This window comes from Micromonospora citrea (genome assembly GCF_900090315.1).
GTDB lineage: Bacteria > Actinomycetota > Actinomycetes > Mycobacteriales > Micromonosporaceae > Micromonospora > Micromonospora citrea.
On sequence record NZ_FMHZ01000002.1, the window covers coordinates 571,680 to 1,030,000 of the forward strand.

A 458,321-nucleotide genomic window follows, 5' to 3' on the forward strand; every position below is an offset into this window, starting at 1 on the left:
CTTGGTGGTCAGACCGCCGCGAGATCGTCCGAGGGCGTGATCGGCGGGTTCGTCGTGCACGCCGCCGGGTGGCTCTTTCTGCAGGTGGCCGTTCCTGCGGGCGCCGGCGGCGTGTTGGTGGGCGCGGCTGGTCATCGAGTCCACGCTGATCGTCCAGCCGATCCGGCCTTGCGCATCTGCGGTGGCCTGTGACGCGGCCAGGATCTTGTCCCAGGTGCCGTCGCGCTGCCAGCGACGGAACAGGCCGTAGACCGTCTGCCAGGGTCCGTACTCGGCCGGGACGTCACGCCAGGGCGACCCGATCCGGATCCGCCACCTGATCCCGTCGAGGAGCTGCCGTTTCTCCCATTTCGGCGGCCGACCCTTCGCCGACGCGGCAGGCAGCAGTACGGCGAGGCGCTGCCACTGGGCGTCGGTGAGGTCATGCCGCCTCGTCACCGCTACGCTGGCCACGAGGTCTCCGGTATGAAGTTCTTGCTTGGTCGCAGAACCAGATACCGGAGACCTCTTCAGTTGTCGATCACCGCCACGCCGTGACCCTCACCGGCCACCACGACTTCTGAAACACGCCTTAATACTCCAACGTCACTTGGATGCCGGGCGTGGTTATGAGCCCGGTTACTGGCCAACGTCTCGACAGCAAGGGCGGCACGTCGCGGGGGACGAGTGGTGACTAACCTTCCAGGCCATGGGCGAGGTGCGCAGGGCGACGGTGGCAGATGCAGGGGAGCTGGTGCGCCTACGTGGGGTGTTCTTGGGGGATATCGCCTCGGGCGAGCCCGCCGCTGACGGGTGGCGGCGAGTAGCGTTCGAGGTTCTTCAGACCCGGCTCGCTGCGCCGGACCCGACAATGGTTGCCTTCGTTGTTGACCGCGCTGATCGGCCCGGCGCGTTGGCTGCGTGTGCGGTTGGCGCTGTCGACTGCCGGCTCGGCGGGCCAGACGATCCGACGAGCGAGCACGGATACGTCTTCAACGTGGTCACTGATCCGGACCAGCGGCGACGCGGGTACTCCCGGCTGTGTATGACGGCACTGCTCGATTGGTACTGCGACCGTGGAATCCGGACCGTGGACTTGCGCGCCTCCCCTAATGCCGAACCGCTCTATCACTCGCTTGGCTTCGTCCGTACGACTTATCCAGCTATGCGCCTCCGGCTGCTTGCCCCAGACGCCTAAAGAACGGCCCAGATCAGCATGCCGCGACCTTTCGCCGTGTTCGGTATCCGAGTCTGCGCTGGTAGTGGGATCGGCGGGCTCGGGCTTGGGATGCTCGTCGCCAGGTAGACCAGTGCAGGGTGTGCTCTGGCGGTAGCGGTATGGCCAGGACGAAGGCGTTGAGGAGTCGGCGAATCTCGGCGACGGTCAGCGCGATGATGTCGGGGCCAGGGTCAGGCTGCTGGGCGGCGAGGATGGTCAGGACGGCCAGGGCGAGCATGGCCAGGGTGATGAACCGGTGCCAGCCGGTCCAGCCGCGGACCTGGTAGTGGTCCAAGCCGACCTGGCCCTTGCCGGTCTGGAACAACTCCTCGATGTTCCAGCGGGAGCCGGCAACGGTCACGAGGGTGTGCAGCGGCACCGGGCGAGGTGACCAGCACAGGTAGAAGGCCAGCTCACCGGTGCTGCGGTTGCGCCGGATCAGCAGCCACCGATGCTCACCGGGCCGGGTGGCGGTGGTGATCCACGCCCACAGGTAGTCGCGGGGTCCTTTCGCCCCTGGCCCGCAGCTGTGTTGCTGCCACTGACGGGTGGGGATCCGCTCGGCGAGGTCGTCAACGCGGATCAGGGTGCGGCCATCGTTGACGGCCACACGCCGGTCGCAACCGACCGCCAGGACGTAGCCGACGCCACGGTCTTCGAGGTCGGCGCGTAGGCCGGGGTCGGCACCGTAGACCTCGTCGCCGGTGACCCACCCCGCCGGGACACCGGCGTCCAACGCGTCGGCGATCATCTGCCGGGCCAGCGCCGGCTTCGTCGCGAACTCGACCTCATCCGGAACGCCGGCCGCGGCGAGACGCTCAGGCTGGGCGCACCACGTCGCCTCGGGTAGGTAGAGCCGGCGGTCAATCAGCGCCCGCCCGTGCGGGGTGACGTAGGCCAGGAACACCCCGACCTGACTGTTCTCGATCCGGCCGGCGGTGCCGGTGTACTGCCGCTGCACCCCGACTGAGCACACGCCCTTCTTCAGGAAGCCTGTCTCATCGGCGATCAGGACAGCATCGGGGTGGCCGAACTGCTCTACCAGCCAGGAACGCACGTCATCGCGGACGGCGTCGGCGTCCCACACCGCCGTACGCAGCAGCCGCTGCATCGCTTGCGGATCACGGTGCCCCGCCTGCTCTGCCAACGACCAGCAGGTCTTGCGTTCCACGCCCGACAGCAGTCCTTCCACAAACTGCCCGGCCGTCCGGCGCGGCTCCGCCCGCACGAACCGATCAGCGACGCGCGTCTCCGCCTCGTCGAGGAGGACCCGCCACCTGGCGGGGTTTAAGCTGTGGCCCACGGCCATCGCGCGATCTTCGGTTGTCCTCACAAACCATCGATGATCAACGCGGTGGCCGTCCTCATGCCCACGCCACGCCCAACGCCGAAGCCAAGTGACGTTGGAGTATTAATAGCTACTAACAAGAACTGTCCAAGATTCACTTGGCTGGCAAGTCCCGCCATCTTCGCGGAGGCAGCCGCGTCCCGTTTACGGGACGACAGCTGCCGTACTTGACTATCAGCTCTTTCGCATTTCGCGCAAATCGGCAGCCGACCTGATCACCCCGGTCGGACGGCACGGTCAAGGGTCAGGATGTCGCCACCTGAATGAAGCCCCGGTAGAACGCGTGATCCGAGACGGTGACGTCAACGGGTAGCCCGCTCACCGAAGAGGGGTCGGTGGTCTCGGAGAAGAAGAGGTAGTCGTACTTGGTCTTGGTGCCGACTGTCCGGCCCCCACTGCGGCAGGCCGCCGCGGTCGAGGCGCACCCGGCGTTGACGAAGTAGTTCTTGTCGTCCTGGTCAGCCTCGTAGAACACACCCCATCCCCCACCCGGCTTGGTCTCCGGACGGTAGAAAGCATCCATGGCGACGTGCGTGGGTAGCGAGTTGAAGTCCCCGCCCACCACGACGATTTTGCCCGACGCGATGTCGCCGTCGAGGTCTGAAGCAAGCCGGGTGGCCTGGGCGGTACGGGCCCGCTGGTTGATGTTGCGCGGGTCGTGGAAGGCGCGCAGGTGCACGCTGCATCCCTTGACCACCCGGGTACCCAACTCGGCGACGTGTGCGTCGTAGCACAGGCCGGTGAACGTCCGCGGCGGGTTGACGAACTCACTTCCGTTGATCTGGTAACGCTCCCCACCAAGGGCGATCTCGTCCCGGTTGCTCAACGTTCCCCGGGCACCGACGACCTGGCCGATCCAGCAGCGCCGGTCGTCGTTGGTCGGGTCGTCGTCCTCGTTCACCGCACAGTTCGTCACCCCACAACCGGTGTAGTTGGTGAGGAGAGTGGTGAAGCCGAGCTGGTATGTGCCCGAGCTGAAGGCGTGGTTGCTGAACCACTCGTACTGCGGAAAGCAGACCTCTTGCAACATCAACAGGTGCGGCCGATACGCGTCGATGAGGTCGGTGATGGCCGGGAGGCTGCTGGTCTGGCCTTTCATGCACATGCCGCCGCAGATGTTGTGGCTGACCGCCTTGAGTCCGACGGTGGCCGCGACGGTCGCGGTCGTACCGGCGATGCCGCCGGCCGGTGGCGTCGTGGTGACGATCTCCCTCGGATCCGCCGCGTTGGCGGCTTCCCGGGTGGTGCCACGAGTTCCCGCACTGACGTTCGCCAGTTCCGCCGTCGACCCGCTGCTCGCCGACAGCCACGAGCCAGCCCCGCCAACCCACGGAGCCCCGGCGCCGTCCTGGCCCAGGCTGGGCAACAGTACGGCGGTGAGGGCAACCACCAAGGTTGCCGCGATCCTGCGCATCTGACCACTCCCACTTCCGTTTCCAACCGATCGAAGATGATGATCTTATCGAGATGCCGCCCCGATTTCGATCACCTGTCGTCCGGCCGTGCGGGTCATGGTCTGTCGATCGAAACATCCGACCGGGTAACCGCCGGGTCGGTGCCGGTCAGGTGATGTGGCGCGACCCAGCTAGTGCGGTGACCACATACGTTTGCCGGCTCTCTAGCCTCTTGGCATGGTCATGCAAGACCGGCTCGCGGTCGTTGACGGCCTGCTCGCGCTTCCTTTTCCCGGTAAGAACACGTGGAAGGGCTGCCAGTCCAGCGGGCCTGGCTTCCACGTGTATGTCCTGCAGGCCAGCCGGAGTTTCTGGGATGACCGCAGCGAGGAGATCGTCGAGGCAGCCCAGGCGGAGATCGATACCGCTTTCCAAGCGTTAGCGACCGCGCTGACGGCCCGCTGGGGCGAGCCTCAGACGGTCGATCTCGAGCCTTATCTATGGGGGAGGATCAAGCGCCGGAACCGATGAACCAGCTTTGCCAGCTCAGTGGTGAGATGTGCGTCTGGCGGCCGCTGGACGCTGGTCGGTGGGTTGCGCTCGCCGTCGGCCAGGGCGATCCGGAGTTGCCGATTGAGTTGCTCTTGACGGTCGGTGAGGCCGATCCGCTGCGCTGATCGCCACGGTTTGAGCAGGTCAAGCGGCTTTGGAGCGTGGGCGGCCCCAGGGTTGTTGGCGTTCGCTGCGGATGCGGGCGCGTTCCCGGCGTTGGGCGGCCAGGACGTCTGGGTGGCGGGCGTTGGCGTTGCGCCAACGCAGGTACCGCTGCATCTCCCGGGCCAGGACGGTGTGGTTGGGATAGTTGGAGTTGGCCAACGTGAATGCGCGTAGGGGCCGTAAGCAGCGGCGACGGCGACGAACGAGAGGTGGCGCGCCGCGATCGGCCGGTATGTCGCCCGTGAGGCCGCCGGCCCGGAAGCCGCTATTTCACCTTGCGCGTCGATCGGGCCACGATCGCGTCATACTCGGGGTGCTTGCCGAGCCATTCGCTGAGGAACGGGCAGATCGGCACCACCGTCCGCTTCCTGGCCCGGGCGTCGTCCATCACTGCGCGGGCCAGGATCGATCCGACGCCTCGCCCCTCGAACTCGCCCATCACCTCGGTGTGGGTGTAGACGATGATGGCGCCGGTCAGCTGGTAGGTGACCACGCCGGCCAGCGTTCCGGACTCGTCCCGCGCCTCGAAGCGCTCCCGCTCCGGCGCGTCCGCCACGGTGAACTGCACCCCGCCATCCAACCACGCGCCGCCCCCACCGACGGGCCGGGGCCGCCAGGGGAACAACCCCCGACGGCCCCGGCCGACAGATCAGTGGACCAGGACGGGAACCTTCTCCGGCCCGCTCCCGCCCTGCTCGTCGTCGAGCAGGTGCGACGGCTCGCGCCGGCGCGGCAGGAACACGGCCGGGATGAACGTCGCCAGCACCAGCGCGAAGGCGACCCAGAACGTGTTCGCGAACGCCCCGGCGGCGAAGTCGAGACCACGGTCGATCAGCGACGGGTCGGCGGGGAACTTCGCGGCCAGCTCCGGCTGCTGCTGCAGAGTGACCGCCAGGCCGGCCTCGGTCACCGGCTCACCGTCCGGGCCGGTGACCCCGGGGATCGGCTGCGAGCCCTTCAGCTCGTTGGTGAGGATCACCGACATCACCGCGGCGCCGACGGACCCGCCGATCTGCTGGAGGATGTTGACCAGCGTGGAGCCACGGGCGACCTCGTGGGCGCTGAGCGTCTTCAGCGCCGAGGTCATCAGCGGCATCATCGTGCCGCCCATGCCCAGGCCCATGACGAACAGCGAACCGCAGAGCAGAACGTAGGACGTGTCCGGGTCGAGCTGGGTGAAGGTGAAGAACCCGGCGGCGATGAGCACCAGCGCGAACGGCACGGTGCGGCCGACGGGCATCTTGTCGGCCAGCATCCCGGCCACCGGCATCGTCACCATCGCGCCGAGGCCCTGCGGCGCCATCAGCAGGCCGGCGGTCAGCGTCGACTCGCCGCGGACCTGCACGAAGTAGCTCGGGAACAGCAGGCCGGCGCCCATGAACGCGATGATGAACACGAACAGGGTGATCGTCGCGATGGTCAGGTTGCGGTTGGCGAACAGCCGAAGGTCGAGCAGGGGGTGCCGGGGCTTGAACGAGTAGAGGACGAACGCGACGACGAGCGCGCCGCCGACCAGCATCGGCGCCCACACCTCGGGGTCGGTGAAGGTGCCGGTCTCGGGCAGGGTGGAGATGCCGTAGAGGAACAGGGCGAGACCAGGCGAGAGCATCAGCATGCCGACGAAGTCGAACGACTCGGACGGCTCGGGGGCGTCCTTCGGCAGCGCCAGCGCGGCGTAGACGAGCGCGACGGCGCCGATCGGCAGGTTGATCAGGAAGATCCAGTGCCAGCTCGCCGTGTCGATAAGCCAACCGCCGAGGATCGGGCCCCCGATGGGACCGAGCAGCATCGGGATGCCGAGCACGGCCATCAGCCGGCCGATGCGGTGCGGCCCGGCCGCCCGCGTCATGATCGTCATGCCGATCGGCATGAGCATGCCGCCGCCGAGGCCCTGCAGCACCCGGTAGCCGATCAGCTGCTCGATGGAGTCGGCGGTGGCGCACAGCCCGGACGCGATGGTGAACAGCGCGAGCGCCACCATGTAGAGCCGCTTGGTGCCGAACCGGTCTGCCGCCCAGCCGCTGAGCGGGATCACCGTGGCCAGGGCGAGCGTGTAGGCGGTCATCGTCCAGGCGACCTGGGCGTAGGTCGCGTCGAATTCGCGTTGGAACGTCGGCACGGCGACGCTGACGACCGTCACGTCGAGGATCGACATGATGGCGCCGAGGACGACCACCCCCGCCACCTTGAGAACCGCGCCGTCGAGCTTGTCGGAGGTCGCGATGGATTTCTGTGTCACAAAGTCTCCTGAATCCCCGTTGGGGCCAGCGGAAGCCGGCCGGCGCCGGGTGCGGTCGGCACCAGGCGCGCGCTGTCGTGTGCGCAGCGATGTCCGCCGGCAGACTAACGACCGGCGGTGACAATTAGCTTCCGGATTTCCGGTTGTAGAGGTGGACGTCACCGCGTACAAGTTCCGCCGAAAGGCCCAACTCGGGAGATTGCGAGCGGGCTTCGGGAATGTTCTGGCCACGACGCCCGTCCGACCGACCGGCGTCACCGCGCGGCGTCGGGACACCGCTGCCCCGACGCCGAGACGTCACCGCGCCCTTCGCCACAGCAGCACGACCGCCGCCAGACCGGGCACGCACGGAAGGACCTGGAGCAGGCCCGGTTGCGGCGCGAGGCCGACCTCACCGGAGGTGTCCCTGGTGGTCGCCGCCGCCGCGCGCCCGGCCGCGATCACGAGCCCGGCGTACGCCCGACGTCGCCCCCTACGCCGGCGGTCTGGCCCTCGGCCGGCGGGAGCCCCAACGCGGCGAGCTGGATCTGCAACGCCAGCCGCGCGCGCGGCGAGTCGAGGTCGACGGCGACGACCTCGGTGAGGCGACGCATCCGGTAGCGCAGCGTGTTCGGGTGCACGTGCAACCGCCGGGCGGCCTTCGTCGGGTCGCCCTGCTGCTCCAGCCAGGCCGCGACCGTGGCGACGTAGTCGGTGCCGTGCCGCCGATCGTGGGCGACCAGGTCGGGCAGCGGCCCGCCGACCAGCAGGTCGCCGCTGGGCACCGCGCTGACCACGCGATGCACCACCACCTCCGCCCAGTGCTCCTCGAACCGCAGCACCGGGTCCCTCCGCCGGGCCGGGCCGGGCAGCGCCAGCAGCTCCGCCGCCTCGGCCCGCGACCGCGGCAGGTCCGTCAGGCTCCTGGCCACACCGCCGGACGCCGCCCACAGCCCCGGGTCGTGCACCGCGATGTCGCGGACCAGCCGCTCCATCCACGGCCGCGAGCCGGGCGCGTCGCCCTCGTCGACCAGGACGGCGAACAGCACGCCCCCGACGTCCGCGATCAGCGGCTGACGCCAACCGTGCCGGCGGGTGATCGACTCCCACAGCGCCAGGTTGTCCACCGTCTCGCCCGTCCCGCCGTGCGCGCCGAGGGCGACCACCCGCCACGGGCCCTCGGGCAGCGCCAACTCCTCCCGGCCCATCGCGCCGGGGGCGCGCAGCGCGGCGCGCAGACGCTCGGCCGACACCCGGCGCGCCACGTCGGCCTGCACCCGCAGACGCAGCAGGTGCAACGCCAGCACCGACGCCGCGCCCTGAAGATCGCGCAGCCGCCCGTCGGGCACGGGCCCCTCGACGACGGCCCAGATCGAGCCGAGCAGCTCACCGCCGGCCCGGATCGGGATGATGAGCCGCGGCAGCGTACCGTCGGGTCCCTGCGGCACGAAGATCAACTCGCTGCCCGTCGCGAGCTTGCGGAAGACGCCCCGGGACCGGAAGTGGGCGATCACGTTGCCGGGAGCGCGTCGCCCGACGATCGTCGAGACCCGCGCCGGGTCCGCGCGGTCCTGCCGTGACGAGTACGCCAGCACCCGCGACTGGGCGTCCTCGATCGTCACCGGCGCGTCGACCACGGCGGCGGCCGCGTCGGCGAGGGCGAACAACTCGTCGTACACCCCGGCCTCGCCGCTGTCGGCGGGGCCGGGCGCGACGGCACGGTCGATCACCCCGCGCAGCAGCCAGACGAGCTGCGCCCACGACCCGTGACGCTGCAGCTCGACCAGGGTCAGGCGGCGCTCGGCCGCGGCGGCCGTCACCGCGGGGTGCGCGGCCAGCGGGGGCTTCAGGACGAGACCGGCGGCCCCGGCCTCGGCGTAGCGCGCGACGACCGCGAGCGCCTGGTCCGGGGTGCCGATGCCGGCACCGAGGACGAGGTCGCCGCCCTGGCCGCTCGCGGCGTCGTCGGGCTCGGCGAGGGTCACGTCGCGGACCTCCGCCTCGCCGGCGGGCACGACGACCTTGAGCAACGCGGCGCCGACCGCGTCCACCACGCCAGCCACGGTGATCACGACCAGATTGTGCCCCGCCGTTGTTCGCATCGACCAATCGGCGAGACAAGCCTTGGCCTGGCAAAACAATGACGTACCGACGCGGCCGGGCCAGGATTGGCGCAATCCCGTCGCCCGAAGGAGAGACACGACGATGCCCCCGATCGAGTCCGCCCCCGCACCCCGACACGTCGCCGTCATCGGCGCGGGGATGGTCGGGCTGGCCACCGCCTGGTTCCTGCAGGAACGGGGCGTCCAGGTCACCGTGCTCGACCGCAAGGGCGTGGCGGCGGGCGCGTCGTGGGGCAACGCCGGCTGGCTCACCCCCGGCATCACCACTCCCCTGCCGGAGCCGGCGGTGCTGCGCTACGGGCTGCGCGCCGTGCTGAGCCCGTCGTCGCCGGTCTACGTGCCGCCGCGCGCCGACCCCCGCCTGCTACGGTTCCTGACCGGCTTCGCCCGGCACAGCACCGCGTCGAAGTGGCGTACCGCGATGCGGGCGTTCATCCCGATGAACCGGCGCGCGCTGGCGTCGTTCGACGCGCTGACCGAGGGCGGGGTCGGGGCGATGACGCACGAGGCGAAGTCGTTCATCGCCGCGTACCGCACCGAGGCCGAACGGTCGGTCCTGCTCGACGAGCTGGCGCACATCCACTCCGCCGGCCAGGAGATCGAGTTCGACGTGCTGACCGGGGCCGAGGCGCGTGAGGTGGAGCCCTCGCTGTCGGACAACGTCGGCGCCGCCATCCGCCTGCACGACCAGCGCTACGTCAACCCCGGGCAGTACGTGCACGCGCTGGCCGATGCCCTCCGCGCCCGGGGCGCGTCGATCGTCGACGGCGCCGACGTCGTCGACGTCCGCGACGAGGGCGCCGGGGTGCGGGTGGTCACCTCCGCCGGCACCGACGAGCGCTACGACGCGGTGGTGCTGGCGACCGGCACCTGGCTGGGCGAGCTGGGCCGACGCTTCGGCGTCCGGACGGTGGTGCAGGCCGGCCGCGGGTACAGCTTCAGCGTCGCGATCGAGCACCTGCCGTCGGGTCCGGTCTACTTCCCGGCGCAGCGCGTCGCCTGCACGCCGCTGGGTGACCGGCTGCGCGTCGCCGGGATGATGGAGTTCCGCAGCGCCGAGGCGCCGCTGGACCGTCGCCGCATCTCGGCCATCGCCGAGGCCGCGCGGCCGCTGCTGCGGGGCGCCGACCTGGACGCCCGCGCCGACGAGTGGGTCGGCTCGCGGCCCTGCACCCCCGACGGGCTGCCCCTGATCGGCCGGACCCGGTCGCCGCGCGTCTTCGCCGCCGGCGGGCACGGCATGTGGGGCATCACCCTGGGCCCGCTCACCGGTGAGCTGCTCGCCGAGCAGATCACCGGCGGCGGTCAGCCGGTGGAGCTGCGGCCCTTCGACCCGCTGCGCTGAGCGGCGTGGCACATCCCCGAGGCTTCGTCCCGCCTCGGGGATGTGCCACGCTCCGGGCGGTCGGCCAGCGCCGTCAGCCGCGGGCGACAGACACCGTCCTGCGCACGTCACCCAGTCGCCACCAGCGTGGTCGGGCTTTCCGTGCCGGCCGAGCGGCCACTACTTGCTCACCACGACCACCAGGACGAGGTGCGATTGTCCCAGCCGTAATACGCAAGGTCCAACGCCGCGTATCCGCCTGGAATGAAGAGCTGCGAACCCTCGAACTTGATGTGCTCGTAGAGGGTCACGCCATTGGCGTTGTCGGCAGCCGCGGATGACGCCTGGTCATTCCAACTGGTGCACCACCACAGCGTGCACGACATGTCCCTCTTTGTCAGATCAGAGTATCCCGAACCCGCCGGCAGAGCGCCCGCATGACCGGCGAATTGGGAGCCCTCGTATATGTAGGAATATCCTGATGCGGCTGCGCCCGCCTCGAGCTGACTCTGCGGCGCTCGCCGAGCGTCGACAGCGGACCTGTCCAGCGCCCGCCGCGGCCCGCCCCGCGCACGCACGAGCCGTTCGAAGTCGGCAGGCTCGGTGAAGGCGGCGAGGCGTCCGGGCGACCCGGCCTCCGGCAGCGCGACCAGGTAGAGCGCTCGACCGTTGTATCTGACGATCTCGTCCGCGCTCACCGACTCACCGTCGATGGTCAGTGGAACGCGCGGCACCCCGTGGGCGATCGGGTTGTCGGCCTCGCCGTGGCTCCCCGCACCGCGAGGCGGGGCCGCACTCGCCGGCACGGCGGAGAACGCCACGACAGGGACGAGCGAAAGTGCCACGACCGAGCGGGCGAACAGCCGCCCCAGACGCAGCCAGGACGGCTTTTCAGACAATCTCACAAACCCCAACCCCTCAGTGTCGCCGCGACGAGACGAACGGAGAGTACGCGAACACTTACACCAAGGCAATTGACCTTCAGCAATTGCCGCCCGGCTTGATCAAATACCCGAATGCGGCAATTGAAGTCAGCCGCCACCAAAACCCGAAGATCAGGTGACGGTGGGGTATTAACCTCGCCAACATGAGTTTCAGCGCCTACGCCCGCCAGGTACGCGATCCGGCCCTGCCGCAGCGGCGCCGGGTGTCGGCGCTGCGCTCCTGCGTGCAGCTCTACCGGCCGATCGGCTTCCACGCCACGTTGAGCCTCCTGGAGGAACTTGCCGGGCCGTTCCAGCGCGACGAGGCGGCGCTGCTCCGCGCGCTCGACGCCCTCGTCGCGAGCAGACACGCCAGGCGGGCCGAGTTCCGTCGCTACGCCGCCGCCCGCAGCGCGGCCAAGCGCCGCGGGCAGCGCAGCCCACGACCCGACGACCCGAATCCGCACCGCCTGCGCGGATACTGGCACGGCGCGCCCCGGCAGGGCGCGCTGCACGCGTTGGCGTTCTGGCGACGCGAACGCCGACGCGCGCTGCTGCCGTCGCTCGACCCGGTCGAGGCAAGGGTGGATTCCTGCGTCAACGCCTGCCTGGCGGCGGGAGGAGCGTTGACGGCGGCGCAGCGGCAGCTCCTGGCCACCGCCGTCGACGCGCTCGACGAGCGCCTCCGCCCCGAGGTGTGGCGCGACGACCCGGTCGCCTGGTTCCGCACGCGAGACCTCCTCCAGGTCGCCCGGTTCGTCGAGGTCGCGGCCGGCGCCGCGTAGGTCCCGCGCCGCTCGGTCGGTGGCCTACCGGCCGTGGATCCGGCGCCAGGAGGGCGGCCCGGCCTTCGGCCACGAGCCTTCGGGCGGTGCGCCGCCGGCGCGAGCGGCCGTGTGCGCGGTGCGAACGACGGCGTGCGCGGGATGGGCGACGGCAGGCGCGGTAAGGGCGACGGCGGACGCGGTGGGAGCGACAAAGGTCGCGGCAGGCGCGGTGGGAGCGACAGAGGTCGCGGCGGTCGCGGTGGGGGTCGTGGGAGTCGTGGGAGTCGGGGTCGTGGGGGTCGGGGTCGTGGGGGTCGGGGTCGTGGGGGTCGCGGGGGTCGCGGTGGGCGCGGTGGGGGTTACGACGGGCGTGCCGCGGGCGGCCTGCCGGTGCGGTTCGGGCTGGCAGGTGGTGCAGAACCGCGCCGACGGCCGGTGCGCCAGTTCCTCGACGGGGATGTCGCCGGTGCACCTCTCGCAGCTGCCGTAGCCGCCCTGTTCCAGGTAGTGCAGCGCCCGGGCGATGTCGCCCAGGGCCCGCCGGGTGGCGGCGGTCAGCGCGGAGGCGGCCTCGACGTCGGCGCCGTCGGCGCACGTACGGCGGGCCTGCCGGTCCAGCAGCGCCAACTGCGTGCTGTGCCGCTCGTACTGCTCCTCCAGGACCATCCGCAGCACGCCCAACTCGTCCTGCCTGCTCACGACGTACACGAAGGGTTCCTCCCGCTCGGGGGTAAAGAAAGGGCGGAGCGCTGATGCGCTCCGCCCGCCGGTGCCGGACATGTCAGTGTCGGCTGGGTGGCGGCGGGCGGCGCTGGCCGGGCGCCCGCCGGGTCGGCGGCGCGACGATCGGCATGACGGCGCCCCGCACGCGGGCGGCCGCCGGCACGACGAGGCGACGCGTGGTCGCGTCCGCGACGAGGTGGGTCCGCACGCCCGACGACGGCGTCGCCGAACGGGCAGCGGCGTCCCGCAGCGCCGACGAGCGGGGCTGCCGGAACGGGCGGCGGACGATCACGGCGTCACCATAGACCGACCGTCCGCGGATCGGCCACCACCTGCGACAGCGGGCACATCGTGGAACCTTCCGCGTCGCGCCGCGACGTCCCGGCGCCCTGCCGGCACGATGCCGGGCGCGCCGCGTCCTGCGGCGTACTGAGCAGCGGCCGGGCCGGCGGCATCCGGGCCCCGTGGAACCCTTCGGCCGGCGGGGCGACGCAGCCCGGCCGCCACGACGCGCGGCTACCACGCCACGACGCCGGCACGGCAGGGTTTCACCGTTCGCGCGACCGGACGCCCGGGCGCGCCGCATCATCGAACTCTCAGCGACGTGAACTGACGGTGGGTGGGTGAGCGTGCGGGAGATGGCGGTCGCGCCGGTGGTCACCGACGTCGAACTCGGCCTGGCCGAGGTGGTCTGGCACAACGCCGAACGCGATCCGGACCACGCGCAGTTCGTACGGCCGGACCCCGACCCCCGGTCCTGGCCGGTCCGCCGCTCCGGGCAGGGCGCGACCACGGTGACCTGCCGGCAGTTCCGCGACGACGTGCAGGCGGTGGCCCGCGGTCTGGTGGCCGCCGGCCTCCAGCCGGGCGACCGGGTGGGCCTGATGAGCCGCACCCGGTACGAGTGGACCCTGGTGGACTACGCGCTGTGGTCCGTCGGCGCGGTGACGGTCCCGGTGTACGACACGTCGAGCGCGGACCAGTTGTCGTGGATCCTCGCCGACTCCGGCGCGGTCGCGTGCGTGGTGGAGACGGCCGAGCACGCCGCGACGCTGGACGGCCTGCGCGGCGCCCTGCCGGCGCTGGCGCACACGTGGCAGATCGACGCGGGCGACCTGATCAGGCTGGCCGGGGCGGGCCGCGCTGTCGACGTCGGGCAGGTGCAGGCCCGCCGGCGGCACGTGTCGGCCGGCGACATCGCCACGATCGTCTACACCAGCGGCACGACCGGACGGCCGAAGGGCTGCGTCCTGACGCACGGCAACATCGCCCTGGACGTCGGCAACGCCACCGCTGCCCTGCCGCAGCTGTTCCACTCCGGGGCGTCGACGGTGCTGTTCCTGCCCCTGGCCCACGCCTTCGCCCGGCTGGTCCAGGTCGGCATGGTGTGCACGCGCGCCACGATGGTGCACAGCGCCGACATCGGCGGCGTGCTCAACCAGCTGCGCCGGTACCGTCCCACGTTCGTCCTGGCGGTGCCGCGGGTGTTCGAGAAGATCTACGACCGGGCGAGACGAAAGGCCGCCGACGGGCACCGGGGCTGGCTGTTCACGATCGCCGACCGGGTCGCGGTGCGGTACAGCCGCGCGCTGGACACCCGGGCCGGCCCCCGGCCCCCGCTGCGGCTGGCGCATCTGGTGTGCGACGTGCTGCTCTACCGCAAGCTGCGGGCTGCGCTGGGTGGACGCTGCCGGGCGGCCATCGTCGGCGGAGCGCCGCTGGGCGAGCGGCTCGCGCACTTCTTCCGCGGCGCCGGCCTCACCGTCGTCGAGGGGTACGGGCTGACCGAGACCTCGCCCGCCCTGACGGCCAACACGCCGACGGCGATGCGGATCGGCACGGTGGGTCGTCCGCTGCCCGGCGTCGAGATCGCGATCGCCGACGACGGGGAGATCCTGGCCCGGGGCCCGGTGGTCTTCCCCGGCTACTGGAACAACGCCGAGGCCACCCGCGAGACGTTCACCGACGGCTGGCTGCGCACCGGCGACCTCGGCGACCTCGACGACGACGGCTATCTTCGCGTCACCGGGCGCAAGAAGGACATCATCGTCACGGCGGCGGGCAAGAACGTCGCCCCCGCCCCGATCGAGGACCAGGTGCGCGCGGACCCGCTGGTCAGCCAGTGCGTGCTGATCGGCGACGGCCGGCCCTACCTCGTCGCCCTGGTCACCGTCGACCCGCAGGCGTGGCCCCGGTGGCGGGCCGCGCACGGCCACCCGGACGCCTCGGTGTCGGACCTGCGGGACTCCCCCGCGCTGCGGGCGGCGATCCAGAACGCGATCGACCGCGCCAACCGCGCGGTGTCCCACGCGGAGCAGATCAAGAAGTTCCGCGTCCTTCCCCGCGACCTCACCGAGACCGACGGGGAACTCACCCCCACTCTGAAGGTACGGCGGGCGGTCGTGCAGGAACGCTACGCCGCCGACATCGACGCGCTCTACGGCGGCCACTGACCGGCGATCGTTGACACACCGGCGTCGGACGGATTCCACTGGTTGCGACAGCACTGCCGGCCCCGCCCACCCGGCCGGCGCCGTCGCCGCAGTTGGGAGGCGCCATGTCCTCGCCCGTCAAGCCGCCGCAGGACGCCGTGACCCTCCGCCGTCTCCGCCTCGGCATCGGGACGGTCGGCATCGCGTTGCCGATCGTACTGACCATCGGCAACGGCCTGACCACCGGCGACTTCGCCCCGCTCGACTCGATCAGCGCGTCGTACCACACCGACATGCGGGACGTCTTCGTCGGGGGAATGTGCGCCATCGGCGTCTTCCTCATCTGCTACCGCTACCGCAGGGTCGACGACGTGCTGAGCTCGATCGCCGGGACGCTGGCGATCGCGGTGGCGGTGTTCCCCGCCGCGACGGGCGTCCCGCGGGCCGCGCTCACGTCCACCGACGTCACGATCGGGCGGCTGCACCAGGTCGCGGCCGCCGCCCTGTTCGTGCTGCTGGCCGTCTTCTGCATCTTCCTGTTCCCGCAGACCGACCCCACGACTCCCCCGACACGGCGGACGCGGGCCCGCAACGGCGTCTACCGCGCCTGCGGCGGCATCATCACCGCCGCCATAGTCCTCGCCGTGGCGAGCAACGCGCTGCCCGACTCCGTCCGCGACACGATCAAGCCGCTGTTCTGGTGCGAGGCGGTGGCGGTGTTCGCCTTCGGCACCGCGTGGCTCGTCAAGGGCGAGGCGATGTTCAGCGACTCGTACGACACCGACGACCGCGCCGGCGGCGCGCCCGTACCGGATCATGATCCGGCCGGCGGCTCGACGAGCGCGACCGGCGCGACCGCCGGCGCGTAGGCGTCGCCTCCCCGCGCCGAATTCGAGGTGCGGCGCAAGGCCCCGGTCCTCTACGGTGCCGCCGTGGCCCTGGACATCGTGACCCTGGCGGACCGCCCCGACCTGGCACCGCTGCTCGACGACGACTTCGACGGGGCGTGGCCGCCGTTCATGCTCTGGGATCCGATGGGCGCGGTGTACTACGGCGTCGCCCACGACCTGTACCCCGAGTTCGTCCTCGCCGCCGTCGACTCCGCCGAGCCCGGCCGCGCCGTCGCCCGGGCGTACGCCGTGCCGCTGCGCTGGACCGAGGCGGAGCTGCCCGACGGCGGCTGGGACCGGATGATCCAGCGGGCCACCATCAACCGCCTCACCGGCGCCACCCCGAACATCGTCTCGGCGCTGGAGATCTGCGTCCGCCCGGACCGGCGGGGCACCGGGCTGTCGGCGGTGATGCTCGCCGCCATGCGCGAGGCCGTCGCGAAGCGGGGCTACGACACGCTGGTCGCGCCGGTCCGCCCGACCGGCAAGCAGACGCAGCCGGACCTGCCGATGACGGAGTACGCGGCGCAGGTCCGCGACGACGGCCTGCCGGTCGACCCGTGGCTGCGGGTGCACGTCCGCGCGGGCGGCCGCATCGAACGCGTGGCCGCCCGCTCGATGACGATCGCCGGGACGCTCGCCGACTGGCGGCGCTGGACCGGTCTGCCGTTCGACACCAGCGGACCGGTCCACGTGCCGGGTGCCCTCGTGCCCGTGCACTGCGACGTGGCGCACGACCACGCCGTCTACGTCGAGCCCAACGTCTGGGTCCGGCACCGCCTGTAGGCCGACGACGGGCGCCCCGCCTCAGCGCAGCTCGCGGAAGAAGTCGCGCACGTCGGCGGTGAACAGCTCGGGCTGCTCCAGGGCGAAGAAGTGCCCGCCCCGGTCGTACTCCGTCCAGCGCACCACGTTGTGCTCGCGCTCGGCGAACCGGCGGACGGTGATGTCCTTCGCGGTCGACACCAGGACGCCGGTGGGCACGGTGCCACGGGTGCCGGCCGCCCAGTCGTCGGCGGCGTCGCCTTCGCCGTCGGTGCCGGCCGCCCAGTCGCCGGCGGCGCCGCCTTCGTCGTCGGTGCCGGCCGCCCAGTCGCCGGCGGCGCCGCCTTCGCCGTCGGTGCCGGCGTCGCCCCACTGGCCGGCGTCGCCGGTCCACGCGTTGGCGGTGATGTCCTCGTAGTAGACCTGCGCGGACGATCCGCCCGCGCCGTTCAACCAGTACAGGCTGACGTTGGTCAGCAGCCGGTCCCGGTCGACGACGGTGTCGAGGGCGGCGCCGTCGGGACGGTCGGTCAGCCGGTGGAACATCTCGACGATCCAGGCGAGCTGCGCGACCGGCGAGTCCTGCAGCCCGTACGCCAGCGTGTGCGGCGACTTGGCCTGGATCTGGAGGTAGCCGTCGTTGTAGCTCTCCATGGCCGCGACGCGTCGGCGCTCCACGTCGCTGAGGCCGTCCTGTTCGCCCTCGACGCCGATCGGGTAGGTGATCAGGGCGTTGACGTGGACGCCGAGCACCCGCTCCGGCGCCTGCCGGCCCATGGCGGGGGCGACGTAGGAGCCGGTGTCCCCGCCCTGCACCCCGTACCGTTGGTAGCCGAGCCGCTCCATGAGGCGCACCATCGCGCCGGCCATCCGCTCGCTGTCCCAGCCCGAGGCGGCCAGCGGCGTGGAGAACCCGAAGCCGGGCAGCGACGGGACGACGAGGTGGAAGGCGTCGGCCGGGTCGCCACCGTGTCCGCGCGGGTCGGTCAGCGGGCCGATGGCGTCGAGGAACTCCACGATCGAGCCCGGCCACCCGTGCAGGAGCATCAGCGGCGTCGCGTCCGGCTCGGGCGAGCGGACGTGCAGGAAGTGGATGCGCTGCCCGTCGATCTCGGTGACGAACTGCGGGATCTTGTTCAGCTCCGCCTCGTGGGCGCGCCAGTCGTAGCCGGTGCGCCAGTGCTCGGCCAGCTCCCGCAGGTAGGCTACGGGCGCGCCGCGGGTCCAGCCGGCGTCGGGTAGGACCGGCCAACGGGTGTTCGCCAGCCGTGCGGTCAGGTCGTCCCACTGCTGCTGCGGGACGTCGATCTGGAACGGGCGGATCTCGGAATCAGTCACGGGAGCCACGCTATGGGCCGGTTAGGTCAAGATCGGTCCTAAGCCGACTGACATCCTGGTTTCATGCTGACGAACTCGGCCCGGTTGCTGAAACTGCTGTCGCTGTTGCAGACGCGCCGGCACTGGTCGGGCGCCGACCTCGCCGACCGGCTCGGCGTGACGACCCGGACCGTGCGCCGGGACGTCGACCGGCTGCGCGAACTGGGCTATCCGGTGCACTCGACCCAGGGCAGCGCCGGCTACCGGCTGGGTGCCGGTGCCGCCCTGCCGCCACTGCTACTCGACGACGACGAGGCGGTCGCGATCGCCATCGGCCTGCGTACCGCCACCGCCAGCTCGGTGACCGGCATCGAGGAGACGTCGCTGCGCGCGCTGGGCAAGCTGGAGCAGGTGTTGCCGTCCCGGCTGCGGCACCGGGTCACCACGCTGCAGCAGGCGACCGTACGGGCTCCCGTGGACGGCCCCCGGGTCGAACCGGACGTGCTGCTCACGATCTCCGAGGCCAAGGCCCGGCACGAGCGCCTCCGGTTCGACTACGCCAGCCACGACGGCACGGAGACGGTACGGGACGTGGAGCCGCACGCCCTGGTCAACTGGGGACGGCACTGGTATCTCGTCGCCTGGGACTGCGGCAGGAACGACTGGCGCACCTTCCGCGTCGACCGGCTGCGCACGCGGGTTCCGACAGGGCCACGGTTCACCCCCCGGCAGCCGCCCGACGGCGACGTCACGGCATACCTGTCGCGGCAGCTGTCCACCGGGCCGTGGGCCGTACGGGCAACCGTCACGCTGCACCAGCCGGTCGCCGCCGTGGCCGAACTCGTGTGGCCGGGGATGGGTGCCGTCGAACCCGTCGACGACACCTCGTGCCTGCTGCACCTCGGCGCCGAGTCGGCGGCGGACCTGGCCTGGATGGTCACCTCGGTCGGCGTCGACTTCACCGTGACCGGCCCACCGGAACTCGTCGAGGCGATCCGCGCCCTCGGCGACCGCTGCCGCCGGGCCGTCCCCACCACGCCGGTCGATCCTTGACGCCCTCCTCTCACCTGATTAGGGTCCGGGCCGTAATGATGCAGACGAACGGAGCCCGCCATGCCCCTCACCCGTCGCTCACTTCTGACGAGCAGTTGCCTCACTGGTACCGGACTGGCGATAGGCCATGGGGCGCTCGCCGCTCCGGCGTTCGCGCGGGACAACACGGGACTCACGCCCACGAGTTTCGGTCCAGCCTCTTTGACCGCCGCCGTACGCGGGGCCGCCGTCATCGGTGACAGTGTCTTCATCACCTCCCGGTTCAACACCCCGGACGGGAAGATGCGGCTGGGCGAGTTCGACGTCGACACCGGCGAGAGGCGCAGCATCGACGACCTCGCCATCGCCAGCAACGGTGGGCAGAAGCTCGCCGCCGACGGCAGGTACGTCTACATCGGCCCCGCCGGCAGCGCGTACGTCCACCGGTTCGACCCGCAGACCAAGGAGCTGGTGGCCTGGGCCCGCGCCGGGGGCAGCACCACCTGGTACTACGACATGGTCGTGCACGGCGAGCACCTCTACATCGGCACGTACCCGGACTGCACCGTCAAGCGGATCCGCCTCGCCGACGCGACGGTCGAGACGTACGGCCGCATCTCCACCTCCAACTACGCGGCCGCCGTGGCGGTCGACGACGAGTACGTCTACGGCGGTTCGGCCGCGCCCGGCACGCTGCTGGCCTGGCCGAAGGCAGGCGGCGCGCCCACCGACCTGACCGCGCACCTCAGCGCCTCCCCCGTCGGGATCCTCGACATGGTGGTCTCCGACGGCGTCGTCCACGTCGCCAGCGGCCGGCAGCTGATCTCCTTCCGCCGCGACGGCTCCGACCGGGTCTCCCGGGACATCCCGGCCGAGGACCGCTACGTCGACCAGCTCACCATCGGCAGCGACGGCAGGGTGTACGCGCTGACCCGGCTCACCACCAACCTGTACGAGGTCACCGCAGACGGCCTGGTGAAGGTCGGGCAGCCCCTCGCCGACGTGGAGAACGCGCTCCTCGCCCCGCTGCCCGGCGGCGCGCTGCTCGGCGTCAGCGGGCTGGGGCACGTGTGGAAGGCGACGCCGGGCGGCACCGCCGAGGTGTGGCAGACCGCCACCCGGGGCTTCGGCTACCCGGAGACCATCCAGTCGATGATGCGCCACACCCGGGGCACGATCTGGGTCGGCGGCCACTACGCGATGACGGTGCACCGCACCGAGGCCGGCACCAACGACCGCTTCGACATCAACGGCGAGGTCAAGGCGATGGCCGAGGGAAAGGCCGGCGTGGTCTACGCAGGCCTTTATCCCAGCACGCAGATCGTGGCCGTCGACCCCGACAACCACCAGATCAAGGTACTGGGCCAGCTCGGCAACGAGCAGCTGCGCACCAAGCGGATCGTCGTGGACCGGCCGCGCAACCAGCTCATCGTGGCCTCCAGCCCGCAGACGACCAGGCACACCGGAGCGCTGACCTTCGTCGACCTGGCCACCAACACCTTCGACTCGCACCGCGAGTTCCTGCCCGAGCAGAGCGTCATGGACGTCGTGGTGCGGGGCACCACCGCCTACATCGCCGGCGACACCTACGGCGAGGGCACCACCGGCCCGATCCGCAAGGTCGCGCAGGTGGCAGCCGTCGACATCGTCACCCGTACGCTGCTGTGGCGCGAGGAGATCAAGCCGGACTGGCAGTCGTACGAGAGCCTGCACGTGGTGGGCAACCTGCTCTACGCCATGGGCCGGCGCCCGCGCGGCGCCTGGTTCGCCTACGACCTGCACACCCGCACCATCGTGATGGAGGGCGACCTCGGCGGATACGGGCAGTTCAACGGGGTCGACGGCCGGGTGTTCTCCTGGGTGCACTGGACCAACGACATCAGCGAGCTGCCGACCGTGCCAGGCGGCGCGGTGACCACGCTCTACGACAACGTGCCGCGCGGCTGGTACAACAACCCGTCGTTCCACTTCACCCCCGACGGCAGGGCCACCTGGGGGATGCACGGCACCGACCTGGCCCGCTTCCCGTTGCCCAGGAAGTAGTCCGCCGAACGCCGGTGGGGCGGGCGCCGCCCGTCCCACCGGTCGGGTCACGCCGGCTCGGGCACCGGCCCCGTGTAGCCGCTGCTCCACCGGAACCGGTTGCTCGGCTGGGCGTACTCCTCGACGACGTGCGCGATCCAGCCCGCCGTCCGGGCGACCGCGAAGATCACCTCGGCGGCGCCCGGCCCCATGCCGGTCGCGTGCGCCAGGGCGGCGAGGGCGAAGTCGACGTTGGGCAGGGCGTCCCGCCGTGCCGCCGTCGCGACCAGGTCGTCGAGGGTCCGCCGCAGCTCGCCCTCGACGGGCAGGTGCGCGACGAGACCGAGCAGGGTGGCGGCGCGCGGGTCGCCCGCCGGATAGAGCGGGTGCCCGAAGCCGGGCAGCCCGCCGGTGCGCAGCCATTCGGCGATCGTGGCCGGCGTCCCGTCCCGCAGGGCGGCCTCGACCATCCGGTGTACGCTGCCGCCGACCGCGCCGTGCATCGGCCCGTCCAGCGCGCCGAGGCCCGCCAGCACCGCCGCGTACGGGTTGGCCCGGGTCGACGCCGCCACGCGTACCGCGATGGTCGAGGCGGCCAGGTCGTGGTCGGCGAGCAGGACGAGTGCGGCGTTGAGCGCCCGCAGCCCCGCCTCGGACGCCGGCGAGCCTGTCAGCCGGGGCCACAGCCGGGCCGCCAGGCTGTCGTCGGCGGGCGCGTCGCCGGCGAGGGGCAGCGCGTCGACCATGGTGGACAGCAGCGCGGGCGCGAGCGCCGTCACGGTGGCCGGCGCCAGGTCGAAGCGCAGCGGGTCCATCGCCGCCGCGACGGCGACGATCACCGGCAGCCGGTCGAAGATGCGGGCCTGGCCGGGCAGGTGGCTGGACGCCTGCCGCGCCCGCTCCAGGGTCTCCGCGGACGCCGTGAAGACCTCGTGGTGCCGCTGCCCCGTCCACAGCCAGCGGGCCACCTCCTCGAACGGCGTCACCGGCGCGAGTTTCGCCGCGTCCAGCCCTCGGTAGTGGAGTCGCCCGTAGGCGATCAACGTGGTGGCGGTGCGCATGGCGGGCGCGGCGTCGCGTTCGGGTCGGGTGGCCTGGGTGCGGGCCGCCAGCCGCTCGACGTCGGCCAGCCGGAAGCGGCTGGTCCGCTCGCCGGGGACCTTGACCCTGGTGAGCAGCCCACGGCTGACGTACGCGTAGATCGTCTCCGGTTTGACGCGCAGGCGGTGCGCCACCTCGGCGGTCGTGAGCAGCGGGTCCGCGGACATGTGGCCATGCTCTCATGTTGACTGGATCAACGTTGACTGCGGTCGTGGGCCGGCGTGAGGCTGCCGGCATGGCTGACACCATCACCGTTCCGCGCGGGCTCGCCGGCGTCGTGGTCACCGACACCACGATCGGCCACGTCCGCGGCCACGAGGGCTTCTACCACTACCGGCAGTACTCGGCGATCGACCTCGCCGAGCGCCGCACGCTGGAGGACGTCTGGGCGCTGCTCATCGACGGCGGCCTCCCCGCCGAACCCAAGGCGCTGCACCAGGAGATCGCGGCGCTGCGCCACATCCCGCCCGCGGTGGCCGCCGCGCTGCCCGACATCGCGGCGGCCTCGGCGTCGCAGGATCCGATGGGCGGGCTGCGCGCCGCGCTGGCCGTCGCCGGCCTGGCCGCCGGCGCCCGCCCCCTCTACGACACGCCCCCCGCGCAGCGGCGGGCCCAGGCCATGGCGCTCTGCGCGCTGACGCCCAGCCTGCTGGCGGCCCTCTACCGGCTGCGCGCGGGCCTGGCGCCGATCGAGGCGCGCGACGACCTGTCACACGCCGCGAACTACCTGTACATGATCACCGGCGAGGAGCCGACGGAAACCCACGCGCGGGCCGTCGAGCGCTACCTGATCTCCACCGTCGACCACGGCTTCAACGCGTCGACCTTCACCGCCCGCGTGGTCGCCTCCACCGGCGCCGACCTCTACGCCTGCATCGGGGCCGCCCTCGGTGCGCTCTCCGGCCCCCTGCACGGCGGCGCGCCCAGCCGGGCCCTCGACACCCTCGACGCCATCGGCTCCATCGACCGCGCCGACGCGTGGCTGCGCCGACGCATCCTCGACGGCGAGCGGATCATGGGCTTCGGGCACCCGATCTACCGCACCGAGGACCCGCGCTCGCGCATGCTCAAGGGAATCGCCCAGTCCCTCGGCGGGCCGCTCGTGGACCTCGCCGTGGCCGTCGAGGAGCGGGTGCTGTCGCTGCTGACGGAGCTGAAGCCCGGCCGCGAACTGCACACCAACGTCGAGTACTACGCGGGCGTCGTCATGCACCTGTGCGGGCTGCCCCGGGAGATGTTCACGCCGACCTTCGCCACCAGCCGGGTCATCGGATGGTGCGCGAACGTGCTGGAACAGGCCGAGGACACGAAGATCATCCGGCCGGACTCGCGGTACGTGGGACCGCCCCCGCCGCAGCCGGTGCCGTAGGCCCACCACCGCCCGCGGTGGAAGGGCCGGCGCCTACCGTGCATGCCTGACTCGTGTCGGTCGGGGTGCGCCAGCACGCGGCGGGTAGTGTCCGAGCCGACGATCGATCGGCGAGCAGGCACAGTGAGCAGGAGTGACGATGACGCTCACACCGCCGCTACGCGCTGCTACGCGGTGCGCTGGACGACATCGACGCCTGGGAGGCCGACCTCGGTGACGGCCAGCCGATAGCCCCGCCGGCCTTCGTCTGGCCGGCCGACCGCCGCTGGTGTTTCGCCAGCGACGTCGACCCGCACTGGGCCGGGATCGGCGCCGCACAGGCCGCCATCGACACGCTTGCCGGCGACCCACAGCTCGACGTCGTCCCGGCCCACCCGGCAGAGGAACAACCGCTGTACCGCTGAGTCGTGTGCAGCCCTCACTCGCTCGGCCCCGTCACCGGCGGGCTCATCGGGCGGCGCGAGCGGGCCCGATCTCCACCACCCGCGCCCAGTCGGGCGGCGAGCGCCACACGCCGGGATCGTCCTCGTCGCGCGACCACGCCGGGCGGTGCCGGGCGAACAGTCCCACCACCGTCCGACACGACGGCCGCGCGGCCGGCCACGGCGTCTGCCCGTCGGTCAGGGCCACGACGACGTCCGGTCGGGGCCGCGCCCGCAGCGCGCGGGCGAAACCCGCCCGCAGATCCGTCCCACCGCCGCCCACCAGCGGAATCTCCTCGGCGCGACACAGCGGATGCACGACCCGGGCCGCGGCGTCGCACGAGAGCACGCTGACCAGGTCCCGCCGGCCGCTCACGGCACGCGAGATCGCGGCGACCTCGAGCAGGGCGGTGCCCAGCTCGGCGTCGCTCACCGACCCCGACGTGTCGATGACCACGCACACGCGAGGGGGCCTGCGCCGCAGGCTCGGCAGGACGGCGCCGGGCACGCTCGTGGAGCGCCGCGACGGCCGGCCGTACGTGTAGTCCTCACCCGCGCCGGCGGCGGAGGCCGCCGAGCGGACCGCCGCACCGAGGAGCTCCCGCCACGGCTGCGGCGGGTGCAACGCCTCCTCGGCCCACCTGCGCCACCCCCGCGGGACGTCCCCGGGCCGGCCGGTGATCCCCTGCGCCACCCGGAACCGCACCAGATCCTGTTCCTGGGCGCTGAGGCCGTGCGCGCCCTCGGGTCCCAGGTCCCACTGCCGCTCCAGCCCGTCCGCGCCGCTGCCGCAGTCCAGCCAGGCCAGTTCCTGCGTACGCGGCCCCAGCCGGAACTGGCGCAGGTAGTCCTCCATCAGCCCACCCTCGGGCAGCCCGAGCGTTGCCGGCTCGACCGCGCCCTCGGGCCGGGCCAGCCCGTCGCCGAACACGTCGTCGTTGATCTCGCAGTCCGCGGCGATGTTCATCCGCAACCGTTCCCCGGGCCCGACCAGTCCCCGTTCCCGCGCCACCCGGTCGCCGCGTCCGTGGTGGTCGCGCAGCAGATGCGAGACCTCGTGCACCCACACCCCCGCAAGCTCCTCCACCGGGCACCGCGCGACGAACGCCGGCGAGACGTAGCACCGCCAGTGGCGGTCCACGGCCATCGTCGGCACCTGCCGCGACGGCACCACGTGCAGGGCGAACAGCGCCGTCGCCAGGTACGGCCGGACCCGCACGGCGTGCAGCCGGGCGGAGAAGAGCTTCTCGACGTCGAGCGTCCCGACGTGCCCGGAGGTCATCGGCCGCTGCCCGCCGCGGCCACGACCCGCGCCGCCGCCTGGTCGGCTCGCCGGGACACCGCCACCGCCCCGGCCAGCCTCTCGATCGTGGCCGGCACGTCCCAGTCCTCCTGCCGCAGGGCGGCGAGAGTCGCGCAGGGAACGACCACCAGGTCCGGGGAGCCGGTCTCCAGCGCCCGGGCCAGCAGCGCCCACGCCGCGTCCCAGCGGGCCTTCTCCGGCCGCCTGCGGACCGCCTCCACGACGCCGTCGAGCACGGCCTGCCGCAGATCGCCCCGCTCGGGCAGCACCGCAGCCACCGGGTCGGCCAGCAGCGCCTCGGGGTCCGGCAGGTCCATCCGGTCCATGCCGGCCAGCAGCTCCAGCCCCGGGCCGTCGCCCACGGTGCCCCGGACCAGCAGCGACAGCACGTCGCGGGAGACGCCGGCCGCCGTCGCGAAGGCCACCAGCCGCAGCGTCATCTCCCAGCTGCGCGGCGACGGCCACGGGCCGCCCCGACGGCCCTCGGTGCTGGGCAGCCGATGCACGAGCGCCGGGCGGGCGGTCAGCAGCCCGCACACCGCCCGGCGGGCGAACGTGACGGCGTCCGACAGCAGTTCCGGGTCGAGCCGGGGCAGTGTGGCCCGCGGCCAGGTCCCGCCGAGGCCGCGTACCACAACGTCGTGATCGTGTGTCCACTGGAGGTGGACGAAGCGGTTGGCCAGGGGCGGACTCAGTTCCCAGCCGTCGGCCGCCGAGGAGCGCGGATTGGCGGCGGCCACGATCCGGATCCCCGGCGGCAGCCGCAGCGCCCCGACCCGCCGCTCGAGCACGAGGCGAAGCAGGGCGGCCTGGACGGCGGGCGGCGCGGTGGACAGCTCGTCGAGGAAGAGCAGCCCCCGACCGGCGCGCACCAGGCGTACGGCCCAGTCGGGCGGCGCCATCGGCACACCCTGTGCGGCCGGATCGTCACCGACGATCGGCAGGCCCGCGAAGTCGGACGGTTCGTGGACGCTCGCGACGACCGTCGTCAGGGGCAGGTCCAGCGCGGCGGCGAGCTGGGTCAGCGCGGCGGTCTTGCCGATGCCGGGCTCGCCCCACAGCAGGACGGGCAGGTCGGCGGCCACCGCGAGGGTCAGGGCCTCCAACTGCGCGTCGGCGCGGGGTTCGGTGCTGGTGGCGCCCAGCAGGGCGAGCAGCTCGGCGGCGATGTCGAGCTGAGAATCGTGGGCCGGGTCGGCGGGACCATCGGAGGGCACAAATGGCGTGGATGGGGTCATTTCATCACCTTGAGAGTCGTGAGGTCGAGAAGAGACGTCGGACGGGACGAGCTCGTCGGTCAGCGAACGGTCGCGTGGCGCGGGTGCGAGCGACGATCACGGGTACGGCGGCGATCGGACCGGGCCGGTCCCGGCCCGGACCCGACCAGTCCCGCCCTGAACAGCCCGTACGTGACGCGCCGCTGCGCGGCCGTCTCCAGCTCGTCGCGCAGGTCGCCGCTGCGCAGCAGCGCGTCGGGCCCGAGCAGGGCCTCCACCACGGCGAGCGCCCCGGCGGTGTCGCCGTGGTCCAGGCGCGCACGGACGTCGGTGAGGCACTCCGGGTGGCGGTGTGCCTCGTTGATCGCCCGCAGGCAGGGCAGCGGGGTGCCGGACAACGCCGCCAGCAGCTCCTCCCGGCGGCTCTCGGCCGGGTCGTGGTCCAGCGGGACGAGCGCCCCGTCGACCAGGCCGATGCGGTGCCGGGCACCCCGGCACTCCACGTAGCGTGGCTGCCCCGGCCCGACGGCGCCCGGCGCCACCGTGGACGCCGGGCGTCCGGGTGCCAGTGCCGACGCCACCAGCGGGTGCAGCCGGTCGATCCCGATCAGTCCGTTGTGGAGCAGCTCCAGGTCGGGTGGCACCCACGTCGCCGCGTCGGGCAGCACCGGCAGGGCTCCGGCCGGCCCGTTCGCCGACGGTGGGGCGACCCGCACCTCGGCCCGGTGGCCCGCCCCGTCCGGGACCACGTCCAGCACCAGCCGGCGTCGGGTCCCGAGCCGCACCGCGACGGCTCGCCGGGCCTGGCCCTCGGCGCGGAGCAGGATCGCCGCCTCGGCCGCCCACCGGTCCACCGCGCAGCCCTGCCCGCGCAGCGCCGACCGCAGCAGATCAGGCTCCCCCGCAGGATCACGGCGGGACGGGTCGGCGGCCGACCGGATGCGCAACTCGTCGGCCCGCCGCGCGTCCCACAGGTGGCGGTGCAGGTCGAGGCGGAACCGACGGTCGGGACGGGGGTGCGGATGGGGTCTGGTTCCGGCGCCGGAACGCGAGCCGTCCCACAGCGCCAGGCTCAACCGCTGCCCGGCGTCCGCCCAGGCCGGCGGGGTCCGCACCACCAGATGCACGGTGCGTCCACCGTCGTGGTCCGCCGGATACCGGGCCAGCGCAACGGTCAGGCCCGGACGCAGCAGCCCGTCGGGCGCAACCCTCGGCATGTGCCAGCGCAACAGGTCGGGCGCCAGGTGACGGAGGTCGGCTCGGACCCGGGCCGCCAACGCTCGCCCATGAGTGCGGGTCACCCAGCGCAGGTCGACATCGACGTCGACGCGAGCGGCGGCGCACGCCCCGGCCCAGTCACCAACCTGCCGGCGGGCGGTCGCAATTTCGATCATGGACGGCGGCACGGCGAACTCGCGCACGCGCAGCCAGAAGGAGAGGCGAGAATCCGCATTCGCGGCCCGGGAGTGCATCAGCACTCACCTTGCGCGAACCGGGCCCCCAATCGTTTGTCAGGCGAGATCATCATCGCGGGGAGCGTACCGCCTCCACACCATGTCCCGCCAGACGTTCACCAGGCGGCGACGCAGCCGGCCGGAGCGACCGCTACCGCAACCTGTCCCGCGACGAGCTGGAGAACGGCACCATCATCAGCTCCACCCCCCTACGCCGGCAACGACGGCTCTGACCGGCAGGCGACTTGCGAGACTGAAGCCGACCGCCTCACCAGGTTGAACCGGCAGAAAGGCACCGGCACGACCCTCTTTCGTCTTGTCGACGCCGAGACTGATGCCCTCGTAGAGCCGCCGGGCTGTGGCTTCAGCCGCCTCGGTGCCACCGCGGCACTCCAAGGCCCGCGTTGGAGCTGAGTTCGGCCATGCGGAAAGTCACCGACGCGCTCGCCGCTCGGGCCACCGCCGTTCGGTTCGGTACGCGCCATCGACCGCAGCGACATCGGGCAGCTCGGCCGGCCCGAGCCCCACGGACCAGATCATCCGTAATGACGGGCATCAGAGGAGACAGCCACCGACTGGCAGACCACCAGGTGACCCAAGTCACATGATGGAGTGCACCTGCCTGCGGACATGGTGTCGTCTAGCTGATCGTGAGACAGAGCCCCGACGAGGAACACCTCGTCCGCCGCATCGCCGCAGGCGACCGGCGCGCGTTCGACGAGCTGTACCGGCGTACCTCGCCGTGGCTGCTCGCCCGGCTGCGCCGCCGGTGCACCGACGACGACGTGGTCGCCGACGTGATGCAGGAGACCTACCTGGCGGTGTGGCGGGCGGCCGGCAGCTTCGCCGGGTCGGCGACCTCCGGTAGCGCGGTCGGCTGGCTGTGGACCATCGCGGCGCACCGCCTCGTCGACGCGTTCCGCCGTCGCGCCCGGGCCGGACAGGTGCCCGCCGTGCCGCTGGCCGAGACGGTCGCACCGGCCGCCGAGGACGAGGTGCTGGCCGGCCTGGTCGGCCACGAGATGGAGCAGGCGCTGCTCGAACTGCCGGCCGACGCCCGCGAAGTGCTGCGCGCGATGGTGCTCGACGGGTTCTCCGTACGGGAGACGTCGGTGCTGCTCGGCGTGCCGGAGAACACGGTCAAGTCCCGGGCCCGGCGGGCCCGGATCGCCCTCCGGGAGGCGCTGTCATGACCACCCACCCCAGCCCCGCCGTGCTCGCCCGCTACGCCGACCGGGAAGCCGACCTCGACGAGGTCACCACCTGGTCGGTCGAGGTGCATCTGGAAGCCTGTGCCGACTGCCGTGCCGGGCTGGCGACCGGCAGCAACGATCTGCTCGCCCGGATCGCCGCCAACCTGGACGCCGCGATCGCGACCGGCCCGGCCCCGGCTCCGCGCCGTCGCTGGTCGGCGGCGCGGCACCACTGGTTCGTCTGGGCCCTGCTGCCGTGGCTGACCATGACACTGGCGGTTCTGGGCTGCGCGGTACTGATCCAGTCGATGCTGCCGGGCTTCCCGGCGCTGGTGCTGCTGCTCGCCCCGGTGGCCCCGCTGCCCGCGGTGGCTGTCGCGTGGAGCCGGCGTTTCGACCCGGCCTGGGAGCTGATCGCCGGTACACCGACCGCCGGCCTGGCGATGTTGCTGCGGCGTACGGCCACAGTGCTTGCCGTGATCGTGCCGGCGCTCGCCCTGGCCGGCGCCCACGTCGGGGTCTCCCTGGCCCTGGCGCTGCTGCCGTGCCTGGCCTTCACCGCCGCCACCATCGCCCTGGGCGCCTTCGTCGGCGTCCGCCGCGCCGCCGCCGGACTGGGGGCCGCCTGGACGCTCACCGTCATCACGCCGACCGTCGTGACCAGCGACCTGCCCGCCGTGCTGCGACCGGGCACCGCGCCCGTGTGGGCCCTGATCACTCTCGCCCTGGCCGGCCTGGCCGCCACCCGGGCCGACCACTTCCACCGGCTGACCAGCCACAGCTGACCAGCCACGACCAAGGAGCAACAGATGCGTACGGTGAGAGCGGCCGAGACGGCCCCCACCCTTCACCCCTGGGCGGTCCACGCCGAGGGACTGCGCGTGCGAGCCGGCCGGCACATGGCCGTGGACGGGCTCGACCTGGCTCTGGGCACCGGTGTGCACGGTCTGCTCGGGCCCAACGGCGCGGGCAAGACCACCCTCATGCGGGCGCTGGCCACGGTGCTCAGGCCGGCCGGCGGCCGGCTGGAGCTGCTGGGCCAGCAGGTGGACGCCCGCACCGACCTGCGACGCGTACGCCGCGGGCTGGGCTACCTGCCGCAGCAGTTCGGGTTCTACCCGCGCTTCACGGTGCGCGAGTTCGTCGAGTACATGGCCTGGCTCAAGGAGATGCCGAAGCAGGCCGTACCCGGTGCGACCCAGCGGGCGATCGAGCGGGTCGGCCTGGCCGCCAAGGCGGAGGCGCGGATGAAGACGCTGTCCGGTGGCATGTTGCGCCGGGCCGGCATCGCCCAGGCGATCGTCAACGATCCGGCGGTGCTGCTGCTCGACGAGCCCACCGTCGGTCTGGACCCGGAGCAGCGCCTCGACTTCCGGGAGCTGTTGCGCGACGTGGGCACGGACAGCTGCGTGCTGGTCTCCACCCACCTGGTCGAAGACGTGGTGGCCGCCTGCACCGATGTCGTCATGGTCAACGAAGGTCGCCTGGTCTTCCAGGGCACCCCGGCCGATCTGACCTCGCAGGGCGCCGACGGTGACGCCGGCGACAGCCCTGCCGAGCGCGGCTACTCGGCCCTGCTGCGGCGCCACCGGGCGGCAGCCCGATGAGCCGCGTCCTGGGCATCGAGCTACGCCGCTCCGCGGCGATCGGCGCCGCCGTCAGCCTGGCCGTCGTCGGTTCGCTCGCGATGTACTTCGCCGAGGGGATCGCGTTCTCCACCGGCTGGATGCAGCTGGCCATGACTCAGCGCTGGTACCTGGCTCTGCTCTGGCCGCTCATGCTGGCCGCGGGCGCGTGGCAGGCCCGCCGGGAGCACCGCTCGAACGTGGGCGAACTGTTCGCCAGCACGCCCCGTCCCGTACCGCAGCGGGTGGTGCCGACGCTCGGCGCGATGGCCATTGCCGTGGTCGCCGGATATCTGGTGATGGGGCTCGCCGGCGCCGCCTGGATCTTCGGCACCGCGGGCTACCTGCCGGTCGAGGTCTTCGTCGTCACCGCCGTCGGCACGCTGGCGCTGATCGCCGCGTCCTGGCTCGGCCTGGCGGTCGGCCGGCTGCTGCCGTCCCCGGTGACCGCTCCCGCAGTCGGCGTCGCGGGACTGGGCCTGCTGTTGACGGTGCCGTTCGCCACCAGGCCCCTCGGGTGGCTGGCCCTGATCCTCTCGCCGATGGTCGAGATGAACGTGCCGGACGACTACGCCACCGTCCCCGGCAGGGTCAGCGCCGCGCAGAGCCTGTGGCTGGCCGGACTGGCGGTCGCCGCCGCGCTGCTGTTCGCCTCCAACGGCTGGCGCTCCCGGGTCGCGGCGGTGCTGCCCGTGGTCGTGGGCGTCGCGCTCGCCGTCACCGTCATGCCGCACGAGAACCGTCTCGTCACCGACGCGGTCGACCCGGTGGCCCGCGAGCTGGTGTGCGCCGAAGGAGAACCGCAGGTGTGCGTCAGCCGGGTCCACGAGAAGCGGCTGCCCGAGGTGACCGCACCGGCCCGCGAGGCCCTGGCCCTCCTGAAGAAGCTGCCTGACGCCCCGACCCGGGTGCACGAGGACACCTCCGCCTTCCCGGACACCTACCCCGAGTTCCACGCCGACACCGTCCTGCTGCGCGTCGACGCCGACCGGAAAGGTCACCTGGCGAACAAGCCGAACGTGCTCACCGACGTGGTGACCGGGGCCTTCGCCGGCCCGCCAGCCTGCGAAGATGCCCCCGCCCGCGCCGACCAGTTGGCCGCCGCCCACTGGTTGACGGGCACCAGACCGACGCCGCCGGACCCGGACCTGACCGGCGAGCCCGGCTACGTCTCCGAGGACGCGAGCGTCGAGGAGGCCACCGAGGTGTGGCAGCGGCTGCGCGCCCTGCCCGAGGACGAAGCGACGTCCCGCGTGGCCGCCCTGCGGCAGGCCGCCGTCAACTGCCGGCCCGGTGACGGAGTGCTCCGATGAAAGGGCTGCGCCTCTACCTGAGATCCCGCCGGGCCCCCGTGGCCATCGGCACGGCGGCCGGCATCCTCGTCCTGATGTGGGTGCTGTGGGAGACGAACTCCGACAGTCCCGAGGCGGGCCCGCAGATGGTCGTACTGAGCATCCTGCTGCTGGTCGCCGCCCTGACGATGACCCTGAGCGGCCCCGACGACGAGTTGGACAGGACCGCCGCGTTGGCCTGGCCGGCCCGTCGGGCCCTCCATCTGCTGACCGCCCTGGTGCTCATCGGCGGCCTGCTGCTGATCACCCAGCTCACCGGCGCCCGTTTCGGTCCGATGTCGCTGGTGCTCCGGGACACCGCCGGCCTGCTGGGCCTGACCGCGCTGAGCGCTGCCGTCATCGGCACGGCCAGGGCCTGGTTCCCACCGCTGGGATGGACCCTGGCCGCCGTCCTGTTTCCCCAGGGCGACAACCTCCTGGGCCGCGTCCTGACCTGGCAGGCGCAGGAACCCTCTAGCAGGGCCGCGGCCGTCACGGCAACCCTGCTGGCCCTGACCGGCCTGACGGCGTACGCGGTGACCGGACCGGCCCCGAGAGCACCCGCCGATGCCGCCTCGCAGTGAGGCACCTGACCGATCGTCTGGGCCCGCCCCACCGCGGATGTCGGTCAACCGTCACGCCGAGGTCGCGGCGACGCAGAACTCGTTGCCCTCCGGGTCGGCCATGACGATGTGGTTTCCGGCGTGTTCCGTCAGGACGGTTCCGCCGGCCCGCACCAACCGCTCGGACTCGGCCCTGATCCGCGCCCACCGCTCGTCGGGGTCGCCGTGCCCGGGCACCCGGATGTCGATGTGGAGTCTGTTCTTCGCCGTCTTGGGCTCGGGAACCTTGAGGATGGACAGGTGTGGCCCGACGCCGTGCGGGTCGCACAGCCACACCGCGTCGTCCACCGAGTCGCCCTCCGGCAGGTCGAAACTCGCGTGCCACTCCTCGCGGGTCGCGAAGGGCGCGGGTGGCGGCTCGTCCACATAGCCCAGCGCCGTCTTCCAGAACTCGCCGAGGAGCTTCACGTCCGCGCCGTCGAGGGTCAGGTCGATTCTGGCTGCCATGGCGGGACGGTACCGCCCACCACCGACAGTCGAGGCGGCGCCGAAGGCCCCGACGGTGCCCGGCGGCACCGCCTACCCGGCCAGGTGGACCAGTCCCAGCGCCGTCGTGCCGCCGATCTCGACACATGCGGTACGAAGCCGGTAGGTGCCCGGCTCCACCTCGACGCGGAGGCGGCCGGTCGGCGCGGCCTCGTCACCGCCGAGGGCTGCGTCGAACAACTCGGCCGGCCCGTCCGTCGTCCAACTGCCGGCGTCCTCCCAGTCGGCCCGTTCGACCGCCTCGGGTACGAGCCGGACGACCTCGGCCTCGGAGTCGGCGTCGGCGTCGGCGTCGGCGTCGGCCCGCTGACCGGCGGCCCCCCGCTCGGCGCGGATCCGTCGCACGAAGAGGCGGCGTTCGGGAAGGTAGGTGGTGGCGGCCGGCTCGTCGGCCAGGACGAGCGCCTCCGCGTCGCCCGCCCGCAGGACGCCCGCGTTTCCCTCGACCGCGCACGCCCGGCCGTAGTCGCCCCAGGTGTCGAGGTCGTCGGGGTCGAAGTCGTCGGGCACGCCGCGCCAGGCGGGCAGGGCCGTCGCCGGTACGACCACCAGCGGCCCGCCGGAGCTGTCGATCCAGCGGCGGCCGCCGGCCGGCCGGCGGGTCGGCGCAAGGTCTTCCGGGAGGTCGGACATGTCGCCGATGATCTCATCCGGACGTCTCCGGCGCCCCTGCGCCTCCCGCTCGCGTTGCCTGATCGGCTATCCCTCGGCGGGTGCCGCGACCAGGGCGCGGGCGCATTCGCGGCAGGCGCGGGCGGCGGCGGCGATCCTGGCGTGCAGGGCGACGGTCAGCGCGCCGACGAGCGCGCCGAGCGCCCAGTTTCCGGCCAGCGCCGCCGCGACGGCGAGGGTGAGGGCGCTGGTCACCAACGCGGTGGTGGCGGTGGTGCCGGCCCAGGCGACCATCATCGGGAGCCGGTGCGGGGTGGGCAGCCGGCGGGCCAGGGCGCCGGTGGCTGCCAGCGACGCCGCGGCCAGCAGGGCGGCGGCGGTCGCCACGCCACCCAGATGGGCGGCCAGGCTCTGCGCGTGTTCGGACAGGTGCCGGCCCCGGCCCTGGCCGACGACCGTCACCAGGTGCCAACAGGCCATCAGGAACGGCACGGCGAGCAGGACGACGCGGGCCGTGTGGCGGGCCTGGGCGACGGTGAGCTCCTGCTGGAACGCGGGGGCGACCTCCTCGATGCTGCCGAAGTCGCGTACCGCCTGACGGGCGGCGGCCGGGTCGTCCGGGGCGGCGTCGCAGGCCAGTGCCGCGACGGCGTCGGTGAGGCCGTCGCGTGCCTCGGCCAGCATCCGGGCCTTGGCCCGGGCCGGGCCGTGCAGGACGGCCGCCAGGCCGGCGAGGTGCTCCTCGATCGGATCGGGCCCGGTGCGGCGGTCGAGGGCCGTCATGTGGCCGGCCTCGGCGTCGGGTCCAGGACGGCGCCGATCGCGCAGGTGAGCTCGCGCCAGGCCGTGCGCTTGTCGACCAGGGCCCGCCGGCCGGAGTCGGTCAGCTCGTAGCAACGGCGACGACGCTCGCCGACGGACTGCCAGTCGCTGCGCAGCAGCCCGAGCCGTTCGAGCCGGTGAAGCGCCGGATACATCGTGCCCGTGCGCAGCTCCAGCGCCCCACCGCTGCGCTCCCGCACGGCCGCGATGATCGCGTAGCCGTGCAGCGGCCCCTGCTCCAGCGCGGCGAGCAGCAGCGCGTCCAGGTGCCCACGGACGGCGTCTTCCTTCATCAGTAGGCAGGCTACCGGATCTCATGTAGGTGTGCTATCCATTGCTAGCCAACATGTAGGTAGCCAACTGTAAGGGGCACGGGTGACCAAACTGCTGCTGTCGGTGCACGTCCTGGCGGCGATCCTCGCGATCGGACCCATCGCCGTGGCCGCCTCGCTCTTCCCCCGCTACGCCGGCGGGCGAGGCGACGGCGCCGGCGCCGATCCCGGCGGGCGAGCGCCCCAGATCGCGGCGTTCCTGCACCGCACCTGCCGCGCCTACACCGTCGTCGGGGTGATCGTCCCCGCCTTCGGGCTCGCCACCGGCGCGCAACTCGGCGTCCTGACCGACGCCTGGCTCATCACGTCGATCGCGCTGACCGCGATCGCCGCCGCCCTGCTGGCGTTCGTCATCCTCCCCGGGCAACAGCGCCTACTGGCGTCGGCCCAGGCCACGGCCGTCGAGAGTGGAACGCGGGCGGCGGCGAGCCGGCTGGCCATGACCACCGGGATCTTCAACGTGCTCTGGGCGGTCGTGGTCGTCCTGATGATCGTCCGACCCGGCTCCACGACGGGAGTGTGACCGTGCGTACCCTGCGAATCGTGGCCGCGGTCGAGGCCGCGTCCCTGGCCGTCCTGCTCGCCAACCTGGCCACCGTGCACATCCCGGCGGTCGCCACCCTGGGCGGTCCCGTCCACGGCGCGTCCTACCTCGCCGTCATCGTCTGCACCTGGCTGACGACGGCCGCCACCCCCGCCGCCCGCTGGCTCGCCGTCGTCCCCGGCGTCGGCGGCCTGCTCGCCCTGCGCCGGATCGCGCGCGCCCCCGCGCCGGCCGGCAGCGTGACCGGAGCCGAATGACGAGGGCCCGGTCGCCCGGCCCGGGCCGCCCGCCGAAGGGAGGCCACGGGCCGGGCCGATGGCGACGCCGCGTCGGCCACAGGCAGGATGGGCGGGTGCCTGCCCCCACTCCCCCGCCGTCGGCCGTACTCGACGCGGTGCTCGAGCGGTTGACCTACGTCAACGAGGAGACCGGCTACACCGTCGCCCGGGTCTCCACCGACCGCGGCGGCGACCTGCTCACCGTCGTCGGGGCGCTGCTCGGTGCCCAGCCCGGGGAGAGCCTGCGGCTGTCCGGCCGGTGGTCCTCGCACCCGCAGTACGGCCGGCAGTTCGAGGTCCACTCCTACACCACCGTGCTGCCGGCCACCATCCAGGGCATCCGGCGCTACCTCGGCTCAGGGCTGGTCAAGGGCATCGGCCCGGTGTTCGCCGAGCGGATCGTCGCCCACTTCGGCCTCGACACCCTGGACGTCATCGAGACCGAGCCCGCCCGCCTGGTCGAGGTGCCCGGCCTCGGACCGAAACGCACCGCGAAGATCACCGCGGCGTGGGCGGAGCAGAAGGCCATCAAGGAGGTGATGGTCTTCCTCCAGGGCGTCGGCGTGTCCACCTCGCTGGCCGTGCGCATCTACAAGCAGTACGGCGACGCCTCCATCACCGTGGTGCGCAACGAGCCGTACCGGCTGGCGGCCGACGTGTGGGGCATCGGCTTCAAGACCGCCGACACCATCGCCCAGTCGGTCGGCATCCCGCACGACAGCCCGCAGCGGGTCAAGGCCGGCCTGCAGTACACCCTCTCCGAGGCCACCGACGACGGCCACTGCTACCTGCCCGACGCCCGACTGGTCGCCGACGCCACCAAGATCCTCGACGTGCCCGGCGACCTCGTCACCACCTGCCTCGACGAGCTCGTGGCCGAGGAGGGCCTGGTCCGCGAGACACTGCCCGGGCCGGACGGCGAACCGACGACGGCGGTGTACCTGGTGCCGTTCCACCGCGCCGAGCGCAGCCTGGCCGGCTCGCTGCTGCGGCTGCTGAACGACCGCGCCGACCGGCTGCCGCACTTCGCCACCGTCGACTGGGACCGGGCACTGACCTGGCTGAAGGCCCGCACCGGCACCGACCTCGCCCCCGAGCAGGCCCAGGCCGTCCGGCTCGCCCTCACCGCCAAGGTCGCCGTGCTCACCGGCGGGCCCGGCTGCGGCAAGAGCTTCACCGTCCGCTCCGTCGTCGAACTCGCCGCCGCCAAGAAGGCCAAGGTCACCCTCGTCGCGCCGACCGGCCGCGCCGCCAAGCGGCTCTCCGAACTGACCGGGCACCCCGCCGCCACCGTGCACCGGCTGCTGCAGCTACGCCCCGGCGGAGAGGCCAGCCACGACCGGGACAACCCCCTCGACGTCGACCTGCTCGTCGTCGACGAGGCCTCCATGCTGGACCTCGTCCTGGCCAACAAGCTCGTCAAGGCCGTACCGCCCGGCGCGCACCTGCTGCTCGTCGGCGACGTCGACCAGCTTCCCTCCGTCGGCGCCGGGGAGGTCCTGCGTGACCTGCTCGCCGCCCCCGCCATCCCCCGCGTCCGGCTGACGCAGATCTTCCGCCAGGCCGCCGAGTCGGGGGTCGTCACCAACGCCCACCGCATCAACGCCGGCAAGCCGCCCCTGCTCCAAGGGCTCGCCGACTTCTTCCTGTTCGCCTGCGACGACACCGACGCCACCGCCGCCCTGACCGTCGACGTCGCCTGCGCCCGCATCCCCGCCCGCTTCGGCCTCGACCCGCGCCGCGACGTGCAGGTGCTCACCCCCATGCACCGCGGGCCGGCCGGTGCCGCCGCCCTGAACACGCTGCTGCAACAGCGCCTCACCCCCGCCCGCGACGGGCAACCCGAGCGCCGCCTCGGCGGCCGGGTGTTCCGCGTCGGCGACAAGGTCACCCAGATCCGCAACAACTACGACAAGGGCCAGGCCGGCGTCTTCAACGGCACCGTCGGCATCGTCACCGCCCTGACCCCCGAGGAGCAGACCCTGACCGTACGCACCGACGAGGACGAGAACATCGACTACGACTTCGACGAACTCGACGAGCTGGCCCACGCGTACGCCATGACGATCCACCGCTCGCAGGGCTCCGAATACCCGGCCGTGGTCATCCCCCTCACCACCAGCGCCTGGATGATGCTGCAACGCAACCTGCTCTACACCGCCGTCACCCGCGCCAAGAAGCTCGTCGTCCTCGTCGGCTCCCGCCGCGCCCTCGCCGCCGCCGTGCGCACCGTCGGCGCCGGACGCCGACACACCGCCCTCGACCACCGCCTCGCCTGAGCGCGGGTCGACCGGCGGTCGAGGGGAGCGCGGGCCGCCGGCGCCCAGCGTGGTGCGCCGAACGGAACTCAGCTCACAGTCGCCTCGCCTCAGTCACGCCCGCCCGAGGTCCCACACGCGCATCCGGCGATCCCATCCGGCCGTGAGCGCGATCGCGCGGCCGTCGATCTCGGTGAGGTGGACGGCGCGGACCTCACCCTCGTGCTCGGTGATCGGATTTCCGAGCAGTCGGCGCCCCCGAAGGTCCCACAGACACACCAGGCCGTCGCTCGCGCCGGTCACCGCGACCGGCCGGTCGCCTGCGCTGCCGACGCCCATGCAGAGGATGCGGGCGTCACCCCGGCCGTCGGCAGCTCCGGGAAGCTCGATGCGATCGACCCAGGAGCCGGTGTCGGGCTCACCGAGCAGCACCGATGTCCCGTCCGCGGCCACCACGAACGGGTGGCCGTCGACGGATGTCAGGCCTACGCCTCCTGCCGGGCCTTCAAGCGGGACGGGGATCGGCTCGAACGTGACGACCGACGTCATGCTGTCGACGTCCGACACCATCACCTCGCCCGCACCGCTCGAGATCACCACCGGGCGGCCCCTGAGTGTCGCGGAGGCGAGCCCGCCGATGCTGTCGCGGTGCCGGCACACCGTGGCGGGCTCGGCCAGGTAGTTGATGCCGAACCAGTCGTCCTCGTAGGCGGTGAGGGAGTCACGCTGGGACGGATCCCACAGCCGCACCGGTGAACCCGCGCTGCTGTCCCCGGTGACGAACACGGCCCGCCCGTCCCGTCGCATCGTGGAGGTCACCGCCACCCCGCCATGCTCCTCGCGGGCGTAGGTCACCACCGCACCCGTCTGCAGATCCCACTGCGCGAACGGCTGCTCGTATCCCCCGCCGCCGACCACGATCCGTCCGTCGTGAACCACGGCGCCGATGGTGAGCAGACAGTTCGTCTCGATGTCGCCGTTCGGCCCCCACGGGTTCGCCAACTGGTGCTCGGTCCAACGGTCATCGGCCGGATCCCACGTCAGGGCGTGCTGGCCGTAGGAATCGACACAGACCACGAGGGGACGTCCGTCGACGACGACGGCGTCGAAATCCTCGATCTTGCTGTCCGACGGGATCCGGCTGGACATGAGCAGGGCGGGGAATTCCATGATCTAAATATATCGTCCGCCCTCGTACGGACGAGGCGGTGCTCACCGGCGACGCCACGGACGGTGACCGGATCGGCCGGAGCGCTTGCGACAATGAACCTATGCCGATGACGCAGGCTTTCGCTGCCACGGCCGCCCAGGTCGTCTCGGCGCATGTGAGAAGAAGGACGTGCAGGATCCGACAAGGGCAGGCGGTCACCGTCGCGGAGACGGCCAAGCCGACTCAGGCAGGGCCCGCATTACCGTGATGGCCAAGCGGCTAGGGCGGGGGGACGTCGGCGCTGGTGCGGCACAGGAACCCGGGTCGCGGGTACCCGTAACACCCGCTGGCGCCACACCAGCACAACTGCGCGACACGGGTGGCCGTCCAGGTCCTGGCCGGGAGGGTTTCGGCGCGCCGGCGGGGCAGGTGGTCTTCGTGCGGAGGTGTCGAAACCCTCGCCGGACACGGGCGGGTGGGTGACAGGCGCTGGGGTGGTGCTGGTTTCTCCCAGGGACGGCGCAGGTCGGCGGCCGCGGCGCGGGCCAGGCGGAGCTGGGTGTGGGCGGCAAGGATCAGCCAGGTCCAGAGGTCAGCGGCCTGTGGGTGCGGATTTTCGGGCAGGCGCGTCGTAGCCGGCGTCGGCCACGACCAGGATGTCCGGATCACCTGCCTGCCACTGTGAGGCCGCGACCAGCCGGCCCACGATGTCACGTACCGGCCCAGCGGTGACCGTCGCCGCGGCGTCAGCACCGGGTGCCAGCCGCACCGCGTCCAACGGCGCGGTCCACGAACCGCGGCCCGATTCCAGGGCCCGACCATCGAGTACGGCCAGCCCGGGCCCATGATCGTCTGGTCCTTGCCACGCCCGTAGGTGTGACACAGGATCCGCTGCGGTGAGGTGTGCGCGTCCGGCCGCAGCCAGCAGGTGATGTCGACCGCCAGCACGAGACGTCCGTCGGCCGCCCGAGGCAGCGGCACCCCGGCGACAGCGGTACGCAGCCGGTCGACGTCCAACCGCCCGCAGGCGAGGGCGTCGAACAACGCCGTGACCACGGCGGTGCTCACCCACCAGCGACAACTCCACCAACGACCGGACCGGCCCATCGGCGCACAACACCGCGTCCGTCAGGTCGAACAACGCATCAGCCCGAGCAGTCAAGCAGTCGTAGAACTCCCGCCGGAACGCGTCCAGCTCCCCGACAGCATCAGCCGGACCACGGTCATGCACACTGGTCACCAGAACAGCCCATGGTTATCGATGTTCATCCTTCGACAAGAAGATCATCAACCAAGGGCTGTTTCCGTGGCCAGCCAGGGTCCTCAAGGGATCCACAGAGGTTAAAAATCAAGTTAGCAGTCGTCGAGTCCGCCAACGGCTCACCCGACAACTCCCATCAGGCGTCGGCGGGTATCAGCTGCATATCGGCCACGAAGCAGGCGATGCGGCCGTCCTCGGTTCGGCCGAGCCATTTCGGATACCCGCCGTCACCGAGACCGGTTCGGAAGACGACCATGTTGGCGCCAGTGGCCGCAACGGTGACCTCCGCGGCGAAGTCAGACCCCAGGGCGTCGAGGTACCGGTCCTCGTCCATCTCGTCGAGTTGGGCTACGGCGTCGACGAAACAGCCCATGCCGGCATCGACGCCGAAGCCGATGGACTCGTCAGAAGCGAGCAGAGTGGGATCGTCGTCCGGGCACAGAGCCGGCTCCCACGCCTTGACTGGTTCGTCGGTGATCGTGAGTCGGGCAGCCGCCACATACCCCATCTCGGGGTACCTGAGCGAGCGCAGGATCGAAACGCTGACCGGGTAGTCACCGGGCGGTACGGCGGCGACGAGCGGCTCTGTAGTCGAGGCTGACGTCGGATCGGCCACGATCAGCCTCCCGGACGGCATGTACAGCGTCCCGGCTGGTCGTACGTCGATGACGCTGGCACCGACGCCTTCGGCTGCGACCTGGGCGCCTGGCGTGAACAGCGTCTGCACTCCGTTCGGGTGTGACGGCCTTGGCGGAGGCGCGGGCGCGTCGTGAAGGGTCAGCGTCGCGGCGCACTCGTGTCCCTGCTCGGTGAGCAGGCGGGTGAACGGCAGCCAGTCACCGAAATCCGGTGCCGGGATCGGGGAATCCTCGACGAGAACGTTGTCGCGCCGGATGCTGGACCAGCCTCGAGAGCCGGCCGGCCTCGACTTGACCGTCACTTCGCCTTCCGCCGACACGGTGGTCATCTCCTGCGCCGCCGAGTCGTCGAACTCCCGATGCTCCGCCGTGTACCAGAAACGGTGGCGTCTGGTGACCAGCAGGGTGCCGTCCGGCCGTGGTCTGAGATCGATGCAGTGGTCGCGACGCCCGGAGTCGTCGAACAGGTAGACCCGCCACAAGCCAGACTTCCAGCGCTCGATCGTCTGCACGGGCCGGCCCCCGGCCGTCAGCAGAACCATGTACCACTGGTCGATCGCGTGGCGGCGCGCCGCCACCTCGCGCGCCATGAGCCCGCCTGCCTTCTGGCCGTCACCGTCCCAACACGTGCAATACGACACCTCAAGGCAATCGATGATCACCGCATGGTCCTCCGCGCTTCGTCCTGACCGGTTCCCGACACTATCGAGCAGACGAAGATTGGGCGTTGGCGGCTGTTCGTTCGGGGGTCGCGTGCCGAGCCCTCGAACGCGGTCGCGACACCGGTCCGGCAACCGCCGTGACCCCAGCGACGAGACCTTGCAGGCGCCTTGCTCAGCCCTTCGCACCCGCACCGATCGTTTCGCACCCGCACCGATCGTGATGCCGCTGCTACCCGTTTCATGTCCAGCACGTCGAGCGCCTGGCCCGCTCCCACCATCAACAACAGAAGGGCGGCAACGAAAAGCCGAGCGGAGCGCAGACCAGCGTGGCCAGCGTGGTGGCGGCATCGGACCACCACATCGGATGCGCGGGTCGTTACGGGGCGTCCCCAGCACCGCGCCGCTGCTCAAGAAACTGCCTCGGTGTCATGCCGGTGACATGCACGAAGTCTCGGATCATGTGCGACTGGTCGGCGTAGCCGACGGCAGCGGCGAGGTCGGCGTGCGTGGTGACCTCCGTCCGCAGCCGCTCGGCGGCCTCCTGCAACCTCCGCCGCTGGATGAGGCACTTGGGGGTGAGCCCGAGCCGGCGGCGCAGCAGGCGCTGCAGGGCCCGCTCGCCAAGGTCGAACCGCTCGCAGAGCTGCGCGACCTGCACGAGCGCCGAATCTCCCTCGACCGCCGCGACCAGGGCGTTGGTCAGCTCGCCCTCCGCGTCGACGGGCAGGAAGCGCCGCAGGGCGTCCTCGCAGGCCCGCATCGCGGCCCGGTGGGCCGCGGGATCGTGCGGGTCGGGCGCCATGACCTCCCGCACCCGGCCGGTGAGCGCCCGCCCGCCGCCGAGCACATTCTCGAGGTCGACGTAGCGGTCGTTGAGTGCCGCGGCTGGGCCGGCGATCAGGTAGCCCGTGGCTGGCGCCAGCGTCAGCCCGACCGCCCAACCGTCGCCCGTGAGCGTCGTCGTCGACAGCTCCGGCGCGACGCCGTGGAAGCGCGCGTGGTCGCCGCTGATCACCACCTGGCAGACGGGGTCCTGCAACAACCTCTGCGGCGCCTCCTCCCCCGGCGGCACGGACCAGACCGGGATCCAGAACCGGCGCAGCAGACCGGCGAGGTCGGCGCTCGGGGCGTGCCGGTACACCCGGTGACGGGCCCCGCGCGGGCCCGTCAGGCGCGCCAACTCCAGCGGATCCCGGCGCACCGTGCCCACGACGCCGGCCCGGTCGGCGAAGTCGGTGTCGGGTTTCATCAAGTCTGCTCCCACAGCCACGCCCTACCGTCCCACACATGACTGACACAGCGACGCGCTACGAATCCCTCTACGCCCGGTGACCGCCATCGTCGACGCGGTGCCGCCACACACGTGGGACGCCCTCTCCCCCTGCGAAGGCTGGAGCGCCCGGGACGTCGTCGGGCACCTCATCGAGACGCAGCGCGAGACGCTCACGGGGCACGGCGTCGACCTCGGCGACGCGCCGCACCTCGCCGTCGACCCCGCCGCCGCGTGGGCCGAGCACAGCCGGCGGGTCCTCGACGCTCTGGCCGACGACGAACTGGTCGGCCGCACCTACGACGGCTTCCTCGGCCCGACGACGGTCGGCGGCACCGTCGAGCAGTTCCACGTGTGGGACATGTACGTCCACCGGTGGGACCTCGCCCGTGCCGCAGGGCTCGACGCCGCATTCACCGACGCCGAACTCGACCGCATCGAACGCGGCGCCGACAGTTTCGGCGACGCCCTGCAGATGGACGGCATGTGCCGACCGCCCCTCACCCCGACCGACGGCGACCGCACCACCCGCGTGCTCGCGCGCCTCGGCCGGGCCGGTTGAGCCGGTCCGGCTGGCGCCGTCCGGTGCCGCGGCGGCTTGTCCCGTGAGCTGGATGTTCGGCGGGGTCGGGCGCTCCTGGCCGGCCGCCGGGAAGTCGGTCCGTGATCGGCGTACGTCAGGACACGTCGAGGCGGAACAGCTCGGCGGCGTTGCGCCAGGCGACCCGCTCGGCCAGCTCCGCGTCGAGGTCGGCGGCGAGCACCGCCCCGAAGGCCGCGGCCGGATCGATGAGCGTGGCGTCGGTGCCGAACAGCAGCCGTCGCGGGTCGACCGCCGCCGCCACGGCGGCGAACCGGCCCGCCTCGGTGTGCGAGAAGCACGGCTCCAGCCAGAGGCGGTCGACCGAGTTGGCCGCCTCGATCGCGTGCCGCCAGCCGTTCGCGCCCATGTGTCCGGCGATGGCCCGCAGGCCGGGAATGTCGGCGACGGCCTGGGCGAGGTCGAGGGGCGTCGCGTCCCAGGTGTGCACGAGGGCGGGCAGGTCGTGCGCGGCGACGAGTTCCAGCGCCGCCCGGGCCTGCGGGGAGTCCGCCGGGGAGCCGGTGTAGTCGGTGTGGATCTTCACGCCGACGAACCGGCCGCTGGGGAGCAGTTCGCGCAGGTCCCGTTCGGCGTCGTCGAGCCGGCGCGGGTTGACCGTCAGGTAGCCGAGCAGCCGGTCGGTGGTCTCCAGGATCCGGGCCATCGCCCGGTTGCCGGCGGCGACGTCGTAGATGACCGCCTCGGTGGCGGAGACGACGGCGAGGTCGATGCCGTAGCGGTCCATCACCGCCAGGTTGGTGGCGACCGAACCGACGTCCATGCTGAAGAACCACGGCCCCCAGTGCGCGTGCACGTCGATGATCATGCCTGGGCCTCCAGGATCCGGCGGGCGTTGCCGCCCGCCACGGCCGCCACCTCGGCCGGCCCGAGGCCGCCGCGGGCGAGCCGCAGGCGGGGCACGACCGGCTCGTAGAACGGGGTACGGGAGCCGTAGAGCAGGCGCTCGACGCCGACGTGCGCGGCGACGGTCTCCAGCGCGTCGGGCGAGTTGAGCAGCCGGGTGGAGGTGTGGAAGCCGGGTTCGTCGCGGGCCGCCACCACGAAGTCGCCCAGGTGGTAGAAGTGCGTGTCGAGGAAGACCACGGTCGCGCCGCGCAGCGGCCGCCAGAACCGGCGGACGTCACCGCCGGTCAGGACGACCAGGCCGGCCTCGGTGGCACGGCGGGCGACGTGCCGCACGGACGGGAAGTCCGGCTCGACGCGCTGCTCGTCGGGGAAGAGCCGCACCGCCCGGAAGCCGCGCTCGGCGAGGCGGACGACCTCCCGTTCGGCGCCGAGCGGATCGCGCAGGTCGAGCGCGCCGACCGGCAGCACGGTCGGGCCGGCCAGGGCGGCGGCCTCGTCGTTGCCGCTCGGCACGTCGAACAGCGCCGCGCGCAGGCTGGCCACGGCCGCCCGCGCGATGCCGTTGGCGGCGAGGGTGGCCGCGACGTCACGGGGGTCGCCGGTGGGGCCCGGGCGGTCGGCGTACCGGCCGACGAGGACGTCGACGTCGAAGGTGACCGGCGGCAGATCGGCCGCGACGAACGGGTTGCCGCTCACCGCTGCCTCGCCACCGTCAGCACGCGCTCCCGGTCGCCGTCGGGCAGCGCCGGGCCGTACGGGTCGACGGCGTGCGTGGCGGGGATCCGGCCCTCGTCGGCGGCGATCTGGAGCATCCTGCGCACGTACCCCTCCATCGGGTCGGTGAAGGTGACTTCGGCGAGCCGGTCGAGCCGGGCGGACGCGGCGACGAAGTCGTCGTGCTTGCCGTCGGCGTACGCCCGCAGCACGGCGGCGGTGACCGGCACGGCGGCGGCGGCGAGGCCGACCAGGGCGGCCTGCGCGCCCCACATCAGCGACGGCCCGAACATGCGGTCCTCGCCGGTGACGGCGAGCCGGTCGGCGCGGTGCGCCGCCGCCAGCGCGGCCTGGCAGGCGAGCGCGTCGTGCAGCCGGGCCACCTTGACCCCGGCGACGCCGGGGTGCGTCAGCAGCTCGGCCAGTTTCGACGGGGAGTACGGCCGGGTGTAGAGATCGAAGGCGAGCATCGGCAGGCCGGCGGCGCGCCAGACGGCGTCGTGGTGGGCGAGCGCGTCGCCGTCCACAGGAAAGACCATGACGCCGGCCGCGCCGAGGCCGGCGGCCCGGGCGGCCTGCTCGGCCACGTCGTCGGTGTGCTCCCCGGGCCGCCCGCCGACGCCGACGATCACGGGCACGCCGGTGTCGACGGCGTGCCGGACGACCAGGTCGCGGGTCGCCGCGTCGAGGTAGGGACCGCGACCGGTGTGCGCGCACACGGCGAGGGCGTCCGCCCCGTCGACGACGAGGCCGCGCAGGTAGCGGCCGAGCACCTCGGCGTCGACGGTCCGGTCGGCGTCCATCGGGGTGGCGGTGGCGGCGACGAGCCGCCATCGCAGCCGGTCGCGCAGCGCGGCGGCGGCCGGAGCGATCACGGGGTCACCGCCGCGCGGACGGCCTCAGCGATCTCGTCGACGTGCGCGTCGGTGTACCGCTCGTTCCAGTCGATCACCAGCAGGGTCTGCGCGACGAGTCGCTCGGCGACCGGGAACGCCCCGGGCCCGTACGCCGGCAGCCGGTCCGCCGGCGGCACGGTGAGCGGGAAACGGGAGTTGCCGTAGACCGGGGCCTCGGTCAGCGCCGGCGCGCAGTGCAGCGGCTGGTCGAGGTAGCCGGCGCGGGCGGGGATGCCGGCGGCGGCGAGCTTCCCGGCCACCTCCTGGTTGGTCAGGGGCGGATCGAGCACGAGCGGGAACAGCCACCAGGCGTGCGCGTCGACGTCCGCCGGCAGGTGCACGCCGGGCAGGTCGGCCAGCGCGGCGGCCAGCCGCCCGGCCGTGCGCCGCCGGTCCGCCAGCACCCCGGGCAGCTTCGCCAGCTGGGCGCGGGCCACGGCGCCGGCCAGCTCGGTCATCCGGTAGTTCAGGCCCAGCCCGACGTGCCGGCGTGCCTCGTCGCGCGGCCAGCCCTTGTCGGCGAAGAGCCGCATCCGGCGGGCCAGCACGGCGTCGTCGGTGATGGTGAGACCGCCGTCGCCGCAGGTGATGTGCTTCCACTGCTGGAGGCTGAAGCAGCCGATCGCGCCGGCCGTGCCGGCGAGGGTGCCGTCGGGATAGCGGGTGAGCCACGCCTGGGCGCAGTCCTCGATCAGCGGCACGCCGGCGGCGTCGGCGACCGCACGCAGGTCGGCGGCGGCGCCGAACAGGTGCACGGCGAGGATCGCCCGGGTGCGGGGCCCGATCGCGGCGGCGACCGCCGCCGGGTCGAGGTTCCCGGTGTACGGATCGACGTCGGCGAACACGGGCACGGCGTTCTGCGCGAGAATGGGCGCGACCGTGCCGAAGTCGCTGATCGGAGAGGTGATGATCTCGTCGCCCGGGTCCGGTGCGACGGCCGCGACGGCCAGGTGCAGGGCCGCCGTCCCCGAGCTGGCGGCCACGGCGTGCGACACTCCGTGGCGGTCGGCCATCTCGCGTTCCAGTGCGCGGACCTCCGTGCCCCAGACCGAGCTGAGCATGCCCGACTGGAGCACCCGGCCGACCGCGGCCAACTCCTCCGCGCCGATCGTGCGGCCGCTGGCGTCGGCCATGCTGGGGAACGACACGCACCCTCCCAGGGCTTCAGTAATACCGGGCCTGACCGTAATCTTGTGCTGCGAACAATGCAACCCCGACAGGAGGCAGCGGTGACCATTGAGATCGGGGTCGTCGGTCCGCACGACCTGGTCGACGACGTGGCCGCCACCTGCGAGGAGCAGCCCGGCGTCACCGCCCGGCGGCTGCACTACGACCACGAGTCGCAGGCGCCGGCGATCGTGGAGGCGCACGCCGGCCAGGTGCAGGCGTGGCTGTTCACCGGCGTCGTGCCCTACACCCTCGCCCGGGAGGCCAACCTGCCGCACCGGCCGGCGGTCTTCGTCGACTACACCGGCGCGACCCTGCTCCAGGCCGCCGTGCGGCTGCTGCGCGACGGGCACGACGTCACCCGCATGTCGATCGACACGGTCACCGGCGCCGACGTCGCCGGCACCTTCGGCGAGGCCGGCCTGCCGGTGGACCGGGTCCGGTCGCTGCCCTACCGCAGCGGCCTGGGCTCCGACGACGTGGTCGCCTTCCACCGCCGGCAGCGCAAGGCCGGCGCGGACGTCGCCGTCACGTGCATCAGCTCCGTGTACGAGGTGCTGCGCCACGAGATGCCGGCGTTCCGCCTCGCCCCGTCGAACCATTCGGTGCGTACCGCGCTGCGGCAGCTGATGCTGCACGTGGGCAGCCAGGCCCAGGAGGACGCCCAGATCGCGCTCGGGCTGGCCAACCTCTCCGACGGCGACGACGGGCTGCTCAAGGAGGTGGCCGCGCTCGGCGGCACCGTGGCGCGGTTCGCCCCCGACACCTGGCTGATCGTCACCACCCGCGGCCCGCTGCACGACGCCACCGGGGGCTTCACCGCGCTGCCGATGCTGCGTCGCCTCGCCGACCGGCACGAGACCGTGCAGATCGGGTTCGGGCTGGGACGCAGCGCCGCGGAGGCGGAGAACCTGGCCCGCCGCGCGCTGAGCCGGGCCCGCCGCATCGGTCCCACCACCGCCGTGCTGTCCCTGCGCGGCGAGACCGACATCGTGCTGGAGTCGACCACGCCCACCCCGGCGCCGGCGGAGGTGAACCTGGCGGTCATCGCCCAGCGGGTGGGCCTGTCCGTGCCCACCCTGCTGCGGCTGCGCGAGGTGCGTACGGCGGTCGGCGACGAGCCGCTGACCAGCCGGGAGGTCGCCGACCAGCTCCGGGTGCAGCAACGCACCGCGCGGCGCATGCTGCACCGCCTGGAGCTGGCCGGCCTGGCCGAGCGGACCGGCAACCTCGCCTCCGGCACCAGTGGCCGCCCGCTGACCCTCTACCGCCTGACCCTCTGACAGTGATGGTGTGGGAGCGGGTCACCCGGCCCGGCTCCCCCGCCCCGTTCGTCGCGACGATCAGAAGTTGTTGCCGACGACCTCGGCGTGTCGCGACAACAACCTCATGATCAACGAGCGTCGGCCGGGTGGTTGGTCAGGACAGCCAGGTGTCGAGGTGGGCGGCGACGAAGTCGTCGTCGCGCAGGTGCGGGTACGCCCGGTGCACCCGGTCGAGCTCGGCCAACTGTCCCGGGGAGAGCTCCTCGGCCGGGTCCAGGCACCAGCGGCCGGCCAGCAGGCCCTGCCGGCGCAGCACCTCGTGGATGCCGGGGATGCAGCCGTGGTAGCCGTTGGCGGCGTCGAAGATGGCGGCGTTGGCGTCGGTCAGGTGCCCGTCGAGGGTGAGCAGCCGCCGCAGCGCCGCGTCGTCGCCGGCCCGGGCCCGGTGGGCCTCGTCGAGCAGCGTCACGGCGGTGTTCGCCCAGACCGCCCACTGGCCGAGCAGCCCGCCGACGAACTCGACCTCGACGTCGCGGCCGTCGACGACGACCCGGTGCGGCGCCACCAGGTCGGCGAGGATGTGGTCGTCGTTGCCGGTGTAGAGGGCCAGGTCGCCGTTGCGGCCGGCCGCGCAGACGCCGTGCAGCACGTCGAGCGTGCGGTAGCGGTCGAAGGGCGCCACCTTGATCCCGACCACCGATTCGAGGGCGGCCAGCCGGGCCCAGAAACCCCGGGACAGCTCCCGGCCGCCGACGGCCGGCTGGAGGTAGAAGCCGATCACCGGCAGCACCTCGCCGACCGCGCGGGCGCGCTCGACGAGGGCGTCCTCGTCCAGCGGCGCGTACGGCGACAGCAGCACCATGTGGTAGCCGAGCGACGCGGCCAGTTCCGCCTCGGCGACGGCCTGGGCGGTGTCCCCGCAGGCGCCGGCGACAAGCACGGCGTCCGAGCCGGCGGCCGTCTCGGCGGCCAACTCCAGCACCGGGGCGAGCAGGCCGACCTTCGGGTCGTGGATGGCGAACTGGGTGGTGTGCACCCCGACGGCGATGCCGCCCGCGCCCGAGGCCAGGTAGTAGCGGGTCAGCGCGCGCTGCCGGCGCTCGTCGAGGCGGCGGTCGGCGGTCAGCGCGAGCGGATGCGCGGGGATGACGCAGCCGCGCCGGAACCGGGCCAGGGCCGAGGTCTGTCGGGTGCTCGATGCGGTCAACACGGTCTCTCCTAGAAGTTGCCGTCGCGGCGCTGGAAACCGGTCGGCTTGCCGAGCAGGGGTTGGCCGGCGGCGACCCAGTCCGCCGTCAGGTCGATCAGTTCGGCGACCGGCACGTCGGGGTAGCCGAAGAGCCGGTGGCAGAGCTGGGCGTTGGACAGCAGCGCGGTCGGCGCCTCGGTACCGGTGAAGGCCGGCTCACGGCCCAGGCGGGCGGCGAGCGCGGTGGCGGCCTGCCGGACCGACACCAGCTCCGGCCCGGTCAGGTTCAACACGAACGGCGGTGTCCGCGTGTGGTGCAGGGCCCGCAGGGTGACCTCGTTGGCGTAGCCCTGCCAGACGATGTTGGCGTGGCCCATCATGAGGTCCACGGCCTCGCCGGCGTGCACGGCGCGGGCGATGTCGACGAGGACGCCGTAGCGCATCTCGACGGCGTAGTTGAGTCGGATCAGGGCCAGCGGGGTCTCGTCGCGCAGCGCGAAGTGGGTGAGGATGCGCTCGCGGCCCAGGCAGGACATGGCGTACTCGCCGACCGGCTGGACCGGGGTCTGCTCGACGCAGCCGCCGGAGGCCACCGGGACCAGCGGGTAGACGTTGCCGGTGCTCAGCGCCACCAGGCGGGAGCCGGCGAAGCGCTGCGCGACCCGGCCGGGCAGGTAGGTGTTGGTGGCCCAGGTGGCGTGCTCGCGGCCGGAGGTGCCGAACTTGGCCCCGACCAGGAAGACCACGTTCGCCGCGTCGGGCAGCGCGGCCAGGGCGGCGTCGTCGGTGACGTCGGCCTCGACCACCACAGCGCCCTCGCCGCGCAGCGCGTCGGCCAGCCCCGCCTCGGAGAAGCGGGACACCGCGACGACCCGGGCGCCGGTGCCCGCCGCCGCGACGCCCCGCAGCGCCAGCCGGACCAGGCTGGGCCCCAGCTTGCCGCCCGCCCCGAGGATCAGGATGTCGCCGTCGAGCTTGCGCAGGTCGTCCACCAGGACGTCCCGCGGGCGCGAGAGCCGCTCCTCCAGTTCCGCCACCGTACGCATGCCAGCCACACCCCTTCCGAAGTAACGGTCATGACCGTAACTTCCGGCTGAAGGGGCGTCAAGGCACCCGGCGCGCCGATCGGGCCGGCGGGAGGTCAGGCCACGGCGCGCGCCGAGGCGAGGACGTCCAGAACGGCGCGGGTCTGCGCCCACGGCACCGGACTCGGCCCACCCCGGACCATGCCGACGAACGCGTCGATGGTCGCCCGGTAGCCCAGCTCGTCGGCCCCGCCGCGCAGCACCACCCGGCGCTCCCCGGCGGCGGTGTGCACAGTGACCTCGTAGGCCTCGCCGTCGCTGACCCCGAGCACCTCCACCGTGCCGGGCACCCCGTCGGCCCACTGCACGGCCAGCAGCCCGGTGTCCTCCGAGCGCAGCCCCCGGTGCCGGCGCACGGCACCGGCGGCCCCGACCAGGCGCACCGCCGGCCCGAGCAGCGCGACCAGCAGCTCCACCCCGTGCAGGCCCATCATCACCAGGGTGCCGCCGCCGATTGCCGGGTCGTCCTGCCACGGGTTGTAGCCGGTGGCCCAGAGCCCGACGTCGTGCCGCACCGTGGCGCGTACCGACAGCACCTCCTCGCGCGGCACGTCGAACGCGACGAACTCCGGGGCGAAGCGCAGCACCGACGAGGTGAGCACCAGCTCGGGCGCCCGCGCCACGACGGGCTCCAGCCGGTCGAGCTGCGCCGCGGTGGCGGCGGCCGGCTTGTTGACGAAACAGGGCAGCCCGCGCTCCAGCACCCGGGCCAGCGCGTCCGGCACGTCCGACGTGGGGACGGTGAGCACCACGCCGTCCGGGCCGGTCGCCAGCAGCGCGGCCAGGTCCGGCGCCACGACCGCGTCCGGCTGCTCGGCCCGGAACCGCGCCAGCCGCTGCGGATCGGGCTCCCACACCACCAGCTCCGCGTCGTCGCGCAGGGTGCGGGCGTCGGTGTAGGGGTGACTGGTGGCCAGTCCGGCGAGGGCGATGCGCATGAGCGCAGAGGCTACTCATCCGCCCTCGGCCCGCGCCAGGGCAGGTCAGGCCCGTTCAGCCGGTGCGGTCGAGGTCCGCCGGGCGCACCTCGTGGCGCAGCGGCAGCCCGCGCAGGAACCGGTCGACCTCGGCGACGACGATGTCGGCGGCGCGCCGCCGCGAGCCGACCGTTCCCGCCGCCTCGTGCGGGGTCAGCAGCACGTTCGGCAGCCGCCGCAACGGATGGTCGACCGGCAGCGGCTCGGCGTCGAACACGTCCAGCGCGGCGTCGATCCGCCCCGTGCGCAGCGCGGCGAGCAGCGCGGCCTCGTCCACCAGCGCCGAGCGGGCGGTGTTGACCAGCAGCGCGCCGTCGGGCAGCAGGGCCAGCTCGCGCGCGCCGATCATCCCGACGGTCTCCGGCAGCACCGGCGCGTGCAGGGACACCACGAGGCTGCGGCCGAGCAGGTCGGCCAGGTCGGCCCGCTCGACGCCGAGCGTCGCCGCCTCCGCGTCGGAGAGGTACGGGTCGGCCACCAGCACCCGCGCGCCGAGCGCCCGGACCAGGCCGAGGTAGCACCGGCCGGTCCGGGACGCGCCGACCACCCCGACCGTCGCGCCGCGCAGCTCCCGCCGGGGCGGTGCGGCCTTCGCGGTCGCCCAGTCGACCCCGGTGCGCAACGCATGGTCGAAGCGGTGCAGCCCGTGCAGCAGGGCGAGGGTGAGCGCGAGCGCCTGTTCCCCCACCGCGTACGCCATCGCCTCGCCGGCCTGGGTGACGCGGACGCCCCGGGCGAAGCTGTCGGCGGTGACGAACGGTTTCACGCTGGCCCCGGTGTGCGCGAGCAGCCGCAGCCGGGGCGCGGCGGCGAGCACCGCCGACGTCAGCGGGGCGCAGCCCCAGCCGGTGACGACGACGTCGGCGTCGGCGAGCAGTCCGGCGAGCACGGTCTCGTCGCCGACGTCGTCGCCGGCGTCGGGCAGCCGCACCTCCCCCAGCCGGCGCAGCGCCGCCCACGCGTCGGCGTCGAAGAACAGCTCGCGGACCTCGGGCGACGCCGCCACCGCGATGACGCTCACCCCTTGATGCCCGTGGTGGAGACGCCCTCCTGGAAGTAGCGCTGCCCGATCAGGTACGCCATGAAGATCGGCACGAACGCCACCACCGACCCGGCGAGCAGCATGTTCAACGCGACGTTCTCCTGCTGCAGCGAGGCGATGCCGGTGGTGAGGGTACGCATGTCGAGGCTCTGCCCCACGATGAGCGGCCAGAGGAAGTCGTTCCAGTGCCACAGGAAGACGAACACGCCGAGCGTGGCGAGGATCGGCTTGATCAGCGGCAGCACGATCGAGACGTACACCCGCCACTCGGAGCAGCCGTCGAGGCGGGCGGCCTCGAACAGCGAGTCGGGCAGCGACGCGATGAACTGCCGCATCAGGAACACCGCCTGGGCGTTGGCCAGGGTCGGCACGATCATGCCCCAGTACGTGTCCACCCCGTTGAGCTCGCTGATGATGATGAAGGTCGGGATCATCGTGACGTGGTACGGCACCATCAGCATCGCCAGGAACGACCAGAACATCGTCTCCTTGCCCGGGAACCGCTTCTTGGCGAAGGCGTAGCCGGCCATCGAGGCGAACAGCAGCACGCCGACCACCGACACGACCGAGTAGACGACGGTGTTCCACATCCAGCGCAGCACGCTCTTGGCGCCGATGACCTGGTCGTACGCCTCGGTGGAGAACGGCCAGGGCAGCAGGCTGTCGGGGAACGTCACGGGCCCGGTCGGCTTGAACGACAGCACGACCATCGCGTAGAAGGGGAAGAGCGTGACCGCCGCGCCGACCAGCAGCAGCGCGGTGCGCCCGACCAGCCAACCCGGGCTGGCCCGGCCGGGCCGGTACGGCCGCCGGGAGCCCCTGGGCGGCACCGGCGGGGCGGGGGCGGCGGTGGCCGGCGGCGTGATCGTGTCCGTCATTCTTCCCTCCCGAGGGTCAGCCGCTGGATCAGCGCCACGACGATCGTCATGACGAACAGCGCGACCCCGATGGCGCTGGCGTAGCCCAGGTCGAAGTACTTGAAGCCCTGGTCGTAGAGGAGATATACGATGCTGTAGCTGGAGCGCACCGGGCCGCCGCCGGTCATCACGTAGATCATGTCGAAGACCTGGACCGACACGGTCGTCTCGATGATGGCCACGAAGAACAGCGCGGGCCGCAGCTGGGGCAGCGTGACGTAGCGGAAGCGCTGCCAGGCGGAGGCGCCGTCGGTGAGCGCGGCCTCCTCCAGCTCCGCCGGGATGTCCTGGAGCCGGGCGAGCAGGATGAGCATGCCGTAGCCGAAGCGGGACCAGACCGAGACCAGCACCAGCGCCGGGACCACCAGCGCGCTGTCGGCGAGCCAGGAGCCGGCCGGCAGCCCGATCGCGCCCATCGCCCGCGACCACGGCCCGTCCTCGGCGAAGACCCAGGTGAAGACCACGCCGGCCAGGACCAGGCTGGTCACCACCGGCAGGAAGAAGACGGACCGGAAGAGCTTCGCGCCGCGGAAGGCCCGCCGGGTCAGCAGGGCCATGCCGAGCGAGGCCAGCATCGACAGCGGTACGGACAGCACGGTGAACAGGACCGTCACGCGCAGCGCCGACCAGAACGTGGGGTCGTCGACGAGCCGGCGGAAGTTCTCCAGCCCGACGAAGCCGGTCTCGCCGCCGATGGTGTAGTCGGTGAAGCCGAGGACCACCCCGGCGATCGCCGGCCCGAACCGGAACACGACGAAGAGCACCAGGAACGGCAGGACGAACAGCAGCGCCGTGCCGGCCTCGCGGGCGGAGGGGCGGCGCACGCGTACGCGCGGACGGCTCCCCGGTAGTGCAACCATCTGACACCCTTTCCCGGCGGCGGCGGTGGGCGTCGAGGCGCCCACCGCCGACCGCGTCAGCGCTATCCGAGCAGCGGAGCGGCGGCCTTCGCCGCGTCGTCGAGCGCCTGCTCCACGGACTTCTTGCCGAGCAGGGCGGCCTGGATCTCCGGGGAGAGCACGCCCTGGACGTCGCGCGCCTTCTCGTGCAGCGGGCCGACCGTGCTGGTGGACACCTGCTTCTCCTGCTCACCGAGGACCGGGTCGCCGGCGTAGAGGGTGCCGGTGGACTTGCGCGGGGAGAAGAAGCCGGCGGCCAGGTCGTACTTCTTGGTCTGCTCGGCGTTGGTGGCGAAGGCGAGCCACTTGCCGGCGGCCTCCTTGTTCTTGGCGGTCTTCAGCATCGACAGCGAGCCGACGGTGCCGTAACCGATCTGTTTGGTGTCGGTGAAGTGCGGGACGACCTGGATGTTCTCCTTGCCCCAGAACTTCTCGACCTCCGCGACCGGCACGTGCCAGACGCAGCCGACCTTGTTCTGCGCGATCCGGGTCTGCTCGATCGGCGGGCCGGCGGTGATCAGCGACTTGTCGACGTGGCCGCCGTCGACGAGCTGCTTGAGGAAGTTCAGCGCCTTCTTCCCGGCGTCGCTGTTGAACGCGACCGACTTGCCGTCGGGGCTGAACACGTCGCCGCCGGCCTGCCAGAGCAGCGGGTAGAAGGTCTGGTTGAGGGTCTGCTTGGCGTCACCGGCGTACGCGGTGACGTCGTAGCCCTTGGCCTTGAACTTGGGGGCCAGGGCGAGCAGGTCGGTCCAGCTGGTGGGGTAGTTCGTCTCCCCGACCGCCGCGAAGACCTTCTTGTTGCAGATCGGCGTGGCGGCGCTGGTGAGGATCGGGGCGCCCATCATCTTGCCGTCGATGGAGACCGCCTGTACGACGTTCTGGTGGTAGTCGCTCTTGGCCGCGTCGTCGAGGTACTTGTCGACGGGCTCGATGTTGCGGGCGTACTTGGGCAGCTGGTCGGGGATGAGGTAGACGACGTCCGGCCCCTTGTTGCCCGCGATCGCGGTGGCGAGCGCCTGGTCGCGGTTGGCCCAGGGGAAGATCTCCGTCTTGACCTCGATATCGGGGTTCGCGGCCTGGAACGCCTTGATCGTCTCGTCCCAGTGCGCGCGGTGCTTCGCCTCGTCGACGATCACCGGATATGTCCACATCGTCACGGTTGCCTTGCCGGAGTCACCGGAGCCGGAACCGCCGCAGCCCGTGGCCGCGAGAGCGGCGACGAGCGCCACCGCCACGGCCGACAGGCTCTTCCGAACACGCATCTCGCATCCTTCCGGGGGAGTCATGTTCGCAGTACATTAACTTACGGTCCGGGCCGATACTAGAGCCCGCAAGTACCGAGGTCACATCGTTACTGATCGTGCAAATGCCTGGACGGATCGATCCAGATCCGTAATAGCGAAGGATCCCGATGACCGTCACCCTCGCCGTCGTCGGCGCCGGCAACCGCGGCAGCACGTACGCCGGATTCGCGCTGCGCCACCCCGAGCGCGCCCGCGTCGTCGCGGTCGCCGACCCCCGGCCCGCCCACCGGGCCGCGCTCGCCGACGCCCACGGCGTCGCGGCGTCCGCGACGTTCGACTCCTGGCAGGACCTCGTCACGCGGCCCCGGCTGGCCGACGCCGTCGTGCTGGCCACCCCGGACCGGGAGCACGCCGAACCGGCCGCCCGCCTCGCCGACCTCGGCTACCACATCCTGCTGGAGAAGCCGATCGCGCCCAGCGAGGCCGAGTGCGAGGCGGTCGCCGCAGCCGCCGAGCGCACCGGCGTGCTGCTCGCCGTCTGCCACGTGCTGCGCTACACCCGCTACACCGACGCCGTGAAGCGGCACGTCGACGCCGGGGCGCTGGGCCGGATCATCGGCGTGGAACACCTGGAGCCGGTGGGCTGGTGGCACTTCGCGCACTCCTACGTACGCGGCAACTGGCACCGCGCCGAGGACTCCTCCAGCAGCCTGCTCGCCAAGTGCTGCCATGACCTGGACTGGCTGCGCTACATCGTCGACGACACCCCGGCGCGGGTCAGCAGCGTCGGGGCGCTGCACCACTTCCACCCCGGCAACCGGCCGCGCGGCGCGGCCGACCGCTGCCTCGACTGCCGCGTCGAGCCGACCTGCCCGTACTCCGCCGTCCGCTTCTACCGCGACTGCCTGGCCGATCCCGACCGGCACGAGTGGCCGCTGTCGGTGCTCACCCGCGACCTGACCGACGCGGGGGTCGACGCCGCCCTGCGCGAGGGGCCGTACGGGCGGTGCGTCTACGGCGGCGGCAACGACGTCGCAGACCACCAGAGCGTGACCGTCTCCTTCGCCGGCGGCGCGACCGCCACGCTCACCATGAGCGCCTTCACCCCCGGCGGGCACCGGCGCACCCGGATCATGGGCACCCACGGCTTCCTGGAGGGCGACGGCGAACAGGTCACCGTGACCGACTTCGTCACCGGCTCCACCGTCACCACCGACACCCGGGGCGGCGGCGCGGACGCCGGCTCCGGCCACGGCGGCGGCGACATGGCACTGATGGCGGCCTTCGTCGAGGCGGTCGCCACCGGCGACCGGTCGCGGATGCGCTCCGGGCCGCGGGAGTCCCTGGACAGCCACCGGATGGCGTTCGCCGCCGAACGCAGCCGGCTCGCCGGCGGCACCCCCGTGGCGCTTCCCGCACCCTGAACCGGACGCGGCGAACGGCTGGCACTTCCCGGCTCAGACCCGGTCCGTGATCTACCCTGAGTGCGGAGTGCCGGTGCGGCGCCCCTGGGACCGGCGGCGTGAGCGGGGCCTGCTGCCGTCAGGGGCCGGTCGGCACGTGCCGCTGACCGCAGGACGGGGCGGTGACCGGCGCGCCGGGCGAGACGGTGGACAGGCGCGAACCCGGGCGCCGTTCGCAGCGATGAGTTCGCCGGCGCCGGCAGGTCAACCCTCCGACCGAGACGACCAACCCACCGGGAGCCAGGGCATGGGCCAGATCCACATCGAACTCTTCGCGACCCTCGACCTCGTCGGGCAGTCGCCCGGCAGCCCCGACGAGGACCCGGCGGGCTTCCCGTTCGGTGGCTGGCAGGCGCCCCTGCTGGACGAGGTGTCCGGGGCGCAGGTCGGCGCCGCGTACGAGGGCACGGACGCCCTCCTGCTCGGCCGGCGGACGTACGACATCTTCGCCGCCTACTGGCCGCACCAGGAGGGCGGCCAGGACAACGAGATCGCCACGCTGTTCAACAGCGTCCCGAAGTACGTGGCCTCCCGCGGCCGCCCCGACCTCTCCTGGGCCGGATCCACGCAGCTCGGCCCGGACCTGGCCGGCGCGGTGCGCGAGGTCCGCGAGCGGCACGAGCACGTCAAGGTCGTCGGGAGCCTGAACCTGGTGCAGACCCTCCTGCGCGAGAAGCTCTTCGACCGGCTCGACCTCTGGGTGCACCCGATCGTCCTCGGCGTCGGGAAGAAGGTGTTCGACGGCGGCGCGGTGCCCACGAGCCTCACCCTGCTCGAACCGCCGGCAGCCGGCCCGAAGGGCACCGTCTACCTGCGCTACGGGCTCGTCGACGGCACGCCCGGAACGGGCGACATGGGCGCACCCGATCGCGGCGCCGGACGCGACGACTGACGCCGCCCCGCCCCGGCGGCTCGGGGCGGCGGCGGTGGTGGGTCCGGGCGGCGTCGGTGGTGGGTTCGCCGGGACTCGCGCCCGAGGAGCACGGGACGTCGCCGCGACGGGTGGCCCGGGCCTACCCGTTGCCGAGGGTGGGCACGCCGTGGACGAGCAGGACCACCCCGTCCGTGGCGGCCACCCGGTCGCGGGCGATGTCCTGGTATTCGGGGGAGGTGGCCCACCGCTCGAAGCTCTCGCGGCTGTCGAAGGCCACCAGGACGACCTTGTCGTGGCGCCAGTCCCCCTCGACGACCCGCGGAGCCTCGTCGGCGGCGAGCAGCCGGCCCCCGTACGCGGACAGCACCGGCATGAAGGCGGCCGCGTACCGGTCGTAACGCTCCCGGTCGTGAATGGAGATCTGCGCGAGCGCGTAGACGGTCACAGCCTCAGGTTACCCACTGGTAGGCAGTGGCGGAGCCCCTCGACGCGCTTGCGTACGGCCAACGGTAAGTCTACGCTTACCGTTCGTGGACACTGACGGACTGGGGGCGCTCGGCCTGCTCGGCGACCCCACCCGCCGCGCGATCGTCGAACTGCTGGCACGGCACCCCCGCTCCGTGGGCGAGCTGGCCGGGGAACTGCCGATCAGCCGGCCGGCGGTCTCCCAGCACCTGCGGGCACTCAAGGACGGCGGCCTGGTCGTCGACCGGGCCGCCGGCACCCGCCGGGTCTACCGGCTCGACCCGGCCGGGCTGGCCGCCGTGCGGGCATACCTGGACCGGCTCTGGAACGAGTCACTCACCGCCTTCCAGCAGGCCGCCGAGGCGGCCCCCACCGACGACGAAACCGACAGGAGCCTCGAATGAACGCCACACCCGCGATCCCCCCGATCCGCCGGACGATCACCGTCGCGGCGCCCGTCGAACGGGCCTTCCGCGTCTTCACCGATTCCGTCGACAGCTGGTGGCCCGCCGAATACCACATCGGCCGGGCCGACTACGCCGGTGCGGTGCTGGAGCAGGGCGAGGGCGGCCGGTGGTACGAGCGCGGCGCCGACGGGAGCGAGTGCGACTGGGGGCGCGTGCTCGCCTGGGAGCCCCCGCACCGGCTGGTGCTGACCTGGCAGATCAACGGCGACTGGCAGTACGACCCGGACCCGGGGCGCGCCAGCGAGATCGAGGTGCGGTTCACCCCGGCGGGGCCCGACCAGACGGTGGTCGAGCTGGAACACCGCCACCTCGAACGGCTCGCCGGCGGCCAGGCGATGCACGACGCCGTCGGTGGCGACGGCGGCTGGACCGGCGTCCTCGAACGATTCGCCAAGGTCGCGGGCGACGAGACCGGCGGCTGACGCCCCGGCAGGATCGCCCTCACCTCGACGGCTGTCCGGTCACGACGGCCGAGAACTCGCCGCCGGCCTCGGTGGCGCCCCCCGCGCCCCGCACGGTGTGCCTCACCACCCGACGGCTGCCCCCGCGAGTCCCCTCGACGAGGGAGCGTCCTGCCCCGCGTAGGTGATCACCCGAGGTGGGGCGGACGCGAAGACTGCGACCATGACGGTCAACAAACTGCTCCGCACGGCCCTGCACGCCCCTCCGGCGAACAGCGACACCGAGCGGCCCGTTCCGCGCTGGGTGCTGCGACTCGCCTACGCGATGCCGCTGCTCCTGCTGCCCTCCTGCCTGTGGCGGCTGCCCTTCGCCTTCCACTTCGAGATGGGGCAGCTGCACGAGGGGGGCATGCCGGGCCTCTGGTTGAGCATCCCGTACGTGTTCGGCCTGAGCGTGCTGTCGGAGCTGATCGCCTTCCTGTGCATCGGGCTGGTGCGCCGCTGGGGTGAGGTCGCGCCGGCCTGGATCCCGTTCATCGGCGGCAGGCCGATCCGGCCCCTCGCGGCGGTCGTCCCCGCGGTGCTCGGCGGGCTGGCCCTCACCGTCCTGTTCGGTTCCGTACCGGTCGGCGACGGCCAGACCCTCACCGTGTTCGGCGTGGGCGAGGACACCCCCTACGTCAACGGCTGGTGGAAGGCCCTCGCGATGGTCTGCACCGCCCCGATCCGCGTCTGGGGGCCGGTCGTCCTCGTGCTCGCCGTCGCCTACCACCTGCGCCGCCGCGCGGTCAGGACCGACCCGACCCCCGCCCCCGCGCACGGATGACCTCCGCGACGACGCCCGCCGGCGGCGCGGTCACCGCTGCCAGCGGACGACCCCGCCGACCACCGTGAGCGCCACCGTGATGTCGCGCAGGCCCGCCGGCTCGACCTGGTACGGGTCGACGGGCAGCGCGATGAAGTCGGCGAGCATCCCCGGGCGCAGCCGCCCCTTCAGATGCTCCTCGTAGGAGGCGTACGCCCCGGCGACGGTGAAGCCGTGCAGCGCCGCGTCGAGGTCGAGCCGCTCGTGCGGATCCACGCCGCCGGGCGGGGTGCCGTCGGGCTGCTGCCGGGTGACCGCCGCGTGGATGCCGTGGAACGGGTCCGGGTCCTCCACCGGGGCGTCCGAGCCGAACGCCACCGTCGCGCCGGCGTCGAGCAGGCTGCGCCAGGCGTACGAGGCCAGGTCACGGCCGGCGAGCATGCTGGCGGTCAGGGGGATGTCGCTGGTGCAGTGGGTCGGCTGCATCGAGGCGATCACCCCCAACCGGGCGAGCAGCGGCACGTCCGCCGGCCGCAGGTGCTGGGTGTGTTCGATCCGGTGCCGCAGCCGCCGTACCGTCGCCGCGCCGGCCGGGTCCGTACGCGCCCGCTCCTGCCACCGGGCGTACGCCTCCAGCACCATCTGGTTGGCCGCGTCGCCGATGGCGTGCGCCGCGACGGCGATGCCGGCCCCGGCCGCCTTCGCCACCAGTCGCTCGAACTCCTCCGCCGGCGTGACGGCGATGCCGTGGTTGCCCGGCTCGCCGTCGTACGGCTCGGTCATCAGGCAGGTGTGCGAGCCGAGCGCCCCGTCGGTGAAGATCTTCACCGGGCCGGTACGCAGCCAGCGGTCCCCGTCGCCGGTCGCCCAGCCTCCGTCGATGGCCTCGTCCAGCGCGGTCGACGGGATCGACTTGTGCACCCGCAGCGGCAGCTCGCCCCGGGCGTACAGGGTCTCGTAGGCGGCCCGGCAGTCCTGCCCGTCGATGTCGTGGATGCTGGTGAGGCCGACGGCGAGCAGCCGGGGCAGGTGGGTGCGCAACTGCGCGACCAGGTCACCGGCGAGCGAGGTGCGCATGACGTCGGCGGCCGCGTCGCCGGCCGCCTCCCGCAGGATTCCGGTCGGCTCGCCGCGTTCGTCGCGGACGATCTGCCCGCCGATCGGATCGGGGGTGCCGGCGTCGATGCCGAGCCGCCGGAGGGCGGCGGTGTTGACCCACGTGGTGTGCCCGTCGACGCTGGGCAGCACGGCGGGCCGATCCGGGCAGACGCGGTCCAGGTCGGCCCGCGTCGGCTGCACCGGCCGGTCCCACTTGTGGCTGTCCCAGCGCCCGCCGAAGAGCCAGGCGTCGGGCGGCAGGGTGGCGGCGTGCCGGGCGATCCGCGCCAGCGCCTCGTCGAGGCTGGTCGTGCCGCGCAGGTCCACCTGCTCCAGGCCACGCACGTAGGACGCCGAGTGGAGGTGGCTGTCGATCAGCCCGGGCAGCACCGTCATCCCGCCGAGGTCGATCCGGCGTGCCCCGACGCCGGCGCGGTCGCGGCACTCGTCGAGGCTGCCGACGGCGACGAGCCGCTCGCCGCGCACCAGCATGGCCTCGGCCATGGGGCGCGCGGGATCGAGCGTGTGGATGCGGGCGTTCTCGAAAACCGTACCGGTCATGGGGGCTGCCTGTTCGACGGCTGGACGGGGGGCACCCATGGTAGGCGGTTCGGTGCGCGACGCCGGGCCTCGGCCATGCCACCGCCACGCGTCCGGTGCCCGTCGCGCCACCATGGCGTCACCGACCTCCCGACGCCGAGGCGCAGCACGCCGCGGCGGCGTCCGTCCGCCCGCCCGATGTTCGATGTTTCCCCGCGCCGCAGTCGGCCCAGCGGCATCATGTGCTGATATGAGAAGAATGTCGGTTGCGGTCGTGCTTCTGGTCGTCGCGTTGGCGTCCGGTTGCGACGCGCCGGAGACGAAGTCGACCGGCGAGCCGCCCAGCCCGTCCGCCACCACCCCCGGCCCCCGAACCACACTCACCGTGGTGGCGGCCGGTGACCTGCTCGTGCACCCCGCGCTCAGCGAGCAGGCCGCTGCCGACGCCCGCCGGGCAGGACGTGACGGCCACGACTTCACCCAGGTGCTCGCCGCGGTCCGCGCCCGGGTGAGCGCCGCCGATCTGGCCATCTGCCACATGGAGACCCCGCTGGCCGAGCCCACCGGCCCGTTCACCGGCTGGCCGAACTTCAGCGTGCCTCCCGAGCTGGCCGACGCCGCCGCCTGGGCCGGTTTCGACACCTGTTCCACGGCCTCCAACCACTCCCTGGACAGCGGGGTGGAGGGCATCGCCCGCACGCTCGACAACCTCGACCGGGTGGGCCTGCGGCACACGGGCACGGCGCGCACCGAGGCCGAGGCCCGACGCCCCACCATCCTGGACGTGGGCGGCGTCAAGGTCGGTCAACTCTCGTACACCCTGAGCTTCAACGGCATACCACTGCCCGCGCAGAGACCGTGGGCGGCCAACCTGATCGACGAGGACGCCATCCTCGCCGAGGCACGGCGGGCGCGCGACGCCGGCGCGGAGATCGTCATCCTGTCGATGCACTGGGGTACGGAGTACCAGCACGAACCGAACGCCGACCAGGTCGACCTGGCACACCGGTTGCTGGCCTCGCCCGACGTGGACCTGATCGTCGGCCACCACGTGCACGTGGTGCAGCCCTTCGAGAAGATCGGCGCCAAGTGGGTCGCCTACGGCATGGGCAACCTGACCACCCGGTTCGGTGACGGCTCCCCGGAGAAGACGCAGGACGCGGTCCTGCCCGAGTTCACCTTCACCCGCACCTCGACCGGCAGGTGGGAGGTCACCGGCGTGACCGTGCTGCCCACCTGGATGGAATACCGGCCGATGGCCCGCGTGGTCGACCTGACCGCCGCTCTGAGCGACCCGCGGCTGCCCGCCGCCCGCCGCGCGCACTACGCCGCGATCGTCAGGCGGATCAACGGATACATCGACCTGCGGGGCGCCTTCTCCACCGGGCTGCGGATGTCGCAGTGAGCGCTCGTCGGGCCGCCCGGCGAGCCGCCCACCGCGCCGACGGCGAGGTGGGCGACCGGGGCCACCGGTGACGTCGGCACGAAGGGCGGCGCCCGCGGGGCCGCGCTGAGCCGCTGAGGCGGTTCACGTTCCCCTCGTGGCTGCCCCGAGCCTCCGCCCGTCGTCACGGGCGGGGGCCGCCGTAACGACATGGACCACCGGCAGCGCTTACCCGTTGACGAGTCGGCCAGGGCTTGATCGGGTCCGGTCGGGGAGGAACCATTCGAGGCAGCAGTCGGGATCCGGGGACACGCCGCGCACGCCTGCGGGGCACCGGTGGCGCTGCGCGGGCGACCGGAGGAACACATGCAGGGTGAGCTGCAACGCATCGTCGACGCCCTCGCCGTCCACGTCGGCCGTCCCGCGCTCATCGAGGACCGACGTCAGCGCGTGGTGGTCTACAGCGAGCACACCGGGTTGATGGACGACGTCCGCCGGGCCTCGATCCTGCGCCGGCAGACCACGCCCGAGGTGATGGCCTGGTTCCGCGACGTCGGCATCATGCAGGCCCGGGAGCCGGTGCGGACGCCCCCGTCGCCGGAACTCGACCTCCTGCCCCGGCTCTGCGTGCCGATCCGCCACCAGGACCTGCTGCTGGGTTTCGTGTGGTTCATCGACCCGGACGGCACCATGACCGACGCGGACATCGAGGCCACCGGGCTGGTGAGCGAGCTGTCGCTGGCGCTCTACCGGGAGAACCTCCTCGGCGAGCTGGCCTCCCAGCGGGAGACCGAGGCGGCCCGTACGCTGCTGTCCGACAGCGAGACGACCCGTGACCGGTCGGTGCGGGCGCTGCGGGAGGCCGGCCTGATCGTCGGAGACGGGCCGGCGACGGCCCTCGTCGCGCAACTGGTCACGCCGGGCGGCAGCCTGCCCGACGAGGTCGCCCGGTTCGCGATGGAGCAGGCGCTGGTCACCACCCGACGCTGGGTCGGCACCCGGGAGGCGCTGCACGTCGTCCGCGACGACCACGGCGTCCTGCTGCTCTGCGGCGACCGAAGCGCCGGCCGCCCCTCCCCCGAGGTCGTCGCCAAGCTCCTCGACGACAACCTGCGGCAGGCGATCCGCGGCCTCGCCACGGTCGAGCGCACCGTCGTCGGCGTCGGGCAGGCCCGACCCGGCTTGGCCGACGCCGTCGGCTCCTACGGGGAGGCGCTGCAGTCGGCCCGGGTGGGCGTCCGGCTGCCCGCCCTGGGCGGCGTGGTCTCCTGGTCGGGCCTGGGCATCTACCGAGTGCTGTCGCGGCTGGACGGCCGGCACCTGGACATGGCCGACGTGCACCCGGGGCTGGAGCGGATGCTGCGCGAGCAGGCGAACCCGGTGCTGCTGGAGACCCTGGAACGCTATCTGGACCTCGCCGGCAACGCCCATGCCACCGCCGAGCAGCTACGGCTGCACCGCACCACCCTCTACTACCGGCTGCAACGCATCGAGGAACTCGCCGAGACCGACCTGAAGGACGGCAACGAGCGGCTCTGCCTGCACCTGGCGTTGAAGCTGGGCCGGCTGACCGGCCACTACCGGCCGGAGGGCTGAGCCGGGCCGACGAGCCGTGAGCCGGGCGACGGGGCGGGACGCCCGACGTGCCGCGCGTCCCGCCCCGGAAGTGCCTACAGGCCGGCGCGCACCGCCGCCGGACGGCCGCCGACGACCGGCAGCTCGATGCGGCTGCGGTCGAAGTGGACCGTGATCTCGGCCCTGTTCTGCTTGGCGCGGCTGCTGTAGCCGGAGTACGAGCCGAGCAGGACCACCCCGATCTGGTGACCGGCGTCGAAGACGTAGTCCTCGGGGAGCAGCCGCACGTCGACGGCGTTCCTGGCACCGGGCACCAGCGGCGTCGACGCGCCCAGCGAGGCCAGGTTGAGCCCGTCGAGGATGCCCTTGGTCACCAGTTCCTGCCCGTTGGCGGCGACCGTCTTCTCGGTCCGCCGGTAGCAGGCCTCCTCGGCGTGCCCGCCCCAGGTGGCCTCGCCACCCCAACAGTCCTCGGTGGCGAGGGTCCGGATGCCGTCGCCGACGGTGCTGAACCGGGGCCGGGTGCCGTAGTCGACGAGCAGGCCGGCGAAGCTGGTGTCCTCGCCGTCGACGGACGCGTTGATCCGCACCACCGGCGAGCCCGAGACGTGCAGCGGCGCCCGCAGCGGCGGGGACAGGAACACCAGCCGGTTCTCGGTGTCCGCCAGCGGGTCCGACGGGTGACGGACGGCGTTGACCTGGCTCATCGTCGGGGTGTCCCGGAACGACACCGACGCGTTGCCGGGGTGCGGACGCACCGACAGGCCGCCGGCCGTCCCGTCCGGGCCGGGGCGCAGGAACACCTGCGTGGCGTGGGCGGCCGGCAACGGCCAGGTGGGGTGGCTCTCCCAGACGTCCGGCGCCCGCTCGACGTCGACCATCGGCTCGGCCATGATGCCGTTGTCGATGCCGTGCAGCCAGTGGTCGAACCACCGGTGCAGCGTGTCCACCCACCGCTGGCGGCGGAAGTCGAACGGGTCGACGTGGCCGGTGCCGGTCAGCCAGAGCTTGCGGGGGACGTTCCGCTCCGCGAGCGCGTTCCACCAGTTGCTGAAGTGGTCCGGCCGGACGTTGTTGTCGTTGAGGCCGTGCACGACGAAGACGCTGGCGCGCACCTGACCGGCGTGCGGGACGTAGTCGCGCTCGGCCCAGAAGTCGTTGTAGTCGCCGGTGACGTCGTCGACGCCCGCGCCGAGCCGGTCCCGCACCGGCGCGCAGTACGCCCTGCGGTCGGGGTCGGTGACCGTGTTGGCGAGGCTGCCCGAGTAGTTGTTCGCCCGGGTGACCAGGCCGTTGCTGCGCGAGTAGTCGTACCAGCTGGAGATGGCCGAGATCGGCACGATCGTGCTCAGCCCGGCCACCCCGTCGGCCGCGGCGGCGTTGGCGAGCGTGCCGTCGTACGACTTGCCGATCATGCCGGTGCGACCGTTGTGCCAGTCGGCGACGACGGCGCGGCCGGCGGCGTCGCGGCCGGGGCGGCGTCCGTTGAGCCAGTCGATCGCGGTCGGCGCGCTGATGTTGTCCGCGCGGCCGCCGGTGACCGGGCAGCCGGTCGAGTTGTTGGTGCCGATCATGTCGAGCAGCACCACCGCGTAGCCGCGCGGCACGAAGTAGTTGTCGTAGAACAGCGGCCACCGGTCGTTGAGGCCGTCGCCGTCGAGGTCGGCCTTGCACTCGCCCTCGTTGCCCCGGCACACGGTGGAGTAGTAGGGGCTGGCGTCCATCACCACCGGCACGCGCAGGCCGTCGTCGCTGGCGCGGGGCCGGATGACGTCCAGGGCGACGACGTCGCGTGCCCCGTCGGCGTCGGTGTCGACGTCGGCGGTGACGAAGACCCGTTCACGGATCGCGTCGGCGTAGCCGAACACCGGCTGGGTGACCCCGCCCTCGACGACCGGCCCGGTGCTCTCCGTGGCGGGTCGTGCCGCCGCGGTGGTGGCCGGCAGCCCGACGGCCGTGGTCGCCACGACCACCACCGCCGCCCGCCACCAGGTTCTCGTGGTTCGCATCGCGCTCCTCCCGTTCGGCGCACCCGCCGTCGGTCCGCCGCGCTCCGACGTGCTGACCAGGAGGTCGCCGGGCCGACGGATAGATCGAAGCGTACGAATGGATGTGCGGCCGGTCATCGGACACGTGTGGCAGGTGCGCGTCCCCGGCTCCTACGTCTGTCGCAGGCGCTCGTGCCCCGTCACCCGCCGCCGGCGTACGACAGGCGTAGGAGGCGGCGGCACGCGATTCCAACAGGTGCCCGATGACCCGACGGCGCAGCGGCCATAGGTTCGGCGACGTGCGGTTGTCGGGTCGCGCCACGATCCCGCGGATCATCGGGCGTTTCGTGGTTCCGGCCCTGTTCGCGGCGCTGTTCGCCGCCCCGCTGTGGTTCATGGTGGTCGGCTCCCTGCGACCCGCCGGCCTGCCCCCGCCGCGCACCCTCGAACTCCTCCCGCCCGAGCCGACGGTGGCCGCCTACGCCCGACTGCCCGAGCTGATCCCGCTGTTCCGCTACCTGGCGAACTCGGCACTGGTCGTGGCGCTCGCCGTGCCGCTGACCGTCGCCGTGGCCTCGCTGACCGGCTTCGGCCTGCGGCTGCTCGCGCCGACCGCGCGCCGGCGGGTGGTCCTCGGCCTGCTGGCGGTGCTGCTCGTCCCCGCCACCGCCGTGTGGGCGACCCGCTTCGAGCTTTTCCGCCTGGCCGGAGTGGTCGACACGTACGTCCCGCTGCTGGCCCCGGCGGCGCTGGCCGGCAGCCCGTTCCTGGTGCTGCTCTACGCCTGGAGCTTCGGCGGGGTGCCGGATACCCAACTCCAGGCGGCCCGGCTGGAGGGCGCCGGGTGGCTGACCGTCTGGCGCCGCGTGGCGATGCCCCAGGTACGCCCGGCGACCCTCGCGGTGGCCGTGCTGGCCTTCACGTTCCACTGGGCCAACTTCATCGACCCGCTGCTGTACCTGCACAGCGGCGACCGGTACACCTACCCGCTCGGCCTGCAGTTCCTGCGGCTGCTGAACCCCACGGACTGGCCGCTGCTGATGGCCGGTTGCGTGGTCGCCACCGTCCCGTGCGTGCTGGTGTTCCTCCTGGCCCAGCGGATCCTGCTGGACGACGACCCCCTGGCCGCACTCAGATCTGGAGGACGCAGTTGACCGACACCCGGGCACGGCGATGGGTCGGCCTGGTCGTGGCCGCCCTGCTGGTCGGCTACGCCGCCGGCTGCGGCGGCGGTGACCGCGCCGACGACGCGTCGGGCATCACCGTGGTGCTGTTCGGCGACGCCGAGGAGGTCGCCGGCTACCGCACCATGGTGGCCGCGTTCGAGGAGGCCAACCGCGACGTGGACGTCAACCTCTCGCCCGTCGCCGGCCAGGACGAGCTGATGGCCCGGCTGACCACCTCGTTCGCCGGCGGCAGGCCACCGGACGTGTTCCTGCTCAACTACCGCCGCTACGGGCAGTTCGCCGCGCAGGGAGCGATCGAGCCGGCGCAGTCCTACCTGGAGCGCAGCACCGTGCTGAAGGAGAGCGACTTCAGCCCGCAGACGCTGGACGCCTTCCGCTTCGACGGCAGGGCCCTGACCTGCCTGCCGCAGAACCTCTCCTCGCTGGTCGTCTACTACAACGCCGACCTGTTCGCCGCCGCCGGCGTGCCGCTGCCGAAGGCCGGCTGGACCTGGGACGACTTCCTCGCCGCCGCCCGCGCGCTGACCCGCGACGGCCGCTACGGGGCGGGCGTCGAGCCGTCCGTGCCCCGGCTCGCGCCGTTCGTCTGGTCCAACCGGGGCGAGCTCGTCGACGACCCGGCCCGGCCCACCACCCTGACCCTCACCCGGGACCCGGCCACCCGCGCGGCCGTCGACTGGTTCCTCGACCTGCAACTCAGGCACCGTGTCGTGCCGCCGGACGCCGAGGAGCAGAGCGAGTCGAGCGAGGCCCGGTTCCTGCGCGGCAACCTCGGCATGTACCTCAACAGCCGGGTGGCCGTGCCCACGCTGCGCACCATCGACGGTTTCACCTGGGACGTGGCGCCGCTGCCGGTCGCGCCGGGCGGCGTACCCGCGTCGATCCTGCACAGCGACGCCTACTGCATGGGCGCCGGCCTGCCCGACCACGACGACGCCTGGCGGTTCATCGAGTTCGCGATGGGCCCGGCCGGCCAGCGGATCCTCGCCGAGTCCGGCCGCACCGTGCCGTCCCGGCTCGAAGTCGCCAACTCGCCGGCGTTCCTCGACCCGGCCGCGCCGCCGAAGTCGTCGCGGGTATACCTCGACGCCGCGCCGCACCTGCGCACCACCCCGCGCACCGCCACCTGGTCCCGGGTGGAACGCGAGGCGGGCACCCTGCTGGAGGAGGTCTTCTACGGCCGGATCGGGCGCGAGGAGGGCCTACGCCGGCTGGAGGAGCAGAGCCGGCCGTTGTTCGCCCTGCCGACGGGAGCGGGCGGATGACCGGACGCGGAGCGATCCGGCTGGAGTCGCTGACCAAGACGTACGGGCGCACGACGGCCGTCGACGGGATGGACCTCGACGTACGGGCCGGAGAGATGATCACCCTGGTCGGGCCCTCGGGCTCCGGCAAGTCCACCGTCCTGCGGCTCATCGCCGGGCTCGACCGGCCGGACCGCGGCCGGGTCCTCGTGGACGGCCGGGACGTCGCCCTGGTGCCGCCGCACCGCCGGGCCGTGGCGATGGTCTTCCAGGACTACGCCCTCTACCCACACCTCACCGCGCTGGGCAACCTGACGTTCGGCCTGCGGGTGCGCCGGGTCCCCCGCGCCGAGGCCGACCGGCGGGCCCGCACCGCGGCCGAGCGGCTGGGGATCGCCGACCTGCTCGACCGGCACCCCGACGAGATGTCCGGCGGGCAGCGCCAGCGCGTCGCCCTGGCCCGCGCCCTGCTGCGCGAGCCCAGCGTCTACCTGCTCGACGAGCCGCTGGCCAGCCTGGACGCGCCGTTGCGCCTGGCCACCCGGGCCGACCTGCTCGCCCTGCACCGCGAACTCGGCACCACGACCGTCCACGTCACGCACGACCAGGCGGAGGCGATGACCCTCGGCGACCGGGTGGTCGTCCTCGACCGCGGCCGGGTGCGGCAGGTCGGGCCGCCGCAGCAGGTCTACGACGAGCCCGCCGACACCTTCGTGGCCGGCTTCCTGGGCAGCCCGCCGATGAACCTGGTGGCCGGCGGCGGCACGCTGGGCGGACGGCCGGACGTGACCCTCGGCGTACGGCCGGAGGACCTGGCGCTCGACGCCGAGGGCCCGGTCGAGGCGACCGTCGAGGTGGTGGAGGCGCTCGGCAGCGAGGCCGTCCTGCTGACCCGGTGCCCCGACGGCACCCGCCTCACCGTGCGCACCGGGCCACGGCCGGGCGTACGGCCGGGCGACCCGGTGCGGCTGCGCCCCGACCCGGACCGGGTCCACCGCTTCGACACCGCCACCGGGCGGCGCCGGTGAAGACGGTCCGCGCCGGCCGGCAGCTGACCGCCTGGGCGTTCCTCGCCCCGTACGCCGTGGCGGTCGCGCTGCTGGTCGCCCTGCCCGCTCTGCTCAACGTCGGGTACGCGTTCACCGACCACACCGGACTGACCCGGGACCCGCAGTTCGTGGGCCTGGCCAACGTACGCTGGATGCTGGCCGACGGTTTCCTGCTCGACAGCGTGCGGGCGTCCGCGACGCACGTGGCGCTGGCCGTGCCGGTCCGGCTGCTCGCCGCCGTGGGGCTCGGGCTGCTGCTCGCCGCGCCCCGGCCGGGCGGGCGGTGGTTCCGGGTCGCGGTATACCTGCCGACGGTCGTCCCCGACGTCGCGCTGGCCGTGCTGTTCCTGTGGGTGCTCAACCCGCTCTACGGCCCGCTCAACCAGGTGCTCGGGCTGTTCGGGCACCCCGGCTTCACCTGGCTGTCGGATCCGACCACCGCCCGGGTGGCGGTGGTGCTGATGCTGGCGTTCCCGATCGGCGAGGGCTTCGTCGTCGTCCTCGCCGCCCGCCGGATGCTCGACGGCCGGCTGTACGAGGCGGCGACGCTGGAGGGCTGCGGCCCGTTCGGCCAACTACGCCGGCTCACGCTGCCGCTGCTGGCCCCCGTGCTGGTGCTGCTGGCCGTCCGGGACACGATCCTCACCCTCCAGGTGAACTTCGTCCCCGCGTACGTGCTCACCGACGGCCGGCCCGCCAACGCCACGCTCTACCTGCCCGTCTACATCTTCGACCAGGCCTTCGAGTTCTCCGGCTTCGCGTACGGCGCGCTCATCTCGACGGTGCTCATGGCGGTCACGGCCGTCGTCGTCACCGCCCTGCTGCTGATGGTGCGGCGCTGGCGGGTACTGCGATGAGGTGGCACCCTGGCGCGGTGAGACTCCGGATGTTCGCGGTCGTCGCCACGGTCCCGCTGCTCGTCGCCTGCGGCGGGACGGACGCCCCGCCGGCGACCGGGCGGGGCCCGGGGATGCTGGCGAACCTGCCCAGCTGCGACCGGGTGCCGCTGGACACCGAGCCGGAGGTCGACGCCCGGGTCACCGGCCTGGTGCTGCCCGACGGCGCGCGCGTCACCTCGGTCGTGGAGCAGGGGGCCCTGACGACGGTCGAGGCCACCGTCCGGATGACCCCGCTGGACGTGCGCGCCCACTACGAGGGCCGCGCCGACATCGAACTGCTGCGCGTCGAGGACGAGGTCTTCGAGGCCGAGGTGCTGACCCGGGCGCAGCAGCGGCGGATGTACCTGCGGGCCGGCGCGCTCTGCGCCGACGGCACCACGCTGACCGCGGTGGTGGGGCCGGACTCGGAGGACGCGGGGCTGCCGGAGTTCCAGAGCGGTTAGGTCGGCCGCCCGTCAGCGATGGACGCGGCCGGGGCTGCCGGTGGGATCACGGTCGTCCGCCCCTGCGCCCGCACCCTGGGGGACCGTCCCGCGCCGGCGGTAGTCTCGGCCGTTGTGAGCTGGCTGCCTGACGACTTCGTCCACCCCGTCCACGTGCCCGTGCCCGGCACCGCGCTGCACCTGCGGCCGATCCGGGAGGCGGACGCCCCGCTCGACTATCCCGCCGTGATGGGATCGCGGGAGCGCCTGTGGGAGATCTTCGGCCCCGCCTGGGGCTGGCCGACGGACACGATGACCTACGACCAGAACCGCGTCGACCTGCTGCGGCACGAGAAGGAGATAGCCGCGCACCAGTCGTTCAACTACGCGCTGCTGGACGAGGAGGAGACGGCGATCCTCGGCTGCGTCTACATCGACCCGCCCGAGCGCGCCGGCTCGGACGGCGAGGTCTCCTGGTGGGTGGTGGACGACCTGGTCGACGGCGAGGTGGAACGCGCGTTCGACGCGCTGGTGCCGCGGTGGATCGCCGCCGACTGGCCCTTCCGGCAGCCCCGCTTCCTGGGCCGCGACATCGCCTGGCAGGACTGGCTCGCGCTGCCGCCCGCCTCCTGACACCGGCCAGGGGAAGCGTCGCTCACCCAGAGGCGCCGGCCGGGAGCGCCTTCTCCTCGGCGTGGGCCAGCCAGAGAAACAGCGGCGGGAGCAGCAGCTCGACGACCGCCAGCGCCACCTGGAAGCCGTGCGGCCAACCGTGCACGGCGAGCGAGAGCAGCCGCCCGAGCGCACCCAGCAGGAACACTCCGGCCAGCCACCGCACCGCCGTGGCGGGGATCGGTGACTGCCGGGCCGCCCAGAGCCAGGCGAGCCCGTAGCCGGCGAAGATCGCCCCGAAGAACCGCCCGAGGCTGTCGATCGTCGGGCCATGACCGCAGGCGGCCCCGGCTCGACAGGTGTCCTAACCCGACGACCGGAATCCCAACAGTTGCCGGGTGACGTCGGTCACCGTGCTGTCTACCGTGCGACAGACGACTGGTTCCCGGTCGCACCCGCACGTGGACGGGAGATCCGCATGAGTCCCACCCTCGTCCGAGGCCGACGCGCCCTGCCGGTGGCAGCCGCCCTGGCACTGCTGACCGCGGCCGCGTTGACGACCTCGACACCGTCGGCCCGCGGCGAGGAGTCGCTGGCCACCAGCAGCCCCACCGGGCCGATGGAGCTGCCCGCCGAGTGGATGACCGCCCAACGGCTCAGCGACGGCAGCACGAACCTCTCCGCCGCCAAGTACGCGAAGGCCCGCGGCGAGGCGAACCGACTCGCCGCCCGCACCCGCAGCGTCTACCGCCCCCTCGCCGACGGGGACTGGCGCTTCTTCGGCCCCGGCAACATCGGCGGTCGCGTGGTGGACATCGCCGTCGACCCGCAGGTCACCGACCAGATCTTCATCGCCGCCGCCTCCGGCGGCATCTGGCGCTCCGCCGACGCGGGCGCCACCTTCGCGCCCGCCTGGCCCGACGGCGGGACGCAGAGCATGGGCGCGGTCGCGATGACCACCGACGGCGTGCTCTTCGCCGGCACGGGCGAGGCCCAGCCGGGCGGCGGCTCGATCACCTTCGGCGGCGACGGGGTCTACCGCTCCCGGGACCGGGGCCGGACGTGGCAGCGCGTCGGCCTGGAGAACAGCCACGCCATCGCCCGCTTCGCCATCGACCCGGGCGACCAGGACCGGATCTTCGCCGCCGCCGCCGGCAACCTGTTCGTGCCCGGCGGCGAGCGGGGCGTCTACCTCTCCGAGGACGGCGGGGACACCTGGCGGCAGGCCCTCGCCCCGCCGAACGCGACCACCGGCGCCACCGAGGTCGTCATCGACCCCCGGAACCCGAACCGGGTGTACGCGGCGATGTGGGACCACCTGCGCGAGCCGCACCAGCGCACCTACGGCGGGCCCGGCTCCAGCCTGTGGCGCTCCGACGACGGCGGGCGGAACTGGCAGCGGATGACCAACGGGCTGCCCACCGACGCCGACCAGGGACGCTGGGGCCTCGCCCTCGCCCCGAGCGACCCCGACCGGCTGTACGCGTACGTCGGCACCGCCCTCGGCCCGTTCCGCGCCTTCTACCGTTCCGACGACGGCGGCGACACGTGGACGCAGACCCCGGTCAACGCCAACCAGGCGTCCCAGTCCACCTTCAGTTGGTGGTTCGGCAAGCTGTTCGTCGACCCCGCCGACGCCAACCACGTGTTCCTGACCGGGGTGAACCTGCGCCGCTCGACCGACGGCGCACGGAGCTTCGGCAACGTCGGCGGCGTGCACGCCGACCAGCACGTGCTGCGCTGGGACCCGAAGGTGCCGGGCCGGGCCTACCTCGGCAACGACGGCGGCTTCTACCGCTCCGACGACAACGGGGTGGGCGGCTGGGTCAAGTCCACCTACGAGCCGTACACCCAGTTCTACACCGTGGACGTCGCGGAGACCGACCCGGTGCTGAAGGTCGGCGGCGCCCAGGACAACGGCTGCAACCGCGGCTACTCCGGCGTGGGCGGCCCGTGGAACGCCATCGGCTGCGGCGACGGCCTCCAGGTGATCATCCACCCGGAGAACCCGAACATCGTCTTCGGCTGCAGCCAGTACGGCTCGTGCTACCGCTCGGAGAACGCCGGCGCGGCCCCGCGCCAGTCGATCGGCCCCGGCCAGACCACCTCCGACCGGCGCAACTGGTTGACGCCGTTGCAGTTCGACCCGAGCGACCCGAACGTCATGTACTACGCGGGCAACGTCGTGAACCGGTCGACGGACAACGGTCGCACCTGGACGGCGATCAGCCCCGACCTCACCGGCGGCGGGCCGAACGACCCGTCGGGCTACCCGTGGGGCACGATCACCACGATCGCGGCGGCCCCCACCGACGGCGACAAGCTCTACGTCGGCACGGACGACGGCCGGCTGTGGTGGACCGACGACCTCGGGGGCACGTGGAACCGGGTCGACCCCGCCCAACTGCCGGGCACCTGGGTGACCCGCGTCGCGGTGCACCCGTCGGACGCGAACATCGCGTACGCCACGTTCTCGGCCTTCCGGTCGGGCAGCGACCGCGCGCACGTCATGATGACCCGCGACGGTGGACGCACCTGGACCGACATCGGCCGGGGGCTGCCCGACGCGCCGGTCAACTCGGTGGTGCCGACCTCCGACGGCCTGCTGCTGGTCGGCACCGACGTCGGGGTGTTCGTGTCGGCGTGGAACGGCGGCGAGTGGGCCTCGCTCGGCGCGGAGCTGCCGGCGGCGGCCGTGATGTACCTGCGTTACCACGAGCCGACCCGGCAGCTCACCGCGGCGACGTTCGGTCGGGGCGTCCACGACCTCACCGTGCCCCGGTGCCCGGCGGCGTCGACCAGGCTGCCGCTGCGCGATCCCGGCGCCGGTGTGGTCGGCGTGCTCGCCTCGTGCCGCGCGGCATGACGCCGTGACCGTGGGGCGGGGGTGGTGGGACGGCCCGCCCACCCCCGCCCGATCCATCGGGTCTCGGGTACGCCGCCGCCCCGCGTGACCGGCGAGGCCGGAGGAACGAGGAAGGCCCCCGCCTCGGCGGGGGCCTTCGTCGTTGCCGGTGGACGCCGGTCAGCACCAGCCGTTGACGGGGCCGTTCACGCCGGTCCACAGGTAGGCGTCGGAGACCCAACTGCCGTCGCTGAGCCGGTTCCACAGCGCGGTGGTGCCGTACCGCCCGGTGTGACTGGTGCCGTTGGCGGAGCAGGAGACGGTGACCGTGGCGCCGTCGCTGACCGAGCCCAGCGCGGCGTAGCCGGTGCCGGGGCCGGACCGCCTGGTCAGGGTGCCGCCGCCGTTGGCGTCGACGACCGCCTGGTTGAAGCCCAGCACGCCGTAGTTGTAGACCGCGCCGCCGGCGCCCCGCCAGGTCGAGCCGTGCCGCGCGCCGCCCTGGTAGGCGGCGGCGCCGTTCTCGAACACCCACTTGCCGATGCCGTGGCCGGCGATGGGCACGTAGGCGCTGTTCTGCCGCAGCCCGAAGTGGACGTGCCGGCCGTACGCCGCCCCGCCGCAGGTCACGTCGGTGCCCGTGTAGCCGAGGTAGGCGCCCTGGCCGACGGCGGCGCCGTTGACCGAGATGCTGCTCCACAGGTGGTAGTAGTCGGTGGAGTAGCCCCGGTCGTGGATCACCCGGATCCAGCCCGTGCACATCGTGTAGGCCGTGCCGCCCCGGGCCGCGCGGACCACCTGGTCACCGCCGGCGAGGTCGATCGAGCTGTACGGCAGCTCGCTGCCGCCCCAGCCGTGCGGGCCGCTGGTGAGGGTCCACGTCTGCCCGACGGCGAACGGCAGGGCCATGCCGGTGCGGTGGTCGCCGCCCGCGTACATCGTGCCCGGGGCTCGCGTGAGTACCTCCCGTTCCTGCTTGCCGACCAGGGGCGACTCGGCGGCCAGCGCGCCGAACTCCGCCTCGCCGTCGAAGCCCACCCGCCACCCGCCGGCCTCGGCGCGGGCGATGAAGATCGCGCCGGTCGGGTGGACGTCCCTGTCGTGGGAGGTGACGGTGACGGCGGTGCCGAAGGCCCACCGGCCGCTCCTGCGGGTGACGGTGACCCGGGTGTCCGACTCGTCGGCGTGCGCCTCGCCGGTGGTCCGGGGCTGCCCGAGCAGCTTGGCGGTGACCGCCTCCTCGACGCTCGGGCGTGCCGCGTCCGGTGCCGCCGGGGCGGCGTGCGCGGCGGTGCCCGCGACCACGAGTTCCGCCGCCAACAGAGCCGTGGCGATGCCGACCCATCGTCTGATCTGCACCATTGACGACCTCACTTCCATCGAGGGACATCATTTAGTGCTGCCGACGATAGACAGAACCTAGAATATTGTCTACATGTTGACACCGCGGCAATGAAGATATGTTTCGGCCACGGGGCACGCCCGTCGGGCCCGGACCCGCCCGGGCACACCACCCGGGCGTCGGCGGCGACAAGTCCGGCGGGGATCGGCCCGGTCAGCCGTGCAGGTAGGCGAGGACCGCGAGCACCCGGCGGTTGTCGTCCTCGGACGGCGGCATGCCCAGCTTGCTGAAGATGCTGTTGATGTGCTTGCTGACCGCCTTCTCGGTGACGAACAGCCGCCCGGCGATCGCCGCGTTCGACCGGCCCTCGGCCATCAGACCCAGCACCTCGCGCTCCCGGGCCGTCAGCTCCCGCAGCGGCTGCGCCGCCGAGTTGCGGGCGAGGAGCTGGGAGACGACCTCGGGGTCCATCACCATGCCGCCGGCGGCCACCCGGCGCACCGCGTCGACGAACTGGTCCACGTTGGACACCCGGTCCTTCAACAGGTAGCCCACTCCCCCGCCCCGGTCGGCGAGCAGCTCCCGGGCGTACAACTGCTCGACGTGCTGGGACAGCACCAGGATCGGCAGGCCCGGCAGCCGGGTGCGGGCCTGCAACGCCGCCTGGAGCCCCTCGTCGGTGAAGGTCGGCGGCAGCCGCACGTCGACGACCGCGACGTCCGGACGGTGCCGGACCAGCGCCGGCAGCACCGACGGCCCGTCGGCGACGGCCTCGACCACCTGGAAGCCGAACGCGTCGAGGATGCGCGTCAGCCCGTCCCGGAGGAGGGCGAGATCCTCCGCGATGACAACTCGCACGGCAGCTCCATGGTCACGACAGTCGGTCCGCCGGGCGGACTCGTCACGGTGATCGTGCCATCGAAGGCTGCCAGACGGCGGCGCACGCCCGACAGGCCGGTCCCCGAACCGGGCGTCGCGCCGCCCCGGCCGTCGTCGCCGACCACCATCGTCAACGTGCCGTCGCCGTACGCCAGGCGGATCCACGCCCGCGCCGCGCCGCTGTGCTTGGTGACGTTGGCCAGCGCCTCGGCCACCGCGAAGTAGGCCGCCGACTCGACCGCCGCCGGCGGGCTGCCGGGCAGCTCCACGTCGAGGTCCACGGGCAGCGGCACGGCCAGGGCGAGCGCCCGCACGGCGCCGCCCAGGCCGCGCTCGGCGAGCACCGGCGGATAGATGCCGCGGACGAGGTCGCGCAGCTCCACCAGGGCCTGCCCGCTGGCCTCCTGCGCCTCGGTCAGCAGCCGCTGCGCCGCGGCCGGGTCGTCGGCCAACAGCTTCTCGGCCAGCCCGATGCTCATCCGCAGCGCGACGAGGCGGGCCTGCGCCCCGTCGTGCAGGTCACGCTCGATGCGCCGCAGCTCCGCGGCCTGGGTGTCGACCGTGTCGGCACGGGTGGTGGTGAGCTCGCGGACCCGCAGCGCCAGCTCCTGCGCGCGGGTCGGGGCCAGGAAGAAACCGGCGAAGCGGAAGTGCAACCACACCAGCCACGGCGCGACCACCAGGCCGGCGAAGAGGAACAACCACCCCTGGGGTACGGACAGCACCGCCTTCGCGAGGTTGTCCATCGGCCAGAAGACGCCGTAGCCGTACCAGTCCACGGTGAGGAACAGCACCAGCGGCACCAGCAGGACGCCCTCCAGCCCGTACACCGGCAGCACGAACGCCAGCAGGCACGCCGCGCCGGTCACGCCGCCCGGCACCAGCCAGGCGAGGTCCCGCCACGTCGCCGGATCGCCCACCACCCAACGGAACCGCCGCCACGTGCCGAGCCGGGCGTCCTCGGGCACCGGCGGGTACGGCGACGCGATCGGCGTGCCGCCCCACCCGGCCAGCCGGCGTTGCAGCCCCACCGACCACCGCACCAGCACGGTCACCGCGGGAAACAGCGCGAACCCGATGCCGAGGGCGGGGATCAGCGCGAGCGACACCACCGACAGCACGAACAGCGCCGCATTGGTCGTCAGGCAGAGCAGGGACACGGCCAGGCCCTGCGCGGCGGCCACCGCGCCGGGCCGCACCGACCGCCGGACGAACGCGCGTAGGGAGCTGTCCACGCGCCCATTCTCCGACACCGGCCCGGCCGGAATCGGTGGTGCTAACACCACCGCCGTTCGGGACCTGCCACCCCTGCCCTCTGCCCACGCCCGCCGAAGGATCGAGGCGTGACCACAACCAGGCAGGAGAGACCCGACATGTCCCGGCGGCAACGACTGGCCGGCCTACCGTCCGGCCGACGCACCAAGTACGCGATGCTCGTCTTCTGGCTCGTCCTCGTCGCGGTGGCCGGACCCCTGGCGGTCAAGCTGACCGACGCGCAGAACAACGACACCCTCGGCGCGTTGCCCGCCGGCGTCGAGTCCAGCCGGGCCGTACAGCGGGCGGAGGCCGCCTTCCCCGACTCCCAGGCGCCCCTCGCGGTCGCCGTCTACGTGCGCGACAGCGGGCTGACCGACGCCGACCGCGCGAAGGTCGACGCCGACCGGGCCGCGTACGCCGCCTTCGCCGACGGCGGCCAGGTGCCGCCGCCGGTGCCGAGCGAGGACGGCAAGGCGGTGCTGGTGTCCTTCCCGGTCGCCGGCGACGACACGCGACGGGCCGAGGCGGTGGCCGACATCAGGGACCGGCTCGCCGCCGACGTTCCCGGCGGGCTGCGTACCGCCCTCACCGGCGAGGCCGCCGCCACCGAGGACGTCTTCGACGCGTTCGCCGGCATGGACGTCGCCCTGCTGCTGGCCACCGCGGGCACCGTCGCGCTGCTGCTGCTCGTCACCTACCGCAGCCCGATCCTGTGGCTGATCCCGCTCATCACGGTCGCGCTGGCCAGCCAGCTCGCCAGCGCGGTCGTCTACCTGCTGGCCGAGCACGGCGGCCTGCCCGTCGACTTCCAGAGCCAGAGCATCCTCACCGTGCTGGTCTTCGGCGTCGGCGTGGACTACGCCCTGCTGCTCATCGCCCGGTACCGGGAGGAGCTGCGCCGGCACGCCGACCGGCACGTCGCGATGGCCGTGGCGCTGCGGCGGTCGATCGGCGCGATCTGCGCCTCGGCGGCGACCGTGGCGGTCGGCCTGCTGTGCCTGCTCGCCGCCGACCTGCCGGCCACCCGGGGCCTGGGCCCGGTCGGCGCGGTCGGCATCGCCGCGGCGTTCCTCGCCATGACCACGCTGCTACCCGCCGTGCTGGTCGTCTTCGGGCGCTGGCTGTTCTGGCCGTTCGTGCCCCGCCACAGCCCCGGCGCGGTCGCCGACGACGTGGCCGCCGGGCACGGGCTGTGGCGCCGGATCGCCGGCGTCGTCGGCCGCCGCCCGCGCGCGGTCTGGCTGGGGACCGCGGCGGCGCTGGTCGCCCTCACCTTCGGCATCGGCAACCTCAGCATCGGCATGCCCGCCGAGCAGTCGTTCACCACCGAGGTCGGCTCGGTCACGGGCCAGCGGATGATCGCCGCGCACTACCCGAGCGGGACCGTGGCGCCCGCCGAGATCCTGGCCGCCGCCGGCACGGCCGACCAGGTGGTGACCGCCGCCCGCGGGGTGCCCGGAGTCGCCGACGTGAGCGAGCCGCAGCGCTCCCCCGACGGCCGGTGGGTCCGGATGGCGGCCGTCCTCGCCGACACGCCGGACAGCGACGCCGCCCTGGACACCGTCGACCGGCTCCGCGCCGCCGTGCACGCCGTACCCGGCTCGCAGGCGCTCGTCGGCGGCGACAGCGCGTACCTGCTCGACGAGGAACGCACCGTCGGCCGGGACAACCGGGTCGTCGTCCCGCTGATCCTGGCGGTGGTGTTCGCCGTGCTGGTGCTGCTGCTGCGGGCCCTGGTCGCCCCGCTGCTGCTGCTGGCGAGCGTGGTGCTGTCCTACGTGGCCGCGATGGGCGCGGCCGGGCTGATCCTCGACGCGACGGGCTACCCCAAGCTGTTCGTCGGCATCCCGCTGCAGACGTTCCTGTTCCTGGTCGCCCTCGGCGTGGACTACACGATCTTCCTGGCCACCCGGGCCAGGGAGGAGGCGGCGCAACTCGGGCACCGGCGGGGGGTGCTGCACGCGCTGACCGTGACCGGCGGCGTCATCACCAGCGCGGGCGTGGTGCTGGCGGCCACCTTCGGCGCGCTCGCCGTGCTGCCGCTGGTGCCGTCGGTGCAGTCGGCCGTCATCGTCGGCGTCGGCGTGCTGCTGGACACGTTCCTGGTGCGCAGCCTGCTCGTCCCGGCCCTGGCGCTGGAGATCGGCCGCGGCACCTGGTGGCCGGGCGTCCTGTCGCGGCGGGCGACGCCGCCGGTCCGGACGCCGGCGCGGCCGGTCCCGGCGCGGCCGTGACGGCCGGGCGGGCCCGCCCGCCTCGGCGGGGCTGACCCCGGCGGGCGCCGGCCGCACCCGGAGGGGGTGTGCGGCCGGCGCCGCGTCCGGGGGTGCGGCCGGCGCGGCACCGCATCGCCACCTGGGGGTGGGGCGGTCGCCCGGCCTCAGCGACGCAAGGGGTACGGGCGCGTGCCGCCCGCCGGATGCGGTCAGTTGCCCTGGTCGTGCGGCACGGTGACGGTCACGCTGCAGCCGACCGGCCGACCGATCTCGTCGTGGCCCGCGTACGTCAGGGTGTAGACCCGGTCCCCGCCGTCACCGGCCCGTTCCGCCCGCAGCTGCCCGCTGGTGTCCGGCGTACCGCTGGTGAAGCCGCTGACGTCCGTGGCGTCGCCGCCGGTCACGTTCGTGAGGCTGAACGCGTTCGGGCCGAGGACGCCGTCGCGCAGGCTCGCCGTCACGGTGACGTCGACCAGCTCGTGGTTCGGCGGCCAGAGGACCGGTCGGTCCACCACGCAGTCCAGCTCCCGGGCCGGCACCGGCTGGTCGAGGGTGGCGACGGCGTGGCCGATCGTCGCGGTGAGCCGCCCACCGGCCTCGTAGTACATGTGCGCGGTGCGGCCGTCGAAGTAGAAGGTCGGCGCCGCCGACCGGCCCAGGTCCGGCGCCACGTTCATCGAGTCGTGCACGATGCCGAGGTGGACCTCCCGGTCGAAGTCGTCGCCGACGTCCACCGCGTGCATGTTGCCGTCGGCCGCGTGGAAGATCACCAGGTTCCGGCCCTTCCACCGCAGGAAGAACGGCCCCGAGGCGTTCGGCCCCTCGATGCCCTGCGGGGTCACGATCGGGTCGGGCTGGATCGTCCAGGTCCGCGCGTCCGGGGAGACCGCCCAGCGGATCCGCCGCGACACCGGCCCGGTCGGCCCGGGCAGCGCGGCGGTGGGGTTGTCCATGAAGAGCATCAGGTAGCGGGTGCCCAACCGCGGCACCGCCTGTTCGAAGACCCGGGCGTAGGACGTCTCCCCGCCGGTGGTGGCGTCCCGGCTGACCGCCGTGCCGCCGTAGTCGAAGTGGATGCCGTCCTCGGAGGTGGCGTACCGGGTGATCGAGTTCTCGCCGTGGAAGTACAGGAACAGCTTGCGCTCCCCCTCGACCCAGATGGCGTGCGGCGAGGAGATGTGGCTGACCGTGGAGTAGTGGGGCGGCCAGGTGTTGCTGATCAGCGGGTTGGCCCGGTATTCGGTCCACGGCCCGTCGATCGAGTCCGCGTACGCCAGGGCGATCCCGCCGGGCCGCTCGTGGGGCGCGTAGTACAGGTAGTAGGTGCCGAGCGGGTTGGCGAAGTAGTCGGCGGCCCGGATGACGCTCGGGAAGATGAACTCGTCGGTCGGGTTGTAGGTGAGGGCGCCCTTGTCGAACGCGGTGCCCGCGTAGGTGAAGCGCGGAAAGTCGACAGCCGGTTCGGCGGCGGCGGGCGCGGCGCCGGTCATGGTGGCGACCAGCATGCCCGCGCTGACCGCCGCCACGGCGGCGCGGCGCGGCAGTGGGACAGGTGCTTTCGTCATCGGTCTTCCTGCTCTCTGGTGGGTGGCGGACTCCCCCGGCCGGCCCCGGCCCGGTTGCTCGTGTGCGGGCCGTTGACGCGGGGAGCACGGAGCGTGGACGGTCGCGCCCGTGCCGACTGTGGACCCTCAGATGTCCCGCTGCGACGGCACGGCGCAGCGAGAGGTCACGTTGAGTAGGGAACGCGGCTGACCGTGCCCGACGGAAGGGCCATCTCGCCGGCCACTAATACGTATTAGCATCTATCTTTCTCGAATGCTGCTCGACCGGGCCACGCCCTGTCAAGGGGTTCGCGCGGCGAGCGTCGGCAGTGGCGGCCGTCGACCGGCCGGGCGCCGGCGAGCCGGGCGACCGGCCGGCACACCAACCTGGCTAATGCGCATTACTCCTGGGAGTTCATCGCTACGAAATCTCACGGAGACCTCTTGACACCGACCCGGTCGGACCGCCAGGCTCCTCTCCAACGCCGAGCGCTAATACGCATTAGCCGCACCGGAAGGACCCGACGTGCCCACTACGCCCAGACGTGTGACGCAGCGTGACATCGCGCGACTGGCCGGCGTCAGCCAGGCAACCGTGTCGCTGGTGCTCAACAACCGGGCCGACACCGACGTCCGGATCGCGCCCGAAACCCGCGACCGCGTGCTGCGGGCGATCGCGGAGACCGGGTACGCCGCCGACCCCGTGGCCCGCCGGCTCGCCTCGCGGTTCAACCGGATCATCGGCGTCTTCACCTACGAGCCGGCCTTTCCCAGCGGCAGCCGCGACTTCTTCCACCCGTTCCTGCTCGGCATCGAGGAGTACGCCGAACGGGCCGGCTGCGACCTGCTGCTGTTCACCAGCGCCCCGGTGATCGACGGCCGGCGACGCATCTTCCACCAGGACAACCGGCTCCGCCTGGCCGACGGGTGCATCCTGCTCGGGCGGGAGATCGACGCCGCCGAGCTGCACCGGCTCAACCGCGACGGCTTCCCGTACGTCGCCGTCGGCCGCCGCGACGACGCCGGCGGCCCGGTGCCGTACGTCGGCGCCGACTACACCACCGCGGTCAGCGAGCTGGTCGGCCTGGCCCTCGCCCGCGGACACCGGCGCCTGGCCTACCTGAACATGGGCACCACCGCGGAGTCGTCGGAGGACCGGCGGCGCGGGTTCGTCGCCGCCACGACGGCCGCGGACAACGCCCGCCACCTGACGACCGTGGACCGGGACGCCGAGGCGATCCTCGACGACCTGCTGGCCGACCGGACCACCGTCGCCTTCGTGGAGGACTTCGCCACCGCCGTGGAACTCGAACTGGCCACCCGGCGGCGCGGCCTGACCGTGCCCGGCGACCTGTCGATCCTGACCCTCGGCGACCCGACGGTCCCGGTGCCCACCGACCTCACGTTCACCGGGTTCCGCATCCCGCGCGAGGAGATGGGCCGGCAGTCCGTCGAGGTGCTGACCGGGGTCATCGACGGCAGCGCCGACGGCGTGCAACAGCGGCTGCTCCCCTGCGAACTCGTCGAGGGCGACACCCTCGGCGCCCCCTGATCGGCGGTCGGCCGCGCCCACGCGGTGACCGTGCAACCGGAAGGAAGCAAGTGGTACAGATGCGTGCGGACGTCCTCGTCGTCGGGGGCGGGCTGGGCGGGGTGGCGGCGGCGCTCGCCGCGGCCCGCTCCGGCCGGTCGGTCATCCTGACCGAGGAGTTCGACTGGCTCGGCGGGCAGCTCACCAGCCAGGCCGTCCCGCCGGACGAGCACTCCTGGATCGAACAGTTCGGCGCCACCGCGAGCTACCGGGCCCTGCGCACCGGGATCCGCGACTACTACCGCCGGCACTACCCGCTGACCGAACGGTCGCGGGCCTGGACCGATCTCAACCCCGGGGCCGGCTGGGTCAGCCGGATCTGTCACGAGCCCCGGGTGGCCGTCGCCGTCATCGAGCAGATGCTGGCGCCGTACCGCGGATCCGGCCGGCTGACCGTCCTCCAGCCGTACCGGCCGGTCGCCGCCGAGACCGACGGGGACCGCGTGGTCGCGGTGACCCTCGCGCACCGCGACCGCGACGACCGCATCGACGTCACCGCCCCGTACGTCCTCGACGCCACCGAGACCGGCGAGCTGCTGCCGCTGACCGGCACCGAGTACGTCACCGGCTTCGAGTCGCGGGCCGACACCGGCGAGCCCAGCGCGCCGGCCGAGGCGCAGCCGATGAACATGCAGGCCGTCTCCGTCTGCTTCGCCCTCGACCACGTCGACGGCGACCACACCATCGACCGCCCGGCCAACTACGACTTCTGGCGCGACTACAAGCCCGACTTCTGGGGCGACCGGCTGCTGTCCTGGCGATCGCCGCACCCGCGCACCCTGGAGATCGTCGAACGCAGCTTCACCCCCAACCCCGACGACGACCCGCTGACCGTCAACGCCGACCAGCGGCTCAACCCGGGCGACGGCAACCTCTGGACGTTCCGGCGCATCGCCGCCCGGCGCAACTTCACCGACGGCGCGTACGGCAGCGACATCACGCTGGTGAACTGGCCGATGATCGACTATTTCGAGGGCCCCGTCATCGACGTGCCGAACGCGTCGTGGCACCTGGGCAAGGCCCGCGAGCTGTCGTACTCGGTCCTCTACTGGTTGCAGACCGAGGCACCCCGCCCGGACGGCGGCACCGGCTTCCCCGGCCTGCGCCTGCGCGGCGACGTGACCGGCAGCCGCGACGGCCTGGCGCAGGCCCCCTACATCCGGGAGTCGCGCCGCATCCGGGCCGAGTACACGGTGGTCGAGCAGGACCTGTCGCTGGCCGTGCGCGGCGAGCACGGCGCGGTCTCCTACCCGGACTCGGTCGGCGTGGGGATGTACCGCATCGACCTGCACCCCTCCACCGGCGGCGACAACTACATCGACGTCGGCTCCTGCCCGTTCGAGATCCCCCTCGGCGCGCTGGTCCCGCAACGCGTCGAGAACCTGCTGCCGGCCGGCAAGAACATCGGCACCACACACGTCACCAACGGCAGCTACCGGTTGCACCCGGTCGAGTGGAACGTCGGCGAGGTCGCCGGCATGCTCGCCGACTTCTGTCTGGCGCGGGGCGAGTCCCCGCGCGCGGTCCGCGGCACCCCCCGCCTGCTGGCCGACTTCCAGGACCGCCTCTCGGCGGCCGGCGTGGAGACGCGCTGGCCCGAGATCGCGGGCTACTGAACACCCCCGGTGAGGAGAAGATCATGAGATTGGGAAAGGGTGTGCGCGGTGTCGCCGCGGCACTGGCCGGCGTCCTCGCGCTGTCCGCCTGCGGCGGCGGTGACGAGGCCGGGGACAAGGGCCCGGCCAGCCTGCGGATGACCGTCTGGTCGGCCAACGAGGCGCACCTCAAGCTGTTCAACGAGATCGCCGACGAGTACCGCAAGACCCATCCGGAGGTCGCGGCCATCACGTTCGACCCGCTGCCGTTCGAGAACTACACCACGACGCTGACCACCCAGATCGCCGGCGGGAACGCGCCCGACCTGGCCTGGGTGTTCGAGAACTCCGCCCCCGACTTCGTCTCCTCCGGGGCGCTGCTGCCGCTGGACGACACCCTGAGGAAGACCGACGGCTACCAGTACGACGACATCTCCCCGGCCACCCTCAAGCTCTGGCAGAACGACGGCAAGCTGTACGCGTACCCGTTCTCCACCTCGCCGTTCGGGGTCTTCGTCAACACCGACCTGATCAAGAAGGCCGGGCAGAAGACCCCGGCCGAGCTGATCGCGGCCGGGCAGTGGAACTGGGACAGCGCGCTGTCCGTCGCCGGAGCCACGGCGGGCGCGACCGGCAAGGCCGGCCTGGTGATCCGCGACTTCGACTACAAGGGCTGGGACAACCTGTCGACGTTCTGGACCGGCTGGGGCGCGCAGGCGTGGAGCGAGGACGGAAAGTCCTGCGGCTTCGCCGCCCCGGAGATGGTCGAGGCGATGACCACCCTGCACAAGGCGATCTTCACCGGCAAGGCGCTGCCCGGCCCGGGCACGACCGCCGACTTCTTCGCCGGCGACGCGGCGATGACGGTCACCCAGATCTCCCGCGCCTCGCTGCTGAAGCCGGACGGCTTCGGCTGGGACCTGGTCCCGCTGCCGGCCGGCCCCAAGGGAAGCTACTCCGTGATCGGCCAGGCCGGCATCGGGGTGATGAAGAAGAGCAAGAACGCCGACGCCGCGGCCGGCTTCCTCGCCTTCCTGACCAACCCCACCAACTCGGCCAAGCTCGCCCAGTTCTTCCCGCCGCCGCGCCAGTCGCAGCTGACCGCGGAGACGCTGGGCAAGACGAACCCGATGCTCAAGCCCGAGCAGTTGCAGAAGGTCGTCATCGACGGCATCACCAACGGCGTGGTCAAGCCGAGTCACGCCGGGCAGGCCGAGCTCAGCCAGCAGGTGCGCGCCGGGCTCGACCCGCTGTGGAAGGCGGACGCGGACGTCAAGGCCGTCCTGGACGGCGTCTGCACCAAGATCCAGCCGCTGCTGGCGAAGTAGGGCAGCCTGACCATGTCCCAGACGGACACGACGGTGGGCGGGGTCGAGGCCCCGCCCACCCGGGACCGGCCGCCGCCGCGGCCGTACTGGACCAGCCGCCGCCGCGACCAGCTCACCGGTTACCTGTTCATCGCGCCCCAACTCATCGGCAGCGCCGTCTTCGTGATCCTGCCGCTGATCCTGGTGGTCTGGTACAGCCTGCACGAGTGGAACGTGCTGGCCGGCACGTTCGAGTTCGTCGGCACCGAGAACTACGCGGCGCTGGGCGAGGACACCAACCTCGGCCCGGTGCTGCGGGCCACCGGCCTCTTCTCGGTCGGGTTGGTGGTGTTCAACCTCGCCCTGGCCCTGCTGCTGGCCGTACTGCTCAACCAGAGGCTGCGCGGCACGATCGTGTTCCGCACCCTGTTCTTCTCCCCCGTGGTCGTCTCGCTTGTCGCCTGGACGATCGTGTGGGGGTTCCTGCTGCAGGACAACGGCGGCGTGAACGGCCTGCTCGACACGATCGGCGTGGACGGGCCGAACTGGCTGCGCGGCGAGACCACCGCCATGGTCTCGGTCGTCGTGGTGCAGGTGTTCAAGAACGTCGGCCTGAACATGGTGCTCTTCCTGGCCGCCCTCCAGGGCGTGCCGGCCGAGCTGTACGAGGCCGCCGAGGTCGACGGGGCGAGCCGGCTGCGCCAGTTCTGGCGGATCACGGTGCCGATGATCAGCCCGACCATCCTGCTCACCTCGATCATCACGGTGGTCGGCTCGTTGCAGGTCTTCGCGCAGATCGCGGTGCTCACCCAGGGCGGCCCCGGCACCTCGACCACGGTGCTCGTCTACTACCTCTACCAGCAGGCGTTCCAGTTCCACCACTTCGGCTACGGCGCCACCCTGTCGATCGTGCTGTTCGGCATCGTGCTCGCGCTCACCGTGCTGCAGTGGCAGATGCGTAAGAGGTGGGTCCACCATGAGTCGTGAGCTGTCGCGCCGGACCAAGCTGGTGCTCTACGGGGTGCTGATGGTCCTGGCGGTCCCGTTCGTCTTCCCGACCTGGTGGATGGTCACGTCGTCGCTGAAGCCGGTGGCCGACATCTTCGCCTTCCCGCCGCAGCTCCTGCCGGTCGACCCGCAGCTGGACGCGTACCGGCGGGTGTTCGAGTTGCAGCCGTTCGGTCAGCAGTACCTGAACAGCCTCTACATCGCGCTGGTGGTCACCGTCGGCACCCTGGCGGTGGCGGCGCTGGCCGGGTACGCCTTCGCCCGGATCCGCTTCCGTGGCCAGAACGTGCTGTTCCTGGTGATCCTCGCCGGCCTGCTCATCCCGAGCGAGGTGACGATCGTCCCGCTGTTCCAGATGTTCTTCAAGCTGGGCCTGGTCGACACCCACTGGCCGCTGATCCTGGTGCCGATCCTCGGCGCGCCGAGCGTCCTGGCCACGTTCATCATGCGGCAGTTCTTCATCAGCCTCCCCGGCGAGTTGGAGGAGGCGGCCCGCGTGGACGGGCTGGGCCGGTTCGCCACCTTCTGGAAGATCGCCCTGCCGCTGTCCCGGCCCGCACTGGGCGCGGTCGCCATCTTCACGTTCCTGCACAGCTGGAACCTGTACCTGGAGCCGATCGTGTTCCTCTCCTCCCCGGAGAAGTTCACCCTGCCCCAGGCGCTCACCCAGTTCGTCGACGCCTACGGCGGCCCGATGTGGAACGTCCAGCTCGCCGCGGCCTCGATGACCGCGCTGCCGGTCCTGGCGGTCTTCGTCATCGCGCAGAAGCAGTTCGTCGAGGGACTGGCCCACACCGGCCTCAAGGGATGACGGCGCCGGCTCCCCGGGTCGGCGTCGACATCGGCGGCACCAAGACCGTGGCGGCGCTGGTCGGGGCGGACGGGCGGGTGCTCGGGCGACGCCGGGCACCCACCCCGGCCACGTCGGGCCCGGCCGCCGTGCTGGACACCGCCGCGCGGCTCGCCCGGGACCTGCTCGACGCGGCCGACGACGGTCCGGTCGGCGTGGGCGCCGCCGGCGCGATCGACCCGGCCACCGGCACCGTCCGGTACGCCACCGACAGCCTGCCCGGCTGGTCCGGCACACCGGTCGCCGACGAGTTGGCCGAACGGCTGGCCCGACCGGTGCGGGTCACCAACGACGTGAACGCCGCCGCGCTCGGCGAGAGCTGGGTCGGCGCCGGCCACGACCGGCGGGAGCTGCTGCTGGTCGCGGTCGGCACCGGCCTGGGCGGCGCGATGCTCCAGGGCGGTCGGATCTCCACCGGCGCCCGGGGCGGAGCCGGCGAGGTGGGGCACCTTCCGGCGCCCGGCGCCGAGCGGCTGCGCTGCGGCTGCGGCCGGTACGGGCACCTGGAGGGCATCGCCTCGGGCACGGGACTGGCTGGCGCGTACGCCCTGGAGACCGGCCTGCGGATCACCGGCCGGGCCGTGGCGCAGCGGGCGGCGACCGGCGACCCGACCGCCCGGGAGGTGCTGGACCGCGCCGGCGCCGCCCTCGGCGGTGCGCTCGCGGGACTGGTCGCCCTGCTCGATCCGCAGGCGGTGGTCGTGGCCGGCGGCGCGGCCGACGCGCTGCTTCCCGGCGCCGCCGCGGCCTTCGCGGCCGAACTGCCCCCGGCCTGGGCGGACGTGCCCCTGCTCCCCGCGGCGCTGGGCGGCGACGCCGTCGCGGTCGGCGCGGCCCGACTCGCCGGCGACGTTCCGCCGGGCGTCGGTGGGACACGCCCCTCTCCCCGCGACGGAAGGACGAGACGATGAACGTGTTCGACGACCTGGCCGGCGGGCTGGTGGTCTCCTGCCAACCGCTGAACGACGAGCCCGACGACCCGATGCGCGACCCCCACGTCCAGGCCCGGGTGGCGGCGGCGGTCGTACGCGGCGGCGCGGTGGCGATCCGGGCCAACGGACCGGCCGACGTCGCGGCGATCCGCGCCGCCGTCGACGTGCCGGTGATCGGTCTGCACAAGGACGGCGTCGACGGGGTGTTCATCACCCCCACGGCGGAGCACGCCGTCGGCGTGGCGGCGGCCGGGGCGCACGTCGTCGCCGTCGACGCCACCGACCGCCCCCGTCCGGACGGGCGGACCTTCGCCGACACGGTCCGCGCGATCCGGGCCCGGACGGAGGCGTTGGTCCTCGCCGACGTCGCCACGGCGGCGGAGGGCGTGGCCGCCGTCCGCGACGGCGCGGACGCGGTGGCCACGACGCTCTCCGGCTACACCCCGTCCAGCCCTCGCCGGGACGGTCCCGACCTGGCACTCGTGGCGGAACTCGCCGCGCTCGTTCCGGTGCCGGTGATCGCCGAGGGCCGCTACCGCGAGCCGGAGCACGTCGACCGGGCCTTCGCGGCCGGCGCCCACGCGGTGGTGATGGGCAACGCGATCACCTCACCGTTGTGGATCACGCGCCGGCTCGTGGGGGCCGTCCGCCGTCCCGCCGGGACGCACGGGGCGTAGCACCACCGCCGCGCCGGCGGAGTCTCAGCGCTCTCCCGGCACTTCGGACGGCGGGCAGCAGACCGTGAGCGCGCCGGGCATCACCCGCACCTTCAGCGTGGAGACCTCCTTGCGCGCGCCGCCGTCGAGCTCGTACGTGCGCGGCGCAGCCAGCCGCACCTTGATCCTGCGGCCTCGCGTGACGCGTACGAACGGCGACTCCTCCGAGCGGCCGGCGGCCATCCGGCCGAGGGTGCGCGCCCAGTCGACCGCGCCGTTGGCGGTGGACACGCCGACCTCCAGGCAGCCGTCGTCGGGGCGGGCGTCGTCGAAGGCGGGGATGCCGCCGGTGATGGTGCCGACGTTGCCGAACAGCACGCAGCTCGCCTCGCCGTCGAACCACTTCGCGCCGTCGACGGTGATCCGGGTGGCGACCAGTTCGCCCCGCACGTGCCGCAACCCCGTCCACATGTACGCGAGGCGGCCGAACCGGCCCTTGAGCGTGCGGTCGGCGTCACGGATCAGGTCGCCGTCGAAGCCGGCGCCGGCCATGACGGCGAAGTGCTCGCCGTTGAGCCTGCCGAGGTCGAGGGCGCGCCGCCGGCCACACAGACCGATCCGGACCGCCTCGGGCAGGTCCTCGGGGATGCCGAGGTTCGCGGCGAAGAGGTTGGCGGTGCCGGCGGGCAGGATCGCCATGGCGGCGTCCGCGCCGGCGAGGGTGTCGGCGCAGCGCTGCACCATGCCGTCGCCGCCCCACACGAAGATCAGTTCGGCGCCCTTCTTCAGCGCCTTACGGACCTTCTTCGGCGCCTTGCGGCTCTTGGGCACCTCGTACCAGAGCAGGTCCTCGACCCCGGCGCCGGCCAGTTCCGCGCGCAGCGCGTCGAGGCCGCCGCCGAGGCTCTTCCTACGGTGGGCGACGACGGCGACCCTGCCGACAGCCGCCGGCGCGGTGCTCGTGCTCATGGCCGGCGGTGATACCCAGGCGGCCCGGTTTCCACGCCTGGGCCAGGGTGTGGCCGAGCACGGCCGTGGGGTACGGCCGGTCGGCGGAACGCCACGACGAGCGTCCCGCCGACCGGCCCGCCGGCGCCACGGCGCAACGGGCGAGGGGTCCCGCCGCACACCTCACACCGGACGTCGGCCCCGGGTCGACACGAACTGGTACGACATCACGGCGAACCCGGGGTCGCGCAGGAGCCTGCGGAACGCCTCCAGTTGGCCGGGCGACACCCCCGCGTCGAGAAGTTCCGGCTCCAGTTGCCGGGAGTTCGTCTCGTGGAGCGACGCCCCGAGCGAGCCACCGGGCCAACTCCGCGAGTGGGTGACGGTGTCGACGTCGACCAGGCCCGCCGCTGCCAGCTGCGCGTGCACGTCCTGCGCCCAGGCCAGATCCGCGCCGTGGCTCTGGAGGATGCCGAGCATCGCGTCGGTCACCTGGGCGAAGAGCTTCGCCGCGTCGTCGCTCGGCGCGGTCAGCACCCGCAGCGGCGCGGTGCAGTCGAACTCCTCGATCACCAGCCACCCGCCGGGGGCCAGCGCGCCGGCCAGCGAGGCCAGCACGCGCCGCCGCTCCGGCAGGTGCAGCAGCACCAGGCGGGCGTGGATCAGGTCGAAGGCGTCCCCGGGGGGCGGCTCGGTGCGCACGTCGTGACGGCGGACGTCGAGGTTGGCACCCGGGGCGAGGTGCGCGGTGTCGATGTCGGTCGCCAGCACGCGTCCCGCCGGGCCGACCGCCTCGGCCACGCTCCGGGCGACCGAGCCGCCACCGGCGCCGATCTCCCAGCACACGCCGCCCGGGGCGAGCACCGGAGCGGCGAGCCGCGTCGCGGTCACCGGGTCCAGGAACGACTCCAGCGCCCGCAGCTGGGGCACGGCGTCCGGGGAGCCGTTGTCGAAGGTGTACTCGGTGTCACGGATGTCTGTCGGCATCGTTGCTCACCCCTGTCGAGGATGGTCGGGTCAGGTGCGCGGAACCGGCCCAGAGCCCGGGCACCGGTCGGGGAGCCGGCGGCTCCACGACCGCGGCGACGCTGAGCATCGCCGCCAGCCGGCCCGGGTCGGCCCGGGCCTCGTCCGCCGGCCGGTCGTAGACCACCCGGCCGTACTCGAGCACCGCGATCCGGTCGGCGACCTCGATGGCGTACGGGAGCTGCTGCTCGACGAGCAGCACGGTCAGCCCCGTCCTGGCGAGGGCGCCGACGAGGTCACGCACCCGGGCCGCCAGATCGGGGGCGAGCCCTTCGCACGGCTCGTCGAGCAGCAGCACCCGGGGCTGGCCGAGCAGGGCCCGGGCGATCGCCAGCATCTGCTGCTCGCCGCCGGAGAGCTGGTCGCCGCGGTGGCGCAGCCGGGCCGCCAACCGTGGCAGCAGCTCCAGGATCCGCGCGACCGTCCACCCCTCGCCGCCCGGCGTCGCGGCCCGCCACGGCGCGGCCGCGAGGACGAGGTGCTCGGCCACCGTCAACCGGGAGAAGACCCGCCGGCCCTGCGGGACGAGCCCGACCCCGCACCGGGCGATCCGGTGCGGCTGCCGGCCGGCCACCTGCACACCCCCGACTTCGACGCGCCCGCTGTAGGGCCGCACCAGCCCGGCGACGGCGTGCACCAGGGTGCTCTTCCCGGCGCCGTTGCGGCCCACCACCGCCTGCACGGTGCCCGCCGCCACGTCGAGGCTGACCTCGTGCAGCACGATCCCGCCTGCGTAGCCGGCGCAGAGCCGTTCCGTCCGCAGCATCAGGACACCCCCTCCGCCCAGGCCTGCCGGACCGGACCGGAGGCGCGGATCTCGGCGGGGGTCCCGGTGGCCACCGTCCGGCCGTCGCGCAGCACCGTCACCCGGTCGCAGAGCGCGTACACCAGGTCCAGCCGGTGCTCGACCAGCAGCACCGCGACGGCGCGCGGCAGGTTCCGCAGGAACTCCACCAGCCCGCCGACCTCGACGGCGGAGAGCCCGGCGGCCGGTTCGTCGAGCAGCAGCAGCCGCGGCCGGCCGGCCAGGGCCATGGCGATCTCCAGTTGGCGCCGCTGCCCGTGGGCGAGCCGGCCGGCGGGGACGCCGCCCACGTCACGCAGGCCCAGCCGCTCCAGCATCACCCCCGCCGTGCGCTCGGCGGCGGCGCGCTTCGCCCCCGGGCGCCACCGGCCGGGCCGCACCGCGTGCGGCAGCGCGGCCACCACCACGTTCTCGGTAGCGGTGAGGCTCGACCAGGTGGCGGGACGCTGATGGATCCGGCCGATGCCGCGCCGTGCGCGGGCGGCCGGCCCGAGCCGGGTGACGTCCCGGCCGGCGAGGTGCACCCGGCCGCCGTCCGCCCGCGTGGCTCCGCCGAGCACGTCGAGCAGGGTGGTCTTGCCGGCACCGTTGGGCCCGATGAGGGCGTGCCGCTGGCCGTGGTCGACCCGCAGGTCGACCCCGTCGAGCGCGGCCAGCGACCCGTACCGGACGGTGACGCCTCGGGCGGACAGCAGCGGCGTCATGCGCGTGCTCCCGTCGGCGCCGGCCGCTCCGCGGCGGGATCGGGGGGCCGCGCCGGCAGGCCCGGGAGCAGCCTCCCCCGCACGGCCGGCGGTCGGTGCCCGTCGCCGGGAAGCAGGTGGACGGTGACGACGAACGCCACCCCCAGCACCAGTGGCGCGTAGCCGGGGAGCACCCCGAAGAGCCAGTCCCGCCCGGCGATGACGATCGCGGCGCCCACCAGCGCGCCGCCGACCGACGCGGTGCCGCCGATCACCACCCCGAGCAGCAGCAGCGCCGAGGTGTCGAAGCCGAAGTCGGCCGGCGAGATGAACTGCTGGGCCACCACGAGCAGCGAGCCCGCCGCGCCCGCGACCGCCCCCGCCGCCACGTGCACGCCGGCCACCTGCGCCGACACCCGGTGGCCGCTGGCCCGCAGCCGCGCCTCGTCGTCCCGGCCCGCCCGCAGCAGCAGGCCGACCCGGGTGCGCAGGACCAGCAGCACCGCGGCGACCAGCACGGCGACGACGACCAGGGTGTACAGGTAGCGGGCCCGGTCGGTGGCCAGGACCGGCAGCCCCCACAGCGGACGTACCGGCGGCACCCCGGCGAGCCCGTCGGTGCCGCCGGTCACCGACCGCCACCGGCCGACGAGCGTCACCACGAGTTCGCCGACCGCCAGGGTGATCATCAGGACCACCACCCCGCGGGCGGACACCACGAGCGGAACGGTCGCCGCGGCCAGCGCCGCCCCGGCCGCCGCCGCGACGCCCAGGTGCACCACCCCCACGTCGGAGAGCCGGCTGCCGAGGACCGCGCTGGCGTACGCGCCGGCCGCGTAGGGCGCGGTCTGCCCGAGGGTGGGCAGCCCGGCCACGCCGGTGAGCAGGGCGACGCTCACCCCCACCAGGCCGAGAGCGAGGGTGCGGGCGAGCAGCGCGGCGGTGTAGTCGTCGACCGCCCACGGCGCCAGCAGAAGGCCGGCCAGGACGAGCACGGCGACGCCGCGCCGCAGCGCGCGTACCGCCTCCTGCCTCACGTCGCCCTCCGGGCCGTGGCCAGGCCGCGGGCCCGCACGGCCAGGACCGCGGCCATGGCGGCGAAGAGCAGGAACGGGGCGGCCGCCGGCGCCAGCGCCACCCCGAGGGTCTGGATCTGCCCGACGGCGAGCGCGGCCAGCAGGGTACCGGTCATCGACCCGAGGCCGCCGAGGACGACGACCACCAGCGACAGCAGCAGCACCGAGTCGGCGGTGTCCGGCCCGGGACCGATGATCGGCGCGCCGAGCACGCCGGCCGCGCCGGCCAGCGCCCCGGCGGCGGCGAGCACGCCCACCCGGATCCAGGCCGGGCTCACCCCGAGCGCGGCCACCATCTCGGCGTCGTCGACGGCCGCGCGGACCAGCATCCCGGCCCGGGTGCGCCGCACCGTGAGGTGCAGCAAACCGGCGAGCACGGCCGCGACGACGATGAAGACCAGCCGGTACGCGGCGTAGCGGTGCCCGGCGACGGAGACCGACCCGTCCAGCGCGGCGGGCACGCGCACCGGCGGGTCGTCCGGCCCGAACGCGGCCACGAGCAGGCTGCCGCCGGCCAGCGCCACCCCGAAGGTCAGCAGCGCCTGGGTGAGGTGGTTGCGCGCGGCGACGCGGGTGAGCAGCGCGGCGACCAGCGCGCCGGCCGCGGTGGCGGCGACCACCCCGACCGCCAGGGCCAGCAGCAGGCTCGGCCAGCCGCCGTCGAGCAGCGCGGCGGCGGTGTACCCGCCGATCGCGTACAGGGTGCCGTGCGCCAGGTTCAGGATGCCGGCGACGCCGAAGCAGAGCACCAGTCCCGCCGCGGCGACGAAGAGCAGCAGCCCGTAGGCCACCCCGTCCAGCGCGGGAACCAGGTACGGATCGATTCGCGTGTCGGCCGCCACGGCGCTCACCCGCCGACGGTGGCGAGGTCACCCACGACGGTGTTCGACAGCGCCCGGCCGTCCTGGCGCACCTGCCGGAGGTACCACTTCTGCACCGGCGCGTGGGTGGTCGGCGAGAACTGCCAGGTGCCGCGCGGGCTGGCGATCTGGCCGAGCTGGCCGATGGCCGCGTTGACGCTCTCCGGTGTCGGGTCGTCGCCGGCCGCCGCGATGGCGCGGTCGAGCACGGCCGCCGCGTCGTAGGAGGCCATCGCGTACGTCGTCGGGGAGCCGTCGTTCCTGGTCTTCCAGGCGGCCACGAAGGCGCGGTTCTCGGCGTTGTCGAGGTCGGGCGAGTAGTTGAGCACCGAGTAGATGTCGCGGGCGGCCTCGCCCTGGGCGTCGAGCACCCCGCCCTCGGTGAGGAACCCGGCGGCGTAGAGCGGCAGGTCCCGGATCTCCGACTGGGCGTACTGCTTGACGAAGTCGACGGCCGAGCTGCCGGCGTAGAAGGTGTAGACGGCGTTCGCGCCCGAGGCCTTGATCCGGGCGAAGTACGGGGTGAAGTTGGTGGTCGTCGGGAACGGGGTGAAGGTGGTTTTGCCGTCGGGGTTGGCCAGCTTGCCGCCGGCCGCGGCGAACGCGTCGGTGAAGCCCCGCAGCTCGTCCCAGCCGCCCTGGTAGTCCGGGCCGATGGCGTAGACGCTGCCCCTGACGTTGTCGCGCACGTGGCGGGCGATCGCCTCCCCCGGCTCGTCGGAGAGGTAGGAGGTGTGCCAGATGCGGGAGACGTCCTTGAGTTCGGGGCGCCCGTTCGAGCCGACGAACGGCACCTTCGTCTCGTTGAGCAGCGGGTAGACCGCCGCCACCGAGCCGCCGCCGACGATCCCGGTGAGGGCGACCACGCGGTCCTGCTTGAGCAGCTTCGTCGCGGCGGGCACCGCGGTCGCGGCGCCGTTGCCCTCGTCGGCGACGACCAGGTCCACCTTCCGGCCGCCGAGCTTGCCGTCGTGGGTGGCCAGGTAGAGCTCGAAACCGGCGCGGATCTCCTTGCCGACCGCCTGGTAGGTGCCCGACAGCGACGCCAGCAGGCCGATCTTGATCGATCCGGTGGGCCCGGAGCCGGGCCCGTCGTCGGCACAGGCGGTGGTGGCGAGCAGGACGGCGGCGAGCAGCGCCGCGACGCGGGCACGGCGGCGCCCGGGGGTGGTCAGAGACATGTCTTCTCCTGCGAGGGGATGGGGGTTCCGGCGTGGGCCGGGTGTCAGCGGCTGCGGCTGAGCGCCGCCCGGGCCGCGGGGGTGAGCGCGTCGCCGATGCGGTTCGCCAGCTCGGTCATCTCGTAGGAGACCTTGCCGACGTCGCACTGCGGGTCGGCGAGCACCAGCAGGGACGCGCCGTCGTTGAAGGCCATCGAGAACATGAAGCCGCCCTCGAGCTGGGTGACGTTGGAGATCACCGCCCCGGCGTCGAAGAAGGCGGCCGCGCCGCGCAGCAGGCTGACCAGCCCGCTGCCGGTCGCCGCCAACTGGTCCGCCCGGTCCGGCGGGAGGCCCCGGGTGGCGGCCACCATCAGGCCGTCGCTGGAGATCGCGATCGCATGGCTGACCTCGGTGGCGCGCTCGGCGAAGGCGTCCAGCAGCCAGCCGAGATCCTGTTGGTCGGTCACGTGCTCTCCCTGTCGGGTCAGTTGTTGATCGGATTGGGCCGGCGGCCCGCGACGCCCCGCGCGTACGCGGCCATCGCGGTGGCCACCTGGGCCGGATCACGGTGCTCGGAGCGCTGCCTCGGCACCGTGACGCCGCCCGGCACCAGGTGCCGTTGCGGCTGACGCCGGGGCAGGCCGGACGTGGTGGTGGCGACGACCTCGGGCGCGTCGGCCCGGGCGGCGGTGCGCCAGGCGTCGTCGGCGGGGCCCGCCCACTGCGTCCCGTTCGCGCCGTCGTCGTGGCTGGCCCGGAACCAGTGGTTGACCTCTTCGAAGATGACGAGTTCCTCGGTGGGCTCGTCACCGCGCGCGGGCGACGTCGGTGCGGGCCGGAACACCGGCGCCACCGGCAGCGCCCGCTCGACGGGCGGCCTCCCGGCCCACGGCTCCGGCGCCGCGGCCTCGTACGCCGTCGGCCCGCTTTGGTACGCCGTCGGCCCGACCGTGGTCCGGGCCGCGCGCCGCGACGGCCGGGCGGGCGTGAGCAGGAACTCCTCCGGGGGCAGCGGACGGATGATCGTCGCGGGGAGCGCCGCCTCGGCGATGGTGCCGCGGCGGGGCCCGGGACGGAGCTGGACCGCCACGCCGAGCCGGGCCGCGAGCTGTCCCACGACGACCAGCCCCATCGCCCGCACGGCCGCGACGTCGATGGCCGGCGGGCGGGCCAGCAGGTCGTTGAGCTGCTGACGTCGCTGCGCGGACAGCCCCACGCCCTCGTCGCTGACCTGGACGACCACCCGGTCGCCGAGGCTGCGGCCGGTCACCCACGCCTCCGTTCCGGGCGGGGAGTAGCCGGTGGCGTTGTCCATCAGCTCGGCCAGCAGGTGCACGACCTCGTCGACGGCGTCGGCCGAGACGGCGACGTCGCCGTCGACCAGGCCGAGGCGGATCCGGGCGTAGTGCTCGATCTGGCTCTGCGCCGCCTGGAGCACCTGTTGCAGCGGCACGTCGTGCTGGCGTACCCGCCCGACGCCCACCCCGCCGAGCACCAGCAGGCTGGCGTTGATCCGCCCCATCCGGGTGGCCAGGTTGTCCAGCGTGTACAGCTGGTCCAGCCGCTCGGGGTCGGTCTCGTCCCGCTCGACCTTGTCGACCTGTGCCAGCACCGCGTCGACCAGCCGCTGCTCCCGGCGACTGAGGTGGATGAAGATGTCGGCCGTGTTGGCCCGCATGACCGCCTGCTCGGCCGCCGTACGCACGGCCGCCCGGTGCACAGCCGCGAACGCCTCCCCCACCTCGCCGATCTCGTCGCCGCTGGACGCCTCCAGCGTCTCCGCGGACTGCCGCCGGGCCAGCTCGTCCGGGTCCAGCGACGAGCTGCCGGGGTGTTGGAGCCGGGCCACCACCTGCGGCAGCCGTTCGAAGGCGACGGCGTTCGCCGCGTCCCGCAACCGCCGCAGGCGCCGGGTGATCTGCCGGGCCACCGCCCAGGTGACCAGGGCGGTGAGCAGCAGGGCCGCCACCGCGGCGGCGGCCTCCACGGCCGTACGCCGCCGTTGGTCGGCGTGGGCGTCGCGGATGTCGTCGAGCACCGCCGCGTCGACCCGTTGGCGCAGCTCGGCGAGGCGCACGGACCACTGCTGGGTGGCGGTGACCCAGGCGCCCGGGTCCAGCCGCAGCCGGGTTCCCGGCCGGGTCCTCGACACCTCGTCCTGCATCCGTTGCAGCAGCAGGGCGTCCTCGCCGCTGCCCGCCTGCTCCCACCAGCCCTGCCAGGCCGGCCGGGCCAGTGCCAGGAACGAGAGGCTGGACTCGGTGAAGCCGGACCGGGCCGCGGCGATGTCCTGCTGCATGGCGGGGGTCAGTCCGTCGGCGGCGATCGCGCGCAGGACGGCGACCTGCTGCTGTCCGACCGACTCGGCCACCTTGGACAGCGCCGCGGAGGCGCGCATGCCGTCCGCGATCCGGGCGTTGACCACGCCGAGGGTGACGCTCTCGCGGAGGCTGAGCAGGTCGGCGATCGCGATCCGGTAGCTGAAGGTCATCGCGGACACCGAGGCGTGCGCCGCCGTGCGCACCTGCGCGCGCAGCGGCGGCAGCCCTTCCAGCGCCAGGTCGATCCGCTGCAGCGCGGTCCGGCTGGCCGCGGCGCCGGAGGGGGCCTGGTCGCGCTGCCGGCGGTAGCGGGCCACGGCGGCGTCGGTGGCGGCGGTGGCGTCCGCGAACGCCTCCTGCTGCTCCGACGCGCCGCGGCTGAGCAGGTCGGCGGCGACGACGCGCTCGCGTTGCAGCCGGTGGGCCAGGTCGCCGGCCTCGGCGCCGAGCCGCGCCAGGGTGCCGAGGTCGCTCGCCCGGGTCGTCTGGCGGGCGCTCTCTGTCAGCGCGAGGCCGGCGAAGCCCATCACGGCGACCAGCGGGGCGACGACGATGAGGCGCATCCGGGTGGCAATCTTCCAACCGCGGCGGCGGGTCGGGTAGGGTCGGGCCGCGTGGGACCTCGTGCTCGACGCCAAGACTGACTCCCGCGACTCATCCAAGACGGCCTATGTGCACCTTGCCGTATGCACGTCTCATTCCGCCGGAACCCGCGCCCGCAGACCAGACCTGACGGTGGTACAAACAGCCCGTACCAGCATCTGTACCCAGCGTCAGCAACGTCGACCCAGTTCGGGGCGTACCGGCCGCCGCGCACGTCAGGAACGCCCGGACCGCCCGCCCGAGGGGTGCGGCGGGACGTCCGTCTCCGGCTGGACGCTGAGCACCTGGTCGATCAGCTCCCGCAGCTCGTCTATCGCCGCGACGACCGCCTCCGGATCCCGCGCGTCGCGCCGTGGCGTCGGCGGCGCGAGGGCCGGATCGAGCCGGGCCACCTCCCCGAACCGGGGGCCCCGACGGCCGTCCGCCGCCAGCTGCTCCGCCGCGACCTGCGGCCACAGCGCCGCGAGGCGCCCGCCGGTGCCGAGCACCTCGTCGCAGCGGACGGCGAACTCGTGGCTGCCGTACCGGCGTCCGGACTCGACCGCGGCGACCGTCTCCCGGCTGAACCGCACCCGCTCGGCCAGCGCACGCTGGGTCAGCCCCCGCCGCGTACGCCAGGTGCGCAGTTCGGAACGGAACCGGTGGATGGCACCGGCGCCGGCGGCGCTCGACGGGGGCGTGCGATCCATGTGTTCACCTTCGCGACGCCGATCGACTGGCAACCGGATCAGCGTCAAATCGAGTTTGGGCGATGACTGGACATTCGCAGGGGACAATTCTTAACCCACGAGCCGACGGGTGTGAAGACGTGACTTCGCACAGTGGTCGCCAACCGCAGGTGGGGGGTCAGGGACAGCCGCTCCGGTGTCTCGGCGCGCACCGGGACGCCACCGCGTGCCGCCGGCGCGACGGAGGCGTCCAGCCGTCTCCGGGCACGGGATCGGGGCCGGCACGACACCGCCCCGGGGCCGCCGGTCATCCGGCGACGGGCGCCGCCGGCGCACCGGACGACACCGCCACGTCGACGACCACGGGCAGGCTCCGGTGCGCCCGGAACGCGACATTGGCCTTGTACGAACGGCGGTGGCCGGCCGCCAGACGAAGACCGGGAATTGCCTCGGCGAGCCGGGTCAGCGCCACCTGCGCCTCCAGTCGCGCCAATGCCGCCCCGATGCAGAAATGGGGACCGTGCCCGAACGACACGTGGCCGTCGGCGTCGGGCCGGCGCGGATCGAATTGCTCCGGGCGGGCGAATACCGCCGGATCCCGATTCGCGGCGCCGATGAGCAGCAGGCAGCGCGCCCCGGCCGGGACGGTGACGCCGCCCAAAGTCACCGGCCGGCGGGTCACCCGCAGCCAACCGTCGATGGCGGGCGCGAACCGCAGCGTCTCGGTCAGGAACGCCGGAACGCACTGCGGGTCCGCCCCGATCTCCCGCCACCGGTCCGGGCACGACAGCGCCTGGTCGAGCGCGTGGGCGAGGAGCCCGGCGGTCGTCTCGTGCCCGGCGACCAGGAGGTTGAACACGATGCTCGACACCTCGGCCACCGTGAGCACCTCGTCGTCGCCGTCGCGGTGGGCCAGCAACTGCCCGACGTAGTCGTCGCCGTACCGGCCACCGTCGAGTCGGGCGGCCACCAGGTCCTGGCAGTAGCGCCAGAACTCCAGCAGCCCGCGCGCGAGCCGGACCTGCTCGGCCGGCTCCGGTCGCCCCCAGATCAGCGCGATCTGACCGTCGGCCCACGCCCTGACCCGGCCGACGTCCTCCGCCGGCACGCCGAGGATGTCGAGCACCACCAGCAGGGGCAGCTCGGTGGTGAACTCCGCGACGAGGTCGGCCCGCCCGCCGGCACGCGCGACGAGCCGGGACACCAGTTCGTCGACCCGGCGCCTGACGATCGCGCCGTACCGGTGCTCGACGCGTTCGGGGGTGTTGGCGAACGTCGCCCGCAGGGCCCGACGTGTCCTGGGATGCACCGGAGGGTCCGCGGCGGCGGTGGTGGGCGGCGCGTCGATCCGGGCGACGATGCCCATCGCCTCGGGGCAGACGTCGTAGACCGGGGCGAGGGTGAGGGCGTTGCCGAACGTCGCGACGTCACCGAGCGCACGGCGGACGTCGGCGTGCCTGGTGATCAACCACAGCCCGAGCTCGTCGTCGTGGCGCACCCCGCCGGATTCGTCGAGCAGTCGCCTCCACACGTGCGCCGGATCGGACAGATACGCCCCTGCGAACGGATCCAACCGCATGACCGCCTCCTGGAGTGCCATGACCGCGCCACGGGATTGCCGAACGTCCTCCCGGGTCCGGGGTCACCGCCGCGCGCCCTCACGGTGCGTCAATTGAGGGACGAAGTCAACATCAGTATTCGTCAATTCATGTATTCGCGGATTCACGTCGTCGGGAACGCGCGCGCCATTTCGTCCTGCAACTTGCGGGACGCCTCTTGCTCGGCGACCATCGCGCCGACCAGCGTAAACGACGCAAGGGCACGCGGCAGGTCACCACCTCGCCGCGCCGCCCGCGTGTTCATGGCGGCCCGTCGAAAAAGCGGGCGCGGGGCGCGCCGATTGACGACTCCTGCCGGCGGGACAGGCGGGTGCGGCGGCGTTTGAACGGGGTCCAGACGGTGCCGCGGTCGCCTTGGACGGCGGTGAGGTCGTCGGCGCAGGCGGCCAGCAGGTCGACGGCGTCGCGCAGGTCGCGCCACACGGTGACCACCGACACCTCGAAGCCGGCGGCCAGCCGGGTGCGGGTGTCGCCGTTGCGCAGGTGGGCCACGGCCATCAGCGCCCGCCGCTGCGCAGGCAGCCTCCGCCAGCGGGCGCCGAGCGCACGTCGGCGGTCGCGGATCAGCTCGGTCAGGCGGGTGAGACTGGGCGTGGACGGCGGGACAGGTCAGCAACGAAGCTCCCCTGCCGGGCAGCGCGTCTTGGTCGACTGCTGTCCTGCCGGGAGCTTCGTCCGCACTATCTGGAGCAGCGACACACCACTGAGCGCCTGCTCAGGAACCCTTGATCACGAGGAAAATGGCCCATTGACCGACACCGCTGCTGGGAACACCTTCACCGAGTTACGAGGCGTCCTTTAGATTTGTTCACGAGAGCCCACCAAAAAACCCTGGTCAAGCCATGTTTATCGATCCGTTACCAAGGGCGGACTCCGCAGGAACTGCGGCACCCTTACGGTCCATCTATAACTACTGCAGATACGGAGTGATTCATGAAAAAAGCAGCGAAGAAGCGACTCGCAGCGGCGGGGGGAGCACTCGCACTCGCGTTTGCCGGCATCCTTCCCGTCGCGGTACCGGCATCTGCGGCGGTCGAACCCATTCCGAGCGCGACGGTGGATGGGAGAGACGCCGAAACGATGGACTTCGGAACCATGGCGTCATGTGCGAACTGGACGCCGCACATGAGGCGAGTCATCGTCGGCAGCGCGAAGGTGCACAGCAGCTACTACGGGTCATCCCCTGTGGTAGCCACATGGAAGTCCAAGACGCTTTTCCGCATCGACAAGCGCTGCGTGAACAATCACGGAAACGTGTGGTGGCACTCGGACTGCTGCACTGGCGTTAAGGGCTGGATCTGGAACGACTACACGGAGTTCGCCCACTACAACTGACAGGGCTCCCCCCACTGCCGTTGGTCGCTGCGAACAGAGCGCCTTGAGTTTTGCGCAGCTACCAGCGCGGTGATTGAGCAACGGCACAACCAGTCACATAGCGACCATCTTCGCGCCTCTGAGGTGAACTGGCCAGGGCGACAAGGTGTATGCCCGACCAGGCATACGACCTTGTCGCCCTGACCCCTTGGGCGTCGACCCCTTCGATCTTCGCCCCACAGTCAATTCTTGAAGGGCACACAACCCGAGCTCGGCAGTCGCGCTGAGCGCCTCTCGCCGTGGGTCTGGCTGGTCGGATCGTGATGCGGGGCGAGGATGGCCTCGATGATCGCGGTGGCCCGTCGGGGGCTGCAGCGACACTCACCATCCAGGCCGAGCGGCGCGGTCGCCCGGCAAGGCGCGGCCGCATTGCCGCGAGCCGGGGCTAGGCGGGCTTCCGGGTGACCGCCTCCGAGGGCCGTTGAGCAGATCGAGTAAACCGGACATCTGCTCCATGGGGGCGCTAAAGACGGATACCATGTCAAGACGGATGAATGGCCGATAGTATCCGCTGTGAGCGCGATTGACAGGTGGATGCTGCCCCGACGGCGTTCCGCATCCCGACCATCCGATCCACGCAGGGGCGAACCATGGCCAACGACCATCACCGTCGTCGCCCGCAGTCTCGCCTCCGCCCGGTTCGCTGGCGGCCTACACCGGTCACCCTTCGGACTCGTCGGCGTGTCGGCGCGGGCGTGCGACTCGTCGTCGCACTGATGCTGGCGGGCGGAACATACGCCGCCTTCGCACCCAGCGTCCGCGCGGACGAGACCCCACGGTTCAGCGGCGCCGCGGCCGAGGGCGAGGCCCTGTTCGACCTCGGCTGCGTCACCTGTCACGGCAACAACGCCCAGGGGGTGCAGGGTCGCGGCCCGAGTCTCGTCGGCGTCGGCGCGGCGTCGGTGGAGTTCCAGGTCGGCACCGGCCGAATGCCGCTGGCACGCCAGGAGGCGCAGGCCATGCGCAAGCCGCAGCTCTACACCGACGAACAGGTCCGCCAGTTGGCCGCCTACATTCAGGAACTCGGCGGCGGACCGGTCGTGCCGGACTCCGTCGGAGGCGCGATCCCCGACGCCGATCTGGTACGCGGCGGTGAACTGTTCCGAATCAACTGCTCGCAGTGCCATGCGTTCGGCGGCGGTGGGGGCGCGTTGTCCTCCGGAAAGTACGCCCCCAGCCTGTATCCCGCCACCGATCGGATCATCTACGCGGCCATGCTCAGCGGCCCGCAGAACATGCCGGTCTTCGGCGACAGCGCGCTCACCCCTGAGCAGAAGGCCGACGTCATCGCCTACATCCAGCAGGTCGTACAGGACGACCGCGACCCGGGCGGGTTCAATCTCGGCCGCTACGGCCCGTCCACCGAGGGCCTCACGGTCTTCCTGGTCGGCATCGTCGCATTGGTCATCGCCAGCTTGTGGATCGCAGGAAAGTCGTGAGCGAGCACCTGACACGGCAGGGCCGGGGGCCGGTCGAGGTGACCGGTCGGAACCTGTCCCGCTTCGAGGTGGTACGCGAAGGTGCACGCCGCGACGACATCGAGATAGTCCACTACGAGCCGCAGGTCGCACCCGGCTCCCGGGCCGAGCAGCGGCTGAGCAGGACGGTGGCCGCCCTGTTCCTGCTCGCCGGGCTCGCGGGCACGGCGTTCCTGGTCGTCTACATCTGGTGGCCGTGGCGGTACCGCCTCCGCGGCGACATCGAGGAGCTCTACACCCCGCTGCTCGGCGCGACCGCGGGCATCGCCATGCTCGGTATCGGCTTCGGCATCCTGGTGTGGGGCAAGAAGCTGCTGCCCAAGGAGATATCGATCCAGGACCGGCACGAGGGGGCCGTCTCCCCCGACGAGCAGAGGATCACCGGCCAGACGATGCTGCACATGGTCGACGAACTGGGCGTCCGGCGCCGCCCCCTGCTCGGGGTCTCCCTCCTGGCCGGGCTGGCTCCGGTCGGCGCTGCCGTCGCCGCGCCACTGGTCGGTGGGCTGATCAAGGATCCGCACGACGGCCGGGAACTGTTCACCACGGGGTTCGCGCCCGCCGACGACAACGGCGCGGTCACCCGCGTCCGGCTCGTACGCGAGGACGGTCGACCGGTGCGGCCCTCGTTCCTGCTGCCCGGCGGGCAGCTCACCGTGTTTCCCGGGATCCCCCACGGTGTCAGCAACCAGTACGCCGATTCGGTCACCCTGCTCATCCACCTGCGCGCCGCAGACGCCCTGACCGCACGGGAGAACAACCGTGACATCGGTCGGGTGGACTGGATGTGGGGCAACTACATCGCCTACTCCAAGATCTGCACGCACGCCGGCTGTCCCGCCAGCCTCTACGAGCAGCAGACCAACCGGCTGCTCTGCCCGTGCCACCAGTCGCAGTTCCTCGTCACCGACAACGCCAAGCCCATCTTCGGCCCCGCCAGCCGCCGCCTGCCCCAACTGCCCATCGAGGTCGACGACGAAGGGTTCTTCGTCGCCACCTCCGACTACCAGGAGCCGATCGGCCCGGACTTCTGGGAACGCCCCTGACCCGGCCGCTGTCGGTCCGGCAGACCGTCGCCGTCCCTGCGTCTCGCCCGCGCCGCCTGCCGCCCCGACCGGGGTCGGGCGGTGTCTTCCCCACCGCCTTCCGCGGGTTCCGCGATGCCGGGGCCTCCGTCAGGCCGGGGCTTCCGTCCGGGCAGGTGTGAACAAGGCGGTTCGGGGGACTCGTCCCTCGTGGCCCGTCGGCAGACCCGCTCCACCCGTACTGCCGCGATCCGCGACAGCTTCTGGCTGATGCCTGCCTGTTTCGCCGCCTGCTCCCTGCTGCTGGCGATCGCCCTGTCGACCGTGGAGCTGCGTCTCGTCCTGCCGCTGAACAACGTCCTGCCCAGCGGGCCAGCCGGTGCCCGCGCGCTGCTCTCCGCGATCATCACCGCGATGATCTCTCTCACCGCGCTGGTCTTCTCCATCACCGTGGTCGCCCTGCAGTTGGTCGCCAGCCAGTACTCTCCCCGGATCCTGCGCACCTTTCTCGAAGACCGCGTCATCCAGGCCGCCCTCGGACTGTTCATCGCGACCTTCCTCTTCGCCATGGTCGTGCTCGCCGCACTGCCCGACCGGCCCGGACCACGGGTGCCGGAACTGTCCCTGGCCACCAGTCTGCTGCTCGTCCTGGCAAGCAGCGCCGTCTTCGTGTGGTACCTGCACCACGTCACAACGATCATGAGGGTGTCCCACGTCGTCGCCGCCATCGGCGCCCAGACCCGCCGAAGCGTCGACACCCACCACCGCGTCGGCCCCGGCACGAATCCCGCCGTCCCGTCCGGCCCTCCGTTCCAGATCGTCGCCGCCGACAGCAGCGGCATGATCACCGACATCGACGTCGACCGGCTCGCCCGTACGGCCGGCCGTCACCACTGCCTCGTCGTCGTCCTCCCGGCCCCGGGTGACTTCGTCGTAGCGGGTCAGCCGCTCCTGGCGACATATCCCGTCACCGACACCCCGCCGCGCCCGCTGCCGCCCGGCGTCGCCGCCGCGGCGGTCACCATCGGGCCCGAACGCAGCCCCGGCAGGGACGTCGGCTTCGGCTTCCGGCAACTGGCCGACATCGCCGAGCGCGCCCTCTCCCCCGGCGTCAACGACCTCACCACCGCCGTACGCGCCATCCAGGAATCCCACGACCTGCTGCGGCGGCTCGCGACCCGCCCCGACCAGCCCGAGGCCGTCTTCGACGCCCAGGGACGACTGCGGGCCGTGGCGCCGCGACAGTCGTTCGCCAGTTTCCTGGCCGTCGCCATCGATGACGTTGCCCACGCCGGACGTGACCAACCCAGAATCGTGGACCTCCTGCGCCGGGTCCTCGACGACCTCGCCGTGGCCGCGGCCGACTACCACCGCCCCGCGATCAGCCGCCGCCGGAGGCTACTGGACACCAACCCGACCCCAGGTGGAACGAAGCCACCCACCGAGCCGTGAATCCGTGCGCCGACGCGGGTCGGCCGGCCGTCCCGCGCCGACCGACCCGCGGGAGCGCTAGAGGGTACGCGCGAGACGGTCGGCGAGGATGCGGGTGAACCGGGACGGGTCGGCCAGCTCCCCGCCCTCGGCGAGCAGCGCCATGCCGTACAGCAGCTCGGCGGTCTCCTTCAGCGACTCCTCGGCGCCGCCCTGCTCGTGGGCCTTGCGCAGCCCGGTGACGAGCGGGTGCCCCGGGTTGAGCTCCAGGATCCGCTTGACCGACGGCACCTCGTGCCCCATCGCCCGGTACATCTTCTCCAGCGTCGGGGTGATGTCGTGGGCGTCGCCGACGACGCAGGCCGGCGACGTGGTCAGCCGGGAGGAGAGCCGGACCTCCTTGACCGAGTCGGCGAGCGTGGTGCCCATCCAGGTGAGCAGGTCGGCGAAGTCCTTGCGCTGCTGCTCGCGCTCGGCCTCGGCCGCCTTCTTCTCCTCCTCGGTGTCCAGGTCGACCTGGCCCTTGGCGATCGAACGCAGCGTCCTGCCCTCGTACTCGCCGACGCGCTCGACCCACACCTCGTCGACCGGGTCGGTGAGCAGCAGCACCTCGTAGCCCTTGGCGCGGAACGCCTCCATGTGCGGCGAATTCTCGATCATGGAGCGGGACTCGCCGGTGGCGTAGTAGATGTCGCTCTGCCCGTCCTTCATCCGGCCGACGTAGCCGGCGAGGTCGGTCGGCTCGGCCGGGTCGTGGGTCGAGGCCACGGAGAGGATCTCCAGGAGGGTGTCCCGGTTCTCCGTGTCGTCGATCAGGCCCTCCTTGACCGCGGCGCCGAACTCGGTCCAGAACGTCCGGTAGCGCTCGGCGTGGTTGGCCTTCATGTCCTTGACGGTGGCCAGGATCTTCTTGACCAGCCGGCGGCGGACGACCTGGATCTGCCGGTCCTGCTGGAGGATCTCCCGGCTGATGTTCAGCGACAGGTCGTGCGCGTCGACGACGCCCTTGACGAAGCGCAGGTAGTTGGGCATGAGCGCTTCGCAGTCGTCCATGATGAAGACGCGCTTGACGTAGAGCTGCACGCCGCGGCGGCCCTGCGGGGCGAACAGGTCCAGCGGCGCGTGCGACGGGATGAACAGCAGGGCCTCGTACTCGAAGGTGCCCTCGCCCTTCATGTGCACGATGTCCAGCGGGTCGGCCCAGTCGTGGCTGACGTGCTTGTAGAACTCCTTGTACTCGGCCTCGTCGACCTCGTCGCGGGGCCGCGCCCAGAGCGCCTTCATCGAGTTCAGCGTCTGGGTCTCGGTGGTGGTCGCGTCGCCCTCGCCCGGACGCTCGACGGTCATCCGGATCGGCCAGGCGATGAAGTCGGAGTAGCGCTTGACGATCTCCCGGATCGTCCACTCGGCGGTGTAGTCGTGCAGGTTGTCCTCGGCGTCGGCCGGCTTGAGGTGCAGGGTCACCGACGTGCCCTGCGCCGCCTCGTCGACCGGCTCGACCGAGTAGGTGCCCTCGCCGGCCGACTCCCAGCGGGTGCCGCCGGTCTCCCCCGCCCGCCGGGTCACCAGCTCGACCCGGTCGGCGACCATGAACGCCGCGTAGAAGCCGACGCCGAACTGGCCGATCAGCTCCTGCCGCGCCCCGGCGTCGGCGGACTCGCGCAGCTTGCGCAGCAGCTCCGCCGTACCCGACTTGGCGATCGTGCCGATCACCTGGACGACCTCGTCGCGCGACATGCCGATGCCGTTGTCCCGGACGGTCAGCGTGCGTGCCGCCTTGTCGACCTCGATCTCGATGTGCAGGTCGGAGGTGTCGACCTCCAGGTCCTTGTCGACCATCGACGCCAGGCGCAGCTTGTCCAGCGCGTCGGACGCGTTCGAGATCAGTTCGCGCAGGAAGACGTCCTTGTTCGAATAGATCGAGTGGACCATCAGCTGGAGCAGCTGACGCGCCTCGGCCTGGAACTCCAACGTCTCGGCCCGGTTGCTCACACCGTGTCCCTTCATCCTCGAAAGCCCACCAGAGAGGTTCGCGGAAAGGATACGAGTCGTCGCTCGCCGCGAGACGGCGACCGCCCGACCGGGCGTCACAGGCAGACCCGGCCGCTGACCCGGAAGAGTCGGGACACCGGGTCGTCCCCACGTCCGCCAGATGGACGGCGCCAACCGTGGCACCCCGCGACGGCTGCGGCGGTCGCTTCGTCCCCTGGCGAAGATGGCCTATATGTTGGTTCATGGCCCCGAACGAGTCCGCTGGGTTTCTCCGCGAGGGATACCGGGACACCCCCGTCGCCACGATCCTGACGATCGTCGGCGCGCTGGTGGCGATCGCCGGTCCCGTACTGGACATCGCGGTCAATCCAGCAACACTGAGCGAGGAGGATCCGTCGGAGTGGGCCCTGGCGGTCCTCTTCACCGGGATCGCGCTGGCGTTCGTCGGCTCCCTGGTCGCCGCGTCGGGCAACAAGCGCCAGACCGCCCGCATCACGGCGAAGATCGACGAGGCGCTGCACCCACCGTCGACATCCGTCCCGTCGGCCGAGCAACCACACCTGCCCCCACCGGGGATGTCGCCGCCGCACGATCGCGTCGTCTCGCAGCTCAACGACATCGTCAGAAACGAGCTGCGGCGAATGGAACGACGGGGCCTGCGGATGCAGTGGTTCTTCTTCGCCGCGGGGATACCGGTGGGAATCCTGATCAACGTGTTCGTGGGGTAGTTTGCGTCGACCGTGAGTGGTCGCGCGCCTTGCCGGAGGCCCGTACCGTCGACGGTGGCGTCACCGTGGCCGCCGGGGAGAGCCGAGGGCTGGTGCGACCGCCACATCCGGCGGTCAGTACGGTAGGGATGTGTCTCTATGGATGGCCGCGATGTGGGGACTGGTCGGCAGCGCGGTGGCCGAGGCGCTCAACCTGTCCGGGATGATGCGCCCCACCACCGAGTCGCAGGGCCGGTGGCAGTGGCCGTGGCGGGACCGGCGGGACGCCCCGATCGTGGTTTTCGCGGTGCTGCTGCGGACCGTGGCCGGCACCGGGCTCGCCGCCGCGGCCGGGGCGGGTGGCCTCGCCACCACCGCCTTCGCCAGCTTCACCTTCGGGGTGGCGGCGCCGCTCGTGATCGCCAAGATGTTCGACCAGGTCCGGGTGACCGACCAGCCGACCGAGGACACGCCCCGCGGACCGGACGGCGAGCACGATGACGCCGCGTGACAGCCTGCTGGGCAGGTTCGTCAGCGCGCTGGCGGCCCGACCGGCCACCACGGCGAGGGCCGTTCCCGTGCCGACCCGCACCAGGCTCGCCGCCGCGCTCGCCGCGAGGCCGGTGGTCCCGGCGAGCCCTGGTCCCGCCTTGGCGCCCGTCGGGGACGCCGACCACGGCGGCAAGCTGACCCAACGGGTCAAGCAGGTGCTGGCCGGCATCCTGGGCGTCACCGCCGACCAGCTGCGCGTCGACGCCGACGGCGACGTCGCCGTCCGCGTCGGCTCCGCCATGATCTTCGTACGGGCACAGGACGACCCGCCCCTGGTCGACGTCTTCTCGCCGCTGCTCACCGGGGTCGAGCCGACCGAGTCGCTCTACCGGCGGCTCTCCGACCTCACCAACGGTCTCGTCGTCGGCCGGGTCTACTGCACCGGCGACACCGTCTGGGCGTCCGTCCCCGTCTTCGGGAAGGACTTCGCGCCCACCCACCTGCTGCTGGCCGTACGCGCCATGGTCGAACTCGCCGACGACCTCGACGACCGCCTCCGGCGGGAGTTCGGCGGCAGCCGCTTCTTCGGCGAGGAGTCCACCGGCCTGGCCGCGGTCCCCGACCCCGCCGGCTACCTGCGCGACCTGGACCGGGCCGGCGCGAGCGGGGCGGGCAGCGTCCTGGTCGACCTGCTGGCCGACCGGGGGCGGACCGACGAGCTGCGGCTCCGCGCCGAGCACGGCGACTGGCACGCCGCCGCCCGGCTCGCGGCGCTGCTCGCCGAGGAGGGGCGCGCCGAGGAGGCCGAACTGTACTGGCGGATCGCCGCCGACCAGGGCGACCCGAGGGCCCGCGACGAGCTGGCCACCCTGCTGGCCGCCCGGGGCCGGCACGACGAGGCGATCGCGCTGCTGCGGCAGGCGGTCGACGGCGGCGACTGGCGCCCTCTGCCGCTGCTGCTCACGCTGCTCACCGAGCACGGTCTCGTCGACGAGGCGATCACCCTGCTGCGCCGCCGCGCGGCCGGCCGGGACTGATCCGCCGAAACGCCGGACCCGACCGCGCCCGACCCGCCCGCCGCCCGGGCCGGCCGCGCCCCACCGGCCGGGGAGCGCCTCCGTCTCGCTGGCCAGGTCGCCCACCGTCCGGGGAGCGCCTCCGTCGCTGGCCAGGTCCCCACCGGCGCTGGCCGGCCGGCGGTGCCGGCAGGTCGCCCACCGGCACTGGCCGGCCGACGGTGCCGGCAGGTCGCCCACCAACGCTGGCCGCCGACGTCGACGTCGACGGGCCGCGTACCGGCGCGGGCCGCCGACGGGCCGCGTACCGGCGCGGGCCGCCGACGGGTGGCGTACCGGCGCGCGGGCCGGTCGCGGAAGCCGGAAATCCGATCCGGGCCGGGAGGTGTGGCCGAGCCGGCACGTGGGTAGAGAGACGCGCTGGGGTGCCGGCGGAGGTGCGGTTCGAGCCGGGTGCCAGGATGAACGGGTAACACCAGCAAGGGTCGGTCGGGCCCGGAAGTGAGGGCTGCGATGGGGTGCGACCGAGGGTGACGCGGCCCACGGGGGACCTGTTCGCCGACGGCGGCGAGACCGGGCGGCTGATGGCACGGCTGGACTGGGCGGCCACTCCGCTCGGCCCGGTCGACGGCTGGCCGCAGAGCCTGCGTGCCGCCGTCCGCGTGGTGCTCTCGTCCCGCTACCCGATGCTGCTGCTCTGGGGCGACCGGTTCACCCAGCTCTACAACGACGCGTACTCGGCGCTGATCGGCGACAAGCACCCCGACGCGCTCGGCGACGACGTGCGGGTCACCCTGGCCGAGGGCTGGGACGTGCTGGCCCCGTTGATCGACGAGGCGATGGCGACCGGGGTCGCGAGCTGGGTACCGGCCCTGCGACTGCTGCTCGACCGGGCCGGTTACCGCGAGGAGGCGTACTTCAGCGTCTCGCACGCCCCCGCCCGCGACGACGAGGGCCGCACGGTGGGCGTGCTCACCGTGTGCAGCGAGGTCACCGACCAGGTGGTCGGCGAGCGCCGGTTGCGCCTGCTGCGCGACCTGGCCGTCCGCGGCGACGGCCGGACCGTCGACGTGGCGAGCACCTGCGCCCGGCTGGCCGAGGCCGTCGGCGGACACCCGCTGGACGTCCCGTTCGCCGCGATCTACCTGCGCGAGGACGTGCTGCTGCGCCGGGTCGCCTGCGTCGGCGGCGAGAAGGTGACCGCCGCGCTGCCGGTCACCCTGCCGGCGGCCGAGGATCGGCAGTGGGGCCTGGCGGTCGCCGCCGCTGGCGAGGCCACCGAGGTCACCGGGCTGGCCGAGCGGCTGCCCGTGCCCGCCGGCCCCTGGGACGATCCGGTCGACACGGCGCTGGCCCTGCCGCTGCCGTCGGCCGAGGCGGACCAGCCGCTCGGGGTGCTGCTGGTCGGGGTGAGCCCGAGCCGGGAGCTGGACGAGGCGTACCGGTCGTTCTACGCGCTGCTGGCCCAGCAGGTCGCCGTCGCCGTGCGCAACGCGCAGGCGTACGAGGAGGAGCGCCGGCGGGCCGAGGCGCTCGCCGAGCTGGACCGGGTCAAGACCAGCTTCTTCACCAACGTCAGCCACGAGTTCCGCACCCCGCTGACGCTGATGCTGGGCCCGCTCGCCGACGCCCTCAACGACCACGAGCACCCGCTGTCCGCCGCGCAGCGCGAGCGGGTCGACACCGCCTGGCGCAACGCCACCCGACTGCTCACCCTGGTCAACAGCCTGCTCACGTTCTCCAGCCTGGAGGCCGGCCGGGCGCAGAGCCAGGCCCGAGAGGTCGACCTGGCCGCGCTCACCGCCGAACTGGCAAGCGTCTTCCGGTCGGCCGTGGAGCGCGCCGGGCTGCGCCTGGAGGTGGACTGCCCGCCCCTGCCGCGCCCGGTGGCCGTCGATCCGGTCAACTGGGAGCGCATCGTCACCAACCTGCTGTCCAACGCCCTGAAGTACACCTTCGTCGGCGGGATCCGGGTCGGGTTGGCCGCCGACGGCCAGGAGGTGCGGCTGACCGTCGCCGACACGGGCATCGGCATCGCCGAGGAGGAACTGCCCCGGCTCTTCGAGCGCTTCCACCGGGTGCACGGCGCCCGGTCCCGCAGCCACGAGGGCACCGGCATCGGGCTGCCCCTGGTCCGCGAGCTGGCCCGCCTGGAGGGCGGCGACGTACGGGTGGAGAGCCGGGTGGGGGCGGGGACGACGTTCACCGTGGCGTTGCCCTGGTCCGTGGCGGGCCGGCCGGCCAACCCGGCGGACGTGGACGGCGTGGGCGCCCCGGACGGTGTGGGCGGCGCGGCCCGGGCCGCCGCGCAGGAGGCGATCGGCTGGCTGGCCGACCCGGCGCAGGCGTCGGCGACCGCGCCGGCCGGACCGGTGGTGTCGCCGTACGGGGCCGTGGACGCGCTACCGGGCGCGCGGATCCTGGTCGCCGACGACAACGCGGACATGCGCGCCTACCTGGCCCGGCTGCTGGCCGGGCAGGGGTGGCGGGTGGAGACCGTGGGCGACGGCCGGCAGGCGCTGGAGGCGATCCGCCGGGACCGGCCGGACCTCGTCCTCACCGACGTGATGATGCCCGACGTCGACGGCTTCGAACTGGTCCGCCGGCTGCGCCAGCAGGCCGACACCCGGGAACTGCCGGTGGTGGTGCTCTCCGCGCGCGCCGGCGGGGACGCCAGCGTGGAAGGGCTCGACCTGGGCGCCGACGACTACGTCGTCAAGCCCTTCGCGGCGGGCGAGCTGATCGCCCGGATCCGGGCGAACCTGCACGGCGCCCGCGTCCGGGGGCGTGGCCCGCTCGGCGGCGCGGCCCGCTCCGACGACCCGCACGACGCCACGCGTGGCGGGACGCCGTCCGGTCCGGTGGACGCCGTTCCGGGCACTGGCGGCGATCCCGGGTACGGCTCGTCGTCGGGTGGGCGTGGCCGGGACGACTCGCACGGCACGGGGACACTTCCGTCGCCCGGGGACGCAGGCCCCGCCTCCGCCGCCGGGGCGCCGGCCGACCGGTCCCGGGCCACCGGCCCGCTCCCGCCGGGCGACCCCGCCACGGCCGGGGACGGGCCACGCACGCGGGACGGCGGGGACGCGCACCTGACGGCGCTGGACACCGGATGGACGTACCCGTCGAAGCCCACCTCGGCCGCGGCGATGCGCCGGGACGTGCGAACCTCGCTGGAGGCCGTGGACGTCGACCCGGACATCGTGCAGGATCTGCTGCTGGCCGCCTCCGAGGCGGTCAACAACGCCGTGGAGCACGCGCAGCGCCCCAGCCGGCCCGAGGTGCGGGTGCGGCTCCGGGTCGCCGACGGCACGGTCCGGATCTCGGTACGCGACTTCGGCACCTGGCGGGACCGCCGGCCCGCCATGGACCGGGGGCGCGGCGCCACGCTGATGAACGCGCACGCCGACGTGCGGATGGTGTCGACGGCCGAGGGCACCACGGTCACCATCGAACGCCACCTCCCGCCCGCCCCTTGACGCTACGGATGTCCGGTTCGGGGGGCGGCGCAGTGGGGATGATGTGACGCCTGTCTGGTTCGTCATGATTGCGGTGGTGGGGGTCACCGGCCCGGCGGGCATCGCCCGCCGACGCGGGGCGTTGTAACCACCCGTGAGCGCGTGACCCCCCGGCCCTGCGTTGGCCCGGGGCGGCGGCCGGAATGCCGGCCGGACCCACGTCGTTACATCCCCCGGACCCAGGGACACCGCCGGCTGCGGCGGCCGCCGGAAACACCCGGCCCACCCCCACCGGTTACCTCCCCCGGAAGCCCCGCGCCCCACCCCGCACCGCAAGGGGCGCACCCTGCATTTTCTGGCGTGACCTTTCCCGACCCGCGACACGACCCACCCCCGGCGTGTCCGCGTACCCCCGATCGAAAGGTGACCTCACCATGCGTACCGACATCCTGCGTAAGACCGCCCTGACCGCTGCCGGCCTCGCCTTCACCGGCGGCGCCATCGCCGGCCCCGTCACCACCGCCCACGCCGCCCCGACCGGCAGCAATCCCGTCTCGGTCACTCAGGACCGCAAGAACGGCGAGCGGGAACTCGGCGTCCGCTACGAGGCCCAGCCGAACTTCTACTACTGCGGCCCCGCCGCCGCCCGCAACGCCCTCAGCGTCCAGGGCAAGAACATCGACGTCGACGGCATGGCCAAACTGATGGGCACCACCGAAGCCGGCACCAACTCCATCAACGACATCACCCCCGTCCTCAACAAGGAAACCGGTAAGGACGCCTACCAGTCCGTCGAGATCCGCGAAGCCACCGCCGACGACAAGCAGACCCACAAGCTGCGCACCGACATCGTCACCGCCATCGACGAAGGCCACGCCGTCGTCGCCAACATCGCCGGCACCGCCACCGACACCGACGGCACCACCCACTCCTTCGAAGGCGGCCACTACATCAGCGTCGTCGGCTACCGCGACAACGGCAACACCGTCACCATCGCCGACTCCGCCGACCCCAACCAGGCCTCCTACCGGATGAGCATCGACACCCTCGCCGACTGGATCGCCACCCGCGGCTACACCGCCTGACCGACCGCTCGACACCACCACCAACGACAAGGGCCGGCCCCGACAAGGGGCCGGCCCTTTCGTCGTGCCCGCGTCAGGCCGCGTAGCGGGCGGCGAGGTCGACGGTGCGACGGGCGGCGGCGACCATGGCCCGGTCGGCGAACCGACCGTCCGGCAGCACCACCGTGCCGGAGCTGCGGGTCTGCGCCTCCGCCACCGCGGCGAGCAGTTCCTCCGCGCGGGCCACCTCGCCCTCCGCCGGACGGAACGCCTCGGCGATCACCGGAAGCTGGCGCGGGTGGATGGCCGCCCGGCCGAGGAAGCCGAGCCGCCGGCCGAGGGCGCACGAGGCGGCGAGGCCGTCGAGGTCGGCGACGTGCGCGTACACCGACATGGCGGGCGGGGGCAGGGCGGCCGCGCGGGCCGCCACCACGACCCGGCCACGGGCCCAGGCCAGGCCGGCGTCGTCGTCGACGCCGAGGTCGGAGCGCAGGTCGGCCTCGCCGAGACCGATCGAGGCCACCGCGGGGTCGGCGGCGGCAATGGCGTACGCGGACTCCAGGCCGAGGGCCGACTCGATCAACGGGTGCAGCGGGGCGTCCACCCGGGCGGCGACGGCGGCGACGGCGTCCGCCGACTCCACCTTCGGCAGCCGCAGCCCCGCCAGCCCGGGGCGGCCGACCAGCGCGGCCAGGTCGGCGTCGAGGTCCGGGCCGGTCAGCTCGTTGACCCGGACCTGGACCGGCACCGGATGCGGCTGCCCGAGGAACTCGGCGACGGCCTGCCGCGCGTACGCCTTGCGGTCGGCGAGCACCGCGTCCTCCAGGTCGAGGATCACCGCGTCGGCGCCCGAGGCGACCGCCTTGGCGAACCGGTCCGGCCGGTCGCCGGGCACGTAGAGCCAGGTCAGCAGCAATCAGATCACCCCCTTCTCGCGCAGTGCCGCCAGCTCGGCGTCGGTCAGGCCGAGGGACCGCAGCACCGCGTCGGTGTCCTGGCCGTGCCGGCGCCCGGCGTGGCGGATGTCCCCGGGCGTCGCCGAGAGCCGGAACGGCACGTTCTGCATCCGCACCTCGCCCAGTTCCTCGTCGGGAACGGTGCGGACGGTGCCGAGCGCGGCGTACTGCGGATCGGCGAGGATGTCGCGCACGTCGTAGACCGGGGCGACCGCCGCCTGGGCGGCCTCGAACGCCGCCACGACCTCGTCCCGGTCGCGCTGGGCGACCCAGGCGCCCACGGCGGCGTCCAGTTCGTCGGCGTGCGCGGCCCGGCCGCTGCCGGTGGCGAACCACGGTTCGTCCACCAGCTCCGGGCGGCCGACCAGCCGCAGCACCCGCTCGGCGATGCTCTGCGCGCTGGTCGACACCGCCACCCAGCGCCCGTCGGCGCAGCGGTACGTGTTGCGCGGCGCGTTGTTGTTGGACCGGTTGCCCAGCCGGGGCTGGACGTAGCCGAGCTGGTCGTACCAGGTGATCTGCGGGCCCAGCATGGCCATGATCGGCTCGATGATGGCGAGGTCGACCACCTGCCCGGCCCCGGTGAGGTCGCGGGCCCGCAGCGCCAGCATGACCGCGTACGCGGCCGCCAGCGCGGTCACCGAGTCGGCCAGCCCGAACGGCGGCAGGGTCGGCGGCCCGTCCGGCTCCCCGGTGACGGCGGCGAAGCCGCTCATCGCCTCGGCCAGGGTGCCGAACCCGGGCCGCCGCGCGTACGGGCCGACCTGACCGAAGCCGCTGATGCGGGCGATCACCAGCCGGGGGTTGACCGCGTGCAGCTCGGCCGGGCCGAGCCCCCACCGCTCGAGGGTGCCGGGGCGGAAGTTCTCCACCAGCACGTCCGCGTCGGCGAGCAGCCGGCGCAGCAGCTCGGCGCCCCGCGGGTCGGACAGGTTCAGGGTGACGGTGCGCTTGTTGCGCCCGAGCACCTTCCACCACAGCCCGACGCCGTCCTTTGCCGGGCCGTGCCCACGCGACGGGTCCGGCTTGGCCGGATGCTCCACCTTGACCACGTCGGCGCCGAAGTCGCCGAGGAACGCCGCGGCGAGCGGCCCGGCGAAGAGGGTGGCCAGGTCGACCACCTTCACCCCGTCGAGTGGGCCGGGCCGGGCCGGTTCTGCTGCGGTCGTCATGGCGTTCCCTTCGCCGGATCGATGGTGGCCAGGAAGACGTCGCCGTTGCCGAGCGCCCCGCCCGGCACCGTCCCGGCGGTGAGCCCGCTGACCCGCAGCCGCCCGTCGGCGCCGAGGGCGGCGTAGACGTTCTCCTCGCCGAAGGCGTCCGCGGCGTCGTCGCGGCCGGTGCCGTACTGGGCGACGCCGAGCTGGCGGCCACGGGAGTCCAGGCGCAGCGTCAGCACGTCCGCTCCCCCGACCGGCACCCCGAGGCTGCTGCCGGTGAAGCCGACCACGGCCACCGCCCCGCCGGGCAGGGCCACCACGTCGGCGCCGCCGTCCGCGCCCCGACCGCCGGTCACCGTCCGCCAGCGCTGCCGGCCCGCCGCCGTGTACGCCACGGTCAGCACGTCGGTGCCGCCCGCGGCGGCCTCGCCGCCGACCGAGCCGGTGGCCACCACCGTGCCGGTGGAGCTGACCGCGACCCCGCCGAGCAGGTCGTCGCCCGCCCCGCCGACCGAGGTCGCCCAGCCCCGGTTGCCGGCCGGGTCGAAGCGGGCCAGCCAACCGTCGGTGCCGCCGAGCGCGGTGGTGCCGGGCAGGCCGGCCGAGGTGCCGCCGGCGACGTACACGCCTCCGGCGTCGACGGCCACCGCGTACGCCTTGTCCTCGCCGGGGCCGCCGAACTGCCGGCTCCAGGCGACCGACCCGTCCGGGGCGATCCGGGCCAGCACCGCGTCCTTGTCCCCCGCCGGGGTCGTCCCGTCGAACGAACCGCTGGTGTAGCCGGCGACGTAGGCGCCGCCGTCCGGGGCGGCCGCGATCGCGTAGAACCGGTCCGCCCTGGCCGGGTCGCCGGCCTGGGTCAACCAGGCCCGCTGCCCGGTCGCGGTCAGCCGGGTCACGAACCCGTCGTCGGCGGGGCTGCCGGGGTGCCGGCCGTCGAGGTCGCCCCGGGTGTAGCCGGCCGCGACCACGCCGCCGTCGGCGAGCGGCACCACTCCGTGGAGCCGGTCGTTGGCGGGGCTGCCGAACTGGGTCGTCCACCGGGTGCCGGTGGCGTCCAGCCGGCTCACCACGGCGTCCAGTCCGCCCGCGTGCGGCTGGCCGGCCACCGGACCGGAGGCCGCGTACCCGATGGTGGTGGCGCCGTCCGGGTGGGTGGCGACGCCGCCGGCCCAGTCGGTGCCCGCGCTGCCGTACGCCGGCCCGGGCAGCCCCGCCGGCGGGGTGACGCTCAGCGTGGGCGCCAGCCGCCGCAGGCCGTCCACGAAGGCCGGTCGCCAGACGTCCCAGTCGTGTCCCCCGTCGAGCACCCGGAACTCGGCGGCCACCCCGTCGGCGCGGCGCACGGCGTTGTAGAGGGTCGCCGCCTCGTAGTCCAGGTCGTGTGCCGCGTCCGCCGGGTTCGGGTTGGCCCACTCGTCGTCGCCGACGGCGATGTACAGCCGAACCGGCGACTCCGGGTCCAGCCCGGGCAGCAGCGCCGGGTAGTTGAGCCGCTGGTAGACCTCGTCGGAGAAGCGCTGCTCGCCGGAGCCGAAGGCGCCGAACTCGCGTGCCGAGGAGTCGGCCGGCGGCAGCGGCCGGTACACCGCCGGGCTGAGCACCAGCGCGTTGGCGAAGAGGTCGGAGTGGGCCAGGGCGTAGCGCAGGGCGCCGGCGCCGCCCATCGAGTAGCCGCCGACCAGCCGGGCGCCGCGGTGCGCGGCGGTGCGGTAGGTGCCGTCGACGTGCGCCACCAGGTCCCGGGTGAGCGCGGTCTCCACCGGCCGGCCCGGGTCGTCCGCGCCGGTGTACGCGGAGTCGACGTACCAGTTGCCGCGGCTGCTCCACGGGGCGTCGGGCAGCACGGCGATCACCGGGGGCACCTCGCCGTCGGCGATCAGCCGGTCCAGGTCGGCCTTCACCCGCGTCCACGCCGTCATGGTGTCGCCCCGGCCGTGCAGCAGGTAGAGCACCGGGTAGCGGGTGGCGCCGGCGGCGTCGTAGCCGTGCGGCAGGTAGACGGTGTAGTCGATGCCGCCGCCCAGCGCCGGCGAGGGCGCCGAGGCGGTGGTCAGGGTGCCCGCGGGCAGCCGCTCCGCGGCGGCCGGCTCCGCGCCGGCCAGCCCGAGCGCGAGGAGCACGGCGGCCACGCCGCCGCCGATCCGCCAGCGTCTGCTCATCAGCTCACTCCCGTCCGGTCGGCAGGTCGGCGGCGCAGCGGAAGCCGACCTGGTCGGAGCGGCTCGTCCCGGCGCCGGTCAGCAGCAGCTTCACCGACACGTCGGGCGGCTGCGGCCCGCCGTCGAGGTACCAGTCCGAGCCCTCCGCCCGGTACGCGGCGCCGCCCTTGACGATGACGAACCGGGTACGCCCGTCGGAGTGCTCGCTCTCGGTCAGGTTCCACACCAGCGGCTCACGGCGGGTCAGCAGTCCCGCCTCGGCGGCCACCTGCCACTCGTCCTCGGTGGGCAGCCGCAGTCCGGCCCACGCCGCGTACGCGCGGGCGTCGGCCAGTTCGACGCCGGTGACCGGCGCGTCGGCGGGGCCCTGCCCGGCGGTGAACCGCTCGGAACGCACCGGTCGGTAGCCGGTGGCGCGCAGGAACTCGGCGTACTGGCCGTGGGTGACCTCGTGGGTGTCGATGGCGAACCGGCCCAGCGTCACGTTGCGACGCAGGGTGCCGGTGTGGTGCAGCCGGGGCGGCAGCGGCTTCCACTCGTCGACGTACGGGGTCTCCCCGTACAGTCCGGTCTCGCGCACCCGGTGCCGCACCAGCAGCTCGCGCCGGCCGCCGTCGACGGCGACCATGCCGTCGGGCGCATCGGCGCGCGGCGCCCACGGGGTGCGGGCCCGCACCGCGGCGCGGGCCGGGAAGGACGGGTCGCCGGTCGGGGCGGGGTGCGCCGGCACGGCGGCGTCGGTGGCGACCACCGCGGCGATCGCGCCGGCCGGCAGCGGGCCGCCCACCGCGACCCGACCGTCGGGGGTCGGCGTGGCGGTCAGGTCGGCGCCGGTGACCAGATCGACGAAGCGCCGCCCGGGACGCGGCTCGGTGACCAGCCACGGCCCGTCGTGGTCGCCGCCGCGGTTCGCCACGGTCCACAGCGGTACGCCCTGGTGCGTCCAGCGGGACGCGTACACCTGGCCGGTGCCCGGGTGGTCGGCGAGCGGGACCCAGTCCTCGGCGCGCAGCCACGAAGCGTGGCTGGCCTGGATCCGGCGCATCGCCCGCAGCACCGCCCGGTCGCGGTCGTTCCAGCCGACCCAGACGCCGAAGACGCTCTCCCAGACCAGCACCCCGACCCCGTTGAGCCAGGCGGAGTGCAGCTCGTCGAGGTGGTCGCGGTGCCAGCGGCGGGTGTGGTGCAGCACGTGCCGCCGCTCGAACCACTTGGCCCGCAGCACGCCGGGCACCTCGGAGTCGGCGAACCACTGCGCCCAGGACATCGCGTGGTCGGCGATCCGGGCCAGCGGCACCCGGCTCTCGCCCTCCAGCACCATGCCGGGCCGGACGGCGTCCAGCTCGCGGCGCAGCTCGTCGGCGCCCTCCTTGAGGGTGTCCAGGAAGACCCCGTCGACGCCGAGCTTGCCGGCCAGCGCGGCGACCTCCCGCGCGTCGGTGCCGGCCTCCCGTCGGGTGCCGGTGTCCCACGGGTTGTAGTCGACGAACACCCGCACCCCACGGGCCTGGAACGCGCGCACCACCTCGGGCAGCTCGGGCACGTCCCGGTACCAGTCGAACTGGTTGCGCTCGTCCAGCCCGATCACCGGGTACGCGTGCCAGAGCACCACCCCGTCGAAGCCGCCGAAGTCCCGGTCGGCCGCGTCGAGGAACTCCTCGACGGTAAAGACCCCGCGCTCGTGGTCGTAGAGCGTCTCGTCCCAGAGCCAGGCGAGACAGACGCTGAAGCAGTCCAGCGGGATCTCGTCGTAGTGCGCGCCGGTGTAGCCCAGCCTGGCCCGCGCGTCGGCGCGCCAGCGGGTGAGCTGCTCGCGCCAGGCGGGCCAGTGCGCCGGGTCGTCCGGCGCCGCGAAGATCTTCGCCTCGTCGAGCGCGGTCAGGTCGGCGTGCCCGCCGAGCGGCACGTCGGTGGGCCGGTCGATCGGGCGCGGCACGTACGGGTTGAAGCTCATGACATCCCCGGATATGTGGCGGTGTACAGGGCCTCGATGGCGGCCCGCTCGGGCAGCGCGGTCGACGCGCCGGGGCGCTGGGCGCAGGCCGCGCCGGCGGCGCACGCCCAGCGCAGGACGGCGCTGACCGTGTCGGCGTCGACCGGACCGCCGCGTTCGGCCCAGCCGACGGCGAGGGCGCCGGTGAACGCGTCGCCGGCCGCGGTGGTGTCCACGGCCTCGATGCGCGGCGCGGCGATCTCCAGCCGCAGGCCGCTGCGGTCGGCGTACGCGGCGCCCCGCGCGCCGAGCGTCAGCACCGCCCGGGGCACCCGCTCCAGCAGCGCGTCGAGCAGGACGCGCGGCTCGGCGGAGTCCGCCTCGGCGACGACGGCCGCCTCGTGTTCGTTGACCACCAGCACGTCGACCAGCCCCAGCAGCTCCGCCGGCAGCGGCGCGGCCGGCGCGGCGTTGAGCACGACGGTGGTGCCTCCGGCGCGGGCCAGGCCGGCCGCCGCCACCACGGTCGGCAGCGGCACCTCCAGTTGCAGCAGCAGCACGTCCGCCGCGCCGATGGCCGCCGCGTCGGCGGCGTCCAGGTCGGTCAGGGCGGCGTTGGCGCCGGGCGCGACGAGGATGAAGTTCTCCGCCGCCCGGTCGACCGCGATCAGGGCGACCCCCGAGGGGCCGGGGACGGTACGCAGGCCGGCGACGTCCACCCCGGCGCCGACCAGGTTGTCCCGCAGCCGCTGGCCGAACTCGTCGGCGCCGACCGCGCCCACGAACGCGCAGCGCGCGCCCGCGCGGGCTGCGGCGACGGCCTGGTTGGCGCCCTTGCCGCCGGGGACCGTCCGGAAGTCCTCCCCCAGCACCGTCTCGCCGGGGCGGGGCAGCTGCGGCGCGGTGACCACCAGGTCCAGGTTGGCGCTGCCCACCACGACCACCCGCGCGCTCACGCGAGCCCGCCCCGGGTCGCGGCGACGCCGGAGGGCGCCGGGTCGGCGAGGGCGAGGGTGCGGGCGGCCAGCTCGCCGAAGCCGATGCCGTCGAAGCCGGCGATGCTGCTGGCCAGCCGGTCGCGCAGCGGGCCGACCCACCGCTCGGGCAGCCCCGACGCGCCGGTCAGCGCCCCGGTCACCGCGCCGACGGTCGCGCCGGTCGAGTCGGTGTCCCAGCCGCCGCTGACGACCGCGCAGATCGACCGCTCCAGATCGCCGCGGCCGTACGCCAGCGCGGCGGCGACCAGTGCGGCGTTGTTGCGCACGTGCACCCAGTGCAGGTGGCCGTGCCGGGCGTACAGCTCGTCGACCACCGTCTCCCAGTCGTCGACGCCGGAGCCGAGCGCGCGTGCCTCCCGGACGGCGGCGGCGAACCGGCTGCGCGGCGGCAGCACCGCCTCACCGGCGTCGAGCACCTCGTCGACGTCGCCCGCCACGGTCGCGGCGGCGGCCAGCGCGGCGACCCAGATCGCCCCGTACGCCCCGGCACGGACGTGGCTGACCGTGGCGTCGCGCCAGGCCAGCTCGGCGGCCAGGTCGGGGCGGCCGGGGTTGACCCAGCCGTACACGTCGGTGCGGATCTGCGCGCCGATCCACTCCCGGAACGGGTTGTGCCGCCGCGCCGTGTCCGGCGGGGCCAGCCCCAGCAGCAGGTTGCGGTAGGCCACCCGCTCGGCGGTGAAGACCCGGCCGCCGGGCAGCCAGTCCAGCCAGGCCTGCGCCACGTCGGCGCTGGTGAAGTCCCGCCCGTGGGTCTCCAGCACGCGCAGCGCCAGCAGCGCGAAGTTCAGGTCGTCGTCCTCGGGCATCCCGTCGATGTTCTCGGCGAGGCTGGTCGGGGCGCTGCGCCGGTTCCACGGCCAGCGGGCCGCCACGTCGGCGGGCAGCCCTCGGGCCGTGAACCAGTCGCGCAGCGGCCACCGACCGGTGGCGACGAGGATCTCCCGGATCCCGTGACGGGGGATCTTCTCCACCGGCTTGCCGAGCAGGCAGCCCGCCGCCCGGCCCAGCCACGCGCCGTGCAGCCGGTCGTACGCGGCCGGTCCGGTGGGCAGCGACCACGCCGCCGGCCAGGTGGCGCGGACGCCGGCCAGGTCCTCGGGCTCGTCGGGGCCGCCGGCGCCCGGCAGCGCGTCGACCTCGTCGAGCAGTCGGGCGGCCAGCGCCCGCAGCCGCGCCGGCGCGGGCGTCGGCGAGGCCCCGCTGACCGGCGGGGTCAGCTCTCCGCCGGCCACGCTCCACTCCCGCGCGATCGCGTCGACGTCGCGCCCCTCGTCCCGGCTGGCCGCGATCTCGTGCGGCAGCAGGTCCTCGGGCTGCACCCAGGTGATCCTCACCGCGCCGGCTCCCCGGCCACCGCCCCCGACGGTCCGTCGACCGTGCCGCCGGCCACGGCGTCGGCAAGGCCGGCGAAACGCTCGGCGCGGCGGGCGAAGCGCTCCCGGTCGCGGTCGAAGACCTCCGTGGCGACCTCGGCGAGCGCCCGGGCGGGCGCGACCAGGTCGGTGCGGGAGGCGGCGGCGACCGCCTCCGACCACTGCGCCGGCACGGCCGTCGTGCCGCCGAGCGCCCCGGCGATCGCCCCGGCCATGGTGGCGGTCGAGTCGGCGTCGCGGCCGTAGTTGACCGCGCCGAGCACCGCCTCGCGGAAGTCGCCGCCGGCCACCACCAGCATGCCGATCGCCACCGGCAGCTCCTCGATGGCGTGCAGCCGGCTCGGCCGCCGGGCACCCAGCCCGGGGCTGCGGTACTCCTCCCCCACCGTGTCGTAGGGGGCGACCGCGGCGCGCAGCGGACCGATGGCGGCCCGCCAGTCCCGGTGCCCCCGGGCCTCCTTGACCACCGCGTCGATGGCTGACCGGGTGCCGTCGCGGGCCAGGTCGAGCGCGGCGGCGACCACGTCCTCGACGCCCGCGCCGGGGGCCGCCGCGGCGGCGACCGCGGCGGCGAAGACCGCTGCGGCCTCCCGGCCGTAGCTGTGCTGGTGCGCCCCGGCGATCTCCACCGCCTCGGCGTACGCCCCGGCCGGGTCGCCCGCGTTGACGATGCCGACCGGGGCCATGTACATGGCCGCACCGCAGTTGACGATGTTGCCGACCCCCGCCTCGCGCGGGTCGGCGTGCGCGTGGTGCAGGCGGGTGACCAGCCACCGCTCGGCGGCCGCGAGCCGGTGGAAGGTCACCCCCTCGCGCTCCAGGTCCGGGATGTATACCACCCGCTCGATCAGGTCGGGGACGAGCAGTTCCACCACGTCGTACGCGTCGAGGTGGTCGCGCTTGGCCGCGTACGCCCGCACGAGGGCGTGGGTCATCAACGTGTCGTCGGTGATGTGCCCGTCGCCCTTGTGGTACGGCGCGAGTGGCCGCGCGGTCGCCCAGTCGGCGTGGTACGGGGGCACGATGCCCTCGACCCAGCCGCCGAAGCGGGCGCGGATCTGCTCCGGAAGCGCCGTCTCGGTCGCCCCGCCGAGGGCGTCACCCACGGCGGCGCCGACGAGACATCCGACCGACTTGTCGAGAAGGAGAGACATCGTTACCTCAGAACCTGCTTGCCACCGTCGACCAGCTGCGTGCCGAGCTGGTCCAGGGTGATCTTGTTGGCGAAGTACTGCTGGAGGGCCGGGGTGGCGTACTTGGTCTTCCACTCCGGGTAGCCCTGGGCCTGCTGGAACGGCGCGACGGTCAGGTCGGCGGCGCTGTCCGCGGCGACGTCCCAGCCCTGCTTGCCGCCGGTGAGCTTGACCAGTTCCTCGTTGGCCTTCTTGCCGGTCGGCACCAGCCAGTCACCCTTGGCGAGGGCGGCCATGTTGGTCGGGTTCAGGAAGAACTCGATGAACTGCGCCGCCTGCTTCTTGTGCTTGGAGTCCTCGGCGACCGACAGGGTCTGCGGGTTGGCGGCCTGCTTGCTGGACAGCCCCTTGATGGGCGGCAGGGTGACCCACTCGAAGCCGGCCGGCGCCTGCTCGACCATCTGCTGGCGCAGCGACACCGAGCCGGGCAGCATCGCGTACTTGCCGCCGAAGAAGCCGGGCAGGGTGTCCGCGCCGCTCATGCCGAGCGCCTCCGGGGAGGCCGACTTCGCGGTGTAGATCATGTCGTGGATGCGCTTGGGGACCTCCTTCTCGGCGTCGCCGACCCTGACCTCGGTGCGGCCGCCGTCGGTGTAGAAGAACTTCCCGTCGAAGTTGAGCGCCAGGTTCAGCACCCGGTTGGTGGGCGACTTCAGCGCCCAGGCCGCGCCGTACTGGCCGGGCTTGGTCAGCTTCTGCGCGTTGGCCTGGAACTCGTCCCAGGTCCAGCCGCCGTCGGCGGGCGGCACCGCGACACCGGCGGCGTCGAGCAGCTTCTTGTTGGCGATGACGACCTGCGACTCCAGCAGGAACGGCACGCCGGTGACCTTGCCGTCGTAGGTGACGGTGTCCCAGACGCCCTTGTCGATCTGGCCCTTCAGGTCGTCCGAGACGAGCTTGGACAGGTCGGCGAGGTAGCCCTGCTTGCTGAACTCGCCGATGGCGGACGCCTCGTAGTGCACGATGTCGGCCGCGTCGCCGCCCTCGAAGGACGTGAGCAACTGGTCGTGGATCGAGTTCCAGTCACCCTGGACGTACTCGACCTGGATGTCCGGGTGCTCGGCGTTCCACTTGGCGACCAGGTCCTTGTTGGCCTGCAGCGACTCCTTCTGCCAGGCCAGGCTGAGGAAGCGCAGCTTGACCGGGCCGGACGTGGCCTCGTCGTCGCCGCCGTCGCCGCACGCGGTGAGCGCGCCGAGGCCGACGACGGCGACCGCCGCGGCCGCGGCGAGCCGACGGAATCTGGTACGGAGCATGGGGGTACCTCCTTGGTGGTGGGTGGGGGACGGTGTCAGCCCTTGACCGCGCCGGCGAGCGACCCGGACGAGAGCCGGCGTTGCATGAACGCGAAGAAGATCAGGCTGGGCAGGGTGGCCAGCAGGGAACCGGCCGCCAGGGGGCCCAGGCGGGCGGTGCCCTCGATGCCCACGAAGCGGGCCAGCGCGACCGGCAGGGTCGCCAGCTCCGGGGTCTTGATCAGCACGAGGGCGAAGAAGAACTCGTTCCAGGCCGAGATGAACGAGAACAGCGCGGTGGCGACCAGCCCGGGGGCGAGCAGCGGGAAGACCACCCGCCGCAGGATCTGCACCCGGCTGGCGCCGTCGACGGAGGCGGCCTCCTCCAACTCGCGCGGGATGTTGCGCACGAATCCCTGCAGCATCCACAGCGCGAACGGCAGCGCCCACACCACGTAGATCAGCACCAGCCCGGCGTGGGTGTTGGCCAGCCCGACCTGCCGCAGCACCAGGAAGATCGGGATGATCAGCAGCACGAACGGGAAGAGCTGGGACAGCAGCACCCAGCCCAGCGCCGCGGTGCCGAGCTTCGAGCGGAACCGCGCCAGGGCGTACGACGCGGGCAGCGCCACCAGCACGGTGAGCACGGCCGAGGCGAGCGAGACCTGGAGGCTGTTCAGCGCGGCCCGGCCCAGCTCCTGCTCGGTGAACGCCTGGACGAAGTTCTCCACCGTCGGGTTTGCGGGGATCAGCGTCGGGTGCAGCTGGACCAGCTCGCGCGGCGGCTTGAAGGCCGTCGAGACCAGCCAGACCAGCGGGAACCCGAGGAAGATCAGGTAGCCGGCCAGCGCGACGTACTGCAACGCCCGCCCGGTGCGGCTCGGCTTTCCGAACATCACTGCCCTCCGATCAGGACTGCGGGGCTCGCGGGGTCACTTCCGACACCGACCATGGCTAGTTCGCCTCCCTGAGCCGACGACGCAGATAGACGGCCAGCAGCGCCACGATGATCACGACCATCACGTTGCCGAGCGCGGCGGCGTAGCCGTAGTTGCCGTAGCGGAACGCCTCCTCGTAGGCGAACAGCATCGGCAGCATCGTCTTGCCGCCCGGCCCGCCGGCGGTCAGCACGTAGACCAGGCCGAACGAGTTGAAGTTCCAGATGAAGTCCAGCGAGGTGATGGCCACGATCACCGGGGCCAGCGCGGGCAGCGTGACGTGCCGGAAACGGTGCCAGGTGCTGGCGCCGTCCACCGCCGCCGCCTCGTGCAGCTCGCGACCCACCCCCTGCAGGCCGGCGAGGAGCACGACGGTGGTCTGCGGCATGCCAGCCCACACCCCGACGACGATCACGGCGGGCAGGGCGGTGCCGAAGTCGCCGAGCCAGTTGGTCCGCAGACCGTCGGCGCCGACCCGGTGGAAGAACTCGTTCAGCAGGCCGGCGTCCGGGTGGTAGACCAGCTTCCACAGGATGCCGACCACCACCGGCGGCATCGCCCACGGCACCACGGCCAGCACGCGCGCCATGCCACGGAAGCGCAGCCGCTGGTTGAGCAGCAGCGCGAGCCCGAGGGCCAGCAGGAACTGCAGGACGGTCACCCCGAACGCCCAGAGCAGGCCGACCTGGAAGGAGTTCCAGAACAGCTCGTCGCCGAGCAGCTCGCGGTAGTTCTCCAAGCCCGTGAAGCTCACCTCGACGTTGCGTCCGGCCCGGGCGTCGGTGAACCCGAGGTACATGCCGCGTACCAGGGGGAAGACAGACAGCACCAGGATCGGCAGCAGCGACGGGAGCAGCAGCAGGTAGATCATGGTCCGGTCGGAGCGGGACCGGGTGTGCCGCCGGCCCGGACCGTTCCGGTCGACGTCCGGCCGCTCGGCGACGGTCGTCACGACGGCACCTCCTCGGTGGACGGGCGGGGGGCGGGCACGGCCGCCCGGCTGGAGGCGCGGACGGCGAGGCTGGGCGACACCTGCTCGCGGCGGGGCGGCAGGGCCGGGTCGTCGATCCGCTGCAGCAGCAGCTCGGCCGCCCGGCGACCGCGCTCGGCCGAGCCGAGCGAGACGCTGGACAGCTGGGGGAACATCATCTGGGCCAGCTCGGTGTCGTCCATGCCGACCACCGCCACGTCCTCGGGCACCCGGTGCCCGGCGGCCAGCAACGCGTGCAGCGCGCCGACGGCGATCAGGTCGTTGGCGCAGACCAGGGCGTCCGGGCGGGCCCGGGCGAGCAGCCGCTCGGTCGCCGCGCGGCCGGGCGCGTACTGGAAGTCGCCGACCTCGACCAGCCGCTCGTCGAGCGGGATGCCGTGCTCGGCGAGCGCGGCGCGGAAGCCGGCGTCGCGCGTGGCGCCGGGGACGGTGTCCAGCGGGCCGTTGACGAAACCGATGCGGCGCCGCCCGCTGGCCACCAGGTGCTCCACGGCGAGCGCGACGCCGCGGCGGGAGTCGGTCCGCACGTTGTCGACGGGCGCGTCGGCGGCGAGCTGACCGACCACCACCACCGGCACCGGGCTCTGCACCAGCGCGGCGAGGTGGTCGTCGGTGACCCGGATCGGCGAGAGGATCATGCCGTCGACGTAGCGGTTGGCCAGCCGCCTCAGCAGCGCCGTCTCGTTGGCGATCCGCCCGCCGGTGGCGTGCACGAGCAACTGCCGGCCGGACGCGGCCACCACCGCCTCGATGGCCCGCATCATCGACACGTAGACGGGGTTGCCGATGTCCTCGACGGCGAGGGCGATCAGGCCGGTGCGCTGGGACTGCAGCGAGCGGGCGATGGCGTTGGGCACGTACCCGACCTCGGCCGCGGCGGCGCGGACCCGGCGGATGGTCTCCTCGCTGCCGCCGACGCCGTTGAGGACCCGGGACGCGGAGGCGATGGAGACGCCGGCGCGGGCGGCGACGGTGTGGACGGTGGGCCGGCTGTCGGCCGACTCCTGTAAACGTTTACGACCCACGCCTGGCACCTCCACCTGATTTCTGTAAACGTTTCCGGGAGTCTGCGCCGCCCGTGGCGAGCAGGTCAAGGGTCCGTTACGAAAACGTTTCCAACCGACGGAAACGCTGGTCAGAGCGTCAGCAGCGGATCACGTGCCGTGCCCGACGCGGCCCGCGCCCGGTGGGCGGTGGCGGCTGTCCGGGCCGCCGCTCCACCGTCAGGACCGGCGGTCGCGCTCCTGGCTGAGCCGCTCGTCGAGCCGACCCAGTTCGTAGATGGCGTTGAGGTTCGTCGGCAGCCGGGTCACGTTGTCGAAGACGGGCTCCCCGTCCGGGTCGGGTGTGGGGACGGGCGCGCCGGCCGGGGCGGCGGGTGCCGGCGCGGCGGGTCGACGCCGGCGGCCGACGAGCAGCACCGGCACCGCCACGGCCGCCGCCGCCAGACCGTAGAGCAGCCACCGCTGCGCTCCCCCGTCGTCGGTCAGCGGCGCGGCCCCGACGCTCGACGGGGCGTCCGAGGTGGACGTCCGCCCGTTCGGGCCTGGCACCGCCGCCCTGCGGTCGCCCGGCCCCTCGGCGGCCCGGCCCGCACCGGCGGCCGGAGCCGGCGCGGCGGCCGACGGGGTCGCGCCGGGCGCGGCCGGCACCGCCGACGGACCGGCCGGCGTCGACGGGCCGGGCGGGGCGGTCGAGCCGGACGGCGTCGGCGTCGGCAAGGCGCTCGGCGTCGCCCGGCCACCGCCGGTGAGCAGGTCGTCGACGATCTGCCCCACGCCACCGAGGAGGTCGCCGACCGGCCCGCCCGAGGCCGACGGCGTGGGCGCGGGGGCGAGCGCCAGGGTCAGGGCGAGTGCGGCCACGGCCGGCATGGTTCACCTCGGAAGGGGTCGATGTGTCACGCACCGTACCGCACTGCGGGTGCTCGCCGCGTGACGCCCCGGACAGACGAACGGGGGACGCCGCCGACGCGGCGCCCCCCAGGATCGGATCGTCAGGCCGGCAGGCCGCCGACCTGGGTGTTGATCCAGGTCCGGATGGACGGCAGGTCCACGTAGATGGACGGGCCGGTGGCGCAGGTGGAGTTGTTGTTGCCGGCCCGGCTGGTGGCGCCGATCAGGGCCCACGCCCCGTTGATCCGGCGCACCTGCGGGCCGCCCGAGTCGCCGTAGCAGGCGCCCGAGTTGCCGTTGGTGTTGTTGGTGCAGATCTCGTACGGGCCGTTGATGCCGAGGCAGCGGCTGTCCGACACGATCGAGGTGTCCAGCTCGTGGGCGACGGTCGGGGCGCCGCCGCAGCCCCGCGGAGCGCAGGTCTGGCCCCAGCCGATGATGCGGGTGGCGGTGCCGACCGCGCCCGAGGTGCTGGGGATCGGCGCCGGGGCGTAGCCGACCGAGCTGGACAGCTGCAGCAGCTTCACGTCCACGCTCGGGTGGTTGACCGCGCGGACCACGCTGACCACCGTGCCGCCGCTGTTGCGGTAGATGCTGCCGACGCGCACCGAGGACGGCGTCGAGCAGTGCCTCGCGGTGACCGCCCAGTTGGCCTTGATCAGCGTGCCGGTGCAGCCGGAGACGTACACCATCCACGGGTAGTTCTCGGTGGCCGGCCGGCCGCCGACCACGTACGGCGAGATGTCGTCACCGTCGTTCCAGGAGAACGTGCCGGTGGGCGCCTCGGCGGCGGCCAGGCCGCCGGCGAAGAGCTGGTCCACCCGGGACGCCTCGGCGGCGCTCGGGTAGGCGTTGGTGCACGAGACCGGTGCGCTGCTGCCGGACATCAGGTCGGAGCAGAGCCCGGTACGCCGGTCGGGCAGGCCGAGGATGTGGCCGAGCTCGTGGGTGGCGATGCGGGTGCGGTTGTAACCCTGGTTGACGGCGGTCCAGCCCATCCAGACCCGGCCGGCGCCGAGGCTGGTGACCTGCGCCCGGGGCCAGCCGCTGTCGACGTAGATGGTGACGTTGCCCGGCGTACGCGCCACCAGCTGGACGTTGCTGACCCGGCTGTTCCAGATGGCCGCGGCCTGGTCGAAGTTGGTGCGGAACTCGCCGGCGCGGCTGGCGTCGTAGTAGACGGTGCGGGCGGCGGCGGACGCGCCCGTGTCGGTGGCGACCTGCATTCCGGTTGCGGCCAGCACCGCCGCCAGCGCGGCGGTCGCCGCGCGCAGCAGTTGTCGTCGGAACATACACGCACTCCCTGAGTTGGCCGGCGGCGTGCCACCGCCGGTCATCGATGTACGTGAATGCTAGAGCGAACGGCGTCGATATACGGCATAACGGAATCGTCATACCAGCGCCCCCACCCGTTCACCGGCACGCTCACCGACTCACCGGTCGGCCAACTCGCCCGGATCGCCGGCGGCCGGCCGGCGGCGATGCGTCCGGTCAGGGCAGCGGATCGGGCAGCATCGCCAGGGTGGCCGGCAGCTGCGAGTGCAGCGGCGCGGGCAGCGCGTCGCGGGTGAACCAGCCGATCCGGTCGAACTTGTGCGGCTCGCCGATCGCCACCTCGGCCGGGTCGACGCGGACCGCGAAGAGCACCGCCACCCAGTGCGAGGGCGGGTCGTTGCGCAGCACGTTGCGCACCCCGAGCAGGGTGAGCGACCGCGGAGTGGCCGCGTACTCCTCGGTGACCTCGCGGCCGACCGCCGCCTCGAAGCTCTCCCCGAACTCCAGCGCCCCCGCGCCGGTGTCCCAGGTCCCCGGCTCGTCCCGGGCGCCGGCCGCGCGCCGGGCCAGCAGCAACCGCCCGACACCGTCGTGGCAGACGAAGACGCAGGAGACCTTCGGCGTACGTGCGGTCATGTCGCTTCCTTCTCCAGTGGTCACGGGGCGGCGGCGACCAGCGCCTCCGCCGCGGTCGTCCGCGCGTACAGCACGAAGCGCCCGGCGCGGTGGGCGCCCACCAGGCCCGCGTCGCGCAGCGCCCCGAGGTGCGCCGACACCGTAGCGGGACTCAGCCCGCAGCGGTCGGCCAGCTCCGAGGTCGAGGTGGGCACCGCCAGCTCGTGCAGCAGCGCCGCCCGGGTACGCCCCAGCACCCGGGCCAGCCCCCGGCCGCGCGGGGTCGGGTCCCGTTCCCACAGCGTCGCCACGGCGCGGGCCGGGTAGCGAAGCACGGGCTGCCCACCAGGCGAGCCGAAGTTCGACCAGACCCGGGGCCCGGCGAAGACCGACGGGACCAGCAGCAGGCCGCGCCCGTCGAGACGCACCTCGCCGGAGGCGACGAGATGCTCGACGTGCAGCGTGTCACCCTCCAGCCGGACGTACGGGTCGAGGTGGTTGAGCAGGCCCTGCACCCCGTCGGTGGCCATCCGGGCCGCGCCGAGCAGCACCTCCCGCTCCAGCAGGGTGCGCATCCGCGGCCAGTACGGCCCGATCGCCACGTCGGCGTACGCCCGGACGACCGCCGCGAGCCGCGCCAACCCGGCCGGCGGATCGTCGTACAGCTCGGTCAGCCGCGGTGGACGGGGCCCGGGCTGGCCGTCGAGGCTGGCCCGCACGGCCTCGGCCGGGGTGGCGACCAGGGTCGCCAGCTCCACGTCGAGGGTAGGCTGCGACGTGGCCGGCGGCGGGCAGACGAAGGTCGGGATGACCACCGCGGGATCCGGAACCAGGTCGGCGAGGATCCGCCAGTCCAGGCCGGCCAGGCGCGGCCGGACCCGCTCGACCCAGGGCAGGTGCTCCGGGAACCGGCGCGCGCCCCGGAGGATCCGCACGCTGGCGACCACCTCCCACAGCGGCGACACGGCGAACCGCGTCGTCGCGAGGTCCCGCGCTCCCAGCCCGACCAGCATCATCGTCCGCCCCCGTGGATTCGGCGAGGATCGAATCTATCGCCGCCCGGCGACCCCGCCGGCACGGTGGTCGGCATGATCACCGCTGCGACGGCGACGGCCCGCGGCCGGCGCCCCGATCCCCGCTGGCCCCGCTCGTTCCGCCTGCTCTACACCGCCGCCCTCGTCGACGGCATCGGCTTCCACGTCGGCCACCTCGCGGTGCCGGTGCTCGCCGTCTCCCTGCTGGCGGCGAGCCCCGGTCAGGTGGGGCTGCTGGGCGCACTCAGCACCGCCGCGTTCCTGGTGATCGGCCTGCCGGCCGGGGTCTGGATCGACGGGTGGCCCCACCGGGCCGTGCTGGTCACCGCCGACCTGCTGCGGGCGGCGCTCGTCGCGTCCGTGCCGGTGGCCTGGTGGGCCGGCCGGCTCACCATGGAACAGCTCTACGTGGTGGTGCTCCTGACCGGTGTCGGGACCGTCTTCGCCGACGTGGCGGCGCAGAGCTACCTGCCCGAACTCGTCGGCCGGGACCGGCTGGTGGCGGCCAACTCGCTGATGATGAGCACGAACGCCACCCTCCAGATCGCCGGGCGAGGGCTCGGCGGGCTGGTGGTGCAGGTCCTCACCGCACCCGTCGCGATCGTCGCGGACGCGCTGAGCTTCGCCGCCTCCGCGGCGATCCTCCGGCGCATCCCCGCCGGTGCCCCGCGCCGGCCGGCGCGCCGGGAGGCGGACGGATTCGGTCGGCGGTTGAGCGCCGGCGTCCGGCACGTGACCGGCCACCCGCTGCTGCGGCCCCTCGCCCTGTCGACCGCGGGCATCAACCTCACCATGCAGTTGACCACCACGATGCTTCCGGTGGTCTTCCTGCGGGAGCTGGGCCTGGGCGCGGCCGCCCTCGGCGTGTTCCTCGGTGCCGGCGGGGTCGGCGCGCTGCTCGGCGCGGTGACCGCCCGGCCACTGGCCGACCGGATCGGCCACGGTCGGGCGCTCTGGCTGCCCGGCCTGCTCGTCGCGCCGCTGGGCGGGCTCGTCCCGCTGATCGACACCGGGGCGATGCTGTGGGCGGCGGGGCTCGGCTGGCTGGCGCTGGCCTGGCGCACGGGCGTGGGCAACGTCATCGGGGTCAGCCTGCGCCAGGGCGCCACCCCGGACGCACTGCTCGGCCGGATGAACGCCACCTTCCGCTTCCTGCTCACCGGGGCGCTCACCGTCGGCGCGATGGCGGCCGGCCTGCTCGGTCAGTACGCCGACGTCCGGACCTGCCTCGTGGTCGGCGCGCTCACCAACGCCCTGACCTGGCTGCCGGTGTTCTGCTCGCCCCTACGGACGCTGCGCCGCCCGCCCGCGCCGACCAACGCCTGACGGTCGCCCTTCTCCGGTGGGGATCACGGCTCGTGCCGTCGCCGGCGCCGACCCGATCGCCGAGCGGCGCCGGCGCTGTGGGGGGCGGCGCGTCGCACGTCGCCGGCGGCCAGGGCGAACAGCGCCAACGCGCCGGCGAGGGTCCCGTTCACGCCGAGCACGAAGCCGCGCTCCGACCCCGCGGGCGCCACCACGTATGCGACGGTCGCCGCCACCAGCGCGGCCAGCGCCATGCCCAGGCGCGCCGACGTCTCCCAGCGCGCGGGCCAGCGGCGCGGTGCCGCCGGCGTCGGACCGTCGCGCAGTCGCCAGGCGACCACGACGACGAGCAGCGCACCGAGCGCACCGGCTCCCCCGACGATCAGCCACGGCAGGGCGAACGCCACCGCACCCCGGGCCGTCGACGTCGCACCCACGGCGGCGAGCAGGGCGAACGCCGCCGCCAGCAGCCCGTGGAAGAGGATCACCCGCGTCAGGCGACCGCGCAGCTGGCTCGGCTCGGTGGTGGGTGTCGACACGCTGGCCTCCCCTGCTCGGGTCCACCGGCATCGTGTCACGCGGCGACCTGCGGCGTCTCCTCTCATCGGCCAACGATCGCGGCGCGGGTGGAGACGCCGACGCGGAACGACTGACGCGGTTGCTTCGGCCGTGGCGTGGGAGAGCCCGGAAAGGACGTCGCAGGGGCAGCGCCCACGGCCACAAGGTTTCCTTGCCGTCAGTCGCTACGCACGGTGAGGCCCAGGGCGTCGACGGCCAGCTGGCTGAGGTCGGAAAGTTGGTCCTCGCCGAGGGCGACGCCACGCAGGTTCTCAAGTGGCGTCTTGAGCCCCTGCAGGCGGCTGCCCCGCAGGTCTGCGCCGTTGAGGTGACACGAGTCCAGTTCCATGCCAGCGAGGTCGCATGATCGCAGAGCTACGCCAGGAAGCCGGCAGGAGGACCAGGTGGCGTTGGTGAGGGTGCAGTCGGTGAAGGCCACCGAGCCGGCGGCGACGATGCGCTGCAGGGTGGCGTAGTCGAAGCGGCAGCTGTCGAACAGGACGTCCTTGAGGCGGACATCGGTGAGTCTGACGCCGGTGAGCCGTGAGCCGATGACGGCGCTCCGTTCGATCGTCGTGCCGGTGAGGGTCGCGCCGGAGAAATCGGTGCGGACGATTTCGCAGCCGTAGAGCGCTCCCGCTTCCCAGGTGCTCTCGCTGAGGTCTGCGCCGGTGATTCGGCTGCTGTGGACGCTGGATTCCTCGAACTGTGTGCCGCGCCAGGACGCGTCCTCGACGAGGGCCTCGACGAGACTGTCCGTCGGGTCGGTCACGCTGTCGAGGTCGTCTGGGTCGAGGTCCGGCAGCAGGATCGTCATGTCGCCGACTGTGGTGGTGCGCATGTGTCCTCAACCTGGGTAGGCGCGGGGTGGGCACGCCACCCCGCGTATCCGATGTTGCCGCGTGTCGGCGGGCTACTTCCTCTTGTTCCAGTTGTCCCAGCCGGGCCGGCTGTCGAACTTCCCCCGGTTGTCCCAGGTGGGTCGGTTGTCGAACTTCGCCGCGTCGATCGACGCGATCGACCGGTCCGGGTCGACGCCGAGCCGGGCGAGTTGCTCGGGTGCGGCGTCGACGAGGGCCGCCAAGGCGCTGGTCATGATGTTCCTCCTTGAAGGGTGAGGTGGTCCGCGGCGGCACGGACGAGGGCTTGCCTGCTGGTGCGACAGTAGGTGGTCTCGCGAGCGGTGAAGGTGTGGTGCTCGAAGTAGCGGTTGCCGGCCTGGGCGCCACGGCAGAAGGCGTAGAAGTCGCAGTGGTCGGCGCAGTCGTTGAGGGCGGTCACGAATTCGGCGACGTACGCCAGGTCGCCGGCGCGGGCAAGCATGGCACTGATCGGCTCGTCGAGCACGTTCCCGGCGATGAAGTCGCCGTAGCGCGGGTCGCGGATGCCGAGCAACTCCGGCGACAGCAACACCACCTGCCCGTCCCAGGAGACAGTGGGGATCGGCTCGTAGGGGGCGTAGTCGACATGCCCGGCGCGGGCGGCGGCGAGGTGATCGGCCAGCCGGTCCAGGTCACGGATCCGCAGCGGACTGCCGTCGGCGCGGCGTTGGACGAGACGCCGCCAGAACCGGTACGCGGCCTCCTCCGACACCGGTGCGCGTCCAGCGCCCTCCTGCTCCTCTATGTTGAACCCCACCGACTGGCAGCCGGGCAGGCCGGCGAAGAATTCGACGAGCGCGTCCGCGCAGTCGATGGTTTCCGGCGTGACGACGCAGATCACCGAATACGGCAGACCGGCGTCGGCCAAGGTCTGTATTCCGCGCAGTGTCCGGGTGTCCGTCGGGTTGCCGGCCCGGTCGAGGCGGTTGCGGTTGAGGCGGCCTGGCCCGTCGATGCTGACTCCGATGTCGAACCCGTAGGCGGCGAATAACTCGCACCACCGCCGGTTGATGAGCGTGGCGTTCGTCTGGATTTCGTGACGCACCTTCCCTGACCGCCGTAGCTCCTCGAACGGGGTCAGCAGGTCTCGGAACACGTCGAGGGGTGTGGCGGTGGGTTCGCCGCCGTGCCACACGACGCTCACGGGATGGCTGCTGTTCTGCTGCGCGATCGACTCGACGCACGCCTGCGCGACCGCCGTGCTCATCAGGCGGCGGGACCTGCGGTCGGGCAGGTAACAGTACGTGCAGTCGAGGTTGCAGAAGCTGGTCGGCTGCACGACCAGGGTGTGGAAGGCACCGGCGACCGCCGGGCACCCTGTCTTGTTGATGACGCCGATGCCGTTCACGACGTCGCCTCCTCGATCCCAGAGGCCCTGGCCGGGGTGACGCGGTAGGCGCGGGTGTGCCGGGCGGGCCAGCCGAGGAACCGGTCGAAGATGTCAGCGGCGCTACCCGTCTCGCTGGGGTTGAGCCGGTGCAGATCGTCGATGGCGTCATGCAGGCAGCCGGCCAGGTAGATGAACAAGCTCACCGGACAGTCCTGGTACTCCGCCACCAGAGCTAGCCTCGCTGCGCCGCACGGCCACGGCTGCCCGCAGCGGCGGCACAGCCACAGCGGGCGCAACGGCCGGTGCCCCACCGCGACCGGCGCGATCCGCTGCGCCGAGAGGGGGCGCTGCTGCCCGGTCACCGCCGGCCGCCCTCACGGGCCTTCTGCTCGAACAGCCGACGCCAAACGTGGGTGAACAGCGGAGGATCAGCCGTCGGCGCCTGCCCCTGCGACGTCGCATGCCCGGGCTCGGGTCGCCGGGGATGGTCGGCCATCGCGTTCTGCGAGACATAGACCGTCATGCCGTCGCCCCATCCGAGACGGTGGGCGGTGGGCTCGCCGGGGGAAGGGCCAGCCCACCGCTACACCACGGCGGCTGGGAGCAGACCGCCGGTCACCCACCCCCGCAGCCCTCATGGCAGTACGCAGGCGGGGCCTATTCCCCACGTCTGAGAGAGCGTCACAAGTTGGTGTCCGACGCGCCGGCAGACACCCTTGCCTTGTGGGAATTTCGTCGTTCATGCCGAGCTCCCTGGCGTGAGGCTGCGATTGCGTGCTGGCCGCCTACTCGTGAGGAGCGGCGCCCAGCACAATCAGGTTCGCCCGGTGAGCGCGGTGACGGGGATGTCCTGTCGGTGCACTCACGGTGCACCTGCCAGCACGCCAAGTGCCGTTACGATCGTCCGGCCGACAACTGTCCCCAGCGAGAGGACGTGCGATGGCTGCGGTGACGACCTGGACCGGCCGGGAAGCAAACGCCCTGCGCCAGGCGTTGCGGATGAGCGTCACCGGCTTCGCCGAACACCTCGGTGCCGCTCGGCGGACGGTCGCCAAGTGGAGCAGCCAGGGCGACAAGGTCCACCTGCGCGCCGACATGCAAGCCGCCTTGGACACGGTGCTGGCGCGAGCCACCCCGGACGTCCGCGAGCGCTTCGAAGCACTGGTGAGAGCAGGTACCAGCGGTGCACTTGCGGATCCCGCGCCGCTGCCGGTCACCGCCACGCACGTCCATACTGGCGCAGGCGGTACTCACGACATCGACTCGGACGGCGACGTGCGGCGCAGAGATCTCCTGGCAGGCGTGACGATCAGCGGCATCGCCGTGCCGAGCGTCGCGACCCTGCTCAACGCACTGGTCGCACCATCGTCTCGCGGCACCGAGCCGGTCGCTCTACCGCTTCGGCAGTTCGCTCGAGACGTCGCCGCCGCGAAGATCGACTACCAGGCGTGCCGGTACGAGCAGGTTCTCGCCCGACTGGCGACATTGTTGCCCGCCCTGGAACCGACTCGCGCGAACACCGAAGGCGAGCAGCTAGCGCAGCTCGACGCCTTGGCCGGCGACCTCTACCACGTCGTCGGCAGCGTATTACTGAAGGTCGGTGACAAGGGCATGGCCTTGGTCGCCGCCGAACGCAGCACCCGCGCCGCTGCGATCAGTCAGGACCCGGTGGCGATGGCCGCGAGCGCCCGGATCATGACCCACGCCCTGATGAGCAACGGCCACACGGCACAGGCACGGCAGCTCGCCGAAGACACGGCCGAAACCCTCCAGCGCAGCACCCGTCTCGCCTCGACCGACGCGGTCGCCGTCTACGGCGCCCTGCTGCTGCGCGGTGCCATCGCCGCCGCCCGCTACGAGGACCGAGACAGCGCACAAGCCATGCTCGACGAAGCCGCCCATGCCGCCGGACGACTCGGCTACGACGGCAACGACCGGTGGACCGGATTCGGCACCACCAACGTCCTGCTGCACCGCGTCAACATCGCGCTGACCCTGGGCGACGCCGGCACCGCCATCGCTCTCGCTCGCCAGGTAACGCTGGACAAGATCGGCCTCGCCGAACGCAAGGCATCCCTATTCGTTGACGTGGCCCGCGCCTACACGCAGTGGGGACGCTACGAGCACGGCCTGGACGCTCTACGCGGCGCCTATCAGGTGGCACCAGAGGAGATCCGGTACCGGCCAGCGGTTCAACGCATCGCCAGCGACCTGGCAATCCTTACCCGGGGGCACGTTCGCAACACGGTCCTCGACTTCGCCCAGCACGCCGGGATCCGCGTATGACCAACGGCCACCTGCAGATCGTCGTCTGCGCTGCCGGGCCCGCCGCAGACGTGACACAACTGGTCACCACTGCGACGCAGCAGTCGTGGACAACGGCGGTCACCGCCACCCCCAGCGCCCTCGACTTCATCGACGCGGCAGCGATAGAGCGGCTGACCGGGCACCCGGTCCGATCCACCTACCGGTCGTCCCCCGGCATCCGCCGCTCCCTCCCTGCCACGGACGCACTCATCATCGCCCCCGCCACCTACAACTCCATAAACAAGATCGCCCTCGGCATCGCCGACAACTACGCGATGACGACGATCGCAGAGCTGATCGGCCGGCAGGTGCCTACCGTGGTCGTCCCGTTCGTCAACGCCGCCCTGGCCAACCGCGCGCCTTTCCAGCGCGCCGTGGCGAATCTCCGCGACGAGCGTGTACGGGTCATCCTCGGGACCGCGGACGGATGGGAGCCGCACCCCCCCGGCAGCGGCAACAGCCGCCAGCGGGCCTTTCCGTGGACAGCGGCGTTCGAGGCAGCGACCCTGATGGCTAGCGACGCGCCGGTCAGCAGCACCGATCCGGGCTGATCCAGCTTGGGTCCACGCGGAGGCAGGAGGCAGTTTCAGACCGCAAGGCCCGCCAATCGGCGGGGGGTGGGCGGCACCGGGCAGCCTCCAGACCTGATCATGGCCAGTACCGATACATCATCTCTCTGGTGCTCACTGCAATCTGCGGTCGCAGCGGGCCGCGGATCAGGTCATCCATCAGTTGGCCGCGTCCCCCTCCGTCATGCCTTGCGATCATCGCCAACGGGAAGCACCGCCTCGATGATGGTTGCGGTCGCGACCACCGGCATCTGTTCGTGCATCGTGATCACGTCGCCTGCCGCCAGACGCCGCCACCGTTGCGGGCTCAACGGAGCCAAGCGGACCACCGCTCTTCCGCCGGGTTGAAGATCCGGCTGAGACTCGACCCAAAGCCGCGCGACGTACAGGTCAGGGTCGCCCGCCGCCGTCACGTCGCCGATGTCCCACAACGGACGGAGACGCCCGTCGCCGGGAATGGGAGTTCGCCTGCCGCCAGCGACGTCCGGATCGACGAGCTGAAGGTCGGCGCGAACCACTCCGTGAACGACTTCAGCGCGGCGCCAGTGACACCACCGCTCGGTCCAGGGAAGCCACATCATCCGGGCAGCCTCCGCGAGCAGATCCCAGAAGGCGATCTCGGAGCTGTACGCGTCCCCAAGTTCCACGAGGAGGTCGAGGGCGATCTCCCACTCATCATGGCCGAGGTACTCGTTCGCATCGGCCACCGTCGTGCCGGCCTCACCCTTCGCGACCACGGGCACATGGCACGCAGCTCGACAGAGAAGCTCGGGGACATCCATGGCGAGGATCTTCCCGGATGAATCGACGGGATGCCGCGCCTGAGAAGGGGCAGAGCCACTGCCGGCGCCGTTGGGGCCGGTCAGGGGCGATCCGTAGGGCCCGTTCACGCGGGTCGTCGAGCCGCCCGGCCGGCGCGGGGCGCGACGGCCCGCCGCAGCGGCAGCGCGACGAGCAGGGCGACCGCGACCAGGACAACGCTGACCCACACGGGGCCGACACCGCCGGCGTCGGCTCCCAGGGTCGCTGCCGCGACGACGGGGCCCCCGGCAGCGCCGGTGTTCAGCGCCGCGGTCGCGTACGACCCGCCCATGGTGGGAGCACCCGCCGCCTCGTGGAGCACCCTGGCGATCAGGGTGCCGCCCAGCGCGAAGGACAGCGTGCCCTGCGTGAACACCAGGAGCAGGAGCGCCGCCGGTCGGGCAGCCGAGGTCGCCAGCGCGACCCAGCCGAGCAACAGCAACGGGCCCCCGACCGCGATCACGACGCCGGGGCGCTGATCGGAGAGCCGTCCCGCCAGGGTGAGGCCGACGAAGGACCCGACGCCGAAGAGCACCAGCGCCACCGGGACCCACAGCTCGGCCAGGCCGGCCGTGTCCGTGACGATCGGCGCCAGGAAGGTGAAGGTGGCGAAGGTGGCGGCGTTGACCAGTGCACCGAGCAGCATCACCAGGGCCAGCCTGGGCATCGCGAGCTGAGCGATCTCGCCCCGGAGCGACGGGCCGGCCGGAGCGTCCCGAGGGACCGTTCCGCCCCGGGCCGGCACGCCCCTCACGACGCCGAAGGCCGCGGGAAGGCAGAGCAGGGCGATCACCCAGAAGGTTGCCCGCCAGCCGAGCACCGTGCCGAGCACGGCGCCGCCGGGAACTCCCGCGACGGTGGCCACCGTCGTACCGGAAAGCAGCACCGCCAGAGCCCGCCCCTTCCGATCAGGCGCGACGAGCGTGGCCGCCGTACTCAGTGCCACGGCCAGGAAACCCGCGTTGGCCAGGGCGGCGACCACCCGGGTGACGAGCAGAACCGCGAAACTCGCCGTGCGGGCGCCCACGACGTGGGCCACGGCGAACACCAGGACGAAGGTGAGCAGGCCGGCCCGGGCGGGCCACCGGCGCGCCAGCGCGGCCACCAGCGGCGCGCCGACGATCATGCCGACGGCGAAAGCCGAGGTCAGGAGCCCTGCGTCTCCGACCGACACGTCAAGGTCCGCGGCGATGTCCGGCACGAGACCGGCGAGCATGAATTCCGAGGTGCCCATGGCGAAGACCGCCACGGCAAGCAGGTAGAGCGGTAGGGGCATCGAGGGCTCCGAGGTGAAAGAGAACGGGGAGACGTCTCGTCACCGCGGCCAGCGCCCGAGGGTGCGCGCGTAGCGTCCACGCAGCCGAGCTGCGGGGACGCGGACTATGAGCTCAGGAGTTCAGGGGGCTGACGGCGTGACCGAAAGCCCCCACCCTGGATGCCTCAGGGCTCGACATGGCGCAGACGCTAGTCGAGCCCCCCGGTTGTCACGCAACCGGTTTTCGCCCGGGACGCGAATCGCCGGCCCGTGACTGCCGCAACCAGGGCCCGTTTCATGAGGCTCACCCGAGCGAGCCGAGGCACAGGCGGCGTCCGGCAAGGCGGAGGTTCGTCCGGATACCGGTGTCGTATCCGGACGAACCGACAACGCCGACGGTCGTCGCCCGGGTCCGGCGCAGCCGGGCACGGTCTTGTGAAACAGCCCTAGGGTCTGCTCATCGATTCGTCTCGGCGCCCCGCTACCGGGACTGGATCTGCGTCATCGCCCGGTGCGACCCGCTTCATCAGCCGGCCGCGCTCCTGCTGGTACTGGCCAGGTTGCGCGACCAGACACCGCAGACGGGGCGTCGTCACCGACACGCTCGGCCAGCTCCCGGCCGCCGTCGTGGCCGCGCCAGCGCCAGCGACGACGCCCTCGGCATCGCCCTGCTCGACCAAGCCGGAGCCGCGCGCCCCACGCTGACCAGGACCTGGGTCGACGCTGGCCTCAAGACCACCCATCCGATGGGGCTGGGTCGTGCACGGGTGTCGTCCTGCGGGGTCCGGCCTTCGCCTGCAGGCTTGACGTCGCGGCGTCAAGTTCTGCCTCGTCGGCGAGTGTGGTGTTGCCCTCGTAGGTCACGCCGGCCGGCGGGTCCGCGGCGCCCAGGGGGTCGGCGTCCCAGAAGTTGTTGCGGTAGACGACATGTTCCAGCGGCGGCGAGACGGTCAGGACGGCGGTGTTGTCCGCGCGGAGGACGACGTTGTCCTCGACCGTGACCCAGGCCGCGCCGTAGTCGGTGTAGAGCCCGAAGTTGTACGGCGTACGGGTGTCGACGACGACGTTGCCTCGGATCACCGCGCCGTCGTCGGCCGACGTGCCCTGCGGTCCTGCCAGGTAGATGCCGCCGCCGTCGGCCAGCACGCCCATGGTGCGGACGATACGGTTGTGCAGGATTCGGGTGCCCTCACCCGGCCCGGCGACGATGCCGCAGTGCGGCACATCGGTGACCTCGTTGTGTGCGACGGTGCAGCCGCGGGTGCCCGTGACGGCGATGCCGGGTGAGCCGGCGTACTCCAGTCCGACGCGGAGGACCCGGTTGTCTTCGATCAGGGCCCTGCTGGCGTCGGTGACGGTGACGGCCGAGGTCGACAGCGTGTCGAAGCCACAACCCCGGACCGTCAGCTCCGAGCCACCCGCGAATCCGAGGCCGACCGCGCCCAGCCGAGTGAAGCGGCATCCTTCGACCTCTACGTGGGTGCAGTCGTTGAACTGGACGCAGGCCGGAATCGCGGATGACTCAGCCGGAACCATGACCCACGAGCCTTCGCCGAACGGGATCTGGTCGACCTGGCCGCCCTCGTAGAAGCCGTTGCCATGGTAGTGCAGGAACCCCCGCTCGCTGCCGGGCCGGAGCCAGGTCGCGTCGGCGAACGTCAGACCGCGGAAGCTGACCTCGGCGGTGCCGCTGGCTCGCAGCAGCGTGTCCAGGACCGGGACGATCGCCGTGGTGTGTCGCGGATGCTCGCCCTCGCGCGGCAGGTAGCGCAGCAGGTGACGGCCGGGTCGGGAGCGGTCCAGGACGAAGGTGCCGGGCTCGGTGAGGAACGAGGCGTCGTTCTCCAGCCGGGTGGGAAGGCCCGGCCCGCGGGAGGTCTGCCCTTCGTACGAGGAGTTGTACAGGTCGTTGGCCCAGCCGAAGGCGGGTTGAACCATGGTGATGGTGACCGGGCCACTGCCGGTTACCGTGGCGACGGGGCAGCGGGCCTCGGTCCAGGGGTAGACGCCCCGGTAGACGAACTCGACGTCGGCCGGGCTGTGCCAGGCCAGGGCGTCGACGACATACCCGGTCGGTGTTGTCGTGACGACGCCCGGCAGGCCGTCGACGCCGGCGCGTTCGGCTCGGCGGCCGTTGACGTGTAACTGGCGGGTGTTCAGCTCGCCCACCTCGCCCAGCCAGACGCCGTCCTCGACGCGCCAACCGGTGATCTCGCGGCCGCCGCTGACGACGACCTCTTCCTGGTCGTCGGTGCCGTAGCCGTAGGCCTGGAAGGTGGTTCCGGAGTCGACCGCGGTCAGTTCCAGCGGCTCGGTCAGCACATAGGTGCCGGCTCGGAGCAGGACCACGACGGCGCCGTGGACCGCCCTGGCCGCGTCACGTGCCCGGGCTATCGTGGCGAACGGTCGTTCAACGGTGCCGGGCCAGGCGTCGTCGCCCGAGAGGGCAACATGAAACTCAATCATGGCATGCAGATCCGTTCTTGAGGTTTATGCCATAAACAAGACTGCCACCGTAAACTGAGGAGCGTGCGAATGGCAAGCGGGAAAGCCGGCGACCCCAACGTCGCGATCGAGCTGCTGTGGCGGGACGAGGAGCCGCCACCGCCCCGGCCGGGGCTGACCCTGGACCGCATCGTGCGGGCGGCCGTCGCGGTGGCCGACGCCGAGGGACTCGAAGGGCTGTCCATGCGCAAGGTCGGCGAGCGGCTCGGCTTCACCAGCATGTCCCTCTACCGCCACGTGCCCAGCCGAGACCAGCTGATCGACCTGATGCGTGACGCCGTCCTCGGGCAGCTCGCCGATGCGGCTCTCCCGGCCGGCGGGTGGCGGGAACGGCTGGCCGCGCTGGCCCGGGAGGGCTGGCAGGTGCGCCGGCGACACCCCTGGCTGGCCGAGGTGCGCGGCACGCGGCACGTGCCCGGCCCCAACGGCGTGGCCCACTACGAGCACCTGCTCAGCGCGGTCGCCGACACCGGCCTCGCGCCGGCCGAGGTCGTCGCCGTCGTCGGGGTCGTCGGCCGGTTCGTCGATGCCGAGGCCGCACGCCTGGTGGATGCGGCGCGGACGGAACGGCACAGCGGCGTGTCCGACCAGGACTGGTGGGGCGCCCACGACGCGCTGTACGCCCGCCTCGACCGCTACCCGACGCTGTCCTCGCTGTGGGAGGCCGGCGGATTCGACGAGCCGGAGGACGCGTTCGAGTTCGGGCTGCGCACCGTGCTCGACGGCGTCGAAGCCCTTGTTCAGCGACGCCGTGACGAAATCCGTCACGAAACATGTCGGAGCTGTGGCAGCCCGATGGAGCGGGCCCCTGCCGGACGCCCGCGAACATACTGCTCACAGGCTTGCCGCCAACGCGCCTATCGCCAGCGCCGTTAGATCAGGACTCGAGCCGCACCTGATGGAGTCGGAGTCCTGACTGGTAGTGGGGCTGCCCTCGCCCTGGACGCCTCAGGGCTCGATGGCATGCGGGCCAGGCTGACCGGCCGGCGAGCGGCTGCGCGACGTGCTGAAGCCGTGGTCTCCTACGCCACGCCGCCAGCCCTCCCTGCGGTCGGCGTGCCGGCCGACGCAGCGTACGGAAGAAGTGCGACCAGGTGCCCGTCGCGGTGGTGCGGGGCAGTCGCGCTCGTCGCGCAGCCCTGTTGGTCACGCCCGCCCGGCCGGACACCGTGGACACGCGCGGCCGGCTGGTGGGCTTGCGCCGTCACCGGCCGGCGCACGGGTCGCCGTCGGCGCGCGGCCGTGCACAGGTGATCCGCCCGCCCCTACAGGCCGGCGCACGGGGCGTCGCCCACCGTGCAGCTCTCGGGCGCCTTGGTGCGTACGTCGGCGTCGCTGACCTCGAACGTGAAAGTGCGCGATCCCCCTGCGGGCACGGGCGGCCCGGTGAAGGTGACCTTCTGCCCGTCCTGCCGCCAGTCGGCCCCACTCGCGTCGTCGACCGTGCCGCCGTCGGCCAGCGTGACGACCACCGTCCAGCCCTTGACGGCCGTCCCGCCCGCGTTGTCGACCACCACCTCCCCGGTGAAGCCGAAGAGCCGGGTGGAGGCGGTCCCGTAGCGGGCGGTCACGGCGGGGGCGGACGGCGCGAGCGAGCTGGCCGTGGCCGAGGGTTTCGCCGTTGCCGTGGGGGTGCGACTCGGGCGGGTGGCGGCCGGGGTGGCGGTCCGCGTGGGCCGCGCGGAGGAGGTCGGTCGGGCCGAGGCGCTCGACGTGGCCGCCGCCGTCGGCGCCGGGGTGGCGGCCGGGGCCGGGACCGGGGCGGCGGTACGGTCCGGGCCGTCGGGCAGCGCGGCCCACACCGTCGCCCCCGCCGCCAGCACGGCGGCGGCCAGGCCGGCGACCAGCAGCGGCCGGCCGCGGCGGCCGGCGGCCGGCTCTACGGGCGCCTCGGTGACCGGCAGCTCCGCCGTCATGCCGACCTCACCACGGTTGAGGTCCACCTGTCGGAAGGCGAGCCAGTCGAGGATCGCGGGCAGTCGTCCCGCGATGGCCTGCCGGTAGCACTCCTCGCGCTGTTCCCGCTGCTCGTCGGTCCAGCTGCCGTGCTCCAGCACCTCGCGGACCGAAAGCCGGCTGCCCTCGGCGGTGGGCTCCAGGGAACAGGTCAGCCGGCTGCGCCGGCCGCCCTCGAGGCAGCGCAACGCGATCAGCTCCGGCTCCCGCCGTTCGGTCAGCTCCGCGTCCACCGCGGCGTCGAAGCCGGGCAGCCCCGCCGTGTACAGCAGCAGCCGGTTACGCGTCCCGTCCATCAATTCGACCTCGGTGAACCACCGGGCGAGCAACTCGCGGTCCGTCAATGCGCGCCACACCCGGTTCGCCGGGTGGAACAGGTCGACCTGCGTGCCGATCTCGATCACGGCGAGACTCTACGGTCCCGGGGGCGGGACCGCAGGCCGGGGCCGCCGTACGGTCCACAGCCGCCGGAGCCGGCGCGCGGCCGATGCCCGCCCCTGCCGCCGTCGTCCGCGCCGGCGACGGTCGTGGCCTCGCTGCGAGCGGAGGACTCGAACCTCCATCGCCCGCTCCAGAGGCGGGTGTGCTGCCGATTGCACCAGCTCGCAAGGGTTCCGTCCCGCGACGCGGCGACGGACCGTGCCCCGACCAGGATTCGAACCTGCTCCTCGGCACCTCAGGCACCGACGTGATCTTCGATGACCGGGTCATCGAAGATCACGTCAGTTGTCGCAACACTTTCCGGGGCGGGGCTCGCCCGCTCGACAGTCGGGACGTCGGCCGAAACCGTCAGTTCGACGTCGTTGTGGCGAGCCTGGCGATCGTCGCGGAGAGCCAGACCAGGCCCACGGCCGCTCCCGTGAAGAAGAGCAGGACGCTTGCCGACGAACCGACGAAACCGGCGATGACGACCACCGGAACGATGCGGGAGGCCAGCGCCCAGCCACGCCGGCCCTGGGCGGAGAAGGGACGCGCGAGCGCGATGAACGCCGCGCACAACGCCAGGTAGCCGATCATGCCGCCGACCATGTGGACGGCGCCGTTGGTGCTGAGAGCGGTGGTCGGACCGTCGGGGGTGCCGACGGGGAACCCGGCGCCGGGGTCGGCGGCGAACACCGCGCTGACCAGGAACGAGGCGCCGAACACGGTGACCAGCCGGGGCGCCCAGGTGGCGCCCGGCCCGTCCCGCAGCGCTCGCCGCAGGCCGGTCGCGCCGACGATGATCAGCGTTCCGGCGACGACGAAATTGATCACTTGGATCCAGCCCCAGTCTCCGAGGCTGAGCTGGCTGATGGCGTTGCGGGTGAAGTCGAAGCCCTCGCGGGTCAGACCCTGGACCACGCCCACTGCCAGGAACAGCGGGCCCGCAGCGACACCGCAGCCCATCAGTACCCGGTGCGTCGGACGGGTGCGAGTGCTGGTGGTCCGGAGTCGCGCCCCCGTCGGCGCGACCGGCTCGACCGTGTTGGTGATGTTCATGCGTGGGTTCCCATCGTGGAGGGTGAAGCGGTGATGACCTCCAGTTTTCGAGGGCCGACGGCGTCGATCAAGCCAAGATCAAAGCAGGACCGTTGACCTGGATTCAACGAAAAGGCCGACGTGTTCAGGTGCCAGGAACCTCCACCGGGGCGTACGACCGGCGCCCGCCCCTCCACGGGCGCCGGTCGACGGTCAACCCTTCACGCAGACGACCTGCTTGAGGTGCGCCACCACCTCGACCAGGTCCTCCTGCTGCGACATCACCTCGGTGATGTCCTTGTACGCGCCGGGGATCTCGTCGACCACCCCGGCGTCCTTGCGGCACTCCACCCCGGCGGTCTGCGCGGCCAGGTCGTCGGTGGTGTACGTGCGCTTCGCCTGCGCCCGCGACATCCGCCGCCCCGCCCCGTGCGAGGCGGAGCAGTACGCGTCGGTGTTCCCCTTGCCCCGCACGATGTACGACCCGGTGCCCATCGACCCCGGGATGATGCCCAGGTCCCCCCGGCCGGCCCGGATCGCGCCCTTGCGGGTCACCAGCACGTCGACGCCGCCGTAGCTCTCCTCCGCCACGTAGTTGTGGTGGCACGAGATCGGCTCGTCGTAGCGCACCTCGGGGAACTGCCCGCGCACCACCTCGCAGAGCAGGGCGAGCATGACCGCCCGGTTGCGCCGCGCGTACTCCTGCGCCCACCACAGGTCCCGGCGGTAGGCGTCCATCTCCGGCGTCCCGGCGAGGAACACCGCGAGGTCGCGGTCGGGCAGGTCGGCGTTGTGCGGCAGCCGCCGGGCGACGGAGATGTGCCGCTCCGCCAGTTCCTTGCCGATGTTGCGGGAGCCGGAGTGCAGCATCAGCCACACCCGTCCCGCGTCCGCGCCGCCCTGTTCCAGGCAGACCTCGATGAAGTGGTTGCCGCCGCCGAGCGTGCCGAGCTGCCGCTGGGCCCGCGTCTCCAGTTGCGCCACCCGCCGGTCGAGGCCGGCGAACCGGCCCCAGAAGTCGTCCCAGCCGGACTGCTCCAGGCCCCGGATCCGGCGCGGGTCGACCGGCTTCTCCCGCTGGTTGAACCCGACCGGGATGGTCGCCTCGATCGCCGAGCGCAGCCCGGCCAGGTCGTCCGGGAGGTCGGCGGCGGTCAGCGAGGTGCGCACCGCCGACATGCCGCAGCCGATGTCGACGCCGACCGCGGCCGGCGAGACGGCCTGGCGCATCGCGATGACCGAGCCGACCGTGGCGCCCTTGCCGAAGTGCACGTCGGGCATGACCGCGACGCCCTCCACCCACGGAAGCGCGCCGATGTTGCGCAGCTGCCGGGCGGCCTGCGGCTCGATGGCGTACGGATCGGTCCAGACCCGGACCGGCGCGCGGGTGCCCGCGAGCGGGGTGTAACTCATCGTCGTCTCCTCGTGTCGTCGGCTGGTCGCCACCGTCGCGGTGGGACCGGGGAGGTTCGACGGCCGCCCGGGAATCGAACCCGGCGAGAGCGACCTGCACGGCCTCTCCGCGCCCAGCGCGCGGCCGGCCCGTCGGGTGCTGGTCGACGGGTGCGGCGGGGGAAGTCGGTCCGTTCGGACGAAAAAGCCGCCCGGACCCCGACGGGGTGGGCGGCCGCGCGTGCGCGCTGGCGCTAGTCGCGCCGCCACCCTGGCTGCCGGCCCTGCTCGGAGCGGCAGCGGCCGAGGACCCGCTCGCCTGTGAACAGCGAGGCACCGCCGCTTGGCATGAGCCACCTGGCGTCGGTGCGGGCGCGCTGCGACACGGCGTACTCCCTGGGGCGATCGGTTGACCTTGCGCCGACGACGGTAGGCGCGTCGGACCGTGGTCGCAATGGATATTGGCCGAACGTTTCGGTCGGCGCCGCACCGTCCCGCAGCTACCGTTCCGGCCCGAAGGCGAGAGGGAGGGGTCCAAATGCAGCTCAAGCGGTCCGTGGCCGAGCGGTTCCGGCAGGTCAACGGCGATCACCCGATGACGGCGGCGGACGACGCGTACGTCAGCGAGCAGTTCGTGGTGCTCGACGAGCTGTGCGCCGCGCGCGGGTGCGACGCGGACGACGTACGCCGGCTGATGCTCGACCGGCGGCTGCCACTGCCGGGCTACCTGCGCTCCGACGGCGCGGAGATGGTGCCCGCGGATTTCTTCGCGCTCGCCGACGCGGCCGGCGGGACCAACGGGCTGGAGGCGTGGTTCACCGACCACTGGGCGGATCCGGGCGTCGGAGCGGCGGAGTGGGACGCCTACCTGAGTGGCCGGTACGTCTGCCTGCGGTCGGTCAGCCCGGCCACGATCCGCCGCAAGGACGACCTGGTGGCGGCGATCCGGGCGGCGCTGGCGGACCTCGACGCCGACCTGCCCGGCGGCGACGCGGCGGCGCGGCTGCCCGCCCTGGTCGACGAGCTGGACACGCTGGAACCGGCGTTCACCGCGTACGACCGGCTGCGCTTCGGCGGCCCGACCTCCCGGGACACCTTCATCGACGCGGTGCGGGCCCGGCTGCGCCGGCTCGTCTGACGGCGGGCCCGGGCGAACTGGGGTTTCGCCACGATCATGACCCGCGTCACGGGAACTTCTCTATCGCTACCCATCCGACCTAGGTTAGGGAGCGATGAGTGAGGAAATGTACTCCGTCGAGCAGGTGGCCGAACGGCTCGGCCTGCACGTGCGCACCGTCCGGGGCTACATCCGCGCCGGCCGGCTGCGGGCGGTGCGGATCGGCAAGCAGTACCGGATCGCCCGCGCCGACCTGGACGCGCTGACCGGGCGACCGCGGCCGGCCCGTCCCACCACCTCGGCGGTGGAGGTGTCGAGCATCGTGCAGATCGACGGCGTCGACCGCGCCGCGGCCGACCGCCTCGGCACGCTCGCCCTGGCCGGGGCGGGCACCGACCGCGACACCGGGCAGCCACTGCGCATCCAGACCGTCCACGACGAGGAGCGGCACCGCATGAAGATCGTGATACTGGGCGGCGCCGCCGCCACCGCCGAGGTGCTGCGTCTGCTCGACGCGGTGCTCGACGGCGACAACGGCCTGCTCGGCCGGGAGGTGGACGGTGTCTGACGTGATCCAGGAGCGGGCCGGGGTGCCGGTGCTGCTGTGCGACCCGGCCGGGCCCCCGATCGCCACCGAGCAGGACGCGCTGGACCTGGTCGGCGCGGCCTTCCTCGGCGCCCACGCGGTGGCCGTGCCGGCGGCCCGGCTGGACGCGTCGTTCTTCTCCCTCGGCACCCGCTTCGCCGGCGACGTGATGCAGAAGTTCGTCAACTACCGGCTGCGCCTGGTCGTCGTCGGGGACATCTCCGCACACCTGGCGGCCAGCGCCGCCCTGCGCGCCCTCGTCGAGGAGTCGAACAAGGCGGACCACGTGTGGTTCGTCCCGGACCTCGACGCGCTCGACGCCCGGCTGGCGGCGGCCGCGACCCGGTGACCGACCGGCCCGGCGGTCGATCGGGCGTGGTCGCGGATGACCACGCCCGAGGTTGCCGGCCGGCGCAGCGGGTAACCGGCGCGGATGAGGCCGGAGGCCGAGCCGGTGGACGTCGACGAGCCGCTCGCCGTCGACGTACCGCCCGCGCCGCACGACGCCAGCGGCGAGCGCGTGCCGACCCGCGACCTGGCCGGGTTGGCCCCCGCCGCGCGCCCGGCGCGGCGGTGGACGCCGCGCCGGGTGGTGGCCACGCCGGCGGCCCTGGAGCAGCCGCACGGCCGACGGATCGCCGACCGGGTCGAGGCCCTCGGCATCGAGGTCGAGCGGCTGCGCGCCAACCGGCTGACCGGCGTGCGCGGGGAGACCGAACGCGAGACGTACGCCCGGGCCAAGGCGACCATGGCGATCGTGGTCAGCCCGCCGTCGCGCCGGAAGCTGCAACCCATCGCGCCCAGCGCCGACTGGCGGTTCGACCTGGCGGAGGGCTGCCCGGCCCACTGCCAGTACTGCTACCTCGCCGGCTCGCTCTCCGGCCCGCCGGTCACCCGCGTGTACGCCGACCTGGACGACATCCTCGCCGGCCTGGCCGACTACGCCGGACGGGGCACGGTGACCAGCCGGGACGCCGACCGGGCGGCCGAGGGCACCACCTTCGAGGCGTCCTGCTACACCGACCCGCTGGCCCTGGAACACCTCACCGGCAGCTGGCGGCGGGCCGTGGAGCACTTCGCCGGCTGGGACGCCCCGGTGCAGCTGCGGTGGACCACCAAGTACGCCGACGTCGACACGTTCGTGGGGCTGCCGCACGCCGGCCGCACCCGCGTCCGGTTCAGCGTCAACTGCCGCCCGGTCAGCGAACGGATGGAGGGCGGCACGGCCACGGTGGCGCACCGGCTGGCGGCGCTGCGCCGGCTCGCCCTCGACGGCTACCCGGTGGGCCTGACCGTCGCGCCGATCATGCCGCTGCCCGGCTGGCGGGAGCACTACGGCGAGCTGCTCGACGCCGTGGCGGGCGCCGTCGCCGGGGTGCCGGAGCTCGACCTGACCGCCGAGCTGATCACCCACCGGTTCACGCCCGGCAGCAGGGAGGTGCTGCTCGGCTGGTATCCGCGCACCCGGCTGGAGATGGACGAGTCCACCCGCAGCCGCAAGTACGGCAGGTTCGGCGCGGTCAAGTACGTCTACCCGCGCGACACCATGACCGAGCTGCGCTCCTGGTTCGACCGCGAGCTGGCAGATCGGCTGCCCGCCTGCCGCGTCCTCTACTGGACCTGAGCATGGGCTACGGTCGACGACCGTGGCCCTGATGCGCGTCGACTTCCACTCCGAGGTGCTCGGTCTCAGCACCTCGATGACCGTGATCCTGCCCCAGCGGACCTCCTCGCAGATCGGCCTTGCCGGCAGCGCCCGGCGGGGCGACCCGCCCGTGCTCTACCTGCTGCACGGCCTCTCCGACGACGACACGATCTGGCTGCGTCGCACCTCGATCGAGCGGTACGTCGCGCCGCTCGGGCTGGCCGTGGTGATGCCCCAGGTGGCGCGCAGCTTCTACACCGACGAGGAGCACGGCAACCGGTACTGGACCTTCCTCAGCGACGAACTGCCCCGGGTGTGCCACCAGTTCTTCCGGCTGTCGACGCGGCGGGAGGACACCTTCGTCGCCGGGCTCTCGATGGGCGGCTACGGTGCGGTGAAGTGGGCGCTGCGCGACCCCGGCCGGTTCGCCGCCGCGGCCAGCCTCTCCGGCGCGCTCGACGTGGCCGCCCGCCACCACCACCCGACCGCGCCCCTCGACGCCGCCGTCTGGCACACCGTCTTCGGCGCACGCGCGGTCACCGGCAGCGACGACGACACCCTCGCCCTGCTCGACAAGGTGGCGGGCGCCGACCAGCCCGCGCTCTACGTCGCCTGCGGCACCGAGGACTTCCTGTACGAGGACAACCTGACCTTCGTCGAGGCGGCCCGCGAGCGGGGCGTCCCGCTCACCGTGGACTTCTCCCCCGGCACGCACGACTGGGCGTACTGGGACGCGAAGATCCAGGACGTGCTGGCCTGGCTGCCGCTGCGCGCCGACGCCTGAGCCGCGCGACCGGAGACCGACGTGCCCGACGCGCCCGGGGCGTGGGCTGCCCGCTCAGGCGCCGACGGTGCCGTCGATGCCCTCGCGGAGGAAGTCGGCGTGGCCGTTGTGCCGCGCGTACTCGTGGATCAGGTGCAGCATCACCAGCCGCAGCGACACGTCCTCGCCCCACCTGGCGTTGTGGCCGGTCACGTCGAGCGACTCGGCCTCCCGCTCGATGCGGCGGGAGTGCTCGACCTCCCGCTGCCAGGCGTCGAACGCCTCGGACCGGGTGGCGCCGCTGGCGTCGTACGCCACCTGGTAGTCGCCGGCGTCCGACCAGACCAGCGGGATGTCCTCGCCGTTGATGACCCGGCGGAACCAGGTGCGCTCGACCTCCGCCATGTGCCGCACGAGGCCGAGCAGGGTGAGGGTGGACGGCGGCATGGACTGCCGGCGCAGGTCCTCGTCGGACAGCCCCTCGCACTTCATGGCGAGGGTGGCCCGGTGGTAGTCGAGGAAGGCGCGCAGCGTCTCGCGCTCGCTCCCGGTCAACGGCGGTCCGACGCGTTCGATGGTCACTGCCCTCTCCCCTCGTCCGGCGGCGCGGCGGCCGCCGGGATGCCCGGTCCGGCTCCGCGCCACGGCACCCTCCAGAGCTGATCATGCCGGACGGCCGCGCCGCGCGCCTTACCCCCACCGGCCGCCCGGTCAGCCGGCCGTCACCGACGACCGGGCCACCGGCGCGTCGAAGTACGTGTCCGGCCAGGGTTCGTCGCGGTAGCGGTAGTGCCACCACTCGCGGTCGTAGTTGACGAAGCCGGCGTCGGTCATCAACTGCCGCAGCAGCCTGCGGTTGTCCCGCGCCACGCCGGTGATCCGGGGCGAGTCGGTGTGCGCCAGCGGGTCGAAGCAGTCGAAGCCGGTGCCCATGTCGACGCTGTTGTCGCCGAAGCGCTGCCCCCGCGGGGCGGTGCACGACACCAGCGGCTGGCCCGGGGCGTACGGGGCCTGGGCGGGGGTCGGCACGTCGACCAGGGTCACGTCGACGGTGCTGCCCCGGCTGTGCGCGGTGGGGGCGCCGACGTACCCCTCGTCGAACAGCTTCGACTTCGCCACCCGGGGATAGAACTCCGCCTTCATCCGCTGCTCGCCGGGCTGCTTCGACCAGGCGACGAAGTCGTCGGCGGCGCGCCGGGGGCGGTAGCAGTCGTACACCTTCAGACTGCGGCCCCGGGCGAGCGCGGCGTCCTGCACCCGGCGCAGCGCCTCGGCGGCCTGCCGGCTGAGCAGGCAGAGCGGTTCGGGGTAACCGGCGACCGGGCGACCGACGAAGTTGTGCGCGCCGGCGTACCGGATGTCGGTGCGGATCCGGGAGTCGACGTCGGTGAGGACCACGAAGCCCGGCAGGCGCGGCGCCCCGGCCGCCGTCGGGGTCGCCGACACCGACACCGACGGCGCCGCCGGCGGGGAGGGCGAGGGCGGCGGAGAGGGCGCGGGCGGCGGCCCCGGCCGCCCGCAGGCCGACGCCAGCGCCGCGACCGCCACGGCCGCCGCGACGACCCGGGCGGCCGTGCCGCCCCTGCGCCGGCCGCTCACCCCCGCGTTTCCCACGCCCCCCTGTCTATCAGGGCCCGGGCCCGTCGGGCCCCGGCTCCGGCGACAGGTGTACGCGCAGGAACCGCAGCGCCGCCTCGTCGTCGTCGATCCCGCCGGCCTCGTGGCCGTTGTAGCGCCAGACGGACAGCTCCGACGGCCCCGCGCAGGCGTTGACGGCGGCGAAGACCGTCGACGGCGGGACGATCTCGTCCATCAGCGCCACGGAGAAGCGGGCCGGTGGCCGGCACCGCCGGGCGAGGTTCACCCCGTCGACGTACGCCAGGGTGGCGAACACCCGGTCCTCGGCGTCCCGGTGCACGGCCAGGTAGTCGCGGATCTCCCGGTAGGGACGGGTGTCGGTGACGGCCACCGCGCGCGGGATGTCGCACAGGAAGGGCACGCCGGCCACGACGGCCCGCAGGTCGGGCACCAACGCGGCGACGGCGAGCGCGGCCGCGCCGCCCTGGCTGTGCCCGAGCACGGCGATCCGCGTCGGGTCGACCCCCGGCAACTCGCCGGCCGCGTCCACCGCCCGGACGGCGTCGGTGAGGAACCGCCGGTAGTAGTACGTGCGCGGGTCCTCCACGCCCCGGGTCGTCACCCCGGGCGCCTCCGGCCCGGCGGCGGCCGGGTCGGGGGTGTCGCCCCGGCTCCAGCCGGCCCCCTGACCCCGGGTGTCCATCTGCAGGTGCGCGAAGCCGGCCGACGCCCACAGCAGGTTCTCCAGCGGATGGCCCCGGCCGCCGCCGTAGCCGGCGTACTGGACGACCGTGGGCAGGGGCCGCCGCCCGGCGCGGGGCAGCCGCAGCCACGCCCGCACCGGCTGCCCCGCGAACCCGGGAAAGGTGACGTCGAGGACGTCGATCGTGGCCAGCCCGACGTCGACCGGCTCGGCGCGCACCGGCCACCCGCAGGACCGGGACTCGGCGAGGGTCTCCGCCCAGAACCGGTCGAAGTCCGCCGGCTCCCGCACCCCGCCGCGGTACGCCCGCAGCTGGTCCTCGGGCAGGTCGGTGAGCGCCACCGCTCACCCGTGCCGGGACGTGACGGTGAACCGGGGGTGCAGGCTGCGGGTGTGGTCGACGTGTCGGGCGGGGCCGCGCAGCTCGACGGCCGCGACCAGCCGGTGGTCGGTGCTCGACGCGGAGAGGCGCAGCTCCAGCTCGCCCGCCTCGACGACCCGCCGCCCGTCGCGGCCCGTGAACGAGAACAGGTCCGCCGGCACGGCCACGTCGACCCGGCAGGCCGCGCCCGCGTCCAGCGGCACCCGGTGGTAGCCGATCAGCCGCTGCACCGGCTGGACGACCGACGCCACCGGGTCGTGGGCGTACACCTGCACGACCTCGCTGCCCCACCGGGAGCCGGTGTTGCGCAGCGTGAAGCGCAGCCGCAGCTCCCCGTCGGTCGCGGCGTACGGCTCGTCGACCACCAGCTCCGACCAGTCGAAGGTGGTGTAGCCGAGGCCGTGGCCGAAGCCGTACGCCGGCGTCGGGTCGACGTTGGAGACGTCGGTGGCCTGGCCGAGGCGCGGCGCCAGGTAGGTGCTCGGCCCGCCCCCGGGCCGGCGGGGAACGCTGACCGGCAGCCGCCCCTGGGGTTCGACGCGGCCGCTGAGCACGCCCGCGATCGCCGGGGTGCCCTCCTCGCCGGGGAAGAACGACTGCACGACCGCCGCCGCCTCGTCGACGGCCCGGCCCAGCGCGTACGGCCGCCCGGCCAGCAGCGTCACCACCACCGGGGTGCCGGTGTCCAGCAGCGCGTCGAGCAGGTGCTGCTGCGCGCCGGGCAGGGCCAGCGACTCCGCGTCGCAGCCCTCGCCGCTGGTGCCCCGGCCGAAGAGTCCGGCCCGGTCGCCGAGCGCCGCGACCACCACGTCCGCGTCGCGGGCCGCCTCGACGGCCGCCGGCAGGCCCGAGGTGTCGGTGCCGTCGACCGGCACGCCGGTCACCGTGACGACGGTGCTGTCGGGGAACTCGGCCCGCAGCGCGTCCGCCAGCGTCGGCAGCGCGATGCCGACGGGCACCTCCGGGTGGCGCGGTCCGACGTGGGCGGGGAACGAGTAGCAGCCCAGCACCGCCGTGGGGCTCTCCGCCTGCGGTCCGACGAGCGCGATCCGGGCCGGTCGGGCCAGCGGCAGGGTGCCGTCGTTGGCCAGCAGCACGACGGCCTGCTCGGCGACCTCGCGGGCGAGGGCCCGGTTGGCCGGCGGGTCCAGGTCGACGGTGCCGCGCAGCGCGTCCGGGTCGGCCAGGTCCGCCCCGGCCAGGGCCGCCGGCACCGGGCTCCATCCGGGGTCGAGCAGGCCGAGCTGGGCCTTCTGCGTCAGCACCCGGCGCACGGCCCGGTCGACGAGCGACTCCGGCACCAGGCCGGCGGCGAGGGCCTCGCGCAGCGGCGCGCCGAACGTCTTCACGGTGGGCAGCTCGACGTCGACCCCGGCGACGAGTGCGGCGGCGGCGGCCTCCTGCCAACTGCCGGCCACCCCGTGCAGGGTGCGCAGGAAGGCGATGCCGAAGTAGTCGGCCACCACCGTGCCGGTGAATCCCCAGGTCTCGCGGAGCAGCCCGGTCTGCAGTTCCTCGTCGGCGGCGGACGGGACGCCGTCGATGTCGGTGTAGGCGCTCATCACCGACCGTACGCCGCTCTCGCGCACCGCCATCTCGAACGGCGGGAGGATGACGTCGGCCCGCTCCCGGAGGCCCATCGACACGGGCGCGAGGTTGCGGCCGGCGCGGGAGGCCGAGTAGCCGGCGAAGTGCTTGAGGGTGGCGACGACGCCCTCGGACTCCAGGCCCCGCACGTACGCCGTGGCGATCGTGCCGACCAGGTAGGGGTCCTCGCCGATGGCCTCCTCGACGCGTCCCCATCTCGCGTCGCGCACCACGTCGAGCACCGGCGCGAGCCCCTGGTGCACCCCGACGCGGCGCAGGTCGGCGCCGATGGCGGCGGCCATCCTGCGGATCAGGCCCGGGTCGAAGGTGGCGCCCCAGGACAGCGGCACCGGGTACGCGGTGGCGCCCCAGGCGGCGAAGCCGGCCAGGCACTCCTCGTGCGCGATCGCCGGGATGCCGAACCGGTTGGCGGCGGCGATGCGCTGCTGGGTGCGCAGCAGGGACAGCGCGCCCAGCGCGGGGTCGACCGGGGCGGTGCCGAACGGGCGGGTCAACTGGCCGAGGCCGTCGTCGAGCAGCGCGTCCAGGTCGACGGGCTCCTCCATCTCGTGCTGGTACGGCGCCACCTCGCCGCCGTCGGCCGACGCGCCGACCCACACGCCGTAGAGCTGCGCGATCTTCTCGGGCAGGGTCATGGCGGCGACCAGGGCGTCGACGCGGGTCGCGACGTCCAGGGCCGGGTCGTTCCACATGGCGGCGTCGGGTTGGATGTCGAGGGTCACGTTGTCGGTCACTTTCCTCCCACGCCCATCAGCCCCTGCACCAGGGCCCGTCGGGCGAACAGATAGACGAGCAGGACGGGCACCATCGACAGCACGACCGCGGCCAGCAGGCCGGGGATGTCGATCCCGTACTGCGTCTGGAAGTTGTAGAGGCCCAGCGTGATGACCTTGGTGCTGTCGGACTGGGTCAGGATGAGCGGGAACAGGAAGCCGTTCCACGCCTGGAGGGCGGAGAAGACGGCGACGGTGGCGATCCCGCCCCGCGACAGCGGCAGCACCAGTTGCAGGAAGACCCGCCCGGGCGAGGCGCCGTCGATGGCCATCGCCTCGTACAGGTCGCCGGTGATGTCCCGCATGACGCCGCTGAGGATCAGCGCGCAGACCGGCAGGGAGAACGCGGCGGTGGGCAGGATGACGCCGAGCAGGTTGTCGTAGAGGCCCGCCTTGCTGATCAGGTAGAAGATCGGCACGATGACCGCCTGCGCGGGGACGGCCAGGCCGAGCAGGAACAGCCGGAACACCTGCGAGGTGAGCCGGCTGCGGCTGCGCACGATCGCGTACGCCAGCGGCGGCACGAGCAGCAGCACGAGGGCCACCACGCTCGCGGTGACCACCAGGGTGTTGAGGAGGTACCGGCCGAAGCCCTGGTCGAAGGCGCCGGTGTAGTTGTCCAGCGTGAAGGTGTCGGGCAGGGCGAGCGGGCCGTTGCTGCCGTACCCCTCGCGGGTCTGCACGGAGACCGCGACCATGACGTAGATCGGCAGGCCGATCAGGAGCAGCCAGAGCAGCGCCCCGAGCCCGGCGAACCAGTTCGGACGGTGCCGCATCACAGGCCCTCCATGGTGCTGCGCATCTTGTCGTAGCCGGAGACCCGCACCACGATCAGCGAGATGACGGTGGCGACGACGACGAGGAGCAGCGCGATGGCCGCGGCGGCGCCGAAGTCGAAGCCGCGGAACGCCTGCTCGTACATGTAGTAGGCGGTGATGGTGGTGTCGGTGCCCGGCCCGCCCTGGGTGAGGATCAGGACGGTGTCGAAGGTGGTCAGCCCGCCGACGACCATGAGGACGACCGAGGTGATCATGGCGTTGCGCAGCTGCGGCAGGGTGACGTGGCGGAACTGGCCCCAGCGGCCGGCCCCGTCGACCTCGGCGGCCTGGTAGAGCACCTGCGGGACCGCGCGGGCGGCACCCTGGTAGATCAGGGTGTGGAACGGGATGAACTGCCAGCTCGCGACGAAGACCAGCACGGCGATCGCGCCGGTGCGGCTGCCGAACAGGTTGCCGTCGCCGAACAGCCAGCGGGCGTGCCCGGGCACCCCGAAGTTCGGGTCGAGCAGCGCCCGCCACAGCACCGACACGGCGGTGGCCGACAGCAGCAGCGGCAGGAAGAAGATCGCGGACAGCACCGCGCGGTTGCGCTGCCGCCCGGCTGCCCACACCCCGATCAGCAGGCTCAGCGGGGTCTGCACCAGCACGCCGAGGGCGGTGAGCAGGACGCTCAGCCACAGGCTGTTGATCATGATGGGGTCGCGGGCGAGCCGCTGCCAGTTGTCCAGCCCGACGAACTCCGCCGAGCCGAGGCCCGCCCAGCTGGTGAAGCTGAGCACGACCACGAGGACCAGCGGGACGAGCGCGAAGAGCCCGAAGAACAGCGTCGCGGGCAGGGCCCAGGCGAAGCCCGGGCGGCTGACCGTGGGGCCGCCCGGGCGTCGTCGGGCCCGTCGCTGCTCCGGCACGGCGGGGGCGGCGAGGGTGGTGGTGGACATGGCGGCGCTCAGCCCGCCTGCAGGGACTGCATGGCCTTGATGAAGCCGTCGGCACCCATCCGGCCGTTGCAGTACTGCTGCACGGCCTGGTGGATGGTGGTGGTGGCGGCCGGCGGGTACGCCTGGTCCCAGGAGAGCTGGAACGTCGGCGCCTCCTTGACCAGGTTGAACTGGTACTTCAGGTAGGCCGGGTTGGCGGCGCCGTCGAGGAACTTCTCGGTGTTGGTGGTGGTGGGCAGGTTGCCGATGGCCAACTGGGCCTGGACGAACTCGTCGGAGTACTGCAGCTTGAGGAACTCCGCGACCGCCTCCGGGTGCTTGGTCTTCTTCAGCACGGAGTAGAAGTTGTTGGTGTTGCCGACCACGTTGCGCGGGTCGCCCTTGCCGCCCGGGACGCTCGGGAAGGCGCTCCAGCCGAGGCCCTCGGCGGCGAAGGTCGGGTTGGCGTCGTTGTGGGTGGAGTAGTTCCAGGAGCCCATCAGCTCGAAGCCGGCCTTGCCGCTGGCCAGCAGGTTGGGCGAGCCGCCGTCGGTGAACTTGACCGAGTCGAAGTTGGTGCCGAACGCGCCCGCGTCGGTCAATTGCCGCAGCAGCTCCAGGGCGCGGCGGCTCTCCGGGCTCGCCCAGGCGCCCTTGTCGCCGCCGAGCGCCCTGGCGAACAGCTCGGGGCCGGCCACCCGGTCGTAGAGGTACTGGTACCACATCTGGGTCGGCCACTTGTCGCCGCCGCCGAGGGCGATCGGGGTGATCCCCTTGCCCTTGAGGGTCCGCACGGCGGACAGCAGCTCGTCCCACGTCTTCGGCGGGGTGATGCCGGCGTCGGCGAGCACCTTCTTGTTGTGGAACAGCAGCACCGGCTGGGTGCCCCGCATCGGCACCCCGTACGCCTTGCCGTCCACCACGGCGGTGTTGAAGACCGAGGGCAGGAAGTTGGCCTTCAGCCCCGGGTCCTTGGCGATCATGTCGTCCAGCGGCAGCAGCAGGTTCGCCTTGATGAACGGCGTGATGCTGCCGCCGCCCCAGTTGAAGAAGATGTCCGGGGCCTGGTTGGTGTTGATGATGGTCTGCAGCTTGGTCTGGTAGTCGGCGCCGGGGATGGTGTCGAGGACCGCCTTGACCTTCGAGGTCTTGTTGAACGTGTCGACGAGCTGCTTCTCGACCTTGTTGGTGGCGTCGCCGTACACCAGGATGCGGATCTCGTCCCGGCCGCCGGCGGAGTCGTCGCCGCCGCAGGCCGTCAACGGCAGCGCCAGCGCGAGGGCTGCGCCGAGAGCGGCGACCCGGACGAGCCGCGTACGTAAAGTCATGATCGACCTCTCGTGGTGGGGGTGTGGTGGGGGAACGTCGACGCCGGCACGACGACCGGAGCCATCCCGATAAATTTCCGGAAGACTTCCGTAACTTGTGCGAACGCTAGAACCGACCTGCCGTGTCGTCAACCCCCGTCCGTGGGGCAAGATGAGCCGACGGAACGGTTCCGCCGTTCCGGACGTTTTTCGGTGCGGACGGGTACGGTCGGCACTTCCGGCCGGTGAAGGAGACGCGGGTGGACGGCGACGACGACGGGCGCAGGGTGACCATCACCGCCATCGCACGGGAGGCCGGAGTCTCGGTGCCGACCGTGTCGCGGGTGCTCAACGGGCGGTCGGACGTGGCTCCCGACACCCGCGAACGGGTCGAGGAGCTGCTGCGCCACCACGGCTACCGGCGGCGTACCAGTCGCACGGTGACCCGCGCCGGGCTGGTCGACCTGGTCTTCAACGACCTCGACAGCCCGTGGGCCGTGGAGATCATCCGCGGGGTGGAGGACGTCGGGCACGGCGCCGGCGTCGGCACGGTGGTCTCCGCCATCCACCGGCAGTCCACCGCCGTGCGGCAGTGGCTGCAGAACCTGCGCGCCCGGGCCACCGACGGCGTCATCTTCGTGACCTCGCACGTGAGCCCGCCGCTGCAGGCCCAACTGCGCCGCCTCAACGTGCCCGTGGTGGTCGTCGACCCGGCCGGCGTGCCCGCGACCGACGTGCCGACCATCGGGGCCACCAACTGGGCCGGCGGGCTCGCCGCGACCGAGCACCTGCTCGCGCTCGGGCACCGACGGATCGGTTTCGTCGCCGGGCCCACCCACCTGCTGTGCAGCCGGGCCCGCCTCGACGGCTACCGGGCCGGCCTGGAGGCCGCGGGGGTGCCGGTGGACGACACGCTGGTGCGCCCCGGCGACTTCTACCACGCCTCCGGCTTCGCCGCCGGAGCGGCGCTGCTCGACCTCGACGCGCCCCCGACGGCGATCTTCGCCGCCAGCGACCAGATGGCGTTCGGCGTCTACGAGGCCGTACGCCGTCGGGGCCTGCGGATCCCCGACGACGTCAGCGTGGTGGGCTTCGACGACCTGCCCGAGGCACGCTGGGCCTCACCCCCGCTGACCACCGTCCGGCAGCCACTGGTGGAGATGGGCCGGCTGGCCGCCCGTACCGTGCTGCGGCTGGCCCAGGGCGAGGCCATCGACTCCCCCCGGGTCGAACTCGCCACCCACCTCGTCGTACGGGACAGCTCGGCTGCGCCGCGCGAGCCGTGACGGCCACCGGAGCGCCGGCCGTCACGGCCCGGGACCCTTCCGGTGGCGCTCCGAAAGTTTCGGCCGTTCCCGCCGGACGACCCGGGCAGGGTCGGCCCGGCGGGAACGGCGCGGACGGTCAGCGGTGGTGGGGGTGGTGGTGCCGCACCGCCCGGTGGATGTCCACCGGCAGGGCGGGCGCGCCGTCGACCGGCGCCGGGTCCTCGGCGGTGGGGGCGATGCCACCGGCCGCGATCCGGTCGAGCGTCGCCAGGCCGGCGGCGTCGATCGAGCCGAAGACCGTGTAGTTCGGGCGCAGCGCCGAGTCGGACTGGACGAGGAAGAACTGGCTGCCGTTGGTGTCCGGGCCCGCGTTGGCCATGGCGAGGGTGCCCCGCGCGTAGAGCCGGCGCACGCCGGTCGGATCGGTCGGGGCCGGCGGCAGGTCGGTGGGCAACTCGTCGAGGTAGCGGTAGCCCGGGCCGCCCGATCCGGTGCCGGACGGATCACCGCACTGGAGCACCTTCAGCGTCGGGTAGGCGGTCAGCCGGTGGCAGGAGGTCCGGTCGTAGAAGCGGTGCCGCACCAGGTGCAGGAAGCTCTGCACGGTGCACGGGGCCGCCTCCCGGTCGAGGGTCAGCCCGATCGGCCCCTGGTTGGTCCGCAGCGTCACCCGCACCGTGCCCCGGTCCGGGGTACGCCTCGGGTCCGGCGGGAGCGGGACCGGCCGGGCGGCCGGCTCCTCGGGCGTCTCCGTGTAGGCGCACGGCCCGGGCGTGACCCGGGCATCGGCCGCGGCGTCGGCCGGAGCCCCGACGGGGGCGGCCACCGCAGTGGCGCCGCCACCGGTCACCAGCGCGCCCGCCACCAGGGCCACCCCGGCGAGACGGGTCAGCGTACGGGCCGGTCCGCGGCGCGCCGCGATCGAGAGGGCGGGGTGCGGTCGGGGATCGCTCGACACGTGGGTCCTCCTGGACGTGTGGCACCAGAAAGACCGGAGTCTATGGAGCGCTTCGCCGGTTGTCGATCCGCACTGCCCGACGACCCGCCCCCGAGCCACTCGGCCACCGGGCCGGGCCCCCGGGCCCCCTGGCCCCCGGGCCCCCTGGCCCCCGGGCCGCCAGACCACCGGACCACCGGACCCCCGGACCACCGGACCCCCGGACCCCCGGACCGCCGGCCCGCCGGGCCGCCGTCAGGGTGTCCGGCGGCGGGCCGAGCGACGTCGCCGCAGCAGCACGGCCGCCGCCAGCCCGAGCACGGCCGCCGCGAGCAGGGCCACCGGCCATCGACCCATCAGACCCTCGTCGAGCGGGCCGCTGGCCGCGGCCGGGCGCGGGGCGCCGGTGGCCGCGAGCGCCGGCGGCGTGGCAGCCGCCGAGGCGATCAACTCCCCCGGCTCGACCAGCCGCCCGACGGTGGAGTCCCTGGGCAGCGAGAAGCCCCAGTCGAGCAGGGCGGCGCCCTGCTCCCAGCCCCGCGCCGGCTGCGGCTCGGCGCCCAGCAGCGTGACCACCAGCCGGCGGCCGCCCCGCTCGGCCGCGCCGACGTACGTGTGCCGGGCCAGGTCGGTGAAGCCGGTCTTCCCGCCGAGCGCACCGGGATAGCGGTAGATGAGCTGGTTCTCGTTCTGGATCTCGAAGCCCTTGGTCCGCTGCGCCGGCTGGGCGGGGATGCGGTGGGTCTCGGTCAGCGCGTACCGGCGGAACGTCGGGTCGGCGAAGCACGCCCGGGCGATCAGCGCCAGGTCGTACGCGCTGGTGAACTGACCCTTGCCGTCGAGGCCGGACGGGGTGACCGCGTGGGTCTGCAGGGCGCCGAGCCGGTGGGCCTCCTCGTTCATGGCCCGCACGCCGCCCGCCATTCCGTCCGGGCCGCCGCCGAGGCGGGCCAGCACGTTGGCCGCCTCGTTGCCGGACTGCAGCAGCAGCCCGAGCCAGACGGTCTCGATCCGATAGCGGCCGCCGGCGACCAGCCCCACGGCGGAGGAGCCCGGCTCGATGTCCATGTCGCCGTCGGTGACGGTGACGACCTGCGCCGGATCGAGCCGGGGCAGCATGGTGGCCGCCAGCAGCAGCTTCTGCACGCTGGCCGGGGTGGCGTGCTCGTGTGGGCCGCAGCCACCCAGCACCTGGCCGGTGTCCAGGTCGGCGACCAGCCACGAGGTCGCGGTGACCGCCGGTGGCCGGGACACCGCCGCCGGGACGACGAGGCCGGCGGTGGCCAGCGCCGGTCCGCCGACGGCCCGCTCCTCGGGCATGGCCGGCGGCGGCGACGGGCGCGGTGGCCGGGACACCTTCGGCGCGGGCGCTCGCGGGCACGGCGCCGGCGGCACCGCGGCAGCGGTCGTCACGGAGGCGGTACGCCCGGTCGGGCCTGCCGACCCGGCGACGGGCACGCCGGCCGACACGGAGACGGGCACGCCGGCCGACACAGGGACGGGCACGCCGGCCGACACGGGGACGGGCACGCCGGTGGCGAGGAGGACGGCGGTCGCCGTGGCCGCCAGCAGCCGAACCTTCATGTCCGCACCCTAGCCGGCAAGATCGTGGTGCGGGCCGGCTTCCCGATGCTGCGCGGCGAACTCATACGTCACGACACGCCGCACCTGGCACCTGGCACCTGGCACCTGGCACCTGGCACCTGGCACCTGGCACATCCTCCCCGGGACCGCCTCCAACCCGCCCCGACGCGGGCCGCAGGCGCGGCGGCCACGCCTGCGACCTTGTTCGCCCCGCCGCCCACAACTTCCTGGAAAGTGCGGCCTCCCGGTCGCGTCGAGACCACGCTTTCCCGGAAGTTACGCGATCTTGACCACTGTTGCGGATGCGGCGGGCCCGGCGTACACAGGGCGGGGCGGCCCTCGCACGGCCTGCGGCGGGACGGTCGCGTGGCGCGGGTATAGGCCGGCCGCGCGCGGGTGTAGGGCCTGCCGCGGGGTGTGGGGGGCGGGGTGTGCGGCGCGGGGTGCAGAACCCGGACGGCACGCGAGGCGCGGGGTGTGGGTGTGAATGTAGGGCGCGCAGGCCGGGGGTGGATCGGCCCGGCGGGCACCCCCGGTTCGGGACCATCGGCCCTGCCGGCGTGCGTCGCCGGCGCGGAAGCTGGTAAACCGAAAGCGGTAAACGGTTTACCGGTTTGCGGAAGGCGCGCCGTCGGCCCGCCCCGCACGCCGGTGCCACACCGATCCGGAAGGACGCGCCATGGAAGCCCTCTCGCTGACCCGCCTCGCCGAAGAGCAGCTCGCCGCCGCCCGGGAGGCCGACAGCGGACGCAGCGCCCGTAACCTGCACAGCGGCCGGGACCGCCGGCTGCGGCAGACCCTGCTCGCCCTCTGCGGCGGCCGTTCGCTCGACGAGCACGACAGCCCGGGTGAGGCGACGTTGCAGGTGCTCCAGGGACAGGTGCGCCTGGTGGCGGGCGACGAGTCCGGGGAGGGCCACGCCGGCGACCTCATGGTCATCCCGCCGCGGCGGCACGCGCTGCACGCCGTGACCGACGCCGCCGTCCTGCTCACCGTGACGCCGCTGCCGTGACCACCGTGCCGGCCCGCCGCCCGGCCGCCGGTTCGGCCGGGCGGCCCACGACCCCCGTCGTCCGCATCCGCGAGGCGGACTGGAATGCCACCAGGCCTGTCCGCGCCCGCGAGGAGGATCGGAGGAGCATGGCTTCCGTCCGCGTCCACCGCGGGGACCGAGGACCGGCGACCCCCGTCGTCCGTGGCAGGGGGCGGGCATCCGGGTGGCTGCCGCCGCAGCACGGCGCGTGGGCGATGCTGCTGCTGCCCGTCCTGGCGGCGGTGATCGTCACCGGCCCGCACCCGCTGCACCTGCTCCTGCTCGGGGCGCTGCTCGCCGCATACCCGCTGTCGTACTTCCTGCTGCTGGCGGTCAAGACCGGCCGGCTCCGGCGGGTACGCCCGCAGTTGACCGCGTACGGCGTCGTCGCCGTGCTGTGCGCCGCTCCCGTGCTGGTGGCCCGGCCGGCGGTCCTGGCGTACGCGCCGCTCTTCGGCGTCCTGGCCGCCGTCAACGCCGGCTTCGCGCACCGACGCCGGGACCGGGCGCTCGTCAACGACCTCGCCTTCGTGGCGCAGTGCGGGCTCCTCGGGTTCGTCGTCGCGACGGTCGCCGAGGTGCCGCCGGCCGAGGTGGCCGGGGTGACGGTGGTGGTGCTCGGCTATCTCGTCGGCACGATCCTCTACGTCAAGACGATGATCCGCGAGCGGGACAGCGTCCGGTACCGGTGGGCGTCGTGGGCGTACCACGGGGTCGCCGTCGTTGCCGCGGCGCTCTGGGCGCCGGCGCCGGTCGCCGTGGTCTTCGCGGCGCTGCTGGCGCGGGCCGCCCTGCTGCCGGGGCGTCGGGTCACGCCGAAGCGGGTCGGGTTGGTCGAGATGGCGGGCACCCTGCTGGTGCTGGCGGCGCTGGCGTTGTCGGCGTCCGGCTGACCACCGGGTCGCGGCCGGGCCGGCCGCGTCGGTTGGCTCACAAGCCATTGCCCGCGGCCTCCCCCACCCACTAGAACCGGGGAACGATCGCCCGGAGGTCCCGGCGACGGTGGCGAGGTGATGGCCGTGGCTCTGATCTCCTACGACGACGCCGACGCGGCCGCCTTCGCCGCCGGTCGCGAGCTGGCGCGCAGTGGGCTGGACCGCTGGCGGCACGCGATCGGGCAGCACCTGCGGCCCCGGGCGGGCACCACCGTGCTGGACCTCGGTGCCGGCACCGGAGCCTGGGCAAGTGCCTTCACCGACTGGTTCGGCGCCCGGGTGGTGGGGGTGGAACCCGCCGAGGCGATGCGCTCCCGCGCCGCCCACCGGCCGCTGCTCGCCGGCGACGCGGTCGCGCTGCCGCTGCGGGGCTCGACGATGGACGCCGCCTGGCTGTCCACGATGATCCACCATGTACCCGACCTGGACGCGGCGGCCCGGGAGCTGCGGCGGGTGCTCCGGCCGGGCGCGCCGGTGCTGATCCGCTCGCCGTTTCCCGGCCGGCACCAGCGGATCGCCCTGTTCCGCTGGTTCCCCGAGGCGGTCGGGGTGTTGCGGCGCTACCCCGACCTCGTGGGGGTGCGTTCGGCGTTCGCGGCGGCCGGGTTCACCGTGAGCAGCGTCGAGCCGGTCGCCCAGACCACCGCCTCCTCGCTGGCCGAGCTGGCGGAACGCCTCGAACGCCGGGCCCACACCCCGCTCCAGTTGATCACCGACGAGGAGTACGCCGCCGGGTTGGCCCGGCTCCGGGCCGCTGCGCGCGAGGAGACCGGCCCGGTCGTCGACCACCTCGACCTGCTGGTGCTGCGCTGAGCCAGCCCGGCAGGGTCGGGTCGCGGTGCGTCAGGTGGTCGCGCGTCGCCACCGAGGCACGCAGCCGTGCAGCAGGCGGGCCCGCGAGCGGCGCTGTTTCCGAGCCTATTTGAGGAGCAGGACCACAGGGTCTATCAGCGAGCCTCCGACGAAGAGGAACAGCGCGGTGATGCGGACCGGGCGTACGGGTCTGGCGAGGAAACGGAGGAAGCGCGCTGCCGTGCCGAGCAGTGCCCCCTCCACCGCACCGGCGCGGCGAGCGGCATGGCGGCCAGCGTGAAGACCGTCACGAGAGCCAGGAGCGTGCCGACAGTTCCGAGGATCCGCACCGTCAGCCCTTGGGCCGCCAATCCGCTGAGATCGACAGTGTTGACGGCGACGACCATCGCGATCACGGCCAGCGTCATCAGCACCGCGGCGAGGCCGAAGCTTCGTTCCTTCGCGTCGGCGGCCCTGCCGAGCAGCCGCCGTTCGCTCTCGGGCAGCTCGCGCGACAGGAACTCGTCGATACGATCTCTCACCAGCGCGGACGCCGCCAGGACCTTCTCGCGACTTTGACCACCGCGCCAATCGTAGGTCTCCCGGACCTCGTCCGTCACGGCGCAGCCGCGACCTCGCCAACACCCTCGATGCGGGATCGGGTTCGGCGCACGGGCACCGACGATCGGGGCTCGGTCCACGCTCGACACCCTCGCGCGCCTCGCTGCCCCGCTCCGCGAACGCGGTCACGGGCCGCCCGCGTGCCGAGCCGACTTGGACGCGCTTTGAGACTTTGCCACCCGCTCGGGCACCAGTTCCTGCGGGCACGTCGGGCAAAGTTTTTACGTCCAGTTCAGTGACACGATTGAAGGCAGCCGGAGATCGGGCCGCCTTCCCGGGGGCCCTTCCGCCCCTTGTTGGCGTACGCCGTACCGTACGGCGTACGGTAAGGTTGGTCCGGTCCCCGTGGCAGCAGTCCGGGCGGCCACGTCGCCCACGACCTCGCGAAGGGTTCGCATGCAGCAGCAAGCACGCTCCGCCGCCGACAGTCACGACATGATCGAGGTACGCGGAGCGCGGGAGAACAACCTCGCCGGCGTCTCCGTCGACATCCCCAAACGCCGGCTGACCGTCTTCACCGGAGTCTCCGGCTCCGGGAAGTCCTCGCTGGTCTTCGGGACCATCGCCGCCGAGTCGCAGCGCATGATCAACGAGACCTACAGCGCCTTCCTCCAGTCGTTCATGCCGAACCTGAGCCGCCCCGACGTCGACTCGCTGCGCAACCTGAGCGCGGCCATCGTCGTCGACCAGGAGCGGATGGGCGCCAACTCCCGCTCCACCGTCGGCACGGCCACCGACGCGTACGCGATGCTGCGGATCGTGTTCAGCCGGCTCGGCACCCCGCAGGTGGGCGGGGCCGGCGCCTTCAGCTTCAACCTGGCCGAGGGCATGTGCCCGAACTGCGAGGGCCTCGGCCGGGTCTCCGACCTGGACGTCGACGAGATGGTCGACGTCGAGCGCTCGCTCAACGACGGCGCGATCACCGTGCCCAACTTCGCCGTCGACTCGTGGTACTGGCAGACGATCGTCAACTCCGGCCTGTTCGACCCCGACGTCAAGCTCCAGGACTTCACGCCGCAGCAGTGGGAGGACTTCCTCCACAAACCGGCCACCAAGATCAAGGTGGGCAGCAACAACTGGACGTACGAGGGTCTCGCGGTCAAGGTGCGCCGCCTCTACCTGGCCAAGGACCGCGAGTCGATGCAGCCGCACATCCGCGCGTTCGTCGACCGGGCCGTCACCTTCGCCACCTGCACCGCCTGCGAAGGCACCCGACTCAACGCGGCGGCCCTCTCCTCCCGGATCGCCGGACGCAACATCGCCGAGTGCTCGGCCATGCAGATCAGCGACCTCGCCGAGTTCGTCCGCGGCATCGACGACCCGTCGGTCGCCCCGCTGGTCGGCAACCTGCGCGACCTGCTCGACTCGCTGGTGGAGATCGGCCTGGGCTACCTCAGCCTCGATCGCGAGTCCGCCACCCTCTCCGGCGGCGAGGCGCAGCGGGTGAAGATGGTCCGACACCTGGGCTCCAGCCTCTCCGACGTCACGTACGTCTTCGACGAGCCGACCGTGGGGCTGCATCCGCACGACATCGCCCGGATGAACGACCTGCTGCTGCGCCTGCGCGACAAGGGCAACACGGTCCTGGTGGTCGAGCACAAGCCGGAGACCATCGCGATCGCCGACCACGTGGTCGACCTGGGCCCCGGGGCCGGCACCGCCGGCGGTCGGATCTGCTACACCGGGGACGTCGCCGGCCTGCGCCGCTCCGACACCCTCACCGGGCGCCACCTCGACCACCGGGCCCGCCTACGCGAGCACGTACGCCGACCGTCCGGTCACCTGCCGATCCGCCGCGCCGACCTGCACAACCTGCGCGACGTCGACGTCGACATCCCGCTCGGGGTGCTGACCGTGGTCACGGGTGTCGCCGGCTCGGGCAAGAGTTCGCTGATCCACGGCTCGCTGCGCCGCCGCGACGGCGTGGTGGTCGTCGACCAGTCCCCGATCCGGGGCTCCCGGCGCAGCAACCCGGCCACCTACACCGGCCTGCTGGACCCGATCCGCACCGCCTTCGCCAAGGCCAACGGGGTCAAGGCCGCGCTGTTCAGCGCCAACTCCGAGGGCGCCTGCCCGACCTGCAAGGGCATCGGGCTGGTCTACACCGACCTGGCGATGATGGCCGGCGTCGCCTCGGTCTGCGAACGGTGCGAAGGGCGGCGCTTCACCGACGAGGTGCTCACCTACCGGCTGCGCGGGAAGAACATCAGCGAGGTGCTCGCGATGTCGGCCACCGAGGCGCGGGACTTCTTCCCCACCGGCCCGGCCCGGGTGATCCTCGACCGGATGGTCGACGTCGGGCTGAGCTACCTCACCCTCGGCCAGCCGCTCAACACGCTATCCGGCGGCGAACGGCAGCGGCTCAAGCTGGCCATCCGCATGGCCGACAGCGGAAGCACGTACGTGTTGGACGAGCCCACCACCGGCCTGCACCTGGCCGACGTCGATCAGCTGCTCGCGCTGCTGGACCGGCTGGTCGACGCCGGCAACACCGTCGTGGTCATCGAGCACCACCAGGCGGTGATGGCGCACGCCGACTGGCTGATCGACCTCGGGCCCGGGGCCGGGCACGACGGCGGCCGGATCGTGTTCACCGGCACCCCGGCCGACCTGGTCGCCCACGGCGACACCCTGACCGCCCGCCACCTCCGCGAGTACGTCGCCCGCTGAGGAACCCACGCCCCCGGGTTCCGCGTGTCGCCCGCCGGCACCGGGACCCGGGGGCGTCACCGTCCGGGCGCGGGGACGGCCCGGGCGGGCGGGACGGCCAGCCGGGTCAGCCAGCGGCGCAACGGTGACACCGAGGCCGCGACCGGGGTGAGCAGCCCGACGGTGATCAGCAACGCGTCGAGAAAGAGCGTCGCGAGCACGACGAGAAGGGCCAGCGACGCGACCGTGCGGGCGACCGCCGGCACCGGGCGCGGGGCCGCGCGGTGCACGCCGTGGTAGCGGGCGGGAGTGCGGGGTGGAGCCATGGTGCTGATACCTGCCTAGAAGTTCGGAGGCGCCCCTCCTACCCGCCGTGAGCTGCGTAAACACCACCGATGACGCACACCACAACAACCACACCGGCCGCGGCGACCGTTCCCCGGGCGGGTCAGGCGAGACGGCGCGGCCGCCGGCGCTGCCACGGGGTCTCCACCGCCCGTGGCCGGTAGGCGGCGCGTACCCACTCCACAGCCCGTCCGGCGGCAGGCCGCGAACGAGACAGCGCCGCCCCCGGACCGGGACGGTCCAGGGGCGGCGCTGGGTGTCGGTGTGCATGTCGCCTCTCGGCGCGTGGCGCGACGCGGCTCCAGCCGAACGGTATTCCGCGAAGGCAATTCAGGTGAGGCCCGGGGACACTGGACACACCGACACCTCATTCAACCAGCCGACAGCCTCCGGTGTTCCCCGACCGGCCGCTCTCTTTCAGGACCGCTGGGCCGGGGTGCCCGACCGGGACGGCCGGCCGTGCGTGCGGTGGATGTGCCGTCGGCCGGCACCCGTGTTCGGGTGCCGGCCGGCGGTCCCCCTTGTGGTGGAAGGTCTGTGTCAGCTGTTCCAGTGCTCGGTGACGAGGTCGGCGGCCTGCTGCTCCCACTGCGCGTAGTGGTCGGGGTAGGCCGACACCTGCACCGTCTGCGCCGCCTTCGTCAGCGGCATGTCCTGCCACCCGTCGACCTGCTTGAGACCCTTCAGGAACGCCATGGTCGAGTACTCCGGGTCGGTGATCTGCTCCACCGTGCCCCAACCCGAGGACGGGCGCTGCTGGAACAGGCCCTGCGAGTCATGGTCGTTGCGCTCACCCAGATGACCCAGGTTCTCCAGCTTCGACTCCTGCAACGCCGTCGCGATCGCCACCACGGCGGCACGCTCGTCCATCCCGGCCTTCTTCGTCGCCGCGACGATCGCCTTCACGTTGCCGACCTGCTCGTCCGACAGGTCGATGCGCGACTGCGCACCCTGCACACCGTGCGGAATCAGCTTGCCCTTGTCCGCGCCCGGCTTGTCGGCCTGCACCGCCACGGTCACGGGCGTGCCCTCGACCGGCGAGGCGGCGTGAGCGGTGGCCGGACCGGCGAACACGCCACCGGCGAAGGCCAGACCAGCGATACCCAGAACGCTCTTACGCATGATCGTGTTCACGATGGGCTCCATTCGGGGGGAAGGCACCCGCACGACTACCGAGGGGGATCGGAAACGCGGGTGCAAGCACCGTCCGGCGCTCAAAAGGGAACTGGGGGGATCCGGCACGGGTGCCGGGAAGAATCAGACCGGCCTCGCGTGGGCCGGATCGTGGCCCGTGTCGCGGGGGCGGGGGGACGCCCTCGCGTCGGCCGGACCATGTCCAACGACCGCCGGCCCGCCGTCATTCCGGGCCCGGCACCCCCACCCGCAGGCGGAACGTGCCCCTACTCGGCCGTACGCAGGGTGTAACGACCCCGACCCCGCCACGATTCCGCACCCACGATGCCCCCGATCACACCCCGAAACCGGACACCCGACCCGACACCCGACACGCCGGACACCAGACGGCCCAGAACGCCGGGCACACGCCGCAGACCGAACGGCCGGGCGCACACCGGATCGTCAGCGAGCAGCGCCGATACGAACAGGCGGCACGGACGACGCGCAACCACCGACGGGGTGTGGCCCGCCGTGCCCGGCGCAGGGATCAAGCCTGACCGCCCGGAGCCGGGCACGGCGGGCCACACCCCCACCACGACGCACCGCAACCTGACCACCCGAACCCGGCCACGGCGGACCACACCCCCAAACTCGACGCACCGCACGCCCAGGACGCACCGCAACCACAGCCCACCACCCCGCAGAGCGAGCAGGATTCGCCGAACAGATCACCCGAGAGCCACCCCGACAGATTCGTGAACTGGACAATGGTCACAGTCCGTATCCCGGGACGGCCGGCGGGTACACCGACCTGGGGTGATAGCAACGGTGCGACCAGCCAGCAAGTGAAGGGACGTGTCGGTATGCCGGAGAGCGTGGAGACGGTGTTCGCCAGCGTGGTCGCCCGCAATCCGGGAGAGCCGGAGTTCCATCAAGCGGTACGCGAGGTGCTGGAGAGCATCGGACCGGCGCTGGCCCGGCACCCCGAGTACGCCGAGGCGCGGATCGTCGAGCGGATCTGTGAGCCGGAACGGCAGGTCATCTTCCGGGTGCCGTGGGAGGACGACCACGGCCGGATCCACGTGAACCGGGGCTTCCGGGTGGAGTTCAACAGCGCGCTCGGCCCGTTCAAGGGCGGGCTGCGGTTCCACCCGTCGGTGTACCTCGGCATCGTGAAGTTCCTCGGCTTCGAGCAGATCTTCAAGAACGCACTGACCGGGCTGCCGATCGGCGGCGGCAAGGGCGGCGCGGACTTCGACCCGAAGGGGCGCTCGGACCGCGAGGTGATGCGGTTCTGCCAGAGCTTCATGACCGAGCTGTACCGGCACATCGGCGCGGACACCGACGTGCCGGCCGGGGACATCGGCGTGGGCGCCCGGGAGATCGGTTACCTGTTCGGCCAGTACAAGCGGATCACCAACCGGTACGAGTCGGGCGTGCTCACGGGCAAGGGCCTGGCGTACGGGGGCGCGCAGGTGCGGCGGGAGGCGACCGGCTACGGGGCGGTCTTCTTCGCCGACGAGATGCTCCGGCAGGCCGGGGACAGCCTGGACGGCAAGCGGGTGGTGGTGTCCGGCTCCGGCAACGTGGCGATCTACGCGATCGAGAAGGTGCACCAGCTCGGCGGGAAGGTCGTCGCCTGCTCCGACTCGACCGGCTACGTGGTGGACGAGAAGGGCATCGACCTGGACCTGCTGCGCGAGTTGAAGGAGCAGCGTCGGGCCCGGCTGGACGACTACGCGCAGCACGTGCCGCACGCGGTGGCGGTCTCCGGTCGTACCGTCTGGGAGGTGCCCTGCCAGTTGGCGCTGCCGTGCGCGACGCAGAACGAGATCGGCGGCGCGGAGGCCGCGGCGCTCGTGGCCGGCGGGTGCGTCGCGGTGGTGGAGGGCGCGAACATGCCGACCACGCCGGAGGCGGTGCGGATCCTGGGCCGGGCCGGGGTGCGGTTCGCGCCGGGCAAGGCGGCCAATGCCGGCGGGGTGGCGGTGAGCGCCCTGGAGATGCAGCAGAACGCCGCCCGGGACTCGTGGACCTTCGCCGCGTCGGAGCAGCGCCTGCGGGAGATCATGCGGAACATCCACGACCGGTGCTGGGCGACAGCCGAGGAGTACGGGCTGCCCGGCGACTACGTGGCGGGGGCGAACATCGACGGGTTCCGCCGGGTGGCGGAGGCGATGCTGGCGCACGGCCTGATCTGAGCGGGCGCCGAGTCGGCCATTGACACACCTCGACGGCGGGCCTACCTTCGGGGCGCTACCGGCCGGTAGGCACCCGTCCCGCCGCCATCCCTGGGCGGCCCTCCGAGGGAGCAACGATGCCGTCCTCACCCGTGCGCGCCGCCCGCCGCCTGCTGGCCGCCGGCGTCGCCCTGGCCGTCGCGGTCGGGCTCGCTGGCGCCGCGCCGGCCTCGGCCGCCACCGACCGCCATTCCGACGGTACGCAGCCGCTGCCCGGCTACACCATCGACAACCCGCCGCTGGCGCCGCTGGTGGTGGGTGGCGCGCCGAGCACCGTCCGGCAGGGCGTGCACCGGCACGCCGGCTTCGTCATCGAGGTGCCGGCGAAGTGGAACGGCGACCTGGTGATGTGGGCGCACGGCTACCGCGGCCAGGAGAAGGTGCTGTCGCCCGAGCCGCCCGGCTTCGGGCTGCGGCAGCGCCTCCTGGAGCAGGGGTACGCGTGGGCGTCCTCGTCGTACGACCGCAACGGCTTCGACATCCGCTCCGGCGTACGCGGCACCAAGGACCTGGCCGACCATTTCGCCCGGGTGGTGAAGCGTCCCCACCGCACGTACGCGGCCGGGGTGTCGATGGGTGGCTACGTCATCGCCCGTTCCCTGGAGCAGTATCCCGGCTTCTACGACGGGGCGCTGCCGATGTGTGGCGTGCTCGGCGACCACCAGCTGCTGGACTTCTTCCTGGACTACAACCTGGTCGCCCAGGCTCTCGCCGGCGTGTCGGCGTACCCGACCCCGCCGGACTACCTGAGCAACGCCGTCCCCCGCATCCAGGTGGCCCTCGGGCTGGCGGGGCTCACCCCGACCGGCCCGGACACGACCAACGCCCGTGGCAGGCAGTTGCGGGACATCACCATCGAGCGGTCCGGCGGCCCGCGTCCCGGCGCGGCGGCGTCCTTCGCGGTGTGGAAGGACTTCCTCTTCGCGATCAGCACCACCGACGGGGGCGACTCCCCCGCCGAGCGTCCCGGCCAGCTCGCCACCAACCTGTTCACCCGGTACGGCCCGAACAGCCCGGTCGACGTCAACGCCGCCGTGCAGCGGGTCGCCCCGGAGAACCCGCTCCAGCGGATCCTGCCGACCCTGACCGAGGTGCCCCGCATCGCCGGACGGCCCACCGCCCCGGTGGTCAGCCTGCACAACCTCGGCGACCTGTTCGTGCCCTTCTCGATGGAACAGGCGTACGCCCGGGACGTGGCGAAGCACGGCCGCAGCCGGCTCGTCGTCCACCGGGCCATCCGGGCCGCGCAGCACTGCGAGTTCACCCCGGCCGAGGCCGGCGCCGCCTGGGACGACCTGACCGCCTGGGTACGCACCGGCGCCCGTCCCGCCGGCGACCCGGTGACCGATCGGGCAGCGGTGGCCGCGCCGGACTACGGCTGCCGGTTCAGCGACCGGGCCGCGTACGCCGCCGGCGTCGGCACCCGCCGCCTCTACCCCGCCTGCTGAGACTCACCCCCCCGGCCGGGAGTTGACCGGCAGGCTGCCGAAGACGCCGCTGGCCGGTACCCCGTGCGGGGTACCGGCCAGCGGCGGTAGTTCACGTGTGTCAGCTGTTCCAGTGCTCGGCGACGAGGTCGGCGGCCTGCTGCTCCCACTGGGCGTAGTGGTCGGGGTAGGCCGACACCTGCACCGTCTGCGCCGCCTTCGTCAGCGGCATGTCCTGCCACCCGTCGACCTGCTTGAGACCCTTCAGGAACGCCATGGTCGAGTACTCCGGGTCGGTGATCTGCTCCACCGTGCCCCAACCCGAGGACGGGCGCTGCTGGAACAGGCCCTGCGAGTCATGGTCGTTGCGCTCACCCAGATGACCCAGGTTCTCCAGCTTCGACTCCTGCAACGCCGTCGCGATCGCCACCACGGCGGCACGCTCGTCCATCCCGGCCTTCTTCGTCGCCGCGACGATCGCCTTCACGTTACCGACCTGCTCGTCCGACAGATCGATCCGCGACTGCGCACCCTGCACACCGTGCGGAACCAGCTTGCCCTTGTCCACGCCCGGCTTCTCCGCCAGGGCGACGGCGGTGATCGGGGTGGCCGCCTCGACCGGCGCGGCACCCTCACCGTGGTTCAGCGGACCAGCGGCCAGACCACCGGCAACAGCCAGACCAGCGATACCCAGAACGCTCTTACGCATGATCGTGTTCACGATGGGCTCCATTCGGGGGAAGGCACCCGCACGACTACCGAGGGGGATCGGAAACGCGGGTGCAAGCACCGTCCGGCGCTCAAGGAAGCTCAAGGGGAAAAGATCAGACCGACCAGGATCTCGCCGGGGCGGGGGACGCCCTCGCGTCGGCCGGACCATGTCCAACGACCGCCGGCCCGCCGTCATTCCGGGCCCGGCACCCCCACCCGCAGGCGGAACGTGCCCTCACTCGGCCGTACGCAGGGTGTAACGACCCCGACCCCGCCACGATTCCGCACCCACGATGCCCCCGATCACACCCCGGAACCGGACACCCGACCCGACACCCGACACGCCGGACACCAGACGGCCCAGAACGCCGGGCACACGCCGCAGACCGAACGGCCGGGCGCACACCGGATCGTCAGCGAGCAGCGCCGATACGAACAGGCGGCACGGACGACGCGCAACCACCGACGGGGTGTGGCCCGCCGTGCCCGGCGCAGGGATCAAGCCTGACCGCCCGGAGCCGGGCACGGCGGGCCACACCCCCACACCCCCACCACGACGCACCGCTCACCAGAAACCGCACAGAAACCAGAGACCGCACGGCAGACCCACACCTACGAGCAGGGCCCGGAACCGCGGGGACGGCACGGCAACCTGCCCCGTAGCGCCGCACGTGTGGGAGGGAACGCCGACAAGCCGACGCCCGCCGGGAACCCGACGGGCGTCAGCCGTGCCCGGAACATCGTCCGGAAGGTGCTCAGGTCAGCGCGCGGCTCCCATGCCGAAGCGGTGACGCTTACGCCACACCAGCGACATGAGCAGGAGCACCGCGCCGGCGCCGACGAGGCCGCCGCCGACCTTCATCGGGGTGCCCAGGCTGTCACCGGTGACGGGCAGCGGTGCCTGGTGCTTCTTGAGCACGGTGAGCGTCGCCGTCGCCACCTGATCCGACGTCTGGCCCTCGGCCCGGAAGGTGTAGGTGCCGTGGCGGCGAGGCGTGTAGGTGGTGCGGAATTCGCCCCGACCGTCAGCCGTGACCACGATCGTGTTGCGGTCGGGCTGAGGTGCCTGCTGGAACGAGACCGGCGCCATCGCGACCGACTCGCCGGTGCTGCGCCGCGCCTGCTTCTCCAGGACGGCGGCGGCGTGCGGCGAGCTGCTGACGGTGATGACGACCGTTTCGCCGGGCGTCCAGCCCTTGCCGATCAGGGTGGCGGTCTCGCCGACCACAACTGTCGACGGGCTCACCTTGAGCGTCGCGGCGCCGCCCGGTGGGTAGACCGGCGGCTGTGGCACGCCGGTGCCGGGCGCCGCCCCCGCTGCCGTCGGCGCGGCCAACACGGCCAGACCGACCGTGAGCGCCATGATGATGCGGGATAGCCGCATGATTGGTTCCCTCCTACTGATCACAGCTTGGTGCGGAAACAACTTGGGTGGTCCATGGGGTGGCGGTGGGGGTCAGCCACAGCTCGGCCGTCCCGACGCCGGTCTTCGCGGTGAGCACGGTGACCTCCAAGGTGCGGGAGTTTCCCGGGCCGACCTCGACGTTCGTCGTGGTCACCTGCCGGCGCCGTTCGGTGCCGCTGCCCACCGCCGTCTCGACGCCGTCGAGGCGGGTGGTGAGCACGGCCCCGCCGGCTGGGCTGTGCACCGACACCAGCGTGCGGACGGTGTACGGGTCGCCGGCCAGGCCGAGGCCGAGGACCGACTTGCTGAGACCCGACTTCGGCGCCGACGAGCGGAGGGTGACCCGGAGCCGAAGCTCCCGGCGTCCGTCGGCCCGGCAGTCGCCGACCGTGAGGGTCGCCGTCGGCCGGAGGTAGTAGCCGAGCTTCGCGCCGCTGCCGTCGTTGAGGAACACGCCGACGGTCGGCACGGTGTCCGTCTCCGGGAGCGCCCCGGCCATCCGGCTGTCGCCGAGCGTCCGTTGCTCCTCCGGTCGGGCACTCCAGAACAATATCCGGCGTTCAGTGACAGCACGGTCAAATGCGGACAATAAACCCTTCGGGTCTATCTTCTTCGTGACCAGCGCGTCGAACACGGCGGCGGCGGAGGCGGCGAAGAAGGCGTCCTGCTCGTCGTTCTCCATCCGCTGGTAGCTGTCGCTGAGCACGGTCTGGACGACCTTCTCCGCGGCGAGCGGGACGCCACCGGGCACCATCACCGGGCCGGTGGCCTTCAACAGGTAGGACAGCACCACCGGGTCGACGGCGAGCACGCCGTCCACCTCGGTCTTCTCCCGACGCCGGAACATCTCTCGGTAGAGCGCGGCGGCGGTCGGGAAGTGCGGGGTGAGGTTGACGTCCGCCGGATAGATCCCGGGCAGGTCGGCCCAGAGGCGGCGCACCTCCGCGGGCACCTTCAACGGCGGCTCGAACTGGCCGAGCGCACTGCTCGTGCCCTGCCGCCCCATCCGCACCCGGCCGCCGTCGGCGTGGATCAGGGCGTACGCGCCGATCATGCCGCCGGTGGCGCGCAGCTCGGCCGGGTTCTGGGACACGACGAGATAGGTACGGGGACCGTTGGCGCCGAGCAGGGGCGGCAGCAGCCGGCTGGCCTGGTCCGCCGCGGCGGTGAGTCCCGCCAGCCGGTCGATCTCGCCCCGCAGGTCGGCGAGGGCCTGCCGGACCTGGCTCACCAGGCCGTCGGTGGGCACCACCGCGAGGTTGTCCCGGGTGCCCTGAACCGCCGAGTTGACGGTCGACAGTTCCGCCGACAGTGCCTTCAGCCGGGCCACGTCGAGCCGCCCGCCCTCGGGTACCAGGCTGGTCAGGTCGGTGCGCAGCAGCAGCGGGAAGGCCTGCCGGGCCAGGTCGTCGACCGCGACCGAGATCTGCCGTACGGCGGCGAGGTTGTCCCCGGCGTACGGGGTGTGCCGCCCGAGCCACCAGCCGGGGTCGTCGGTCGCCGCCCTGGCCTTGCCCGCCTGCTCCTGGAGCGCGGCGAGGGTGCGCTGCGCCCGGGCCGTGTCGCCGCCGACCACCTGGGCGCTGAGTTCACGGGCCAGCCCGGCGGCGTTGAGCAGATGGGCACGGGCCTGCCAGCCCCGGAAGCCCACCCAACCACCGGTCAACAGGAGCAGGGAGCCCACCACGAGGGAGGCGAGCAGGGCGCGACGGAGCTGCCGCCGCCGACGGGACCGACCACGCCGTCGACGCGGTCTCTGGCTCTCCCTCACTCCACACGTCCTTCCCGAAACGGACAGAGAACACCATTCCTCCGCCTGTTCCTAACAGGTAACGATCGTTTCCACCGGTAGATGACGGTATTGGCCGATGCGCGAATATCGCTCGCGACTCAACGGCCGGTGGCATGGCCGGCCGCCGCGTCGTACAGCAGCCGTTCGATCCGGTCCACGCCCGCCGGCATCGACATCTCCCGCAGGTACGCCTCCCGGCCCCGCCGGCCCATGTCCGCCCGGGCGGGCGGCGGGATGGTGGCGGCCAGCCAGAACCGGTCGGCCAGGCTCGCCCAGTCCTCGGGCGGACAGGAGAGGCCGGCCCGGGCCCGCTCCACCAGTTCGGCGGTGTCCCCGCCGGCCGAGGCCACCACGGGCGCGGCGCAGGAGAACGCCGCCTGGAGCTTCACCGGCAGGGTGCTGCGCAGCTCGGGCAGGTCACGCAGCATGACGAGCTGGTAGTCGGCCGCGGCGTACAGCTCGGGCATGTCCAGCGGAGACCGGCGCTCGACGAAGCGCACGTTGTCGGCGCGCAGTTCGGCGGCGAGCCCCCGCACCCGCCGCTCGTCCGCGCCCGAACCCACCAGGACGAGGTCCATGGTGCGGTCCAGTGCCGCCGCCGCCCGTACCGCCGTCTCCAGGCCCTGCCGGGCGCCGATGGTCCCGGCGTGCATCACCACGCAACGGTCGTCCCGGCGCACCAGCCGGCGCGCCGCCCGGCTGGGCCGCGCGGGTTGGAAGATCCGCTCGTCGGTCCAGTTGAGCACCACCCGCACCCGGGCCGGGTCGGCGCCGGCGGCCACGACCCGGTCCCGCAGCGACGGCGCGCAGACCGCGATCCGGTCGGCGGCCCGGTAGATCCGGGTCATCGCCGCGCCGATGCGCCCCGCCCACCGCCCGTGCTCCGCCTCGGTCGGCTCGGCCGCCGCCCAGACGTCCTGCACGTGTACGACGGTCGGCACCCGGCCCAGCAGGCGCAGCAGGCCCGCCGCGGCGAACGCGGTCGCCGGGGGCAGGTGGACGTAGAGCGCGTCGACGCCGGCGAGGAACGACCGCCCGGTCAGCGCGGCGCTCCCCGCGAAGGAGAGGTAGCCGGCCATCCGGGTGCGCAGCGATCCGTCGCCGCCGCTGTAGCGCGGGACCCGCCGGACGGTGAGCCGCTCGCTGCGGGTCTCGTGCCGCCACCGCTGCCGCCACCCGGGGTAGACGTGCCCGCCGGGGTAGTCGGGGAAGCCGGTCAGCACCCTCACCTCGTGCCCGCGCACGGCGAGTTCCTCGGCCAGACTGCCCGGGATGAAGGCCGGCTCGGGCGGGAAGTGGTACGACAGGATCCCGATCCTCATCGGCGTGCCCCCGTCCGGGCGGGGCCGCTCGGCGCGGCACGGTGCCGTGGACGGCCCGGGCCCGCGTACGATGCCCGCATCCCCTCCACGTCCGGCCGGCGCCGTCGGCCGACGGTCGTCGCGGCGTCGCCCGCGACCGCGCCGACGAGAGGGGTCCAGATGGTCGACCGGGTGCTGTTCGTCTGCCACGCCAACCTGTGCCGGTCACCGATGGCCGAGTACCTCGCCCGCCGCCTGCTGGTCGGGCAGCCGGTGCTGGTCTCCAGCGCGGGCACCGACGCCGTGGACGGCCTGGCGATGCACCCGTACGCGGCGGAGGTGGCGACGGAGGCCGGCGGCGACCCCACCGACTTCCGCAGTCGCCGGCTGCGCGCCGAGCTCCTGGTCGGGGCGACGTTGGTGCTGGCGGCGACCCGGCGGCAGCGATCGGTCTGCACCGCGCTGGCACCGGCGGCGCTGCACCGGACGTTCACCCTGCGCCAGTTCGGTCGGCTGGCCGAGGCGGCCGGCGCGGCGACGGATCCGGCCGACGACGACGCCGTGACGTACCCGGCCGACGGGCCCCTGCGGGCCGCGGTCCGGGCCGCCGCCCGCGCCCGGGGGCGGTTGCAACCCGCCACCCCCGACGCGGACGACCTGGTGGACCCGCTGGGCGGCACCGCCGCCGACTTCCGCCGCTGCGCCGAGGAGATCGAACGGTCGCTGCGACCCCTCGCCGCGCTCATCGGGACAGCCGGGTGAGTTCCTGCGTCCGGTCGCCGGGGCCGTCGATCCGCTCCGCGTGCCGGGCGCTCGGGGCCCGGTCGGCCGGCACGTCCGGGGTCCCGGTCGCGGTCACCACCCGGTAGGCCTCGTACTGGTAGGCCTCGGCCTTGGCCACCTTGGCCATGTTGAGCACGCAGCCGAGCAGCCGGACGGAGACCGAGTTCAGCGAACGCGCGGCGGCCGCCACCTGGGTGCGCGAGGTGCGTCCCTGCTGGGAGACCAGGAGCGCGCCGTCGGCCTGGACGGCCACCACCACGCCGTCGGTCACGGCGAGCAGCGGGGCGGTGTCGATGATGACGATGTCGGCCGACTCCCGCAGGGCGAGCAGCAGGTCCGCCATCGCCTTGGAGCCGAGCAGCTCGCTGGGGTTGGGCGGCGCCGAGCCGCTGGGCAGCACCAGCAGGGACTTGTCGCCCCAGCGCTGCACCACGTCGCCGACCTGGACGTCGCCCACCAGCACGTCGGTGAGGCCGATGCCGGCGTCGAGCCCCAGGTAGTCGGCGACCTTCGGGCGACGCAGGTCGGCGTCGACCAGCAACACCCGCCAGCCGGCCTCCGCCAGGGCGATGGCCAGGTTGCAGGAGAGCGTCGTCTTGCCCTCGCCCTGCAGGGCGCTGGTGACCGCGATGACCCGGGCCGGCTCGTGGACGTCGACGAAGCGCAGGTTCGTCCGCAGCTTGCGCACCGCCTCGGCCCGCGCCGAGTTCGCCGCGTCGCCGACGATGAGCGGCTCGGACTTGGCGGTGCTCTCGAACGGGATCTCGCCGAGCAGCGGGCTGCCGGTGGTGCGCTGGAGACCGGCGGCGTCGCGCAGCCGGACGTCGGCCAGGCCCCGCAGGATCGCCAGGCTCACGCCGGCGAGCAGCCCCAGCAGCGTGCCGACGGCGAAGTTGCGCACGGGCTGCGGCGACACCGGGGTGGGGCTGACCCGCGGCCCGCTGACCACCTCGATCTTGATCGGGCCGGCCTTGCCGTCCTGGGTCGTCTCCACCTTCTGCACCAGCTCCACGAACTTCGCGGAGAGCAGCTCGGTGACCTTCAGCGCGCGGTTCTGGTCGGTGTCGGTCACCGAGGCGCGCAGCAGGACGGTCCCCGTCTCGGTGGAGGTGCTGACCCGGCGCTGGACCTCCTCGGCGGTGAGGCCGATCGGGTTCTCGGCCACCACGCTCTGCGCGAGCCGGTCGCTGGTCAGCAGCTCGGCGTACGACTTGACGCGCTGCTGGAGGAAGAGGCCGCCCTGGTAGGCGTCCGTGACGCCCTGGCTGGGCGTGGTGACGAAGAAGGTCACCGAGGCGACGTACCGGGGCTGGGCCCGCACGGTGACGAGGGCGGTGATTCCGAGGGCGACCATGACGGTGAGGAGCACGATCCACCAGTGCTGACGCACCAGGCGCAATTGGCGGTACAGGTCCATCAGGCGTGCCTCCGTACCAGGCCGGTAACGCCAAAGAACTTCACGAAAACCCCCAAGGTCGACTTGATCTCGTGAAACCATTAAAGCGACTCATACGACTTATGTCCTGAGTTACGTATTTTCACCCCTTGACATCCGCGCCCGACCCGCCAACCGACAAACGGGCGTGCGGCGTCCCGGGTAGCGGGGAGAGACGAACGGGCGTGACGTTGCCGACCGGCGAGCCGTCCCGACTCGCCGGTCACGCCGCCGGTGGATAGGGTCGGCAACGGTGTGCCGGGAAGTCTGGTCGGCGAGTGACCCCCTGCTGCCCCGACACCGAGACGGACCTCGCGCATGACAGATCGCGCCCCGCACACCGACCCTTCCCACACGCCCCGCCGGCTCTTCTCACGTACCTCCTGGCCGGAGGCCCGGTTCCTGGCCGACGTGCTGCGGACCGAGACCGTCGGCGGCGGCCTCCTGCTGCTCGGCGCGGTGATCGCGCTGATCTGGGCCAACTCGCCCTGGGGGTCCTCCTACGAGGCGCTGGGCGACTGGGTGCCCTGGTCCGGCGGGAAGGCCCTGCACCTCGACCTGAACCTGGCCGCCTGGGCCGCCGACGGCCTGTTGGCCATCTTCTTCTTCGTCGTCGGCCTGGAACTGAAGCGGGAATTCGTCGCCGGCGAGCTGCGTGATCCCCGCCGCGCGGCCCTGCCGGTGATCGCCGCCGTCGGGGGAATGGCGCTGCCCGCGCTGATCTACGTCGCGGTCAGCCTGGCCGCCGGCGGGGACGGGCTGCAGGGCTGGGCCATCCCCACCGCGACGGACATCGCGTTCGCCCTGGCCGTGCTGGCCCTCATCGGCTCCCACCTGCCGCAGGGGCTACGGGCCTTCCTGCTCACCCTCGCGGTGGTCGACGACCTGCTCGCGATCACCGTCATCGCGGTGTTCTACACCGACGACTTCAGCCCGCTGCCACTGCTCGCCGCACTGGCCCCGATCGCGATCTTCGGCCTGCTGGTGCAGCGTCGCAGGACCTGGTGGTGGGCGCTGATCCCGCTCGCGGCGACCGCCTGGGCCCTGATGCACGCCTCCGGGGTGCACGCCACCGTGGCGGGCGTCCTGCTCGGCTTCACCGTGCCCGTCCTGCGGGGCCGCGACGGCGACGGGCACGGGCTCGCCGAGCACCTGGAGCACCGCTGGCGCCCCGTCTCGGCCGGCCTCGCCGTGCCGGTCTTCGCGTTCTTCGCGGCCGGGGTCTCGCTGCGGGGCGCCGATCTGGGCGCGATCGTCACGGACCCGATCGTCGTCGGCGTCGTCGCGGGCCTGGTGCTCGGCAAGGCCGTCGGGATCTTCGGCTCGACGTTCCTGCTCGCCCGGTTCACCCGGGCCCGCCTCGACGAGGACATCACCTGGACCGACCTGCTCGGCGTGGCACTGCTCGCCGGGATCGGCTTCACCGTCTCGCTGCTGATCGGCGAGCTCGCGTTCGGCGCCGGCAGCGCCGCCGACGCCAACGTCAAGGCGGCCGTGCTCGCCGGCTCGGTGATCTCGGCGCTGCTCGCCGCGGTCGTGCTCGTCCGCCGCAACGCCGCCTACCGGCGGATCGCCGAGGCGGAGCGGGTGGACGCCGACCGCGACGGCGTGCCGGACGTCTACCAACGCGGCGACGGCTGACGCGCGACGCCACCACGCCCGGGACGCCCGGCGAGGTCCGGACGGCTCGGCCGGCCCGAAAGGGTCCCGACCGTCCGGACCGTTCGGCCACGACCCGCGACCGGCACCTCCGGAGCGCGGCGGGGAGCTGAGGGACCGGCCGTTCCGGAACGCTGCGTCGGGGTGGGCGCCTGGAACGTGCACTCCGGCGGGGCGAAGGACCGGCCGTCCCGGAACTCCGGCGGGCGGCGAAGGCCCCCCGCCGGAGCTCGGACGGGTCAGTGGCGCCGCTCGGCCGCCCGGCGCTCCTCCTGCTCGTCGGCGAGGGCGTCGCTGACCGGCTCCATCAGGTCGTCGCCCGGCACCGCCACCTCCTCCGCCCGGTCCTGCTCGTCGGCACGCCCGCCGGCCGGCGGCTGGGGGGCGGTGGCGCCTCCGGCGAAGCCGTACTCGTTCGGCTCGTCATGCTTGCTCATGTGGCAGTCCTCCCGCTTTCTCCGGTTTCGCCTCCTACCGCAACGGTAGGTGGTGATCCTCATGCCCGCTGGGGGCCGCCGATAGTCGCTCCGGCCGCGCGGCGGCGAGCGCGGCCCACAGCAGCCGGCGCAGCAGGATGATCGCCGCCGCCGCGGCCAGCTCCGCCCACCCCTGGCCGACGGCGAGCCGCAGCAGTCCGGCGGCGGTGAGCAGGTCCAGCAGCACCCGCAGCGCACACCGCCAGGAGCCCGTGCCGACCAGCACCGCCAGCCCGGCGAGCGTGGCCAGCGCGGTGGTGGCGGTCACCAGCGCCCGGGTCACCCGTCGCGCCCCGCCTGCCCCACCTGCCGCTGCTCCTGGCGGATCTCCCGGGCCAGGAAGTAGTTCAGCGCGGTCCGGATGGTGGCGATCGCCGCCAACTGGCCGATCTGGGTGAAGGTCGGCGAAACGGCCGTACGCAGGATGTCCGCCGCCAGCTGGAACTCCAGCCCGAGGGTGAGGAACCGCCCGAGGGAGAGCCGGATCGGCGTGAACACGGCGGCGCTGCGGTGCCGCAGCCCTTCGACCACGAACCGCAGCGCCGCCCAGGCCGCACCGACGAAGATGACCACCGCACCGGCGACCTCCACGGAGGTGACCAGGGCCTGGTAGCCGTGCCGCAGCACCTCCTCGACGCCCACGGGCTGGCCTTACCCGGCCCGACCGCTGCTAGTCGACGTCAGGTGAGCTGCGCGACGGCCTCCAGGATCAGCCAGAGCCCGCAGATGGCGAAGAGCACCGCGGCGCCGTACTTGATGGTCTTCTCCGGCAGCTTCCGGCCGAGCATCCGCCCGACCAGGATCGCCAGCGCGTCGGCCGCCACCATGCCGATGGTCGAGCCGAGCCAGGTGCCGAACCAGCCGTACTGGGTGGCGAGGGTGATGGTGGCGAGCATCGTCTTGTCGCCCAGCTCGGCCAGGAAGAACGCCACCGACACCGCCACGATGGCGGACTTGCTGGTCTTCTCGGCCTTGCGCTTCTCCTCCTCGGTGAGGGTGTCGCCGCGCAGGGTCCACGCGCCGAAGCCGAGGAACGCCAGGCCCGCGACCAGTGAGATCCACTCCGTCGGCAGCGCGGCACCGAGGCCGTAGCCGATCGCCACCGAGGCCAGGTGCACCACGGCGGTGGCGACGGTGATGCCGATCAGGACCGGCACGGGCTTGAAGCGGGTGGCGAAGGTCAGGGCCATCAGCTGGGACTTGTCACCCAGTTCGGCGACGAAGATGACGCCGAAGCTGACGGCCAGCGCGACGAGGAAACCTTCCATGACATCCTTCCGGATCATGCCGGGAGGAGGTATGGGGCGCCCTCGACCCGGCTACGACAGCCTGGGTCGAAGGTCTCGCCCGCCCCGGACACCGAGGCCGCGTGGCCGGATGCGGAACGCACCAGTGTGTCGACCACGACGTTGAGGGCTACTCCCCTTCGCGCCGCCCAGCCTAGCCGACCGCGGGCCGGCCGGGCCGCGCCGGGTGAAGACTGTCACGCGCCGCCACGCGCCTCACCCGGGTCGCGACCCGGCGCCGGTCACTCGGCGCGGGCCAGGGTGACGCCGAACAGTCCGTCGGGATCCGTCCAGAACTCGTGGGCGGCGAAGCGGGCCGCCGCCAGCTCGGCGGCGATGCCCTCCGGCCGGAACTTCGCCGACACCTCCGTGCGCAACTCCTCGCCCTCGGCGAAGGAGACCTCCAGGTCGAGCACCCGCACGCGCATCGGTCGCAGCGCCCGCAGCCGCATCTCGATCCACTCCCGCCGCGCGTCCCACAGGGCGACGTGGGCGAACCCCTCCGGGTCGAAGTCGGCGCCCAGCTCCCGGTTGATCACCCGCAGCACGTTGCGGTTGAACTCGGCGGTGACCCCGGCCGCGTCGTCGTAGGCCGGCACCACCACCGCCGGGTCCTTGACCAGGTCGGTGCCGATCAGCAGCCAGTCCCCCGCCTCGAGGGCGGCCCGCATCGCGGCCAGGAACCGCGCCCGCTCGGCGGGCAGGAGGTTGCCGATGGTGCCGCCGAGGAAGAGCACCAGCCGCCGCCCGCCCGCCGGCAGCCGGTCCAGGTGGCGGGTGAAGTCCCCGACGATGCCGCGTACCCGCAGCCCGGGATAGTCGGCGGCGATCCGGGCGGTGGACTGGCGCAGGGCGCTGACCGAGACGTCCAGCGGCACGAACGTGCCGAGGCCGCCGCGGCGGGTGAACGCGTCAAGCAGCAGCCGGGTCTTCTCCGACGAACCCGAGCCGAGCTCGATGAGGGTCTTCGCCCCGGTCAGCTCGGCGATCGTGCCCGCCCGGTCGGCCAACACCGCGCGTTCGGCCCGGGTCGGGTAGTACTCCGGCAGCCGGGTGATCTCCTCGAACAACTCGCTGCCCCGGGCGTCGTAGAACCACTTGGGAGGCAGCCACTTCGGCTCGGCGGTCAGGCCGGCGCGGACGTCCTCCCGCAGGCCGCGGCCCAGGTCCTGCTCCTCGAGGTGGATCTCCAGCGGCTCCGCGCTCATGTCTTCCCCTTCGTCGTCGGGTGGAACGTCCCTGTCGCCCGGCGGTCAGAACTCGGCGAGAGGGCGTACGCGCACCCCCGTCGCCGTCGCCTCCACCAGTTGCCCGTCCGGCACCGCCTGCCAGCCGGGGTCGTCGTCGTGCGGTTCGGACGCCAACAGCACCGAGGCCGGGGTCGTCCGGATCGACAGCGCGTGCCCGGCCACGCTGGCCACCACGGTGTGCCCGTCGGTGAGCAGCAGGTTGAGCCGGGATCCGGGGGCCGCCGCGGCCACCGCCGTGACGGTCTCGGCCATCGCCCGGGCGGGCTTCACCCCGGCCCGCAGCCGGTGCCGCACCAGCGCCCACAGCAGGGCCGCGTCGGTCGACGCGTCGAGGGTGAGCAGGTCGCGCACCGGCAGGGTGCCGGCCAGCGGGACCACCGAGTCGGGCCAGCCCCGCACCACCCCGTTGTGACTGAACAGCCAGCGCCCCTCGGCGAACGGGGCGGCGCCCCCGTCGAGCACCGCCATGCCGACCGTGGCGGAACGGACGGCGGCCAGCACCGCGCCGGCCGAGGTGACCGCCGCGAGCTGCGCGATGGTCGGGTCGCTCCAGATCGGCTGGGCCCGTCGGTAGCGCACCGGCTCGCCGTCGCCCGGATACCAGCCGACGCCGAAGCCGTCGGCGTTGATCGTCCCGCCGCCGCGCATGTCACGCGGCGCCCAGGACTGCCGCACGAGGGAGTACGGCGGATCGAACAGCAGCTCCCGCAGGGTGACCGGCGGCCCCAGGTAGGCCAGGTGGCGGCACATCAGCCGACGCCCCCCGCCCCGGTCGGCCGGTCGGCGCGCGGGCGTCGACGCGGGTCGCCGGCCCTCCGGGGGCCGGGGCCGGTGTGCCCCGCCCTCACGGCTGCGACTCCTCCGGACGGGCGTCGCGGGCACAGCGGAAGCCGCTGAAGATCTGCCGCCGGATCGGGTAGTCCCAGTTACGGAAGGTGCCCCGGCACGCGGCCAGGTCGGTGCCGAACGACCCGCCCCGCAGCACCTGGTAGTCGTCGCCGAAGAAGACCTCGGAGTATTCGCGGTAGGGGAACGCCCTGAAGCCGGGGTGCCCCCGGAAGGTGGTCGACGTCCACTCCCACACGTCGCCGACGAGCTGGTGCACGCCCAGCGGTGAGGCGCCCGCCGGGTAGGCGCCCACCGGCGCCGGCCACAGATGCCGCTGCCCCAGGTTGGCGTGCTCGGCGGTGGGATCCTCGTCGCCCCACGGGTAGCGGCGGGAGCGGCCGGTGGCCGGATCCCAGCGGGCCGCCTTCTCCCACTCCGCCTCGGTCGGCAGTCGCCTGCCGGCCCAGGCCGCGTACGCCCACGCCTCGTGGTAGCAGACGTGCACCACCGGCTCGTCGTCACGGACCGGGGCCCACCGCCCGAAGCGCCGGTAGGCCCAGCCGTCGCCGTCGCGCCGCCAGTGCATCGGCGCGGACAGCCCCGCCTCCTGACGGTGCCGCCAGCCCGCCGGGCTCCACCAGCGCGGGTCGTCGTAGCCGCCGTCGGCGATGAACTCGCGGTAGCGCCCGTTGGTCACCGGCGCGGCGTCGATGACGTACGCCGGCAGGTGGACCCGGTGGGCGGGGCGCTCGTTGTCCAGCGCCCACGGGTCCGTGTCCGTGCCCATCGTGAACTCGCCCGCCGGGATCAGCACCTCACCGCCGACGGAGGCGCGCGGCTCGGGCGGCGGCGGGGCGTGCAGTACCGCCGGCCCGGCGCGCAACTGGTGGGTGGCGAGCATCGTCTCGTCGTGCTGCTGCTCGTGCTGCACGATCATGCCGAAGGCGAAGCCGTCGGCGACCAGCGGGCGGTCGGTGAACGCTACCCGGTCCAGCAGGTCGAGCACCTTGTCCCGGACGGTGAGCAGGTAGGCGCGGGCCTCCTGCGGCGGCAGCAGCGGCAGCGACGGGCGGTCCCGGCGGGGCTGCTTGAACGCGTCGTAGAGGTCGTCGATGTCGCGCCGGACCGGTTCGCGGCCGCCGACGTCGCGCACCAGCCAGAGCTCCTCCTGGTTGCCGACGTGGGCGAGGTCCCAGACCAGCGGGGACATCAGCGGCGAGTGCTGCCGCACGAGGTCGGCCTCGTCGACCGCCTCGGTCAGCAGCGCCGTGCGGGCGCGGGTGCGTTCCAGCTCGGCCGCGATCCGGCTGCGCAACTGCTCCGCGCCCGGCTGTCGCGTCGTCGCTCCGGTCACCGGTGCCTCCTCCCCGCGGCGGCCCGTCGCCGCCGTACGTCTCGGTCGATGTCGTCGTGCAGGGCCGCCGGCAGGTCGAGCCCGGGCAGGGCCGTCAGCGCCAGGTCGAACAGTTCCGCGGCGGCGGCGGCCAGCCCCCGGTCGCGCAGGCCGTGGCGGGCGGCGGCGTGCCAGCGGTGCGCCACCGGCCCGGCGACGGCGCGGGCCGCCTGCACCGTGCCGGGCTCGGCGAGCAGGGCCGCCAGCACCGCCAGGGGGAGCGCCCAGCCCCGGCCGGGCTGCGCGTCGAGGTAGCGCAGTTCCAGGTAGCCCCGGGGACGCACCGGCGGGAAGAGGGTGCTCACGTGGTAGTCGAGGTCGTCGGTGGTCGGGGGTCGGGGCAGCGCCCCGTCGACCCAGTCGGCGAAGGTGACCGCCGGCGGCGCCGTCCAGTCGGGACCGGCGTGGCGCACGCAGAGCAGCGGCGCGGCGAGGACGTAGTCGACCCAGGCGGCGACCGGGTCGGCGTCGGCCCGCTCGGGCGTCCAGACCGGGCGGGTACGGGCCGGGTCGATGGCGAACCAGGCCGCCATCCGCGCCGACGCCCAGCCGGTGGCGCGGCCGGCGTGCCGGTGGGCCGTGGCGAAGGCGGCCAGCAGGGGCGGCCCGACCGCGTGCACCGCCGCCCAGCGTGCCGACAGGTGCTCCGGCTCGCCGGCGTCCAGGCAGACCTGGAGGCCGGCGGTGCTGTACATCATCGTCCGCCCGGCCGGGCCGCGCCGGTCGAAGACGTGCCGCATGGCGCGGTAGCGGGGTGTCTCCACCACGGGCGACGGCGGCCGGTGAGGGTCGATGCCGCTCTGCCCGAGGACCAGCCCGGCGGCGGCGAGCAGGCCGCTCACCTGGGCAATCTCGCCGTCGGTGGCGGACACGAGGGCGGCGACGGAGGCTTGGGGCGCGGTGGAGATCTCCAGCTGCCCGCCGGGCTCGACGGTCACGGTGCCACCGTGGCGGAGCGGCGCGGCGGGGCTCGCGCGGTCGAGGGTCGGGGGGCTGTGCCGCCCCAGGGCCGCCCGGAGCCGCTGGCCGTCGACGGGGCGGGCGGGGTCGGCGGCGTCGTGCACGGTCCACTCGAGTTCGACGCCGGTGCGGGTCGGTGGGCCGGTCTTGAAGCAGATCCGCGCGAGATGGCCCGCGGCGACGGCGCGTTCCCGCAGGACGGTGGTCCGGTCGAGCTCCGGCGACGTCACCACAGGACGGGCTCCCTTCCCCGCGCGACTACCGGTCCGGGCCACCGTAACGCCGGCCACCGACATCGGCGGGGCGACGGCGGCCCACCCACTCCTGTCTATCAGACGAAATTCGGGTGGCCGGCCGGAACCGACGGGGAGTCAGCCGGCCGCCTACGGCGTCGGCAGCGCCGTCGGCCCGACCCGCCGCGACTTCTGCGGCTCCGCGTCGGGCACCAGCTCCCGGCAGAATCCGTCGACGGCCTCCCGGCCGCCCGCCGCCGTCACCAGGCCGGCGAACGCGGAGGTGTCCAGCGTCTTCTCCCGCTGGGCGGCCGGCTGGGCCAGGTACGACCGGCACAGCCCGCGCAGCTGCTCGGTGCGCTGCTCCGGCGACCGCGGCCCGCCGCCCGGCCGGCCACCCGGCGGGCCGGGCGGGGTGACCGCACCGGAGGTGGGGGCGCCCGACGGGCTGGCCGGGGCGTCGGTGGGCGTGCCGGAGGGGGCGCCGCCGCCGGTCGGGTCCGTCGACCCGCCCTCCTGCGGCTCGGTGGTGGCCGGTGCCGGAGTGCTCGGGCGCGGGCTCGACGGGGTGGGCTCGTCGGGGCGGTCCAGCGTGACGGCCGCGAAGGCGGCGCCCGCCGTCGCGGTGACCACCACCCCGGCCGCCCAGGCGACGGCGCCGGCGGTGAACCGGCGTCCGCGCGGCGGGCGCGGCGCGGCCACGGCGGTGCCGGGCGCGGCGGCGCGGGCGGCGCGGAATGCCGCCAGCGCGGCCTCCTCGCCGGCCAGTTCCCCGGGGCGCGCGGGGGCCGCGGCGGCGGAGAGCAGCCGGGCGAGCGACTCCGGTTCGGCGGCGTCCGGCGTACGGGCCGCGTCGAGCAGCCGGTCGGACTCGGCGCGGTCGGCCGGACGCTCGCTCCGGCGGAAGGTCATCTGGATCCCCTCACGTCAACCGTCCGCCGGCTCGGCGTGCGGCGCCTGCCGCCGACCGGCGCGCGGGTGCGGCGGCGTCGCGCCGTCGGAGGCGGCCGGCGGCTGGGACAGGTCGTAGCGTTCCATCAGGGCGGCCAGCCGGCGCAGTCCCCGGTGGGCGGCGGTGCGCACGGCGCCGGGCCGGCGGCCGAGCACCCGCCCGGCGGTCTCGGCGTCCAGCCCGATGACGGCGCGGAGCAGGACCGCCTCGGCCTCGCGCGGCGGCAGGGTGGCGATCAGCGCCAGGGCGGCCTCGGTGCCGATGGTCTCGCCGGCCCGCTCGGCGGTGTCGGCGTCGCCGGCCAGCTCACTGAGCGCCTGCACCGGAACCGGCAGCGACGGGCGGCGGCGCTGCCGCCGCAGGTGGTCCATGGCCCGGTTGCGGGCGATCGTCACCGTCCAGGCCCGGAACTCGCCGCCGGTGAAGCTGGGCAGGTCGCGGGAGATCTGCAGCCAGGTCTCGGAGGCCACGTCCTCGGCGTCGGCGCCGACCAGGGCGGTCAGGTATCGCAGCAGACCGGGCTGGAGGCTGCGGTAGAGGAACCGGAAGGCGTCCTCGTCGCCGGCCTGCGCCGCGGCGACGGCGCCGTTCAGCTCAGCGGACACGTGCCCGCCACCTCCGCGGCCCCGGCACGCCTGGGCGGCGCACGCCGGTCCGGGCGTACGCGACTCCGGCACGGTCCGGCACCCGGACCTGATCCCGCACCCTCAGCCCCCCGCTGACCTGGTCACGCCGGGCCGCGACGGCCCGGACGGTAGTTCTGGACTCTCGCCACGGCGGCACGGCCGGCGCCGCAGCGCCGGCGACGCCGTGGGGCGGGCCCGAGTCGGGCTAACGGTAGGAGCACCGGGCCGATCGGACAAGCCGACCCCGGTCGACAAAAGAGTGAGAATTATCTAGCCGAACGGAGAGCGGGTCGCCGTAACACGGGACGTCGCCGCGACGCTGCGCCCGCGCGCGCCCCCGGCCGAAGGGTCGTTCGCCCAGCGTACGGCGGCGATGGGCGGATCTTGTCACGCTGCGTCCCGGGGCGGACACAGCGTAGCCGAGGCGCTCGCGGTTCCGCCGCCCTCGCCGGGCCGGCCGCGTCGGCGGGGTCCCCCACTCACGACGCGCCGTTCGACGCCACTCTGGGTACGGTGGTGCTGTGTTGTCACCGGAGGTCGTACTCAGCGGTCGGTACCGCCTGGACGAGCGTGTCGCCACGGGCGGCATGGGCGACGTCTGGCGGGCCAAGGACCTCGTCCTCGGCCGTCAGGTCGCGGTCAAGGTCCTGCTGCCCGCGCTGGTCTCCGACCCCGACTTCATCGCCCGCTTCCGCGCCGAGGCGCGGATCATGGCCGCGCTGCGGCACCCCGGCATCGTCCAGGTCTTCGACTGCGGCGAGGACGACCTGCCCGACGGCAGCCGGGCCGACTACCTGGTCATGGAGTTCGTGACCGGCCAGCCGCTGTCCAAGCGGATCGAGGCCGTCGGCCGGCTCGACGTCGGCGAGACGATGGCGATCGTCGCGCAGGTGGCGCAGGCACTGCACGCCGCGCACCTCGGCGGGATCGTGCACCGCGACGTCAAGCCGAGCAACCTGCTGGTGCAGGAGGACGGCAGCGTGGTGCTCGTCGACTTCGGCGTCGCCCGGTCGACCAACGTAACCAGCATCACCAGCACGAACGCGGTGCCCGGCACCGCGCTCTACATGGCGCCCGAGCAGGCCGCCGGCCGGCCGGTCTCCGCGGCCACCGACATCTACGCCCTCGGCGCCGTGACCTACTGCTGCCTCAGCGGCAGCCCGCCGTTCACCGGCGACAACCCGCTCCAGGTCGCCGTCCGGCACCTCGACGACGAGCCGCCGGAGCTGCCGAACGAGATCCCCGAGGCGGTCCGCGCGCTGGTCTCCCGCGCCCTGGCGAAGGACCCGGCCGACCGGTTCGGCAGCGCGGCGGCGATGGCCGAGGCCGCCCGCGCCGCCGTCTCCGACCCGTCCGCGCCGACCGCGATGGTGGCCGCCCCGGGCGTCGCCGCGCTGCGCGGCGCCGACCCGGGCACCCGCACCGACCTGCCGGCCGTGGCGGCCGCGACGACCGGGCGGCGGAACCGCCGCGGCACGCTGGTCGGCGCGGTCGCGGCGGTGCTGGTGGCGCTCGCGGGCCTGGGCGCCGCGCTCGGCGCGGCGGGCGAGGCCGACGCGCCGGCGGTCAACGTGCCGAAGACGACCGCGCCGGCCGCCGTACCGAGCGGGGACGCCGAGGCGCCGGCGCAGGAGGAGCAGGACACGAACCGGACCCGTCCGTTCCGGCCGGCCGGTTCCACCTCCAGCCCGTCGCCGTCGACCACCGTCTCCCCGGTCTCGCCGCAGCCGAGCCAGTCGGCGGGCCCGCAGTCCCCGGAACCGACGGGAAGCACGGACCCGGCGCCCACCGGCGATCCCACGTCCACCGCGCCGACGGAGCCCACGGACCCGGCCCCGACCGACCAGCAGACGCCTCCGACCACGCCGGCGAACCCGCCGGCCGGCGGGGGCGGCGGCAGCACGCCACGCGACGGAGCGTCCTGACCCGCCGCGCCGGGCGGCCCCGTCCCGTCCGCACTCCCGCCGCGACCGGTCGCGCGCCGGTTCCCGCCGCCGTCCGGCCCCAGCCGGCCGAGCCGGGCGTTACGCGCCGCTGACGTTCCCTCCCGTAACAGCAGCACCGATAATCCCAAAACGGACTTACGGGCACACATATCGCCCTAGGCTGCCGAGCAGGATCGTTTCCGTCTGCCTCGGGAGTCCGCGTGAGCGTTGAGAAGTTGGTCGTGATCGGCCAGGGGTACGTCGGTCTGCCGTTGGCCATGCGGGCCGTGGAGGCCGGCCTCGACGTGGTCGGCCTGGACGTCGACTCCGACCGGATCAAGCGGCTCGCGTCCGGCGAGTCGTTCGTCGAGGACATTCCCGCCGACCGGCTCGGCCGGGCGCTGGGCAGCGGCCGGTACCGCCCGAGCACCGAGTACGCCGACGCCGAGGGCTTCGACATCTGCGTCATCACGGTCCCCACGCCGCTGCGGGACGGCACGCCCGACCTCAGCTTCGTGGAGCAGGCCGGCATCGACATCGGCCCGTACGTCCGGCCGGGCTGCGCGGTGGTCCTGGAGTCGACCACCTACCCCGGCACCACCGAGGAACTGCTGCGCCCGCTGCTGGAGTCGGCCAGCGGGCTGCGCAGCCCCGGCGACTTCCACCTGGGCTACAGCCCCGAACGGATCGACCCCGGCAACCGGACCTGGCGGCTGGAGAACACCCCGAAGGTGGTCTCCGGCGTCGACGCGGACTCCCTCGCCCGGGTGGACGGGTTCTACCGGCGGATCGTGGAGCGGACGGTGCCGGTGGGCTCCACCCGGGTGGCGGAGCTGACCAAGCTGATCGAGAACACCTTCCGGCAGGTCAACATCGCGCTGATCAACGAGCTGACCATGCTCTCCCACCACCTGGACATCGACGTCTGGCAGGCGATCGAGGCGGCCGAGACCAAGCCGTTCGGGTTCATGCCGTTCCGGCCCGGCCCCGGGGTGGGCGGGCACTGCCTGCCGATCGACCCGTGCTACCTGTCCTGGCAGGTCAAGCGGCGCCTCGGGCGGCAGTTCCGGTTCATCGAGCTGGCCAACGACGTCAACCACGAGATGCCCGAGCACGTCGCCCAGCGGATCATGGGCGGGCTGAACCGGACCGGCCGCCCGGTGAGCGGGGCCCGGCTGCTGCTGCTGGGGCTGGCGTACAAGAAGAACACCGGCGACATGCGCGACTCCCCCGCCGTCGAGGTCGCCCGGCGCCTGCACGCCCTCGGCGCGGACGTGCGGGCGGTGGAGCCCTACGCGGAGCCGCACCAGATCCCCGCCGGGGTCCTCGTCGTGGGCCTGACCGAGCGGGAGGTCCGGGCGGCCGACGCTGTCGTCGTGGTCACCGACCACGACGACTTCGACTACGACCTGGTCGTCCGGCACGCCCGGTACGTCTTCGACACCCGCAACCGGTGCTCCGGCCCGGTCGTGGAGCGCCTGTAGACCCGGCACCGCTGGCCGGTCCCGCCGCCCGAGGGTGGGTGGCGGGACCGGCCGGCGGATGTCACTGGTCGCCGAGCGCCTCGACCACCGGCCGGGCCAGCGCCCGGCGGGCCGGCAGCACCGACGCGACCAGGGCGGCCGCCACCGCGACCCCGAGGATCAGCCCGAGCTGCCCCAGCGGCAGCACCACGGCGAAGTCCCCGCTGATGCGGGCCAGCAGCGCCATCGCCGCCGCGCTGACGCCGGTGCCGAGGCCGACCCCCAGCAGCGCGCCGACCAGCGCCATCAGCACCGCCTCGACGGCCAGCATCGCCCGCATCCGGCCCCGGGTCAGCCCGACCGCCCGCAGCACGGCGTTCTCCCGGGTCCGCTCCACCACCGACAGGCTCAGGGTGTTCGCCACACCCACCAGCGCGATCACCACGGCCAGGCCGAGCAGCGCGGTGACGAAGGCGAGCAGCATGTCGATGGTGCCGGTGAGCATCTTCTTGTACGCGCCCTGGTCCATCAGGTTGGCCGTGGGATAGCGGCCGACCACCGTCTCGATGGCGGCGCGGGCCTGGTCGGCGGAGACACCGCCGGCCGGGTCGATCTCGGCCAGGTAGCCCCGCTGGGCCGGGAAGAGGGCGGTGAAGTCGGCGTCCACCACCTCGATGACGTGGCCGGCCGGGACGGGGCTGCCGGCCAGGGCCGGCCCGTCGGCGGTGACGACCGCGGCCACCCGCAACGACCGGCCCCGCAGGGTCAGCGTGGAGCCGGCCGTCCAGCCGCGCGCCTCGGCCAGCTCCCGGTGCACCAGCACCGACCCGGGCGCGAGCCGGCCGACCTCTCCGGCCACCACGCCGGTCAGCGTCCGACCGACCAGGGCGGGATGGGCGGCCCGGACCTGCACGTCGGCGGTCACGGCGCTGCGCTGTTCGTGCACCACCGCCAGTTCGGGCCGGGCCCGCAGCTCGTCGACCAGCGGCGTGGGCAGGTCCCCGCCGATCCCGGTGACCAGCCAGTCGACCCCGATCTCGGCGTCGACGCTGCGCTCGATGCCCTCCTTGGTGCTGCGCGCGCCGACCACGAACGCCGACACCAGGCCGATGCCGATCACCAGGGCGGTGGCGGTGGCCGCGATGCGGCGCGGATTGCGTACGGCGTTGGCCACGGCCAGGCCGGCGGTGGCGCCGAACAGCCTGCGGGCGGGCCAACCCAGCACCCGGACCAGCGCCGGCACCAGCACCGGCCCGAACAGCACGATGCCGAAGAAGGTGAGCACCCCGCCGGCGGCCACCAGCACCACCTGGACGGCGGGCGCGGCGCCGACCAGCGCGGCGATACCGGCGGCGAAGACCAGCGCCCCGACGGCGAGCCGGAGCCGGCCCGCGCCCCGGGCGGGCTGGACCGCCGCGTCGGTGAGCGCGGCGACCGGCGGCACCCGCGTGCCCCGCCAGGCGGGCAGCAGGGCCGCGCCCACCGTGATCGCGGTGCCCAGCAGCAGGCTGGCCAGCACGGTCGGCACGGTGACGGTCAGCCCACCCGAGACCGGCGCGTCCAGCCGCCCCATGAGCTGGTTCATGCCGCCGGCCAGGGCCACACCGAGCAGCACGCCCGCCGCGGAGGCGACCGACCCGACCACGGCCGACTCCAGCAGCGCCGCCCGGAACGTCTGGCCACGGGTCGCGCCGACCAGCCGCAGCAGCGCCGTGCGCCGGGTCCGCTGGGCCAGCACGATGGCGAAGGTGTTGGCGATGACGAACCCGGCGACCACGACGGCCACGCCGGCGAAGGTCAGCAGCACCATGTTGAACTGCTCCAGGTCGCGGACCGCGTCCTCGACCGCCTCGTCGAGGATCCGCTGCCGGGTCTTGACGGTCGCGCCGGCCCCGGCCACGTCGGCGGCCCGGTCGGCGAGCGCCGCCTCGTCCGCCCCGGGACGGGCGGCCACCATGATCCGGTCGTAGCCCCGCTGCCCGGTGACCGCGAGGGCGTCCGCGCCGACCAGGCCGATGAACGGGCCGCCGACGTCGCGGGAGGTGCCGGCCACGTCGACCGTGCCGACCAGGGTGTACGGGCGGGCCGCTCCCCCGCTGCCGCCGACGCGGACCGGCACGCCGACCGTGAACCCCTCCTCGGCGGCGGTGGGCGCGTCCAGCACGACCTCGCCGGGGCGCTCGGGCAGCCGGCCGGCCACCACGTCGTACGAGCGCAGCGCGTCGTCGACGGGGACGGCGGCGAGCACGGCGTAGCCGAGCACGGGGCGGCCGTCGGCGCCGACGATGCCGCCGGAGCCGAGCAGTTCGCCCTCGGCGGCGGCCACCCCGTCGACGGCGCGGATCCGGTCGACCAGCGCGGCCGGCAGCGGATCCCTGGTGGCGGGGTACACGGCGAGGTCGGTGTGCCGGTCGAAGGCGCCCGCCCGGTCGTACGCCCCGGCGCGCATCCCGTCGACGAAGATCAGCGTGCCGGCGATGAAGGCGACGCCGAGCACGATGGCCAGCGAGGAGAGCAGCAGGCGCAGCGCCTCGGCGCGGAGCTGGCGCAGGGTCAGGCGGATCACCGGGCCACCGCCGGATGCCCGGCGGCCGGGACGCGCGCGTGGTCGAGGCCCGCGAGGGTGTCCAGCACCCGCTCGGGCGTCGGCGCCGCGAGGTCCCGCACGGGCCGGCCGTCGGCGAGGAAGACCACCCGGTCGGCGTGCCCGGCGGCCGACGGGTCGTGGGTCACCATGATCACGGTCTGGCTGAGGGTGTCGACGGCCTCGCGGAGCAGGCGCAGCACCTCCGCGCCGGAGCGCGAGTCGAGGTTGCCCGTCGGCTCGTCGGCGAAGATCACCCACGGCTTGGTGATCAGCGCGCGGGCCACCGCCACCCGCTGTTGCTGGCCACCGGAGAGCTCGGCGGGACGGTGGCGCAGCCGGTCGGCGAGCCCCACCGCGGCGACGACCTGGCGCAGCCAGGCCCGCTCCGGCCGGCGGCCGGCGATCGCCAGCGGCAGCACGATGTTCTCCTCGGCGGTCAGCGCCGGCAGCAGGTTGAACTTCTGGAACACGAAACCGACCCGGTCGCGGCGCAGCAGGGTGAGCCGCCTGTCGTCGAGGCGGGCGAGGTCGGCGTCGCCGATGCGTACGCTGCCCGCCGTGGGCCGGTCCAGCCCGGCGAGGCAGTGCATCAGGGTGGACTTGCCGGAGCCGGACGGGCCCATGATGGCGGTGAACCCGCCGGCGGCGAAGTCGACGTCGACGCCGTCGAGGGCGACGACGGCGGCCTGGCCGGCGCCGTACCGCTTGGACAGGCCGCGGGCGGTGACCGCGACGCCGGCGGTGGCGTGCGCGGGGGGTGCGACGGACACGTGGAGCTCCCCGTGGAGATCGTGACTGGGACGTCTCCGACGCTATGGGCGCGGCGGACCCGTGGGCGTCCACCCGCGCGCTCGGCCTCGCTGCGACCGAGGGTGCCCCTGACGGGGCGGACCCGTACGACCTGGGTCGTACGCCGGCTCAGCCGCCGGGGGTGACCAGCCCGCTCTCGTACGCCAGCACCACCGCCTGCACGCGGTCGCGGAGCCGGAGCTTGGCCAGGATCCGGCCGACGTGCGTCTTCACGGTCGCCTCGGCGACGTGCACCCGGGCGGCGATCTCGGCGTTGGACAGGCCCTGCGCCACCAGCAGGAGGACCTCCCGTTCCCGCTCGGTGAGCTGGGCGAGGCGCGGATCCTCGGCGGGGCCCGGGCCGAGCCGGCCGGCGAAGCGGTCGAGCAACCGGCGGGTGATCGACGGGGCGACGACCGAGTCGCCCTGGGCGACCACCCGGATGGCGGCGATCAACTCCTCCGGCGGGACGTTCTTGAGCAGGAAGCCGCTGGCGCCGGCCTGCAACGCGGCGAAGGCGTCCGCCTCGGTGTCGAAGGTGGTGAGCACCAGCACCCGTGGCGACCCGGCGGGCCGGTCCCGGCAGATCCGACGGGTGGCCTCCACCCCGTCCATGGTCGGCATCCGGATGTCCATCACCACGACGTCGGCCTCGACCCGGGCCAGCACCCGCAGCGCGTCCGCGCCGTCGATCGCCTCGCCGACGACCTCCAGGTCGGGCTGGGAGCCCAGCACCATCCGGAAGCCGGCGCGGACCAGCGCCTGGTCGTCCACGATCACCACGCGGACCGTCATGCCGCCGCCACCTCCGTCGTCGTCCCGGGCGTCGACGGTAGCGGCAGCCGCGCCTCGACCTGCCAGCCCCCGGACAGTCGGGGGCCGGCGGCGAGGCTGCCGTCGTACACGCTGACCCTCTCGCGCATGCCCACGAGGCCGTGGCCGCCGGACGGGGCGGGGCTGACCGGCGGGCGGCCGTGCCCGTCGTCGACCAGCCGGACCACGACGGCGTCGCCGCCGTGCTGCAGGGTGACCTCGACCTCGGCGCCGACCCCGGCGTGCTTGAGCGCGTTGGTCAGGCCCTCCTGCACCACCCGGTAGAGGGTCAGTTCCAGGCCGGGTGGCAGTGGCGCCGGCTCGCCGGTGACCGAGTGGCGCACGCGCAGGCCGGCGGCGCGGAACCGGTCGAGCAGGGCCGGCAGCTCGGTCAGCGCCAGCCGCCGGTGTTCCGGGTCGGCGGTCACCCCCGCGCCGCCGGACCCGTCCGCCGCGTCGGGGGCGGCGTCGGAGGGGTCGGTCTCCCGCAGTACGCCGACCAGCCGACGCATCTCCTCCAGCGCCTGCCGGCCGGTGTCGGCGACCACCTTCACCGCGTGCCGGGCGGTCTCCGGGTCGCGGTCGAGCATGAAGCGCGCCCCGTCCGCCTGCACGATCATGACCGCCATGCTGTGCGCCACCACGTCGTGCAGTTCCCGGGCGATGCGGGCGCGTTCCCCGGCGACCGCGGCGCGGGCCTCCGCCTCGCGTTCCCGCTCCAGGGTGGCGGCCCGTTCCTCGAGGGTGAGCACGTAGAGCCGGCGGGTCCGCACGTTCAGGGCGACCAGCCAGACCGCCCCGGTGACCAGCCCGAAATAGATCGCCGTGGCCCACCAGGCGACGGCGCCCCGGGTCTGGAGGGCGGCGAGCACCACCCCGACGGCGGCGACGATCCCGGCGAGGACCCCGTCGCGGAGCCGGTCGGCGTACTTCACGACGCTGTAGAGGGCGATCAGCACCGCGACGTCGAAGGCCAGCGGGCCCCAGCCGGCGATCACCTGGGTCAGTGCGAGCACCGCCACGACGGCGGTGACCGCCGACGGGTGGCTGCGCCGGAACAGCAGCGCCACCGCCATCGCGGCCCCGACCAGGGTGGCCTTCCACCCGCCGGGCTGGTTGACCAGGCCGGCGAGGCCGAAGAGCACCACCATGGCGGAGACGAAGACGTCGAAGGCGACGCTGCGCAGCGGGCGGCCGAAGATCGTGCGGTCCACGGTCACCCAGCGTACGTGTCGCCGTCGCCGGGCAGCTCACGGCGCACGCGGACGCCGGGCCGGTCAGGCCGCCGCGCCGCGCGGACGGGCCGCCGGGCCCGGGTCAGGACGCCAGCACGTCGCGCATCCGGTCGATCTCCACGGTCTGCTCGGTGGCCACGGAGTTGGCGAACTCGGACAGGGTGAGGTCGGAGCCGACCCTGAGCAGGTCGGTGGCCATCTGCACCGCGCCCTGGTGGTGTTCGCTCATCATCGCGACGAAGAGCCGGTCGAACTCGGCGCCCCGGGCGGCGGCGAGCCTGCGCATCGCCTCGGGCGACTGCATCCCCCGCATGCTGCCGTGGTCGTGCCCCGGCACGTCGGTGGTGAGCCCTCGGGCCTGCAGCCAGCCGCGCATCATGCCGATCTCCGGGCCCTGGCTGGCCCTGATCCGCTCGGCGAGGGCGCGCAGGTCGGGGTCGGCGGCGCGGTCGGGGGCCAGCTCGGCCATCTCCAGGGCCTGGGCGTGGTGCGGGATCATCATCCGGACGAACCAGACGTCCATCGAGTTGTGCCGGGACGTGGCGGTGTCGCGCATCTCCTCGGCGGGACGGACCGCGGCGGTCTCGCCCGGACGCCCCGGCACGATGACGGCGGGGCGCCCGGGATCGACCGGGACGGCGGCCGACGCCGAGGCGGGGGCGGCGACGGGTCGCGCGTCGGGGGTGGTCGGTCCCTCGCCCGACCGGGACAGGACGACGGCGCCGACCGACACCACGAGCACGGATGTGACGACGGCCAGGATCCGCGCGCGCCGGTTGGTCATGGGCCACTCCCCCGGTAGAGGTCATGGCGATCGTATCCATTGACGGAGAGCACGACATGTGACCCAGATCACATCGACGGACCTCATCGGACGGTAAGGTGTCGACAATCGTCATCCCCTTGCGAAGGGCCTCGCCGATGATCAGATTCCGCACTCCGCGGGCCCGACGGCTCACCACCGTGAGCATCGCCGCGGCCGGCCTCCTTCTCGCCAGCGTCGCCACCGCCCCGCCGGGGAACGCCGGGGTGGCGACGGGCTCCGCCCCGTCCGGCACAGTGGACACCACCAACACCATCCCGGGCGTCGACGAGATCGTCAGCAGCCCCAACCTGCGGCAGGTCGCCAACCTGCCGAAGCAGGCCCCGCTGGACGCCACCAACAGCGACCTCGCCTTCCAGGGCCGCTACGCCTTCGCCGGCAACTACAACGGGTTCGTCATCTACGACATCTCCCGGCCGACCGCGCCGACGGTCGTGTCGCAGGTGTACTGCCCCGGGTCGCAGAACGACATCTCCGTCCACGGCGACCTGCTGTTCCTCTCCACCGACTCGCCCCGCAGCGACGACTCGTGCAACAGCACCGGCACGTCCGCGACGGTCAAGGAGTCGTGGGAGGGCATCAAGGTATTCGACATCAGCGACAAGGCCAACCCGCGCTACGTCAAGGCGGTCGAGACGGCCTGCGGCTCGCACACGCACACCCTCGTGCCCGCCAGGACGCGCGGGACGGTCTACCTGTACGTCTCCTCGTACAGCCCTCGGGCCGAGTTCCCCGACTGCCAGCCGCCGCACGACTCCATCTCCATCGTCAAGGTGCCGCTGAACAAGCCCACCGACGCGGCGGTCGTGGCCACCCCGAACCTCTTCCCCGACGACGGCGGCTACGAGGGCCGCCCCGGCGCCTCGGCCACCTCCGGCTGCCACGACATCACCGCCTACCCGGAGAAGAACCTGGCCGCCGGCGCCTGCATGGGTGACGGCATCCTGATGGACATCTCCAACCGGGAGGCCCCGCGGGTCATCCACCAGGTCCGGGACACGGTCAACTTCGCGTTCTGGCACTCGGCCACGTTCAACAACACCGGCACCAAGGTCGTCTTCACCGACGAGCTGGGCGGCGGCGGCGCGGCCACCTGCAACGAGGCCATCGGCCCGAACCGGGGCGCCGACGCCGTCTACGACATCACCGGTCGCGGTGGCGCCCGCACGATGGTCTTCCGCAGCTACTACAAGATCCCCCGCAACAACGCCGACACCGAGAACTGCGTGGCGCACAACGGCTCGCTCATCCCGGTGCTCGGGCGCGACATCATGGTCCAGGCGTGGTACCAGGGCGGCATCTCGGTCTGGGACTTCACCGACTCCGCCAACCCCAAGGAGATCGCCTTCTGGGAGCGGGGCCCGCTGTCGGCCGACCGGCTGACCGGCGGTGGATCCTGGTCCGCGTACTACTACAACGGCTACATCTACTCCAACGACATGCAGAAGGGCTTCGACGTCCTGAAGCTGACCGACTGGCGGACCTGGACGGCCAACCTCGTCCGGTACGGCGAGCTGAACGTGCAGACCCAGCCCAGCTACCTGAGCTGGTAGTCGCACACCGCGCCGACGGGCCCGGCCCCCACCCGCGGGGGCCGGGCCCGCCCGCGTTCCGGCGCCGCCGGTCAGCCCGTCCCCCCACCCAGGCGGCACTGTCGTCGCACACGAGCGAACCCGGGCCAGGCCGGGACGCCCGGGCCAGGCCGGGACGTCGGACGCGGGCGGGCAGGCGGGCGGGCGGGCGGGTCAGCTCATCGGTAGCTGGTAGCGCCGCTCGCCGCCGGTCGCGGTCGTCAGCCGCACCTCGCCGCTACGCAGGGCGTACGTCACCGACCAGCGGGTGTGCGACTGGCGTACGTCGTTGAGGATCTCGAACGCCGCCGGGGCGTCCACCGCGCCGCCCGCCCGGTCGAGCGCGGCGGCGATCACGCCGTAGCGGTGGTCGGCGCGGCGGCGCTGCTCGTCGACCCCGACGACCGGCACGTTGGTCAGCGCCCGCCAGCCGCCGCGCCCCTTGTCGACCGACATCTTCCCGTCGACGAACTCGACCACGGCCGAGGCGCCGGTCGCGTCGGCGAGCAGGTAGTGCAGGGGCGGGCCGTCGGTGAAGTCGAGGTTGTGCCGTTCGAAGACGGCCACCGCCTCGTCCACCGTGGCCGCCTGGTCGAGCACCAGGCGCTGGATGCGGACCGAACCGACGGTGGCCCTGCCCGGCACGGGGACGGCCCGCGCGCCGTCGTCGGCGGCCAGCCCGATCGCGAGGCCCCGCTCGTTCATCCCGTCGAACGGCAGCAGCGGCGCGTTGAGCAGCCGCCGGTCGCCGGTCGGGTCGGGCCCGACCCCGAGGTAGGACATGTCCACCACCGAGATCGAGGCGTACCCGTCCGGCGGATCGGTGCGCAGCACCATCGCCGGGTTGGCGTCCCAGTCGAAGTTGCGGGCGAACAGCGGCCGGGCCGGGTCGCCGGTGGCGGCGAAGAGGGAGCACCCGAACGCCTTCGCCGGGCGCGCGTCGGTGCCGACCGTCGCGTCGTACGCACCGACGTAGGTCATCTCGTACAACGGCAGGTCGTTCACCTTGCGCAGGCTGGCCAGGGTCTTCTCGACCTGGCCGGGGTCCTGCCGGGAGGCGCTGGGCGTGCCGGTCGGCGTCGCCACGCCCGGCGGCGCGGTCGGCCCGGACTCCGCGCCGGAGCAGGCGGTCACGGCGAGCAGCAGGGCGACACCGGCGCCCAGGAAAGTCCTCCGCATACCCTCCGGACGCTAGGGCAGGAATCGAGGGTTGTCCACCGGCCGATCGGTCGTTCCACCGCGCGACCGGCGGCGAGGGCGGTCAGCCGGCGGGGATCCGCCCGAGCTGCTCCCGGATCGCCTCGTCGGTCAGCGCGGGGCGCCCGCCCGGGTGGCCGACGGTGGCGCCGGCGGCCGCCACGGCGTACCGGGCCACCCGGTCCCGGGGCTCGCCGCGCAGCAGGCCGAGGGTCAGCGCGGCGACGAACGCGTCGCCGGCGCCGGTGTCGTCCACGGTGGGCGTCTCGCTCAGCGGCACGAACAGCTCGCCCTCCGGCCAGACGAACGCGTTGCCCTGCCCCGCGACCTCGATCGCCAGCAGGGACGGGCCGCGCCGCAGCAGCTTGCGTCCGGCGGCGAGCCCACCCTCGGCGTCGCGCGGCGCGTCACCGGTGACCAGCTCGACCTCCTGCGCGTCGGCCCGCAGCACGTCGGCGACGGCGAGCAGCTCGTCGGCGTCGGCCAGGTCGGTCGGAGCGCCGTCGAGCACCACCAGCCGGCCGGCCTCCCGGGCGGTCCGGGCCGCGACCAGGGCCGCCCCCGACGGCTGCTGCAACTGCACCAGGACGGCCCGCGCGGCGCGCAGCGCGTCGGCGGCCCCGGCCACGTCGTCCGGGCCGAGCAGCGCGGCCTCGGGCAGGTCCTCGAGGTAGCGCCAGCGGGCGTCGGCGTCGACCACGTCGACGATGAGCCCGGTCGGGGTGCCGGGCCGGCGCAGCACCCGCCCGACGTCGATGCCGTCGGCCCGCGCCTGCGCCAGCAGCCGCTGCCCCACCTCGTCGTCGCCGACCACGCCGAGCAACCCGACCGACGCGCCGAGCTGGGCGAGACCGACGGCCTGGTTGGCCCCCTTGCCGCCGAGCAGCTCGCGACGGCGGCGCACCGGCGCGCTGCCGCCGGCACCCGGCACCTCGTCGACCAGCAGCACCAGGTCCCGGGCGATCTGTCCGAGCACCATCACGTCCAGCTCCGCCATGGTCCCGGTGTTACCCCGCGCGGAGCCCGGCACTCCTCGGCGGCGGCACCGGACCTTGTGGACGGAGCCGCCACCGCCTACGCTCTGCGAAACAAAGTGTTCTCTCTTGCAAAGGTAGACCGATGGACCCCGACCCGACCGCAGAGGCCGAACGGACCCTCACCGAGCTCCACCGGCTCCGCGACCGCGCCGCCCGCCGAGCCCACGGCGGCGCCTGGCTGCCCGCCGCCGCGGTGGCGGCGCTCCTGCTGGCCAGCGCCGCCCTCTACGAGGCGCCCTTCGCCCCGCTGAACGCGATCGACGCGGAGCACCCCTTCTGGGCCGGCCTGCCCGACCAGCAGCGGCAGCCCGTGCTGTCCTACGTCTACTGGTTCGTCGGCATCCCGCTGCTGTTCGCCGGCAGCGCCGGGTGGTATCGCTGGCGCGCCCGCCGGCTCGGCGTACGGGTGGCGTGGCCGGCCTTCGTCGGCACCGGTCTCGGCGTACTGGCCCTGCTGGCGGTGATCGCGGCGGTGCCCACCCGGCCCGCGCCGGACGGCCTGACCGTGGCGGCCGGCCCGTACTGGCCGGGCCTGCTGTCCCCGCTGCTGCCCCTCGCGGCGACGGTCCTCGTGCTCGGCTGGGCCGAACGCAGCCGCGGACTGGTCGCCGCCGGGGTGTGGATCGTCCTGCTCACCGGGTGGCTCTGCACGACGTATCCGCTGGGCACCATCCCGGCCTGGGCGCTGGGCACCGACTCCCTCGGTGGTCAGCTCGGCCTGCGTCCGGGCCACTATCTTGTCCTGATGGCCCTGCCCCTGATCGCCGTGTCGGCCGCCCGCCTGGCCTCGGCCCGCCGCGCGTGACCGAGCAGCAGCCCCCGCACCCGGCGACCGCCCTCGACGACGTCGTCCACCAGCGGGTGCGGCTCGGCATCCTCACCGTGTTGAGCGAGACGCCCGAATGCCGCTTCGCCACGCTGCGCGACGAGCTCGGGCTGACCGACGGCAACCTCAACCGACACCTGAGGATCCTGGAGCAGGCCGGGCTGCTCCAGGTGACGAAGGGCTACGAGGGCCGCCGGCCGTGCACCTGGCTGCGCCTGACCCGACAGGGCCGCACGGCGCTGCGCGCGGAGGTCGCCGCGCTCGAGCAACTGGTCGACCGGATCCGGGCCGCCACCGACCAGCCGGACCCGGGCTCGTGACACCACGGGCGTCCGCCGCCGGCCCCGCCGCCCCGACGGGTGCCGGGCGGTCCGGCACCTGCCGGTGACGCTCAGGCCGGGCGGACCGGCACCCGCCCGTGACGCTCAGGCCGGGCGGACCGGCAGTTGGAGCTCGGTGACGCCGTTGTCCGGGTCGTCCTGGCAGTAGTCGAGGTAGACCTCGCGGGCGAAGCCGTCCGCCCGGTAGCCGTGCTCCTCGATCCAGCGGGCCAGCACCGCCATGCTCCGCTCGACCTCGTCCATCGAACCGCGGTGCACGATCGTCGCCGCGGCGTCCACCGCGGGCAGGTCGACCACGGCCACGTCGGCCGCCGCGCCGGGATCGCCCGCCACGGTCACCCCGGCGTGCACGACGACCGCCTCGCCGTCGGCCGCCCCCGCCGGGGCGTACCAGGCGATTCCCGGCCCGCTCGGCTGGATCCCGGCGGCGGCCAGCCGGCGGAACAGCTCGGGATAGAGCGGCTGGATCACCGGGCCGATGTCCGGCGTCTGGTAACTGCGGGCGGTGGCGCTCAGCTCCGCCAGGCGGACCGACGGGAGCTGCTTGAGTACGACGTCCTCGGTGGTCATCCGACCCTCCGTCTCGATCATCCGGAGCCGCGCCCCGATCCCGGCCAGCCGGGCGGTGTCCGCCGCCACCTGCGCCTCCAGTTGCGCACGGCGCAGCCGCAACATGCCGCGCAGCTCGGCGACGTCGAGGACGTCGTCCAGGATCGCCTGGACCTGGGCCAGGGTGAAGCCCAGCTCCTTGAGGGCGATCACCCGGTTGAGCCGGCGCAGCTGGTCGGCGGTGTAGTACCGGTAGCCGGTGTGCGGGTCGACCGAGGCCGGGCGGAGCAGTCCGATGCTGTCGTAGTGGCGCAGCATCCGCACCGACACCCGGCCCAGTCGGGCGAAGTCTCCGATGGTGAACATGGCCCCCTACGGTCGACGGTGACACCGTGTCAGAGTCAACCCCGGGGCGTCACCTCACCCCGGCAGCGGCGCCTCGTCGCCCCGGGTGCGGCGCGGGCCGACCAGCCGGCGCACCATCGGCGCGGCGTTCCACTTCGCCGCGCCCACCAGGTCCCGGGCGTGCTCCAGGACGGTGTAGTCGGGCCGGGCCCGGCCGGCCGCCAGCGCCCGGTCGAGGTCGTTGCCGCAGCGGGTCAGCACGCTGTCGAAGTCGCGGCGCACCGGTTCGAGCAGGTGGTAGCCGAACGAGCGGTGCAGCCGGGCGAAGAGCGGCTTGTACAGCCGGGCCCGCTCGTGCAGCCCCGAGGAGTACGACATCGGGTTCTTCGGGCGGCGCCGAACATACTCGGGCAGCAGGTCGGCGAAGGCCCGCCGGACGATCCACTTCTCCTGCCCCTCGCGCATCTTCAGCCCGACGGGCAGGCGCATCGCCAGCTCCACCAGGCTCAGGTCGAGGAACGGCACCCGGGCCTCCACCCCGTGCCCCATGCTGGCGCGGTCGACGCGCTGCAACTCCGTACGGCAGAGGTTGCGGATCTTGTGCAGGAAGAGCCGGCGGGACGCCTCGGGGCCGACCTCGTGGTACATCGGGTAGCCGCCGAACAGCTCGTCGGAGCCGTCCCCGGTCAGCACCACCTTGACGTCCAGCTCGCGAAGCCGGCGGAACAGCGGCACGGAGACCACGGCGTTGATGATGTCGCCGTACTCGGTCAGCTCCGAGATCCGGATCGCCTCCCGGATGTCGGCCAGCCGGATGTCGCGGGGGCGCAGCTCGACCACCTCGTGTGGCACGCCCAGGTCCCGCGCCAGCCGCCGCGCGTACGCCACGTCGGGGCTGTCGGGCACGCCGACCGTGACGGCGACGCAGTCGGGGTGCATCTCGCGTACGTGCAGCAGGGCGAGTGAGCTGTCGAGCCCGCCGGAGAGGACCACCCCGACGGTCAGGTCGGTGTCGACGCGCATCCGGATGCTGTCGGTGAGGGCGGCACGGACGAGCAGGGCGGCCTCGTCCGGGTCGTCCACCACCGGCAGCCCGTCGCCGAGGGCGAGCAGGTCGACGTACGCGCGCAACCGGACCGACCCGTCCGGCTCGGCCCAGCCGTGGTGCCCGGGCGGCACCTCGGCGATCGGCACGCGATGCCCGACGAGGGCCTTCACCTCGCTGGCGACGTGCAGGCAGCCGGGCGTCCGGGCCCAGTACAGCGGCTTGACGCCGAGCGGGTCCCGGACCAGGTAGGCCCGGCCGGTGGCCCGCTCCACGACGGCGAAGGCGTACTCGCCGCGCAGCCGGGTCACCATGCCCTCGCCCCAGCGCAGGAACGCCGCCAGCACCACCTCGGTGTCGCTGGCGCTGCGGAAGCGGTGACCGAGCCGGACGAGTTCGGCGCGCAGCTCGTGGTGGTTGAAGACCTCGCCGTTGTAGCAGAGCAGCCACCGCTCGTCGGCCGAGGCCCACGGCTGCACGGCACGGTCGCGGTCCACGATCGGCAGCCGGCGGGTGCCGGTGAGCAGGCCGTTCTCGTAGCGGGTCTCGGTGACCTCGCCGCGCGGGGCGAGGGTGGCGAGCATCCGCCGGAAGGTCGTCGGGTCGGCCTCGGGGCCGAGGCTCAACGCGATGCCGCACATCGGCTCAGACCCCCATCTCGGCTTCGTACGCTTGGCGCAGCCGCAGTCCGGCGGTGGGGGCGAGACACAGGTGCCACGCCTGCCCCTCGTCGACCACGTTGACCTCGCCGGCGCGTTGCCGGGACAGCAGCAGCTCGGCGAGGGTCTCCCGGGCGCCGAAGCGGTCGAACCACTCCAGCTCGACGTCGACGGCCCAACCGAGGCAGTGCCCGCTGGGCACCATGGCGGCGTACCCGAGGCGGCGCAGCCGGTGCTGGTGCTCGGCGCTGCGGACGAGGCTGGTGACCCACAGCGGCGGGGTGGCCGGCGGGGTGTTGGCGGCGAACTCGCGGGCGATGTCGTTGAGCAGCGCCACGACCTCCCGCCGGGCCCGGCGGAACCGCAGCCCGGCGGTGCGTGGGGTGGCGGCGGGCCGCAGCCGGCGGGAGACCGCCCGCATCCCCCGCCCGAGCAGCGTCCTCGGCTGCTCGGTGTAGCGGAAGCGCAGCAGGTCGCGGCGGCGCAGCCACTCCAGGTCGACCAGGTCGGGGCTGGCGTCGACCTGGGCGTCGGTGAGGAAGGTGGGGGCGTCGCGCCACCACATCACGTCGACGCGGGAGAGCAGGTAGATCCGGACCAGCGCGGTGAGGTCGGCGGCGGAGCTGCGCGCGTTGGGCTGGTAGCGGGCCATCTCCAGCAGCAGCGTCTCGCGGGCGCCGACGAGCCCCTGCGGGGTGGCCTCGAGCACGGCCGCGATCGCGGGCTCGCGCAGCCGGTCGTCGATCAGCGCCTGCCGGGCGGCGTCGCAGGACTCCCCGGCGAGCGCGCCGACCTCGACCAGCAGGTCGGCCACGGCGGCCCGGTAGGCGTCGAGGTCCGGCCCGGCGGGACGGGGCGACGCGCCGGGCACGCGTCGGCGCGTCCGCGCGGCGGGAGTGACGGACGGACCGGGTCGCTGTCCCGGACTTCGGCTGGGCACTCGCATGGTCGGGTCCTCTCTCCCGTCACGACATCACTGTGTGCATCGCCCTGGGCACACCGTAATCAGGCGTGACGGGATGAGTCCGAACAATCCTCTTATCTCCCCCTAACGACTTTCCGGCGGGCGCGGCCGGGCACGAACCGCTACGGCCGGGACGCCGCGCTCAACCCCTGCACCTCGGCGTACGAGGGCGGTTCCGGCTGCCCCGCGCCGCCGGCCCGGACGGCGTCCAGGGTGTCCAGGGCGGCGCCGAGCGCTGCCCGGAACAGCAGCGATCCCGTGCTCACCCGGGCCACGCCGAGCGCTCCCAGTTCGGCGAGGGTGAGCCCGCCCGGCTGGTGCAGCACGTTCAGGGGCAGGTCGATGCCGGCGACGAGCGCCGCGATCGTGGCGGCGTCCGGCGCCGCGGGCACGAAGATGCCGTCGGCGCCGGCGGCCGCGTAGGCGCGTGCCCGGGCGAGGGTCTGCGGCAGTGGGTCGGGCGTGCCGAGCCACCACGTGTCGGTGCGGGCGTTGACGAACAGGTCCGGCACCGCGGCCTTGACGGCGGCCACCTTCGCCGCCGTCAGCTCCGTCGGGTCGAGGGTGCCGTCCGCGCGGCCGTCCTCGATGTTGATCCCGACCACGCCGAGGGCGGCGAGCTCGGCCGCCAGGTCGGCGACGGCCGCCGGGTCGTCGTCGCAGCCCGCCTCCACGTCGACGCTGAGCAGCACCGGTAGCCGGCGCAGCGCCCGGGCCAGCCGGACGTTCTCGGCCCGGGTGGCCGCCGCCGCGTCGGGCAGGCCGGCGGCGGCCGCGACCCCGAGGCTGGTGGTGCCGACCGCCTGATGCCCGCGCGCGACGAACGCGGCGGCGCTGGCGTGGTCCCAGGCGTTGGGCAGCAGCAGCGGTCGGTCGGCGTGGTGCAGGGCGTGGAAGGCGGCGCAGCGCTCGTTCATCGGATCTCCACCTCGATACTCGTCGGGACGCGCAGCAGCGCGTGCGGTTCGTGAGTCACCGGAGCGGCGACGCTCCGGCAGCGGTCGCGCAACACCTGCACCACCCCGGCGGCCAGGGCCAGGGCGTGCCGCTCGCCGGGGCAGCCGCGCGGTCCCGCGCCGAAGGTCAGGGCCGCGCCGGGCCGGCCGGGCGCGAACCGGTCCGGGTCGGCGTGCGCGGCGGGGTCCCGGTTGGCGGCGTCGAAGCGCAGCAGCACCTCGTCGCCCACCGCCAGGGCGTGGCCGGCCAGCCGTGCCGGCGCGACCGCGACCCGCCGGGTCCCGCGTACCGGCGGGTCGAGCCGGAGCACCTCGGCGAGCAGGTCGTCGGTCGAGACGGTCGCGGGCAGCGCCAGGCCGTGGCGGGTCGCGGCGCCGATCAGCCCGGCGGTGGCGTCGCACGCCTGCACCAGCAGCCCGATCCGGTTCGCCACCGCCTCGGGCGGGCCCGGCGGCGTGATCGCGAGCAGCGCCGAGACCGCCTGGTCGGCCGCGGCGATCCGCGCCGCGTCGGCGCCGGGGTGGTAGGCCGCCGCCACGGCGGTCACCGCCGGCACGGCCGCCGCCGGATCGGTGAGCCCGAGCCGCGCCGCCAGCACCCGCAGGGGTACGTGGCGCGCGAGCGCGGCCATCACGTCCAGCCGGTCGTCGGCACGGTCGAGCGCCTCCCCGGTCAGCCGGGCCGCGGCGGCGCGCAGCTCATCGTGGTCGACCGCGGCCAGCGCGGCGACCCCGGCGGCCCGGCGGGTGGGGTGCCGGTGCGGGGCGCTGAACCGGCTGACGGTGCCGCGCAGCCAGGCCAGCGTGCCGGGCGCGCCATCCGGGGCGACGGGAACCTGACAGGCCGGGTCGGCGAGCACCGCCCGCACGTCGGCGTGCCGCGTCACCGTCCAGCCGGTGTCGGGACGGTGGGTGGGCGGGCCGCACGCCGGGGTGCCGGGCGCGGGCGCGATGACGAGGTCGTCGATGGTCACCCGGCGACGGTAGGGCCGCGATCCTTCGCTGGCCGCCGAAACGTCCGCCGCCCCGGCGCGAGCGATGCCGCGGCCGCGCCGCCCGCACCCCGTCCCGCCGCCCCGGGCCGAGCGGACCGGAACTCGTGCACGCCATCCGGGCCGAACGGATCGGAACTCGTGCGCACCACCCGGGCCGAACGGATCGGAACTCGTGCCCAGCGACGCCGGCCGAGCACCGTGGACACCAGACCGCATCGGCCGCCGCATCAGCACGCCGACTTCAGGCAGACGGAGACGCAGCGTAGCCGGCTCGCCCCGGCGGGATGACTGCTCCACGCCCCTTTGCTCTGCACCCGCGGACGCACCAGCTAGCCGAAGTAGTCATGGACGTCGCGGCATCGGTCAGAGCAGCGCGAGGGAACACCAGCTCAGGCGCATGGCGCGTCAATGGGTGCAGAGCAAAGGGGCCAGCGGGACCAAGACGACGGAAGCGCCGACCACTACGCACCGTGACAACTCACGACCATTACTCGCTGTAATGGGTCCGCTGGTGAACAAGTCCGCCGAAGAACCGAGGACCGAGCCCGGCGCGCCATCCGGGCAGACGCGGCGCCGGAGGACACCGACCGACGGGAACGGCCCTGGAGGCACCACGACAGTCAGGCGCGGCCGCCACCGGTGTCCGGCGTCGCGTCCGGGGCGAGGTCGGCCGGGGCGAGGCCGAGCGCGGCGGCCAGCGCCGGCCCGCCCGTCGGCGTGAGCCGGAGCGACCGGCCGGTTCCCCTGGTCAGCCAGCCCGCTTCGAGGAACCGGTCGCACAGCGCCGCGCCCAGCGCGCCGGCCAGGTGCGGGCGGCGCTCGGTCCAGTCCAGGCAGTCACGCACGAGGGGACGGCGGGCGGACCGCAGCGGCGCGACGGGCACCCCCAGTTGGTCCAGCCAGCCCAGGCCGGCCGGGGTCAGCGCCAGCCCGCCGACGCCGTCGAGCAGCCCCTGCGCGAGCAGCCTATCGCGCAGCAGCACCCCGAGGCGGCCGGCCAGGTGGTCGTAGCAGGTGCGGGCGTACGCCAGGGCGGCGCCGGCGCGGGCGGCGCGCAGCGAGCGGGCGGGCTCCGGCCGGCCGGGCGCGTGGCCGGCCAGGTCCTCGACGAGTTGGGCGACCGAGGGGCCGGCGAGCCGGAGGTAGCGGTGCCTCCCCTGCCGCTCCTCGACCAGCAGACCGCCCCGGACCAGGCGGGTGAGGTGGTCGCTGGCGGTGGAGGGGGCCACGCCTGCGAGCCGGGCCAACTCCCCGGCCGTCCACGCCCGGCCGTCGAGCAGGGCCAGGCAGATGGTCGCGCGGGTGTCGTCGGCGAGCAGGGTGGCGAGCCGGGCCAGGGCCCGGCCGTCCGTGGCGGCGGTGGTCACCGCACCATGCTGACACGGGCACGTTCCGGCGCCCACCGAACGTTCCGCGAATCTTTACAACGTTGTATCCAACGTTGTAGAAACGGAGCCACTGATCCTGGTCGACATCTCCCACCCGAGGCAGGTCTGATGGGACACCTCCGCCGCGCCGGAGCGCTCGCCGCCGTCATCGGTCTGGTCCTGGCCGGCACGGCGTCCGCGCCGGCCGCCGCCGCACCCGACTCCCGCTACCGCAACCCGGTCTCCGCCGGATTCGCCGACACCTTCGCCGACCCGGTGATCGTCCGGGGCGAGGACGGCTTCTGGTACGCGTACGGCACCACCGACCCGCTGCGCGAGGGCGAGGGGACGTTCCACCGGGTGCCCACCGCCCGCTCGGCCGACCTGGTCGACTGGACGTACGTCGGGGACGCCTTCGGGGCCGACCAGCGCCCCGCCTACGCGGCGCCCGGCGCCGGCTTCTGGGCCCCCGACGTGCGCCGGGTCGGCGACCGCTGGGTCATGTACGTGACCGTCACCGACACCACCGTCTCCCCCGACGGCGGCGACTTCGCCGTCGGCGCGGCCACCGCGCCCACCCCGACCGGCCCATGGACCTTCGCCGACGAGCCCGTGGTCGCGCCCCGTCCCGGCGGTGGCGGCGGCTGGCTGTGGACCATCGACCCGAGCCAGTTCACCGACGTCGACGGCAGACACTACCTCTACTACGGCAGCTACTACGGCGGCATCTCGGTCACCGAACTCTCCGCCGACGGGCTGCGCGCCGTCGGCACACCGACCCTGGTCGCCGTCGACAACAAGTTCGAGGGCAGCTACGTGCTGCGCCGCGACGGCTGGTACTACCTGTTCGCCTCCACCGCGAACTGCTGCGCCGGCCCGGCCACCGGCTACTCCGTCCACGTCGGCCGGTCCCGCAGCCCGCGCGGCCCGTTCGTCGACCGCGACGGCATCCCGCTGACCGCGTCCCGGGCCGGCGGCACCCCCGTGCTCGCCCAGAACGGCAACCGCTGGATCGGCACCGGCCACAACGGCTTCCTGACCGACCTGTCCGGCCAGGACTGGATCGTCTACCACGCCATCGACCGGGCCGACCCGTACCTGGACGAGCCGTTCGGCATCAACGAGCGGCCGATGCTGCTCGACCGCCTCGACTGGATCGACGGCTGGCCGACCGTGAACGCCGGCGCCGGCCCGTCGGACGGCGCGCGGCCCGCACCCGTCACCACGGGCCGGATGGACGAACGCTTCGACGCCGGCCTCGCCGGCTGGCGTCACACCGCCGGCGACTGGCGCGTCACCGACGGCCGGCTCACCGGCGCCGGCACGCTGACCAGCCGTACGACCATCGGCGGGGACGTGCGCGCGGAGGCCGACCTGCGGCCCGCCGCCGCCGGGACGGCCGGGCTCACCCTCGGCGACCGGGTGTCGGTGCGGGTCGACGCCGCCGCCGGCCGGCTGGTCGCCCGGGACGGCGCCCGCACCGCGAGCGCGCCGCTGCCCGCCGGCTTCGACGCGGCGGCCGGCCACAACCTCGCCGTCGAGGTACGCGGCCGCCAGCTCACGGCCGAGCTGAGCCCCGCGCGGCTCGGCGACCAGGTCGCGACGCTGTCGCTGCGGCTGGATCGACCGGTCGTCGGGCGGGTCGCGCTGACCGCCACCGGCGGGGACGCCGGCTTCGACAACGTCAGCGTCGCCCGCCTGCACCGGCCCGTGCGGCACGCCGTACCCGAGCCGCGGGCCGGCGGCCTGCTGCCGGCATACTCCGACGAGTTCACCGACGGGCTGGACCCGGCGTGGCGGTGGGTCCGGCCGGACGCCGCGGCCACCGTCTCCGGCGGGGCGCTGCGCTGGCCGGTGCAGGGCGCCGACCTGACCGGCACCGGCAACACCGCCGGCGTGCTGCTGCGCGACGCGCCGACCGGCGACTACGTGGTCGAGACGAAGGTGACCCTCGACCTCGGCGAGGAGACCGTGCGCAACTACCAGCAGGCCGGCCTGGTCGCCTACGTCGACGACGACCGCTTCGCCCGGCTGGCGCAGGTCGCCATCTGGAACACCCGGCAGGTCGAGTACGGCTACGAGCTGCCCTTCGCCGGCCAGCCGGTCTACGGCGGCAACATCGTCGGCACCCCGGCGACGACCACCTGGCTGCGACTGGCGCACCGGGTCGACCCGGCCACCGGCGAGCACGAGTTCCGGGCCGGCTCCAGCCGGGACGGGCGGAACTGGACGTGGGGCGGGGTGTGGACCTTCCCGGCCGACACCACCCCGCGCATTGGGCTGGTCGCGCACGGCGGGGCCGAGCCGGCGCTCACCGCACGGTTCGACTATGTCCGCTTCCACCGCTGACCACACGCCTGCGGCCTGAGCCCTTGATGGCTCGCGCCGCGACGCCAGACACGATCGGCAGAGGGCGACCAATTACAGATATTGAATGGTCAGGTTGAGTCGTCGAGGGTCGGGGGGGTGTTGTCGCCGGGTCGGGTGGCGTCGGTGGACCGCTGATAGGGACACGGCCACCCGTGTTGGGGTAGGTCTCTTCGTAACGTGGCTGCCGGCAATCCGACGCCTGGACCAGCGGCTGAGGCCACGGATCGATGCGTGGAGGCGGGTTTGGTGCGTGACGGTTATGGCGTCTTCCTGGGTTTGGACGTCGGCAAGGGTGATCATCACGCGGTCGGGTTGGCACCGGACGGGACGCGGTTGCACGACGCTCCGCTGCCGAACACTGAGGCCCGTCTTGCGCAGTTGTTCGACAACCTCGCCCGTCACGGCCGATTGCTGGTGGTGGTCGACCAGCCGGCGTCGATCGGCGCCCTGCCGGTAGCGGTGGCCCGTGCTGCTGGTCATCAGGTGGCCTACCTGCCCGGCCTGGCGATGCGCCGCATCGCTGACCTGCACCCCGGTGCGGCGAAGACCGACGCCCGGGACGCCTTCGTCATCGCCGACGCCGCCCGCACCCTGCCGCACACGTTGCGGCGGGTTGACGTCGGTGACGAAGCCCTGGCCGAGCTGGAAGTCCTGGTCGGGTTCGACGACGACCTCGCCGGCGAAGCCACCCGCGTGTCCAACCGGATCCGGGGCCTGCTCACCCAGATCCACCCCGCCCTGGAACGGGTTCTCGGCCCGAAAGTGCACCACAAGGCGGTCCTGGAGCTGCTGTCACGCTGCGGCGGACCTGCCGGGCTTCGCAAGGCCGGCCGCCGCAAACTGCTGTCCATAGCCGCCGTCCACGCGCCCCGCATGGGTGAACGGCTCGTCGAGCAGATCATGACCGCACTCGACGAACAGACCGTCACCGTTCCCGGCACCAGCGCGGCGGAGACGATCCTGCCTCGCCTCGCGGACAGCCTCCGCGATGTCCTGCGGCAACGTGACCAGGTCGCCGGCGAAGTCGAGAGGATGCTCGATGCTCACCCTCTCGCCTCGGTCCTGACCTCGATGCCCGGCATCGGCGTCAGGACCGCCACCCGGATCCTCCTGGAAGTCGGCGACGGCACCGCCTTCCCGACTCCCGGCCACCTCGCCGCCTACGCCGGCCTCGCCCCCGTAACCCGACGATCCGGCAGCAGCATCCGCGGCGAACACCCACCCCGCGGCGGCAACAAACACCTCAAACGCGCGTTCTTCCTCGCCGCCTTTGCAGCCCTCGCCGACCCCGTCAGCCGCGCCTACTACGACCGCAAGAGAGCCGAAGGCAAACGCCACAACGCCGCCCTCATCTGCCTCGCCCGACGCCGCTGCGACGTCCTCTACGCCATGCTCCGCGACAAGATCCCCTACCAACCACGCCCCACCAGCCCCGTCCCCGCTTGACGAAACCCATAGGGACACCCCCCCGTACCGGTCATGCGCAACCGTGTAGTGCACGACAGCTGCATCGCAATCTGCACCCACTTCCGCGAGAGATCCACTCCGGACGGCGACCTTCGGGAGACCCCCGAGCAGGTGAGATAGGTGCTCCGACTTGAGTTCGGATGAAGAGGCAACGACAAACCTCATTGCTGTTCCTCCTAGCACCCGATGCCAGTACTCATGCTGGGCATAATACGTGGGCGACCAAGTTTTGAAAGATCATCGGACCCCAGCGCTACGCCACCGTCAACGACGTCTGCCGTATGCGGCATGATGGCACTGGCCGGAATATCCGCCCTATTAACCACTGTTCGCACGACAGTATACGGTCCTTCGTTTGGATACGCACCGTACGCCCGCCGCGCATATTCGGAAGCACCACGCTCCGTGTAGGAGAAGTACTTTGAACCACCATCGGGACTCCGGAATGAACGCGTCGAGTGAAAGCGAATTACCGCCCGATGGCTTCCATGTCGAACTGACTGAGCATCACGTCAACAAGGCACGCAAGCGGCACCTCCTTAGATATCAGGAGGGAAGGGACGGATTCCTGGTCGGGTAACATTGATGCACCGAATTTCCCCCACCCCTAAAATTACCAAATCCAATGTCTCGCTGAAACTTCGGCCCAAGAGCCAATCCCAGCCAGGCCCGATCGCCATCACCCAACCACTCTCTGCGACGTATGACGGATACTGGACAGACCACATACCTATCGGGGACAAGACTTCACCGTAATCGCTCCTAAGCCGATCGGCATCATCAGGCAGGCCCGAGCTTGCCTCCACTGGGTCCACCTTGAGGGAAGATGGCTTTTCGACAGTCGATCTACGAATGCGAAGCTCTCCAAATTCTTTCCAAATCTCAAGCGCACGTCCATTTATCGGAACGCCAGCCCTTGACAGAAGTTGCTCCCATGGGAGGGTGTCGAACATCCGCCCCGGAAACCAGCCGACCTCAAGGAGCGCGTTGAGCACTTGGCCGTTCACTTGCATTACCAACTACCAAAAATTCGACGGACGAGCGGTTGACAGTAATCTTCACAAGGATCGACAGCAGTTCCACTGGGAACAGGTGAACCTTTTGGTGTCACCTTTAACGTACGGAAAGTTCCGCCCCAGAGAGCACCGTCCCCTTCGACCTTCAGCGCTTCGTTGAGAGCGCAGATTTCGGAACAGCCGGTGTGCCGTCCGCGCAGTACATCCTCCAGAGCCGAACCTGCCACAACGTCGACCCCTCCTTCCGTGGTCCGACCAAGATAGGTCAGCCCAGATGGTGAAGTGTACTCGGTGACGAAACGTGGAGTGGAGGCTTGATTGGCACCGCGATTCGCCTGAGCAAATTCGTCGAGTGTGCGCCCATTAGCCGGACCAGGAAGCGAAGAGCAGTTGTGCACAAGGATCGAAGACTCATCGGCAACTACGTAGTACGTGTGGATGCCGTCCACGGTCAGGTTGTGAACGGTCTGCCACTCGATCGACGCTTGCATACTCACGATCAGGACTGATCCGCGGTCGGCAGACCTGACCACGCTGCCGGGTTTGAGGTCTTTCGCCTGGACCCACCGGCCCTCGTTCGCCACCCAGAACGGATGTCCGTCCGTGGCGGTGACCTTGCCGGTTTGGTCGCCCTTCGCGCCGTCGGTGTCGACGGTGATCTCGACGAGGTTCTTGTTCCCGGTGCCGACGATGAGCGCCGTGACCGCGCGTTCCTCGCTGCGCCCCGTGGTCGGATCGGTGGCGAGCACCTTGTCGCCGACCCTGACGTCACGAATGCGCTTCCGGCCTCCGTCCGCCATCAGGACGTAGGTCTCTCCCGTGAAGCTGTTGGAGCAGGCCTTCCCGGCGAGGCCCCGCCCGATACTGCGGGCCTCGGCCATGCCGGCGCTCAGCGCCTTGCTTCCCGCCGACCGCAGTCCCCCGCTCAACGCCCGGACACCCGCACCGAGGGCTTGACCGCCAATGGAGCCGAAGGCACCACCGAGCGCACCCGTCAGGCCACCCATGGCGGCCGTGCCGACCAGGTCCCACCCGCGCTTTCCGTTCATGGCGCCGGTGACCGCCGAGCCCACCGCGCCGGCGAGCGCGCCGCAGGCCACCGCTCCGACGCCCGTCCAGCCGATCGCAGCACCGCACCCGATGCCCACCACGGCGCCAGCGGCAAAGCCGGCGATCTCCGCGGCGTGGTCCTCGACGAACTGGGTCGCCTTGTCCCACATCTTCTCGACGCCCTCGGTCAGCGGCGCCAGCCTCTGCGCCGCCTCGAGCCAGAGTTTCTGCTGGAACTTCTTCGGATCCTGAATGGCCATCGTGGTGACCGCGACGACACTCGCGGCCATCTTGAAGCCTGTCGACACCACCTTGCCGAGCGCCAGTAGCGGCTTGGTCAGGGCCGCGACAACCGGCAACTTGGTGAACTTCACCGCCTGTTTGATGGCCGCCTTGGCTCTGGCCTGGACGGCGACCTTCATCTGATGGATCTTGGCTGCGATGGCTCTCTGCTGTTGTTTCGCCCATTCCACGCCGCGGGCGACCTTGCTCAGTCCGGTACGTATCGCATTGCCGACGGTCCGGACCGCGCTTGCGGCCTTGTTTGCCAACCACTTCGCGCCGGTGGAGATCGCTCGGCCAACGGCCTTGATGCCCGACCAGGCGTAGTTCCATGCCGTCGAGACGGCGTTCCTGGTCCAGTTGTAGGCCGTCGAGACGCCGCTTCGGACGGTGTTGACAACCTTGGAAACCCCGCTGGTGACCCGGTTCACCGTGCTCTTCACCCAGCGCGGCCAGTGGCCGTCGGGGTCGTCGAAGTCCAGCGGGGCGCCGGCGCCGTAGGTGTAGCGGTTCGCGAGGATCGAATCGCCCGTGGTGTAGTTGACGCTGTCGCGGGAGGTGAAGGTGCCGGTGCCCGGCTGGTACCAGCGGGCACCCATGTCGACCTGGCCGGTGTCCGGGTCCGTCCAGTCCCCCTGGAAGCCCAGACGGCCGGTGTCGCCGGTGCTGGTCAGCTTCTTGCCGAACGGGTCGTATGCGGTGGAGTCGTTCAGCGCAGACAACTCGGTGTCGGCGGGATCAATGGCCGCGACCACGTCACCGTGGGCGTCGGTCAACGACAGGCGTTTGTTGGAGCCGACGCCGGTCGCCAGCAGTTCGTCGCCCGGCCCTCGGGCGTAGTACTCGACGCCGTCGTGGACCACCTCGTCGCCCAGGCCCGCGTAGACGAAGGCGTTGCCGGTGCGGGAGACGACCCGGTCCAGGCCGTCGTACTCGTAGGTCTGGTCCTCGGCCGCCGTGAGGCGGTCGAAGGCGTCGAACGAGTACTGCTCGGACAGCCCGGAGCTGATCCGGCTGCGCAGGGTTCCCCGCGCGGTGTACGTGTAGGTGTAGTCGCCGTCAGAGAGCAGCCGGTTGCGCTCGTCGAACGTGGCGGTCTTGGATCCGGCCCGAACCCGGTTGCCGCTGGCGTCCCAGTCGTACGCGACAGTGCCCCCAGGCCCCGTCCAGGAGACGAGCCGGCCGGCCTTGTCGTACGCGTAGGTGTTGTTGCCGGCACCGGCGGTGCCGGTGGTCTCCTTGCTGGTGACGTGGCCGTTCAGGTCGAAGCCGTAGCTGACCGAGGCGACCGTCTGGCCCGCCGGATTACGCAGCACGTCGCTGTTGACCCGTCCGAAGTCGTCGTAGCCGAAGGTGCGGACGCGGCCCGCCCCGTAGTCGACGGTCTTGACCTCGCCCGAGGCGTCGTAGGTCAGCTTCTGCTGCTGCCCGGTGATGCTGTCGGTCAGCGTGTCCAACCTGCCCTTGACGTAGCCGAAGGTGGCCGTGCCGGTCAGGTCGGTGCGGGTGGTCAGCCGTCCGTCGTCGTCATAGCCGAAGCTCGCGGCGCCCGACGGGCCGGCGGTGGAGAGCAGCGCGCCCCGGTCGTTGTAGCTGTAGGTGTTGGTCCCGCCGGCAGCGTTGACGCTGGTGAGGCGGCCGGCCCGGTCGTAGTCGAGGGTCCGCGTCGCGGTGGCGGTGTCCCCACCCGAGCCGGTCTCCTGGTCGTCGGTCAGCGCACCACGCCACCGAGCGGGGTGACCGTCCGGCTCTGCCCGTCGTAGCTGCGCCCGGCCACGAACGCGCCGGTGGGGCGGTCGACGCCGGCCACCGCCCGGGCGAGCCGGCGATCGGCGTCGCGGAACCGCAGCGCCAGACTCAGGTGCGGCAGCCAACGGCCCGGGGCGTGCCACGGACTCTGGCCCGTCGCGCCGGCGAGCACGTCCCAGACCGCCGCGTGCAGCGCCGTCAGCTCCGGCGACGGGTGGACCAGCCACACCAGCGGCGCGCTGCCGTCGAGGACCGTGATCCGATCCAGCCGTACCGGCAGCGGCACCGCCGCGTCGACCAGGGCGGTCAGCCGCTCCCGCGCGCCGGGCGGAAAGTCGTCCACCGAGGCGAGGGTCAGGTGCGGCCGGTTCGTCGGGTGGACGTTGCGGGCCAGGCTGGGCAGCCCCGCCTCGGCCAGCCGCGCCCACGCCCCGCGCACCGCCGCCTCCAGCCCGGGCGAGCAGAGCAGTTCGACCGTACGCACGCCGCCAGGCTATCGGCCGGCCCCGCCCGCCGGCCGCGCCCACCCCGGCCGTCGGCCGGCCCGCCCTCGACCGGCCGCGCCCGGCACGTCGGCGACGACCGCACCCCGCCTCGGCCGTCCGGCCGGCCCGCCTCGTCGTCGTCCGGCCGGTTCCCGCCCGGCCACCGGGCCTGGCGCCGGGCGGCCCGTCAGAGCCAGCCGTTGTCCCGGGCGGTCCGCGCCGCCTCGGCCCGGCTGGTCGCGCCCAGCTTCTGCACCGCCGCGGCGAGGTAGTTGCGGACCGTGCCGCTGGACAGGTGGGCCCGGCGGGCGATCAGGGCGACCGGGGCGCCGTCCTCGGCCAGCCGCAGCGTGTCCAGTTCCCGAGGCGTGAGCGGGCACGGCGGGATGGTCAGCGCGTCGGCGGCCAGCGCCGGGTCGACGTACCGGTCGCCGGAGTGCACCCGCCGGATCACGTCGGCGAGCGCCCCGCCGGGCGCGCCTTTGGGCAGGAAACCCCGCGCGCCGGCGGCGAGCGCGCGGGCCAGGTGCGCGGGCCGCCCCTGGCCGGTGAGGATCACCACCGCGCAGGTGGGCAGCACCCGGGTCAGCTCGGCGGCGACCTGGAAGCCGTCCGGGCCCGGCATGCTCAGGTCGACCACGGCGACGTCCGGGCGGTGGGCGAGGGCGGCGGTCACCGCGGCCGAGCCGTCGGCCGCCTGCGCCACCACCGTCAGGTCCTCCTCCAGGTCGAGCAGGGCGGCGAGGGCGGCCCGGATCAGCTCCTCGTCGTCGGCGAGCAGGACCCGGATCATGAGGCAGTCGGCACGGTCGCCTCGACGGTGAAGATCCCGTCCTCCCGGTGGGTGCGCAGCTCCCCGCCGACGGCGGCCAGCCGCTCGGCCAGCCCGCGCAGCCCGTGGCTGTGCCGGTCGGGCGCGCTGGCCACGCGCGCGCCGTCGTTGGTCACCGTCATCCGCGCCACGTCCGCCTCCTGGTCGATCTCGATCCGGCACCAGCCGGCCCGGCTGTGCCGCAGCACGTTCGTGCCGGCCTCGCGGAGCACCGCCGCGAGCTGGGCGGCCGCCTCCGCCGGCAGCTCGCCGGCGGGCGACACCACCGTGCACCGCACCCCGGAGGAACGCAGCACCTGCCCCACGGCGGCGGCCTGCTCGGCCAGGTCGACGCGGCGGTAGCCGTGCACCGTGCGGCGCAGCTCGGCCAGGGCGGTGGCGGCCAACCGCTGCGCCTCGGCCGCCTCCCGGCCCGCCCGCTCGGCGTCGGTCGGCGCGAGCCGCGCGGCGAGTTCCGCCTTCAGCGCGATGACGGTGAGGTGGTGCCCGAGCAGGTCGTGCACGTCGCCGGCGAAGCGCAGCCGTTCCTGTGCCGCGGCGAGCCGGGCCTGGGCGAGCTGCCCCCGGCCGGCCTGGACCAGCATGTCCCAGAACCACACCTGGAACCCGTTCACGGCGGCGAGGCCGAGGCCGATGCCCCCGCTGACCACCACGGAACGGACGACCGGCGTTCCGGTCGTCGTCGCCACCGCCGCGGCGACGGCCACGACGGCCGCCGCCACCGGCGGCACCGCCCGGAACCGGGCGACCAGCGGCACCGCGCCGACGAGCGACGCGCCCAGCCAGGCCCAGGTGGGCCATGCGCCGACCGCGACCGGCGCCGCCAGCGGCACGCTCAGCGCCGCCACGACGGCGAACGCCACCCGGCACCGGCGGCGGGCCGTGTCGCGCACGTCCGGCGTGACCGCCACGTAGACGGCGCCGGCCAGCACCACGGCGACCGCCCCGAGCCCCACCGCGCCGAGCGCCACCCGCGGGCCGGCCGGCTCGCGGGTCAGCCCGATCGCCGGCAGGGCGAGGGCGGAGGCCGTCCCGACCGCGAGGGAGACCAGCGCGCCGGCCCGCGCCCGACGCATCCGCCGGTCCGCTCCGGTCACCGTCGGGTCGAACGCCACGGTCCGAATGGTAGGGCCCGGGACCGACGCCGCCGTACCGCCGAACGCACGGGCCGGCCGTGCGTTCCGCCCGGTCGACCGGTGACACGGCGCGGGTGCCTCCAACGGCGGCGTGGCCGCAGGCTCGACGGCATGACCGAGACGATGACGAACACCAGCCCGAGAGCGCCGCACGCCGGTCACGCCCGTCCCGACCGGCCGCGCGCCGCGCTGGTGCGGCACCTGCTGGAGATGGCCCTGGCCATGATCGCCGGAATGGTGCTGCTCGGGCCGCTGCGGACGGCCGTGGGCGCCGCGGTCGGCCTCGCCCCCGCGTTCGAACGACCCGACGTCGGGGCCCTGCTGATGGCGACGGACATGAGCGTCGGCATGGCGGTGTGGATGCGGTACCGGCGGCACTCCTGGCCCGCCGTCGGCGAGATGACCGCGGCGATGTACCTGCCGATCCTGGTGCTGCTCGTACCCTTCGAGGCCGGGCTGCTCGGCGCGGACGCCCTGCTCGTCGGCGGGCACCTGCTGATGCTGCCGGCGATGGTGCTCGCGGCGCTGCGCCGGCGCGACGAGTACGCCCGCCACCCGGCCGACGCCCCCGCGGTCGCGCGCCACCGGCTGGTCGCGGCGCTGGCGCGGCGCTGGCCGACCGGGCTCGCGCTGCTGCTGACGCTGGAGATGCTCCTCTCCCCGGCGGTGCCCCCGGCGCCGATCCTGCTGGTGCTGCCGGCGGCGTACCTGGTCATCGGCGCGGTGCGCGGACGGTTGGGCGGGCCTCGGATGATCGCCCTCCAGCTGGCCGGGCTGGTCGTCTGGTCGGCGCTGGCCCTGGCCGCCCTGACGGTCGACGGTGCGCTGGCCGGCTGGCTGGTGGCCGCCGGCTGGCTCGGCCACGCGGCCTGGGACGTGGCGCACCACCGCGCGAACCGGGTCGTCCCGCGCGGCTACGCCGAGTGGTGCGCGGTCTTCGACACCTGCGTCGGGCTCGCCGTCGTGCTGGCCGTGCTGGCCCGGTGACCCCCGCCCGGACGGGTCGCCGGCTCGGGGCGGCGACCCCTCCGGGCGGGCTGTTGTGCCGGTCGGCGGAATCGCCGGCCGGCGGTGATGAAAAGCTTGCCGTATGAGTTCCGCACCCGTACGGCACGACCCACCGACCGACCCCTCCCCGGACGCCCCCGACGAGGCGACCGCCTTCGCGGATCTCGGGCTGCGCGCCGAGCTGCTGGGCGCGCTGTCCGCCCTCGGCTACGAGGAGCCCACGCCGATCCAGCGGGAGGCGATTCCGCCCCTGCTCGCCGGCCGGGACCTGCTCGGCCAGGCGGCGACCGGTACGGGCAAGACGGCCGCCTTCGCCCTGCCGCTGCTGCAGCGGATGCCCGACGACCGGCCCGGCGACCCGCTGGCGCTGGTGCTGGTGCCGACCCGTGAGCTCGCGGTGCAGGTGTCCGAGGCGTTCCACCGCTACGGCAAGGACCTCGGCGCGCGGGTGCTGCCGATCTACGGCGGGCAGCCGATCGGCCGGCAGTTGCGCGCCCTGGACGCGGGCGTGGACGTCGTGGTGGCCACGCCGGGCCGTGCCCTGGACCACATCGCCCGGGGGACGCTCAACCTGGGCTCGCTGGCCACGGTGGTGTTGGACGAGGCCGACGAGATGCTCGACATGGGTTTCGCCGAGGACATCGAGGCGATCCTGGAGCACGCGCCGGAGCAGCGGCAAACGGTGCTGTTCTCGGCGACGATGCCGGCGCGCATCGACGGGCTGGCCCGCAAGCACCTGACCGACCCGGTGCGCATCCTCATCGCCCGGGAGCAGCCGGTGGCCGGCGAGGCGCCCCGGGTGCGGCAGAGCGCGTACATCGTCGCCCGGGGGCACAAGCCGGCGGCGCTGGGGCGGGTGCTCGACGTCGAGTCCCCCACCGCGGCGATCGTCTTCTGCCGCAGCCGGGAGGAGGTCGACCGGCTCACCGAGACCATGAACGGCCGGGGCTACCGGGCCGAGGCGCTGCACGGCGGGATGAGCCAGGAGCAGCGCGACCGGGTGATGGGCCGGCTGCGCACGGGCACCGCCGACCTGCTGGTGGCCACCGACGTGGCCGCCCGTGGGCTGGACGTCGAGCAGCTCACCCACGTGGTCAACTACGACGTCCCGTCGGCGCCCGAGTCGTACGTGCACCGCATCGGCCGGGTGGGTCGGGCCGGGCGGGAGGGCGTGGCGATCACCCTCGCGGAACCGCGCGAGCACCGGATGCTCAAGACCATCGAGCGGGTCACCGGCCAGCGCATCACCATCGACAAGATCCCGACGGTGGCGGACATGCGTACCCGGCGGCTGGAGCTGACCCAGGGCGCGCTGCGGGAGAGCCTGCTGGAGGACGACCTCGACCCGTACCGGGCGATCGTCGAGTCGCTGACCGACGAGTTCGACCTGGTGGAGGTGGCGCTCGCGGCGGTGAAGCTGGCGCACGAGGCGACCTCGCCGGGCTCGGACGACGAGGAGGAGATCCCGCAGGTCCCGGTCCGGGGCCCGCGCGAGGGCCGGCCGGAGGGCGGCGGCCGGGGCGAGCGGCGCGGCGGCGCGCGCCCGCGTACCGGGGGGACCACCCAGGTCTTCATCGGGCTGGGCCGGCGCGCCGGGGTGCGCCCGCAGGACCTGGTCGGCGCGATCACCGGCGAGACCGGGGTCAGCGGCCGGGACATCGGGTCGATCGAGATCGCCGACCGGTTCTCGCTGGTGGAGGTGCCCCACTCCGTCGCCGACGAGGTGATCGCGGGGCTGCGCGGCAGCACCATCAAGGGCCGCAAGGCGACCGTACGCCGGGATCGTGACGGCGACGGGGGCGGCGAGCGCCGCTTCGACGGGGCCGACCGGCGCGAGCGCCGCTTCGACGGGCCCGACCGGCGCGAGCACCGCGACCGCGACTTCGACCGGCGCGAGCGCCGCTGACGCACCGACGACGCACCGCCGTCACCGGCGTCGGCGCTCCGCACGGGGTTCGCGGCCACCGGCGCCGACGCACCGACGAGGCCCCCGCCATTGCCGGCGTCGGCACTCCGCAAGGGGTTCGCGGCCACCGGCGCCGACGCACCGACGAGGCCCCCGCCGTTGCCGGCGGGGGCCTCGTCCGCGTTGGTTGCGGGGGCGGGCTCGCGGTGAGGGCCGTCGGGGACAGGCGGGGGTGGCTCAGTCTGGTGTCTCCTCGGCCACCCGTTCGGCGTGCTCCTGCTGCACGGCGCGGGCGGTGCCGAGGAAGTCGATGATCGTTTCGAGTTGTCGCTGGTCGTAGCGGGCCAGCGCGCGCAGGCCGGCCTCCCCGACGGGCCGGTAGATGCTCCGCTCGGCCGCCCGGGCCGCGTCGGTCGCCTCGACCAGGACCCGACGCCGGTTAGCGGCGTCGCGGGTGCGTGCCACCAGGTCGGCGCGTACGAGCCGGTCGATGACCGTGGTGGTGGCCGCGGGGCTCAGCCGCAGCGCCGCCGTCAGCTCGCCGGCCGTCACCGGTCCACGGCCGAGGACGACGTCCAGCGCCCGCAGGTCGGTGCGGTTGATGCCCAGCCGGCCGGCGGCCGCCTCGTCGAAGGCGTCGAAGCTCTGCTGCAGCAGCCGGATCTCTCCGGCCACCCGGGACATCAGCTCATCTTTCGACATTCGAAACTTCCTGCTAGCTTAAATTTCGACAGTCGAACTTTAGCAGGGAGCGACCATGACCGAGAACGACCGCAGGGAGATCCGCGAGCTCTTCGACCAGCTGCTGCGGGCGTGGACCGACAACGACGCGACCGCGTACGGCGCCTGCTTCACCGAAGACTCCGACTACGTGTCGTACGACGGCACCCGGGCGGCCGGGCGGGCGCCGATGCAGGACGCGCACGACCGGCTCTTCCGCGGCGTGCTCGCCGGTTCCGCGCTCGTCGGCGAGGTGGAGTCGATCCGGGCGGTGACCCCCGACGTGGCGATCGTGCACGGCACCGGCTCGGTGCTGATGCCCTGGCGTTCGCGCCTGCCGCGCCGCCGGCTGTCCCGGCAGACCCTGGTCGTGGTGCGCACGGCCGACGGGTGGCGGTGCACCGCGCTGCACAACGGCCGGGTCCGCCCGGTGCGCATCCCCCCGCCCGGCTCGGCGCCCGCCCGGCTGTCGCAGGCCATGGGACGCGGCGCGCGCCGGCTCGGGCTCGGCCGCACCGGCGCCACCGCCTGACAGGGGGGGGAGCCCCTGCCGTCCGCCGCGACGACAGGGGCTCCCCCACGCGCCGGCCGCACCGGCGCACGCACCAACCGGCTCAGGCGACCGCGAGCGCCGGGCCGTCCAGCGACTCGGTGTCGGCGTCGGCCGGACGCAGCGCCAGGGCGAGCACGTCGGCGACGTCGGCGAGGGTGTGGACGGTCAGCGCGTCGCGGACCTCGGCGGGCAGGTCGTCGAGGTCCGGCTCGTTGCGGGCCGGGATGATCACCTCGGTCAGGCCGGCCCGGTGCGCGGCGAGCAGCTTCTGCTTGACCCCGCCGATGGGCAGCACCCGGCCGGAGAGGGTCACCTCGCCGGTCATCCCGAACTCGGGTCGTACGGGCCGGCCGCTGGCCAGCGACGCCAGGGCGGTGACCATGGTGATGCCGGCGCTGGGGCCGTCCTTGGGCACCGCGCCCGCCGGCACGTGCAGGTGGATCCGCCGCCCGGCGAGGGCGTTGGGGTCGAGCCCGAGCCGGCGCCCGTTGGAGCGCAGGTACGACAGCGCGATGTGCGCCGACTCCTTCATCACGTCGCCGAGCTGGCCGGTCAGGGTCAGCCCCGGCTCGCCCTCCATGCTGGTCGCCTCGATGAAGAGCACGTCGCCGCCCGCGCCGGTGACGGCCAGGCCGGTGGCCACGCCGGGCACCGCCGTGCGCTCCGCCGACTCCGGGGTGAACTTCGGCCGCCCCAGATAGGTGGCGAGGTTGCCGGTGTCGACGCGGACCGGGGCCGGGTCGGTGGCCAGCGCCACCGCGACCTTGCGGAGGATCTTGGCCAGCGACCGTTCGAGCTGCCGCACGCCGGCCTCCCGGGTGTACTCCCCGGCGATCCGGGCGAGGGCGTCGTCGGCCACGGTCACCTCGTCGACGGTCAGTCCGGCCCGCTCCCGCTGCCGGGGCAGCAGGTGGTCCCGGGCGATGGCGACCTTCTCCTCCTCGGTGTACCCGTCCAGCGTGACCAGTTCCATCCGGTCCAGCAGCGGGCCGGGGATCGCCTCGACCACGTTGGCGGTGGCCAGGAAGAGCACGTCGGACAGGTCGAGGTCGACCTCGAGGTAGTGGTCGCGGAAGGTGTGGTTCTGGGCCGGGTCGAGCACCTCCAGCAGGGCGGCGGCCGGGTCGCCGGAGTAGCCGGCGGCCAGCTTGTCGACCTCGTCGAGGAGCACGACCGGGTTCATCGAGCCGGCCTCGCGCAGGGCCCGCACGATGCGGCCGGGCAGCGCGCCGACGTAGGTGCGCCGGTGGCCGCGGATCTCGGCCTCGTCGCGGACGCCGCCGAGGGAGACCCGGACGAAGTTGCGGCCGAGCGCGCGGGCGATCGACTCGCCGAGGCTGGTCTTGCCGACGCCGGGCGGGCCGGCGAGGGCGAGCACGGCGCCGGAGCCGCGCCCGCCGACCACGCCGAGGTTGCGCTCGGCGCGGCGGTTGCGCACGGCGAGGTACTCAAGGATGCGGTCCTTCACGTCGGCCAGGCCGGCGTGGTCGGCGTCGAGCACGGCGCGGGCCGCGGCCAGGTCGGTGTCGTCCTCGGTACGCGTGCTCCACGGCATCTCCAGCACCGTGTCGAGCCAGGTGCGGATCCAGCCCGCCTCCGGCGAGGCGTCGCTGGCGCGTTCCAGCTTGCCGACCTCGCGCAGCGCCGCCTCCCGTACCTTCTCGGGCAGCTCGGCGGCCGCCACGCGGGCCCGGTAGTCGGCGGAGCCGTCCGGCTCGTCCTCGCCGAGTTCCTTGCGGATGGCGGCGAGCTGCTGGCGCAGGAGGAACTCCCGTTGGGACTTCTCCAGCCCCTCGCGCACGTCGGTGCTGATCTGCTCGGCGACCTCCTGCTCGGCCAGGTGGTCCTTCACCCAGCCGACGAGCAGTTCCAGCCGGGCGGTGACGTCCGGCGCGGCGAGCAGCTCGGTCTTCTGGGCGAGGCTGAGCCAGGACACGTAGCCGGCCGAGTCGGCCAGCTCGGAGAGGTCGGTCATCCGCTCGATCGCGTCGATGACCTGCCAGGCGCCGCGCTGTTGGAGCACGGACGTCATGAGGGCGCGGTACTCGCGGGCGAGTTCGCGGGCGCGGCCGGCGGGGGCGGGCTCGTCGAGTTCGGTCGCCTCGACCCAGAGGGCGGCGCCGGGGCCGGGCACGCCGGAGCCGATCCGGGCGCGGGACAGGCCGCGGACGACGGCGGCCGGTTCGCCGCTGGGCAGCCGGCCGACCTTCTCGATGGTGGCGACCGCGCCGACGGGGCCGTACTCGCCGTCGAGGCGGGGCACGGCGAGCAGCTTGCCCTCGCCGGTGGCGCGGGCCGCGTCGACGGCGGCCTGGGTGGTCGGGTCGAGGGTCACCGGGATGACCATGCCGGGCAGCAGCACGGCGTCGGTCAGGGGAAGTACCGGAAGAGTAGCCATCGAACACCTGCTATCGCGTTGAGTTGAGCGTGTCCAACTCAAGTAACAAAGCGTTCCCCTTGTTCCGGAGTGTGACCCAGACCACCTTCGCGCCCGGCAGCGTGCGGCGGGAACAGCAACACAGCGACAAGGACAGCAAGCCGAGCGAGGGCTCGGCCTTCGCGCCCGGCGGCGCGCGGCGGGAACAGCAACTGCTGCGCCCGCCGCCGGCCGTCCTCGACGACTGGGCGGCGCTGCCGGCGGAGCCGCCGCTGCCGGGCCGGGCGAGCCCGGTCGACCTCGATCCGGAGGAGCAGCGCCTCCTGCGGGCGATCGCCGCAGGGCGCAGCACCGTGGAGATCGCCGAGCAGATGCACGCGTCGGAGCGCACGGTGAGGCGGATGACGGCTGCGCAAGCTGCGGGTGTCCAGCCGGGCCGACGCGGCGCTCGCCGGCCGTGCCGGCCTGGTGGGCGATTGAACACCGGCGGCTTTGCGGGCCGCCTGGGCCGTTTCCGCGCGATAACGCGACCCGCCGAAATGAAAACGAGGCTTATTGTTGCGCAATTGCCGTGGGATAGGTCAAACTTTGACCACACCCCGCCCCACACAGGGAGTAATTGGCGATGGCGAGAAAAGTAATCACGGTTCTGACCGACGACCTCGACGGCGGAAAGGCCGACCGGACCGTCGAGTTCAGTCTGGACGGCGTGGCCTACACCATCGACGTCTCCGACGAGAACGCGGGCGTGCTGCGTAAGGCTCTCGATCCGTACATCACCGCTGGCCGGCGGATCGGTCGCGGCGCCGTCGACGCGTCGCGGGCAACCCGTCGGGCCGGGGCGGGCAGCTCGGGAATGGACCGCGAGCAGAACCGCGCCATCCGGGAATGGGCCGTCAAGAACGGCTACAAGATTTCCGAGCGCGGTCGCATCCCGGTCGAGGTCGTCGAGGCGTACAAGAACCGCTGATCCGGGCTGCCGGGTTCACGCCCGCGTCCACGCGGGGTCACGCTGCGGAATCGGCGGGGCCCCGTCGCCCATTTCCACGGTCGTGTCATTCGCCCGACGCCTCCGGCAGTGGACGCATTCGCCGCCGGCCCACGCATTGGTCGACGGCCGCCCAGGTGATCATCGCCACGATCGCGCCCCGACGACCCGGGACCGTCGCACCCTCCGAGTGTAATGAGCGTCAGCCCTATCGGGCATTACGCGAACAGTCGGGGGTGGCGCATGACGCAGTGGTGGGGCCAGACGGCAGGCGGGTTGCCTCGCACGTTCTGGTATCTCTGGACGGCCACCCTGATCAACCGGCTGGGCAGCTTCGTCGCCATCTACCTCGGCGTCTACCTCGTCTCGGTGCGGGACTTCAGCCCCGCGTACGCCGGAGTGGTGATCGGGTTGCACGGGGCCGGCGGCGCGGCCGGGGGCGTGCTCGGCGGAATGGTCGCGGACCGGTGGGGGCGGCGGCCGGCGATGCTGGTCGGTAACGTGGCCGCCGCGGCGGCGGCCCTGTCGCTCGGCCTCAGCGGCCACCCGGCGGCGGTCGCGACGCTGACCCTGCTGCTCGGAGTCTTCCTCGGCCTCGCCCGGCCGGCCTTCACGGCCACGATCATCGACGTGGTGGGCGAACGCGACCGGCTGCGCGCCATGACGCTGAACTACTGGGCGGTCAACATCGGGTTCGCCATCGCCGCCACCGTCGCCGGCCTGGTGGTCCGGGCCGACCCCCTGCTGCTCTTCGTGATCAACGCGGCGGTGCTGCTCGGCACCGCCGCGTTGATCGGCCTGAAGGTCCCCGAGTCACGCCCCGCCGCGATCACCGTCGGGCAGCTCGGCCGTGCCGACTCCGGCGGGCTCGGCACCGTGCTGCGCGACCGGGTCTTCCTGACGTTCACCGCCCTCACCGGGCTGGCGTGGCTCTGCATCCAGGGCAGCGTGATGCTCCCGGTGGCGTTGCAGGCCGACGGGCTGCCGGCGTCGGCGTACGGGCCGGTCATCGCGGTCAACGGGCTGATGATCGTGCTTGGGCAGCTCTTCGTGCCGCGGCTGGTCGGCCGCTTCGACCGGTCCCGCACCATCGCCGTCGCCGTCGTGGTGGTCGGCGTCGGCTTCGCGCTGACCGCGCTGGCCGACGCCGTCTGGTTCTACGCGCTCACGGTCGCCGTCTGGACACTCGGGGAGATGCTGATGACCCCGGCGAACTCGGCGCTGACGGCGGACCTGTCGCCGACGGCGCAGCGCGGCCGCTACCAGGGGATCTACTCGCTCGGGTACGCCTTCGCCAGCTTCGCGGGGCCGACCCTCGGCGGGCTGGTCGCCGCCTGGTCCTCCACCGACGCCCTCTGGCTGGGCCTGTTCGGGCTGGCCCTGCTGGTGGCCGCCGGCAACCTCCTCGCCGCCCGGCCCCGCGCCCGCCGGATCGAAGCCCTGCGGGCCGGCGCGACGCCGGCAGCCGCCCGGGAGGCGGCGCTGGTCTGAGCCGGCGGCCGGGGCCACCCGACACACGGCGCCGGTCTCCACCAGTGGCCGGGACCGCCCGACAGACGGCGCCGGTCTGAACGGCGCCCCTGGCCGGCCGGGAGGCGGATCTGAGCCGGCGGCCGGGGCCGCCCGGGGAGATGCCCGGCGGCCCCGCGCCGGCTCACTTGACGTCGATGCGCACCACGTCGAAGGCCGGGGTCTGGTTGGCCCGTTCCATCATCGGCACCCGGTGCGAGCCGTCGCCGGCCCAGACCGCGCACTGGGCGACACCGGATTCGGGCAGCCCGGGGATCTGGATGGTCACCTCGTCGGGCTCGGCGCCACCGCGGCTGTCCTCGGTGGCGACGAAGAAGGCCGGGACCTCCTGCGGCTGCGGCGGCTGCCGGAGGCTGTCCAGCATCCGGCAGGCGGTGTGGAAGTGGCCCCGCACCAGCCCCTGCTCGTTGAGCAGCGAACTCTCCACGTAGTAGCCGCCCTGGCCGGCGGCGAGGAAGCGGTCCCGGACCAGGTTCCGCGTCGCCACCCGGAGGGTGAACGGCTGGTTGGCGTTCACCTCGCCGGGAAAGTCGGTGATCAGCAGCGACGGGTTGTTGGCCGCCGCGCCGACCTCTCCGAACGCGGTGCTGACGCAGCGGTTCCCGTTCTGGAAACCGTCGTGGGGCCGCAACCGGCTCTCGTCGCAGTCGTTCGCGATCACACCCAGCCCGGCGCCCGGCCCGCCGTTGTCTCCACCATTGCCGTTTCCGCCGCCGTTGCCGCTTCCGCCGTTTCCGCCGCCGTTGTTGCCCCCGCCGTTGTTGCCGCCCCCGCCGTTGTTGCCGCCCCCGCCGTTGTTGCCGCCCCCGCCGTTGTTGTTGCCGCCTGTCGGGGCCACCTGGCACTCGGCGAGCCGGGCCAGGCCCTGCGGCCGGGGACCCACCCGGTCGATCGCGATGGTGATCCGCTCCAGCGTGGCCCGGCGCTTCCCGGCCAGCGGCCGCAGGATCGCGTCGCGGACGAAATCCTGCCCCCGGCGGCCCTCGGCGGCCAGCCTCCGGTCGGCCTCCGCGATCTGGGCCTGCAGCAGGCTCAGGTTCCGGTCGACCTCGGCCCGCGCGCGGTCGGGCACCCGCGGCAGCCGACCGGCCACGTCCGGACAGGCGATCGCCGAGCCGCCGTTGTCGGCCCCGCCTGCCCGGGTCTGCTGGCACTCGGCGAGCGACTGCTGCCCGTCACCCCAGTGGTTGCGCACCCACCGGCCGTCCTGCCAGGTCCTGGTGGTGCCGGATCCGCTCGGCGCGGTCGCCCCGGGGCTCGGCTCCACGCAGGCCGCCGAGGCGGGCCTGGCCGAGGTCGACCGCCGGTCGTGGGCCGACGACATCTGGGTCACGGCGACGACTCCACCGAAGACGGCGAGCGTGCCGACCACGGCCAGCAGCCGCTTGCTCCGCGCGTGCCCGGATGACCGGCGCGCCCGTGTGGACCTGCGCATCGAATTGCTCTCCTTCTCGATCCGGTAGTTGATTCCAGACCTCGGCGGACCGACGGAAATGACATGGCACACCCCGACGGAGGTCGCCGCGGCGGACCGTTGGCACGTCGATTGGCGACGATGCCCTTTCCGCACCGTCTTCCGCGCCGCGCGGCGCGAACGGGGAAATCCTGTCCATTCCCGCAGGAGTACGGGACGACAGCCGTGAAGGTTCAACGCGCATCGCAGAATCCGCGCCGCCGGCCAGGGCCGGGACGGGTGGGTTCGCGCCGTCGGTCGGCCCGGACGGCTCAGTCCGCGCAGAGGTGCGCGAAGGCGAACCCGTTCGTCATCTCGCCGTGCCGCGACTCCAGCCGCCGGATCTCGGCGAGCAACTCGTCTCGGGGCGTCAGGGCCGGCTCGGCCGTCTCCAGGTCACGCAGCCGCTCACCGACGGCCATCGCCGCCAGGTCCTCGGCCAGGCGGGCGGGGTCCACGCCGACGGAGAGGCGTTCCTCGCGTACCGTCACCCGCTCCACCAGGCAGGCGCCGGGGCGCACCTCGACCCAGCTCCACCCCTCGGCCGGCCCGCCCCGCCAGTTGACGTGCAGCCCGCGGACGATGGGGTCCGCCAGCCGCCGCGACACGTACGCGTCGATGGTCGCGGCCCTGGCCAGGGCGCCGAGGTCGTTGACGTGGCCGGTACGCCCGTCGGGGAGCCGGCCGAGGATGTCGCGGAACCCGACCGGGAGAGCGTCCCCCGGCTCCGGTTCGCCGGCGCCGATCGCCGTGTAGGCCCTCGCGTCGATCACGTACGACACGATCGACCGCCCGTGCTCGTCGGCCCGCAGCGTGGGCGACCCGATCCGCAGCACCGCCAGGCCGACCGCCTCGGCGACCACGCTCTTCAACCGCTCGGCGCGCTGCCCGGCGGAGCCCGCGGGCGCGACCGGACCGATCTCGACGGCGAAGACCGGGCGGGCCGTGTCGGCGGCGCAGACGACGAAGTCGTAGCCCTCCCGGGTGGCGGTGCTCCACTGGTGGCCGGTGACCCCGGTCGGGCGGCGCTGCACGAGCTCGCCGAGCCGGCGGGCGCCGTGCACGAGCTGGCCGGCCCGGGTGAGCAACGGGCCCCGCCCGCCGTCCCCGGGTATCACGCGCAGCCAGGAACCGTCCCCGCCACCGGTGCTCGTCATCCGCCTGATCCGTCCGTCCTGCCGTCGACGCGGGCCGACCCGTCGGCCGGGGCGAGTCTAGGCCGTCGATCATGGCCGGTGGCGCGGCGGTGGCGCGGCGGGACGGGCGCGAAATCCGGTTGAGCCGCCGGGATCGCGCCGCTGTGATGGGCCACGTGACGATGTTCCTGGGCACCGACCGGCTGGTGCTGCGCGAGTTCACCCGCGACGACGCGGAGCTGCTCGTCGAGCTCGACGGCGACCCCGAGGTGATGCGGTACCTCACCGGCGGGCGGCCCACCCCGCCGGAGGCGGTCCGGGAGCGGATCCTGCCCCGGATGCTCGAGCACTACCGCCGACCGCCGGGGCTGGGCTGGTGGGCGGCGCTGCGCCGGGGTCCGGGCGAGTTCCTGGGCTGGTTCGAGTTCCGTCCGGTCCGCGACGGCGACGTCCGCGAGGTGGAGCTGGGCTACCGGCTGCGGCGGGCGGCCTGGGGCGGCGGCCTCGCCACCGAGGGCTGCCGGGCGCTGATCGCGAAGGGCTTCACCGAGCTGGGCGTGGAACGGGTGACGGCGAACACGATGACGGTGAACACGGCGTCCCGCCGGGTGATGGAGAAGGCCGGGCTGCGCTTCGTGCGCACGTACGTCGAGGACTGGCCGGAGAGGATCGACGGGTCGGAGCACGGCGAGGTCGAGTACGCGCTGACCCGGCAGCAGTGGCTGCGACCGGACGCCGGGCAGGTCCGCCCGTAGCCCGCCTCCCCGGCGGGTCGCCCGGCGCCGACCAGTCCTCTCCGCGCCGCTACTCGGCGCCCGTCACCAGCCCCTCGATGGTGTGCCACTGCGGGCCACGGCCGACCGCGCCGTCCGGGCCGGCGCGGGCCTCCCGGAAGGCCGCCGCGATGTCCTCGCCGACGCGGTCCACCCACTCCACCGGGAAGGCGCCTCGACAGGCGGTGATGTCGGGCAGGGCCGGGGCGAGGCATGATCGACCTCGAAGCCGGGAGGTGCGTGGGTTGCGTGTCGTGTCGCTGGTGCCGTCGCTGACCGAGGCGGTGACGCTGACCCTGCCCGGGGCCCTGGTCGGCGCCACCGACTGGTGCACCCACCCGGAAGGGCTGGACGTCGCGCGGGTCGGCGGCAGCAAGTACCCCGACCTGGACCGCGTGCTCGCGCTGCGGCCCGACCTGGTCCTGCTCAACGTCGAGGAGAACCGCCGAGCCGACGCCGACGCGCTGGTCGCGGCCGGCGTGCCGGTGCGGGTGACCTACCCGCGGACCGTCGACGAGGCGCTGACCGAGCTGGCCGACCTGCTCCGCGAGCTGGGCGCCCCGGCCGAACCGGAGTGGCTGCTCGCGGCCCGCCGGGCCTGGGCCACCCTGCCGGCCTCCCCGCCGCCCCGCCGGGCGGTGGTGCCGGTCTGGCGTCGCCCGTGGGTGGTGCTGGGCGCCGACACCTTCGCCGGGGACGTGCTGCGTCGGCTCGGCGTGACCAACCTCTACGCCGACGACCCCGAACGCTACCCGCGACCGAGCCTCGACGAGCTGCGCGCCCGCGAGCCGGAACTGGTGGTGCTGCCCGACGAGCCGTACCGGTTCACCGCCGAGGACGGGCCGGAGGCGTTCCCCGGCGTCCCCTGCGCCCTGCTCTCCGGGCGGCACCTCACCTGGTACGGGCCGTCCCTGGCCGCGGCGCCCGCCGTACTCTCCGCCCAGCTCGCCGACCCCGTCGTCCGGCCGGGCTGACCGCCGGCGACCCACCGGGCGTGCCCTCGCAGGCGGGGCAGGTCGACAGCGCCGGCGGCGTGGCCGGCGAGCGACCGGCCCGCCCCACGACCGCCGACGCCCCGGGCGTGCCACCAGCGCCATCCAGACCCACGCGACCAGCAACGCCCTCCCCGTCGCGCCGCTCCCGGTCGGGGTCAGCGGCCGGCGTGCCGGAGGCGCTCCCGGCGGGCGGCGAGCACGCTCCAACCGATCGCGACGGACAGGGTCAGCACCACCACCGCGAGGGTGAGCCAGACCGGCAGCTTCCCCACCGGCGTCTCGGCCAGGATGAGCTTCACCCCGGCGAAGGCCAGCAGCAGGGCCAGCCCGTACCGCAGGTAGCCGAAGTGGCGCAGCAGCCCGGCCAGGCAGAAGTAGAGGCTGCGCAGCCCGAGCACGGCGAACGCCGTCGCCGTCCAGACCAGGAACGTGTCGGTGGTGATGGCCAGGATCGCCGCCACCGAGTCGATGGCGAAGACCACGTCGGTGGCCTCGATGGCGACCAGCGCGACCAGCAGCAGGGTCGCCCGGCGTCGCCCGCCGATCCGGACGGTGAACCGGCCGCCGTGGTGGCGGGGCTCGGTGGGGACCATCCGCCGGAACAACCGGACCGCGAGGTTCCGTTCGGGCTCGACGTCCGGCTCGCCGCGTACCGCGAGTCGCCACCCGGTCCAGATGAGGAACGCGCCGAGGACGACGCCGGCCCAGGCCAGCCGTTCCAGCAGTTGCGCGCCGGCGAGGATGAAGACCAGCCGGAACGCGAGCGCCCCGACGACGCCCCAGAAGAGCACCTTGTGCTGGTAGCCGGCGGGCACCCGGAAGTACCCGAACAGCAGCGCGAAGACGAACACGTTGTCGACCGAGAGGGCCTTCTCCAGCAGATACCCGGAGAAGTACGCGCCGGCCGGCTCCCCGCCGCGCCAGAGCCAGACCACCAGCCCGAAGGAGAGCCCGGCGCTGATCCACACGCCGCTCCACACCAGCGCCTCGCGCAGTTCGATGACGTGGTCGTCACGGTGGGAGAACATGTCCACGGCCAGCATGACGGCGATGACCGCACCCACCGCCGCCCAGGCCCACAGCGGCGCCGCGAACGTCGCCTCGTCCACCCGGCGCCCTCCGCATCCACGACGGTGGTCCCGCCTGCCACGGCCGACCCGACGACCCCGGCACGGGCACGGGCACCGCACGCGGGGCTCGGCGGCGGAACCCGACCGCGTCCGCCCCGAGCCTAGGCGAGCCGCCCGCCGCCCGGCGGCGGTCCGGGCAAGTCGCGCGCGTCGACCGCGACGGGGCACGCCGACGGGTCCCGCCGGTGGCGGGACCCGTGCCCGGCCGTCAGGCCACCGGGGTCACCCGGCCCGCGTCCAGCTCGACGAGGCCGGTGTCGTCGACGTCGTACGCGATGGTGCTGGTGACCGTGACCACGCCGCTGACCTGTCCGGCCAGGCGGGCCGCCAGCTCGGCCGCGCTGCGCCGGTCCAGCCGGCCGTCGAGCGTCACCTCACCGTCGCGCACCTGCACGGTGACCAGTCCGTCCCGCACCGCGAGCACCCGGCGCAGCACCTCCTGCACGACGTCCTCGCGGATCTCCGCGTCGGTGCGCAGGTGCACCCGCAACAGGTCACCCCGGGTGACGATGCCGACCAGGCGGCCCAGGTCGTCGAGCACCGGCAGCCGCTTCACCGAATCCCGATCCATCTGCCGGGCGGCGGCGGTGACGGTCGCCCCCGGCCAGGTCGTCACCGGCGGCGCGGTCATCAGGTCCCGGGCCAGCAGCGCGTCGGCCTTCTCCCGGGCGGTGCGCCGGCGCCGCCCCTCGAAGATGCGCCGCTCGTCGGGATGGCCGGCCCGCTCCACCTTGTGCAGCAGATCGGACTCCGACACCACGCCGAGCACCCGGCGGAACCCGTCCACCACGGGCACGCCGCTGATGCCCCGGCGGACCAGCGCGTCGACGATCTCGCGGTACGGGGTCTCCTCCCCCACCCACGCGACGTCCCGCGTCATCACGTCGCCCACCTGCCACGTCCTCATCACGACCTCCCTGCCGTTGTCACCTGCGACGGTATGGCCGCGCCGGTCCGCCCCGTCAGGGCCGCGCGACCGGGTCGACACGGCCGAGCGGACCGGTGCGGCGGGGGTCCAAGGTCCCGGCCCGACGGGGCCCGGTCGGCCCTGCCCACGGGCCGCCGACAGGCGTCCAATGGAGATGCCACCGGAAAGCGCGGTGCGAGGCACACGAAGGGACGTGGAGACAATGACCGCGACGATCGAGCGGGCCACCGCCAAGAACATCGCTCCGGCGGCGCAGACCTGGCACATCGGCGAGACCACCCGCGAGCGTGCCACCCGGTACGTCTTCGCCGGCATCCGGATCGCCCTCGGCTGGACCTTCCTCTGGGCCTTCCTCGACAAGGTCTTCGGCCTGGGACACGCCACCGAGGCGAAGAACGCCTGGATCAACGGTGGCAGCCCCACCAAGGGCTTCCTGACCTTCGGCGCGGCCGGCCCGTTCAAGGACTTCTACAACGGGATCGCCGGGGCCGCCTGGGCGGACGTGCTCTTCATGACCGGTCTGGCCGCGATCGGCGTGGCGCTGCTGCTGGGCATCGGGATGCGGGTGGCGGCCGTCGCCGGCGCGGTGCTCTACGTGATGATGTGGACGGTCGTCCTGCCTCCCGAGAACAACCCCTTCATGGACGACCACCTGCTCAACGCGGCCCTGCTGGTCGGCCTCGCGCTGATCAACGCCGGTGCCACCCTGGGCCTGGGCGCGACGTGGGCGAAGCTTCCCGTCGTCCAGCGGTTCCCCTGGCTCCGGTGACCTGACCGGCACCTTCCCCCAGCGGGCGTCACCACCGGTGACGCCCGCTGGCGCGTGTGCGCCCACCGCCTGCGGCGCGGGCCCAGTGGCCGCCCGCAGCGCGGGCGGCTTCGCCGGACCGCCGCGCGTCGGCCCGGCGCCATCGGGCAGGATCTGTGGTGACCGGGACACCAGTACCGAAACGGCAGGAGACTCCCGCATGAACCAGGCAGCAGGCGCCCGCTCCGGCAAGCCCGACGTGGGTCCGATCGAGGGCGCGCCCCCCGCCGACCTCCTCATCGAGGACATCACCGTCGGCGAGGGCCCGGAGGCCCAGCCGGGGCAGTTGGCCGACGTCCACTACGTGGGGGTCGCGCACTCCACCGGTCGCGAGTTCGACTCCTCCTGGAACCGGGGCGAGACCTTCGAGTTCCCGCTCGGCGGCGGGCAGGTCATCGCCGGTTGGGACCGGGGCGTCGTGGGCATGCGGGTCGGCGGCCGGCGCCGGCTGACCATCCCGCCGCACCTGGGCTACGGCGACCGGGGCGCCGGTGGCGTCATCAAGCCGGGCGAGACCCTGGTCTTCGTCGTCGACCTCGTCGGCGTCCGCTGAGCCACCGAGCCACGCACCCGGGGGCCGGCCCGCCACGCGCCGCAGGCCCCGATCGCCGGCCGGTCGGCCCTCACACGGCCGGCCGGTCGGCCGTCACACCGCCGGCCACCGGCTGGCACGCCGCCGGGCTGATCGGTGACGGGCTGAGCGGCCCGCCGGTCGGTCAGCAGGCCACCAGCTCCCGGTCGGCGCAGGGGTCGACGATCGGGATGACCCGATGCAGGCCGGTGGCCCGCAGCACCCGCACGACCACCGGATCGGGGCGCAGCAGCACCAGCTCCCCGCCCCGGGCGCGGATGCGCAGGTGAGCAGCGACCAGCGCCCGCACCCCGGCCGCCGAGAGCACGCGCACGCCGGAGAGGTCGAGCCGGAGCACCGGCCGGGCCGGGGCCGACCAGAGCGCGGAGCGGAACGCGGCGACCGTGGCGATGTCGACCTCACCGGTCGCCCGCACGTCCACCACGTGATCGTCCACGCTGATCTCGACGTGGAACCGATCCTCACGCTGCCCCATGACGACGAATCTAGCCCCCACCACCGACATTTCCGCCCTGCCCAGGGACGGTTCCGGGTCCGCCCAGGGTCATCCCCGGGGCCACCCTGATCCTCCTCAGGGAGGACGCGCCGGGGCCCCACGGGTGCGACGACACCGGGCGAGAATGGGCCATGGTCGATCCCCGCCCCCGCGCGCCCTGGCTGATCCGCCCCGTCCGCGAGCCCGCCACCGTCCCGCCCCCGCTCGACGGGCCGTGGGCACCCACCGACCGCCGGCTCGACTCCGCGGAGCTGCTGCCCCTGCCCGACGGCGTCGTGGGTCCCGAGGACGTGGTGGTGGACCCGTCCGGGCGCGTGGTCAGCGGCACCGAGGACGGCCGGCTCTGGTGGTGGCCGGTCGACGCGCCGGCGGGCACCCCGCCCCGGCCGCTCGCCGAGACCGGCGGCCGGCCGCTGGGCGTGGAGGTCGACCCGCGCGACGGCAGTCTCGTGGTGTGCGACGCGTACCGGGGGTTGCTGCGGGTGACAGCCGACGGGGCGGTGCGGGAGCTGGGCGGGCGCGGGGCGACACCGCACCTGGCCGACAACGCCGCCGTCGCCCGCGACGGCACCGTCTACTTCACCGACTCCTCCGACCGCTTTCCCGTCTCGCACTGGAAGCGGGACCTGCTGGAGCACCGGCCCAACGGGCGGGTCCTGGCGTACGACCCGCGCAGCGGGCACACCGACGTCGTCTGCGCGGGGCTCTACTTTCCCAACGGGATCGCGCTCACCCCGGACGAGTCGGCACTGATGCTGGTGGAGACCGCCACCCACCGGCTGGTGCGGGTCGCCCTGCCCGACGGGACGGTCACCGTGCTGGCCGACCTGCCGGCGTACCCGGACAACCTCGCGCCGGTCGGCGACGGGACGTACTGGATCGCACTGCCCAGCCCCCGGGTGCCGGTCGTCGAGCGGTTGCTGCCGCACCCCCGGCTGCGCCAGCTCGTGGCGGTGCTGCCGGCCGCCGTACAGCCGAAGCCGCTGCGCTACGGGCTGGTCGCGCTGGTGGACGGCGAAGGGCGGGTGCTGCGGACGCTGCACGGCCCGCGCGGGCGCTACGACATGGTCACCGGCGTGCGCCAGCACGGCGAACGTCTCTGGCTGGGCAGCCTCACCGGCCCGGGAATCGCGCGGGTGCCGCTTCCCTGAGCCACGGCGACACGGAGCGACGCCCCCTCCGACGGCACGACGGCCCTGCTCGAAGACCCGGGACCGGGGCCGACCGCCCCGGCACGCGGGGCCGGAACCGGCCGCCCCGGCGGCACGTCAGGGGCCGACCACTCCGGCACGCGGGCAGGGCCGGCCGCCCCGGCACGCAGGCCGGGGACCGGCCCGCTCGGCGGCGGACCGGTCCCGCGGATGTGCGTACCGTCGGGTCAGCCGCCGCGGACGGACGGCGCGGGCGCCGGGGAGCCGCCGGCCACGGCGCCCGGGTGCGGGGCCTGCGACGGCGCCGGCCCCAGCCCGGCCGGCACGGGCAGTGCGCTGCCCTTGACGAACTCGTTCCAGCCGACGTTCCAGGCGGTCCAGCCGTTGCCCTCGGTCAACTCGACCTCGGTGCCCTTGATGGTGACCAGGTCGCCGACCTGGGTGACGCCCATCAGCCAGTCCGCGGCCTCGTTGGAGACGTTGGTGCAGCCGTGCGAGACATTGGTGTTGCCCTGGTCCCCCACCGACCACGGCGCCGCGTGGATGAACTCGCCGCCCCAGGTGAGCCGCTGGGCGTCCTCGACGTCGACCACGTAGGGGTCGGCCGAGCCCCGGGTGTCGAACGTCGTGAACTCGTGCTTCTCCATGATCACCATCTTGCCGCTGGAGGTCGGCGTACTCGGCTTGCCCATGCTGACCGGGATCTTGCGGACCACCTTGCCGTCGCGCAGCACGGACATCTGCTTGGTCGCGTTGTCGATCTCCAGCGCGACCTGCTTGCCGATCTTCGAGGTGGCGGTCCGGTCGGAGTCACCGACGCGGTCCTTGCCGATGGGCAGGCCCTCCAGGCCGGCGCGGACGCTGATCGTGGTCCCCGGGCGCCAGAAATCGGGGGCCCGGTAATAGGCCTGGCTGCCGTCGGACACCCACGACCAGGTGCCCGGCTGCGGCGGGTCGGTCTTCACGAACAATCGGCGCTGCACGTCCGCCCTGGCCTCTTTCGGAATGGGCGGGTCGAAGGCGACGGTCACCGGCATGGCCGTGCCGTACGTCCGGTTGCCGGCGAAGTACAACGTGCTGGTGACCTCCGGTTTCGCCGACTCGGGCATCGTGGTGAAGGTGGTCTTCCGGACGGTGGTCCGTCCCGAGTCGCCGGTGGCGGTCACCTCCGCGGTGTAGGTTCGCCGCGGCTGCAACGGCCGGCTCGGCACCCAGGCCGACCCGTCCTCCCGTGGCTCCGCCTTGACCTGCGCGCCCTTGTCGTCGGTGATGCGCACGGCGGTGACCCGCCCGCCCTTGACGGCGGTGCCCACCTCGGCGCTGATCGGCACCTCGCGGGCGCGGTCGGCGGGCGTCACGGTCAACTCCGGCGCCGCCGCCTGGCCCTCGGCCGGCCGGGCGCCCGGTTTGCGGTCGGCGGTGCACCCGCCGAGGGCCAACGGCGTGGCCGCGATCGTCACGGCCAGCACCGTCAGTCGCCGCCTCAACTTCATGATGCGTCCCCCCGTTAATTGGTGTCCCTCCGCCACATTCTCTCCACAGCACCCGGATAGGCGCGCAATTTCGGAGAAATGGTGAATCGTTTTCGGAGGGCATTTGCCGGGCTGCGCGGAATGGGCTCACTCGGCCTCGTTTCCGGATCCGTCCGCCGATCGCCCGGCCCGCCACCGCCGGCGTCGACAGTCCGCCCTGTCCCGGTTGCGCCGGCCCGCGTGGTTCACCCCGGGAGGACCGTCCCGCCTCACCCCCGGGAGGCACCCGGGAGAAGGCGGCGACGCGCCCTCAGTTCCAGTCGTCGTCGCCGTGGTTGCGTTCCCACCGGCCGCCGACGGGCGGGGTGTCCATGCGGATGGCGGCGTCGGCGTTGCCGGCGAGGTCGTTGTCCTCCACCCGGCAGTCGACGCAACTGCCCTCGTCGGTGATCCACAGCCCGTGGTTCTGGGTGCTCGGGTTCTTGTTGTCCCAGATCCGGTTGCCCCGGATGGTGGCCGAGTCGACCGCCGCGTTGATCGTGATGCCGGCCCGCACCGGCGGCCCGGCCGGCAGGTCGTACGGCGTCCCCGGCGGCGGCGTGCCCCCGCTCCACCCGCTGGCGGCGTCGGGACGGATGGGGGCGAGGGTGAGCTGGGTGTCGTCGTTGGCCGCCACGGTGGCGATCCGGTCGCCGACGCGCACCACCTTGCCCCGGTGGCCGTCGTTCGGCCACGTCGCCCGCCGGTCCACCACCGTCCGCTCGCTGTAGCGCACCGAGTCGCCCTGCCCGCTCATCGCCGGCGCCCACTGCCGCCCGTTGTTGCGGATGCGGTTGCCGACGATGATGGCGTCGCGCAGCGGGCGGTCGATGCGGATGGCGTCGGCGCTGTTGCCGTAGAAGTCGTTGCTCTCGATGACGATCTCCTCGGCGACGCACTCCTCCGCCCCGCCGAGGTTGCGCTGGTGGTAGCCGTGCCGGCCGTTGCCGCTGATCCGGTTGCCACGGATCGTGTACGGGCCGGGGGTGTTGCCGATGCTGACCCCGTCGCCCAGGTTGCCGTCGATGACGCAGTCGGTGAGCAGCCCGGCCCGGCCGGCGGTGTGCGCGGTGCCCTTCGCCGAGACGTGAAAGCCCGCCTCCAGGTTCCCGGTCATGGTGCAGGCGGTGACGATCAGGCCGTTGGCGCCCCAGTCGGAGATGCCGAACCGGTTGCCCTGGGCGTGGCAGCCGATGATGCGTACGCCCCGGGGGCGCAGCGCGTCCGCGTACTGCAACTCCAGGAAGATCCCGTTGGTCGCGTTGGCCACCGCGCTGCAGTTGACGATGTTGAACCGCTCGACGCTGCCCCAGCCGCCGATGCCGACACCGATGCCCGCGCCACCCATCTCCGTGCCGTTGTCCAGCCGCCCGCAGCCGACCACCAGCACCCCGTCGATGAGGCAGTCCTGGAGGAAGTCGCAGCCCAGGCCGGTGGCGGCGGTGTGGTGGATGTACAGGTTGCGGAACATGCCCCGGACGACGTACTGCAGGCCGAGCCCCTTGGCGAGTGGGTTGTAGTCGGCCGACGCCACGCCGGAACCGTCGATCTCGAAGTCGGCGAAGGTGCAGTCGGCCAGGTGCCGGTCCCGGTCGGCCCCGTGCTGCTTCTCGGTGTAGAACGCCAGCGGCGCGGGGTCGGCCCGGTTGCCGGAGTTGCTGAGCACGAAGCGGGTCGCCCCGGGGCCGGCGCCGACGAGCGAGACGCCCGAACGCCAGACCGTGCCCGAGTCCCGCATCGAGTAGACCCCGGGCGGGCAGTAGATGATCCGGACCCGGCCGTCGGCCGCGTACGCGTTCCCGAGGCGGTCCACCAGCGCGGCCAGGGCCGGCTGGTCGTTGGTCGCGCCGTCACCGACCAGGCCGTGCTCGCGGGCGTCGCACAGCAACGGCGCACCGGCGACCGCGTGTGGGCGTACGCCACCGGCGAAGGGCATCTCCGGGTACGCCACCTCGTCCTCCCCTCGACGGGACAGCCCGGCCCGCATTCCCGGCCCGGTCCAGGGGAAACGCCCGCCGCGACGGCGACGGCCCCGGCCCGCCGGGAGGCGGAGCCGGGGCCGTCGCGCCGCATCAGAGGTTGGCGATCAGCAGCGCCGGCCGCTCGACGCAGTCGGCGACGTGGCGCAGGAAGCCGCCGGCCACCCCGCCGTCGCAGACCCGATGGTCGAAGGTCAGGCTGAGCTGCGTCACCTTCCGCACCGCGAGCTGCCCGTCCACCACCCACGGCTTGTCCACGATCCGGCCCACCCCGAGCAGCGCCGCCTCCGGGTGGTTGATGATCGGCGTGGAGCCGTCGACGCCGAAGACGCCGTAGTTGTTCAGCGTGAACGTGCCGCCGGTCAGCCGCGCCGGGGGCAGCGTGCCGGCCCGGGCGGCCGTGGTGGTCGCGGTCAGCTCGGCGGCCAGCTCGGCGGTGGTGAGCCGCTGCGCGTCCCGCAGCACCGGCACGACCAGCCCCCGGTCGGTCTGGGCGGCGATGCCCAGGTGCACCCCGGCCGACTGCACGATCCGCTCGCCCTCGGTGTCGACCCGCGCGTTGAGCTGCGGGTACTTGCGCAGGCCGGACAGGCAGATCCGGGCCAGCAGAGCCAGGATGCTCACCGGCGCGTCCGGGGTCGCCGCGTTGATCGCGGCCCGGGTCTCCAGCAGCCCCGTGGCGTCGACGTCCACCCAGATGGTCACCTCGGGGATCTCGCGCCGGCTGCGGGAGAGTTTGTCGGCGATCGCCTTGCGGATGCCGGTCAGCGGGACGATCACGTCCGCCGCCTCGGGCACGGCCGACACGACGGGCTGGTCCGGCACCGCCGCGAGCCGGGCGGCCGGCGACGACGCCTCGGCCACCGCGGCCTCCACGTCGGCGCGGCGCACCACCCCGCCCGGACCCGTGCCGCGCAGGGCGGCCAGGTCGAGGCCGTGCTCGCGGGCCAGCCGGCGCACGATCGGGGAGATGACCAGGGGCGCCGCGTCGCGCGGACGGTCCGCGGGCTCGGCGGCGGCCGGGCGGGGGTCGAGGGCCGTCGGGCGGGGGTCGGGGGCCGTCGGGCGGGGGTCGGGGGCCGCCGCGAGGCGGGGCCGGCGACGCCGCCGTCCCGCGCCGCCGTGGCCGGTGCCGTACCCGATCAGGACGTTTCCGGAGCCGGCGCGCTCCTCCTCGCGGTAGGTGGCGTGGCCGGCCGGCTCGTCGCCGGTCCCGCCGTCGCCGGCCAGCGGCGCGATGGTGATCAGCGGCTGGCCGACCGGGCGGGTCTCGCCGGCCGCGCCGTGCAGCGCCACGACCCGCCCGGCGTACGGGCAGGGCACGTCGACGACGGCCTTGGCGGTCTCCACCTCCACGACGGTCTGGTCCACCGTGACCACGTCGCCGACGGCGACCCGCCACTCGACGATCTCGGCTTCGCTCAGCCCTTCGCCCAGGTCGGGCAGGAGGAAGACCTGCGTCCCGTCCACGGTCGTCACGCCGCGCTCCCCCGGGTCACCCAGCGCTCGTCCGGCTGGTCGTCCCACTGGAGCCGGGCCACCGTGTCGAGCACCCGGTCCACCGACGGCAGGTGGGTGTGCTCCAGCATCGGCGCCGGGTACGGGATGTCCAGCCCGGACACCCGCAGCACCGGGGCGTGCAGGGCGTGGAAGCAGCGCTCCTGCACCCGGGCGGCGATCTCCGCGCCGACCCCGGCGAACCCCTGCGCCTCCTGGATCACCACGCACCGGCCGGTGCGCCGGACCGAGGCGGTGACGGTCTCGTCGTCGAACGGCACGATGCTGCGCACGTCCACGACCTCCAGGTCCCAGCCCTCCTCGCGGGCGGCCTCGGCGGCCTCCAGCGCCACCGGAACCGCCGGCCCGTACGCGACCAGCGTGGCGTCGCGGCCCGGCCGGCGCACGACGGCCCGGCCGATCGGCGCGGTCGTGGCCGGCAGCTCCGCGTCGGCGCTGGAGAAGTAGAGCTTCTTCGGCTCCATGAACACGACCGGGTCCGGGTCGTCGATCGCCTGGCGCAGCAGCGAGTACGCGTCCTCGACCGTCGCCGGGGTGACGACCTTCAGCCCCGGCGTGTGGGCGTAGTACGCCTCGGACGAGTCGCAGTGGTGCTCGACTCCGCCGATGCCGCCGGCGTAGGGCACCCGGATGACGATCGGCACGCTCAGCGCGCCGCGGGTGCGGTTGCGCAGCTTCGCCACGTGCGAGGCGATCTGCTCGAACGCCGGGTACGCGAACGCGTCGAACTGCATCTCGACCACCGGGCGCAGCCCGGACATGGCCAGGCCGACGGCGAAGCCGACGATGCCGGCCTCGGCGAGCGGGGTGTCGAAGCAGCGCTTGTCACCGAAGCGGGCCTGGAGGCCGTCGGTGATCCGGAAGACGCCGCCGAGCGCCCCGACGTCCTCGCCGAAGACGAGCACCCGGTCGTCGTCGAGCATCGCGTCGGCGAGCGCGGCGTTGAGCGCCTTCGCCATGGTCAGGGCGGCCATCAGCGCTCACTCTCCTCGTCCGCGGCGGCGGCCAGCTCGGCGCGGACCTGCTCGCGCTGCTCGACCAGCTGCGGGGTGGGCTCGGCGTATACGTGGTCGAACAGGCTCATCGGGTCGACCGTCGGCTGCGCGTTCATCCGGGTGCGCAGGTCGGCGGCGTACGCCTCGGCCTCCTCGGCGACGGCGGCCACGCCCGCGTCGTCGAGCACGCCGCGCGAGCGCAGGTACGCCTCCAGGCGGGCCACCGGGTCGCGGTCCCGCCACGCCTCGACCTCGGCGCCGTCGCGGTAGCGGGTGGCGTCGTCGGCGTTGGTGTGCGGCTCCATCCGGTAGGTGTGCGCCTCGACCAGGAACGGGCCCCTGCCGGCGCGGGCGTGCTCGACCGCGCGGGTGAGCACCGCGAGGACGGCCACCGGGTCGTTGCCGTCGACCTGCTCGCTGGGCACGCCGTAGCCGACGCCCTTGTACGCCAGCGACGGGGCGGCGGTCTGCCGGGACAGCGGGACGCTGATGGCGTACCGGTTGTTCTGCACGAAGTAGACGACGGGGGCCTTGAACACGGCGGCGAAGTTGACGCCCTCGTGGAAGTCGCCCTCGCTGGTGGCGCCGTCGCCGATGAACGCCAGCGCCACGGTGTCCCGCCCCTGGTACGCCTCGCCGTAGGCCAGCCCGGCGGCGTGCACGCACTGCGTCGCCAGCGGGGTGCACTGCGGGGCGGTGCGCCGCTCGGCGGGGTCGTACCCGCAGTGCCAGTCGCCGCGCAGCAGCGTCAGCACCTCGACCGGGTCGATGCCCCGGGAGACCAGCGCCATGGACTCCCGGTAGGTCGGGAAGACCCAGTCGTCCTCGCGCAGGGCGAGGACGGCGCCGACCTGGCAGGCCTCCTGGCCACGCGAGGACGGGTAGACGGCCAGCCGGCCCTGCTTGGTCAGGGCGGTGGCCTGGACGTCGAAGCGGCGGCCGATCACCATCCGCCGGTACATCTCGACGAGCGCCTCGACGGGCGGCTCGGGGTAGTCGGCGGGGGCGGGCAGCGGCGTGCCGGTGGGATCGAGCAGGCGTACCGGCTCGGTGGCCGGCAGCAGCGGCTTGGCCGGGTCGGGTGGGGTGGCCTTCCGGCGGCTGCGCGGGGATGCCCTGCGGACCGCCTCGGGTGTGGTCGTCACGGCGGGACCTCCTGGGACGTGTGGTGGGCCTATGCTCCTGCCGTCGGATGATTGACTCAAGATCCATGACAAACGCGGGACGGATGGCATGCGAGAGGCACCCAGATGAGCCAGGAATCCGGGGCGGGCGGGGAGCCGGCGGCCGGAACGGGACGTTCGGCCCGCCCCCTCGACGAGGTCGACCGGCGCATCCTCGACGAACTGGTCCGTGACGGCCGCACCTCGGTGCGCACCCTCGCCGAGCGGATCCACATCTCCCGTACCAACGCCTACGCCCGGGTGGAGCGGCTGCTACGCGACGGGGTGATCACCGGGTTCCGGGCGCAGGTCGCACCCGAGGCGGCGGGGCTGGGCACCTCGGCGTACGTCGCGTTGAAGATCGAGCAGAACACGTGGCGCGAGGTGTCGGCGGAGCTGGCCCGGGTGCGCTACATCGAGCACGCCGCGCTGCTCGGCGGCGACCACGACGTCCTCGCCCTGGTCCGGGCGCCGGACAACGCAACCCTGCGGGACGTGGTGCTGGGCCGGGTGCAGAGCATCGCCGGGGTGCTGTCGACCCGCACGTGGCTGGTCTTCGACGAGTTCGACGGCGAGCGCAGCCCGTGGGAGTGAAGCGGCGCAGCGGCCTCCCCGCTCAGCGCTCCGGCGGAGCCTCCAGCCCTTCCCGGTCGGCCAGTTCCAGCAGCGGTTCCAGGGAGAAGCGCCGGTCGTCGAGGCCGGCGTGCGGGTCGCCGCACTCGGCGAACCGGGCGGGCATCGTGGTGACGTCGAAGTCCTCCGGCCGCACGTCGTCCAGCTCGGACCAGTCCAGCGGCGCGGAGACCAGGGCCTTCGGGGTGGGACGGATGGAGTACGCCGAGGCCATCGTGTGGTCCCGGGACATCTGGTTGTAGTCGATGAAGACCGGGCGGTCCCGCTGCTCCCGCCACCAGGTGGTGGTGACCAGGTCCGGCAGCCGGCGTTGCAGCTCGCGGCCCAGCGCCAGCACCGCCCGCCGGCAGTCGCCGAAACTCCACCGGGGCTCGATCGACAGGTAGATGTGCAGGCCCCGCCCGCCGGTGGTCTTCGGGTAGCCGGTCAGGCCCAGCTCGTCGAGGAACGCGCGCACCTCGTGGGCGACCGGCACCACCTGGTCGAAGCCCACCCCGGGCATCGGGTCGAGGTCGATCCGCAACTGGTCGGGCCGCTCGACGTCGGCGGCGGAGACCGGCCACGGGTGGAACCGCAGCGTGCCGAGGTTGGCCGCCCAGATCACCACGGCCAGCTCGCTCGGCGCGATCTCGTCGGCCGTACGCCCGCTCGGGAACGTGATGTGCGCGGTGCGGACCCACTCGGGCGCGCCCGCCGGCAGCCGCTTCTGGTAGAAGGCGTCGCCCCGGTTGTCCTGCCGGGTGCCGATCTTCGCACCCTCGAAGACGCCGCGCGGCCACCGCTCCAGCATCGTCGGCCGGTCCCGCAGGGCGCGCAGGATGCCGTCGCCGACGGCGAGGAAATAGCGCACCACGTCCAATTTGGTCAGCCCCAGTTCCGGGAAGTAGGGCTTGTCCGGACTGGAGACGCGGACGACCCGCTCCCCCACCGTGATCTCCTCGGCCGCCGTCGCCACGTCTCACACCGTAGCGGTGACCGGCCGGCGCCGTGGGCCAGCGCCCCGGGCCCGGGCCGGGTTCGCCGCAGGGGCGGGCCGGGTTCGGGCGGTCGGGAGGCCGGCCGGGCCTGGGTCGTTCGGGCGGTCGGGAGGTCTGCCGGGCCTGGGTCGTTTCGGGCGGAGAGGAGGCCGGGACGCGGGCGGTGAGAGGCGGCCGAGTCGCTCAGGCGATCAGCATGATCGAGTCGCTCAGGCGATCAGCATGATGCCGACGATCACAAGCGGCAGGCCCACGAAGAGGAAGACCCCGATGCCGGTCAGCACCCGCCCGCCGCCCCCGCTCTCCCGCTCGGGTGCGAGCCCGAAGATGGTCCGGGCGTCGAGCATGCCGATCCGGCTCAGGGTCAGGTCGCTGGTCACGCCGAGCAGGGTGCCGACGACCACGAGGGCGACGCCGAACCGGTAGCGGAAGTCGCCACCCGCGACCGCCACCCAGATCCCCGCCGAAGCCGCGACCACGACGAGCGCGATCACGAACAGCACGAGCGCCTCGCGCAGACCCCTGACGACCGTCATCGGCGGCTCCATCCCGTGCGACCCGGATGGACATTGTCCACGTCGACAGCGGTCCGCGCTGCCCCCGCGCGCCGGTCGTACGCGGCGGGGGCCGGGCGGCCCGTCTCGGGCCCCGGCCCCCGCCGGCTGTGGTCAGCTCATGTCCTCCTGAAGGCGCGCCATGAGCATCTTCTTGCCCTGCTCGCCCGCCTTGCGGTTGTTCTCCTGGATCTTCCGGAACCAGGTCGCCAGTTCCGAGTCGCCCCGAGCGTCCGCGTCGGCGATGTAGGTGTCCAGTTGCCAGATGTGCTTCAGCGACATCTGCAGCGCGTGGATCAGGTCGTAGTTCTGATCCTTCACCGGGCTGATCTTTTCCTTCGTCATGGTCGCCACGGAATACCTCCCCGTCTCGCTGTTCGGTGGCGGCAGCGCTTACCCGGCCTGCCGCCGTTCACGCCCGCGACCGGGGCGCCGGAGGGGCGCACGACACCGCCGGCCGCACGGGTGGGCGCGGTTATCCAGGTCGGGCCCCGGGTAGGGGTTGCCGCATGGCGGAACTGGCAGCGCTCTGGATCGTCCGACACGGCGAGAGCACGGCGAACGTGGCGGCCACGGCGGCGGAGGCGTCCGGCGCCGAGCTGATCGACCTGACCCACCGGGACGCGGACGTGCCGCTGAGCCCGACCGGCGAGGAGCAGGCGCGGGCCACTGCGCGGTGGCTGGCCGGGCTGCCCGAGGGCCGCCGACCGGACGTCGCGGTGGTGTCGCCGTACCTGCGGGCGGTGCAGACCGCCGAGCTGGCCCTGGCCGGCACCGGGATCCCGCTCAGCCGGGACGAGCGGCTGCGCGACCGGGAACTCGGCATCCTGGACGGGCTGACCGGGCACGGGGTGCGCCGCCGCCATCCGGACGAGGCGGAGCGCCGGGACCGGCTCGGCAAGTTCTACTACCGGCCGCCGGGCGGCGAGTCCTGGACGGACGTGGCCCTGCGCCTACGTGCCCTGCTGGGCGACCTGCGCCGCGACCACGAGGGCCGGCGGGCGCTGCTGTTCGGCCACGACGCCCTGGTCTTCCTGATCCGTTACCTGGTGGAGGGGCTCACCGAGGCGGAGCTGATGGCGCTGACCCAGGAGCAGGTGATCGCCAACTGCTCCGTCACGGGCTGGTCCGCCGGGCCGGACGGCCGGCTGACCCCTGACGTGTTCAACGACGTCGGCCACCTGCGGACACAGGGCGCCCGGCCGACCAGGGAGGACGAGGTCCATGCCGAACCGGTCTGACACCCGGGTGATCACCCCCGGCCTGCTGCGGGACTGGGCGCTGCCCGTGCCGACCGGCGGCAAGGAGGCACGCGGCACGGTGCTGGTGGTCGGCGGCTCGCGGTTCACCCCCGGCGCGGTGCTGCTCGCCGGCGTGGCGGCACTGCGGGCCGGGGCGGGCGTGCTGCAACTGGCCGCGGCCGAGTCGACCGCCGCCGCGCTGAGCATCCAGGTGCCCGAGGCGCTGGTGGTGGGCCTGCCCGAGACCGCCGACGGCGCGGTCGCCGGACGGCCCGGCGAGCTGCTGGCCGACCTGGTGGCCGACGCCGACGTGGTCGCCGTCGGCCCGGGCCTCAAGGACATCGACGAGACGGCACGCCTGCTGCGCCTCGTGCTCGACGCGGCCGCCCGGGAGACGGCGCTGGTGCTCGACGCGTACGCCCTAGGGGCGCTCAGCCACGCCCCGGACCTGCTGGTCGGCGCCGGGCGGCCGGTGGTGCTGACGCCCAACCTCACCGAGGCCCGGCACCTGCTCGGCCGTGACCCCGGCGACGACCTGGACGCCGACGCGATCGAGCTGGCCCGCCGGTACGACGCCGTCGTCTCGCTCTACGGCCACATCGCCGCCCCGGACGGCCGGAGCTGGCGGGAGGAGAGCGGCGACGCCGGACTCGGCACGTCCGGCAGCGGGGACGTCCGGGCCGGGCTGCTCGCCGGGCTGCTGTCCCGCGGCACCGAGCCGGCGCAGGCGGCGTGCTGGGCGGCGTTCGCCCACGCGGTCAGCGGCCAGCGGCTGGTGCCGCGGTACGGCCGGATCGGGTTCCTCGCCCGGGAGCTGCTCGACGAGATCCCCCACACCCTCGCCACCGTCTGACACCCTTTTGTCTGGCCGAACGGATGTGTGTAACGCCACACCGCGCTCCTACGCTGGTCCATCGGAGGCGGGCGTCCCGCCCTCCTCCCGCCGGCCGCTCCCCGCCAGGGGGCGTACCCGGCTGGAAACAGCCCCCTGGGAGTCTGTGTGAAGAACCTCCGTCGCAAGACACTGGCTGCCGCGTCCGCCGTGACGCTCGGCGTCGGCCTCGCCGTCGCCGGCGGGCTGGCCCCGGCGGCGTCGGCCGCCAGCCCGGACACCACGTTCCTGGTGCTCGCCCCTCAGGGCGCCAAGACCGACAAGGCGGCCGCCCGCGTGGCCGCCGCCAAGGGCACCGTGGTGGCCAGCTACGACCAGATCGGCGTGCTCGTCGTCCGGTCGACCAACCCCGACTTCGCAACTGACGTGGCGGGCGCGGGCGTCGACTCGGTGGCGTCCACGGCCGGCCTGGGCACCGCCCTCGACGAGGGCGAGACCCTGGAGGTCTCCGCGGCCGGGGCGGTCAACACGACCGCCGACCCGACCAAGGAGCCCCTCTTCGGTCAGCAGTGGGACATGCCGATGATCGACGTCCCGCAGGCCCACGCCGTCAACGCCGGCCGCGCCGACGTGGTCGTGGGCGTGCTGGACAGCGGCATCTCCTCCAGCCACCCCGACCTGGCCAGCCAGATCGCCAAGAACAAGAGTGCGTCCTGCATCGGTGGGGTCTCCGACACCACCGAGGCCGCCTGGAACCCGACCACCTCCGACCACGGCACCCACGTGGCCGGCACCATCGCCGCCGCCGTCAACGGCGTCGGAGTGACCGGCGTCGCGCCGGGCGTCAAGGTGGCCGCCGTGAAGGTGGTCAACGACGACGGCTACATCTTCCCGGAGGCCGCGGTCTGCGGGTTCATGTGGGCCGCCGAGCAGGGCATGCAGCTGACCAACAACAGCTACTACATCGACCCGTGGCAGTTGAACTGCCGCAACGACGCGCGTCAGCGCCCGGTGTGGAAGGCGGTCCAGCGGGCCCTGCGTTACTCGCAGAGCAAGGGCGTGCTGCACGTCGCGTCCGCGGGCAACTCCAACTGGGACCTGGCCCACAAGATCACCGACACGGGCAGCCCGAACAACGGGACGCCCGAGGAGCGCGAGAACCTCACCAGCTCCTGCCTCGTCCTGCCGGGCGAGGCGCCGGGCGTGGTGACGGTCTCGGCCGTGGGCCCGACCGGGGAGAAGAGCTACTACTCCTCGTACGGCCAGGGCGTGGTCGAGGTGACGGCGCCGGGTGGCGACACCCGCTTCCGTACGCAGGGCGTCCGCTCCACGCTGACCGACGGCATCCTGTCCACCACCTACAACACCGCCACGAAGACCAACGGCTGGGGCTACAAGCAGGGCACGTCGATGTCCTCGCCGCACGCCGCCGGCGTGGCCGCCCTCGCCGTGTCGGCGCACCCGGGCATGACCCCGGGCCAGCTGTCGGCCTTCCTGGGCAACACCGCCGAGTCGATCCCCTGCCCCAGCGGTGTCTACAACCCGGTGCCGCTGATCGCGGCCGGCCCGAACGCCTACGACGCCACCTGCTCCGGCGGGCAGCGCAACGGGTTCTACGGCGCCGGCATGGTCAACGCGTACAACGTGGTGAGGTAGCCACTCGCACGACCTGTGGTGGGGCCCGGCGGCATTCCGCCGGGCCCCACCCGTTTTCGCTGCTCACGGCCGGGGTAGGGGATGAGGCGTCAGACGAGCCGAGGAGGTCAACGGTGTCCACCGATGCCATCGTGGTGTTGAAAGAGGACCACAAGGAGATGCGCCGCCTGTTCAAGGCCTTCCAGGATGCCGAGGATGGGCCGGCCGCGCAGCGGCAGAAGCTGGTGAGCGAGATCCTGGAGGCCCTCACGGTGCACACCTACCTCGAGAACGAGGTGATGTACCCGGAGGTCCGCAAGCTCCTGCCCGACCTGGAGGACGACATCCTCGAGTCGTACGAGGAGCACCACGTCGCCGACGTGCTCTGCGCCGAGCTGTTCACCATGGACGCCGACGACGAGCGCTTCAACGCCAAGACCACGGTGCTGATCGAGAACGTCCTGCACCACGTCGAGGAGGAGGAGCAGGAGTGGTTCCCCAAGGTGCGCGAGGCGCTCGGCCGTAAGCAGCTCCAGGAGATCGGCGAACGGATGATCGAGCTGCGCGCCGACGCGCCGCGCAAGCCCACCGACCCCAAGGCGATCAAGAAGTCGCTCGACGCCGTGACGGCCTGATCCGCCTGCCCCCGACGGGCCCCGGTGCGCCGGGGCCCGTCGTCATGCCGGGGGCGCGGGCAGGATGCGCCGCAGCGACGGCGGTACGGACCGAGTCCGCCACTCCCTGGGGTAGCCGACCGAGACCTCCTCGAACCGCACCCCGTCGTGCCAGGTGGTCCGGGGGATGTGCAGGTGACCGTAGACCACGGCGGTCGCGTCGAAGCGCAGGTGCCAGTCGGCCGTGGCCTCGGTGCCGCACCACTGGGCGAAGATCGGATAGCGCAGGATCCGGGTCGGCTCGCGCAGCAGCGGCCAGTGGTTCACCAGCACCGTCGGCAGCCCCGGCTCCCGCCCGGCGAGCCGCCGCGCTGTCGCGGCCACCCGGGCGGCGGACCACGCGGACCGGCTCGGGTACGGATCCGGGTGCAGCAGGAACTCGTCGGTGCAGACGATCCCCGTCCGGTACGCCTCCTCCAGCGCCGCCTCGGTGGTGTCGAACCCGTCCGGGCGCCAACTGTGGTCGTAGAGCAGGAACAGCGGCGCCACCAGCACCGGCCCGCCCGACCCACGCCACACCGGGTACGGATCCTCCGGGGTGAGCACGCCCAGCCGCCGGCACAGGTCGACCAGATGCGCGTAACGCGCCACCCCGCGCAGCGTCACCGGGTCGGCCGGCGGGGTCCACAGCTCGTGGTTGCCCGGCGCCCAGACCACCCGCGCGAAGCGCTCGCTGAGCAGCCCGAGCGCCCACTCGACGTCCGCCACGGTGTCGCCGACGTCCCCGGCGACGACCAGCCAGTCGTCCCGCGACCCCGGCCGCAGCCCGTCCACCACCTCCCGGTTGCCCGGGTGCCCGACGTGCAGGTCGCTGATGGCGAGCAGGCTGCCGCCCGCACTCCCGTCGGCCGCCATGCGTCGATCCTATTGACCGACCACCCCCACCGCGAGCCCGCACACCTGCCCCGCACGTCTCCGTCCCCGCATCCCCGTTCCCGCACGCCCCGTCCCCGCACGTCTCCGCCCCCGCACGTCTCCGTCCCTCCACCACACCTCGCGGCCCACGGCGCACTTCACGTCCCGCGCTCCACGTCCCACGTCCCGCGCTCCACGTCCCAGGTCCCGCGTCCCGCGCTCCGCGTCCCGCGCTCCGCGTCAAGATCCGCACAGTTTCCCCGATGTAGTGGTCTCCTGGCGGCTCTGAGGCCACTACATCCCGGATGTTGTGCGGATCTTGAACAGCGGCCGACGCCAGCGAGCGGATCTTGACCTGTCGGCGAAACGAGGAGGTGGGATTGGGCGGGCCGGGAGCGCCGGTGGGCCCGGAGTGCAGGGCACGCCCGGAGCCCAGGGCGAGCCCGGAGCGCGGGACGAACCCAGAGCCCGGGACGAGCCCGGAGCCCAGGGCGAGCCCGGAGCCCGGGGCGAGCCCGGAGCGCGGGACGAGCCCGGAGCGCGGGACGAGCCCGGAGGCCGGGGCGGACCCGGAGGCCGGGGCGGACCCGGAGGCCGGGGCGGACCCGGAGGCCGGGGCGGACCCGGAGCGGGGACAGGGCAGGGCGGCGAGGTGGGCCGGGTGTGCGCGGGGCCGACCCGGTAGGATCGGCCCGGGCCGTGACTGGCGCGTGGGGATGGAGAACCATCGGGAAGCGGTCCCGTCATGAGGACGCATGCCGAGCGCCTGGGCCTTCCGCACGTCACTGGAGGTCGCATGTCGTCGCCGAACGCCGAATCCACCGCCTTCCGCAGCGCCCTCGAGGTGATCCGCGCCGTCGAGCCGCGGGTGGCCGACGCCATCGGCGCCGAGCTCGCCGACCAGCGCGAGTCGCTCAAGCTCATCGCCAGCGAGAACTACGCCTCCCCGGCCACCCTGCTGGCCATGGGCAACTGGTTCAGCGACAAGTACGCCGAGGGCACCGTCGGTCGTCGCTTCTACGCCGGCTGCCAGAACGTCGACACCGTCGAGGCGCTCGCCGCCGAGCACGCCCGGGAGCTGTTCGGCGCGGCCCACGCGTACGTGCAGCCGCACTCCGGCATCGACGCCAACCTGGTCGCCTTCTGGGCGATCCTCGCCGACCGGGTGGAGTCCCCGGCGCTGAAGAAGGCCCAGGCGCGCCACGTCAACGATCTCACCGAGGCGGACTGGTTCGCGCTGCGCCGCGAGCTGGGCGACCAGCGGATGCTCGGCATGTCGCTGGACGCCGGCGGCCACCTCACCCACGGGTTCCGGCCGAACATCTCCGGCAAGATGTTCGACCAGCGCAGCTACGGCACCGACCCGGCCACCGGTCTGGTCGACTACGACAAGGTCGCCGAGGCCGCGCGGGAGTTCAAGCCGCTGATCCTGGTCGCCGGCTACTCGGCGTACCCGCGGAAGGTCAACTTCCGGATCATGCGGGAGATCGCGGACTCCGTCGGCGCCACCTTCATGGTCGACATGGCGCACTTCGCCGGCCTGGTGGCGGGCAAGGTCTTCACCGGCGACTTCGACCCGGTGCCGCACGCGCACATCGTCACCACCACCACGCACAAGTCGCTGCGCGGCCCGCGCGGCGGCATGGTGCTCTGCCAGCCGGAGCTGGCCGACCAGGTCGACCGGGGCTGCCCGATGGTGCTCGGCGGCCCGCTGCCGCACGTGATGGCCGCCAAGGCCGTCGCGCTGGCCGAGGCCCGTCGCCCCGACTTCGCCGACTACGCCCAGCGGATCGTCACCAACGCCCAGGCCCTCGCCGAGGGGCTGCTGCGCCGGGGCGGCAGGCTGGTCACCGGCGGCACCGACAACCACCTGGTGCTCATCGACGTCACCGGCTACGGGCTGACCGGCCGGCAGGCCGAGCAGGCGCTGCTCGACTCGGGCATCGTCACCAACCGCAACTCGATCCCGCAGGACCCGAACGGCGCCTGGTACACCTCGGGCATCCGCATCGGCACCCCGGCGCTGACCACCCGTGGGCTGGGCCCGGCGCAGATGGACGAGACGGCCGAGCTGATCCACACCGTGCTCAGCCAGACCCGGCCGGGCGCGAACGCGGACGGCACCCCGTCCAAGGCCAAGTACGCTCTCGACCCGGCGGTCGCCGACCGGGTCGGCAAGCAGGCCAGCGACCTGCTGGGCGGCTTCCCGCTCTACCCGGCCGTCGACCTCGGCTGATCCGGCCCCCGCTCCCCGACGCCCCCGCCCGGCCCACCGCCGCGCAGGGGCACCGCCGAGCCGACCCGGCACCCGCTCGCTCCCCCGACGCCCCCGCCCGGCCCGCCGCCGCGCGGGGGCGTCGCGCGCTGACGCGTGGGGCGCCGGCGCGCTGACGCGGGCAGGCGTCGCCGTCAGCGGGGGTGGGCGCGGTGGCGCAGGGCGCGCAGGCGGTGCAGCACGTCGGTGCCGCCCCGGCCGAAGTGGTCGTGCAGGGCGCGATACTCGGCGTACAGCTCGTCGTAGGCGGCGGCCCGGGCCGGGTCGGGGCGCCAGGTCTCGCGCCGGCCGGCGCCCATCACCGCCGAGGCGGCCGGCACGTCCGGGTACGCCCCGGCTGCCACGGCCGCGTGGATGGCCGCGCCCAGCGCCGCCGGGTGGGCGGAGTCCAGCACGTGCAGCGGCCGGGCGAGCACGTCGGCGTAGATCCGCAGCAGCAGCCGGTTGCCGGTCAGTCCGCCGGCCACGGTCAGCTCCTCGACGGCCACCCCGGCGGCGGTGAACGCGTCGACGACGGTCCGGGCGCCGAAGGCGGTCGCCTCCAGCAGCGCCCGCCAGATGTCCTCGGGCCGGGTGGCCAGCGTCAGCCCGATCAGCACGCCGCTCAGCTCGTGGTCCATCAACACCGACCGGTTGCCGCTGTGCCAGTCCAGCGCCAGCAGCCCGTGCCCGCCCACCGGCTGGGCGGCGGCGAGGTCGTCCAGCAGCTCGTACGGGCTCAGTCCGCGGCGGCGCGCCTCGTCGGCGTAGCCGGCCGGCAGCGCGTTGCGGACGTACCAGGCGAAGATGTCGCCGACCCCGCTCTGCCCCGCCTCGTAGCCCCAGGCCCCGGTGGTGACGCCGCCGTCGACCACGCCGCAGACGCCGGGCACCTCGTGGTAGGCGGTCGCGTTCATGATCAGGCAGGTGGAGGTGCCGAGCACGGCGAGCATGCGGCCCGGTTCCACCGACCGGGCCGCCGCCGCGGTGACGTGCGCGTCGATGGCACCGACCGCGACGGCGGTCCCCACCGGCAGTCCGGTCCAGCGGGCCGCCTCGGCGGTCAGCCCGCCGGCGCGGGCGCCGAGCGGGGCGAGCGGCCCGTCGATCCGGGGCAGCAGCCCGTCGAGGCGGGGGTGCAGGGCGCGCAGGAACTCCGCCGACGGGTACTGCCCGTCCTGCCGCAGCCCCTTGTAGCCGGCGGCGGAGACGTTGCGGGTCTCCCGGCCGCAGAGCTGCCAGACCAGCCAGTCCGCCGTCTCGATGAAGCGCTCCGCCCGGTCGAAGACCTCCGGGTCGTCCTCCAGCACCTCCAGCGCCTTGGCGAGCTGCCACTCGGCGGAGACCCGGCCGCCGTAGCGGGGCAGCCACGCCTCGCCGCGCGCGGCGGCGACGTCGTTGATCCGGGCGGCCTGCCGCTGGGCCGCGTGGTGCTTCCACAGCTTCGGGTACGCGTGCGGCCGGCCGGCCAGGTCGGGCAGCTCGCAGAGCGGGGTGCCGTCGGCGCGGGTGGGCAGCACGGTGCACGAGGTGGCGTCGACGCCGATGCCGAGCACGTCCTCGGGGCGCACCCCAGCGGCGCGCAGCGCGGCGGGCACCGCGATCCGGAGCACCTCGCGGTGGTCGTCGGGGTACTGCAACGCCCAGTCCGGCGGCAGCGGAGTCCCGTCGGGCAGCCGCTCGGTGATCACCCCGTACCGGTACTCGTGGACGGCCTCGCCCCGCACGGCCCCGTCGGCGACGTCCACGACGACCGCCCGGCCGGAGAGGGTGCCGAAGTCGACCCCGACGACGTGCCGGGGCGACCCGGCTGCCGGCTGCGCCACCGTTCCTCCTCCCGCCGCGGCGCGCCGGCGCCCGGGGCGGGCGGCCGGTCGGCGGCGGCCGGAGGGCAACGCTAACAACACCGCCGAGCGAACGGGGGCCGACGCCCGCGCCGGGCGGCAGATCAGGCGATAGGCCGCTTGAGGTGGTAGCGGTGCACCTCCGTGCTGCCCTGGATGTTGTTCACGTCCTCGGCGGCGGAGACCAGTTCCCAGCCCTCCCGACCGGCCCGGTTGAGGTGCGCGATAGCGGTGTCGCCGTACGCGGTGATGTCCCGGCGTGACCCGTCCGGGCCGTACCAGATGAAGCTGACATGGAAGTTGCGGCCCTGCCCCTGATAGCGGCGGACCAGCAACGCGTACTCCCAGGCGACCATGGCGTCCATTATGAGTGTCCACGCAGGACGGCGGAACACGGGCAGTCGCGCATTGCCGTGCGGTGAACGCGGTGTGTCATCCCACGGCCGCGCCCGCCTCCCGCCGGGCCGTCTCGTCGGCCACCAGCGCGGCCAGCCGGTCCAGGCCGAGGTCGATCTGCTCCAGGGTGACCGCGCTGACCGACAGTCGCAGCGCGTCGACCGGGGAGCCGTCGTCGTAGAAGTGCGCCATCGGCGTCCAGAGCAGCCCGTACTCGCGGGCGGAGCGGTGCAGCCGCTGCTGCCCGGCCTGCCCCCCGGCCGGTCCCCGCGCCGGCCGACCGGCAGCCGGGTGTCGTGGGTCAGGCGTAGGCTCGCGGCATGGCCACCTGGGAGGACGTACGCCGTATCGCGTCGGGTCTGCCGGAGACGAGCGAGCACCCCTCGTATCAGGGGGCGCCGGCGTGGAAGGTCCGGGACCGGGCGTTCGTGTGGGAGCGTCCGCTGCGCCGCGCCGACCTCGACGCCCTCGGGGCGGCGGCGCCCGACGGCCCGGTCCTCGGTGTGCGGGTGCCCGACCTGGGCGCGAAGGAGGCCCTGCTCGCCGACGACCCGGCCGTCTACTTCACGACCCCGCACTTCGACGGCTACCCGGCGGTCCTGGTCCGGCTGGACCGCATCGACCCCGACGAGCTGGCCGAGCTGGTCGTCGAGGCGTGGCAGGACAGGGCGCCGAAGCGGCTCGCGGCGGCCTACCGGGCGGAGCGGTCGGAGCCCGCCTGACGTGCGCCGCGCGGGCGGAGCCCGCCCGACAGGCCGCGCGAGTCAGGCCGCGCGAGTGGAGCGCGCCCGACAGGCCGCGCGGGTGGAGCGCGCCTGGTGTGCGGGCGGGCAGAGCCCGACTGGCCGCCAGATGGGCGGCCGACCGGGACGCGTTCGAGCGGCGCCGCTGAGGTGTCGCTCCGCCCAGCTGGGTCCGGAGTCGGCGGGTGGGGTCAGCCGGGCAGGGCTGCCGCGACCGCCTGCTCCGGGGTGGCCACGTGCAGCGGGCCGGGGACAGGCTCGCCGGCGGCGTCGACGACCCGCCATCCGCCGAGCACCACCACGGGGATGCCACCGCGTCGCAGGCCCAGGGCCACCTCGGAGAGCGTGCCCCACGAGCCGCCGACCGCGATCACCGCGTCGGCGCTCCACACCAGGATCGCGTTGCGCGCCTGGCCCATGTTGGTGACGATCGTGGCCGACACGTCCGCCGCGGGGCCGGGGGCGGCGCCGTCGTCGGGGCGTACGCCGATGACCAGGCCGGCGCGGGAGCGGGCGCCGGCGGCGACGGCGGACATCACCCCGCCGCCGCCTCCGCAGAGCACGGTCGCGCCCCGCTCGGCGAGCAGCTCGCCAACTCGGCGGGCGTGCGCCAGTTCGGCGTCCGACGCGGTCGCCGGCCCGCACACCGCCACCTGCACCATCCCGCCATGATGCCCGACGCGGGGTGGCTCCCCGGCGGACGCCGCCGCAGAGCCACGGTGGTGGAGGTCAGAACACGGAGACGCCGTAGCGGCTGAGCGCCTCGCTGACAGGCTGGAAGAAGGTGGTGCCGCCGGTGCGGCAGTTGCCGCTGCCGCCGGAGGTGAGCCCGAGGGCGGTGCTGCCGGAGTAGAGCGGGCCGCCGCTGTCGCCGGGCTCGGCGCAGACGTTGGTGGCGATCATGCCCCGCACGGTGCCCTCGGCGTACCGGACGGTGGCGTTGAGGCCGGTCACGGTGCCGCTGCGGGTGCCGGTGGTGCTGCCGCGCCGGGTCACCTGCTGGCCGACGAACGCGCTCCCGGCGGCGGTGATGTCCTGCGAGCCGACGGAGCCGTCGATGGCGATCGAGGTGTTGGTGTAGCGGACGATGCCGTAGTCGTTGCCCGGGAAGCTGGTGCCGGTCCGGTCGCCGAGCTTGGTGCTCTGGGCCGAGTTGGCGTACCAGGCGGAGACCACGTCGGTGCAGTGCCCGGCGGTGAGGAAGTAGTAGGTGCTGCCGCTGCGCACGATGAAGCCGAGCGAGCAGCGGTAGCCGCCGCCGTAGATGGCGTCGCCGCCGGAGATCCGCATGCTCAGTCTGCCGGCGAGCGGGGTGACCCGGGCGGTGCCGCCGGCGGCGGCCACCGCGGCGCGGATGCGGGCCGCCTGGGCGGCGCCGACGGTGCCGTCGATGCCGACGACCACCTGGTTGGCGACCGGGTCGACCCAGAGGGCGGTGCCGGTGACACCCAGGTCCACCCGGGACCGGGCGGAGTCCAGGGCACGGGTGCTGTGGCTGACGAGGCGGGCGGCGCCGCCGGCGGCACGGACCGCGGCGGCGGCGCGCTCGTCGGTGACGGCGACGACCGTGCGGCCCGAGGCGGCGTCCAGGTACACCTGACCGGCCGCCAGAAGCGCCAGCGGGGGTGACGCGGTCACGGCATCGACGGGCTCGCGGGCCAGCCGTTCAGGTGGGCGAACTGGCGGAGGTACCGTTCGCAGGCCCTGACGAAGTCGTCGTTGCCCGGCGGAAGGCGGGTCGAAGCGACGACGTGGGCGGGGTCCGGCGAGCGGGGTCGCAGCATGCCGATCTGATCGTCGACGAACCTTCCGCCGGCGAGGTCGGCGACCGCCAACGCCAGGGCCACCGCCGTGACGACGCCGACGCAGGTGCGGGGAGGGCTGAAGACGGCTTCCGTCCCGCCGCCGGCCTCGGGAAGATGGTCGATGACCATCACCAACACCGTGTCGTTCCCGCCGTCGACGTCGACCTCGTAGTGCACCGAGTTCGGCGGCTCCTCGTCCGCCTGCTCGACGGGCCCACCGATGACGGTGGAGAGCAGCTCCGGCCCGGTCAACCGCCGGCCCTCGCAGAGGCGCCGCCCCCGCTCGTAGCGCCGGTCGGCGACGACGTGCAGCCCGGGCACCGCGTCCAGCCCGAGCAGGTCGGTCAGCGTGTCCCGCGCCGCGGTCAGCACGGCGGCGAGGGTGAGCGGCCGCGGCAGGGTGGCTTCCAGGTCGACGGACACGTCGAGACGGTACCGCGTGGGCGACCCACGACCGGCCGGGCGATCACGCGGTGCCGACGTCACCCTCCCCCAGCGGCGGGGAACAGGTCAGGCGGCGGGCGTGCCGCCTGGATCGCGCACCGCGACCGCGCGACGGCGCCGGGCGAGGAACAGCACGACCGCACCGCCGGCCACCAGGGCAAGACCGCTCGCCGCGACCAGCCCCGTCCGCGGCCCGGTGACCGGCAGACCACCCCCGCCGCCGCCGTCGCCGTCGCCACCGTCACCGTTCCCGGCGCTGCCGCTCGCCGCGACTAGGACCGCGAACCCGTCCTGGTTGTCGCTGTCGTCCACGTCGGCCACCGGCACGGCGACGGCGTTCGCCGGCAGCTCGGTGCGCGGCGGGCCGGAGCGGGCGTCCGTCCGCTCGGCCAGGCCCTCGACCCGCACCGTCCCGCCCGTCAACGTGACGGGCGCCCTGGTGGACGCCGCCACCGTCACCAGCTCGTGCAGCTCGACGGCGGAGTGGCTGTCGTCGTTCGGGTCGATGTCCTGGCCGGCCGGTACGAGGGCGAGCGTGTCGTAGGTGCAGACGGCCGAGCGCCGGTCGTCGGCGACCGCGCACTCCTCGGGCGGTCGGGTGAACGTCACCGTTTCGGGCACGCGCAGCGTGACCCTGACGCCGCCGACCGACCTGCGGCCCTGGTTGACGATCCGGTAGCGCAGCGCGCCCGTCTCACCCGGCTGCAACGTCCCGGTGGGTACGAGCCGGCCGCCCGCGCCCACCCTCACCGACTGCTTGACGTCCCGCGCCACCACCGACAGGTCGGCCACGGGGTCGTCGACCAGCCTGAGCGTGAACCACCTGCGGTCGCTGGTCTCCATCGGCTCGTCGCCCCAGGCCATGCCGGCCTCGACGGAGAACTTCCCCTCGAAGGGCTGGTTGCCCTGGACGCGGACGTCGATGGGCAGGTCCACCGTCTCGCCGGGCGCCGGCAGCAGCTCCGGAAGCACGCTCGCCTCGATCCGGCAGTACCAGCCCGAGGCGTCGCCGTCGCACTCGCCGGAGCCGCCGCCCTCCGGCCACATCAGGGAGATCCGGTGCGGCCAGTCCGGCTCGCCGGGGCGGACGTGGAAGATCACCTGGCTCGGCGTCCGGTCGGTGAGGTTCGTGAGTCTGAGGTGGATCCGCTTCTTCTCGACACCCACCGGGACCGTCGTACCGGTCAGGTCGAACGTGAACCGGGGTTCCGCACCGGCCGCCGGGGCGGGACCGGCGGGAACGCCCAGCCCGGCGAGGACGAGCAGCGCCGCCGCGCCCGCCCGCGACAGCCACCGCAGACCGAGACCCATGGCGGACTCCTTCAGTGGTCGACGCCCCCATCCAAGCCGCTCGCATCGACTCTGGCAAACGTCCTCCCCCGGCCGACCCGCCGTCCCGCCGGTACGCGCGCCGCGTCTACTAGACCTGGGCGCCGTTCCAGTGCAGGTCGCCGTCGGGCCACCGGTCGAACGGCTCGGTCACCGGCAGCACGAACCAGCCGTCACTGCTGTCCACCACCCGGGCCGGGTCCTCGACGTCAAGGGGGCAGTAGAACGAGCGGGTCGGTGGCAGTTGCTGCCACCCGATCGAGCGGTAGTAGCCGCGGACGGGCTCGTTGCAGCCGAGCAGCCCGAACGGGACCGCCAGCTCGTCCAGCGCCGCCGCGATGCCGGCGCCGAGCTGCCGGCCGATCCCGGAACCCTGCCGGTCGGGGCGTACCGCAACCAGCCCGACCACGGCCACCAGTTGCTCGACCGTCCGGTCGGGACGGACCACTTGGATGAAGCGACGCAGCACGCCGGCATGGGCGGCGACCCCGGTGTCGTCGTTGATCGTGACCCGCAGCTCGGGCCGGGCGCCCGCCCAGCTCCGCCGCCCCTCGAAGGCGCCCGGATAGGTCGGGAACGCCGCACGGAGGGTGGCCGCGATTTGCGCGTGCCCCGCCGGGTCCAGCGCGCCCTCCCGGTAGATGGTCCAAGGTGTCATACGGCCACGATAGGCGTCCGACGGCCGACCGCCGGCCGCGAGATTCCCGTCTGCCGTTGGCGAACCGGAGTTGCCCGGTGGCGACGTATGCCGAATGCTGGCGAGGCCGTCACCGGGACGGGCGACGACGTGAGCAGCGGGGTGGTATGACCGATCGGGTACGTGCCGAGGAGCTGCGCCGGGCCGAGCGCCGGCTCCAGGCCGCGCAGCTCGCCAGCGACGTGGCCTGCCTGGACGCGTTGCTCGACGACCGGCTCGTCTTCACCGGGCCGGACGGCGGGCGACACTCCAAGGAGGACGACCTGCGCGTGCACCGCAGTGGCCGGCAGGTGCTGACCACGGTGGCCGAGGAGGAGCTGACCGTCCTCGTCACCGGGCCCACCGGGGTCACCTGGTTTCTCGGCAGGGTGGTGGGCAGCGTCGACGGGTCGCCGTTCGACGTTCGGATGCGCTACACCCGCACCTGGGTGCGGGACGACCGGCACGGGTGGCGGGTCATCGCCGCGCACGCCAGCGTCGTCTGACGGCGACGCATGCCGACCGCCGGGCCCTCCCTGCGCATCGCCAGGGCCTGCAACGCGGTCGGCACCCGCAGCCCGCCTAGTCGACCACCAGGAGGCCGGACAGGAGGACGCCCCGGGCCAGGTTGAGCACCCGTCGCAGCCGGGAAAGCCCGTACGGACGCACCGTGGTGTCCGCGTCGAACGCCCCGCCGAGGCTGCTGTCGATGTTGCACTCCGCGCCACCGTCGTCGTGGACGTCGAGCACCCCGGCCGGGGCGAAGACCACCACCGGATCGTCGCACCGCACCGCCGACACCAGCAGCCCGTACGCGTCGGCCGGGGTGGCAGGCACCACCGTGGTCACCCCGACGTCGGCAAAGAGGCTGTACGGGTGGTCGGAGTGCTGCCCCGCCCAGCCCGTGCGGGAACCGGAGCCGGGCACCAGGTAGGTGACCGGGACCGCGCACTGCCCGCCGGTCATCAGCGGGAACTTGTGGGCGCGGTTGACGATCTGCTCGAAGACCAGGAACAACAGCGACGGGATCTGGAACTCCACCACCGGCCGCAGCCCGGCCAGGGCCGCCCCCGTGGCGAAGCTGGTGAACGCCTGCTCCGACAGCGGCCTGTCGCACACCCGGTCGGGGCCGAGCCGCCGGAACAGCCCGGCGGTGACGTTCGAGGCGGCCACCCGGATGTCCTCGCCGAGCGGGAACACCGACTCGTCGCGGGCCAACTCGTCGGCCAGCGCCCGGGTGAGCGCCTTGCGGTAGGACAGCCTGGGCATCTACCCACCTCCGGTGCGGGCGGTCAGCCCGCTGGCGTACAGGTGCGCGCGGGCGTCGGCCGGCTCCGGCTCGGCGCATCGGCGCAGGGTGGCTCGGTCGACCGGTTCGGGAAGTCACCGGAGCGTGCGGGGTGGCGGTCCCGCCTCGCGCCGACGAACGCGGCGGTTCCCACGCGGACCGCGGACCGCGCCCGTCCGGACAGGACGGACCGGCCCGACGACACGACGGGAGCGGACGACCACGGGCCGACAGCGACGGGCGCACCACCACGGGCGACCACGACCACCGGCGGACACGACAGAGCCGCCGGTGCCCGGCGGGCACCGGCGGCGTGACCGGCCCGGGTCAGGCCGGCGTCGGGGTGGGTGTCTGCGCGTGGACGACGAAGCGCAGCGACCGGGCGTCGGTGAAACACTCCCGCATCGGCCGGACCAGGTCCCGGTGCTCCGGGCTGCGCTCCCACGCCTCGAAGTCGGCCAGGCTCGCCCACTCGCTGGTGATCAGCCACTGCTCCGGGTCGGCCGACGAGCGGCACACCTGGTCGACCAGGTGCCCCGGCACGCCACCGGCGACCAGGTGCCGGATCTGCTCGTACGCGGCGAGGAACGCCTCCGTGCGCGACGCCGGAACCCGCACCAGGAACACCACCCGCGCCCGACGCCCCCGCGCGTCGGCCAGCCCGGTGGCGGCCCCCGCACCGGCCGTGTCCCGCGCACCCGCGTCGGCCGCCCCGGTGCGCCCGACCCCGCCACCGGGCCCCGCCGGCGCCGTGCCGACCGTCCGCCCACCGCCCTCACTCATGGTGTCGCTCCCCTCGCCGGCGCGGCCCCCCGCAGGACCAGCGCACTGTTGAACCCGTCGAAGCCACGCGCGCAGACCAGCGCCAGCCGGCCGCGCGGGCGCCGGTGCTCCCGCAGGAAGTCCAGCTCGCAGCCCTCGGCCACCTCGTCCGGCCCGGCGGAGGCCGGCAGCGTGTCGTGCGCGAACGCGAGCAGCGCGGTCGCCGCGTCCAACGCCGAACCCCCCTGGTGGGCCCGGCCCGTCAGCGGCTTCTGCGTGGTCACCGGCGGCGGCCGGTCACCGAACACCGCCCGCAGCGCCTCGGCCTCGCTACGGTCGTAGCGGGGCACGCCGAGCGCGTCGGGCAGCACCACGTCCACCGCCTCCGCCCCGACGCCGGCCCGCTCCAGGGCCAGCCGCATCGCCCGCGCGTACTGCACCGGGTCGCCGGCGCTGTCCGGACCGGTGTGCACGGCGTCGTGGGTGGCGCCCCAGCCGGTCACCTCGCCGTACACCCGGGCGCCCCGCGCCAGCGCGTGACCCAACTCCTCCACCACGAACACCGCGCCACCCTCCGCCGGCAGGTAGCCGCTGGCGGCGGCGTCGAACGGCCGGTACGCCCGCTGCGGATCGGACACGTCGCTGAGCAGCCCGGAGCGCAACTGACAGGCCAGCGCGTACGGGCTCAGCGGGCACTCCGTCGCCCCGGCGATCACCACCGGGGTGCCCCGGCGCACCGCCCGCGCCGCGTGCGCCAGGCTGTCCAGCCCGCCGGCGGCCTCGGCGACCAGCACCCCGCACGGCCCCTTGAACTGGTGGTGGATGGAGAGCTGCCCGACGCTGGCCGCGTAGAACCACGCGATCGACTGGTACGCGCCAACGGTGCGCGACGGCCCGCCCCAGAGCCGCTGCAGCTCCCGCTGCCCGAACAGGTTCCCACCCGACGAGCTGGCCAACGCCACGGCGTACCCGTACGGATCGGGGACCCGCTCGGGCAGGCCGGCGTCGGCCAGCGCCAGCCGGGTGGCGGCGAAGCCGAGGTGCGTCCACCGGTCGGTCTGCACCAGCCGCCGGTTGTCGGCGTACGCGGCGGCGTCGAAGCCGGGCACCTCCCCGCCGTACCGGGTCGGATAGCCGGCGGGGTCGAACAGCGTGATCGGCCCGGTACGGCGGGTGCCGGCCAGCACCGTACGCCAGTGCGCGTCGGCGCCGACGCCGCTGGGCGCGACCACCCCGATCCCGGTCACCACCGCCCGGGCGGTCACGACGACACCGCCCCGGGCAGCCGGCGGAACACCATCGCCGACTGGAAACCGCCGAAGCCGCTGCCCACCGACAGCGCCACGTCCACCGGCAGCTCCCGCGCCTCGTTCGGCACGTAGTCCAGGTCGCACTCCGGGTCCCGGGTGGCCCAGTTGGCCGTCGGCGGCACCACACCGAACTCGATCGCCAGCGCGCACGCCGCCATCTCGATCGACCCGATCGCGCCCAGCGAGTGCCCCACCATCGACTTGATCGAACTGATCGGCACCCCGTACGCGGCCTGCCCCAGGGCCCGCTTGAACGCGGCGGTCTCGTGCCGGTCGTTCTGCCGGGTGCCGGAGCCGTGCGCGCTGACGTAGGAGACCTGCTCGGGGGCGATGCGGCCCTGCCGCAGCGCCGCCGTGATCGCCAGCCCCATCTCCAGCCCGTCGGGCCGCAGCCCCGTCATGTGGTAGCCGTTGCTGCGGCTGGCGTAGCCGGCGACCTCGCAGTAGACGTGCGCGCCGCGCCGCCGGGCGCGCCCGGCCTCCTCCAGCACCAGCACCGCCGCCCCCTCGGCGAGGACGAAGCCGTGCCGGTCGGCGTCGAAGGGACGCGAGGCGTGCGCCGGGTCGTCGTTGTCCGGGCTGGTCGCCTTGATCGCGTCGAAGGACGCGACCGTCACCGGGGAGATCGGCGAGTCGGCCGCCCCGGCCAGCACGACGTCGGCCTCGCCGTCGGCGATGAGCTGGTGGGCGTACCCGATCGCGTCGATGCCGGACGTGCAGCCGGTGGAGACCACCTGGGCCGGGCCGTGCAGCCCGTGCCGGCACGCCACGTCGGCGGCCAGGCTGCTGGGCACCAACGCCTGATAGAGGTACGGGCCGCCGCGCGCCGCGTCGACCAGCCACCGCCGGCCGCCGTCGCTGACCGTCACGTACTCCTGCTCCAGCGCCATGGTGCCGCCGACGGCGGTGCCCAGCACCACCCCGGCGCGGTCCCGCTCGGCGTCGGTGAGCTCCAGCCCGGCGTCGGCGACCGCCTCGGCGGAGCAGGCGAGCGCGAACTGCACGTACCGGTCGGCGCGCCGCCGCTCGGCCGCGCTGAGCCCGGCGGCGACCGGGTCGAAGTCGCACTCGGCGGCGATCTGCGACCGGAACGGCGACGGGTCGAAGAAGCTGATCCGGCGCGTCGCCGTCCGCCCCTCGGTGACGGCCTTCCAGAACCGGTCCCGGCTGGCGCCGCCGGGGGCGACCACCCCGACGCCGGTCACCACCGTGCGGCGCCCACTCACGACGGCACCTCGGTCCGCGACCGCGGGGCTCGCAAACCCCGCCCACTCCTCGCGCTCACGATCCGCCCCGATGTTCGGGCGGCTCGGTGTCGACGTGGCCGAGTTCCGGCCGGGGCGCCAGCGGTCCGAGGTGGAAGACCACCTCGGCCGGCTCGTCGCCGGTGTTGCGCAGCCGGTGCCGCACGTCGACGGGGACGAAGAGCGCCTCACCGGCCGCGAGCGGCACCGGCCGGTCGTCGAGGTCGACGGTGATCGCGCCCCGCGCCACGTAGAGGAACTCCTCGCTGTAGGGGTGGTAGTGCTCGGCGATGCGCTCGCCGGGCGCCAGCGTCGCCACGCCCATGAAGCCGGAGGTGCTGCCGACGGTCTTCGGGCCGAGCAGCACCCGCAGCTCGCCGCCGCGGCGGCTGTCCGGCGGCACGTCGGCGGCGGCGACCAGCCGCAGGGTCCGCTCACTCATCGCCGGCTCCCGTCGCCTCGGCGGCGGCGCGCGGGGCCGGGGCCGGACCGGACGCCGCCGAGGCGGCCGGGTCGGCGGCGGCGCCCCGCGCGCCGGCCAGCCGCTCGATCTTCTCCTTGATCACGGCGAGCTGCACGGCGCTGTTGGTGTTGATCCGCTCGGTCATGCCGGCGTTGTCCACCGGCGCGGTCGGTTTCATCGCGAAGTCCTGCACCCAGGTCATCCGGGTGCCGCCGGGCTCCTGCGCGTAGCGCCAGTGGATGTTCATGTACTCGAACGGCCCGGTCTCCACCCGCCGGGCGCGGACCTGCCGGGTCGCCGGGTCGGCGGTGCGTTCGCTGACCCAGCTCCACACCGCCCCGTTCTCGTCGGGGTGCATGGTGAGCCGGAACCGCACGGTGTCGCCGTCGCGGTGCAGGATCTCCGCCCGGGCGTACTCGGTGAACAGCTCGGGCCAGCCAGCGACGTCGTTGGTGACGTCCCACACCAGCGGCAGCGGCGCGGCGATGAGCACGCTGTTCTCGGTGTGCCCGGGCGGGTCGGCGCGGCGGGCCACCAGCTCGGCCACGCCCGCGATGCTGAGCTGCCCGGCCTCCTCGGGGATCCGCACCCGCCACCGGTCGGCGACCACGGCCGACAGTTCGAGCAGCGCCAGCGAGTCCATGCCGAGCTCCTCCAGCGACGCCGCCGGGGCGCGCGCGGCGGCCTCGGCGTCCAGCCCGCAGTTGGCCACCAGGATGTCGGTGATCTCGGCGGTCAACGGGCGGCCATGGGTGACGGTCATGAGTGCCTCCTGTGGTGTGCGTCGGACGGGCCGGCGAGCAACTGGTCGACCAGGCCGGTGCAGTAGCGGCCCTTGCGGAACCCGGCGTCGTCGAGCACCCGCCGGACGAACGGGATGGTGGTGCGCACGCCGGGCCCGGCGATGTCGAACTCGTCGAGGGCCCGTTCCAGCCGGTTGAGCGCCAGCTCCCGGTCGGGCGCCCAGACCACGACCTTGGCCAGCAGCGAGTCGTAGTACGGGCCGAACACGTAGCCGGCGTGGCCGTGCGTGTCGACCCGGGTGAACGGGCCGCCGGGCGGCACGAAGCGGTCCAGCCGGCCGGGCGTCGGCGCGAAGCCGCGCTCCGGGTCCTCCACGTTGACCCGGCACTCGATGGCCACCCCGTGCGGGCGGACGTCGGCCTGCCGCAGCCGCAGCGGCACCCCGGCGGCGATGTGCAGCTGCTCGTGCACCAGGTCGATCCCGGTGATCATCTCGGTGACGGGATGCTCGACCTGGATCCGGCAGTTGATCTCCAGGAAGTGGAACCGCTCGTCCGGGTCGACCAGGAACTCCACCGTCCCGGCCCCCGTGAAACCGGCCGACAGGGCGCCGCGCAGGGCGCACTCCGCGATGGCCTCTCCGGTGCCGGCGGACAGCGCCGGGGCCGGCGCCTCCTCCACCAGCTTCTGGTGCCGGCGCTGCACCGAGCAGTCCCGCGTGCCCAGGTGCACACCGTTGCCGTGCGAGTCGCACAGCAACTGCACCTCTACGTGCCGCGCCCCGGTCAGGTACCGCTCGACGTACACCCGGTCGTCGCCGAAGGCGGCCTGCGCCGCGGCCCTCGTCCGCGCGTACGCCCGGGGCAGCTCCGCCGGGCCGGAGACCACCGTCATGCCGCGCCCCCCGCCGCCGGCCGCCGCCTTGACGATCACCGGGTAGCCCACCTCGGCGGCCACCTCCGCCGCCGCGGCGGCCGTGGGCACCGGCGCGACGCTGCCCGGCGGCAGCGGCAGCCCGGCCCGGCGCATCAGCGCCCGCGCCGACGACTTGTCGGCCAGCGCGGACATCACCTCCGGCGGCGGGCCGATGAACGTCAGCCCGTTGTCCGCGCAGATCTCGGCGAAGTCGGCGTCCTCGGAGAGGAACCCGTAGCCGGGATGCACGGCCTGCGCGCCCACCTGCCGGGCCGCCTCCACGATCGCGGCGGCGTTGAGGTAGCTGCGCCGGCTGGCCGGCGGCCCGATCCGCACGGCCTCGTCGGCCAGGCGCACCGCGGCGGAGTCCGCGTCGGCGGCCGAGTAGACCACCGCGGTACGCACCCCCAGCTCGCGGCAGGCGCGCAGCACCCGCAGGGCGATCTCGCCCCGGTTGGCGATCAGCACCTTCTCGAACATCGCCACCGCCTCAGTCCGGGTCCAGCGCGAGCAGCGGCTGGTCGTACTCGACCGGCTGGCCGTCGGCGGCGAGGACCTCGACGACCCGACCGCCCCGGTCGGCGGTCACCTCGTTCATCAGCTTCATCGCCTCGACGATGCCGACGACCTGCCCCGCACGGACCACGTCACCGACGGCGACGAAGGGCGCGGCGCCCGGCTCCGGCGCCCGGTAGAACGTGCCGACGATGGGCGAGCGCACCGCGTACCGGCCCGGGGTGTCGCCGGCGGGCGCGGGCGGCGCCGGGACCGGCCCGACCTCCGGCGGGGCCTCCACCGGCGCGCCCCCGTGCCACTCCACCTCCAGCACCGTGTCGCCGCTGCGCAGCCGCACCCGGCGCACCGGGCCGGCCAGCTCGGCGACCAGGTCCCGGGCGTGCCGCCGCAGCCCGGCCAGCACCGCGTCCACCCCCGACGCCGGCTCCGCGCCCACCGGCGCGGTGTCGACGGGGGCGCCGCCCGCGCTCACCGGGCACCCGCCCGCGCGCCGAGCCGGGCCGCGCCGAAGCGCCGGAACCGCTGCCGCCGGCGTCGCACCAGCGTGGCGGGCGGCACCTCCAGCAGCGGCAGCAGATGCGCCGACACCGCCGCGCGCAGCGCCCGCGCCGCCGCCTCCGGGTCGTGGTGCGCGGCCGGCGCCGGCTCCGGCACGAGGTCGTCGACCACCCCGAGGCGGCACAGGTCGGGCGCGGTCAGCCGCAACGCGCGGGCCGCCTGCGGGGCGGCCCCCCGGTCCGGCCACAGGATGGCCGCGCACCCCTCGGGGCTGATCACCGAATAGACGGCGTGCTGGAGCATCAGCACCCGGTCGGCCACCGCCAGGGCCAGCGCGCCGCCGCTGCCGCCCTCCCCGGTGATCACCGCGACGACCGGGGTGGGCAGCACGGCCAGCGCGAGGATGTTCTCCGCGATGGCCGCCGCCTGCCCCTGCTCCTCGGCCGCCACCCCCGGATCCGCCCCGGGCGTGTCCACCAGCGTCACCACCGGCAGGCCGAGGCGGGCGGCCAGCCGCATCAGCCGCAGCGCCTTGCGGTGCCCGGCCGGGCTGGCCATGCCGAAGTTGCGCGCCACCAGCTCGGCGGTGGTGTGCCCCTTCTGGTGCCCGATCACCATCACCGGCCGGCCGTCGAGCCGGGCCAGCCCGCCCACCACCGCCGGGCAGTCCGCGCCGAGCCGGTCGCCGTGCAGCTCGACGAAGCCGTCGAACGCCGTCTCCAGATAGTCCAGTGTGGTCGGTCGGCCCGGATGCCGGGCCAGCCGCACCGTCTCCCACGCGTCGCCGCCGGGGCCCGACGCCGCCGCCGACCCACCGGCCGGCGGGGCCGCGACCGGCGGCGGCTCCTGCCGGGGTACGACCGGACGCGCCGCCGGCCGACGCCCCGCGCGGGCCGCGCCGAGCAGCGCCGCCAGCCGCCCCCGCAGGGCGTGCCGGGGCACGACCATGTCGACCTGCCCGTGCCGCAGCAGGAACTCGGCCGTCTGGAAGCCCTCCGGCAGCGCCCGGCCGGTGACCTGCCGGATCACCCGGGGACCGGCGAAGCCCATCCGCGCGCCGCTCTCGGCGAGCACCACGTCGGTGTTCGTGGCGAACGACGCCGCCACTCCCCCGTACGTCGGGTCGGTCAGCACGCTGACGGTCAGCAGTCCCGCCTCCCGCAGCCCGGCGATCGCCTGGCTGACCGTCGCCATCTGCATCAGCGACAGCACGCCCTCCTGCATCCGCGCGCCGCCGGAGGCGGTCACCAGGACCAGCGGGACCCCGTCGTCCAGGGCCCGCTCGGCGGTCCGGGTGATCAGCTCGCCGACCGCGCAGCCGAGGCTGCCGCCGAGGAACCGGAAGTCCATCACCGCCACCGCGCACGGGTACCGGCCGATGGCGGCGGTGCCGCACAGGACCGCCTCGGCCAGCCCGGTGCCGGCCCGGGCGGCGGTGAGCCGGTGCGGGTACGGCACCAGGTCGACGAAGCCGAGCGGGTCGAGCACCGCCGGCCGGTCCGGCAGCGCCACGAACGACCCGGCGTCGACGAGCTGGAACAGCCGCTCCGGGGCGTCCAGGCGGGCGTGCGCCCCGCACTCCGGGCAGACGTCGAGGTTGCGGCGCAGCCGCTTGCGGTACAGCAGCGTGGCGCAGCCGTCGCAGCGGGACCAGAGCTGCCCCTCCCGGGGCGCGGTGGCGGTCACGACGGCCGCCCGGCGGGTGCGGCGTCGAAACGGTAGAAGCACCGGGCCATCGCGTCGCGCGGCTCCCGCCACGTCGGCAGGTACGGCGACACGTACGGCCGCAGCCGGGCGCTGACCCGCTCGAACTCGGGGTGCCCCCGGGCCGCCTCCACCGCCGGCCCGCCCGGCGCGTCCGTCTCCAGCAGGTGCACGTAGAGGTCACCCAGCCGGTACAGCGACCGGTGCCGCACCCCGACCAGGTACGGCAACTCGGTCGCGTCGGACTCGGCGAAGATCTCGGCGACGCGCGCCTCGGCGCTCGGCACCACCTTCGCGACGATCAGCGAACGGTCCATGGACGGGCCTCCCTCCACGGCCTCCGGCGTCGGTGACGACGGCGCCGGCCGAGCCGGACGACTGGCGACACGATGCGGTCGCCGCCGTCACGGCGGCGTCACCGCGACCCGCCGCCCGACGACGCCCCCTCGTGACGCTGCGTTGACGCAACCTGTGCATCCACTGTGCCCACCTGATCACCGAAGCGGACTATCAGCAGTTCAGAACGGATCTCGTGGATGCCACACCGGGAATCACGCATTGACCGAGAGTGACCACTATTGATAATCTTCGTGACGGTCAGCCCGGCGGCCGCGGCGCGCGACGCCGTGCCGCGGCGCAGCGACGACGACAGCGGGGTCGAGGGCAGCCGCGCCGGGACAGCAGACGAGTCGGGACGAGCGTTCCGCAGGGGGTGCCGCGTGGCCGCTGATCCGTCGACGCCGACCACCGGGCACCGCCCCGGCACGGACATCTCGCTGCACCTGCTCGGCGGATTCCGGCTGCTGCACGGCGACGTCCCGGTCGTGGTGCCGCGCGGCCTGCAACGCGTCATCGCGCTGATCGGGCTGCGACCCGGCGCCACCCGCAGCCACCTGGCCGGCCTGCTGTGGCCCGACGCGCCCGAGGAGCGCGCCCTGTCGTCCCTGCGCACCGCGCTGTGGCGACTGCGCCAGGACCCCTGCTGCCCGCTCACCACCGCCGGCGACACCGTGCGCCTCGGCCCCGTCGTCCGGGTCGACGTCGACGCCCTGGTCGGCACGGCGGCGAGGGTGCGCGAGGGCGACGACCCGTGCGCCGCCGCCGCGCTCGCCGCCGGCCGCCACGACCTGCTCCCCGGCTGGTACGACGACTGGGTCCTGGCCGACCGGGAACGACTGCGCCAGCTGCGCCTGCACATGCTGGAGGACCTGGCCGGCCGGCACCTGGCCGCGGGCCGGCACGGCGAGGCCCTGGAGGCCGCGCTGGAGGCCATGGCCGCCGAGCCGCTGCGCGAGACCCCGCACCGGCTGGTGGTGCGCATCCACCTCGCCGAGGGCAACGCCTTCGAGGCCGTGCACGCCTTCTACGTCTACCGCGACCTGCTGCTGCGCGAACTGCGGCTGGAACCCTCCGCGGCCATGACCGCCCTGCTCGACGACACCCTCGCCCCGATCCGGCAGGCCACCCGCGACACCCCGGCCGGGCCGCGCCGGGTTCCGCCCGCCCGGGTCGCCCCCCGCGCCCACTGACCCGACACCACCGGCACCCCGCACGCCCCTCCGGCGTTCGCGCAACCTGCGGGCGTTCGAGCACGCACCCGGAGAAGCAAGGCACCCCCGCGCGCGGCACGGCGTCACCGGCGCGGCGGCGCGTGTGACGGACAGGTGACAGCCGTCCCGGCAGGGTGGGCCGCACAACAGTCCGTGGCCTCCGCAGTGCTCGCGGAGCACCACCGGCGAGAGGGGTCCCATGAGCCGTCTACTGATCGTCAGCAGGATCGTCCCGGGCGCGGAGGGACGGGTGGCACAGATCTTCGCCGAGTCCGACGCCACCGAACTGCCCGCCCTCACCGGCGTCCGGCACCGGTCCCTGTACTGCCTGCACGACCTCTGCGTACACCTGATGGAGACCGCCGACGTGGACCCGGACGCCCTGGCCGGCGCCCGCAACCACCCGCTCTACCGCCAGGTCAACGAGCGCCTGTCCGCGCACACCTCCCCGTACCTGCCGACCTGGCGCTCGCCCCGCGACGCGATCGCCGGCTGCTTCTACCGCTGGGACGCCGCCGACGCGCCGTCGTCGCACGCGGCCGGCTGAGCGGGGTGGTCGCCATGTCTCCCAGACCACCCCACGTCCTGATCGTCGGAGCCGGCATCGGCGGCCTCTGCCTGGCCCAGGGCCTGCGCCGGGCCGGCATCAGCGTCGCCGTCTACGAGCGGTACCGCAGCCGGGGCGAGGGACTGCTCGGCTACCGCGTCGGCATCGGCCCCACCGGCAGCCGCGCCCTGCGCGAGTGCCTGCCACCGCGACTGTTCGACACCTATCTCGCCACCTGCGCCCGCTCCCCCCGCTACTTCAACGTCATCACCCAACGGATGCGCCGGACGGCCTCGTTCACCCTGCGGCCGGACACCGACCCCGTGAACACCGAACGGTCCGTCGCCCGGATGACCCTGCGCCAGGTCCTGCTCACCGGCATGGAGGACGTGGTCCACTTCGACAAGACCTTCACCCGGTACGACCAACGCGACGACGGCACCGTGACCGCGCACTTCGCCGACGGCAGCACCGCCACCGGGGACCTGCTCGTCGCCGCCGACGGCACCCACTCCGCCGTACGCCGCCAGTACCTGCCGCACGCCGTCACCCGCGACGCCGGCACCGTCAACATCGCCACCCGTATCCCGCTGACCCCGCACACCCGCCGCCTGCTGCCCGAACGCATCGAGCAGGGCATCTCCCTGATCTTCGGCACCGGCGGCATGATGGGCGTGCTGCACGTCATGGAGTTCAAGTGGGACGGCGACGGCACGCTGAAACCCGGCGTCGACCCCGCCGACGCCGCCCTGCTGCGCGACTGGCCCGGACTGCGCCACGACACCACCCGCGACAACATCAACCTCGTCATCTGGAGCACCGCCCGCCGCTTCCCCGCCGACGTCATGCAGCGCCGCGGCGAGGACCTGATCCAGCTCGCCCTGCGGCTCACCCACAACTGGCACCCCCACCTGCGCGAACTGTTCGCCCGCGCCGACCCCGGCAGCGCCCTGCCCATCAAGGTGGCCACCAGCGAGCCCGTGCCGCCGTGGAAGAGCAGCACCGTCACCCTGCTCGGCGACGCCATCCACACCATGACCCCGGGCCGTGGGGTGGGCGCCAACACCGCGCTGCGCGACGCCGCCCTGCTCTGCCGGCAACTGCGGCTGGCCACGGCCGGCGACAAGACGCTGCTCCAGGCGGTGGCCGACTACGAGGCCGCGATGGTGCCGTACGGCTTCGCCCGGGTCGCCGACTCGCTCAACCGCAGCGGCACCAACGGCGACGACCGGATGTACAAGCCCGTCGTCGGCCGACTCGCGTTGCTGGGGGCGCGCGGATACTTCGGCGTCACCAGCCGCGTACCCCGCCTGGCCCGCAAGTTCGTCAACGACTTCTACACCTACCGGGGTGAGGAGGACTGACCGCCCGTCGGCCGAACGGACCGGGCACGGCTCGTCCCCGGCCAGTGGACGCACGCCCGGCGGGAGACGCCGGCCGGTCAGGGCTCGCGGACGCCGTACACGCGCAGGATGCTCTCCCGCAGCGCCGCCGCCGCCCGCGCCGCGCCCATCCGGCCGGCGGCGACCTCGGCGCCGGCCGCGTGCCCGAGGGCGATGGTCGCGGCCACCAGCCACGCCGGGTCGAGGCCGCCGTCGAACTCCCCGGCCGCCTGACCACGCGCGACCAGCCGCGCCAGGCGCTCGACGACCCCGGCGTGCTGACGGTCCGACTCCGCCTGCTCGACCGCAGCCGACGGGTGCAGCAGCAGGGGGTACCGCTCGGACAGCCGCCACGTGACGTCCAGCCAGCGCGACAGCGCCTCGGTGACGCTGCCGCCGGCCGCATCGGCGACGTCGAGCGCGGCGACGGCCTCGGCGGTGATGCGGTCGACGACCGCGGCCACCAGCAACGGCCGGGACGGATAGTGCGCGTACACCGTCTGGCGGGTGACCCCGGCGGCTGCGGCGACCTGTTCCACCTTCGCGTCCGGATGCCGGCCGAGCACCTCGACGGCGGCGGCGAGGACGGCGGCGGCGCTGCGCTCGGCGTCGGAACGGCGCCGACGCCGCCGGCCGCCTCCTATCTCTGACACGTTGTGCAATCTAGCCCATGGGCCTTATCGTTGACATCGCGTCAAATTTAATTAGACCCTCGGGAGAGCCCATGACCCCCCGCACCGACCTGACCGGCTACCTCGTCCGCTACCCACAGGAGGCGGGGCTCGGCGACGAGGACCCGGCGACCGTGCTGGACCGCTACCACACGCCCGACTACGAGCTGGTCAACGACGGTGTGCTGCTGGACCGCAGGCGGCTGCTCGACCACATCCGTCCCGCCCGCAGACGGGCCGCCGGCCTCCACGTCGAGGTGGAGCAGGCACTGGTGGACGGCGACCAGGTCGCCGCCAGGTACCGGCTCGTCGCGCGACTGCACAGGGGCGGCACCATCACCACCGAGATCTACATGTTCGGCCAGCTGGCCGCCGACGGCCGACTCCGCCGCGCCGTCCAGGCCACCCGCACGATCCCCGCGCCCGCACCCACGACATCGCCTCGGTGAACGACCGACGGGCGCCCTGCCGGCTGCGCCCGGCGGGCGCCCTGCCGGCTGCGCCCGTCGCCCGCACCGCTCGGGTCGCCCCGACCGCGCGGCCGCCGCGAATCCACCGGCCACGGTCGACACCCCCGCACCAATCGCCCCGCCCGATTCCCACCGCGCCAGCGGCCCCGCTACATCCACCACGTCGCCCTCCACCGACGACGGTCCGTCGCCCGCCGGACACCGCCGGTACAACCCGTCCCACCCGCGCCGGCACCGGTCGATCCTGCCTGTCGCCCGTACGGAGCGTGTGCGAAGCTGCGGCGAGTTTTTCTCCGAGTTTCGACGTGAACGAGAGGGAGGTCTGCCGTGGCGTGGTCTTTCGGGCACTGGCTGATACTGATCGTGACCCTGCTGGTGGGTCTGGCCGGCGGATGGTTCTGGCGTGGCCGGCAGGACGCGGCCGCCGGGCACGGCGCGCCCACGGTGGAGGGTGACCACCCGGTCGACGGCATGACCGCCGTGGTGGTCGACCCGCCGCCGGTCGCCACCACCGACGAGGCGCGCCCCGAGGTGATCGTCGACCGCGCGCCCGACGCCGTCGCCGACCGCGTCCCCACGACCGACGCCCCGACCGCCGACACCCCGGTCACGGTCGTCGCCGCCGACGCCGAGCGGGCCGGCGACGTCGACCCGGCCGACATGGCGCTGACCGGCGACCCGGTGCCGGCGCCCGACACCGACCGCGTGACCACCGCCGCGCCGGTAGACACCGCCGCGGAGCAGCGCTCGGACGCCGAGGTCGTCCTGCCGGCCGCCGCCGAGGTGACCGGCCCCGTCGACCGCCACCCGGCCGAGGCGCCGACCACCGCCGCCGAGTCGACGCCCGCGGTCATCGAGCCGGAGCCCGTCGCGCCCGTCGCTGCGGTGGAGCCCGAGTCCGCCCCGGCACAGCCGGAGCCCGTCGCCGCGGTGGAGCCCGAGCCCGTCGCCGCCCCGCACCAGCCGGCATCCGTCCCGGCCACCGCCACGGCGGAGCCGGAGTCGACGGGGCCGGCGGACGAGCCCGCCGTGCCCGTGGCGGTGCCCGCGCCGCGCAGCGCGGACACCACCCCGCCCGCGCGGACCGAGCCCGACGCCGACGCCGCCGACGACTTCCGCCGGATCCAGGGCGTCGGCCCGAAGATGGCGGCGGCGCTGCAGGAGGCCGGCATCCGGACGTACCGGCAGCTCGCGGAACTCGACGAGGCCGCGCTGCGGGAGACGATCCGGGGCGCCGGGCTGCGTGCCGCCCCGAGCCTGGCGACGTGGCCGCAGCAGGCGAAGGTGCTCGCCGGCGCCCCTCGGGAGGCCGCCGCCGCGCTGCCCGCCGCCGACGTCTGACGCCGGGGCCGCCGCAGCAGCACGCCCGCCCGCGCCTCCCGCTCCTCCAGGGGTACGGCGCCACGAGGATCGACCCGACGCCGCCCGGTGTCGCGGTGCCCGCACACAGGGCGCCGCGACACCGGGCGGCGCGGCATCCAGGGGCGGGCTCCACACCGGGGCGTCCCGCCCCCGTACCGGACCCGTTGGTGCTCACCCGCAGCGATCCGCCGGCAGGCGGAAGGATCCGCCGTCGGGCCGGGCAGCCGCCTCACCCGGCGTCGGTCACACCGGCACGCCCGCGTACGGCCGGACGGTGAGACGCCGGCCGGCGGTGGGGCCGAGCCGCACCTGGAGCCCGAGCGGCGCGGCGGCCCGACGCACCGCGTCGACGTGCAGCGAGCCGTGCCGGTCGACGGTGAGCACCGGCGGCTCCTCCGGCTCGCCGGCCGGGGCATGGAACGACAGCAGCGTCACCGAGGTCGGCAGGTGCCCGGGGTGCGCGGCCCGGGCCGCCGCCTCGTCCCGGTGCGCGAGCACCACCAGGTCGTCGAGGTGGGCGAAGTCCTCGGCGATGCCCGCCGCCTTCCAGTGCGCCGGCTCGTCGGCCGCCCCGGTGCGGTGCCGCGACCGGTTGGCCGAGGTGATGTGGAGATGGTCCACCCCGATCTCGGCGACGGCCCGCTCGAAGAACGCGTTCGACGGGCACGTCAGCCCCGGCGCGATCACCTGCGTGGTGCGTACACCCTGGTCGCGCAGGGTGAGGTGGGCGGGCAGCCGATCGACGGCGGGGCCGCGGAAGCCGAACGGGCCCGTACCGTAGAGGACGCCCATCAGTTGTCGCACCCGGCCCTCGGGCAGCCGGTGCGGCACCCGCGACCAGTCGAACATCGCCGGGATCCGCCGGAAGGCGGTGGTGATGCTGCCGACCTGGTCGGCGGGGCGGCCCTTCGCGACGTTGACCCGCCGCACGGTGGCCGCGTCCGGGCGGGTCACGATCGCGTAGAAGTTGCCGAAGGCCACCGCGACCACCGCGCCTCCGGCCAGCGCGCGGGCCGCGGCGGCGACGTCCTCGGGGCGGTCGACGTACCGGTGCGGGGCGTCCATGGTGTCCTCCTGCGCGGTGCCTTGAGGCAGTTCTACGCCGACCGGACCGCCCGGGATGGTCGTCGGTCGCCGATCCGATAGCGGGCCGGCTCGCCCCGGGCCGGGCGGGCCCTCCGACGGGCCGGGGCCGCCGGCCGGCGGTGCGGTCGATCGGCGACGCCGTTAGCCGTTCACCGCGACTGGGTACAACCTCCGGCACCTCGAACCACCACACCCTTTGCGGAGGCAGCGATGCGTGGCACGTCGATATTCGGAGTCCTCGTCGTCATCTGGCTGATCATCGGTGCGGTCGCCGCCGGTCAGCGCGGCTACTACAGCGGCGACGACACCAACTGCGCCGAGGCCGGCACCATCCTGGTCACCATCGTCGCCGGGCCGCTGAACTACATCGGCGCCAACCCCAAGGTCGACTGCGAACTGCCCCAGCCGTCCGAGTAGGACGAGTCTTCCCGGCCCGCGCCCACTGCGGCGCGGGCCGATTCGTGTCCGCAGCCGGTCGGTCCGCGAGCCGGCCCGGTGCGCGTCCGGGCCGAGTCGGCGTCCCGTTCGGTGCGGATCATTCCCGCCGGCGGTGGTGCGCGTCCCCACGCGTGTGTGGTGCGTCGCCTCGCGCAGTGCGTCCTAGGAGGCTGGACTGCAGCTCGTCCGAGCGCCGCGCGCTCGCGCGCTCTCGGCGGCGGACGACCGGGCGGCGGAGGCTGGGCGACGTTTGTCGACCGGGGCGGCGGGAACCGCCGTTGCTCACACCGCCGCACGGGACGGGAGCACGGGATGAAGATCGGCTACAAGCTGGCCGCGGAGGGGTACGGGCCGCAGGAGATCATCCGTCAGGCGGTCCGCGCCGAGCAGGCGGGCTTCGACTTCGTCGAGATGAGCGACCACTTCCACCCGTGGCTGGACGTGCAGGGGCACTCGTCGTTCGCCTGGAGCGTGCTGGCGGCGATCGCCGCGAAGACCGACACGCTGGGCCTGGCCACCGGGGTCACCTGCCCGACCGTCCGGTACCACCCGGCGATCATCGCGCAGGCCGCGGCGACCATGGCGCTGATCTCCGACGGCCGGTTCACCCTCGGCGTCGGGGCCGGCGAACGGCTCAACGAGCACGTGGTCGGGCAGGGCTTCCCCAGCGTCCGGGGCCGGCACGAGCGACTGCGGGAGGCGTTGGAGATCATCCGGCTGCTCTGGCAGGGCGGCTACCGCTCGTACGAGGGCAAGCACCTCCAACTGGAGGACGCCCGCGTCTTCGACCTGCCCGACACCCCGCCGGTCATCGCGGTGGCCGCCAGCGGCCGGGCCTCGGCGACGATGGCCGCGGAACTCGGCGACGGCCTGTTCGTCACCGAGCCGAAGGAGTCGATCGTCGCGCACTACCGCGAGGCCGGCGGCGACGGCCCCCGCTACGCCGAGGTGCCGATGGCCTGGGCTCCCGACGACGGGCAGGCGGTACGCGCGGTGCTGGAGACCAGCCGCTGGATGGTCACCGGGTGGAAGGTGATGAGCGAGCTGCCCAACCCGGTCAACTTCGACGCCGCCAGCGCGTACGTCGAGGAGCGGCACGTCCGCGAGCTGTTCTCCGTCGGTCCGGACCCGGAGGCGCACGTGGCGAAGGTCCGCTCCTACGTCGAGGCGGGCCACGACCACATCGTGCTGCAGAACGCCGGCCCCGACCCCGACGGCTTCCTCGACTTCTTCGCTGGCGACCTCGCCGGCCGGCTGCGCGCCCTCGGCTGAGCGCGGACGACGGGACGCGGCGCCACCGGCCCGCCCGAGGAGTCGCCACGGGACGGGAAGAGCGAATGGCGGCGGGCCGTCCACGGGGACGGGCACGCGACGAGGGGCGCGCCCGGCCCGCCGCCACGACGATCATGGCTGGCGGGGCCGGACGCGCCCCGGGGACGGGCGCGGGGCGCCCGACGGTGTCGGTCAGCGGAAGCAGTGGGCCACCGGCACCAGGCTGCCCTCGCAGTTGGTGGGCTCGTTGTCGATGATGTCGGTCTCGTCGTCGACCCTGACCCGCGCCTTCTCGGCGAAGAGGCCGCCCGGCTTCACCGTGGCGGAGTTGCCGGCCACCCGGCTGGTGTAGAGGGAGACCTGGCCCAGGGAGGCGAACACGCCGCCGCCCTTCGAGGCCGCGCCGACGGCGTGGTTCCGGTCGACCTCGCTGTTCCGCACCAGCAGGTTCGACTTCAGGGCGTGGATCCCGCCGCCGGAGCCCCGGGCGGTGTTGCCGGCCACGACGCTGTCGTCGAGCGGGAGCAGCCCCTGGAAGGTCGAGATGCCGCCGCCGTTGCCGGTGGCGGTGTTGTCGCGCACCTCCATCCCGCGCAGGAAGATCAGCGCGTCCGAGTTGGCGATGCCGCCGCCGGTCTGGGCGGTGTTGCCGAGCACCTTCGTGTCCGCCACCCTCGTGCGGGCCGAGAAGCTGGCGATGCCGCCGCCCTGCTCCGCGTTGTTGTGCGCGAAGGCGCTCTTCTGCACCTCGGCCGCTCCCCGGTAGTTGCCGAGTCCCCCGCCGTACGCGACGGCGCTGTTGTCGTGGAACTTCGACGTGCGCAGGCTCAGCACACCGCCGTTGAGCAGTCCGCCGCCCTTGCCCGCCTTGCCGGCGGCGCGGTTGCCGACGAACGTGCTGTCGGTGACGACCATGTTGCCGTCGTTGAAGATCCCGCCGCCGCCCCCCTCCGCCGAGAGGGAGGTGCTGCCGACGACCGTGGTGCGCTCGACCACCGCGGACGCGCCGTGCACGACGTGGATGCTGCCGCCCTCGGCGGCCGAGAGGCCGTTGCGCAGCACGACGTCCGACAGGGTCAGCTCGCCGCCGTCGCGGACGGTGAAGAACCGGAACGCCTCGGCGTGCACGTCGCGGACGATGGTGGCGCCCTCGCCCCGGATCGTGATCGGGTGGTAGATGACCGGCAGCCCGGCCTTGTCGTGCTGCGGGTTGCGCGGCGGGGCCTCGGCGTCGCCCGGGTTCTCCGCGCTGTCGGCCGCCTCGCGGGCGTCGCGGATCCCGCCGTCGTAGTCGTCGGGCTGCTGGAAGGCGTGCGTCAGCTCGTACGTGCACCTGGGCGCGAGCCGCAGGTGGGCGCCGCCCTCGGCGTTGGCCCGGACCAGCGCGGCGATGAGCTTCGCCGGGTCGCAGGGCACCGGGACCTCCCCGCGGCGGCCGGGCTGCGGGCCCCGCTCCGTCCTGCCGTCGCGCGGCTTGCCGTCCCAGTCGCCGGAGTCCCGCCCGCCGAGGTCGCCGCGGCGCTGCTCACGGAGGTCGTCGCGGTGTCCCGCGCCGGAGTCGGCGCCGCGCAGCACCAGCGCCGGCGCGTCCGACACGGCGGGCAGGTTCGGGGCGGCCCCCGCCACCCCCGCCACCCCCGCGACGCCGGCCACCAGGCTGCCCGCGACGAGTCCACCGGCTAAGAACCACCGGGACCGCCGCGTGGCTCGCGCCGTTCGCCGGTTCCCTCGATACGTCGACATCAGGCTTCCCTGCCTTTCGCGTGCATGACCGGCCGCCCGGACCGGGCGGGGGGTGGCGGCCATCTCGACGCCACCGAGGGTCACGATACGAGCGAAACTCGGGCAAGTCAGTCGAAGATGAATAAACGTAGTGTTCATCTTCGGTGGACCGATCGGCCCCAAACGGGCACGGCCCCCGGTCAACCGCCGACGTGGATGCCGGGGCGGCGGGTCGGGTCCGGTTCGGACTTGCGGAGGATCTCCCGGACCACGGGCGGGGTGTCGCCCCGGCCGAGGATGAGGTAGCGCAGCAGGTGCCCCAGCGGGTTTCCCTCGGACCACTCGAAGTGGGCGTGCGGACGGACCCCGGTGACGTCGCGCAGCGCCAACAGGATCGCCGCGATCGCGTTGGGCACGGCCGGGCTGCTGGCCCGCAGCACCCGGAACCCACCGACCTCCGCGCCGCGCACCCGCAGCACGTCGCTGAACTTCGACGGGTCGACCACGTCGATCTCCAGGAAGAGGATGTCGCCCTCGCCGGGGACCGGGTTCATGCTCCGCTGCGCCCGCTCCTTGACCGTGTACTCCTTCACCGCGCCGGTCGCCCGCTTGTGCGCGATCAGGTGCAGCCGGCCGTCGTGCGCCAGCGACTCGGCGACGAAGCGCCGGGCCCGCTCGTCGAACTCGATCCGCTCCGCGCGCAGCTCGGTGGTCCGGCTCACCCGGGAGACGAGCGAGACGACGACGATGCCGAGGATGAACAGCGCCGAGATGGTGATGCCGTGCGGCTTGGCGATCACGTTCTCGGCCAGCGCGTACAGCAGGACGAGGGTGAGCACCGCGAAGCCGGCGGCGGCGCGGCGCTCCCGGCGACGGGCCGCGGAGATGGTGACGGCCACGGCGGCCGAGACCATCATGGCGAGGATCCCGGTGGCGTACGCGCCGGCCTGGGCGTTCACGTCGGCCCGGAACGCCACGGTGATCGCGACGCTGACCAGGGTGTAGACGATCACGACGGGCCGCACCGCCCGGGCCCACTCCGGCGCCATCCCGTAGGTGGGCAGGTAGCGGGGCACGATGTTGATCAGACCGGCCATCGCGGAGGCGCCGGCGAACCAGAGGATCAGCGCGCTGCTGATGTCGTAGAGGGTGCCGAAGGCCCCGCCGACGTGCTCGTGGGCGAGGTAGGCCAGCGCCCGGCCGTTGGCGGCCCCGCCCGGTTCGAACTCGGCGGCGGGGATCAGCACCGTGGTGACGAACGACGTGGAGACCAGGTAGACCGACATGATCAGCGCGGCGGTGGCGAGCATGCGTCGGGTGTTGCGGATCCGCGCCGCCAGCCGGGCGTCACGGTCGGCGCCCTCGCCCGCCACCAGCGGCATCATGCTGACCCCGGTCTCGAAGCCGGAGAGCCCGAGCACCAGCAGCGGGAAGGCGAGCACGGCGGTCACCGCCACCTCGCCGGGGTCACCGCCGGCGGTCAGCGCGGCGGTCCAGTCCGCCAGGGTGCCCGGGTCCGCGGCGACCTCGGCCACCGAGACCGCGACGATCACCGCGTTCAGCGCCAGGAAGACCACGACCAGCGGGATGGCCACCGCGACCGCCTCCCGGAAGCCGAGCAGGAAGACCCCGCCGAGGACCAGCAGCAGTACGACGGTGACGCCGACGGCGACGGCCGTGCCGCCGACGCCCTCGGGGACCAGCGGGTTCTCCAGCAGGTGCACCGTGGCGTCGGCCGAGGAGAGGGTGATCGTGATGATCCAGGAGGTGGCCACGAAGCCGAGCAGCACCAGTACGAAGATCTTGCCGCGCCAGAACGGCAGCAGCCGCTCCAGCATCGCCACCGAGCCCTGCCCGTGCGGGCTCTCCCGGGCCACCCGCCGGTACATCGGCAGCATGCCGAGCAGGGTCAGCGCGACGATCAGCAGGGTCGCCAGCGGGGAGAGCGTCCCGGCCGCCACCGCCGCGATGCCGGGCAGGTAGGACAGGGTCGAGAAGTAGTCCACCCCCGTCAGGCACATGACCTGCCACCAGGCGTGCGAGCGGCTCTGCCCCTCCACCGCCTCCGGTCCCACCGGCTGCACCCGGTGCGTGAACAGCCACCGCCGCAGCGGGCTGAGCGGCGCGGCGGGCCGGCTGGGACTCGCCGTCACCTCGGGGACGTCGACCGGGCGGCCCCTGCGTCCGCCGGGGCGGGTGGGGTCACGCGCGGCCCGCAGGTCCCGGCTCGGGCCGGCGGGCGGCGGGCGGCGGCCGCGCGTGCGCCGCGGCCTCGCCCCGTCCTCGTCAGCCATGCCCCGTCCCCACCCCTCGGCGGCCCTGCCCCGACCGTAGGCGGTCCCCCGCCGGCCGCCCGCCGGAACGGCGAACCCCGGGCCCCCGCCCGCCCACCGGGCCCGCAGGCCCTCCCGCCCGGGCCGCCGACGTCGCAGACGACTCAGCTCCACAGTTTCCGCAGGCCCTCCCGCCGAGGCCGCCGACGTCGCAGACGACTCACCTCGACAGCTCCCCGCGAGCCCTCCCGCCGAGGTCGCCGGCGCCGCAGCCGGCTCAGGTCGACGGCTGCGGCGGGCGCAGCGCCGCGGCCAGGGCGTCCGGGTCGGCGATCGTCACGGTCGCGCCCGGGTGCCGGAGCCAGCCGCCGGGCAGCAGGGCGGGCACCGGCTCGGCGAAGCGGAGGCAGAGCCCGGCCGCCGTGCTGCTGCCGAAGGTGACGCCGGCGTCGGCCAGCGAGAGGTGCGGCCCCACCGCCCGCCACCAGCGGTACGGCCCGCCCCGCTCGACGCCGGTCACGTTGCGTCGGGGGGTGCGCAGCCGCCACGGGCCGAACCGGACCACCACCTCCGCCGCGTCGACGCGCACCCAGGCGGTCTCGGGGCGGACGCCGAGCAGCGCCAGCGCGGGGCGGAAGACCGGATCGAAGCGGAACGCGAACCGGCGCGCGTCGGGGGCGTGGGTCACGACTCCGGCGTACCCGGTGCGGGCCGGCCGACACCCCCCGGGCCGGCCGGCCCGCGCGCCTCGCGACGACGGCCCGGGACGCGTCCCCGCGCTCCGCCTGGTTGCCGGTGCGGAGCGCGGGGACCCCCCGTCCCGGCTACTGCAGGAACGCCCCGAGGGGCGAGAGCAGCAGCCGGCCGAGCGCGGCGGCGGTGTCGTCCAACCGCGCGCGCTCGCACTCATGGGCGGCCGGATCGTGCCGGCACCGCCAGATCTTCTGCGCGTTGCGCCAGGCGACGTCGCGCGTGTACTCGACCAGCTCCCCCTGGTACCAGTCGTCGATGTCGCCGTTGAGCATGTCGATGAGCAGCTGCCAGCGCTCCAGGTAGCCGCGCCGCAGGCCGGGGATCTTGTCGGCGAAGATGTTGTTGATCTCGAGGTAGTCGCGGTGCTGGTCGGTGCCGTCGACCGGCTCCGACTCCAGGCTGTCGAACGTCGTCACCAGCGCGAACGGCAGATCGAAGTTGATGTGCGCGTTCACCCCCGCCGCCGCCGACGGCAGCGGGCGGGCGTCCGGGCCGCGCATCCGCTGGAACAGGCACGCCCACGCCTTCGGCGTGCCCGGGCTGGAGTCGGTCCACAGCCGCATCGCGTCGAAGTAGCGGGCGGCGAACTCCACGTCCAGCCGGGACAGGAACACCGGGTCGGCGAACCGGTCGTCGTAGAGCCCGTTGAGCACGCTCTCGGTGATCGTCAGGTAGAGCCTGTTGAAGTCGGCCAGCGGGCAGCTCGCCTCCAGCGGAGGCAGCCGGACCAGCAGGTCCTGGAGCTTGGCGAGGTGGTCGACGACCGCCGGCACGTCGGCGGGGTGGTCGGAGAGCAGGTCGACGATGTCCCGATGCACGGGCCCCCACACCGGTTCCGTCATCTCTCCTCCACAGCGTTCCCGGGCACCCCGTGCCGTCGGCGACGTCGCACACTCTGCCAGCCGGCGTCCGGCGGCCGGATCAGTAGAACGACGTATCCGTACGCGCGCGTCAGCCGGCCCGGTTACGCAGGAAGATGGCGCTGGCCTGCACCCGGGTGCGGACCTGGAGCTTGTCGAAGATGTGCGAGACGTGCACGCCGATGGTCCGCTCGCTGATGAACAGCCGCTGGCCGATCTCCCGGTTCGTCAGCCCTTCGGCGACGGCGGCCAGCACCTCCCGCTCGCGGGCGGTCAGCGCCCCCAGCTCGTCCCCGCCGGGGCCGGTGGCCGGGGCGCCGGCCACCGACCGCTCCTCCAGCGACACCCGCGCCCGGCCCGCGAGGGTGCGGATCTCCGAGGTCAGCGGCACCGCGCCCAGCCCCTGCGCCACCTGGTACGCCTGCCGCAGCAGCTTGGCCGCGGTGGCGCTGCGGCTGCGGCGGGCCAGCAGGGCCTCGGCCTGCCGCAGCCGGGAGTAGGCCGCCGGGTAGGGGTGGTGGCGCCGGTCCCACTCGGTCACCGAGCGGGCCCACAGCTCCGGGTCGCTGCCGTCGAGGCGGCTCACCTCCGCGGCGCAGAGCGCCAGGAACCCGTCCACCACGTCGCGCACCGGGCGGGCGGCGTGCTCGCTCTTGCGGGCGACCCGGTCGGCGACCTCGCGCAGCCGGCGCACCGCGGTCTCGTCCACGGCGATCGTCCGGCTGGCGTGCGCCTCCGCCTCGGCCCGCAGGCCGTGCCACACCAGCGCGGCGAGGATGCCCACGTCGTCGGAGCGGCTCTCGGTCAGGCCGCGCTGCACCGCCTGCCGCGCCAGGTCGTGCCGGCCCTGCCACATGGCCAGCCCCGCCCGCAGCGTCAGCAGCGGGATCACGTGCCGCGCCCCGCCCCCGGCGAGCACGGTCGCCACCGCGTCCAGGTCACGGTCGGCGGCCTCGATGTCGCCGTAGCCCACCGACAGCCGGCAACGGGCCAGCAGCAGCTCGACCGCGTCCGCGCCGGAGGGGCGGTGCCGCAGCGCCGCCGCGACGACCTTCTCCGCCTCCGCCCACTGGCCGACGCGGAACAGCCCGTTGGTGGCGATCGCCAGCAGCCGGGTCTCGTACGTGCGGCCCAGGCCCAGCTCGGCGACGCGCTCGGCACCCCGGCGGGCGACGACGACGCCCTCCTCCAGGACGTTCAGCGGCCCCGTCAGCAGCTCGGCCAGGTGCAGGTACGCGCACGCCACGTCCTCGGGGCGGCCGGAGCGCTCGGCGGTCTCCAGCGCCCGGCGCATCACCGCCAGCCCCGCGTCCGGGTCCTCCAGGTACGCCTCGGAGAACCCGAGCGCCGCGCTGGCCAGCACCACCTCGGACGTGGAGCCCTCGACCGCGGCGGACAGCTCCAGGGCCTCCCGGGCCCGTCGGCCGGCGTCGGCGTACCGGCCGAGGTGCAGCAGCAGCTCCGCCAGGTGCGCGGCGGCGGTCGCCCGCTCGCGGGGCGTGCAGTCGGGGGCCCGCAGGGCGCGCTGGTATTCCGCCTCGGCCGGCGCCGACCGGCCGGCGGCGGCAAGGTAGCGGGCCCGCCGGATGTGCAGCGCGCAGGCGGGCCGGTCGGCGTCGGCCAACTCCTCCAGCAGGGCCAGCGCCCGGGCGTGCTCGCCGCAGTGGTGGGCGGCCTCGGCGGCGTGCTCCAGCAGGGTCACCCGGTCGACGTCCAGCGGACCCACGCCGGGCGAGCCGGCCAGCTGCAACGCCACCGACCAGTGCCGGTGCGCCTCGGCCCAGCCGTGCAGCCGCTCGGCCTCCCGGGCGGCCGCCATGGCCGCCGGCAGCGCCCGCGCCGGCTCGCCGGCCAGCCGCCAGTGGTGTGCCAGGCGGGCCTGGTGCAGCTCCGCCGGGGCCGAGGTGAGCGCCTCGGCGTAGCGGCGGTGCAGGGCTGCGCGCTCGGCCGGCAGCAGCTCGTGCTCCAGCACCTCGGCGACCAGCCGGTGCCGCAGCCGGTAGCCCTCGTCCGCGCCGACCAGCAGCCGGTGGGCCACGGCGGCGCGGACCGCCTCGATCAGCTCGTCCTCGGGCAGCCGGGTCACCCGCGCCAGCAGCCAGTGCTCCACCGGCTCGACGCCGGCCGCCACCGCGTGCACCACGGCGTGCGCGGGCTGGGGCAGGGCGTCGACCCGGGCCAGGAAGATCTCGCGCAACGTGTCGGAGAGCCCGTCGCGGCCGTCGCGCAGGTCGCGGGCGAGCTCCTCCACCACGAACGGGTTGCCGCCACTGCGCTGCCACACCAGCTCCGCCGCCTCCGGCGTCAGCGGCCGGCCGACCACGGCGGCGGCGAGCTGGTCGGTGCCGGCCCGGTCGAGCGGGGCCAGGTCGAGCACCCGTACGGTGCGCAGCCGGCGCAGCTCGGTGAGCACCCGGCGCAGCGGGTGCGCGCCCTGCAGCGACTCGGCCCGCACCGCGGCGAGCACGGAGAGTTGGAGGTCGCCGAGGCCGGCGAGCAGGTAGAGCAGCAACTGGCGGGTGCTGCGGTCGACCCACTGCAGGTCGTCGAGGACGAGCACGAGCGGGCGCCCCTCGGCGATCAGGTGCAACCCCCGGGAGACCCGCTCCAGCAGCGCCCCGGCGCCGTCCGGCCCGGCGGTCTCGTCGGCGAACATCTGCAACAGGCTGCGGACCGCCGAGGACGTCCGGGCGTGGGAGCCGGTCAGCTCGGCGTCGAAGCGGCGCAGCGCCTGCAGCAACGGGTGCAGCGGCGACGCGTCGCCGATGTCCAGACAGGACCCGGTGAGCACCAGGGCACCCCCGTCGCGCAGCCGGGCGCTGACCTCGCGCAGCAGCCGGGTCTTGCCCACGCCGCTCTCGCCGGTGAGGAAGACGGCGGCGGTGTGCCCCTGCGCGACGTCGTCGAGCAGCGCGGAGCGTACCGTCGTCACGATGTCGGCGCGGCCGACGAGCGGTGCGGTGTCCACATCGCTGGCCATGGCACGCAGCCTAGTCACACGTCCCCGTACCGTTCTACGGGTCATTCGTCCCTGTGGTACTCCTCGCGTCGACATTGCGACCAAACGTTGCGGATGGCCGACATACGTCGTTCTGCAGATCCCCCGTCGGCCGGCAGGTGACAGGGTCCGAGGCGTCGTCAGCCAACGGGGGGAAAGGCAGGTGCGATGCCGATGCCGATGCCCATGCCCATGCCCACCATCCTCGCTGGTCCGCAGCGCGTCACCCCGGCAGCCTGGCCGGTGCCGGAGGAGAGACGCACCGTCACCGTGCTGTTCGCCGACATCGTCGGGTCCACCGCGCTCGTCGACCGGCTCGACCCCGAGGACGTGCGCGCGTTGCAGCGCGCCTACTTCGACACCGTCGCCGGGGTGCTGCGCCGGTGGCACGGGGTGGTCGAGAAGTACATCGGCGACGCGGTCATGGCGCTGTTCGGGGCCCGCGGGTCCGACGGGTTCGACGCGTACCGGGCGGTGCGGGCGGCGCTGGAGATCCAGCGGGCCCTCGACCGGCGTCCGCTGCCCGGCACGCCGCGACTGCGGGTGCGGGTCGGGGTGGCCACCGGCGAGGCGCTGGTCGACCTCGCGGCGACGCGCGACGGCGGGCACGGCGCGGCCAGCGGCGCGGTGATCACCACCGCCGCCCGGTTGCAGGCGTACGCCCCGCCGGGCGGGGTGGCGCTCTGCGCGGCGACCCGGCGGGCCACCGAGGGGCTGATCGAGCAGCGTCGGGTGCCGCCGGTGGCCCTCGCCGGCAAGGCGCTGCCGGTGGACGTGTGGCACGCCACCGGGACGGCCCGGCCGGCCCCCACCCGGCACGAGGGTCCGCTGGTCGGGCGGCGACGCGAACTGGCCGCCGCCCGCGACCTGGTCCTGCGGGCGCTGCGGGACCGCAGCCCGCGCTGGCTGTCGCTGGTCGGCCCCGCCGGCGTCGGGCGCAGCCGGCTGCTGCACGAGTTGCGGCACGCGGTGGCGGCGGTGGACGACGTGCCGGTGCGCTGGTGCGTCGCGCACTGCCCGCCGTACCCGCAGGCCCTGGCGCCCGTCGCGGACCTGGTGCGCGGGCTCGCCGGCCTCCGCGCGGACGAGCCGCCCGCGACCGTACGCCGCCGGCTCGCCGCCGCCGTCGCCGGCCTGGTGCCGCCGGGCCGCCTGACCGGGTCGGTGTGCGCGCTGGAGGAGCTGCTGTCCGGGCCGGACGCCTCGCCCGGGGCGGCCCGGGGCGCGGAGGTGGCGCGGGAGGCGCTGCTGGCCCTCGCCGCCCGGGAGCCGCTGGTGGTGGCGGTGGACGACCTCGACCGGGCCACCGGGGAGCTGCACCGGTTCCTGCACCGGCTCTTCGCGGCGGCCACCGCCCGGTCCCTGCCCCTGGCGGTGGTGGCGGTGCACCGTCCGGAGTGGGCCGACGTGCTGCCCGCCGGCCGCCGGCACCGGCTGGACGTGCCGCCGCTGCGCCCCGTGGAGACCGGCCGGCTGCTGCGCCACCTGCTGCGCCGGGCCGACCGGCCGGCGGCGCAGGCGGCCCGCCTGCTGCCGCTGGTCGACGGCAACCCCGGCCGGGCGACCGCGTACGTGGCGACGATCGGTGGCGCGCCGCCCGCGCGGCTGCCCGTACCCGACGCGGTGCGCCGCGAGGTGGACGCCCGGCTGGACCGCCTCGACGCCACGCGGCGGGCGGTGCTGATGGCCGCCGCGACCCTCGACGCGGGGGTCACCGCGCCGTCGGTGGCGCGCCTGCTCGGTTGGACGCCCGACCGGGCCCTGCCCGCGCTGCGGGCGCTCGCCGCGTCGGGGCTGCTGGTCGTCCGCGCCGACGGCCGGTACGCGGTCGCCGACCCGGTGCTCCGCGAGGTCGCGTACGCCCGGCTGCCGAGGGCGGTGCGCGCGACCTTCGCCCTGCGGGCCGGGCTGCCGGCGGGCGCGTTGGCGCCGGTCCCTGGAGCGGCCGACCGGGAACCGACGCCGCAGCGCGACACGGCGGTCGTGGCGGCTCGGCGACGGCCGCGTGATCGCGGTCCGGGCGGCGTCACGGGGCGTCGTGACGGAGCGGATGTCCGACGGCCGCGTGATCGCGGTCCGGACGGCGTCACGAGGCGTCGTGACGGAGCGGATGTCCGGTGGCCCGGATCGCAGATCCGCACGGCCGTGCCGGTCACGGCGGTGCGGGTGGCCCTTGCGCCGCCTCTCTCTTCGACCGTGCCGACGGCGGGCTCGGACGGTGCGGCAGCCCGGCTGCCCGCCCTGGCGACCCGGGCGGCCGGTCATGGCCTGCCGGCTCCCGGCGCGGGTGCCGGGAAGGCCACGACCCGTCCGCTGGGCTGCGACCGCTCGGGTCCTCCCCAGTTCTGGCCGACGACGAACAGGCGCGGGTCGCGGTCGCGGCCGAGCGTGCCGGAAAAGGCGCCGCGGTCGAGGTCGACGGTGGCCAGCACCTCGCCGCCCTGACCGACGCGGACGCAGCGCTGGTTGCCGTCGTCGGCGCACCAAGGGGGGCGGGCGAGACGCGCAGTTCCCCCACGATCCAACCTAACCGTCGCCGGCCCCGATCGGTATCGGGCGGCCGACCGAGTGTGCCGGCCCCGCCCGTTGGCTACGTTCGCCCGATGCCTGTCGAAGAGATCACCGCCTCCGCCGCCGGCACCTGGACCCTCGGCGACCGCACCGTGCACCGGATGGGCTTCGGCTCCATGCGGTTGACCGCCGACCCGGACCGGGCGCGCGCCGTCCGCGTCCTGCGCCGGGCGGTCGAGCTCGGCGTCAACCACATCGACACCGCCGCCTTCTACGTCTCGCCGGGCGGGCCGCTCGGCGTCGGCACCGGTCCCCGCCGCTACGCCACCGACCTGATCCGGGAGGCGCTGGCGCCGTACCCGGAGGACCTGGTCATCGCCACGAAGGTCGGGCCGTCCTTCGACGAGGCGAGCCGGCACCGGGAGCTGACCCCGGCCGAACTGCGCCGGGACGTGGAGGAGAACCTGCGCCGGCTGGGCCGGGACCACCTGGACGTGGTCAACCTGCGCATCGTCCGGCGCGAGGGGCGGGACTCGGTGGCGGAGCGCTTCGCCGCCCTCGCGGAGCTGCGCGACGCCGGGCTGATCCGGCACCTCGGACTGTCCAACGTGCGCGTCGACCACCTCGACGAGGCGCAGGCCATCGCGCCGGTGGTGTGCGTGCAGAACGCGTACGCCCTCGACGCGAACCGCTGGGCCGACGACCTGCTGCGTGCCTGCGGGGAGCGCGGGGTGGCCTTCGTGCCGTTCTTCGCGATCGCCGGCGGCGGCCGGGAGTCGGGCGCGGGCGGCGACCACGGCGACGCGGTGCGCGCGGTGGCCCGGGCCCACGGGGTGACGCCGCACCAGATCCGCCTGGCCTGGACGCTGCACCAGGGGCCGCACGTGCTGGCCATCCCCGGCACCGGCGATCCGGAGCACCTGGCGCAGAACGTCGCGGCCGGTGCCATCCGGCTCTCCGCCGACGACCTGGCCCGCCTCGGCTGAACGCGGTCGTGGGCCGGCCCCTGGTGAACGGCCGGCGAACCGGAACCGGCCGGGCCGACGGGGCGCGCGTCTGGCCACGCCCGGCGTGCCGGTCAGCGGTCGGCGAGGAAGGCCACGGCCCGCTCCCAGGTCCGTGCGGCCGCCGCCGCGTCGTGATCGGGCAGCTCGGGGTCGGTGTAGAGATGCCCGACGCCGGGATAGCGGTGGACGGACAGCTCCGCGCCGGCCGCGGTCATCGCCCGCCGCCACTGCGCGACCTCCGGCTCCGCGTCGTAGTCGTCGGGGTCGCTCAGGTGCAGCTGCACCGGCAGGCCCGGCCGGACCGCCTCCGGCTCGCCGCCGGTGCCGCAGAGCAGCAGCAGCGCCGCCGCGTCGGGACGTTCGGCGAGCAGCGCCCCGGCCACCCCGGCGCCCATCGAGAACCCGGCCAGCACCGCGTCGGCAGGCGCCTCGCCCAGGGCCGCCCGGGCCCGGTCCAGCACCGCCTCCTGCCCGATCTCGCGGAGCAGGGCGAAGCCGTCCTCCACCGTCTCGGCGGCCGGCTCACCATAGAGGTCGGGGGTGTCGACGGTGTGCCCGGCGGCACGCAGCCGGTCGGCGGCCGTCAGCACGGCGGGCCGCAACCCGTAGACGGAGTGAAACAGCACCACGTGTCCCATGCCGGCATCCTGCCCCAGACCCCCGACAGGACCGGGTCGCCGCGCGGGCCCGCAGCCCGGTGGGTCACACGAGCGCCTCCAGGCGCCGCACCAGTTCCTCGGGCCCCGGCATGGCGGCGATCTCGGCGCTGACCTGCCGGGCCGCCTCGCGCAGCCCCGGGTCGCCGACCAGCCGGGTCAGCGCGTCGGCCGTGATGTCGCGGGGCCGCACCGCGAGGCCGGCCCCGCGCCGGGCCACCAGCTCGGCGTTGTGCCGGCGGTCGCCGGCCCCGACGGTGACCAGCTGCGGCACGCCCGCGATCAGGGCCGTGAAGACGCTGCCCGCGCCGCCGTGGTGGACCAGCGCCGCGCTCGCCGGCAGCGCCTCGGGCAGCGGGATCCAGTCGACGGTACGCACGTTGCCGGGCAGCGCCCGGCGGGCCAGCCGCGCGTCCGGGCGGACCAGGACGAACTCGGCGTCGACCCGGTCGGCGGCGGCGAGGACCGCCGGCATCGGACCGGCGCTGCCGGGGCCGGCGACGGTGCTGCGGCTGACCAGCACCCGCGGGCGCTCGCCCGGCTCGCGCAGCCACTGCGGCAGCTCGCCGCCACCGGAGTGGGCGGCGTAGCGCATCGGCCAGCCGTCCTGGGAGAGCAGGCTGGGCGGGCCGACGGCGATGGCGGCGGCCGGGGGCGGCAGCTCCGCCACGCCGTGTCGGCGCAGGGCGGCGCCGAGCGACGCGAGGGTGGCCCGCACCAGGTCACGGCCGTCGAAGAGGGAGTTCTCCTGGCGTACGGCGGGCACGCCGCGCTTCGCGGCGGCGAGCGCCCCGGCCACCGCGAACGGCTCGTGGATCACCAGGTCGGGCTTCCACTCCTCGGCGACGGCGACCACCCCGTCGGCGAGCTGGTCGTTGACCGTGCCGAAGATCATCCCGGCGCCCCGGGTGCCGCCGGTGCCGGCCAGCTCGGCCCGGGCGATCAGCGGGTGGCGCAGCATCATCGCGCGGGCGATCCGTCCGAAGTCGAACGTCGGCGCGACGTCGCGCACCGGCAGGCCCGACTGTTCCGCCCGCAGGGCGTCCGCCGCGGTGGTGACGAGCACCTCGTGCCCGGCGTCCCGCAGTGCGCCGGCCAGCGGCAGCAGGGGAAAGACGTGCCCGATCAACGGCGCGGAGACCACCAGCACTCGCACGGTCCACATGCTACTCCCGGCCGGAATCGCCGTGCGGGACGGGACGCTGAGCCCCCTGCCCAGGGCGACGCGGTCCCGGCGAGCTACCGCACGGTCGGCGCCGCGACGACGCGACGGGCGGCTCAGCCGGCGGTCGCGGGCAGCGTACGGCTGCGGCCCCGGAACTCGGCGACCACCTCGCCGCCCTCCCGCGTGACGGTGACGTCGTAGATGCCGCTGCGGCCGTAGCGGGTGCGCTCGGTGGCGTGGGCGGTCAGCAGGTCGCCCTCGCGGGCGGGACGGACGAAGGTGATCTCGCCGCCGGCGGCCACGGTGACGGGGCCGTGGCTGTTGCAGGCCAGCGCGAAGGCCGTGTCCGCGAGCAGGAAGACGAACCCGCCGTGCGCGATGGCGTGGCCGTTGACCATCGCGCCGGTGACCCGCATCCGGGCCACCGCAGCGCCGTCGGCGGCGTCGACCAGCTCGATGCCGAGCCCCTTGGAGGCCGCGTCGGCGTCGAACATGTCGTACGCGGCGTTGCGCCCGGCCACGTCAGCCGCCCCGCCGCTGGTCGACGATCCGCCGCATCTTGCCCATCGACCGCTCCACCCCGTCCGGGGCGATCACCTCGACCGCCACGCTCACCCCGATCGTGTTCTTGACCAGCCCGACCAGCGCGACGCCGGCCCGTTCGGCGGCCTCGACGTCCACCCCCGCCCGCCGTTCGACGCGGACGGTCAGCGTGTCCATCCGCCCCTGCCGCCCGAGGACGCACTGGAAGTGCGGCGAGAGCTGCGGCGTACGCAGGATCAGCTCCTCGATCTGGGTGGGGAAGACGTTCACCCCGCGCACGATCATCATGTCGTCGCTGCGCCCCGTGATCTTCTCGATCCGTCGCATCGGGCGGGCGGTGCCGGGCAGCAGCCGGGTGAGGTCGCGGGTGCGGTAGCGGACGACCGGCATCGCCTCCCGGGTCAGCGAGGTGAGCACCAGCTCACCGCGCTCGCCGTCAGGCAGCACCTCGCCGGTGACCGGGTCGACGATCTCCGGATAGAAGTGGTCCTCCCACAGGTGCAGCCCGTCCTTGGTCTCCACGCACTCGTTGGCCACGCCGGGCCCCATCACCTCGGACAGTCCATAGACGTCGACGGCGTGCATGTCGAGGCGCTGCTCCATCTCCCGGCGCATGTCCTCCGTCCACGGCTCCGCGCCGAAGATGCCCACCTGGAGCGAGGTGCGGCGCGGGTCGACGCCCTGCCGTTCCATCTCGTCGACGATGGCGAGCATGTAGCTGGGGGTGACCATGATGACCTCGGGCTCGAAGTCGCGGATCAGCATCACCTGGCGTTCGGTCATCCCGCCGGAGACGGGGATGACGGTGCAACCCAGTTCCTCCGCGCCGTAGTGCGCGCCGAGCCCGCCGGTGAACAGCCCATAGCCGTACGCGACGTGCACCCGGTCGCCGGGGCGTCCGCCGGCGGCCCTGATCGACCGGGCCATCAGCCGGGCCCACGTCCTCAGGTCCTCGGCGGTGTAACCGACCACGGTCGGCCGGCCGGTGGTACCGGAGGAGGCGTGCAGCCGGGCGATCCGCTCGCGGGGCACGGCGAACATGCCGAACGGGTAGTTCTCCCGTAGCTCCGCCTTGCCCGTGAACGGGAAACGGGCCAGGTCGGCCAGGTCCCGGCAGTCGTCGGGGTGCACGTCGGCGGCGTCGAAGGCGCGGCGGTAGTGCGGGACGTTGTCGTACGCGTGCCGCAGCGACCGTCGCAGCCGCTCTCGCTGCACCGCGCGCAACTCGTCGACGCTCGCCCGCTCGATCGGCTCCAGATCCTCCGGGCGCGGGGCGCGGTCCTGCATCGGTGCCTCCTGCACGTCACGGTGGCGCGGCGGCACGAGCGCGCACGGGCACACCGGGCCGTCCCGGAGCCGGGCCGCCCCGTCCGCCGATCTTGGTACCGTACGCCGGCCGCCGGCGGCGCACCACCGACGGCCCGGGCAAGCGCCGGTCCGGGCCGGCGGCGGCCCGGACCTGCGGCAGCGGCCCGGACCGGCGGCGGCGGCGGCGGCGGCGGCGGCGGCGGCGGCGGCGGAAGGTCAACGCGCGGCGCGGTGGCGTGTCACGGGTTATCCGGGTCCAGGTTGCGCTCGCGCAGCAGCGCGTCCAGCTTGGCTTCGATCCGCTCGTCGGACTCCCGCGACTGGGAAGAACCCCAGTAGTAGAACAGGGCGAGGCCGGCCGCCTGCCAGACCAACTGGAGGAACTCGGACTGCCAGTTCTCCAGGGTGGAGGCGAGGAACTGCGGCAGGAAATCGGCCCAGGCGAAGGACTGGCCGTGCTGGCTCGCCTCGTTGCTCTCCACGACCGCCTGGAAGACGAACTGGCCGATCCAGGAGACCAGGAAGAGCGCCCCGGTCACCAGCGCGAAGGCGTACGCCTTGGGCCATCTCGGCTTACGGAACGGCGGCCCGGCGGCCCGGCCCCGCGACCGCCGACCGTTGGACGCGGCTCCGGACGGACCCGCGTCGGAGGCGGTCCTGATGATCTCGGCCATCGCGATCCCCCTCTCGATGAATCCCCTGGTGAGGCCTATGCCCCGGGCCGCGCACGCCGAAACGGCGGCCCGGCACGGCGGCACGGCGCGGCGGCGCGGCAGCCCGGCACGACAGCGCGGCACGGCGGCAGGGAGCGGCGGCAGGGAATGGCACAGACCGGTGGCGCGGCGCGGCTACGGCGGCAGGAGACGCGAGGGTGCCGGGAGCGACGCCCTCGCCCACGCCCCGCCACCACCCTGCCGCCGTTTGGCAATTGCGAAAGTATGGCAACAAGGTCTGGACACTCGCCGGTCAACGTAACTAGCCTGATCGCCATGACTCCTTACATCACGGATGCCGCCGCCTGGCAGGAGAGCTGGGACCGCCAGCAGGAGGCGTACCTGCCTGACCGCGAGCACCGGTTCACCGCGATGCTGGACGCCGTCGACGCGGTCCACGACGGCGATCGGCTGCGGCTGCTCGACCTGGCCGGCGGGACGGGCAGCATCTCCGACCGGACACTGCGCCGCTTCCCCGACGCCGAGGTGACGCTCGTGGACCTCGACCCGGCGCTGCTCGCCCTGGCCCGCGCCTCCCTCGGCAACCGGGTCACGGTCGTCACGGCGGACCTCGCCCGGCCCGACTGGCACACCGCGCTCCCCCACCGCGACTACGACGCGGTGCTGACCGCCACCGCGCTGCACTGGCTGCCGGCGGAGCGGCTGACCCTGCTCTACGCCGAGCTGCGTGACCTGCTGCGCCCCGGCGGGATCCTCGTCAACGCCGACCACATGCCGGACGACACGCTGCCCCAGCTCAGCAAACGCCTGCTCGACCGGGCGCGCGACCGCCGGGCGGCCCGGTACGCCGCCGGAGCCGCCCTGTCCTGGGCGGAGTGGTGGGAGCGGGCGGCCGCCGACCCGGCGCTGCGCCCGCTCGTCGCGCAGCGGCACGCCATCTATCCCACCGGGCACAGCCCGGAGTGGACCCCGCCGGTGTCCTGGCACCTCTCCGCGCTGACCGCCGCCGGCTTCGCGGAGGTGGGAACGGTGTGGCGGGGCGGCACCGACGCCGCCGTCGCCGGCGTGCGCTGACGGCCCGGCCCGGGCCGGTCGGGCCGGTCGGGCCGGTTGTGGCTGGGTCAGGGGCGGCTGAGCTGGCTCGCCGGGCTGGTTGCGACCGGACCGGCTCGGCCGGTTTCGGCTGGATCAGCTAGCCGGGGTGCGACCGGACCAGCTCGGCCGGTTCGGGCGGTCGAGTGCGACCGATCGAGTGCAGCGGGTCGAGTGCAGCCGGACTGGCGCAATGACATCCACGCGCTGTCGAGCTGAGTCGTTTACGACATCACGATGGGACGGAGAGTCGGTCCGCTTCGCATCATGGCGACGCCGCAGGTAGTCAACCGGCAACACGGCATGGCGGCATCGCGGCATCGCGGGAAGTCGAGCCACAACACCTCATCGCCGCACCGCGAGAAGTCGAGCCACAACACCTCACCGCGGCAGCGGGAGAGCTGAACCGCCTGCGGCATCGCGGCGTCTTCAGCTCAGCACCTCACCCGGTTGCCTGCCCGGACCGGCAGCATGGCGTAGGTCCCGGCGGGGCACCAAAGGCGGTTTCAGGCGACCCAGGAGTTGAATCGTTTACGACATCAGCTCGACAGCGTGCGGCGGGTATGCCATCACTCTGGCGTTCGATACTGCCCTTGGCGTTCGATGCCCCTGCCACTGGCTTTCCGCTGCCTCCCGTCCTGCCACCGGCTTCTACACCGGCGCTGCCGGCGCCGCCACCCGCGACCCCCGCCCCGCCGCCCCTCAGGGCCGCCGCCCCCCGCGCCCCCGCCCCGCCGCCACCCGAGCCCGCCAAGCCGCCGGGCCAGCGCGACCCCGGCGCCGCCGCGCCACCCGCCACCCGCCACCCGCGCCGCCCCCGCGACCCGCCCCGAATCGACGATGGACCCGCGCGGGGCGTAGCTCGACCCGGTGCCCCGTCCGACCGCCGAGCGTGGCCGGGCCGCCGGGCAGGTCGATCCCGACCAGCCGACAGGCGCGTCGGGCCACCGGGACGCCTGGGCGCCCGCCGCGAGCGGCCACTAGGCTGACGATCACACACCGACGGTCCCCGCCCGTGGCACCCGGCGGGGAGGAGAGATGTCCGGACCGGACCCACGCGTCGACCCCGACGTCGACCTACGCGTACCCGCCGACCGGGGCGAGCTGGCCGTGCGCCCCGGGGCGGTGCTCGGTGCCGTCGCCGCCGGCGGCGCGCTCGGTGCCCTGGCCCGGGCCGGCCTCCAGCATGCCTTCCCGCACGGCCCCACCGGCTTCCCCTGGGTCACCTTCGGCGTGAACCTGACCGGGTGCCTCCTGATCGGCGTCCTGATGGCGGCGCTCGGCCGGGCGGACGACCGCCGTCCCCTGCTGCGTCCGTTCCTGGGAGCGGGGGTGCTCGGCGGCTACACGACCTTCTCGACGTACGCGGTGGACGTCCACCGGGCGCTGGCCGCCGGGGCCCCGGCCGTGGCCCTGGGCTACCTCGCCGCGACGCTTGCGGGCGCGCTGGTGGCGGTCTGGCTCGGCGATGCGCTCGCCGGCCGGCTGCTCGACGCGGCGACCGGCCGGCCGGACGACAGGGCGACCGGCCCGACGGACGACAGGGGCGGGCGGTGATCGTGCTGCTGATCGCGCTCGGGGCGGCCGTCGGCGCGCCGCTGCGCTACCTCGCCGACCGGGCGGTGCAGGCACGGCTCGGCTCGGCCTTCCCGTGGGGCACGCTGACGGTCAACGTGGTCGGGTCGCTGCTGCTCGGGATCCTGGTCGGGCTCCCGGTCGGTCCGGCCGCCGGCGCCCTGCTCGGCACCGGCTTCTGCGGGGCGCTGACCACGTACTCGACCTTCGGCTACGAGACGCTGCGGCTGGTCCGGCGGGGCCGACGACTGCTCGCCCTCGCGAACGTGCTGGCCAGCGTGGCCGCCGGTCTCGCCGCCGCCGGCACCGGCTTCATCCTGGCCCACGCGCTGACCGGCTGACAGGGCCGACAGCCGGCACGGACGGACCACACCGACGAACGGGAGCAGACCGGCCGGCGGGAGCAGACCCACCGGCGGAAGCGCACCGACCGGCGGAAGCGCACCAACCGACGGAAGCGCACCAACCGACGGAAGCGCACCAACCGACGGAAGCGCACCAACCGACGGAAGCGCGCCAACCGACGGAAGCGCACCAACCCGGCGGATACAGACGACCGGCGGGGCGCGCCGGCCAGAGCATGCGAGGGCGGGCGAGAGCCGGCCGCCCGGCGGGGGCGGTCGCACCGACGCCCCCGCCGGGCGGGTCAGGCCTGCCGGTCAGGCGGGCAGGTCCGAGGACGCCAGCGCGACCACCGGGCCGAGCACGAAGACGGCCGGCGGGCCGATCCCCTCCCGGGCCGCGGCCGCGCCGATCTCGTCCAGCCTGGCCGTCACCGTGCGCTGCCCGGGATGGCCGGCGTCCTGCACGGCGAGGACCGGGGTGTCCGGGGCGCGGCCGTGTTCCACCAGCACCGCCGCGATCTTGCCGACCGTGTCCACGGCCATCAGCAGCACCACCGTGCCCCGGGCCCGGCCCAGGGCCGCCCAGTCGACGAGCGAGTCCGGGTGCCCGGGCGGCAGGTGCCCGGAGACCACCGTGACGTCGTGCGCGACGCCCCGGTGGGTCACCGGTACACCGGCCAGGGCGGCGGCGGCGACCGCGCTGGTCACGCCGGGGACCACGGTCACCTCCACGCCGGCCGCCGCGCAGGCCTGGACCTCCTCGTGGCCGCGCCCGAAGACGTACGGGTCGCCGCCCTTGAGCCGCACCACCCGCCGCCCGGCGCGGGCGTGCGCGACGAGGGCGGCGTTGATGGCGTCCTGCCCCATCGACGGCCCTCGGGGCACCTTGGCCGCGTCGACCACCTCCACCCCGGGGCGCAGCCCGGCGAGCAGTCCGCGCGGGGCGAGCCGGTCGACCACCACCACGTCCGCGGCGTCGAGCAGGGCCCTGCCCCGTACGGTGATCAGGTCCTCCGGTCCGGGGCCGCCACCGACCACCGCGACGTGCCCACGGTGCGGGCCCTCCGCGTCGTGCCCGCACCGCCCCTCGACCTGGCCGTGCCGACCGTGACCGTGGCCGTGACCGTGGGCGTGGCCGTGGCCGTGACCGTGGGCGTGCCCGTGGCCGTGGCCGTCGACCGGGTCGTCGGGGTGGTCGTGCGGCGTCTGCGGCCGGCCGACCTTGTCGGCGAAGCCCGGCATCAGCACCCGGTACGCGCAGGTGTCGCAGTTCATCCGGATGTCCCCGCGGCGCGCCTCGGCGTGCCGTTCGAGCACGAGGTCGGCGAGGGCGTCGCAGTCGCCGATCAGGTCGGCCACCCGCACGTCCAGGTCGGGGTGGGCGGCGGCGAAGTCGGCCGACTGCGCGGCGATCCGGTCGGGCAGCACCCCGGCGAAGAGGAAGTACGGCGCGACGACGATCCGCCGCGCGCCGAGCCGGCGCAGCCGGTCCAGCACCGCCGGCACCGACGGCTCGGCCAGCGAGACGAAGCCCGGCTCGACGCCGGCGTAGCCGCGCCCCTCCCAGAGCAGCCGGGCCACCTTGGCGACCTCGGCGTTGGCGTCCGGGTCGGTGGAGCCGCGCCCGATCAGCGCCACCCAGGTGCCGGCCCGGTCGTCGCCGGCCAGCGCGGCGTCGACGCGCTGCTCCAGGGCGGTGTGCAGCAGCGGGTGCGGGCCCAGCGGCCGTCCGTAGACGTAGCTCAGCCCCGGGTGGCGCTCCCGCTCGCGGGCCAGCGCGGCCGGGATGTCGCCCTTGCCGTGCCCGGCGGCGGTCAGCACCAGCGGCAGCGCCACCAGCGACCGGTGGCCCCGGTCGACGAGCGCGCCCACCGCGTCGGTGAGCGGCGGCCGGGACAGCTCGATGAAGCCGCCCTCGACGTCGCCGAGGGCGCCGGCGGCGCGGCGGCGGACCCGCTCGACGAACGCGACGAACTGCTCGACCCCGGCCGCGCTGCGGGTGCCGTGCCCGACGATGACCAGAGCGGTCACTGTTCCTCCTCCACGTACAGCAGGGCGTTGAGGGCGGCGGCGGCGACCGCCGAACCGCCCTTCTCGCCCCGGTTGGACACCCCGGGCAGGCCGCTGGCCCGCAGGGCCGCCTTCGACTCGGCGGCGCCGACGAAGCCGACCGGCAGCCCGACGACCAGCGCCGGACGGGCGTCCAGGGTGATCAGTTCCTCCAGTGCGGTCGGCGCGCAGCCGACCACCCACACCGCGCCGGGGCCGACCCGCTCCAGGGCGATGCGCACCGCCGCCGCCGAGCGGGTGATGCCGGCCGCGCGGGCCAGCTCGGCGGCGGCCGGCTCGGCGACCGGGCAGACCGTCTCCCGGCCGGTGATGCCCGCGGCGACCATCGCCACGTCGGTGACCACCGGCGCGCCGGCGCGCAGGGCGGCCAGCCCGCCGGTCAGGTCGGCCTCGTCGCAGACCAGGTCCGTGACGTAGTCGAGGTCGGCGCTGGCGTGCACCACCCGCTCGGTGACGGCCCGGGTCAGCGGCGGCAGGTGCGCCAGGTCGACCCGGGAACGCAGGATCCGGTACGACTCGGCCTCGATGGGGTGCACGGTCCGGCTCACGGCCGCACCGCCCCGGCGCCGTAGCGCTCGTCGTAGCGGCGCAGCTTCCACAGCGCCACCGCGCCGCCCCAGGCGAGCACGAAGAGGGCCACGACGGCGTACCCGAGCTGCTCGAAGTGGTCGGCGATCCCCGCGTACCCGGACAGCACCGACCAGCCCAGGTGGTCGACCAGCAGGCCGACGGCGTAGACGCTGGCGACCAGTCCGCCGACCAGCACGGTCACCGCCGTGGTGGCCAGGTTGTAGTAGAGCCGCCGGGCCGGCTGCCGGTACGCCCACGAGTAGGCGCGGCTCATCAGCAGGCTGTCGGCGGTGTCCATGGCGGACATTCCGGCGGCGAAGAGCAGCGGCAGGGTGAGCAGGGCGAGCACCGGCAGCCCGCCGGCGGCGGCGGTGCTGGCCGACAGGGCGAGCAGGGTCACCTCGCTCGCCGTCTCCAGGCCGAGGCCGAAGAGGAACCCGACCGGCGCCATGTGCCAGGAGGAGCGCACCAGCGCGCGGGCGCGGGAGCCGAGCACGCGCTGCACCAGGCCCCGGTTGAGCAGGTGCAGGTCCAGCTCCCGCTCGTCGAGGTCGCCGTGGCGCAGCCGCCGCCACAGCCGCGCCAGGCCGGCCAGCACCGCCGCGTTGAGCGCCGCGACCAGGGCGAGGAACAGCGTGGCGGTGAGGACGGCCACGGTGGCGCCCACCTCGCGGGCCTCGGCGAGCCCGGGGCCGGCGAGGTTCGCCGAGGCGAGGCCGACGACCAGGGCGAGCAGCAGCACCACCCCGCTGTGCCCGAGGGCGAAGAAGAAGCCGACGCCGACCGGGCGCCGGCCGCGCAACAGCATCAGCCGGGTGGTGTCGTCGATCGCCGCGATGTGGTCGGCGTCGAAGGCGTGCCGCACGCCGAGCAGGTACGCCAGCGTGCCGGCCCCGGCGAGCCCACCGGCGGCGGCGGGCTGGTCGTTCCAGTACAGGTAGAGGCTCCAGCCGGCGACGTGCAGCACGGCCACGGCGAGCACGATGCCGCCGAGGCGCAGCCGTTCGGCGCGGCTCCACCGGCCGGCCGGGGGTGCGGCGCTGACCGCGGTCGAACTCATCGGCTTCCTCCACGTTGGTCGGGTCCGGTGACGCGGATCGCGTCCACCGGGCAGATCTCCAGGCACTCCAGGCAGCCGGTGCAGCGGTCGTCGCGGACGGCGAGGCCGCCGGGCACCGGCCGGATCGCGTGCGTCGGGCAGGTGAGCAGGCAGGCGCCGCAGCCCTGGCAGGCGCCGATGGTCACCGCCGCCACCGGTACCCCCGCGGGGTCACCATCCGGCCGGCGACGATCCGGGTCTGACTGCTGCCGACCACCACGACGCTGTACATGTCGACGAGCGCCGGGTCGAGGTCGGCCAGGGTGGCCAGGTGCACCCGCTCGTCGGCCCGGCTGGCGTTGCGCACCACCCCGACCGGGGTGTCCGGCGGCCGGTGCGCGGCGAAGACCTCCAGCGCCGCGCCGAGCTGCCAGTCCCGGGCGCGGCTGCGCGGGTTGTAGAGCAGCGCCACGAAGTCGCCCTCGGCGGCGGCGGCCACCCGGCGGGCGATGACCTCCCACGGGGTGTGCAGGTCGGACAGGCTCAGGTAGGCGTGGTCGTGGCCGAGCGGCGCGCCGAGCAGGGCGCCGGCGGCCAGCGCCGCGGTCACCCCGGGCACGCCGACCACGTCGATCCGCTCGTCGGCGTGCTCCAGTGCGGGGCTGGCCATCGCGTACACGCCGGCGTCGCCGGAGCCGACCAGCGCGACGGCGTGCCCGGCGACGGCCTCGGCGACGGCGGCGCGGGCCCGTTCCTCCTCCGCTCCCAGCCCGCTGGCCAGCACCCGGGTGCCGGGGCGCAGCAGGTCGCGCACCTGGTCGACGTACTGGTCGAGGCCGACGACCACGGCGGCGCGGCGCAGCTCGGTCACCGCGCGGGCGGTGCGCAGGTCGGGCGCGCCCGGGCCGAGGCCGACTATGGCCAGCCGGCCGCGCGGGGCGTGCCGGGCGACCGCCACGGTGGCCATCGCCGTCGCGGTCTTCGGCACCAGCAGCTCCGCGTCGCCGCCGAGCAGCGCCGCCGCCTCGGCGACGCTGGGGGTGCCGACGGCGGCGCGGACCACCTCGCTGGGGTGCGGCACGTCGACGGCTGCCAGCTCCGCCGCCGGATGCGTCACCAGGGGTACGCCGAGCGCGTCGGCGGTCGACCGGATGCCCGCCTCGTCGGCCTTGATGTCGGCGCTGGCCAGGTGCCGCAGGCTGGCCGGGCTGAGCCCCGCCTCGGCGAGCGTCCGGTCCAGCAGGTCGCGCACCTCGGCGGCGGGTACGCCCCGGCTGGCGCCGACCCCGGCGACCAGCGACGGGGGCCGCAGCACGGCCGTCCGGTCGTCGATCGGCACGATCCGGTCGGTGACCAGCAGCCGGTACCCGCCACCCGAAGACCTCACCGTCATCGCGCCGGGGCCGCGCGAAGCCCCCGAGGGCATCGCGTCAGGGCCGCTCGACACCGCCGTTCCGGCGGGCGCACCGGACCCGGCGAGCGCACCCGACCCGGCCCGGCCGGCGGGCGCACCGGACCCGGTGGGCGCGCCGGCCGGCGCCGCCTCGGTGGCGGGGCGCACGTTGGGGGGCAGGGCGGGCAGGGGCCAGGCGGCGTCGGCGACCAGCGTGACGGGCTCGCCGTCGAGGATGGCACGGCTGACGGCCGCGACCGCGCCCTCGACGGGCCAGCCGAGGGTGTCCAGGCCGGGCAGGCCGGCCGCGTCGGTGGCGGTGCTGACCACCGGCCGCGCGTCGAGCAGGGCCCCGACCCGCCCGGCGAGGTCGTTGGCGCCTCCGGCGTGCCCGCCGAGCAGCGCGACCGCGTGCCGGGCGGCCTCGTCGACCACCACCACGGCCGGGTCGGTGTGCTTGTCGCCGAGCAGCGGCGCGAGGATGCGCACCACCGCCCCGGTGGCCAGGAACGCCACCACCGCGTCGCACCCGGTCCAGGCGGCGCGCAGCGCGTCCGCGACGGTGTCCGCGGTGACGAGGCGGGCGTGCGGCCAGGCGTCGGCGAGGACGCCGGCGTGCCGCCGCCCGGCGGCGGTGGCGGCCACCAGGCCGATCCGGGTCGGCCGGTCCGTGGCGGTGGGCGGGTGGTTCACGGGCGCTCCCCGGTGAGGACGACCACCGGGTTGGTGGCCGCGAGTCGGATGGATCCGCCGGGCAGGTCGGCGAGGCGGGCGGCGGAGAGCTGGACGCCCTCCACGGCGTAGCCGGCGGCGCGCAGCAGCCCGACCGCCGGGGCGACGCGGTCGACGGCGGCGAGGGTGACCACCACCCGCTCCGGCCGGCGGTGCGTCACGGCGGCGAGCACGTCGACGCCACCGCCGCCGACGAAGACGGCGTCCGGGTCGGGCAGCCCGGCCAGGGCGCCGGGGGCGGCGCCGACGACCAGCCGGACGTCGACGCCGTGTCGTACGGCGTTGGCGCGCACCGGCGCCGCCGGATCGCGTTCGACGGCGACCACGGCCGCGCCGAGCAGCGCGCACTCGATGCCGACCGAACCGCTGCCCGCGCCGACGTCCCAGACCAGCCGGCCGAGGCGGGGCCGCAGCCGGGCGACGGCGAGGGCGCGTACCTCCGGCTTGGTGATCATGGAATGGCGGTGCGCGTAGGCGGACTCGGACAGCGCCCACCCGCCGGCCGGGGCGGCGGCCGGCTGGTTGTCCGACCGCATCCCGGCCGCGCCCGGCTCGCCGGCGAGGCTGAGCAGCACGTGCGGGTCGTCCCAGTCGCGGGCGGCGGCCTGCTCGGGGGTGGTCTCGGTGAGCCGTTCGGCGTCGGTGCCGAGGCGCTCGGCGACGACCAGCCGGCGGGTCCAGCCGACCAGGCCGGCGCCCAGCTCGGCGGCCCCGGCCCCGGGGGCGGTGAGCACCGCGACGGCGGGCAGCGCGCGGCAGGCGTTCAGCGCCGGTCGCGGGTCGCGGCCGTGCGCGGTGACCACGGCCGCGCCGTCCCAGGGCAGCCCGGCGCGGGCGAAGGCGGCGGCCACGCTGGAGACGGCCGGCAGCACCCGCAGCGGCAGCCCCGCCGACCGCAGCCGCCGGACGACGCCGAACAGCCCGGGATCCCCGCTGGCGAGCACGACGGCGGGAACCCCGGCCGCGACGGCGGCGGCCAGCCGCTCCAGCGCCGGCGCGAGCGGCCCGAGGACGACGGTGTCGGCGCCGGCCGGCGGGCGTACGGCGGCCAGGTGCCGGGCCGCCCCGACCACCAGACGGGCACCGGCGAGCACGGGCGCGGCGGCGGGGTGCGGCGGTCCCCCGCCGGCGTCGATCCCCACCACGGTCACGACCGGCCCGGCACTCCGGGCGGACGGGCTCCCGGCGGACGGGCTCGCGGTCCACGCTGGCCCGGTGCCCACCCGGGACGCGCCCACCCGGGACGCGCCCACCCGGGACGCGTCCGCTCGGGACGCGTCCACCCGGGGCGGCGTCCCGGTCATGCCGCCCACCGGCCCGAGGAGGCGACGACGCGGTCGCCCGCGAAGTCGACCATGGCCACGTCGGCGGTGACCGCGTTCCCGGCGAATCGGAGCAGCACCTGGCGCACCCGCCGGCAGAGCAGGTCGCCGGCGGCGCCGAGCAGCCCGGCGGCCTCCCACAGCTCGTACGCGTGCCGCCCGGTGTTCGCCGCGACGACCGCCGCCACCAGTTCGGCGTCGCCGCCCGCCTCGGCGGTGACCTCGCCCAGCAGGGACAGGTCCACCTTGGACCGGGTGTAGTGGGTCATCAGGACGCCGGCGGCGAGCTTCGCGAGCTTGCCGGCCATCCCGACGAAGACCACCCCGGTCATCCCGTCGGCGACGGCGGCGGTGACGGCCGCGCCGGTGAAGTCGCCGACCTCCACGAAGCAGACCTCGGGCAGCTCCGGCAGCAGCGTGCGGGCGGCCCGCTCGGTGCGCCCACCGGTGCACAGCACCACCGTCCGCTCCCCCTGGGCGGCCATCACGTGCACCGCCTGCACCACGCTGGCCCGCCAGGAGGCGGTGGAGAACGGCCGGACGACGCCGGTGGTGCCGAGGATGGAGATGCCGCCGAGGATGCCGAGCCGACGGTTGGTGGTCTTGCGGGCCATGATCTCGCCGCGCGGCACGCTGACCACCACCCGGACGCCCACCTCGGCCAGGTCGACGACCTCGGCGACGGCCTGGCCGATCATGCGGCGCGGGGTGTCGTTGATGGCCGGCCCGCCGACGGGCAGGCCGAGGCCCGGCCGGGTGACCGTGCCGACGCCCGGCCCGCCGTCGAGGCGCAGCCCCGGCTCGTCCCGCCAGGTCACGGTGGCGGTCAGCTCGGCGCCGTGCGTGACGTCCGGGTCGTCGCCGGCGTCCTTGACCACCACCGCCTCCGCCCGCGCGCGGCCGTCGACCTCGCAGCGGGCCACCGGGAAGCTGACCCGCCGGCCGGCGGGCAGGCCGATCTCCACCTGCCGCTGCGGCACGCCGGTGACCAGGGCGGTCAGCGCCGCCTTGGCCGCCGCCGTCGCGCAGGCGCCGGTGGTCCAGCCGGTACGCAGCGCGGTGGGCCGGACCTTCGCCGTGCGCGGCAGGTCCGGCTCGCGCAGCGGCGGCTCGGCGTACGTCATCGGGCGCGCCCGTCCCCCGGTGTCGTGCCGCCCGCGCGGGCGCGGCGCAGGTCGGCGCGGGCGGCCGGCTCGGCCCGCCGGAAGGTGTGGAAGTGCCCGGGGTGGTAGAGGTGCGAGCGGGTGCCGGCGGCGGCGAGCGCCGGGCCGACCAGGAACAGGGTGTGCTTCCAGAGCCTGTGCTCCTTGACGGTGGCCTCCAGTTCGCCGAGGGCGCACCGCACCACCAGCTCGTCCGGCCAGGTCGCCTGGTACGCCACCACGACCGGGGTGTCGGCCGGGTAGCCGCCGGCCAGCAGCTCGGCCTGCGCCTGCCCGGAGCGGGCGGCGGAGAGGAACAGGGCCATGGTGGCGCCGTGCCGGGCGAACTCGCGGACCCGCTCGCCCGGCGGCATCGGCGTCTTGCCGCCCTCCAGCCGGGTCAGGATCACCGACTGGGCGACCTCGGGGATGGTGAGTTCCCGGCCGACGATCGCCGCGACGGCGGTGAACGACGAGACGCCGGGGACGATCTCGACGGCCAGCCCGAGCGCCCGGCACAGGTCGAGCTGCTCCTGCACCGCGCCCCACAGGGCCGGGTCGCCGGAGTGGATGCGCGCCACCGTCAGCCCGTCGGCGGCGGCCCGCCGGTAGAGCGGCAGCACGCCCTCGATGGGCAGCCGCGACGAGTCGACGATCTCGGCGTCGGGGCGGGCGTGGGCGAGCACGTCGGCGTGCACCAGGCTGGCCGCCCAGACCACCACGTCGGCCGCGCCGATCACCCGGGCGGCGCGCAGGGTCAGCAGGTCGGCCGCGCCGGGGCCGGCCCCGACGAACCACACCTTGCCCGGGCCGGGCTGCGCGCCCCCGTCGCCGCGGTCCGCGATCGGCGTGGTGCTCACAGTTTTCCCCCTCTTGCGCCCCGGCGGGCCGGGACGAGCAGCGTCGACAGGTACGGCAGGTCGTCGTCGGCCGGGTCGGTGACCGGGCCGATCCGCTCGCCGGGCAGCCCGAGGCCCCGGCCCAGCACGGCGTCGTCGAGGCGGCCCTGCCGGCGCAGCTCGGCGACCAGCTCGGCGTGCCGCCGCCAGCCCTTGTAGGCCACGACGGTGCCGGGGCCGGCGAGCGCGTCAGCGAAGAGCGCCAGCCCGGCGGTTGCCGGCAGCAGCGTCAGCGGCTCCCGGCCCTCGCACAGCGGCACGCCGCTGCGCGCCGCGAGGTCCTGCATGGCGGTGATCCCGGGGACCGTCCGCACCTCGACGGCCGGGCGCAGGGCCCGGACGGTCTGCGCGAGGTAGCCGAAGGTGGAGTAGACGTTCGGGTCGCCGATGGTCGCGAAGGCGAGCGTCCGGGCACCGCCGTCGACCGCGTCCACCACGGTCCGCGCCGCGTCGTCCCAGGCGCGTGTCCGGCGGGCGGTCACCCCGCCCCGGTCGTCGAGGGCGAACGGCAGCCGGCGCAGCCGGTCCGGTGCGACGTGCGCGGCCACCGTGGCCTCGGCCCGGCCCGGGGGCGCGTCGCCGTCCGCGGCGGATCGCTCCATCACGGGTACGAACACCACGTCGGCCTCGGCCAGCACCCGGACCGCCCGCAGGGTGAGCAGCTCCGGGTCGCCGGGACCGACGCCGACTCCGGTCAGCGTCGCGCTTGCGTCGCCCCCGTGCGCGCCGCCGTCCACGTGGCCGTCACGCCCGGTCATCGGGTCGCGGCCCTCGGCCGCCGGCACGCCCCCGTCGGGTCCGCCCGGCGGCACACGGTCGCCGTGGGCGGTCACCGGCTGGCCGCCTCGACCAGTCGGCGGGCGGCCTGCGGGTGGCCGGCCCAGTGGGTGTGCAGATAGGAGGCGTGCACCCGGTCGGTGACGAAGCCGTGCTCGGCGCCGTCCCAGCGCCACGCCGGCCGGTCGCCGTGCCCGGGGTCGGTGACGGTGCGGTGGAACTCGTGGCCGCGTACCGGGTCGCCGGGGCGGTGCAGCGGAGAGCCGGTGACGGCGACGGCGTCGCGGTAGCCGAGGGTCAGCCGGTCGGTCATCCGGGCGGTCAGGTCGAGCCGGCCGCACATGGGCACCCCGTCGAGGTGCCGGCCGAGATAGAGCAGGCCGGCGCACTCGGCGACGACCGGGCCGTCGAAGTCGGCCAGCTCGGCGCGGAGCGTGGCGTTGTCGGCGAGCTGCGGCGCGTACGCCTCGGGGAAGCCGCCGCCGACGACCACTGCGCGGGTGCCGGCGGGCAGGCCGGGGTCGCGCAGCGGGTCGAAGGGGGCGACGGTCGCGCCGGCGGCGGCGAGCAGCTCGGCGGTCTCGGCGTAGGAGAAGGTGAAGGCCGGTCCGCCGGCGACCGCCACCACGGGACGCCCGGCGCCGGCGGGGCCGCCGACGGCGGCGACCGGGTCCCAGGCCGGCGCGCGCAGGGGGCCGGCGGTGCGGGCCAGGTCGAGCACGGCGTCCAGGTCCACGGTGGCCGCCACGAGGTCGGCGAGGGCGGCCACGATCGCGACGGACTCCGGCGCCCGCTCGGCGACCGGCACCAGCCCGAGGTGGCGCGCCGGGGCGGCGACCTCGGCGGCGCGGGCGACCGCCCCGAGCACCGGTACGCCGACCTCGGCGAGCGCGTCGCGCAGCAGCGACTCGTGCCGGGGCGAGCCGACCCGGTTGAGGATCACGCCGCCGATGCGCACGTCGGGGTCGAACGCGGCCATGCCCAGGGCGAGCGCGGCGGCGGAGCGACCCTGGGCGGTGGTGTCGAGCACCAGCAGGACCGGGGCGTCGACCAGGCGGGCGACGTGCGCGGTGGAGGCGTACCCCCGGCGGCCGACCGCGCCGTCGTGCAGCCCCATCACGCCCTCGATCACGGCGATGTCGGCGGGCGTCGGGGTGGCGGCACCGTGCCGCAGCAGCGGCGCGACGCGCTCCTCGCCGACCAGCCACGGGTCGAGGTTGCGGCCGGGGCGGCCGGCGGCGAGCGCGTGGTAGCCGGGGTCGATGTAGTCGGGGCCGACCTTGTGCGGGCTGACGGTCAGGCCGCGGCGGCGCAGCGCGGCGAGCAGCCCGGTGGCGAGGGTGGTCTTGCCGTGCCCGCTGGCGGGCGCGGCGACCACCACGCGCGGCAGCGCCCACGGCGCGCCGGGGTGGACGGTCACCACTCGATGCCCTTCTGGCCCTTCTGGCCGGCGTCCATCGGGTGCTTGACCTTGGTCAGCTCCGCGACCAGGTCGGCGGCGTCGACCAGGCGCGGGTCGGCGTCCCGGCCGGTGATGACGACGTGCTGGAAGCCGGGGCGGTTCGCCAGGGTGTCGACCACCTCGTCGACGTCGACCCAGCCCCACTTCATCGGGTAGGTGAACTCGTCGAGCACGTACAGGCCGTAGCGCTCGGCGGCCAGGTCGCGCTGGATCTGCCGCCAGCCCTCCAGGGCGTCGGCGGCGTGGTCGGCCTCGCCGCCGCGCTGGATCCAGGACCAGCCCTCGCCCATCTTGTGCCAGGCGACCGGGGCGCCCTGTCCGGTGCGCTCGTGCACCTCGCCGAGGGCGCGGAAGGCGTTCTCCTCGCCGACCCGCCACTTGGCGCTCTTGACGAACTGGAACACCCCGATCGGCAGCCCGGCGGTCCAGGCGCGCAGCGCCAGCCCGAACGCGGCCGTCGACTTCCCCTTCATCTGTCCCGTGTGGACGACCAGCAGCGGCCGGTTGCGCCGCTGGCGCGTGGTCAGCCCGTCGGCGGGCACGTGGGACGGCTTCCCCTGCGGCATCAGGCAACACTCCTGTTCTCCCGGCCGACGCCGGCGCTGACGGCGGCGCCGCCGGTCACGGCGTTGGTGGCGGTCACGGCGCTGGTGGCGGTCACGGCGCTGGTGGCGGTCACGGCGTTGATGGCGGTCACGGCGTTGATGGCGGTCACGGCGTTGATGGCGGTCACGGCGCTGGTCACGGCGTTGGTGGCGGGGCGGCCGGCGGCGGCGAGGGTGGTGAGGGGGGCGGTGGCCACCTCGTCGAGACGGTGGTGGACGGCGCCCAGTTGGGCGGCGAGGCGGCGGGCCAGGCCGAGGCGGACCGGGCCGCTCTCGCAGTCGACGACGACGCAGGGCGCCCCGGTAGCGGCCAGCACGCCGGCCGCACGGGCCGCCCGGTCGAGCGGGCGCTCGCCGGCGGTGGCCCGGCCGTCGGTGACGACCAGCACCAGGGGACGGCGGCGCGGGTCGCGCAGCCGCTCGACCCGCAACAGCTCGGCGGCGGCCAGCAGGCCCTCGGCCAGCGGGGTACGTCCGCCGGTGGGCAGCTCGGCCAGCCGCGCGGAGGCGGCGAGCACAGACGAGGTGGCCGGCAGCAGGGTCTGCGCGGCGGCGCCCCGGAAGGCGACCACCGCGACCTTGTCCCGGCGCTGATAGGCGTCGGTGAGCAGGGCGAGCACGGCTCCCTTCACGGCGGCCATCCGGGTGCGGGCCCCCATCGAGCCGCTCGCGTCGACCACGAAGAGCACCAGGTTGCCCTCGCGTCCCTCGCGGACGGCCTCGCGGACGTCCTCGGGGCGCAGCCGCAGCGGCCCGGCGACGCGGCCCCGGGCGGCCTGGCGCGGGGCCGCGGCCCGGACTGTCGCCGGCAGGTGCAGCACGCCGGCGCGGCCCGCCGGCACGCGCGCCCCGGTGGTGCGGCCCCGGCCCGTGCGGGCGCGGGAGCGTCGGCCGGGCACCCCGTCGCCGACCCCGGGCGCGGTGAGCAGCCGCGCCTTCAGCCCCTGCCGGGGTACGGCCACGGCCTGTCCGGCGTCACCCGGCCGCGCCCTGGTGGGGGCGTCCTCGTCCGGGTTTCCCCCGCGGGCGCCGCGCGGGCCGGCCGGGGTGTCCCGCCCGGGCGCGGGATCGCCGCCGTCGGGCCGGTCCGGCCAGTCGCCCTCGCCGCCGGGCCGGTCCGGCCAGTCGGTCCCGCGTCCGCCGGGCCGGTCCGGCCACGTGCCGTCGCCACCGTCCCGGCCCGTGTCGCCGTCCAGGCCCGGTGCGTCGGTGGCCCCGCGCGGCCCGCCGGCACCCGCCGCCGGCGCGGAACCGTCGGCGTCGCCGTCGTCCGGGGCGCTGCCGCCTCCGCCCGGGCCGCCGGAACCGCCGCCCGCCGGGCCGGGGCCCGGGCCGCCGGGGCCGGTCGACCCGCCCGGGTCGTCGTCGGGGTCGTCGTCGCCGGCCCGGTCCAGGGCCTCGTCGAGGCGCTTCTCGTCCAGGCCGGGCGTGTCGAACGGGTCCCGCCGCCGGCGGTGCGGCAGCGCCAGCCGGGCGGCGACCCGGACGTCCTCCACCGTGACCGCGTCCCGGCCGTGCCACGCGGCGTGCGCCAGCGCGGTACGGGCGGTGACGATGTCGGCGCGCATGCCGTCCACGTCGAACGCGGCGCACACCTCGGCGATCCGGCGCAGCGCGGCGTCGGGCAGCCGCACCCGCTCCAGCCTCGCCCGGGCGGCGGCGACCCGGCGGGCGACCTGCGCGTCGGCGTCGGCCCAGCGGGCGGCGAAGCCGGCGGGATCGGCGTCGGCGGCGAGCCGGCGGCGGACCACCTCGACGCGTACGGCCGGGTCGCGGCTGGCGCCGACCTCCACGGTGAGCCCGAACCGGTCCAGCAGCTGGGGGCGCAGCTCTCCCTCCTCCGGGTTCATGGTGCCGACCAGCAGGAACCGGGACGCGTGGCTGACCGAGACGCCCTCGCGCTCCACGTGGCAGCGGCCCATCGCGGCGGCGTCGAGGAGCAGGTCGACGAGGTGGTCGTGGAGCAGGTTGACCTCGTCGACGTAGAGCACCCCGCGGTGGGCGGCGGCGAGCAGGCCCGGCTCGAAGGCGCGGACGCCCTCGCCGAGGGCCTTCTCCAGGTCGAGCGAGCCGACCACCCGGTCCTCGGCCGCGCCGACGGGCAGCTCCACCAGCCGGGCGGGACGCCGCTCGGCGGCCGACCCGGCCGGGTGCGGGCCGTCCGGGCAGGACGGGTCGGGGACGGCCGGGTCGCAGGCGAAGCGGCAGCCGGCCACCCGGTCGACGGGCGGCAGCAGCGCCGCCAGGGCCCGTACGGCCGTGGACTTGGCGGTGCCCTTCTCGCCGCGTACGAGCACCCCACCGATCGCCGGTGAGACGGCGTTGAGCAGCAGGGCCAGCCGCATGTCGTCCATGCCCAGCACCGCGCTGAACGGGTAGGTGGTCATGAGCGTTCCTCCAGGTCGCCCTCGCTGGCCAGGTACGTCTCGCGGAGCCGGTCGAGGGTGGCCGGCTCGGGTTCGGCCCACAGGCCCCGGTCGGCCGCCTCCAGCAGCCGCTCGGTGATGCCGCGCAGCGCCCACGGGTTCGACCGCTCCAGGAACTCCCGGGTGGTCTCGTCGAAGACGTACGCGGCGGCGAGGTGCTCGTACATCCAGTCGTCGACGACGCCGGCGGTGGCGTCGTAGCCGAACAGGTAGTCCACGGTGGCGGCCAGCTCGAAGGCGCCCTTGTAGCCGTGCCGGCGCATCGCGGCGATCCACTTCGGGTTGACCACCCGGGCCCGGAACACCCGGCGGGTCTCCTCGCCGAGGGTGCGGGTGCGCACGTCGTGCGGCATCGCCGAGTCCCCCACGTACGCGGCCGGGGCGGCGCCGGTGAGGTGGCGGACCATCGCCACCATCCCGCCGTGGTACTGGAAGTAGTCGTCGGAGTCGACGATGTCGTGCTCGCGGGTGTCCTGGTTCTTCACCGCCACGGCGATCCGGGCGAAGGAGCGTTCCATGTCGGCGCGCGCCTCCCGCCCGTCCAGCCCCCGGCCGTAGGCGTAGCCGCCCCAGACGGCGTACACCTCGGCGAGGTCGGCGTCGCTGCGCCAGTTGCGGGCGTCGATCAGCGGCAGCAGCCCGGCCCCGTACGCGCCCGGCTTGGAGCCGAAGACGCGGGCGGTGGCCCGCCGCTCGTCGCCGTGCTCGGCGAGGTCGGCGGCGACGTGGGCGCGGACGTAGTTCTCCTCGGCGGGCTCGTCGAGGGCCGCCACCAGCCGCACCGCGTCGTCGATGAGCGCGACCACGTGCGGGAAGGCGTCGCGGAAGAAGCCGGAGATGCGTACGGTCACGTCGACGCGGGGCCGGCCCAGCTCCGCCGTCGGCACCACCTCGACGCCGGTGACCCGCCGGGACCGGTCGTCCCAGGTGGGGCGGCAGCCGAGCAGGGCGAGGACCTCGGCGACGTCGTCGCCCTGGGTGCGCATGGCGCTGGTGCCCCAGACGGTGAGCCCGACCGAGCGCGGGTACCCGCCGGTGTCGGCCAGGTGCCGGGCGAGCAGCGAGTCGGCCAGGGCGACCCCGACGTCCCAGGCGTTGCGGCTGGGGATGGCCTTCGGGTCGACGGAGTAGAAGTTCCGGCCGGTGGGGAGCACGTTGACCAGGCCCCGGGTGGGCGAGCCGGACGGTCCGGGCGGCACGAACCGCCCGTCGAGCGCGCCCACCACCCGGTCGATCTCGTCGGTCGTGCGGTCGAGCCGGGGCACCAGCTCGGTGGCGGCGAAGCGGAGGACGGCGGCGGCGTCGGGCACGGCCCGGCCGGCGACCTCCTCGACCACCGCGTCGACGGCGTCGGCGTCCCAGCCGAGGGTCTCCATGCCGACGACGAGCCGGCGCGCGAGGCCCTCGATCAGGTCGACGGCGTCGGCGGCGGTGCCGGCCGGCCCGTCGACGGTGTCGGTCAGCGCCTCGGGCAGCGCCAGCCGTCGCCCCGGTTCGGCGAGCAGCGCCTGCTCGTCCAGCCCGTACGCGGCGGCGAGGGCCTGCCGCAGGCCGGGCAGGGCGCGGGCGCCGCCCCAGACCTGCGGGGCGCGCAGCACGGCGAGCACGAGGTTGACCCGGGGCTCGCCGGTGGGCGCGGCGGCGAGGACGTGCAGTCCGTCGCGGATCTGCACGTCCTTGACCTCGCACAGGTAGCCGTCGAGGTGCAGCACGAAGTCGTCGAAGTCGTCGGCGGCGGGCATGTCCTCGGTGTGCAGGTCGTGGTGCAGCTCGGCGGCGCGCACCAGGTCCCAGATCTGGGCCCGCACGGTGGGCACCTTGGCCGGGTCGAGCGCCTGCACGGTGGCGTACTCGTCGAGGAGCTGCTCCAGCTTCGCCAGGTCGCCGTACGTCTCGGCGCGGGCCATCGGCGGCACCAGGTGGTCGACGACGACGGCGTGCGCGCGGCGCTTGGCCTGGGTGCCCTCGCCGGGGTCGTTGACGATGAACGGGTAGACCAGCGGCAGGTCGCCGAGGACGGCGTCCGGGGCGCAGTCGGCGGCCAGCCCGAGGCCCTTGCCGGGCAGCCACTCCAGGGTGCCGTGCTTGCCCAGGTGCACCACGGCGTCCGCGCCGAACCCGCCGTCGGCGGCGGGTGCGGCCAGCCAGCGGTACGCGGCCAGGTAGTGGTGGCTCGGCGGCAGGTCGGGGTCGTGGTAGATGGCGATCGGGTTCTCGCCGAAGCCGCGCGGCGGCTGGATCAGCAGCACCACGTTGCCGAAGCGCAGCCCGGCGAGCACGATGTCGCCGCCGTCGGTGTAGAGCCCGCCGGGCGGCTCCCCCCAGTGGGCGAGCATCCGCTCCCGCAGCTCCTCGGGCGCCTGCGCGAACCAGCGCCGGTACGTCTCCCCCGGCACCCGCGCCTCGGCGGCGGCGAGCTGTTCCGGGGTGAGCCACTCGACGTCGTGTCCCCCGGCGGCGATGAGGGCGTGGATGAGCGCGTCCCCGTCGTCGGGCGCCGGGGCGTCGCCGAGGTCGTAGCCGGCCTCGGCCAGGGCGGCGAGCAGCCGGACCGCCGAGGCCGGGGTGTCCAGGCCGACGGCGTTGCCGACCCGGGAGTGCTTCGTCGGATACGAGCTGAGCACGACGGCGAGCCGCTTCTCGGCGTTGGGCACGTGCCGCAGCCGGGCGTGCCGCACGGCGATGCCGGCGACCCGGGCGGCCCGCTCCGGGTCGGCGGCGTAGCTGGAGAGACCGTCGGCGTCGATCTTCTTGAACGAGAACGGCACGGTGACGATCCGGCCGTCGAACTCGGGGATCGCCACCTGCATGGCGGCGTCCAGCGGGGACAGCCCGGCGTCGCTGTCGGCCCACTGCTCGCGGGTGCTGGTGAGGCAGAGCGCCTGGATCACCGGCACGTCGAGGGCGGCGAGGGCGCCCACGTCCCAGGCGTCCTCGTCGCCGCCGCCCGAGGCGTCGGCGGCGACCGTGCCGCCGGCGGCGAGCACGGTGACCAGCAGCGCGTCGCAGCGGGCGAAGAGCCCCAGCGGTCCCGCGCCGGTGGTCAGGCCGCGCAGCGAGCCACAGTAGATCGGCAGCGGGTCGCCGCCGGCCGCGTCGACGGCGTCGGCGAGGGCGTCGACGAAGCCGGTGTTCCCGGCGAGGGCGTGGGCCCGGTAGAAGACGATGCCGACCGTCGGCCGGTCCGGGCGCGCCGGGCGGTCGCCGTGGATGCCGTACGTGGGGGTGGGCGCGGGCGGGGCGAACCCCTCGCCGGTGAGCAGCACCGTGTCGGAGAGGAAGCGGGCGAGCTGCGCGAGGTTCTCCGGCCCGCCCTCGACCAGGTAGGCCAGGGACTCGGTGGCGACCCCGGAGGCCACGGTGGAGGCCGCCATCAGCTCCGCGTCCGGCACGGCCTCGCCGCCGAGCACGACCGTCGGCACGCCGGAGGCGAGCACCGCCGCCAGCCCGTCCGGCCACGCCTGCCGGCCGCCGAGCAGGCGTACGACGGCGAGGTCGACGCCGTCGAGCAGCGCGGGCACGGCGTCGGCGGCGACCCGGGCGGGGTTGGCCAGCCGGTAGTCGGCGCCGCTGGCGCGGGCGGCGAGCAGGTCGGTGTCGGCGGTGGAGAGCAGCAGGATGCGCACGGACGGCTCCGGAGAGTGACGCCCGGGTCGGCGCGGGGACGACCGGGGCGAGGCGAGGGGTGGGCGCGGTTCAGCGGTGCCGGCGGGCCGGGAAACGGCTCAGCGGCGGGCCGGCGGGGTGGCGCGGCCCGGTGCGGGCGTCAGGAACGGGCGACGCGGCGGCCGGCGGCGGCTGCGGGGCGACGGGTGCTCGCCGGCGCGCTGGCGCGGCCGGGCACGGTGCGACGATGATCGTCGATGGCGGAGACGCGGTGCGTCATCGGGTCCTCCTCGGGTGTCCACGCCCTGGGGTCACTCCCGACGGCCGAAGTATCCTGGCTCCCGGATCGACGCTCACCCCCGGTCTTCCAACCGCACACGCACGGCCGTGACTCACGAGGGGGGATCACTCCCCGGTGACAGTGGCGGGACCGCGCCGGAATCGCACCGGCTTCCTTCACTGCCGTCAGGCCGCGAATGCTGCCACACCCCCGGGCCGCCGGTCAACGTCACCCCATCCGGCCACGACGAGGCGGCGACCGATCGAGCGCCGACGATCGGCCATTCGGTGGGACGCCTTTCCACGATGTCGTCGGTCGATTGCCTGACGATTCGCGACGGCCCGGTTCCGTGGCCCGGGAAAGGCGTCCCGACCAGCCGGGGATCGGGCCGCCCGCCGCCCGGCCCGGTCGGCTCGTCGGGACCGGTCCGCCCTTCCCACCAGGCGTGGCGCGACGCTCAGCCGACGACCGCGCGTCGCCGCCGGGACACCGCGACATTTACGGCGGACGGTGTCGCCGCTCACCGCTCGGCGAGGCCCGATTCGTAGCCGGCGATCACCAGTTGCGCCCGGTCGCGGGCGGCCAGCTTCGTCATCAACCGGCCGATGTGCGTCTTGACCGTGCCCCGGCTGAGGTGCAGGTGCTGCTCGATCTCGGCGTTGGACAGCCCACGGGTGATCAACGTCAACACGTCCCGCTCCCTCGGGGTCACCCCGTCGAGCCGGTTCGGGGCCCGCCGCGCCGCCGGCATCCGGGCGAACTCGGCGATGAGGCGGCGGGTGACGCTCGGCGCCAGCAGCGCCTCGCCCGCGGCGACCACCCTGATCGCGTCGAGCAGCCGTACGGGTGGGGTGTCCTTGAGTAGGAAGCCGCTCGCCCCCGCGCGCAGCGCCCGGTACACGTACTCGTCGAGGTCGAACGTGGTGAGGACGAGCACCCGGGGCGCGTCCGGCAGCGCGGTGACCGCAGCGGTGGCGGTGATGCCGTCCAGCTCCGGCATCCGGATGTCCATCAGCACCACGTCGGGCGAGTGCGTCCCGGCGAACGTGACCGCCTCGCGTCCGGTGCCCGCCTCGGCCACCACCGTCATGCCGGGTGTGGCGTCGACCAGTAGGCGGAGGGTGCCGCGCAACAGCGCCTCGTCGTCGGCCAGGAGCACGCGTACCGGCTCACTCATCGGACACCGTCGGGGTGAACGGCAGCCGGGCACGGACGGCGAAGCCGCGACCGGGCTCGGTGCCGGCGGTCAGGGTGCCGCCGTGCATCGCCGCCCGCTCGCGCATCCCCCGCAGGCCGTGCCCGGGCGGCCCCGCGGCGCGTACCCTCGGCGCGTCGTCGACGACGGCGACCACCAGCTCCCCCGCCTCGGTGGCGACCGTCAGCCGGCAGCGGGCCGGGCCGGCGTGGCGCAGCACGTTGGTGAGCGCCTCCTGCGCGATGCGGTACGCCGAGGCCCGCACGGCCGCCGGCACCCGCGACAGGTCGGCCGCCCGGTCGACGTCCACGCCGACCCCGGCGGCGCGGACGTCCTCGACCAGCCGGTCGAGCTCGGTGAAGCTCGGCGCGGTGTCGGCCGGGTCGCGCAGGGCGCCGAGCACGACCCGGACGTCGTCGAGCGCCGCCCGGCTGACCCGCTCGATCGCCGCCAGCGCGGCCCGCCCCTGCCCCGGATGGCTCTCCGCGAGGTGGTTGGCGACCGCGGCCTTCATCGCGATCAGGCTGAGACTGTGCCCGACCACGTCGTGGATGTCGCGGGCGATGCGCAGCCGCTCCTCGGCCACCGCCCGATCGGCACGCAGCTCGGCGACCTGGGCGGCGTGCCGTCGCCGGGCGCGTACCGCGCGGGCCAGCGCCCACGATCCGGCGAGGACGGTCGCGGCGTAGAGCAGGACCGGCGCGGGGGTGGCGGTGAACGACTCCTGCCCAGAGGGGGTGGGGACGACCGGCAGCCCGGGGACCGTGGCGCCGACGACCGCCCCGGCGGTGACGGCCGCGAGTGCCCCGACGAGCGCCGGCACGGCCCGCCGGGCGGGGGCGGACAGGGCGACCGGCCACAGCGCGTACGCGATCGCGAACACCACGGCCTCACCGGCGGTCCCGACGGCGGCCGCCACCGAGCCGGCGATCGCCACGACGACGAGCACCGGCACCGGCCGGCGCCGGCGCAGGGCCAGCGGAGACCCGCACAGCAGGGCCAGGCCCACGGCGAGCGGCGCGGGCGTCCGGACCGCCGTCAGGAGCACGAGGGCCACCCCCACCAGCGCGTCGAGCGCCGTCAGCCGCCGCGGCCCGAGCCGTCCCCAGGTGACCACCGGGACACCGTATCCACGGACGGCGGCGCCGGGCATCGGACCACGGTCCGATGCCCGCTCCCGACCGCGGTCCGATGTGCGGGGACGCCCCGGCGGCCGAGACTCCGATCATGATCACGCGACTTCTCGTCCTGGCCGGCACGGTGGCGCTCGCCGCCGCGCCGACCCCGGCACCGCCGGTCGGCCCTCCGACCGGGATCGACGCCGCCGCCGTCGACGCCCTCGTCAAGGAGTACCGCGAGGAGACCGGCCTGCCCGGCGTCGCGGTCGCCGTCACCCGGGCGACCGAGGTCGTGCACGCCGCCGGGTACGGCCGCACCCCCGCCGGTGACCCGGTCACGGCGCACACCCCGATGGCCGTGGCGTCGGTGAGCAAGTCGTTCACCGCCCTCGCCGTGCTGCAACTGGTCGAGGCGGGCCGGGTGGAACTCGACAACCCGGTGCGGCGGCACCTGCCTGAGTTCACGATGGACGACCCCCGGGCGGCCCGGATCACCGTACGGCAACTGCTGGACCAGACCTCCGGGATGTCGGACACGACGTTCCCGGCGTTCAGCAGGCGGCAACCGGCCTCGCTGCGGGAGTCCGTGGCGGGGATGCGCACCGCGCGGCTGGCGGCCGACCCCGGCACGAGATGGGAGTACCACAACCCGAACTTCCAGGTGGCCGCGCGGCTGGTGGAGGTGGTCAGCGGCCTGCCGTTCGACGAGTACCTGCGAACGCGGGTCTTCGCGCCGCTCGGCATGACCGACAGCCACACCCTCGACGTGGCCCGCGAGCTGCCGTCGAGCGCGCGTGGCCACCTCATGATCCTCGGCAGGCCGGTCGCCCTGCCCGAGCCGCCGGCGTTCGGCAACGGCTCCGGCGGGGTGCTCAGTTCGGCGCACGACATGGCCGCGTGGCTGATCGCCCACGGCAACGGCGGTCGCGGCCCCGACGGCACGGCGATCGTCTCGCCCGCGGGCCTCGCCACGCTGCACCGCCCCTCGGCGGTCTCCGACTCCTACGCCCTCGGCTGGTTCGTCGAGAGGACCGCGTCGGGGGCGCCGATGATCGCGCACAGCGGCGACCTGTTCACCTCGACGGCGTACCAGGCGCTGCTGCCCGCGTCCGGCCACGGCATCGCGGTCATGGCGAACACCGGGCTGGCGTACGGACACGCGTCGGCCCTCGCCGAGCGGCTCGTCGCGCTGATCGAGGGAACGCCGGCGCCCTCCGCCGGCAGACCGCTCGTGGCCGTCGACGCCGTGCTGCTGGTGCTGGCGGTCGCCGCCGCCGTGCTCGCCGGCCGGGGCGTGCTCCGGTCGCGCCGCTGGGCCGCCGGTCGCCCGGTACGCCCCTGGACGCTGGTGCGCCTGCTTCCGCTGCTGGCGCCGTCGCTGCTGCTCGCCTCGATCCACCGGGTGGTCGGCTGGCTCTACCGGGGTCGCGACGTCGCCTGGCTCCAGGTGGCGTACATCTATCCGACGTTCATGGGGCTGCTCGTCGCCGCGGCGCTGGGCTGCGCCGCCGTCCTCGTGGCCCGGCTCGTCGGGCTCGGACGCCGCGGGCGCGGCTGACGACAGGCACGGCCCTGCCGGTCGCGCCTCCGTCAGGCCGGGTCGGCCGGCGGGGACGGCCGGGACGCGACGCTCCAGGAGACCGTCGCGGCCACCGCGACGGCGCCGCTGAGCAGGAACGGCGCGTCCCGGCCCAGGCCGGCGGCCAGCGCGCCGCCGGCGAGCGCCCCCAGCGCGGTGCAGCCGTAGGTGAGGACCCGGGAGGCGGCGACCACCCGGCCGAGCAGGTCGCCGGGCACAAGGCGCTGCCGGAGCGACAGCGCGGCCACGTTGAGGACGGCGAACGCCGCGCTGGTGCTGACGACGACGGTCACGGCGGCGACCCGGTGCGGCGCGACGACCAGGAGCATCGGCGCTCCGGCGGTGACCGCCATCGACCACGTCAGCACGTGCCGGTGCCGGAAGCGGGCGATCAGCCGGTCGGCGACGAGGGAGCCGGCGAGGCCGCCGCCCGCGCCGGTGGCCAGCAGCAGGCCGAAGCCGAGCGCACCGAGGCCGAGGCTGTCCCGCGCGTACAACACGAAGATCGCGAACCAGGCGCTGTCCGCGGCGGCGACGGCCGCACCGACGAGCACGAGCGTACGGAGCACGGACTGCCGGGCCAGCCACCGCAGCCCGGCGAGCGCCCCGTCCCGCGCGGGGGCGGCCGGGCCGCCGGACGGCCCGCCGGCACCGGCGGCCGGGCGGGCGAGGGTCAGCGGCAGGGACAGCACGAGCATGACGGCCAGCGCGAGCGAGGCGCCGTTGGCGGCGAACGGCAGTGCCGCCCCCGCGACGAACAGCAGCGCGCCGACCGGCGGGCCGACGAACTCGTTGCCCACGATCTCGCCCGCCACGAGACGACCGTTGGCCTTCTCCAGCTGCGCCTCGTCCACCAGTCGGGGAACGGCGGTCTGGGCGGCGGTGTCGCGCAGGGTCTCGCCGACGCCGAGCAGGAACGCGGCGACGACAACGAGGCCGATCGGCGCCCTGGCCGTCGCGACGGCCAGGGCCAACGTCGACAGGACCAGGACCCGGCCCACGTCGGCGGCGGCGATGATCTCCCGGGCTCCCCTGCGGTCCGCGAGCGCTCCGGCGAACAGGCCGGTGACCAACCAGGGCAGGAACTGCGCCGCGGCCACGGCGGCCACCGCCACCGGGTCGTCGCTCAGCGCGGCGGCGAGGAGCGGGAACGCCGCCACGCGGATGCCGTCGCCGAGGTTGGCCAGGGCGGCCGCGGTCCAGAATGTCCAGAAGGGACGGCCCAGGGTCGACGACCGGTCAGCCATGCCGGAGACCCTACCGCCCGCCCCGCCCCCGCGGGGCCGACGCGACACCGGACGCCGGCGGCCGGACCCGCCGCGACGTCGCCTGGATCCAGGTGGCGCGCGTCTGTCCGAGACGCATGGGGCTGCTCGTCACCGCGGCGCTGGGGTGCGCCGCCGTGCTCGTGGCACGGCTCGTGCGACTCGGGCGCGCCTGACGGCGGCGGCGCCGGCCTGTGACCGACGGCGACGGTGGGCGGATGTCCGCCGTCGGCGGGGACCCGCCCGGTCGGTCACGAGGTTGCGGTCCGGCGGTCCACCACGGCGGCGCCGGCCGGCAGGTCGAACGCGGTGCCGTCGACCGTCTCGCGGTAGCGGGTCAGGGTCAGCTCGACGGGCTTGCCGTCGACCTGGCCGGTGAAGCTGCCCAGCGCCCCCTGCGCGGTCACGCAGGCGGTGAAGTCGCCGGCGGACCGCCGCACGTCGAAGCAGGTGGCGCGGTGGCCGGCGAGGGTGGTGCTGTGTCGGGTGAAGACCACGTCCGAGTCCAGTGCGGCGTCGGTCAGCATCTGCATGACGAGCAGCGGTGCGACGAGCCCTCGTCGCTTCGTCTCGGCGTGCAGGACCGTCATCGGCGTGTTCGTGTTCAACACGTCGGGCACGGGCGGGGCCTCCAGGGTGCAGGTGGCCCGGCCGGCGGCGGTCTCGCAGTGGGTCGTGGCCTGCCAGGTGACGATGAGCCTGCCGCCGGGCCAGGTGTAGGTGGAGCGGGCCGGGTCCTGCGTCTGGGCGATGGTGACGGCCTGGCCGCCCGCGAGCAGGTAGTCGGCGGAGTACGTCAACTCCGTCGTCCGGTCCGTGAGGGAGGCCAGGTCGTCGGCCAGGGCGGCCTGACCGAGCGCCCGATCGGCCTGACCGAGCGCGTCGGCGGTCTGGCAGCCGGTGACGGTGAGCGACGCGATGACCGACACGGCGAGCACGCGGAGGGTGGTGGAGGCGGCGGGCATGGGCAACAGCGTGCCCGGACGGGTCGACCGCGCGCAAACCGGTTGCCGGTCGAGGACCGGAGATCTGGAATCTGCGGGGTGGAGCGCCACCCGGAGGGCGGGTGGCGCCCGGTCTATGATCAAAAGCGACGGTGGGCGGATGTCCACCGTCGACGGGGAAAGGGGCGCGTCATCGTCGACATGGCCTTCCAGCACCTGGCCGGGCGCGTCTGGATCTGCCCGGGCGACCCGGATCCGGCCAGCGTGCAGGCCGGCGTCGCGGTGATCGCCGACGAGCGGGGCAGCGTGCTGGTCGACGCGGGGCAGAGTCCCGCGCACGCCCGCGAGATCCAGGCCGCCCTGCGCGCCGCCGGGCTGCCGCCGCCGCGCTGGCTGGTCTACACACACCACCACTGGGACCACGTCTGGGGCGCCTGCGCCTGGCCCGACGTGGAGATCGTCGGCCACGTCGCCGGCGAGCGGCTGCTGCGCGAGGAGGCCGCCCGGCCGTGGAGCCACCGGTACCTGCGCGAACAGGTGCGGGCGAATCCCCGGCTCGGCCCGAGTTTCCGGGCCCGGGCGTTGGCCGTCGACTCGTGGGACGACTTCGCGGTGCTGCCGCCGACCCGGATCTTCACCGACGAGTTGGAACTGCCGGTCGGCGTACGGGTGCGGCACGTCGGGGGCGCGCACGCGCCGGACTCGACGGTGGTGGCGGTGCCGGACTCGGGCGTGCTGCTGCTCGGCGACTGCTACTACCCGCCCCCGGCGCACCTGCGCACCCCCGAGGACCGGCCCGACCTCGCCCTCGTACGCCGGCTGCTGGCCGACGACGTCCACTGGTACGTCGCGAGCCACCAGCCGCCGATGACGCTGGACGAGGCCCGCGCGGCGGTCGCCGCGGGGTGACGCCGGGCGACCGTCGACTGAACCAGCCCATCCCCCGCTCCCCTCTCCTCGGCGTCCTCCCAGTGCAGCACCGTTTCCTGGGACGCGGCTGCGAGCCGGGCGTGAGCGCCCTGCGGGGTGGCGTCAGCGGGCCGGCGGGCGGGTGGCCGGCACCAGGGCCAGGGTGGGCAGCAGCAGCAGCGGCACCACGAGCAGGGCGTGCAGCGTGCCCACCCGGTCGCCGAGCAGGCCGAGCAGCGGCGGGCCGGCGAGGAACGCCGTGTAGCCGATCACGGCGACGACGCTGACCCGGGCCGGCGCCCGCCGCTCGTCGTCGGCCGCCGCGCTCATCCCGACCGGGAAGCCCAGCGACGCGCCGAGCCCCCAGAGCGCGACGCCGACGACCGCCACCGGCCCGGAGCCGGCGAGCACCGCCACGCCGGCGCCGACGGTGGCGAGCAGGATCGTGGCCGACAGGACGGGCACCCGCCCCCACCGGTCCAGCGCGACGGTGCCCACCGTGCGGCCCAGCGTCATGCCGACGACGAAGACGCCGAAGACCGCCGCGCCGGCCGCCTCGCTCAGGTCGTGGCCGTCGATGAAGGCGACGGCGAGCCAGTCGTTGGCGCTGCCCTCGGCGAACGCCGACACCAGCACCAGCAGGCCGATGAGCAGCGTGCGCGGCTCCCGCCAGGCGGCGAGCAGGTCGCGGCGGCGCTCGGCCGGGGCGGCCGACGCGGCGGTGCCGCTCTCGGCCGCCGGCAGGAACGACCGGACGGCCAGCAGCGTGCCGCAGAGCACCACCGCCGCGAGCGCGGCGAGGTGCGCGGCGACCGGCAGGCCGAGGCGGGCTGCCCCCGCGCCGAGCCCGGCGCCGGCCACGGAGCCGAGGCTCCACGCGGCGTGGAAGCGGGGCATGATCGTGCGCCCCAGCCGCCGCTCGACCGCCGCGCCCTCGACGTTCATGGCGACGTCGCAGATGCCGGAGCCGTAGCCGAACGCGCACAGCCCCAGCGCGACGCCGACCAGGGCGCCGGCCGGGGCGGCCACCCCGGCCACGGTGAGGCCGGCCGCGACGAGCGCGCTGCCGAGGGCCACCGTGCGGGCCGCCCCCAGCCGCTGGGCCACCAGGCCGGCGGTGGGCATCGCGAGCAGCGAACCGGCGGACATGGCGAGCAGCAGCAGCCCGAGCCGGCCCGCGCTGAGTTCCAGCGCGTCCCGGACGGCGGGCACCCGGGAGAACCAGGTGGCGACCGCCAGCCCGTTGAGCGCGAAGACCACGGCCACGCCGGTACGGGCGGCCAGCACCGCCCGGGGTACGGCGGCCGGGGTCGGCGCGGCGGTCGGAACGGTGGTGCGGCTCACGGTTGCGGTCCTCTCGCCTCGGGCGGTCTGCCCCGATCGCACACCTGAGAGCGCTATCAGCACAACCCGGATGCGCCCCTTACGGTCGGCGGCGTCGAAGGAGGATGATGCGACGGCCGGCCACGCCCGGACGGCCAGGCGCGGGAGGACAGCGATGACGACGGCACACCGACCACCCACCCTGAACGACGTCGCCCTGGCGGCGGGGGTCTCCCGGGCCACCGCGTCGCGGGTGATCGCGGGTACGGGCTACGCCTCGCCGGACGCCCGGGACCGGGTCAACGCCGCCGCCGGCCGGCTCGGGTACGTTCCGAACCTGACCGCCCGCGCGCTGGTCCGGGGCACCGGGGTACGACTGGTGGTCGCCGTGTCCGGCGCCGGCCCGGCGGTCCTCGACGACCCGTACGTCGACCGGGTGGTCGGCGCGGCCGCCCGGGTGTGCGCGCCGTACGGGCTCGGGGTGGCGTTGCACTGGCTGCCGCGGCGGGACCCGTCCGGGCTGCGCCGGCTGGCCGAGGACCGCAGCGTCGGCGGGGTCGTCCTGGTCAACACCACCCAGGCGGTGCTCCGGGCCGTCCCGGCGGCGCTGCGGGGCCGGGTCGCGTCGATCGGCATCGGCTCCGCCCTCGTACCCACCTTCGACGTGGACAACGGCGGCGGCACGAAGGCCGTGGTGCGGCACCTGTACGCCACCGGCCGGCGCCGCATCGCCATGGTGACCGGTCCCCGCTGGCTGTCCTGCGCCGGCCGCTCCGTCGGGGCGTACCGCCGGGTGGTGCGCGACGCGGGCCTGCCGGTGCGGCTGGTGCGGGGGGACTTCAGCGCGCGCCTGGGCCGGGCGGCGGCCCGCGAGGTGCTCCGGCGCTGGCCGGACACGGACGCGATCGTAGGAATCAGCGACGCGACCGCGCTGGGGCTGATCGACGGGCTGCGCGGCGACGGCGTCCAGGTGCCCGGGGACGTGGCCGTCACCGGCTTCGACGACATCCCGCTCGCCGCGATGACCACCCCCGCGCTGACCACGGCGACCCACCCGGTCGGGCAGATCGCCACGGCGGCGGCGACCGCCGTGCTGGCCGGCCGGCCGGTGCCGCCGGCGACGGTGTTCCCGTCCCGGCTGGTCCGCCGCCTCAGCGCCTGACCCGGCCCGGCCGGGACCGCCGGGATCGTGCGGGCCGGCCCGGCAGGGTTAACCGCGGGGGCGGCGGGGTAACCGCCGGCGCACCCACGCCGACGACGAGGAGCGGAGATCCCGTGGCCGAACCCGCCGCGCCGCACCGGCAGCCGGAGGAGAACCCCCGGCACGGCCGGCTCACCGCGCGTCCGGCCCCACCCGCCGCCCGGGCCGCCACCGGCATGGTGACGCTGACCGACGCCGACGGTGGGCCCCTGGCGATGGTGTACGCCCCGGAGCCGGTCGCCGACCGGCCGTACCGGCTGGTGCTGCTGCTGCACGGGGCGGGCGGCTCGGCCCGGCAGGGCCTGGACCTGCTGCTGCCCGTCGCCGACGCGCACCGGCTGCTGCTGGTGGCCCCGCAGGCGGCGTCGAGCAGTTGGGACCTGATCGTGGAAGGTTTCGGGGTGGACGTCCGGCGGATCGACGGGCTGCTCGCCAGCGCCTTCGCCGGCTACCCCGTCGGGCAGGTGGCGTTCGGCGGGTTCTCCGACGGCGCCTCGTACGCCCTCTCCCTGGGCCTGACCAACGGCGACCTGGTCGACGCGGTGGTGGCCTTCTCCCCGGGCTTCGCCGCGCCGCTGGTCACCCACGGCCGGCCCCGGGTCTACGTCTCGCACGGCGCGGACGACCCGGTCCTGCCGGCCGACGTGTGCAGCCGCCGCCTGGTGCCCCGGCTGCGTTCGCTCGGCTACGACGTCACCTACGACGAGTTCCCGGGCCCGCACGAGGTGCCCGCCGACATCCGCCACCGCGCCGCCGACTGGCTGACGGTCGCCGAGTGACCCGGCCGACCGGCATCCGGGACGCCCGACGGTGCGGGCCCGCCGGGCACCATTCGCGCTCGTCTACGCTCGCGGGATGGACCCGCTCACCGGGCTGCTCGACGGCCCCCGGGCCCGGGGCGCCTTCCTGCTCCGGTCGCTGCTGGATCCGCCCTTCGCCCTGCGCATCGAGGACCGCGCCCCGCTGACCGTGGTCGCCCTGGTGCGCGGCGCGGCCTGGGTGGTGCCCGACGACGGCGCGCCGACCCGGCTGGGGCCCGGCGACGTGGCGGTGCTGCGCGGGCCCGACGGCTACCTGGTGGCCGACGACCCGGCCACCCCGCCGCAGGTCGTCATCCATCCCGGGCAGCGGTGCGCCACCCTGCGCGGGGAGCCGCTGGTCGAGTCGATGGCGCTGGGCGTACGCACCTGGGGCACCGGCACGGACGGCGCGACCGTGCTGCTGACCGGCACCTACCAGCTTCCCGGGGAGCTGAGCCGGCGGCTGCTCACCGCCCTGCCGCCGCTGGTCGTCGTCGGGGGCGACGAGTGGCGCAGCCCGCTGGTGCCCCTGCTCGCCGAGGAGGTCACCCGGGACGCGCCCGGCCAGGAGGCGGTCCTCGACCGGCTGCTCGACCTGCTGCTGATCGCCGCGCTGCGCACCTGGTTCGCCCGCCCCGGCGCCGCGCCCGCCTGGTACGTCGCCGCCGCCGACCCGGTGGTCGGCCCGGCGCTGCGGCTGCTCCAGAACGACCCGGCCCGGCCGTGGACGGTCGCCTCCCTCGCGGCCGAGGTGGGCGTCTCCCGGGCGGCGCTGGCCCGCCGGTTCACCGAACTGGTCGGCGAGCCGCCGATGACGTTCCTCACCGGGTGGCGGCTGGCGCTCGCCGCCGACCTGCTCCGCGAGCCGGACGCCACCCTGGGCGCGGTGGCCCGCAAGGTCGGCTACAGCAGCCCGTTCGCGCTGAGCACGGCGTTCCGCCGGGTCCGCGGGGTCACCCCACGCGACCACCGCCTCGCCGCGCCCTGAACCGCCGCCGGACCCGAAGGAGCCCGGGCAGGGCTGCTGGCGGACCCGGCCCTTCGAGTCCGACGTGCGGTGGCAGGCGGTGCGGTCCGGATCACGGGCGGCTCACGTCGCCTCCCGTGCCCGCCGGCAGGGCCGGGCGTCGGGTGGGCGACGCCAGGGGCCCGCATCATGGTGAAGATCCGCTATAAGTGGCGCATGGAGTTTCCCGCCTACCTGGCCACCATGCCGATGCACGCGATCACCGAGATCCACGGCGAACCGGGCCTGCTCGCCCGCTTCCGGCTGGAGCTGCGCGCGTTCGACGAGGCCGCCCGGGGGCGACTCACCGAGGCCCTCGACCTCGCCGCCGAGCTGCACCGCGACGACCGGCGGGTGCGCGAGCCCTACCTCAACCACCTGCTGCGGGTGGCGATCCGGATGATGCACCACTACCAGGTGCGCGACGTCGACGTGATCGTCGCCGGCCTGCTGCACGACGCCGTCGAGGACCACCCCGACGAGCTGGCCGCCGCCGGTGGGCACGCCGGCGACGACGCCACCGCCGCCGCGCTGGCCGTCCTCGCCGAGCGGTTCGGCCCGCGCGTGGCGCGCCTGGTCGCGGCGGTGACCAATCCGGCGTACGACCCGGAGCGCGACAAGCACGCGCAGTACCGGGAGCACGTGGCGGCCAGCCTGGACCGGGAGCCGTGGGCGCGGGTCATCAAGATCTCCGACTTCACCGACAACGGGGTGGGCGTCATCCACACCGTCGGGCCGAAGGTCACCTCGTCGGCCCGCAAGTACCGGCCGCTCGTGCCGGTCTACCGCGAGCTGGTCACCCGGCCGGACACTCCCCTGTCGGCGCCCGTGAAGCGGCACATCCTCGACCAGCTCGACCTGGCCGAGGAACGCTTCAGCGCCATCCTCGACCAGCCGGCGCACCCGAACTGACGACGGCGCGATCCGGTCGGGGGTCAGCCCGACAGGTACACCGTCCGGGTGGGTTCGGCGAGCACCGCGCGCGCAGCCGGCAGGTCGGCCAGCCGCGCGGCCAGGGTCGCCGCCGCCAGGCGTTCGGGCAGCGCGGCGCTGAACTTGAGCCCGGCGAGGGCCTTCTCGGTGACGTCCGGCAGGCAGACCCGCTCGGCGGCGTCGGCCATGGCCGCCCGCACCGTGTTGCGGTCGACGTCGGGTCGCAGCCGGATCGAGGCGTCGTCGTACCGCTGGGTCGGGTCGGCGATCTCGCTGAGGGTGGCGATCAGGGTGGCGTTGGCCCGGAAGCCGGCCCACGTCCACCACTTCGTCTCGCCGTCGGCGTCGCGGGCGACCACCGTGCCGCCGGGGTGGACGAGGGAAGTGGCCTCCTGCCGCAACTGGGCGAGCCTGGTGCTGGCCCGGCCGGTCAGCGCGACCGGCGGGTCGGCGCCGAGGAGCACGTCGCGCATCGCCCGGACCATCCGGTACGACAGCCCCTGGGGCGACCCGCCGGTCATCCAGAGCGCCTTGCCGCCGCCGTCGGCGGGCTCGACGAAGCAGCGCCTGCGCTTCCAGTCGACGTGGGTGACCCGCCAGCTGCGCCCGGCGAGCAGCAGCAGCCGGGGGCCCTGCACCTTGGCGGTGAGCAGCGCAGGGTCCGTGCGCCCGATCTCGGTGCGACCGGAGAGCACGGTGAACTGGGGCGGGGCGGTGAACACCGCCAGCATGTCCATGAAGTGCCGGCGACCGAACCGCAGCTCCGCCTCCGGCCCGATGAAGAGCATCCCGGAGTCGACGTCGAGGTAGCCGCGCTCGACGAGGTGCCGCACGATCACCTCGGCGCTCTTGTCGAAGGGCGCCAGCCCGTTCCACTCCGCCGGCCACACCTGGTCGCCGACGCGGTGCCGCTGCAGCGACAGCGCGAGCATCTGCTGGGCCACGATGTGTCGGGGCTCCGGCGGCGGCACGACGGCCTCTACCCAACCCTGCGACCAGAGGTGGAGCAGCCCGGCGGCGTGCAGCAGCCCTTCGCCGTCCAGCGCGAGGAAGAGGCAGTTCCGGCTGCTGCCGGGCCGCCGTCCGGTCCGGCCGATGCGCTGCAGGAACGCGGCGACGGTACGCGGGGCGTCGATCTGGATGACCCGGTCGAGGTCGCCCACGTCGATGCCCAGCTCGAGGGTGCTGGTGGCGACGATGACGCAGTCCCGCTCCTGCGCGAACGCCTCCTCGGCCCGCCGTCGCTCGTCCACCGACAGCGAGGCGTGGGAGAGGAACGTCGTCACGTCGAGTGCCCGCAGCCGCTGGCCGAGCTCCTCCACCAAGGCGCGGGAGTCGCAGAACACCAACCGCTTCTCGCCGCGGTGCAGGGCCGCGATCACCTTGGCGGCGTTGTGGACGGACCCGACGTAGTCAAGCTCGACCTCGCCGGCCGGAGTCGGTGCCGCCGTCGTGGCGCGGGCCGGCGCGCCGATGCCGGGTGCCACGACCCGCGCCCGCCGCAGGTCGCGTCCGGAGCCCTGCAGCCAGCCCAGCAGCTCGTCGGGGTTGCCCACCGTGGCGGACAGGCCGACCCGCTGCACCGGGCGACCGGCCACCCGGGAGAGGCGTTCGAGGACGGCCAGCAGGTGCCAGCCCCGGTCGTCTCCCGCGAACGCGTGCACCTCGTCGACCACGATCGCCCGGAGCTGCCCGAAGAACTCGTCGTGGTCGACGGCGGCGCTGACCAGCATCGACTCCAGGGACTCCGGCGTGGTGAGCAGGACGTCCGGCCGCTCCCGGAGGATCGTCCGGCGCCGGCCCATGGTCACGTCGCCGTGCCAGAGCGCGGCGCGGCGACCGAGCCAACCGGCGTAGGCCTCGAGGCGGGGCAGGAGGTTGTTGAGCAGGGCCTTCAGCGGGCAGACGTAGAGCACGGAGGTGCCCGCCCAGTTCTCCTGCGCCATCCGGGACAGCAGCGGGAACACCGCCGCCTCGGTCTTGCCGCCAGCGGTGGGGGCGAGGAGCAGGGCGTCCTCGCCGTCGAGCAGCGGCCGCACTGCGGCGTCCTGCAGGGGCCGCAGCGCCGGCCACTGCAACGTGTTGACCACGTGGTGCAGCACGACCGGGTGCAGCAGCTCGGCACCACTCGTCATGACGGAGGCGTCCCTACAGCTCGAGCGGGACCGCGTCGGCGCTGCTCGCGTTGCGCTCGACGTCGGTCATCTCGGTGGCGGTCAGGGTCGGCGCGTAGTGCTGCCGGGGGTCGAACTCGGCGAACTGGTCCACCCGGTCGAGCACCTCCCCCACCAGCTTCTTGAGGAACAGGCGCGGGGCCACCCCGACTTTGCCGCCGAGTCCGCCGGCGACCGCGCGGGCCAGGTCGCCCAGATACCCGTCGTCGACGAGGCCGCGCACCCGGTCCGGGGCCGCCGAACCGTCCGCGTAGAGGTCGCGCACCCGTCCACCCAGCTCGACCAGGGAGTCGACGGTGAAGCCGGGCAGCCGGATCTGCACCGCGCGCGGGTTGTCGAACCGCGCGTCGGTGGTGAAGTCGACGGCGAGCCGCTGCGCCAGCGGCGCGAGCCGCTGCACGCCCTGCGGCCCCTCGTAGAAGGCCGGGGTGCCGGTGATGATCAGGTACAGCCCGGGGAACCGTCCCGAGTGTACCTCGTCGATGAGCTGCCGCAGCGCGTTGAGGGCCTTGTCCCGGGCGTCCGAGCGGACCCGTTGCAGCGTCTCCACCTCGTCGAGCACGAGCAGCAGGCCGGGATGGCCGCTGTCACGCAGCACGGCGAGCAGCCCCTGCACGAAGCTCAGCGCGGCGAAGTGGTCCAGGTCGCCCTTGACGCCGGCGGTCCGGCGGGCGGCCGCGGCGACGTGCGGCTGTCCGCCGAGCCAGGCGAGCACCGCGTCGGCCGTCGTCGAGTCTCCGGCGAGGGTGGCGCGCCGGTAGCCGCGCAGGGCGGCGGCGAAGGCGGGGGCGCTCCGGCTGACGGTCGCGAGCCGCTGGTCCAGCAGCGTGGCGACCGCCCGGTCGAGGGCGTCGACGTCGTCGGCCGCGACCTCGCCGGCCGCGAGGACGTCCTCCTCCAGCGCGTAGAACCAGCCGTCGACGACCGGCCGCAGCGCGCTCGGCGGGAACGTCGAGGTGCTCAGCCGCTCGGTGAGCCGCCGGTAGACGGTCTCCAGCCGGTGCAGCGGGGTCTCGTTCTCGGAGACCTGCACCTCCGCCGTGGCGAGGTTGGCCCGTCGGGCGCGTTCGGCGATCCACCGGGTGAAGAACGTCTTACCGGAGCCGTACTCGCCGCGGACGGCCTTGAAGACGGAGCCGCCGGTGGCGACGGTGTCGAGGTCCTCGCCGATCGCGGCGCCGAACCGGTCGAGCCCCACCGCGAAGAGGTCGAGGCCGGCCGAGGGCACGGCGCCCCGGCGCAGGGCGTCGACGACCTCCCGGCGGCGGGCCGGGCTGACGCCGCTCACGAGGGGCCTGCCGGCAGCCGGAACTGCTCCCGCAGCAGCCGCAGGTCCAGCCGTACGGTGCGGCCGTTGTCGGTCAGCGAGAGCACCGGGTAGTTGTCGACGTTGAAGATCCGTTGCAGGGCGTTGACGAAGCCGGTCGCGCGGGCCGGCACCTCGCCGGCCCGCTGGGCCAGCACCGCCGCCGGCAGCACGCCCTTGGCGTCGGCCAACGCGCGCATCGCCGCCTCGATCTTCCGCACTTCCACCCGACGCGGCGTCAGGCCGTGCTGCGCCTCGAACAGCTCGGTGGCGAGCAGCGCCGCCACCAGGTCGCCGTCGCCGGCCGGCGTCACCGCCGCGGTCGTCGTCGCCTCCGGTACGTCGAACAGCGCGTCCCCGGTGACGGCGGGGGCCTTCCGGCGCGGCTTGGGCACGGCTGCCGGCGCCACGGCAGCCGGTGGCGACGCGGCCGGTGCGGTCGGCCGCCACCACTGCGGTTCGCGGGCCTCGACGGGTGCCCAGCCGGCCGGCGGCTCGGCGACGTTCGGCAGCAGGAAGGCCAGCAGCGGGATGGTGACTTCGGCGAGCGACGCGCCGCCGTGGTAGCCCGCCTTGCTGGGCCGGTACCGCAGCAGCGGGTCCCACAACGCGATCGTCCGCTTGCCGTCGGCGACGACGCGGGGGCCGGACAGCTCGATCTCGCCGGGCGCGGTCGGGCCGGGGCCGGTCCGGTGCCGCGCCGAGGCGGCGTCGGCGGCCTTGACGTGCTGACCGCCGCGTTCCAGCACGTGACCATGGTCGCTGGTGACGACGATCGCGCGGCCGGAGGACCGCGCCTGGTCGAGCAGGCTGCGCAGGAACCCGATGTCGTCGAGCTGCCACCCGGCCTCGTCGCCCTCCCGCCCGTGGGCCAGCGACTCGTCCACCGTGTTGATCACGACGGCAACCACGGGCGCCGGGCCCGCGACCGCCGCCGCCAGTTCGCCGGCGAACACCTCGCCCGCGCCGCCCCGGGCCGGGCCCTTGTGGAAGATCCGCGAGCCCCTGCCCCAGCGGCCGTCGGCGAAGAGCTTCTTCTCGTGCTCCTGGTTACCGCTGCGCAGCGCGCCGGCGAAGAGCGAGGTGCGGGAGACGGCGGTCAGCGTGGGCAGCGCCGCCACGACGCCCCGCCGGCGTCCCGCGCCGGCCCCGGCGAGCGGGTCGTACTCGACCCAGTGCTGGGACAGCTCGTCGGCGAGCTGCACCGCGACCGCCGCACTCATCCCGTCGAGGACCACGAGCAGCACCGGCCGGTCGGCGCGGATCAACGGCTCGACGACACGCGGAAGCAGATTCTCCACGGTGAGCAGCCCGCCGTCGTTGCCCGGCCCGGCGGTCGCCCAGGCGCCGAGGCGTCCGGCGAAGGCGCCGTCGAGTTCACGGCGACGTGCCTGCGCGCGATCGTGGATCGCCCGGAACGCCTGCTGCAGCTCCGGATGGGCGTCCTCACCGGCCCAGACGTGGTTGAGCGCCAGGTCGACCCAGCCCCACTCGGCGATCTGCCGATCCACCCCGTCGGCGACGCTCTCGGGCGGTGCCACGTCCGTGCCGAGCCAGCGGACGAGGCGCTGCGCCATCCGGATCCGCGTGATCCGCTGCGTCTCCGCCTCCGCCAGCCGGTGCTCGGCGAGGTGCCCGACCGCCACCTCCAAAGCGGGGTCCGCCGCGTCGTGCAGCCCGGTGAGCAGGGCTCGGGCCGCGACACCGATCCGCTGGTTGAAGCCGGTGCGCAGGATCGGGCTGTGCCCGGCGCTGCCGGCCGCGTTGAACTGGACGAGCAGTTCCTCTGCCCGGTCGAGCACCGCGTGCCCCTGCCGCCGCACGTCGGTCTTCGGGGCGACGAGCAGGCCGGTGACGACCTGCACGGCAGCCTCGGCGAAGCCCCGCACGGTCGCGTCGTCGTTGAGGCTGCCGAAATACTGGTCGACCCGGCCCTGGGCGCGTACCGCGTCGGCGCTGTCGGTGCTCCACAACGCGTCGCAGACCAGGCCGAGGGGCAGCGCCTCCGTGCCGTGACCGGCGGCGATCAGCGCGAACAGGGCCTTCGCCGGCCGGCCGAACTGCTCCACGAGCCACCGGGCCAGCCCGTCCTGTTCCTCCTCGCGGAGCAGCCCGTACGCCTCGACCGCGCCCGGTTGGGCGCTCCACCGCAGCAGCGCGGCGACGTCGAGGTCGTCGGGGCCCTCGCCCCGCCGGTCGAGGCCGAGGCGCACGGCGGCGAGGTGCCGCAGCGCGACGTCGCGGGTCAGCACGGCGGTGGCCAGCTTGGGCCAGCCCGCAGCCGGCATCGCGTCGAGCAACGCCATCCCGGCCCACGACTCCCGCTCCAGAGCGGTGTCCGGCAGTTGCGCGCCGAACGCGTCCACGACGAGGTCCCACGGCTCGACGGTGAGGACCCGCTGCCGGAAGATCCGGCTCCGGACGCCGTGGTGCAGCACGGACTCCGGGATGTCGGTGAGCAGCACCAGCACCTCGTCGCCGCGGTCGGCGACGAGGTGCTCCCAGACGGCGAGCGGCGACACGCACGGCACGATCCGGGCGCGCCGGCCGTCGGGCAACAGCATCGTCGGGTCGTGCGGCCACGCCGGTTCGGCGCGCACCACCAGCACGGGGTACGCGTCTCCGTTGCGGTGCCGGTCGAGTTGTTGCGCCACCTTCTGGCGCAACGCCACCGGGCTGATCCGCAGCGCCTGGGCGAGGGCGGGTGCCTGAGTCACGGCACGATTCTCCAGCTCACCTCGATCGTGTCATCCGGGTGGGCGGCCGCGAAGGCGCGGAGCTTCTCGACCGCCCGGTCAATATCGGCCGCAGGAACAGCCACCTCGCTCCTCGGGGCGACCACCGTGTCGCCGCCGTCCGGCTGGACCTTCTCAGCGGGATCGCGGATCACGACGTCAGGAGACCGGTCGTCGATCAGCTCCCGGCGGCGGGTCACTCGGCGGATGAGCGCCACCGCGTCGGACTGGGCCCGGCGCAGGGCCGGGGACAGCGGGGCGGTCAGCTCGTCGGCCTGGCCGACCCGGCGCAACTCGGCGAGGATCGCCGCCGCCTCGGTGGCGTACGGCGCACCGAGGCCGCTGATGATCTCGAAGTTGTCCCAGGAGACGCCGGCCAGGTCGGCCGACACCTGCGAGGCGCTCTTGATGCTCTTTCCGGTGCGGTCGGCGGGCCCACCGAGCTCGGCCCGGGCGAGGCGCTCCACGGTCTCCACCGCCGATCGCGCGGTGGACAGGCCCTCCAGCAGGTCGGCGGCGGCACGGGCGGTGCCCAGTCGACCGTTCGCCGAATCCTTGTCGATCCCCAGCCACTTCACGTGCTGTTCGAGTCGGGCGACCAGCCCGTGTGCCGCCTCGCGATACCGGTTCGCCTGGATCGTCAGGTCGCGGCCGAACATCGCCACCAGTCGTCCCCGCCGCAACGCGATCGGCTGGACGCCGAAGATGGCGGCGGACCGGGCGCGCGCGGCGTCCCAGTCCTCCTGGCTGGGCAGCCGCTCCTCGCGCAGGGTGTGGTCCGCCCCGATCTTGCCGACCTCAGGGGCCGGGACGACCTCGCTGCCGTGCAGGTAGAAGGCACGGTCGGTCTGCTCGGCGAAGGTGGCGACGACGAGCTGCGCCACGATCGGGTCGAGGCCGCGCGCCTGCGGCTCGTCGGTCCAGCGCAGCAGGTCGGCCACCCGCAGCTCGCCCTTGATGCCCTCGGTGGCGGCCTTGTGCTGGAAGTGCTGGGCCCACTGCCCCTCGATGACGAACGCCGCCTCGTGCATGGTGCCGAGCCCGAGCGGGTTGGCGATGCGGCGCAGCGTCTGCCGGTGGGCCCGCTCCACCTCGACGCGACCCTCGGGCGACTCGACCGCCCGCCGGACGTGGTCGAGGACGACCTTGACGTCGGGCAGGCGTACGGCTTCGCCCTTGCGGTCGGGGTCGAAGTCCGGGTGGGCGGGGAACTGCTGGCTGAGCATCTGGTCGCCGAGGCTACGCAACGCGTCGTTGAAGGTCGCGCCCATGGGCAGCTTCGGCTCCAGGGCGCGGGTGAGCGACTGGAGGTGGTCGTCGAACCCGAGCTGCACGTCGGTGGGCTGCTTGCCGGCCAGCCCGTACGCCTGGCGCAGCACGGCCTGCATCTTGTTCAGCAGCGCGCTGCGCTGGTTGGTCAGCGCGGCGTGGGCGCGGCGCCGGTCGTCGGGGTTGAGGTGCTCGGCGTGGCTCTCGAAGCGCTGGCCCTCGAGCAGCTTGTCGATGATGACCAGCTTGCCCAGCTCGGTGCGGCGCTCGACGGTGAGGGCGGCCGGAATCCAGCAGACCGTGCGGGAGCTCGTCCGGCCGATGAGTTCCTGCACCCGCTGCCGGTCGTCGGCGGGGCCGTGGCTGCCGTCGTCGAACGGATAGTCGATGATCATGCGCCAGCCGGCCGGGTCGTTCGGGTGGAACGCCTCGTCCCGGATGTCGTGCGGGTCGCGGACGTTGCCGTAGACCAGCTCGATCGTGCGGCGGCTCCCCCGCCAGGTCAGCCCCGCCTCGGCGAAGAACGAGTCGCTCCACGGCACGCCGAGCTGCTGCCAGAGCAGCCGCTGGACCATGTGCTTGCGGGCGCCCTCGTTGTCGTAGTGCTTGGCGGTGGCGAGCACGCTGTCGACGTCGACGCCGACCAGTTCCAGGGAGACCACCGGGTCGTCGCCCTCGCCGATGCGGATCTCGGCGAACCGGCCTGCCCAGTCGGCGAGCTTGCGGCTGACCTGGGCGACCTCGCCGCCGGGGATCGGGCTGGTGATGCTGCCGTGGTTGAGCGCGGACAGCCGCCGGGCGGTCAGGTTCCGCAGCGCCGGCACGCTGGGCGCGAGGGCCGCCAGCAGCAGCGTCTTGATCAGCCGGTCGTCGCCGGTGAAGGCCCGGATCCGGCCGGTCGTCTCGGCGGGCTGGGGGTCGCCGCGGCGGGCCGCGTCGAGGTCGTCGTCGGTGAGGTCGTACTGGCCGAGGAGGTAGGGGCGCAGCTTCAGGTCGTAGAGCTTCTGGGCCATCTCGAACTCGGCCTTGAGCTTCTCGGTGAAGGGCTGGTCACCGCCGCTGCTGATCACGTCGTAGAGATCGCCGAGCGGCACGAGCTGCCCGAGGCGCAGCGTGTCGCGGCGGTCGACCAGCAGTTGGCGCATCAGCTTCAGCGCGGTGCGGGAGCGCTGCAGCGCGCTGGAGACGTGGACGAGCGTGGAAAGGAACGCGGGGCTGAACGGGTACGTCGACCGGAAGGCGTCGATGTCGGCGCCGCTGCCGGAGTCGGTGCCGAGCAGGGTGTCGAAGACCTCCCGGCGTACCTTCGTGGTGGCGTCGAAGGCCCGGGCGATGGCATCGCCGGCCGTGGTGTCGCGGGGCTTGAGCAGCCGGCGGCGGGCGATCTCCGGGAGATTGCGGTCCTCCAGCTTGATCACGTCGAAGCGGCCGCTGGCCAGGTTGAGGGTGTCCTGGTAGCTCAGCTCGTTGGCGCCGGTCACCTCCTCGCCGACGAGTTCGCGCAGGTCGCGCTGGCGGGCGATGAAGCTGATCACCGGGATGGGCCGGCGGGTGTCGCCGCCCTCGACGAAGTTGGTGATCTTCTGGATCTCGCGGGAGACGAACTGCTGGTCGCCGATCGAGTTGGCCAGCCAGAGGATCAGCTCGTCGAGGAAGAGGATCAGGCCGTGGTAGCCGAGCTCCTTGGCGTGCCGGCTGATCTCGGTCAGGCCCCGGTCGAGCGAGACGAACGCCTCGGCGTCCTCGCGCGCGTTGCTGAAGAAGCCCTTGTTCCAGCTCGTCAGCAGGTCGTTGACCAGCTTGCGGCGCAGCTCGTCGTTGTACGCGCCGGCGAACGCCTGGTCGAGCCGCTCGGGCGTCCAGAAGGTTTCGCTCTCGCCCCACTCGTCCTCGACGTCCCCGCCCGGCAGGCCTTCGATGAACTGCTTGTCGCCGATCTTCTCCCGCAGCGAGGCGGCCTGGTCCAGCAGCGCGTCGGTGCGGTGCACAGCCGGGATGGGCGCCTCGGGGTGCAGCGCGCGGACGCGGTCTACGTAGCCGCCCAGCACACGCTGTTCCAGGGAGCGGGCGTCGAGCAGGTGATAGGGCACCAGCAGGAACTTGCGGCCGTCCAGCCAGACGCTGTGCTTGGCGACGAGCGGCGCGAACTCGTCCCGCCCCCGGGCGGCGGACTCGCCGCGCAGCAGCGCGTGCAGCACCGCCATGAAGTGCGACTTACCGGAGCCGAAGGAGCCGTGCAGGTAGGCGGCCTTCGACGCGTGCCCCTCGACCGCCGATCGAATCAGCCCGAGCGCCTCGTCGAAGTTGCCGAGCAGCCGGTCCGTGACGACGTAGTCGCGGAGGGTGGCGTCGGCGTCGGCGACGCTGTCGGCGAGCTTGAGCACGAAGTCGCTGGTGCTCGTGCGCTCCGGGATGTCGATGAACTCCCGGAGCAGCGGCGCGGGGGTGGGCGAAGACATGCTGCATACCGTACCGATCACCGAACACGCCGTCATGCAGCGCCGACCTGTTCCATCTCCCAACGTCGCCGAGCCGTTCCCCGACGGAGCCCGCCACTTCCTCAGACAGAGACGCCCGTACCGCCCGCTCTCATGGACGGAATCCGGACGCTTGAACCGTTCGCGTACACGACCCGGAATCCGAGGTGGTTGGCCAATGGCGCCCAACGGGCCGAGGAGGCGAGTTGCTCGACGCTGTTGACCTTGCCGCTGTTGACGAGCCTGTCCAGGATCACCGTCTCGAACGCCGCGGACTCGATCCAGTCAATCTGCTTCGTGAAGCCGCACACCATCGACGCTCCGGTCCTGTACAGGAAGTCGGCAAGGTACGCGTCGGACCCCCGCAGCACGGAACATCCGCCGATGTAGATGCGCTTGCCCTGCCACCGGCCCGACATCCAGCCTGCTACCTCGTCGAGGCTGGTCGAGTGCGACTTCGACAGCCACAACTCGCTGGGGGCCCCGTGCAGCGCGAAGAAGCCCACCTCGTAGGCGGAGTACCTCTTCGACGACCACTGTTCGAGGAAGTATCTGAACTGCTCCGCAGTGACGGCGCTCTTGTGGATGTGTTGGAGGCTTCCCAACCGCTCCAACATGTCCAACGTCGGAAGCACCGACCGCCGCTTGGTCAGATCGCTGTCCCACTCACCCTCGACACAGAACACACCCTTGGGCTTCGGCACGCGGAACCCCCTCGCATCTGTGGACCCGCAACGCTAAGAAGTGACGCCGCGGCCGACCATCCCTAAAAAGGCCCGAAGTATTCAGCCGACCGTCCCCCGGACACCGTCGGGGGTCGCCCATGTCCGCCCCTCGCCGCCGACAGCGCTCTTCGAGCGTGATCCGGTAGCCTTCACGCAGCAAGTGCCTCCTGTGGTGGGCGGTCTGAGCCTCTGGCGATCAGATCCTCCCGTGCCAGGGGGCACTTCTTTCCCCTGATCCACGATGTGCGTTGCCCTTACCGAAGGGCCGAGGCCATTTCGGAGCGGGGCTGAGACCGGCGCCGATGCAACATCTGGCCAGCACCAAGGGGGAACGCATGCCCATACCACTCATCGCTGCGGCCCTGATCGCGATCGGCACAGCCACCGGAGGCGGCGGCATGGCTCTGGGAGGTATGGGTGCCTACGACATCGTGCAAGCCACCAGTCGGCTCAAGAAGGCTCAGCGCCGCTACGAGCAACGACGCAGCGAGTCCGAGGCCATCCTCGCCGCGGCGAACGACAAACTCAGGGTGCTGGGCGAGCACCAGAAGCAGGCGCTCGACGACGTCGTAGGGCGCATGGGTGACTTCCTGCGCCGTCACGAACGACAGGTGCGTGAGAGTGAGCGTCTCCTGGTGGATGGCGTCGACGCCGCCATGAGCCAGGTGCCCGGGCTCGGCGGCCTCGACGTGGAAGCAGTCGCGTGGATCAGTGGCGTCCTGGGCTCCGCCGCAGCAGGTGCAGGAACGGGAGCGGGTGTCACCGCCGCCGCGAGCAGCCTCGGCGTGGCCAGTACCGGCGCTGCCATCTCCGGCCTGTCCGGGGCGGCTGCGGAGAGCGCAACCCTGGCTTTCCTCGGCGGTGGGAGCATCGCTTCCGGGGGCGGCGGCATGGCGCTTGGAGCCACGGCTCTCGGCTTCGTAACCATCGGCCCGGCATTGCTCGTCGGCGGGCTCGTCGTGAAAGGACAGGGCACCAAGGCGCTCACCCAGGCCAGAGAATCTGAGGCTAAGATCGCCGTCGCGATCGCGGATCTCGACGAGACGGACGCTCGACTCGCAGGGGTTGACGCTCGCGCCGACGAGCTGAGCGACCTCCTCAAGACGCTCAGCGCCCTCGCCGTCAAGTCGCAGGACCTGCTGGAGTCGGAACCGTTCGACCCGAAGGTCCACGCAGCACGCTTCCAACGGGCCATGACCCTGGTCATGGCGGTCCGCGACGTCGCTGCCACACCGGTGATCGACACGCAGGGTGAGCTGAGCGATCGAAGCGCCAACCTGACGGTGAAGTACCGCCGCTTGAGTGAGGAGCCGGGGGATGCCTGACCAACGCAAGGTGCACGTTGGGAAGATCGTCAAGCCCACCAGAAGTTCGCTGTCCGCCCTCGACGGCTTCACCGCCTTGAAACAGATCGTGGAAGCCGCAAGCGAATGCATCCAGATCCACGAGGTGGAGCGCACCAAGCGTGCCAAGCTCCAGGCCTACGAGTCCGCCGAGGTCGCACGGATCAAGGCGGCGGAGGCAGTTCTGCGGGACTACTTCGAGCAGGCTTTCGCCGAGCGGCGCAACCTCTATCGAGAGCTGTTCACCCGGCTCGACCGGGCTCTTGACGAGGGCAACGGTGAGGTCCTGCACGAGGTGGTCAGAGGCATCGTCGACATCGCCCGCAGCTCTCCGCTGGCCGACATGGGTGATCTGAGCAAGGTCCGCGCAGCGCTCGACGACCCGGACCAGGTTTGGGACCTCTGAACGTCAGTTGCCGCCCTTCAGAGGCGCCGACATGACCCGTTCTGTCAGCGCTTGCGGTAGTGCGGCTTTACGTACGTCACTCCCTTGGGGAGGCTCCGTCCCACGATCCGCGCGTCCCGGACCTCCTCGAGGTATTCCTCTTCCGATTCCGGCGATGCCTGGGCACCAGGAGGCAGGCGCCGCAGATGCCCGGCCACCTGGTGTCCCCGCCGGTGCGGATGCCACTCGCCGGGCGTCTCGCTCGCCGTCGTCACCTTCTCCACCCGGGGGACGTATCGCAGCAGGGCAACGCGCTTGGCTCCGGGCTGGTGCGGGTACCAGGGGCGACCGTCCGGGTCTATGCTGCCGTGGACCCGGTGCAGCGCTCGATCGGCGATCAGCCGTTGAACGGCCTGGTGGATGCCCTTCGCCCGGACGGGCGGCAGACCAAGGCGCAGGCAGTTCTGCACCAGGGCGTCTTCGGCGAGGATCGCGCCGCCGTCCTCGGTGAGGTAGCCGAGTCTCCGCAGTGTGTGCAACACCCAGCTCATGTCGGTGAGGTCCGGCACGCGACCGTGTGCGTCCGCGCCGGGGCCGTTCTGCCGGGTCACCACACGCGGGTCGTACCGATGGGTGAACTGGACGCCATCGACGCGCTCCACCTTCGGCAGTGGCGTGGTCTGGGCGGTGGCGACGTCCCTGGTGGACTCCACGGTGACGGTGACCAGGGTGCCTGGGCTCAGTTCCGCAGGCCACTGGATGCCGGCGATCTCCCATCGACCGTCGCGACGCCGCAGCGCCACCCGCTGGACCCGGGCGAAGGACGACCCGCCTCGTGCCTCGTGATTGAAGTGCAGGCGGAGCTGTCGCCCAGGCGAATCGTCACTCAGCCCGTCGGGCAAGGGACACCACTTCCCGTCGAGGTGCTCCCGATGCAGGGCGACACTCCACGACATCTTCGTCCGCAGCCCTTCGCTCACGTCCAGCCAGCGGGCGGGGCCGTCCTCGTCATCGGGACCGGTGAGCCGGTCCTCGACCGAGGTCGCTTGCGGCGAGACGACGGGGGCAGCTACGAGTTCGCTCTCTTTTGTGTCGTATCCCGGCTGCCCGGCGCGCCGCGCCAGTTCCTCCGCTTGCACCGAGCCGCCGTGGCGTCCTGAGCACGGGTCCACCGAGACTGTGACAGCTCGTCGACCGGCGGCAACTTCCTGGAGCTGGTGCCGCGTACCGGCCGACACGGTGGTGTCGAGCGGAGTGAACGCTCGACCAGCACTGAGGCTGAGCCGGATGACGTTGGCCGCCCTCGTATGCCGGGTGACAAGATGAATTCTGCCCCCGGGACCGAGGGCGAGAGCTGCCCGGCACAGCGCCTGCACCGCCTCGTCAAGCGCGTTGACGGCTCGACCGTTGCCCTGGCCGGTCTGACCGCTCCCGTCGACCCAGCCGTAGCCGAACCAGCCGTCGCCCCATGAGAACGTCTCAACCACCACGACCCGCTTCTTGGGAACCTGCCTGACGATTGCGGGACAGACGAGGTTGCTGTCGGGTCGGTGCTCAACCGGCGGCTTCGGCGAGGGTTGCTCGTCATCGACAGCGGCCGGCTGCGGGTCGGGAACGCGGAGCACCGGGTCCGGCTCCGTCAACGCACGCGCCCTCCGCCCCCTGACCACCTCCGCGACCGTTGGCGCGCAGGAGCGGCACGGGTCGGGCCCATCCGCGTCGGCGCAGCCCGCGCGGTGCTCCCGGCACGCATCCAGCACGACGCGGGTGATCCCGGGGTGGCTTTCGGCCAGCGACATCATCGCTTCGGCGAGGCAGTCGGTGCGGAGTCGTCGCACTGAGTCGCCGCACAACAGGCGCGCGATTCGGACGTGGAAGCTACCGACGATGAGTCGGGCTTCCAGGCACAGGGCGCTTCCCCGAGCGTACGCCTCCCCCGTCTGCCGCAGCCGGGTCGCCAGGTCGGCCTTGGCGCGTGCTTCCGCCCGCCGGAGTTCGGTCTCCGCCGTGTCACGTGCCTCGCTCAGAGCGAACATAATTTCGTCGGCGCTGGCCATCCACTGCTCGGCCACTGCCACATGGGTCAGGCCCGCGTCTGCCTTTCGTCCACTCAGGTCGTCGAGGACAGTGCGAACGAAGGTGGCAGCGTTCATCTGCCGAACCCGTTGCACAGCCGCGGACAGCGGCTCCTGCACGGTCGTCTCATGCGCGTTCAGCCAGCCCCACAGGTCGACGGTGGGGCGTTCCAGTGCGTGCGGAGGGAGGCCACGCCGCTTCAGCACCCGGGCCAGTGCCTCGTCGAACGGGTACGCGGCCACACTCCGCATGACCCTGGTATCCAGCCCTTCCGCTGCAGCCGGTGGATGTCCCAACACTGTCAGCTCCGCCTGGTAGGCGCTCTTGAAGGCGAGGGCTGCCGTCTGACAGGCGCTGTTGAGCCGGTCCCGCGTGCGGTGCAGTCGCCCTGCGGTGTCAGTGTCGCCGGCCAACCGGGTGAGACGCGCCTCCGTGTCGACGAGCTGTTCGGCGTAGCGCGCGGCGGCAATGGCCGCCGGTTCACCGGCCCTGCGCCTGAGCAGGTCCTCCTCGGCGGGTGCCAGCTCCGTACCCTCTGCCTTCGCCCGATGCAGCGAGGCCAGCCACATCATGTCCCGAGGCAGCGGACTGGCGATTGCCGGCGACGGTTTGGCTTGTGCCGGAGCTGGCTTCTTCTTGGCGGTTGTCGCCTTCTTCGCAGCGGGCGACTTCTTCCTGCCGGGCGAGGGAGTCGTCGTCGTTGCTGATTGCGCCAGACCAGCCATCACCCGGCGCACCGTGTCCGGCTGGCCGTAGCACCGGCTGCACAGGAGTCGGGACCAACTGCCGGCCACCGTCACGACCGAATCGGACATGCTCATGTGCTGGCACAGGACACAGCGCAGTGTCATCGGCCGGTCGAGGGTGAACCGCTGAAGTGCTCCCTGCGGAGGGAATGCCCGCACGATCCGAGGTACGGGCGGTTTCCGTGGCCTCATCCCGACCTCCGTAGCACCATTCTCTCCGGTCACGATTTGCGCTTCCTGAAAGCTACCCCGTTCCGGTGCCTTCCCTCGTTGGCGCCAGGCGCTGACCATAGCGAAGCCGATCAGCGATGGTGTACCGCTGACAGTCGCGGTTCGGACGCCGGCGGCGGCACGGGTCGAACCGATCGGACGAGGCCGGAAGGCACTGCTTTCAATACGCTCCAACTCCAGCCGCGCGGGCAGAGCAGCGATCTCGACACAACAGTTCGATGGAGACCACGTGTCCAAGTACGACGCTCTAAGAGATCACCTTCGGCGGCGGGCGAGCGAGGTGTGGTACACCCTCGACGAAGTCTCGGAACTGGTGCCGGGTGGGCTGCCCCCATCGGCCTACCGGTACGAAGCGTGGTGGGCCAACGGCGACCAGACACATCCGCACAGCCGAGCATGGGGAGCTGCCGGCTTCACCGCTCATCCCGACCTCGCCCGCCGAGCAGTGCGATTCATGCCGAAGCCGAGGACGTCGCGATGACAAGCGAGCCGGCGTGTGCGCCGTTTGCGGGAGAACCTCCCTCGCGCGAGACGTACATCCTCAACCATGGGTTCCAGTTCAATCCAGGGACCTGGCGACGCCGGTTGCCAGAGCCGATCGGCCTACCGGCCTGGATCGAGGACCTTCCCCAACTCGGTCGCTGGCCACGCATCACGCGCGGGGATCTGCTGCGGGCGGGCGCTGCCGCACACACCGGTCGCGCGGCCATCGACGTCCTGATCGGGGCGTACATATGGGGCAGCGGACTGCCCAGCGGGCGAGGGCCGGCCCGTCTGCGCAAGGTGTTCGATCTCAACGACGGCCGCACGGAGCGGCACCTCGGTGAGGCACTCCAGGTCTTGCGGAGTGCGGGACCTCGGGCGGCGTATGCGGCCCTCCATCACGGAGGTGACTACGGGCTGAAGCGGCTGGGTCCATCCTTCTTCACCAAGCTGCTCTACTTCCTCGGCTGGGACTCGGCAGCGGGCGACCAGCGGCCCCTGATCATGGACCAGTACGTGGTGATCGGCATGAACGGTTGCCGGGGCACGAGTTGGCGACCGGCTGGCCCCTGGAGCGCCGACAAGTACGGCGAGTACCTCGCCTGGGCGCACGAGCGCGCGCGTGGCTGGGGCGGCGGCACCGAGCCTGACGTCGTGGAGCGGGCGGTTTGGGAGCACGGCCGCTGAAGACCGCTGCGAACACCGTGGATACGGGCCGGCAGACGTAGGCTGTGCCGGCCACTCGTCACAAGCAAGGACTCCGATGCACCTGAGCCGTACCGTCACGATCCTCGCGACCGCCGTCACCGCGGCAATCACTCTGGCTGCCTGCGGCGGTGATGGTGGCGGCGGAGCCGAGGCCCCTCCAACTCCCAGTGCTTCCGCGCCGGCCGCCGGTCCGGCGGCTTCGCCAACCGCGGCGGCCTACAAGCCTCTCGACAAGGCGGCCCTCACCCAGGCACTGCTGCCGCTGAAATCGATGCCGGCGGGCTACAGCGAGGCTCCGGAGGAGGAGGACGACGGCGCCGACAAGACGTTCTGCAACTACCGGCAGCCGCACACCGCCAAGGTCGAGGTGTCCCGGTCGTATCAGAAGGGCGGTGGCCTGAACACCGAGGTCGCCGTGGTGACGCTGCGGCAGTACGGCACCGCCGCCCAGGCCAAGGCGTCGTTCGACAAACTGGCGGAGGTGCTGCAAACCTGCCGCAAGGACACTCTGAACGGTCAGAGGGTGACGTACGCGCTGATGAATCTGCCGGAGACGGGCGAAGCCACCCTGGGCGTCCGCATCGAGATGGAGAACGGCACCGTGCTGCAGGGCTTCGCTCTCGTCGGCCCTGTCCTGATCTCGACGGGTGCTGGCGGCTTGATGAGCGCGGACGCCGACGTGGTGGCCGACCTGCTCGGCAAGCAGGTAAATCGGTACTCGGCCGCAGCCCTCGCATAGCCACCGCGAGAGCCGGCACGTCGGTGCCGCCGCACACAGCGGAACAGCTGCTCCACCACCTTTGCAGCCCTTCCCTCTGTACGGCGGCAGCCGACTGCCGGCCACCCATGATCGTCAGTCGGTCATGCCTTGGCCTTGCGGCCGCGGGTGGCCTTCGGCGGGCGCCAGGACGTGAGCACCTCGTCGGTGAGGTGGAGGCGGTTGGTGGTCTCGGCGAGGAAGCCGGCGTAGATGTCCGCCGGCGAGGCGCCCCACTCCGGGTCGAACTCGCCGTGCCACTGGCGTACCCAGGGCAGGATCTCGCGCAGCCCCGCGACCAGCGGTAACAGCCGGTCGGCGGCCCAGCCGTCCTCCTGCTCGCGGGCGACGATCAGGGTGGCGAGGGCCTGGGCCTGCTCGCGGTGGTCCCAGCCGGCCCAGCCGACCAGCAGCGACGGGTCACCGTCGCGGCTGGCACCCGGGTACGACACGAACCGCTCCTTGGGCACGTCGAGTTTGCCCCGGTGCTTCCAGTAGCTGCCCTTGAGGAAATCCGCCGACGTGTACTTCGGCGGCACCGGGATCTGCTTGCGGAACTCCCGCTTCGCCGCCTCGTCGGGCAGCGCGTCCTCCTGCCGCTGCAGGTCCCACACGTGCTCCCAGTCGGCGCGCTTGGCCAGCCCGGAGTCCTTGTAGCGCAACGCGGCCAGATGCGGCACGTGCTCGTCGGCGACCAGATCGGCGACCACCTTGCCGAGATCCTGACCGGGCGCGTAGATGCCGGCGACGGTGAGCACGTCATCGTCGCGGCGCAGCTCGTCGGCGAGCTGGGCGGTGGTCAGCGGACGCGGCTGCTCCAGCCCGTCGACGTGGTGGTACCACAGCTCGCGCGCCTCGCACCGGTCCAGCAGCCAGTCGCGCAGCGCCTTCGCCTGCATCGCGTCCCAGCCCTCGGTGGCCCAGCGCCGCTTGCACTCCGGCCGCTCGATCAGCCCGATGTTGCGGTTGCCCTCGATGACCGCGATCCGCCGCTCCACGACCGCCTTGTACTCCGGCGACCAGTGCGCCGGCAGCTCAGTGATCGGCGTCGACCCGTGCCGGGCGAACCACTGCGTCTCCATGCCCTCGTCGCGCATCTTGCGGGCGAGCACGATCTCGAAGGCCCGCTGCCCGAGCTGGAGCATCGGCGGCCGGACGCTCTCCGGGGCGGTCAGGTCCTCGTCCAGCAGCCCGTAGAGCGAGTAGACCTGCCAGTCCAACTCCTCCTGCAGGCAGATCATCGCGCCACGCAGCATGTGCCACTCGTAGGCGGCGGCACTCAGCCGCTCACGGGTCGGCACCCCGGATGCCGCGACCGCCGCCGGGCTCACCGTGGCGAGCCGCTGCGCCGCGCCGTCAATTCTCCGGCCCAGTTCGAGGGGGTACGCCGACGGCAGCGGGAACTCCTGCAGCCTCGTACCGTTCAGTTGATAAAACTTCTCCCAATCCTCGCTTGCAATTCCGCCGTTAATCCCGCCATTTCCTTTGCAGTGGCAGGCTTGCTTGATCCAGAAGCAGGCAGTCGAACTGTTGAGCACGCCCAGCAGGCGAAGATGGTCCTCCTCCGATGCTCCCGGCGGCAACTTGATCACCGGTGCCGTTTGCTTGAAGATCTTTCCGCCCCGGTCCAACACGAAGTGGTTGTGCGTCGCTACCTCTCCGAACGCAACCGACAACGGCGCCCGTAGCTTGTCGCGATACAACTCTCCATACTCGTGCCACTGCAGCGACGGTATGTCTTCGATCAGCGTGCCGAAGCGCTTTCGTCGTTGCAGGACCCGCCGATTGGGCCAGAGATGCCTGCAGGTCTTAGGAAGTGCGTCTACTGGTCGGGCCCGCAGGTCAGCGTCGTATGGCCAAACACTCACGACATCGGGATCGGTCTGATAGTCACGAACCACATCGCCGGTCACCATCGGCCGGACGGCTTCAACCTTCGCCGAACCGTTGCTAGGGAGGAAGAAGGCATCGTCTTCTGCGGTGATTGCCACGAAGCCACAGGCAGACAACATGTGGCCGAGAACTGTCCGACCTGACTCGATGCAACTCATGAGGTCACCCGCTCCACCGCCGCTTAGACTCCAGGGAAATATCGCTAGATTTGCACGCGGTGTGTCGGCAACACTGACCCACTGGCTTTCCGAGCCGGGCTGCTTGACCTGACCGACAATGGACTGCCACACGAGGCCCTCTCCCGGGTTGGCCGGAGCGCTTGGTTCGCCGCGGATGCCCATGACGGTGCGGATCGTGCCGGCTCGGCCGCGGTTGGTGTTGCGGCCGATCAAGATAACGGTCGGGGTGCCGTGGCCGGGGATGTAGGCACCAGACGTGTCGATGACGTGGGTCAGGTTGACCTCGACCGCGAACAGCTTCTCGATCATCTTCTTGCCGAACTCGCGCTTCATGAACGAGTTGGCGGTGATCTGCCCGACGTGTCCCGCGCCCTTGCCGTCGCCGTCGCCGGGCTTTGCGAGCTGGAAGAAGCGCTGCGCGAACGGTACCGATAGGGCGTACTTGCCGGAGCAGGCGTCGTACATCTCGCGGTATGCCTCGTTGAGCCCCTTGTCCTTGACAGTGATGTAGGGCGGGTTGCCGACTACGACGTGATAGCTGCCGGGGCTGAGGATGCCGGGATGCTCGTGCACGTCCTCGGTCGCGTAGGCGAACTCGGTCATCGGGTCTTCGCCGAAGAGCATGGCCTGCCGCCGCTTGATCAGTGAGTCGCCGACGGCGAGGTGCATCGGGAAGACGTAGCCGGCCGAGTCCGCGAGGGTCTTGACGCCGCTGGCGCGGAGGGCGGCTACCAGGAGGCGGAAGCGGGCGATGGCTACCGCGAAGGGGTTGATGTCGACGCCGTGGACGGCGTCGAGGGCGAGGCGAACCCGCTCGTGGGGGTCGCGGTTGGGGGCGTGCTGCTCCCACTCCTTCAGCAGCCGCTCGAAGGCACCGAGGACGAAGTGGCCCGAGCCGCAGGTGGGGTCGATCATCTTGACGCCATCGTGGCCGAACTCTTCGATCGCTGGGGTCAGCGTGAGGTCGAGGATGAACTCCTCGACGAACTCCGGCGTCTGGAGCAGGGCGTAGGTCTTGCGGGCTGCCTCGGAAAGGTCCTGGTAGAGGTCGCCCAGGAAGCGAGTGTCCCACTCGGGGTCGGTAAAGTCGTGGACCAGGCCACCGGTCTCGCCACGCCGCCGCCAGAAGGCGATCAGGTCCTTGGCCTCGTCGTGAGACAGCGGGATCTGGTAGAGCGGGTTGTGCCGTTCGTCGAACAGCGACCTACCAGCCTGGGTGCTGGCGATGGCGTCGAAGCCATGCTTCAGCCAACCACGAAGCGTCTCGTCGGGCTGGTCGCGGAAGAACTGCGCCTCGGCCTCCTCGGCCAGGACCAAGCGGTCCCCTGGACCGGCCAGGTAAGGGTCGGGCAGCAGGCCGTTGTCCTCGCAGAAGCGTACGAAGACGGTGCCGAGCACCCAGGCAACGGCGACCTGCGTGACGCGCTCGTCGCGCCAGGCCGCCCACGTGGCGGCGGTGCGCCCGACCTTGAAGGCGTGGTCGTACTCGCCACGCAGGCGGAGGCGCACCTCCTCGACCGATTCGGCCTGCTCCCGCAGGTCCTTTTCCAGGTTCTTGACCTGCTTCTGCAGGTCGGACAAGAGCAGCTTCCGGTCGATCACCCGACGACTCTAGCCGCCCCATCGACAGGACGGGGTTACCCGTAAGGCCCGTTTCCGTCGCCGGGCCGCTGCCTACGGTTCCCGCATCCAGGTCTTCGGGTCGGTCACGAAGACACCCTTGCCCTGCTGCCTGCGGATCACCCGCAAAGCCTCCAGCCGGGCGTAGGCCATCTGCACGGTACCGTGGCTGACGCCATAACTCTGGCGTAGCTCGGCGATCGAGGGCAGCTTGTCCCCCGGCTTCAACTTCCTGGATCTGACGTCGGCGATCACATCGTCGGCGATGCGCCAGTAATCCGGCACTTCTCGCATGGCACTCCTCGCGTGGCAATCCGATTCGATCACACCGCGACGCGCCTAACAAGCAGCGTTGACTCATCTGACATGTCTAGCTATGTTGATTCCGGGCCGCTCCTCGCGTGGCAACGAGTTCGGCTCATCCCCCTGGTCGGGGCGGGTGCCCGTGCCCGCCCCGACCACCGGACTGCTCTGCTGTCGTACCGCTGAATCGGGCTGCGGCGGTGGAGCGGGCGGGTCGTCCGCGGCCCCCGCGCGGACGACCCGCCCTTCCAGACCCACCGCGCGGAGCCTGCGCGCTCCCGCCCGCCCGCAGAGAGGATCGTCGTGGCTCAGGTGTATCGAGGCGGCCAGCCCTACCCGGCCGGTTATCCGGGCCGGTTAACGCCGCACGAGGTGCGGACCCGCGAGTTCGCCGCGCGCCGGCGCGGCGTCGACCCGGTGGAGGTACGCGAGTTCCAGGCTCGGGTCTCCGACGAGCTGGCGATGCTCAACGAGACGGTACGGCTGCTCAGCCAGGAGAACGACCGGATCAAGCGGGCGCTGCGCGACTGGCAGACCATGCACGCACGGGAGTGCCGGCTGCCGGAGGAGCACCATCGCAACTCCGGTCGCTGGTGACCGCGCGCCCCTCCCCCGGCGACCTGCTCGTCGTCGACGGCCGCGCCTCGGTGCAGTTCGCCGGGGACCGCGCCCTGACCTTCCGCGTCGTCTCGGTCTCCGACCAACCGACGTACGCCGGCTGGATCTGGCTGACCGGCTACGTCCTCGACCGTCGCGGCAACGCGACCGTCAAGCGCGAGATCTACGTCCAGCTCGCCGGCCTCCGCCCTCCCGACCCGACGGCCCGCCGCGCCCCGCGCTCCCGCCGGGCCTCGTCCTATGCTCGGCGGCATGATCAGGACAGCGCCGCGACTGGCGACCGCTCGGGGCTGCGTGCTCGGGCTGATGCTGGGTGACTCCATCGGCGCGACGGGTGGCACGGTACCGGCGAGCGGGCCGCTGCGCGCGACGAGCGCCGGCCAACTCGCCTGCTTCACCGTCGAGGGTCTGATCCGCGCGCACATACGCGGCATGCACAAGGGGCTGACCCACCCGCCCGGCGTGATCTGGTACGCCTACAACCGTTGGGCGGTGATCCAGGGCATCACCGGCGTGGAGCCGGCACACGGGAGCAAGCCGATGACGGGCTGGCTCGCCAAGGTGCCGGTGCTGCGGGAGCGGCGCGGCTCCGCGCCAGCCACGGTCGCCGCCCTGCAGGGTGGCAAGGCGGGCACGCTGGAGCGCCACGGCGGTACGAGCATCGGCGCGCACGGCCTGACCCGCGCCCTCCCGGCAGGGCTCTGCACCTGGTGGCAGTCGCCCGGCTCGTTGGGTGCCAGCCTCGCAGCCCTCAGCCACGGTGGCTCGGCGTTGTCGGCGGCGGCGCTCGGCGCCACGATGATCCACCTGATCGACCTGGGCAACAGTGTCGCCGGAGCGGCCATGAGGGCTCACCACGTGCCGCACGGCAGTTGGCCCGGGACCAGCGCGGACGCGCTCGCGCCGGCGCTTGCCGCAGCCGAGGCCCGGCCCGCCCAGGCGGCGGAGCTGACCCGCCTCGCCGCTGGCGGCACCGCACACGCCGCGCTGCTCGGCGGCGTCTACGTGGCGGTTTCCTTCCCCGAACGGGAACAGGTGCGGGACGCGCTGCTGTTCGCGTCATCCGCCGGCGCCAAGCACGCGACGACGGTGGCCGGCGCTCTGCTGGGCGCCGCGCACGGCCCGGACGCCCTGCCCGTCGACTGGCTGTCCCGGCTGGAACTGGCCTGGGTCGCCGACACTCTCGCGCGGGACTACGTGACGCAGGTCGAGCACAGCCCGTCCGGTGGTGACTACGTCGAGGCGACCGACCCCCACTGGTGGGGTCGCTACCTCGGCTCCTGACGGTCGGGGGCGGCCGGCCGCCGCTGCGGGTGCACGGTGGCGCTGCCGCGCGGAGGTCGTCATGACGAAAGTTGGCGACGCATGACTGGTCAGGCCAGCGCGCAGCGCGAAGAATCAACCTCGTGACCGAGACCTTGCGCCAATTGGCCGCGTTGTTGCGGGCTCGCGACGAACTCGACGCCCAGATCGCGGCGCTCACCCGGCGATCTGCGCGAATCGGTGACATCGGCGAGTTCATCGCCGCGCAGGTCTTCGACATCAAACTGGCCGACACGGCGACCCAGGCCGGCCACGACGGCGCGTTCCGTTCCGGGCCGCTCGCCGGCGCGACCGTGAACGTCAAGACCTACGGCGACGCCTTCGCTGGCATCGACATCAGCCCGCACCCCTGCGACTTCTACCTGATCCTCAGCGGGCCGGCCCGGCCGCCCGGCGCCGTGCGACACCACCGATGGCGGATCGGCGCGGCGTACCTCCTGGACTCCCGGCGGCTGCTCGACAGCCTGACGGCGAGGCGCGTGAAGATCGGGGTCGCGACGAGCATTCGCAGAGGGGATCTCGACGTCGCCCAGGTCTTCCCCACCGCCGGAGCCGACGCCCCCATACGCCTCACACCAGAACAGACCGCGCTGCTGTCGCTGTTCGCGTAGACCACACTCCCGCCAGTTCGTCGCACAGCATCGGGCGGCAGCCGCACCGACCGGTGCGAATGTCGCGATATCGACACGCATGTCGCGGGCCCACGGTCGGCGTCGTCACGGTCGGCGCACAAGCAATTATGCCGATTCCCTGCAATCGACGGTTTCATGATTAGCGTGATCAATTGCGAGACGACCCGCGCTGTCCTTGACAGGCATTCTGGCGTTGGCATACTGGGCGGTGCCCGTTCCCTCGGCGCGCGCGATCCCAAATAGATGCGGTGATCCATGGACGACCTGTCGGCAGCAGGCCTGGCCGCCGCAGCGAGCGCGGCTCTGATCCAGGCCATGGCATCGGACGTGTGGCTCAACGTGAAGGACCATGCCGCACGCATTTTCGGTCGCGACGAGTCGGAGTCGGTGGCCCGCGCGGAGCGGGTCCTGGAGGATTCGCGCGATCGGCTGTACGCCGCCGCGCCGGACCGCATGGATGAGGCGTCAGCCCTGGAGGCGGCCCGGTGGGAGGGCCGGTTGCAGGCCCGGCTGGAGGACGACCCGAGCTTCGCCATCGCGGTACGGGAACTGGTCGCCGCAGTCAGGGCGGCCGGCGAAGACGTGGGCCAGTCGACCACCGTGCAGCAGAACGTGACCGCCGGCCGGGACGCGTACACCGCAGGCCGTGACCTCACCGTGGGTCGCCCCGACCGGGCGCCATGAGTGACGCGTGACCGTGCCCCAGCAGGATGTCAGCGCACGGCGCGACGGCTATGTCGCCGGCCGGGACCTGCACCTGCATGTGGCGGGGCAGCAGCTCAGCCTCTATCCGGAGGAACGCTTCGCCACGCCGCTGACCTATGACCGCGCACGGCCGATCTTCGTGCAGTACCTGAATCCGGAGATCCGGTCCTGTTACGGCCGCCCGCAGACGGCCCGTTTCACCGAGACGGATCTGGCCCAGGTGCTGCACGCGACGCGGCTGGCCGTGCTCGCCACCGACGAGGAACTGATCCTTCCCGCGTCATACCTGTTCGAGGTGCCCGGCCTGTCGGTCTTCCTCACCCGGATCAGGTCGCTCGTGGTTCGCGGCGTGGTCCACTATTCGTCGCACATCGGCGACCTCGACTCCTACGTGGAACACAAGGCCGTCGAATACCGCGGCGACGCCCGCAATCCCTACGAGCTGACCCCGCACCGCAGCCTCACCGGCGACCTCGTCTGGCGGCCCCGCTACGCGCAGAACACCGCCACCGACATCGGCCAGAGCTGGGGCGCCGCGCTGCAGCCGGACGGCGAACTAGCCGCGACGCTCGCCAGCCTCGCCCGCCGCTGGCCCCCGAGGGCCGGTGACGTCGAGACACACCTGCATGAGGTGCCCGAACGGCTCGACGGGCAGGCGTTCATCAGCCGGTTCGTCCGGGCCACGGTGCCGGTGCCCCTGGGCGCCGAGGAACGAGCCAGGATCGACATGTTCCTGTCGCGCGAATACCTCGCCAGCTACCTCCGCGACCTCGACGCCGCCATCGTCGCCGACTTCGACTTCGGTGACTTCTCCTGCGGCCTCCGCCAGATGCGGACCTCCCTCGCGGACCGGGTGCTGTCCGCCCGCTCGTTCGACCTCGGCCTGCGATGGCTCGGCATCCACGATTTCGTCCACCGCACCGCCCGCTGGCCCGATCTGCTCACCCTGCGCTCGACTCCCGAATTCGGCGCCGTCGCCACCGCCACGCAGCATCCGGTGCTCCGCACCCGGCTCCGCGAGGCGGTGATCCGGGGTCGCAATCGCCTCCGGTTCCAGAACGCCGCGACCATCCAGCAGGCGCTGACCGTGGTGGCCGGCGTCGCCAACAGGCTCGATGTCACGTTGAACCAGACAGATCCCGACCGAAGGGCACGATGATGCTGATCTCCGTTTACTGCTCCGGATCGATCATCAAGGGCGGGGGCGACCAACATCGTCTCTGCTGGACCGATGTGGAGCGGGAGGAGGTCGCGGGCGGGGCGGCTCCCTGCGACGTCGTCTTCCTCAACCCCGACGACCCCATCCCTGACGCGGGCAACACGCTGGGCCAGTTCGGCCGGGACATGTATCAGGTGATGGTGGCGACGGCGGTCGTCGTCGACGCGCGGGTGCGCCGCGGCATCGGCATCGGCGTCGAGATGGCGGCAGCAGTCACGCTGGGAACCCCCGTGATCGTGGTCGCCCCGCGCAATTCGCAGTACCGCAGTGACGTCCTGGAATATCGCGGGGTACGGGTCACCGACTACGTGCACCCGCACGTGGCGGCGCTCGCCACCGAGGTGGTCGACGACTTCGCCGCCGCCGGTCGCGCCCTCGTGGCACTGGCCGACCGACCCAAGGCGGCCCAACCTCGCCCTGCCTGGCTGTCCGCCGCACTGGACGAATACGAGAACAACGTGCTCGACATCGACGCACCGATGCTCGACGCCCTCCGCAGGATCAGGGCCGGCGCGGCGCGAGTGCCCAGCACGACGGCATGATCGCCGACACGGGGTCCAGCGCCGTCGAGCCGATCGGCGCCACGACGGGTGTCACCGGTCTCCACCTGGTGCACAACCGGCACCTGGAGGCGCTGTTGTTCGACCGCAACCTGACGGACCTGCCGTTCCGGCGGGCGTGCCTTTCCAGCAGCCGGGAGTTCGTCCGGCACATCCGGGACGAACTCGACGGCGCCGACGTCGCCGAGCTGATCATCTTGAGCAAGGGCCTGGTCTACCAGCTCGCGGAGGCGGTCGCCGTCGAGGCGGGCCGGAACCTGCCGGCGAATCTCGTCTCCACGAGCAGGGTGGCCGTCGCCTCCGACGACGCCACGGTCGAGGTGTCCTACGCGCGGTTCGACGCCGGCGGCTCCACCCTGCTGGTCGGCGACACCGTCGCCTCCGGCGCGACAATCGTGGCGGCGCTGCGGGAATACCAACGGTTCCACGCCGTCCGCCGCCTGTACGTGCTGTCGTACGCGGGCGCTCTGCACGGCGCCGCCCGCATCGCCGGCTACTGCGCCGACAGCGGCATCGAGTGCACAATCCTCTTCGGCCTGGCCGCGTTCGGGCTCGCCGAGAACGGGTTCGACCTGTCGTTCCTGCACCCCGCGACCGTCACCAGGGACGCCTACCGCGAGCGGGCGCGACGGCAGTTCGCCGGCAAGCAGGTGTCAGCCGTCGGGTGGGACTTCGGATCGCAGGCCATGGCGCCGGGGAAATACCGCCAGCTCTGCTGGGTCGAGGCCGACATGTGGGGCCTGCACGGCTCACCGGCCCTCGCCGTCGCCCGTGCGCCGGAGGACATGGCAGCCCTCGCGCACGAGGCACCCGCCTACGCGGGCACGCCTCTCCATGCTGCCGGCAACGACGTGGCCCGGAGCGCGGAGCCCACGGCGGGCGACCGCGCCTCAAGCGGTGACTGCGCTGCGGTGGGCGTTGACGACCCAGGCGTCCGGTAGGGCGATCCACTCGTTGTCGCCCACCCGCACCACCGCGCCGTCCAGCTTGGGCAGCAGCGCCGGCTCCTCCATCGGGCAGAGCAGCCACACGTCGCCCACCCCGGCACGCGCCGCGTCAGCCAACTCGTAGAGCCGGTCCACCGCCCGGTAGCGCGCCAGCACCGCCGCGTCGTGCAGCAGCACCGGCCCCTCGCCGGCCCGCAGCTCCGCGCGCAGCTCCGGCGCGGCGAGCTGCCACGCCTGCTCGACGTACTCGCCCAGCTTGATCGCCGCCCGGGAGCCCGGCTCCGCGACGTCCGCGCCCAGCACCGTCTCCCAGGTCGGCTTCGGGCGGGCGTCGACCAGGGCGTGCAGGTGCGCCAGGAAACGGGCCGCCACGTTCACCGGCCGGGCGTCGAAGCGCCGGACCAGCTCCTCCCGGGCCAGGGCGTACCGGTTGAGGCGTACCGTCAGGGCCCGGAAGCCACCGGCGGACCTGGCGCCCGTCAGCCGCTCCTCGGCGCGCATCGCCGCCGCCAGCTCCGGTGACTCCGCCGTCCACCGGCTCGGCGCCGCCGTCGCCGACGGGCGGCGCTGCAGGATCGACACCGAGGAGGAGGCGTTGCGGGGCGGCGGCGGGACGTACCGGTCGCGGTCCCAGCGCAGCTCGAAGCCCGCCTCGGCGAGCAGCCGGTCCAGCTTCGGGTGCGGCGGCAACTGCTCCAGCTCCGGGAACCGCGCGGCCACCCGGTCGGCGACCTGCGCCGGGGTGAGCCCGCGCCGCGAGTCGGTCGCGGTCGCCGGCGGCACGACGCCCGCCTGGGCCAGCCGCAGCGCCCGCACCGGGTCGAGGTCGCGCGGATAGAGCTCCAGCCGCGCGGTCGCGGCGGCCTTCTCGGAGGCCACGGCGGCGAGCAACACCCGGCGTCGGTCGTCGATCGCGTCGGCCGCCCCGCCGGGCGCGGTCACCGCCGCGAGGGTACGCAGCACCGTCGCCGGGCTGGGCAGCACCTCGCTGGCGGCGAGCCGGTCGGCGGCCTTGCCGAGCGCGTCGGCGTAGTCGAGCAGGGCCGGCGCGGCCGGGGTGTCCGGGGCGTCGTCCTCGCCCGCTTCGAGGGCCACCAGCAGCCGCTCGCCGTGCCGGCGCAGCAGCAGGCGCGGCTCGTCGGCGAGGGCGTCGACCTCCACGGCGGCCCGCACCGCGGCGAGCGCCACCGCCCGGCGCAGCGCGTCGCCGGTGCGCACCGACCCACGGCTGCCGAGCAGCGCCGTGGCCAGCTCGCCGACGCCCATCACCCGGCCGCCGTCGCGCAGCAGCTCGATGATCTGCGTACGCACGCTGCCGACGACGGGGATGTCGTGCCAGCGTTTGCGCTGCTTGCCGAGGATCTGCGCGACCCGGCCGGGGGTGACGCCCAGCGCGGCGGCGACCTGCGGCTGCTGCGGCCAGGGCGGCAGCGCCGGCAGCGCGCCGGAGGCGTCCGGCAGGTGCAGCAGCAGCCGGGTGCCCTCGATCTCGGTGCCGTTGCGGCCGTTCTTCGCCGGCAGCAGCAGCGTGGCGATCGCGTCCAGGCCGACGCGTACCAGATCGGCGTCGCCGTGGCCGGCGGCAGTCTCGGTGGCCGCCTCGGCGGTGGCCGCCCTGCGGGCGGCGGGCGTGGTGGGAATGGTCTCCCGCTCCCCCAGCCTGCTTCGCCACTCCTTGACCCGGCGCTGCAGCTCCTTGCGGGTCCGCGCGCCGAGGCCCGGGAGGGTGGCGAGCCTGTTCGCCACGGCGAGCAGCTCGCCGACGGTGGTGGCCTCCAGCCGGTGGGCGGCCGAGACGGCGCGTGGGGTGAGGCCGGCGGCCTCCAGCGCGGTGGCCCGGGTCGCCCTGGTCGCCGCCTCGTCGCGGGCCGCCTCGGCGGCCTTCTCGTCCGGCTCGTCGGCCTCGATCTCCGGGTGGTCGGTGCCGACGGGGGCGCTCGCGTCGGAGCGGCGGAACACCTGGTGCCAGGCGTCGCGCATGTCCTTGAGCGAGGCGAACCGCTGCCGGTGGTCGCGGTGCAGGGCCCGGTGGAAGAAGTCGACCAGATCGTCGCGGACGGCCGGGTCGAACGCCTCCACGGCCAGCACCGGCGGGCCCTCGGTGAGCTGCGGCTCGGTGCCGCCGTCGCCCCAGACCGGCAGCTCGCCGGAGGCCATCTCGTGCAGGGTGACCGCGAGGGCGTACCACTCGGCGTGCTTGTCGAAGACCTGCCGGGCGGCGGTGCCGAGGAACGGGTCGAGGTAGCGGGGGGTGCCGGCGGCGATCTCCTTGACCGATACGCCGGCCAGGGAGAAGTCGAAGAGCACCAGTTGCCGGGTGCGGTTGGGGCGGATCCGGACGGCGATGTTGTCTGGCTTGATGTCGCGGTGGTAGACGCCCTCGCCCTCCAGGTAGTCGAGCGCGCCGAAGAGATAGTCGCTGTAGGTCTCCAGCTCGTCGACGGTGAGCCGGCCGTCGTCGCGCAGCTTGCGGGCCAGAGTCAGCTCGCCGGCGTGCTCCAGCACCACGACGGTGCGGTTGCCGAGCTGCAGCGGCTCCGGCCGGGCCAGCCGGATCACCCGGGAGTCGGTGAGCGGGCCGAGCACCCGGGCCTCGTGGGCCAGCCGGGCGCCCTTCTCGTCGGAGAGGCCGACCTTGAGCACCTCGTCCCTGCCGGTGCGCTCGTTGCGCGCGAGGAACGCGCGGCACGTCGAGCCGGTCCCCAGGCTCTTCGTGATCGTCCACTCCCCGACCCGATCGCCCCGGCGCGCCTCCAGCGGGTCGACCTGCTCGGGCTCCGGCTCCTCCGGGTGCACCGAGGCGGGCGGCGGGGCGGTCAGCTCGTCCTCGACGACCTGCAGCATCTCGACGAACTCGGCGACGGTGGTGAGCCGCTGGGTCGGCACCGGGGCGGTGGCCGCCTGGATCATCTCGTCGGCGAACGTGCTGATCCCGTCGGCGACGGCGGCGGCCCGCAACCCGTTGTCCCGGGCCAGCCGGGAGAGCAGCTCGGGGCGCTTGGTCGCCGGGGGCTCGCCGGTCAGGATCAGGTAGGCCAGCGCGCCCAGCCCGAACACGTCCATCGCGACCGCGTCCGGCGTCGGGGCGGTCAGCTCTGGCGCGAGGTACGCCTCGGCGGAACGCTCGATGTGTGAGGCCGCGTGCGAGGAGAGAGTCACCGGGTCGCCGCTGCTGCCACCGGCGGTGTCGGCGCCCCGGGTCGCCGCCTGCCAGTCGCTGATCTGCAACTGGGGCACCAGCCATGCCTCGTCCTCGCCGCCGCCCCGACGCCGCCGCCCCGGGCTGACCAGCACGCTGCGGGCCGACAGGGCGCGGTGGTGCAGCCGCCGGCGGTGCGCGTACGCCACCGTCTCGGCGAGCTGGCGGATCATGGCGAGCCGACTCAGCGCGTCGAGGCGGTCGCCGTACTGGGCCATGTAGTGGTCCAGCCGGATCGAGTTGGGGTCGTACCGGAAGATCAGGGCCGGCCCGGCCTCGTGCGACTCCATCGAGTCGACCCGCACGATGCCCGGGTGGTTGATGCCGTGCAGCACGGTCATCTCGCGCTTGGCGGCGCGTTCGATGCTGGCCCGCTCGGCCTGCACGGCGTTGCGTTCGACCAGGTAGATCCGGATCCGCCGGTGCTCGCGCTCCAGGTCCCGGTGGCGGGCGTGGTGGTCCTGCCACGTCGGGCCCAGGTCGAACGGGCGGGTTTCCAGCTCCCACGACCCGATCTGGTAATGCTTGCGGCTGCGGGCGATGCCGACGGCCTTGAGCAGCTCCGGCAACGCGGCCGACATCTCCTTGGTGACCCGCTGCCGCTCGTCCTGCGGCGGGCGCTGAAGCAGCGAGCCGATCGCCGGCAGCGGACCCGGCTGGTGACCGGGGGCCGCCTCCGGCCCGTAGATGCCGTGCAGGTGGTGCTCGGCGAGATTCACGATCAGGCCGGGCTTGGCGAGGAAGACCGCCGCCTGCACGAACGGGATCTTGACCGGCGGGCCCTTGCGCTGGCTCGCCGCCACTTGGAGCAGGGACTTGAGCTTCTTGGCCTTGAGGTCCGCCAGGTGCAGCGGGTTGTCGAACGTGCGGGTGCCGCTCGGGCCGTGCAGGATCCAGTTGGAACCGCTGGAGGTCAGCCGGCCGGTCAGGCTCTTGATCTCGATGAGATAGAGGCCACCGGGGCCCGCCGCCAGCAGGTCAACCTCGTAGGGGTGGCCGGTCTGGGCGGTGAAGGTGAAGTTCGACCAGGCGCGGTAGGGCTCGGTGTCGGGCAGCAGGGCCTGGACGTGCGCCAGCGCCTCCCGCTCGTGCGCGAACTGCGACGGCGTGATCGTCGTCCACCGGCCCTCCTGCATGCCAGTGATCCTAGAACCTGCCCATCCGGCCGCCGCCCCTCCGTCCGGGCGGAGCCTGGCATGGCGGCCACGCCAGGCTCCGTCGCGTCAGCGGTCGAAACGCCGAGCCGTCACCGCGCGTCGCGCAGCTTGAGGACGTACGCCGCCGTGAGCGCGACGGCGCGGTCCTCGTCATGCGACAGCTCCGCCAGGGCGCGCGACGCCGTGGCCCCCGGAATGTCCGCGAGCGCCTGGGTCAGCCGGCGGCGGGCGGACGATCCGACGGCGCGGTCGGCGAGGCGGTCGACGAGCCGGGTGGCGATCCGCTCCGTCAGCGCGGGATCGCTCGCCAGCGCGCTCAGCGCGTCGGCCGCGTCGACGTCGTTCGCCTCCGCGACGACCATGTCGACGAGCGTCGGGACCGCGTCGGCCACTCCACGGGCCCCGAGCGCCAGCGCCGCGTGCCTGCGGACCACGATGTCGGCGCTCGCGAGGGCGTCCTTAAGCAGTACGGTCGCCTGGCCGTCCGGCACCTCGGCGACGGCCTGGACGGCGCGTCTCCGCACCTCCGCCGCGGGCGCGCGGAGGCCCTCCGCCAGCAGCGCCAGCCCGCCGTCACCCGATCGCGCCAGCGCCCACCGGAGGGCTCCGGCGACGTTCGGGTCGGACTCGCTCAGGATCGCCTCGACCAGGGCCTCCACCGGCACCGTATCCTCCTCGACCGTCGACAGGGCTGCGCGCTGGCGCCTTCCGGCGCTCTCCGACCCGAGCGCATGGAGCAGGGCGACGACCTGGAGGACGTCCGCCCAGTCGGCGGGTCCGGCGGCGTCGATCCGACGGAGTCGGGTGAGCAGTTCCGTCTCCGCCGCGATGCGTTCCCGCGTGCGCCGGATGAGGTCGTCGACGAGTGCCGAGGGCGTGAAGCCGGGATCGTCGAGCGCGCGCCCGACCTCACGCAGCGACAGCCCCAGCGACCGCAGGCTCTCGATGTGGAAGATCCGTCGGATGTCCTCGCCGGAGTATTCCCGATAGCCGACGCCGGTACGACCCGTCGGCCGCACCAGGCCGAGGGACTCATAATGCCTGAGCATGCGGGCGCTGACCCCGGACCGTCGGGCCACCTCACCGATCAGCACTGCCGCTCACCCCTCCTGGCTGGTCCGGCCGAGGGCCACCACACGCTTCGCCTCTTCGATGGCGAACTCGAATCCCGCGTCCGGGTCGTCCGCCAGCCGTTGCGTGGCGATCGCGTGCTGGCGTACGCGGGGGTCGGGGTCCGTCGTCGCGGCGCGCAGGACCGGCGTGCTGACCTCACCGAGCGCGATCAGCGCCCGGCTGAGGCTCAGCTGCGTCTCCCGCCCGCCGCGCCCGAGCTGCGTCGCCAGCACTCCGGCCAGCCCGGGCTCCTCGCCTTCGGGCACGAGTACGACCGCCGCGCGCCAGGCGCTCCGCGCCACCTCGTCGTCGGGGTCGGTCAGCAGTTCGCGGGTGATGGCCGGCCACGCCCGCCCATCCCCGATCTTCGACAGCGTGTGCAGCGCCTGGCTGCGCGCCCGCGTTCGCTCCGCTCGTCCCGCCGCTGGCCCGCCCCGTCGCCGGGCTGCGCGCTCCGGCCGGAGTTCGTCGACGAGCTTCGGGACCGTCACGGATGCCGGGTGGCGGGTGAGCGCCCAGGTGAGCATCTCGCGCACGTAGAACTCGGGTTCGATCGCGCATCGCTCGACGAGCTTGTCGACGAGCCTCGGGTCGGGGGTCGTGCCGACCGCCAGCGCCGCCCGCAGCCGCACCGACGAGTCGCCGTGCTCCAGCCCCCGCAGCGCCCGCTGTATGTCGGCGTCCTGGTGCGACATGGTCATCGGGACCACCTCCTCGGCCATCAGTGAAGCCCTTGTCACTGTGGCAGGGTCAAGCGGGCGACGACGGCGTCGACGAGGAACGGGCCAAGCCGGCCGGCGCCTCGCGCGGCCCCTGTCGGCAGTACCGCGACCGGCGCTGCCCGGCTGCGGCGCGGTCGGCAGCGAGGTGGTCCGGCTGCGCTCCTCCGGTCGCGACCAGCGGTCAGCTGGAACCCTGTGTGGACGTCTCCGGCGTACGCGCTGACGCCAGACTCGCGCGAATCTCGTCGAGCCTTGGCTCAAGCGCCTTGGCCTGGGCGACGGAACCGCCACGGACGCCGAGGCCGCCACGGGCCGCGCGGTAGAAGAGGTCCCGCGCCTCATTGGCCCGCTGCAGCATGCCGGCAGGGTCGTCACCCTGGCGGAGCCCGCGGGCAACCCGCTCGATCTCCCACACGGCGTCCCGCCAGTCACGTGCCGCCGAGACCGTCGCCGCGTCCCCGAGCAGCAGAAGGCTCTCCCAGGTGAGCGTGCGCCGGACGTCCGCGTCGGCCAGTTGAGCGAGGCCTTCCTCCCGGTTCATCCGGTGCCCCCGCGAGTGGGGCCGCTCGTCCGCGAGCATCCGTACCGCGACAGCGTGGATCTCCTTGATGACCCGGGCGAACTCGACGTAGGCGTCGAGCCGCCGGTCGTCCCAGCGGACGGACTGATTCCGCTTCCACCGGGCGCGGTCGGCCACGGAGGTCGCAACGATCGTGCCGACGGTGCCGATGAGCACGCCGATGAGGGCGGGCAACTGCGCGACGACGCTTCCCATGGCTGCGAGCCTGCCAGCCGAGGGCAAGGGGCCGGTGCACGCCCTCCTCGGGCGCGAGGCCCGAGCCGCCCCGGACCGGCACGCGTCCGAAGCCGGACGGCCCGTCGGGGGTACGCTCCGCGCCGCGGGCGCTCAGCGGCCGAGTTCCCGGTACGCGCGGGGCAGGTCGTCGACCGCGAGCACCTGGACCGGCGGCCTGCCGTCCCTGGCGGTGACGAGTACGAGCGGATACCCGCCCTCCTCGTCGTCGGGGCGGTGGAGGGCGTCCTCGATCGCCGCCACGGCGGTCGCGAGTGGGGTCGACGCCTCCATCTGTCGGGGCCGCACCGGGCCGAAGCGACCTCGCCTCCGTGCCGCGCACGACTTCGGGAGGCCACAACTTCGGGGATGTGGTGGCCTCCGACCAGTCACGAGGCCGCCACATCCCGGAAGCTGCGTGACCACCAGCGCCGCCCCGCGCCCCGTGACCACGCGCGGAGCGCGCCGCGCGGTTCCGGCAGGGGTCGCGGTGGCCGGGGCGCGCAGCATCGGCGGGGAGTTCGTCGACGGCGCCCTCGTCGGGTCAGCTCGGGACGTCGCGGCGGCGGAAGCCGGTCAGGCCGGCCGCGAGCAGCGCCGCCGCGATCGCGGTCAGGACGACCAGCGGCAGCGCCGCCGGGTCGACCGCCGGCGCCGACGGCACGTGCGTGTACGGCGACAGGTTCAGCGCCGCCTGCGGCAGGTCGAGCACCGCGCCGAGCTGCCCGAGCAGCAGGAACCCGATCAGCGCCGTCCAGGACAGCACCACCGACCAGCGTGGCAGCAGCCCGAACAGCGCGGTCACCACCCCGGCCACCACCAGCAGGGCCGGCAGCCGCACCAGCGCCGCCCCGCCCAGCTCGGCCGCCTGGCCGAGGGGGTCGCCGGCGACGAGGCCGTAGCCGAGCCCGGTGGTGAGGCCGCCCAGCAGCACGAGGGCGAGCGCGCCGAGCGTCGCGGCGACCACCTGGGTGGTCAGCCAGCGGGTGCGGCTGACCGCCGTGGCCAGCACCGCCTCCAGCAGGCCGTCGGTCTCGTCGCCGCGCGTGCGCAGCAGCGCCTGCACGACGTACGCCCCGATGGTCAGCGCGAACAGCCCCAGCATCGCCGCGAGGTACGCGTCGATGAGTCGCGCGCCGCCGCCCATCGCGCTGATCGCCTCGGCGGCGGCCGGGTTCTCCTCGATCATGGCGTTGAACTCGTCGCCGGCGATGCCCATCGAGAACCCGAGCACCGCCACCCCGATCGCCCAGCCGAGCAGCGCGCCGCGCTGCAACCGCCAGGCCAGCCCGGCGGGGCTGAGCAGCCGGGGCGCGGCGGTCGCCGGCCCGCGCCGGGGCGCGACGAGCCCGGCGCCGATGTCCCGCCGCTCGGCGAGGGCGTAGGCGAGCGCCACCCCGGCGACCAGCAGCGCGACGGGCAACGCCAGCGTCCACCAGCGTTCGCCGGCGAAGGCGCGGACCTGGTTGCCCCAGCCGAGCGGGGAGAGCCAGGACGGCCAGGCGCTGACCACCCGGGTGCCGCCGCCGGTCTGCTCGCCCAGCACGTCACCGGCGGCGCGGAGCAGGAAGGCGATTCCGACGGCGGCGGCGGCGAGCGCGTTCGCGCCCCGGGACGTGACGGACAGCTGGGCGGTGACGGCGGCGACGCCGGTGAAGGCCACCCCGACGCCCCCGATGGCGGCCGCCGCCGCGACGGAGCCGGCGAGCGGCAGGCCCGCGCCGGCGACGGCGACGGCGAGCAGGGCCGCGGCCAGCACGTTCGCCGCGACGACGACCAGCAGGGCGGCGGTGAGCAGCGCGTACCGGCCGACGGCGGAGGCGCCGAGCAGCTCGGCCCGGCCGGTCTCCTCGTTCTGCCGGGTGTGCCGGACCACCGCGAAGGTGCTCAGCAGCGCGGCGAGCAGGGCCAGCGTGACGTAGGTTTCGGCGACCACCACCGCGCCGAGGTCGGTGCCGGCGATCGGCCCGTTGAACGCGCGGGCGACCAGGCTGGACGCGGACGTGGTGGCATACCCGACGCGGGCCTCGGGGTCCGGATAGAACTCCTTGACGCTGCCGGCGAGGGCGTAGCCGAGCAGGGGGGTGCCGAGCACCCAGACGGCGAGCCGGACCCGGTCGCGGCGCAGCACGAGGCGGGCGAGCCGCCCGGTGCCGGTGAACGCGCTCATCGGGCGCCTGCCTGCCGGTCGGCGCCCGCCCGGTGACCGTCGACCGGCTGCCCCGCCGGCCCGGACGGTGCCGCGGTGACGGCCGCCCGCTCGTCGCCGTAGTGGCGCAGGAACAGCTCCTCCAGGGTGGGCGGTGCGCTGGTGAGCGCCCGGACGCCGAATCCGACGAGGTGCCCGAGCAGCTCGTCGAGGTGGGCCGGCTCGACCTCCAGGTGGGTGCGCCCGTCGACCTCGCGGACCTCGTGCACGCCGGGCAGCGCCGCCAGGCCGGTGGCGGGCCGCGCGGTCTCCACCGTGACCGCCGTACGCGTGAGGTGGCGCAGCTCGGTGAGGGTCCCGGACTCGACGGTGCGGCCCTCGCGGATGATGCTGACCCGGTCGCAGAGCGCCTCGACCTCGGCCAGCACGTGGCTGGAGAGCAGCACGGTCGCGCCGTCGCGCTTGAGCCGGCGGACCTCGTCCTGGAACACGGCCTCCATCAGCGGATCCAGCCCGGAGGTCGGCTCGTCGAGCACGTAGAGCTCGACGTCCGAGGCGAAGGCCGCGACGATTGCCACCTTCTGCCGGTTGCCCTTCGAATAGGTGCGGCACTTGCGTGTCGGGTCGAGGTCGAAGCGTTGCAGCAGCTCGTCGCGGCGGCGCCGGTCGAGGCCCCCGCGCAGGTCGCCGAACAGGTCGATGGCCTCGCCGCCGGAGAGGTTCGGCCACAGGTTGACGTCGCCCGGCACGTACGCCAGCCGGCGGTGCAGGGTGACCGCCTCCCGCCAGGGGTCGGCGTCGAACACCCGCACGTCGCCGGCGTCGCGGCGCAGCAGCCCGAGCAGGATCCGGATGGTGGTGGACTTGCCGGAGCCGTTGGGGCCGAGGAACCCGTGCACCTCCCCCGCCTCGACCCGCAGCTCCAGTCCGTCGAGCGCGCGGACGCCGCCGAACGTCTTGACCAGGTTGCCGATGGAGATGACGGGCATGACCCCTCCTGCCGCAGGCGGTGCAGACAACCCCACTGTACTGACCGATGGTCAGCCGGATCAACAGTGCCGCCACCCACCGGTCAGGCGCGGCTAGGCTTGCCGGCATGACCGTCGAGGCACCCGACGACACGCGGACCCGGATCCTGCGCGCCGCGTTGGACCTGTTCGCCGAGCACGGCTACCAACGCACCCCGCTGCGGCAGATCGGCGAGCGGCTGCGCCTGACCAAGGCCGCGGTCCTCTACCACTTTCCCACCAAGGAGCACCTGCTCACCGCCCTGATCGAGCCGCTGGTGTCCGACCTGGAGGCGATGCTGGACGCCGCCGAGGCGGGGCCGCCCGAGCGGGCGCGCGCCACGGTGCTGGAGGGCTGGGTGGACACGATGCTGGCCCATCGTCGCCCGCTCGGCATGCTCTTCCACGACATCGCGCTCATCACGCGCGGCGACACCTACCACCGCCTGATGCGGATCGCCATGCGAGCCAACGATCTCATCGCCGGGCCGGGCGCCGGGCGGCGGGAACGGGTGCGGGCGGTGCAGGCGGTCGCCACGTGCAGCGACCCGGTCGTCTTCTTCACCGACGTGCCCGACGAGGTGCTGCGCGCGGACATGCTGGACGGCGTGCACCGCCTGCTGGACGGCGCCCCGCCGGAGGACCTCCCGCCCCGGGGTGCCGGGCCGGGCGCGGGCGGCGACGCCGCGAGCGGGCGACGGCGACCGGGGCGACCGCGGGCGATGGGCCCGGAGCAAATCGAGGCGGCCCGGCGGATGCACGCCGAGGGCCGCCACTCGGCCGACGAGATCGCCGCCGCGCTGGGGGTCTCGCGGGCCACCGTCTACCGTCACCTCGACCCCGCGTCGACGCAATAATGAGACGATTTACGAGACATTTGTGAGACGCCGCGTTGCCGCGACCCGGGTTCCGTCGCCCAGGGTCGCGGCAACGCGGCCGTACGCGCCCGCGGTGCCGCGCCGGTCGGGCTCAGCCGTCGTGCCACATGGGCGCGGCGCGCCGCACCGTGCGGGCCACGATCTCCGGGGCGTCCAGCACGTCGACGAGCCGGCGGGCCGCCGCCACCCCGAGGGCCCCCAGCGTCGGATGACCGATCACCGCGTGGCACGCCTGCAGCCCGATCTCCGCCACCTCCCGCCTGGTCACGTGGAGGCCCCGCCGATGGGCCCGCTGCGCGGCGAGCGCGGCGCGGACCCGGTCGCGCAGCTCCGTCCGCTCGTCGACGACCCGCCGCATCACCGTTGCCGACCATCCCCAGGTCTGCGCGAGCACCAGCGGGTCGATCCGGTCCTCGCGATCGTCCGCGAGCAGCAGTTGGGCGTGACAGATGGCGAGGACGGCGGCGACGTCGCCGCTGGCGTCCGTGGCCCTGCCACCGGCCGCGTCCGCGTCCCGCCCCCCGCCGGCGTCCGTACCCGCGCCACCGGCCACGTCCGCGTCCCGCCCCCCGCCGGCGTCCGTACCCGCGCCACCGGCCACGTCCGCGTCCCAGCCCGCGTCGGCGTCGGCGTCGGCGTCGGCGTCGGCGTCGGCGTCGGCGTCGGCGTCGGCGTCGGCGTCGGCGTCGGCGTCGAGGATCATCCGGGCCAGCAGACCGGCGCCGACGGGCGTCACGCACCCCGCGCCGTCGCTCGCCGCCTCGACCAGTCGCTCCAGGTGCTCCCGGGCGGTCGCCACCTCCCCCTCGGCGTAGTGGACGACCGCCAGGAACTCCCTCGTCGCGGGCACCGGCCGGCCCGCCTGGTCCTCGGCGCGGATCAGCTCGTCGCAGGCGGCGCGCAGCTCGGGCAGCGGCGCCCCGGCGGCGACCAGCTCGGCGACCCGGCCACGCTGCGCGAACAGCGGTGACCCCGCCGGGGGCGCGAGGGGCGCCGGCACCGGCTCCAGCAGCTCCGCCAGCCGACCCCACTCCCGGGCCGCGGCGCCCACCAGCAAGGCCTTGCGCAGCGACGTCAGCGTGAGGTCGTCGGCCGGTCCGACGCTCGCCGCGCGGGCCCGCGTGACGGCCGCGAAGACGCCGAGCGCCTCCGTCCAGTATCCGGCCCGGGCCAGCTCGACGCCGAACTCCTCGCGCAGCCTGCTGCCCCGTCGCCCGGCCAGCGAGCCGGCCGCCAGCCGACCCTGCACGCGGCCGTGCCGGAACCGGTAGGCGCCGGCGCCGTGCCGCACCAGGCCGACCGTCTCGGCGTGCTCCAGGAACGCCAGCAACCGGTGCGGCAGCTGCCCGCGTACCGCGAGCACCATCCGGGCCACTCCGAACTGGACCCACGCGCCGCCCCCGCGCGTCAGCGTCCACCAGCCCAGCCCCAGACCCACCCCGGCGTACGCGAGGGCCCGCAGCGGCGGCAGCCGGGGCAGCAGGCCGGCCACCCACAGCGCCATGACACCTGCCAGCGTGCCGACGAGCGCGGTGACGACGGTCGGCAGCACGGACGCGACCGTCGCCGCGCGGTCGGCCCGGACGGTCTCGACCACGCCGGTGGCCCCGAGTTCCGCGGCCGGGGCCGCGAAGTCGACGCGTAGGGCAGACCGGAGGGCGACGACGACGCACCAGCCGGCACCGAGCACCACGCCGGCCCGCACCTCCACCGGCCAGCCCGTGAGCCCGGGCAGCCGGTCCAGCTCGGCTACGAGCGCGGACGGCGGAGTGAACAGCCACAGGGCGAGCCAGGTCAGCAGGCCCCAGAACACGCCTCGGGCGAGCCCGTCGAGCGCGCCCTCGCGGAGCGCGCCCCATCCGCCGACGAAGACCACCCGGGTCGGCCGCGGGGCCGGTCCCCGGGGGTCGCCGCCCAGCGCGGCGGCCCCCACGGCCACGGCGGCGGCCGCGACCGCGAGGTCCCCCGGGCGGTCCGCGAGGGCGGCGAGCAGCTCGGCGGTCCGCTGGTCGGTGACCATCGTGGCCACCGCCCTGAGACCGTCCCCGGCGAGGGCGAGGGTCAGCCAGACCGCCAGCCCGGTCCGCAGACCGTCGACGGCTGCCCAGAACAGCCGGGGCAGCGCGGTGGGCAGCTGCCACCAGCGGAACTCGCGGACGTCCAGCGACTCCAGGTGCGCGGCCAGGAAGGCCAGGTACCGACGGGCCGTCGCCGGCTCCCACCGGCGCAGCCCTCGCGCGCCCCGCCGGGACCGCAGCGCGGCGTCGACCGCGCGGGACAGCACCTCGTCCTCCACGGAGCCGCGGCCGCGGCTGGCCGCCAGCGGCACGAGGTCGCGCGGATCGGTGCCGGGCTGGTCGAACGCGCTGCGCGCCATCGCCACCATCAGCGGCGTGGACAGCGCCGCGCTCAGCTCCGCGTCACCGCCGAGCCGCGCCGCCACGGTCGACCAGCCCTCGGCCTGGTGCAGGGGCGCGGCGTCGACGAGGTAGTCCGCCACGTCGCCCGGTGGCAACGGGTCGATGACCACCACCGCGGCGCCGCGTACCTTCTCGCCCTGGGTGAGGTACCTCTCGTAGACCGAGGTGCGGCAGGTCAGCACGAAACGCTGCGTCGACAGCTGGTTGAGCTCCTCCAGGCAGGCCGTCAACTGCTCCTCGGGCACCTCGTCCAGCCCGTCGAGGACGGGCACGACGAGGTCCGTCTCCACCAGGTCCCGCAGCACCGCCACGCGGCGCGGGTGGCTGGGTGCGAGCGGCGTGTAGCGCCGGGCGAGGCGGTCCACCAGCCAGTCGTGGAACGTCTCGGCGGTCGGGTCCCAGGAACCGACGGGCAGCAGCACGGGCACGGGCGCGTCCGCGTCCCGGTGCGGCGGCAGTTCCCGCGCCATCCGCAGCGCGATGATCGACTTTCCGGAGCCGGGCGGGCCCAGCACCAGCAGGCGGCCGGACGGGATGCTCCGGTAGCGGCTCCACAGCGTCCCGTGGCGACCGGACAGGTCCATCGGGCCGGCGTCGCTGGACCGGCCGACGGCCCGCCACGAGGGCAGCAGCCGCGCCGTCGCCGTACGCCAGGTCACCGGGAGCGGGTAGGGCTCGTCGACGGCCCGCAGCAGGGCCTCGTCGGTCGGCTCTCGCCGGACCAGTTCGAGCAGCTCGTCGGCGGCCGCCCGGCGGTGCACCGCCGCCGCACCGGAATCCGCCTGCCGGTTGGTGAGGGTCTGGTCGAGCACGACGTAGACGCCGATGACCCCGGCGACCACCCCCCACGTCCAGTTGACCTTCTCGAAGTCGTACCGCAGCCAGACCCAGGCCGTGCCGCCCGCCGCGACGGCCGCCACGACGACGAGCAGGCCCCATCTCCACCCCCGACGCTGCACCGGATGATTGTGGTCGTCCGCGCGTCGCTCCGGCAGCCCCGCGACGGGTGGCCGACGCCACCCGGCGGCGGCCGTCGTCAGGCGGCGAGGGCCGCGCAGCGGCCGGTGGACGCCGTGGAGGACGGGCTCGCCGAGGCGTACGCTGCGGGGCTGACCGGCCCCCGCGACCCGGCACGGCCGCACCCGCCCGGCACGGCGCGGCACGGGCGGACCCGCCCCGGCACGGGCGGACCCGGTCGCGCCGGGGTTTGATCCCGTCGGGGCCGGGTAGCCGAGCCGCCCGTCCTACCGACGGGACCGGCCCCCGCCAGCGGGGTGTCCGCCACCTGCGACGCCGACGGGAGTGGTGACGGTGGGTCCGGTGCCCCGGGGATCCGGTGGTCGCTGACGATGTGCGGCATCAGTGGCGAGGCGAGGTTCGACGGATCGACGCCGGACGCCGGGGCGGTGACCCGGATAACCGAGGCGATGCGGTCCCGGGGCCCGGACGGCGAGGGCCTGTGGAGCGACGGCTGGATCACCCTCGGGCACCGGCGGCTCACCATCATCGACCTGTCCGACGCGGGCGCCCAGCCGATGGTGCGCGACGATCTCGGGCTGGCGCTGGTCTTCAACGGCTGCGTCTACAACTATCCCCGGCTCCGCGAGGAGCTGCGGGAGGCCGGGCACACGTTCCACTCCACCAGCGACACCGAGGTGATCCTGGTGGCGTACGCGCAGTGGGGCGAGAGCTTCGTCGACCACCTGGTCGGCATGTTCGCCGTCGTGCTGGTGGATCGGCGGCGGCGACGGCTGGTGCTGGCCCGGGACCGGCTCGGGATCAAGCCGCTCTACCTCGCCGAGTCGCCCGGTCGGCTCCGATTCGCCTCCACCCTGCCGGCGCTGCTGCGCGCAGGCGACGTGGACACCGCGATCGACCCGGTGGCCCTGCACCACTACCTGTCCTGGCACTCGATCGTGCCGGCGCCCCGCACCGTCCTGCGCGGCGTACGCAAGCTTCCGCCGGCCACCGTGCGTGTCGTCGAGGCGGACGGGCGCAGCCGCGAACACGTCTACTGGCGGCCGGACTACGTCCGCGACCCCGCCCACGAGGGCAGGGACGCGCGGGACTGGCGGGCGGCGGTCGGGGACGCGCTGCGCACGGCGGTACGGCGGCGGCTCGTCGCGGACGTACCCGTCGGCGTGCTGCTCTCCGGCGGCCTCGACTCGAGCATGATCGTGGCGCTGCTCGCCGAGGCCGGGCAGCACCACCTCCAGACGTTCAGCATCGGCTTCGACGGCCGCGGCGACGAGGCCGGCGACGAGTTCCACTACTCCGACCTCGTGGCGCGCGCGTTCGACACCGACCACCACCGCATCCGGCTCGCCGACGACGACCTGGTCCCGGCGGTACGCCGGACCGTGCACGCGATGACCGAGCCGATGGGCAGCCACGACGTGGTCGCCTTCCACCTGCTGTCCGAGCAGGTGGCCCGGCACGTCAAGGTGGCACAGTCCGGGCAGGGCGCCGACGAGGTCTTCGCCGGCTACGGCTACCACCAGCCCCTGGCGCGGGTGCCCCGCGACGGCGCGACGGACGCCTTCGCCGAGGCCTTCTTCGACCGCGACCACGCCGAGCTGTGCCGGGTGGTCAGCCCGGCGTACGCCTGCGACCGGGACGCCAGCCGCGAGCTGCTCGCCGCGCACCTGACCGCGCCCGGGGCGGAGACCGCGCTGGACGCGGTGCTGCGCCTGGACACCCACCTGATGCTGCCCGACGACCCGGTGAAGCGGGTGGACAGCATGAGCATGGCGTGGGGGCTGGAGGTGCGCACCCCGTTCCTGGACCAGGACCTCGTCGCCCTCGCGGCGGCCTGCCCACCCGGGCACAAGGTCGCCGACGGGGGCAAGGGCGTGCTCAAGGAGATCGCCCGGGAGGTGCTGCCGGCCGAGGTGGTCGACCGGCCGAAGGGCTACTTCCCGGTGCCGGCGCTGCGCAACGTCGACGGCCCGGTCCGGCAGCTCGTCACCGAGGCGCTCGCCGCCCCCGCCGCGCGGGAGCGCGCCCTGTTCCGCCCGGAGTACGTCGCCGAGCTGCTCGCCGAGCCGGACCGCGCGCAGGCCGCCGCCGGCAGCAACAAGCTGTGGCAGCTCGGCCTGCTCGAACTCTGGCTCCAGTCCCACGACATCCGCTGACCGCTCCCGGCACGGCCGCGCCGCAGTTCCGACCGGGAGCCCGGCGGGGGCGTCCGCCCGGTCCGGGCGGCGTCCGGGTGCCGGAGCGCGGGACGGCTCAGCCGGCGCGGGTCTCGGCGGCCAGGTGGTCCAGGACGGCACGCACGTCGTCGCCGGTCCGTGCCATGACGCGGCGCTGCCGGGTGGCGCCGTTGCCGTCCCGGCGCAACCGGACCAACTGGTCGCGTACGTAGTCGAGGTCGCCGTGCCGGGCCAGCGCCGGCGTGACCGTGTCGACGAGTTCGCCAACCAGGTCCCAGGCGGGACGGGCGACGCCGGCGCGCAGGTCGATCAGGTCGCCCTCCAGCCCGTCGTGGGCGGCCCGCCAGTGTGCGGCGGAGACCAGGCAGTCGCGGATCCGCCGGGCGGGGACCCCGGCGCGGGCATCGTCGGCCAGCGTCGCCACGAGCGCGCGGACCAGACCGGCGATCAGCACGGTGTCGTCCACGGCCGGGCAGACGTCGCCGACCCGCACCTCCACGGTGGGGTACGCGACCGACGGGCGCGCGTACCAGTAGACCATGCCCGCGTCGAGCATGATCCCGGCGTTGATCAACTCCGTCACCGTCGCCTCGTAGTCGGCGACCGACTCGAAGTGCGGGGTCGGCCCGATGCTGGGCCAGCGTTCCAGCTGCATCGAACGCCAACTGGCGTGCCCGGTGTCGCGGCCGTCGTGCAGCGGCGAGTTGGCGGTGATCGCCTGCACCACCGGCAGCCACGGGCGCAGGTGGTTGCAGACCTGGACGGCCAGCTCACGATCGGGCATCCCGACGTGCACGTGGCAGCCGCAGACCGCCGGGTCGTGGGCGACCGGCCCGAATCGCCGGGACATCGCGTGGTAGCGGGGTTTGTCCGGTACCGTCCGGTGCGGCTCGTGCACGGGCGTGGCGCCGACCGCGACGAGCCGGGCCCCGGCGGCCTCGGCGGCGTCGCCGGCGGAGCGGCGCAGCGCCACCAGGTGCGCACGCAGCTCGGCCAGGTCGGCGGTGACCGGCGTGACCATCTCCACCATGCTGTGCCGGAACTCCTGGCGGCTCTGGTCCCGAGCGGTCCCGGCCAGCGCGGTGAGCACCCGGTCGGCGACTGGCAGGCTCTCCCCCGTCTGGGGGTCGAGCAGGAGATACTCCTCCTCCACCCCGAGCGTCAGCGTGGTCGTGTCGGATGCGGTGGCAACTGCCGGACGGTACGTCATGGGCGCTCGGCGTCCGTTCCTCGGGCGGCGCGCCGGGCGCCGCGCTGCCGGATCACCCGGGTTCCCGGCCCACCGACCGGGCAAACGCGCAGGGCGGGGGCGCCGGCTGGCGGTGACCGGCCACCGCACGACAGGCCGCCGCCGCACGACAGGCCGGCCGTCAGGACGAAGCCGCCCGCGCGGACAGGAAGGCGCGTTCGGCCGCGTTGTCCGTCCGTTCGGCGGCTGTCCGGTACGCCTGCGCCGCCTCCGCCGCCCGGCCCAGCCGGCGCAGCAGGTCGGCCCGGACGGCGTGGAACACGTGGTAGCCGGCCAGGTCGAGGCGGTCGACGGCGGCCAGCGCGGTCTCCGGCCCGGCCACCTCGGCGAGCGCGACGGCCCGGTTCAGCGCCACCACCGGCCCCGGGGCGTACGCGGCGAGCTGGTCGTACAGCATGAGGATCTGGGCCCAGTCGGTGCTGGCGGCGTCGGCCGCGTCGCTGTGCACGGCGGCGATCGCGGCCTGGATCTGGTACGGCCCGGGCCGGTCCCGGCGCAGGCAGCGGCGGACCAGCGCCTGGCCCTCGGCGACGAGCCCGGCGTCCCACCGGCGACGGTCCTGCTCCGGCAGCGGCACCAGGGCGCCGTCGGCGGTGGTGCGGGCGGGCCGGCGCGCCTCGGTGAGCAGCATCAGCGCGAGCAGCCCCGACGCCTCCGGCTCGTCCGGCATCAGCTCGACCAGGAGTCGGGCCAGCCGGATCGCCTCGGCGCACAGGTCGTCGCGGACGAGCCGGTCGCCGGAGCCGGCCGTGTGCCCCTCGGTGAAGATCAGGTAGAGCACGGCCAGCACGGCGGTGAGCCGGTCCGGCAGGTCGGCGCCACGCGGCACCCGGTACGGGATGCCGGCGTCGCGGATCTTCGCCTTGGCCCGGACGATCCGCTGGGCCAGGGTCGCCTCCGGCACGAGGAAGAGCCGGGCGATCTCGGCGGTCGTCAGCCCGCCGAGCAGCCGCAGCGTGAGCGCGACCCGGGCGGCCGGGTTGAGCGCCGGATGGCAGCAGGTGAAGATCAGGCGGAGCCGGTCGTCGCGCACGGGTCCCTCCCCGGTCGGAACGTCGCGGGCGTGCAGCAGGGCGGCCTGGGCGTGCCGGTCGGCCCGGGACGCCTCCCGCCGCAGCCGGTCGATCGCCCGGTTCCGGGCGGTGGTGACGATCCAGCCGGCCGGGCTGGGCGGCGGCCCGGTCTCCGGCCACCGCGCCACCGCCACGGCGAACGCCTCCTGCACCGCCTCCTCGGCGAGGTCGATGTCGCCGAGGAGGCGGACCAGGACGGCGACGGCGCGGCCGTACTCGGCGCGGAACACCGCCTCCACGTCGGGCATGGTCAGCTTCATGGAGTCTCCTCGCCTCCCGCGGCCGGCTTCCCATCCTCCACACGAACGCGCCCGGCGCGAATCGACGAGCCGCCGGAGATTCGCGGGCGGATTTCCCCGCCGTGCCCTGCTCACCGGTCGATCCGGGCCGTGGGCCGGGTCGTCGGGCGGCCTTGCGCGGTCCGGCCCACGGCCCCGCCGGAGGGTCCGGCCCACGGCCCCGCCGGAAAGTCCGGCCCACGGCCCCGCCGGGCGGTTGGTTGGCTCAGGGCCGCAGGACCAGCTTGCCGACGGTGGCTCGCGCCTCCAGCGCGGCCAGCGCCTCCGGCCCGTCGGCCAGGTCGTACACGGTGGGTCGACCGGGGGTGAGCACTCCGGCGGCCATCAGCGCGGACATCTCGGCGGTCAGTTCGGCGAAGACCGCCGGCGCGTGCTGCGCCAGCACGCCGATGTGCAGGCCGATCAGGTGGATCTGGTGGGTGAAGTTCAGTTCCCAGTTGCTGACCGTGGCCTCGCCGCCGGCCACGCCGTAGACGACGACGCGGCCGGTGACGCGCCGGGCAGCGGCCAGGCTGGCGCGGAAGGTGGCACCGCCGACCGACTCCAGCACGAGGTCGGCGCCCCTGCCGTCCGTCAGCCGCAGCACCTCGGCGGCGACGTCGGCCTCGCGGTAGTCGACGACGTGGTGCGCGCCCGCCGCCCGCACCGTGTCGTGCTTGCCGGCGGAGGCGGTGGCGATCACGGTCGCGCCGTAGTGCCGGGCCATCCGCACCGCCGCCTGGCCCACCCCGCCCGCCGCCGCGTGGATCAGTACCGTCTCGCCGGCGGCGAGCCGGCCGAGCGGCCGGAGCGCGGCCAGCGCGGTGGCCCAGTTGAGGATCAGGCCCGGCGCCTGCTCGTCCGTCCAACCCACCGGCACCCGCGTCACGCCGGCGGCGGGCAGCGCCAGGTATTCGGCGAACGCGCCGGGCCCGGTGCCGATGACGTGGTCGCCGAGGGTCAGGTCGGTCACCCCCTGCCCCAGCGCGACGACCTCCCCGGCGGCTTCGAAGCCGGCGACGTACGGTGCCAGCGGTCCACCGTGGTAGGTGCCGCGCGTCTGCATGACGTCGGCGAAGTTGACGCCCGCGGCGCCGACCCGGATCAGCACCTCACCCGGGCCCGGAGCCGGTACGGGCACGTCGGTGACGAGGCGCATGTCCTGCGGGCCGTTCAGGGTCGTCTGCCGCAGGGCGCGCATGGTGGCGGGGATGCCCGGCGGCGGGCCGGCCGTGGCCGTCGGGGCGCTCGCCGGACGAGAGACATCGGTGCGAGAAGTCATGCCGGGAGGCTAGAACCCTGCCGTCAGCGTCAGGGTCAAGCTCCGGTGCCGTACGCCACTCGACCGCGGGCGAACACGACGCCCGGCAGCGGCACGACCCCCGCTCACGGGCCCGGGTCGAGCATGCCGGCCGGGGCGCCCGGCTCCGTGGCGCAGTCGGCGTCGGCGCAGTCCACGGCCGCGCCGGCGGCCGTCCGGGCGGCCTGAAGGTAGGTGCTCAGGGCGTCGCGGTTGCGGGTCAGGTACTCGATGCGGCGGTCGAGCTGGTCCCGTTGCCGGGCCACCTGCTCGAGCATGTGCGAGCACGGCACCTGCGGCAACAGGTCCGTCGGGCCGTCGAGGTAGGGCAGGATCTCCCGGATGAGGCGGATCGGCAGGCCGGCGTCGAGGAGCCCGCGGATCTGGCGCACCGCCTCGATCGCGTCGTCGTCGAAGTCCCGGTAGCCGTTGCCGCCCCGCCCGGGCCGGATCAGCCCCTCCTGCTCGTAGTGGCGCAGCGCGCGGACGCTCACGCCGGTCACCAACGCCAGTTCCCCGATCCTCACGCGGCACCCTCCGACGGGTCGCGGGGCCGGCGCCACGCCGTCACGACCGGACCCCGAGCAGCGCCGCCACCGCGTCGGCGGTCTGCGGGTGGGCGGCCAGCAGCGCGGCCAGCTCCGCCGGGACGCCGGCCCCGGCCTCGTCCGGCGTACGCCAGTCACCCGCGCAGCCGAGCAGCGCGGCGACGGCGTCGACCGACTCCGGATGCCCGGCCAGCAGGGCCGCCACCGGCCCGGACGCCACGGCGGTGACCGCGGGCGGCGGGGCCGGCGACGCCTCCCACGGCGGCACCCAGGCATCCAGCGCGGGCAACGATCCCGGGAAGGTGCGGCCGGCCTCGCGGACCAGCAGCGGAACCAGCTCCGGGCCGTGGTCGCGCAGCGTGGTGATCAGCGTCGGCAGCCAGGGCAGCAGGACCGGGTCGGGCAGCCGGGCGAACGCGGACGACATCACCTCCACCACGAACGGAGCGAGCCCCGGCACCGGCTCCAGGGCCTGCACGAAGCCGCTGAGGTACTGCGGGAAGGCGGGCACCACCAGCGGGTTGCCGAGCAGCGCGGCGCAGCACGCACGCAGTTCGGCCAGGGACAACAGGCCCAACTGGTGCCGGGCGGCCCACAGCAGCGCCACCTTGGCCGGCGTCTGCGGGTGGGACTGCGCGACGGCGAGTTCGAGCTGCGACCGGTCGCAGCCCAGGGAGACCGCCAGGCTCTCCATGCCGAACAGGAAACCCAGCATGGCGCCGACCTGGCGCACGCCGCTGTCCTCGTCGAGGAACGCCGTGGGCAGCAGCGTGCAGTAGTGCGCGTACCCGGTGGTCACGAACGCCTCGCACCACGCGGGCAGCGGCCCGGTCGCCCGGTGGTGGGCCAGCAGCCGCCGGATCCGGCGCAGCACCTCGGGCGCGTCGTCGACGGTGCGCTCGGCGGCGAGCAGCTCCACCGCCCGGTTTCCCAGCTCGTCGACCAGACGCGCGTTGTCGAGCAGCCGGGCGGCGTCCTCGACGGCCGCCAGGGCGACCGAGGCCGTGGCGTCCGGCGCCCGGACCGCCCGGCGCAGGCGCTGCTCCAGCACCTGCTCGACGGTGACGCCCTCGTAGCCCAGCTCGATGAGCGCCCGCTGGTGGCGACCGAGGGCCAGGTCCCAGCTCTCCTGGATCGACCGGTGTCCCAGCCGGCGCTCGCCCATGATGGGTCGCACCGCGTCCGGGGGCAGCAGGTGCCGCAGCCGCCAGAGCAGGTCCGAGCAGGGCGCCAGCGCGGGTTCGGCGTGCAGGTCCAGCAGGGCGCGCTGGATCGTGCGCTTCTCCAGGTCCAGCCCGAGGGGACCCAGCCGGTCGTGGACGTCGCGGGCGAGCGGCGGAAGGGCCTCGTAGCCGACCTGGCCGATCCGGTCGCCGCCGAACAGGATCTCGCAGAGTCGGCGGACGTCCCGGCGCCCCGGGACGACGTCCTTCTCGATGCAGGTGACCGCCGCGTCGGCGAAGTCGTACGGGGTGGGGCGGGCCCGGTTGCGCAGGCCGGCGAGGAGGATCGAGGTCTCGAAGACCGCGATCGCGTCGGCGGTGCTGGCCAGGTAGCCGTTGCGTCGGGCCAGCCGGACGATGTCGACGCACCAGCCCCGCAGCTCGGCCTCGTCGAGGCCCTGCGCCGTCGGCGGCCGGCCGAGGAACCCGGAGAGCCGGTCGGCGACGGGGGCGGCGGGCGCGGGGGCCGGGGCGACGCGGCGGCGGCCGGCACGGGTGCGGGTGCCGCGCTGCCCCTCCAGCCGGAACGGGGTCAGCCCGGTGCGGGCCAGCGCCTTCGTCCAGGTCGCCGAGGCGATCGACACCGACCCGGGCGCGAGCCCGAACTGCGCCTCGATGGCGGAGTGGCTGGAGGGGATCAGCCCGTGGTGCCACCGGGTGCGGGTGCGCGGACCGATCTCGAAGGGAGCGTCGGAGCGCAGCCCGAACTGCGCGACGCGGCTGGCCGCGTGGAACGCTCCGCAGACGTAGAGGCAGTCGGCGGGATCGGCTCCGGAGGCGGCGAGGTGCTGCCGCATCCGGGTCCACATGTAGCGCTCGCGGTCCTCGTCGCGGTCCCGACCGTCCGCCCCGGCCGGGCGCAGCCGCCGGAACAGGCTGCCGATGAGCACCATCACCTGCCGGTAGGTGTCGTGGTCGGCGTCGGCCAGCGGCTGCTCGACGTACTGGTCCCACCACTCCGACCAGTGCCGCACCTTGCCGTGGTGCAGCAGGTACGCCTCGAGTTCCGCGAAGCGGGGCCGCAGGTCGCCGATCTCGACCCCGACCGCGTCCCCGTGCAGGGCCGCCTCCTCCCCCGCGCCGGCGGCGGGCTCGACGTCACCGCCGGCCGGTGCCTCGTCGGCCTCGCCGGGATGACGCGGCGACCACTGGAAGACGTGGTCGGTGGAGCGGTCCACCAGCACCAGCTCGACGCCCGGCGTCTCCAGCGCGTACGCGATGGCCTGGTATTCGGCGCTGGCCTCGGTGATCGGCGCGACCACGCTGAGCGGCCCCCAGTCGGCCGGGAAGCCCTCCAGTTCGGAGGCGAACGCCTGCACCGCCACCGGCAGCCGGCAGTTACGCAGCTCGCCCAGCAGCGGCTGGAGGTCCTCACAGAGCTCCAGGTAGATCACCTTCGGCTGTTTCGCGCGCAGCCGGCGGACCATGGCCAGCGCGGAGGCCGGCGAGTGGTGGCAGACCGGGAATATCTCCAGTTCCTCGCCGAGGGCCCGGTCGACGTCGTCGACGATGCCGGCGAGGATGTCGGCGACGGCGCCCGGGTCGCCGGCGAAGGCGGTGGCGGCGGCGGTGAGCTGCTGGCGCAACGCGCCGAACGGCCCGGCCTCGGTGGGGGCGGTCACGACAGGGAGGCGATCGCCTGGCGGCCGCCGTCGAGGAAGCCCTCCCAGCCGCCGCCGTCCTGCTTGGCGCGCGGCTCCACGACCCCGTGCAGGTACTTGTTGAGGATCGCCAGGTCCTCCGGGCTGCGCCGGGCCAGCGAGCCCACCAGCGACCCGGCCAGCGTCGCAGCGCGCAGGGTACGGTCGCCGAAGAACTGGCTGTGCAGGATGGCGTCCTCCAGCACGCCGATCTGCTCGGCGGTGGACAGCGCCGACTCCAGCTTCTCGTCGTCGCTGGTCGCCGAGGCGGCGGCGGCGCGCAGGTCGGCGAAGCTCTGCAGCAGGATGTCCAGCAGGTTGGGCGGCACGTCGAGGGCGATCTGGTGCCGGCGCAGCAGCTCCTCGGTGCGGAAGCGGACGATCTCGGCCTCGCTGCGCTTGTTGGTCACCACCGGGATCCGCACGAAGTTGAACCGCCGCTTGAGCGCGGAGGAGAGGTCGTTCACGCCCCGGTCCCGGCTGTTCGCGGTGGCGATGATCGAGAAGCCGGGCCTGGCGAAGACGATGTTGTCGTGGTCCAGCTCGGGGATGGAGACGTACTTCTCCGACAGGATCGAGATCAGCGCGTCCTGCACGTCGCTGGTGGAACGGGTCAGCTCCTCGAACCGGCCGATCACGCCCTGCTCCATCGCCGTCATGATCGGCGACGGGATCATGGACTCCCGGGACTGCCCCCGGGCGATCACCATCGAGACGTTCCACGAGTACTTGATGTGGTCCTCGGTGGTGCCGGCGGTGCCCTGGACCACCAGGGTCGAGTTGCGGCAGATCGCGGCGGCCAGCAGCTCGGCGAGCCAGCTCTTGCCGGTGCCCGGGTCGCCGATCAGCAGCAGGCCACGGTCCGACGCCAGGGTCACGATGCTCCGTTCGACGAAGGTGCGATCGCCGAACCACTTCTGCGGGATCTCCCGGTCAAGCCCGTCGGCCCGCTCGGAGCCGAGGACGAACAGGCGGACCATCCGGGGGCTCAGCCGCCACGAGAACGGCTTCGGGTCGGTGTCGACCGACTCCAGGTAGTCGAGTTCCTCGGCGTACTTGACCTCGGCGGGGGCACGCAGCATCTCGGACATGAGGGGTTCGTTCTCCTAGGTGAGGAAGCTCTTGAGCTCGAAGACGAGTTTGCGGATGTGGCCGGAGACCACCGGCGTGCCCAGGTCCTTGAAGCGTTGCCGGAACCAGGGGTTGACGCTCTGCTGGCCCGAGCTGTTGACCGAGCCGACCGGGATGAACCGCACCCCGGAGCGGTGCACCGCCTCGATGCCGTCGAACAGCGGCTGGGAGCGGTCGAACTCGTAGAAGTCCGAGATCCACACCATGACCGTGTTCTTCGGTTCGACGATCTTCGGGCGGGCCAGCGCCATCGCCACCGGGCCGTCGTTGCCGCCGCCCAGGTTGGTGCGCAGCAGCACCTCGAACGGGTCGTGCACCCACGGCGTGAGGTCCAGCGCCCGCGTGTCGTACGCGATGAGGTGCACGTCCACCCTGGGCAAGCCGGCGAAGATCGACGCGAGGATGGTGCAGTTGACCATCGAGTCGACCATGGAACCGGACTGGTCGACCACCACGATCAGCCGCGCCGGCGTGACCCGGCGGGCCGTCTGCCGATAGTAGAGCCGGTCGACGTAGAGGCGCTCGTCCTCCGGGCTCCAGTTGGTCAGGTTCTGCCAGATGGTGCGGTCGAGGTCGAGGTTGCGATAGACCCGCTTCGGCGGCACCGACCGGTCGACGACGCCGGCGCTGGCCTGCGCGACCTGCGTACGCAGCACCTCCGCGACCTCGTCGACGAACCGCCGGATCAGCGCCTTGGCGTTGGCCAGCGCCACGCCGGAGAGGTTGGCCTTGTCGCGCAGCAGCTGCTCGATCAGCGACATGCTCGGCGTCAGCCGGCTGGCCAGGGCCGGATCGGCGAGCACTTCCCGCAGGTGCATCCGGCGGACGAGGTCGCCCTCCAGGCCGGCCAGCACCCCGCCCAGGCCGTCACCGCCGGCCTGCCGGCGCAGCCCTCCGGGCTCCAGGCCGAGCGCCTGCTCGAACCAGCCCGCGTCGGACTGCCACCGGGCCAGTTGGCCGGCGTCGACCGGCCCGTGGCCGGTGGCGAACACGTTGAGCAGCAGCTTCGACACCAGCGCCGCCCGGCGTACCTCCGCGGCGCCCGGCGTGGCGGGCGGCGCGTCGCCGCCCGCCCCGGCCCCGGCAGACCCGCCGTCCACCCCGGCCGCGGCGCCGACGCTGGCCGCACCGCCCGGCGCGGTCCCCACCGCGTCACCCGGCGCGGTGTCCGCCGTGCCACCCGGCGCGGTGTCCGTCGCGGCGGCAGCGTCGGGTTCGGTGGGCGTGGTTGGCCGGCCGGCCGTGGCCGGCTCCTGCCCCGGTTCGAGCAGGCCGCGCAGCTCGTCGGCGAGGGCCGGGAAGCGCTGGACGACCGTGTCCACCGACACCGCCGGGTCCAGCAGCGCGGCCGGCAGGCCGAGGTCGTCGACGACCGCCATGCTGGCCGATTCCAGGGCGGGCTGCTCGTCGGGGTCGAAGAGCCGGGCGAGCAGCCGCCAGTAGAGCACCTGGCGGCGGTTGGCGTCGGCGCGCTCGGGGCCGGCGGGGGCCACGTCGGCGCGCTCGACGCCAGCGCCGTCGGAAGCGACGTCAGCGCGGTCGGAAGCGATGCCAGCGCCGTCGGAAGCGACGCCCCCGCCGTCGAAAGCGACGCCAGCGCGGGCGGAGGCGGCGCACGCGCGGGCGGAAGCGACGTCAGCGCGGGCGGAAGCGGCGTCAGTGGGGGCGGGAAAGTCGGTCATCGGCGCAGCAACCGTCCCGCGCGCTCGCGCAGCACCGCCACGGCGTCGCCCGCCTTGGCGTCGGCCTTGGCCACCTTCGGATCGGTGATCCCACGGGCCCAGTCGCCGGTGTGCGCGACGACCGGCTTGCGCTTGACGGTGGCCTGCACCGCCAGCGGCTGGAGCAGCCACCGACCGTCGTCCCACCGCAGAAGGCCGAGGCAGGCGGACGAGGCCGCGACCAACTCGGGCGTGACCGGGGCGCAGGACGGCAGCCGGTCGACCGCGACAGCGAGCGGATGGCCGTCGAGCTCGACGGTGAGCGCGCCCTCGTCGTCGCGCACCGCGTACCCCTCGAGCAGGACGGGTTCCGCGATCCCGGCCGGATGCCGGTCCAGCGGCGCCGACGCCGCCGCGACCGCCGTCGGCAGCAGGACCCGCGCGGTGGCGAACGGATCGGCGGCCTCGGCGAGTCGCGCCCGGTCGTCGTGCCAGAGCAGGTCGCCGCCGCACAGCGGCAGGCCGGTGACCGTCAGCCCCCGCCGCTCCGCGAGCGCGGTCAGCAGTACGGGGTGGGCGTCCAGCAGGCGCCACAGCGCCGGCCCGACGATGGTGTCCACCTTGACCGCCCCGACCGCGACCCGGACCAGCCGGGGCGCAGCGCCGTCGGCCGGTTCGAGGATCCCGTGCACCTGCGCCTGCACGGCGGTGTCGTGCTCGTGCACGTCGACGCCGAGCACGAGGAGCCGCCCGGAGACCTCCTCGACCGCCGGCGGGGCGGCCACGGCCGCCGCGTCCTGGGCGAGCAGCATGCCCCGGGCCCACAGGTCGGCCCAGCGCCGGGCCGGCGGATGCGCCATCGTGGCGACCGGCGCGCAGGCCCGCAGCTCGGCGGCGAAACCGTCGAGCAGCACCGCCAGCCGACGCAGGCCGGGCTCGGCGAGAGCCGCCTCGACCGGTGCCGCCGCCGCGGCGACGATCTCGTGGTCGACGCCGCGCCAGCCCGTGACCGCCAGCTCGTGCAGCCACGCGCGGACGACGGCGAGCGGCGGCGGCGCGGCGGCCGAGGGCTCGGTGGGGCCCGACGCCCAGGGGGCACGCGCCCGGCCCAGGGCGGAGTCGAGCTGCCCGAGCAACGCGTCGTGGGCGGCGCCGAGCAGCGCGCTGCGCGCGCCGGCGAGGGCGACGAGATGCTCCTCGGCCACCGATCCGGCCGTCACCGTGCCGGCCGCGTCGGCCACCCGGTCGCCGAGCGGGGTGGGGGCGAGCGCGCCGGCCAGCGCGGCCAGCGCCGCCGCGTCGTCCTCGCCGACCCGGGCGAACCCGCGCACGAGGGCGCCGTCGAGGCCGGCGACGAGGTCGAGGGCGTCGGTCAGACCGGTCGGGGCGCCGTCGCGCAGGACGGCGAGCTGCGTGCCGAGCATCAGCGGCCCGCCCCGGTGGCCGGGAACCAGTGCAGCTCGGGCACGGGGGTCGAGCTGCCCGGGAGTTCCAGGTAGGACAGGTGGCGCAGGAAGCGGCTGAACACGACGGCGGCGGGCGTCGGCTCGTGCCGCGCGTCCATGGCGGCGAGCACGTCCGCGCCGGTGCTCGCCTGGTCGCCGACCTCGACCCGCAGGTAGCGGGCGACCCGGTCGACGCCGTACTGGAGGACGGCCTCCTCCGCGAGGGTGTGCAGGTGCTTGCACGGGGCGCCGCGCAGCCCGCCGCAGGGGCGGTTGTTGTTGGTGCTGCAGTGGTAGGCGTGGGTGCCGGCGGCGATCGACGACACGTAGACCCGCTCGACGTCCGACCCGCTGGACACCACGCCCTGCAGCCGCCCGTCGGCCAGCTCCACGAAGGGCGCCTTGGCCAGCTTGCGGGGCCGTGCGGGCGGCACCACCCGTGCGCTGCTGCGCCGACTCCACGCGGCCTGTTCCGCGTCCGCCACTGTCCGAACCTCCCGTCCGCCGCCACGCGGCGCCGCCGTGACCACGGCGCCGCCGGATCGGCCCGGCGTCGCCGTCACGACGAGGATCATGGACCACGGGTGCGACATCGCCGAAGGGGCGGACCGGGTCGGCCTCCGACCCGGGTCACGGTCGCGGGCGGTGGCGGGTGGCACCGGCGTACGCCCGGGGCGTCGCCTCCCCGACACGATCACCGTTCATCACCTATCGCCTAATTAAGTTGAAGTTGATATAAATGACGGGTGCACGCCTTCGATGTGCTCGGCGACCCGGTCCGGCGCCGCATCCTCGAACTGCTCACCGACGGTGAGGTGACCGCCGGTGGGCTCTGCGACGTGATCCGGCGCGAGTTCGGGATCTCCCAGCCGGCCGTCTCGCAGCACCTCAAGGTGTTGCGGGACAACGGCTTCGCCACGGTGCGCGCGGAGGGGACCAGGCGCCTCTACGCCGTCGATCCCGGGCCGCTGCGGGAGGTCGACCGGTGGCTCGACCACTTCCGTCAGTTCTGGACGCCGCCCCTGCAGGCCCTCGCGACCGAACTCGCCCGAGGCATGCGCGAACGGCGACTGCGCGGGCAACCCGACGAGGCGACCGGCGCGGTGCCCGAGGCGACCGTTGCGCCGACCGGCGAGGCGACCGGCGAGGCGACCGGCGAGGCGACCGGCGACGGTTTGAAGGCGACCGGCGGGGCGACCGGCGACGGCGCGGGGGCGTGAACGGGCCGGCTGCGCGCTCGCCGGTGGACGGGCGGCGTCCTGTCGGAGCCTTCGGGCACACTCTCGGGCATGTCACCCCGATCCGTCGCCGATCTCGTCGCCGCGGTGCAGGCGGGCGAGCGCATCCGCTACCTGCACTTCTGGGGCCACCGGCCGCGCCGTGACGGCAGCGTGGGGCCCGGCTGCCTGAGCCAGTGGTGGCCGGCCCCGTTCCGCGACGGCGGCCGGACGTACGCCACCGCCGAGCACTGGATGATGTGGCACAAGGCGATGCTGTTCGGCGACACCGAGATCGCCGGGCAGATCCTCTCCGCCGGGCATCCGCACCGCGCCAAGGCGCTCGGCCGCCGCGTGCGGGACTTCGACGAGGCGACCTGGGCGGCCCGGCGCTACGACATCGTGGTGGCCGGCAGCGTCGCCAAGTTCGGCCAGCACGACGACCTGCGGGCGTTCCTGCTGGCCACCGGCGGGCGGGTGCTCGTGGAGGCCAGCCCGGTGGACGCCGTCTGGGGCATCGGCCTGTCCGCCGACGACCCGCGCGCGGAGGATCCGCGAGCGTGGCCGGGCGCGAACCTGCTCGGCTTCGCCCTGATGGACGCCCGCGACGCCCTGGGCACGGCCGGTCCGTGAGAGGCCGGCGTTGCCGCACGCCTCGGGCGGCACCCGCACTGGCCGGGTAACGTGCTGCGGCATGACGGCCGTCGCGCACTCCCACTGCTCGTTCTGCGGCACGGCGTACCCGGCGGCTGCCGGATGGCCGCGGGTCTGCGCCGCCTGCGGGGAGACCGTCTGGCGCAACCCGCTGCCCGTCGCGGTGGCGGTGCTGCCGGTCCGCACGGCGACGGGCCTCGGCGTGGTCGTCGTCCGCCGGGACATCGAGCCGGCGCGCGGCCTGCTCGCGCTGCCGGGCGGCTTCATCGAGTACGGCGAGGAGTGGCAGGACGCCCTCGTCAGGGAGCTGCGGGAGGAGACCGGCCTGCGCGCCGACGCCGCCGACGCCCGGCTCTTCGCGGTGCACAGCGCCCCGGCCGGCGGCACGATGATGATCTTCGGTGTGCTGCCCGAGCGGCGGGCCGACGAGCTGCCGCCCTCGGCGCCGACCGAGGAGGCGACCGAGTGGCTGGTGCTCACCGAGCCGACGGAGCTGGCGTTCTCCACCCACACCCGGGTGCTCGCCGACTTCCTCGCCCAGCACCCCGGCTGAACCCGGTCGCTCAGGTCCCGAGGTGGCGGGCGGGAACCTCGTCGGTGAGCCAGACGCCGTTGGCGCTGCGGTAGAACTCGTGGCCGTCGCGCGCCATCGCCGCCGCGTCCACGGTCAGGATCACCACCCCGCCCCGCCGACGGGCGCCCACCTGCCTCGCGGTCGCCACGTCCGGTGACAGGTGGACGTGGTGCCGGCCGCCCCGGTGCAGGCCGACGGCGCGGATGGAGTCGAGGGCGGCGCTGCTGGTGCCGTGGTAGAGCCGGGCCGGCGGCGGGCACGGCGTGAGCCCCAGGTCGACCGGGATGGTGTGCCCCTGGTTGGCCCGGATCCGCTCGACGCCGTCGGGGCCGCTCTCGACGGCGAAGCGCTGCTTGTCGTTGCCGGCCACGACGGCGTCCAGGTCGGCGCGGTCGATCCGCAGCGCGGCGAGCAGGTCGTCGACCGGCACCCAGCCGGCCCGGTCGGGCACGAGACCGAACCGGGCCGGCTGGTGCCGCAACGCCAGGGACATCCGCTTGCTGAGCCCCACCATCGCCCGATGATCCACGCCCCGGAGTCTGCCTTCCGCGGGTGGTCCACGCCATCCGATTCGACGACCCGCCGCCGTACGCCCGGCGTGATCCGCCGGGCCCCGGGGCAACGTCAGTGGCTGCACCTGGATTCGCTGTTCGATCCGGACCCGGACGGCAGCGCCAGGATTTCGCGGGCGTTGGCAGTCCGCAGGGCACGGGCGGTCAGCGGGGCAGGGCGTCGTCGGCTGCCGGGGAGCCGGCGAGGTACCCGCTGGCCTGCAGCTCGAACAGCTCCCGGTAGAGACCGCCGGCCGACATCAACTCGTCGTGGGTGCCGTGCTGCACGAGGCGTCCCCGCTCCATCACGAAGATCTGGTCGGCGTGCCGGACGTTGGCCAGCCGGTGGGTGATCAGCACGACGGCCCGGTCGGGACGGCGGCGCAGGTGCTGGAAGAGCGCGTGTTCGGCGCGCGCGTCGAGCGCGGCCGACGGCTCGTCGCAGATCAGCAGGGCCGCGTCCCGGTAGAGCCCGCGGGCGGCCACGAGCCGCTGCCACTGCCCGCCCGAGAGGTCATGGCCGTCCTTGAACTCGCGGTCCAGGAGGGTGTCGTACCCGAAGGGCAGGTCGACGATCATGTCGTGCGCGGCCGCCGCCTGCGCGGCGTCGTGCACGCTGGGCCCCGGCCGCTCGGGCGAGCGGTCGTGCCGCCCGATGCGGATGTTCTGCCGGGCGGTGAACGGGAACTTCCACCAGTCCTGCGTCATCACCGCCACCTGCCCGCCGGTGTCCCGGGGATCCAGCTCGCGCGCGTCCACCCCGTCCCAGCGGACGGTGCCGCCGGTCGGCCGGTAGAGCCCAGCGACGAGCTTGGCCAGGGTCGTCTTGCCGGAGCCGTTCTCGCCGACGAGGGCGACCACCTGGCCGCGCCGCACCGTGAGGCTGACCTCGTCGACGGCGGGGCGGTCGGTGTCCGGGTAGCGCAGGCTCACCCGGTCCAGCTCGATCTCGTCGAACCCGTCGACCGCCCGACCGCCCCCGGTCGGCACGCGCTCCCGGGCGCGGTCGAGGAAGTCGCGGTAGTCCTGGTAGTAGAGGGCGTCCTCGTAGAGCGAGTTGGTCGCCAGGATCGCGACGCCGAGGCTGGTGCGGGCGGACTGGAGGGCGAACAGCGCGGTCGCGGCGGCCGCCAGCGCGACCATCCCGTTCAGCAGCAGCACGGCGAGGACCGCGTAGACGCCGAAGGTGGCGAGGCCCGCGGCGGACGCGCCGAAGAGCCGGGTGGTGGTCTGGGCGCGCACCAGCCGCAGGTGGGCGCGGGTCTCGACCGCCATCATGGTGCGGTACTCGGCGAGCAGGTAGTCGCGCATCTGGTACGACCGGACCTCGGCGGCGGTGTGCCGGTTGGCCATCAGCTGGGCCAGCATCCGCATCCGCCGCTGGCGGGTGATCCGGGCCAGCATGGCGAGGTACTGCCGGCGGGCGACCCGCACGGCGGTGGCCGCCTGCGGCAGGGCCGCGAGGAGCAGGCAGGGCAGCAGCACCGGCTGGATCACCGTCACGGCCACGGCGGTGGCGAGCATCCCCACCACCCCGGTGACGAGGTTGACGGTGTGGTCGACGATGTAGGCCGCCTCGCCCATGCCCCGGTCCCGCGCCCGGTCCATCTCCTCGGCGAAGCCGGCGTCGTCGAACGCGGCCAGGTCGACCGCCGTGGTGGCCTGGAAGAGCCGCAGCTCGACCTCGTAGTTGATCTGCGGGGTCAGCCGCGCCTGCGCCCAGCCGGCCGCGATCGTCAGCCCACCCTTGGCGGCCACGGCCGCCGCCGCCACGGTGAGCGCCGGCAGCGCGGCGCGGACCCGGTCCGGTGTGGGCCCGGCGGCGAACAGCTCGCGCAGGACGCCGGTGGTGGCGAGCAGCCCGAAGGTGGTCATCACCCCGGCGCCGATGTTCAGGCCGATGGAGGCGACGGTGTCCCGGCGGCTGGTGGCCCAGGCCAGGGCGACCGCTTCGCGGACCAGCCGGGGCAGCCGGCGGGCGACCGCCCAGAAGCTGGTGTGGGCGAACTCGTGGGCGTGGTGCATCCAGTCGGCGTCGTCCAGCTCCGGCAGGAGCCCGGCGTCGGCGTCCGGCGGGCCGTCCTCCCCGGACGGTCGGCGTTGGCGGGTCATCGACTCCACGGGCGCTCCTCGGGGCGCGGCGACAACCGGACGCCCCGCCGGGCGGAGTGGCCGTGACGCGTCCGACCAGCGAGGACGGCCCCGAGACTACTTCCTGCGACCGATCGATGTCTCCACGTGAGCGGCGTGTCGAACGGGCGTGCTAACGGCGTGTCGCCGGGATCGGCCCGGGGCCGACCCCGCGGCCGGCCACCCCGGCACCCCGCGCCGGCCGTCCCGGCATCCCGGCCGGTCAGCCGGGCGACCGGAATGGCTGGGCAACCGGAATGGCTGGGCAACCGGAATGGCCGGGCAACCGGAATGGCCGGGCAACCGGAATGACCGGGCAACCGGAATGACCGGGCAACCGGAATGACCGGGCAACCGGAATGACCGGGCAACCGGAATAACCGGGCGACCGGAATAACCGGAATGGCCCGGACATCGGGATGGCCGGGACAGCCGAGGATCGCGCCGGGTCAGGTGCGGGGCGGCGGGCCGGAGACGGCGGCGGTCACCTCCACCTCGATCAGCGCGCCCGGCAGGAAGAGCCGGTTCACCTCCACCGTCGTGCTTGCGGGCGGGGGCGTGGCGGTGAACAGGCGACGTCGGACCGACGCGTAACCGGGCAGGTCACCGAGGTCGGTCATGAACGTGCGGATGTGCAGCACGTCGGCCGGTTCCGCCCCGTGGGCGGCCAGCACGCCGCCGACGATATCGAAGATCCGTTCGGACTGGGCGACGATGTCGCCCGGCCCGACCAGCCGGCCGTGGTCGTCGACGGCGACCTGGCCGGCGAGCACGAGCAGGGCGCCGCCCGGCAGGTCGAGCCGGGCCACGTGGGCGAACCGGTCGCCGAACGGCGCGGCGACGGTCGGCGGGTTGTCGAGGGTCAGGTTCACGGGCGCTCCCGGGTCACGAGGGTGGCGATGTCGGAGGTGGGCTCGGGGGCGGCGGCCAGCGCGGCGCGGGTGGCCCGGACCAGCGGCGCCGCGACGGCGCCGAGCGCGTCGCGGGCCAGGTCGAGGTCCTTGCCGGCCAGGGCGACCGGGAAGTCGGCGTCGGGGGCGGTGGCCCGCCCGAGCACACCGCCCAGCGGGCCGTCGGCCAGGGCGTCGAGTGCGGTGGTCCGGTCGACGCCGACGGCGCGGGCGACCGCGAGGGTGTCGGCGAGTCCGCCGACCGCGACCAGCAGCGCCGTGTTGAGCACGAGCTTCAGCGCGGCCCCGCTGCCGGTGGCGCCACAGTGGCGTACGGAGCCGAGCGCCTCCAGGACGGGGGTGACCCGGGCGACGGCGGCGTCGGCACCGCCGGCGAGCACCCGGAGCCGGCCGGAGCGGGCGGCGGCCACGCTCCCGCCCACCGGAGCGTCGACCAGGTGGACGGTGGCGGGCAGCCGCGCCGCGAGGTCGCGGACGGCGGCCGGGCCGATGGTGGACATCTCGACCAGGCAGGCGCCCGGCGGCAGCGCCCGGGCGGCGCCGGCCGGCCCGAACAGCACCGCGTCGACGGCTGCGGCGTCGGTGAGCATCGTGATGGCGACCTCGGCGGCGCGGGCGGCGTCGGCCGGCGTCCGGGCCACCGTCGCGCCGGCCTCCCCGAGCGGTGCGGCGCGGGCGGCGGTGCGGTTCCACACCGTCACCTGGTGACCGGCGTCGAGCAGGCGCAGGGCGATCGACGCCCCCATCCGTCCGACGCCGAGTACGGCGATCTTCGTCATGGCGGAAACGCTAGGCGGGACGGTGCCATGCGACCAACGAATCCTCACGATGGCTGACATGCGATCGGCGCATGGCTGCGCGTACGCTCACCGGGTGCAACCGTTCTCCCTCGAGGTGTTCCGGACGGTGGCCCGGCAGGGGTCGATCACGGCGGCCGCCCGCGAGCTGCGCTACACGCAGTCGGCGGTCTCCCGGCAGATCGCGGCGCTGGAGGCCGACCTGGGAGTGGCGCTGTTCGACCGCCTCCCGCGCGGCGTCGCGCTGACCGAGCCGGGGCGGTGCCTGCTGCCGCACGCCGAGGCGGTGCTGGAGCGGTTGGCCACCGCGCACCGGGACCTCGACGCGCTGCGCGGGCTTGGCGGTGGGCGGCTACGGGTGGGCGCGTTCCCGACCGCGATGGCGGCCCTCGTGCCGCGCGCGCTGGCGGGCATCCGGGGCGCGCACCCGCGGGTGGCCCTGTCGGTGGTGGAGGGACGGACGCCGGAGCTGCTGGAACGACTACTCGGCGGCGACGCCGACGTGGCAGTGGTGAGCGCGCCGTCGGACCGGCCGCTGGACGCCGGCAGGTTCGACCTGCACCATCTGCTCGACGAGCGCCTGCTGGTCGCGGTCGCCCGGGACCACCCGCTGGCCCGGCGCCGCACGGTCCGCCTGGCGGAGCTGGTCGACGACCCGTTCATCGCCGGGTCGCCCGGCGGCGAGGACCCGTTGATGCGGGCCACCATGCCGCCGGGATTCCGACCCCGGGTGGAGATCGTCGCGGCCGACTGGACCGGCAAGCTGGGCTGCGTGGCGGCCGGCCTCGGGGTCGCGCTGGTCCCCGCGCTGGCGATCCGGGCCGCCCCGGCCGACCTGGCCCTGCTGCGTCTGCACGCCGACGACGCGCCCGCCCGCCGGGTGTACGCGGCCACCGCCGCCGGCCGGCACCGCCCGCCGGCGGTCGCCCGGCTGCTCGACGGGTTGGCCGAGGAGGCCCGCCGGCTCTGAGCGGACGCGCGCCCGCTCGACGCGGGCGGCCACCGCCGCGACGTCGACCGCCGGGCGGATATCCTCCACGGGGTGAACCCGGCCCGGCAGACCGAGCGCAAGCTGATCGCCTCGAACAAGAAGGCGCGGCACGACTACACGATCCTCAAGACGTACGAGGCGGGCATCGTGCTGGCCGGCACCGAGGTCAAGTCGCTGCGCGAGGGCCGGGCGTCGCTCGTCGACGCGTTCGCCCAGGAACACGACGGCGAGCTCATGCTGCACGGCCTGCACATCGCCGAGTACGGCTTCGGCAGCTGGACCAACCACGCGCCGCGCCGCACCCGCAAGCTGCTGCTGCGGCGGGTGGAGATCGCCCGGATCCTGGAGAAGACCCGCGAGGGCGGGCTGACCCTGGTGCCGCTGTCGATGTACTTCGCGGGCGGTTGGGCGAAGGTCGAGCTGGCCCTGGCCAAGGGCAGGAAGTCGTACGACAAGCGGCAGGCGCTGGCCGAGCGGGACGCCGAACGGGAGATCGCCCGGGAGCTGGGCCGCCGCCTCAAGGGCCGCACCGCGCGGCGGAGCTGACCGCCACCCGGCGCGCTCACCGCCACCGTCGGGCCGGCCGTCGGCGTTCGCCCGGTCGACCCGCGTCGGTCACGCCGCGTGGTCACGGCGCGCCGGAGAGTCCTTGACGCCACGGGACCGACCATGGTCTGCTCTTCGCACGCCGGTGATGACAATCGTAGTCATTATCAGAGAGCCGTGGAGGAGAAGCATGTCCCTCACCGTCCCGCCCGCCCTGCTCGACGCCGCCGAGCGCGGCCCCGTCGACGACGCCGAGTTCGTCGCCTGCGTTCGCGACTCGCTGCCGTACGCGTGGCAGACCGTCAGCCGGGTGGCCGCCGAACTCGAGTCCAGCGGCGCCGACCACGCCGACAACGTCATCCCGCCGCCCACCGAGGCCGAGCGCGGCCAGCTGCTGCGGGCGCTGGCCAGCGACGCCATCCGGGCCGGGCTGGAGCGGCACTTCCAGGTCAAGCTCGCCTTCCAGAACTGCCACCGGGTCGCGGCGTTCCGCCCGGCGGCCGTCGACTCCGACGCCTACCGGCGGTTCGTCTCCGCCCGGGGTCAGCTGCTCAACCAGTCCCCCGAGCTGCGCAACTGCTGACACCGGCGTCGCGGCCGTCGGGCGGGACGGCACGACGGTGCCCGCCCCGCCCGACGGCGCGACGCGGTGCCCGCCCGCTCGGCGGTGACGTCCTACCTGGCCGCCGCGCCCGGTCGCCGCCTGGAGTGCCCCCGCCCGCTCGCGTACCGCAGATGCCCGGCCTGGCGGGTGGCAGCCTTGGGCAGCCGCGAGGGCCGGGGCGGCGCACGCCTCGCATCCGCGCCGACGCTAGGGTGACCCGGTGATGTTCCGCATCGGCGAGGCGGCCGAGCTGCTGGGAGTCAGCGCCGACACCGTGCGCCGGTGGGTCGACGCCGGACGACTCACCGCCGGCCGCGACGAGCACGGGCACCGGGTGATCGACGGGGTCGACCTGGCCGCGTTCGCGCGCGCACAGGCGGCCGATCCCGACGAGCGGTCGGACTCGTCCTCGGCCCGCAACCGGCTGCGCGGCATCGTGGTCGACGTCGTCAAGGACAGGGTCATGGCGCAGGTCGACATCCAGGCCGGGCCGTTCCGGATCGTCTCGCTGATGAGCCGGGAGGCCGTCGACGAGCTGGACCTGCGGGTCGGCTCGCTGGCCGTGGCGGTGATCAAGTCGACCACGGTGGTGGTGGAGCGGGTCGCCCCGGCGACGGGCTCCCGAGGAAGGCAGGGGTCGTGAGGGCGGGCCCCTCCGCCGCCGGTCCTCGGCCGCGGCGCGGGCGCCGGCTGCGCGCGGTGGCGGCGGCGGCCGTCCTCGCGGTCCTGGCCGGCTGCGGCAGCGAGGGCTCCGCCGCCGGTGGCACGGGTGTCGGCGGGACGGTGACCGTGTTCGCCGCGGCCTCGCTCACCGACTCGTTCACCCGGCTCGGCCGGGAGTTCGAGACCGCCCACCCGGGCACGACCGTCATCTTCAACTTCGCCGGCAGCTCCGCGCTGGCCGCCCAGATCGGCCAGGGCGCACCCGCCGACGTGTTCGCCTCGGCGGCGGCGTCGAACATGGCCACCGTCACGCGCGCCGGCGACGCCGACGGCGACCCGGCCGTCGTCGCCCGCAACCAGCTCGTCATCGCCGTGCCGAGGGGCAACCCGAGGGGCCTCGCCGGGCTGGCCGACCTGGCCCGCCCCGGGCTGACCGTCGCGCTCTGCGCGGAGCAGGTGCCGTGCGGCGCGGCGGCCCGCACCGCGCTCGACGCGGCCGCGGTCCGCCTCACCCCGGTCACCCTGGAGCAGGACGTCCGGGGCGCGCTGGCCAAGGTACGGCTCGGGGAGGTCGACGCGGCCCTCGTCTACCGCACCGACGCGCTGGCCGCCGCGACCGACGTGACGGCCGTCGATTTCCCCGAGTCCGCCCGCGCCGTCAACGACTACCCGGTCGTGGTGCTGCGCGACGCGCCCAACCCGGCCGGCGGGCGGGCCTTCGTCGCGTACGTCCGGGGCGAGCGGGGACGGGCGGCACTCACCGAGGCGGGGTTCCAGGCCCCGTGAGGCGTACCGATGGCGTACGCGGCCCGCGCCGGGGCGGCGGGGTGCCCGTCGCGCTGCTGCTGCCGGCCGTGCTCGGTCTGGCGTTCCTCGTCCTGCCGCTGGTCGGGCTGCTGGCCCGTACGCCGTGGACCACGCTGCCGCAGCGGCTGGCCGAGCCGGGCGTGCTGGCCGCGCTTCGGCTGTCCCTGCTGACCGCCACCCTCGCCACGCTGCTCTGCCTGCTGCTCGGGGTGCCGCTGGCCTGGCTGCTGGCCCGCGTCGAGTTCCCCGGCCGGCGCCTGGTACGCGCCCTGGTCACCGTGCCGCTGGTGCTGCCGCCCGTGGTCGGCGGGGTGGCGCTGCTGCTGGTCTTCGGCCGGCGGGGCCTGCTCGGCGGCTGGCTCGACGCGACCCTCGGGATCTCGCTGCCGTTCACCACCACCGGCGTGGTGCTGGCCGAGGCGTTCGTCGCGATGCCGTTCCTCGTCATCGCCGTCGAGGGTGCGCTACGCGGCGCGGACCACCGGTACGAGGAGGCGGCGGCCACCCTCGGCGCCGGCCGGTGGACGACGTTCACCCACGTCACCCTGCCCCTGGTGGCTCCCGGCCTGGCCGCCGGCGCGGTCCTGTGCTGGGCCCGGGCACTCGGCGAGTTCGGTGCCACCATCACCTTCGCCGGCAACTATCCCGGCCGTACGCAGACCATGCCGCTGGCGGTCTACCTGGCGCTGGAGACCGACGTGCAGGCCGCCGTGGTGCTCAGCCTCGTACTGCTCACCGTCTCCGTGGTCATCCTGGCCGGGCTGCGCGACCGCTGGATCACCAGCCCGTGAGCGCGCCCCTGCTCGACGCCCACCTCGTCGTGGACCGGGGCGGATTCCGTCTCGACGTACCGTTGCAGGTCGCCGCCGGCGAGGTCGTCGCGCTGCTCGGCCCCAACGGCGCGGGCAAGACCACGGCACTGCGCGCCCTGGCCGGCCTGCTCCCGCTGACCGCCGGCCACCTCACCCTCGACGGCGTCGACCTGGACCGGCCGGGGCGGCGCGCCTGGACGCCGACGGAGCGCCGGCCGGTCGGCGTCGTCTTCCAGGACTACCTGCTCTTCCCTCACCTCAGCGCGTTGGACAACGTGGCGTTCGGGCCACGGCGGCGCGGTGCCGACCGGCGTGCGGCCCGGGAGACCGCCCGCGCCTGGCTCGACCGGGTCGGCCTGGCCGAGCACGCCCACCGCCGACCCCGGCAGCTCTCGGGCGGGCAGGCGCAGCGGGTCGCACTGGCCCGGGCGCTCGCCGTCGCGCCGACGCTGTTGCTGTTGGACGAGCCGCTCGCCGCGCTCGACGCCGCCACCCGGCTGGACACCCGCGCCGAGCTGCACCGGCACCTGGCCGCGCACCCGGGCGCCACGCTGCTGGTGACGCACGACCCGCTGGACGCCCTGGTGCTGGCCGACCGGCTGGTGATCGTCGAGCGGGGGCGGGTGGTGCAGGAGGGAGACGCGGCCACCGTCACCGCCCGGCCGCGCACCGACTACGTGGCCCGGCTGGTCGGGCTGAACCTGCACCGGGGCCACGCGGACGGGCACCGCGTCCGCGTCGGCGACGGACTGACCCTCACCGTGGCCGACCGGCTCGACGGCGAGGCCTTCGTCGCCTTCCGGCCGTCGGCGGTGGCCCTGCACGCAACGCGGCCCGAGGGCAGCCCGCGCAACACCTGGGCGGCCACCGTGGCCGGGGTGCAGCGGCACGGCGACAACCTGCGGGTGCGGCTGGACGGGCCGATCGGGGTGGCGGCGGACGTCACGCCGGCCGCCGCCGCCCAGCTCGGGCTGGCTCCGGGGCAGCCGGTCTGGGCCGCCGTCAAGGCGACGGAAACCCACGCATACCCCGCAGGCTGAGCTCGCTGTCCCGGTGGCGGGCGAGCACCGTCGGGGCGAGTCTCGTCAGGGCGTGGGGTCGGCGGCCAGCAGGTCGGCGTGGGCGGCGCGCAGCCGGGCGAGGTCGGGGTCGGTGCCAGGCCGGACGCGCCGGTCGAGCTCGGCCCATGCCTCGGCGAGGGCGGCGGTGACCGCGCGCAGCTCGGCGGAGTGTCGCCGGCTGCTCTGCCGGTGCGCCTCGTCGAGCCGCCTGGCCCAGCCGGCGGTCACGGCGGCGAGCCGGTCCGCGTCGGCGCGGGCCTGGGCGGCCGTGCGGGCGGCGGCGGCCGGCACGATCGCGGCGACCGGTCGGGGATCGCCGTCACGGGTGACGACGGTGACGGTGTCGGTCAGCTCGGCCAGCGCGACGAGCTGGGTGAACCGCGTGCGCGCCTCGCGCAGCGGCACCGAGCGCGGCTGGTCGGTGTGCGGGGTGAGAGCGGGAACGGCCATGGATGGATGGTCACCGCCGGGTACGACATTTCCGCCGCCGACGGTCCACCGTGGACCGGGAATGCCGAAATTCCGTGATGCGCCCCGTCGCGGACGGATACGCTGCCCGCCCGGCGCCGCCCCGCAGTCGCGGTGCGGCGGAGCTGCCACCCAGGAGGATGCCATGTCCAGCATCGACGTCCGGACCGTCGACCTGCGGGCGATCAACTCGCTGACCAAGTACCCCTCGATCCCGACCTACCACGCGCTGGACCCCCGCGACGGCGGGCTGCTGGCGGAGTGCGTCGAGTTCACCGGGCCGGTCACCCTCACCGAGAAGATCGACGGGACGAACGCGCGGATCGTGGTGCTGCCCGGCGGCGCGTACCTGATCGGCAGCCGGGAAGAGCTGCTGTACGCGCGGGGCGACCTGATCGGCAACCCGGCGCTCGGCATCGTCGACGCGCTGCGCGACGTGGCCGAGGCGCTGACCGTCGCCGCGGCCGACGACCGGGTCACGGTCTTCTACCTGGAGGTGTACGGCGGCAGGGTGACCGGCGCTTCCCGGCACTACACGGCCAGCCGCCAGGTCGGGCACCGGCTGTTCGACGTGGCGGTGCTGGACGACCCGGCACCGATGCTCGCCTGGCCGGCCCAGCGGATCTCGGCGTGGCGCGACGGCGGCGGCCAGCGTTTCCTCGGCGAGACCGAACTCGTCGAGCGGGCCGACGCGCTGGGGCTGGCGACGGTGCCCCGGCTCGGCACCGTCGCCGCCGAGGAACTGCCCCGCGACATCGACAAGGCCCACGCGTTCCTCGTCGACCACCTGCCACGGACCACGGTGGCCCTGGACGGGCCCGCCGGCCCGTCCGAGGGGCTCGTGCTCCGCGCGGCGGACCGCTCGGCGATCGCCAAGGCACGGTTCCAGGACTACGAGCGCACGCTGAAGCGCCGCGAGCGCCGACGCTGACGCCCGCCACGCGGGCCGCGTGCCCGATCCGGGACCACTGCTCGGCCCGGGCCGGCCCGGGCCGAGGCGATCCGAACGAGGCGGACCAGGGTCGGAGCAGACCCTGCCAGGAGCCAGGGTCCAGGGGCCGAGGCGGGCCCAGGCGAGGCGGGGGCGGGCCCAGGCGAGGCGGGCCGAGGCGGGGGCGGGCCGAGGCGGGGGCGAGGCCAGGGCGGAGGTGAGGCGGGAGGCGGAATTGAGGGCGGAGGCGGGGCGGGAAGGGCGACGGGGACCGATTCGGCCCGCACGCCTGGACAACTACAGTTAACAATCCTAATAATTGTGCATCCGTCGATCCGACGGCCCCTCGTACCGGGAGGTCCGGATGCGCCGCCCCGCCCGAAGACTGCTGCTGGCCGCCGTCGCGGCCCTAGCCACCGCCACCGCCACGACCCTCGTCCTCGCCGCGCCGGCACGCGCCGCCGGCCCGACCGCCACCTTTGTCAAGACCGCCGACTGGGGCACCGGGTGGGAGGGGCGCTACACCGTCACCAACGGCGGCTCGTCGACCATCACCGGCTGGCAGGTCGCCTTCACCCTGCCGACGGGCACCACGCTCGGCTCGTACTGGGACGCCACGGTGACCAGCGTCGGCCAGCGGCACACGTTCACCAACCGCTCGTGGAACGGCACCGTCACCCCCGGCGCATCGGTGTCCTTCGGCTTCCTGGCCACCGGCTCCGGCTCCCCCACCGACTGCACGCTCAACGGCGCACCCTGCCTCGGCGGCACACCCACCGCGCCGCCGACCACCGCACCACCGACCACCGCACCACCGACCACCGCGCCGCCGACCACCGCACCACCGACCACTCCGCCGCCCACCACTCCCCCGACCGGCGGGCTGCCCCGGCACACGCTGATCGGCTACCTGCACGCCAGCTTCGCCAACGGCTCGGGCTACCTGCGGATGGCCGACGTGCCGGCCGACTGGGACATCGTCAACCTCGCCTTCGGCGAGCCCACCACGGCGACCTCGGGCGACATCCGGTTCCAACTCTGCCCGCCCGCCGAGTGCCCCGGCGTCGAGACCGAGGCCGAGTTCGTCGCGGCGATCCGCGCCAGGCAGGCGCAGGGCAAGAAGGTGCTGCTCTCCATCGGCGGGCAGAACGGCCAGGTCCAGCTCACCACGACCGCCGCGCGGGACACCTTCGTCCGGTCGGTGTCGGCCGTCATCGACCGGTACGGTCTGAACGGGCTGGACATCGACTTCGAGGGGCACTCGCTCTACCTGGACGCCGGCGACACCGACTTCCGCAACCCGACCACGCCGGTGGTCGTCAACCTGATCTCCGCGATCCGCACCCTCAAGCAGCGGTACGGGGCCGGCTTCGTGCTCACCATGGCGCCGGAGACGTTCTTCGTCCAGCTCGGCTACCAGTTCTACGGCTCGGGGCCGTGGGGCGGGCAGGACCCGCGCGCCGGGTCGTACCTGCCGGTGATCCACGCGCTGCGCGACGACATCACCGTGCTGCACGTGCAGGACTACAACTCCGGGCCGATCATGGGCCTCGACAACCAGTACCACACCATGGGCAGCGCGGACTTCCACATCGCGATGACGGACATGCTGCTGGCCGGCTTCCCGGTCGCCGGCAACCCCGACCGGTTCTTTCCGCCGCTGCGCGAGGACCAGGTCGCCTTCGGCGCGCCCTCCTCGCCCAGCGCGGGCAACGGGTACCTCGCCCCTGCCGGGGTGCAGGCCGCGGTGACCTGCCTCGTGCACGGGCAGGGCTGCGGGTCGTACGCGCCGCGCAGCGGCACCAACCCGGCGTTCCGAGGGCTGATGACCTGGTCGATCAACTGGGACCGGTTCTACGCCTGGGAGTTCCGCCTGCACCACGGCCCGTTCCTGCGGTCGCTGCCCTGACCCTGCCGGCGTCGTCCGGACGCACCCGGACGACGCCGGCGCCACGCGGTCGCCCGCCGGCCGGAAGCGCGCGCCGGCCCCGCCGCAACCCGCCCCCGAGGGTGAACTGCGTCCGTCCGGCCTGGTCCAGCGGCTGATCACAGCTTGCCACGGGACGGCTGCCGCCCGACCCTCAGCCGCTATACACGCCAGGTATACGCGATGTGTATAGTCGCGGCCATGTCGATCGGACAGACCTTCCTCGGCCTCCTGGAGGCCACCCCACGCCACGGCTACGACATCAAACGCCTCTACGACGAGCGCTTCGGCCACGCCCGGCCGCTCGCGTACGGGCAGGTCTACGCCACCCTCTCCCGACTGCTGCGCAGCGGCCTGGTCGAGGTGGAGGCGGTCGAGCCCGGCGAGGGCCCGGAGCGCAAGCGGTACGCGATCACCGACGCCGGCGTCACCGACGTGGAGCAGTGGCTGGCCCGCGCGGAGAAGCCCGAGCCGTACCTGCAGAGCGTCCTCTACACCAAGGTGGTGCTGGCCCTGCTCACCGGCCGCTCCGCCGCCGACCTGCTCGACGTGCAGCGCGGCGAGCACCTGCGGATGATGCGCGAGCTGACCCGCCGCAAGCGCGACGGCGACCTCGCCGAGCAGCTCATCTGCGACCACGCCCTGTTCCACCTCGAGGCCGACCTGCGCTGGCTGGAGCTGACCGCCGCCCGCCTCGACGAGCTCGCCGCGACGGTGCGGTCGTGAACGCGCCGCTGCTGGTCGCCGAGGACCTGCACCGCAGCTTCGGCCCGACCCGGGCGCTCGCCGGCGCCAGCCTGCGCGTGCACCCCGGCGAGGTGCTGGCCGTCATGGGCTCCTCGGGCTCCGGCAAGTCCACCCTGCTGCACTGTCTCGCCGGCATCGTCCGGCCCGACTCCGGCCGCGTGCTCTACGCCGGCCGTGACCTGGCCGCTTCCACCGACGCCGAGCGCAGCGCGCTGCGCCGCGAGGAGTTCGGTTTCGTCTTCCAGTTCGGCCAGCTCGTGCCCGAACTGACCTGCCTGGAGAACGTGGCGCTGCCGCTGCGGCTGGACCGGGTCGGCCGGCGCGAGGCCGAGCGGCGGGCCGCCGAGTGGCTGGACCGCCTGGAGGTCGCCGAGGTGGCCGGCAAGCGGCCCGGCGAGGTCTCAGGCGGGCAGGGGCAGCGGGTGGCGGTCGCCCGGGCGCTGGTCACCCGCCCCCGGGTGGTCTTCGCCGACGAGCCGACCGGCGCGCTCGACTCGCTCAACGGCGAGCGGGTGATGCGGCTGCTCACGGGCGCCGCCCGGGAGACCGGCGCGGCCGTGGTGCTGGTGACGCACGAGGCGCGCGTGGCCGCGTACTCCGATCGGGAGGTGGTGGTGCGCGACGGCCGCACCCGCGACCTGGAGGTCGCCGCGTGACGCGCCTGCGCCACGGCGCGGCGGACCTCGCGATGGGCGCGCGGATGGCCTTCACCGGCGGCCGGGACGGGTGGCTGCGGGCCGTGCTCACCGCGGTCGGCGTCGGCGTCGGGGTGGCGATGCTCCTGCTCGCCGCCGCCGTGCCCGGCGCGCTGGACGCCCGCGAGGCGCGCGGCGACGCCCGCGACGACCTGCGGATGGGCGAGCCGATCCCCGCCGCCGCGAACACCCTGCTGGTCCGCTACGCCGACACGGAGTTCCGGGGGCAGCCGGTGCGCGGCCGGGTGCTGCGACCCGAGGGCCCGGCGGCGCCCGCACCGCCGGGCGTGGCGGCGCTGCCCCGCGCGGGCGAGGTGGTCGTCTCCCCCGCGCTGCGGGACCTGCTCGACTCCGCCGACGGCGCGCTGCTCACGCCCCGGTTGGGCGGAGCCCGCGTCACCGGGATCATCGGCGACGAGGGCCTGGCGGGCCCCCGCGAGCTGGCCTTCTACCTGGGCAGCGACCGGTTGAGCGTGGCGGACGGCGCGACCCGGCTCGACGCGTTCGGCGGCGGGCTGCCCGGTGAGCCGTTCGGGCCCGTGCTGATGGTGCTGGTGGTCGTCATCTTCGTGGTCCTGCTGTTGCCCATCGCGGTGTTCCTCGGCGCGGCGGTGCGCTTCGGCGGCGAGCGGCGCGACCGGCGGCTGGCCGCGCTGCGGCTGGTCGGCGCCGACGCCGCGATGGTCCGCCGGATCGCCGCCGGGGAGGCCGCCGCCGGCGCGTTGCTCGGCGTCGCGGCCGGCGGCGTGTTCTTCGCGCTCGGCCGGCAGGTGGTGCCGCTGGTCACCCTGATGGACCTCAGCGTGTACGCGGGCGACGTTCGCCCGCCGCTGCCGCTGGTCGCCGCCGTGGTGGTGGCGGTGCTGGCGCTCGCCGTCGTGGTGACGCTGGTGTCGATGCGTGCCGTGCTGATCGAGCCGCTCGGGGTGACCCGGCGGGCGACGCCGGTGCGCCGGCGGTTGGCGTGGCGGCTGCTGTTGCCGGCCGCCGGGCTCGGCCTGCTGCTGGCCGGCGCCGCCGACGTCGCGCCGCTGGGCGCCGAGCGGCAGACCGCGGCCGGCGCGGTGCTGCTGCTGGTCGGCGTGGTCACCCTGCTGCCGTGGCTGACCGACCTGCTGGTACGCCGGCTGCGCGGTGGCCCGGTGTCGTGGCAGCTCGCGGTGCGCCGCATCCAGCTCGACAGCGCCGCCTCGGCGCGCCTGGTCAACGGCATCGCGGTCGCGGTGGCGGGCACCATCGGGCTGCAGATGCTCTTCGCCGGCGTCGCCGACCGGTTCACCTTCGACACCGGGCAGGACACCTCCCGGGGGCAGGTGCAGGTGCAGTTCCCGGCCGGCGCGGGCGCCGCCGCCGCGCTGGACCGGCTGGCCGCCGCGCCCGGCGTCACCCGCAGCAACACCACCCTGGTGACCGTGGTCGGGGTCACCGGCAGCGACAGCCACGCCGACCTGCGGATCGGTGACTGCGCCGAGCTGGCCGACTTCGCGCTGATCGACCGGTGCGCCGACGGCGACGTCTTCCTGGTGCGGGACGACACGGCCCCGCAGACGGGCATCGGTCCGGGCGCGACCGTCACGGTGCCGGACGTCGCCGGGTCGGTCTGGACGGTCCCCCGGGACGCACGGGAGGCGCCGATCCGCGCCGACCCCGCCGGCCACCGGCAGACCACCGTGCTCGCCACGCCCGGCGCGGCCGACGCCGCCCGGCTGGGCCCGCTGCGCGGTGACGCGTACCTGCGGCTCGCGCCGGACCGGCCGGACGCCGTGGAGCACGTCCGCAACGTCGCCGCCGCGGCCGACCCGTTCTCCTCGGTCCTCACCCTGACCGAGACCAGGCAGGCCGACAGGTTCGTCAACATCACGCGCGGCCTCTACATCGGCGCGGTGGTCACCCTGCTGCTGATCGGGGCCAGCATGCTGATCGGCGTGCTGGAGCAGCTCCGGGAACGCCGTCGGCTGCTGGCGATGCTGGTCGCGGTGGGCACCCGGCGCGGCACGCTGAGCTGGTCGGTGCTGTGGCAGACCGCCGTGCCGGTGGTGATCGGGCTCGTCCTGGCGGTCGCCTTCGGGCTGGGGCTGGGCGCGGTGCTGCTGCGCATGGTGCAGGTCCCGGTCACGGTCGCCTGGCCGGCGCTCGGCATCTCCACCGCCCTCGGCGCGGCGGTGATGCTGCTGGTCACCGGGCTCAGCCTGCCGACGCTGTGGCGACTGACCCGGCCGGACGGCATCCGCACCGAGTGATCCCTGGCGTGCCCGGGTCACGGCATTCGCACGAGGCATGCCGTGACCCGGCCGGGCGGCATCCGCACCGGGTGGACCGTGGCCCGCTCCGGCCGGCAACCGGGTCAGGTCAGCCGTGGCCCGGCCGGAACGCGTCCGCACCGGCCGGGCCACGGCGCCCTGACGGGCCGGCGGTCGTGCGGGGCCGGTTCAGGTCGGCGGGGGCGGCGGCTCGACGCGGGCGAGCAGCTCGGCCAGGTGCACGGCTCGGACGGCCGACCGACGCCGGCGCAGCCCGGTGCGCAACTGCCGTAGGCACCCCGGGTTGACGGCCACCACCAGGTCCACCCCGGCGGCCTCGATCTCGTCGAGCTTCGCGTCCAGGATCCGCCGCGACTCCCTGGGCCGCAGCAGCGAGTACGTGCCGGCGGCCCCGCAGCAGGCGGCCGCCGAGGGCAGCTCGACGTAGTCGGCGACCTGGCGCAGCAGCGCCCGCGGCTCGGCGAAGACACCGAGGCCGTTGCGCAGGTGGCAGGAGTCCTGGAGGGCCACCCGGGCGCGTCGACCGGCCACCCGCAGCTCGACGCCGGCGGGCCGGGCGGCGAGCCAGGTGGACAGTTCCCGCACCCGGTCCCGGCCCAGCACCGAGGCGAGGTGCGCCGCGCAGCCGCCGGAGGTGGTGACGATCGTGCCCGGCAGCTCCGCGCCGAGGCGCCGGGCCATCCGCTCGCCACCGGCCAGGTCGCCGTTGTGCGCGTGCAGCGCGCCGCAGCAGCCCTGCGCGGTCGGTGCCGCCAGCGCCGGGTCGAGGGCCCGCGCGGCCCGGCTGACCGCCGGGAAGAGAACCCGCTCGAAGCAGCCGAGCATCAACTGCGCCTCCGGCCCGGACACGTTGGCGCCGACCGGACCACCGGTCGCCGCCGGTGCCGCCACAGTGGGAGCGGGACCGCCGGCGGTCCGCGCGACGGGCGGGGTGGCCGGGGGAACCGGCGGTGCGGGTGACGATGGAGCTGACGCCGGTGACGACGCGGGCCACGCGGCCGATGCGGGTGACGACGCGGCCGGCGGGGTGGCGGCCGGGCCGTGGGCGGCGCGGCGGAGCAGGCCGAGCAGGCGCAGCAGCCGGCGCTGCTCGGCGAACAGCATCAGCGCACGCGCGAGCAGCGGCCGTCGCCGGCCGCGCCACTGGTGCACCCGCCACTGCTCCAGCAGGCTGCCGTACTCGACGCCGGCCGGACAGACCGGCTCGCAGGCGCGGCAGCCCAGGCAGAACGAGGACTGCTCGGCCAGCGTGTCGTCGTCCGGAGGCAGGGTGCCGTCCTGCAACGCCCGCATCAGCGTGATCCGGCCGCGCGGCGAGGACGCCTCGTCGCCGGTCATCGCGTACGTGGGGCAGGCCGGCAGGCAGAAGCCGCAGGAGATGCAGCGGGACAACTGCTCCGGCTCGAACACGTCGCCCGTCATGAACCCAGCTTTCCGGGGTTGAGGATGCCCGCCGGGTCGAAGGCGGTCTTGATCCGCCGCAGCAGGGCGAGCTGGTCGTCGCCGAGCCGGGCGGCCAGGAACGGCAGCTTGGCCGCGCCGACCCCGTGCTCGCCGGTGATGGTGCCGCCGAGGTCGAGGGCGGCGGCGAAGACGTCGGCGAAGGCCGCCTCGGCGCGGCGTACGGCGTCGTGGTCGTCGGCGGAGTCGAGGACGCAGGTGGGGTGCAGGTTGCCGTCCCCGGCGTGGCCGAAGGTGGCGATGGCGACGCCGTGCCGGTCGGCGATCGCGTCGATCCGGTCGACCATCTCGGCGATCCTCGGCCGGGGCACGGTCGCGTCCTCCAGGATGGTCACCCCGCCCCGGCGGGACAGGGCCGGCAACGCGCAGCGGCGCGCGGCCAGCAGCGCCTCGGCCTGGGCGACCTCGCGGGCGGTGGTGACCTCCACCGCGCCGGCCTCGACGCAGGCCGCGCCGATGCGGTCCAGGTGGGTGGCGACCAGGTCCGGCGGGCCGTCGTCGCCGAAGAGCAGCAGCGCCCCGGCGTCGGCGCGCAGCCCCAGGTGGGCGAAGTCCTCGACCGCCGTGATGCAGGCCCGGTCGAGGAACTCCAGGGTCGCCGGGACCACGCCGGCCCGGATCACGCGGGCGACGGCCTGCCCCGCCTCGGCGAGCGTCGGGAAGTACGCCACCCCGGTGTTGGTCGCCGCCGGGGCGGGCAGCAGTGCCACGGTCGCCTCGGTGATCACCGCGAGGGTGCCCTCGGAGCCGGTGAGCAGCCGGGTCAGGTCGTAGCCGGCGACGTCCTTCCACAGCCGGCCGCCGGTGCGGATCACCTCGCCGGTGGGCAGCACCGCCTCCAGACCGAGCACGTAGTTGCGGGTCACGCCGTACTTCAGGCCGCGCAGTCCGCCGGCGCAGGTGGCGATGGTGCCGCCGACGGTGGCGACGGTGCGGCTGCCCGGGTCGGGCGCCCAGAGCAGGCCCCGCGCCGCGGCGGCGTCGGCCAGCGCGGCGCTGGTCACGCCGGGCTGCACCCGGGCGAGCAGTTCGTCGGCGCTGACCTCCAGGACGGCGTCGAGCCGGGTCAGCACCAGGACGATCCCGCCGCGCAGCGGCACCGTCGCCGCGCACAGGTTGGAGCCGGCGCCGCGCGGCACCACCGGGACCCGGTGCCGGGTGGCCAGGGCCAGCACGGCGGCGACCTCGGCCGTGTCGGCCGGGAACACCACCGCGTCGGGCCGGTGGGAGAAGAGCGGTGTGGCGTCCCGGGCGTACGCCACCAGGTCGCCGGCCGCGTCGTGCACGTGCGACGGGCCGACGATGCCGCGCAGCTCGGCGAGGACGGTCGCGGACAGCGCCATGCCAGCCCTTCCCGGCGCGCCGGTCGCGCCCGTAGATTTCTTCCGGCTGCCGACCGATGCCCGGCGACAGTTTTCAACCGGATCATAGAGAGCCGGGCCGGCCAGGTGAAGACGCCGCCGTGGCCGGCGGTTCCGACGGCCCCGCGCCGACCGGGCCCGGCGAGCCGGTGGGGACCCCGACCGCCGTCAGGCGACGTGGCGCAGGTAGCCGGCGAGCGAGGCGTCCAGCACCTCACGGCCGGGGCGCGCCCACACCTCGGCGGAGAAGACCTCCACCTCGACCGGCCCGGTGTAGCCGGCCGCGTCGACGGCCTCCCGCAGGCGGCGCAGCTCGATGCAGCCGTCGCCGGGCAGCGCCCGACCGAGCAGCACCCCCTCGGGCAGCGGGGTGACCCAGTCGCAGACCTGGAAGGCGGCGATCCGCGCCCCGGCACGGGCGATCTGCGCGTACACGGTGTCGTCCCACCACACGTGGTACGCGTCGACCACCACGCCGACGACGCCCGGGTCGAACCGTTCGGCGATGTCGAGCGCCTGGCCGAGGGTGGACACCACGCAGCGGTCGGCGCAGAACATCGGGTGCAGCGGCTCGATCGCCAGGGTCACCCCGGCCGCCGCGGCGTGCGGGGCCAGCTCGGCGATCGCGTCGGCGACCCGGCGGCGGGCGTCGTCGACGTCGCGGCTGCCCGGCGGCAGCCCGCCGGAGACCAGCACCAGCACCGGCGCGCCGAGGGCGGCGGCCTCCTCGACGGCGCGCAGGTTGTCGTCCCGCCAGTCGTCGGCGGTGAAGAACCCGCCCCGGCACAGCGAGGTGACCGCGAGGCCGGCGTCGCGGACCAGCCCGGCGGCGCGGGCCAGCCCGTGCGCGGCCACCGGCTCGCGCCACAGCCCGATCCCGGGCACCCCCGCCTCGACGCAGCCGGCGACCACCTCGGGCAGCGGCCAGTGCTGCGCGGTGGCCTGGTTGAACGAGAACCGCCGCAGGGCGTCCGCTCGCCGTGGACCGACCGCCCCCGCCGGATCAGCCGCACCCGCCGGGCCGACCGCGGTCACCGGGTCACCCCCGCGACGGTGAAGAAGGCACGGGCGCGGGCGGCGGCCAGGTCGGCGTCGGGCAGCAGCCCGGCCGCGTCGGCGAGGGTGAGCAGGGTCGCCAGGTGCGCGGGCGAGCGGCCGGACTGCGCCCCGCCGACCATCGTGAAGTGCTCCTGGTGGCCGGCGAGCCAGGCCAGGAAGACGATCCCGGTCTTGTAGTGCCAGGTGGGCGCCGCGAAGAGGTGCCGGGCCAGCGGCACGGTCGGCGCGAACATCTCGTCGTACGCCGCCAGGTCGCCCCGGTCCAGCGCGGCCAGCGCGGCGGCGGCGGCCGGGGCGATCGCGGCGAACACCCCGAGCAGCGCGTCGGAGTGGCCGGCGGCGTCGCCCCGGATCAACTCGGGATAGTGGAAGTCGTCGCCGGTGTAGAGGCGTACCCCCGCCGGCAGCCGGCGGCGCAGCGCCACCTCGCGGCCGGCGTCGAGCAGCGACACCTTGATCCCGTCCACCCGGCCGGCGTGGGCCTCGACCAGCTCGACGACGGTGTCGGCGGCCCGGTCCAGGTCAGCCGAGCCCCAGTAGCCGGTCAGCGCCGGGTCGAACATCGGGCCGAGCCAGTGCAGCACCACCGGCTGGTCGGCGGCGGCCAGCAGCTCCGCGTACACCCGCAGGTAGTCCTCGGGGCCGCTGGCGGCGGCGGCCAGGTGACGGCTGCACATCAGCACCGGGCGGGCGCCGGCGGCCTGCACGTCGTCGAGCTGCTCGCGGTAGGCGCGGGTGACCTCGGCGAGGGTGGCCGGGCCCGGCGGGAGCTGGTCGGTGTTGACCCCGGCGACGATCCGGCCGCCGGCCGCGCGGGCCTCGGCGGCGCTGCGCCGGACCAGCTCCCGGGTCGCCGGGTAGTCCAGGCCCATGCCGCGCTGGGCGGTGTCCATCGCCTCGGCCACCCCGAAGCCGTACGACCACAGGTGGTGCCGGAACGCCAGGGTGCGGTCCCAGTCGAGGGCGGCCGGGGCGCCCGGGACGTTCTCGGCGGTCGGGTCGGCGACCACGTGCGCGGCGGCGTACGCGATCCGGCTGGCCGGCGGACCGGCGGGGCGCGGGAAGCCGGCGCCCCCGGTCAGCCGGTGCCGCCGCCCGCCCGGCAGCGACACCTCCGTCCCGACGGTGGCGGGCGCGCTCACAGCTCCAGCTCCGGGACGTCGAGCCGGGCGCCCTCGCGGGCCGAGCGCAGGCCCAGCTCGGCCAGCTGCACGCCGCGCGCGCCGGCCAGGAAGTCCCACGGGAACGGCTCGTCGGCGACGACGTGCCGCAGGAACGCCTCCCACTGCACCTTGAAGCCGTTGTCGAACTCCTCGTTGTCCGGCACCTCGGTCCACTGCGCCCGGAAGTCCTCGGTGACCGGCAGGTCCGGGTTCCACACCGGCTTCGGGGTGACCGCCCGGTGCTGCACGCGGCAGCCGCGCAGGCCGGCGACCGCGCTGCCCTCGGTGCCGTCGACCTGGAACTCGACGAGCTCGTCGCGGTGCACCCGGACGCACCAGGAGGAGTTGAGCTGGGCCACCACGCCGCCGTCGAGCTCGAAGATGCCGTACGCGGCGTCGTCGGCGGTCGCCGGGTAGGCCCGCCCGGCCTCGTCCACCCGCTGCGGGACGTGGGTGGCGGTGACGCAGGAGACCGTCCGCACCCGGCCGAAGAGCTCCTCCAGCACGTAGTGCCAGTGCGGGAACATGTCCACGACGATGCCGCCGCCGTCCTCGGCCCGGTAGTTCCAGGACGGGCGCTGGGCGGGCTGCCAGTCGCCCTCGAACACCCAGTAGCCGAACTCGCCGCGTACCGACAGGATCCGGCCGAAGAAGCCGCCGTCGACGAGCCGCTTGAGCTTGCGCAGCCCGGGCAGGAAGAGCTTGTCCTGCACCACCCCGGTCCGGACCCCCGCCGCGCGGGCCGCGCGGGCCAGGTCGAGCGCGCCGACGGTGTCCTCGGCCAGCGGCTTCTCGGTGTAGATGTGCTTGCCGGCCTCGATGGCCCGGCGGATCGCCTTCTCCCGCTGCTGGGTGACCTGCGCGTCGAAGTAGACCTCCACGTCGTCGCGGGCCAGCGCGGCGGTCAGGTCGGTGGTCCAGTCGGTCAGCCCGTGCCGCTCGGCGACCTCGCGCAGCCTGGCCTCACTGCGGCCGACCAGTACGGGTTCGGGCCAGACGGTCGTGCCGTCGGCCAGCGGCACGCCGCCCTGCTCGCGGATGGCGAGCAGGGAACGCACCAGGTGTTGGCGGTAGCCCATCCGGCCGGTGACGCCGTTGACGATGATGCCGATCGACCTGCGGGTCATGGTGACTCCTTCCCTCCGCGGGGCGGCCTCCGGCCTGCGACGGCGGCGGACGGCGGCCCCTCCTCCACGCCCGCGCCGTCGTCGCGGGGACCGGCGGGTCGGGGCGTCAGGCAAACGCTTTCCCGGGCAGCGTAGGGAACCGTCGTCGGCCAGGCAAGGGCTTTCCTCGCCGCGCTTCCGGCCGCCCGTCGCGAGCGGCCGGAACGACGCGGGGCAGCGCGGCGGGAAAGGCCTTTCTCTGCGGTACGGTGTGTCGGTCGGCCGGCGATGCGGGGGCGCGGCCGTCGAGTGCGACCGAGGGGGGCGGCAGTGGCGACCCTGTCCGACGTGGCCCGGCGGGCGGGGGTCTCGCCCGCGACCGCCTCACGGGTGATCAACGGCAGCAGCAAGCCGGTCACCGACGAGCTGCGTGAGCGGGTGCTGCGGGCCGTCGCCGAGCTGCGGTACGTGCCGAACGCGCACGCCCAGCTCCTGGCCCGCGCGCACCGCACGGCGGTGGGCGTCATCGTGCACGACGTCTCCGACCCGTACTTCGCCGAGATCACCCGGGGGCTGCAACGGGTCGCCACCGACCGGGGGCGGCTGCTGATGATCTGCAACAGCTACCGCGACCCGGAGCGCGAGCTGGAGTACGTCGAGCTGCTGCGCGGCCAGCAGGTCGCCGCGATCATCCTGGCCGGCTCCGGCTACCACGACGCCGAGTTCACCCGCCTGCTCAACGACAAGCTCGCCGCGTACGAGGCGACCGGCGGCCGGGTGGCGGTCATCGGCCGGCACGAGCACTCCGGCGACGCGGTGATGCCGGACAATCGCGCCGGCGGCCGGTTGATCGGCACGGAGCTGTGCGAGCTGGGCCACCGGGCGATCGGCGTGGTGGCCGGGCCGGCGGTGCTCACCACCACCACCGACCGCCTCGCCGGGCTGCGGGAGGCCCTCGCCGCGTACGGGCGCAGCCTGCCCGAGCACCGCCTCCGCCACGCCGAGTTCGACCGCGACGGGGGCGCCGCCGCGACCGCCGCCCTGCTCGACGCCGATCCGGAGCTGACCGCCGTGGTGGCGCTCAACGACTCGATGGCGATCGGCGCGCTGGCGACCCTGCGCGCCCGCTCGGTGGCCGTGCCGGGGCAGGTGTCGGTCGTCGGCTTCGACGACATGCCCATCGCCCGGGACGTGACCCCCGCGTTGACGACCGTGCGGCTGCCGCTGGTCGAGATGGGCGTCCGCGCCATGTCGCTGGCCCTCGACCCCGGCGCGCCCTCGCCCCGGGTCGAGGTGCTCCCCGCCGAGGTGGTGCGCCGCGACAGCGCCGGTTCGGCGCCCGAGGTCACCCCGGTGCGCCCCCGACCGGCCGCAACCGCCGCGCCGACCGGCTCCCGGCCGCCGCGAGCCAGCGACGGGGCTCGGCCATCGCGGCCGACCGCCCGCCCGCCAGCGTCGTGAGGTCCTCCGCCGCCACGACCGGGGGCGGCGGGGGCGCGGCCACCTCGCCGGCCACCAGGTGGACCGGGACGCCGGCGGCGCGCGCGACGTCCAGCACGTGCCCGACGAGCTTGCCCCGGGTGGACTGGTCGTCGAAGCGGCCCTCGCCGGTGAGCACCAGGTCGGCGTCGGCGAGCGCGGCCGGCAGCCCGGCGACCTCGGCGATCGTCGCGGCGCCGGCGACCAGGTCGGCCCCCCAGGCGGCGGCGAGCCCGTAGCCGGTGCCGCCGGCAGCCCCGGCGCCGGGCTGGTCGGGCCGGCCGCCCAGCAACTCCGCCAGCCGGCGCAGCCCCGCCTCCAGCCGGTGGACGTCCCCGGCGGAGGCGCCCTTCTGCGGAGCGAACTGACGGGCGGCCCCGGCCGGCCCGAGCAGCGGCGCGGTCACGTCGACCAGGCAGGTCACCCCGCCGGGCGGGGGCGGCGGCAGCCCGGCGAGGTCGACCGAGGCCAGTCGGGACAGGGCGCCGCCACCGGGCGGCAGGTCGCGGCCCTCGGCGTCGCGCAGCCGTACGCCCAACGCCCGCAGCGCGCCGGCGCCCCCGTCGGTGCTCGCGGAGCCGCCGAGGGCGACCAGCAGCCGGCGGGTGGCCGGGTCGGCCAGCGCGGCGGCCGTCAGCTCGCCGGTGCCGTGGGTGCCCGCGCCCAGGGCGTCGGGCCGGGCCGCCAGCGGCAGGCCGCTGGCGGCGGCGAGCTCGACGACGGCCGTGCCGTCGGGCAACAGCAGCCAACCCGCGCGCACGGGTCGGCCGTCCGGCCCGGTCACCTGGGCCGGCCGCCAGCGGGCCCCGGGATGCGCCGCGGCGAGCACGGCGCAGCTCCCCTCGCCCCCGTCGGCCAGCGGCAGCAGCCGGACCTCGTCGTCGGGCCGCTCCCGCCGCCAGCCCTCGGCGACGGCGGCCGCCGCGTCCCGCGCCGGGACGCTGCCCTTGAACGAGTCGGGGGCGACCACCACCCGCATCCGCACCGCTCCCCCTCCCCCGCCGAGCCCGGCCACCGGCCCGGCGGTCCGCGCGCCACGCGGCCGTCCCGCCCCCGCGCCACGAGACGGGAAAGCGCTTGCCCACGCAGTCTAGGGAGGCGGCCACGAGTCGGCAACGGCCGTGCCGGTGAGGACGCTCCGGTCGGCTCGGCCCGCACTAGATGATGAAGTGGGTCCAGTAGGCGAGCCAGACGACGAAGAGCGCCCCCTGCAGGAGCGCGAGGGCGGCGGTCAGCCAGGCGTCGGCGGTGGCGTGCCGGGCCCAGCGGGCCAGCACCAGGCCGACCGGAAACACGGCGAGCAGGTAGCGCAGCAGGCTCTTGTAGACCGGCGGACCCATCGACAGCGGCACCAGGACCATGATCAGCCCGTACGCGAGATAGGGCAGCCCGAGCCGGCGCGCGCCCGCGAGCAGGACCACCAGCACCACGACGGCGACCCACACCCGCAGGGCGTCCCGGGTCGGGGCGTCGGTCAGGCCGTGCCACAGCACCGCGAGCGGGTTCTGCACGGAGATGCCCCAGCCCTTCTCCTGGGCGTGCTTGTAGGCGAACCAGTCGCCGCTCTGCCACCGGCAGAACGCCATGAAGCTCAGCCAGCCGGCGGGCACCAGCACCAGCGGCCACCCGACGCGGACGTACGTCCACAGCGCGCGCGGGCCCGCCCGGTAGCCGTGCTGCCGCAGCAGCACCAGGGCCAGCGGGAGCACCACGAAGAACCCGACCGAGCGGCTCAGCGCCAGGAAGAACCCCACGACGCCGACCAGCAGCCACCGGCGTCGCTCGGCGTAGTGGAAGGCGGCGAGCGCCAGGCAGAGGAAGAGCGACTCGGTCAACGCCGCCTGGAACAGGAACGCCGCCGGCAGCAGCACCAGGTAGCGCACGAACCGGCGGGCCGACGCGTCGTCGCCGAGCAGCCGCTCGCCCAGCCGGTGGGCGTAGAAAAGCATCAGCAGGAAGGCGACGTTGGCGACGAGCAGCAGCGCCAGCGCGGTGTCCCCACCCAGCAGCGGGGCCAGCGGCCGGGCCAGGAACGGATAGAGCAGGGGGAAGCCGAAGTCCCGCCACGGTTCGTCGAGCGGGAGCCGGGCCAGGTGGTCGTAGAGGAACGAGTCCCACGCGAACCAGAGGTGCAGCCAGCGGCGCCCGGAGATCGCCCGCTGCTGCTCGCGCATCGTCGTCTCGTCCGGCGGCGGCGCCCACGGCACCTCGTCGAAGGCGCTCAGCGCGAGCACCCCGACCCCGCTGAGCACGACCTTCGTACCGACGAAGACGCCCACCACGAACAGCCACGGCGCCGGCACCCGGCCGGCGGCCCGCGCGGCGGCGCGCCGCAGGTCGTCGCCGCGCCCGGCGAGCCCGGCGGACAGGCGCGCGGCGCGCCGCCGTCCCTGCCCGACGGCCCGCCACCTGTGCATCAGTACGTCTCCCGATCCGGCCGCCCGAACGGTGCCACATCCCCGTTCCGCGCCGGTTGACACGTCGCCGCCGGCGCGGCGGTGCGACCGCGCCGGGTGCCCGGCGCCGCCCCGTCGGCGGGCGCCGGGGCACGGAAGGCGGATCCGGGTGAGATCCCGCCGATGACGGGTAAGCGGGCCGCCTCCGGCAGACGGAAGCAGGGAGCGGTACGGCATGGGCGAAGAGCGCGGCACGGTGGTCATCGGTGCGGGGCCGGCGGGCCTGACGGCGGCGTACGAACTGCTCCGGCGAGGCGCCCCCGTCCGGGTCTTCGAGGCCGACGACGTGGTGGGCGGGATCAGCCGCACCGTCGAGCGGGACGGGTGGCGATTCGACATCGGCGGGCACCGCTTCTTCACCAAGGTGGCCCGGGTCGAGGAGTTCTGGCACGAGATCCTGCCCGACGAGGATTTCCTGCTGCGGCCCCGGATGAGTCGGATCTACTACCGCGGCGCGCTGTTCGACTACCCGCTGAGCGCCGCGAACGCCCTGCGCAACCTCGGGCTCCGGGAGGCCGCGCTGTGCATGGGCTCGTACGCGCGCGCCCGGCTGCGCCCGCCGAAGGACCAGTCGCACTTCGAGGGCTGGGTCTCGGCCCGGTTCGGCTGGCGGCTGTACTCGATGTTCTTCAAGACGTACACGGAGAAGGTCTGGGGCATGCCGGCCGACCGGTTGCAGGCCGACTGGGCCGCGCAGCGGATCAAGAACCTGTCCCTGGCCAAGGCGGTCCGCAACGCCGTGCTGCCCCGCCGCAACCGCAAGGACGTGACGAGCCTGATCGAGGAGTTCCAGTACCCGAGGCTCGGCCCGGGGATGATGTGGGAACGCTGCGCCGAGGAGGTCCGCCGGCGCGGCGGCCGGGTGGAGACGGGCAGTTGGGTGACCGCCGTGCACCGCGACCCGGAGCAGCGCCGGGCGGTCGCCGTCACCGTCGGCGGGGCGGGCGGGCAGCGCACCGAGCCCGCCGAGCACGTCGTCTCCTCGATGCCGATCTCGGAGCTGGTGGCCGCGCTGCGCCCGGCCGCCCCGCCGGAGGTGCTGGCCGCCGCGGCCGACCTGCGGTACCGGGACTTCCTGACCGTCGCGCTGGTGGTCCCGGAGGAGTTCTCGTTCCCCGACAACTGGATCTACGTGCACGACCCGGCGGTGAAGGTCGGCCGGATCCAGAACTTCGGCTCCTGGTCGCCGCACCTGGTCAAGGACGGCCGCACCTGCCTCGGCCTGGAGTACTTCGTCTTCGAGGACGACGAGACCTGGCGCACGCCGGACGCCGAGCTGGTCGCCGCCGCGACGGCCGAGCTGGAGCGGCTCGGCCTGGTCCGGCCGGGCGTCGTCGAGGCCGGGTACGTGGTGCGGATGCCGAAGGCGTACCCGGTCTACGACGAGCGCTACCAGCGCAACGTCGACGTGATCCGCCGGTGGCTGGCGCGCGAGGTGCCCAACGTGCACCCGGTCGGGCGCAACGGCATGCACCGCTACAACAACCAGGACCACTCGATGCTGACGGCGATGCTGACCGCCGAGAACATCGCCTGCGGCACGAACCACGACGTCTGGTCGGTCAACGTGGAGCAGGACTACCACGAGGAGTCGAGCCACGACGGGGACGGCCACCGGGGCACCGGCCGGGACGCCCCGATCGTGCCGGCCCGGCCCACCGCCCCGGCCGGCGCCACCCTCGACGGTGCCGTCCGGCCCGAACGCCCGGCCCAGGTACGCCTCGGCTGAGCCCGTCCCGTACGCCGGGGCGCACAACCGGCGGCGGAGGCCCGCCCAGCCGTCGGTCTGCGAGAGCGGATGCCGGCGGCCACCGACCTGCCAGCAATGTCGCGTGACGTAGACCACTTGTCCTGGCTTCGCCCGCACCCCCCTGTCAAGATTTTCTGACAGGGGGGTGTCAGCGTTTCCTGACACCCAGGAAGGTTGCAGGAGATGGACGGGACGCAGCCGAACGGCGATGAACTGCTCGCTGCGCTCACCGCGCTCGCGAGTCCGCACCGGCTGCGGATCATCGCTGCGCTCGCCGAGGGCCGCAGCTACGTCAGCGAGCTGGCACGGCGGCTGGAGATGAACCGACCCCTGCTCTACATGCACCTGCAGCGCCTGGAGGCCGCCGGGCTCGTCGCCGGTTCGTTGGAGACGACGCCCGACGGCAACTCGGTGAAGTGGTTCGAGGTCGTTCCCTTCGCGCTGACGCTGACTCCCGCGACGGTCGCGACGGCCGTACCGACATTGGAAGCCGGTGGCACCGGAAAGGACAAGAAGTGAGCACGACGGCAGCAGCCGAGGGCGACATCGCCCAGATCGGCATCGTCACGTCGACGGTGATGGTGATCGCCCTGGTGGCGATCGTGGCATTCGTGGCGCTCGGCGTCTACCGCGCCAGACACTCGGCAGCCCGGGAGGCGCACTACCGCGGCCTCGCCGAACAGGCCAGCGTCACACAGGCCCGGTCGGCCGAGAGCGCCCAGCAGACGGTCGCGGAGCTGAAGGGCCTGCGGTCGGACGTCCGGGCCACCCGCACGGAGCTGGCGCAGGTCAGGGAGCGCCTGACCGAACTGGAGCGGCTGCTCAGCCAGATCGGATGAGCCAGCGATCCACGAAGGAAGAGAAGATGAGACCTCAGCTACGCCGGTTCGCGGTGGCGCTGGCCGCGGTCGGCGCTCTGGCGATCACCAGCGGCCCGCCCGCGAGCGCGGCCGGCGACGAGACCGACCGCGTGCGGACATACCTGGACCACTACCGAAAGACCAACCACATACCCGGGCTCGCGGCGGCCGTGGTGCGCGGGGACCGGGTCGTGCAGGAACACCTCGCCGGGGTGGCGGGCGACGGCACACCGGTGACCGCGCAGACACCCTTCCTGTACGGCTCGGTAAGCAAGCCGTTCACCGCGTTGGCGGTGCTGCAACTGGCCGAGGACGGCCGGATAAGCCTGGACGCGCCGGCTCGTGTACACCTCCCCTGGCTGCGGCTCAGCGACGAGGCGGCGACCGCGCGCGTCACCGTCCGACAACTGCTCACCCACACCAGCGGCCTGCCCGAGGTGATCACCGCGGGTCTGACGGACCGCTACGACAACGCACCGGGCGGAGTCGCCCGGGCGGTCCGGGACCTCGCCGACGTGCCGCTGGCCGGGCAGCCGGGCAGCGAGCACCGGTACAGCGACGCCAACTACATGGTGCTCGGTGCGCTCGTGGAGGAGGTGACGGGTCGCCCCTTCGCCGAGCACCTGCGTCGCAGCGTGCTGGATCCCCTGCGGATGCGGCAGGCCGCGGCCACCGCCGCCGACGCGGAGCGCCTGGGTCTGCCCGCCGGCCATCGCCGCTACCTCGGCCGAGCGCAGGAGTTCGACCCGCCGTACGACACGTCCGGGGTCCCCTACGGCTACCTGGCCGGCAGCCTCACCGACCTCGGCAACTTCGCCGCCGCGCAGCTCAACGAGGGCCGGTTCGGGGAGTCCCGGCTGCTCTCGGCCGACGGCGTCACGCGGATGCACCGCGGCCAGGCGCCCATCGCCAGCGGTGGTCGATACGCCCTGGGCTGGCGGGACACGGTCCTGTCCGGCAGCGGCGCCCGGACGGTCTGGCACGCCGGCGCCACACCGGGCTTCTTCGCACACGTCGTGCTCGTGCCCGAGGCCGATCTGGCCGTGATCCTGCTGGCCAACCTCTACCACCCGGCTGCGGACCCGGCGCTCGCGTCGGCCGGTTTCGACGTCGCGCGCATCCTGCTCGGTGTCCCACCGCAGCCGGCGACGAACGACACTCTCCTGCTCTCGGTCGCTCCGGCGCTGTTCGGCGTCGCCGGCCTGCTCATGATCGTCCTGATCGCGACGGTCGTGCGCGGCACACGCCGACACCGGGCCGATCCCCGAACCGGCCGCCGGGCGGTGGCCACGTCCGCGGCCTGGGCGCTCGGCTGGGCGGCGGGCGCCGGCGCGGCGCTACTGGTGCTGCCGTCGTTGGTGGGCGGTCTTGGCCTGCTGCTGCTCTGGACGCCGGACATCGGGCACGCGACCGTCGCCGTGGCCGCCCTGGCCGGGCTCCTCGCACTGGCCCACACGACGACCGCCCTGGCCCGGCTGCGAGCCCGCCGCGCGCGGCCCGCAGCCGGCGACCTCGCGTCCACCTCGGAGCCGGTCTCCGTCGGATGAGCCAGTGGCGGGCACTGCCGCGAACCGCCACGGACGGGCTACCGGTGTAGAGCCCCGCGGATCGGCACGCGGCTGCGCCCGCTGCTCGTCGAGCTCTACCGCACCGGGGACGCGCTGCTGCGCGAGCGGGGGATCGCGGACGCCGGGCCGCCGATACCATCGCCCGAATGATGATCCGCGAGTTCCAGGAACCCGACTGGGCCCAGGTGTGGCCGATCGTCGCGGAGGTGGTCCGGGCGCGGGAGACCTTCGTCTACGACCCGGAGATGACCGCCGAGCAGGCGTACGACACGTGGGTGGAGGCCGCGCCGGGCCGCACGGTGGTCGCGGTCGACGGCGAGCGGGTGCTGGGCACCGCCAAGATGGGCACCAACCGCCCCGGGCCGGGGTCGCACGTGGCGACCGCGAGCTTCATGGTGGCCCGCGAGGCGCGCTGCCGGGGCGTGGGCACCGCGCTGTGCCGGCACGCGGTCGGCTGGGCCCGCGAGCGGGGGTACGCGGGCATGCAGTTCAACGCGGTGGTCGAGTCGAACGCCTCGGCGGTCGAGCTGTACCGGCGGGAGGGCTTCGCGGTGGTCGGCACGGTGCCCGGCGCGTTCGCGCACCCCACCCTCGGGCGGGTGGGCCTGCACGTGATGTACCAGGAGTTCTGACGACCGGCCGCCGCCCGGTCCGGGCGGCGGCCGGCCCGTCGGTCAGGCGACGGCCGCGGCGCTCGCCTCGGCGCGCAGGTCCTCCTCCGAGGCGCCGCGCCGCCAGTAGCCGGCGAACGTGACGTGCCGCCGGTCCAGGCCGCGCTCGGCGACGAGATGCCGCCGCACCGCCCGCACCATCGACGACTCGCCGGCGACCCAGGCGTACGGGGTGCCGGCCGGCAGCCGGGCGGCGCGGACCGCGTCCGCCAGCAGGGTGCTGCCGGGGGCGGTGCCGCCCCGCACGACCCAGCGCACCTCGGCGCGGGCGGCGGTGGGCAGTTCCCGGATGTCCGCCGCGTCGGGGACCTCGATCCAGGCCCGGACCGGGGTGTCGGCGGGCAGCCAGGCCAGGATGCCGGCGGCGGCGGGCAGCGCGGTCTCGTCGGCCACGAGCAGCACCGAGTCGGTGCCGGCCGGGGGGCGGAAGCAGACGCTGCGGTTGTCGTGCACGGCCGGGCCGAGCAGCACCACCTGGTCCCCGGGCAGGGCGTGCCGGGCCCAGCGGGAGGCGGGGCCGGTGTCGCCGTGGCTGACGAAGTCGATGTCCACCTCGCAGGCCTCGGGCCGCTGCTCCCGGATGGTGTAGGAGCGCATCACCGCGCGCACGTCCGCCGGCATGGCCCGGTACGCGCCGAACCAGTCCTCCCCCGCCTCGACCGGCAGCACCGGCGCGGGCTGGCCGGGGTGCGGCAGGAACAGCGAGACGCTCTGGTCGCGGCCGCCGCCGGCGAAGTCGGCCAGCTCCGGCCCGCCGAGGGTGACCCGGATCAGGGAGGCCCCGATCCGGCGGGCGCCGACGACCCGCGCGGCGAAGAAGCGGTACTGGAGGGCGACCGCGGTGCTCACGCGGTGACCTTCTTGGCGCCCCGGATGGCGGTGGCGAGGTTCTCCAGCAGCGGCGCGGCGCCCGCGTACGAGAAGCGGGGCACGGCGTCCCACGGGGTGATCTGGTTGGCCTTGACCGCCGGGAGCTGCTGCCAGGTCGGCTTGGCGGCCAGGTCCTTGGGCTGCAGGGCGGTGTTGCGGTTGTCGAGCAGGAGCAGGTCGGCCGGGAACTTGCCGGCGTTCTCCCAGCTCAGCGCCTCGAAGTAGTCGCCGGCCTCCAGCTTGGTGGGAACGACGATGTCGACGCCCAGCTCGGCGAAGTACATCAGGTCGGTGCTGACCCTGGGGTTGGAGACGTAGAACAGGTCGGGGCTGCCGGAGCAGGCGAGCACCTTGATGCCCGGGTTGGCCTTGACCGCCTGGCGGACCGACTCGGCGGCGGCCTCGAAGCGGGCCTTGGCGTCGGTGACCTTCTTGGCGGACAGGTCGGCGCCGAGGGACTCGGCGAGCTGCGCGTACCGCTCGATCGGCTTGGTCAACGGCACCCGGGCGGTGGTGATGGTGACGGTCGGGGCGAGCGGGAGGATCTTGTCCTTGCTCTCGTCCGGCACGTACCAGAAGGCGCCCGGGTCGTACATGTGGGTGACGAGCAGTTCCGGCCGCAGGGCCGCGTACTTCTCCAGGCTGAACTCGCCCCAGACGTTGCCGAGGATCTCCACGGACTCCACGTTCAGGTCGCCGGCCTGCGGCTCCTTGCTGCCGTCGGCGCGCTTCGTCTCGCCGAACACGCCGACGATCTGCTTGTCGAGTCCGAAGTCGACGAGCGCGGCGGCCGCTCCCGTGAAGGCGACCACCCGGGTCGGGCGGGCGGGGGCGCTCGCCTTCTCGTTACGGTCGTCGGTGAACGACCAGGGGCCGCCGGAGTTCTTGGTGGCGGGGGTGGCGGAGTCCTCGTCCCGGCCGCAGCCGGCGAGCAGGGCGGCCAGGGTGGCGGCGCCACCGGCGGCGAGCAGGCCCCGACGGGAGAGGCGGCGGGCGGACACGGGATTCTGCATGACGGTGTCTTTCGATCAGGGTCGGGCGAATGACCATGGACAGCGGGGTTAGGTTAACCTAACCTAAATCGCTGTCAAGCCCGGCCCGGAATTCCGCACCTCATCGGAGACCACACTGTCCGCCACCCTCTCCTCCCGCGCCGGGGCGCCACCGGCGCCGTCCGTCGCGCGTCGTCCCGGCCACGTCGCGCTGCGGGCCGCCGGCCTCGCGGCGTCGGTGCTGCTCCTCGCCGCCGTCGTGGTGCTGAGCATCGCCGTGGGCGCCAAGCAGCTCCCCCTCGCCGACGTGTGGCAGGGCCTGCTGCACCGCGACGCCGCCGAGTACGCCGTCGTGCACCGGATGCGGCTGCCGCGTACGCTGCTCGGCCTGCTCGCCGGCACGGCGCTCGGCGTGGCCGGCGCGGTGATGCAGGCGCTGACCCGCAACCCGCTGGCCGACCCCGGGCTGCTCGGCATCAACGCCGGCGCCGCCGCGGCGGTGGCCAGCGCGGCGGCCCTGCTCGGCATCGGCGGGCTCGGCGGCCAGGTCTGGTTCGCGCTGCTCGGCGCCGCCGCCGTGACCGCCGCCGTCTACGTCGTCGGTGGCGGGCGCGGGGCCACCCCCGCCCGGCTGGCACTGGCCGGCGCGGCGCTCAACGCCACCCTCTACTCGTACGTCAGCGCGGTCATGCTGCTCGACTCGGCGTCGCTGGAGCGGCTGCGGTTCTGGACGGTGGGCTCGCTGGCCGGCGCCGAGCCGGCCACCGTGCGCACGGTCGCGCCGTTCATCGCGGCGGGCCTGCTGGTCGCCCTGGCCGCCACCCGCGCGCTCAACGCGCTGGCGCTCGGCGACGACGCGGCGCGCGCGCTCGGCGCGCGGCCCACGCTCGTCCGGGCCACGGTGATCCTGGCCATCACGCTGCTCTGCGGCGCCGCCACGGCCGCCTGCGGGCCGATCGTCTTCGTCGGTCTGCTCGTGCCGCACCTGGTCCGCGCGCTCACCGGGCCCGACCTGCGCTGGATGCTGCCGTACTGCGCCGTCCTCGCCCCCGTGCTGCTGCTCGGCGCCGACGTGCTGGGCCGGGTGCTGAGCCGGCCCGGCGAACTCCAGGTCGGGACGGTGACCGCCGTCGTCGGCGGGCCGCTCTTCCTCTGGCTGGTGCTGCGCGGGCGGGTGGCCCACCCGTGATCACCCTTCGCGCCTCCGGTCTGTCCCTGCGGCTGCGCCCCCGTGCCGTCGCCGTCGGCCTCGCCGGCGTGCTGCTGGCGCTGGCGCTGAGCGTCCTCGCCGTCGGCAGCGGTGACTACCCGATGAGCCCCGCCGACGTGCTGCGCACCCTCGCCGGCGGCGGGACCCCGGCCGAGGAGTTCATCGTCACCGAGCTGCGGCTGCCCCGGGTGGTCACCGCGCTCTGCGTCGGCGCCGCGCTGGCGCTGGCCGGCGCCGTCTTCCAGTCGCTGGTCCGCAACCCGCTGGGCAGCCCCGACATGCTCGGCTTCACCCAGGGCGCGGCGACCGGCGCGCTGGTCGTGGTGCTGCTCGGCGGCAGCAGCCTGGCGCTCGCCTGGTCGGCGGTGGCCGGCGGGCTGGTCACGGGCGCGCTGGTCTACGCGCTGGCCTGGCGGCGCGGCGTGCACGGGTTCCGGTTGATCCTGGTCGGCATCGGCACCATGGCGATCCTGACCGGGGTCAACGGCTGGCTGCTGACCCGGGCGAAGCTGATGGACGCCGCGCGCGCCGTGCTCTGGCTCACCGGCAGCCTGGACGGGCGCGGCTGGGTCAACGCGCTGCCCCTGCTGATCGCGCTGGCGGTGCTGGTGCCGGTGATGCTGGTCGGCTTCGGGCCGGCGCTGCGCCTGGTCGAGATGGGCGACGACACCGCCTCCGCCCTGGGCGTACGCGTGGAGCGGGTGCGCCTGGTCGTGCTGGCGGCGGCGGTGCTGCTGGTCTCCCTGGCGGCGGCCGCCGCCGGGCCGGTGAACTTCGTGGCGCTCACCGCGCCGCACCTGGCCCGGCGGCTGACCCGGGCACCGGGGCCGAACCTGCTGCCCGCGGCGGTCGTCGGGGCGGTGCTGGTGGTCGCCGCCGACCAGATCGCGCTGCGGGCCTTCCCCGGGCACCAACTGCCGGTGGGCGTGGTGACCGGCGTGCTGGGCGGCGCCTACCTGGTCTGGCTGCTCGCCGGCGAACGCCGGGCCGGCCGGCTGTGAACGGAACGGGCCCGAACGGGCGGGCGCACCACGACGAGAACGGAGCACGGAGCATGCAGTCCCGGCTGAGCGGCAACGCGATGACCCTCGCCTACGAGCGACGGACCATCGCCGAGGACCTGAGCGTCGCCGTGCCCGACCAGTCGTTCACGGTGATCATCGGCCCGAACGCCTGCGGCAAGTCCACCCTGCTGCGCGCGCTGTCCCGGCTGCTCAAGCCGGCGGCCGGTGCGGTGCTGCTGGACGGCGAGGACATCCACCGGCTGCCGGCCCGGGGCGTCGCGCGCACCCTCGGCCTGCTGCCGCAGACGTCCGTCGCCCCGGACGGCATCGGCGTCGCCGAACTCGTCGCCCGGGGCCGGTACCCCCACCAAAGGCTGCTGCGGCAGTGGTCGCGCGAGGACGAGCGGGTGGTCGCCGAGTCGATGGCGGCCACCGGGGTCACCGACCTGGCCGACCGGCCCGTCGACGAGCTCTCCGGCGGGCAGCGGCAGCGGGTGTGGATCGCGATGGCGCTGGCCCAGCAGACGCCCCTGCTGCTGCTGGACGAGCCGACCACCTACCTGGACATCGCCCACCAGATCGAGATCCTCGACCTCTGCGCGCGGCTGCACGAGGAGCAGGGCCGAACCCTGGTCGCGGTGCTGCACGACCTCAACCACGCCGCCCGCTACGCCACGCACCTGATCGCGATGCGCGACGGCCGGGTGGTCGCCGCCGGCCCGCCCCGCGAGGTGGTCACCGCTGAGCTGGTCGAGGAGGTCTTCCGGCTGCCCTGCCGGGTCATCGACGACCCCGAGAGCGGCACTCCCCTGGTGGTCCCCGCCGCCCGCCGCCGGTCGCCCGCCGCGAGCGCCGGCGCCCCGGCGGTGGCCGCCGCCGGCGACCGGCCGTGAGCGCCGGCCGGCGACGCGAGTGGAGGCCCGCCACGCCGCGCCCCGCGCGTGCGCATCGACCGAAATCACCGTACGGTGGCACCGATGCGTGACGTCGTCAACACCTACCGCCAGGACGTCGACGGCTTCGGCCGGGTGACGATCCGCCCCCTGGACCCGGACACCGACATCGACCTGGTCCACGGCTGGGTCGGCGAGGAACGGGCCCGGTTCTGGGGGATGCGCGACGCCGGTCGCGACCGCGTCGAGGAGATCTACCGCCACCTCGACTCGCTGCCCACCCACCACGCCTGGCTGACGCACCGCGACGGCGTGCCCGTCGCGCTGTTCCAGACGTACGAGCCGACGGCCGACCCGGTCGGCGAGTGCTACGACGTCCGGCCCGGCGACCACGGCGCCCACCTGCTGATCGGCCCGACGAGCCGGCCCGAGCCGGGCTTCACCGGGACCCTGTTGGAGGTGTTCCTGGACTTCGTCTTCACCGACCCGGGACGCCGGCGCGTCGTGATGGAGCCGGACGCGCGCAACGACAAGGCGGTCGACCGGCTGCTGCGCACCGGCTTCGTCGCCGGCCCGCTGATCGACCTGAACGGCAAGCGGGCCCGGCTGATGTTCCTCGACCGGGAGACCTTCGAGGCCCGGCGGCGCTGACCCGGTCCGCTCCCCGGGCGGTCGCCCGCCCGGGGAACGCCGTGGGTCAGCCGCCCGGCCGCAGCACCCGGCCCCGCCCGGCGGCGTTGTCCGCCGCGGCCTGGCTGCGCTGGGTGCCGGTGACGCAGACGTCGTCGCCGAGGAACGCCTCCCGCCACACGTAACCCGACACGCAGGTGTGCGGGCCGTACGGCCCGTTGACCCAGCGGCTCGCGGCCACGGCGTTGTCGGCGAGCACCTGGGACCGGGTCGCCCCGGTGACGCAGACGTAGTCGGACTGGTCGGCGTCGCGCCAGACGTACCCGCTGACGCAGGTGTTCGGCCCCGAGACCAGGCGCGCCGGGTTGCGGCGGGACGCCGCGGCGGCGTTGTCGGCGGCGGCCTGGCTGCGCTGGGTGCCGGTCACGCAGACGTCGTCACCGGCGTACGCCTCCCGCCACACGTAACCCGACACGCAGGTGTGCGGGCCGTAGGGCCCGTCGACCCAGCGGCTCGGTGCGGCGGCGTTGTCCGCCCAGACCTGGCTGCGGGTGGCGCCGGTGACGCAGACCAGGTCGCCGGGGCGGGCCTCCCGCCAGACGTAGCCCTGCAGGCAGCGGTTGACCACGTCGGTGGTGACGGTGACCGAGGCGGAGTTGCCCGAGATCCAGTTCACGCCGATCTGCACGCCGTTGGCGTTGAGCGACTGCGCCGGGCCGCCGCCGGGGCCGGTCCGCAGCAGGGTGGGCGTGCCGTTGCGCACCTCGTGCAGCAGGACCGTGTCCGCCGGGATGCCCGCGCTCCAGCCGGTCTTGCGGCGGAACTCCACCGTGTAGTAGTGGAACAGGTCGGCCGGGTCGAACGGGATCCGGACCAGCTGCGGGCCGGCCGCCGAGGGCACCTCCAGCGGCGCCAGCGTGATCGTCCGCGAGGCCACCCCGTCGGCGGCCATCGTGAACACCCGGTTCTTCGGCAGCCAGCCCAGCTCGTCGCGGTGGAACGCGTTGAGCCCCACCGCGCTCGTGCCGTAGTTCGCCGTGGCGAAGGCGTGGATGTGCATGGCGCTCATCTCGTCCCACGGGTCGTCGTACTCGCCCGGCTGCGACCACGGCGCGTTCTGGTACGTCGTGTCGTTGGAGAACGAGTGGCCCAGGTTGTAGCCGTGCAGCATCTCGTGGGCGGCGAACCCGACGTTCCAGGCCCCCGGGTCGAGCAGCACCCGGCCGCCGGCCGCCCCGGAGTCCACCCAGTCGTTGAGCATGACGGCGGTGCGGTGCCCGGCGGGGACGGTGTAGCCGTTGGCCGCGGCGGTGTCGACGCAGCGCTGGATGCGGGTGCCGCGGTCGATCGACTGGAACTGCGCCAGGGTGTACGACATGGTGTACCAGCCCCGCACCGCCGAGCCGGCCAGCGAGACCCGGCCGCCGGACTGGTCGGCGAGGTAGTCGGCCACCCCGCCGGTGCCGAGCCCGGCGTGGGTGAGGAAGTTCGCGAAGAACGACGGGGTCCTGGGCTCCGCCGGCTTGTCGCTGAACTTGCAGAGCAGCACGGACCAGGGGGTGTTGTTGCGGATCGGGCTGGCCGCCGCCGGCCCGGCCGCGACCACCACCGACCCCAGGACGGCGCAGCTGAGCGCCACGGCCGCCGTGGCGGCCCGACGCAGGAGTTGGGATCCCACTCGCACTCTCCGTTCCCGTGGCCCGAACCGTTCGGGCCGTGGGAAGCATCGGAGCACCCGGCGCCTCCGTACGGATCGACAGAGTCGAGTTGGCGACGGGCCGGAATCCGACTCGGCCCGTCGCCCGGGATGCGGGCGACGGGCCGGACGCGGCGCGCGGCGGCGGGATCAGCCGTTGAGCCACCGGTGGATGCACTGGAGCAGGTCGGCGGCGTCCACCGGCTTGGTGACGTAGTCGCTGGCGCCGGAGGAGATGCTCTTCTCCCGGTCGCCGTGCATCGCCTTGGCCGTCACGGCGATGATGGGCAGGTCGGCGTAGCGGGGCATGGCCCGGATCGCGGCGGTGGCGGCGTAGCCGTCCATCTCCGGCATCATCACGTCCATCAGCACCAGGTCGATGTCGTCGTGGCGCATCAGCGTCTCGACGCCCTGCCGCCCGTTCTCGGCGTAGACGACGTCGAGACCGTGCAGCTCCAGGATGTTGGTGAGCGCGAAGACGTTGCGCGCGTCGTCGTCCACCACCAGCACCTTGCGGCCGCTCAGGTCGGCCGGCAGCGCGTCGGCGACCGGCCGGTCGGCCGGCAGCACCGGCGCGAACGGCAGCACCCGCTCGGGGGTCACCGCCGTCAGGTGCAGGGCGATCCGCTCGCGCAGGTCGTCCAGGCTGCGCAGGACCTCCAGCGGCCGATCGTGGGCCAGCGCCTGGAGCAGGCTCTGCTGGCCGGCGGCCAGCGGGTGACCGTGGTACGCCAGCACCGGCACCCCGCGCAGCGCCGGATCGTCGTGCAGCGTCCTGAGCAGCGTGGTCCCGCCGTCGTCGGGCAGGTCGAGCTGGAGCACCAGCAGGTGGTGCCGCCCGCCGGAGAGCGTCTCCAGCGCCGAGGCCACGTCCACCGCGGTGGAGATCTCCACCTGCGGGTGCGCCTCGCCGAGGTCCGCCGCGACGCCCTGGGCGAGCAGCGTCAGCAGCCCCTTGTCGTGGCGCTCCAGCACCAGCACCCGGCGGACCTCGCCCGGGGAGAGCGTGACGGCGGGCGGCAGCGCGGCCGGCAGCGCCCAGGGCGACGGCCCGCCGTCCGTGGTCGCCTCCGCGCCGGCCGTCGGCACGGCGCCGACCGGCAGGTAGAGGGTGAACGTGCTGCCCTGGCCGAGCACGCTGTGCGCCTTGATCCGGCCGCCGAGCAGGTGGGCGATCTCCCGGCTGATGGACAGCCCGAGGCCGGTGCCCCCGTACCGCCGGCTGGTGGTGCCGTCGGCCTGCTGGAACGCGTCGAAGATCGCGGTCAGGTGCTGCTCGGCGATACCGATGCCGGTGTCGATCACCCGGAACGCGATCACCGTGCCGCCCGGGGCGAAGCCGTCGGGCAGCTCGTCCGGTGCGGCCCGCTCGATGCGCAGCTGCACCTGCCCCCGCTCGGTGAACTTGACCGCGTTGGAGACCAGGTTGCGCAGCACCTGCCGCAGCCGCTGCTCGTCGGTGTGCAGCCGCGTCGGCACGCCCGGCCCGGTGCTGATCTCCAGCTCCAGCCCCCGGGGCGTGGTCAGCGGCCGGAACGTGGCGTCGACGTAGTCGCGCAGCGCGGACACCTCGAAGGTCTCCGGGTTGATGTCCATCTTCCCGGCCTCCACCTTGGACAGGTCGAGAATGTCGTTGATGAGCTGGAGCAGGTCCGTGCCGGCGGAGTGGATGACGGTGGCGTACTCGACCTGCTTGGCGGTCAGGTTGCGGTTCGGGTTCTGCGCCAGCAACTGGGCGAGGATGAGCAGCGAGTTCAGCGGCGTACGCAGCTCGTGGCTCATGTTGGCGAGGAACTCCGACTTGTACTTCGAGGCGAGCGCGAGCTGCTGGGCCCGCGTCTCCAGCTCCTGCCGCGCCTGCTCGATCTCGGAGTTCTTGGTCTCGATGTCGTGGTTCTGCCGCACCAGCAGGGCCGCCTTGTCCTCCAGCTCGGCGTTGGAACGCTGGAGCTCCTCGGAGCGGGCCTGCAACTCCTCCGAACGGGCCTGGAGTTCGGCGGCGAGTCGCTGCGACTCGGTGAGCAGCACGTCGGTGCGGGCGTTGGCGACGATGGTGTTGACGTTGACGCCGAGGGTCTCGGTGAGCTGGTCGAGGAAGTCGCGCTGCACCTCGGTGAAGCGGCTCATGCCGGCCAGCTCGATCACGCCGAGCACCTGGTCCTCGAAGAGGATCGGCAGCACCACCAGGTGCAGCGGGGCGGCGGCGCCGAGGCTGGAGGAGACGGTGACGTAGTCGGCCGGCACGGCGTCCACCACGATCGCCCGCTTGCTCACCGCGGCCTGCCCGACCAGGGACTCACCGAGGGCGTACCGGCGGCCGGTGGTGTCGTGCCCGTACCCGCCGACCACCCGCAGGCCGGTGCCGCCGGCACCCTCGTCGACCAGCAGGAACGTGCCGAGCTGGGCGGAGACCAGCGGGGCCAGCTCGTTCATCACCAGGCCGGCGACCACGTCCAGGTCCCGGTGGCCCTGCATGAGCCCGGCGATGCGGGCCAGGTTGGTCTTGAGCCAGTCCTGTTCCTGGTTGGTGCGGGTGGTCTCGCGCAGCGACTCCACCATCGAGTTGATGTTGTCCTTCAGCTCGCCGACCTCGCCGGGGGCGTCGACGGTGATGGAGCGGGTCAGGTCGCCGGTGGCGACCGCGCTGGTCACCTCGGCGATGGCCCGGACCTGGCGGGTGAGGTTCCCGGCCAGCTCGTTGACGTTCTCGGTGAGCCGCTTCCAGGTGCCGGAGACGCCCTCGACCTCGGCCTGCCCGCCGAGGCGGCCCTCGCTGCCGACCTCCCGGGCCACCCGGGTCACCTCGGCGGCGAACGACGAGAGCTGGTCCACCATCGTGTTGATCGTGGTCTTCAGCTCCAGGATCTCGCCGCGCGCGTCGACGTCGATCTTCCTGGTCAGGTCGCCCTGGGCCACCGCCGTGGTGACCTGGGCGATGTTGCGCACCTGGCCGGTCAGGTTGTTCGCCATCGAGTTGACGTTGTCGGTCAGGTCCTTCCAGGTGCCGGCCACGTTCGGCACCCGCGCCTGGCCGCCCAGTCGGCCCTCGGTGCCCACCTCCCGGGCCACCCGGGTCACCTCGTCGGCGAACGCGCCGAGCGTGCCGACCATCGTGTTGATGGTCTGGGCGAGCACGGCCACCTCGCCCTTGGCCTCCACGGTGATCTGCCGGCTCAGGTCGCCCTGGGCCACGGCGGTGGCCACCAGCGCGATCGAGCGCACCTGGTTGGTGAGGTTGTTGGCCATCTCGTTGACGTTGTCGGTCAGGTCCTTCCAGGTGCCGGCCACGTTGGACACCCGCGCCTGGCCGCCGAGGCGGCCCTCGGTGCCCACCTCCCGGGCCACCCGGGTCACCTCGTCGGCGAACGCGGAGAGCTGGTCGACCATCGTGTTGATGGTCTCCTTCAGCGCCAGGATCTCGCCGCGCGCGTCGACCCGGATCTTCTGGGTCAGGTCGCCCTTCGCCACCGCCGTGGTCACCTCGGCGATGCTGCGCACCTGCGCGGTGAGGTTGTCCGCCATGACGTTGACCGACTCGGTGAGGTCCTTCCAGGTGCCGGAGACGCCCTTGACGTCGGCCTGCCCGCCGAGGCGACCCTCCGTACCGACCTCCCGGGCGACCCGGGTCACCTCGTCGGCGAACGACGACAACTGGTCCACCATCGTGTTGATGGTGTTCTTCAGCTCCAGGATCTCGCCGTGCGCGGTGACCGTGATCTTCTGCGACAGGTCGCCCCGGGCCACCGCCGTGGCCACCTGCGCGATGCTGCGCACCTGGTCGGTGAGGTTGACGGCCATCGAGTTCACCGAGTCGGTGAGGTCGCGCCAGGTGCCGGCGACGCCGCTGACCTGGGCCTGACCGCCGAGGCGCCCGTCGGTGCCGACCTCCCGGGCCACCCGCGTCACCTCGTCGGCGAACGACGACAACTGGTCCACCATCGTGTTGATGGTGCTCTTGAGCTCCAGGATCTCGCCCCGGGCGTCGACGGTGATCTTCTGCGACAGGTCGCCCCGGGCCACCGCCGTGGTGACCTGGGCGATGTTGCGCACCTGGCTGGTCAGATTGCCGGCCATGAAGTTCACCGAGTCGGTGAGGTCGCGCCAGGTGCCGGCCACCCCGGGCACCTCCGCCTGGCCGCCGAGGCGCCCCTCGCTGCCCACCTCCCGGGCCACCCGCGTCACCTCGTCGGCGAACGACGACAACTGGTCCACCATCGTGTTGATGGTGATCTTCAGCTCCAGGATCTCGCCGCGCACGTCCACGGTGATCTTCTGCGACAGGTCGCCCCGGGCCACCGCCGTCGCCACCTCGGCGATGTCGCGGACCTGGTCGGTGAGGTTGCCGGCCATGGCGTTGACGGAGTCGGTCAGGTCCTTCCAGGTGCCCGACACCCCGGGCACCTCGGCCTGACCGCCGAGCTGCCCCTCGGTGCCGACCTCGCGGGCCACCCGGGTCACCTCGGAGGTGAACAGCGACAGCTGGTCCACCATGCCGTTGAAGACGGTGGCGATCTCCCCCAGCAGGCCGTCGGCGTCCTCCGGCAGCCGGGTGCCGAAGTCGCCGTCGCGCACCGCCGTCAGGCCGGCCAGCAGCTGCCGCAGCCCCGGGTCGGCCATCGCCGCGCCGCCACCGGCTGCCGGGCTGTGCCGCGCCGCCGTCTTCTCGACCACCACAGACCACCTCGCAGCCGCCGGGGGCCCGCCCACCGGCACGACATCAACCGCGCAAGTATGCACAGTCCGGCCGGCGGCCGCGCGGGCAGCGCGACAGGCCGTCGCCGGCCTGACCGACCCGGGCCCCGCGCCGCCGGCACCCCGCCCGAAACCGGCTCCCCCCGACAGCCGGGGCGGCGCCCGATCGGCCCGTGGGGTGCGGCGGCGCGGGGCCGGGACGACGCCCGATCGGCCGTCCGGGGGCGGGGCCGTGGGGCGTCCAGGACGACGCCCGACCGGCCGTCCGGGGGCAGGGCCGTGGGGCGTCCAGGACGACGCCCGACCGGCCGTCCGGGGGCAGGGCCGTGGGGCGTCCAGGACGACGCCCGACCGGCCGTCCGGGGGCAGGGCCGTGGGGCGTCCAGGACGACGCCCGCTCAGTCGGCGGCGCAGCGGTCCGACAGCGCGTAGCGGAGCAGCACCACGTCGCCGATCTGGCGGGTCTCCACCAGCCGCGCCCGGCGGCCGGGATGCCAGGGGAACGTCCCGTCGCCGACGAACCGGGGCGCCCGCCGGTCGCCGACGAAGAACGGGGCCACCACCAGGTGCAGCTCGTCGGCGAGGCCGGCGGTGAGGAACTGCCCGAGCACGTTCGCCCCGCCCTCCACCATCAGCCGCTCCACGCCCCGGCCGGCGAGGTCGGCCAGCGCCCACGCCGGGTCGACCCGCTCGCCCGCGTCCACCACCGTGGCCCGGCCGGCCAGGCGCTGCCCGGTCTGCTCCGCCGCCGGGCTCGCGCAGTAGACGATCCGGTCGGCCTCGCCGGTGGTGAAGAACCGGGCGGCCGGGTCCAGGTCGCCGCAGCCGGTCACCGTCACCTTCGTCGGCGACGCGGACAGGCCCCGCGCGAGGCGGGCGGCCCGGCGCCGCGCGGAGCGGACCAGCAGCCGCGGGTCGTCACGTCGGACCGTGCCCGCGCCCACCAGGATCGCGTCGCAGCCGGCCCGCACCTCGTCGACCCGGTCCAGGTCGGCCTCGTTGGACAGCAGCAGCCGCTGCGCGCTGGCGTCGTCGAGGTAACCGTCCAGCGACGTCGCGCAGCTGAGCAGGACGTACGGGCGGTCAGTCACGGACGAGCGGGAGGTCGAGGGCGTGCCCGCCACGGCCGGCCTTGGCCGCCAGGTAGCCGGCGTTCGCCGGGGACAGGTGCACGCCGGTGGGTACCCGCGCGGTGACCGTCACCCCGAGCCGGGCGAGCTGCGCCGCCTTGTCCGGGTTGTTGCTGAGCAGGGCGGCCCGGTCCACGCCCAGCGCGGCGAGCATCTGCGCGGCGACGGTGTAGTCCCGCTCGTCGGGCCGGTGGCCCAACGCCAGGTTCGCCTCGTAGGTGTCCAGCCCGGCGTCCTGCAGCGCGTACGCGTCGAGCTTGGCGTACAGGCCGATGCCCCGGCCCTCCTGACGCAGGTAGAGCAGGTAGCCGCCGGCGTCGGCGATGCGTTCGACCGCCTCGCGCAGTTGCGGGCCGCAGTCGCAGCGCCGGCTGCCGAACACGTCCCCGGTCAGGCACTCGCTGTGCGGGCGCACCAGCGGCGGGACCGGCCGCGCCACCCTCCCGTCGAGGGGTCCGGCCCGGTCGCCGAGGCCGAACGCGAGGTGCTCCCGGCCGTCGACGAGACCGTCGAACGAGAACACCCGCGCGGTGGCGAGGTAGCCGTCGGAAAACCTCAGCGGGACCGTGACCTGCGTACGAACCGTGGCGGCGGGCGGGGTTTCGGGCACTCGGACTCCTCGTCAGACGGTGTTGGCGGGCACGCGGACACGACGGACCACCAGGACGGCGGCGCCGGGAAGGCTCGCGACGAGCACCAGGGCCCCGTACACCATGGCGGTGGCCACGCCCTCGGCGGCGCTCAGGCCGGCCGCGCCGAACGCCCACGCGGCCACGCCCTCCCGGGGGCCGAAACCAGCGACGTTCGCCGGTATCCCCATGGCCAGCAGCGCCAGCAGCGTCAACGGCACCAGCAGGGCCAGCGGGGCGGTGGAGCCGGCGGTGCGCGCGGCCAGCACGAACGTGGCCAGGTGGCCGGCGACGGCAACGGTGGACGCCACCAGCACGCCCGGCCACGTCCGGCGGCCGAGCAGCCCGGACCGCACGTCGGCCGCCGCGGCGCGCGCCGCCCGCGCCCAGCGCGACGGCCCCGCGCCGGGCAGCGCGCGGGCCAGCAGGACGACGCCGAGACCGGCCGCCGTCAGCAGCGCGGCGGCGGCCGGCAGGTGCGGCCGGACCGGCGACGGGAACGCGGCGAGCACGACCACCGCGACGGCGGCCAGCACCACCTGCCCGGCGGCGCGCTCCCAGACCACCGCGCGCACGCCCCGGCCGACGTCGCCGACGTCGCGGCCGTGACGCACCGCCCGGTGCACGTCGCCGAGCACACCGCCGGGCAGCGTCGCGTTGAGGAACACCGCCCGATAGCAGTGCGCGACGGCCGTCGGCAGCGGCAGCTTCACGCCCAGCCCCGCCGCGACCAGGCTCCACCGCCAGGCGCAGCACACGGTGGTCAACAACCCGATGCCGAGCGCGGCGGCCAGCGCCGGGGCGTCGATCAGGCGGAGGCCGTCGAGGAACGGGCCGGCGCCCAGCCAGCCCAGCAGGGCGGCAAGCACGGCCAGGCCGCCGAGCGCGTGCGCCCACGCGCGGAACCGCCGCGTCGGCACGGTCGCCGTCGCCCCCACTCGGCCCTCCCTCGACGATCTTCCTTCCGGTAGGCACGCCCCGCACGCCCGCCCGGTTCAGCCGCCGGCCAGCAGGTCGAGGTGCTCCACCACGACGCCGAGCCGGCCGGCGGCGATCTCGGCGCGGCGGCGACCGGCGTACGCCCGGGCCGGGCCGGCCAGTTCGGGCCGCTGCTCGCAGGCCGCGTCGAGCCAGCCGGCGAACCACTCGCCGGCCAGCGCGGCCTGCGCCGGGCCGAGCCGCCACGGGCTGGGCCGCAGCAGCACCTCGACGCCGTGCCGGGCGAACGCCGCCGCGCAGGCGTGCACGGCGTCCGGCCCGAGCAGGGCGCGCCCGCCGACCGTGCGGCGCTGGTGGTCGTCGAACGCGGCGGCGACCTCCACGTCGAACGGGTCGGCCGGGGTGAGCCGCACCCGCCCGGTCACCGAGAGGGCCAGCAGCGTCGGGCGGCCGGCGCAGGCCGCGACGAGACGCTCGACCTCCTCGGCGGTGAGCATGTCCAGCAGCGCGGACGCGGTGACCAGGCACGCGTCGGCCAGGTCGGCGGCGGTCAGCCGGGTCAGGTCGCCGCGCCGGGTCTCGACGGTGACCGCCGCGCCGTCGGCGGCGGCGTCGGGCCGTCCGGCGACCGCCCGGGCCAGCAGGTCGGCGTCGCCGTCGTGCAGGATCCAGTGCTGCGGGCCGGGCAGGCGCGGCGCCAGCCAGCGGGCCATCGAGCCGGTGCCGGCGCCGAGGTCGTGCACGACGAGCGGCCCGGCGGGCGCGAGCGGGTCGGCGCCGGCTGCCAGCCGGCGCCGGACGAGCTCCGCCAGGTCACCGGCGCGGGCCGCCGCGTCGGCGGGCTCGCGCAGCGCCAGCCAGTCCGCGAAGTGCGGCGGCAGGTCCACGCTCATGCCGCCGCCTCCGCCAGCACGGCGACGGTCGCCGCGACGGTGGCCGGCCAGCCGTCGAGGGTGCCGCGCCGGTCGCGCGCCGCCCGCCGCAGCCGCCCCCGCAGCCCGGGGTCGCCGAGCCAGCGCCGCAGCGCCCCCGCCAGGGCGGCCGGATCGTCGGGAGGCACCAGCAGGCCCGGGTACGCGCCGTCCGGCGCGCGGCCCAGGGCCTCGGGCAGCCCGCCGGCGGCCGTGCCCAGCACCGGGATCCCGCGCGCGAGGGCCTCGGTGACCACCATCCCGTACGTCTCCCGGCGTGACGCCAGCACCAGCAGGTCGGCGGCGGCGTACGCGGCGTCGAGGGCCGCCCCGGTGCGCGGGCCGACCAGGCGCACCCGACCGGTGAGGCCGTGCCCGGCCGCCCGCCGGCGCAGCGCCGCCACGAACCCGGGATCCCGGGTGAGCGCGCCGACGCAGACGCACTGCCAGGTCAGGTCGGCGACCACGGCAAGCGCCTCCACCAGCACGTCGTGCCCCTTGTGCGGGGCGACCGCGGCGACGCAGAGCAGGCGCCCGCCGGCCGGCGTACCGGGGGCGGGCGGGGCCGGGTCGACGCCCGGCGGGGCGACGTGCACCCGCCCGGCGGGCAGCGCGTACCGGTCGAGCAGCCGCCGCCGGGTCCACCCGCTGGTGGTGACGACCGCGACGGCGGCGGCCAGGGCCGCGCCCTCCGCGTCGTGCTCCAGCGGCAGGTGCACCACCACGACGAGGCGCAACCGCCGGGCCTGCGGGGTCAGCGCCTGCGGCGCGGCCGAGGCGACCAGCCCGTCGAGCAGCACCACCGCCCCGTCGGGCAGCGCCGCGAGCACCCGGGCGAGCCCGGCGCGCGCGGTCGCGTCGGGGCGGGGCCAGCCGCCCGGCACAGCATGCTCGTGGACCCTCCAGCCGGCCGCCGCGAGGCCCCGGCAGAGCCGGCGGTCGTAGGTGTTGCCGCCGCTCGGCGCGGCCGGGTCGTCGATGTCGTTCGGCAGCACGACGTGCACGACCGACGCGCGGCGCCGCGCCGTCGCCGGACCCGCCGGGTGGACGTCCACCCCGGCCTCAGAGGGACCGCTCACAGCTGGCCCAGGCGACGTGCGACTCGTGCAGCGTGACGGTGATCCCGGCGAGCGCACGGGCCCCAGCGCCGAGGTCGCCGCCGCGCGCCCGCTCGGCGAGGCGGTCGGCGACGGTCCGGGCGAGCACCTCGGTGGTGGTGTTCACGCCGGCGAACGCCGGCTCGTCGTCGAGGTTGCGGTAGGTCAGCTCGCCGAGCACGGCCCGGAGCTGCTCGGTGGCCAGTCCGATGTCGACCACGACGCCGTCGGCGTCCAGGTCGGCGCGGCGGAAGGTGGCGTCGACGACGAAGGTCGCCCCGTGCAGGCGCTGCGCCGGGCCGAACACCTCGCCCCGGAAGCTGTGCGCGATCATCATGTGGTCACGGACGGTAACGCTGAACACGGATCACTCCCCGTCGTAGGTGATGAGGTGGCACAGCGCGGGCAGACTGCCCGCGGCCAGCCGGGCCAGCACGTCGGGCAGCTCCGCGAACGGCGACTCCCCGGTGACCAGCGCGTCGAACACGGGATCGGCGAGCAGGTCCAGGGCCAGCGCCAGCCGGTCGGCGAAGCCGCGGCTGCCCCGCCGGGCCGGCGCGACCGCGCCCACCTGGCTGCTGCGGATCGTCAGCCGTCCGGAGTGGAACGCCCCGCCCAGCGCCAGGTCGACCACGCGGTCGCCGTACCAGCTCAGCTCGACGACCGTGCCCTCGGCACGCAGCAGCTCCAGCGACCGGCGCAGGCCGGCGGAGGTGGCGCTGGCGTGCACCACGAGGTCCCGCCCGCCGGCGGCGTCCCGCGGCGCGGCGAACCCGACGCCGAGCGCGGCGGCGACCGCCGCCCGGGCCGGGTCGGTGTCGACCAGTTCGACGCGCACGCCGGGGAAACGGGCGAGCAGCGCCGCGACGCAGCAGCCGACCATGCCGCCGCCCACCACGCTCACCCGGTCGCCCACCAGGGGCGCGGCGTCCCAGAGCGCGTTCACCGCCGTCTCCACGGTGCCGGCGAGCACCGCGCGGGCCGGCGGCACCGCCTCCGGCACCGGCACCACCGCCTCGGCCGGGACCACGTACGCCGTCTGGTGCGGGTGCAGGCAGAACACCGTCCGGCCGCACAGGTGGGCGGGGCCCCGCTCGACCACGCCCACGCTGAGGTAGCCGTACTTCACCGGCGCGGGGAAGTCGCCCTCCTGGAACGGGGCGCGCATCGCGGCGTACTGGTCGGCGGGGACGCGGCCGGCGAAGACCAGCGTCTCGGTGCCGCGGCTGACGCCGGAGCAGCGGCTGCGCACGAGCACCTCACCCGGGCCGGGCTCGGGCAGCGGCGCCGGCCGGATCTCGCCGACGCCGGGCGTACGGAGCCAGAAGGCGCGCGCCTCGCGGGTCACCGGCTCCCCCTCACCCGCATCCGGAGCGAACCGGACGGCGGTGTTTTCCGTAGTTCATGTCGAAAGTCGTCGACCATAGACACGGAGGTACGGTGCCCACGGTTCGAAGGGGCCCGGCGATCGGGCTGTTCGTGCAGATTGTCCTGTTGGCGGGGCTGGCGGGAACGGCCGGCCTCGGGCCGGCGGGCTGGCTCGCCGGGACCGCGTACGGCGTGGTGCTGTGCCTGGCGCTCAGCCGAGGGCTGGGCCCCCCGCCCGGGCGCGGCCTCGGGCCGGCCGACCGGGTGACGCTGGCCCGGGCCCTGCTCGTCGGCGGCGTGACGGCGCTGGCCGTGGACGCGCTCGCCGCCGGCGCCGACCGGGCCGCTGCGGTGGGAACGCTGGTCGCCCTCACCTCGGTGGCGCTGGCGCTCGACGCCGTCGACGGCCACGTGGCCCGGCGCACCGGCACGACCAGCGCGCTCGGGGCCCGCTTCGACATGGAGGTCGACGCGTTCCTCATCCTCGTCCTCGGCCTGTACGTCGCGCCGGCCGTGGGCGGCTGGGTGCTCCTCCTCGGCGCCATGCGGTACGCCTTCGTCGCCGCGGGCCGGGCGCTGCCCTGGATGCGCCGGCCGCTGCCGGCGAGGTACTGGCGCAAGGTCGTCGCGGCGGCGCAGGGCGTCCTGCTGCTGGTGGCGGCGGCCGGGGTGCTGCCGGGACCGGCGACCGCCCTCGTGCTGGTGGCGGCGCTGGCCCTGCTCGTCGAGTCGTTCGGCCGCGACGTCGGCTGGCTGTGGCGGCACCGTCCCGTCGACCCGGCCCCGCCCCGGCGCCCCGCGCCGCCGGTCCCGGCCGCCGCCCGACGGTCGCCGGCGCGGCCCGAGTTCGCCGCCGTCGGTGACTGACCGCCGGCCGGTCGCCCCGCGCGGCGCGCGTCGACGGGTCGCGGCGCCGGCGGCCACCGCGCTGGCCGCCCTGCTGGTGTTGGCCGCCCTGACCGCGCCGCACCAGCCCGGCCGGCTCACGCCCGGCGGGTTCGTGCGGATCCCCCTGGAAGGGCTGGTCGCCGTCGCCGTGCTGCTCGCCCTGCCGGCGCGGGCACGACGGCCGGTGGCGGCGTTCGTCGGCGCGCTGCTCGGCCTGCTGGTCCTGTTGAAGGCCGCCGACCTGGGCTTCCTGGCGACGCTCGGCCGCCGGTTCGACCTCGTGCTCGACTGGGCCCTGCTCGACGACGCCGTCGGGTTCCTCGCCGACTCGGTGGGCCGGGCGGGCGCGACCGGCGCGGTCGTGGCGGCGGTGTTGCTGCTCGCCGGGCTGGTCGTCGCGACGACCGGGTCGGTGCTGCGGTTGACCGCCGTGCTGGCCCGGCGCCGCGCGGCGACCCGGCGGACCGTCGCGGCGCTGGTGGTGGTGTGGCTGGCCGCCGCCGCGTTCGGCGTGCGGGTCGTCCCCGGCGTGCCGGTCGCCGACTCGGCCGCCACCGACCTGGTCGGCGCGCACGCGCACCAGGTACGCGCCCGGCTGCGCGACCGGGAGGTCTTCGCGGCCCGGGTCGCCGCCGACCCCTTCCGGGACGTCCCCGGCGACCGGTTGCTGACCGCGCTGCGGGGCAGGGACGTGGTGGTCGCCTTCGTGGAGAGCTACGGGCGCGCCGCGGTGGAGGACCCGGAGTTCGCCCCGTCGGTCGGCGCGGTGCTCGCCGACGGGGACCGCCGGCTGCGGGCGGCCGGGTTCGCCGCCCGCAGCGGCTTCCTCACCTCGTCGACCGTCGGCGGCGGCAGCTGGCTGGCCCACGCCACCCTGCTGTCCGGCCTGTGGATCGACAACGAGCAGCGGCACCGCAGCCTGCTGGCCAGCGACCGGCTGACGTTGGGCGGCGCGTTCCGGCGGGCCGACTGGCGCACGGTGGGCGTGATGCCGGCCGCCACCCGGCCGTGGCCGGAGGGCGCCTTCTTCGGCTACGAGCGCTTCTACGACGGCCGCAGCCTCGGCTACCGGGGGCCGAGGTTCGGCTACGCCCCGATGCCCGACCAGTACACGCTGGCCGCCTTCGACCGGCTGGAGCGTGCCCGGCCCGACCGCGCGCCGGTCATGGCGGAGATCGCGCTCGTGTCGAGCCACTCGCCCTGGACCAGGATCCCCCGCCTGGTCGACTGGGCGCGGCTCGGCGACGGCGGCGTCTTCCACGGGGCGACCGTCGAGAACCCGTCGTCGCAGGCCCGCGCCGGCTACCGGCAGGCCGTCGGGTACTCGCTGGCCGCCCTCGTGTCCTGGCTCGAGAGGCGGGGCGACGACGATCTGGTGCTGGTCTTCCTCGGTGACCACCAGCCCGCCCCCGTCGTCACCGGCGAGGGGGCCGGCCGCGACGTGCCGGTCACCATCGTCGCGCGCGACCCGGCCGTGCTCGACCGGATCTCGGGTTGGGGCTGGACCGACGGCCTGCGCCCCGCGCCGGACGCCCCGGTCTGGCCGATGGACGCCTTCCGCGACCGGTTCCTGACCGCCTACAGCGGATGACCGCCGCGCACGCCCGCCCTCGACCACCTCGGCGGGGACGGTCGACGGCCGCCCGATGGCCGGTCGTCAGCGGGGCGCGACGAGGTCGGCGTAGTCGGCGACGGTGAGGGGGCGGCGGGACAGCGACCCGTCGGCGCGCGGCACCCCGAGGGACGTCCCGCCGCGCAGGAACTCCACGGTGTCGACGTCGGACCGGGCCGTCAGCGTGCAGACGATCTGGCCGAACGCGAGGACCTCGTCGCTGCGGCCCGTCTCGTCTCCGGTCTCGCCGACGTCCACCTCGGCCTCGGTGCCCACGTGCCGGGCGGCGGCGGTCGCGACGGCCCCCGGCAGCGCGGTGCTCAGGCCACTGTCGCGCTCGGCGGCGGTCGGGCCGGCGAGCAGGTGCTGGAGCTGGGCGTCGACGGTGGGCGTGCCGTCCACGCGGCGTTGCACGCGCACCAGACGGTCGTCGCGGACGAAGCAGAGCACCTCCGTCGCCCGCCCCGCCGTCAGGGTCGGAGGCGGGGTCGTCACGACCCCGCCCGAGGTGGGGAACGGCCCGGGCGGCGGCGCCACGGCGCGCGGGGTGTCCTCGTCGGGGACGCCGCACCCGGCGAGCAGCCCCAGGGCGACGAGCGCGGCGCCGAGTCGACACCACGGTCCCGGCGGGCGCCGGCTCACGGCGACACCCCGGGAAGTTCGACCCGGAAGCGGGCGCCCCCGCCGGGGCGGTCGGCGACGCCGGCGGACCCCCGGTGCGCGGCGGCGTGCTGGGCGACGAGGGCGAGCCCGAGACCGGTGCCGTCGCCGGCGGCGCGCGCGTGGGCGGCGCGCCCGCGCACGAAGCGGTCGAAGATGGCGTCCCGGTCGGCCGGCGGCACGCCCGGCCCCGCGTCGTCGACCTCGACGACGCCGACCCCGCCCCGCTGCGCCAACCGTACGGCCACCGGGCCGCCGCCGTGGCGGACCGCGTTGTCGACGAGGTTGGCCAGGATCTGCTCGACGCGACGCCGGTCGACCAGCCAGGTGGCGGCGACACCGGGGTCCACGCGCACGAGCGCGGTCGCCAGCCCGCGCGCCTGGCACACCCGGCGCGCCGACGCCGCCACGTCGACGGGCTGCCGGTCCGCCGGCTGGTCGGTGCGGGCGAGCTCGATCAGGTCGTTGACCAACTGCTGGAAGCGGGTGATCTCGTCGGCGACCAGGCCGGCCGCGGTGGCCGTCCGGTCGTCGAGGTGCTCCCGGCGCCGGGCGAGGACGCTGGCCGCCGCCGCCAGGGTCTGCAGCGGCGAGCGCAGCTCGTGGCTGACGTCCGCGGCGAAGCGGCGGTCCCGCTCGATACGCCGGGAGAGCTGGTCGACCATGTGGTTGAACGACGTGGACAGCCGGGTGAGGTCCGGGTCGGTGGTCGGCGCGAGGCGGGCGGACAGATTTCCCCCGGCGATCTCCTGGGCGGCGTCGGCCACCGCGGTCAGCGGGCGCAGGCTGTGCCGGGTGGCGTACCAGCCCAGGGCCGCGCCGGAGCCGGCGACCACGATGGCGACGGCGGTCAGCGCGAGGGCCAGCACCTGGAGGGTCTCGTCCAGCTCGCGCAGCGAGGTCAGCTCGTAGTAGCTGGTGGACGGGGCCAGCGGCAGGCCGACGAGCAGGGTGGGCTGACCGTTGACGCGGACCCGCTGCACGGCCGGCTCCCCCGCGCGGACGAGCCGTTGCAGGTCGGCCGGGATGGCGGCGGTGAGGCCGGTGTCGGCGCTGCGGGCGTACCAGTCGTCTCCCCGGTGCAGCAGCGGCCGGCGGTTGCCGCCCGTGTCGAGGGAGCGCAGCACCTCCACGACGTCGGGTTCCTCCGTGTCCAGGCCGGTACGCACCACCGCCGCGTCGAAGTACGCCGCCCGCACGGCGGTGCGCTCCCGCTCGTCGAGCAGCGACCGCCTGGTCAGCTCGTACGAGACCAGCGCCATGGAGGCCGACAGCAGCAGCGCGCCGACGGCGAATCCGGCGGACACCCGCGCCCGCAGTCCGAGCCGCCTCACCGGGTCAGCTTGTAGCCGAGGCCGCGCAGCGTGACCAGGTGCCGGGGGTTGCCCGGGTCGTCCTCGATCTTCTGCCGCAGCCGACCGACGTGCACGTCGACGAGCCGCTCGTCACCGGTGTCGTAGCCCCAGACCCGCTGGAGCAGCTGCTGACGCGACAACACGCGGCCGGCGTGCTCGGCCAGCTCGCACAGCAGCCGGAACTCGGTGCGGGTGACCGGCACCGGTCGACCGGCCCGGCGCACCTCCCCCGCGTCCGGGCTGACCTCGAGCGCGCCGAAGGTGAGGACCGGCACGGGCGCGGGCACCGCCCGGGCCCGGCGCCGCAGGGCCCGCAGGCGCGCCGACAGCTCCTTGACCGCCACCGGCTTGACCACGTAGTCGTCGGCGCCGGCCTCCAGCGCGGCCACGATGTCGTGGGTGTCGTCGCGGGCGCTGATCACCACGATCGGCACGTCGTCGTCGCGGCGCAGCTGCCGGATGCACTCGAAGCCGTCCAGGCCCGGCAGCATCAGGTCGACCAGCACGTGGTCGGCCGGCTCCTGGCGCTGCATCCGCAGCCCCTCCTCGGCGGTCGCGGCCCCCCGGACGGTGTAGCCCTCGTCCTCGAGCGCGAGCAGCAGGGCCAGACGGATCCGGTCGTCGTCCTCGATCACCAGCACGCCCGTCATAACCGCATCATCCACAAGCCCGGCCCGAGCGCCCAATCGTGTCCGGCGTTCGGCGGATTTGTCACGCAACTGTCATACGACCGCGTGGCCCGCGCCACGGGCGGCGCCCAGGGTGGTGTGCGGAGCCGACGGGCTCGTCAGCCGTCGGCCGACCGTCCGGAGGAGGGAGCAGATGACCGTCGCCGGCCTCGTCACCGCGCTCGCCGTCGGGCTGCTCGTCGCCACGGCGGGCTGGCTGGCGCTCCCGGGCCGGCGGGACGTCCCGGCCTGGCTGGCCCTGGTGACCGGCATCGTCACCGCCGTCCTCGGCGTCATCCTGGCCCGCATCGTCGGCCTCGACACCGGCCGCGCCGGCCTGTGGGACGTGGCCGTGCCGGCGGCCTCCGCCGTACTCGGCGTCGCGCTCGTGGCCGTCACGGCGCGCCCCCGGCGCCCGCCGGCCCCCGCCGACCCGACGCGGCCGGATCCCGATCCCGCCTCGACGCCGCCGGTCGCGGGCCGGCGGGTCGCGCCGCCCGACCTCCCGTGGAGGAAGACACCATGACCGTCGTACCGGACGACAACTCGATGACGCTGATCTGCGACAGCTGCGGAGACGTGACCACGGGAACCGCGTGCGTCCTGCCCGACGCCGAGGTCGTCTGGACCCTGGTCGCCGAACACGGCTGGAGCGGCTCCCCCTTCGCGACGGGCCCGCACCGCTGCCCCCGCTGCAGCCTGCTGGGCCCCGCCGCCGGCCGCGACGGCGGGGCCGGGCACGGCGACGAGGTGCCCGGCGGAGTGCTGGGGGTGGACCACCTCGACGACGTCGCGGTGGTGACCGCCGCCGGCGACATCGACGTCGACGCCGCCGACGACCTGCGCACCGCCCTGCGGCAGGCGGTGGACATCTGCGGGCACGTCGTGGTCGACCTGACCCGCGTCCACCTGATCGACGCGGGTGGGCTCGGGCTGCTCGTCCGGGCCCACCGCGACGCCCGGGAACGCGGCGCCGTGCTCTGCCTCGCCGCCCCGTCCCGCTTCATCCTGACCGTGCTGCACACCATGCGGCTGGACGGACTGTTCCCGATCTTCGCCAGCGCCGAGGAGGCCGTCCGGCGGCTCTCCCCGCCCGCTATCGGTGGGCCCGCCGGCCTGACGGCCACCGTGGCCGCGCCCGACCGGGCCGGCCGGCCGGCAACGGCGACCTCCGACCGCTGAGCCGCCGGCCCCCGCACCCCGCCCGCCCGTCGAGAGGACGCATCCCGATGCGCATGCCCTGGCCGTACCCGGACGAGGACGCGTTCCGTCCCCAGCCGCCCCGGCCCGCCCCGGACGACGAGGACGCCCGGCTCGCGGCGCTGGTCGCGCAGCGGTTGAGCAGCGACTGGACCACCCGACGCCAGCAGATCGTGGTGACGGTGCAGAACCAGGTCGTCATCCTCTCGGGCGTCGTGGCGGGCCCGGACACCCGGCAGGTGGCCGGTGAGCTGGCCTGGGACGTCCGGGGCGTGGTCGACGTCTGCAACGCCCTGCGGCTCGCCGGCCCCCGCCGGACCCGCCGCTGACGGGCCCCGACCCGCAACGCGTCCCGACCTTCGACGGGCCCCGGCCCCCCGCCCGGCGGCCCACGCCACCGGGCGTAAGCGCCACCGGACGGGCGCACCGCAGCGCGGGCGTCAGGCGGCCCAGACGCCGGTCGCGGCAGCCGACCGGGCGTAGTCGGCGAAGTCCCCGGGCGCCCGGCCGAGCGCCCGGGCGACGCCGTCCGCCAGGCCCTCGTTGCGCCCGTCGAGCACCTGCGTGAACAGGTACGTCAGCAGCGACACCACGTCGGCGGGGACGCCGGCCCCGTGCAGCGCGTCGACGTACTCCTCGACGGAGACCGGGACGAACGAGACCTGGCGGCCGGTCGCCGCGGCGATCTCGCCCACCGCCTCGGCGAACGTCAGCAGCCGCGGCCCGGTCACCTCGTACACCTCGCCGGCGTGCCCGTCCGCCAGCAGCGCCGCCACGGCGACGTCGGCGATGTCGTCGGCGTCCACGAACGGCTCCCGCACGCCGCCGACCGGCAGGTGGAGGGCCCCCGCGCGGATCCCGTCGACGAACGGGCCCTCGCTGAAGTTCTGCTGGAACCAGCTCGCCCGCACCACGGTCCACCGGCCGCCGGCGCCGTCCACGACCTGCGCGACCGCCTTCTCGGCCTGTTCCGCCTCCGGCTCGCCCCGTCCGGACAGCAGCACCACCCGGCGCGCGCCGCTCGCCACGGCCAGCCGCGTGAACGACTCGACGGCCTCGACCGCGCCCGGCACGGCCAGGTCCGGCTGGTAGGTCAGGTAGACCGCGTCCACCCCCGCCAGGGCGTCGGGCCAGGTGGACCGGTCCGCCCAGTCGAACGCGGGGGCCGCGGACCGGGAGCCGAGCCGCACGGGCACCCCGCGGGCGGCGAGCCGGTCGGCGACGCGCCGACCGGTCCTGCCGGTGGCGCCGAGAACGAGGACGGTGTTGGTGTTCGTCATGCCATCGATCCCACCGCGGCCGGGCGGCGGCGGCCATCGCCGCGAGGCGCGGGCGCATACGCGCGCGTCTCACTCACCCGTGGGGTGGACGCGCCCGGCCGTGCCGCCGGGCGGATCAGGCCGCCGGCTGGTCGACTGGGCAGGCGTAGGCGGTGCGTCCGCCCAGCTCCCACGTCCGCACCGGGGCGCCGCAACGGCGGCAGGTGGCGCGCTTGTAGACCCACCGCGCGTCGGGAGCCGAAGGGTCGCTGACCACCTGGCCGGCGTCGCGGCCGAGGGCCAGGTGCCGGACGGCCAGGTCCCACAGCCGGCGGGCGGTCGCCGGCGCGACGGGCCGGGCGGCGGGGTCGAGGCCGGCGAGGAAGAGCAGCTCGGCCCGCCAGGCGTTGCCGACACCCGCCCACACCGCCTGGTCCAGCAGCGCGGTGCCGACCGCCGCCCGCGCGGCGGTCAGCCGCCGCACGGCCTCGTCGCCGTCGGCGTCGGCGCGCAGCGGGTCCGGCCCGAGCGAGGCCCGCAGCGCGCGCTCGCCGTCGGCCGGCAGCGGTTCGCAGCGGGTCGGGGCGATGAGGTCGTACGCGACGCCGGCGCCCGCCAGGCGCAGCCGCACGCCCTTGCGGGGCGGCACCTCGGGGTCGTCGTGACGCAGGAACAGCCCTCGCATGCCGAGGTGGACGTGCAGGCCGGGGGCGCCGTCGACGTGGTAGAGCAGGTGCTTGCCGTACGCCTCCACGGACCGCAGCCGCCGCCCGTCGTACGGCCGGGTGTCCAGGCGGCCCTGCGGGCTGGAGACGGCGAGGACCTGACCGGCGAGCGCGGCGTGCTGGTCGCGCGCGTACCGGTGGATCAGGTGGCCCTCGGGCATGCGGCCCGGATACCCGGCGACCCTGCCCGAAAACGACGCCGACCGGCGGGAACATCGCCGATCGGTCCGTAGTTGTCCCCTTTCGTGACCGACGCTGCGCCGCACCGGCGGCTGCTCGACATCCGGCGGATCTACGTGGAACCGGAGGCCGCCGCGCTGCCCCGGGGGCGGGCTGTGCTGGACCGGTTCCCCGACGCGGAGCGCGTCGAGGTGGAGAGCCACTCCCGCATCCCGGAGCTGTACGGGGACGAGACAAACGTGGCCCGGTGGGTGCGGATCAAGACCGAGGCGCTCGTGCTGGGGGTCAAGAGGTCCCTCACCGCCCGCCCGAACGGCCGGTCGGCCGACTTCATCGCCCCGTCCACGGCGAACGGCTGCGCGATGGCCTGCGCCTACTGCTACGTGCCGCGCCGCAAGGGCTACAGCAACCCGGTGACAGTCTTCGCCAACATCGACCGGATCACCGGCTACCTCGGCCGGCACGTCGGCCGGCAGGGCGTGAAGGCCGAGCCGAACCAGTGCGACCCCACCGCCTGGGTGTACGACATCGGCGAGAACTCCGACTGCTCGCTGGACGCGAGGATCTCCGACAACGTCCGCGACCTGGTCACGCTGTTCCGGGACCTGCCGACGGCGAAGGCCACCTTCGCCACCAAGCACGTCAACCGCGACCTGCTCGACTGGGACCCGCGGGGCCGCACCCGCGTCCGCTTCTCGCTGATGCCGGCCCGGGACGCGAAGCTGCTCGACATCCGGACCTCCCCGGTCGCCGAGCGGATGGCGGCGATCGACGACTTCGTCGCCGCCGGCTACGAGGTGCACGTCAACCTCAGCCCCGTGGTCGTCCGCGACGGCTGGCTCGACGACTGGGCGGAGCTGCTCGACCAGCTGGACGACGCGCTCGGCGCCCGCGCGAAGGCGCAGCTCGCCGCCGAGGTCATCTTCCTGACCCACAACGACCGGTTGCACGAGGTGAACCTCGGCTGGCACCCGAAGGCCGAGGAACTGCTCTGGCGGCCGGAGCTCCAGCAGCCGAAGCGGTCGCAGACCGGCGGCTGGAACGTGCGCTACCGCACCGGCCGCAAGGGCGAGTACGTGGCCGCGCTGACCGACCTCATCGCGGCGAAGGCGCCGTACTGCCGCGTCCGGTACGCGTTCTGACCCGGTGCGGAAATGCGTTCAGGGCCACCCCCGCAAGGGGGTGGCCCTGAACGAAAGAATGTCCGGCGGTGTCCTACTCTCCCACACCCTCCCGAGTGCAGTACCATCGGCGCTGGAGGGCTTAGCTTCCGGGTTCGGAATGTAACCGGGCGTTTCCCCTCCGCCATGACCGCCGTAACTCTATGAAAATGTCAAACACACGTGGAGTGTTCGCTCGTTCAGAGTTGCACAGTGGACGCGTAGCAGCTTAGTAATCAAGTCCTCGGCCTATTAGTACCGGTCAACTGAACCCGTTACCGGGCTTACATTTCCGGCCTATCAACCCAGTCGTCTAGCTGGGGGCCTTACCCATCCAAAGGATGGTGGGATACCTCATCTTGAAGCGAGCTTCCCGCTTAGATGCTTTCAGCGGTTATCCCTTCCGAACGTAGCTAACCAGCCGTGCCCCTGGCGGGACAACTGGCACACCAGAGGTTCGTCCGTCCCGGTCCTCTCGTACTAGGGACAGCCCTTCTCAAGTATCCTACGCGCACGGCGGATAGGGACCGAACTGTCTCACGACGTTCTAAACCCAGCTCGCGTACCGCTTTAATGGGCGAACAGCCCAACCCTTGGGACCTGCTACAGCCCCAGGATGCGACGAGCCGACATCGAGGTGCCAAACCATCCCGTCGATATGGACTCTTGGGGAAGATCAGCCTGTTATCCCCGGGGTACCTTTTATCCGTTGAGCGACACCGCTTCCACACGCAAGTGCCGGATCACTAGTCCCGACTTTCGTCCCTGCTCGACCTGTCAGTCTCACAGTCAAGCTCCCTTGTGTACTTGCACTCAACACCTGATTGCCAACCAGGCTGAGGGAACCTTTGGGCGCCTCCGTTACCCTTTAGGAGGCAACCGCCCCAGTTAAACTACCCACCAGACACTGTCCCTGAACCGGATAACGGTCCGAAGTTAGATACCCAAATCAACCAGAGTGGTATTTCAAGATTGCCTCCACCCATACTGGCGTATGGACTTCACCGGCTCCCACCTATCCTACACAAGCTAACTCAGATACCAATGTCAAGCTATAGTAAAGGTCCCGGGGTCTTTCCGTCCTGCCGCGCGTAACGAGCATCTTTACTCGTAATGCAATTTCGCCGGGCCTGTGGTTGAGACAGTGGGGAAGTCGTTACGCCATTCGTGCAGGTCGGAACTTACCCGACAAGGAATTTCGCTACCTTAGGATGGTTATAGTTACCACCGCCGTTTACTGGCGCTTAAGTTCTCCGCTTCGCCCCGAAGAGCTAACAGGTCCCCTTAACGTTCCAGCACCGGGCAGGCGTCAGTCCATATACATCGAATTACTTCTTCGCATGGACCTGTGTTTTTAGTAAACAGTCGCTTCCCCCTGCTCTCTGCGGCCATACAACGCTCCACCCGCGCGGGGCTTCACGTCTCCGGCCCCCCTTCTCCCTAAGTTACGGGGGCAATTTGCCGAGTTCCTTAACCACAGTTCGCCCGATCGCCTCGGTATTCTCTACCTGACCACCTGTGTCGGTTTGGGGTACGGGCCGCTCAGAACTCGCTAGAGGCTTTTCTCGGCAGCATAGGATCACTGACTTCACCTGAATCGGCTCGGCATCACGTCTCAGCCTACATGTGCTGCGGATTTGCCTACAGCACGGCCTACACGCTTACCCCGGCACAACCACCGGCCGGGCTCAGCTACCTTCCTGCGTCACCCCATCGCTTGACTACTACCCGCCAGGTTCCCACGCTCCCCAACCTCAACCCGAAGGCCTTGGCTGGTTTGGGTGGTTAGCACAACGAGGTTCATCAGGGACGCTCTTTCGCGGGTACGGGAATATCAACCCGTTGTCCATCGACTACGCCTCTCGGCCTCGCCTTAGGTCCCGACTCACCCAGGGCGGATTAGCCTGGCCCTGGAACCCTTGGTCATCCGGCGGAAGGGTTTCTCACCCTTCTTTCGCTACTCATGCCTGCATTCTCACTCGTGCCGCGTCCACAACTGGGTCACCCCGCTGCTTCACCCCCGGCACGACGCTCCCCTACCCATCCACACACCTGCACAACACATCAAGGCGTTGCGAAGTAAAAATGTGAATGCCACAGCTTCGGCGGTGTGCTTGAGCCCCGCTACATTGTCGGCGCGGAACCACTTGACCAGTGAGCTATTACGCACTCTTTAAAGGGTGGCTGCTTCTAAGCCAACCTCCTGGTTGTCTATGCGACCCCACATCCTTTTCCACTTAGCACACGCTTAGGGGCCTTAGCTGGTGATCTGGGCTGTTTCCCTCTCGACTACGAAGCTTATCCCCCGCAGTCTCACTGCCGCGCTCTCACTTACCGGCATTCGGAGTTTGGCTGATTTCGGTAAGCTTGTGGGCCCCCTAGACCATCCAGTGCTCTACCTCCGGCAAGAAACACGCGACGCTGCACCTAAATGCATTTCGGGGAGAACCAGCTATCACGGAGTTTGATTGGCCTTTCACCCCTAACCACAGGTCATCCCCCAACTTTTCAACGTTGGTGGGTTCGGCCCTCCACGCGGTCTTACCCGCGCTTCAGCCTGCCCATGGCTAGATCACTCCGCTTCGGGTCTAGGACACGCGACTGAATCGCCCTATTCAGACTCGCTTTCGCTACGGCTCCCCCACACGGGTTAACCTCGCCACATGCCACTAACTCGCAGGCTCATTCTTCAAAAGGCACGCCGTCACCCCGCAAGGCTCCGACGGATTGTAGGCGAACGGTTTCAGGTACTATTTCACTCCCCTCCCGGGGTACTTTTCACCATTCCCTCACGGTACTCGTCCGCTATCGGTCACCAGGAAGTATTTAGGCTTACCAGGTGGTCCTGGCAGATTCACGGCAGATTTCAGGGGTCCGCCGCTACTCGGGAACACCCACAGAAGGTCAGCAACTTTCACCTACCGGACTATCACCGCCTACGGTCAGCCATTCCAGACTGTTCGGCTAGCCACTGACTTTATAACTCCTCGAACAAGTGTCAGCTTGCTCAGCAGGGTCCCACAACCCCGACCACGCAACCCCTGACAGGTATCACACGCAGCCGGTTTAGCCTCAATCCGCTTTCGCTCGCCACTACTCACGGAATCACTAATTTGTTTTCTCTTCCTACGGGTACTGAGATGTTTCACTTCCCCGCGTTCCCCCCATACACCCTATGTGTTCAGGTGCAGGTGACATCACATGACTGATGCCGGGTTCCCCCATTCGGACACCCTGGGATCACAGCTCGGTTGACAGCTCCCCCAGGCCTATCGCGGCCTCCCACGTCCTTCATCGGCTCCTGGTGCCAAGGCATCCACCGTTCGCCCTTGACAACTTGACCACAAAGATGCTCGCGTCCACTGTGCAATTC

391 protein-coding genes, 1 tRNA gene, 2 rRNA genes, 16 pseudogenes and 2 riboswitches (1 of these 412 only partly in view) are annotated in these 458,321 nt (G+C 74.0%); of the genes and pseudogenes, 158 read left to right on the plus strand and 252 right to left on the minus strand.

All coding sequences use genetic code 11. From position 1 onward, the window contains the following. Positions 1–453: pseudogene (locus tag GA0070606_RS02830) on the minus strand (IS5 family transposase); it reaches 441 nt to the left of the window's first position. Between the two features lie 235 nt (positions 454–688). Here GA0070606_RS02830 and GA0070606_RS02835 point away from each other — a divergent pair. Next, the gene (locus tag GA0070606_RS02835; RefSeq protein ID WP_091094917.1) at positions 689–1,177 is read left to right on the plus strand and encodes a GNAT family N-acetyltransferase; all 489 of its coding nucleotides are present in this window, start codon (positions 689–691) and stop codon (positions 1,175–1,177) included. Positions 1,178–1,190: 13 nt separating this feature from the next. Here the strand turns inward: GA0070606_RS02835 and GA0070606_RS02840 are convergent, their stop codons facing one another. Continuing rightward, the gene (locus tag GA0070606_RS02840; protein WP_091094918.1) at positions 1,191–2,507 is read right to left on the minus strand and encodes an IS701 family transposase; all 1,317 of its coding nucleotides are present in this window, start codon (positions 2,505–2,507) and stop codon (positions 1,191–1,193) included. A gap of 283 nt (positions 2,508–2,790) precedes the next feature. Further along, on the minus strand, positions 2,791–3,960 hold the full coding sequence (locus GA0070606_RS02845) for an endonuclease/exonuclease/phosphatase family protein (RefSeq protein WP_091094919.1): 1,170 nt from the start codon (positions 3,958–3,960) through the stop codon (positions 2,791–2,793). 217 nt (positions 3,961–4,177) lie between these two features. Between GA0070606_RS02845 and GA0070606_RS02850 the strand changes: the two genes are divergently transcribed. Further along, complete coding sequence (locus GA0070606_RS02850) at positions 4,178–4,471, plus strand: hypothetical protein (protein WP_218105962.1); 294 nt, start codon at positions 4,178–4,180, stop codon at positions 4,469–4,471. A 165-nt stretch (positions 4,472–4,636) separates the two neighbouring features. On the opposite strand, the pseudogene GA0070606_RS33120 reads toward GA0070606_RS02850, so the two are convergent. From GA0070606_RS33120 to GA0070606_RS02870, 4 genes and pseudogenes are all read right to left on the minus strand, one after another. Next, positions 4,637–4,834: pseudogene (locus GA0070606_RS33120) on the minus strand (IS630 family transposase); the annotation flags it as partial. An 88-nt stretch (positions 4,835–4,922) separates the two neighbouring features. After that, positions 4,923–5,225 carry a GNAT family N-acetyltransferase gene (locus GA0070606_RS02860; protein WP_091094920.1) on the minus strand — a complete coding sequence of 101 codons (303 nt, stop codon included), beginning with the start codon at positions 5,223–5,225 and terminating at the stop codon, positions 4,923–4,925. Between the two features lie 81 nt (positions 5,226–5,306). Further along, the gene (locus GA0070606_RS02865) at positions 5,307–6,896 is read right to left on the minus strand and encodes a DHA2 family efflux MFS transporter permease subunit (protein WP_091094921.1); all 1,590 of its coding nucleotides are present in this window, start codon (positions 6,894–6,896) and stop codon (positions 5,307–5,309) included. 440 nt (positions 6,897–7,336) lie between these two features. After that, positions 7,337–8,947: a helix-turn-helix domain-containing protein gene (locus GA0070606_RS02870; protein ID WP_091094922.1), complete on the minus strand. Its 1,611-nt coding sequence runs from the start codon at positions 8,945–8,947 to the stop codon at positions 7,337–7,339. Between the two features lie 133 nt (positions 8,948–9,080). On the opposite strand from GA0070606_RS02870, the gene GA0070606_RS02875 reads away from it, so the two are divergent. Then, positions 9,081–10,343, plus strand: coding sequence for an NAD(P)/FAD-dependent oxidoreductase (locus GA0070606_RS02875; RefSeq protein ID WP_091094923.1), 1,263 nt, complete (start codon positions 9,081–9,083; stop codon positions 10,341–10,343). A gap of 167 nt (positions 10,344–10,510) precedes the next feature. Here the strand turns inward: GA0070606_RS02875 and GA0070606_RS02880 are convergent, their stop codons facing one another. Further along, positions 10,511–11,221: a hypothetical protein gene (locus GA0070606_RS02880; RefSeq protein WP_141721557.1), complete on the minus strand. Its 711-nt coding sequence runs from the start codon at positions 11,219–11,221 to the stop codon at positions 10,511–10,513. A gap of 188 nt (positions 11,222–11,409) precedes the next feature. Here GA0070606_RS02880 and GA0070606_RS02885 point away from each other — a divergent pair, with 188 nt between their 5' ends. Further along, positions 11,410–12,030: a hypothetical protein gene (locus GA0070606_RS02885; protein WP_091094925.1), complete on the plus strand. Its 621-nt coding sequence runs from the start codon at positions 11,410–11,412 to the stop codon at positions 12,028–12,030. Between the two features lie 24 nt (positions 12,031–12,054). Here the strand turns inward: GA0070606_RS02885 and GA0070606_RS02890 are convergent, their stop codons facing one another. After that, positions 12,055–12,720, minus strand: coding sequence for a TraR/DksA family transcriptional regulator (locus tag GA0070606_RS02890; RefSeq protein ID WP_091094926.1), 666 nt, complete (start codon positions 12,718–12,720; stop codon positions 12,055–12,057). Between the two features lie 73 nt (positions 12,721–12,793). Continuing rightward, positions 12,794–13,027, minus strand: coding sequence for a hypothetical protein (locus GA0070606_RS02895; RefSeq protein ID WP_091094927.1), 234 nt, complete (start codon positions 13,025–13,027; stop codon positions 12,794–12,796). 337 nt (positions 13,028–13,364) lie between these two features. Between GA0070606_RS02895 and GA0070606_RS02900 the strand changes: the two genes are divergently transcribed. The 3 genes from GA0070606_RS02900 to GA0070606_RS02910 all read left to right on the plus strand — a co-directional run bounded on the left by GA0070606_RS02900 (position 13,365) and on the right by GA0070606_RS02910 (position 16,843). Then, on the plus strand, positions 13,365–15,188 hold the full coding sequence (locus GA0070606_RS02900; RefSeq protein WP_091107191.1) for an AMP-dependent synthetase/ligase: 1,824 nt from the start codon (positions 13,365–13,367) through the stop codon (positions 15,186–15,188). A gap of 104 nt (positions 15,189–15,292) precedes the next feature. Beyond that, a complete protein-coding gene (locus tag GA0070606_RS02905) occupies positions 15,293–16,036 on the plus strand; it encodes a hypothetical protein (protein ID WP_091094928.1) in 744 nt (247 codons plus the stop codon). A gap of 63 nt (positions 16,037–16,099) precedes the next feature. Beyond that, positions 16,100–16,843 carry an N-acetyltransferase gene (locus GA0070606_RS02910; protein ID WP_091107193.1) on the plus strand — a complete coding sequence of 248 codons (744 nt, stop codon included), beginning with the start codon at positions 16,100–16,102 and terminating at the stop codon, positions 16,841–16,843. A 21-nt stretch (positions 16,844–16,864) separates the two neighbouring features. Here the strand turns inward: GA0070606_RS02910 and GA0070606_RS02915 are convergent, their stop codons facing one another. After that, positions 16,865–18,160, minus strand: coding sequence for an epoxide hydrolase family protein (locus tag GA0070606_RS02915; protein WP_091094929.1), 1,296 nt, complete (start codon positions 18,158–18,160; stop codon positions 16,865–16,867). Positions 18,161–18,223: 63 nt separating this feature from the next. On the opposite strand from GA0070606_RS02915, the gene GA0070606_RS02920 reads away from it, so the two are divergent. Both GA0070606_RS02920 and GA0070606_RS02925 read left to right on the plus strand, forming a co-directional pair. Further along, a complete protein-coding gene (locus GA0070606_RS02920) occupies positions 18,224–19,192 on the plus strand; it encodes a helix-turn-helix transcriptional regulator (protein ID WP_176737219.1) in 969 nt (322 codons plus the stop codon). 201 nt (positions 19,193–19,393) lie between these two features. Beyond that, positions 19,394–21,214 (plus strand): YncE family protein, encoded by a 1,821-nt coding sequence (locus GA0070606_RS02925; protein ID WP_091094930.1) that lies wholly within the window; start codon positions 19,394–19,396, stop codon positions 21,212–21,214. Positions 21,215–21,261: 47 nt separating this feature from the next. Here GA0070606_RS02925 and GA0070606_RS02930 read toward each other — a convergent pair whose 3' ends face one another. Continuing rightward, positions 21,262–22,461, minus strand: a complete 1,200-nt coding sequence (locus GA0070606_RS02930) for a citrate synthase (RefSeq protein WP_091094931.1) — start codon at positions 22,459–22,461, stop codon at positions 21,262–21,264. Positions 22,462–22,529: 68 nt separating this feature from the next. On the opposite strand from GA0070606_RS02930, the gene GA0070606_RS02935 reads away from it, so the two are divergent. Next, positions 22,530–23,663 carry a citrate/2-methylcitrate synthase gene (locus GA0070606_RS02935; RefSeq protein WP_091094932.1) on the plus strand — a complete coding sequence of 378 codons (1,134 nt, stop codon included), beginning with the start codon at positions 22,530–22,532 and terminating at the stop codon, positions 23,661–23,663. 167 nt (positions 23,664–23,830) lie between these two features. On the opposite strand, the gene GA0070606_RS32360 is transcribed toward GA0070606_RS02935, so the two are convergent. The 4 genes from GA0070606_RS32360 to GA0070606_RS02955 all read right to left on the minus strand — a co-directional run bounded on the left by GA0070606_RS32360 (position 23,831) and on the right by GA0070606_RS02955 (position 28,077). Beyond that, the gene (locus GA0070606_RS32360) at positions 23,831–24,037 is read right to left on the minus strand and encodes a hypothetical protein (RefSeq protein WP_176737220.1); all 207 of its coding nucleotides are present in this window, start codon (positions 24,035–24,037) and stop codon (positions 23,831–23,833) included. Positions 24,038–24,110: 73 nt separating this feature from the next. After that, entirely contained in the window at positions 24,111–25,367 is a 1,257-nt protein-coding gene (locus tag GA0070606_RS02945; protein WP_091094933.1) for a vWA domain-containing protein, read from the minus strand. After that, positions 25,364–26,626: an AAA family ATPase gene (locus tag GA0070606_RS02950; protein WP_091094934.1), complete on the minus strand. Its 1,263-nt coding sequence runs from the start codon at positions 26,624–26,626 to the stop codon at positions 25,364–25,366. The genes GA0070606_RS02945 and GA0070606_RS02950 overlap by 4 nt, the downstream gene beginning before the upstream one ends. 59 nt (positions 26,627–26,685) lie before the next feature. Then, the gene (locus GA0070606_RS02955) at positions 26,686–28,077 is read right to left on the minus strand and encodes a hypothetical protein (RefSeq protein WP_091107197.1); all 1,392 of its coding nucleotides are present in this window, start codon (positions 28,075–28,077) and stop codon (positions 26,686–26,688) included. A 632-nt stretch (positions 28,078–28,709) separates the two neighbouring features. Between GA0070606_RS02955 and GA0070606_RS02960 the strand changes: the two genes are divergently transcribed. Genes GA0070606_RS02960 through GA0070606_RS02980 form a run of 5 tightly spaced genes read left to right on the plus strand, consistent with a single transcriptional unit; the run spans position 28,710 to position 32,792 of the window. After that, a complete protein-coding gene (locus tag GA0070606_RS02960; protein WP_091094935.1) occupies positions 28,710–29,252 on the plus strand; it encodes an RNA polymerase sigma factor in 543 nt (180 codons plus the stop codon). Beyond that, complete coding sequence (locus GA0070606_RS02965; protein ID WP_091094936.1) at positions 29,249–30,037, plus strand: zf-HC2 domain-containing protein; 789 nt, start codon at positions 29,249–29,251, stop codon at positions 30,035–30,037. The genes GA0070606_RS02960 and GA0070606_RS02965 overlap by 4 nt, the downstream gene beginning before the upstream one ends. A gap of 24 nt (positions 30,038–30,061) precedes the next feature. Then, positions 30,062–30,859, plus strand: a complete 798-nt coding sequence (locus GA0070606_RS02970) for an ABC transporter ATP-binding protein (protein ID WP_091094937.1) — start codon at positions 30,062–30,064, stop codon at positions 30,857–30,859. Further along, positions 30,856–32,190 carry a hypothetical protein gene (locus GA0070606_RS02975; RefSeq protein WP_091094938.1) on the plus strand — a complete coding sequence of 445 codons (1,335 nt, stop codon included), beginning with the start codon at positions 30,856–30,858 and terminating at the stop codon, positions 32,188–32,190. The genes GA0070606_RS02970 and GA0070606_RS02975 overlap by 4 nt, the downstream gene beginning before the upstream one ends. Further along, positions 32,187–32,792: a hypothetical protein gene (locus tag GA0070606_RS02980; RefSeq protein WP_091094939.1), complete on the plus strand. Its 606-nt coding sequence runs from the start codon at positions 32,187–32,189 to the stop codon at positions 32,790–32,792. The genes GA0070606_RS02975 and GA0070606_RS02980 overlap by 4 nt, the downstream gene beginning before the upstream one ends. 51 nt (positions 32,793–32,843) lie before the next feature. Here the strand turns inward: GA0070606_RS02980 and GA0070606_RS02985 are convergent, their stop codons facing one another. From GA0070606_RS02985 to GA0070606_RS03000, 4 genes are all read right to left on the minus strand, one after another. Then, positions 32,844–33,278 carry a VOC family protein gene (locus tag GA0070606_RS02985; protein WP_091107199.1) on the minus strand — a complete coding sequence of 145 codons (435 nt, stop codon included), beginning with the start codon at positions 33,276–33,278 and terminating at the stop codon, positions 32,844–32,846. Positions 33,279–33,350: 72 nt separating this feature from the next. Next, positions 33,351–33,950 (minus strand): Imm21 family immunity protein, encoded by a 600-nt coding sequence (locus GA0070606_RS02990; protein WP_091094940.1) that lies wholly within the window; start codon positions 33,948–33,950, stop codon positions 33,351–33,353. Positions 33,951–34,016: 66 nt separating this feature from the next. Next, positions 34,017–34,712, minus strand: a complete 696-nt coding sequence (locus GA0070606_RS02995) for a permease prefix domain 1-containing protein (protein ID WP_091094941.1) — start codon at positions 34,710–34,712, stop codon at positions 34,017–34,019. Beyond that, a complete protein-coding gene (locus GA0070606_RS03000) occupies positions 34,709–35,044 on the minus strand; it encodes a helix-turn-helix transcriptional regulator (RefSeq protein ID WP_176737221.1) in 336 nt (111 codons plus the stop codon). Before GA0070606_RS03000 ends, GA0070606_RS02995 begins: the two co-directional genes overlap by 4 nt. An 82-nt stretch (positions 35,045–35,126) precedes the next feature. On the opposite strand from GA0070606_RS03000, the gene GA0070606_RS03005 reads away from it, so the two are divergent. The 3 genes from GA0070606_RS03005 to recD2 all read left to right on the plus strand — a co-directional run bounded on the left by GA0070606_RS03005 (position 35,127) and on the right by recD2 (position 38,184). Continuing rightward, positions 35,127–35,606, plus strand: a complete 480-nt coding sequence (locus tag GA0070606_RS03005) for a hypothetical protein (protein WP_091094942.1) — start codon at positions 35,127–35,129, stop codon at positions 35,604–35,606. 20 nt (positions 35,607–35,626) lie between these two features. Continuing rightward, the gene (locus tag GA0070606_RS03010; protein WP_245724547.1) at positions 35,627–35,884 is read left to right on the plus strand and encodes a DUF3817 domain-containing protein; all 258 of its coding nucleotides are present in this window, start codon (positions 35,627–35,629) and stop codon (positions 35,882–35,884) included. 95 nt (positions 35,885–35,979) lie between these two features. Continuing rightward, positions 35,980–38,184 carry an SF1B family DNA helicase RecD2 gene (recD2, locus tag GA0070606_RS03015; RefSeq protein WP_091094943.1) on the plus strand — a complete coding sequence of 735 codons (2,205 nt, stop codon included), beginning with the start codon at positions 35,980–35,982 and terminating at the stop codon, positions 38,182–38,184. A 93-nt stretch (positions 38,185–38,277) separates the two neighbouring features. Here recD2 and GA0070606_RS03020 read toward each other — a convergent pair whose 3' ends face one another. From GA0070606_RS03020 to GA0070606_RS03040, 4 genes and pseudogenes are all read right to left on the minus strand, one after another. Then, positions 38,278–39,312 carry a WD40 repeat domain-containing protein gene (locus GA0070606_RS03020; protein WP_141721559.1) on the minus strand — a complete coding sequence of 345 codons (1,035 nt, stop codon included), beginning with the start codon at positions 39,310–39,312 and terminating at the stop codon, positions 38,278–38,280. Between the two features lie 378 nt (positions 39,313–39,690). Continuing rightward, positions 39,691–40,553: pseudogene (locus GA0070606_RS32365) on the minus strand (transposase); the annotation flags it as partial. 157 nt (positions 40,554–40,710) lie between these two features. Continuing rightward, positions 40,711–41,874, minus strand: coding sequence for a DUF4241 domain-containing protein (locus GA0070606_RS03035; protein WP_176737222.1), 1,164 nt, complete (start codon positions 41,872–41,874; stop codon positions 40,711–40,713). 376 nt (positions 41,875–42,250) lie between these two features. Continuing rightward, on the minus strand, positions 42,251–43,123 hold the full coding sequence (locus GA0070606_RS03040) for a helix-turn-helix domain-containing protein (RefSeq protein ID WP_091094947.1): 873 nt from the start codon (positions 43,121–43,123) through the stop codon (positions 42,251–42,253). Between the two features lie 79 nt (positions 43,124–43,202). Between GA0070606_RS03040 and GA0070606_RS03045 the strand changes: the two genes are divergently transcribed. Next, on the plus strand, positions 43,203–43,706 hold the full coding sequence (locus GA0070606_RS03045) for a maleylpyruvate isomerase N-terminal domain-containing protein (protein WP_218105963.1): 504 nt from the start codon (positions 43,203–43,205) through the stop codon (positions 43,704–43,706). A 115-nt stretch (positions 43,707–43,821) separates the two neighbouring features. Here GA0070606_RS03045 and GA0070606_RS03050 read toward each other — a convergent pair whose 3' ends face one another. From GA0070606_RS03050 to GA0070606_RS03065, 4 genes are read right to left on the minus strand one after another with little or no spacing between them, the layout of a single operon-like run. Beyond that, positions 43,822–44,553, minus strand: a complete 732-nt coding sequence (locus GA0070606_RS03050) for an amidohydrolase family protein (protein WP_091094949.1) — start codon at positions 44,551–44,553, stop codon at positions 43,822–43,824. Continuing rightward, positions 44,550–45,290 carry an amidohydrolase family protein gene (locus GA0070606_RS03055; protein ID WP_176737223.1) on the minus strand — a complete coding sequence of 247 codons (741 nt, stop codon included), beginning with the start codon at positions 45,288–45,290 and terminating at the stop codon, positions 44,550–44,552. Before GA0070606_RS03055 ends, GA0070606_RS03050 begins: the two co-directional genes overlap by 4 nt. Then, a complete protein-coding gene (locus GA0070606_RS03060; protein WP_218105964.1) occupies positions 45,287–46,183 on the minus strand; it encodes a dihydrodipicolinate synthase family protein in 897 nt (298 codons plus the stop codon). Before GA0070606_RS03060 ends, GA0070606_RS03055 begins: the two co-directional genes overlap by 4 nt. Then, positions 46,180–47,352: a DegT/DnrJ/EryC1/StrS family aminotransferase gene (locus GA0070606_RS03065; protein ID WP_091094950.1), complete on the minus strand. Its 1,173-nt coding sequence runs from the start codon at positions 47,350–47,352 to the stop codon at positions 46,180–46,182. The genes GA0070606_RS03060 and GA0070606_RS03065 overlap by 4 nt, the downstream gene beginning before the upstream one ends. 81 nt (positions 47,353–47,433) lie before the next feature. Here GA0070606_RS03065 and GA0070606_RS03070 point away from each other — a divergent pair, with 81 nt between their 5' ends. Then, positions 47,434–48,654 carry a response regulator gene (locus GA0070606_RS03070; protein ID WP_091094951.1) on the plus strand — a complete coding sequence of 407 codons (1,221 nt, stop codon included), beginning with the start codon at positions 47,434–47,436 and terminating at the stop codon, positions 48,652–48,654. Between the two features lie 136 nt (positions 48,655–48,790). Here GA0070606_RS03070 and GA0070606_RS03075 read toward each other — a convergent pair whose 3' ends face one another. The 7 genes from GA0070606_RS03075 to GA0070606_RS03105 form a co-directional block, all read right to left on the minus strand. Next, positions 48,791–49,846, minus strand: a complete 1,056-nt coding sequence (locus GA0070606_RS03075; protein ID WP_218105965.1) for a dihydrodipicolinate synthase family protein — start codon at positions 49,844–49,846, stop codon at positions 48,791–48,793. 8 nt (positions 49,847–49,854) lie between these two features. Further along, a complete protein-coding gene (locus GA0070606_RS03080) occupies positions 49,855–50,871 on the minus strand; it encodes an NAD-dependent epimerase/dehydratase family protein (RefSeq protein WP_091094952.1) in 1,017 nt (338 codons plus the stop codon). 95 nt (positions 50,872–50,966) lie between these two features. Further along, a complete protein-coding gene (locus tag GA0070606_RS03085) occupies positions 50,967–51,848 on the minus strand; it encodes a Gfo/Idh/MocA family protein (protein WP_091094953.1) in 882 nt (293 codons plus the stop codon). Positions 51,849–51,903: 55 nt separating this feature from the next. Continuing rightward, the gene (locus tag GA0070606_RS03090; RefSeq protein WP_091094954.1) at positions 51,904–52,908 is read right to left on the minus strand and encodes a hydroxyacid dehydrogenase; all 1,005 of its coding nucleotides are present in this window, start codon (positions 52,906–52,908) and stop codon (positions 51,904–51,906) included. Beyond that, positions 52,905–53,807, minus strand: a complete 903-nt coding sequence (locus GA0070606_RS03095; protein ID WP_091094955.1) for a carbohydrate ABC transporter permease — start codon at positions 53,805–53,807, stop codon at positions 52,905–52,907. Before GA0070606_RS03095 ends, GA0070606_RS03090 begins: the two co-directional genes overlap by 4 nt. After that, positions 53,804–54,706, minus strand: a complete 903-nt coding sequence (locus GA0070606_RS03100; protein WP_091094956.1) for a carbohydrate ABC transporter permease — start codon at positions 54,704–54,706, stop codon at positions 53,804–53,806. The genes GA0070606_RS03095 and GA0070606_RS03100 overlap by 4 nt, the downstream gene beginning before the upstream one ends. Positions 54,707–54,768: 62 nt before the next feature. Further along, positions 54,769–56,010: an ABC transporter substrate-binding protein gene (locus GA0070606_RS03105; RefSeq protein ID WP_091094957.1), complete on the minus strand. Its 1,242-nt coding sequence runs from the start codon at positions 56,008–56,010 to the stop codon at positions 54,769–54,771. Between the two features lie 149 nt (positions 56,011–56,159). Between GA0070606_RS03105 and GA0070606_RS03110 the strand changes: the two genes are divergently transcribed. Further along, positions 56,160–57,416, plus strand: a complete 1,257-nt coding sequence (locus tag GA0070606_RS03110) for a Gfo/Idh/MocA family protein (protein ID WP_091094958.1) — start codon at positions 56,160–56,162, stop codon at positions 57,414–57,416. A 286-nt stretch (positions 57,417–57,702) separates the two neighbouring features. Beyond that, positions 57,703–58,347, plus strand: coding sequence for a dihydrofolate reductase family protein (locus GA0070606_RS03115; RefSeq protein ID WP_091094959.1), 645 nt, complete (start codon positions 57,703–57,705; stop codon positions 58,345–58,347). A 121-nt stretch (positions 58,348–58,468) separates the two neighbouring features. Here GA0070606_RS03115 and GA0070606_RS03120 read toward each other — a convergent pair whose 3' ends face one another. Further along, positions 58,469–58,774, minus strand: coding sequence for a DUF1330 domain-containing protein (locus GA0070606_RS03120; protein ID WP_091094960.1), 306 nt, complete (start codon positions 58,772–58,774; stop codon positions 58,469–58,471). An 85-nt stretch (positions 58,775–58,859) separates the two neighbouring features. Between GA0070606_RS03120 and GA0070606_RS03125 the strand changes: the two genes are divergently transcribed. From GA0070606_RS03125 to GA0070606_RS03135, 3 genes are all read left to right on the plus strand, one after another. Then, the gene (locus GA0070606_RS03125) at positions 58,860–59,198 is read left to right on the plus strand and encodes an ArsR/SmtB family transcription factor (protein WP_091094961.1); all 339 of its coding nucleotides are present in this window, start codon (positions 58,860–58,862) and stop codon (positions 59,196–59,198) included. Then, a complete protein-coding gene (locus GA0070606_RS03130; protein WP_091094962.1) occupies positions 59,195–59,683 on the plus strand; it encodes an SRPBCC family protein in 489 nt (162 codons plus the stop codon). The genes GA0070606_RS03125 and GA0070606_RS03130 overlap by 4 nt, the downstream gene beginning before the upstream one ends. A 202-nt stretch (positions 59,684–59,885) precedes the next feature. Beyond that, complete coding sequence (locus tag GA0070606_RS03135; protein ID WP_091094963.1) at positions 59,886–60,488, plus strand: hypothetical protein; 603 nt, start codon at positions 59,886–59,888, stop codon at positions 60,486–60,488. 30 nt (positions 60,489–60,518) lie between these two features. Here the strand turns inward: GA0070606_RS03135 and GA0070606_RS03140 are convergent, their stop codons facing one another. Further along, the gene (locus GA0070606_RS03140) at positions 60,519–62,126 is read right to left on the minus strand and encodes an amidohydrolase (RefSeq protein ID WP_091094964.1); all 1,608 of its coding nucleotides are present in this window, start codon (positions 62,124–62,126) and stop codon (positions 60,519–60,521) included. Positions 62,127–62,364: 238 nt separating this feature from the next. On the opposite strand from GA0070606_RS03140, the gene GA0070606_RS03145 reads away from it, so the two are divergent. After that, positions 62,365–63,510, plus strand: a complete 1,146-nt coding sequence (locus tag GA0070606_RS03145; RefSeq protein ID WP_218105967.1) for a CapA family protein — start codon at positions 62,365–62,367, stop codon at positions 63,508–63,510. A 345-nt stretch (positions 63,511–63,855) separates the two neighbouring features. Beyond that, positions 63,856–65,085 carry a PucR family transcriptional regulator gene (locus GA0070606_RS03150; protein ID WP_091094966.1) on the plus strand — a complete coding sequence of 410 codons (1,230 nt, stop codon included), beginning with the start codon at positions 63,856–63,858 and terminating at the stop codon, positions 65,083–65,085. Between the two features lie 74 nt (positions 65,086–65,159). On the opposite strand, the gene GA0070606_RS03155 is transcribed toward GA0070606_RS03150, so the two are convergent. After that, positions 65,160–67,073: a Xaa-Pro dipeptidyl-peptidase gene (locus GA0070606_RS03155; RefSeq protein WP_091094967.1), complete on the minus strand. Its 1,914-nt coding sequence runs from the start codon at positions 67,071–67,073 to the stop codon at positions 65,160–65,162. Positions 67,074–67,315: 242 nt separating this feature from the next. Between GA0070606_RS03155 and GA0070606_RS03160 the strand changes: the two genes are divergently transcribed. The 6 genes from GA0070606_RS03160 (at position 67,316) to GA0070606_RS03185 (ending at position 72,486) form a co-directional block, all read left to right on the plus strand. Further along, entirely contained in the window at positions 67,316–68,206 is an 891-nt protein-coding gene (locus GA0070606_RS03160) for a carbohydrate ABC transporter permease (protein ID WP_141721561.1), read from the plus strand. After that, on the plus strand, positions 68,203–69,504 hold the full coding sequence (locus GA0070606_RS03165) for an ABC transporter substrate-binding protein (RefSeq protein ID WP_091094969.1): 1,302 nt from the start codon (positions 68,203–68,205) through the stop codon (positions 69,502–69,504). The genes GA0070606_RS03160 and GA0070606_RS03165 overlap by 4 nt, the downstream gene beginning before the upstream one ends. After that, positions 69,501–70,511 (plus strand): ABC transporter ATP-binding protein, encoded by a 1,011-nt coding sequence (locus GA0070606_RS03170; RefSeq protein WP_091094970.1) that lies wholly within the window; start codon positions 69,501–69,503, stop codon positions 70,509–70,511. Before GA0070606_RS03165 ends, GA0070606_RS03170 begins: the two co-directional genes overlap by 4 nt. Further along, positions 70,508–71,389 carry a carbohydrate ABC transporter permease gene (locus tag GA0070606_RS03175; RefSeq protein ID WP_091094971.1) on the plus strand — a complete coding sequence of 294 codons (882 nt, stop codon included), beginning with the start codon at positions 70,508–70,510 and terminating at the stop codon, positions 71,387–71,389. Before GA0070606_RS03170 ends, GA0070606_RS03175 begins: the two co-directional genes overlap by 4 nt. 17 nt (positions 71,390–71,406) lie before the next feature. After that, positions 71,407–71,874, plus strand: coding sequence for a hypothetical protein (locus tag GA0070606_RS03180; protein WP_141721563.1), 468 nt, complete (start codon positions 71,407–71,409; stop codon positions 71,872–71,874). A 114-nt stretch (positions 71,875–71,988) separates the two neighbouring features. Then, positions 71,989–72,486, plus strand: coding sequence for a GNAT family N-acetyltransferase (locus GA0070606_RS03185; protein WP_091094973.1), 498 nt, complete (start codon positions 71,989–71,991; stop codon positions 72,484–72,486). A 22-nt stretch (positions 72,487–72,508) separates the two neighbouring features. On the opposite strand, the gene GA0070606_RS03190 is transcribed toward GA0070606_RS03185, so the two are convergent. After that, complete coding sequence (locus tag GA0070606_RS03190; protein ID WP_091094974.1) at positions 72,509–72,787, minus strand: DUF4345 domain-containing protein; 279 nt, start codon at positions 72,785–72,787, stop codon at positions 72,509–72,511. A gap of 156 nt (positions 72,788–72,943) precedes the next feature. Here GA0070606_RS03190 and GA0070606_RS03195 point away from each other — a divergent pair, with 156 nt between their 5' ends. Beyond that, a complete protein-coding gene (locus tag GA0070606_RS03195) occupies positions 72,944–75,331 on the plus strand; it encodes a WD40/YVTN/BNR-like repeat-containing protein (RefSeq protein ID WP_091094975.1) in 2,388 nt (795 codons plus the stop codon). Positions 75,332–75,490: 159 nt separating this feature from the next. On the opposite strand, the gene GA0070606_RS03200 is transcribed toward GA0070606_RS03195, so the two are convergent. The 3 genes from GA0070606_RS03200 to GA0070606_RS03210 all read right to left on the minus strand — a co-directional run bounded on the left by GA0070606_RS03200 (position 75,491) and on the right by GA0070606_RS03210 (position 78,766). After that, positions 75,491–76,669, minus strand: a complete 1,179-nt coding sequence (locus GA0070606_RS03200) for a peptidoglycan DD-metalloendopeptidase family protein (protein ID WP_245724549.1) — start codon at positions 76,667–76,669, stop codon at positions 75,491–75,493. A 196-nt stretch (positions 76,670–76,865) separates the two neighbouring features. After that, on the minus strand, positions 76,866–77,510 hold the full coding sequence (locus GA0070606_RS03205) for a LuxR C-terminal-related transcriptional regulator (protein WP_091094976.1): 645 nt from the start codon (positions 77,508–77,510) through the stop codon (positions 76,866–76,868). Beyond that, entirely contained in the window at positions 77,462–78,766 is a 1,305-nt protein-coding gene (locus GA0070606_RS03210; RefSeq protein ID WP_091094977.1) for a sensor histidine kinase, read from the minus strand. Before GA0070606_RS03210 ends, GA0070606_RS03205 begins: the two co-directional genes overlap by 49 nt. A 108-nt stretch (positions 78,767–78,874) precedes the next feature. Here GA0070606_RS03210 and GA0070606_RS03215 point away from each other — a divergent pair, with 108 nt between their 5' ends. Continuing rightward, a complete protein-coding gene (locus tag GA0070606_RS03215) occupies positions 78,875–81,022 on the plus strand; it encodes an MMPL family transporter (RefSeq protein WP_245724550.1) in 2,148 nt (715 codons plus the stop codon). Between the two features lie 191 nt (positions 81,023–81,213). Here the strand turns inward: GA0070606_RS03215 and GA0070606_RS03220 are convergent, their stop codons facing one another. Continuing rightward, positions 81,214–82,569 (minus strand): glycoside hydrolase family protein, encoded by a 1,356-nt coding sequence (locus GA0070606_RS03220; RefSeq protein WP_141721565.1) that lies wholly within the window; start codon positions 82,567–82,569, stop codon positions 81,214–81,216. A 526-nt stretch (positions 82,570–83,095) separates the two neighbouring features. On the opposite strand from GA0070606_RS03220, the gene GA0070606_RS03225 reads away from it, so the two are divergent. The 7 genes from GA0070606_RS03225 to GA0070606_RS03255 are packed head-to-tail and all read left to right on the plus strand — an operon-like array spanning position 83,096 to position 90,508. After that, entirely contained in the window at positions 83,096–84,100 is a 1,005-nt protein-coding gene (locus GA0070606_RS03225) for a LacI family DNA-binding transcriptional regulator (protein WP_245724551.1), read from the plus strand. A 59-nt stretch (positions 84,101–84,159) separates the two neighbouring features. Further along, positions 84,160–85,755 carry an FAD-dependent oxidoreductase gene (locus GA0070606_RS03230; RefSeq protein WP_091094981.1) on the plus strand — a complete coding sequence of 532 codons (1,596 nt, stop codon included), beginning with the start codon at positions 84,160–84,162 and terminating at the stop codon, positions 85,753–85,755. Between the two features lie 23 nt (positions 85,756–85,778). Continuing rightward, entirely contained in the window at positions 85,779–87,062 is a 1,284-nt protein-coding gene (locus GA0070606_RS03235; RefSeq protein WP_091094982.1) for an ABC transporter substrate-binding protein, read from the plus strand. A gap of 12 nt (positions 87,063–87,074) precedes the next feature. After that, a complete protein-coding gene (locus GA0070606_RS03240; RefSeq protein WP_091094983.1) occupies positions 87,075–88,028 on the plus strand; it encodes a carbohydrate ABC transporter permease in 954 nt (317 codons plus the stop codon). Next, complete coding sequence (locus GA0070606_RS03245) at positions 88,018–88,860, plus strand: carbohydrate ABC transporter permease (RefSeq protein ID WP_091094984.1); 843 nt, start codon at positions 88,018–88,020, stop codon at positions 88,858–88,860. Before GA0070606_RS03240 ends, GA0070606_RS03245 begins: the two co-directional genes overlap by 11 nt. Beyond that, positions 88,857–89,810, plus strand: a complete 954-nt coding sequence (locus GA0070606_RS03250; RefSeq protein WP_091094985.1) for an ROK family protein — start codon at positions 88,857–88,859, stop codon at positions 89,808–89,810. Before GA0070606_RS03245 ends, GA0070606_RS03250 begins: the two co-directional genes overlap by 4 nt. Beyond that, on the plus strand, positions 89,807–90,508 hold the full coding sequence (locus tag GA0070606_RS03255) for an N-acetylmannosamine-6-phosphate 2-epimerase (RefSeq protein ID WP_091094986.1): 702 nt from the start codon (positions 89,807–89,809) through the stop codon (positions 90,506–90,508). The genes GA0070606_RS03250 and GA0070606_RS03255 overlap by 4 nt, the downstream gene beginning before the upstream one ends. 24 nt (positions 90,509–90,532) lie before the next feature. Here GA0070606_RS03255 and GA0070606_RS03260 read toward each other — a convergent pair whose 3' ends face one another. The 13 genes and pseudogenes from GA0070606_RS03260 to GA0070606_RS03315 all read right to left on the minus strand — a co-directional run. Next, positions 90,533–91,456 carry a diacylglycerol/lipid kinase family protein gene (locus GA0070606_RS03260; protein WP_091094987.1) on the minus strand — a complete coding sequence of 308 codons (924 nt, stop codon included), beginning with the start codon at positions 91,454–91,456 and terminating at the stop codon, positions 90,533–90,535. Between the two features lie 162 nt (positions 91,457–91,618). Next, positions 91,619–92,422 (minus strand): class I SAM-dependent methyltransferase, encoded by an 804-nt coding sequence (locus GA0070606_RS03265; RefSeq protein ID WP_091094988.1) that lies wholly within the window; start codon positions 92,420–92,422, stop codon positions 91,619–91,621. Further along, the gene (locus tag GA0070606_RS03270) at positions 92,403–93,227 is read right to left on the minus strand and encodes an ABC transporter ATP-binding protein (protein ID WP_091094989.1); all 825 of its coding nucleotides are present in this window, start codon (positions 93,225–93,227) and stop codon (positions 92,403–92,405) included. The genes GA0070606_RS03265 and GA0070606_RS03270 overlap by 20 nt, the downstream gene beginning before the upstream one ends. After that, positions 93,227–93,970 carry an ABC transporter ATP-binding protein gene (locus tag GA0070606_RS03275; RefSeq protein WP_091094990.1) on the minus strand — a complete coding sequence of 248 codons (744 nt, stop codon included), beginning with the start codon at positions 93,968–93,970 and terminating at the stop codon, positions 93,227–93,229. Before GA0070606_RS03275 ends, GA0070606_RS03270 begins: the two co-directional genes overlap by 1 nt. Further along, on the minus strand, positions 93,967–94,986 hold the full coding sequence (locus GA0070606_RS03280; protein WP_091094991.1) for a branched-chain amino acid ABC transporter permease: 1,020 nt from the start codon (positions 94,984–94,986) through the stop codon (positions 93,967–93,969). The genes GA0070606_RS03275 and GA0070606_RS03280 overlap by 4 nt, the downstream gene beginning before the upstream one ends. Next, positions 94,983–95,876 (minus strand): branched-chain amino acid ABC transporter permease, encoded by an 894-nt coding sequence (locus GA0070606_RS03285; protein WP_091094992.1) that lies wholly within the window; start codon positions 95,874–95,876, stop codon positions 94,983–94,985. The genes GA0070606_RS03280 and GA0070606_RS03285 overlap by 4 nt, the downstream gene beginning before the upstream one ends. Beyond that, complete coding sequence (locus GA0070606_RS03290; RefSeq protein ID WP_091094993.1) at positions 95,873–97,066, minus strand: ABC transporter substrate-binding protein; 1,194 nt, start codon at positions 97,064–97,066, stop codon at positions 95,873–95,875. The genes GA0070606_RS03285 and GA0070606_RS03290 overlap by 4 nt, the downstream gene beginning before the upstream one ends. Positions 97,067–97,110: 44 nt before the next feature. Then, positions 97,111–97,515 (minus strand): roadblock/LC7 domain-containing protein, encoded by a 405-nt coding sequence (locus GA0070606_RS03295; RefSeq protein WP_091094994.1) that lies wholly within the window; start codon positions 97,513–97,515, stop codon positions 97,111–97,113. Positions 97,516–97,532: 17 nt separating this feature from the next. Further along, positions 97,533–99,932, minus strand: a complete 2,400-nt coding sequence (locus GA0070606_RS03300; RefSeq protein WP_091094995.1) for a sensor histidine kinase — start codon at positions 99,930–99,932, stop codon at positions 97,533–97,535. Positions 99,933–100,187: 255 nt separating this feature from the next. Then, positions 100,188–100,661 carry a helix-turn-helix transcriptional regulator gene (locus GA0070606_RS32860; protein ID WP_091094996.1) on the minus strand — a complete coding sequence of 158 codons (474 nt, stop codon included), beginning with the start codon at positions 100,659–100,661 and terminating at the stop codon, positions 100,188–100,190. A 286-nt stretch (positions 100,662–100,947) separates the two neighbouring features. Then, positions 100,948–102,219 (minus strand): cytochrome P450, encoded by a 1,272-nt coding sequence (locus GA0070606_RS03310; RefSeq protein WP_176737224.1) that lies wholly within the window; start codon positions 102,217–102,219, stop codon positions 100,948–100,950. 143 nt (positions 102,220–102,362) lie between these two features. Then, complete coding sequence (locus tag GA0070606_RS32370) at positions 102,363–102,503, minus strand: hypothetical protein (RefSeq protein WP_176737225.1); 141 nt, start codon at positions 102,501–102,503, stop codon at positions 102,363–102,365. Between the two features lie 116 nt (positions 102,504–102,619). After that, positions 102,620–102,835: pseudogene (locus tag GA0070606_RS03315) on the minus strand (transposase family protein); the annotation flags it as partial. 357 nt (positions 102,836–103,192) lie between these two features. On the opposite strand from GA0070606_RS03315, the gene GA0070606_RS31845 reads away from it, so the two are divergent. The 4 genes from GA0070606_RS31845 to GA0070606_RS03330 all read left to right on the plus strand — a co-directional run bounded on the left by GA0070606_RS31845 (position 103,193) and on the right by GA0070606_RS03330 (position 107,588). Further along, positions 103,193–103,594, plus strand: a complete 402-nt coding sequence (locus GA0070606_RS31845) for a hypothetical protein (RefSeq protein WP_141721568.1) — start codon at positions 103,193–103,195, stop codon at positions 103,592–103,594. 629 nt (positions 103,595–104,223) lie between these two features. Beyond that, positions 104,224–105,072: a cytochrome bc1 complex diheme cytochrome c subunit gene (gene qcrC / locus GA0070606_RS03320; protein ID WP_091094998.1), complete on the plus strand. Its 849-nt coding sequence runs from the start codon at positions 104,224–104,226 to the stop codon at positions 105,070–105,072. Next, complete coding sequence (gene qcrA, locus GA0070606_RS03325; RefSeq protein ID WP_091094999.1) at positions 105,069–106,157, plus strand: cytochrome bc1 complex Rieske iron-sulfur subunit; 1,089 nt, start codon at positions 105,069–105,071, stop codon at positions 106,155–106,157. The genes qcrC and qcrA overlap by 4 nt, the downstream gene beginning before the upstream one ends. Before the next feature lie 189 nt (positions 106,158–106,346). Beyond that, positions 106,347–107,588 (plus strand): DUF2254 domain-containing protein, encoded by a 1,242-nt coding sequence (locus GA0070606_RS03330; protein ID WP_176737226.1) that lies wholly within the window; start codon positions 106,347–106,349, stop codon positions 107,586–107,588. Positions 107,589–107,645: 57 nt separating this feature from the next. Here GA0070606_RS03330 and htpG read toward each other — a convergent pair whose 3' ends face one another. Beyond that, a complete protein-coding gene (htpG, locus tag GA0070606_RS03335; protein WP_091095001.1) occupies positions 107,646–109,574 on the minus strand; it encodes a molecular chaperone HtpG in 1,929 nt (642 codons plus the stop codon). A 227-nt stretch (positions 109,575–109,801) separates the two neighbouring features. On the opposite strand from htpG, the gene GA0070606_RS03340 reads away from it, so the two are divergent. From GA0070606_RS03340 to GA0070606_RS03360, 5 genes are all read left to right on the plus strand, one after another. Further along, positions 109,802–110,287, plus strand: coding sequence for a hypothetical protein (locus GA0070606_RS03340; protein WP_091095002.1), 486 nt, complete (start codon positions 109,802–109,804; stop codon positions 110,285–110,287). 130 nt (positions 110,288–110,417) lie between these two features. Next, on the plus strand, positions 110,418–110,777 hold the full coding sequence (locus GA0070606_RS03345; RefSeq protein ID WP_141721570.1) for a hypothetical protein: 360 nt from the start codon (positions 110,418–110,420) through the stop codon (positions 110,775–110,777). After that, complete coding sequence (locus GA0070606_RS33835; RefSeq protein ID WP_091095004.1) at positions 110,764–111,795, plus strand: T3SS (YopN, CesT) and YbjN peptide-binding chaperone 1; 1,032 nt, start codon at positions 110,764–110,766, stop codon at positions 111,793–111,795. The genes GA0070606_RS03345 and GA0070606_RS33835 overlap by 14 nt, the downstream gene beginning before the upstream one ends. Before the next feature lie 509 nt (positions 111,796–112,304). Next, positions 112,305–115,253 (plus strand): ATP-binding protein, encoded by a 2,949-nt coding sequence (locus tag GA0070606_RS03355; protein ID WP_245724552.1) that lies wholly within the window; start codon positions 112,305–112,307, stop codon positions 115,251–115,253. 413 nt (positions 115,254–115,666) lie between these two features. Next, entirely contained in the window at positions 115,667–116,317 is a 651-nt protein-coding gene (locus tag GA0070606_RS03360; RefSeq protein WP_091095005.1) for a C39 family peptidase, read from the plus strand. 73 nt (positions 116,318–116,390) lie between these two features. Here GA0070606_RS03360 and GA0070606_RS03365 read toward each other — a convergent pair whose 3' ends face one another. From GA0070606_RS03365 to GA0070606_RS03435, 15 genes are all read right to left on the minus strand, one after another. Further along, positions 116,391–117,212, minus strand: coding sequence for an HpcH/HpaI aldolase/citrate lyase family protein (locus tag GA0070606_RS03365; RefSeq protein WP_091095006.1), 822 nt, complete (start codon positions 117,210–117,212; stop codon positions 116,391–116,393). Further along, entirely contained in the window at positions 117,213–118,424 is a 1,212-nt protein-coding gene (locus GA0070606_RS03370) for a CaiB/BaiF CoA transferase family protein (protein ID WP_091095007.1), read from the minus strand. Beyond that, the gene (locus GA0070606_RS03375) at positions 118,421–120,574 is read right to left on the minus strand and encodes an alpha/beta hydrolase-fold protein (RefSeq protein WP_091095008.1); all 2,154 of its coding nucleotides are present in this window, start codon (positions 120,572–120,574) and stop codon (positions 118,421–118,423) included. Before GA0070606_RS03375 ends, GA0070606_RS03370 begins: the two co-directional genes overlap by 4 nt. Before the next feature lie 4 nt (positions 120,575–120,578). Then, positions 120,579–122,528 (minus strand): SUMF1/EgtB/PvdO family nonheme iron enzyme, encoded by a 1,950-nt coding sequence (locus GA0070606_RS03380; RefSeq protein WP_091095009.1) that lies wholly within the window; start codon positions 122,526–122,528, stop codon positions 120,579–120,581. Then, positions 122,525–123,463: a PfkB family carbohydrate kinase gene (locus GA0070606_RS03385; RefSeq protein WP_091095010.1), complete on the minus strand. Its 939-nt coding sequence runs from the start codon at positions 123,461–123,463 to the stop codon at positions 122,525–122,527. Before GA0070606_RS03385 ends, GA0070606_RS03380 begins: the two co-directional genes overlap by 4 nt. Next, positions 123,460–124,842, minus strand: coding sequence for an ADP-ribosylglycohydrolase family protein (locus GA0070606_RS03390; protein WP_091095011.1), 1,383 nt, complete (start codon positions 124,840–124,842; stop codon positions 123,460–123,462). Before GA0070606_RS03390 ends, GA0070606_RS03385 begins: the two co-directional genes overlap by 4 nt. Continuing rightward, the gene (locus tag GA0070606_RS03395; RefSeq protein WP_091095012.1) at positions 124,839–126,035 is read right to left on the minus strand and encodes an ADP-ribosylglycohydrolase family protein; all 1,197 of its coding nucleotides are present in this window, start codon (positions 126,033–126,035) and stop codon (positions 124,839–124,841) included. The genes GA0070606_RS03390 and GA0070606_RS03395 overlap by 4 nt, the downstream gene beginning before the upstream one ends. Positions 126,036–126,037: 2 nt before the next feature. Beyond that, complete coding sequence (locus GA0070606_RS03400; RefSeq protein WP_091095013.1) at positions 126,038–127,330, minus strand: ABC transporter substrate-binding protein; 1,293 nt, start codon at positions 127,328–127,330, stop codon at positions 126,038–126,040. Positions 127,331–127,365: 35 nt separating this feature from the next. Next, positions 127,366–128,205 carry a carbohydrate ABC transporter permease gene (locus GA0070606_RS03405; protein ID WP_091095014.1) on the minus strand — a complete coding sequence of 280 codons (840 nt, stop codon included), beginning with the start codon at positions 128,203–128,205 and terminating at the stop codon, positions 127,366–127,368. Positions 128,206–128,263: 58 nt separating this feature from the next. Next, positions 128,264–129,199 (minus strand): carbohydrate ABC transporter permease, encoded by a 936-nt coding sequence (locus tag GA0070606_RS03410; RefSeq protein ID WP_245724553.1) that lies wholly within the window; start codon positions 129,197–129,199, stop codon positions 128,264–128,266. Further along, a complete protein-coding gene (locus tag GA0070606_RS03415) occupies positions 129,196–130,263 on the minus strand; it encodes a LacI family DNA-binding transcriptional regulator (RefSeq protein ID WP_091095015.1) in 1,068 nt (355 codons plus the stop codon). Before GA0070606_RS03415 ends, GA0070606_RS03410 begins: the two co-directional genes overlap by 4 nt. A gap of 198 nt (positions 130,264–130,461) precedes the next feature. Further along, positions 130,462–131,103 (minus strand): hypothetical protein, encoded by a 642-nt coding sequence (locus GA0070606_RS03420; protein ID WP_141721572.1) that lies wholly within the window; start codon positions 131,101–131,103, stop codon positions 130,462–130,464. Between the two features lie 131 nt (positions 131,104–131,234). Next, positions 131,235–132,470, minus strand: coding sequence for a snapalysin family zinc-dependent metalloprotease (locus GA0070606_RS03425; RefSeq protein WP_425413020.1), 1,236 nt, complete (start codon positions 132,468–132,470; stop codon positions 131,235–131,237). Positions 132,471–132,624: 154 nt separating this feature from the next. Beyond that, entirely contained in the window at positions 132,625–133,044 is a 420-nt protein-coding gene (locus GA0070606_RS03430) for an NUDIX domain-containing protein (RefSeq protein WP_091095018.1), read from the minus strand. Between the two features lie 20 nt (positions 133,045–133,064). After that, on the minus strand, positions 133,065–134,039 hold the full coding sequence (locus tag GA0070606_RS03435; RefSeq protein WP_091095019.1) for an ArsR/SmtB family transcription factor: 975 nt from the start codon (positions 134,037–134,039) through the stop codon (positions 133,065–133,067). Positions 134,040–134,111: 72 nt separating this feature from the next. On the opposite strand from GA0070606_RS03435, the gene GA0070606_RS03440 reads away from it, so the two are divergent. Next, positions 134,112–135,383 carry an MFS transporter gene (locus GA0070606_RS03440; protein ID WP_091107213.1) on the plus strand — a complete coding sequence of 424 codons (1,272 nt, stop codon included), beginning with the start codon at positions 134,112–134,114 and terminating at the stop codon, positions 135,381–135,383. Between the two features lie 23 nt (positions 135,384–135,406). On the opposite strand, the gene GA0070606_RS03445 is transcribed toward GA0070606_RS03440, so the two are convergent. From GA0070606_RS03445 to amcA (GA0070606_RS33840), 6 genes are all read right to left on the minus strand, one after another. Then, on the minus strand, positions 135,407–135,901 hold the full coding sequence (locus tag GA0070606_RS03445; RefSeq protein WP_091095020.1) for a hypothetical protein: 495 nt from the start codon (positions 135,899–135,901) through the stop codon (positions 135,407–135,409). Between the two features lie 197 nt (positions 135,902–136,098). Further along, positions 136,099–136,761 (minus strand): pentapeptide repeat-containing protein, encoded by a 663-nt coding sequence (locus GA0070606_RS03450; RefSeq protein WP_091095021.1) that lies wholly within the window; start codon positions 136,759–136,761, stop codon positions 136,099–136,101. 72 nt (positions 136,762–136,833) lie between these two features. Then, positions 136,834–137,016, minus strand: a complete 183-nt coding sequence (gene amcA, locus GA0070606_RS03455) for a multiple cyclophane-containing RiPP AmcA (protein ID WP_091095022.1) — start codon at positions 137,014–137,016, stop codon at positions 136,834–136,836. Next, entirely contained in the window at positions 137,013–138,149 is a 1,137-nt protein-coding gene (gene amcB / locus GA0070606_RS03460; RefSeq protein WP_091095023.1) for a cyclophane-forming radical SAM peptide maturase AmcB, read from the minus strand. The genes amcA (GA0070606_RS03455) and amcB overlap by 4 nt, the downstream gene beginning before the upstream one ends. After that, positions 138,146–138,493, minus strand: coding sequence for a hypothetical protein (locus tag GA0070606_RS03465; protein WP_176737227.1), 348 nt, complete (start codon positions 138,491–138,493; stop codon positions 138,146–138,148). The genes amcB and GA0070606_RS03465 overlap by 4 nt, the downstream gene beginning before the upstream one ends. After that, entirely contained in the window at positions 138,490–138,654 is a 165-nt protein-coding gene (amcA, locus tag GA0070606_RS33840) for a multiple cyclophane-containing RiPP AmcA (RefSeq protein ID WP_342672161.1), read from the minus strand. Before amcA (GA0070606_RS33840) ends, GA0070606_RS03465 begins: the two co-directional genes overlap by 4 nt. 416 nt (positions 138,655–139,070) lie before the next feature. Between amcA (GA0070606_RS33840) and GA0070606_RS03470 the strand changes: the two genes are divergently transcribed. Then, on the plus strand, positions 139,071–140,417 hold the full coding sequence (locus GA0070606_RS03470) for a hypothetical protein (protein WP_091095024.1): 1,347 nt from the start codon (positions 139,071–139,073) through the stop codon (positions 140,415–140,417). Further along, a complete protein-coding gene (locus GA0070606_RS03475) occupies positions 140,414–140,989 on the plus strand; it encodes a flavoprotein (protein WP_091095025.1) in 576 nt (191 codons plus the stop codon). Before GA0070606_RS03470 ends, GA0070606_RS03475 begins: the two co-directional genes overlap by 4 nt. A 200-nt stretch (positions 140,990–141,189) precedes the next feature. On the opposite strand, the gene GA0070606_RS03480 is transcribed toward GA0070606_RS03475, so the two are convergent. From GA0070606_RS03480 to GA0070606_RS03490, 3 genes are all read right to left on the minus strand, one after another. Next, positions 141,190–141,789, minus strand: a complete 600-nt coding sequence (locus GA0070606_RS03480; RefSeq protein WP_091095026.1) for a hypothetical protein — start codon at positions 141,787–141,789, stop codon at positions 141,190–141,192. Positions 141,790–141,893: 104 nt separating this feature from the next. Then, the gene (locus GA0070606_RS03485) at positions 141,894–143,084 is read right to left on the minus strand and encodes a Cmx/CmrA family chloramphenicol efflux MFS transporter (protein ID WP_091095027.1); all 1,191 of its coding nucleotides are present in this window, start codon (positions 143,082–143,084) and stop codon (positions 141,894–141,896) included. Positions 143,085–143,792: 708 nt separating this feature from the next. Further along, positions 143,793–145,529, minus strand: a complete 1,737-nt coding sequence (locus tag GA0070606_RS03490; RefSeq protein WP_091095028.1) for a right-handed parallel beta-helix repeat-containing protein — start codon at positions 145,527–145,529, stop codon at positions 143,793–143,795. 69 nt (positions 145,530–145,598) lie between these two features. Here GA0070606_RS03490 and GA0070606_RS03495 point away from each other — a divergent pair, with 69 nt between their 5' ends. Beyond that, complete coding sequence (locus GA0070606_RS03495; protein ID WP_091095029.1) at positions 145,599–146,444, plus strand: TetR/AcrR family transcriptional regulator; 846 nt, start codon at positions 145,599–145,601, stop codon at positions 146,442–146,444. Positions 146,445–146,833: 389 nt separating this feature from the next. Here GA0070606_RS03495 and GA0070606_RS03500 read toward each other — a convergent pair whose 3' ends face one another. The 4 genes from GA0070606_RS03500 to GA0070606_RS03515 form a co-directional block, all read right to left on the minus strand. Further along, on the minus strand, positions 146,834–147,928 hold the full coding sequence (locus GA0070606_RS03500) for a cellulose binding domain-containing protein (RefSeq protein WP_091095030.1): 1,095 nt from the start codon (positions 147,926–147,928) through the stop codon (positions 146,834–146,836). 132 nt (positions 147,929–148,060) lie between these two features. Then, positions 148,061–148,132, minus strand: a tRNA-Gln gene (locus tag GA0070606_RS03505). A gap of 181 nt (positions 148,133–148,313) precedes the next feature. Further along, positions 148,314–149,003 (minus strand): DUF998 domain-containing protein, encoded by a 690-nt coding sequence (locus tag GA0070606_RS03510; protein WP_176737228.1) that lies wholly within the window; start codon positions 149,001–149,003, stop codon positions 148,314–148,316. A 192-nt stretch (positions 149,004–149,195) separates the two neighbouring features. Then, a complete protein-coding gene (locus GA0070606_RS03515; protein ID WP_091095031.1) occupies positions 149,196–150,395 on the minus strand; it encodes an RtcB family protein in 1,200 nt (399 codons plus the stop codon). Between the two features lie 517 nt (positions 150,396–150,912). On the opposite strand from GA0070606_RS03515, the gene GA0070606_RS03520 reads away from it, so the two are divergent. The 5 genes from GA0070606_RS03520 to GA0070606_RS03540 all read left to right on the plus strand — a co-directional run bounded on the left by GA0070606_RS03520 (position 150,913) and on the right by GA0070606_RS03540 (position 154,506). Then, entirely contained in the window at positions 150,913–151,512 is a 600-nt protein-coding gene (locus GA0070606_RS03520; RefSeq protein WP_091095032.1) for a DUF6058 family natural product biosynthesis protein, read from the plus strand. Positions 151,513–151,606: 94 nt separating this feature from the next. Further along, complete coding sequence (locus tag GA0070606_RS03525) at positions 151,607–152,059, plus strand: helix-turn-helix domain-containing protein (RefSeq protein WP_245724554.1); 453 nt, start codon at positions 151,607–151,609, stop codon at positions 152,057–152,059. Continuing rightward, entirely contained in the window at positions 152,052–152,426 is a 375-nt protein-coding gene (locus GA0070606_RS03530; RefSeq protein WP_091095034.1) for a DUF4180 domain-containing protein, read from the plus strand. Before GA0070606_RS03525 ends, GA0070606_RS03530 begins: the two co-directional genes overlap by 8 nt. A gap of 84 nt (positions 152,427–152,510) precedes the next feature. Continuing rightward, a complete protein-coding gene (locus tag GA0070606_RS03535; RefSeq protein WP_218105970.1) occupies positions 152,511–153,701 on the plus strand; it encodes a spore photoproduct lyase family protein in 1,191 nt (396 codons plus the stop codon). A 22-nt stretch (positions 153,702–153,723) separates the two neighbouring features. Beyond that, positions 153,724–154,506, plus strand: a complete 783-nt coding sequence (locus GA0070606_RS03540) for an alpha/beta hydrolase (RefSeq protein WP_091095035.1) — start codon at positions 153,724–153,726, stop codon at positions 154,504–154,506. Between the two features lie 54 nt (positions 154,507–154,560). On the opposite strand, the gene GA0070606_RS03545 is transcribed toward GA0070606_RS03540, so the two are convergent. The 7 genes from GA0070606_RS03545 to GA0070606_RS03575 form a co-directional block, all read right to left on the minus strand. Then, on the minus strand, positions 154,561–155,067 hold the full coding sequence (locus GA0070606_RS03545) for a DinB family protein (RefSeq protein ID WP_091095036.1): 507 nt from the start codon (positions 155,065–155,067) through the stop codon (positions 154,561–154,563). 129 nt (positions 155,068–155,196) lie between these two features. Beyond that, positions 155,197–156,033 carry a M15 family metallopeptidase gene (locus GA0070606_RS03550; protein WP_091107220.1) on the minus strand — a complete coding sequence of 279 codons (837 nt, stop codon included), beginning with the start codon at positions 156,031–156,033 and terminating at the stop codon, positions 155,197–155,199. 79 nt (positions 156,034–156,112) lie between these two features. Beyond that, positions 156,113–157,108, minus strand: coding sequence for an acetylxylan esterase (locus GA0070606_RS03555; RefSeq protein ID WP_091095037.1), 996 nt, complete (start codon positions 157,106–157,108; stop codon positions 156,113–156,115). A 3-nt stretch (positions 157,109–157,111) separates the two neighbouring features. Next, on the minus strand, positions 157,112–159,490 hold the full coding sequence (locus tag GA0070606_RS03560) for a beta-xylosidase/alpha-l-arabinosidase (RefSeq protein WP_091095039.1): 2,379 nt from the start codon (positions 159,488–159,490) through the stop codon (positions 157,112–157,114). Next, positions 159,487–160,305 (minus strand): carbohydrate ABC transporter permease, encoded by an 819-nt coding sequence (locus GA0070606_RS03565; RefSeq protein ID WP_091095041.1) that lies wholly within the window; start codon positions 160,303–160,305, stop codon positions 159,487–159,489. Before GA0070606_RS03565 ends, GA0070606_RS03560 begins: the two co-directional genes overlap by 4 nt. Continuing rightward, positions 160,305–161,246, minus strand: a complete 942-nt coding sequence (locus GA0070606_RS03570; RefSeq protein WP_091095043.1) for a carbohydrate ABC transporter permease — start codon at positions 161,244–161,246, stop codon at positions 160,305–160,307. Before GA0070606_RS03570 ends, GA0070606_RS03565 begins: the two co-directional genes overlap by 1 nt. Before the next feature lie 8 nt (positions 161,247–161,254). Then, a complete protein-coding gene (locus GA0070606_RS03575) occupies positions 161,255–162,553 on the minus strand; it encodes an extracellular solute-binding protein (protein WP_091095045.1) in 1,299 nt (432 codons plus the stop codon). A 218-nt stretch (positions 162,554–162,771) separates the two neighbouring features. Here GA0070606_RS03575 and GA0070606_RS03580 point away from each other — a divergent pair. Then, positions 162,772–163,818 (plus strand): annotated as a pseudogene (locus GA0070606_RS03580) (LacI family DNA-binding transcriptional regulator); the annotation flags it as partial. Between the two features lie 118 nt (positions 163,819–163,936). On the opposite strand, the gene GA0070606_RS03585 reads toward GA0070606_RS03580, so the two are convergent. Beyond that, positions 163,937–164,758 (minus strand): peptidylprolyl isomerase, encoded by an 822-nt coding sequence (locus GA0070606_RS03585; RefSeq protein ID WP_425413021.1) that lies wholly within the window; start codon positions 164,756–164,758, stop codon positions 163,937–163,939. Between the two features lie 234 nt (positions 164,759–164,992). Continuing rightward, positions 164,993–166,321 (minus strand): D-alanyl-D-alanine carboxypeptidase family protein, encoded by a 1,329-nt coding sequence (locus tag GA0070606_RS03590; RefSeq protein WP_141721574.1) that lies wholly within the window; start codon positions 166,319–166,321, stop codon positions 164,993–164,995. A 679-nt stretch (positions 166,322–167,000) separates the two neighbouring features. Here GA0070606_RS03590 and GA0070606_RS03595 point away from each other — a divergent pair. From GA0070606_RS03595 to GA0070606_RS03605, 3 genes are all read left to right on the plus strand, one after another. Then, positions 167,001–167,333, plus strand: coding sequence for a cupin domain-containing protein (locus GA0070606_RS03595; RefSeq protein WP_091095046.1), 333 nt, complete (start codon positions 167,001–167,003; stop codon positions 167,331–167,333). 128 nt (positions 167,334–167,461) lie between these two features. Continuing rightward, a complete protein-coding gene (locus GA0070606_RS03600; protein WP_091095048.1) occupies positions 167,462–168,247 on the plus strand; it encodes a YwiC-like family protein in 786 nt (261 codons plus the stop codon). Between the two features lie 126 nt (positions 168,248–168,373). Next, a complete protein-coding gene (locus GA0070606_RS03605; protein ID WP_091107229.1) occupies positions 168,374–169,102 on the plus strand; it encodes a class I SAM-dependent methyltransferase in 729 nt (242 codons plus the stop codon). A gap of 134 nt (positions 169,103–169,236) precedes the next feature. Here the strand turns inward: GA0070606_RS03605 and GA0070606_RS03610 are convergent, their stop codons facing one another. Next, entirely contained in the window at positions 169,237–169,701 is a 465-nt protein-coding gene (locus tag GA0070606_RS03610) for a hypothetical protein (RefSeq protein ID WP_091095050.1), read from the minus strand. Positions 169,702–170,098: 397 nt separating this feature from the next. Here GA0070606_RS03610 and GA0070606_RS03615 point away from each other — a divergent pair, with 397 nt between their 5' ends. After that, positions 170,099–172,372, plus strand: coding sequence for an ATP-binding cassette domain-containing protein (locus tag GA0070606_RS03615; protein WP_091095052.1), 2,274 nt, complete (start codon positions 170,099–170,101; stop codon positions 172,370–172,372). Positions 172,373–172,428: 56 nt separating this feature from the next. On the opposite strand, the gene GA0070606_RS03620 is transcribed toward GA0070606_RS03615, so the two are convergent. Further along, positions 172,429–172,677 carry a hypothetical protein gene (locus tag GA0070606_RS03620; RefSeq protein WP_091095054.1) on the minus strand — a complete coding sequence of 83 codons (249 nt, stop codon included), beginning with the start codon at positions 172,675–172,677 and terminating at the stop codon, positions 172,429–172,431. A 559-nt stretch (positions 172,678–173,236) separates the two neighbouring features. Next, entirely contained in the window at positions 173,237–173,830 is a 594-nt protein-coding gene (locus GA0070606_RS03625; protein ID WP_091107231.1) for a hypothetical protein, read from the minus strand. 845 nt (positions 173,831–174,675) lie between these two features. Between GA0070606_RS03625 and gdhA the strand changes: the two genes are divergently transcribed. Both gdhA and GA0070606_RS03635 read left to right on the plus strand, forming a co-directional pair. Further along, positions 174,676–176,013: an NADP-specific glutamate dehydrogenase gene (gdhA, locus tag GA0070606_RS03630; protein ID WP_091095056.1), complete on the plus strand. Its 1,338-nt coding sequence runs from the start codon at positions 174,676–174,678 to the stop codon at positions 176,011–176,013. A 116-nt stretch (positions 176,014–176,129) separates the two neighbouring features. Further along, a complete protein-coding gene (locus tag GA0070606_RS03635; RefSeq protein WP_091095058.1) occupies positions 176,130–177,500 on the plus strand; it encodes an alpha/beta hydrolase family protein in 1,371 nt (456 codons plus the stop codon). A 100-nt stretch (positions 177,501–177,600) separates the two neighbouring features. Here the strand turns inward: GA0070606_RS03635 and GA0070606_RS03640 are convergent, their stop codons facing one another. The 4 genes from GA0070606_RS03640 to GA0070606_RS03655 form a co-directional block, all read right to left on the minus strand. Then, positions 177,601–178,200, minus strand: coding sequence for a hypothetical protein (locus GA0070606_RS03640; protein WP_091107233.1), 600 nt, complete (start codon positions 178,198–178,200; stop codon positions 177,601–177,603). A 750-nt stretch (positions 178,201–178,950) separates the two neighbouring features. Further along, positions 178,951–179,574, minus strand: a complete 624-nt coding sequence (locus GA0070606_RS03645; protein ID WP_091095060.1) for a hypothetical protein — start codon at positions 179,572–179,574, stop codon at positions 178,951–178,953. Between the two features lie 13 nt (positions 179,575–179,587). Continuing rightward, the gene (locus GA0070606_RS03650; protein WP_425413081.1) at positions 179,588–181,282 is read right to left on the minus strand and encodes a DUF4012 domain-containing protein; all 1,695 of its coding nucleotides are present in this window, start codon (positions 181,280–181,282) and stop codon (positions 179,588–179,590) included. A gap of 203 nt (positions 181,283–181,485) precedes the next feature. Further along, a complete protein-coding gene (locus tag GA0070606_RS03655) occupies positions 181,486–182,709 on the minus strand; it encodes a glycosyltransferase family 4 protein (protein ID WP_091095065.1) in 1,224 nt (407 codons plus the stop codon). 159 nt (positions 182,710–182,868) lie between these two features. Between GA0070606_RS03655 and GA0070606_RS03660 the strand changes: the two genes are divergently transcribed. Next, complete coding sequence (locus GA0070606_RS03660) at positions 182,869–183,450, plus strand: arsenate reductase/protein-tyrosine-phosphatase family protein (RefSeq protein ID WP_091095068.1); 582 nt, start codon at positions 182,869–182,871, stop codon at positions 183,448–183,450. Here the strand turns inward: GA0070606_RS03660 and GA0070606_RS03665 are convergent. Continuing rightward, complete coding sequence (locus GA0070606_RS03665; protein ID WP_091095070.1) at positions 183,431–184,888, minus strand: tyrosine-protein kinase domain-containing protein; 1,458 nt, start codon at positions 184,886–184,888, stop codon at positions 183,431–183,433. The two genes, GA0070606_RS03660 and GA0070606_RS03665, sit on opposite strands and share 20 nt — an antisense overlap. A 336-nt stretch (positions 184,889–185,224) precedes the next feature. Here GA0070606_RS03665 and nhaA point away from each other — a divergent pair, with 336 nt between their 5' ends. After that, a complete protein-coding gene (gene nhaA, locus GA0070606_RS03670; protein ID WP_091095072.1) occupies positions 185,225–186,547 on the plus strand; it encodes a Na+/H+ antiporter NhaA in 1,323 nt (440 codons plus the stop codon). A gap of 257 nt (positions 186,548–186,804) precedes the next feature. Here nhaA and GA0070606_RS03675 read toward each other — a convergent pair whose 3' ends face one another. The 10 genes from GA0070606_RS03675 to GA0070606_RS03720 form a co-directional block, all read right to left on the minus strand. Next, positions 186,805–187,002 carry a hypothetical protein gene (locus GA0070606_RS03675; protein ID WP_091095075.1) on the minus strand — a complete coding sequence of 66 codons (198 nt, stop codon included), beginning with the start codon at positions 187,000–187,002 and terminating at the stop codon, positions 186,805–186,807. 34 nt (positions 187,003–187,036) lie between these two features. Beyond that, positions 187,037–187,309, minus strand: a complete 273-nt coding sequence (locus GA0070606_RS03680) for a hypothetical protein (protein WP_176737229.1) — start codon at positions 187,307–187,309, stop codon at positions 187,037–187,039. Positions 187,310–187,320: 11 nt separating this feature from the next. Then, positions 187,321–187,683 carry a DUF1622 domain-containing protein gene (locus GA0070606_RS03685; RefSeq protein WP_091095079.1) on the minus strand — a complete coding sequence of 121 codons (363 nt, stop codon included), beginning with the start codon at positions 187,681–187,683 and terminating at the stop codon, positions 187,321–187,323. A gap of 38 nt (positions 187,684–187,721) precedes the next feature. Further along, positions 187,722–188,309: a TMEM165/GDT1 family protein gene (locus GA0070606_RS03690; RefSeq protein ID WP_091095081.1), complete on the minus strand. Its 588-nt coding sequence runs from the start codon at positions 188,307–188,309 to the stop codon at positions 187,722–187,724. A 260-nt stretch (positions 188,310–188,569) separates the two neighbouring features. Further along, positions 188,570–189,535, minus strand: coding sequence for an L-histidine N(alpha)-methyltransferase (egtD, locus tag GA0070606_RS03695; RefSeq protein WP_091095083.1), 966 nt, complete (start codon positions 189,533–189,535; stop codon positions 188,570–188,572). A 45-nt stretch (positions 189,536–189,580) separates the two neighbouring features. Next, entirely contained in the window at positions 189,581–190,327 is a 747-nt protein-coding gene (gene egtC, locus GA0070606_RS03700) for an ergothioneine biosynthesis protein EgtC (protein WP_091095085.1), read from the minus strand. Between the two features lie 94 nt (positions 190,328–190,421). Beyond that, complete coding sequence (gene egtB / locus GA0070606_RS03705; RefSeq protein ID WP_091095087.1) at positions 190,422–191,759, minus strand: ergothioneine biosynthesis protein EgtB; 1,338 nt, start codon at positions 191,757–191,759, stop codon at positions 190,422–190,424. Beyond that, positions 191,756–192,991 carry an ergothioneine biosynthesis glutamate--cysteine ligase EgtA gene (gene egtA / locus GA0070606_RS03710; protein WP_091095088.1) on the minus strand — a complete coding sequence of 412 codons (1,236 nt, stop codon included), beginning with the start codon at positions 192,989–192,991 and terminating at the stop codon, positions 191,756–191,758. Before egtA ends, egtB begins: the two co-directional genes overlap by 4 nt. 150 nt (positions 192,992–193,141) lie before the next feature. After that, positions 193,142–193,903: a hypothetical protein gene (locus GA0070606_RS03715; RefSeq protein ID WP_091095090.1), complete on the minus strand. Its 762-nt coding sequence runs from the start codon at positions 193,901–193,903 to the stop codon at positions 193,142–193,144. A gap of 15 nt (positions 193,904–193,918) precedes the next feature. Continuing rightward, positions 193,919–194,548, minus strand: coding sequence for an RNA polymerase sigma factor (locus tag GA0070606_RS03720; protein ID WP_091095092.1), 630 nt, complete (start codon positions 194,546–194,548; stop codon positions 193,919–193,921). Between the two features lie 542 nt (positions 194,549–195,090). Between GA0070606_RS03720 and GA0070606_RS03725 the strand changes: the two genes are divergently transcribed. Then, positions 195,091–196,494: a serine/threonine-protein kinase gene (locus GA0070606_RS03725; RefSeq protein ID WP_091095094.1), complete on the plus strand. Its 1,404-nt coding sequence runs from the start codon at positions 195,091–195,093 to the stop codon at positions 196,492–196,494. Positions 196,495–196,715: 221 nt separating this feature from the next. Next, on the plus strand, positions 196,716–197,978 hold the full coding sequence (locus GA0070606_RS03730) for a nucleotide sugar dehydrogenase (RefSeq protein ID WP_091095096.1): 1,263 nt from the start codon (positions 196,716–196,718) through the stop codon (positions 197,976–197,978). 61 nt (positions 197,979–198,039) lie between these two features. Here the strand turns inward: GA0070606_RS03730 and GA0070606_RS03735 are convergent, their stop codons facing one another. The 5 genes from GA0070606_RS03735 to GA0070606_RS03755 all read right to left on the minus strand — a co-directional run bounded on the left by GA0070606_RS03735 (position 198,040) and on the right by GA0070606_RS03755 (position 204,165). Next, a complete protein-coding gene (locus GA0070606_RS03735; RefSeq protein WP_091095098.1) occupies positions 198,040–200,523 on the minus strand; it encodes an ABC transporter permease in 2,484 nt (827 codons plus the stop codon). Further along, the gene (locus tag GA0070606_RS03740; RefSeq protein ID WP_091095100.1) at positions 200,520–201,314 is read right to left on the minus strand and encodes an ABC transporter ATP-binding protein; all 795 of its coding nucleotides are present in this window, start codon (positions 201,312–201,314) and stop codon (positions 200,520–200,522) included. Before GA0070606_RS03740 ends, GA0070606_RS03735 begins: the two co-directional genes overlap by 4 nt. A 148-nt stretch (positions 201,315–201,462) precedes the next feature. Next, positions 201,463–202,128, minus strand: coding sequence for a response regulator (locus tag GA0070606_RS03745; RefSeq protein ID WP_091095102.1), 666 nt, complete (start codon positions 202,126–202,128; stop codon positions 201,463–201,465). Further along, a complete protein-coding gene (locus tag GA0070606_RS03750) occupies positions 202,125–203,366 on the minus strand; it encodes a sensor histidine kinase (protein ID WP_091095104.1) in 1,242 nt (413 codons plus the stop codon). The genes GA0070606_RS03745 and GA0070606_RS03750 overlap by 4 nt, the downstream gene beginning before the upstream one ends. Before the next feature lie 97 nt (positions 203,367–203,463). Then, entirely contained in the window at positions 203,464–204,165 is a 702-nt protein-coding gene (locus GA0070606_RS03755) for a DUF305 domain-containing protein (RefSeq protein WP_091095106.1), read from the minus strand. A 137-nt stretch (positions 204,166–204,302) separates the two neighbouring features. On the opposite strand from GA0070606_RS03755, the gene GA0070606_RS03760 reads away from it, so the two are divergent. Then, positions 204,303–205,757 carry an LVIVD repeat-containing protein gene (locus tag GA0070606_RS03760; RefSeq protein WP_091095108.1) on the plus strand — a complete coding sequence of 485 codons (1,455 nt, stop codon included), beginning with the start codon at positions 204,303–204,305 and terminating at the stop codon, positions 205,755–205,757. 192 nt (positions 205,758–205,949) lie between these two features. Here the strand turns inward: GA0070606_RS03760 and GA0070606_RS03765 are convergent, their stop codons facing one another. Beyond that, the gene (locus GA0070606_RS03765) at positions 205,950–206,954 is read right to left on the minus strand and encodes a linear amide C-N hydrolase (RefSeq protein WP_091095110.1); all 1,005 of its coding nucleotides are present in this window, start codon (positions 206,952–206,954) and stop codon (positions 205,950–205,952) included. Between the two features lie 82 nt (positions 206,955–207,036). Next, on the minus strand, positions 207,037–207,969 hold the full coding sequence (locus tag GA0070606_RS03770) for a PfkB family carbohydrate kinase (protein WP_091095112.1): 933 nt from the start codon (positions 207,967–207,969) through the stop codon (positions 207,037–207,039). 122 nt (positions 207,970–208,091) lie between these two features. Between GA0070606_RS03770 and GA0070606_RS03775 the strand changes: the two genes are divergently transcribed. Next, on the plus strand, positions 208,092–208,814 hold the full coding sequence (locus GA0070606_RS03775; RefSeq protein WP_091095114.1) for a hypothetical protein: 723 nt from the start codon (positions 208,092–208,094) through the stop codon (positions 208,812–208,814). Then, complete coding sequence (locus GA0070606_RS03780) at positions 208,811–209,155, plus strand: winged helix-turn-helix domain-containing protein (RefSeq protein ID WP_091095117.1); 345 nt, start codon at positions 208,811–208,813, stop codon at positions 209,153–209,155. Before GA0070606_RS03775 ends, GA0070606_RS03780 begins: the two co-directional genes overlap by 4 nt. A 105-nt stretch (positions 209,156–209,260) precedes the next feature. Here the strand turns inward: GA0070606_RS03780 and GA0070606_RS03785 are convergent, their stop codons facing one another. The 6 genes from GA0070606_RS03785 to GA0070606_RS03810 form a co-directional block, all read right to left on the minus strand. Next, positions 209,261–210,091: a MerR family transcriptional regulator gene (locus GA0070606_RS03785; protein WP_091095120.1), complete on the minus strand. Its 831-nt coding sequence runs from the start codon at positions 210,089–210,091 to the stop codon at positions 209,261–209,263. A gap of 54 nt (positions 210,092–210,145) precedes the next feature. Further along, the gene (locus GA0070606_RS03790) at positions 210,146–211,756 is read right to left on the minus strand and encodes an asparagine synthetase B family protein (RefSeq protein WP_091095121.1); all 1,611 of its coding nucleotides are present in this window, start codon (positions 211,754–211,756) and stop codon (positions 210,146–210,148) included. Positions 211,757–211,760: 4 nt separating this feature from the next. Next, on the minus strand, positions 211,761–212,720 hold the full coding sequence (locus tag GA0070606_RS03795; protein WP_091095123.1) for a DUF5715 family protein: 960 nt from the start codon (positions 212,718–212,720) through the stop codon (positions 211,761–211,763). Between the two features lie 140 nt (positions 212,721–212,860). Next, complete coding sequence (locus GA0070606_RS03800; RefSeq protein ID WP_091095125.1) at positions 212,861–213,655, minus strand: isocitrate lyase/PEP mutase family protein; 795 nt, start codon at positions 213,653–213,655, stop codon at positions 212,861–212,863. Next, positions 213,652–214,668 (minus strand): cytochrome P450, encoded by a 1,017-nt coding sequence (locus tag GA0070606_RS03805; protein ID WP_245724557.1) that lies wholly within the window; start codon positions 214,666–214,668, stop codon positions 213,652–213,654. Before GA0070606_RS03805 ends, GA0070606_RS03800 begins: the two co-directional genes overlap by 4 nt. 641 nt (positions 214,669–215,309) lie before the next feature. Further along, on the minus strand, positions 215,310–216,056 hold the full coding sequence (locus tag GA0070606_RS03810) for an ArsR/SmtB family transcription factor (RefSeq protein ID WP_091095127.1): 747 nt from the start codon (positions 216,054–216,056) through the stop codon (positions 215,310–215,312). Positions 216,057–216,185: 129 nt separating this feature from the next. Here GA0070606_RS03810 and GA0070606_RS03815 point away from each other — a divergent pair, with 129 nt between their 5' ends. Together GA0070606_RS03815 and GA0070606_RS03820 are read left to right on the plus strand one after the other, a co-directional pair. Beyond that, a complete protein-coding gene (locus tag GA0070606_RS03815) occupies positions 216,186–218,405 on the plus strand; it encodes a glycoside hydrolase family 43 protein (protein WP_091095129.1) in 2,220 nt (739 codons plus the stop codon). A 267-nt stretch (positions 218,406–218,672) separates the two neighbouring features. Continuing rightward, positions 218,673–219,872 carry an IS110 family RNA-guided transposase gene (locus tag GA0070606_RS03820; RefSeq protein WP_141721918.1) on the plus strand — a complete coding sequence of 400 codons (1,200 nt, stop codon included), beginning with the start codon at positions 218,673–218,675 and terminating at the stop codon, positions 219,870–219,872. Between the two features lie 560 nt (positions 219,873–220,432). Here GA0070606_RS03820 and GA0070606_RS33955 read toward each other — a convergent pair. The 5 genes from GA0070606_RS33955 to GA0070606_RS03845 all read right to left on the minus strand — a co-directional run bounded on the left by GA0070606_RS33955 (position 220,433) and on the right by GA0070606_RS03845 (position 226,422). Next, positions 220,433–220,906: an SUKH-3 domain-containing protein gene (locus GA0070606_RS33955; protein ID WP_091095131.1), complete on the minus strand. Its 474-nt coding sequence runs from the start codon at positions 220,904–220,906 to the stop codon at positions 220,433–220,435. Continuing rightward, positions 220,906–223,698: a polymorphic toxin-type HINT domain-containing protein gene (locus tag GA0070606_RS03830; RefSeq protein WP_483819074.1), complete on the minus strand. Its 2,793-nt coding sequence runs from the start codon at positions 223,696–223,698 to the stop codon at positions 220,906–220,908. Before GA0070606_RS03830 ends, GA0070606_RS33955 begins: the two co-directional genes overlap by 1 nt. A gap of 254 nt (positions 223,699–223,952) precedes the next feature. Then, positions 223,953–224,474, minus strand: coding sequence for a 2'-5' RNA ligase family protein (locus tag GA0070606_RS33130; RefSeq protein WP_091095133.1), 522 nt, complete (start codon positions 224,472–224,474; stop codon positions 223,953–223,955). Between the two features lie 188 nt (positions 224,475–224,662). Next, on the minus strand, positions 224,663–225,268 hold the full coding sequence (locus GA0070606_RS03840) for a response regulator transcription factor (protein ID WP_091095135.1): 606 nt from the start codon (positions 225,266–225,268) through the stop codon (positions 224,663–224,665). Then, a complete protein-coding gene (locus tag GA0070606_RS03845; RefSeq protein ID WP_245724558.1) occupies positions 225,265–226,422 on the minus strand; it encodes a sensor histidine kinase in 1,158 nt (385 codons plus the stop codon). Before GA0070606_RS03845 ends, GA0070606_RS03840 begins: the two co-directional genes overlap by 4 nt. Before the next feature lie 132 nt (positions 226,423–226,554). On the opposite strand from GA0070606_RS03845, the gene GA0070606_RS03850 reads away from it, so the two are divergent. Both GA0070606_RS03850 and GA0070606_RS03855 read left to right on the plus strand, forming a co-directional pair. Then, the gene (locus GA0070606_RS03850; RefSeq protein ID WP_245724559.1) at positions 226,555–227,430 is read left to right on the plus strand and encodes a hypothetical protein; all 876 of its coding nucleotides are present in this window, start codon (positions 226,555–226,557) and stop codon (positions 227,428–227,430) included. Between the two features lie 103 nt (positions 227,431–227,533). Then, a pseudogene (locus GA0070606_RS03855) lies at positions 227,534–229,264 on the plus strand (DEAD/DEAH box helicase); the annotation flags it as partial. Between the two features lie 330 nt (positions 229,265–229,594). Here the strand turns inward: GA0070606_RS03855 and GA0070606_RS03860 are convergent. Further along, positions 229,595–230,059 carry a MarR family winged helix-turn-helix transcriptional regulator gene (locus GA0070606_RS03860; protein WP_091095137.1) on the minus strand — a complete coding sequence of 155 codons (465 nt, stop codon included), beginning with the start codon at positions 230,057–230,059 and terminating at the stop codon, positions 229,595–229,597. A 55-nt stretch (positions 230,060–230,114) separates the two neighbouring features. Here GA0070606_RS03860 and GA0070606_RS03865 point away from each other — a divergent pair, with 55 nt between their 5' ends. Then, a complete protein-coding gene (locus tag GA0070606_RS03865; protein ID WP_091095139.1) occupies positions 230,115–230,609 on the plus strand; it encodes an SgcJ/EcaC family oxidoreductase in 495 nt (164 codons plus the stop codon). Positions 230,610–230,691: 82 nt separating this feature from the next. Here GA0070606_RS03865 and lon read toward each other — a convergent pair whose 3' ends face one another. Then, positions 230,692–233,028, minus strand: coding sequence for an endopeptidase La (lon, locus tag GA0070606_RS03870; RefSeq protein ID WP_091095141.1), 2,337 nt, complete (start codon positions 233,026–233,028; stop codon positions 230,692–230,694). Positions 233,029–233,099: 71 nt separating this feature from the next. Between lon and GA0070606_RS03875 the strand changes: the two genes are divergently transcribed. The 3 genes from GA0070606_RS03875 (at position 233,100) to GA0070606_RS03885 (ending at position 235,486) form a co-directional block, all read left to right on the plus strand. After that, entirely contained in the window at positions 233,100–233,648 is a 549-nt protein-coding gene (locus tag GA0070606_RS03875) for a LuxR C-terminal-related transcriptional regulator (RefSeq protein ID WP_245724560.1), read from the plus strand. Then, complete coding sequence (locus GA0070606_RS03880; RefSeq protein WP_091095143.1) at positions 233,633–233,977, plus strand: histone-like nucleoid-structuring protein Lsr2; 345 nt, start codon at positions 233,633–233,635, stop codon at positions 233,975–233,977. Before GA0070606_RS03875 ends, GA0070606_RS03880 begins: the two co-directional genes overlap by 16 nt. Positions 233,978–234,238: 261 nt before the next feature. Then, positions 234,239–235,486, plus strand: a complete 1,248-nt coding sequence (locus GA0070606_RS03885; protein ID WP_245724561.1) for an MFS transporter — start codon at positions 234,239–234,241, stop codon at positions 235,484–235,486. Between the two features lie 163 nt (positions 235,487–235,649). On the opposite strand, the gene GA0070606_RS03890 is transcribed toward GA0070606_RS03885, so the two are convergent. After that, positions 235,650–236,960 carry a hypothetical protein gene (locus GA0070606_RS03890; RefSeq protein ID WP_091095145.1) on the minus strand — a complete coding sequence of 437 codons (1,311 nt, stop codon included), beginning with the start codon at positions 236,958–236,960 and terminating at the stop codon, positions 235,650–235,652. Between the two features lie 290 nt (positions 236,961–237,250). Then, complete coding sequence (locus GA0070606_RS03895; protein ID WP_091095147.1) at positions 237,251–238,135, minus strand: PDDEXK family nuclease; 885 nt, start codon at positions 238,133–238,135, stop codon at positions 237,251–237,253. A gap of 161 nt (positions 238,136–238,296) precedes the next feature. On the opposite strand from GA0070606_RS03895, the gene GA0070606_RS03900 reads away from it, so the two are divergent. Beyond that, the gene (locus GA0070606_RS03900) at positions 238,297–238,869 is read left to right on the plus strand and encodes a GNAT family N-acetyltransferase (RefSeq protein ID WP_245724905.1); all 573 of its coding nucleotides are present in this window, start codon (positions 238,297–238,299) and stop codon (positions 238,867–238,869) included. Positions 238,870–238,918: 49 nt separating this feature from the next. Here the strand turns inward: GA0070606_RS03900 and GA0070606_RS33655 are convergent, their stop codons facing one another. Further along, the gene (locus GA0070606_RS33655; protein ID WP_281190569.1) at positions 238,919–239,050 is read right to left on the minus strand and encodes a hypothetical protein; all 132 of its coding nucleotides are present in this window, start codon (positions 239,048–239,050) and stop codon (positions 238,919–238,921) included. An 82-nt stretch (positions 239,051–239,132) separates the two neighbouring features. On the opposite strand from GA0070606_RS33655, the gene GA0070606_RS03910 reads away from it, so the two are divergent. Continuing rightward, positions 239,133–239,861: a helical backbone metal receptor gene (locus GA0070606_RS03910; protein ID WP_091095151.1), complete on the plus strand. Its 729-nt coding sequence runs from the start codon at positions 239,133–239,135 to the stop codon at positions 239,859–239,861. 176 nt (positions 239,862–240,037) lie between these two features. Here GA0070606_RS03910 and GA0070606_RS03915 read toward each other — a convergent pair whose 3' ends face one another. Beyond that, entirely contained in the window at positions 240,038–240,925 is an 888-nt protein-coding gene (locus tag GA0070606_RS03915) for a TerC family protein (protein WP_218106132.1), read from the minus strand. A gap of 295 nt (positions 240,926–241,220) precedes the next feature. Then, complete coding sequence (locus GA0070606_RS03920; RefSeq protein WP_091095154.1) at positions 241,221–241,919, minus strand: CBS domain-containing protein; 699 nt, start codon at positions 241,917–241,919, stop codon at positions 241,221–241,223. A 214-nt stretch (positions 241,920–242,133) separates the two neighbouring features. Here GA0070606_RS03920 and GA0070606_RS03925 point away from each other — a divergent pair, with 214 nt between their 5' ends. Together GA0070606_RS03925 and GA0070606_RS03930 are read left to right on the plus strand one after the other, a co-directional pair. After that, complete coding sequence (locus tag GA0070606_RS03925) at positions 242,134–242,709, plus strand: DoxX family membrane protein (protein ID WP_176737231.1); 576 nt, start codon at positions 242,134–242,136, stop codon at positions 242,707–242,709. A 199-nt stretch (positions 242,710–242,908) separates the two neighbouring features. After that, positions 242,909–243,301, plus strand: a complete 393-nt coding sequence (locus GA0070606_RS03930) for an FKBP-type peptidyl-prolyl cis-trans isomerase (RefSeq protein ID WP_091095158.1) — start codon at positions 242,909–242,911, stop codon at positions 243,299–243,301. Between the two features lie 163 nt (positions 243,302–243,464). Here the strand turns inward: GA0070606_RS03930 and GA0070606_RS03935 are convergent, their stop codons facing one another. Further along, on the minus strand, positions 243,465–243,815 hold the full coding sequence (locus tag GA0070606_RS03935; RefSeq protein WP_091095160.1) for an STAS domain-containing protein: 351 nt from the start codon (positions 243,813–243,815) through the stop codon (positions 243,465–243,467). Positions 243,816–243,967: 152 nt separating this feature from the next. Between GA0070606_RS03935 and GA0070606_RS03940 the strand changes: the two genes are divergently transcribed. Beyond that, entirely contained in the window at positions 243,968–244,987 is a 1,020-nt protein-coding gene (locus tag GA0070606_RS03940; protein WP_091095162.1) for an SMP-30/gluconolactonase/LRE family protein, read from the plus strand. 227 nt (positions 244,988–245,214) lie between these two features. On the opposite strand, the gene GA0070606_RS03945 is transcribed toward GA0070606_RS03940, so the two are convergent. The 5 genes from GA0070606_RS03945 to pdhA form a co-directional block, all read right to left on the minus strand. After that, positions 245,215–246,480 carry a L,D-transpeptidase gene (locus GA0070606_RS03945; protein WP_091095164.1) on the minus strand — a complete coding sequence of 422 codons (1,266 nt, stop codon included), beginning with the start codon at positions 246,478–246,480 and terminating at the stop codon, positions 245,215–245,217. A 289-nt stretch (positions 246,481–246,769) separates the two neighbouring features. Continuing rightward, positions 246,770–248,434, minus strand: coding sequence for a right-handed parallel beta-helix repeat-containing protein (locus tag GA0070606_RS03950; protein WP_091107245.1), 1,665 nt, complete (start codon positions 248,432–248,434; stop codon positions 246,770–246,772). Between the two features lie 136 nt (positions 248,435–248,570). Then, entirely contained in the window at positions 248,571–249,956 is a 1,386-nt protein-coding gene (locus tag GA0070606_RS03955) for a dihydrolipoamide acetyltransferase family protein (protein WP_091095166.1), read from the minus strand. Beyond that, positions 249,953–250,969, minus strand: coding sequence for an alpha-ketoacid dehydrogenase subunit beta (locus GA0070606_RS03960; RefSeq protein WP_091095168.1), 1,017 nt, complete (start codon positions 250,967–250,969; stop codon positions 249,953–249,955). The genes GA0070606_RS03955 and GA0070606_RS03960 overlap by 4 nt, the downstream gene beginning before the upstream one ends. Further along, positions 250,969–252,135 (minus strand): pyruvate dehydrogenase (acetyl-transferring) E1 component subunit alpha, encoded by a 1,167-nt coding sequence (pdhA, locus tag GA0070606_RS03965; RefSeq protein ID WP_091095170.1) that lies wholly within the window; start codon positions 252,133–252,135, stop codon positions 250,969–250,971. Before pdhA ends, GA0070606_RS03960 begins: the two co-directional genes overlap by 1 nt. Before the next feature lie 105 nt (positions 252,136–252,240). Here pdhA and GA0070606_RS03970 point away from each other — a divergent pair, with 105 nt between their 5' ends. Further along, positions 252,241–252,747 carry an Lrp/AsnC family transcriptional regulator gene (locus GA0070606_RS03970; protein WP_091095171.1) on the plus strand — a complete coding sequence of 169 codons (507 nt, stop codon included), beginning with the start codon at positions 252,241–252,243 and terminating at the stop codon, positions 252,745–252,747. Positions 252,748–252,769: 22 nt separating this feature from the next. Here the strand turns inward: GA0070606_RS03970 and GA0070606_RS03975 are convergent, their stop codons facing one another. The 3 genes from GA0070606_RS03975 to GA0070606_RS03985 form a co-directional block, all read right to left on the minus strand. After that, positions 252,770–253,741 (minus strand): DNA polymerase domain-containing protein, encoded by a 972-nt coding sequence (locus tag GA0070606_RS03975; protein WP_091095173.1) that lies wholly within the window; start codon positions 253,739–253,741, stop codon positions 252,770–252,772. A gap of 231 nt (positions 253,742–253,972) precedes the next feature. Beyond that, positions 253,973–254,299 (minus strand): hypothetical protein, encoded by a 327-nt coding sequence (locus GA0070606_RS03980; protein ID WP_091107247.1) that lies wholly within the window; start codon positions 254,297–254,299, stop codon positions 253,973–253,975. 132 nt (positions 254,300–254,431) lie between these two features. Then, positions 254,432–254,638: a hypothetical protein gene (locus GA0070606_RS03985; protein ID WP_245724562.1), complete on the minus strand. Its 207-nt coding sequence runs from the start codon at positions 254,636–254,638 to the stop codon at positions 254,432–254,434. 188 nt (positions 254,639–254,826) lie between these two features. Here GA0070606_RS03985 and GA0070606_RS03990 point away from each other — a divergent pair, with 188 nt between their 5' ends. The 4 genes from GA0070606_RS03990 (at position 254,827) to GA0070606_RS04005 (ending at position 258,660) form a co-directional block, all read left to right on the plus strand. Then, a complete protein-coding gene (locus GA0070606_RS03990; RefSeq protein ID WP_091095175.1) occupies positions 254,827–255,558 on the plus strand; it encodes a histidine phosphatase family protein in 732 nt (243 codons plus the stop codon). After that, positions 255,542–256,411, plus strand: a complete 870-nt coding sequence (locus GA0070606_RS03995; RefSeq protein WP_091095177.1) for an NAD(P)H-hydrate dehydratase — start codon at positions 255,542–255,544, stop codon at positions 256,409–256,411. The genes GA0070606_RS03990 and GA0070606_RS03995 overlap by 17 nt, the downstream gene beginning before the upstream one ends. A gap of 147 nt (positions 256,412–256,558) precedes the next feature. Beyond that, positions 256,559–258,046 carry a S8 family peptidase gene (locus GA0070606_RS04000; protein WP_091095180.1) on the plus strand — a complete coding sequence of 496 codons (1,488 nt, stop codon included), beginning with the start codon at positions 256,559–256,561 and terminating at the stop codon, positions 258,044–258,046. Between the two features lie 113 nt (positions 258,047–258,159). Beyond that, a complete protein-coding gene (locus GA0070606_RS04005) occupies positions 258,160–258,660 on the plus strand; it encodes a hemerythrin domain-containing protein (protein WP_091095182.1) in 501 nt (166 codons plus the stop codon). A gap of 42 nt (positions 258,661–258,702) precedes the next feature. On the opposite strand, the gene GA0070606_RS04010 is transcribed toward GA0070606_RS04005, so the two are convergent. Then, positions 258,703–259,554, minus strand: a complete 852-nt coding sequence (locus GA0070606_RS04010) for a metallophosphoesterase family protein (protein WP_091095183.1) — start codon at positions 259,552–259,554, stop codon at positions 258,703–258,705. A 689-nt stretch (positions 259,555–260,243) separates the two neighbouring features. Continuing rightward, positions 260,244–260,333, plus strand: a riboswitch (ZMP/ZTP riboswitch). 17 nt (positions 260,334–260,350) lie between these two features. On the opposite strand from GA0070606_RS04010, the gene GA0070606_RS04020 reads away from it, so the two are divergent. Further along, entirely contained in the window at positions 260,351–261,790 is a 1,440-nt protein-coding gene (locus GA0070606_RS04020; RefSeq protein WP_091095187.1) for a glycine hydroxymethyltransferase, read from the plus strand. A 173-nt stretch (positions 261,791–261,963) separates the two neighbouring features. Here the strand turns inward: GA0070606_RS04020 and araB are convergent, their stop codons facing one another. The 3 genes and pseudogenes from araB to GA0070606_RS04035 form a co-directional block, all read right to left on the minus strand. Further along, a complete protein-coding gene (araB, locus tag GA0070606_RS04025) occupies positions 261,964–263,634 on the minus strand; it encodes a ribulokinase (RefSeq protein ID WP_218105972.1) in 1,671 nt (556 codons plus the stop codon). 122 nt (positions 263,635–263,756) lie between these two features. Next, positions 263,757–264,017, minus strand: a complete 261-nt coding sequence (locus GA0070606_RS04030; protein ID WP_091095191.1) for a hypothetical protein — start codon at positions 264,015–264,017, stop codon at positions 263,757–263,759. A 67-nt stretch (positions 264,018–264,084) separates the two neighbouring features. Next, positions 264,085–264,282: pseudogene (locus tag GA0070606_RS04035) on the minus strand (PLP-dependent aminotransferase family protein); the annotation flags it as partial. A gap of 86 nt (positions 264,283–264,368) precedes the next feature. On the opposite strand from GA0070606_RS04035, the gene GA0070606_RS04040 reads away from it, so the two are divergent. Next, complete coding sequence (locus tag GA0070606_RS04040; protein WP_091095193.1) at positions 264,369–264,770, plus strand: MmcQ/YjbR family DNA-binding protein; 402 nt, start codon at positions 264,369–264,371, stop codon at positions 264,768–264,770. A gap of 212 nt (positions 264,771–264,982) precedes the next feature. On the opposite strand, the gene GA0070606_RS04045 is transcribed toward GA0070606_RS04040, so the two are convergent. The 5 genes from GA0070606_RS04045 to GA0070606_RS04065 form a co-directional block, all read right to left on the minus strand. Beyond that, entirely contained in the window at positions 264,983–265,453 is a 471-nt protein-coding gene (locus tag GA0070606_RS04045; RefSeq protein ID WP_176737233.1) for an SLOG cluster 4 domain-containing protein, read from the minus strand. Between the two features lie 67 nt (positions 265,454–265,520). Further along, positions 265,521–266,429 (minus strand): S1 family peptidase, encoded by a 909-nt coding sequence (locus GA0070606_RS04050; RefSeq protein ID WP_245724563.1) that lies wholly within the window; start codon positions 266,427–266,429, stop codon positions 265,521–265,523. Beyond that, positions 266,426–267,019, minus strand: a complete 594-nt coding sequence (locus GA0070606_RS04055; protein WP_091095196.1) for a hypothetical protein — start codon at positions 267,017–267,019, stop codon at positions 266,426–266,428. The genes GA0070606_RS04050 and GA0070606_RS04055 overlap by 4 nt, the downstream gene beginning before the upstream one ends. An 87-nt stretch (positions 267,020–267,106) precedes the next feature. Continuing rightward, complete coding sequence (locus tag GA0070606_RS04060) at positions 267,107–268,351, minus strand: hypothetical protein (protein WP_091095198.1); 1,245 nt, start codon at positions 268,349–268,351, stop codon at positions 267,107–267,109. A gap of 109 nt (positions 268,352–268,460) precedes the next feature. Then, the gene (locus GA0070606_RS04065) at positions 268,461–269,027 is read right to left on the minus strand and encodes a GNAT family protein (protein WP_091095200.1); all 567 of its coding nucleotides are present in this window, start codon (positions 269,025–269,027) and stop codon (positions 268,461–268,463) included. 146 nt (positions 269,028–269,173) lie between these two features. Between GA0070606_RS04065 and GA0070606_RS04070 the strand changes: the two genes are divergently transcribed. Continuing rightward, entirely contained in the window at positions 269,174–269,551 is a 378-nt protein-coding gene (locus tag GA0070606_RS04070) for a nuclear transport factor 2 family protein (protein WP_091095202.1), read from the plus strand. Positions 269,552–269,783: 232 nt separating this feature from the next. On the opposite strand, the pseudogene GA0070606_RS04075 reads toward GA0070606_RS04070, so the two are convergent. The 10 genes and pseudogenes from GA0070606_RS04075 to GA0070606_RS04120 form a co-directional block, all read right to left on the minus strand. Next, positions 269,784–270,314, minus strand: a pseudogene (locus tag GA0070606_RS04075) (alpha-ketoacid dehydrogenase subunit beta); the annotation flags it as partial. A gap of 346 nt (positions 270,315–270,660) precedes the next feature. Beyond that, complete coding sequence (locus GA0070606_RS04080; protein ID WP_342672162.1) at positions 270,661–271,116, minus strand: antibiotic biosynthesis monooxygenase family protein; 456 nt, start codon at positions 271,114–271,116, stop codon at positions 270,661–270,663. After that, on the minus strand, positions 271,113–272,360 hold the full coding sequence (locus GA0070606_RS04085) for a beta-ketoacyl synthase N-terminal-like domain-containing protein (RefSeq protein WP_091095204.1): 1,248 nt from the start codon (positions 272,358–272,360) through the stop codon (positions 271,113–271,115). The genes GA0070606_RS04080 and GA0070606_RS04085 overlap by 4 nt, the downstream gene beginning before the upstream one ends. Further along, complete coding sequence (locus GA0070606_RS04090; RefSeq protein WP_091095206.1) at positions 272,357–273,631, minus strand: beta-ketoacyl-[acyl-carrier-protein] synthase family protein; 1,275 nt, start codon at positions 273,629–273,631, stop codon at positions 272,357–272,359. Before GA0070606_RS04090 ends, GA0070606_RS04085 begins: the two co-directional genes overlap by 4 nt. A 55-nt stretch (positions 273,632–273,686) precedes the next feature. After that, a complete protein-coding gene (locus GA0070606_RS04095; RefSeq protein ID WP_091095208.1) occupies positions 273,687–274,091 on the minus strand; it encodes a cupin domain-containing protein in 405 nt (134 codons plus the stop codon). Next, on the minus strand, positions 274,084–274,875 hold the full coding sequence (locus GA0070606_RS04100) for an SRPBCC family protein (protein WP_091095210.1): 792 nt from the start codon (positions 274,873–274,875) through the stop codon (positions 274,084–274,086). Before GA0070606_RS04100 ends, GA0070606_RS04095 begins: the two co-directional genes overlap by 8 nt. Beyond that, entirely contained in the window at positions 274,872–276,251 is a 1,380-nt protein-coding gene (locus GA0070606_RS04105; RefSeq protein WP_091107254.1) for an acetyl-CoA carboxylase biotin carboxylase subunit, read from the minus strand. The genes GA0070606_RS04100 and GA0070606_RS04105 overlap by 4 nt, the downstream gene beginning before the upstream one ends. A 10-nt stretch (positions 276,252–276,261) precedes the next feature. Continuing rightward, positions 276,262–276,759 carry an acetyl-CoA carboxylase biotin carboxyl carrier protein gene (gene accB, locus GA0070606_RS04110; protein ID WP_091095213.1) on the minus strand — a complete coding sequence of 166 codons (498 nt, stop codon included), beginning with the start codon at positions 276,757–276,759 and terminating at the stop codon, positions 276,262–276,264. Continuing rightward, complete coding sequence (locus GA0070606_RS04115) at positions 276,756–278,471, minus strand: acetyl-CoA carboxylase carboxyltransferase subunit alpha (protein ID WP_091095215.1); 1,716 nt, start codon at positions 278,469–278,471, stop codon at positions 276,756–276,758. The genes accB and GA0070606_RS04115 overlap by 4 nt, the downstream gene beginning before the upstream one ends. After that, positions 278,468–278,806: a TcmI family type II polyketide cyclase gene (locus GA0070606_RS04120; protein ID WP_091095217.1), complete on the minus strand. Its 339-nt coding sequence runs from the start codon at positions 278,804–278,806 to the stop codon at positions 278,468–278,470. Before GA0070606_RS04120 ends, GA0070606_RS04115 begins: the two co-directional genes overlap by 4 nt. A 402-nt stretch (positions 278,807–279,208) precedes the next feature. Here GA0070606_RS04120 and GA0070606_RS04125 point away from each other — a divergent pair, with 402 nt between their 5' ends. The 3 genes from GA0070606_RS04125 (at position 279,209) to GA0070606_RS04135 (ending at position 281,950) form a co-directional block, all read left to right on the plus strand. Further along, positions 279,209–280,018 (plus strand): AfsR/SARP family transcriptional regulator, encoded by an 810-nt coding sequence (locus GA0070606_RS04125; RefSeq protein WP_091107257.1) that lies wholly within the window; start codon positions 279,209–279,211, stop codon positions 280,016–280,018. Positions 280,019–280,238: 220 nt separating this feature from the next. Then, positions 280,239–280,586 carry a TcmI family type II polyketide cyclase gene (locus tag GA0070606_RS04130; protein ID WP_091095219.1) on the plus strand — a complete coding sequence of 116 codons (348 nt, stop codon included), beginning with the start codon at positions 280,239–280,241 and terminating at the stop codon, positions 280,584–280,586. Between the two features lie 14 nt (positions 280,587–280,600). Continuing rightward, positions 280,601–281,950 (plus strand): FAD-dependent oxidoreductase, encoded by a 1,350-nt coding sequence (locus GA0070606_RS04135; RefSeq protein WP_091107259.1) that lies wholly within the window; start codon positions 280,601–280,603, stop codon positions 281,948–281,950. Between the two features lie 77 nt (positions 281,951–282,027). On the opposite strand, the gene GA0070606_RS04140 is transcribed toward GA0070606_RS04135, so the two are convergent. Continuing rightward, positions 282,028–282,621, minus strand: a complete 594-nt coding sequence (locus tag GA0070606_RS04140) for a TetR/AcrR family transcriptional regulator (protein ID WP_218105973.1) — start codon at positions 282,619–282,621, stop codon at positions 282,028–282,030. A 71-nt stretch (positions 282,622–282,692) separates the two neighbouring features. On the opposite strand from GA0070606_RS04140, the gene GA0070606_RS04145 reads away from it, so the two are divergent. Both GA0070606_RS04145 and GA0070606_RS33960 read left to right on the plus strand, forming a co-directional pair. Beyond that, a complete protein-coding gene (locus GA0070606_RS04145) occupies positions 282,693–283,088 on the plus strand; it encodes a nuclear transport factor 2 family protein (protein ID WP_091095222.1) in 396 nt (131 codons plus the stop codon). Between the two features lie 882 nt (positions 283,089–283,970). Further along, positions 283,971–284,450, plus strand: a pseudogene (locus GA0070606_RS33960) (helix-hairpin-helix domain-containing protein); the annotation flags it as partial. Between the two features lie 264 nt (positions 284,451–284,714). Here the strand turns inward: GA0070606_RS33960 and GA0070606_RS04155 are convergent. Continuing rightward, a complete protein-coding gene (locus GA0070606_RS04155) occupies positions 284,715–285,536 on the minus strand; it encodes a hypothetical protein (RefSeq protein WP_091095225.1) in 822 nt (273 codons plus the stop codon). A gap of 231 nt (positions 285,537–285,767) precedes the next feature. On the opposite strand from GA0070606_RS04155, the gene GA0070606_RS04160 reads away from it, so the two are divergent. Together GA0070606_RS04160 and GA0070606_RS04165 are read left to right on the plus strand one after the other, a co-directional pair. Further along, positions 285,768–285,974 carry a hypothetical protein gene (locus GA0070606_RS04160; protein ID WP_091095227.1) on the plus strand — a complete coding sequence of 69 codons (207 nt, stop codon included), beginning with the start codon at positions 285,768–285,770 and terminating at the stop codon, positions 285,972–285,974. Positions 285,975–286,307: 333 nt separating this feature from the next. Next, positions 286,308–287,267 carry a TIGR03557 family F420-dependent LLM class oxidoreductase gene (locus tag GA0070606_RS04165; protein WP_091095229.1) on the plus strand — a complete coding sequence of 320 codons (960 nt, stop codon included), beginning with the start codon at positions 286,308–286,310 and terminating at the stop codon, positions 287,265–287,267. Positions 287,268–287,459: 192 nt separating this feature from the next. Here the strand turns inward: GA0070606_RS04165 and GA0070606_RS04170 are convergent, their stop codons facing one another. The 5 genes from GA0070606_RS04170 to GA0070606_RS04190 all read right to left on the minus strand — a co-directional run bounded on the left by GA0070606_RS04170 (position 287,460) and on the right by GA0070606_RS04190 (position 295,855). Then, on the minus strand, positions 287,460–289,010 hold the full coding sequence (locus tag GA0070606_RS04170) for a right-handed parallel beta-helix repeat-containing protein (protein ID WP_091095231.1): 1,551 nt from the start codon (positions 289,008–289,010) through the stop codon (positions 287,460–287,462). 179 nt (positions 289,011–289,189) lie between these two features. Next, complete coding sequence (locus GA0070606_RS04175) at positions 289,190–291,283, minus strand: APC family permease (protein ID WP_218105974.1); 2,094 nt, start codon at positions 291,281–291,283, stop codon at positions 289,190–289,192. Between the two features lie 256 nt (positions 291,284–291,539). Then, positions 291,540–291,950 (minus strand): hypothetical protein, encoded by a 411-nt coding sequence (locus tag GA0070606_RS04180; protein WP_091095233.1) that lies wholly within the window; start codon positions 291,948–291,950, stop codon positions 291,540–291,542. A 136-nt stretch (positions 291,951–292,086) separates the two neighbouring features. Next, positions 292,087–292,857 (minus strand): DUF5995 family protein, encoded by a 771-nt coding sequence (locus GA0070606_RS04185; protein WP_091095235.1) that lies wholly within the window; start codon positions 292,855–292,857, stop codon positions 292,087–292,089. A 109-nt stretch (positions 292,858–292,966) separates the two neighbouring features. After that, positions 292,967–295,855 (minus strand): helix-turn-helix transcriptional regulator, encoded by a 2,889-nt coding sequence (locus GA0070606_RS04190; RefSeq protein WP_091095237.1) that lies wholly within the window; start codon positions 295,853–295,855, stop codon positions 292,967–292,969. Between the two features lie 192 nt (positions 295,856–296,047). On the opposite strand from GA0070606_RS04190, the gene GA0070606_RS04195 reads away from it, so the two are divergent. Both GA0070606_RS04195 and GA0070606_RS04205 read left to right on the plus strand, forming a co-directional pair. Further along, positions 296,048–298,318, plus strand: a complete 2,271-nt coding sequence (locus GA0070606_RS04195) for an adenylate/guanylate cyclase domain-containing protein (protein WP_245724564.1) — start codon at positions 296,048–296,050, stop codon at positions 298,316–298,318. A 158-nt stretch (positions 298,319–298,476) separates the two neighbouring features. Continuing rightward, positions 298,477–299,370, plus strand: a complete 894-nt coding sequence (locus GA0070606_RS04205; RefSeq protein ID WP_091095239.1) for an aldo/keto reductase — start codon at positions 298,477–298,479, stop codon at positions 299,368–299,370. Positions 299,371–299,462: 92 nt separating this feature from the next. Here GA0070606_RS04205 and GA0070606_RS04210 read toward each other — a convergent pair whose 3' ends face one another. The 5 genes from GA0070606_RS04210 to GA0070606_RS04230 form a co-directional block, all read right to left on the minus strand. Further along, positions 299,463–300,029: a dienelactone hydrolase family protein gene (locus GA0070606_RS04210; protein WP_091095241.1), complete on the minus strand. Its 567-nt coding sequence runs from the start codon at positions 300,027–300,029 to the stop codon at positions 299,463–299,465. 64 nt (positions 300,030–300,093) lie between these two features. Then, a complete protein-coding gene (locus GA0070606_RS04215) occupies positions 300,094–301,203 on the minus strand; it encodes a nucleotide disphospho-sugar-binding domain-containing protein (protein WP_091107263.1) in 1,110 nt (369 codons plus the stop codon). A 122-nt stretch (positions 301,204–301,325) separates the two neighbouring features. Next, a complete protein-coding gene (gene paaI, locus GA0070606_RS04220) occupies positions 301,326–301,706 on the minus strand; it encodes a hydroxyphenylacetyl-CoA thioesterase PaaI (RefSeq protein WP_091107265.1) in 381 nt (126 codons plus the stop codon). 28 nt (positions 301,707–301,734) lie between these two features. After that, positions 301,735–303,042: a phenylacetate--CoA ligase PaaK gene (paaK, locus tag GA0070606_RS04225; protein ID WP_091095242.1), complete on the minus strand. Its 1,308-nt coding sequence runs from the start codon at positions 303,040–303,042 to the stop codon at positions 301,735–301,737. A gap of 260 nt (positions 303,043–303,302) precedes the next feature. Further along, on the minus strand, positions 303,303–303,737 hold the full coding sequence (locus tag GA0070606_RS04230) for a DUF6766 family protein (RefSeq protein ID WP_091095244.1): 435 nt from the start codon (positions 303,735–303,737) through the stop codon (positions 303,303–303,305). A 315-nt stretch (positions 303,738–304,052) separates the two neighbouring features. Between GA0070606_RS04230 and GA0070606_RS04235 the strand changes: the two genes are divergently transcribed. From GA0070606_RS04235 to crcB, 3 genes are all read left to right on the plus strand, one after another. Further along, the gene (locus tag GA0070606_RS04235) at positions 304,053–304,811 is read left to right on the plus strand and encodes a class I SAM-dependent methyltransferase (RefSeq protein WP_091095246.1); all 759 of its coding nucleotides are present in this window, start codon (positions 304,053–304,055) and stop codon (positions 304,809–304,811) included. Positions 304,812–305,867: 1,056 nt separating this feature from the next. Next, entirely contained in the window at positions 305,868–306,386 is a 519-nt protein-coding gene (locus GA0070606_RS04245) for a fluoride efflux transporter FluC (RefSeq protein ID WP_091095250.1), read from the plus strand. After that, positions 306,383–306,745 carry a fluoride efflux transporter CrcB gene (gene crcB / locus GA0070606_RS04250; protein ID WP_091095253.1) on the plus strand — a complete coding sequence of 121 codons (363 nt, stop codon included), beginning with the start codon at positions 306,383–306,385 and terminating at the stop codon, positions 306,743–306,745. The genes GA0070606_RS04245 and crcB overlap by 4 nt, the downstream gene beginning before the upstream one ends. Before the next feature lie 318 nt (positions 306,746–307,063). Here crcB and cobA read toward each other — a convergent pair whose 3' ends face one another. The 16 genes and pseudogenes from cobA to GA0070606_RS04325 all read right to left on the minus strand — a co-directional run bounded on the left by cobA (position 307,064) and on the right by GA0070606_RS04325 (position 327,383). Then, positions 307,064–308,779: a uroporphyrinogen-III C-methyltransferase gene (gene cobA, locus GA0070606_RS04255; RefSeq protein WP_091095255.1), complete on the minus strand. Its 1,716-nt coding sequence runs from the start codon at positions 308,777–308,779 to the stop codon at positions 307,064–307,066. Further along, on the minus strand, positions 308,776–309,366 hold the full coding sequence (locus GA0070606_RS04260) for a precorrin-8X methylmutase (protein WP_091095257.1): 591 nt from the start codon (positions 309,364–309,366) through the stop codon (positions 308,776–308,778). The genes cobA and GA0070606_RS04260 overlap by 4 nt, the downstream gene beginning before the upstream one ends. Further along, complete coding sequence (locus GA0070606_RS04265) at positions 309,363–310,370, minus strand: HoxN/HupN/NixA family nickel/cobalt transporter (RefSeq protein ID WP_483819075.1); 1,008 nt, start codon at positions 310,368–310,370, stop codon at positions 309,363–309,365. The genes GA0070606_RS04260 and GA0070606_RS04265 overlap by 4 nt, the downstream gene beginning before the upstream one ends. A gap of 48 nt (positions 310,371–310,418) precedes the next feature. Further along, positions 310,419–310,642, minus strand: a pseudogene (locus GA0070606_RS04270) (DUF362 domain-containing protein); the annotation flags it as partial. Beyond that, positions 310,630–311,802: pseudogene (cobJ, locus tag GA0070606_RS33965) on the minus strand (precorrin-3B C(17)-methyltransferase); the annotation flags it as partial. The pseudogenes GA0070606_RS04270 and cobJ, both read right to left, overlap by 13 nt. Before the next feature lie 147 nt (positions 311,803–311,949). Then, positions 311,950–312,513: pseudogene (locus GA0070606_RS33970) on the minus strand (precorrin-3B C(17)-methyltransferase); the annotation flags it as partial. After that, positions 312,510–313,856, minus strand: coding sequence for a precorrin-6y C5,15-methyltransferase (decarboxylating) subunit CbiE (gene cbiE, locus GA0070606_RS04280; protein WP_091107267.1), 1,347 nt, complete (start codon positions 313,854–313,856; stop codon positions 312,510–312,512). The gene cbiE and the pseudogene GA0070606_RS33970, both read right to left, overlap by 4 nt. Then, positions 313,853–314,998: a cobalt-precorrin-5B (C(1))-methyltransferase gene (locus GA0070606_RS04285; protein ID WP_091095264.1), complete on the minus strand. Its 1,146-nt coding sequence runs from the start codon at positions 314,996–314,998 to the stop codon at positions 313,853–313,855. Before GA0070606_RS04285 ends, cbiE begins: the two co-directional genes overlap by 4 nt. After that, complete coding sequence (cobM, locus tag GA0070606_RS04290) at positions 314,995–315,876, minus strand: precorrin-4 C(11)-methyltransferase (protein WP_425413022.1); 882 nt, start codon at positions 315,874–315,876, stop codon at positions 314,995–314,997. The genes GA0070606_RS04285 and cobM overlap by 4 nt, the downstream gene beginning before the upstream one ends. Further along, positions 315,873–316,673, minus strand: coding sequence for a precorrin-2 C(20)-methyltransferase (gene cobI, locus GA0070606_RS04295; protein WP_091107272.1), 801 nt, complete (start codon positions 316,671–316,673; stop codon positions 315,873–315,875). Before cobI ends, cobM begins: the two co-directional genes overlap by 4 nt. A 71-nt stretch (positions 316,674–316,744) precedes the next feature. Next, complete coding sequence (locus tag GA0070606_RS04300; RefSeq protein WP_091107274.1) at positions 316,745–318,112, minus strand: cobyrinic acid a,c-diamide synthase CobB; 1,368 nt, start codon at positions 318,110–318,112, stop codon at positions 316,745–316,747. Continuing rightward, on the minus strand, positions 318,109–318,720 hold the full coding sequence (gene cobO / locus GA0070606_RS04305; protein WP_091095266.1) for a cob(I)yrinic acid a,c-diamide adenosyltransferase: 612 nt from the start codon (positions 318,718–318,720) through the stop codon (positions 318,109–318,111). The genes GA0070606_RS04300 and cobO overlap by 4 nt, the downstream gene beginning before the upstream one ends. Before the next feature lie 176 nt (positions 318,721–318,896). Further along, a pseudogene (locus GA0070606_RS04310) lies at positions 318,897–321,146 on the minus strand (VWA domain-containing protein); the annotation flags it as partial. Then, positions 321,143–324,811 carry a cobaltochelatase subunit CobN gene (gene cobN, locus GA0070606_RS04315; protein ID WP_091095269.1) on the minus strand — a complete coding sequence of 1,223 codons (3,669 nt, stop codon included), beginning with the start codon at positions 324,809–324,811 and terminating at the stop codon, positions 321,143–321,145. The pseudogene GA0070606_RS04310 and the gene cobN, both read right to left, overlap by 4 nt. A 307-nt stretch (positions 324,812–325,118) precedes the next feature. Next, a riboswitch (cobalamin riboswitch) is annotated at positions 325,119–325,248 on the minus strand. 343 nt (positions 325,249–325,591) lie between these two features. After that, complete coding sequence (locus tag GA0070606_RS04320) at positions 325,592–326,248, minus strand: response regulator (protein ID WP_091095271.1); 657 nt, start codon at positions 326,246–326,248, stop codon at positions 325,592–325,594. Then, positions 326,241–327,383, minus strand: a complete 1,143-nt coding sequence (locus GA0070606_RS04325; RefSeq protein ID WP_176737234.1) for a sensor histidine kinase — start codon at positions 327,381–327,383, stop codon at positions 326,241–326,243. The genes GA0070606_RS04320 and GA0070606_RS04325 overlap by 8 nt, the downstream gene beginning before the upstream one ends. A gap of 110 nt (positions 327,384–327,493) precedes the next feature. On the opposite strand from GA0070606_RS04325, the gene GA0070606_RS04330 reads away from it, so the two are divergent. Continuing rightward, entirely contained in the window at positions 327,494–328,942 is a 1,449-nt protein-coding gene (locus GA0070606_RS04330; RefSeq protein WP_091107276.1) for a serine hydrolase domain-containing protein, read from the plus strand. Between the two features lie 32 nt (positions 328,943–328,974). Here GA0070606_RS04330 and GA0070606_RS04335 read toward each other — a convergent pair whose 3' ends face one another. Together GA0070606_RS04335 and GA0070606_RS04340 are read right to left on the minus strand one after the other, a co-directional pair. Continuing rightward, positions 328,975–330,210, minus strand: a complete 1,236-nt coding sequence (locus GA0070606_RS04335; protein WP_091095276.1) for an MFS transporter — start codon at positions 330,208–330,210, stop codon at positions 328,975–328,977. A gap of 269 nt (positions 330,211–330,479) precedes the next feature. Then, the gene (locus tag GA0070606_RS04340; protein WP_091095277.1) at positions 330,480–331,193 is read right to left on the minus strand and encodes a hypothetical protein; all 714 of its coding nucleotides are present in this window, start codon (positions 331,191–331,193) and stop codon (positions 330,480–330,482) included. Positions 331,194–331,373: 180 nt separating this feature from the next. Here GA0070606_RS04340 and GA0070606_RS04345 point away from each other — a divergent pair, with 180 nt between their 5' ends. After that, the gene (locus GA0070606_RS04345; protein ID WP_091095279.1) at positions 331,374–332,081 is read left to right on the plus strand and encodes an MBL fold metallo-hydrolase; all 708 of its coding nucleotides are present in this window, start codon (positions 331,374–331,376) and stop codon (positions 332,079–332,081) included. A gap of 123 nt (positions 332,082–332,204) precedes the next feature. Here the strand turns inward: GA0070606_RS04345 and GA0070606_RS04350 are convergent, their stop codons facing one another. Next, the gene (locus GA0070606_RS04350; protein ID WP_091095282.1) at positions 332,205–333,425 is read right to left on the minus strand and encodes an MFS transporter; all 1,221 of its coding nucleotides are present in this window, start codon (positions 333,423–333,425) and stop codon (positions 332,205–332,207) included. Between the two features lie 154 nt (positions 333,426–333,579). On the opposite strand from GA0070606_RS04350, the gene GA0070606_RS04355 reads away from it, so the two are divergent. From GA0070606_RS04355 to GA0070606_RS04370, 4 genes are all read left to right on the plus strand, one after another. Beyond that, on the plus strand, positions 333,580–334,566 hold the full coding sequence (locus tag GA0070606_RS04355) for a LacI family DNA-binding transcriptional regulator (protein ID WP_091095284.1): 987 nt from the start codon (positions 333,580–333,582) through the stop codon (positions 334,564–334,566). Between the two features lie 113 nt (positions 334,567–334,679). Next, positions 334,680–335,384: an alpha/beta hydrolase gene (locus GA0070606_RS04360; RefSeq protein ID WP_091095286.1), complete on the plus strand. Its 705-nt coding sequence runs from the start codon at positions 334,680–334,682 to the stop codon at positions 335,382–335,384. Positions 335,385–335,460: 76 nt separating this feature from the next. Further along, on the plus strand, positions 335,461–336,393 hold the full coding sequence (locus GA0070606_RS04365) for an AraC family transcriptional regulator (protein WP_091095288.1): 933 nt from the start codon (positions 335,461–335,463) through the stop codon (positions 336,391–336,393). A 195-nt stretch (positions 336,394–336,588) separates the two neighbouring features. After that, positions 336,589–337,323, plus strand: coding sequence for an HD domain-containing protein (locus GA0070606_RS04370; protein ID WP_091095290.1), 735 nt, complete (start codon positions 336,589–336,591; stop codon positions 337,321–337,323). A gap of 23 nt (positions 337,324–337,346) precedes the next feature. Here the strand turns inward: GA0070606_RS04370 and GA0070606_RS04375 are convergent, their stop codons facing one another. From GA0070606_RS04375 to GA0070606_RS04395, 5 genes are all read right to left on the minus strand, one after another. Beyond that, positions 337,347–339,479 (minus strand): DEAD/DEAH box helicase, encoded by a 2,133-nt coding sequence (locus GA0070606_RS04375; protein ID WP_091095292.1) that lies wholly within the window; start codon positions 339,477–339,479, stop codon positions 337,347–337,349. 13 nt (positions 339,480–339,492) lie between these two features. Beyond that, positions 339,493–340,806, minus strand: a complete 1,314-nt coding sequence (brxD, locus tag GA0070606_RS04380) for a BREX system ATP-binding protein BrxD (protein WP_091095294.1) — start codon at positions 340,804–340,806, stop codon at positions 339,493–339,495. Then, positions 340,803–343,541, minus strand: a complete 2,739-nt coding sequence (gene pglZ / locus GA0070606_RS04385) for a BREX-2 system phosphatase PglZ (protein ID WP_091095296.1) — start codon at positions 343,539–343,541, stop codon at positions 340,803–340,805. The genes brxD and pglZ overlap by 4 nt, the downstream gene beginning before the upstream one ends. After that, positions 343,538–347,287: a BREX-2 system ATPase PglY gene (gene pglY, locus GA0070606_RS04390; protein ID WP_091095298.1), complete on the minus strand. Its 3,750-nt coding sequence runs from the start codon at positions 347,285–347,287 to the stop codon at positions 343,538–343,540. The genes pglZ and pglY overlap by 4 nt, the downstream gene beginning before the upstream one ends. Positions 347,288–347,388: 101 nt before the next feature. Further along, entirely contained in the window at positions 347,389–348,009 is a 621-nt protein-coding gene (locus GA0070606_RS04395) for a DUF6642 family protein (RefSeq protein WP_091095300.1), read from the minus strand. A gap of 356 nt (positions 348,010–348,365) precedes the next feature. Between GA0070606_RS04395 and GA0070606_RS04400 the strand changes: the two genes are divergently transcribed. Next, positions 348,366–349,355, plus strand: coding sequence for a hypothetical protein (locus GA0070606_RS04400; protein WP_091095302.1), 990 nt, complete (start codon positions 348,366–348,368; stop codon positions 349,353–349,355). Then, positions 349,348–349,779, plus strand: coding sequence for a hypothetical protein (locus GA0070606_RS04405; RefSeq protein ID WP_091107278.1), 432 nt, complete (start codon positions 349,348–349,350; stop codon positions 349,777–349,779). The genes GA0070606_RS04400 and GA0070606_RS04405 overlap by 8 nt, the downstream gene beginning before the upstream one ends. A gap of 44 nt (positions 349,780–349,823) precedes the next feature. Here the strand turns inward: GA0070606_RS04405 and GA0070606_RS04410 are convergent, their stop codons facing one another. Then, entirely contained in the window at positions 349,824–352,655 is a 2,832-nt protein-coding gene (locus GA0070606_RS04410; RefSeq protein ID WP_141721581.1) for a hypothetical protein, read from the minus strand. 385 nt (positions 352,656–353,040) lie between these two features. On the opposite strand from GA0070606_RS04410, the gene GA0070606_RS33975 reads away from it, so the two are divergent. The 3 genes from GA0070606_RS33975 to GA0070606_RS04420 all read left to right on the plus strand — a co-directional run bounded on the left by GA0070606_RS33975 (position 353,041) and on the right by GA0070606_RS04420 (position 354,741). Then, positions 353,041–353,292 (plus strand): DUF7662 domain-containing protein, encoded by a 252-nt coding sequence (locus GA0070606_RS33975; protein WP_425413023.1) that lies wholly within the window; start codon positions 353,041–353,043, stop codon positions 353,290–353,292. Then, positions 353,289–353,981, plus strand: coding sequence for an 8-oxoguanine DNA glycosylase OGG fold protein (locus GA0070606_RS04415; RefSeq protein WP_091095306.1), 693 nt, complete (start codon positions 353,289–353,291; stop codon positions 353,979–353,981). Before GA0070606_RS33975 ends, GA0070606_RS04415 begins: the two co-directional genes overlap by 4 nt. A gap of 76 nt (positions 353,982–354,057) precedes the next feature. Then, positions 354,058–354,741 (plus strand): hypothetical protein, encoded by a 684-nt coding sequence (locus GA0070606_RS04420; RefSeq protein WP_141721582.1) that lies wholly within the window; start codon positions 354,058–354,060, stop codon positions 354,739–354,741. Positions 354,742–354,863: 122 nt separating this feature from the next. On the opposite strand, the gene pglX is transcribed toward GA0070606_RS04420, so the two are convergent. Together pglX and GA0070606_RS04430 are read right to left on the minus strand one after the other, a co-directional pair. After that, positions 354,864–358,433: a BREX-2 system adenine-specific DNA-methyltransferase PglX gene (pglX, locus tag GA0070606_RS04425; RefSeq protein WP_091095310.1), complete on the minus strand. Its 3,570-nt coding sequence runs from the start codon at positions 358,431–358,433 to the stop codon at positions 354,864–354,866. Between the two features lie 72 nt (positions 358,434–358,505). Next, a complete protein-coding gene (locus GA0070606_RS04430) occupies positions 358,506–358,745 on the minus strand; it encodes a winged helix-turn-helix domain-containing protein (protein ID WP_091095312.1) in 240 nt (79 codons plus the stop codon). A 312-nt stretch (positions 358,746–359,057) separates the two neighbouring features. On the opposite strand from GA0070606_RS04430, the gene GA0070606_RS04435 reads away from it, so the two are divergent. The 8 genes from GA0070606_RS04435 (at position 359,058) to GA0070606_RS04470 (ending at position 364,752) form a co-directional block, all read left to right on the plus strand. Then, a complete protein-coding gene (locus GA0070606_RS04435; protein ID WP_425413024.1) occupies positions 359,058–359,351 on the plus strand; it encodes a DivIVA domain-containing protein in 294 nt (97 codons plus the stop codon). Then, positions 359,348–359,689 (plus strand): hypothetical protein, encoded by a 342-nt coding sequence (locus GA0070606_RS33140; protein WP_425413025.1) that lies wholly within the window; start codon positions 359,348–359,350, stop codon positions 359,687–359,689. Before GA0070606_RS04435 ends, GA0070606_RS33140 begins: the two co-directional genes overlap by 4 nt. Further along, positions 359,625–360,656, plus strand: a complete 1,032-nt coding sequence (locus tag GA0070606_RS04445) for an ADP-ribosylglycohydrolase family protein (protein ID WP_218105976.1) — start codon at positions 359,625–359,627, stop codon at positions 360,654–360,656. The genes GA0070606_RS33140 and GA0070606_RS04445 overlap by 65 nt, the downstream gene beginning before the upstream one ends. Before the next feature lie 122 nt (positions 360,657–360,778). Continuing rightward, positions 360,779–361,306, plus strand: coding sequence for a hypothetical protein (locus tag GA0070606_RS04450; RefSeq protein WP_141721584.1), 528 nt, complete (start codon positions 360,779–360,781; stop codon positions 361,304–361,306). 276 nt (positions 361,307–361,582) lie between these two features. Next, the gene (locus tag GA0070606_RS04455; RefSeq protein ID WP_091095320.1) at positions 361,583–362,011 is read left to right on the plus strand and encodes a hypothetical protein; all 429 of its coding nucleotides are present in this window, start codon (positions 361,583–361,585) and stop codon (positions 362,009–362,011) included. Positions 362,012–362,018: 7 nt separating this feature from the next. Further along, complete coding sequence (locus GA0070606_RS04460) at positions 362,019–363,191, plus strand: hypothetical protein (RefSeq protein ID WP_091095323.1); 1,173 nt, start codon at positions 362,019–362,021, stop codon at positions 363,189–363,191. Next, positions 363,188–363,793: a hypothetical protein gene (locus GA0070606_RS04465; protein WP_141721586.1), complete on the plus strand. Its 606-nt coding sequence runs from the start codon at positions 363,188–363,190 to the stop codon at positions 363,791–363,793. The genes GA0070606_RS04460 and GA0070606_RS04465 overlap by 4 nt, the downstream gene beginning before the upstream one ends. After that, a complete protein-coding gene (locus GA0070606_RS04470) occupies positions 363,790–364,752 on the plus strand; it encodes a hypothetical protein (protein WP_091095326.1) in 963 nt (320 codons plus the stop codon). Before GA0070606_RS04465 ends, GA0070606_RS04470 begins: the two co-directional genes overlap by 4 nt. On the opposite strand, the gene pglW is transcribed toward GA0070606_RS04470, so the two are convergent. The 7 genes from pglW to GA0070606_RS04505 all read right to left on the minus strand — a co-directional run bounded on the left by pglW (position 364,702) and on the right by GA0070606_RS04505 (position 374,880). Continuing rightward, positions 364,702–369,093, minus strand: coding sequence for a BREX system serine/threonine kinase PglW (pglW, locus tag GA0070606_RS04475; protein WP_091095328.1), 4,392 nt, complete (start codon positions 369,091–369,093; stop codon positions 364,702–364,704). The two genes, GA0070606_RS04470 and pglW, sit on opposite strands and share 51 nt — an antisense overlap. Positions 369,094–369,203: 110 nt before the next feature. Beyond that, positions 369,204–370,208: a MerR family transcriptional regulator gene (locus GA0070606_RS04480; protein WP_091095330.1), complete on the minus strand. Its 1,005-nt coding sequence runs from the start codon at positions 370,206–370,208 to the stop codon at positions 369,204–369,206. Between the two features lie 6 nt (positions 370,209–370,214). Continuing rightward, complete coding sequence (locus tag GA0070606_RS04485; RefSeq protein WP_218106136.1) at positions 370,215–370,922, minus strand: HEAT repeat domain-containing protein; 708 nt, start codon at positions 370,920–370,922, stop codon at positions 370,215–370,217. Positions 370,923–371,130: 208 nt separating this feature from the next. Continuing rightward, a complete protein-coding gene (locus GA0070606_RS04490) occupies positions 371,131–371,724 on the minus strand; it encodes a hypothetical protein (RefSeq protein WP_091107282.1) in 594 nt (197 codons plus the stop codon). A 132-nt stretch (positions 371,725–371,856) separates the two neighbouring features. Further along, complete coding sequence (locus GA0070606_RS04495) at positions 371,857–372,051, minus strand: hypothetical protein (RefSeq protein WP_141721587.1); 195 nt, start codon at positions 372,049–372,051, stop codon at positions 371,857–371,859. 235 nt (positions 372,052–372,286) lie between these two features. Then, a complete protein-coding gene (locus GA0070606_RS04500; RefSeq protein ID WP_091095334.1) occupies positions 372,287–373,912 on the minus strand; it encodes an ABC transporter permease in 1,626 nt (541 codons plus the stop codon). Beyond that, positions 373,909–374,880: an ABC transporter ATP-binding protein gene (locus GA0070606_RS04505; RefSeq protein ID WP_091095335.1), complete on the minus strand. Its 972-nt coding sequence runs from the start codon at positions 374,878–374,880 to the stop codon at positions 373,909–373,911. The genes GA0070606_RS04500 and GA0070606_RS04505 overlap by 4 nt, the downstream gene beginning before the upstream one ends. A 107-nt stretch (positions 374,881–374,987) precedes the next feature. Between GA0070606_RS04505 and GA0070606_RS04510 the strand changes: the two genes are divergently transcribed. Beyond that, entirely contained in the window at positions 374,988–375,755 is a 768-nt protein-coding gene (locus GA0070606_RS04510; RefSeq protein WP_091095338.1) for a TetR family transcriptional regulator, read from the plus strand. A 112-nt stretch (positions 375,756–375,867) separates the two neighbouring features. Here the strand turns inward: GA0070606_RS04510 and GA0070606_RS04515 are convergent, their stop codons facing one another. Next, the gene (locus GA0070606_RS04515) at positions 375,868–379,155 is read right to left on the minus strand and encodes an NACHT domain-containing protein (protein ID WP_141721589.1); all 3,288 of its coding nucleotides are present in this window, start codon (positions 379,153–379,155) and stop codon (positions 375,868–375,870) included. Between the two features lie 390 nt (positions 379,156–379,545). Between GA0070606_RS04515 and GA0070606_RS04525 the strand changes: the two genes are divergently transcribed. Further along, the gene (locus GA0070606_RS04525; RefSeq protein ID WP_091095343.1) at positions 379,546–381,330 is read left to right on the plus strand and encodes an N-acetylglutaminylglutamine amidotransferase; all 1,785 of its coding nucleotides are present in this window, start codon (positions 379,546–379,548) and stop codon (positions 381,328–381,330) included. A gap of 97 nt (positions 381,331–381,427) precedes the next feature. Here GA0070606_RS04525 and GA0070606_RS04530 read toward each other — a convergent pair whose 3' ends face one another. The 10 genes and pseudogenes from GA0070606_RS04530 to GA0070606_RS04570 form a co-directional block, all read right to left on the minus strand. Beyond that, positions 381,428–382,561 carry a carboxylate-amine ligase gene (locus GA0070606_RS04530; protein ID WP_091095345.1) on the minus strand — a complete coding sequence of 378 codons (1,134 nt, stop codon included), beginning with the start codon at positions 382,559–382,561 and terminating at the stop codon, positions 381,428–381,430. 160 nt (positions 382,562–382,721) lie between these two features. After that, positions 382,722–383,921 carry an RNA polymerase sigma factor gene (locus tag GA0070606_RS04535; protein ID WP_091107284.1) on the minus strand — a complete coding sequence of 400 codons (1,200 nt, stop codon included), beginning with the start codon at positions 383,919–383,921 and terminating at the stop codon, positions 382,722–382,724. Positions 383,922–384,177: 256 nt separating this feature from the next. Next, entirely contained in the window at positions 384,178–385,233 is a 1,056-nt protein-coding gene (locus tag GA0070606_RS04540; protein ID WP_091095347.1) for an NADPH:quinone oxidoreductase family protein, read from the minus strand. 104 nt (positions 385,234–385,337) lie between these two features. Beyond that, positions 385,338–385,778: a MerR family transcriptional regulator gene (locus GA0070606_RS04545; protein ID WP_091095349.1), complete on the minus strand. Its 441-nt coding sequence runs from the start codon at positions 385,776–385,778 to the stop codon at positions 385,338–385,340. Positions 385,779–385,818: 40 nt separating this feature from the next. Continuing rightward, complete coding sequence (locus tag GA0070606_RS04550; protein WP_091095351.1) at positions 385,819–388,644, minus strand: DUF5682 family protein; 2,826 nt, start codon at positions 388,642–388,644, stop codon at positions 385,819–385,821. Then, a complete protein-coding gene (locus GA0070606_RS04555) occupies positions 388,641–389,753 on the minus strand; it encodes an ATP-binding protein (protein WP_091095353.1) in 1,113 nt (370 codons plus the stop codon). The genes GA0070606_RS04550 and GA0070606_RS04555 overlap by 4 nt, the downstream gene beginning before the upstream one ends. 15 nt (positions 389,754–389,768) lie before the next feature. Continuing rightward, positions 389,769–390,839: pseudogene (locus GA0070606_RS04560) on the minus strand (VWA domain-containing protein); the annotation flags it as partial. 174 nt (positions 390,840–391,013) lie between these two features. Next, a pseudogene (locus GA0070606_RS33980) lies at positions 391,014–391,286 on the minus strand (VWA containing CoxE family protein); the annotation flags it as partial. Positions 391,287–391,471: 185 nt separating this feature from the next. Further along, a complete protein-coding gene (locus GA0070606_RS04565; RefSeq protein WP_091095357.1) occupies positions 391,472–392,878 on the minus strand; it encodes a hypothetical protein in 1,407 nt (468 codons plus the stop codon). Further along, positions 392,878–393,384: a hypothetical protein gene (locus GA0070606_RS04570; protein WP_091107286.1), complete on the minus strand. Its 507-nt coding sequence runs from the start codon at positions 393,382–393,384 to the stop codon at positions 392,878–392,880. Before GA0070606_RS04570 ends, GA0070606_RS04565 begins: the two co-directional genes overlap by 1 nt. Before the next feature lie 261 nt (positions 393,385–393,645). On the opposite strand from GA0070606_RS04570, the gene GA0070606_RS04575 reads away from it, so the two are divergent. From GA0070606_RS04575 to GA0070606_RS04585, 3 genes are all read left to right on the plus strand, one after another. Beyond that, positions 393,646–394,119: an ArsR/SmtB family transcription factor gene (locus GA0070606_RS04575; protein ID WP_091095359.1), complete on the plus strand. Its 474-nt coding sequence runs from the start codon at positions 393,646–393,648 to the stop codon at positions 394,117–394,119. Between the two features lie 69 nt (positions 394,120–394,188). Further along, positions 394,189–394,749 carry a riboflavin biosynthesis intermediates N-glycosidase gene (locus GA0070606_RS04580; RefSeq protein ID WP_176737235.1) on the plus strand — a complete coding sequence of 187 codons (561 nt, stop codon included), beginning with the start codon at positions 394,189–394,191 and terminating at the stop codon, positions 394,747–394,749. Positions 394,750–394,810: 61 nt separating this feature from the next. Further along, positions 394,811–395,323, plus strand: coding sequence for an NUDIX domain-containing protein (locus tag GA0070606_RS04585; RefSeq protein ID WP_091095363.1), 513 nt, complete (start codon positions 394,811–394,813; stop codon positions 395,321–395,323). A 10-nt stretch (positions 395,324–395,333) separates the two neighbouring features. Here the strand turns inward: GA0070606_RS04585 and GA0070606_RS04590 are convergent, their stop codons facing one another. From GA0070606_RS04590 to GA0070606_RS04605, 4 genes are all read right to left on the minus strand, one after another. Next, positions 395,334–395,873, minus strand: coding sequence for an RNA 2'-phosphotransferase (locus GA0070606_RS04590; protein WP_091095365.1), 540 nt, complete (start codon positions 395,871–395,873; stop codon positions 395,334–395,336). Positions 395,874–396,060: 187 nt separating this feature from the next. Beyond that, positions 396,061–398,007 carry an ABC transporter ATP-binding protein gene (locus GA0070606_RS04595; protein WP_091107288.1) on the minus strand — a complete coding sequence of 649 codons (1,947 nt, stop codon included), beginning with the start codon at positions 398,005–398,007 and terminating at the stop codon, positions 396,061–396,063. A 467-nt stretch (positions 398,008–398,474) separates the two neighbouring features. Beyond that, a complete protein-coding gene (locus GA0070606_RS04600) occupies positions 398,475–398,897 on the minus strand; it encodes a RidA family protein (protein ID WP_091095367.1) in 423 nt (140 codons plus the stop codon). Further along, a complete protein-coding gene (locus GA0070606_RS04605; RefSeq protein WP_091095368.1) occupies positions 398,894–399,715 on the minus strand; it encodes an NAD(P)-dependent oxidoreductase in 822 nt (273 codons plus the stop codon). Before GA0070606_RS04605 ends, GA0070606_RS04600 begins: the two co-directional genes overlap by 4 nt. A 94-nt stretch (positions 399,716–399,809) precedes the next feature. Between GA0070606_RS04605 and GA0070606_RS04610 the strand changes: the two genes are divergently transcribed. The 7 genes from GA0070606_RS04610 to GA0070606_RS04640 all read left to right on the plus strand — a co-directional run bounded on the left by GA0070606_RS04610 (position 399,810) and on the right by GA0070606_RS04640 (position 405,196). Next, positions 399,810–400,703, plus strand: a complete 894-nt coding sequence (locus tag GA0070606_RS04610) for a LysR family transcriptional regulator (protein ID WP_245724566.1) — start codon at positions 399,810–399,812, stop codon at positions 400,701–400,703. A gap of 72 nt (positions 400,704–400,775) precedes the next feature. After that, positions 400,776–401,270: an SsrA-binding protein SmpB gene (gene smpB, locus GA0070606_RS04615; protein WP_091095372.1), complete on the plus strand. Its 495-nt coding sequence runs from the start codon at positions 400,776–400,778 to the stop codon at positions 401,268–401,270. Between the two features lie 190 nt (positions 401,271–401,460). Next, entirely contained in the window at positions 401,461–401,853 is a 393-nt protein-coding gene (locus GA0070606_RS04620; RefSeq protein WP_091095374.1) for an SCO5389 family protein, read from the plus strand. Between the two features lie 244 nt (positions 401,854–402,097). Next, positions 402,098–402,517: a TOBE domain-containing protein gene (locus GA0070606_RS04625; protein WP_091095376.1), complete on the plus strand. Its 420-nt coding sequence runs from the start codon at positions 402,098–402,100 to the stop codon at positions 402,515–402,517. Then, entirely contained in the window at positions 402,514–403,323 is an 810-nt protein-coding gene (modA, locus tag GA0070606_RS04630) for a molybdate ABC transporter substrate-binding protein (RefSeq protein WP_425413026.1), read from the plus strand. The genes GA0070606_RS04625 and modA overlap by 4 nt, the downstream gene beginning before the upstream one ends. Then, positions 403,320–404,135: an ABC transporter permease gene (locus tag GA0070606_RS04635; RefSeq protein ID WP_091095378.1), complete on the plus strand. Its 816-nt coding sequence runs from the start codon at positions 403,320–403,322 to the stop codon at positions 404,133–404,135. The genes modA and GA0070606_RS04635 overlap by 4 nt, the downstream gene beginning before the upstream one ends. Beyond that, the gene (locus tag GA0070606_RS04640; RefSeq protein WP_091095380.1) at positions 404,132–405,196 is read left to right on the plus strand and encodes an ABC transporter ATP-binding protein; all 1,065 of its coding nucleotides are present in this window, start codon (positions 404,132–404,134) and stop codon (positions 405,194–405,196) included. The genes GA0070606_RS04635 and GA0070606_RS04640 overlap by 4 nt, the downstream gene beginning before the upstream one ends. A gap of 45 nt (positions 405,197–405,241) precedes the next feature. Here the strand turns inward: GA0070606_RS04640 and GA0070606_RS04645 are convergent, their stop codons facing one another. After that, positions 405,242–405,667, minus strand: coding sequence for a hypothetical protein (locus tag GA0070606_RS04645; RefSeq protein WP_091095382.1), 426 nt, complete (start codon positions 405,665–405,667; stop codon positions 405,242–405,244). A 163-nt stretch (positions 405,668–405,830) separates the two neighbouring features. Here GA0070606_RS04645 and GA0070606_RS04650 point away from each other — a divergent pair, with 163 nt between their 5' ends. The 5 genes from GA0070606_RS04650 to GA0070606_RS04670 all read left to right on the plus strand — a co-directional run bounded on the left by GA0070606_RS04650 (position 405,831) and on the right by GA0070606_RS04670 (position 412,225). Further along, on the plus strand, positions 405,831–406,616 hold the full coding sequence (locus tag GA0070606_RS04650) for an RNA ligase family protein (protein ID WP_091095384.1): 786 nt from the start codon (positions 405,831–405,833) through the stop codon (positions 406,614–406,616). Positions 406,617–407,001: 385 nt separating this feature from the next. Continuing rightward, positions 407,002–408,525 (plus strand): chitinase, encoded by a 1,524-nt coding sequence (locus GA0070606_RS04655; RefSeq protein ID WP_091107291.1) that lies wholly within the window; start codon positions 407,002–407,004, stop codon positions 408,523–408,525. 219 nt (positions 408,526–408,744) lie between these two features. Further along, positions 408,745–409,269 (plus strand): PadR family transcriptional regulator, encoded by a 525-nt coding sequence (locus GA0070606_RS04660; RefSeq protein ID WP_091095386.1) that lies wholly within the window; start codon positions 408,745–408,747, stop codon positions 409,267–409,269. Beyond that, positions 409,266–409,946, plus strand: coding sequence for an ABC transporter ATP-binding protein (locus tag GA0070606_RS04665; RefSeq protein ID WP_091095388.1), 681 nt, complete (start codon positions 409,266–409,268; stop codon positions 409,944–409,946). Before GA0070606_RS04660 ends, GA0070606_RS04665 begins: the two co-directional genes overlap by 4 nt. Continuing rightward, on the plus strand, positions 409,943–412,225 hold the full coding sequence (locus tag GA0070606_RS04670) for an ABC transporter permease (protein ID WP_218105978.1): 2,283 nt from the start codon (positions 409,943–409,945) through the stop codon (positions 412,223–412,225). Before GA0070606_RS04665 ends, GA0070606_RS04670 begins: the two co-directional genes overlap by 4 nt. Before the next feature lie 189 nt (positions 412,226–412,414). Here the strand turns inward: GA0070606_RS04670 and GA0070606_RS04675 are convergent, their stop codons facing one another. The 5 genes from GA0070606_RS04675 to GA0070606_RS04700 form a co-directional block, all read right to left on the minus strand. Continuing rightward, a complete protein-coding gene (locus GA0070606_RS04675; protein WP_218105979.1) occupies positions 412,415–413,668 on the minus strand; it encodes a (Fe-S)-binding protein in 1,254 nt (417 codons plus the stop codon). Then, complete coding sequence (locus tag GA0070606_RS04685; protein WP_091095390.1) at positions 413,665–415,050, minus strand: FAD-binding oxidoreductase; 1,386 nt, start codon at positions 415,048–415,050, stop codon at positions 413,665–413,667. Before GA0070606_RS04685 ends, GA0070606_RS04675 begins: the two co-directional genes overlap by 4 nt. A gap of 186 nt (positions 415,051–415,236) precedes the next feature. Further along, positions 415,237–416,034, minus strand: a complete 798-nt coding sequence (locus GA0070606_RS04690) for a sugar phosphate isomerase/epimerase family protein (protein WP_091107297.1) — start codon at positions 416,032–416,034, stop codon at positions 415,237–415,239. A gap of 65 nt (positions 416,035–416,099) precedes the next feature. Then, entirely contained in the window at positions 416,100–417,269 is a 1,170-nt protein-coding gene (locus GA0070606_RS04695) for a dihydrodipicolinate synthase family protein (protein WP_218105980.1), read from the minus strand. Then, positions 417,266–418,417 carry a Gfo/Idh/MocA family protein gene (locus GA0070606_RS04700; protein ID WP_091095392.1) on the minus strand — a complete coding sequence of 384 codons (1,152 nt, stop codon included), beginning with the start codon at positions 418,415–418,417 and terminating at the stop codon, positions 417,266–417,268. The genes GA0070606_RS04695 and GA0070606_RS04700 overlap by 4 nt, the downstream gene beginning before the upstream one ends. Before the next feature lie 309 nt (positions 418,418–418,726). Between GA0070606_RS04700 and GA0070606_RS04705 the strand changes: the two genes are divergently transcribed. Then, the gene (locus tag GA0070606_RS04705; RefSeq protein WP_091095394.1) at positions 418,727–419,857 is read left to right on the plus strand and encodes a LacI family DNA-binding transcriptional regulator; all 1,131 of its coding nucleotides are present in this window, start codon (positions 418,727–418,729) and stop codon (positions 419,855–419,857) included. Here GA0070606_RS04705 and GA0070606_RS04710 read toward each other — a convergent pair. Beyond that, entirely contained in the window at positions 419,742–420,854 is a 1,113-nt protein-coding gene (locus GA0070606_RS04710) for a glycerate kinase (RefSeq protein WP_091095396.1), read from the minus strand. The genes GA0070606_RS04705 and GA0070606_RS04710 overlap by 116 nt on opposite strands. A gap of 178 nt (positions 420,855–421,032) precedes the next feature. After that, on the minus strand, positions 421,033–422,292 hold the full coding sequence (locus GA0070606_RS04715) for a hypothetical protein (protein ID WP_176737236.1): 1,260 nt from the start codon (positions 422,290–422,292) through the stop codon (positions 421,033–421,035). A gap of 214 nt (positions 422,293–422,506) precedes the next feature. On the opposite strand from GA0070606_RS04715, the gene GA0070606_RS04720 reads away from it, so the two are divergent. From GA0070606_RS04720 to GA0070606_RS04740, 5 genes are all read left to right on the plus strand, one after another. Then, positions 422,507–424,060, plus strand: coding sequence for an NAD(P)/FAD-dependent oxidoreductase (locus GA0070606_RS04720; RefSeq protein ID WP_091095398.1), 1,554 nt, complete (start codon positions 422,507–422,509; stop codon positions 424,058–424,060). Between the two features lie 204 nt (positions 424,061–424,264). Continuing rightward, positions 424,265–424,600: an ArsR/SmtB family transcription factor gene (locus tag GA0070606_RS04725; protein ID WP_091095400.1), complete on the plus strand. Its 336-nt coding sequence runs from the start codon at positions 424,265–424,267 to the stop codon at positions 424,598–424,600. Then, positions 424,597–424,920: a hypothetical protein gene (locus tag GA0070606_RS04730; RefSeq protein WP_091095402.1), complete on the plus strand. Its 324-nt coding sequence runs from the start codon at positions 424,597–424,599 to the stop codon at positions 424,918–424,920. The genes GA0070606_RS04725 and GA0070606_RS04730 overlap by 4 nt, the downstream gene beginning before the upstream one ends. A gap of 26 nt (positions 424,921–424,946) precedes the next feature. Further along, positions 424,947–426,488: a serine hydrolase domain-containing protein gene (locus GA0070606_RS04735; RefSeq protein ID WP_176737237.1), complete on the plus strand. Its 1,542-nt coding sequence runs from the start codon at positions 424,947–424,949 to the stop codon at positions 426,486–426,488. Positions 426,489–426,655: 167 nt separating this feature from the next. Continuing rightward, complete coding sequence (locus GA0070606_RS04740; RefSeq protein WP_091095406.1) at positions 426,656–427,141, plus strand: GNAT family N-acetyltransferase; 486 nt, start codon at positions 426,656–426,658, stop codon at positions 427,139–427,141. A 42-nt stretch (positions 427,142–427,183) separates the two neighbouring features. On the opposite strand, the gene GA0070606_RS04745 is transcribed toward GA0070606_RS04740, so the two are convergent. Together GA0070606_RS04745 and GA0070606_RS04750 are read right to left on the minus strand one after the other, a co-directional pair. Next, on the minus strand, positions 427,184–428,029 hold the full coding sequence (locus GA0070606_RS04745; protein ID WP_091095407.1) for a siderophore-interacting protein: 846 nt from the start codon (positions 428,027–428,029) through the stop codon (positions 427,184–427,186). Then, positions 428,026–429,063 carry an ABC transporter substrate-binding protein gene (locus GA0070606_RS04750; protein WP_091095409.1) on the minus strand — a complete coding sequence of 346 codons (1,038 nt, stop codon included), beginning with the start codon at positions 429,061–429,063 and terminating at the stop codon, positions 428,026–428,028. The genes GA0070606_RS04745 and GA0070606_RS04750 overlap by 4 nt, the downstream gene beginning before the upstream one ends. Positions 429,064–429,130: 67 nt before the next feature. Here GA0070606_RS04750 and GA0070606_RS04755 point away from each other — a divergent pair, with 67 nt between their 5' ends. From GA0070606_RS04755 to GA0070606_RS04770, 4 genes are all read left to right on the plus strand, one after another. Then, positions 429,131–430,231: a FecCD family ABC transporter permease gene (locus GA0070606_RS04755; protein ID WP_091095411.1), complete on the plus strand. Its 1,101-nt coding sequence runs from the start codon at positions 429,131–429,133 to the stop codon at positions 430,229–430,231. Beyond that, positions 430,228–431,253, plus strand: coding sequence for a FecCD family ABC transporter permease (locus tag GA0070606_RS04760; protein ID WP_091095413.1), 1,026 nt, complete (start codon positions 430,228–430,230; stop codon positions 431,251–431,253). The genes GA0070606_RS04755 and GA0070606_RS04760 overlap by 4 nt, the downstream gene beginning before the upstream one ends. A gap of 53 nt (positions 431,254–431,306) precedes the next feature. After that, positions 431,307–432,149, plus strand: coding sequence for an ABC transporter ATP-binding protein (locus GA0070606_RS04765; protein WP_091095415.1), 843 nt, complete (start codon positions 431,307–431,309; stop codon positions 432,147–432,149). Between the two features lie 84 nt (positions 432,150–432,233). Then, positions 432,234–432,800, plus strand: coding sequence for a GNAT family N-acetyltransferase (locus GA0070606_RS04770; RefSeq protein WP_091095417.1), 567 nt, complete (start codon positions 432,234–432,236; stop codon positions 432,798–432,800). A gap of 46 nt (positions 432,801–432,846) precedes the next feature. Here the strand turns inward: GA0070606_RS04770 and GA0070606_RS04775 are convergent, their stop codons facing one another. The 9 genes from GA0070606_RS04775 to GA0070606_RS04815 form a co-directional block, all read right to left on the minus strand. Then, positions 432,847–434,457 (minus strand): hypothetical protein, encoded by a 1,611-nt coding sequence (locus GA0070606_RS04775; protein WP_091095419.1) that lies wholly within the window; start codon positions 434,455–434,457, stop codon positions 432,847–432,849. Between the two features lie 168 nt (positions 434,458–434,625). Beyond that, complete coding sequence (locus GA0070606_RS04780) at positions 434,626–439,146, minus strand: HAMP domain-containing protein (RefSeq protein WP_425413027.1); 4,521 nt, start codon at positions 439,144–439,146, stop codon at positions 434,626–434,628. Positions 439,147–439,565: 419 nt separating this feature from the next. Beyond that, positions 439,566–440,258, minus strand: coding sequence for a RibD family protein (locus GA0070606_RS04785; RefSeq protein ID WP_091107304.1), 693 nt, complete (start codon positions 440,256–440,258; stop codon positions 439,566–439,568). Beyond that, on the minus strand, positions 440,251–440,907 hold the full coding sequence (locus GA0070606_RS04790; protein ID WP_091095420.1) for a GTP cyclohydrolase II: 657 nt from the start codon (positions 440,905–440,907) through the stop codon (positions 440,251–440,253). The genes GA0070606_RS04785 and GA0070606_RS04790 overlap by 8 nt, the downstream gene beginning before the upstream one ends. 12 nt (positions 440,908–440,919) lie before the next feature. Continuing rightward, a complete protein-coding gene (locus GA0070606_RS04795) occupies positions 440,920–441,864 on the minus strand; it encodes a lysylphosphatidylglycerol synthase transmembrane domain-containing protein (protein WP_091095422.1) in 945 nt (314 codons plus the stop codon). 57 nt (positions 441,865–441,921) lie between these two features. Continuing rightward, positions 441,922–442,758, minus strand: coding sequence for a class I SAM-dependent methyltransferase (locus GA0070606_RS04800; RefSeq protein WP_091095424.1), 837 nt, complete (start codon positions 442,756–442,758; stop codon positions 441,922–441,924). Then, positions 442,755–443,780 (minus strand): glycosyltransferase family 4 protein, encoded by a 1,026-nt coding sequence (locus GA0070606_RS04805; protein ID WP_091107305.1) that lies wholly within the window; start codon positions 443,778–443,780, stop codon positions 442,755–442,757. Before GA0070606_RS04805 ends, GA0070606_RS04800 begins: the two co-directional genes overlap by 4 nt. Before the next feature lie 58 nt (positions 443,781–443,838). Next, positions 443,839–444,237 carry a 6-pyruvoyl trahydropterin synthase family protein gene (locus GA0070606_RS04810; protein WP_091095426.1) on the minus strand — a complete coding sequence of 133 codons (399 nt, stop codon included), beginning with the start codon at positions 444,235–444,237 and terminating at the stop codon, positions 443,839–443,841. Between the two features lie 3 nt (positions 444,238–444,240). Further along, positions 444,241–445,221, minus strand: coding sequence for a zinc-dependent alcohol dehydrogenase (locus GA0070606_RS04815; protein ID WP_091095428.1), 981 nt, complete (start codon positions 445,219–445,221; stop codon positions 444,241–444,243). Between the two features lie 56 nt (positions 445,222–445,277). On the opposite strand from GA0070606_RS04815, the pseudogene GA0070606_RS04820 reads away from it, so the two are divergent. Then, positions 445,278–447,720 (plus strand): annotated as a pseudogene (locus tag GA0070606_RS04820) (CDP-alcohol phosphatidyltransferase family protein). 66 nt (positions 447,721–447,786) lie between these two features. On the opposite strand, the gene GA0070606_RS04825 reads toward GA0070606_RS04820, so the two are convergent. From GA0070606_RS04825 to GA0070606_RS04835, 3 genes are read right to left on the minus strand one after another with little or no spacing between them, the layout of a single operon-like run. Then, positions 447,787–448,383, minus strand: a complete 597-nt coding sequence (locus tag GA0070606_RS04825) for a GerMN domain-containing protein (RefSeq protein WP_091095430.1) — start codon at positions 448,381–448,383, stop codon at positions 447,787–447,789. Then, positions 448,380–449,735 carry a sensor histidine kinase gene (locus GA0070606_RS04830; protein ID WP_091095431.1) on the minus strand — a complete coding sequence of 452 codons (1,356 nt, stop codon included), beginning with the start codon at positions 449,733–449,735 and terminating at the stop codon, positions 448,380–448,382. Before GA0070606_RS04830 ends, GA0070606_RS04825 begins: the two co-directional genes overlap by 4 nt. Further along, on the minus strand, positions 449,732–450,406 hold the full coding sequence (locus GA0070606_RS04835; RefSeq protein WP_091095433.1) for a response regulator transcription factor: 675 nt from the start codon (positions 450,404–450,406) through the stop codon (positions 449,732–449,734). The genes GA0070606_RS04830 and GA0070606_RS04835 overlap by 4 nt, the downstream gene beginning before the upstream one ends. A gap of 172 nt (positions 450,407–450,578) precedes the next feature. Here GA0070606_RS04835 and GA0070606_RS04840 point away from each other — a divergent pair, with 172 nt between their 5' ends. From GA0070606_RS04840 to GA0070606_RS04850, 3 genes are read left to right on the plus strand one after another with little or no spacing between them, the layout of a single operon-like run. Then, entirely contained in the window at positions 450,579–450,950 is a 372-nt protein-coding gene (locus GA0070606_RS04840; protein WP_091095435.1) for a hypothetical protein, read from the plus strand. Next, on the plus strand, positions 450,947–451,606 hold the full coding sequence (locus tag GA0070606_RS04845; protein ID WP_091095437.1) for an STAS domain-containing protein: 660 nt from the start codon (positions 450,947–450,949) through the stop codon (positions 451,604–451,606). Before GA0070606_RS04840 ends, GA0070606_RS04845 begins: the two co-directional genes overlap by 4 nt. Positions 451,607–451,653: 47 nt before the next feature. Next, a complete protein-coding gene (locus tag GA0070606_RS04850; protein ID WP_091095439.1) occupies positions 451,654–451,953 on the plus strand; it encodes a BON domain-containing protein in 300 nt (99 codons plus the stop codon). Positions 451,954–452,064: 111 nt separating this feature from the next. Here GA0070606_RS04850 and GA0070606_RS04855 read toward each other — a convergent pair whose 3' ends face one another. Together GA0070606_RS04855 and GA0070606_RS04860 are read right to left on the minus strand one after the other, a co-directional pair. Then, entirely contained in the window at positions 452,065–452,904 is an 840-nt protein-coding gene (locus GA0070606_RS04855; RefSeq protein ID WP_091095441.1) for an NAD(P)H-binding protein, read from the minus strand. 115 nt (positions 452,905–453,019) lie between these two features. After that, the gene (locus GA0070606_RS04860; protein ID WP_091095443.1) at positions 453,020–453,769 is read right to left on the minus strand and encodes an Fpg/Nei family DNA glycosylase; all 750 of its coding nucleotides are present in this window, start codon (positions 453,767–453,769) and stop codon (positions 453,020–453,022) included. An 84-nt stretch (positions 453,770–453,853) separates the two neighbouring features. Here GA0070606_RS04860 and GA0070606_RS04865 point away from each other — a divergent pair, with 84 nt between their 5' ends. Beyond that, positions 453,854–454,930, plus strand: a complete 1,077-nt coding sequence (locus GA0070606_RS04865) for a spore photoproduct lyase family protein (protein ID WP_218105982.1) — start codon at positions 453,854–453,856, stop codon at positions 454,928–454,930. A 60-nt stretch (positions 454,931–454,990) separates the two neighbouring features. Here the strand turns inward: GA0070606_RS04865 and rrf are convergent. Both rrf and GA0070606_RS04875 read right to left on the minus strand, forming a co-directional pair. Then, a 5S ribosomal RNA gene (rrf, locus tag GA0070606_RS04870) occupies positions 454,991–455,107 on the minus strand. Between the two features lie 73 nt (positions 455,108–455,180). After that, positions 455,181–458,291: ribosomal RNA gene (locus GA0070606_RS04875) — 23S ribosomal RNA — on the minus strand. Positions 458,292–458,321: the final 30 nt, after the last annotated feature.

Excerpts from the sequence above, each read along its gene's own strand:
- GA0070606_RS02835 (WP_091094917.1), top strand. The coding sequence starts at position 689 with ATGGGCGAGGTGCGCAGGGCGACGGTGGCAGATGCAGGGGAGCTGGTG.
- GA0070606_RS02840 (WP_091094918.1), bottom strand. The coding sequence starts at position 2,507 with ATGGCCGTGGGCCACAGCTTAAACCCCGCCAGGTGGCGGGTCCTCCTC.
- GA0070606_RS02845 (WP_091094919.1), bottom strand. The coding sequence starts at position 3,960 with ATGCGCAGGATCGCGGCAACCTTGGTGGTTGCCCTCACCGCCGTACTG.
- GA0070606_RS02850 (WP_218105962.1), top strand. The coding sequence starts at position 4,178 with ATGGTCATGCAAGACCGGCTCGCGGTCGTTGACGGCCTGCTCGCGCTT.
- GA0070606_RS02875 (WP_091094923.1), top strand. The coding sequence starts at position 9,081 with ATGCCCCCGATCGAGTCCGCCCCCGCACCCCGACACGTCGCCGTCATC.
- GA0070606_RS02885 (WP_091094925.1), top strand. The coding sequence starts at position 11,410 with ATGAGTTTCAGCGCCTACGCCCGCCAGGTACGCGATCCGGCCCTGCCG.
- GA0070606_RS02905 (WP_091094928.1), top strand. The coding sequence starts at position 15,293 with ATGTCCTCGCCCGTCAAGCCGCCGCAGGACGCCGTGACCCTCCGCCGT.
- GA0070606_RS02920 (WP_176737219.1), top strand. The coding sequence starts at position 18,224 with ATGCTGACGAACTCGGCCCGGTTGCTGAAACTGCTGTCGCTGTTGCAG.
- GA0070606_RS02930 (WP_091094931.1), bottom strand. The coding sequence starts at position 22,461 with ATGTCCGCGGACCCGCTGCTCACGACCGCCGAGGTGGCGCACCGCCTG.
- GA0070606_RS02935 (WP_091094932.1), top strand. The coding sequence starts at position 22,530 with ATGGCTGACACCATCACCGTTCCGCGCGGGCTCGCCGGCGTCGTGGTC.
- GA0070606_RS02945 (WP_091094933.1), bottom strand. The coding sequence starts at position 25,367 with ATGACCTCCGGGCACGTCGGGACGCTCGACGTCGAGAAGCTCTTCTCC.
- GA0070606_RS02950 (WP_091094934.1), bottom strand. The coding sequence starts at position 26,626 with ATGACCCCATCCACGCCATTTGTGCCCTCCGATGGTCCCGCCGACCCG.
- GA0070606_RS02955 (WP_091107197.1), bottom strand. The coding sequence starts at position 28,077 with ATGCACTCCCGGGCCGCGAATGCGGATTCTCGCCTCTCCTTCTGGCTG.
- GA0070606_RS02965 (WP_091094936.1), top strand. The coding sequence starts at position 29,249 with ATGACCACCCACCCCAGCCCCGCCGTGCTCGCCCGCTACGCCGACCGG.
- GA0070606_RS02970 (WP_091094937.1), top strand. The coding sequence starts at position 30,062 with ATGCGTACGGTGAGAGCGGCCGAGACGGCCCCCACCCTTCACCCCTGG.
- GA0070606_RS02975 (WP_091094938.1), top strand. The coding sequence starts at position 30,856 with ATGAGCCGCGTCCTGGGCATCGAGCTACGCCGCTCCGCGGCGATCGGC.
- GA0070606_RS02980 (WP_091094939.1), top strand. The coding sequence starts at position 32,187 with ATGAAAGGGCTGCGCCTCTACCTGAGATCCCGCCGGGCCCCCGTGGCC.
- GA0070606_RS02985 (WP_091107199.1), bottom strand. The coding sequence starts at position 33,278 with ATGGCAGCCAGAATCGACCTGACCCTCGACGGCGCGGACGTGAAGCTC.
- GA0070606_RS02990 (WP_091094940.1), bottom strand. The coding sequence starts at position 33,950 with ATGTCCGACCTCCCGGAAGACCTTGCGCCGACCCGCCGGCCGGCCGGC.
- GA0070606_RS02995 (WP_091094941.1), bottom strand. The coding sequence starts at position 34,712 with ATGACGGCCCTCGACCGCCGCACCGGGCCCGATCCGATCGAGGAGCAC.
- GA0070606_RS03000 (WP_176737221.1), bottom strand. The coding sequence starts at position 35,044 with ATGAAGGAAGACGCCGTCCGTGGGCACCTGGACGCGCTGCTGCTCGCC.
- GA0070606_RS03020 (WP_141721559.1), bottom strand. The coding sequence starts at position 39,312 with ATGTCCAGCCGGATCCCGTCGGACAGCAAGATCGAGGATTTCGACGCC.
- GA0070606_RS03040 (WP_091094947.1), bottom strand. The coding sequence starts at position 43,123 with ATGAAACCCGACACCGACTTCGCCGACCGGGCCGGCGTCGTGGGCACG.
- GA0070606_RS03050 (WP_091094949.1), bottom strand. The coding sequence starts at position 44,553 with ATGATCATCGACGTGCACGCGCACTGGGGGCCGTGGTTCTTCAGCATG.
- GA0070606_RS03080 (WP_091094952.1), bottom strand. The coding sequence starts at position 50,871 with ATGCGTACGGTGGCGGAACTGGAGGAGCGGCTCTCGCGCCCGCGGGAC.
- GA0070606_RS03085 (WP_091094953.1), bottom strand. The coding sequence starts at position 51,848 with ATGCGCATCGCCCTCGCCGGACTGGCCACCAGTCACCCCTACACCGAC.
- GA0070606_RS03095 (WP_091094955.1), bottom strand. The coding sequence starts at position 53,807 with ATGACGGACACGATCACGCCGCCGGCCACCGCCGCCCCCGCCCCGCCG.
- GA0070606_RS03100 (WP_091094956.1), bottom strand. The coding sequence starts at position 54,706 with ATGGTTGCACTACCGGGGAGCCGTCCGCGCGTACGCGTGCGCCGCCCC.
- GA0070606_RS03105 (WP_091094957.1), bottom strand. The coding sequence starts at position 56,010 with ATGCGTGTTCGGAAGAGCCTGTCGGCCGTGGCGGTGGCGCTCGTCGCC.
- GA0070606_RS03110 (WP_091094958.1), top strand. The coding sequence starts at position 56,160 with ATGACCGTCACCCTCGCCGTCGTCGGCGCCGGCAACCGCGGCAGCACG.
- GA0070606_RS03115 (WP_091094959.1), top strand. The coding sequence starts at position 57,703 with ATGGGCCAGATCCACATCGAACTCTTCGCGACCCTCGACCTCGTCGGG.
- GA0070606_RS03130 (WP_091094962.1), top strand. The coding sequence starts at position 59,195 with ATGAACGCCACACCCGCGATCCCCCCGATCCGCCGGACGATCACCGTC.
- GA0070606_RS03135 (WP_091094963.1), top strand. The coding sequence starts at position 59,886 with ATGACGGTCAACAAACTGCTCCGCACGGCCCTGCACGCCCCTCCGGCG.
- GA0070606_RS03140 (WP_091094964.1), bottom strand. The coding sequence starts at position 62,126 with ATGACCGGTACGGTTTTCGAGAACGCCCGCATCCACACGCTCGATCCC.
- GA0070606_RS03145 (WP_218105967.1), top strand. The coding sequence starts at position 62,365 with ATGTCGGTTGCGGTCGTGCTTCTGGTCGTCGCGTTGGCGTCCGGTTGC.
- GA0070606_RS03150 (WP_091094966.1), top strand. The coding sequence starts at position 63,856 with ATGCAGGGTGAGCTGCAACGCATCGTCGACGCCCTCGCCGTCCACGTC.
- GA0070606_RS03155 (WP_091094967.1), bottom strand. The coding sequence starts at position 67,073 with ATGCGAACCACGAGAACCTGGTGGCGGGCGGCGGTGGTGGTCGTGGCG.
- GA0070606_RS03160 (WP_141721561.1), top strand. The coding sequence starts at position 67,316 with ATGACCCGACGGCGCAGCGGCCATAGGTTCGGCGACGTGCGGTTGTCG.
- GA0070606_RS03170 (WP_091094970.1), top strand. The coding sequence starts at position 69,501 with ATGACCGGACGCGGAGCGATCCGGCTGGAGTCGCTGACCAAGACGTAC.
- GA0070606_RS03195 (WP_091094975.1), top strand. The coding sequence starts at position 72,944 with ATGAGTCCCACCCTCGTCCGAGGCCGACGCGCCCTGCCGGTGGCAGCC.
- GA0070606_RS03220 (WP_141721565.1), bottom strand. The coding sequence starts at position 82,569 with ATGACGAAAGCACCTGTCCCACTGCCGCGCCGCGCCGCCGTGGCGGCG.
- GA0070606_RS03230 (WP_091094981.1), top strand. The coding sequence starts at position 84,160 with ATGCGTGCGGACGTCCTCGTCGTCGGGGGCGGGCTGGGCGGGGTGGCG.
- GA0070606_RS03235 (WP_091094982.1), top strand. The coding sequence starts at position 85,779 with ATGAGATTGGGAAAGGGTGTGCGCGGTGTCGCCGCGGCACTGGCCGGC.
- GA0070606_RS03240 (WP_091094983.1), top strand. The coding sequence starts at position 87,075 with ATGTCCCAGACGGACACGACGGTGGGCGGGGTCGAGGCCCCGCCCACC.
- GA0070606_RS03245 (WP_091094984.1), top strand. The coding sequence starts at position 88,018 with ATGAGTCGTGAGCTGTCGCGCCGGACCAAGCTGGTGCTCTACGGGGTG.
- GA0070606_RS03250 (WP_091094985.1), top strand. The coding sequence starts at position 88,857 with ATGACGGCGCCGGCTCCCCGGGTCGGCGTCGACATCGGCGGCACCAAG.
- GA0070606_RS03255 (WP_091094986.1), top strand. The coding sequence starts at position 89,807 with ATGAACGTGTTCGACGACCTGGCCGGCGGGCTGGTGGTCTCCTGCCAA.
- GA0070606_RS03260 (WP_091094987.1), bottom strand. The coding sequence starts at position 91,456 with ATGAGCACGAGCACCGCGCCGGCGGCTGTCGGCAGGGTCGCCGTCGTC.
- GA0070606_RS03265 (WP_091094988.1), bottom strand. The coding sequence starts at position 92,422 with ATGCCGACAGACATCCGTGACACCGAGTACACCTTCGACAACGGCTCC.
- GA0070606_RS03270 (WP_091094989.1), bottom strand. The coding sequence starts at position 93,227 with ATGCTGCGGACGGAACGGCTCTGCGCCGGCTACGCAGGCGGGATCGTG.
- GA0070606_RS03275 (WP_091094990.1), bottom strand. The coding sequence starts at position 93,970 with ATGACGCCGCTGCTGTCCGCCCGAGGCGTCACCGTCCGGTACGGGTCG.
- GA0070606_RS03290 (WP_091094993.1), bottom strand. The coding sequence starts at position 97,066 with ATGTCTCTGACCACCCCCGGGCGCCGCCGTGCCCGCGTCGCGGCGCTG.
- GA0070606_RS03300 (WP_091094995.1), bottom strand. The coding sequence starts at position 99,932 with ATGCGCCTCATCGTCGTCGCCCCGCTGGTCGCCGTGATGGGCTTCGCC.
- GA0070606_RS32860 (WP_091094996.1), bottom strand. The coding sequence starts at position 100,661 with ATGGATCGCACGCCCCCGTCGAGCGCCGCCGGCGCCGGTGCCATCCAC.
- GA0070606_RS03310 (WP_176737224.1), bottom strand. The coding sequence starts at position 102,219 with ATGCGGTTGGATCCGTTCGCAGGGGCGTATCTGTCCGATCCGGCGCAC.
- GA0070606_RS32370 (WP_176737225.1), bottom strand. The coding sequence starts at position 102,503 with ATGAACACGCGGGCGGCGCGGCGAGGTGGTGACCTGCCGCGTGCCCTT.
- GA0070606_RS31845 (WP_141721568.1), top strand. The coding sequence starts at position 103,193 with ATGAAAAAAGCAGCGAAGAAGCGACTCGCAGCGGCGGGGGGAGCACTC.
- qcrC (WP_091094998.1), top strand. The coding sequence starts at position 104,224 with ATGGCCAACGACCATCACCGTCGTCGCCCGCAGTCTCGCCTCCGCCCG.
- htpG (WP_091095001.1), bottom strand. The coding sequence starts at position 109,574 with ATGAAGGGACACGGTGTGAGCAACCGGGCCGAGACGTTGGAGTTCCAG.
- GA0070606_RS03340 (WP_091095002.1), top strand. The coding sequence starts at position 109,802 with ATGGCCCCGAACGAGTCCGCTGGGTTTCTCCGCGAGGGATACCGGGAC.
- GA0070606_RS33835 (WP_091095004.1), top strand. The coding sequence starts at position 110,764 with ATGACGCCGCGTGACAGCCTGCTGGGCAGGTTCGTCAGCGCGCTGGCG.
- GA0070606_RS03360 (WP_091095005.1), top strand. The coding sequence starts at position 115,667 with ATGCGTACCGACATCCTGCGTAAGACCGCCCTGACCGCTGCCGGCCTC.
- GA0070606_RS03370 (WP_091095007.1), bottom strand. The coding sequence starts at position 118,424 with ATGACGACCGCAGCAGAACCGGCCCGGCCCGGCCCACTCGACGGGGTG.
- GA0070606_RS03375 (WP_091095008.1), bottom strand. The coding sequence starts at position 120,574 with ATGAGCAGACGCTGGCGGATCGGCGGCGGCGTGGCCGCCGTGCTCCTC.
- GA0070606_RS03380 (WP_091095009.1), bottom strand. The coding sequence starts at position 122,528 with ATGAGCTTCAACCCGTACGTGCCGCGCCCGATCGACCGGCCCACCGAC.
- GA0070606_RS03395 (WP_091095012.1), bottom strand. The coding sequence starts at position 126,035 with ATGTCTCTCCTTCTCGACAAGTCGGTCGGATGTCTCGTCGGCGCCGCC.
- GA0070606_RS03400 (WP_091095013.1), bottom strand. The coding sequence starts at position 127,330 with ATGCTCCGTACCAGATTCCGTCGGCTCGCCGCGGCCGCGGCGGTCGCC.
- GA0070606_RS03405 (WP_091095014.1), bottom strand. The coding sequence starts at position 128,205 with ATGTTCGGAAAGCCGAGCCGCACCGGGCGGGCGTTGCAGTACGTCGCG.
- GA0070606_RS03425 (WP_425413020.1), bottom strand. The coding sequence starts at position 132,470 with ATGACCGGCGGTGGCACGCCGCCGGCCAACTCAGGGAGTGCGTGTATG.
- GA0070606_RS03430 (WP_091095018.1), bottom strand. The coding sequence starts at position 133,044 with ATGACCGCACGTACGCCGAAGGTCTCCTGCGTCTTCGTCTGCCACGAC.
- GA0070606_RS03435 (WP_091095019.1), bottom strand. The coding sequence starts at position 134,039 with ATGATGCTGGTCGGGCTGGGAGCGCGGGACCTCGCGACGACGCGGTTC.
- GA0070606_RS03440 (WP_091107213.1), top strand. The coding sequence starts at position 134,112 with ATGATCACCGCTGCGACGGCGACGGCCCGCGGCCGGCGCCCCGATCCC.
- GA0070606_RS03450 (WP_091095021.1), bottom strand. The coding sequence starts at position 136,761 with ATGCGCACCACCACAGTCGGCGACATGACGATCCTGCTGCCGGACCTC.
- amcA (WP_091095022.1), bottom strand. The coding sequence starts at position 137,016 with ATGACCAGCGCCTTGGCGGCCCTCGTCGACGCCGCACCCGAGCAACTC.
- amcA (WP_342672161.1), bottom strand. The coding sequence starts at position 138,654 with ATGACGGTCTATGTCTCGCAGAACGCGATGGCCGACCATCCCCGGCGA.
- GA0070606_RS03470 (WP_091095024.1), top strand. The coding sequence starts at position 139,071 with ATGGCTGCGGTGACGACCTGGACCGGCCGGGAAGCAAACGCCCTGCGC.
- GA0070606_RS03475 (WP_091095025.1), top strand. The coding sequence starts at position 140,414 with ATGACCAACGGCCACCTGCAGATCGTCGTCTGCGCTGCCGGGCCCGCC.
- GA0070606_RS03480 (WP_091095026.1), bottom strand. The coding sequence starts at position 141,789 with ATGGATGTCCCCGAGCTTCTCTGTCGAGCTGCGTGCCATGTGCCCGTG.
- GA0070606_RS03485 (WP_091095027.1), bottom strand. The coding sequence starts at position 143,084 with ATGCCCCTACCGCTCTACCTGCTTGCCGTGGCGGTCTTCGCCATGGGC.
- GA0070606_RS03490 (WP_091095028.1), bottom strand. The coding sequence starts at position 145,529 with ATGATTGAGTTTCATGTTGCCCTCTCGGGCGACGACGCCTGGCCCGGC.
- GA0070606_RS03495 (WP_091095029.1), top strand. The coding sequence starts at position 145,599 with ATGGCAAGCGGGAAAGCCGGCGACCCCAACGTCGCGATCGAGCTGCTG.
- GA0070606_RS03510 (WP_176737228.1), bottom strand. The coding sequence starts at position 149,003 with ATGAACATCACCAACACGGTCGAGCCGGTCGCGCCGACGGGGGCGCGA.
- GA0070606_RS03515 (WP_091095031.1), bottom strand. The coding sequence starts at position 150,395 with ATGAGTTACACCCCGCTCGCGGGCACCCGCGCGCCGGTCCGGGTCTGG.
- GA0070606_RS03520 (WP_091095032.1), top strand. The coding sequence starts at position 150,913 with ATGCAGCTCAAGCGGTCCGTGGCCGAGCGGTTCCGGCAGGTCAACGGC.
- GA0070606_RS03525 (WP_245724554.1), top strand. The coding sequence starts at position 151,607 with ATGAGTGAGGAAATGTACTCCGTCGAGCAGGTGGCCGAACGGCTCGGC.
- GA0070606_RS03535 (WP_218105970.1), top strand. The coding sequence starts at position 152,511 with ATGAGGCCGGAGGCCGAGCCGGTGGACGTCGACGAGCCGCTCGCCGTC.
- GA0070606_RS03565 (WP_091095041.1), bottom strand. The coding sequence starts at position 160,305 with ATGCGGCACCGTCCGAACTGGTTCGCCGGGCTCGGGGCGCTGCTCTGG.
- GA0070606_RS03570 (WP_091095043.1), bottom strand. The coding sequence starts at position 161,246 with ATGTCCACCACCACCCTCGCCGCCCCCGCCGTGCCGGAGCAGCGACGG.
- GA0070606_RS03575 (WP_091095045.1), bottom strand. The coding sequence starts at position 162,553 with ATGACTTTACGTACGCGGCTCGTCCGGGTCGCCGCTCTCGGCGCAGCC.
- GA0070606_RS03590 (WP_141721574.1), bottom strand. The coding sequence starts at position 166,321 with ATGAAGGTTCGGCTGCTGGCGGCCACGGCGACCGCCGTCCTCCTCGCC.
- GA0070606_RS03595 (WP_091095046.1), top strand. The coding sequence starts at position 167,001 with ATGGAAGCCCTCTCGCTGACCCGCCTCGCCGAAGAGCAGCTCGCCGCC.
- GA0070606_RS03600 (WP_091095048.1), top strand. The coding sequence starts at position 167,462 with ATGGCTTCCGTCCGCGTCCACCGCGGGGACCGAGGACCGGCGACCCCC.
- GA0070606_RS03615 (WP_091095052.1), top strand. The coding sequence starts at position 170,099 with ATGCAGCAGCAAGCACGCTCCGCCGCCGACAGTCACGACATGATCGAG.
- GA0070606_RS03620 (WP_091095054.1), bottom strand. The coding sequence starts at position 172,677 with ATGGCTCCACCCCGCACTCCCGCCCGCTACCACGGCGTGCACCGCGCG.
- gdhA (WP_091095056.1), top strand. The coding sequence starts at position 174,676 with ATGCCGGAGAGCGTGGAGACGGTGTTCGCCAGCGTGGTCGCCCGCAAT.
- GA0070606_RS03635 (WP_091095058.1), top strand. The coding sequence starts at position 176,130 with ATGCCGTCCTCACCCGTGCGCGCCGCCCGCCGCCTGCTGGCCGCCGGC.
- GA0070606_RS03645 (WP_091095060.1), bottom strand. The coding sequence starts at position 179,574 with ATGCGGCTATCCCGCATCATCATGGCGCTCACGGTCGGTCTGGCCGTG.
- GA0070606_RS03655 (WP_091095065.1), bottom strand. The coding sequence starts at position 182,709 with ATGAGGATCGGGATCCTGTCGTACCACTTCCCGCCCGAGCCGGCCTTC.
- GA0070606_RS03660 (WP_091095068.1), top strand. The coding sequence starts at position 182,869 with ATGGTCGACCGGGTGCTGTTCGTCTGCCACGCCAACCTGTGCCGGTCA.
- GA0070606_RS03665 (WP_091095070.1), bottom strand. The coding sequence starts at position 184,888 with ATGGACCTGTACCGCCAATTGCGCCTGGTGCGTCAGCACTGGTGGATC.
- nhaA (WP_091095072.1), top strand. The coding sequence starts at position 185,225 with ATGACAGATCGCGCCCCGCACACCGACCCTTCCCACACGCCCCGCCGG.
- GA0070606_RS03675 (WP_091095075.1), bottom strand. The coding sequence starts at position 187,002 with ATGAGCAAGCATGACGAGCCGAACGAGTACGGCTTCGCCGGAGGCGCC.
- GA0070606_RS03690 (WP_091095081.1), bottom strand. The coding sequence starts at position 188,309 with ATGGAAGGTTTCCTCGTCGCGCTGGCCGTCAGCTTCGGCGTCATCTTC.
- egtD (WP_091095083.1), bottom strand. The coding sequence starts at position 189,535 with ATGAGCGCGGAGCCGCTGGAGATCCACCTCGAGGAGCAGGACCTGGGC.
- egtC (WP_091095085.1), bottom strand. The coding sequence starts at position 190,327 with ATGTGCCGCCACCTGGCCTACCTGGGGCCGCCGGTCACCCTGCGGGAG.
- GA0070606_RS03715 (WP_091095090.1), bottom strand. The coding sequence starts at position 193,903 with ATGACCTTCCGCCGGAGCGAGCGTCCGGCCGACCGCGCCGAGTCCGAC.
- GA0070606_RS03745 (WP_091095102.1), bottom strand. The coding sequence starts at position 202,128 with ATGACGGTCCGCGTGGTGATCGTGGACGACCAGGCGCTGGTCCGCGCC.
- GA0070606_RS03755 (WP_091095106.1), bottom strand. The coding sequence starts at position 204,165 with ATGACCAACCGGCGCGCGCGGATCCTGGCCGTCGTCACATCCGTGCTC.
- GA0070606_RS03760 (WP_091095108.1), top strand. The coding sequence starts at position 204,303 with ATGATCAGATTCCGCACTCCGCGGGCCCGACGGCTCACCACCGTGAGC.
- GA0070606_RS03765 (WP_091095110.1), bottom strand. The coding sequence starts at position 206,954 with ATGCGGAGGACTTTCCTGGGCGCCGGTGTCGCCCTGCTGCTCGCCGTG.
- GA0070606_RS03770 (WP_091095112.1), bottom strand. The coding sequence starts at position 207,969 with ATGGCGGAGCTGGACGTGATGGTGCTCGGACAGATCGCCCGGGACCTG.
- GA0070606_RS03775 (WP_091095114.1), top strand. The coding sequence starts at position 208,092 with ATGGACCCCGACCCGACCGCAGAGGCCGAACGGACCCTCACCGAGCTC.
- GA0070606_RS03785 (WP_091095120.1), bottom strand. The coding sequence starts at position 210,091 with ATGTTCACCATCGGAGACTTCGCCCGACTGGGCCGGGTGTCGGTGCGG.
- GA0070606_RS03790 (WP_091095121.1), bottom strand. The coding sequence starts at position 211,756 with ATGTGCGGCATCGCGTTGAGCCTCGGCCCCGAGGCCGACCCGACGACC.
- GA0070606_RS03795 (WP_091095123.1), bottom strand. The coding sequence starts at position 212,720 with ATGCGAGTGCCCAGCCGAAGTCCGGGACAGCGACCCGGTCCGTCCGTC.
- GA0070606_RS03800 (WP_091095125.1), bottom strand. The coding sequence starts at position 213,655 with ATGAACGAGCGCTGCGCCGCCTTCCACGCCCTGCACCACGCCGACCGA.
- GA0070606_RS03815 (WP_091095129.1), top strand. The coding sequence starts at position 216,186 with ATGGGACACCTCCGCCGCGCCGGAGCGCTCGCCGCCGTCATCGGTCTG.
- GA0070606_RS33955 (WP_091095131.1), bottom strand. The coding sequence starts at position 220,906 with ATGCAAGTGAACGGCCAAGTGCTCAACGCGCTCCTTGAGGTCGGCTGG.
- GA0070606_RS03840 (WP_091095135.1), bottom strand. The coding sequence starts at position 225,268 with ATGATCCGGGTCCTGCTCGCCGACGACGAGGAGCTGATCCGGGCCGCC.
- GA0070606_RS03850 (WP_245724559.1), top strand. The coding sequence starts at position 226,555 with ATGACCGAGACGATGACGAACACCAGCCCGAGAGCGCCGCACGCCGGT.
- GA0070606_RS03860 (WP_091095137.1), bottom strand. The coding sequence starts at position 230,059 with ATGTCGAAAGATGAGCTGATGTCCCGGGTGGCCGGAGAGATCCGGCTG.
- GA0070606_RS03865 (WP_091095139.1), top strand. The coding sequence starts at position 230,115 with ATGACCGAGAACGACCGCAGGGAGATCCGCGAGCTCTTCGACCAGCTG.
- lon (WP_091095141.1), bottom strand. The coding sequence starts at position 233,028 with ATGGCTACTCTTCCGGTACTTCCCCTGACCGACGCCGTGCTGCTGCCC.
- GA0070606_RS03880 (WP_091095143.1), top strand. The coding sequence starts at position 233,633 with ATGGCGAGAAAAGTAATCACGGTTCTGACCGACGACCTCGACGGCGGA.
- GA0070606_RS03885 (WP_245724561.1), top strand. The coding sequence starts at position 234,239 with ATGACGCAGTGGTGGGGCCAGACGGCAGGCGGGTTGCCTCGCACGTTC.
- GA0070606_RS03890 (WP_091095145.1), bottom strand. The coding sequence starts at position 236,960 with ATGCGCAGGTCCACACGGGCGCGCCGGTCATCCGGGCACGCGCGGAGC.
- GA0070606_RS03895 (WP_091095147.1), bottom strand. The coding sequence starts at position 238,135 with ATGACGAGCACCGGTGGCGGGGACGGTTCCTGGCTGCGCGTGATACCC.
- GA0070606_RS03900 (WP_245724905.1), top strand. The coding sequence starts at position 238,297 with ATGTTCCTGGGCACCGACCGGCTGGTGCTGCGCGAGTTCACCCGCGAC.
- GA0070606_RS03915 (WP_218106132.1), bottom strand. The coding sequence starts at position 240,925 with ATGCTGGCCGTGGACATGTTCTCCCACCGTGACGACCACGTCATCGAA.
- GA0070606_RS03920 (WP_091095154.1), bottom strand. The coding sequence starts at position 241,919 with ATGAGGACGTGGCAGGTGGGCGACGTGATGACGCGGGACGTCGCGTGG.
- GA0070606_RS03930 (WP_091095158.1), top strand. The coding sequence starts at position 242,909 with ATGAACCAGGCAGCAGGCGCCCGCTCCGGCAAGCCCGACGTGGGTCCG.
- GA0070606_RS03935 (WP_091095160.1), bottom strand. The coding sequence starts at position 243,815 with ATGGGGCAGCGTGAGGATCGGTTCCACGTCGAGATCAGCGTGGACGAT.
- GA0070606_RS03940 (WP_091095162.1), top strand. The coding sequence starts at position 243,968 with ATGGTCGATCCCCGCCCCCGCGCGCCCTGGCTGATCCGCCCCGTCCGC.
- GA0070606_RS03945 (WP_091095164.1), bottom strand. The coding sequence starts at position 246,480 with ATGAAGTTGAGGCGGCGACTGACGGTGCTGGCCGTGACGATCGCGGCC.
- GA0070606_RS03950 (WP_091107245.1), bottom strand. The coding sequence starts at position 248,434 with ATGCCCTTCGCCGGTGGCGTACGCCCACACGCGGTCGCCGGTGCGCCG.
- GA0070606_RS03960 (WP_091095168.1), bottom strand. The coding sequence starts at position 250,969 with ATGGCCGCCCTGACCATGGCGAAGGCGCTCAACGCCGCGCTCGCCGAC.
- GA0070606_RS03970 (WP_091095171.1), top strand. The coding sequence starts at position 252,241 with ATGAGCCAGGAATCCGGGGCGGGCGGGGAGCCGGCGGCCGGAACGGGA.
- GA0070606_RS03980 (WP_091107247.1), bottom strand. The coding sequence starts at position 254,299 with ATGACGGTCGTCAGGGGTCTGCGCGAGGCGCTCGTGCTGTTCGTGATC.
- GA0070606_RS03990 (WP_091095175.1), top strand. The coding sequence starts at position 254,827 with ATGGCGGAACTGGCAGCGCTCTGGATCGTCCGACACGGCGAGAGCACG.
- GA0070606_RS03995 (WP_091095177.1), top strand. The coding sequence starts at position 255,542 with ATGCCGAACCGGTCTGACACCCGGGTGATCACCCCCGGCCTGCTGCGG.
- GA0070606_RS04010 (WP_091095183.1), bottom strand. The coding sequence starts at position 259,554 with ATGGCGGCCGACGGGAGTGCGGGCGGCAGCCTGCTCGCCATCAGCGAC.
- GA0070606_RS04020 (WP_091095187.1), top strand. The coding sequence starts at position 260,351 with ATGTCGTCGCCGAACGCCGAATCCACCGCCTTCCGCAGCGCCCTCGAG.
- GA0070606_RS04030 (WP_091095191.1), bottom strand. The coding sequence starts at position 264,017 with ATGGACGCCATGGTCGCCTGGGAGTACGCGTTGCTGGTCCGCCGCTAT.
- GA0070606_RS04040 (WP_091095193.1), top strand. The coding sequence starts at position 264,369 with ATGGCCACCTGGGAGGACGTACGCCGTATCGCGTCGGGTCTGCCGGAG.
- GA0070606_RS04045 (WP_176737233.1), bottom strand. The coding sequence starts at position 265,453 with ATGGTGCAGGTGGCGGTGTGCGGGCCGGCGACCGCGTCGGACGCCGAA.
- GA0070606_RS04060 (WP_091095198.1), bottom strand. The coding sequence starts at position 268,351 with ATGGGTCTCGGTCTGCGGTGGCTGTCGCGGGCGGGCGCGGCGGCGCTG.
- GA0070606_RS04065 (WP_091095200.1), bottom strand. The coding sequence starts at position 269,027 with ATGACACCTTGGACCATCTACCGGGAGGGCGCGCTGGACCCGGCGGGG.
- GA0070606_RS04070 (WP_091095202.1), top strand. The coding sequence starts at position 269,174 with ATGACCGATCGGGTACGTGCCGAGGAGCTGCGCCGGGCCGAGCGCCGG.
- GA0070606_RS04080 (WP_342672162.1), bottom strand. The coding sequence starts at position 271,116 with ATGAGTGAGGGCGGTGGGCGGACGGTCGGCACGGCGCCGGCGGGGCCC.
- GA0070606_RS04095 (WP_091095208.1), bottom strand. The coding sequence starts at position 274,091 with ATGAGTGAGCGGACCCTGCGGCTGGTCGCCGCCGCCGACGTGCCGCCG.
- GA0070606_RS04100 (WP_091095210.1), bottom strand. The coding sequence starts at position 274,875 with ATGACCGTCACCCATGGCCGCCCGTTGACCGCCGAGATCACCGACATC.
- GA0070606_RS04105 (WP_091107254.1), bottom strand. The coding sequence starts at position 276,251 with ATGTTCGAGAAGGTGCTGATCGCCAACCGGGGCGAGATCGCCCTGCGG.
- GA0070606_RS04120 (WP_091095217.1), bottom strand. The coding sequence starts at position 278,806 with ATGGACCGTTCGCTGATCGTCGCGAAGGTGGTGCCGAGCGCCGAGGCG.
- GA0070606_RS04130 (WP_091095219.1), top strand. The coding sequence starts at position 280,239 with ATGAGCCGTCTACTGATCGTCAGCAGGATCGTCCCGGGCGCGGAGGGA.
- GA0070606_RS04135 (WP_091107259.1), top strand. The coding sequence starts at position 280,601 with ATGTCTCCCAGACCACCCCACGTCCTGATCGTCGGAGCCGGCATCGGC.
- GA0070606_RS04145 (WP_091095222.1), top strand. The coding sequence starts at position 282,693 with ATGACCCCCCGCACCGACCTGACCGGCTACCTCGTCCGCTACCCACAG.
- GA0070606_RS04155 (WP_091095225.1), bottom strand. The coding sequence starts at position 285,536 with ATGGACGCCCCGCACCGGTACGTCGACCGCCCCGAGGACGTCGCCGCC.
- GA0070606_RS04160 (WP_091095227.1), top strand. The coding sequence starts at position 285,768 with ATGCGTGGCACGTCGATATTCGGAGTCCTCGTCGTCATCTGGCTGATC.
- GA0070606_RS04165 (WP_091095229.1), top strand. The coding sequence starts at position 286,308 with ATGAAGATCGGCTACAAGCTGGCCGCGGAGGGGTACGGGCCGCAGGAG.
- GA0070606_RS04170 (WP_091095231.1), bottom strand. The coding sequence starts at position 289,010 with ATGTCGACGTATCGAGGGAACCGGCGAACGGCGCGAGCCACGCGGCGG.
- GA0070606_RS04175 (WP_218105974.1), bottom strand. The coding sequence starts at position 291,283 with ATGGCTGACGAGGACGGGGCGAGGCCGCGGCGCACGCGCGGCCGCCGC.
- GA0070606_RS04185 (WP_091095235.1), bottom strand. The coding sequence starts at position 292,857 with ATGACGGAACCGGTGTGGGGGCCCGTGCATCGGGACATCGTCGACCTG.
- GA0070606_RS04190 (WP_091095237.1), bottom strand. The coding sequence starts at position 295,855 with ATGGCCAGCGATGTGGACACCGCACCGCTCGTCGGCCGCGCCGACATC.
- GA0070606_RS04195 (WP_245724564.1), top strand. The coding sequence starts at position 296,048 with ATGCCGATGCCCATGCCCATGCCCACCATCCTCGCTGGTCCGCAGCGC.
- GA0070606_RS04205 (WP_091095239.1), top strand. The coding sequence starts at position 298,477 with ATGCCTGTCGAAGAGATCACCGCCTCCGCCGCCGGCACCTGGACCCTC.
- GA0070606_RS04210 (WP_091095241.1), bottom strand. The coding sequence starts at position 300,029 with ATGGGACACGTGGTGCTGTTTCACTCCGTCTACGGGTTGCGGCCCGCC.
- paaI (WP_091107265.1), bottom strand. The coding sequence starts at position 301,706 with ATGTTCGACGCCGACGCGGCCTCCAAGGGGCTCGGCATCGAGCTGGTC.
- paaK (WP_091095242.1), bottom strand. The coding sequence starts at position 303,042 with ATGCAGGACCGCGCCCCGCGCCCGGAGGATCTGGAGCCGATCGAGCGG.
- GA0070606_RS04230 (WP_091095244.1), bottom strand. The coding sequence starts at position 303,737 with ATGGCCGAGATCATCAGGACCGCCTCCGACGCGGGTCCGTCCGGAGCC.
- GA0070606_RS04235 (WP_091095246.1), top strand. The coding sequence starts at position 304,053 with ATGACTCCTTACATCACGGATGCCGCCGCCTGGCAGGAGAGCTGGGAC.
- GA0070606_RS04245 (WP_091095250.1), top strand. The coding sequence starts at position 305,868 with ATGTCCGGACCGGACCCACGCGTCGACCCCGACGTCGACCTACGCGTA.
- cbiE (WP_091107267.1), bottom strand. The coding sequence starts at position 313,856 with ATGACCGGGACGCCGCCCCGGGTGGACGCGTCCCGAGCGGACGCGTCC.
- GA0070606_RS04285 (WP_091095264.1), bottom strand. The coding sequence starts at position 314,998 with ATGACGTACGCCGAGCCGCCGCTGCGCGAGCCGGACCTGCCGCGCACG.
- cobI (WP_091107272.1), bottom strand. The coding sequence starts at position 316,673 with ATGACCGGGCGTGACGGCCACGTGGACGGCGGCGCGCACGGGGGCGAC.
- cobO (WP_091095266.1), bottom strand. The coding sequence starts at position 318,720 with ATGCCGCAGGGGAAGCCGTCCCACGTGCCCGCCGACGGGCTGACCACG.
- GA0070606_RS04320 (WP_091095271.1), bottom strand. The coding sequence starts at position 326,248 with ATGAGTGAGCCGGTACGCGTGCTCCTGGCCGACGACGAGGCGCTGTTG.
- GA0070606_RS04330 (WP_091107276.1), top strand. The coding sequence starts at position 327,494 with ATGATCACGCGACTTCTCGTCCTGGCCGGCACGGTGGCGCTCGCCGCC.
- GA0070606_RS04335 (WP_091095276.1), bottom strand. The coding sequence starts at position 330,210 with ATGGCTGACCGGTCGTCGACCCTGGGCCGTCCCTTCTGGACATTCTGG.
- GA0070606_RS04340 (WP_091095277.1), bottom strand. The coding sequence starts at position 331,193 with ATGCCCGCCGCCTCCACCACCCTCCGCGTGCTCGCCGTGTCGGTCATC.
- GA0070606_RS04345 (WP_091095279.1), top strand. The coding sequence starts at position 331,374 with ATGGCCTTCCAGCACCTGGCCGGGCGCGTCTGGATCTGCCCGGGCGAC.
- GA0070606_RS04355 (WP_091095284.1), top strand. The coding sequence starts at position 333,580 with ATGACGACGGCACACCGACCACCCACCCTGAACGACGTCGCCCTGGCG.
- GA0070606_RS04365 (WP_091095288.1), top strand. The coding sequence starts at position 335,461 with ATGGACCCGCTCACCGGGCTGCTCGACGGCCCCCGGGCCCGGGGCGCC.
- GA0070606_RS04370 (WP_091095290.1), top strand. The coding sequence starts at position 336,589 with ATGGAGTTTCCCGCCTACCTGGCCACCATGCCGATGCACGCGATCACC.
- GA0070606_RS04375 (WP_091095292.1), bottom strand. The coding sequence starts at position 339,479 with ATGACGAGTGGTGCCGAGCTGCTGCACCCGGTCGTGCTGCACCACGTG.
- pglY (WP_091095298.1), bottom strand. The coding sequence starts at position 347,287 with ATGTCTTCGCCCACCCCCGCGCCGCTGCTCCGGGAGTTCATCGACATC.
- GA0070606_RS04400 (WP_091095302.1), top strand. The coding sequence starts at position 348,366 with ATGCCCATACCACTCATCGCTGCGGCCCTGATCGCGATCGGCACAGCC.
- GA0070606_RS04405 (WP_091107278.1), top strand. The coding sequence starts at position 349,348 with ATGCCTGACCAACGCAAGGTGCACGTTGGGAAGATCGTCAAGCCCACC.
- GA0070606_RS04410 (WP_141721581.1), bottom strand. The coding sequence starts at position 352,655 with ATGAGCATGTCCGATTCGGTCGTGACGGTGGCCGGCAGTTGGTCCCGA.
- GA0070606_RS04415 (WP_091095306.1), top strand. The coding sequence starts at position 353,289 with ATGACAAGCGAGCCGGCGTGTGCGCCGTTTGCGGGAGAACCTCCCTCG.
- GA0070606_RS04420 (WP_141721582.1), top strand. The coding sequence starts at position 354,058 with ATGCACCTGAGCCGTACCGTCACGATCCTCGCGACCGCCGTCACCGCG.
- GA0070606_RS04430 (WP_091095312.1), bottom strand. The coding sequence starts at position 358,745 with ATGCGAGAAGTGCCGGATTACTGGCGCATCGCCGACGATGTGATCGCC.
- GA0070606_RS04445 (WP_218105976.1), top strand. The coding sequence starts at position 359,625 with ATGATCAGGACAGCGCCGCGACTGGCGACCGCTCGGGGCTGCGTGCTC.
- GA0070606_RS04455 (WP_091095320.1), top strand. The coding sequence starts at position 361,583 with ATGGACGACCTGTCGGCAGCAGGCCTGGCCGCCGCAGCGAGCGCGGCT.
- GA0070606_RS04465 (WP_141721586.1), top strand. The coding sequence starts at position 363,188 with ATGATGCTGATCTCCGTTTACTGCTCCGGATCGATCATCAAGGGCGGG.
- GA0070606_RS04470 (WP_091095326.1), top strand. The coding sequence starts at position 363,790 with ATGATCGCCGACACGGGGTCCAGCGCCGTCGAGCCGATCGGCGCCACG.
- pglW (WP_091095328.1), bottom strand. The coding sequence starts at position 369,093 with ATGCAGGAGGGCCGGTGGACGACGATCACGCCGTCGCAGTTCGCGCAC.
- GA0070606_RS04485 (WP_218106136.1), bottom strand. The coding sequence starts at position 370,922 with ATGTCGCACCAGGACGCCGACATACAGCGGGCGCTGCGGGGGCTGGAG.
- GA0070606_RS04490 (WP_091107282.1), bottom strand. The coding sequence starts at position 371,724 with ATGGGAAGCGTCGTCGCGCAGTTGCCCGCCCTCATCGGCGTGCTCATC.
- GA0070606_RS04500 (WP_091095334.1), bottom strand. The coding sequence starts at position 373,912 with ATGAGCGCGTTCACCGGCACCGGGCGGCTCGCCCGCCTCGTGCTGCGC.
- GA0070606_RS04505 (WP_091095335.1), bottom strand. The coding sequence starts at position 374,880 with ATGCCCGTCATCTCCATCGGCAACCTGGTCAAGACGTTCGGCGGCGTC.
- GA0070606_RS04510 (WP_091095338.1), top strand. The coding sequence starts at position 374,988 with ATGACCGTCGAGGCACCCGACGACACGCGGACCCGGATCCTGCGCGCC.
- GA0070606_RS04525 (WP_091095343.1), top strand. The coding sequence starts at position 379,546 with ATGTGCGGCATCAGTGGCGAGGCGAGGTTCGACGGATCGACGCCGGAC.
- GA0070606_RS04530 (WP_091095345.1), bottom strand. The coding sequence starts at position 382,561 with ATGACGTACCGTCCGGCAGTTGCCACCGCATCCGACACGACCACGCTG.
- GA0070606_RS04535 (WP_091107284.1), bottom strand. The coding sequence starts at position 383,921 with ATGCCCGACGTGGAGGCGGTGTTCCGCGCCGAGTACGGCCGCGCCGTC.
- GA0070606_RS04540 (WP_091095347.1), bottom strand. The coding sequence starts at position 385,233 with ATGACTTCTCGCACCGATGTCTCTCGTCCGGCGAGCGCCCCGACGGCC.
- GA0070606_RS04555 (WP_091095353.1), bottom strand. The coding sequence starts at position 389,753 with ATGTCCGAGATGCTGCGTGCCCCCGCCGAGGTCAAGTACGCCGAGGAA.
- GA0070606_RS04565 (WP_091095357.1), bottom strand. The coding sequence starts at position 392,878 with ATGCTCGGCACGCAGCTCGCCGTCCTGCGCGACGGCGCCCCGACCGGT.
- GA0070606_RS04580 (WP_176737235.1), top strand. The coding sequence starts at position 394,189 with ATGTCACCCCGATCCGTCGCCGATCTCGTCGCCGCGGTGCAGGCGGGC.
- GA0070606_RS04585 (WP_091095363.1), top strand. The coding sequence starts at position 394,811 with ATGACGGCCGTCGCGCACTCCCACTGCTCGTTCTGCGGCACGGCGTAC.
- GA0070606_RS04595 (WP_091107288.1), bottom strand. The coding sequence starts at position 398,007 with ATGACCCGCCAACGCCGACCGTCCGGGGAGGACGGCCCGCCGGACGCC.
- GA0070606_RS04605 (WP_091095368.1), bottom strand. The coding sequence starts at position 399,715 with ATGACGAAGATCGCCGTACTCGGCGTCGGACGGATGGGGGCGTCGATC.
- GA0070606_RS04620 (WP_091095374.1), top strand. The coding sequence starts at position 401,461 with ATGTCCCTCACCGTCCCGCCCGCCCTGCTCGACGCCGCCGAGCGCGGC.
- GA0070606_RS04625 (WP_091095376.1), top strand. The coding sequence starts at position 402,098 with ATGTTCCGCATCGGCGAGGCGGCCGAGCTGCTGGGAGTCAGCGCCGAC.
- GA0070606_RS04645 (WP_091095382.1), bottom strand. The coding sequence starts at position 405,667 with ATGGCCGTTCCCGCTCTCACCCCGCACACCGACCAGCCGCGCTCGGTG.
- GA0070606_RS04650 (WP_091095384.1), top strand. The coding sequence starts at position 405,831 with ATGTCCAGCATCGACGTCCGGACCGTCGACCTGCGGGCGATCAACTCG.
- GA0070606_RS04660 (WP_091095386.1), top strand. The coding sequence starts at position 408,745 with ATGTCGATCGGACAGACCTTCCTCGGCCTCCTGGAGGCCACCCCACGC.
- GA0070606_RS04675 (WP_218105979.1), bottom strand. The coding sequence starts at position 413,668 with ATGACGGGCGACGTGTTCGAGCCGGAGCAGTTGTCCCGCTGCATCTCC.
- GA0070606_RS04685 (WP_091095390.1), bottom strand. The coding sequence starts at position 415,050 with ATGGCGCTGTCCGCGACCGTCCTCGCCGAGCTGCGCGGCATCGTCGGC.
- GA0070606_RS04700 (WP_091095392.1), bottom strand. The coding sequence starts at position 418,417 with ATGACCCGCAGGTCGATCGGCATCATCGTCAACGGCGTCACCGGCCGG.
- GA0070606_RS04710 (WP_091095396.1), bottom strand. The coding sequence starts at position 420,854 with ATGCGGGTGGTGGTCGCCCCCGACTCGTTCAAGGGCAGCGTCCCGGCG.
- GA0070606_RS04715 (WP_176737236.1), bottom strand. The coding sequence starts at position 422,292 with ATGCACAGGTGGCGGGCCGTCGGGCAGGGACGGCGGCGCGCCGCGCGC.
- GA0070606_RS04720 (WP_091095398.1), top strand. The coding sequence starts at position 422,507 with ATGGGCGAAGAGCGCGGCACGGTGGTCATCGGTGCGGGGCCGGCGGGC.
- GA0070606_RS04725 (WP_091095400.1), top strand. The coding sequence starts at position 424,265 with ATGGACGGGACGCAGCCGAACGGCGATGAACTGCTCGCTGCGCTCACC.
- GA0070606_RS04735 (WP_176737237.1), top strand. The coding sequence starts at position 424,947 with ATGAGACCTCAGCTACGCCGGTTCGCGGTGGCGCTGGCCGCGGTCGGC.
- GA0070606_RS04740 (WP_091095406.1), top strand. The coding sequence starts at position 426,656 with ATGATGATCCGCGAGTTCCAGGAACCCGACTGGGCCCAGGTGTGGCCG.
- GA0070606_RS04750 (WP_091095409.1), bottom strand. The coding sequence starts at position 429,063 with ATGCAGAATCCCGTGTCCGCCCGCCGCCTCTCCCGTCGGGGCCTGCTC.
- GA0070606_RS04765 (WP_091095415.1), top strand. The coding sequence starts at position 431,307 with ATGCAGTCCCGGCTGAGCGGCAACGCGATGACCCTCGCCTACGAGCGA.
- GA0070606_RS04770 (WP_091095417.1), top strand. The coding sequence starts at position 432,234 with ATGCGTGACGTCGTCAACACCTACCGCCAGGACGTCGACGGCTTCGGC.
- GA0070606_RS04800 (WP_091095424.1), bottom strand. The coding sequence starts at position 442,758 with ATGAGCGTGGACCTGCCGCCGCACTTCGCGGACTGGCTGGCGCTGCGC.
- GA0070606_RS04835 (WP_091095433.1), bottom strand. The coding sequence starts at position 450,406 with ATGACGGGCGTGCTGGTGATCGAGGACGACGACCGGATCCGTCTGGCC.
- GA0070606_RS04840 (WP_091095435.1), top strand. The coding sequence starts at position 450,579 with ATGACCGTCGCCGGCCTCGTCACCGCGCTCGCCGTCGGGCTGCTCGTC.
- GA0070606_RS04845 (WP_091095437.1), top strand. The coding sequence starts at position 450,947 with ATGACCGTCGTACCGGACGACAACTCGATGACGCTGATCTGCGACAGC.
- GA0070606_RS04850 (WP_091095439.1), top strand. The coding sequence starts at position 451,654 with ATGCGCATGCCCTGGCCGTACCCGGACGAGGACGCGTTCCGTCCCCAG.
- GA0070606_RS04855 (WP_091095441.1), bottom strand. The coding sequence starts at position 452,904 with ATGACGAACACCAACACCGTCCTCGTTCTCGGCGCCACCGGCAGGACC.
- GA0070606_RS04860 (WP_091095443.1), bottom strand. The coding sequence starts at position 453,769 with ATGCCCGAGGGCCACCTGATCCACCGGTACGCGCGCGACCAGCACGCC.